General features: G+C 71.2%; 288 protein-coding genes, 6 tRNA genes and 7 pseudogenes. 167 read left to right on the plus strand and 134 right to left on the minus strand.

Annotated elements, in window-relative coordinates:
* Positions 1-129: 129 nt before the first annotated feature.
* Positions 130-495 (plus strand): hypothetical protein, encoded by a 366-nt coding sequence (locus tag IPJ59_RS16730; protein ID WP_293272467.1) that lies wholly within the window; start codon positions 130-132, stop codon positions 493-495.
* Positions 496-1,905: 1,410 nt separating this feature from the next.
* Positions 1,906-2,526 (plus strand): hypothetical protein, encoded by a 621-nt coding sequence (locus IPJ59_RS16735; RefSeq protein ID WP_293272468.1) that lies wholly within the window; start codon positions 1,906-1,908, stop codon positions 2,524-2,526.
* Positions 2,527-2,966: 440 nt separating this feature from the next.
* Here the strand turns inward: IPJ59_RS16735 and IPJ59_RS16740 are convergent, their stop codons facing one another.
* From IPJ59_RS16740 to IPJ59_RS16750, 3 genes are read right to left on the minus strand one after another with little or no spacing between them, the layout of a single operon-like run.
* Positions 2,967-5,429 carry a hypothetical protein gene (locus IPJ59_RS16740; RefSeq protein WP_293272469.1) on the minus strand — a complete coding sequence of 821 codons (2,463 nt, stop codon included), beginning with the start codon at positions 5,427-5,429 and terminating at the stop codon, positions 2,967-2,969.
* A gap of 2 nt (positions 5,430-5,431) precedes the next feature.
* A complete protein-coding gene (locus IPJ59_RS16745) occupies positions 5,432-7,312 on the minus strand; it encodes a SpoIVB peptidase S55 domain-containing protein (protein ID WP_293272470.1) in 1,881 nt (626 codons plus the stop codon).
* Complete coding sequence (locus IPJ59_RS16750; protein WP_293272471.1) at positions 7,290-7,982, minus strand: thioredoxin family protein; 693 nt, start codon at positions 7,980-7,982, stop codon at positions 7,290-7,292. The genes IPJ59_RS16745 and IPJ59_RS16750 overlap by 23 nt, the downstream gene beginning before the upstream one ends.
* Positions 7,983-8,061: 79 nt before the next feature.
* On the opposite strand from IPJ59_RS16750, the gene IPJ59_RS16755 reads away from it, so the two are divergent.
* Positions 8,062-11,226, plus strand: a complete 3,165-nt coding sequence (locus IPJ59_RS16755) for a PAS domain S-box protein (protein ID WP_293272472.1) — start codon at positions 8,062-8,064, stop codon at positions 11,224-11,226.
* Between the two features lie 130 nt (positions 11,227-11,356).
* Entirely contained in the window at positions 11,357-12,139 is a 783-nt protein-coding gene (gene radC, locus IPJ59_RS16760; RefSeq protein ID WP_293272473.1) for a RadC family protein, read from the plus strand.
* 14 nt (positions 12,140-12,153) lie between these two features.
* Here the strand turns inward: radC and IPJ59_RS16765 are convergent, their stop codons facing one another.
* A complete protein-coding gene (locus tag IPJ59_RS16765) occupies positions 12,154-12,822 on the minus strand; it encodes an arylesterase (protein ID WP_293272474.1) in 669 nt (222 codons plus the stop codon).
* A 51-nt stretch (positions 12,823-12,873) separates the two neighbouring features.
* On the opposite strand from IPJ59_RS16765, the gene IPJ59_RS16770 reads away from it, so the two are divergent.
* Positions 12,874-13,548 (plus strand): ABC transporter ATP-binding protein, encoded by a 675-nt coding sequence (locus tag IPJ59_RS16770; RefSeq protein WP_293272475.1) that lies wholly within the window; start codon positions 12,874-12,876, stop codon positions 13,546-13,548.
* On the plus strand, positions 13,545-16,076 hold the full coding sequence (locus tag IPJ59_RS16775; RefSeq protein WP_293272476.1) for an ABC transporter permease: 2,532 nt from the start codon (positions 13,545-13,547) through the stop codon (positions 16,074-16,076). The genes IPJ59_RS16770 and IPJ59_RS16775 overlap by 4 nt, the downstream gene beginning before the upstream one ends.
* A gap of 92 nt (positions 16,077-16,168) precedes the next feature.
* Here IPJ59_RS16775 and IPJ59_RS16780 read toward each other — a convergent pair whose 3' ends face one another.
* Together IPJ59_RS16780 and IPJ59_RS16785 are read right to left on the minus strand one after the other, a co-directional pair.
* Positions 16,169-16,717 (minus strand): DUF924 family protein, encoded by a 549-nt coding sequence (locus IPJ59_RS16780; RefSeq protein WP_293263505.1) that lies wholly within the window; start codon positions 16,715-16,717, stop codon positions 16,169-16,171.
* A 112-nt stretch (positions 16,718-16,829) separates the two neighbouring features.
* On the minus strand, positions 16,830-17,741 hold the full coding sequence (locus IPJ59_RS16785; protein WP_293263507.1) for a DMT family transporter: 912 nt from the start codon (positions 17,739-17,741) through the stop codon (positions 16,830-16,832).
* 67 nt (positions 17,742-17,808) lie between these two features.
* On the opposite strand from IPJ59_RS16785, the gene IPJ59_RS16790 reads away from it, so the two are divergent.
* Positions 17,809-18,246 (plus strand): YqaA family protein, encoded by a 438-nt coding sequence (locus IPJ59_RS16790; protein ID WP_293272477.1) that lies wholly within the window; start codon positions 17,809-17,811, stop codon positions 18,244-18,246.
* A gap of 113 nt (positions 18,247-18,359) precedes the next feature.
* Here the strand turns inward: IPJ59_RS16790 and IPJ59_RS16795 are convergent, their stop codons facing one another.
* Positions 18,360-19,340, minus strand: a complete 981-nt coding sequence (locus tag IPJ59_RS16795; protein ID WP_293272478.1) for an ABC transporter ATP-binding protein — start codon at positions 19,338-19,340, stop codon at positions 18,360-18,362.
* A 185-nt stretch (positions 19,341-19,525) separates the two neighbouring features.
* Here IPJ59_RS16795 and IPJ59_RS16800 point away from each other — a divergent pair, with 185 nt between their 5' ends.
* The gene (locus IPJ59_RS16800; protein ID WP_293272479.1) at positions 19,526-20,941 is read left to right on the plus strand and encodes a DsbA family protein; all 1,416 of its coding nucleotides are present in this window, start codon (positions 19,526-19,528) and stop codon (positions 20,939-20,941) included.
* Between the two features lie 326 nt (positions 20,942-21,267).
* On the plus strand, positions 21,268-22,473 hold the full coding sequence (locus IPJ59_RS16805) for a sensor histidine kinase (RefSeq protein ID WP_293263515.1): 1,206 nt from the start codon (positions 21,268-21,270) through the stop codon (positions 22,471-22,473).
* Positions 22,474-22,529: 56 nt separating this feature from the next.
* On the opposite strand, the gene IPJ59_RS16810 is transcribed toward IPJ59_RS16805, so the two are convergent.
* The 6 genes from IPJ59_RS16810 to IPJ59_RS16835 all read right to left on the minus strand — a co-directional run bounded on the left by IPJ59_RS16810 (position 22,530) and on the right by IPJ59_RS16835 (position 32,337).
* The gene (locus IPJ59_RS16810; protein ID WP_293272480.1) at positions 22,530-24,461 is read right to left on the minus strand and encodes a FecR domain-containing protein; all 1,932 of its coding nucleotides are present in this window, start codon (positions 24,459-24,461) and stop codon (positions 22,530-22,532) included.
* Between the two features lie 49 nt (positions 24,462-24,510).
* The gene (locus IPJ59_RS16815; RefSeq protein WP_293272481.1) at positions 24,511-26,025 is read right to left on the minus strand and encodes a serine/threonine-protein kinase; all 1,515 of its coding nucleotides are present in this window, start codon (positions 26,023-26,025) and stop codon (positions 24,511-24,513) included.
* On the minus strand, positions 26,022-27,758 hold the full coding sequence (locus tag IPJ59_RS16820) for an adenylate/guanylate cyclase domain-containing protein (RefSeq protein ID WP_293272482.1): 1,737 nt from the start codon (positions 27,756-27,758) through the stop codon (positions 26,022-26,024). The genes IPJ59_RS16815 and IPJ59_RS16820 overlap by 4 nt, the downstream gene beginning before the upstream one ends.
* Entirely contained in the window at positions 27,755-28,453 is a 699-nt protein-coding gene (locus IPJ59_RS16825) for a porin family protein (protein ID WP_293272483.1), read from the minus strand. Before IPJ59_RS16825 ends, IPJ59_RS16820 begins: the two co-directional genes overlap by 4 nt.
* Before the next feature lie 237 nt (positions 28,454-28,690).
* Positions 28,691-30,013: a DUF1501 domain-containing protein gene (locus IPJ59_RS16830; protein WP_293272484.1), complete on the minus strand. Its 1,323-nt coding sequence runs from the start codon at positions 30,011-30,013 to the stop codon at positions 28,691-28,693.
* 14 nt (positions 30,014-30,027) lie between these two features.
* Positions 30,028-32,337 (minus strand): DUF1592 domain-containing protein, encoded by a 2,310-nt coding sequence (locus IPJ59_RS16835; protein WP_293272485.1) that lies wholly within the window; start codon positions 32,335-32,337, stop codon positions 30,028-30,030.
* 202 nt (positions 32,338-32,539) lie between these two features.
* Here IPJ59_RS16835 and IPJ59_RS16840 point away from each other — a divergent pair, with 202 nt between their 5' ends.
* Complete coding sequence (locus IPJ59_RS16840; RefSeq protein ID WP_293263531.1) at positions 32,540-32,998, plus strand: hypothetical protein; 459 nt, start codon at positions 32,540-32,542, stop codon at positions 32,996-32,998.
* A 17-nt stretch (positions 32,999-33,015) separates the two neighbouring features.
* On the opposite strand, the gene IPJ59_RS16845 is transcribed toward IPJ59_RS16840, so the two are convergent.
* From IPJ59_RS16845 to IPJ59_RS16860, 4 genes are read right to left on the minus strand one after another with little or no spacing between them, the layout of a single operon-like run.
* On the minus strand, positions 33,016-36,018 hold the full coding sequence (locus IPJ59_RS16845) for a spermine/spermidine synthase domain-containing protein (RefSeq protein ID WP_293272486.1): 3,003 nt from the start codon (positions 36,016-36,018) through the stop codon (positions 33,016-33,018).
* Between the two features lie 16 nt (positions 36,019-36,034).
* The gene (locus IPJ59_RS16850) at positions 36,035-36,922 is read right to left on the minus strand and encodes a hypothetical protein (RefSeq protein ID WP_293272487.1); all 888 of its coding nucleotides are present in this window, start codon (positions 36,920-36,922) and stop codon (positions 36,035-36,037) included.
* 40 nt (positions 36,923-36,962) lie between these two features.
* Positions 36,963-37,523 (minus strand): molybdenum cofactor biosynthesis protein MoaE, encoded by a 561-nt coding sequence (locus IPJ59_RS16855; RefSeq protein WP_366524622.1) that lies wholly within the window; start codon positions 37,521-37,523, stop codon positions 36,963-36,965.
* Complete coding sequence (locus IPJ59_RS16860; protein ID WP_293272489.1) at positions 37,430-37,654, minus strand: MoaD/ThiS family protein; 225 nt, start codon at positions 37,652-37,654, stop codon at positions 37,430-37,432. The genes IPJ59_RS16855 and IPJ59_RS16860 overlap by 94 nt, the downstream gene beginning before the upstream one ends.
* Positions 37,655-37,900: 246 nt before the next feature.
* On the opposite strand from IPJ59_RS16860, the gene IPJ59_RS16865 reads away from it, so the two are divergent.
* Entirely contained in the window at positions 37,901-38,755 is an 855-nt protein-coding gene (locus tag IPJ59_RS16865) for a SprT family zinc-dependent metalloprotease (protein WP_293263539.1), read from the plus strand.
* 129 nt (positions 38,756-38,884) lie between these two features.
* Complete coding sequence (locus IPJ59_RS16870; protein WP_293272490.1) at positions 38,885-41,200, plus strand: NADP-dependent malic enzyme; 2,316 nt, start codon at positions 38,885-38,887, stop codon at positions 41,198-41,200.
* A 55-nt stretch (positions 41,201-41,255) separates the two neighbouring features.
* Here IPJ59_RS16870 and def read toward each other — a convergent pair whose 3' ends face one another.
* Positions 41,256-41,822: a peptide deformylase gene (def, locus tag IPJ59_RS16875; RefSeq protein ID WP_293272491.1), complete on the minus strand. Its 567-nt coding sequence runs from the start codon at positions 41,820-41,822 to the stop codon at positions 41,256-41,258.
* A gap of 84 nt (positions 41,823-41,906) precedes the next feature.
* Here def and IPJ59_RS16880 point away from each other — a divergent pair, with 84 nt between their 5' ends.
* Positions 41,907-43,019, plus strand: coding sequence for an Mrp/NBP35 family ATP-binding protein (locus tag IPJ59_RS16880; protein WP_293272492.1), 1,113 nt, complete (start codon positions 41,907-41,909; stop codon positions 43,017-43,019).
* Here IPJ59_RS16880 and IPJ59_RS16885 read toward each other — a convergent pair.
* The 3 genes from IPJ59_RS16885 to IPJ59_RS16895 form a co-directional block, all read right to left on the minus strand.
* Positions 42,928-43,746, minus strand: a complete 819-nt coding sequence (locus IPJ59_RS16885) for an LON peptidase substrate-binding domain-containing protein (RefSeq protein ID WP_293272493.1) — start codon at positions 43,744-43,746, stop codon at positions 42,928-42,930. The two genes, IPJ59_RS16880 and IPJ59_RS16885, sit on opposite strands and share 92 nt — an antisense overlap.
* Positions 43,747-43,862: 116 nt before the next feature.
* Complete coding sequence (gene folE, locus IPJ59_RS16890) at positions 43,863-44,429, minus strand: GTP cyclohydrolase I (protein ID WP_293263549.1); 567 nt, start codon at positions 44,427-44,429, stop codon at positions 43,863-43,865.
* Positions 44,430-44,461: 32 nt separating this feature from the next.
* The gene (locus tag IPJ59_RS16895; protein WP_293263551.1) at positions 44,462-44,998 is read right to left on the minus strand and encodes a MerR family transcriptional regulator; all 537 of its coding nucleotides are present in this window, start codon (positions 44,996-44,998) and stop codon (positions 44,462-44,464) included.
* Between the two features lie 67 nt (positions 44,999-45,065).
* On the opposite strand from IPJ59_RS16895, the gene IPJ59_RS16900 reads away from it, so the two are divergent.
* From IPJ59_RS16900 to IPJ59_RS16935, 8 genes are all read left to right on the plus strand, one after another.
* The gene (locus IPJ59_RS16900) at positions 45,066-45,824 is read left to right on the plus strand and encodes an SDR family oxidoreductase (RefSeq protein ID WP_293263553.1); all 759 of its coding nucleotides are present in this window, start codon (positions 45,066-45,068) and stop codon (positions 45,822-45,824) included.
* An 89-nt stretch (positions 45,825-45,913) separates the two neighbouring features.
* On the plus strand, positions 45,914-46,225 hold the full coding sequence (rpsU, locus tag IPJ59_RS16905; RefSeq protein WP_293263555.1) for a 30S ribosomal protein S21: 312 nt from the start codon (positions 45,914-45,916) through the stop codon (positions 46,223-46,225).
* Between the two features lie 100 nt (positions 46,226-46,325).
* Positions 46,326-46,877, plus strand: a complete 552-nt coding sequence (locus tag IPJ59_RS16910) for a hypothetical protein (protein WP_293263557.1) — start codon at positions 46,326-46,328, stop codon at positions 46,875-46,877.
* 46 nt (positions 46,878-46,923) lie between these two features.
* Positions 46,924-47,886 carry an endonuclease/exonuclease/phosphatase family protein gene (locus tag IPJ59_RS16915; protein WP_293263559.1) on the plus strand — a complete coding sequence of 321 codons (963 nt, stop codon included), beginning with the start codon at positions 46,924-46,926 and terminating at the stop codon, positions 47,884-47,886.
* 406 nt (positions 47,887-48,292) lie between these two features.
* Positions 48,293-49,621 (plus strand): hypothetical protein, encoded by a 1,329-nt coding sequence (locus tag IPJ59_RS16920; RefSeq protein WP_293272494.1) that lies wholly within the window; start codon positions 48,293-48,295, stop codon positions 49,619-49,621.
* A gap of 269 nt (positions 49,622-49,890) precedes the next feature.
* Positions 49,891-51,099 carry a cellulase family glycosylhydrolase gene (locus IPJ59_RS16925; RefSeq protein WP_293272495.1) on the plus strand — a complete coding sequence of 403 codons (1,209 nt, stop codon included), beginning with the start codon at positions 49,891-49,893 and terminating at the stop codon, positions 51,097-51,099.
* A 133-nt stretch (positions 51,100-51,232) separates the two neighbouring features.
* Positions 51,233-54,997 carry an AgmX/PglI C-terminal domain-containing protein gene (locus IPJ59_RS16930; protein ID WP_293272496.1) on the plus strand — a complete coding sequence of 1,255 codons (3,765 nt, stop codon included), beginning with the start codon at positions 51,233-51,235 and terminating at the stop codon, positions 54,995-54,997.
* A 34-nt stretch (positions 54,998-55,031) separates the two neighbouring features.
* Positions 55,032-58,676: an AgmX/PglI C-terminal domain-containing protein gene (locus tag IPJ59_RS16935; RefSeq protein ID WP_293272497.1), complete on the plus strand. Its 3,645-nt coding sequence runs from the start codon at positions 55,032-55,034 to the stop codon at positions 58,674-58,676.
* Between the two features lie 91 nt (positions 58,677-58,767).
* Here IPJ59_RS16935 and IPJ59_RS16940 read toward each other — a convergent pair whose 3' ends face one another.
* The 3 genes from IPJ59_RS16940 to lexA form a co-directional block, all read right to left on the minus strand.
* Positions 58,768-60,603, minus strand: a complete 1,836-nt coding sequence (locus tag IPJ59_RS16940) for an AMP-dependent synthetase/ligase (protein ID WP_293272498.1) — start codon at positions 60,601-60,603, stop codon at positions 58,768-58,770.
* A gap of 289 nt (positions 60,604-60,892) precedes the next feature.
* Positions 60,893-63,127: a cell envelope integrity protein TolA gene (gene tolA / locus IPJ59_RS16945; RefSeq protein WP_293272499.1), complete on the minus strand. Its 2,235-nt coding sequence runs from the start codon at positions 63,125-63,127 to the stop codon at positions 60,893-60,895.
* A gap of 140 nt (positions 63,128-63,267) precedes the next feature.
* Positions 63,268-63,897 carry a transcriptional repressor LexA gene (lexA, locus tag IPJ59_RS16950; RefSeq protein WP_293263085.1) on the minus strand — a complete coding sequence of 210 codons (630 nt, stop codon included), beginning with the start codon at positions 63,895-63,897 and terminating at the stop codon, positions 63,268-63,270.
* A 221-nt stretch (positions 63,898-64,118) separates the two neighbouring features.
* Between lexA and IPJ59_RS16955 the strand changes: the two genes are divergently transcribed.
* The 4 genes from IPJ59_RS16955 (at position 64,119) to IPJ59_RS16970 (ending at position 66,118) form a co-directional block, all read left to right on the plus strand.
* Positions 64,119-64,541, plus strand: a complete 423-nt coding sequence (locus IPJ59_RS16955; protein ID WP_293272500.1) for a hypothetical protein — start codon at positions 64,119-64,121, stop codon at positions 64,539-64,541.
* A 93-nt stretch (positions 64,542-64,634) separates the two neighbouring features.
* Positions 64,635-65,582 carry a ribulose phosphate epimerase gene (locus tag IPJ59_RS16960; protein WP_293272501.1) on the plus strand — a complete coding sequence of 316 codons (948 nt, stop codon included), beginning with the start codon at positions 64,635-64,637 and terminating at the stop codon, positions 65,580-65,582.
* Between the two features lie 54 nt (positions 65,583-65,636).
* Positions 65,637-65,789: a hypothetical protein gene (locus IPJ59_RS16965; protein WP_293272502.1), complete on the plus strand. Its 153-nt coding sequence runs from the start codon at positions 65,637-65,639 to the stop codon at positions 65,787-65,789.
* Positions 65,786-66,118, plus strand: a complete 333-nt coding sequence (locus IPJ59_RS16970; RefSeq protein WP_293272503.1) for an FKBP-type peptidyl-prolyl cis-trans isomerase — start codon at positions 65,786-65,788, stop codon at positions 66,116-66,118. The genes IPJ59_RS16965 and IPJ59_RS16970 overlap by 4 nt, the downstream gene beginning before the upstream one ends.
* Positions 66,119-66,142: 24 nt before the next feature.
* On the opposite strand, the gene IPJ59_RS16975 is transcribed toward IPJ59_RS16970, so the two are convergent.
* Positions 66,143-67,096 (minus strand): endonuclease/exonuclease/phosphatase family protein, encoded by a 954-nt coding sequence (locus IPJ59_RS16975; RefSeq protein ID WP_293272504.1) that lies wholly within the window; start codon positions 67,094-67,096, stop codon positions 66,143-66,145.
* A 166-nt stretch (positions 67,097-67,262) separates the two neighbouring features.
* Here IPJ59_RS16975 and IPJ59_RS16980 point away from each other — a divergent pair, with 166 nt between their 5' ends.
* From IPJ59_RS16980 to IPJ59_RS16990, 3 genes are all read left to right on the plus strand, one after another.
* A complete protein-coding gene (locus IPJ59_RS16980; RefSeq protein ID WP_293263097.1) occupies positions 67,263-69,356 on the plus strand; it encodes an AgmX/PglI C-terminal domain-containing protein in 2,094 nt (697 codons plus the stop codon).
* A gap of 129 nt (positions 69,357-69,485) precedes the next feature.
* Positions 69,486-69,812 (plus strand): MGMT family protein, encoded by a 327-nt coding sequence (locus IPJ59_RS16985; RefSeq protein WP_293263099.1) that lies wholly within the window; start codon positions 69,486-69,488, stop codon positions 69,810-69,812.
* Between the two features lie 126 nt (positions 69,813-69,938).
* Positions 69,939-70,439, plus strand: coding sequence for a hypothetical protein (locus tag IPJ59_RS16990; RefSeq protein ID WP_293272505.1), 501 nt, complete (start codon positions 69,939-69,941; stop codon positions 70,437-70,439).
* A 71-nt stretch (positions 70,440-70,510) separates the two neighbouring features.
* On the opposite strand, the gene IPJ59_RS16995 is transcribed toward IPJ59_RS16990, so the two are convergent.
* Positions 70,511-71,269, minus strand: coding sequence for a glutamate racemase (locus IPJ59_RS16995; protein WP_293263103.1), 759 nt, complete (start codon positions 71,267-71,269; stop codon positions 70,511-70,513).
* The gene (locus tag IPJ59_RS17000) at positions 71,266-72,579 is read right to left on the minus strand and encodes a class I SAM-dependent methyltransferase (protein ID WP_293272506.1); all 1,314 of its coding nucleotides are present in this window, start codon (positions 72,577-72,579) and stop codon (positions 71,266-71,268) included. The genes IPJ59_RS16995 and IPJ59_RS17000 overlap by 4 nt, the downstream gene beginning before the upstream one ends.
* A gap of 160 nt (positions 72,580-72,739) precedes the next feature.
* On the opposite strand from IPJ59_RS17000, the gene IPJ59_RS17005 reads away from it, so the two are divergent.
* From IPJ59_RS17005 to dusA, 4 genes are all read left to right on the plus strand, one after another.
* A complete protein-coding gene (locus tag IPJ59_RS17005) occupies positions 72,740-73,588 on the plus strand; it encodes an alpha/beta fold hydrolase (RefSeq protein ID WP_293263107.1) in 849 nt (282 codons plus the stop codon).
* A gap of 107 nt (positions 73,589-73,695) precedes the next feature.
* Complete coding sequence (locus IPJ59_RS17010; protein ID WP_293272507.1) at positions 73,696-75,621, plus strand: CBS domain-containing protein; 1,926 nt, start codon at positions 73,696-73,698, stop codon at positions 75,619-75,621.
* On the plus strand, positions 75,605-76,822 hold the full coding sequence (locus IPJ59_RS17015; RefSeq protein WP_293272508.1) for a succinylglutamate desuccinylase/aspartoacylase family protein: 1,218 nt from the start codon (positions 75,605-75,607) through the stop codon (positions 76,820-76,822). Before IPJ59_RS17010 ends, IPJ59_RS17015 begins: the two co-directional genes overlap by 17 nt.
* 2 nt (positions 76,823-76,824) lie before the next feature.
* Positions 76,825-77,829, plus strand: a complete 1,005-nt coding sequence (dusA, locus tag IPJ59_RS17020) for a tRNA dihydrouridine(20/20a) synthase DusA (protein ID WP_293272509.1) — start codon at positions 76,825-76,827, stop codon at positions 77,827-77,829.
* Between the two features lie 61 nt (positions 77,830-77,890).
* Here dusA and IPJ59_RS17025 read toward each other — a convergent pair whose 3' ends face one another.
* Positions 77,891-79,135: a porin gene (locus tag IPJ59_RS17025; RefSeq protein WP_293272510.1), complete on the minus strand. Its 1,245-nt coding sequence runs from the start codon at positions 79,133-79,135 to the stop codon at positions 77,891-77,893.
* Positions 79,136-79,279: 144 nt separating this feature from the next.
* Here IPJ59_RS17025 and IPJ59_RS17030 point away from each other — a divergent pair, with 144 nt between their 5' ends.
* A complete protein-coding gene (locus tag IPJ59_RS17030; protein WP_293272511.1) occupies positions 79,280-80,296 on the plus strand; it encodes an ABC transporter substrate-binding protein in 1,017 nt (338 codons plus the stop codon).
* Between the two features lie 18 nt (positions 80,297-80,314).
* Here IPJ59_RS17030 and IPJ59_RS17035 read toward each other — a convergent pair whose 3' ends face one another.
* Together IPJ59_RS17035 and IPJ59_RS17040 are read right to left on the minus strand one after the other, a co-directional pair.
* The gene (locus IPJ59_RS17035) at positions 80,315-81,559 is read right to left on the minus strand and encodes an NADH:flavin oxidoreductase (RefSeq protein WP_293272512.1); all 1,245 of its coding nucleotides are present in this window, start codon (positions 81,557-81,559) and stop codon (positions 80,315-80,317) included.
* Positions 81,560-81,564: 5 nt separating this feature from the next.
* The gene (locus IPJ59_RS17040; RefSeq protein WP_293272513.1) at positions 81,565-82,395 is read right to left on the minus strand and encodes an SDR family NAD(P)-dependent oxidoreductase; all 831 of its coding nucleotides are present in this window, start codon (positions 82,393-82,395) and stop codon (positions 81,565-81,567) included.
* Between the two features lie 240 nt (positions 82,396-82,635).
* Between IPJ59_RS17040 and polA the strand changes: the two genes are divergently transcribed.
* Positions 82,636-85,305 (plus strand): DNA polymerase I, encoded by a 2,670-nt coding sequence (polA, locus tag IPJ59_RS17045; RefSeq protein WP_293272514.1) that lies wholly within the window; start codon positions 82,636-82,638, stop codon positions 85,303-85,305.
* A 34-nt stretch (positions 85,306-85,339) separates the two neighbouring features.
* Here polA and IPJ59_RS17050 read toward each other — a convergent pair whose 3' ends face one another.
* Entirely contained in the window at positions 85,340-87,265 is a 1,926-nt protein-coding gene (locus IPJ59_RS17050; RefSeq protein ID WP_293272515.1) for an aldo/keto reductase, read from the minus strand.
* A gap of 574 nt (positions 87,266-87,839) precedes the next feature.
* On the opposite strand from IPJ59_RS17050, the gene IPJ59_RS17055 reads away from it, so the two are divergent.
* From IPJ59_RS17055 to IPJ59_RS17085, 7 genes are all read left to right on the plus strand, one after another.
* Positions 87,840-87,913 (plus strand) — tRNA-Pro (locus IPJ59_RS17055).
* 6 nt (positions 87,914-87,919) lie between these two features.
* A tRNA-Arg gene (locus IPJ59_RS17060) sits at positions 87,920-87,993 on the plus strand.
* 5 nt (positions 87,994-87,998) lie between these two features.
* A tRNA-Pro gene (locus tag IPJ59_RS17065) sits at positions 87,999-88,072 on the plus strand.
* Between the two features lie 23 nt (positions 88,073-88,095).
* A tRNA-Pro gene (locus IPJ59_RS17070) sits at positions 88,096-88,170 on the plus strand.
* 41 nt (positions 88,171-88,211) lie between these two features.
* A tRNA-Leu gene (locus IPJ59_RS17075) sits at positions 88,212-88,296 on the plus strand.
* 26 nt (positions 88,297-88,322) lie between these two features.
* A tRNA-Leu gene (locus IPJ59_RS17080) sits at positions 88,323-88,406 on the plus strand.
* Positions 88,407-88,424: 18 nt separating this feature from the next.
* Positions 88,425-89,147, plus strand: a complete 723-nt coding sequence (locus tag IPJ59_RS17085) for a GIN domain-containing protein (RefSeq protein ID WP_293257415.1) — start codon at positions 88,425-88,427, stop codon at positions 89,145-89,147.
* 24 nt (positions 89,148-89,171) lie between these two features.
* On the opposite strand, the gene IPJ59_RS17090 is transcribed toward IPJ59_RS17085, so the two are convergent.
* The 4 genes from IPJ59_RS17090 to gshB all read right to left on the minus strand — a co-directional run bounded on the left by IPJ59_RS17090 (position 89,172) and on the right by gshB (position 93,893).
* Complete coding sequence (locus tag IPJ59_RS17090) at positions 89,172-90,620, minus strand: cryptochrome/DNA photolyase family protein (protein ID WP_293272516.1); 1,449 nt, start codon at positions 90,618-90,620, stop codon at positions 89,172-89,174.
* A gap of 179 nt (positions 90,621-90,799) precedes the next feature.
* Positions 90,800-91,966, minus strand: coding sequence for an oxygenase MpaB family protein (locus IPJ59_RS17095; RefSeq protein WP_293272517.1), 1,167 nt, complete (start codon positions 91,964-91,966; stop codon positions 90,800-90,802).
* A 69-nt stretch (positions 91,967-92,035) separates the two neighbouring features.
* Positions 92,036-92,881: an RNA polymerase sigma factor gene (locus tag IPJ59_RS17100; RefSeq protein ID WP_293257406.1), complete on the minus strand. Its 846-nt coding sequence runs from the start codon at positions 92,879-92,881 to the stop codon at positions 92,036-92,038.
* A 49-nt stretch (positions 92,882-92,930) separates the two neighbouring features.
* Positions 92,931-93,893 (minus strand): glutathione synthase, encoded by a 963-nt coding sequence (gene gshB / locus IPJ59_RS17105; RefSeq protein ID WP_293272518.1) that lies wholly within the window; start codon positions 93,891-93,893, stop codon positions 92,931-92,933.
* Between the two features lie 167 nt (positions 93,894-94,060).
* Between gshB and IPJ59_RS17110 the strand changes: the two genes are divergently transcribed.
* From IPJ59_RS17110 to IPJ59_RS17125, 4 genes are read left to right on the plus strand one after another with little or no spacing between them, the layout of a single operon-like run.
* A complete protein-coding gene (locus tag IPJ59_RS17110; protein ID WP_293257400.1) occupies positions 94,061-94,567 on the plus strand; it encodes a hypothetical protein in 507 nt (168 codons plus the stop codon).
* Entirely contained in the window at positions 94,564-95,553 is a 990-nt protein-coding gene (locus tag IPJ59_RS17115; RefSeq protein ID WP_293257397.1) for a helix-turn-helix domain-containing protein, read from the plus strand. The genes IPJ59_RS17110 and IPJ59_RS17115 overlap by 4 nt, the downstream gene beginning before the upstream one ends.
* 33 nt (positions 95,554-95,586) lie before the next feature.
* Entirely contained in the window at positions 95,587-97,308 is a 1,722-nt protein-coding gene (locus IPJ59_RS17120) for a formylglycine-generating enzyme family protein (RefSeq protein WP_293272519.1), read from the plus strand.
* Between the two features lie 34 nt (positions 97,309-97,342).
* Positions 97,343-98,404 carry a hypothetical protein gene (locus IPJ59_RS17125; RefSeq protein WP_293257391.1) on the plus strand — a complete coding sequence of 354 codons (1,062 nt, stop codon included), beginning with the start codon at positions 97,343-97,345 and terminating at the stop codon, positions 98,402-98,404.
* A gap of 121 nt (positions 98,405-98,525) precedes the next feature.
* Here the strand turns inward: IPJ59_RS17125 and IPJ59_RS17130 are convergent, their stop codons facing one another.
* Both IPJ59_RS17130 and IPJ59_RS17135 read right to left on the minus strand, forming a co-directional pair.
* Positions 98,526-99,329 (minus strand): PspA/IM30 family protein, encoded by an 804-nt coding sequence (locus tag IPJ59_RS17130; protein ID WP_293257388.1) that lies wholly within the window; start codon positions 99,327-99,329, stop codon positions 98,526-98,528.
* A 2-nt stretch (positions 99,330-99,331) separates the two neighbouring features.
* Positions 99,332-99,739, minus strand: a complete 408-nt coding sequence (locus tag IPJ59_RS17135) for a YbjN domain-containing protein (RefSeq protein ID WP_293272520.1) — start codon at positions 99,737-99,739, stop codon at positions 99,332-99,334.
* 305 nt (positions 99,740-100,044) lie between these two features.
* Here IPJ59_RS17135 and uppS point away from each other — a divergent pair, with 305 nt between their 5' ends.
* Positions 100,045-100,854 (plus strand): polyprenyl diphosphate synthase, encoded by an 810-nt coding sequence (uppS, locus tag IPJ59_RS17140; RefSeq protein WP_293272521.1) that lies wholly within the window; start codon positions 100,045-100,047, stop codon positions 100,852-100,854.
* 4 nt (positions 100,855-100,858) lie between these two features.
* A complete protein-coding gene (locus IPJ59_RS17145; RefSeq protein ID WP_293272522.1) occupies positions 100,859-101,704 on the plus strand; it encodes a phosphatidate cytidylyltransferase in 846 nt (281 codons plus the stop codon).
* A 27-nt stretch (positions 101,705-101,731) separates the two neighbouring features.
* Here the strand turns inward: IPJ59_RS17145 and IPJ59_RS17150 are convergent, their stop codons facing one another.
* Positions 101,732-101,962, minus strand: a complete 231-nt coding sequence (locus IPJ59_RS17150) for a hypothetical protein (protein ID WP_293257376.1) — start codon at positions 101,960-101,962, stop codon at positions 101,732-101,734.
* A 214-nt stretch (positions 101,963-102,176) separates the two neighbouring features.
* On the opposite strand from IPJ59_RS17150, the gene IPJ59_RS17155 reads away from it, so the two are divergent.
* From IPJ59_RS17155 to IPJ59_RS17170, 4 genes are all read left to right on the plus strand, one after another.
* Positions 102,177-102,389: a hypothetical protein gene (locus tag IPJ59_RS17155; RefSeq protein ID WP_293257373.1), complete on the plus strand. Its 213-nt coding sequence runs from the start codon at positions 102,177-102,179 to the stop codon at positions 102,387-102,389.
* 20 nt (positions 102,390-102,409) lie between these two features.
* Positions 102,410-104,047, plus strand: a complete 1,638-nt coding sequence (locus tag IPJ59_RS17160; protein ID WP_293272523.1) for a hypothetical protein — start codon at positions 102,410-102,412, stop codon at positions 104,045-104,047.
* Positions 104,048-104,421: 374 nt separating this feature from the next.
* Positions 104,422-105,084: a hypothetical protein gene (locus tag IPJ59_RS17165; protein WP_293272524.1), complete on the plus strand. Its 663-nt coding sequence runs from the start codon at positions 104,422-104,424 to the stop codon at positions 105,082-105,084.
* Between the two features lie 261 nt (positions 105,085-105,345).
* Entirely contained in the window at positions 105,346-106,479 is a 1,134-nt protein-coding gene (locus tag IPJ59_RS17170; RefSeq protein ID WP_293257364.1) for a VOC family protein, read from the plus strand.
* A gap of 133 nt (positions 106,480-106,612) precedes the next feature.
* On the opposite strand, the gene IPJ59_RS17175 is transcribed toward IPJ59_RS17170, so the two are convergent.
* The gene (locus IPJ59_RS17175; RefSeq protein ID WP_293272525.1) at positions 106,613-107,554 is read right to left on the minus strand and encodes a hypothetical protein; all 942 of its coding nucleotides are present in this window, start codon (positions 107,552-107,554) and stop codon (positions 106,613-106,615) included.
* Positions 107,555-107,770: 216 nt separating this feature from the next.
* Here IPJ59_RS17175 and IPJ59_RS37850 point away from each other — a divergent pair.
* From IPJ59_RS37850 to IPJ59_RS17195, 4 genes and pseudogenes are all read left to right on the plus strand, one after another.
* Positions 107,771-108,217: pseudogene (locus tag IPJ59_RS37850) on the plus strand (FIST N-terminal domain-containing protein); the annotation flags it as partial.
* An 88-nt stretch (positions 108,218-108,305) separates the two neighbouring features.
* Positions 108,306-108,446 (plus strand): annotated as a pseudogene (locus IPJ59_RS37855) (FIST N-terminal domain-containing protein); the annotation flags it as partial.
* The gene (locus tag IPJ59_RS37860; protein WP_366524624.1) at positions 108,438-109,850 is read left to right on the plus strand and encodes an adenylate/guanylate cyclase domain-containing protein; all 1,413 of its coding nucleotides are present in this window, start codon (positions 108,438-108,440) and stop codon (positions 109,848-109,850) included. The pseudogene IPJ59_RS37855 and the gene IPJ59_RS37860, both read left to right, overlap by 9 nt.
* A gap of 34 nt (positions 109,851-109,884) precedes the next feature.
* Entirely contained in the window at positions 109,885-110,730 is an 846-nt protein-coding gene (locus IPJ59_RS17195; RefSeq protein ID WP_293257355.1) for an SDR family oxidoreductase, read from the plus strand.
* A gap of 96 nt (positions 110,731-110,826) precedes the next feature.
* Here IPJ59_RS17195 and rtcR read toward each other — a convergent pair whose 3' ends face one another.
* Positions 110,827-112,434, minus strand: coding sequence for an RNA repair transcriptional activator RtcR (gene rtcR / locus IPJ59_RS17200; RefSeq protein WP_293272527.1), 1,608 nt, complete (start codon positions 112,432-112,434; stop codon positions 110,827-110,829).
* A gap of 162 nt (positions 112,435-112,596) precedes the next feature.
* Here rtcR and IPJ59_RS17205 point away from each other — a divergent pair, with 162 nt between their 5' ends.
* The 3 genes from IPJ59_RS17205 to IPJ59_RS17215 all read left to right on the plus strand — a co-directional run bounded on the left by IPJ59_RS17205 (position 112,597) and on the right by IPJ59_RS17215 (position 115,167).
* On the plus strand, positions 112,597-113,835 hold the full coding sequence (locus IPJ59_RS17205) for an RtcB family protein (RefSeq protein ID WP_293257349.1): 1,239 nt from the start codon (positions 112,597-112,599) through the stop codon (positions 113,833-113,835).
* A 7-nt stretch (positions 113,836-113,842) separates the two neighbouring features.
* The gene (rtcA, locus tag IPJ59_RS17210; RefSeq protein ID WP_293257346.1) at positions 113,843-114,883 is read left to right on the plus strand and encodes an RNA 3'-terminal phosphate cyclase; all 1,041 of its coding nucleotides are present in this window, start codon (positions 113,843-113,845) and stop codon (positions 114,881-114,883) included.
* 131 nt (positions 114,884-115,014) lie between these two features.
* On the plus strand, positions 115,015-115,167 hold the full coding sequence (locus tag IPJ59_RS17215) for a DUF3309 family protein (protein WP_293257343.1): 153 nt from the start codon (positions 115,015-115,017) through the stop codon (positions 115,165-115,167).
* 9 nt (positions 115,168-115,176) lie between these two features.
* Here the strand turns inward: IPJ59_RS17215 and IPJ59_RS17220 are convergent, their stop codons facing one another.
* On the minus strand, positions 115,177-117,084 hold the full coding sequence (locus IPJ59_RS17220; protein WP_293272528.1) for a hypothetical protein: 1,908 nt from the start codon (positions 117,082-117,084) through the stop codon (positions 115,177-115,179).
* Between the two features lie 136 nt (positions 117,085-117,220).
* Here IPJ59_RS17220 and IPJ59_RS17225 point away from each other — a divergent pair, with 136 nt between their 5' ends.
* Entirely contained in the window at positions 117,221-118,033 is an 813-nt protein-coding gene (locus IPJ59_RS17225) for a PP2C family protein-serine/threonine phosphatase (protein ID WP_293272529.1), read from the plus strand.
* Between the two features lie 103 nt (positions 118,034-118,136).
* Here the strand turns inward: IPJ59_RS17225 and IPJ59_RS17230 are convergent, their stop codons facing one another.
* The 4 genes from IPJ59_RS17230 to IPJ59_RS17245 form a co-directional block, all read right to left on the minus strand.
* Positions 118,137-119,165 carry a metallophosphoesterase family protein gene (locus IPJ59_RS17230; protein ID WP_293272530.1) on the minus strand — a complete coding sequence of 343 codons (1,029 nt, stop codon included), beginning with the start codon at positions 119,163-119,165 and terminating at the stop codon, positions 118,137-118,139.
* Positions 119,166-119,278: 113 nt separating this feature from the next.
* Positions 119,279-120,361 carry a hypothetical protein gene (locus IPJ59_RS17235; protein ID WP_293272531.1) on the minus strand — a complete coding sequence of 361 codons (1,083 nt, stop codon included), beginning with the start codon at positions 120,359-120,361 and terminating at the stop codon, positions 119,279-119,281.
* Positions 120,362-120,443: 82 nt separating this feature from the next.
* Positions 120,444-121,235, minus strand: coding sequence for a dienelactone hydrolase family protein (locus IPJ59_RS17240; protein WP_293272532.1), 792 nt, complete (start codon positions 121,233-121,235; stop codon positions 120,444-120,446).
* 98 nt (positions 121,236-121,333) lie between these two features.
* Positions 121,334-122,617 carry a CapA family protein gene (locus IPJ59_RS17245; RefSeq protein WP_293272533.1) on the minus strand — a complete coding sequence of 428 codons (1,284 nt, stop codon included), beginning with the start codon at positions 122,615-122,617 and terminating at the stop codon, positions 121,334-121,336.
* Between the two features lie 80 nt (positions 122,618-122,697).
* Here IPJ59_RS17245 and IPJ59_RS17250 point away from each other — a divergent pair, with 80 nt between their 5' ends.
* Positions 122,698-124,230 (plus strand): PHP domain-containing protein, encoded by a 1,533-nt coding sequence (locus IPJ59_RS17250; protein WP_293272534.1) that lies wholly within the window; start codon positions 122,698-122,700, stop codon positions 124,228-124,230.
* A gap of 735 nt (positions 124,231-124,965) precedes the next feature.
* Here the strand turns inward: IPJ59_RS17250 and IPJ59_RS17255 are convergent.
* From IPJ59_RS17255 to IPJ59_RS17265, 3 genes are all read right to left on the minus strand, one after another.
* Positions 124,966-125,703, minus strand: a complete 738-nt coding sequence (locus IPJ59_RS17255; RefSeq protein ID WP_293272535.1) for a DUF1571 domain-containing protein — start codon at positions 125,701-125,703, stop codon at positions 124,966-124,968.
* Positions 125,704-126,302: 599 nt separating this feature from the next.
* On the minus strand, positions 126,303-130,601 hold the full coding sequence (locus IPJ59_RS17260; RefSeq protein ID WP_293272536.1) for an alpha-2-macroglobulin family protein: 4,299 nt from the start codon (positions 130,599-130,601) through the stop codon (positions 126,303-126,305).
* A 70-nt stretch (positions 130,602-130,671) separates the two neighbouring features.
* The gene (locus IPJ59_RS17265) at positions 130,672-132,249 is read right to left on the minus strand and encodes an Ig-like domain-containing domain (RefSeq protein WP_293272537.1); all 1,578 of its coding nucleotides are present in this window, start codon (positions 132,247-132,249) and stop codon (positions 130,672-130,674) included.
* 116 nt (positions 132,250-132,365) lie between these two features.
* On the opposite strand from IPJ59_RS17265, the gene IPJ59_RS17270 reads away from it, so the two are divergent.
* Positions 132,366-133,679 carry a porin family protein gene (locus IPJ59_RS17270; protein WP_293272538.1) on the plus strand — a complete coding sequence of 438 codons (1,314 nt, stop codon included), beginning with the start codon at positions 132,366-132,368 and terminating at the stop codon, positions 133,677-133,679.
* Between the two features lie 58 nt (positions 133,680-133,737).
* Here the strand turns inward: IPJ59_RS17270 and IPJ59_RS17275 are convergent, their stop codons facing one another.
* The 3 genes and pseudogenes from IPJ59_RS17275 to IPJ59_RS17280 all read right to left on the minus strand — a co-directional run bounded on the left by IPJ59_RS17275 (position 133,738) and on the right by IPJ59_RS17280 (position 136,682).
* Positions 133,738-134,778, minus strand: coding sequence for a Y-family DNA polymerase (locus tag IPJ59_RS17275; RefSeq protein WP_366524612.1), 1,041 nt, complete (start codon positions 134,776-134,778; stop codon positions 133,738-133,740).
* A pseudogene (locus IPJ59_RS37865) lies at positions 134,693-134,995 on the minus strand (Y-family DNA polymerase); the annotation flags it as partial. The pseudogene IPJ59_RS37865 and the gene IPJ59_RS17275, both read right to left, overlap by 86 nt.
* A 49-nt stretch (positions 134,996-135,044) precedes the next feature.
* A complete protein-coding gene (locus tag IPJ59_RS17280; protein WP_293272540.1) occupies positions 135,045-136,682 on the minus strand; it encodes a 3-(methylthio)propionyl-CoA ligase in 1,638 nt (545 codons plus the stop codon).
* Between the two features lie 298 nt (positions 136,683-136,980).
* On the opposite strand from IPJ59_RS17280, the gene IPJ59_RS17285 reads away from it, so the two are divergent.
* Both IPJ59_RS17285 and IPJ59_RS17290 read left to right on the plus strand, forming a co-directional pair.
* Positions 136,981-137,520, plus strand: coding sequence for a ChaN family lipoprotein (locus IPJ59_RS17285; protein ID WP_293272541.1), 540 nt, complete (start codon positions 136,981-136,983; stop codon positions 137,518-137,520).
* Positions 137,521-137,733: 213 nt separating this feature from the next.
* The gene (locus IPJ59_RS17290) at positions 137,734-138,633 is read left to right on the plus strand and encodes a hypothetical protein (RefSeq protein WP_293272542.1); all 900 of its coding nucleotides are present in this window, start codon (positions 137,734-137,736) and stop codon (positions 138,631-138,633) included.
* Positions 138,634-138,669: 36 nt separating this feature from the next.
* Here the strand turns inward: IPJ59_RS17290 and IPJ59_RS17295 are convergent, their stop codons facing one another.
* From IPJ59_RS17295 to IPJ59_RS17320, 7 genes are all read right to left on the minus strand, one after another.
* Positions 138,670-139,113 carry a hypothetical protein gene (locus IPJ59_RS17295; protein ID WP_293257296.1) on the minus strand — a complete coding sequence of 148 codons (444 nt, stop codon included), beginning with the start codon at positions 139,111-139,113 and terminating at the stop codon, positions 138,670-138,672.
* A 120-nt stretch (positions 139,114-139,233) separates the two neighbouring features.
* Positions 139,234-140,664, minus strand: a complete 1,431-nt coding sequence (locus IPJ59_RS17300; protein WP_293272543.1) for a DUF4476 domain-containing protein — start codon at positions 140,662-140,664, stop codon at positions 139,234-139,236.
* Between the two features lie 102 nt (positions 140,665-140,766).
* Positions 140,767-142,629: a hypothetical protein gene (locus tag IPJ59_RS17305; RefSeq protein WP_293272544.1), complete on the minus strand. Its 1,863-nt coding sequence runs from the start codon at positions 142,627-142,629 to the stop codon at positions 140,767-140,769.
* A gap of 33 nt (positions 142,630-142,662) precedes the next feature.
* Positions 142,663-143,193, minus strand: coding sequence for an ATP-binding cassette domain-containing protein (locus IPJ59_RS38710; RefSeq protein WP_463673366.1), 531 nt, complete (start codon positions 143,191-143,193; stop codon positions 142,663-142,665).
* Positions 143,139-143,606 (minus strand): ATP-binding cassette domain-containing protein, encoded by a 468-nt coding sequence (locus IPJ59_RS38715; RefSeq protein ID WP_463673367.1) that lies wholly within the window; start codon positions 143,604-143,606, stop codon positions 143,139-143,141. Before IPJ59_RS38715 ends, IPJ59_RS38710 begins: the two co-directional genes overlap by 55 nt.
* Positions 143,607-143,645: 39 nt before the next feature.
* Positions 143,646-144,971, minus strand: coding sequence for a serine/threonine-protein kinase (locus IPJ59_RS17315; RefSeq protein ID WP_366524625.1), 1,326 nt, complete (start codon positions 144,969-144,971; stop codon positions 143,646-143,648).
* A 16-nt stretch (positions 144,972-144,987) separates the two neighbouring features.
* On the minus strand, positions 144,988-149,070 hold the full coding sequence (locus IPJ59_RS17320) for a hypothetical protein (RefSeq protein ID WP_293272546.1): 4,083 nt from the start codon (positions 149,068-149,070) through the stop codon (positions 144,988-144,990).
* 53 nt (positions 149,071-149,123) lie between these two features.
* Between IPJ59_RS17320 and IPJ59_RS17325 the strand changes: the two genes are divergently transcribed.
* The 4 genes from IPJ59_RS17325 to IPJ59_RS17340 all read left to right on the plus strand — a co-directional run bounded on the left by IPJ59_RS17325 (position 149,124) and on the right by IPJ59_RS17340 (position 154,345).
* Positions 149,124-151,343 (plus strand): bifunctional salicylyl-CoA 5-hydroxylase/oxidoreductase, encoded by a 2,220-nt coding sequence (locus IPJ59_RS17325; protein WP_293272547.1) that lies wholly within the window; start codon positions 149,124-149,126, stop codon positions 151,341-151,343.
* Positions 151,344-151,351: 8 nt separating this feature from the next.
* Positions 151,352-151,837, plus strand: coding sequence for a YkgJ family cysteine cluster protein (locus tag IPJ59_RS17330; RefSeq protein ID WP_293272548.1), 486 nt, complete (start codon positions 151,352-151,354; stop codon positions 151,835-151,837).
* Positions 151,838-151,920: 83 nt separating this feature from the next.
* On the plus strand, positions 151,921-153,393 hold the full coding sequence (locus IPJ59_RS17335; RefSeq protein ID WP_293257270.1) for a putative Ig domain-containing protein: 1,473 nt from the start codon (positions 151,921-151,923) through the stop codon (positions 153,391-153,393).
* 55 nt (positions 153,394-153,448) lie between these two features.
* Positions 153,449-154,345: a hypothetical protein gene (locus IPJ59_RS17340; protein WP_293272549.1), complete on the plus strand. Its 897-nt coding sequence runs from the start codon at positions 153,449-153,451 to the stop codon at positions 154,343-154,345.
* Between the two features lie 110 nt (positions 154,346-154,455).
* Here the strand turns inward: IPJ59_RS17340 and IPJ59_RS17345 are convergent, their stop codons facing one another.
* Positions 154,456-157,317: a beta-galactosidase gene (locus IPJ59_RS17345; RefSeq protein ID WP_293272550.1), complete on the minus strand. Its 2,862-nt coding sequence runs from the start codon at positions 157,315-157,317 to the stop codon at positions 154,456-154,458.
* On the opposite strand from IPJ59_RS17345, the gene IPJ59_RS37870 reads away from it, so the two are divergent.
* The 3 genes from IPJ59_RS37870 to IPJ59_RS17355 all read left to right on the plus strand — a co-directional run bounded on the left by IPJ59_RS37870 (position 157,292) and on the right by IPJ59_RS17355 (position 159,240).
* Positions 157,292-157,828, plus strand: a complete 537-nt coding sequence (locus IPJ59_RS37870; RefSeq protein WP_463673368.1) for a transposase — start codon at positions 157,292-157,294, stop codon at positions 157,826-157,828. The genes IPJ59_RS17345 and IPJ59_RS37870 overlap by 26 nt on opposite strands.
* Positions 157,761-157,919, plus strand: coding sequence for a hypothetical protein (locus IPJ59_RS17350; protein ID WP_293272551.1), 159 nt, complete (start codon positions 157,761-157,763; stop codon positions 157,917-157,919). The genes IPJ59_RS37870 and IPJ59_RS17350 overlap by 68 nt, the downstream gene beginning before the upstream one ends.
* 277 nt (positions 157,920-158,196) lie before the next feature.
* On the plus strand, positions 158,197-159,240 hold the full coding sequence (locus tag IPJ59_RS17355) for a thrombospondin type 3 repeat-containing protein (protein ID WP_293272552.1): 1,044 nt from the start codon (positions 158,197-158,199) through the stop codon (positions 159,238-159,240).
* Positions 159,241-159,632: 392 nt separating this feature from the next.
* On the opposite strand, the gene IPJ59_RS17360 is transcribed toward IPJ59_RS17355, so the two are convergent.
* Positions 159,633-160,865 carry an MFS transporter gene (locus tag IPJ59_RS17360; protein ID WP_293257256.1) on the minus strand — a complete coding sequence of 411 codons (1,233 nt, stop codon included), beginning with the start codon at positions 160,863-160,865 and terminating at the stop codon, positions 159,633-159,635.
* Between the two features lie 73 nt (positions 160,866-160,938).
* Between IPJ59_RS17360 and IPJ59_RS17365 the strand changes: the two are divergent.
* From IPJ59_RS17365 to IPJ59_RS17375, 3 genes and pseudogenes are all read left to right on the plus strand, one after another.
* Positions 160,939-162,081: pseudogene (locus tag IPJ59_RS17365) on the plus strand (cysteine desulfurase family protein).
* A 209-nt stretch (positions 162,082-162,290) separates the two neighbouring features.
* Positions 162,291-163,766, plus strand: a complete 1,476-nt coding sequence (locus IPJ59_RS17370; RefSeq protein WP_293257250.1) for a hypothetical protein — start codon at positions 162,291-162,293, stop codon at positions 163,764-163,766.
* Between the two features lie 5 nt (positions 163,767-163,771).
* Positions 163,772-165,223, plus strand: a complete 1,452-nt coding sequence (locus IPJ59_RS17375) for a clostripain-related cysteine peptidase (protein WP_293272553.1) — start codon at positions 163,772-163,774, stop codon at positions 165,221-165,223.
* An 11-nt stretch (positions 165,224-165,234) separates the two neighbouring features.
* Here IPJ59_RS17375 and IPJ59_RS17380 read toward each other — a convergent pair whose 3' ends face one another.
* Positions 165,235-165,771: a hypothetical protein gene (locus tag IPJ59_RS17380; RefSeq protein ID WP_293272554.1), complete on the minus strand. Its 537-nt coding sequence runs from the start codon at positions 165,769-165,771 to the stop codon at positions 165,235-165,237.
* A gap of 147 nt (positions 165,772-165,918) precedes the next feature.
* Here IPJ59_RS17380 and IPJ59_RS17385 point away from each other — a divergent pair, with 147 nt between their 5' ends.
* Positions 165,919-166,536, plus strand: a complete 618-nt coding sequence (locus tag IPJ59_RS17385; RefSeq protein WP_293272555.1) for an OmpA family protein — start codon at positions 165,919-165,921, stop codon at positions 166,534-166,536.
* Positions 166,537-166,550: 14 nt separating this feature from the next.
* Here the strand turns inward: IPJ59_RS17385 and IPJ59_RS17390 are convergent, their stop codons facing one another.
* Positions 166,551-167,525: an NADPH:quinone oxidoreductase family protein gene (locus IPJ59_RS17390; protein ID WP_366524615.1), complete on the minus strand. Its 975-nt coding sequence runs from the start codon at positions 167,523-167,525 to the stop codon at positions 166,551-166,553.
* 508 nt (positions 167,526-168,033) lie between these two features.
* On the opposite strand from IPJ59_RS17390, the gene IPJ59_RS17400 reads away from it, so the two are divergent.
* The 3 genes from IPJ59_RS17400 (at position 168,034) to IPJ59_RS17410 (ending at position 171,310) form a co-directional block, all read left to right on the plus strand.
* Positions 168,034-169,314, plus strand: a complete 1,281-nt coding sequence (locus IPJ59_RS17400; RefSeq protein ID WP_293272556.1) for a fibrinogen-like YCDxxxxGGGW domain-containing protein — start codon at positions 168,034-168,036, stop codon at positions 169,312-169,314.
* A gap of 61 nt (positions 169,315-169,375) precedes the next feature.
* On the plus strand, positions 169,376-170,035 hold the full coding sequence (locus IPJ59_RS17405) for an extensin family protein (protein ID WP_293272557.1): 660 nt from the start codon (positions 169,376-169,378) through the stop codon (positions 170,033-170,035).
* Positions 170,036-170,113: 78 nt separating this feature from the next.
* Positions 170,114-171,310: an SUMF1/EgtB/PvdO family nonheme iron enzyme gene (locus IPJ59_RS17410; RefSeq protein WP_293272558.1), complete on the plus strand. Its 1,197-nt coding sequence runs from the start codon at positions 170,114-170,116 to the stop codon at positions 171,308-171,310.
* Between the two features lie 3 nt (positions 171,311-171,313).
* Here the strand turns inward: IPJ59_RS17410 and IPJ59_RS17415 are convergent, their stop codons facing one another.
* Entirely contained in the window at positions 171,314-172,327 is a 1,014-nt protein-coding gene (locus IPJ59_RS17415; protein ID WP_293272559.1) for an alpha/beta hydrolase family protein, read from the minus strand.
* Between the two features lie 59 nt (positions 172,328-172,386).
* Between IPJ59_RS17415 and IPJ59_RS17420 the strand changes: the two genes are divergently transcribed.
* Positions 172,387-173,568 (plus strand): adenylate/guanylate cyclase domain-containing protein, encoded by a 1,182-nt coding sequence (locus tag IPJ59_RS17420; RefSeq protein WP_293272560.1) that lies wholly within the window; start codon positions 172,387-172,389, stop codon positions 173,566-173,568.
* 34 nt (positions 173,569-173,602) lie between these two features.
* On the opposite strand, the gene IPJ59_RS17425 is transcribed toward IPJ59_RS17420, so the two are convergent.
* From IPJ59_RS17425 to IPJ59_RS17440, 4 genes are all read right to left on the minus strand, one after another.
* Complete coding sequence (locus tag IPJ59_RS17425) at positions 173,603-174,406, minus strand: ATP-grasp domain-containing protein (protein ID WP_293272561.1); 804 nt, start codon at positions 174,404-174,406, stop codon at positions 173,603-173,605.
* Positions 174,407-174,471: 65 nt separating this feature from the next.
* Positions 174,472-175,482 (minus strand): hypothetical protein, encoded by a 1,011-nt coding sequence (locus IPJ59_RS17430; RefSeq protein WP_293272562.1) that lies wholly within the window; start codon positions 175,480-175,482, stop codon positions 174,472-174,474.
* 34 nt (positions 175,483-175,516) lie between these two features.
* Positions 175,517-176,389 (minus strand): Vps62-related protein, encoded by an 873-nt coding sequence (locus IPJ59_RS17435; protein ID WP_293272563.1) that lies wholly within the window; start codon positions 176,387-176,389, stop codon positions 175,517-175,519.
* A gap of 210 nt (positions 176,390-176,599) precedes the next feature.
* On the minus strand, positions 176,600-178,396 hold the full coding sequence (locus IPJ59_RS17440) for an FAD/NAD(P)-binding protein (RefSeq protein ID WP_293272564.1): 1,797 nt from the start codon (positions 178,394-178,396) through the stop codon (positions 176,600-176,602).
* 1,265 nt (positions 178,397-179,661) lie between these two features.
* Between IPJ59_RS17440 and IPJ59_RS17445 the strand changes: the two genes are divergently transcribed.
* Positions 179,662-180,129, plus strand: a complete 468-nt coding sequence (locus IPJ59_RS17445) for a hypothetical protein (RefSeq protein ID WP_293272565.1) — start codon at positions 179,662-179,664, stop codon at positions 180,127-180,129.
* Between the two features lie 62 nt (positions 180,130-180,191).
* Here the strand turns inward: IPJ59_RS17445 and IPJ59_RS17450 are convergent, their stop codons facing one another.
* The 3 genes from IPJ59_RS17450 to IPJ59_RS17460 form a co-directional block, all read right to left on the minus strand.
* Positions 180,192-180,380, minus strand: a complete 189-nt coding sequence (locus IPJ59_RS17450) for a hypothetical protein (protein WP_293272566.1) — start codon at positions 180,378-180,380, stop codon at positions 180,192-180,194.
* A 560-nt stretch (positions 180,381-180,940) separates the two neighbouring features.
* Positions 180,941-181,366: a hypothetical protein gene (locus tag IPJ59_RS17455; protein WP_293272567.1), complete on the minus strand. Its 426-nt coding sequence runs from the start codon at positions 181,364-181,366 to the stop codon at positions 180,941-180,943.
* Positions 181,367-181,556: 190 nt separating this feature from the next.
* Entirely contained in the window at positions 181,557-183,134 is a 1,578-nt protein-coding gene (locus IPJ59_RS17460) for a DUF4215 domain-containing protein (protein WP_293272568.1), read from the minus strand.
* Between the two features lie 95 nt (positions 183,135-183,229).
* Between IPJ59_RS17460 and IPJ59_RS17465 the strand changes: the two genes are divergently transcribed.
* Positions 183,230-184,987 (plus strand): hypothetical protein, encoded by a 1,758-nt coding sequence (locus tag IPJ59_RS17465; protein WP_293272569.1) that lies wholly within the window; start codon positions 183,230-183,232, stop codon positions 184,985-184,987.
* A gap of 44 nt (positions 184,988-185,031) precedes the next feature.
* On the opposite strand, the gene IPJ59_RS17470 is transcribed toward IPJ59_RS17465, so the two are convergent.
* A complete protein-coding gene (locus IPJ59_RS17470; protein WP_293272570.1) occupies positions 185,032-186,321 on the minus strand; it encodes a YwqG family protein in 1,290 nt (429 codons plus the stop codon).
* Between the two features lie 100 nt (positions 186,322-186,421).
* Here IPJ59_RS17470 and IPJ59_RS17475 point away from each other — a divergent pair, with 100 nt between their 5' ends.
* On the plus strand, positions 186,422-188,413 hold the full coding sequence (locus IPJ59_RS17475) for a 2OG-Fe(II) oxygenase family protein (RefSeq protein WP_293272571.1): 1,992 nt from the start codon (positions 186,422-186,424) through the stop codon (positions 188,411-188,413).
* Between the two features lie 159 nt (positions 188,414-188,572).
* A complete protein-coding gene (locus IPJ59_RS17480) occupies positions 188,573-189,586 on the plus strand; it encodes a lysylphosphatidylglycerol synthase transmembrane domain-containing protein (protein ID WP_293272572.1) in 1,014 nt (337 codons plus the stop codon).
* Here the strand turns inward: IPJ59_RS17480 and IPJ59_RS17485 are convergent.
* Together IPJ59_RS17485 and IPJ59_RS17490 are read right to left on the minus strand one after the other, a co-directional pair.
* Complete coding sequence (locus tag IPJ59_RS17485) at positions 189,576-190,331, minus strand: hypothetical protein (RefSeq protein ID WP_293272573.1); 756 nt, start codon at positions 190,329-190,331, stop codon at positions 189,576-189,578. The two genes, IPJ59_RS17480 and IPJ59_RS17485, sit on opposite strands and share 11 nt — an antisense overlap.
* A gap of 21 nt (positions 190,332-190,352) precedes the next feature.
* The gene (locus tag IPJ59_RS17490) at positions 190,353-191,930 is read right to left on the minus strand and encodes a hypothetical protein (RefSeq protein ID WP_293272574.1); all 1,578 of its coding nucleotides are present in this window, start codon (positions 191,928-191,930) and stop codon (positions 190,353-190,355) included.
* Between the two features lie 835 nt (positions 191,931-192,765).
* Here IPJ59_RS17490 and IPJ59_RS17495 point away from each other — a divergent pair.
* From IPJ59_RS17495 to IPJ59_RS17525, 7 genes are all read left to right on the plus strand, one after another.
* Entirely contained in the window at positions 192,766-193,887 is a 1,122-nt protein-coding gene (locus tag IPJ59_RS17495) for an AAA family ATPase (protein ID WP_293272575.1), read from the plus strand.
* Positions 193,884-194,426 (plus strand): hypothetical protein, encoded by a 543-nt coding sequence (locus tag IPJ59_RS17500; RefSeq protein WP_293272576.1) that lies wholly within the window; start codon positions 193,884-193,886, stop codon positions 194,424-194,426. The genes IPJ59_RS17495 and IPJ59_RS17500 overlap by 4 nt, the downstream gene beginning before the upstream one ends.
* A gap of 94 nt (positions 194,427-194,520) precedes the next feature.
* The gene (locus tag IPJ59_RS17505) at positions 194,521-195,114 is read left to right on the plus strand and encodes a hypothetical protein (RefSeq protein ID WP_293272577.1); all 594 of its coding nucleotides are present in this window, start codon (positions 194,521-194,523) and stop codon (positions 195,112-195,114) included.
* A gap of 73 nt (positions 195,115-195,187) precedes the next feature.
* On the plus strand, positions 195,188-195,433 hold the full coding sequence (locus tag IPJ59_RS17510; protein ID WP_293272578.1) for a helix-turn-helix domain-containing protein: 246 nt from the start codon (positions 195,188-195,190) through the stop codon (positions 195,431-195,433).
* 536 nt (positions 195,434-195,969) lie between these two features.
* Positions 195,970-197,952: an IgGFc-binding protein gene (locus tag IPJ59_RS17515; RefSeq protein WP_293272579.1), complete on the plus strand. Its 1,983-nt coding sequence runs from the start codon at positions 195,970-195,972 to the stop codon at positions 197,950-197,952.
* A 10-nt stretch (positions 197,953-197,962) separates the two neighbouring features.
* On the plus strand, positions 197,963-198,574 hold the full coding sequence (locus IPJ59_RS17520) for a beta-propeller fold lactonase family protein (RefSeq protein WP_293272580.1): 612 nt from the start codon (positions 197,963-197,965) through the stop codon (positions 198,572-198,574).
* Entirely contained in the window at positions 198,571-199,821 is a 1,251-nt protein-coding gene (locus IPJ59_RS17525) for a hypothetical protein (protein WP_293272581.1), read from the plus strand. The genes IPJ59_RS17520 and IPJ59_RS17525 overlap by 4 nt, the downstream gene beginning before the upstream one ends.
* Here IPJ59_RS17525 and IPJ59_RS17530 read toward each other — a convergent pair whose 3' ends face one another.
* Complete coding sequence (locus IPJ59_RS17530; protein WP_293257203.1) at positions 199,822-200,211, minus strand: MAPEG family protein; 390 nt, start codon at positions 200,209-200,211, stop codon at positions 199,822-199,824.
* Between the two features lie 184 nt (positions 200,212-200,395).
* Here IPJ59_RS17530 and IPJ59_RS17535 point away from each other — a divergent pair, with 184 nt between their 5' ends.
* On the plus strand, positions 200,396-201,388 hold the full coding sequence (locus tag IPJ59_RS17535; protein ID WP_293272582.1) for an RNA ligase family protein: 993 nt from the start codon (positions 200,396-200,398) through the stop codon (positions 201,386-201,388).
* A 125-nt stretch (positions 201,389-201,513) separates the two neighbouring features.
* Here IPJ59_RS17535 and IPJ59_RS17540 read toward each other — a convergent pair whose 3' ends face one another.
* Positions 201,514-201,918 (minus strand): hypothetical protein, encoded by a 405-nt coding sequence (locus IPJ59_RS17540; RefSeq protein ID WP_293257197.1) that lies wholly within the window; start codon positions 201,916-201,918, stop codon positions 201,514-201,516.
* A 39-nt stretch (positions 201,919-201,957) separates the two neighbouring features.
* The gene (locus IPJ59_RS17545; RefSeq protein WP_293257194.1) at positions 201,958-202,548 is read right to left on the minus strand and encodes a DUF4336 domain-containing protein; all 591 of its coding nucleotides are present in this window, start codon (positions 202,546-202,548) and stop codon (positions 201,958-201,960) included.
* Here IPJ59_RS17545 and IPJ59_RS17550 point away from each other — a divergent pair.
* The 3 genes from IPJ59_RS17550 to IPJ59_RS17560 all read left to right on the plus strand — a co-directional run bounded on the left by IPJ59_RS17550 (position 202,528) and on the right by IPJ59_RS17560 (position 206,336).
* Positions 202,528-203,772 (plus strand): thermonuclease family protein, encoded by a 1,245-nt coding sequence (locus tag IPJ59_RS17550; protein ID WP_293257191.1) that lies wholly within the window; start codon positions 202,528-202,530, stop codon positions 203,770-203,772. The two genes, IPJ59_RS17545 and IPJ59_RS17550, sit on opposite strands and share 21 nt — an antisense overlap.
* Before the next feature lie 194 nt (positions 203,773-203,966).
* Entirely contained in the window at positions 203,967-205,091 is a 1,125-nt protein-coding gene (locus IPJ59_RS17555) for a hypothetical protein (RefSeq protein ID WP_293272583.1), read from the plus strand.
* Between the two features lie 72 nt (positions 205,092-205,163).
* Entirely contained in the window at positions 205,164-206,336 is a 1,173-nt protein-coding gene (locus tag IPJ59_RS17560; RefSeq protein ID WP_293257184.1) for a hypothetical protein, read from the plus strand.
* Between the two features lie 12 nt (positions 206,337-206,348).
* Here IPJ59_RS17560 and IPJ59_RS17565 read toward each other — a convergent pair whose 3' ends face one another.
* Both IPJ59_RS17565 and IPJ59_RS17570 read right to left on the minus strand, forming a co-directional pair.
* The gene (locus IPJ59_RS17565; RefSeq protein WP_293257181.1) at positions 206,349-207,017 is read right to left on the minus strand and encodes a hypothetical protein; all 669 of its coding nucleotides are present in this window, start codon (positions 207,015-207,017) and stop codon (positions 206,349-206,351) included.
* 320 nt (positions 207,018-207,337) lie between these two features.
* Positions 207,338-208,132, minus strand: coding sequence for a hypothetical protein (locus IPJ59_RS17570; protein WP_293257178.1), 795 nt, complete (start codon positions 208,130-208,132; stop codon positions 207,338-207,340).
* A 127-nt stretch (positions 208,133-208,259) separates the two neighbouring features.
* On the opposite strand from IPJ59_RS17570, the gene IPJ59_RS17575 reads away from it, so the two are divergent.
* Positions 208,260-209,348 (plus strand): hypothetical protein, encoded by a 1,089-nt coding sequence (locus tag IPJ59_RS17575; protein ID WP_293272584.1) that lies wholly within the window; start codon positions 208,260-208,262, stop codon positions 209,346-209,348.
* 22 nt (positions 209,349-209,370) lie between these two features.
* Here the strand turns inward: IPJ59_RS17575 and IPJ59_RS17580 are convergent, their stop codons facing one another.
* Complete coding sequence (locus IPJ59_RS17580; protein WP_293257172.1) at positions 209,371-210,717, minus strand: MYXO-CTERM sorting domain-containing protein; 1,347 nt, start codon at positions 210,715-210,717, stop codon at positions 209,371-209,373.
* A gap of 227 nt (positions 210,718-210,944) precedes the next feature.
* Here IPJ59_RS17580 and IPJ59_RS17585 point away from each other — a divergent pair, with 227 nt between their 5' ends.
* On the plus strand, positions 210,945-211,946 hold the full coding sequence (locus IPJ59_RS17585) for a HupE/UreJ family protein (RefSeq protein ID WP_293257169.1): 1,002 nt from the start codon (positions 210,945-210,947) through the stop codon (positions 211,944-211,946).
* 141 nt (positions 211,947-212,087) lie between these two features.
* On the plus strand, positions 212,088-212,363 hold the full coding sequence (locus IPJ59_RS17590; protein ID WP_293257166.1) for a hypothetical protein: 276 nt from the start codon (positions 212,088-212,090) through the stop codon (positions 212,361-212,363).
* Here the strand turns inward: IPJ59_RS17590 and IPJ59_RS17595 are convergent.
* Positions 212,350-215,124, minus strand: coding sequence for a cation-translocating P-type ATPase (locus tag IPJ59_RS17595; protein WP_293257163.1), 2,775 nt, complete (start codon positions 215,122-215,124; stop codon positions 212,350-212,352). The genes IPJ59_RS17590 and IPJ59_RS17595 overlap by 14 nt on opposite strands.
* 117 nt (positions 215,125-215,241) lie before the next feature.
* Between IPJ59_RS17595 and IPJ59_RS17600 the strand changes: the two genes are divergently transcribed.
* Positions 215,242-218,049 carry a fatty acid cis/trans isomerase gene (locus IPJ59_RS17600; protein ID WP_293272585.1) on the plus strand — a complete coding sequence of 936 codons (2,808 nt, stop codon included), beginning with the start codon at positions 215,242-215,244 and terminating at the stop codon, positions 218,047-218,049.
* Between the two features lie 1,419 nt (positions 218,050-219,468).
* Positions 219,469-219,939, plus strand: coding sequence for a transposase (locus tag IPJ59_RS17605; RefSeq protein WP_293272586.1), 471 nt, complete (start codon positions 219,469-219,471; stop codon positions 219,937-219,939).
* A 1,084-nt stretch (positions 219,940-221,023) separates the two neighbouring features.
* On the opposite strand, the gene IPJ59_RS17610 is transcribed toward IPJ59_RS17605, so the two are convergent.
* Positions 221,024-222,280, minus strand: a complete 1,257-nt coding sequence (locus IPJ59_RS17610; RefSeq protein WP_293272587.1) for a hypothetical protein — start codon at positions 222,278-222,280, stop codon at positions 221,024-221,026.
* Between IPJ59_RS17610 and IPJ59_RS17615 the strand changes: the two genes are divergently transcribed.
* The gene (locus IPJ59_RS17615; protein ID WP_293272588.1) at positions 222,279-224,057 is read left to right on the plus strand and encodes a RecQ family ATP-dependent DNA helicase; all 1,779 of its coding nucleotides are present in this window, start codon (positions 222,279-222,281) and stop codon (positions 224,055-224,057) included. The genes IPJ59_RS17610 and IPJ59_RS17615 overlap by 2 nt on opposite strands.
* Before the next feature lie 374 nt (positions 224,058-224,431).
* Here IPJ59_RS17615 and IPJ59_RS17620 read toward each other — a convergent pair whose 3' ends face one another.
* The 3 genes from IPJ59_RS17620 to IPJ59_RS17630 all read right to left on the minus strand — a co-directional run bounded on the left by IPJ59_RS17620 (position 224,432) and on the right by IPJ59_RS17630 (position 226,317).
* Positions 224,432-224,974 carry a hypothetical protein gene (locus IPJ59_RS17620; RefSeq protein WP_293272589.1) on the minus strand — a complete coding sequence of 181 codons (543 nt, stop codon included), beginning with the start codon at positions 224,972-224,974 and terminating at the stop codon, positions 224,432-224,434.
* Positions 224,975-225,009: 35 nt separating this feature from the next.
* On the minus strand, positions 225,010-225,330 hold the full coding sequence (locus IPJ59_RS17625) for a hypothetical protein (RefSeq protein ID WP_293272590.1): 321 nt from the start codon (positions 225,328-225,330) through the stop codon (positions 225,010-225,012).
* A gap of 63 nt (positions 225,331-225,393) precedes the next feature.
* On the minus strand, positions 225,394-226,317 hold the full coding sequence (locus IPJ59_RS17630; RefSeq protein WP_366524626.1) for a LysR family transcriptional regulator: 924 nt from the start codon (positions 226,315-226,317) through the stop codon (positions 225,394-225,396).
* A gap of 73 nt (positions 226,318-226,390) precedes the next feature.
* Between IPJ59_RS17630 and IPJ59_RS17635 the strand changes: the two genes are divergently transcribed.
* A complete protein-coding gene (locus tag IPJ59_RS17635) occupies positions 226,391-227,137 on the plus strand; it encodes an NAD(P)-dependent oxidoreductase (protein WP_366524617.1) in 747 nt (248 codons plus the stop codon).
* 22 nt (positions 227,138-227,159) lie between these two features.
* On the opposite strand, the gene IPJ59_RS17640 is transcribed toward IPJ59_RS17635, so the two are convergent.
* Positions 227,160-228,095: an ABC transporter ATP-binding protein gene (locus IPJ59_RS17640; protein WP_293272592.1), complete on the minus strand. Its 936-nt coding sequence runs from the start codon at positions 228,093-228,095 to the stop codon at positions 227,160-227,162.
* A gap of 5 nt (positions 228,096-228,100) precedes the next feature.
* Entirely contained in the window at positions 228,101-228,979 is an 879-nt protein-coding gene (locus IPJ59_RS17645) for an ABC transporter permease (protein WP_293272593.1), read from the minus strand.
* A 132-nt stretch (positions 228,980-229,111) separates the two neighbouring features.
* Between IPJ59_RS17645 and IPJ59_RS17650 the strand changes: the two genes are divergently transcribed.
* Complete coding sequence (locus IPJ59_RS17650; RefSeq protein ID WP_293272594.1) at positions 229,112-230,503, plus strand: NAD(P)/FAD-dependent oxidoreductase; 1,392 nt, start codon at positions 229,112-229,114, stop codon at positions 230,501-230,503.
* A 3-nt stretch (positions 230,504-230,506) separates the two neighbouring features.
* Here IPJ59_RS17650 and IPJ59_RS17655 read toward each other — a convergent pair whose 3' ends face one another.
* Positions 230,507-230,707, minus strand: a complete 201-nt coding sequence (locus tag IPJ59_RS17655; protein ID WP_293257129.1) for a hypothetical protein — start codon at positions 230,705-230,707, stop codon at positions 230,507-230,509.
* A 99-nt stretch (positions 230,708-230,806) separates the two neighbouring features.
* On the opposite strand from IPJ59_RS17655, the gene IPJ59_RS17660 reads away from it, so the two are divergent.
* Positions 230,807-231,883, plus strand: coding sequence for a hypothetical protein (locus IPJ59_RS17660; RefSeq protein ID WP_293272595.1), 1,077 nt, complete (start codon positions 230,807-230,809; stop codon positions 231,881-231,883).
* Positions 231,884-232,022: 139 nt separating this feature from the next.
* Positions 232,023-233,231: a sulfotransferase family protein gene (locus tag IPJ59_RS17665; RefSeq protein ID WP_293272596.1), complete on the plus strand. Its 1,209-nt coding sequence runs from the start codon at positions 232,023-232,025 to the stop codon at positions 233,229-233,231.
* 6 nt (positions 233,232-233,237) lie between these two features.
* Here the strand turns inward: IPJ59_RS17665 and IPJ59_RS17670 are convergent, their stop codons facing one another.
* A complete protein-coding gene (locus IPJ59_RS17670; RefSeq protein ID WP_293272597.1) occupies positions 233,238-237,347 on the minus strand; it encodes a thioester reductase domain-containing protein in 4,110 nt (1,369 codons plus the stop codon).
* The gene (locus tag IPJ59_RS17675) at positions 237,344-246,463 is read right to left on the minus strand and encodes a type I polyketide synthase (RefSeq protein WP_293272598.1); all 9,120 of its coding nucleotides are present in this window, start codon (positions 246,461-246,463) and stop codon (positions 237,344-237,346) included. Before IPJ59_RS17675 ends, IPJ59_RS17670 begins: the two co-directional genes overlap by 4 nt.
* A gap of 160 nt (positions 246,464-246,623) precedes the next feature.
* Between IPJ59_RS17675 and IPJ59_RS17680 the strand changes: the two genes are divergently transcribed.
* Together IPJ59_RS17680 and IPJ59_RS17685 are read left to right on the plus strand one after the other, a co-directional pair.
* Positions 246,624-247,835, plus strand: coding sequence for a phytanoyl-CoA dioxygenase family protein (locus tag IPJ59_RS17680; RefSeq protein WP_293257114.1), 1,212 nt, complete (start codon positions 246,624-246,626; stop codon positions 247,833-247,835).
* A complete protein-coding gene (locus tag IPJ59_RS17685) occupies positions 247,832-249,247 on the plus strand; it encodes an MFS transporter (RefSeq protein ID WP_293257111.1) in 1,416 nt (471 codons plus the stop codon). Before IPJ59_RS17680 ends, IPJ59_RS17685 begins: the two co-directional genes overlap by 4 nt.
* A 9-nt stretch (positions 249,248-249,256) precedes the next feature.
* Here IPJ59_RS17685 and IPJ59_RS17690 read toward each other — a convergent pair whose 3' ends face one another.
* Positions 249,257-250,630, minus strand: a complete 1,374-nt coding sequence (locus tag IPJ59_RS17690) for a hypothetical protein (protein ID WP_293257108.1) — start codon at positions 250,628-250,630, stop codon at positions 249,257-249,259.
* Between the two features lie 137 nt (positions 250,631-250,767).
* Between IPJ59_RS17690 and IPJ59_RS17695 the strand changes: the two genes are divergently transcribed.
* From IPJ59_RS17695 to IPJ59_RS17715, 5 genes are all read left to right on the plus strand, one after another.
* On the plus strand, positions 250,768-251,730 hold the full coding sequence (locus tag IPJ59_RS17695; protein ID WP_293257105.1) for a fatty acid desaturase family protein: 963 nt from the start codon (positions 250,768-250,770) through the stop codon (positions 251,728-251,730).
* Positions 251,727-253,412: an NAD(P)/FAD-dependent oxidoreductase gene (locus IPJ59_RS17700; protein WP_293257102.1), complete on the plus strand. Its 1,686-nt coding sequence runs from the start codon at positions 251,727-251,729 to the stop codon at positions 253,410-253,412. Before IPJ59_RS17695 ends, IPJ59_RS17700 begins: the two co-directional genes overlap by 4 nt.
* A gap of 56 nt (positions 253,413-253,468) precedes the next feature.
* Complete coding sequence (locus IPJ59_RS17705; protein WP_293257099.1) at positions 253,469-255,088, plus strand: DUF4414 domain-containing protein; 1,620 nt, start codon at positions 253,469-253,471, stop codon at positions 255,086-255,088.
* Between the two features lie 137 nt (positions 255,089-255,225).
* Positions 255,226-257,757 carry an FG-GAP repeat domain-containing protein gene (locus tag IPJ59_RS17710; RefSeq protein ID WP_293272599.1) on the plus strand — a complete coding sequence of 844 codons (2,532 nt, stop codon included), beginning with the start codon at positions 255,226-255,228 and terminating at the stop codon, positions 257,755-257,757.
* Positions 257,758-257,917: 160 nt separating this feature from the next.
* Entirely contained in the window at positions 257,918-258,337 is a 420-nt protein-coding gene (locus tag IPJ59_RS17715) for a hypothetical protein (RefSeq protein ID WP_293272600.1), read from the plus strand.
* On the opposite strand, the gene IPJ59_RS17720 is transcribed toward IPJ59_RS17715, so the two are convergent.
* From IPJ59_RS17720 to IPJ59_RS17735, 4 genes are all read right to left on the minus strand, one after another.
* Positions 258,334-261,237: a response regulator gene (locus IPJ59_RS17720; RefSeq protein ID WP_293272601.1), complete on the minus strand. Its 2,904-nt coding sequence runs from the start codon at positions 261,235-261,237 to the stop codon at positions 258,334-258,336. The genes IPJ59_RS17715 and IPJ59_RS17720 overlap by 4 nt on opposite strands.
* Before the next feature lie 237 nt (positions 261,238-261,474).
* On the minus strand, positions 261,475-262,275 hold the full coding sequence (locus IPJ59_RS17725; RefSeq protein ID WP_293257087.1) for a dimethylarginine dimethylaminohydrolase family protein: 801 nt from the start codon (positions 262,273-262,275) through the stop codon (positions 261,475-261,477).
* Between the two features lie 100 nt (positions 262,276-262,375).
* A complete protein-coding gene (locus IPJ59_RS17730) occupies positions 262,376-262,975 on the minus strand; it encodes an RCC1 domain-containing protein (RefSeq protein WP_293272602.1) in 600 nt (199 codons plus the stop codon).
* Complete coding sequence (locus IPJ59_RS17735; RefSeq protein WP_293272603.1) at positions 262,972-263,625, minus strand: RCC1 domain-containing protein; 654 nt, start codon at positions 263,623-263,625, stop codon at positions 262,972-262,974. The genes IPJ59_RS17730 and IPJ59_RS17735 overlap by 4 nt, the downstream gene beginning before the upstream one ends.
* 168 nt (positions 263,626-263,793) lie before the next feature.
* On the opposite strand from IPJ59_RS17735, the gene IPJ59_RS17740 reads away from it, so the two are divergent.
* Positions 263,794-264,129: a hypothetical protein gene (locus IPJ59_RS17740; RefSeq protein WP_293257081.1), complete on the plus strand. Its 336-nt coding sequence runs from the start codon at positions 263,794-263,796 to the stop codon at positions 264,127-264,129.
* Between the two features lie 66 nt (positions 264,130-264,195).
* Here the strand turns inward: IPJ59_RS17740 and IPJ59_RS17745 are convergent, their stop codons facing one another.
* Positions 264,196-265,623: an NHL repeat-containing protein gene (locus tag IPJ59_RS17745; RefSeq protein WP_293272604.1), complete on the minus strand. Its 1,428-nt coding sequence runs from the start codon at positions 265,621-265,623 to the stop codon at positions 264,196-264,198.
* Between the two features lie 157 nt (positions 265,624-265,780).
* Positions 265,781-267,931: a DNA methyltransferase gene (locus tag IPJ59_RS17750; RefSeq protein ID WP_293272605.1), complete on the minus strand. Its 2,151-nt coding sequence runs from the start codon at positions 267,929-267,931 to the stop codon at positions 265,781-265,783.
* 176 nt (positions 267,932-268,107) lie between these two features.
* On the opposite strand from IPJ59_RS17750, the gene IPJ59_RS37875 reads away from it, so the two are divergent.
* The 3 genes from IPJ59_RS37875 (at position 268,108) to IPJ59_RS17760 (ending at position 270,085) form a co-directional block, all read left to right on the plus strand.
* The gene (locus IPJ59_RS37875) at positions 268,108-268,434 is read left to right on the plus strand and encodes a peptidoglycan-binding domain-containing protein (protein WP_366524620.1); all 327 of its coding nucleotides are present in this window, start codon (positions 268,108-268,110) and stop codon (positions 268,432-268,434) included.
* Positions 268,365-269,042 (plus strand): D-alanyl-D-alanine carboxypeptidase family protein, encoded by a 678-nt coding sequence (locus IPJ59_RS17755; protein WP_293272606.1) that lies wholly within the window; start codon positions 268,365-268,367, stop codon positions 269,040-269,042. The genes IPJ59_RS37875 and IPJ59_RS17755 overlap by 70 nt, the downstream gene beginning before the upstream one ends.
* 110 nt (positions 269,043-269,152) lie before the next feature.
* Entirely contained in the window at positions 269,153-270,085 is a 933-nt protein-coding gene (locus IPJ59_RS17760) for a hypothetical protein (protein WP_293272607.1), read from the plus strand.
* 11 nt (positions 270,086-270,096) lie between these two features.
* On the opposite strand, the gene IPJ59_RS17765 is transcribed toward IPJ59_RS17760, so the two are convergent.
* Positions 270,097-270,756, minus strand: coding sequence for a DUF2238 domain-containing protein (locus tag IPJ59_RS17765; RefSeq protein WP_293272608.1), 660 nt, complete (start codon positions 270,754-270,756; stop codon positions 270,097-270,099).
* Positions 270,757-270,860: 104 nt separating this feature from the next.
* Here IPJ59_RS17765 and IPJ59_RS17770 point away from each other — a divergent pair, with 104 nt between their 5' ends.
* A complete protein-coding gene (locus IPJ59_RS17770) occupies positions 270,861-271,307 on the plus strand; it encodes a putative ABC transporter permease (protein ID WP_293257043.1) in 447 nt (148 codons plus the stop codon).
* A gap of 23 nt (positions 271,308-271,330) precedes the next feature.
* Here the strand turns inward: IPJ59_RS17770 and IPJ59_RS17775 are convergent, their stop codons facing one another.
* Together IPJ59_RS17775 and IPJ59_RS17780 are read right to left on the minus strand one after the other, a co-directional pair.
* On the minus strand, positions 271,331-273,094 hold the full coding sequence (locus IPJ59_RS17775) for an IgGFc-binding protein (RefSeq protein WP_293272609.1): 1,764 nt from the start codon (positions 273,092-273,094) through the stop codon (positions 271,331-271,333).
* A 203-nt stretch (positions 273,095-273,297) separates the two neighbouring features.
* Positions 273,298-273,549, minus strand: coding sequence for a hypothetical protein (locus tag IPJ59_RS17780; RefSeq protein ID WP_293272610.1), 252 nt, complete (start codon positions 273,547-273,549; stop codon positions 273,298-273,300).
* Positions 273,550-273,813: 264 nt separating this feature from the next.
* On the opposite strand from IPJ59_RS17780, the gene IPJ59_RS17785 reads away from it, so the two are divergent.
* A complete protein-coding gene (locus IPJ59_RS17785) occupies positions 273,814-274,113 on the plus strand; it encodes a hypothetical protein (RefSeq protein WP_293257034.1) in 300 nt (99 codons plus the stop codon).
* A 367-nt stretch (positions 274,114-274,480) separates the two neighbouring features.
* The gene (locus IPJ59_RS17790) at positions 274,481-275,578 is read left to right on the plus strand and encodes an NUDIX domain-containing protein (protein WP_293272611.1); all 1,098 of its coding nucleotides are present in this window, start codon (positions 274,481-274,483) and stop codon (positions 275,576-275,578) included.
* Positions 275,579-275,629: 51 nt separating this feature from the next.
* Here the strand turns inward: IPJ59_RS17790 and IPJ59_RS17795 are convergent, their stop codons facing one another.
* Both IPJ59_RS17795 and IPJ59_RS17800 read right to left on the minus strand, forming a co-directional pair.
* Entirely contained in the window at positions 275,630-276,382 is a 753-nt protein-coding gene (locus IPJ59_RS17795) for a hypothetical protein (RefSeq protein ID WP_293272612.1), read from the minus strand.
* A 76-nt stretch (positions 276,383-276,458) separates the two neighbouring features.
* Entirely contained in the window at positions 276,459-277,076 is a 618-nt protein-coding gene (locus tag IPJ59_RS17800; RefSeq protein ID WP_293257026.1) for a hypothetical protein, read from the minus strand.
* A gap of 160 nt (positions 277,077-277,236) precedes the next feature.
* On the opposite strand from IPJ59_RS17800, the gene IPJ59_RS17805 reads away from it, so the two are divergent.
* Positions 277,237-278,094, plus strand: coding sequence for a hypothetical protein (locus IPJ59_RS17805; protein WP_293257023.1), 858 nt, complete (start codon positions 277,237-277,239; stop codon positions 278,092-278,094).
* A gap of 32 nt (positions 278,095-278,126) precedes the next feature.
* Here IPJ59_RS17805 and IPJ59_RS17810 read toward each other — a convergent pair whose 3' ends face one another.
* Positions 278,127-278,351: a hypothetical protein gene (locus IPJ59_RS17810; protein WP_293272613.1), complete on the minus strand. Its 225-nt coding sequence runs from the start codon at positions 278,349-278,351 to the stop codon at positions 278,127-278,129.
* A gap of 971 nt (positions 278,352-279,322) precedes the next feature.
* Positions 279,323-280,582, minus strand: a complete 1,260-nt coding sequence (locus tag IPJ59_RS17815; RefSeq protein ID WP_293257017.1) for a PQQ-binding-like beta-propeller repeat protein — start codon at positions 280,580-280,582, stop codon at positions 279,323-279,325.
* 123 nt (positions 280,583-280,705) lie between these two features.
* On the opposite strand from IPJ59_RS17815, the gene IPJ59_RS17820 reads away from it, so the two are divergent.
* Complete coding sequence (locus tag IPJ59_RS17820; RefSeq protein ID WP_293257014.1) at positions 280,706-280,831, plus strand: hypothetical protein; 126 nt, start codon at positions 280,706-280,708, stop codon at positions 280,829-280,831.
* A 66-nt stretch (positions 280,832-280,897) separates the two neighbouring features.
* Here the strand turns inward: IPJ59_RS17820 and IPJ59_RS17825 are convergent, their stop codons facing one another.
* Positions 280,898-281,026, minus strand: a complete 129-nt coding sequence (locus IPJ59_RS17825) for a hypothetical protein (protein WP_293257476.1) — start codon at positions 281,024-281,026, stop codon at positions 280,898-280,900.
* 68 nt (positions 281,027-281,094) lie between these two features.
* Between IPJ59_RS17825 and IPJ59_RS17830 the strand changes: the two are divergent.
* Positions 281,095-281,340 (plus strand): annotated as a pseudogene (locus IPJ59_RS17830) (hypothetical protein); the annotation flags it as partial.
* 23 nt (positions 281,341-281,363) lie between these two features.
* Here the strand turns inward: IPJ59_RS17830 and IPJ59_RS17835 are convergent.
* Positions 281,364-281,837: a hypothetical protein gene (locus IPJ59_RS17835; protein ID WP_293257011.1), complete on the minus strand. Its 474-nt coding sequence runs from the start codon at positions 281,835-281,837 to the stop codon at positions 281,364-281,366.
* A 322-nt stretch (positions 281,838-282,159) separates the two neighbouring features.
* Between IPJ59_RS17835 and IPJ59_RS17840 the strand changes: the two genes are divergently transcribed.
* From IPJ59_RS17840 to IPJ59_RS17905, 14 genes are all read left to right on the plus strand, one after another.
* Entirely contained in the window at positions 282,160-282,642 is a 483-nt protein-coding gene (locus tag IPJ59_RS17840) for a cysteine peptidase family C39 domain-containing protein (RefSeq protein ID WP_293272614.1), read from the plus strand.
* Between the two features lie 368 nt (positions 282,643-283,010).
* A complete protein-coding gene (locus IPJ59_RS17845; protein WP_293257005.1) occupies positions 283,011-283,799 on the plus strand; it encodes a hypothetical protein in 789 nt (262 codons plus the stop codon).
* Between the two features lie 961 nt (positions 283,800-284,760).
* Positions 284,761-284,964 carry a hypothetical protein gene (locus IPJ59_RS17850; RefSeq protein WP_293272615.1) on the plus strand — a complete coding sequence of 68 codons (204 nt, stop codon included), beginning with the start codon at positions 284,761-284,763 and terminating at the stop codon, positions 284,962-284,964.
* Positions 284,964-286,001 (plus strand): hypothetical protein, encoded by a 1,038-nt coding sequence (locus tag IPJ59_RS17855; protein WP_293257000.1) that lies wholly within the window; start codon positions 284,964-284,966, stop codon positions 285,999-286,001. The genes IPJ59_RS17850 and IPJ59_RS17855 overlap by 1 nt, the downstream gene beginning before the upstream one ends.
* Before the next feature lies 1 nt (position 286,002).
* Positions 286,003-286,887 (plus strand): hypothetical protein, encoded by an 885-nt coding sequence (locus IPJ59_RS17860; RefSeq protein ID WP_293256998.1) that lies wholly within the window; start codon positions 286,003-286,005, stop codon positions 286,885-286,887.
* A complete protein-coding gene (locus IPJ59_RS17865; protein WP_293256995.1) occupies positions 286,884-287,444 on the plus strand; it encodes a hypothetical protein in 561 nt (186 codons plus the stop codon). Before IPJ59_RS17860 ends, IPJ59_RS17865 begins: the two co-directional genes overlap by 4 nt.
* The gene (locus IPJ59_RS17870) at positions 287,441-287,992 is read left to right on the plus strand and encodes a hypothetical protein (protein WP_293256992.1); all 552 of its coding nucleotides are present in this window, start codon (positions 287,441-287,443) and stop codon (positions 287,990-287,992) included. The genes IPJ59_RS17865 and IPJ59_RS17870 overlap by 4 nt, the downstream gene beginning before the upstream one ends.
* A gap of 43 nt (positions 287,993-288,035) precedes the next feature.
* Entirely contained in the window at positions 288,036-289,115 is a 1,080-nt protein-coding gene (locus IPJ59_RS17875) for a peptidoglycan-binding domain-containing protein (protein WP_293272616.1), read from the plus strand.
* 25 nt (positions 289,116-289,140) lie between these two features.
* A complete protein-coding gene (locus IPJ59_RS17880) occupies positions 289,141-289,560 on the plus strand; it encodes a GPW/gp25 family protein (RefSeq protein ID WP_293256986.1) in 420 nt (139 codons plus the stop codon).
* A gap of 26 nt (positions 289,561-289,586) precedes the next feature.
* Positions 289,587-290,072: a hypothetical protein gene (locus IPJ59_RS17885; RefSeq protein WP_293256982.1), complete on the plus strand. Its 486-nt coding sequence runs from the start codon at positions 289,587-289,589 to the stop codon at positions 290,070-290,072.
* A 14-nt stretch (positions 290,073-290,086) separates the two neighbouring features.
* Positions 290,087-291,616, plus strand: coding sequence for a hypothetical protein (locus IPJ59_RS17890; protein ID WP_293272617.1), 1,530 nt, complete (start codon positions 290,087-290,089; stop codon positions 291,614-291,616).
* The gene (locus IPJ59_RS17895; RefSeq protein ID WP_293272618.1) at positions 291,613-293,028 is read left to right on the plus strand and encodes a hypothetical protein; all 1,416 of its coding nucleotides are present in this window, start codon (positions 291,613-291,615) and stop codon (positions 293,026-293,028) included. Before IPJ59_RS17890 ends, IPJ59_RS17895 begins: the two co-directional genes overlap by 4 nt.
* Entirely contained in the window at positions 293,025-293,600 is a 576-nt protein-coding gene (locus IPJ59_RS17900) for a hypothetical protein (RefSeq protein WP_293256973.1), read from the plus strand. Before IPJ59_RS17895 ends, IPJ59_RS17900 begins: the two co-directional genes overlap by 4 nt.
* Before the next feature lie 266 nt (positions 293,601-293,866).
* Positions 293,867-295,231 carry an anthrax toxin-like adenylyl cyclase domain-containing protein gene (locus tag IPJ59_RS17905; RefSeq protein ID WP_293256970.1) on the plus strand — a complete coding sequence of 455 codons (1,365 nt, stop codon included), beginning with the start codon at positions 293,867-293,869 and terminating at the stop codon, positions 295,229-295,231.
* A 121-nt stretch (positions 295,232-295,352) separates the two neighbouring features.
* On the opposite strand, the gene IPJ59_RS17910 is transcribed toward IPJ59_RS17905, so the two are convergent.
* Positions 295,353-295,868 (minus strand): hypothetical protein, encoded by a 516-nt coding sequence (locus IPJ59_RS17910; protein WP_293272619.1) that lies wholly within the window; start codon positions 295,866-295,868, stop codon positions 295,353-295,355.
* A gap of 1,966 nt (positions 295,869-297,834) precedes the next feature.
* Between IPJ59_RS17910 and IPJ59_RS17915 the strand changes: the two genes are divergently transcribed.
* From IPJ59_RS17915 to tnpC, 3 genes are read left to right on the plus strand one after another with little or no spacing between them, the layout of a single operon-like run.
* Complete coding sequence (locus tag IPJ59_RS17915; RefSeq protein ID WP_293272620.1) at positions 297,835-298,128, plus strand: hypothetical protein; 294 nt, start codon at positions 297,835-297,837, stop codon at positions 298,126-298,128.
* The gene (tnpB, locus tag IPJ59_RS17920) at positions 298,125-298,502 is read left to right on the plus strand and encodes an IS66 family insertion sequence element accessory protein TnpB (RefSeq protein WP_293272621.1); all 378 of its coding nucleotides are present in this window, start codon (positions 298,125-298,127) and stop codon (positions 298,500-298,502) included. Before IPJ59_RS17915 ends, tnpB begins: the two co-directional genes overlap by 4 nt.
* Before the next feature lie 15 nt (positions 298,503-298,517).
* Positions 298,518-300,101 carry an IS66 family transposase gene (gene tnpC, locus IPJ59_RS17925; RefSeq protein WP_293272622.1) on the plus strand — a complete coding sequence of 528 codons (1,584 nt, stop codon included), beginning with the start codon at positions 298,518-298,520 and terminating at the stop codon, positions 300,099-300,101.
* On the opposite strand, the gene IPJ59_RS17930 is transcribed toward tnpC, so the two are convergent.
* The 4 genes from IPJ59_RS17930 to IPJ59_RS17945 form a co-directional block, all read right to left on the minus strand.
* The gene (locus tag IPJ59_RS17930) at positions 300,059-300,352 is read right to left on the minus strand and encodes a hypothetical protein (protein WP_293272623.1); all 294 of its coding nucleotides are present in this window, start codon (positions 300,350-300,352) and stop codon (positions 300,059-300,061) included. The genes tnpC and IPJ59_RS17930 overlap by 43 nt on opposite strands.
* Positions 300,353-300,604: 252 nt before the next feature.
* On the minus strand, positions 300,605-303,085 hold the full coding sequence (locus IPJ59_RS17935; protein WP_293272624.1) for a hypothetical protein: 2,481 nt from the start codon (positions 303,083-303,085) through the stop codon (positions 300,605-300,607).
* A 98-nt stretch (positions 303,086-303,183) separates the two neighbouring features.
* Positions 303,184-303,783 (minus strand): M23 family metallopeptidase, encoded by a 600-nt coding sequence (locus tag IPJ59_RS17940; protein ID WP_293272625.1) that lies wholly within the window; start codon positions 303,781-303,783, stop codon positions 303,184-303,186.
* 92 nt (positions 303,784-303,875) lie between these two features.
* Positions 303,876-305,504: a WGR domain-containing protein gene (locus tag IPJ59_RS17945; protein ID WP_293256918.1), complete on the minus strand. Its 1,629-nt coding sequence runs from the start codon at positions 305,502-305,504 to the stop codon at positions 303,876-303,878.
* A gap of 53 nt (positions 305,505-305,557) precedes the next feature.
* Between IPJ59_RS17945 and IPJ59_RS17950 the strand changes: the two genes are divergently transcribed.
* Positions 305,558-307,201 (plus strand): DUF3556 domain-containing protein, encoded by a 1,644-nt coding sequence (locus IPJ59_RS17950; RefSeq protein ID WP_293272626.1) that lies wholly within the window; start codon positions 305,558-305,560, stop codon positions 307,199-307,201.
* Between the two features lie 802 nt (positions 307,202-308,003).
* Here the strand turns inward: IPJ59_RS17950 and IPJ59_RS17955 are convergent.
* A complete protein-coding gene (locus IPJ59_RS17955; protein ID WP_293272627.1) occupies positions 308,004-309,281 on the minus strand; it encodes a pectin acetylesterase-family hydrolase in 1,278 nt (425 codons plus the stop codon).
* Between the two features lie 78 nt (positions 309,282-309,359).
* Positions 309,360-310,751, minus strand: a complete 1,392-nt coding sequence (locus IPJ59_RS17960) for a peptidase associated/transthyretin-like domain-containing protein (RefSeq protein ID WP_293272628.1) — start codon at positions 310,749-310,751, stop codon at positions 309,360-309,362.
* Positions 310,752-311,202: 451 nt separating this feature from the next.
* Between IPJ59_RS17960 and IPJ59_RS17965 the strand changes: the two genes are divergently transcribed.
* Positions 311,203-312,549, plus strand: coding sequence for a trypsin-like serine protease (locus IPJ59_RS17965; RefSeq protein WP_293272629.1), 1,347 nt, complete (start codon positions 311,203-311,205; stop codon positions 312,547-312,549).
* 122 nt (positions 312,550-312,671) lie between these two features.
* The gene (locus IPJ59_RS17970; protein WP_293256904.1) at positions 312,672-312,986 is read left to right on the plus strand and encodes a hypothetical protein; all 315 of its coding nucleotides are present in this window, start codon (positions 312,672-312,674) and stop codon (positions 312,984-312,986) included.
* A gap of 25 nt (positions 312,987-313,011) precedes the next feature.
* Here the strand turns inward: IPJ59_RS17970 and IPJ59_RS17975 are convergent, their stop codons facing one another.
* A complete protein-coding gene (locus IPJ59_RS17975; RefSeq protein ID WP_293256901.1) occupies positions 313,012-313,398 on the minus strand; it encodes a hypothetical protein in 387 nt (128 codons plus the stop codon).
* A 22-nt stretch (positions 313,399-313,420) separates the two neighbouring features.
* Entirely contained in the window at positions 313,421-314,719 is a 1,299-nt protein-coding gene (locus IPJ59_RS17980; RefSeq protein ID WP_293272630.1) for an alpha/beta hydrolase, read from the minus strand.
* A gap of 371 nt (positions 314,720-315,090) precedes the next feature.
* Between IPJ59_RS17980 and IPJ59_RS38720 the strand changes: the two genes are divergently transcribed.
* The 3 genes from IPJ59_RS38720 to IPJ59_RS17995 all read left to right on the plus strand — a co-directional run bounded on the left by IPJ59_RS38720 (position 315,091) and on the right by IPJ59_RS17995 (position 318,729).
* Positions 315,091-316,518: a DUF4215 domain-containing protein gene (locus IPJ59_RS38720; protein WP_293272631.1), complete on the plus strand. Its 1,428-nt coding sequence runs from the start codon at positions 315,091-315,093 to the stop codon at positions 316,516-316,518.
* On the plus strand, positions 316,515-317,348 hold the full coding sequence (locus IPJ59_RS17990) for a DUF4215 domain-containing protein (protein WP_293272632.1): 834 nt from the start codon (positions 316,515-316,517) through the stop codon (positions 317,346-317,348). Before IPJ59_RS38720 ends, IPJ59_RS17990 begins: the two co-directional genes overlap by 4 nt.
* Before the next feature lie 262 nt (positions 317,349-317,610).
* On the plus strand, positions 317,611-318,729 hold the full coding sequence (locus IPJ59_RS17995; protein ID WP_293272633.1) for a serine/threonine-protein kinase: 1,119 nt from the start codon (positions 317,611-317,613) through the stop codon (positions 318,727-318,729).
* Positions 318,730-320,915: 2,186 nt separating this feature from the next.
* Here IPJ59_RS17995 and IPJ59_RS18000 read toward each other — a convergent pair.
* Complete coding sequence (locus tag IPJ59_RS18000) at positions 320,916-321,977, minus strand: tetratricopeptide repeat protein (protein ID WP_293256889.1); 1,062 nt, start codon at positions 321,975-321,977, stop codon at positions 320,916-320,918.
* 59 nt (positions 321,978-322,036) lie between these two features.
* Between IPJ59_RS18000 and IPJ59_RS18005 the strand changes: the two genes are divergently transcribed.
* The 13 genes and pseudogenes from IPJ59_RS18005 to IPJ59_RS38725 all read left to right on the plus strand — a co-directional run bounded on the left by IPJ59_RS18005 (position 322,037) and on the right by IPJ59_RS38725 (position 343,653).
* Positions 322,037-322,411, plus strand: coding sequence for a hypothetical protein (locus IPJ59_RS18005; protein ID WP_293272634.1), 375 nt, complete (start codon positions 322,037-322,039; stop codon positions 322,409-322,411).
* Positions 322,412-322,527: 116 nt separating this feature from the next.
* Positions 322,528-323,676, plus strand: coding sequence for an HlyD family secretion protein (locus IPJ59_RS18010; RefSeq protein WP_293272635.1), 1,149 nt, complete (start codon positions 322,528-322,530; stop codon positions 323,674-323,676).
* Complete coding sequence (locus tag IPJ59_RS37890) at positions 323,673-326,306, plus strand: ATP-binding cassette domain-containing protein (protein ID WP_366524621.1); 2,634 nt, start codon at positions 323,673-323,675, stop codon at positions 326,304-326,306. Before IPJ59_RS18010 ends, IPJ59_RS37890 begins: the two co-directional genes overlap by 4 nt.
* 46 nt (positions 326,307-326,352) lie before the next feature.
* Entirely contained in the window at positions 326,353-327,444 is a 1,092-nt protein-coding gene (locus tag IPJ59_RS18020) for a hypothetical protein (protein WP_293272636.1), read from the plus strand.
* Positions 327,445-327,827: 383 nt separating this feature from the next.
* Positions 327,828-328,469, plus strand: a complete 642-nt coding sequence (locus tag IPJ59_RS18025; RefSeq protein ID WP_293272671.1) for an ATP-binding cassette domain-containing protein — start codon at positions 327,828-327,830, stop codon at positions 328,467-328,469.
* Between the two features lie 208 nt (positions 328,470-328,677).
* Positions 328,678-328,902, plus strand: a pseudogene (locus IPJ59_RS37895) (1-acyl-sn-glycerol-3-phosphate acyltransferase); the annotation flags it as partial.
* A 2-nt stretch (positions 328,903-328,904) separates the two neighbouring features.
* A complete protein-coding gene (locus IPJ59_RS18030) occupies positions 328,905-329,963 on the plus strand; it encodes a lysophospholipid acyltransferase family protein (protein WP_293272637.1) in 1,059 nt (352 codons plus the stop codon).
* 247 nt (positions 329,964-330,210) lie between these two features.
* On the plus strand, positions 330,211-332,343 hold the full coding sequence (locus IPJ59_RS18035; protein ID WP_293256871.1) for a CHAT domain-containing protein: 2,133 nt from the start codon (positions 330,211-330,213) through the stop codon (positions 332,341-332,343).
* Positions 332,327-336,763, plus strand: coding sequence for an nSTAND1 domain-containing NTPase (locus IPJ59_RS18040; RefSeq protein WP_293272638.1), 4,437 nt, complete (start codon positions 332,327-332,329; stop codon positions 336,761-336,763). The genes IPJ59_RS18035 and IPJ59_RS18040 overlap by 17 nt, the downstream gene beginning before the upstream one ends.
* A 274-nt stretch (positions 336,764-337,037) precedes the next feature.
* The gene (locus IPJ59_RS18045; protein ID WP_293272639.1) at positions 337,038-338,507 is read left to right on the plus strand and encodes a thrombospondin type 3 repeat-containing protein; all 1,470 of its coding nucleotides are present in this window, start codon (positions 337,038-337,040) and stop codon (positions 338,505-338,507) included.
* A gap of 246 nt (positions 338,508-338,753) precedes the next feature.
* Complete coding sequence (locus IPJ59_RS18050) at positions 338,754-339,371, plus strand: hypothetical protein (protein ID WP_293272640.1); 618 nt, start codon at positions 338,754-338,756, stop codon at positions 339,369-339,371.
* Positions 339,272-340,120, plus strand: coding sequence for a pectin acetylesterase-family hydrolase (locus tag IPJ59_RS18055; protein ID WP_293272641.1), 849 nt, complete (start codon positions 339,272-339,274; stop codon positions 340,118-340,120). The genes IPJ59_RS18050 and IPJ59_RS18055 overlap by 100 nt, the downstream gene beginning before the upstream one ends.
* Before the next feature lie 53 nt (positions 340,121-340,173).
* Positions 340,174-343,653, plus strand: coding sequence for a BRCT domain-containing protein (locus tag IPJ59_RS38725; RefSeq protein WP_293272642.1), 3,480 nt, complete (start codon positions 340,174-340,176; stop codon positions 343,651-343,653).
* A 9-nt stretch (positions 343,654-343,662) separates the two neighbouring features.
* On the opposite strand, the gene IPJ59_RS18065 is transcribed toward IPJ59_RS38725, so the two are convergent.
* The 4 genes from IPJ59_RS18065 to IPJ59_RS37915 all read right to left on the minus strand — a co-directional run bounded on the left by IPJ59_RS18065 (position 343,663) and on the right by IPJ59_RS37915 (position 346,626).
* Positions 343,663-344,424, minus strand: a complete 762-nt coding sequence (locus IPJ59_RS18065; protein ID WP_293272643.1) for a leucine-rich repeat domain-containing protein — start codon at positions 344,422-344,424, stop codon at positions 343,663-343,665.
* A gap of 19 nt (positions 344,425-344,443) precedes the next feature.
* Positions 344,444-344,980 (minus strand): hypothetical protein, encoded by a 537-nt coding sequence (locus IPJ59_RS18070; RefSeq protein ID WP_293272644.1) that lies wholly within the window; start codon positions 344,978-344,980, stop codon positions 344,444-344,446.
* 956 nt (positions 344,981-345,936) lie between these two features.
* A complete protein-coding gene (locus IPJ59_RS37910; protein WP_366524629.1) occupies positions 345,937-346,071 on the minus strand; it encodes a 2'-deoxycytidine 5'-triphosphate deaminase domain-containing protein in 135 nt (44 codons plus the stop codon).
* A gap of 105 nt (positions 346,072-346,176) precedes the next feature.
* A complete protein-coding gene (locus IPJ59_RS37915) occupies positions 346,177-346,626 on the minus strand; it encodes a GNAT family N-acetyltransferase (protein ID WP_366524630.1) in 450 nt (149 codons plus the stop codon).
* A gap of 559 nt (positions 346,627-347,185) precedes the next feature.
* Between IPJ59_RS37915 and IPJ59_RS18075 the strand changes: the two genes are divergently transcribed.
* The 3 genes from IPJ59_RS18075 (at position 347,186) to IPJ59_RS18085 (ending at position 351,026) form a co-directional block, all read left to right on the plus strand.
* Positions 347,186-347,935, plus strand: coding sequence for a tetratricopeptide repeat protein (locus IPJ59_RS18075; RefSeq protein WP_293272645.1), 750 nt, complete (start codon positions 347,186-347,188; stop codon positions 347,933-347,935).
* 1,062 nt (positions 347,936-348,997) lie between these two features.
* Positions 348,998-350,095, plus strand: a complete 1,098-nt coding sequence (locus IPJ59_RS18080; protein ID WP_293272646.1) for a hypothetical protein — start codon at positions 348,998-349,000, stop codon at positions 350,093-350,095.
* Between the two features lie 52 nt (positions 350,096-350,147).
* On the plus strand, positions 350,148-351,026 hold the full coding sequence (locus IPJ59_RS18085; protein ID WP_293272647.1) for a hypothetical protein: 879 nt from the start codon (positions 350,148-350,150) through the stop codon (positions 351,024-351,026).
* A 108-nt stretch (positions 351,027-351,134) separates the two neighbouring features.
* Here the strand turns inward: IPJ59_RS18085 and IPJ59_RS18090 are convergent, their stop codons facing one another.
* The 3 genes from IPJ59_RS18090 to IPJ59_RS18100 form a co-directional block, all read right to left on the minus strand.
* On the minus strand, positions 351,135-352,751 hold the full coding sequence (locus tag IPJ59_RS18090; protein WP_293272648.1) for an MXAN_6577-like cysteine-rich protein: 1,617 nt from the start codon (positions 352,749-352,751) through the stop codon (positions 351,135-351,137).
* 166 nt (positions 352,752-352,917) lie between these two features.
* On the minus strand, positions 352,918-357,402 hold the full coding sequence (locus IPJ59_RS18095) for a cation-translocating P-type ATPase (protein WP_293272649.1): 4,485 nt from the start codon (positions 357,400-357,402) through the stop codon (positions 352,918-352,920).
* An 87-nt stretch (positions 357,403-357,489) separates the two neighbouring features.
* Positions 357,490-358,287, minus strand: coding sequence for a hypothetical protein (locus tag IPJ59_RS18100; RefSeq protein ID WP_293272650.1), 798 nt, complete (start codon positions 358,285-358,287; stop codon positions 357,490-357,492).
* 164 nt (positions 358,288-358,451) lie between these two features.
* Between IPJ59_RS18100 and IPJ59_RS18105 the strand changes: the two genes are divergently transcribed.
* Complete coding sequence (locus IPJ59_RS18105) at positions 358,452-359,102, plus strand: hypothetical protein (protein ID WP_293272651.1); 651 nt, start codon at positions 358,452-358,454, stop codon at positions 359,100-359,102.
* A 576-nt stretch (positions 359,103-359,678) separates the two neighbouring features.
* On the opposite strand, the gene IPJ59_RS18110 is transcribed toward IPJ59_RS18105, so the two are convergent.
* A complete protein-coding gene (locus tag IPJ59_RS18110) occupies positions 359,679-362,456 on the minus strand; it encodes a hypothetical protein (RefSeq protein WP_293272652.1) in 2,778 nt (925 codons plus the stop codon).
* A gap of 576 nt (positions 362,457-363,032) precedes the next feature.
* Between IPJ59_RS18110 and IPJ59_RS18115 the strand changes: the two genes are divergently transcribed.
* A complete protein-coding gene (locus IPJ59_RS18115) occupies positions 363,033-364,106 on the plus strand; it encodes an NAD(P)-dependent alcohol dehydrogenase (RefSeq protein ID WP_293272653.1) in 1,074 nt (357 codons plus the stop codon).
* 38 nt (positions 364,107-364,144) lie between these two features.
* Here the strand turns inward: IPJ59_RS18115 and IPJ59_RS18120 are convergent, their stop codons facing one another.
* Positions 364,145-364,492, minus strand: a complete 348-nt coding sequence (locus tag IPJ59_RS18120; protein ID WP_293256811.1) for a hypothetical protein — start codon at positions 364,490-364,492, stop codon at positions 364,145-364,147.
* A 230-nt stretch (positions 364,493-364,722) separates the two neighbouring features.
* Between IPJ59_RS18120 and IPJ59_RS18125 the strand changes: the two genes are divergently transcribed.
* The 3 genes from IPJ59_RS18125 to IPJ59_RS18135 all read left to right on the plus strand — a co-directional run bounded on the left by IPJ59_RS18125 (position 364,723) and on the right by IPJ59_RS18135 (position 368,013).
* Positions 364,723-365,784: a baeRF10 domain-containing protein gene (locus tag IPJ59_RS18125; RefSeq protein WP_293256808.1), complete on the plus strand. Its 1,062-nt coding sequence runs from the start codon at positions 364,723-364,725 to the stop codon at positions 365,782-365,784.
* An 80-nt stretch (positions 365,785-365,864) separates the two neighbouring features.
* On the plus strand, positions 365,865-366,539 hold the full coding sequence (locus IPJ59_RS18130; RefSeq protein WP_293256806.1) for a class I SAM-dependent methyltransferase: 675 nt from the start codon (positions 365,865-365,867) through the stop codon (positions 366,537-366,539).
* A gap of 298 nt (positions 366,540-366,837) precedes the next feature.
* Positions 366,838-368,013, plus strand: a complete 1,176-nt coding sequence (locus IPJ59_RS18135; RefSeq protein ID WP_293272654.1) for a hypothetical protein — start codon at positions 366,838-366,840, stop codon at positions 368,011-368,013.
* 119 nt (positions 368,014-368,132) lie between these two features.
* On the opposite strand, the gene IPJ59_RS18140 is transcribed toward IPJ59_RS18135, so the two are convergent.
* From IPJ59_RS18140 to IPJ59_RS18150, 3 genes are read right to left on the minus strand one after another with little or no spacing between them, the layout of a single operon-like run.
* The gene (locus IPJ59_RS18140) at positions 368,133-369,371 is read right to left on the minus strand and encodes a hypothetical protein (RefSeq protein ID WP_293272655.1); all 1,239 of its coding nucleotides are present in this window, start codon (positions 369,369-369,371) and stop codon (positions 368,133-368,135) included.
* A gap of 54 nt (positions 369,372-369,425) precedes the next feature.
* Positions 369,426-370,442: a fatty acid desaturase gene (locus IPJ59_RS18145; RefSeq protein WP_293272656.1), complete on the minus strand. Its 1,017-nt coding sequence runs from the start codon at positions 370,440-370,442 to the stop codon at positions 369,426-369,428.
* Positions 370,443-370,499: 57 nt separating this feature from the next.
* A complete protein-coding gene (locus tag IPJ59_RS18150) occupies positions 370,500-371,492 on the minus strand; it encodes a hypothetical protein (RefSeq protein WP_293272657.1) in 993 nt (330 codons plus the stop codon).
* 141 nt (positions 371,493-371,633) lie between these two features.
* Here IPJ59_RS18150 and IPJ59_RS18155 point away from each other — a divergent pair, with 141 nt between their 5' ends.
* Positions 371,634-373,484, plus strand: coding sequence for a cytochrome c3 family protein (locus IPJ59_RS18155; protein WP_293272658.1), 1,851 nt, complete (start codon positions 371,634-371,636; stop codon positions 373,482-373,484).
* A gap of 3 nt (positions 373,485-373,487) precedes the next feature.
* Complete coding sequence (locus tag IPJ59_RS18160) at positions 373,488-373,925, plus strand: hypothetical protein (RefSeq protein ID WP_293272659.1); 438 nt, start codon at positions 373,488-373,490, stop codon at positions 373,923-373,925.
* Between the two features lie 27 nt (positions 373,926-373,952).
* Here the strand turns inward: IPJ59_RS18160 and IPJ59_RS18165 are convergent, their stop codons facing one another.
* The 4 genes from IPJ59_RS18165 to IPJ59_RS18180 form a co-directional block, all read right to left on the minus strand.
* Positions 373,953-374,582 (minus strand): hypothetical protein, encoded by a 630-nt coding sequence (locus IPJ59_RS18165; RefSeq protein WP_293256789.1) that lies wholly within the window; start codon positions 374,580-374,582, stop codon positions 373,953-373,955.
* 223 nt (positions 374,583-374,805) lie between these two features.
* The gene (locus tag IPJ59_RS18170) at positions 374,806-375,561 is read right to left on the minus strand and encodes a GON domain-containing protein (RefSeq protein ID WP_293272660.1); all 756 of its coding nucleotides are present in this window, start codon (positions 375,559-375,561) and stop codon (positions 374,806-374,808) included.
* 210 nt (positions 375,562-375,771) lie between these two features.
* A complete protein-coding gene (locus IPJ59_RS18175; protein ID WP_293272661.1) occupies positions 375,772-378,888 on the minus strand; it encodes a DUF4215 domain-containing protein in 3,117 nt (1,038 codons plus the stop codon).
* 218 nt (positions 378,889-379,106) lie between these two features.
* A complete protein-coding gene (locus IPJ59_RS18180; protein ID WP_293272662.1) occupies positions 379,107-380,951 on the minus strand; it encodes an FG-GAP repeat protein in 1,845 nt (614 codons plus the stop codon).
* Positions 380,952-381,086: 135 nt separating this feature from the next.
* Between IPJ59_RS18180 and IPJ59_RS18185 the strand changes: the two genes are divergently transcribed.
* Positions 381,087-381,890, plus strand: coding sequence for a GON domain-containing protein (locus IPJ59_RS18185; RefSeq protein ID WP_293272663.1), 804 nt, complete (start codon positions 381,087-381,089; stop codon positions 381,888-381,890).
* A gap of 189 nt (positions 381,891-382,079) precedes the next feature.
* Here the strand turns inward: IPJ59_RS18185 and IPJ59_RS18190 are convergent, their stop codons facing one another.
* From IPJ59_RS18190 to IPJ59_RS18200, 3 genes and pseudogenes are all read right to left on the minus strand, one after another.
* Positions 382,080-384,074 carry a DUF4215 domain-containing protein gene (locus IPJ59_RS18190; protein WP_293272672.1) on the minus strand — a complete coding sequence of 665 codons (1,995 nt, stop codon included), beginning with the start codon at positions 384,072-384,074 and terminating at the stop codon, positions 382,080-382,082.
* Between the two features lie 145 nt (positions 384,075-384,219).
* Positions 384,220-386,991 (minus strand): DUF4215 domain-containing protein, encoded by a 2,772-nt coding sequence (locus IPJ59_RS18195; RefSeq protein WP_293272664.1) that lies wholly within the window; start codon positions 386,989-386,991, stop codon positions 384,220-384,222.
* Positions 386,992-387,133: 142 nt separating this feature from the next.
* Positions 387,134-387,791 (minus strand): annotated as a pseudogene (locus tag IPJ59_RS18200) (FG-GAP repeat protein); the annotation flags it as partial.

Here is a 387,791-nt window from a genome sequence, read left to right on the forward strand (position 1 = left end):
CGTCCATGATATTACGCTTTCGAATGTCGTGAAATGCCTCCCGGCACATCAAGATCTCGAATAGTACAAAGCCCTGAGACCTTCTCCGAATGGAGCGTAACCGTCTATTCTGGCAATGGGCGAGCCGTCGTGTATCACGACCAGATGCATCGAATGCGTGGCGTCGGCTTTGACGCGATGCTCATCTCCCAGCAGGCTCGGATATCTGACAAGTTCTCCTCGGGGCAACTCGCCAACAATACCAGCCTGCAAAACAGGTTGGAAACCGTCGCGTTCGGCCTCAGGTCCCGTCATGAGGTCGCCGATTTTCGAGCTGATCCGTGGTATCCCAGGGCCGATGCGCTAGGCGCGCTAGTGTCGCACGCTCGGATCGAGCACAACCAGGATCGATTCTTTCCGCGCGGGCAAGAGGGCCAAGTCGGTGCAACCCTGCATGTTATCTCCTTGATCGAAGAGCCCGACAATAAGCGCATAATCGTAGCTGACCCGTTTTGATTTCCGCACTATCCAGGGTGATATCACGCGTGGCAAATCTGACCGCCACCTCTCTCACAATCGTAACGTCACCACGTCAAGACGTTCAGATGGCGAGACATCCTCTTTTCTGCGTGATGCCGTCAAAAGAAGTATCACAAGATCCTCCCGCGAAGGCTCCAAATAATTAGCCTCGCACGTGGAGACGAGCAGGCATTTCACGACAGATATATTTGCCTGCAAAAGGCTGATGGTCGCGCTATGTAGTCTATGTGACTAACCAACAGTCTAAACAAGCTCGCAGCCAACTGGCCGTTGTGCATTACGCCACTCCGGGCGTGCGGTGTCGCTGGACGTGGGTGCTATCTCGAGAGCTTGGCGAATGGAGTCGACATCCACAGTCGAGACGCCGAGGTCAAGCGAGAGATTGTTTGGCCGCACACAGATATAGACATTGAAATCACGAAGCGGGTCGAAGGACCCGACCGCCCCGAAGCGAGAATGGAACGAGCGCTACACTGGCTGCTACCCGGACTGGGGTCGTTAGACGAACTCCTGTCTGCAGCCAACGAATGCGGCCTGCTGCTTCCCAGGGGAGATCAACACAGATCGACGTCAATGGTCCTCGTCTCGTCGGGATGCTTGAATCGTCTTGGCTCGAGCGCCCTCCCCAGCGACATATTGGCCTTAGTCGGGATATTCCTCGGCCTTGGCGAGATGGTTGCTAACAGTACAGGGCGTGAAACGACACGAGAGTTCCTCGCCCTACTAAGTGGATCGCCCAACTCGTTGGCCCGCTACCTCCGACCTATTGAGCGTTTCTGTCAGCCAAAGCGCAAGCAGCACTCAATGCGTGATGGGCATAAGCCCTACCGCGGCCACAGTGCTTGAAGCTATCCATAGTTCGGCCGTTGACATGGAGACGATTCTCAGGATGTCGAACATCATCGGGACCCGAAGCATCCGTGTGCATAGTTGGGGATTTCGTTGGGTCGCACACAATTGCGACTGCGTTGGATCGAAAGGAGTTTCGGATTGGCTCGCAACGACAAGACTCTCCGTGACGGCTGCCCAGGACTTTCTATCGGGGTGGAGGCTCTCTGCGAATACCCTCTTGGCCCCGAACTCATCGAGACTCTTATAGCGAGATCAGTGGTTCGCCTCCGGAGTGTATCTGCTCTGCCATTCAATCGGAGCATATCGCATTCGCCCAGCGCTGAGCTTCGAGAGGCTTTCCGCTTTGCTGAATGGGCTTGCGATTGCCCCCGCGCTCAAAGCGAGCGCGCTTCTTCACTCGTATAAATGAGACCCTTCACGACTCTTTGAGCGGTGTTGCCGATGATCTAAGCATTGAGTCTCTCGCTGCTCGATGGGTGACTGCCGGCTTGAGTGACCAGGAATATCACGAACTCCTAAAGCTGGATCGGACTCATGGATCTCCATGCCTTCCCGTACTGGCGGCTTTATTCGCTGTCGGTCGCTTCGCAGTTGTGGGCCGAGGACTCGACAAGGCAATCGTCGCACATTCTCGACGCGAGTGGTGAAATGCATAAATCAGAACACTTGTTCAGAGATGACGTTGACCAAATCGAGATAACGTTGCAATCTTGGCTGCGTATTAGGACTGAGACAAAGCCTTTTGGTCTTCTTCCCAGCCATCAAGATCTGACGAGATCGATCGTTGCGGTTTGTCGCCCGTTTGCGGAGGAGTCAGGAGGCACAGTGTGGCGAGTTCAAATGAGGTCGCTCGTCTGTCTTACGTACGTTGGAGTTAGACTGCACACCCTGTTGGGCGAGGTACCACGTGCAGGTGATTTCGAGGGTTTTCTCCTCACGCAGGTGGTGGTGCCGGTTTTGAGCCTCTGTCCAGGGATTCAGAATTTCATCAACGACACTCGCAAATCCCTAATGGAGTCGTTTGTTCTCGCGGCTTTTAAGAAGACTCGGATCAAGAATAATAACACCTCAATGCTGTTAGATATTGTCGCAGATAGTCGCTTCAGCGCAAGCCTTCGAGACAGACTCGCCGAACTCCGTTCGCAGATCGATTGATCGTCGTTCGCCGTAGGACTGCACTGGTCGGACGCTCCCCGAGCGTGCGCCAGGACATGAGATGGGATCTCCGCATCGTCTCGTTACGGCCAACCGCTGGAATCGGAGCAAGTTCTACAGACATACAGAATCCGTATCGGGGGGTATGCCTGAGCCAATATCATCAGGTGCGAGCGCATCGTAGCTCTTCCAGATTTTCTCAGGCTTCCGTGGGGAGATCGTGGTATCGAGAAGTGCGAGGTATCGCATCTTGACGCGCGATTGGGGGATCTGCGCTGGTGCATCGAGTTCACTCTTGTTGGTGCGCGCCGAAAGATCGTTTCTGTCTTCCCCTCGCACGAATAGCAATCTCCAGGGCGATGGGGTTCGTTCCTCCAAGGCGAAAGTCAACGCGTTCCTGGGAGCCGGTGCGAAATCTCCGCTCTTCATCTATCGGCACATCAAGTTCGTTCAGGAGACAACCGAGTAGCATCTTGAGAGCATCTCTCTCTCCAAGCACCAGGAGTGAACAGAAAACCCAGGACGCCCCCCGGGGCGGCGGGGGGGGGCAGGGGCCGGAGGCGCCGGCGGCGGGGGGGAGGGGCCCCCCCCCCCGCGGGGGGGGGGGCCCCGCCGGCAGGCGCTGTCGGGCCCGCGCGCGCCGGCACGAGGGACAACCGCCCGCGCTTGTTCGGTGCGATCACCGCGAACGTGCCCAGATTCCCAAACACGTCCCGCGCCCGGAGCACGACGCGGTGTTTCCCCGGCTTCAGGTCCGCGGGCAGCTGGATCTCGAACGCTTCACTATCCCCATCGAACAGCCCGTCGGCGGGGCTCGCGGTGTGGAAGCTGCCGCCGTCGATGCTGTAGTGCACAGCGATGATACGGCTGCCCTCGTCGCGGGCACGGGCGGCGATCTTGCTGCCCTGGACCTTGACCTCGTCGATGGTGGGGCGTTTGTGGTCGACCACGAAGGGGGCGCTGACGACTTCGTCGGTGCGGGCGCGGGCGGAGCCGTTGCTGGGTTCGTCGCTGGCGACGATCTGGGCCTCGTAGACGCCGTCGGGGACGCTGCCGAGGTCCCACTTGAGCTCCTTCTTGGTCACGGGGGCCTCGCCGCCGAGCTTGATCCACTGGCTGCCGTCGCTGCCCTCGGGGCGGATGCGGACCTCATAAATGAGGTCGTCGTCGTCGCGGGCCTCGGCCTTCCATTTGATCGTGAGCTTGGGGTCGGGCTCGCCCTCCTCGTCCTCGTCGATCTCCGGGCCGGCGACGGCGACGCTCTGGACCAGGGGGGCGAGGTTCTCGGGGGCGTAGAACAGCGAGATGTCGCGCAGCTCGCTGGCGGCCGCGTCGATGCCGACCTCGAGCTGGACGTGGCGGCGGCTCGGGACGGCGAGGGTGCCCTTGAAGGCGTCGCCCTGGCGGGCGAGGGTGACGGTCTTCCACTCGCTCCAGCGGCGGTCGGGCTCGTCGCCGGGGCCGCTGCGGGCGCGGAGGCTGAGCGGGCCGGTGCCGCGGAGGTAGACGGCGCCGTAGACGGCGGGTTGTTTGGCGTCGAAGACCTTGCTGCGGTAGCGGGCGCGGGCGGCGGGGGCCTGGCCAGGGGCTGCGAGGCGGTAGACCGCGGCGCCGTCGCCTGCGGTGGCCAGGACGCCGCCGCCCTTGAGGTTGCACAGGGCGGTGGCCTGGCGCTCCTCGAGGTCGGCGATGACGGCGACGTCGCGGCGGCCGCGGACGCGGTAGATCTTGCCCTGCTGCGACGAGCCGACCAGGACCTCGCCCTTGCCGGGGCCGGGGACGACGGCGGTGAAGTACTGCTTGTCGCGGTGCAGCCAGGTGTCCCAGGCGAGCTCGCCGGCGCGGGCGAGCTCGAGGGTTTTGCCGGGGGCGCCGTCGCGGTGGAGCGGGACGAACATGAGGTCGGCGCTGCTCTGGGGGGTGCCGCTGCTGGCGTCGAGGCTGCCTTCGGTGGGCTGGCCGACCAGGCTGGTGCGGCCGAGGGTCTTGGTGAGGGCTTGCAGGGAGCTGATGCCGCGGTCGGAGAAGTCGTTGACGGCGGCGACGAGGCCGGTGTCGGTGAGGGCGAGGGCGCGGACCTCGTCGCCGGAGAAGTCTTGCAGCAGGACGCCTTCGACGGGGTCGCCGACCTGGAGGAGCTTGGCGCCGGGGGAGGTGCCGACGACGATGTCCTTGCCGACGGGGAGGACGGCGAGGATGTCCTTCTCGTCGCTGTCGAGGAGGACCTTGGTGTCCTTGCCGGTGAGGTCGAGGGAGAGGAGCTCGCCCTTGGGTCCGGTGCCGATGAGGAGGCGACCCTGATGCGGGACGATGGCCCAGATCTGCTCGACCTTGAGCTCGGCGAAGGGGGTGACCTTGCCGGCGGCGTCGATGCGGTGGATGACGCCGCCGGGGACGGTGGCGGCGAGCAGGTCGCCGTTGGGGAGCTGGGCGAGGGCCGAGACGACGGCGCCCTTGAGCTCGGCCAGCTTCTCGACCTTCGGCGCCGGGAGGGCGCCCTTCTTCTGTTTTGGGTCGTCCTTGCCGGGTTTGGCGTCGAGGCGGACGCGCTGGACGGTGGCGGCGTCGGCGGTGCCGATGAAGGCGAGCTTGCCGTCCTTCGCGTCGGCGAGGCAGGTGAAGGCGCTGGCGCCGGGGAGGTCGGCGCGGGCGGGGGTGAGGCCGGGGGTGACCTTGCCGGAGGCCTCGATCGCGGCGCCGTCGGCCTCGCCGTGGTCGAACTCGTCGAAGTCGGCGACGCGGAAGCTGCGGGTGCCGCCGGCCTGGGTGGTGGCCGGCGCGGCGGCGGTGACGAGGGTGGTCGCGAGCGCGAGCGCGAGGGCCAGGGTGCGACGCGTCCATGTCCCTTGGGACAGGTCGTGAGGGGCATGGCCGGAGGGACAGGTGGTGCGTGCGCGGGTCATGGTCAGTCGGTAAATCCGCGGGGGGGCTTCACGGCCAGCTTGATCGCGTGTTCGCCGTCGATGAGGGTCTTGGTGGGGAGGACGCGGCGGGCCATCTGCTTGAAGCGGACCGGGCCGACGGTGGCGCCGCCGGCGGAGAGCGTCTCCAGGACGCTGCCGGGGAGCTCGCTGAGGAGGCCGTGGCGGGTCGAGAGGCCCTCGTCCTCGCGGTAGATCGTGGCGACCAGGCTGCGCGCGGGGTAGACGGCCTCGAGGGTGTCGAGGAGGTCGTCGAGGGTGTCGGGGATCGGGCGCGGTGGGCGGGCGTCCTGGCCGGAGGTGAGCTCGATCTGGATGTCCTGGCCGGCGGCGTCGTCGGGGATGCGGAGGGCGAGCAGCTCCGTGCGGGTCTTGCCGCGGTAGTCGCGGAGGCGCAGCTCGAGCTGGACCAGGTCGCCGGCGTGGACCTCACCCTGGGCCAGGCGCACGGACTCGATGGTCTCCACGGGGGCGCCGTACTCGATGCTGGCGCGCTGGGTGATGCTGCGGATCTGGGCGACCTCGAAGTCGTTGTCGAGGAGGGCGGACAGGACGATCGGGCCGCGGGTGCGGGCGATCGCCCGCGGGTCGACGCCCTGGGGGAAGAACTGCTCGTCGGAGATCCGGAGGGTGCGCGGGCCCTTGCTGGTGGTGACGGCGATCTCGTGCTCGACCCGCGCGACCAGCTCGGTGCCGTCGCTGCCGCCCTCGGCGAGGGCGTCGGCGAGCAGGCTGGTGGCCAGGCTGGGGGTGAGGTCGACGCCGAGGGCGACCTCGCTGCGGTAGATGCGGGGGGTCATCGCGGCCTCGGGGCCGCGCAGCTCGGTGGTGACGGGGATCAGCGGGGCGCTGAGGTCGGTGCGCAGGGAGATGCCGGCCTGGCGGTCCTGGATCAGCGTGCCACGCACGGCGAGGGCGCTCGACAGCTTCACCGAGCGCTCGACGCTGGGGATGATGACGTGGACGCGGGCGTCGGCGATCGGGAGGTTGCTCGGGCCGGCGCCGAACATCTCGTGGCCGAAGCCGAGGAGCTTCTCGCCCTGCTTGCCGCCGACCCAGGTGATCGTGCCGTTGGGCGAGACGGCGTTGTCGCCCCGGATGAGCACGACGGACACGGAGTCGCCGCCCTTCCACACCTTGGTGGCCGGGGCGGGCAGGTTGGAGCCGTTGGCGCCGCCGCGGGCGGGGATGAGGCCGAGCTGGTCGGCGAGCATGCGGGTGGCGAGCGAGCCGAGGCCGGACACGGCCATCGGGGCGCCGAGGGGCGCGAGGCCCTGGCTGGGGTCCTGCTCGGCGGGGCGACGGCGGGCGGGGAGCGGGGAGACGTCGAGGCCGAGCATGGCGTCGGCCCAGCCGGCGGTGCCGGCTCGGGCTTTGGCGGAGCCTGTGCGGACGCCGGTTCGGGCCTCGGGGAGGACCTCGGGGCGGAAGGGCAGGTCGCCGACGGCGAGCATGTTGGCGATCGGGGTGATGCCGCCGATCGGGTCCTTGTTGAAGCGATAGCCGTAGGCGAGGGCGCCGACCAGCTTGCCGTCGATGTAGATCGGGCTGCCGGACATGCCGCCGACGATGCCGGAGTGGATCAGCCGCGGGTCGCTCGAGCGAAACAGGATGGCGTCTTGCTTGGGCTGGTAGTCGCGGACGACGTCGATGACCTCGATCTCGAAGCGGTCGCTGTCGCTGCCGAAGAAGACGGTGACGGCGTAGCCCTTCATGCCGGGGCGCACGTCGTCGACGGACATGGTCTCGATCGGGGCGGCGTGGACCGGTTCACCGAACCAGGTCGCCAGGGCGAGGGCGAGCCAGGTCGCCAGGGCGAGGGCGCCGGGCTTCGCAGCGGGGCTAGAGCTTGGCGGCCTGTTCATGACGATCGAGGGCTCGCTGCATCATACCGACCAGGTCGTCTTGCGGGGTGTAGAAGTACTTGTATGCGCTGCGACCCGGGTTCTGCAGCTCGGGGTCGAGGTGGCCGCTCGGGTCGAAGAACAGGATGCGCGGGATGTACTGGCCGTCGGGGCCGTGGCGCAGCGCCTCGGGGGACTGGTCTTGATCGAGATTGACCATGATCATGCGCTCGCTGGCCTCGGCGAGGGCCGGGTCGAAAAAGCGCTGCTTGAGCTCGCGGCAGCGGGGGCACCAGCTGGCGTGGACGACGAGCATCAGCGGGCGGCCGAGGGCGGCGGCCTCCTGGAGGCCCTCGTCGAGGTTGCGCCAGGCGATCTGGTCGCCGTAGCCGTGGTCGGGGGCGCTGGGCTGGCGGCGGCTCGCGGGTGCGGTGCTGCCGGCCTGATTGCCGGCCTGTTTGCCGGCCTGTTTGCCGGCCTGATTGCCGGCCTGATTGCCGGCCTGATTGCCGGCCTGATTGCCGGCCTGATTGCCGGGCTTGTTGTTGGCAACGGTGTCGGTGTTGCGGGGCTTGCCGGTGTCGCCGCAGGCGGCGAGGGTGATCGCCGTGCACGTCAATGCGGACGCGAATGTCAATGCTGATGCGAATGAAGACGCGAGCGCCGCCGACGTGCGGTTGACGTGGTTCACGAGGCGGGACCATAGCACGCGAGGATGGGAGATCCGCCTGGAAATGTCCTCGCCAGGCCTGGATAATGGGGCGCCCGCCATGGACCAGCTGCAACGAGATGGCGAGGACCGCTTCCGGGCGATGGCCGACACCGCCCCCGTGCTCATGTGGGTCGCGGGGGCCGATGGGAAGGCGACCTTCTTCAACGCGAGCTGGTTGCAGTTCACCGGACGCACGCTCGTGCAGGAGCTCGGCACTGGTTGGCTCGAGGGCGTGCACCCCGACGACCGCCAGCGCTGCGTCGGCAACTACCTCGCGGCCTTCTTCGCGCGTCGCAGCTTCGAGACGGAGTACCGGCTGCGGCGGCACGACGGGGAGTACCGCTGGATGGTCGACAGCGGGGCGCCGCGCCGCGGGCCGGGTGGTGAGTTCGCGGGCTACGTGGGCTCGTGCATCGACATCACGCCGCAGCGCTGGGCCCAGCAGGAGCTGGCGCGGGTCAACGGTCAGCTGCAGGCGGTGCTCGACGCGTCGCATCAGGTGGCGATCATCGCGACCGATCCGGAGGGGGAGATCACGCTGTTCAACCGCGGGGCCGAGGCGATGCTGGGGGCCGCGGCGAGCGCGGTGATCGGCCGCCTGGCGACCCAGCTGGTGCGCGAGGTGCCGGAGTTCGCGGCCCGGCGCGAGCGGCTGTCGGCCGAGTTCGGGCGGCCGATCGACGGCTTCGACGTGCTCGCGCTGCGGGCTCGCCTGTACGACCACGACGAGCAGGAGTGGACGCTTTATCGCGAGCAGGGCGGGCGGATCACGATCAACCTGGTGGCGTCGCCGATGCGCGCGCAGGACGGGGAGATCACGGGCTACGTGGCGATCGGCCGCGATGTCACCGACAGCAAGGCCGCCGCGGTCGCGCTGCGTGAGAGCGCCTACCGGGTGCAGGGGGCGCTGCACGGGAGCATGGACGCGATCGTGATGCTGGTGGCGATCCGCGACGACGCCGGGGTGCTGGTCGACATGATGATCACGGACGTGAACCCACGCGCCGAGCTGCTGATGGGGCGGGCGGCGGCGGTGCTGGTCGGGATGCGTCTCACCGAGCTGTACGGGGAGACGGCGCTGCTGCCCTTCCTCGCCAGGTACGAGCAGGTGATGACCTCCGGGCAGCCGCACGAGGAGGAGTACCAGATGCGGTACGGCCAGGTCCCCGGGGTCGAGTGGTTGCGCATGCAGGCGGTGGCGCTCGGGGACGGGGTGGTGGTGACCTCGCGTGACATCTCGCAGCGCAAGCGCGACGAGGAGCGGCTGCGGCTGAGCGAGGCGCGCCTCAACATGGCGCTCGAGGCGGCCCAGGACGCGCTGTGGGACTGGGACCTGGTGGGCCGGATGATGTACGTGAGCCCGCGCTGGCTGACGCGGCTCGGGCTCGACCCGAACCAGCCGATGCTGTCGCAGGAGCTGATGGAGTCGCGGGTCCACCCGGACGACCTCGCGGGGATGCACGCGGCGGTCGAGGACCACCTGTCGGGGCGCACGCCGGTGTACGAGCGCGAGTACCGGGTCCGCGACGCGGCCGGCGGCTGGGCCTGGATCCTGGCGCGCGGCAAGGTGGTCGAGCGCAGCGCGAAGGGCAAGCCGCGGCGGATGATCGGGACGGCCAGCGACATCCGGACGCGCAAGCAGCAGGAGGCGGAGCTGCTGCGGGCGAAGGAGGCGGCGGAGCGGGCCAACCGGGCCAAGAGCGAGTTCCTCGCCAACGTGAGCCACGAGATCCGCACGCCGATGAACGGGATCCTCGGGATGGTCGAGCTGGCCCTGGATGACGAGCTGGCGCAGCCGCAGCGCGACCGCCTGCGCCTGGTCCACGACTCGGCGCGCTCGCTGCTGGCGATCATCAACGACCTGCTCGACCTGGCGAAGATCGAGGCCGGCAAGTTCGTGCTCGACCCGACCCGCTTCGCGCTGCGCGAGGAGGTCGAGCTGACGCTGCGCTCGCTGGCGGTGCGGGCCCAGGAGCGCGGGCTGTCGCTGCGCTGTGAGATCGAGCCGGAGGTGCCGGCCTATGTGGTCGGCGACCCGGACCGGCTGCGTCAGGTGCTGGTGAACCTGGTCGGCAACGCGATCAAGTTCACCGAGCAGGGTCACGTCGCGGTGCGGGTGCGGGCGGCCCCGGGCACGCGGCTGCGGGTGGTGTTCGAGATCGAGGACACGGGCATCGGCATCCCGCCGGACCGGCTGGGGGCGATCTTCGTGCCCTTCGAGCAGGCCGATCCGTCGACGACGCGCCGCTTCGGCGGGACCGGGCTCGGCCTGACGATCGCCAGTCGCCTGGTCGGGCTGATGGGCGGGGAGATCGGGGTGGCGAGCGAGGTCGGGGTCGGCAGCACCTTCACCTTCGACGCGGTGTTCGCCGAGGTCTCGGCGGACGCGCCGGTGCGTCGCGCCGCGCCGCCGCCGTTGGCCGCGCGGGCGGCCAACAGTCGCCGCCTCGAGATCTTGCTGGCCGAGGACAACCCGATCAATCAACGCGTGGCGGTGGAGATCCTGAAGCGCATGGGCCACACGGTCACCGTGGTGGCGGACGGGCAGGCGGCGGTCGAGGCGGTCGAGCGCGGGCACTACGACCTCGTGCTGATGGACGTGCAGATGCCGGTGATGGACGGTTGGCAGGCGACGACGGCGATCCGCCGCAGCCCGCACGCGCACGCACGTCACACCCGCGTGGTCGCGCTGACGGCCCGCGCCACCGAGGAAGATCGCAAGCGCTGCATGGCGCACGGGATGGACGGGTTCCTCACCAAGCCGCTGCAGGTCGCGGAGCTGTTGCAGCTGTGTGAGGAGGGCAAGACGCCCGAGCGGCCGGCGGCGTCGTCGGGGCCGGTGGTCAGCGTGGGCGGCGTGCGGCCGGCGATCGACGACTGGCCGGGCGTGTTGCAGCGGGTCGGCGGCTCGCCGCCGCTGTTAGCGAAGCTGGTAGGGATGTTCCGCGAGGAGCTGCCGGCGCTGCTCGTCGAGCTGCGGGCGACGCTGAAGGCGGGCGAGGGGCTGCGGCGGACGGCGCATCGCATCGCGGGCACGGTGGGGATCTTCAACGCGGGGCAGGCGCTGGCGCTGGCGCGGGAGGTCGAGCAGCGGGCGCCGGAGCGGGGGCCAGAGCTGCCGGCGCGGGTCGAGGCGCTGTGCCTCGAGCTCGGGCGGCTCGAGGCGGAGCTGGTGGCGCGCAGCGCTGCGTTGTCGCCAACGGCGTCCATCTCTGGTGCGTAGACCTCGAGGATGAGTCGGTTCTGTCGCGGCCAGCGGGCGGGACGGGTGGCCAGCGGGCGGGACGGTGGTGGGCGTGGTGGCGAGGGATGTCGGGGGGGTGGGCTGGCACGCGGCTTGAAGTGCGGGCTGCATGCACGAGCATGTTTCGTATCCGGTCGAGTATGTGAGGCGGGAGCGGACCGGGCCGCCGATCGGCTTCGTGCCGGCGCTGGAGGATGGCCTCGAGGAGTCGGCGGGTGGGGGGCGACCGGCGATCGAGCGGCCGCGCGAGCGCATGCTGGCGTTCGGGCCGACGGCGCTGAGCAACGTGGAGCTGGTGGCGCTGCTGCTCGGTGGCGGGCACGCGGAGCAGCGGGCGCTGGCGCTGTTGCAGCAGATCGGCGGCGTCGGCGGGCTGATGCGCTGTGTGCCGGCGGAGCTGCTCGAGGTCGCGGGGGTCGGGGCGGCGTCGGCGACGGCGATCTGCGCGGCGGTCGAGCTTGCGCGGCGGATCGGTCAGCTGGAGATGCCGTTCGAGTCGCCGATCCGCGGGCCGGAGGACGTGCGCCGCTACCTGCGGGCGAACCTGCGGGGGCGCACGCAGGAGGTGTTCCTGGTGCTGGGGCTGGACGCGCGGCAGCGGGTGCGGCTGGTCCGCGAGGTGGCGCTGGGGTCGACGGCGGGGGTGGAGGTGCAGCCGCGCGAGGTGTTTCGCCCGCTGGTGCGGGCGGCGTCGCATTCGGTGCTGCTCGTGCACAACCACCCCGGCGGGGAGCTGCGGCCGAGCGCGGCGGACCTGCAGCTGACGCAGCGGCTGGCCCAGCTCGGGGAGCTGCTCGGGATCCCCGTGCTCGATCACCTGATCGTGACGGACGAGGGGATGTGCTCGCTGGCGGGGCTCGGGCTGCTGCCGCGGGACGGGGCGGAGCCGTGACGGCGGCGCGGGGCTCAGGGCGTGAGCAGTGGTTGCAGGTGCTCCCAGACGGTCGCGGCGACGACGACGTGGCCCTCGGCGGTGGGGTGGATGCCGTCGGCCTGGTTCCGCTGCGGGTCGCCAGCGACACCCGCGAGCAGGAAGGGGATCAGCGGGACGTCGTACTCGGCGGCGAGGGCGGGGAAGATGTCGCGGAAGGCGGCGCTGTACTCGGGGCCCATGTTGGGCGGGACCTGCATGCCGGCGAGCAGGACCTTGACCTTGGCGGCCTGACAGCGCGAGATGATCCGGGCGAGGTTGTCGCGCGCGTCGGCGACGGGGAGGCCGCGCAGGCCGTCGTTGGCGCCGAGCTCGAGGATGACGACGGCTGGCTTTTGGGACAGCTGCCAGTCGAGCCGCGCGAGGCCGGCGGCGGTGGTGTCGCCGCTGACGCCGGCGTTGACGACGCGGTACTTGCGGCCGGCGGCGTCGAGGCGCGCTTGCAGGAGCGCGGGCCAGGCCTGCGACTGGGCCAGGCCGAGGCCGGCGGTGAGGCTGTCGCCGAGGGCGAGGATCACCGGGGCGTCGGCGACGGGGGCGGACTTCGTCGCGGCGCTGGCGGGCCTGTTTTCGGGGCGCGGGGCGGCGCCGCAGGCGAGGAGCAGCGCGAGCGAGGAGAGCAGGACACGGGTTCGCGTGGGCATCGCAGGGGAGGTGTGGCGCGGGCGCATGCAGGGTACCTTGTGGCGACAACGATGATCGAGATCGTCGGCCTGACCAAGACGCTGTACTCCGGTGGCCACCCGCTGCAGATCCTCCACGGCATCGACCTGCTTGTGCCGGCGGGGGAGTTCGTGGCGATCATGGGGCCCTCGGGCTCGGGCAAGTCGACGCTGCTGGGGCTGATCGCGGGGCTCGATACGCCGACCAGCGGCAGCGTGAAGCTGGCGGGGCAGGAGCTGGTCGGGCTCGGGGAGGACGCGCTGGCGCGGCTGCGCGGGCGCACGCTGGGCTTCGTGTTCCAGTCGTTTCACCTGATCCCGACGCTGACGGCGGAGGAGAACGTGGCGGTGCCGCTCGAGCTGCGCGGGGATCGCGACGCGCGTCCGCGGGCGCGGGCGTTGCTGGCGACGGTCGGGCTGGCGGAGCGCGGGCACCACCTGCCGGGTCAGCTGTCGGGCGGCGAGCAGCAGCGGGTGGCGCTGGCCCGGGCCTTCGTCGCCGAGCCGCCGATCTTGCTGGCGGACGAGCCGACCGGGAACCTCGACTCGGCGACCGGGGAGCGCGTGCTGGCGCTGCTGGCCGACCTGCGCGCGCGCACCGGGACGACGATGGTGCTGGTGACCCACGACGCGGGGCTGGCGGCGCGGGCGGACCGGGTGGTCACGCTGAAGGACGGGCGCATCGACTCGGATCGGCGGGCCGGGTGAGGCCGGGATTTTTGCTGAAGATGGCGGTCCGCGAGGTCCGCACGGGCTGGCAGCGGCTGCTGTTCTTCTTGCTGTCGATCGCGGTGGGGGTCGGCGCGCTGGTGGGGATCGCGTCGTTCTCGGCCAACCTCGAGGGGGCGATCCGCCGCGAGGCTCGCACCCTGATGGCGGCCGACCTCGAGCTCACGTCGAGCCAGCCCTTCGACGCCGAGACGCGGGCGGCGGCGGCGGCGTGGGACGACGAGGGGGCGCGGGCGGCGGAGCTGGCGGAGATGCCGTCGATGGCGGCGCGCACGGACGGGAGCCGCACGCAGCTGGTCGAGCTCAAGGCGCTGCGCGGGGACTATCCGTTCTACGGCGAGCTGGTGCTCGAGCCGGCCAGGCCGCTGGCGGAGCTGCTGGCCGACGGGGGGATCGTGGTCGAGGAGGCGCTGCTGTTGCAGCTGCATGTCGCGGTCGGCGAGCGGGTCAAGCTCGGGAGCCGCAGCTTTCGCGTGGCCGGGCTGCTGCGTCGCGAGCCGGATCGGGTGGCGGCGGCCTTCAGCCTCGGGCCGCGGGTGTTGATGGCGCTCGGCGATGTCGAGTCGGCGGGGCTGATCACGGTGGGCAGCAGGGTGCGGCACAAGCTGCTGCTGGCCCTGCCGCCGCAGCTGGACGTCGCGGCGGTGACGAGCGAGCTCGACGCGGCGCTGGCGGACGAGCGGGTCCAGGTGCGCAGCTTCGAGGCGGCTCAGCCGACGTTGCGGCTGTTTCTGGCGCGCATGCGGGACTTCCTGCGCCTGGCGACGCTGGTGACGCTGGTGCTCGGGGGGCTCGGGGTGGCCCAGAGCATTCGCGTGTTCTTGCAACAAAAGCAGGACACGGTGGCGATCTTGAAGGTGCTCGGGGCGAGCACGGGCGAGGTGACGGCGGTGTTCGTGGTCCAGTGCCTCGGGCTGGCGCTGCTCGGCAGCGGGCTCGGGCTCGGGCTCGGGGCGCTGATCCAGCAGGTGCTGCCGCGGGTGGTCGGTGAGCTGCTGCCGGTGGAGGTCGTCGGCGAGTTCGTGCCGGCGGCGGCGCTCGAGGGGCTGGCGGTCGGGGTGGTGACGGCGCTGCTGTTCTGCCTGCTGCCGCTGCTGGCGATCCGCGGGGTGGCGCCGGCGCAGATCCTCCGCCGCGAGCTGGCCGCGATCCCGCCAGTCGCGGACCGCCGGGCGCGGGTGCTGGCGTTGATCGTGCTGGGTGGGGGACTGGTCGGGCTCGCGGCCTGGCTGGCGGGGTCGTGGTGGCTCGGGGCGATCTTCGTCGGCGGGGTGGCGGCGGCGCTGCTGGTGCTCGGGGTGGCGAGCGCGGCCGGGCTGGCGCTGCTGCGCCGGCTGCCGCGGGCGCGCTCGCTGAGCGTGCGCCAGGGGCTCGGGAACTTGACGCGGCCGGGCTCGCAGGCGGCGGCGGTGATGGTGTCGCTCGGGCTCGGGGTGGCGGTGATCGCCCAGATCCAGCTGGTGCAGTCGGGGCTGCTGGCGCGGGTCGCCGATGATGCACCGGCCGACGCGCCCAACTTCTTCTTCGTCGGGATCTTGCCGGATCAGGTCGAGCCGTTTCGCGCGCTGCTGGCCGCGCAGGGGGCTCTGGAGGGGCATCGCCTGGTGCCGATCGTGCAGGCGCGCCTGGCCCGGGTGGGCGGACGCGAGGTGGCGGAGATGCAGTTCGCCAGCGAGAGCCAGGCGCGCAGTGTGACCCGCGAGTTCGCGATCACGTGGCAGGACGCGCTGCCGCCGGGCAACGAGGTGGTCGCGGGGACGTGGTGGAGTCCGGAGGCGGCGGGGCGTGAGTCGTGGGTGTCGGTGGAGGAGAGCCTGGCGCGGCGGCTCGAGCTGGAGGTCGGCGAGGAGCTGGTGTTCGACATCCAGGGGGTGCGCGTGGCGACGACGGTGGAGAGCGTGCGCGCGGTCGACTGGGGGCAGCTGCAGACCAACTTCATGTTCATCCTGACGGCGCGGGCGCTGGCCGGGGCGCCGACCTCGTGGGCGGCGACGGCCCGCTCGCGGCCGGGGCCCGAGGGGCGCAGGGCGCTGCAGGCGGCCGTGATCGCGGCGATGCCGAACGTGACGGCGATCGACGCGGCGGAGGTGATCGAGCGGGTCCAGGCGCTGGTCGACCGGATCGCCGGGGTGATCCGCTTCATGGCCGGGGCGAGCGTGCTGGCGGGGCTGGTGATCCTGGCGGGGTCGATCGCGGCGACGCGGTTTCGTCGGGTCCGCGAGGCGGCGATCTTCAAGGCGCTGGGGGCGACGCGCGGGGTGCTGCTCCGGTCGCTGGCGATCGAGTACGCGGGGCTCGGGCTGGTCGCGGGGACGGTGGGGACGGTGGTCGGCGCGGGGCTGGCGTGGGCCGTGCTCACGCTGGTGCTGGGGATCCCCTGGCACGCGCCGATCGGGGTGATGCTCGGGCTGCCGGTCGTGACGGCGGGGTTGACGGTGCTCGTGGGGGTCGGGGCGCTGCTCGGGGTGATCGCGGAGAAGCCCCTGGCGGTGCTGCGCGGGGAGTAAGCGGCTGGGTGGTCGCGTCGCCGGGCGCAGCACCCGGCCGGGGGGGGACGTCGTCCGCGCTGTCGATCGTTCAGATCCCGTGTGTCGAGGTACTAGAACGAGGAGCCGGGCTGCTTGAGGAACTCGAGCTCCTCGGCCGTGCTCTCGCGGCCGAGGATCGCGTTGCGGTGGGGGAAGCGGCCGAAGCGGGCGATGATCGCCCGGTGCTTTTCGGCGTAGTCGAGCCACTGCGGGCTCGGCAGGGCGCGCGTGAGCTCGATGCAGCGGTCCTGGTCGGCGAGCGACTCGCTGTGCTCGAAGGGGAGGTAGAGGAACAGGCGCTCGAGCTCGCTGAGCTGGGTGTCGTGGCCGGCGTCGACGACCGCTCGCGCGTGCTTGAGGGCTCGCGGGTCGCTGGCGAAGGCGTCGGCGCTGCCGCGGTGGAGGTTGCGTGGGGCCTGGTCGAGCAGCAGCACCAGGGCGAGGGCGCCGCGGGGGTCGCTGGCCCAGGCGTCGAGCTCGCCGCGGGCGGCCTGGGCGTGCAGCGGTCCGAGAGCGTCGCGCACGCGGGCGTCGAAGGCCTCGCTGCGGGCGAACCAGTTGGGCTGGGTGGCGGCGGCGAACCAGAACTCGAGGACCTCGGCGGCGGTGCGGGCGGGCATGGCCCGAGGATGGCGACAGGTCGCGGGGGAAGGCAAGCGACGCGAGTGCGAGGCGGGCCTCGCCGCTGCGGGGCAGGCGGGCGAGCTTCCATGCCAGCGGGGTTCAGGGGGTTTAGCGGAGGAACAGCAGGGCGACGCCGACGATCGCCAGGACGGAGCCGGCGAGGTCGTGCCAGCGGAGCCGCTCGTGGTCGATGTAGGCGGCCAGGGGGATCACGAGCAGGGGGGTGGTGGCCATGATGCTGGCGGCGACGCCGGTCTCGGTGTGCTGGACGGCGAGCAGCGAGAGCGAGACGCCGAGGAAGGGGCCGAGGCAGGCGCCGCCCGCCGCGAGGCGGAGCGCGACGCGGTCGCGCAGCGCGGCCCGGAAGCGCGGCCAGAAGCCGATCGCGGTGTAGATCAGGGCGAAGCCGGCGATGCCAGCGAGGATGCGCACCTGGGTGGCGGCGAAGGGGTCGTAGCCGGCCATGCCGCGCTTGCTGAGCACCAGGCCGCCGGCCTGGCCGAGGGCGCCGCCGAGGGCGAGCCACACACCTGTGCGAAAGGACCTGTCCCTCGGGACCTGTCCCTCGGGACTGGTAGCGGCCGGGCGGGTGGCGAGCACCCAGACGATGCCGGCGACGGTGAGGGCCATGCCGAGGGCGGCCGTGAGGTTCAGGGCCTCGCCGAGCGCGAGCCAGCCGAGCAGGGCGGCGAAGGGCGGGGCGGTGGCCATGATCAGGAGGGCGATGCGCGGGCCGAGCAGGACGAAGGCGCGAAACAGGCACAGGTCGCCGAGCACGAAGCCGACCAGGCCGGAGACCGCGAGCCAGGCCCACTGCTCGCGGCTGGCGTCGGTGGGCAGCGGGAGGCCGCGGGCGACCAGGCCGAGGACGACGGAGAAGGCGAGGGCGAAGCCGAGGCGGAGCAGGTTCAGCGCGAGCGAGCCGATGCGTCGACCGGCGCGGGCGAAGGCGATGGAGGAGACGGCCCAGCAGGTCGCGGTGCCGAGAGCGGCGAGCTCTCCGAGGTGGGCGCTGGGCACGGCGGCACTGTAACCGAGGCCTCAGGCTTGCGCGTCGGCGGGTGGTTCCGGCGTAGACTGGCGCGGCGTGGAGGCGCTGCAGGAGCTGCTCGGGGCGGGCGAGGGGTCGCTGTGGGCGATGTTCGTGGTCGCCTTCCTGGCGGCGACGGTGCTGCCGATCGGGTCGGAGCCGCTGCTGGTCGCGCTGGTGCGGCTCGATCCGGGGCGGCTCGCGGCGATCGTGGCGGTGGCGACGATCGGCAACACGCTCGGGGGGATGACGAGCTACGCGATCGGGCGCGGGGCGGCTCGCATGGCGCCGGCGGTGGAGGGCTCGCGGGCGGCGCGGTGGCTGCGGAGATTCGGCGCGCCGGCGCTGTTGCTGGCGTGGGCGCCGGTCGGCGGCGATTTGTTGTGCGTGCTCGCGGGCTTCATGCGCCTGTCGTGGTGGCAGTCGGCGCTGTGGATGTTGCTCGGGAAGCTGGCGCGCTACTGGGTGCTCGCGCAGGGGGTGGCGCTGCTGTGAGCGGCGGGCGGGTCAGGATGTCGACACCGGGGGTGAGAGCGCTGCTGTGAGCGGCGGGCGGGTCAGGATGTCGACACCCGGGGGTGAGAGCGCTGCTGTGAGCGGCAGGCGGCTCAGCTGACCTTGTCGCGGCCGAGGCTGCTGTACACGTCCTCGAGGTCGGAGCGGATCTTCGATAGGGAGATGACCTCGACGTCGGCGAGGACGAGCTCCTTGAGCAGCAGGGCGGCCCGGTCCTCGTTGCCGTGGATGCGGACGCGGACCAGGCCGCGGTCGGCGGTGGCGGGGTCGACGATCTCCTCGCCCTTGTGGAGCGGCAGCACCTGCTCGATGAGGCCCTCGTGGCGGCGCAGGATCTCGAGCGCCTTCTGCAGGCCGCGGGTGACCTGGACCTCGTGGACGCGGCGGCCGACCTCGTAGCGGTTGATGACCTCCTCGACGGGGCCGGCGACCTCGAGCTTGCCCTTCTGGATGACGGCGACGGCGTCGCAGAAGCCGTCGAGCTCGCGCAGGATGTGGCTGCTGATGACGATGCCGACGCCCTCGCCGGCGACCTGGCGGAGGATCTCTCGCAGCTGACGGCGGGCCAGCGGGTCGAGGCCGTCGGCGGGTTCGTCGAGCAGCAGCAGCTCGGGGCGGTGGACCAGGGTGCGGGCGATCGAGAGGCGCTGGCGCATGCCCTTGCTCATCTCGGAGACGCGGGCCTCGGACTTGGAGCTGAGGTCGAAGATCTGCAGGAGTTCGGTGACGCGGGCCTTGGCGGCGCTGTCGGACTGGCCGTAGCACTCGGCGAAGAACTGCAGGTAACCGGCGGCGGTCATGCCGGGGTAGAGGGCGTTGCCGTCGCCGAGGAAGCCGATCCGCTGGCGGATCTCGTAGCGGGCGGGCCAGGCGTCGCGGCCGTCCCACAGGACGCGGCCCTTGTCGGGGCACTGCAGGGTGGCGAGGATCCGCAAGCTGGTGCTCTTGCCGGCGCCGTTGGGGCCGATCAGCGCGAGCACCTCGCCGCGCTTGATCGTGAGGTTGAAGCCCTGCACCGCGTCGCGCACGCCGTCGTAGGAGTGGTGGACATTGTCGCACTGGACCTGCTGCATGCGCTCGCTGCCTCCGCGTCGCTGGACGCCTGGCCGGAGTTGAAAGTTCCCGGGGGACGTTCCTGCGGGTGGGCGATGGTACCGAAAAAACGTCGACCGAAGTCCCGGCGGCGGGTCGGCATGGGCATACGCACCCTGGGCCTTGGGGGCGAGGGGTTTTCTCGTGGCGTACAATCTCGCGGCCCATGTCGCGCCTCGTCCGTGTCCGTTTCGTTGCGAGCGCCTGCTTGCTGCTGTTGTCGGTCGGTTGTCGCAAGCCCGCGGCGGCGCCGGAGCAGCCCGAGGCGAGCCCGGTGGCGTCGGAAGACGCGCAGCGGCTGCCGGCCTTTGACATGAGCGACGGCTCGCAGGAGCCGGGCGGGGTGCCGTTCGAACGGTTTTATGTCGAGCTGGGCGACGCGCCGGTGCGTGGCCCGGCGACGGCGCCGGTGACGATCGTGGCGTTCTCGGACTTCGAGTGTCCGTACTGCGAGCGCGGCCACCGAACGATCCAGCAGGTCGAGCGCGAGTACGCGGGCAAGGTGCGCGTGGCCTACAAGGCCTTCCCGCTCGACTTCCACAGCCAGGCGATGTTCGCGGCCCTGGCCGCGCGCTCGGCCCAGGACCAGGGCAAGTTCTGGGAGTTCCACGACCTGCTGTTTGGTCAGCGCGGGCTCGACATGCAGCAGCTCGACAGCTACGCCCGCGAGGCTGGGCTCGACACGGCCCGCGTGCACGCGGACCTCGAGGCGCTGAAGTGGGGCTCGGCGGTGCAGCGCGACCTGCGACAGGCGCGGCGCCTGGGGGTCACGGGGACGCCGGCGTACTTCATCAACGGGCGCTACCTGAGTGGTTCGAAGCCGATCGAGGTGATGCGCGAGGTGATCGACAAGGAGCTCGAGCTGGCGGCGGGCTGGCAGGCCAGCGGGGTGGCGCCGGACAAGCTCTACGCGCACGCGATCGCGAAGGGCTATCGCGAGGTGCAGTACTCCAAGCCGCGCAAGGGCCTGAAGCCCGACGTGATCTATCCGGTGCCGGTGGGCAGCTCGCCGCAGCGGGGCCTCGCCGGGGCGCCGGTGACGATCGTGGAGTTCGGCGACTTCGAGTGTCAGTTCTGCGCCCGCGGCAACGACACCCTCGAGAAGATGCGGCGGCGCTACGGCGACAAGCTGCGGGTGGTGTTTAAGCACTTCCCGCTGTCGTTCCACGGGCACGCCTTCCTGGCGGCGCGAGCGGCCCTGGCGGCCGAGGCGGAGGGCAAGTTCTGGGAGTTCCACGACCGCCTCTACCAGACGCGGGCCGACTTCGATGAGGCGACGCTGGTGGCGATCGCCCGCGAGCTCGGGCTGAACGCGAAGAAGTTCAAGGAGCGTCTGTACAGCGCCGAGTACGACGCGAAGATCATCGCCGACCAGGAGCTCGGGGCGACGCTGGGGGTGCGGGGGACGCCGGCCTACTTCGTGAACGGGCGGGCGCTGGACGGGGCGGTCCCGGAGCTCGAGTTTCGCCTGGCGATCCAGGAGGAGCTCGAGCGGGCCGAGGCGCTGCTGCGCGAGGGGTCGCCGGCGGCCGGGTTGTACGAGCGGCTGCTGACGCCGAAGCAGCCGGACCAGTCGCGCTGAGCGTCGGCGGATCGTCGGCCGATCTCGGTTGCGGTGATGTCGATGGCGGCGAACTCGTCGCGGCCCCGGACCTCGGAAAGATAACGGAAGATGAGCTGGACTGGCGTTTTGGGGTCCGTTGCGGCTTGGGCCTGCGCGTATGCTCAGGGTTGGCCCGATCGGTATATCCGCGGGAGCCCTGGGGACTCTTGGGGACGCGGCGCCGCTCTTGCTCAAGGCCGCGCAGATCGGCATCGTGTACCTGGACACTCGGATCGTCCGCGGCGCCGGCATCGGCGACGACGGGGGACATTCTTCAGGCCGTCACCGGCCACCTCGCCACCGCCTTGGAGCCCGCCCGCACCACCCAGCTCGAAGCGCAGATCGTGGCCTCGGTGCACGAGAAGTCGGCGCTCATCGAGCACGCCACCAGCGCGGTCGGCATCGGCACGGCGGTGCTGCAGGCCGACGGCAAGCTGGCGCAGGTCAGCCCGACGCTGCGCGAGATGACCCGGGCGTGGCCGTCGGTGGAGGCGTGGTGGCAGGACGCCGCGCGGCACCTGCAGCTGCCGGAGCCGAGCCCGTGTCCGCGCTGCGGCGAGGCCCAGCGCCTGGGCCGCAGCGACGCCGACCTGAGCCACGACGGCGAGCGCCAGGTCTTCGAGGTCACCTTCACCGGTCACTTCCACGAGTTCACGCGGGCGGAGGCCGGGCACGTGCTGCTGGTCAGCGACATCACGGGCCGCAAGATCAGCGAGGAGAAGCTGCTGCGGCTCAACGAGGAGCTGACGGCGGCCCGCGACGCGGCGCTGGGGGCGAGCCGGGCCAAGAGCACCTTCCTCGCCAACATGTCGCACGAGCTGCGCACGCCGCTGAACGCGATCATCGGCTTCGCCGAGATGCTGGTCGAGGACGCCGAGCAGCTCGGGGCGCGGCACATGGTCGCCGACCTCGGCAAGATCCGGATGTCGGGTACGCACCTGCTCGAGCTCATCAGCACGATCCTCGACCTGTCGAAGGTCGAGACCGGGCGCATGGAGCTGGAGATCCTCGAGTTCTCGCTGATCGGGCTGATCAACCGGGTGGCGACGATGCTGACGCCGATGGTCGCCAAGAACCGCAACATGCTGTCGCACGGGGTCGCCGAGGGGCTCGACCGCATGGTCGGCGACGAGACCAAGGTCAAGCAGATCCTGTTCAACCTGCTCAGCAACGCCGCCAAGTTCACGCGGGACGGCGTGATCAAGCTCGACGCCCAGCCGCTGCACGAGGACGGTCGGGAGTGGGTCATCTGCACGGTCAGCGACACCGGCATCGGCTTCCGCGCCGACCAGATCGACAAGCTGTTCCAGGACTTCTACCAGGCCGATATGTCGACCACCCGCAAGTACGGCGGGACCGGGCTCGGCCTGGCGATCGTGTATCGCTTCTGCAAGCTGATGGACGGCGAGATCACGGTGACGAGCGAGCCTGGCATCGGCTCGAGCTTCCGCGTGAAGCTGCCGCGGGTGCTGAGCAAGCCGCCGCGCGGGCCCGAGAGCGACGAGGGCTGAGCCACGGCGCCGCCTCGATTCGGATGCCGCGGACATGGCGATGAGCTGGTGCGTCCTCAGAAGCGGCCGTGGAGTAGCAGGCCGGCGCTGGTCGCTGTGGCCTGCGGGGTGAGGCGGAGGCGGCGTTGCTCGCGACGGTCGAGGACCAGCAGGGTCGCGCCGGAGACAAGCAGCACCGGGGCGAGGGCGAGGGCGGTGATGCCGGCGGGGCGGAGGTCGAGGCGGCGCAGCGGGTCGTCTTGGTAGGGGCGCAGGTCGCTGAGGGTGAGGCCGATGCCGATCGCGGTGAGCGGTACGGTGGCCGCGAGCAGGCCGATGCCGGTGCCGGCGAGCGGGCTGATGCGAGGGGCCTTCGTGACCGGGGGCGGCTGGGGGCGGACGACGGGCAGCTCGACGCGGGCGAGCGGTTCGCCGTCGCTGGTGAATTGTAGGGCGAGCGGCCAGGGGCTCGCTGGCCAGCGGGCGCGCACGCTGAAGCTGCCGGGCTCGTCGCCCGGGGTGAGCGGGCCGAGCTGCACGCCCGGGTCGGCGCTGACCTGAATTGCGAGCTCGGGGAGCGGGGCGTCGGCGGCGTCGCGCAGGGTGATGCGGACGATCGCCACGGCGTCGTCGTCGAGGCGTTGCAGGGGGTCCGTGGTGGTGATGGCCTGCGGCGTGCCGGCGGCGCCGCGGGGGATCTCGAGGGCGGTCGCGCCGGCGCCGGTGGCATCGGCGGCGCAGCGTAGGGTGTGTGGGCTTCCGGGTCGCAGCTGCAGCGGGGCCTGGATGGCGAGCAGCGGGCCGTCGTCGAGGGCGCAGAAGCTGCCCGGGGAGATCACGAGCGCGGCGGGCTTGCCGGGGCTGGCGGGGACGGTCTGGACGCTGGCGATGTGGACCGGCGCGGGCTCGCTGGGGCGGCCCTCGAACTGGTCGCTGTCGATCGCGCTGACGCGGGTGTGGTAGCGACCGGGCGGGACGCGCAGCTCGAGGCGGGTGACCTCGGCAGGGGCGCGGGTGTCGACGACGAGGTCGTTGAAGCGGTCGTCGGTCGCGACTTGCACGTGCCAGCTCGCGGGGGTCGGCGCGCCGGGCAGGCCGAGGCCGGCGGCGTAGACGGCGATCACCGGCGCGGGGTCCTGCTGCAGCACGAACAGCGGCGGCGGGGTGGTCCAGGTCGGGGCGGCGGGGAGCGGGCGAGGCTGGGTCGGTGGTTTGCCGCGGGCGGCCTTGCTGCCGTGCTGTTCGGGCACGCGGACGGTCTTGCTCTGGGCGCGCAGGCTGGCGCTGCCGCGGTGGACGGCGAGGCGGGTCGACTGTTCGGCGTCGACGGCGAGCTGGGCCTCGCCGGGCTCGAGCGCGACCTGGGCGGAGGGGGTCTGGAGGGTGAGCGGGCGCGGCTTGCCGGCGAGGGCGCCGAGGTGGGCGCGCAGCGAGCCGGTGACGAGGGTGGTGTCCTCGGGCTTGCCGCGGCTGCGGGCCTGGGTGCGGGTGTTGCCGAGGATCACGATCAGGCTCTGCTCACCGAGTTGGAGCCGGCTCTCGTCGGCGAAGGTGATCTCGGCCGAGGAGGCGGCGAGGGTGTTGACGCGGTGGCCGCGGCTCAGGGGCTCGTCGCGGCGACCCGGGTGCTGCTCGGGGGTGAAGGCGTCGACCTCGTTGCGCAGGGAGCTGAGGATCGCGTCGGGGTTCGGCGTGGAGGTGGTTGGTGGGTTGGTGGTGGTCGTCGTGGTGGGGTTGGCGGTGGTCGTCGTGTCGGTCGGGGTGCTGGCGTCGACGGACTGCGGGACCTTGAGCACCATGCCGGGGGTGAGGCGGTGGGGCAGGCGGCCGAGCTTGTTGTTGGCGTGCAGGAGGCCGAGGTGCTTGCTGCTGCCGTAGAGCTTGCGGGCGATGGTCTGGCAGGTGTCGCCGTCCTGGACCACGTAGTCGACGAGCGGTGGGGCGGCGCGGGCCGGGGTGGCGAGGCCGAGGGTGAGGAGCAGCGCGAGGGCGCGGGTGTGGGCGGTCATCGTCCCCTCCGGATCGTTCGCCGCAGGGCCTCGTCGCCGATCTGGGCGGTCATCGTCCCCTCCGGATCATTCGTCGCAGCTTGGCGCACAGGGCCTCGTCGCCGATCTGGGCGAGGCCGACGTCGCTGGCGCCGGCGCGGATGAGGTCGGGGGTGCGGGCCACGTCGGCGAGGTCGATGACGAGGATCGGCACGCGCGCGGTGGTCGGGTCGGCGCGCAGGCTGCGGGTCTTCTCGACGGCGTCGCGCTCGTCGATCACGACGGCGCGGACGCGGCGACCGTCGAGCTCGGCGCGCGGCGCTTCGAGCTGCCACGCGGGGCGCAGGCCGTGGACCGCGAGCGCGGCGGTGAGGGCCTCGCGGCGGGCGGCGGGCAGGTTCCACAGGGCGACGCACTCGTCTTCGGGCAGCGCCTCGCCGCCGGCCAGGGGCGCGGGCGCGGGGGGCAGGCCGCGCTCGCTGCGGGACAGGTGGGTGGCATGAAGACGCTGGGTTTGGTTGTGATGGTCGCGGCTGACCTCGTCGCTGCCAGCGAAGGCGGCGGCGAGCTCGTGGCGCAGGGTGGCGGCGTCGGGGCGGAGCTCGGGCTGCTTGGCGAGGGCGCGGCGGACCACGGCCTCGATCGCCGGTGAGACCTGGGGACGCACGCCGCGGTCGTGCAGCGGCGGGGGGTCGACGAACATGTGCTTGACCATCAGGTCGGTGGCGCTGTCGCCGGAGAAGGGGGCCTCGCCGGTGAGGGTGGAGAACAGCATGACGCCGACGGAGTAGATGTCGGCGCGCGGGCCGACATCGCGGCCGCGGCACTGTTCGGGGGCCATGTAGAGGGGTGTGCCCTGGATGACGCCGGTGGCGGTGAGGCGGGCGTCGCCCTCGCGTTCGGCCATGAGGGCGATGCCGAAGTCGAGGATCTTGACGCCGCCGTCGGCGAGCAGGAGGACGTTCTCGGGCTTCATGTCGCGGTGGACGATCGCGGCGGCGTGGGCCGCCTCGAGGCCCTGCAGGAGCGCGTCGAAGATCGCGGCGACGCGGGCGAGCGGGAGGGTGTGGCCGTCGATGAGTATCTGGCTCTCGAGGGTCACGCCGCGGACCAGCTCCATCACGATGTAGGGGGCGTCGCCGTGCTCGTCGTAGTCGAGGACGGCGACGATGTTCGGGTGGCGCAGGCGGGCCAGGGCCTTGGCCTCGCGGCGCAGGCGGGCGCGCAGCTCGTGGTGCATCGCCAGTTCCTCGCGCAGGAACTTGACGGCGACGGGCTCGTCGATCGCCAGGTGGGTCGCGCGGTAGACGGTGCCGAAGCCGCCTTGGCCGAGGATCGCGTCGAGGCGGTAGCGGCCGCCGAGCTGCTGGCCGATGCGGGCGGCGGGGTCGCCGTGGGCGACGAGCGGGAGCTGCGATGCGATCGTCTGTTCGATCTGGGTCGCGGGCATCGCCGCGTCGCCGGGGTGGGCGCCGTCGGGGCGGGCTGTGGCGAGCAGGCGCGGCACGGTCTCGCCGAGCTTTGCGGTGTCGCAGATGCAGGGGCGGCCGCCGCAGCGGGTGCAGGTGCCGAGGGTCTCCTTCATCGCAGCTCCAGGATCTCCACGGGCAGCTTCTTGCCGCGCAGCGGGTGCTCGCCGCACGACGCGAAGTCGAAGCCGTCGCCGGCGGCGCGGGCGAGCTCGGCGGTGACGAGGGTCTGGCCGGGGCGCGCGAGGCCCTCGAGGCGGGCGGCGACGTTGATCGCGTCGCCGATCGCCGTGTACTCCATGCGGCGCTCGCTGCCGAGGTTGCCGACCAGCGCCTCGCCGGTGTTGACGCCGATGGCGAGGCGGGCGAGGACGCCGTACTTCTGCTGCCACGCGGGGGCGCTGGTCTCGACGAAGCGGTGCATGTCCTCGGCGGCCGCGAGGGCGCGGGCGGCGTGGTCGGGCTGGTCCTCGGGGGCGCCGAAGATCGCCATGACGCAGTCGCCGATGAACTTGTCGACGGTGCCGCCGTGGCGGAACACGACCTCGCTGAGGACGGTGAACAGCTCGTTGAGGAAGGCGACCACCTGCTCGGGCGCGGCGGTCTCGGCGAAGCTGGTGAAGGAGACGACGTCGGCAAACAGGACGCTGACGCTGCGGCGCTGGCCGCCGAGGGCGAGGGTGTGCTCGCCGGCGGCGATCGACCGTGCGACCTCGGCGGGGAGGAAGCGCGAGAGGTCGGCCTCGACGGCGGCGCGGCGCTCGATCTCTCGCTCGCCGGCCGCGAGTTGATCGGCCATGTCACCCATCGCGCCGCCGAGCAGGTCCATCTCGTCGCCCGAGCGCAGGGTCCAGCGGGCGGTGAAGTCGCGGCGGGCGTAGGCGCGGGTGAGGGTGACGAGGCGGGCCAGCGACTTGGTGGTTCGCCCCGCGAGCCAGCCGCCGATCACGACTGCGATCACCGCTAGCGCGGCCCCGGCGAGGAGGAGCAGCTCCTGGGCGGCGCGCAGCGAGGTGTAGACGGCGCTGGCGGGGCGGCGCACGACCACCGCGAGGCCGAGCGGCGCGATCGCCCGCAGCGAGCCGACCATCGCCTCGCCGGTGGCGTCGCTGTATTCGGTCGCGGCGGCGAAGTCGACGGCGAAGCCGGCCTCGGGCACGGCGATGTGTTGCAGCAGGTCGCTGCCTCGCAGCGAGCTGCCGACCGCGAGCGGGCCGTCGGCGGGGCCGACCAGCACGCGCTGCTCGCTGTCGAGGACCAGCAGGCCGTCGTCGCGGCCGTCGAAGCGGTCGCGCGAGAGGTCGGCGAGGCGGGTCGCGAGGTTGGGGCCGAGGGTACCGAGCACGAAGGCCCGGCGCTCGCTGTCGCGGTCGACGGGCTCGAGGTAGCGCAGCGTGGCGATGCCGTCGTGGTACGCGGGCGCGAGCCAGTCGTGGCCTGCGGGCACGCGGGCGGGCGGGGTCTCGCTGGCGACGTTCTTGCGGGCGATGGCGTCGATGAGGGCGCCGTCGGGGGCGTAGATGGCGACCTGGGCGAGGGCGTCGGCGCGGGCGAGGGCGTCCTGGGCGAGGCGGAGGCGGGCCTCGTCGTCGTTGATGCTGGCCTCTGTGAGGATGAGGCCGACGCGGTGGGTGGCGTCGGCGGCGTCGGCGAGGTTCTGCAGGAACAGGTCGGCGACGTGGTCGATGACGGCGACCTGCAGCGCGCGTTCGGCCTCGCTGAGCCCGCGACGCTGGATCTGGGCGCCGAGGAGCGCGTACACGCCGATCGCCGCGAGCACCAGCGACAGCAGCACGACGGTCCAGCGGGCGCGCAGCGACAGGCGCACGCGGGCGGGCGGCGAGGTCACGGTCGCGGTCCTTCCCCGCGGGCGCAGGCGTTCGGGCCTGCGGTCTGACACCTGTCTTGAGGGACAGCTTGGTTGCGAGGGTCGGCGCGCCGACCGAGGGGCACGCTCACGCCGATCAGCGCCTCGAGGTGCTGCGTGCGGCCGGCCGTGGTGCCGTGCTGGCCGGTCGCGTTGGCGCGGAAGTCGAGGCGCAGCGCGACCCAGCGGGTGACGAACAGCTTGAGGCCGCCGCCGTAGTGCAGCGCCGAGTCGAGGTCGTTGCCGAGGCGTCGGCTCGACTGGATGAGCGCGCCGTAGCCGACGAGCACGAAGGGAGCGAGGCGGTAGGGCAGCTGGGCGATGAGGTGGCCGCGCGCGGCCACCACGGTCGCGGGCGAGTCGGTGATCGTCGTTCGCGTCGGCATCACCGCGGACTCGAGCTCGAGGCCGAGGAAGGCCAGCGGGTAGTAGGCGAAGCGCAGGCCGAGCTCGGGGCCCGCGCTGCGCAGCGGCTCGTAGGCGACGCGTGGGCCGTAGAGCTCGTGGTTGCGGGGGAAGAAGGCGCCGGCGTGGAGCCCGAGCTCGGCCAGGCCGGCGCTCGGGCGGTGGCGCAGGAGCCAGCCCTCGCCGCGGGCGTGCGGCGTGGCGGCGCGGCCGGTCGACGCGCTGGCGAAGACCAGGCACAGCGCCAGCGCGGCGATCGACACGTCACGCATCGGTGGGAGTGTCACAGGATTGCACTCATCGTGCCAGTGGGCCGCAGCGCGCCGTCGCAGGCGTGGCTGGTGGTCGTGGTCGCCTGACGTTCGCGCGAACGTTCACGCGCGCGTTCGCGGGTCACGCTGGGTCGTGGCCGCGCCTCGCGTGCGAGTCTGTCTCATGGGGCATGTCGATACGGTCAGGAGCGCGAACCCGCCCGGGTCCGCGCTCCGCCGTGGCTCGGGACTGATGCCTCAACCGGTGAGCAGCTTGGGCATGTCGTCGCCGGCGAGGGGGAACAGCTTGGCGAGCTCGTTGTCGCCGACGCCGGCGAGCTTGCGCAGGGCGAGGTGGATCGTCTCGGGCTTGAGCACCTTGCCGCCCTCCTTGAGGCCGAGCGAGGCGGGGTCGATGGCGAGGGCGCGCTGGTCGTCGGTGGTGCCGCCGATGACGCGGCCCTTGGCGATGCCCTTGCCCATCAGCATGGCGCTGGTGATCGACCAGTGGTCCTTGCCGTCGTACTCGCTGGGGCCGTTGTAGCCGGGGCCGCGGGCGAAGTCGGAGCCGATCATCACGACCAGGTTGCCGGCGATGCCGGCGGCCTCGGCCTCGGTCATCAGGAAGTCGACGCCCTTGAGCAGCTTGGCGATCTGGCGCGGTTGATCACGATCGTGATTGCCGTGGGTGTCGAAGCCGCCGAGGTTTAAGTTGACGGCGACGGCCATGCCGGCCTTGAACGCGGCCACGGCCAGCTGCACCTGCTGCTGCAGCGCCTGCAGGTCCGAGAGCTGATAGCCGGGGAGGGTGACCAGCTCGCCGGGGAGCACGAGGTCCTTGAGCACGTCGTCGCTGGCGCGCGCGAGCATCAGCTCGTTCATCGCCGCCTTGACCCGCGGGAGGCGCTGCTGCTTGAGGGCCTCGGCGAGGCGCTCGTCCTGGGCCTTGCGGATGCGGGCGGCGGTGCTGTTGCTGTGATAGAGGTCGCTCTCCGCGTCGTTGGGGTCCATCTTGTTGGGGTAGGCGACGCGCTTGAGGGCGTCGATGCTGCTCATGCGCGTGAGCGGGATCAGGCCCTCGGTCGCGTCGTAGCCGCCGCTGCTGATGTAGGCCAGCGAGCTCTCCGGGGCCCGGCTGGCGGCCACCAGGGCACCGAAGCTCGGGAAGCCCTCGGCGAGGCGCCCCGACCACGTGGCCCGCGAGCCGCCATCGTGGTTGTTGGTCGCCATGTCGATGCCGTTGAGCACCGTCAGCGAGGCGGCGTACTTCTCGAAGAACTGCTGGTTCGACATGAGGTACGCGGCGCTGCCGGGGTCGAGCCCGAGCGAGGCGTCGTCGATGGGGATCGGCGCGTACTTCAGCTTGCCGGCGCTGGCCGGGGCGTCGTAGATGCGGTTGACGGCGCCCTTGGGCTTGGGGTCGCAGAGGTAGGTGGGGTCCCAGCCGCCGCTGGCGTTGACCAGCACGAAGAAGGGGCCCTTGTAGGGTTCGGGCTGGGCGAAGGCGCGGCGCACCCCGAGGGGGGCCGAGACAGCGAGCCCGGTCATGGCGGCGATCTTGATGAAACTGCGGCGGTCCATGGTGGTCTCCTGGCTCACTCGTAGAGGAACTTGTAGTCGGACAGCAGGTAGGTGACGACGGCCATCCACGAGCGGATGACGTAGGCCGGGTCGTCGCCGAACTGCTGCGCCTCGGGCAGCTCGACCTGGGTGTTGGGGTCGACGCGGACCATGCACTGCCAGCTCAGCCAGGCGTTCTCCTTGCCGGCGGTGACGCTGGCGGAGCCCTCCTTCCAGGTCTCGAGGAAGAGCTGGTAGGTGCGCTCGACCTCGGGATCTTCGAGGTCGAGCTTCTCGCCGAGGATGCGCTCGTGCAGGTGCACGATGTTGGCCTTGATGTCGGCGATCGAGTCGGGGATCTCGTCGCCGGTGGGGCCGAGCGGGACGTGGTCGAGGGTGACCTTGGGGAACAGGACCCGCTTCTCGACCGGGCGGGTCAGGTCCCAGGCCGTGACGGCGCAGGCGACCTCGTTGGCCATGCGGGCGGAGACGCTGGCCATGATGCCGTTGAGGCGGCCGAGGCGCTGGGTGATCGAGTCGGAGTCGATGCCGCCGTAGAGGATCTTGTAGTCGGTGCGCAGGTACTCGCTGAGGTCCCAGGGGCGCAGCCAGCGGATGCCGGTGACGGCCTCGATCTTGCGGGTCAGCAGCTCGGGGGTCGAGAGGCGGGCGGTGCCGACGGCGGCGAGCTCGAGCGCCTTGTCCTCGCTGGGCTCCTCGTCGGTGGTGACGCCGCGGTAGTACGGGCTCAAGATCACCTGCTCGATGATGGTCTTGAGGTTGTAGTCGGCGGCCACGAAGTCGTCGCCGATCTTGCGCAGGAGGCTGTCCTGGGCCTCCCAGGCGGCGACGTCGGTCTTGAAGGTGGGGCTGTCGGGGTCGGCGGGGTAGAGCAGCGGCTCCTGGCCGACGAGGCCGCGGTAGACGGTGTACACGGTCGAGACGACGAAGCGCGGGTCCTCGACGACGTGCTGGCCGAGCCACTGCAGGGCCTTGGGGAACTCGGCCTTGGTCAGGTCCTCGCCGTTGAAGCCGGGCGGGTACATCTCGGGGTACCACTCGCGGTCGGGGACCAGCTTCTCCTGGTCGTAGTCGTCCCAGTTCTGGAAGGTGCCGGCGATCGGGTCGATCTGCTGGTGGCAGAAGGTGCAGCGGCCGTCCTCGCGGGTGGGGTTGGTGTAGTCGAGCGACTGGGTCGGGTCGATCGGCCGCTCGCCGATGCGCAGGATGTCCGTGGCGAGGAACAGCTTGTAGACCATGCGCGCGCGGTGGCGGTTGCGGTTGGTCGGGGTGGTCGGGAAGCGGTTGAGCCACATCGGCGTGGTCAGCACGCCGGCGTGGGCGATCGCCAGCTTCTTGCCGTCGCGGGTGATGCTGACCTTCGCCTCCTGGTATTCGTTGTAGTTGTTCGGGTCCTTGAACTTGGGCGACAGGCCATAGATCTTGGCCGAGAACGGGTTGACCACGGTGTAGTCGGCGGTCAGGACGTCCTTGAAGGGGCGGTCGTTGCGGACGATGTGGTTGATCAGATCGATCGGCTCGCGCGCGAGGGCGGTGTTCACCTTGAGGCGGAGGTCGTCCTGGCCGTCGGTGCCGTCCCACCACGCGCCGGCGGCCGGGTAGTCCTCGTCGTTCATCAGGTCGACGGCAAAGCCGGTGTAGGCGGTGTAGCGGTCGGTCAGCAGCAGGTCGTTGAAGATGTCGCCGAGGCGGTCGTAGAAGGCGTCCTCGTCGAGCATGCCGTGGATCGCGTCGGCGAGGGCATCCTCGCCGCCGTCCGCGACCTCCTTGAGCTCCGCGTCGCTGGGCAGGCGGCCGACGAGGTGGAGGCTGGCTTTGCGCAGCGTCTCCTCGGGGCTGAGGACCACGACGCCCTCGAGCTGGGCGAGGTCATCGTCGCTGCACTCGACCGGGCTCTCGAGCTGCTTCACCAGCGACTCGAGGATGCGATACTCCTCGCTGTCGGTCTTGATCACCTCGCCGCCGCCGTGCTTGGTCTGGCCGCTGGGCTTGGCCAGCAGGGCGGACAGGCCGTCGTAGGCGACGCTCGAGTTCTCGGTGACCTCGGCGAAGTTGGCGTCCATGAAGCCGGGGTACGAGGACGGCAGCAGGTTGAACTCGGCGCCGGCCGCATCGGCGACGCCGCCGGGGCCGTGGCAGGTGATGCACTTGCGGCTCATCACATTGGTCCAGACCTCGTCGGCGAAGTACTCGCGGGTCGAGACGCAGCTGTCGCCGCCGAGGCCGCCCTTGCAGCCGAGAGCCAGCCCCGTGAGGAGCCCGAGCGCCGCCAGGGCGGCCTGAGCCGGACGCGCGAGGCGTGGCCGGCGAGGGAGTCGTGTCATACGAGAGCCTCCAGGAGAGAACAGGGTCGCAAGATATCCCGGGCTGCGTGTCGGCCACAAGCGGCGGATCGCCTGGGGCCGGCGCGCCCCGGGGGGTGTCCGCGGATTTGGGCTGGTCACGCGAGGGCTCGCGTGCGCGCAGACGTGCTGGCCGACTGCCGGCGCTGTGTGCGGGGGCCGATTGCGATAGGGTCGCGCGGGCATGGACGACGCAGCAGGGTCCGGTGGCTTCGGGGGGCTCGAGGGCTTCGTGGAGTTCCTGCGCGAGACCTTCCCGGCGCGATCGGAGCTGGCGTCGCTCGAGTTCGTGGACGCGGCGCTGCGTGACGAGGTGGGGGTGGTGTTGACGGTGCGGCTGGTGTGCTGGGACGCGAACGACGGTGCGCGGTCGATCCGCGACGTGAAGGAGCAGGAGGTGTGGGTCTGCGAGCTCGACGCGCTTGAGGATCGACGGATGGTCGCGTGCGTGACCGGCTGGCACATGGCGCTCGAGCAGATCTTCGCCCAGGACGACCTCGGCTGGCTCGAGACCAGCATGCCGGCGGACCTGCTGCGGCCCTTCGCCGAGCTGCTGCGGCTCAAGCGTCCGCGGACGGCGGACGACTTCGCCGAGGCGCTGCTGGCCAGTCGGCAGCGGCTCGGGGCTTTCCTGCGGACCTGAGTCGCTGTCGCGTGGGGTCAGCGCTCGGCGTAGGCGCGCAGGGCCCGGTAGGCGAGGTTCTCGGCGGTGGGCTCGTCGCTCGCGGTGACGGTGTCCATGTTGGCGGCGGCGTAGCTGCGGCGGGTGGTCCCGTCGGCCGCTTGCAGCTCGAGGGCGATCATGCCGGCGATCGAGACCATGCCGGCGCTGAGGAGCTTGCTGCCGCGGGCCTTGAGGTCGTCGAGGCCGCGCTGGAGGCGGGGGCCGTCGCGGAGCGTGAGCGCGTCGAGGGTGTCGATCACGGACACGAGCTCGGCGGGGGCCTTGTGTTCGATCACGGTGCGGCAGACGGTGGCCCACCAGCGGGTGCGCGACAGGTCGATGTGCGGGGCGACCTCGGTGTAGATGCCGTAGGTCTGCTGGATCCACGCGTCCCAGTCGGGCAGGTCGGCCTCGACCTTGCGCTGCTCGTCGATCCACAGGTTCATCGCGGTCACCGAGAGCGCCTCGGCGACACCAGTGGTCGGGTCGTCGTAGAGACGAATGAGCGCGGCGGCTTGCTCGGTCTCGCGGAACACGTGGGGCGGGCGCAGGTCGCCGATGCCCTCGGGCGGGTAGGGCCGGCGTTCGACGCCGCCGAGCACGGCGAGCAGCGGCGCGGGGGTCCAGCGCAGCGAGTGAAGGAAGCCGGCGGCCTCCTGCATGAAGCGGGCTTTCTCGGCGCCGGTGTCGAGGCGGGGGTGGGCGTCGGAGTTGGCGGGCTTGTCGACGAGGAAGGGGTGGAGCATGCGGCGGTTGGCGACCAGGAGGCCGTCCATCTGGCCGATGTCGTGGACGCCGATGAGCTTGAGCTCGCCGGCCAGGGCGGGCCACTGCAGCGGTGTGGGGCTGAGCTGGCCGAGCTCGCCGTCGGCGACGGCGAGGATGACCCAGTCGCTGTCGCCGACGCGGAGGATCTGGTAGTCGGCGAACTCCTGGTCGAGCGCGGCCAGGACGGTGAGCAGCAGCTCGTTGCTGAGCTCGTAGCCTTGCAGCCACTGCGCGAGCACGCCTTTGGGTTTGAGGTAGCGCTTGGCCTCGCGGTAGAACTCGACGGTGAACAGGCTGGAGACGCCGGAGACCCAGGGGTTGGTGGGTTCGGAGACGATGAGGTCGTACTGCTGGGCGGCGCCGGCGAAGAAGGCCTTGGCGTCGTCGAACCAGAAGTGGTTGCGGGGGTCGCTGTAGGCGCGCTCGTTGACGGGGAGGAAGTTGCGCGAGCCGGCGACCATCGCGGGCTCGATCTCGATGGTGTCGAGGCGCTCGAGGACGGGCGAGCCGAGCAGGACGTGGCAGGTGACGCCGGAGCCGAAGCCGATGAGGGCGGCGTGGGTGGCCTCGGGGCGCATCATCATGGGGATGAGGCCGACCAGGATCTGGTTCGGCTCGTCGCCGGCGATGTCGGGGCCGGTCATGGGGTCGCGTTCGGGCGGGTAGCGGTTGAGCACGATCGAGGCGTCGGGCTTGCCGTTGGTGTAGATGACGCGGTACTCGCGTTCGTCGGTGAGGCGGATGACCGTGACCGAGGCGGTGCGGCCGTCGACGTAGGAGATGAGCTCGTAGCCGTCGCCGAGGCGGGTGCGGCCGTGGCGGTAGACGGTGGCCGAGAGGACCATCGGGTCGAGGTGGAACACAGCGAGGCCGTAGACGACGGCGAGCGCGCTGCTGGCGGCCGCGAGGGTGAAGGTGCGTCGCATGCCGCGCGGGGCGGTGGGGCTGCGCTGTTCGACGCGGAGCAGGGCCAGGCCGAGGGCGATGTCGACGATGGCGCCGACGACGATGACGCGCTGGAGGCCGATGAGCGGCATGAGCAGGAGGCCGGCGAGGGTGGCCCCGACGATCGCGCCGAGGGTGTTGAAGCCGTAGACGCGGCCGATGATGCCCTCGGCCTGGCCGCGCTTGAGCAGGACGTGGGTGATGAGCGGCAGGGTCATGCCGGCGCAGAAGGTGGCCGGGAACATGATGACGAGGCAGAGGCCGTAGCGCAGGGCGTTGAAGGCGAGCCAGGTGCTCTCGCTGCGGCCCTCGCCGGCCATGAGCCAGCCCATGGCCTGGACGGCGAGGCCGTAGAGCGGGAGGGTGGCGACGGCGGCCACGCCCATGAGGATCTGGACGAAGCCGAGGACCAGCTCCGGGCGGTGGAAGCGGTCCATCTTGCCGCGGACCCACAGGCCGCCGACGGCGAGGCCGAACACGAAGGCGGAGAGCATGACCTCGAAGGAGTGGGTGGCGCTGCCGATGATCATCGACAGCAGGCGGATCCACCCGATCTCGTACATGAAGGAGGACAGGCCGGTGCCGAAGGCGACGACCAACAGCAGGCGCACGAGCTTGGCGCGCGCCGCTGGTTCACCGGGTTCGGGCGGGCGGGCGACGATCGGGGCGTGCTCGCCGCGCTGGGCGAGGGCGACGAGGGCGATGAAGATGTTGAGCGCGGCGGCGCAGGCGAGGGTGCCGGGCAGGCCGAAGCGGCCGACCAGGACGAAGCCGGAGAGCAGGGCGCCGAGGGCCGCGCCGATGCTGTTGGTGAAGTAGAGGAAGCTGAGGATCTCGCCGGAGCGCTCGCGGTCGCGGCGGAGGATGCCGGCGCTCATCAGCGGGAAGGTCATGCCGAGCAGGATGCATGGCGGGAGGATCAGCAGGCCGGCCATGCTCCACTTGACGGCGCCGATCGCCAGGCCGCCGCCGAGCGCGGGGAAGATGGTGTCGTAGCAGAGGCGCATCACCCCGGCGGCGAGCCACGGGAACGCCAGCGCGTAGAGGCCGATGCCGCCCTCGATCAGGCCGTAGGCGCGGACGGGGCGCTGGACCTTCGCCAGCCAGCGCGAGCACAGGAGGGCGCCGAGAGCCATGCCGCCCATGAACAGGCTGAGCACCAGGACCTGGGCCGTGGCGGCGCTGCCGACGAACTGGCGGATGTAACGCGACCAGATCGACTCGTAGATGAGGCCGCTGATGCCCGAGAGGAAGAACAGGAGGAAGAGGCCAGCGTGCCGCGCCATGGGCGGCGACGATACCTCAGCCGCACTTGTCGTTGTACTCGTTGTAGCCCTTCACCCAGTCGGCGTCGCTGTAGCTGCCGTCGCCGTTGGGGTCGCAGTAGCCGCCTGGCTGGGTCGGCGGGCAGCCGTTGGTCTTGGGCGGCCAGTGGCACACGTTGGTGAAGTTCTGCGGGTCGGGCGGGTCCTTGCAGGCGCAGGCGGTGCACTGGGCGAGGCAGTCTTGCTGACAGGTCTTGCAGGTCTCGTCGCCGTTGCAGGCCGCGTCGCCGCAGACCGGCTGGCAGGCGCCGCAGTCTTGCTGGCAGGTCTTGCAGGTCTCGTCGCCGTTGCACTGGTTGTCGCCGCAGGCGGGCGGGCAGGCGCCGCAGTCTTGCGGGCAGGTCTTGCAGGTCTCGTCGCCGCCGCACTGCATGTCGCCGCAGCCGGCCGGGCAGGCGCCGCAGTCGGCGGGGCAGGCCTCGCAGTCCTCGCTGGCGGCGCAGTCGTCGTCGCCGCACTTGATCCCGCAGGGTCCGCAGTCGGGCTGGCAGTTGAAGCAGCTCTCCATCGGGTCGCAGGTGTCGTCGCCGCAGTAGCTGGGGCAGGGGCCGCAGTCCCCGGGGCAGCTGTGACAGTCCTCGGCGCCGCTGCACAGGAGGTCGCCGCAGCTGGGTTCGCAGGGGCCGCAGTCGGCGGGGCAGATCAGGCACGACTCGTCGTCGTCGCAGCTGTCGTCGCCGCAGGCCGGGAGCGCTGGATCGGTCGCGCTGGAGGTCGGGCTGGTGGTGGTCGCGGTCTGGCCGGTCTCGCCGATCGAGGCTGTGCCGGGGGCGCTGCTGCTGAAGGGGTTGCCGGAGTTGTCGCGGCCGTCGGCGCAGGCGAGGGCGAGCAGCGTGACCAGGAGGAGCGCGGCGCGGGGGGCCATGCGGGCCACGGTAGGGCAGTTCAGCGCGGCTGGCCAGCGCTCAGGGACCCTGGACCAGCCAGGTGGTGCCGTCGACGGCGACCTCACGCTTCCAGATCGGCACGTCCTGCTTGAGCGCCTCGATCGCGGCGCGGCAGGCGGTGAAGGCCTCGGCCCGGTGCGGCGCGGCGGCGGCGACGATCACCGCGACCTCGCCGATCTCGAGGCGGCCGAGGCGGTGGTGGATCGCCACGCTGGCGCCGGTGACCTCGGCCTCGATCGCGGCGGCGATGCCTCGCATCACCTTCAGCGCCATCGGGGCGTAGGCCTCGTACTCGAGGTGGTCGATCGCGTGGCCGCGGCTGTGGTCGCGGACCTGGCCGATGAAGGTGACGACGCCACCCGCGTGACGGTGGGCGACCGCGGCGACGGTTCGCTCGAGCGCGAGCGGAGTCGTCTCGAGGCGGACGCGCTCGTCGTCGTTCGCGTCGCCGGGCGCGTCGTCGTGGCCGCCGCTGACCGGGGGGATCACGGCCAGCTCGTCGCTCGCGCAGACGGGGTGGTCGGCGCTGACGAACTCCTGGTTGACGGCGACGCGGCAGGGCGGGAGCAGCTCGCGCAGGGTCGGGTGCTGCTCGGCGAGCGCGCGGCGAGCAGGTCGCGGACGGTGGCGCCGTCGGGCAGCTCGAGCGCGGCGCTGTCGCTGCGCAGACGCTCGCGCAGGCCGGCGAACAGGAGGACGCGGACGGTCATGGGCGGGCCCTCTCAGATCGCCGGGGCCAAGGCAAATTCGCGACGCCCTCCCGCGATCGGGAGGCGGTCCGCCGAAATTTCGAGGCCCGTCACGTGGGACGATATCCTACCCGTGCTCTCCCACTTGATCCGGCCGAGAGCACGCTCGGCCGCTACTTTCATCGCGGAACCACCGGAATGATCCAGACTGCCCTGCGGGAACGCCCCGGTCTCACGTTGTTGGCCGCTCCACCGGATGCCTCGCCCATGAAATCTCCCCGATCCACGGCTCCGGCTGCGCTCCTGCGGGTGCTGGACCCGTCGCCCGAGCCGCCGAGCTCGCCAGCGGCGACCGAGGTCGAGCTCGACGCCGAGTTCGACGCCGACCTCGAGCTCGAGGATGACGTTGAGGCCGAGGCGGAGGCCGAGGGTGAGGCTGACGTCGAGGCGCAGCGGCTGGCGGTGCAGACGCGGCTGCGGGCGTACTTCACGAAGGGTCGGCCGCGGGTGGTGTTCACCGACAACCTGCACACGATGCTGTCGATCAAGCGCGGGCAGGGCGTGTGGACCTTGCGTATGCATCAGATGTTCGCGACGGCGCCGCCGGCGGTGCTGCGGGCGGTGGCCCAGTACGCGCAGACGCAGGACCGGCAGGCGGCGGCGCTGCTGCGCCGCTACATCGACCACAACGATCATCAGATCCGGCCGCAGGCGGAGCCGCGGGCGCAGGTGATCGACGTGCAGGGGGCGCACCACAACCTGCAGGCCACCTTCGATGAGCTCAACGCGCGCTACTTCGCCGGGGCGATCACGGCGCGCATCACCTGGGGTCCGCGCACGCGTAGACGCTCGGGGCGGGAGTCGATCAAGCTCGGCAGCTACAGCGTGGAGGAGGAGCTGATCCGGATCCACCCGGTGCTCGACGCCAGCGACGTGCCGCCGTTCTTCCTGGCGTGGATCATCTACCACGAGATGCTGCACGAGGTGCATGACATGCCGATCGTCGACGGTCGGCGGGTCTATCACACGCCGGAGTTTCGCCGCGCCGAGGCTCGCTTCGAGCGCTACGCCGAGGCCGTGCTGTGGGAGCGGACGCAGGTGCACAAGCTGCTCGATCGTTGAGGCGGCGCGGCGCGGGCCGTGGTTGGTTCGACGGTGCGCATGGGGCTGCACGGCCGGCTGAGATCGGGTCTGGGCGCCAGTTTCGGGGCAGGTGACGCGGCAGCGATGGCCGAGTATCGTGCGGCCTCCATGACGAACCCGCGTTCGAGTCGAGGCAAGCGAGAGGCGCTGGAGTTTCATTCCAAGGGCAGGCCCGGGAAGATCCAGGTCGTCCCGACCAAGCCGCTGACGACCCAGCGCGACCTCTCGCTGGCCTACTCGCCCGGGGTCGCCGAGCCGTGCATGGAGATCTTCCGCAACCCCGCCGATGTCTACAAGTACACGGCGCGCGGCAACCTGGTCGCTGTGATCACGGACGGTACTGCGGTGCTCGGGCTCGGCGACATCGGGCCGCTGGCGAGCAAGCCGGTGATGGAGGGCAAGGGGGTGCTGTTCAAGAAGTTCGCGGACATCGACGTCTTCGACATCGAGATCAACTCGAAGAGCTCCGACCACTTCATCGAGACGGTGGCCGCGCTCGAGCCGACCTTCGGCGGGATCAACCTCGAGGACATCAAGGCGCCGGAGTGCTTCTACATCGAGGAGCAGCTCAAGAAGCGCATGAACATCCCGGTGTTCCATGACGACCAGCACGGCACGGCGATCATCAGCGGGGCCGGCTTGCTCAACGCCGCGGAGATCCAGGGCAAGAAGTTGGCCGACATCAAGATCGTGGTCAGCGGCGCGGGGGCCTCGGCGGTCGCGTGCACGCGCTTCTACCTGAGCCTCGGGGTCAAGCCGGAGCACGTGCTGATGTGCGACTCGAAGGGCGTGCTCAACACGCGGCGCCAGCTGGCCGAGGACGACCCGAAGCGCGAGTGGCTGCGCGAGACGCCGGCGGACACGCTGGCCGAGGCGCTGGTCGGGGCCGACATGTTGCTCGGGTTGTCGCGGGCGGGGCTGGTGACGGCGGAGATGTTGAAGGGGATGGCGCCGAAGCCGATCATCTTCGCGCTGGCGAACCCGGACCCGGAGATCGACTATCCGACGGCGCGCGCGACCCGGCCGGACGCGATCGTGGCGACCGGGCGCAGCGACTACAACAACCAGGTCAACAACGTGCTCGGCTTCCCGTTCATCTTCCGCGGGGCGCTCGACGTGCGGGCGACGCAGATCAACGAGGAGATGAAGGTGGCGGCCGCGCACGCGCTGGCCGAGCTGGCGCGCCGGGACGTGCCGCAGGTGGTCAACGCGGCCTACGGCGAGGAGTTCCGCTTCGGGCCCGACTACATCATCCCCAAGCCCTTCGACCCGCGGGTGCTGACGTGGGTGGCGCCGGCGGTGGCGAAGGCGGCGATGGACTCGGGCGTGGCCCAGGTGCAGATCGAGATCGACGTGTACCGCGAGCGCCTGCAGGGCCTGCTCGGCGGGGCGACGGCGGTGATGCGCCGCTTCGTGCGTCGCGCGGCCGGCTCGCCGCGGACGGTGGTGTTCCCCGAGGGCGACGACCCGCGGATCTTGAAGGCCGCGTCGATCATGGCCGAGGAGCGCATCGGTCGGCCGATCTTGCTCGGCGAGCCGCGGAAGATCCTGGAGACGATCAAGGCCCAGGACATCGACCTCGCGCCGGGCAGCTACGACATCGTCGATCCGCGGGCCGACGACGCGGCCGAGGCGTACGCGAACAAGCTGCACCGCATGCGCCAGCGCAAGGGCGTGACGGCCGAGCTGGCGCGCCTGCTGATGCGCGAGCGCAACCACTTCGGGATGATGATGGTCGCCGAGCGGCGCGCCGACGGCATCGTCACGGGCCTGAATTTCGCCTACTCGGACACGGTGCGGCCGGCGCTGCAGATCATCGGGCTGCGGCCCGGGGTGCGGCGGATCGCGGGCATGTATTTGATGCTGCACAAGGCCGGCATGCTGTTCTTCGGCGACACCACGGTGAACGTCGACATGGACGAGGGCACCCTGGCCGACGTCGCCGAGATGATCGCCGACGCGGCGCGGACCTTCGATGCGGTGCCGCGGGTGGCCATGCTGAGCTTTAGCAACTTCGGCTCGGTCCGCGACGGGCGCTCAGCGATGGTGGCCCGGGCGGTGGAGATCTTGCGCAAGCGGCGGCCCGATCTGGAGGTCGAGGGCGAGATGCAGGCCAACGTGGCCCTCGACTTCGAGATGCAGCAGCGCATCTTCCCGGCGACGCGGCTGACCGGGCCCGCGAACGTGCTCATCTTCCCCAACCTCGAGGCGGGCAACGTCGCCTACAAGCTCATGCGCGAGCTCGGCGGGGTGCCGGCGGTGGGTCCGGTGCTGCTCGGGATGAACCGGCCGGTGACGGTGCTCGAGCGCGACTGCACGGTCGACAACATCGTGCACATGGCGGCGCTGACGGTGGTCGCGGCGCAGAAGGCCGACGAGGTGGCCGCCGGGGTGACCGCGGCGGCCGGTACTGCGCTGGTGTGACGCGGGCGGCCTGCGTGGGCCTGCAAGCCAGGCGAGCCAGGCGAGCCAGGCGAGCTCAGGCGAGGTCGCGGACGGTCGGCTTGGGCTCGGGCTCCTTGCCGTCGTGCTCGTTGTGCCAGCGCTTCATCTTGCGCTTGATGACCTCCTTCTTGACCATGCCGACGAGGTCGATCATCAGGCGACCGGTGAGGTGGTCGTGCTCGTGCTGGAGGGCGCGGCCGAACAGGCCCTCGCCCTCGACCTCGAAGCTGGCGCCGTTCACGTCGAGGGCGCGGACCCTGGCCCAGCGCGGGCGCTTGATGTCGACGAACACGTTGGGGAAGCTGAGGCAGCCCTCCTCGGCGACGGCGAGGCCGCGGCCGGTCTCGACGAGCTCGGGGTTGATGAGCACGAGCGGCTTGGCGTCGTCACCAGCGTCGGGGTCGGCGACCTTGCCGTCGATGATGAAGATGCGCTCGAGGCGGCCGACCTGGATGGCGGCGATGCCGGCGGCGTTCAGCGAGTACATGGTGTCGATCAGGTCCCGCACGAGCTGACGGATGTTGGCGTCGACTTCCTTCACGTCGAAGGTCGGCTCGCGCAGCCGGGGGTCGGGATACGTGACGATGTCGAGGACGGACATGGCGAAGGTGTGCGGTTGCTCCGGCCCAACTATAGAGGGCCCGTCTGGTGGCGGAAAGGCCCCGTGGTATGTACCCCAGCGCACATGAGCGTCACTCTCGATCAGGTGAAGGCGGCGCTGGCCGGCGTGAAGGACCCGGCGACGGGTCGCGAGCTGGTGGCAGATGGCCGGGCCGAGGCCCGCATCGACGTCGGTGATTCAGGTGGCTCCGATCTTGGGGCGGGCGAGGTCGCGCTGCGCATCGAGCTCATCTCGCCTGGCTTTCCGCTGCGCGGCGAGCTCGACGCGGCCCTGCGTGCGGCGATCGAGCCGCTCGGGCTGCCGGTGCGCATCGAGTACGGGCTGCGCGTGCCGAGCAAGCCGGCGCGTCAGGATCTCAACCGCCTGCCGACGGTGAAGAACATCATCGCGGTGGCGGCGGGTAAGGGTGGCGTCGGCAAGAGCACGGTGAGCGTCAACGTGGCGATGGCGCTGAAGCAGCTCGGGGCGCGGGTGGCGGTGCTGGACGCCGATATCTACGGGCCGAGCGTGCCGAAGATGCTGGGCCCGGCCACGCGCGAGACCTCGACCACCGCGGAGGGTGATCGCATCAGTCCGGCGATCTTCCGCGGCGTGCCGGTGATGAGCGTGGCGTTCTTCGTCGAGCCTGGCAGCGCGGTGATCTGGCGCGGGCCGATGATCCACAAGCTGCTCAAGCAATTCCTCGAGGACGTCGTGTGGGGCGAGGTCGACTACCTGATCGTCGACCTGCCGCCTGGCACCGGGGACGCCCAGCTCTCGCTGGCGCAGCTGATCCCGATCACCGGGGCGATCATCGTCACCACGCCGCAGGAGGTCGCGTTGATCGACGTCCGCCGCGCGGTCAACATGTTCAACAAGCTCGAGGTGCCGATCGTCGGCGTCGTCGAGAACATGAGCCACTACACCTGCCCGGCCTGCGGCCACCATGACAACATCTTCGCCAGCGGCGGCGGCAAGCGGCTGGCTCAGGAGCTCGGCGTGCCGCTGCTCGGGCAGGTGCCGATCGACAACCGCGTCAGCTTCGGCGGCGAGGCCGGGGTGCCGGTGGTCGAGGGCGCGCCGGGCAGCGAGCAGGCGCGGGTGTTCACCGAGATCGCCGCGCAGGCGGCCTTCGCGGTGAGCAAGGCCAGCGCCACGGGGCCCAAGCGCTCGAGCCTGCTGCGCACCGTGAGCTGAGCGGGGGCTCAGTTGAGCCAGCGCGGGCCGCTGCGCCCGGCGAGGCGTGTGAGCACGCCGGCGATGCGCTCGCCCAGGAAGTGCGCGCGGGCGTCGCTGGTCGTAGCGACGAGGCTCTGCTGCTGCAGATCGACCAGGCTGCGGCGGTCGCCGAGGTCGTCGCGCCCTCCCGGGTGGCCAGCAGCTCGAGGCTGGGGAGGAAGGCGGTGAGCGCATACAGGAGGACGCGGACATCGCTGATGGCGAGCAAGGAGCGGAGGCTCTCGCGCTCGTCGCCGCAGTGCTGGGCGACGCGTTCGACCTGGGCGCGGAGGACGGCGACGGCCTCGAGGTCCTGCGGGTGTGGTTCGGCGAGCGCGGTTGCGTCGACCTCGCGGAAGCGGTGGGCGAGCGGGTGCTCGCGCTCGCTGCGGACGCGGCACACGCCCTCGAGGCGGATGATGCGGCGCCCGTCGGGGAGGCGGACGTGGAACACCAGCTTGCCGACCCCGAAGATCGGCTCGAAGGGCGGCGGTCCGGACCCGGCCCCGAGCGGGGGCTGCGGGCGCAGCAGGGGCACGCCGATGTGTTGGTCGTTCGCACGCACGAAGTCGACGAGGTCGAGGTAACGCGGCTCGAACACGTTGAGCGGCAGGACCATCCCTGGCAGCAAGACAACGTTCGGTAGCGGGAAGATCGGCAGCGTGCCCAGCACCTGGGCGCCGGGGACTGCGTTGGCGTTGAGCATCGCGGGCTGTTTATACTCGGGTCGCCCCGGCCCGCCAGGGGTGCGCATACAGGTCGTCGACGTGGCCGTCGCGCAGCTCGGGCTCGCCGTGGCGAAGGAGCTCCAGCCGGGTCGAGTCATGCGACCAGCAGCGCCTGCAGGTCCGGGCGATCGCGCAGCGCTCCGCGCAGCGAGCTGGTGACGACCTCGGCGCCGTGCTTGTTGCCCGGCACGCTGAGGCAGGTGTGACGGGCCCGCATCACGCAGCCGGCCCCGCGCGCGCCGAGGTGTTCGATCAAGGCGTCGGCGATGTCGTTGCAGGCGCGCTCCTGCAGCGTGAGCCTGCGGGTGAAGCAGGTGACGAGGTCACCGAGGCGGCTAAAGCCGGCGAGGCGACCGGCAGGCAAGTAGGCGACCGCGGCGGTGCCAGTGTAGGGCAGCAAGTGGTGCGGGCACAGGCCGTGGAAGGGCAGGCCGCGCACGAGCACCAGCTCCGACGCGCCCTCGCCGACGACCGGGTCGCCGAGGATCTGCGCGGGGTCCATGGCGAAGCCGGCGAGGAACTCCTCGCTCCACACGCGGGCCACGCGAGTGGGTGTGCTGACGAGATCCTTGTGGTCGAGCTGCAGACCGCAGGCGGTGAGCAGCTCAGCCACGGCGCGCTCGATCGCCGCGCGACGTTCGGGTGCGGGGGAGGCGGCCACGGCGGCCGGTATACCCGATTGCTGGGGGTGCGTCAGCGGCCGACGACGTGCAGCGAGCGCGGCCGGGGCGGGGCAGCGCGGGCCTCGACGCCGCGCCAGCTGTTGCGAAAGCCCTGGGGCAGGGCGTCGAGCGCGGGCAGGCGGGTGCAGGCCTCGCAGGTGATGGCCTTGCCCGGCGTCTCGGTGCACCCGTCGCACACCGCGAGGGCCTGGCGGGTGGCCTGGAGGTCGTCGCGCAGGCGGTTGAGCAGACCGATCTTGTGCTCGAGCTGGGCGATGTGGCCGGAGACCATCGACTCCAGTTGACGGCAGGCGTGGTGGTCTGGCCTGGTCTGCTCGCGTACGGCGAGCAGCGCGGTGATCTCCTCGAGCGACCAGCCGGCCTCGCGCAGGGCGAGGATGAAGTTGAGGCGGTCGAGCTCGCCGGGGGGGAATTGGCGGTGGCCGCCGCTGCTGCGGGCCGCCTGGAGCAGGCCCTCGCGTTCGTAGTAGCGGACGGTGCGAGGCGTGCAGCCGCTGCCCTCGGTCATTTCCTTCAGGGTCAGGAGGCCACCACGCTTGCTCGCCATGTCGCCAGCGTGACGCTGGCGGCGGTCGGCTGTCAATCTCGCTGGGCCCGGGCTACCCTCGCGCCGCATGTCGCAGGCCCCCGTCGCCCTCGTCACTGGCGGAGCGATCCGTGTTGGTCGCGCCATTTGCCTCGCCCTGGCGGCGGCCGGGTACCGCGTGTGGCTTCACTATCATCACTCGGCCGAGGCCGCCGCCGAGGTCTTGCGGGCGATCGGCGGTGCGGGTCTCGGCCCGCTGCGCCTCGACCTCGCCGACGAGGCCGCCCGCGCCGAACTGGTGCGCACGGTCCTCGACCCCGACGGTCCGGCCGGTGGGCGGCTCGACCTCCTGGTCAACAACGCCGCAGGCTTCGAGCGCGGGTCCTTCACCGGGCGCAGCGACGCCGACCTCCGGCGCGTGCTCGAGCTGAACCTGGTCGCCCCGATCTCGCTGGCCCGCGGGCTGGCGCCGGGGCTCGCGGCGGTGCAGGGCAGCGTGGTCAACCTCCTCGACGTCGCCGCCTATCAGCCGTGGCGAGGCTACCTGGACCACTGCACCGCCAAGGCCGGGCTGGCGATGGCGACGCGGGCGCTGGCTGTGGAGCTTGCCCCGGCGGTGCGGGTCAACGGCGTGGCGCCCGGGACAGTCGCCTGGCCGGAGGCCGACGAGCGCTACGCCGAGGGCTCGCCAACCCGGGCGGCGATCCTGCGTGCGATCCCTCTTGGCCGGATCGGCGAACCCGATGATATCGCCCAGGCGGTGCTGTTCCTGGCCCGCAGCGGCTTTATCAGCGGGCACACGATCGCCGTCGACGGTGGGCGTCTGGCGGCAGGTGGCCTCGGCTGAGGGCGGCGCAGGCCCTGCGGGCTGCGCGGGTCGCTCCGCCGGCCCCTTGACCCGCGGGCCGGGATCCCCTATCCATTGCGGCCTTCCCCATGGCCCGCCAAACCGACGAAGAGTTCTCCGACTACAACCAGCGGCGTGAGCCGCTGAACGCGGCCGCCACGGCCAACGATCACCGCCCCGTCACCGGCCGCCCGCTCGAGGTCAAGGTCGATGAGCGTGGCGTCGAGCGAGCGATCCGCAAGCTTCGTCGTCTCATGGCCAGCGAGGGTGTGCTCCGCGAGATCAAGCGCCGTCGCCACTACGAGAAGCCGAGCGTGAAGACCAAGCGCAAGCTTCGCGAGGCCGAGCGCCGTCGCAAGCGTCGCCAGCGCAAGCGCGTCCCGATGCGCGGCGAGGCGTGAGTGGCCGGGCCTCGCGGGGCCACCTGGCCGCTTGGGGCTACCTGGCCATTCATACCTGGCCATTCATACTTGGCCCCTTGTTCATGTCTTCGAGGCAACCATGACGCTCCCATGGCTGGTCGCGCCGCGGCTCGATGACCCCACGGCGGATGCTGCGGCCGCGGTCGCTCCACCGATGCTCGCGGCGATCCGCTGCGTGTTTGGGGTCGGCGTGGAGCCTGGAGCGGTGCCCGACGGCGACGGCCTGCGCCCCGTGTACTGCGTCCAGCTCCCAGTCGACGCGCCCGGGAGCCTCGACGCCGATGACACCCATGAGTTCGACGCGGCCAGCCTCCTGGGTGCTCTCCAGGTCCGCGCCCTTGGCCGCGCCTGGGCGATGCGCCTCGAGTTCGAGCTGGTCCAGACCGCAGGAGCGGCGGCCCAGGTCGACCTCTTCCTCGTCGACGCCCCCGCAGAGCCGCTACATCTGCTGCACTCGAGCCCGCAGCCGGGCGGTGGGCGTCGCCTGACCTTCGGAACAGGTCTCGTGCATACCCCGGCCGGCGTGGCCCGCCTCGCGGGCAGCTATCACCTCGAGCAACGCTCGGGGGACGGCGCCGCCGCGGGCGCCTGTGCGGTGCAGCTCGGGCTCACCGAATACGAATTCGAATGAGCGCCGCGAATTGGCGCCGGGCCTGCGCGGCCGCTATGGTGGCGACGTGGTGCGGAGGCGCGGGCGGAGCTCGAGGCACAGCGCGTGGGTGCTGGTGGCCTTGCTCGTGCTGGTCTATTGGCTCGCGGGCGACCGCCTGCGTGAGGGTCTCGGCCTGCCAGGGAGCGGCGCGGCGCCGGGCAAGGGCGCGGCCCTGCGAGTTGCCACCTGGAACCTGCGCAACTTTCCGGACCCAGCCCAGGACCAGGCCCGCCTGCGCGATCGCCTGAACGGCCTCGACGCCGATCTGCTCGCGCTGCAGGAGATCCACGATCCCGCCGCGCTCCAGGCCCTCCTGCCAGGGTGGACGATCGCCCTCAGCGAGCACGGGGGCCGTGGCCATCAGCGCCTCGGAGTCGCCATCGATCCGCAAGCGCTCGAGTTGATCGAGCCAGCGCGCGAGTACCCGGAGCTGAGCATGCGGGGGCACGTGCGGCCCGGATTTTCAGTGTACTTGCGCGCACACAACGGGGGCCCTGACTTTCATGTGCTCGTCGTCCACCTCAAGGCGATGAGCGAAGGCTACTCGCTGCGGACCCAGCAGTGGTCGCTGCTCGCCGGACTCGCCGGAGATCTGTTGCGCAGCGATCCCGATCTGATCGTGCTGGGTGACTTCAACGCGACCGGTCCCGCCGGCGGCACACCCCAGGCCGAGCTTTCCGCCCTGGAGGCGATCCTGGGGCCGATTGGGCTGCGACGGCTCGCGGCGAGTGAACCGTGCTCGTCCTACTGGGACGGGGCCCGCCGCGACGCCTGGCAAGAGCCCTCGTTGCTCGATCTGGTGTGGGTCGCCGGTCTGCACGAGGGCCTCGACGCCGACGCCCAGGTCCGGCCGCTCCATCATTGTGCTCGCCATCACTGTCAGACCTTCCGCTCGACCTCCGCCTATCCCGAGCCGGACTTCGCGGACCTCAGCGATCACTGCCCCGTCGTCCTCGACCTCGCTCAGGGCCGCGATGATGACCCGTGAGTTGACGCGGAACTCGCTGCGGGGGCCGCGGCCTATCCACGACCTGCGGGTGCCAGCATGCCCCAAGGGACAGATGCTGCTTGCTGAGAAACCGTCCTGTGCCCGTCTCCGCGCACCCTTCGGCCAGAAATTCAGGGACCCACGAAGCCGGCTGAAGATTTGCCGCGCAGCCATGTCCAAGGCCACACTCTTCGCGCCTCAACGCGGCCAGCCCCATTGAAGCTCGTAAAGCTAACCCATTGTGGGTCAGCGCGCGCTTTGCCTCTCAACACGCTCGAGTACCTGTCAAACCGCGTTTGGCCGACTGATGGACACGGGACAGTCCGCGATAGTACCATCCCCGGGCGATTCTCGAGGCCCGACCCCGACGAGCTGTTCGTAGTACGCAACCAGGAGAAGACGACTCATGCACCTCAACAAATTCCGTACCTTTGGCCTGCTCGCCGGTGGCATCGTCGCCGGGCTCGCGCTCACCTCCGTCCAGGGCTGCGACAGTGTCGCTGACGACATCTGCGGTCCATGCGGCACCATCGCGGGGGGTTCGCTCTCCATCTCTGGCAGCGCCCAGCTCGACGGCTTCTTCAATGCCACGGGCTCGCTGAACAACGCCGTCGCCCAGATCAAGGGCTCGTTCGACGCCGACATCCTCGCCCTCGCGGACGTGTACGGCGTGGCTCGCGGCAACGTGGACGCGACCTTCGTCAGCAGCCTCACCGCGGCGATCAAGGCCGACTTTTCGGCCAACCTCGACGGTGGCATCAAGGTCGTCTACAAGCCGGCCGAGTGCTCCGTCAACGTCAGCGTCGCCGTCGATGCCCAGGCCAAGTGCGAGGTCCAGGGCGGCTGCGAGGCGATGGTCGATCCGGGCGAGGTCTCGGTCCAGTGCGAGGGCGGTTGCTCTGGCAAGTGCGACGCTGCCTGTGAGGGCGACCTCTCCTGCGAGGTCACTGCCCCGTCGATCGAGTGCTCCGGCCAGTGCGAAGGCTCGTGCACCCTCGACGCGGCCGCCTCCTGCGACGGCACCTGCCGCGGCGATTGCTCGGGCACCTGCTCCGCGACGGACAGCTCCGGCAAGTGCGCTGGTACTTGCGACGGCATGTGCGACGGCAGCTGCGAGTTCAAGGCCGCCGCCTCCTGCTCCGGCAAGTGCAACGGCAAGTGCCTGGTCAACCAGGGTGACGCGCAGTGCACCGGCGAGGTGTCCTGCCGCGGCACGTGCATGGGCGAGTGCAAGGGCAGCTGCACCGGCAAGGCGACCCCGCCGAGCGCTTCGGCCAGCTGCGACGCCTCGGCCGACTGCCAGGCCCAGGCCTCGGCGCAGGCCAGCGCCGACATTCAGTGCACCCCGCCCAGCCTCGATCTGCAGTACGCGTTCGCGGCCGGCGTCAACGCCGAGGCCCAGGGTCAGTTCCTCGCCCGGATCGGCGAGCTGAAGGTCCGCGGCGTGGCGATCCTCCAGGGCTTTGCTCGCCTCGGTGCGCTGGTCACTGGCGAGGTTGACGGCAAGGTGGTCTTCGACCCGTCGCCCGTCGTCGAGATCACTGGCGCCCTCCAGGGCGTCATCTCGGCCGGTGTCGAGGGCGACCTGTTCGCCAACGTCCCGAAGGGCCGCCTCCTGTGCGTCATCCCGGCCTTCAACGATGCCGTGTCGGCGCTCGGCAGCGTCGTCAGCGAGACCAAGGGCACCCTCGAGGCCCAGGCGAGCTTCGCCGCCTTCATCACCACCGGCGGCTGATCGGCCTCCCGGTGTGAACACGACGGCCGCCCACAAGGCGGCCGTTCGTATTGGTTCCGCTCGCCTGCGTACGGATGCGCGTCGTGCGGCGATCCAGCCCGCTTGTTGCGGCGTCAGGGTGGCTCTGCTCTCATGACGTCATGCGCCTTATCCTGGTCTCGCTTGCGCCGCTCCTCGCCTGTTCATCGGCCGACGTGGGTGATAGCGGTGAAACCGGGAGCGGGAGCACCAGTCCCCTGAGCGCATCGCAGGTCTCCGAGTCCGCGTCCGTGAGCGAGGGCTCCGTTACCACCGGGGGCGACACAGGCGGTGGCAGCGTCACCCAGGGCACGAACCCCTCTGGCGCGCAGACCAGCAACGACAGCAACTTCGAAACGGAGGCGCCGGGCCTCACGACCTCGGGCGACCCGGACGCAACCGGCACCACGGGCCAGGGCGTCGAGCCGGTCCCGCCCGGTTCGCGGATCCCCGTCGGCGGCGGCGACTACTTCCTCCTCGGCGCCAACTACCCGTGGAAGTCCTACGGCGGCGATTTCGGCAGCAACGCGTGGGGCGTCTACGGGGTGCACACGAAGGCCGACGAGATCGCCGGCCAGTTCCAGCAGATGGCCGACAGCGGTCTGAATGTGGTCCGCTGGTTCGTGTTCACCGATGGCCGCGCTGGTGTGATCTTCGATAATAGCGGCACACCGAGCGGCCTCCACGCGGACGTGCTCATCGACTTCGACACCGCGGTCGGCATCGCCAGCGACCACGGCATCTACCTCGTGCCCGTGCTCTTCGACTTTCATTGGATGTTCTGGGCCAAGCAGGAGGGCGAGGTCCAGCTCGGCGGTCGCAGCGACACGATCACCGACCCGGTCAAGCGCGCCGCCCTGGTCGAGAAGGTCGTCATCCCGCTGCTCGAGCAATACAAGGACGAGCCGGCGATCCTCGCGTGGGAGATCATGAACGAGCCGGAGTGGTCGATCGCCGATCTGCCCGAGGGCTCGCCTGACAACCAGGCCAACGCAGTCCCGCTCGCCGACTTCTACAGCCTCGCCATCGCCATCGCCGACGCAGTCCACAGCAAGACCAGCGCCTATGTGACCCTCGGCTCCGCCTCGATCAAGTGGATCAAGGCCTGGACCCCGGCGTTCGCCGCCGCGCACAAGCTCCCCGCGCTGAACCTCGATTTCTATCAGGCGCACTACTACCCGTGGATGGACGGCCAGGGCTTCGACAACCACGCCGACTACGGCAGCCTCAAGTTCTCCCCCAACGAACAGACCTACGAGGCTCTCGGCCTCGATCGTCCGCTCGTCATCGGTGAGCTCGTCATCTCCGACGACGCCGGCAAGCGCCTCGACACCCTCCTGAACAACGGCTACGCGGGCGCCTGGCCGTGGAGCCTGAACTCCGACTACAGCCTCGACCTGCCCGGCATCAAGGCCTGGTCCGAGGCCCACGCCGACATCGCCGACCTGCCCGCACCCTGATCGCGCGGGGCGATCGTCATCGTCGACCGTCTGCCGGGAACCTGCGACGCTGGTCGCTGTCTCTGGTGGCCGTATGACCCGACCCGACCGCGTACCCGTCCTCGCGTGCGCCCGTGCACATGACTCCACGGACATGTCGCTACGGACATGTCATGGCCGGCGCGGCGCGGCGACGCTGGCGCTCGGCCTGGCCGGACTCATGCTCGTCAGCTGTACGCCGACCGGCGTCGGCGGGCTCCCGGCCCGCCCGCTCAAGGCCCAGGGCCCGGTGCTCGCTGTGCCGATGTCGCTGACCGCGAGCGACGGCACCGGCCTCAAGCTGGTCTCGCTCAAGGCCCGCGCGGTGGTCGAGGAGCCGCTGGCCTTCACCGAGCTGCACCTCGTGTTCGAGAACCCGACCGACCGCACGATCGAGGGCCGCTTCGAGATCAACATGCCCCCAAACGCCGCCATCTCCCGCTTCGCCATGCAGATCTACGGGCAGTGGCAGGAGGGCGAGGTCGTCGAGCGTCGCGCCGCCCAGGTCGCCTTCGAGGACGCGCTGCACCGCAAACAGGACCCCGCGCTGCTCGAGAACAAGGCCGGCAACGCCTTCAGCGCGCGTGTCTTCCCGATCCTCCCGCGCGAGCGCAAGGAGCTCATCGTCTCCTACTCGCAGGAGCTGCCGAGCTCCGCTGAGCCCTACCGCCTGCCGCTACGCGGCCTCCCGGAACTCGCTGACCTCGACGCGAGCGTCATCCTCCGCGAGCCCGCCCCGGGCCAGCCCGGCGTGTCCACCTCGATCGCCACCACGACCCAGCAGACCCAGGTCATCGAGCTCCGCAAGCAACAATGGACCCCCGACCAGGACCTCGAGGTCCGCAGCAAGACCAGCGCCCCGGCGATCGGGCTGCGCCACGCGAACCTCGCCGTCGCCCGCGTCGCCCCGGCCGGCGCCATGCCAGCGGTCCCCGTCGGCGGCCTCACCGTGCTGTTCGACACCAGCGCCTCGCGGGCCCTCGACTTCGACCGCCAGCTCGCCGACCTCGCCGCGCTCCTCAAGAGCTTGCAGGAGCAGACCGGCGAGGACTTCACGCTCCGCGTCGTCGCCTTCGACCAGAGCACCGCCGAGATCTACGCCGGCCCCGCCAGCGGCTTCGGCCCCGCGGAGATCGAGCGCATCAGCACCCGCCGGGCGCTCGGCGCCTCCGACCTCCGGCGGGCCCTCGCCGCGGTGGCGCTCGGCCCGGTGCTCCCGCGCGTGCTCGTCATCTCCGACGGTGTCGCCACGGCCGGACCCCGCGAGCTGGCCCAGATCGAGGCCGCCGCGCGTGCGCTCGCCAGCGCGGGTGTGCAGCGCATCGACGCGATCGTCGACGGCGGCATCCAGGATGCCAGCACCCTCAAGGCCCTCACTACCGCCGACCTCGCGTTCAAGGGCGTCGTCGCCGACGGCCGCCTGCCCCGCAACCTCCTCGCGCACAAGCTCGCCAGCGCCACCCTCCCGGACATGAAGGTCAGCGTCCCGGGGGCCGCGTGGGTGTGGCCCGACACCGTCGAGGGCGCCCAGCCCGGCGACGAGCTGCTCGTCTACGCCGACCTCCCCGACACCGCCGCGATGAAGGTCGTGCTCACCGGCGACGCAACGATCGAGACCAGCATCGCCATGACCCCGGTCGAGCGCCCGCTGCTCGAGCGCGCCTGGGTCGGCGCCCGCATCGCTCGCCTCACCGACCAGCGCTCGCTGCTCCCGGTCACCGACCGTGACGGTCGCGAGGCGCTGCAGAAGCAGGTGATCGAGATCTCGACCAAGTTTCGCGTGCTCAGCGACTTCACCGCGCTGCTCGTGCTCGAGAGCGAGTGGGACTACGCCCGCTTCAAGATCGACCGCAACGCCCTCAGTGACATCATGACCGTCGGCCCCACCGGCGTCGCCCTGCAGAACCGCAAGAGCCTCCCGCCCCCGCAGCTCATAGCGACCCGCGAGCCCGCGCCCCTGGCTCCCGAGGCCAACACCGACGAGGAGGCCGGCGGCACCGGGCAGCGCCACAAGGGTGAGGAGGGCAAGATGGGCAAGCCCAGCTCGGAGAGTAAATCGGGCCTCTACGCGATGAAGGGCCCGAAGGACGCGATCCCGCAGATGGCCCGCAACTTCGACCCCGCGGCTGGCCATGGCATTCTAGCGATCGGCAACGACGACGCCGACGTCTGGGGCGGCCTGACCGGCACCGAGGTCGGCGAAGCCTACGGCGTCGGCGGCCTCGGCCTCGTCGGCACCGGTCGCGGCGGCGGTGGCACGGGCGAGGGAACCATCAGCCTCGGCAACACCGGCCTCATCGGCAAGGGGGGCGGCAGCGGCTCGGGCTACGGTCGCGGCGCCGGTGCGGGCTTCGGCGGTCGTGGCACCCGCGTGCCCACGGTGCGCCAGGCCAAGGCCGAGGTGGTCGGCGCGCTCGACAAGGACATCATCCGCCGCATCGTCCGCGCCCACATCAACGAGGTCCGCTACTGCTACAACCAGGCGCTGGCTCGCGACCCCAACGCGAAGGGCCGCGTCGCCATCCAGTTCACGATCGGCGGCACCGGCAAGGTCCCCAGCGCGGTCGTCCAGGACACGACGATGAAGGACGCCGCGGTCGGCAACTGCATCGCCCAGGCGACCCGTCGCTGGACCTTCCCGAAGCCCACCGACGGCAACAGCGTCATCGTGCTCTACCCCTTCGTGCTCGAGCCCGGCGGCGGCAGCAGCAGCGACGCCGGCCTGTCCCGACCGATCACCGCCGCCGAGCGCGAGCAAATGAACCAGTTTCGCATCGACGCCGAGAAGCTCGACGCAGCCCGGGCGCGCGACCGCGAGATCGAACGCGTCCGCCAGGAAGAACGCGATCGCATCGAGCAGGCCGCGGCGGCCGTCGCCGCGGCCCAGCGCGACGCCGACGAGAAGATCCGCGAGGCCGAGCGCGCCTCGGAGGAGGCGGAGAACGCCCGCACCGCCGGGAGCCCCTACAGCGGCAAGATGTTCGATGTGATGGAGCACCTCAAGGCCAACGAGGTCGACGCGGCCCTCGCCCTCGCCCTTCGCTGGCGCGAGGAGGACCCCGGCGACGTGCTCGCCTTGGTCGCCCTCGGCGAGGCCCTCGAGGCCGCCGGCGACCCCTCCGCGGCTGCCCGCGCCTACGGCTCGATCATCGACCTGTTCCCCGCCCGCGCCGACCTGCGCCGCTACGTCGGCGGCCGCCTCGAGCGCCTCGGTTCACTCGGCCTCGACCTCGCGATCGACACCTTCGCCCAGGCCGTCGAGCAGCGCCCCGACCACCCCGCCAGCCACCGCCTGTATGCGTTCGCCCTCGCCAAGGCCGGTCGCGCCGCCGAGGCCTTCGCCGCGATCCGCGTCGGCCTCGAGCAGAAATACCCCGGCGGTCGCTTCGCTGGCGTCGACCGCATCCTGCTCGAGGACGCCGGCCTGCTCGGCGCCGCCTGGCTCGCCGCGGAGCCCAGCAAGGAGCCCGAGATCCGCCGCGCCATCGAGCAGCTCGGCGCCCGCCTCGACACCAACGCATCCCTTCGCTTCGTCCTCACCTGGGAGACCGACGCCAACGACGTCGACTTCCACATCATCGACGGCACCAAGGAGCGCGCCTGGTACGCCCACAAGACGCTGGTCTCCGGCGGCGAGCTGTTCGCCGACGTGACCACCGGCTACGGCCCCGAGTGCTTCGCCATCCCCGGCAAAGCGGCCGCCTTCCCCTACACCTTCCAGGCCCAGTACTTCAGCCGCGGCCCGATGGGCTACGGCATGGGCAAGCTGCAGATCGTCCAGCACGACGGCAGCGGCGGGCTCAAATTCGACGACCGCCCCTTCGTGATCATGAAGGACCGCGCCTACGTCGAGCTCGGCAAGCTCGAGCGCCCGCTGTGAACTGACCTGTCCCTTCAGAAAGGTCCCTTCGGCCATGTCTCTTCGTACCTGCATTCACCTGGCGGGCTCGGTGCTCGCGCTCGCGGCCTGCACCCCGACCCACAGCGGCCCCGTCGACGAGGCCCCGCCGCCGCCCGTCGATCCCAGCGCCGAGTTCGGCCCGGCGCCGCCGCCGAGCTACCTCCCGCGCCAGACCCTGCGCCCCGGCGACCGCGACCTCGGCCGCGCCCCCGTCTCGCTGACCGCGAGCGACGGCACCGGCCTGCGCCTGGTCTCGCTCAAGGCGCGCGCAGTGGTCGAGGAGCCGCTGGCCTTCACCGAGCTGCACCTCGTGTTCGAGAACCCGAACGACCGCACGATCGAGGGTCGCTTCGAGATCGACATGCCGCCGAACGCCGCCATCTCGCGCTTCACCATGAAGGTGCGCGGCGCGTGGCAGGAGGGCGAGGTCGTCGAGCGCCAGGCCGCCCAGCGCGCCTACGAGGACTTCCTGCACCGCAAGCAGGACCCCGCGCTGCTCGAGAACAAGGCCGGCAACGCCTTCAGCGCGCGCGTCTTCCCGATCCTCCCGCACGAGCGCAAGGAGCTGATCGTCGCCTACTCGCAGGAGCTGCCGAGCTCCGCCGAGCCCTATCGCCTGCCGCTGCGCGGCCTCCCCGAGCTCGATGAGCTCGACGCCAGCGTCATCCTGAACGAGCCGATCGCCGCCCCCGCCGGCGTCACCACCTCGATCGCCACCACCACGACCGGCAGCCGCCGCGTCATCGAGCTTAAGAAGCAGAAGTGGACCCCCGACCAGGATCTCGAGGTCCTCGACGACCGCGGCTTCTCGATGATGGGCCTGCGCCACGACAACCTCGCCGTCGCCCGCGTCGCCGCCGTCGGCGCGACCCTGCCCGCGCCGATCTCCCGCCTCACCGTGCTGTTCGACACCAGCGCCTCGCGGGCCCTCGGCTTCGAGCGCCAGGTCGAACGCATGCACGCAACCCTCGCGGCCCTGCGCGCCGTCGGCGACGACTTCGACCTCCGCCTGATCGCCTTCGATCAGGACACCCAGGAGATCTACAGCGGCAAGGCCAGCGGCCTCGGACCCGCGCAGCTCAAGGCGATCGTCGATCGCGGGGCCTTCGGCGCCTCCGACCTCGAGCGCGCCCTGCAAGCCGTCGGCACCGGTGCGGACAGCATCGGCCGCGTGCTCGTGTTCTCCGACGGCATCAGCACCGCCGGCGACGCCGAGCTCACCGCCCTCCAGGCCGCCGCCCGCAACCTCTCGCAGCGCGGCACCCAGCGCATCGACGCGATCATCGACGGCGGCATCCAGGACGCCGAGGTCCTGCGCCAGATCGCCACCGCGGAGCTGCTCAGCCACGGCGTCGTCCTCGACGCCCGCCTCCCGCAGGACAACATCGTCCGCAAGCTCACCACCACGACCCTCGCGGACATGAAGGTCACCGTGCCCGGCGCCCGCTGGACCTGGCCCGATACCCTGCGCGGCCTCCAGCCCGGCGACGAGGCGCTCGTCTACGCCGACCTGCCCGAGACCGCAGCCATGCGCGTGATCCTCACCGGCGACGATCGCATCGATGTCAGCGTGCCGACCCGCCCCGTCGAGCGCCCGCTGCTCGAGCGCGCCTGGGTCGGCGCCCGCATCGAGCGCCTCACCAGCATGCGCTCGGCGCTGCCCGCCAGCGATCACGACATCCGCAACGCCTTCCAGTCGCAGATCGTCGGCCTCTCGACCCGCTTCCGCGTGCTCAGCGACTTCACCGCGCTGCTCGTGCTCGAGACCGAGGACGACTACCGCCGCTTCAACATCGACCGCAACGCGCTCACCGATATCCTCGCCGTCGACGCCAGCGGCGTCACGCTGATCAATCGCCGAGCCGCCGCCCCGGCCGCGCTCGCCAACACGGGCCCCGGCGCCGAGGCCCCGCTCGACTCGGTGATCCCGCAGATGGCCCGCAGCTTCGACCCCGAGATGGCCGCGCGTCAGGCCGGCATCCTCGGCCTGATGCAGGCCCAGGAGGGTCACTTCCTCGCCAGCCCCTACGGCGGCGCCTTCGCGGTCGGCAACGATAACGCCGACGTCTGGGGCGGCCTCACCGGCACCGAGATCGGCGACGCTTACGGCGTCGGCGGCCTCGGCCTCGTCGGCACCGGTCGCGGCGGCGGTGGTACCGGCGAGGGCACCATCGGTCTCGGCACCGGCTCGGGCTACGGCCGCGGCGCGGGCGCGGGCTTCGGCGGCCGCAACATCGGCAACCCGCCCACCGTCCGCCAGGCCAAGGCCGAGGTCCAGGGCTCGCTCGACAAGGACATCATCCGTCGCATCGTCCGCAGCCACATCAACGAGGTCCGCTACTGCTACGTCGAGGGCCTCTCGCGCGTCAGCGGCCTCCGCGGTCGCGTCGCCGTCCGCTTCGTGATCGGCGGCGACGGCAAGGTCGTCGAGTCGACGCTGTCCGAGACCACCCTCGCCGACGACAAGGCCAGCCAGTGTGTCGCCCGCGCCGTCAAGACCTGGGCCTTCCCCACGATCCCGGGCGGCGGCCAGGTCATCGTCACCTATCCCTTCGTGTTCGATGGCGGCGACCCCGTCGGCTACGCGGTGCCCGACACCTACGAGGCCTACCTGCGCAACGCCAGGCGCGAGGAGGCCCGCCGCGCCCGCGAGGAGGCCCGCGAGGAGGCCCGCGAGCGCCGCGAGGCCGCCGCGCAGGAGCGGATCGAGGCCGCTGAACGCAAGCGCAAGCGCGAGCCTGTCGCCGGCGAGATGGCCGAGGTCCTCGCCCTGGTCGCCGCCGGCAAACACGACGCCGCACTGACCCGCGCCCAGACCTGGCACAGCAAGGACCCCGGCGACGTGCTCGCCCTGCTCGCGCTCGGCGAGGTGCACGAGGCCGCGATGCGCCCCGCCGAGGCGGCCCGCGCCTACGGCTCGATCATCGACCTCTTCCCCAGCCGCGCCGACCTCCGCCGCTACGCCGGCGCACGCCTCGAGCGCCTCGGCGCCCCCGGCCTCGCGCTGGCCGTCGACACCTTCAAGAAGGCGGTCGCCCAGCGCCCCGATCACCCGGCCAGCCACCGCCTCCTCGCCTTCGCTCTGGCCCGCGCCGGTCGCCACGAGGAGGCCCTCGCCGCGATCCTCGTCGGCCTCGGCCAGACCTACCCCGGTGGTCGCTTCCGCGGCGTCGACCGCATCCTCCGCGACGACGTGGCGATCCTCGCCGCCGTCCGCATCGCCCATGACCCCGCCAGCGAGAAGGCCGTCAGGGCCGAGCTCGACAGACTGCACATCACCGTCGCGGACGCACCATCCCTCCGCTTCGTCCTCAACTGGGAGACCGACGCCAACGACGTCGACTTCCACATCGTCGACGGCAAGGGCCAGGAGGCGTTCTTTTCCCACCGCCAGCTCGACTCAGGCGGCGAGCTCTTCGACGACGTGACCACCGGCTACGGCCCCGAGTGCTTCGCCATCCCCGGCACCCCCAGCGCCTACCCCTACAAGCTGTCCGCCCACTACTACAGCCGCGGCCCCATGGGCTACGGCATGGGCAAGCTGCAGGTCATGCAGCACGACGGCAAGGGCGAGCTACGGTTCGATGAGCGCCCCTTCGTCATCATGCAGGACGGCGCCTTCGTCCAGCTCGGCAGCGTCACCGGCCCGCTGAAGTGACATGAGGCCCCCGGCATGAAGCAAGGGACATGTCCGATCGGACATGTCCCCCAGGCCAGCCAGAGCCAGCCAGATCCAGCCGACCAGCCAGCTAGTCTGCCTTCTGATTGGTGTACATCGAGTCGATCAGGTCCTTGTAGCGCTGGCTGACCGCCTTGCGCTTGACCTTGAACGACGCCGTCAGCAGCCCGTTGTCGACCGAGAACTCCTGGTCGATCACCCGGAAGTACTTGATCGACTCGAAGCTGGCCAGGCCCTTGTTGGCCTCGTCGACGTAGCCCTGGACCTCCTTCTGCACGGCCGGCCCGAGCGCGTCGGGCGGGTTGCCGGTGCGCTGGGCCCAGGCCGCCAGCTTCTCCTTGTCGACGGTCACCAGCGCGACGCAGTACTTGCGATTGTCGCCGATCACCACCGCCTCCGAGAGGATCGGCTTGGTCTTCAGCAGCGCCTCGATCTTCTGCGGCGCGACGTACTTGCCGCCGCTCGTCTTGATCAGGTCCTTCTTGCGGTCGGTGATGCGCAGGTGGCCGTCGGGGTCGAGCTCGCCGATGTCACCGGTGTGGAACCAGCCCTCGCTGTCCCACGCCTCGGCCGTCGCGTCGGGGCGGTTCAGGTAGCCCGAGACGACGTTCGGCCCCTTCGCCAGGATCTCACCGTCGGCCGCGAGCCGCAGCTGCACGCCCTTGATCGCCGGGCCGACCGTGCCGATCCGCCAGTTGTCGAAGCGGTTGGTCGTCAGGCCCGGGCAGGTCTCGGTCAGCCCGTAGGCCTCGAGCACCACCAGGCCGACGCCCGCGAAGAACTCGGCCACCTCGCGCGGCAGCGGGGCGGAGCCCGACATCAGCGCGTGCATGCGGTCCATCCCCAGCTTGGCCCGCACCTTCGACAGCACCAGCTTGTCGGCCAGCCCGAACTTGAGCCCGAGCCCGAAGGGCAGCGACTTGTTCTTCTGGCGGTACGGGATGGCCTGCTTGCCGACCCCGATCGCCCAGTGGAACAGCTTCTGGCGGATCGGCGGCGCGCTGGCGACACCCGTCATGATCTTGCCGTAGACCCGCTCGAACACCCGCGGCGCCGCCGGCAAGAAGCCCGGCCGCGTCAGCCCGAGGTCCTCCGCGACGGTGGCGATCGACGAGAGCACCACCTTGCAGGTGTAGAAGGCCCCGCCAAATTCCACCATGCGCCCGAACGAGTGCGCCAGCGGCAGGAACAGGAAGGCCCCGCCGACGCGCGCGCGGTCGGTGAAGAGCTGCGCGTCGGCCACGTTCTCGAGGATCGAGAGCATGTTGTCGTGGGTCTGGATCACGCCCTTGGGCTCGCCCGTGGTGCCCGAGGTGTAGGTGTACGTGGCGACGTCGGAGCGCTTGATCGCCGCGCTCCGTCGGTCGCGCTCGGGCTGCGTCTCGGCCAGCGCCGCGCGCCCACGCGATTCGACCTGCTCCAGGCTCTCCCAGTCGTCTGACGGCGCCAGGCCGGTCGGGTCGATGACGATGATGTGCTTCAGCTTGACCGCCGAGCCCGGGTAGTCCTTGTCGTAGAAGTTGAAGCCCTCGCGCGCCGACCGGACCTTCTCCAGCATCTCGCGGTTCTCGACCACCAGCAGCTCCGCGTGCGTGTCGGCGTGGATGTAGCCGACCTCCGGCGCCAGCAGGCTGACGTAGATCGGCACGGTCTTCATGCCCAGCGAGAGCATCGCGAAGTCGCAGAGGATCCACTCGATCCGCGTGTTCGCCATCAGCGTCACGCAGGTGCCGGGCGCCATCGGCAGGTCCTTGAGCACGCCCGAGGCGATCGCCCGCACGCGCTCCGCGGCGTCGGTCCAGTTCACCTCTGTGAAGCTCGCGCCCTGACGCACCAGGTACGCCGCCTCCGAGCCACCAGCGCGGGCGCGGTCGAAGAACATTTGTGCGATGTGTGTATCGGCCATGACGTTTGGCTTTTATACGAAAGCGCGACGTCCTGTCCAGGCGCCGCGACCGACGGCCGTGGGCCTCGTTCGGCGTCCTTCTGGACCTCGCCGGGCAAAGCCGCGCGCAGCCCTGACGCAGAACGGCGAACGGCCACACCGCTACTGCCATTGGCCCGGGGTCTGCCCTCGCTTGACCGCGCCTGACGGCTGCGTGGCCCCGGTGATCCCGGAGCTCGCGCGACCCGTGATCGAGACTTCGGGCATCCACGGGACCGAAGCCCCGCCGCCACGAGGACTCCCGTCGGCGTCAGCGGGCGACGCCGACGACCTTCCAGCTGCCGAAGTGTTTCTCGAGCAGCAGGATGAAGGTCTCGCCGCCGACCTTGGTGACCGCGTAGTTACGACCGAGGCCCTCCATCACGCCGCTGGGCACGCTGCCGAACAGCTTGCGCAGGCCGCCAGCCGTGTGCACTGTCACCGCTCCGGGCTTGCCGCCAGCTTCGCTGATCATCGAGCTGAGCACGCCCGTCAATTCGTCGCGTGTACGGGCGACGATCTGCTCCCCGACATAAAACGGCAGGCTCGAGCGGCTCGCCAGCTTCGCCGCGTCGCCCTCCGCGAACGATCTCAGCCACGTCTCCGCGGCCTTGCCCGCGGCCGGGTCGGCCGTGGTCGTGTACTCGCCCTCGCCAGCAGCAGCACCGCCACCACCACCCCCGCCACCAGCACCCCCGCCACCAGCACCCCCGCCGCCCGCGTGCCCCTCGCCGGGTCCGTGGTTGTGTCCCTCATGCTCTCCCGCGCTCGCGGGCGGCGGCGCGGGTCCCTGCGGGCCGGGGGTGGCCGGGCCGAGCTGACGCGACAGGCGACGACTGGCCAGCGCCTCGGACTCGGAGCTGGCCGGACGCACGGCGCGGTTGGGGTCCGGGCGCTCGCCGTTGCCAGCGTTGTCGAGGATGAAGGGCTCGGCGCCGAAGGTGCCGCAGGCCCGCTCGTCGCGGTGGAAGGCCCAGTGGATGTACACCTTGCCGTTCGGGCTCAGGATCTCCTTGGGCGGGGTGGGGTAGGGCGCCGAGTTGAACACGACCTCGCGGGCCGCGTTGTCGAACTGCATGTTGCCCGAGTAGCGGACCGTGCGGACCTTGTCGATCGTGCCATCACCCAGCAGCACGATCTCCACGCGGGTCCACAGGTCCGGCTTGTTGAGCGCGTGACCGCGGCCCATCGTGTCGAGCTGCTCGAGGAAGTTGTAGGCCCACTTGTCGTGGATCGTTCGGTGCATGGTCGCGATGAACTGCGCGAACGGGTGCTTGCGCGAGCGCAGCGCCGTCTGGTTGCCGGTGCGCACCTCGGGGACCATGTTCTCCAGCGGCGACTGGTAGCGCTCGCGCTGCTCCTCCCAGATGCCCTTCTTCTTCGACTCGCGCTGGCTGATGATCGCCTTCTGCGCCGCCACGTCGCGGCCGAACATCGCGTCGAGGTCGTTCTTCGACAGCCGGAACTTCAGCGCCGCGTCCTTCGTCGGCGTCGCCCCGGCCTGATTGCGCGGCTGCGGCTGGACCGCGGACTTGGCCATGCGGTCGGGCGCCAGCTCGCCGCTGGTCGCCTCGCTCGCCTGGGCCTCGTTCTTCAGCATCTCGGCCGAGTGCTCGCGCTTGGGCAGGTCGCGCATCGACAGCAGCGACTTCGGCTTCGGGTCGTTCTGCTCCGGCCGCTGCTCGACCGGGCTGACCTTGACCTTGGGGGCCTGCTGCGCCAGCTGGCTCTTCTGCTCCTTGAGCTCGGCGATCTTGTTCTCGTCGGCGTGGCCCTTCTCGGGGTCCTTGCTCGGCTCCTGCTGCGCCGCCTTGGCCTTGTCGGCGTCCTTGTGCAGGTTCGAGATCTCCGAGCGCGTCTCCTCGGTGACGTCGCGGTTGATGTTGGACAGGTAGTGGGCGTCGCTCGGCGCCTCCTTCTCGTCCTGGTCCTCCATCTGCTCGACCATCTTCAGCTGCTGCAACTCGAAGTCGATCTTCTCCTGCTGCGGCTCGGGCTCGGGCTCGGGCTCGGGCTTGGGTTGCTCGGGCTCGGGCGGCTTCTCGGGCTCGGGCTCGGGGGGGAGCTCTTTCTCTTTCTCCCGGTCCTTCTTCTTCGGCCGCGGCTTGTCCTTCTCGGGCACCGGCTCGGGCGCGAGCAGCTCGGCCAGCGGGTCGCGCTCGGGCGGCGGATCGTCGACGAGCGCGACGATCACCGGCACTGGCTCACACTCGCCGTCGACCACGACCTGCTGCACGCCGGTCAGCAGCTGCATGGGATCGCCGCTCAGCGCGGCGTCGACGAGCCGCAGGCCGCGGGTCTGTCCGTTCACACACACCTTCTGCTGCGCCAGCGGGACCGGCCGCTCGCCGCTGGCGAACAGGACCAGGCTGGCCCACAGGCTCCCGTAGTTCAGACCGACCGAAACCAGCAGGCAGGCCAGCAGCACCAGCGGGCTCGGCCGCCGACGTGCGCGCAGCGAGACCGGCCCATCGGGCTCACTCGGGCTGGGTCGGCGGGGCCGCACGGGCATCACTGTAGCGGAACTCCCCCGTCGGGGCCTGTTGGGCTCGCTCGCACCTCAGCGGCGAACGCGCTGGCGGCCGCGCCGATCTGCGAGCGAGGCCACGCTCTCGGAGTCAGCCAGTCACGTCACGTCACGTCACATCAGTGCAGGTTGCGGTAGACGCCGACGACCTTGCCGAGGATGTCGAAGCTGCGGCTGTCGTTGCGATGGACGAAGATCGGCTCCATCGCGCCGTTGGCCGGTTGAAGCCGGATCTTCTCGCCTTCGAGGTAGTAGCGCTTGCAGGTGGCCTCGCCCTCGATCATGGCGACCACGATCTCCCCGCGCTCGGCGGTCGACTGGCGGCGGACGAACAGGTAGTCGCCGTCGAAGATGCCGTCCTCGATCATGCTCTCGCCGCTGACCACGAGGCCGAAGACCTCACGCGATGGGTAGGAGCCGAGGAAGAAGCGGTCGACGTTGACCCGGTCGATCACGTTCTCCTCGGCGAGGATCGGCTGACCCGCAGCCACCCGGCCGAGGATCGGCACCTCGATCTTGCGCGCGCTCTCCGGCGCGTCGACCGGGCGCAGCGCGCGGCTCTTGAGCTCCTCGCGCACCAGATAGCCCTTGCGCTCGAGCGCCTTCAGGTGGTCGTTGACCCCGTTGGTCGACTTGATGCCCATGTGCTCGCCGATCTCTCGCAGCGTGGGCGGGTAGCCGTGCTCATCCAGACAGCTGCTGATGAAGTCGAGCGCTTGTTGTTGGCGGTGGGTCAGGCTGGGCTTCACGGCAGGTACCTCCTGGTTCGCGTCGAATGCGCTCTTCGACACTGAACGGGTGTATACAAACATTTGCGCAGGTCAAGCTTTTGCACCGCCTCGCCGACCCACCTGGCGCCCAAAATTTGCGTCGCGGCCATCGGCCGGCGACCCTGTCTGTGCGCATGCAACCGCAGACCCCTCTGGAACGTCGTTCGGGTAGGCAGGATCGCCGCGCTCCTGGCCTGGCGGTGGCACCCTCCAGCGGCGAGCGACGCAGCGGACAGCGGCGCCAGCTGCCGCGCTCGCGCTGGCAGCAGTGGCCCTCGCTGCTCGCCTCGGCCGTGCTCGGTGTGGTCGTCGCGGTGCTGCTGCAGTCGATCGCCGCGGACGCTCCACCGCAGGCGTGGGCCGCGGGTCTCGTGGCCCGGGTGCCGCAGCCGTCGGTCGGGCCGCAGCAGCTGCCGCGGTTCACCGCCGCCGAGGCGGCCGCGCTGCGCGACGAGGCCGAGGCCCTCACGCCAGCCGCGGTGGTCCTCGACGAGCGGGCCGGTCTCCGCTGGCGGCCGCTGCTGGGCGAGCTGACGGCCGCGGCCGTCGACCCGGCGACGCCGGAGTCAGTGCGCAGCGATCTGCACGCGACCTGTGTCGCGCTCGAGCGCCTCGGGCTCTAGACCCGCCGGGCGACCCACGAGCTCGCCAGCAAGTTTCATCGCGCGAGCGGTGCGCCGCGAATTTTGTTACGGTCCGCTCAGAGGAACACATATATGCGCTTCGGATCGCTCTGGACCACCTCGCTCGCCCTCCTGCTCGCAGCCTGCGGCGACAAGCCGCCCGCCGACAGCGCGACCTCCGACAGCGCGACCGAGTCCGCCAGCGCCACCGAGTCGGCCGGCGAGACCTCCGGCGCGACCAGCAATGGCCCCACCTCCGCGACCGAATCCGCCAGCGCCAGCGCGACCGAGGGCCCCGGCTCCGACCCGACCGTCGACCCCAGCAGCCCGAGCACGACCGAGGTCGTCACCACCTTCATCGTGACCCCCGACGGCGGCGGCGCCGTCAGCGAGTGCGACCCCAAGCAGCAGGACTGCAAGGCGGACGAGAAGTGCACCGCCGTCTCCCCCAAGGAGGGCGAACCCTGGGGCATCAACAAGTGCGTGCCCGTCATGGGCGACAGCCAGGTCGGCGACCCCTGCGACATCGTCGACGGCAAGTACACCGGCCTCGACAACTGTGACATCGGCCTCATCTGCCTGCTCACCGACGACGAGGGCAAGGGCGGCGCCTGCGTCGAGTTCTGCGACACCAACGACCAGTGCCCCAAGACCGGGGCCAAGTGCGTGGTCTACAACGAAGGCTCGCTGCCGATCTGCCTGGTCGACTGCGACCCGCTGATCCAGGACTGTCCCGAAGGACAGGCCTGTTACAACTCCGCCGGCGACGCCTTCGTCTGCTTCAAGGAGAGCGCCATGCCCGGCGAGGGCGCCCCCGGCGACCCCTGCAGCTATATCAATCAGTGCCAGAAGGGCTCGTTCTGCGCCAACCCGGCCTCGCTCTCGATGTGCGCCGCCGACAGCGGCTGCTGCACCCCCTACTGTCCGGTCGACGGCGGCAACGCGCCGTGCAACGAGGGCGAGGACTGCGTCGCCTTCTTCGTCATGGGCATGGCCCCGCCCGGCTTCGAGAACGTCGGCGTGTGCGTGGTCCCCGGTTAGCACGGGCGCGCACATGGCCGCGGCGGCGTGGCGCAGGCCTGCTAGGCTTGCGCCATGCGCATCCTCGTCCAGGCGATCATCACCGGCTTCGGCCTCAAGCTCGGGGCCGACATCTACAAATTCGTGAAGCAGCGCGTCGGCCTGCAGGACCCCGACGACGGCGACGACGCGGTCGCGGCCGGCGCTGACAAGGCCGCGGACTCGTGAGCGACGAGCTGCACATCGAGGATCTCCGGCCGGGCATGGGCCCCGCGGCGCGCCCCGGCCAGCAGCTCGTCGTCCACTACAGCGGCTGGCTCGCGGACGGCACCCGCTTCGACAGCTCGCACGAGCGCGGCAAGCCGCTTCGCTTCCGCCTCGGCGCGGCCGAGGTGATCCTCGGCTGGGACGATGGCCTGGTCGGCATGCAGGTCGGCGGCCTGCGCCGCCTGACGGTCCCCGCGAAGCTCGCCTACGGCCGCCGCGGCCGCCCCGGCGTCATCCCCCGCAACGCGACGCTGCGCTTCGAGGTCGAGCTGCTCGCGCTCGATGGTTGACCTGTACATGTCCTTCGGGACATGTCACTTCGACCACGCGAGCAGGACCTCCAGCGGCCGGTGGTCCGAGCCCAGCGCCGGACCCACGCGCCGCGCCACGGTGACCAGGCGTGGGTCGTGCCAGCAGTGGTCGATGGCGATCCGCAGCGGCCCGGGCAAGTCGGGCCAGCTTCCGGCCGACAGCAGCCCACCGGCCAGCAGCGAGTCGCGTAGCCCCGCGCTGCGCAGCGGCGCCACGCCGGCGCTGAAGGGCGTCGCGTTGAGGTCGCCGAGCAGCACCGGCGCGCGCCCGGCCTCGAGCTCCGCCGCGGCCCAGCGGGCGGCGCCGACCAGCTGCGCGTCGCGGGTCTCGGCGTACGCCCGCGACACCGGCGGCAGCGTGTGCATGCTGAGCAGCGCAAGCTCGCGGCCGTCGTGGCGCAGGCGCAGCGCGAGCGCGGGCAGGTCAGCGAAGATCAGCCGCTCGCTGGCCAGCAGCTCGGGCGCGGCGCCCTCGCGCAGCAGCGCGGCCAGGCCGAAGTTGTCATTGCGCGGCACGCTGGCGATCACCCGATAGCCCGGCGCGGTCGCGAGGACGGCGGCCCAGCGCGGGTCGACCTCCTGCAACAACACGAGGTCGGCGTCGCTGCTGGCGATCCACGCCAGCACCGCGTCGTGCTGGCGATTGCTCGTCAGCAGGTTCAGGTGCGCCAGGCGCAGCGGCGGGCCCACGCTGGGCCTGTCCTCGGGGACAGCATACGGGGCGAGCAGCGCGAGCTCGGCGATCAAGAGGAGGCCCGCGACCGCGGCCAGCGACCCACGGCGACACAGCCCCGCCAGCAGCAGCGCCAGCAGCAGCGCGCCCGCGTACTGGACCCGGAAGTGCGCGAACAGGTCGAGCCACCAGGCGAAGGCCCCGAGCAGGCCGAGCCCGAGCCCGATGCCGCCGCCGACCACCAGGACGACGCAGAGCGGGACCAGGACGCGGTCGAGGAACACGGCGCCAGCCTACACCGGCCAGTTGCGGCCCACGGCCCCCGCCACGTACAGGCGCGAATTGGCCGTGCGTCGGCGCACGGACGAAGATCGAGAACCGCCAGGCCGCCGGGAACCCCGGCCAGGGGCCGCTGTCTGTGCCCCCGTAACAGGCCAGAGGACCCGACCCATGTCCACCAAGACCCTCGCAATCAAGGTTTTTTACGGCGACCAGCTCGTCGACACCCAGACCCTCTCCCAGGACGTCATCAAGATCGGCAAGTTGAAGAGCAGCCACGTCTGTCTCGATGACGAGGCCGTCGCCCGCATGCACGCGGTGATCGAGGTCTCGGGCGACGAGGTCCGAGTCATCGACCTCGGCAGCGCGACCGGCACGACGCTGAACGGCGGGCGGGTCGACAAGAACGCGGTGCTGAACGACGGCGACGTGCTGAACTTCGGGCCGTACCGCCTCGAGATCGGCTTCGTGCGCCAGGCCGCCGTCGCGGCGCCGGTCCACGCCGCGCCGATCGCCGCGCCGATGGCCGCTGCGCCGATGGCCGCCGCCGCCGCCGCGCCGATGATGAACCGCGCGCCGATCCAGATCGACGCCAGCGAGTTCGAGGTGCAGAACGGCTCGCGGGTCGCCGAGGTCGTGGCGATGTTCGGCAGCACGGTGCTCGATGTGCAGCACGTCGGCCAGCTGAAGAACAAGAAGTCGCAGGCGCCGATGTTCCTGGCGATCGGCGGCTTGCTGATGATCGCGGGCACGGGCGTGTTCCTCAACGAGGTCGGCCAGGACTGGTCGGGCTACCAGGACAAGCTGGCCGAGGCGAACGAGTCGGGCGGCGTGCGCCCGCAGAAGCCGGGCAACGGGCTCGCTGGGCTCGGCGTCGGCCTCGCGCTGCTGGGCCTGGTGCCGTTCGGCTTCGGCCTGATCCGCCTCGGCGACTTCGTGAACCGCAGCTACACGATCGGCGAGTCGCACGGCGCGTCGTTCCACGTGCCGCCGCAGGGCCTGCCCGACGGCGCCGCGTTCCCGCTGGTGCGGGGCAGCGACCACGAGTTCGCGCTGAACTTCACGCAGGGCATGACCGGTGAGGTGACCTTCGACGGCCAGAGCGTGTCGCTCGGCCAGCTGGTGAGCTCGGGCCGCGCCGGCTCGGCGGGCTCGTCGTACACCTTCCCGCTGCCGCCCGGAGCCAACTGCCGGGTCAAGTACAACGACGTCACCTTCTTCGTGAACTCGGTCGCCCCGGGCGCCGTGATCAAGGGCGGCGGCGACACGGACAAGCCGTTCTGGTTCTACAACGGCGCCTCGTTCGCGGTGATCGGCTCGCTGCTGGTGCTCACGCACCTGATCCCCAACGAGGCCGGTGAGCTGAGCCTCGACGAGATGGGCGAGGAGAACCGCTTCGTCGGCTACCTCAACGCGCCCGACAAGCCGCCGGAGGAGGAGGAGCCGCCGCCCGAGGATCAGGAGAACACCGACGAGGAGGCCGGCGGCACCGGCCAGCGGCACAAGGGCGAGGAGGGCAAGATGGGCAAGCCCACCTCGAAGAGCAAGTCCGGCCTCTACGCGATGAAGGGCCCGAAGGACGCGATCCCGCAGATGGCCCGCAACTTCGACCCGGAGATGGCGGCCCGTCAGGCCGGCATCCTCGGCGTGATGCAGCAGCAGAGCGGCCACTTCCTCGCCTCGCCGTACGGCGGCGCGTTCGCGGTCGGCAACGACGACGCGGACGTGTGGGGCGGCTTGACCGGCACGGAGATCGGCGAGGCCTACGGCGTCGGCGGCCTCGGTCTGGTCGGCACGGGTCGCGGCGGCGGTGGCACCGGCGAGGGCACCATCGGCCTCGGCAACACCGGTCTCATCGGCAAGGGCGGCGGCGGCGGTTCGGGCTCGGGCTACGGCCGTGGCGCGGGCGCAGGCTTCGGCGGTCGTGGCACCCGCGTGCCGACGGTGCGTCAGGCCAAGGCCGAGGTCCAAGGCGCGCTCGACAAGGACATCATCCGCCGCATCGTCCGCGCGCACATCAACGAGGTCCGCTACTGCTACAACCAGGCGCTGGCCCGCGACCCGAACGCCAAGGGCCGCGTCGCCGTGCAGTTCACCATCGGCGGCACCGGCAAGGTGCCCTCGGCGGTGGTCCAGGAGACGACGATGAAGGACGCCGCGGTCGGCAACTGCATCGCCCAGGCGGTCCGCCGCTGGACCTTCCCCAAGCCCGAGGGCGGCGGCAGCGTCATCGTGACCTACCCGTTCGTGCTCGAGCCGGGCTGATGCCCGGGCCCACGCGGGCCCGCTCCAACCACGCGAACCAGGAGCTCGGCCTTGCCGGGCTCCTGGCGCTCGTGCAGCCCGCGGCGCGGCCTTCCGCCGAGATGCACGCGGTGCTAGAAAATCGGCCCGATGCACCCGCACTACGCCGCCATCTATCGCGTGGTCCGCGAGATCCCTCGCGGTCGGGTGGCGACCTACGGCCAGGTCGCGCTGCTCAGCGGGCTCGGCGGGCGCGCCCGCCAGGTCGGCTACGCCCTCCACGCGCTGCCACCCGGCAGCCCGGTGCCGTGGCAGCGGGTCCTCAACGCCCGCGGCGAGCTCAGCCTCGGCGCCGCGGCGGGCGGCCGGCAGCGCATCATCCTCTCCGGCGAGGGCGTCGAGTTCGATGAGCGCGGCCGCGTCGACCTCCACCGCTTCCAGTGGAGGCCCCGCAACCTGCGGCGCCTCGCGCCCTGATCCCCCCGGCGATGTCCGAATGCCAGGGACTCGCGGTCAATTGGAGAAGGCCGCGCGCGACCCTGCTCGCGCCCCACGGTAGGGCGGCTTGCTGCCGGTGGCGCCCGCGTGGCAAGCTGCCGCGCGATGAAGCCAGGCACGGTTCGAACGGTGGGTGCGACGGCGCTGTTGTTGTTGGTCGCGTGCGGCGGGGGAGCCCCGGCAGCCGAGACCAAGAAGCAGGACGCGCCGGTCGAGGCGAAGAAGGCCGAGCCCGAGAAGAACAAGTACACGCTCGAGCGCGAGGCCAAGGCCCAGGCGGCGAAGGACGCCGTCGAGAAGAAGGCCAAGCTGGTCGCGGACCTCACGGTGCTGCCCGAGAAGCTCCCGAAGAAGCTCGACAAGGCCTGCGAGGAGGTCGGCGTGGCGATGGACGGCTTCATGGTCAAGTGGTTCCCGGAGAACTGGCCCAAGCTGAAGACCAAGCAGATGGCCGACCTCAAGGAGAGCTGCACCTCGACCGCCAGCATCGAGGCCGCCGCGTGTCAGGCCAAGGCCCTGGCGGCCGCGCCCGAGGAGCTCAACAAGGCGGTGCCGGACATCCTGCTCGCCTGCATCGAGAAGTTCGCCAAGAAGCCGGCCGGCTAGCGACCGCGTCGTTCACAGCGCCACGCTGCACCGGCCCGCACGAGCTCCCGCGCGGACGCCAGCCGCGTCGCTCACAACGCCACGCGCTGCACCGCCGGCAGCTGCACGCCGAAGGCCAGCTGCGCGGCCGTCCGCATCGCCTCCGGGTCACCTGTCGTCAAGAACATGTCCGATCGGACATGTCCCGAGAGACTCCAGGCGCGCTCGACCTCAGCCAGAGCCGCCGCCGCCGGGTCGATGATCCGCGCCCGCGGCAGCAGCCCGCGGATCGCCGGCAGCAGCGCCGTGTAGTGGGTGCAGGCCAGCACCAGCGCCTCGACCTGGCGCAGCGGCGCGAGGATGCGACCGAGCTCGGCGTGCACCCGCGGCGTGTCCAGCTCGCCGCGCTCCACCAGCGCCGAGAGCGGCTGGGCGACCCGTGCGTGCACGCGACGTCCAGCGGCCACCAGCGCCCGCCGATACAGGCCCGAGCGGATCGTCCTGCGCCCGCCGATCACCCCGACCACCCGCGCCGGGTCGGCCAGCGTCGCCGCGATCGCCGGCGCGATCACGCCGCAGATCGCCAGGCCGCTGCGCGTGAGCGCCGGATGCCCGAGCACCGTGCTGGCCGCGTTACACGCGATCACGAGGTGAGTCGCCCCGCGCTCGCGCAGCGCCGAGGCCACCGCGCCCACCCGCGCCGCGAGGGCCTCGCGCCCGAGCTTGCCGTACGGCAGCGAGCCGCTGTCCGACCAGTAGATCGTCGCCAGCTCCGGGTGGCGGGCGCGCAGCCGGGCGTGGAAGTCGATCCCGCCGATCCCCCAGTCGAGCACGCCGAGCGTCACGCTCATGGGAACGACTGCGGCGTCACCCGCCCGCGCTCGAAGGGCCCCGTGTCGAAGGCCAGCACCCGCGCGTGCCAGCCGAGGTTCAAGGTCTCCACACTGCCGCCCGGGAACCGGCTCTGGAAGTACCAGCGCAGCTCGTGGATCGCCCGGATCGGGTTGTAGCGCAGCATGTCCTGCCAGCGGCGGTCGCCGACCATGCGCGCCAGCTCGCCGTGATATCGCCGGTGGCGCACCCGCTGCGCCAGCTGGCGGCCCTTGTCCCGCAGCAGCCGCGGCAGTTCGCGCAGGCCGAGCGGCGCGGCGACCATGTCGACCACCAGCAGCCGCCCGCCCGGCGCCAGCACCCGCGCGAACTCCCGCATGATCGGGTCCCAGTCGAGGTAGCGAAACGACAGCAGCGAGATCACGACGTCGACGCTCGCGTCGGGCAGCGGCAGCTGCGGCCCGTCGATCACCGCGAAGCGCAGGTTGCTGCGCCCCGCCGCGCGCTCGCGGGCCCGGGCGATCATCCCCGCCGACGCGTCGACGCCGACGCCGCTGGCGATCCGCGGGCTGAGCAGGTCGAGCAGGGCACCGTTGCCGCAGCCGACGTCGAGCACCCGCGCGCCCGCGGGCACCCGCGCGTCGAGCCAGCGCCACTCGTCGCCGCGGACCCGGATGTCGGCGAACACCCGGTCGTACAGCGCGGCGACCGCGTCGTAGCTCGCGTCGCCCTCGACCGGCGCCGGCTCGAAGCGCTGCAGCGGCTCCGGCCGCGACAGCCCGAGGTACTTGCGCACGGAGCCCGGCACCCCGTGCGACTTGCGACCCGCCATGCCGAAGATGTAGAGCGGCGCCGTCGGCCCGACCAGGCGGTCCCAGCGGAAGCGGTCCGGCGCCGCCGACACCGTCGTGTACCAGTGGTAGCCGTGCGCCGGCACCCCGAAGCTGCGGGCGAAGAACGGCGCGAACCACCGCGCCGAGCGGCACGCGTGGAAGAACGCCGAGCCACCTGTCCCAAAGGGCAGCTGCATGGTCCGCCACTCGTGCGGACTGAACTGCTCCGGCCACGCGACGCTGCCGAACATCGGCCCGTACATGCCGCTGTGAACGATCAAGTGCAGCTCGCGCAGCGCCAGGCCGTCGTCGGCGAGGCGCCGCATCGCGGCCACGAACTCCGCCTTCGACTCGACGCACTCGCAGCGCACCGTCAGCCCCGGGAATTGGCGCTGCTTGTCGGCAGCGAGGGTGATGGCGGCCCGCTCGAACTTCGCGCCGCCCTCACGGTAACGGGTCGTGTACCCGATCCAGATCGCTTCGCTCGCCTCACTCAAGGTCACCTCACGTCCGCTGCGTCCCCGGTCGCCCCTGGTCGCGAGCAGCATGCGCGAGCGCGGCGCGCCTGCCCAGACCCCGTCGCCGCGCGGCGCATCGGTGTACGCACACCGCCGCGTTCGCATTGCGTCGCCGCGGCAGATCGGCCAAAACCGCGGCATGTCCGTCGTCGAGCGCACGATCGAGATCTCCGGCCTGTCGCTGGCCGCCCGCGTCCACGGGCCCGAGGACGGCATCCCCGTGCTCGCCCTGCACGGCTGGCTCGACAACGCCGCCACCTACGACAACCTCGCGCCGCTGCTGCCCGGCTGCCGCGTCGTCGCCCTCGACCTCGCCGGCCACGGCCTGTCCGGTCGCCGCGTCGGCGCGGCCTACACCTTCATCGACTACGTCGCCGACCTCGGCGCCGTCGCCGAGGCGCTCGGGTGGCGGACCTTCAACCTCATGGGCCACTCGCTCGGCGCCGGCGTGGCCGCCCTGCTCGCCGGCACCTGGCCCGATCGCGTGCGCCGACTGGTGCTGCTCGAGGGCCTCGGCCCACTCAGCGACCTCGAGGCGCGCGCGCCCGAGCGCCTGGCCGAGGCCCTCGCGGCCGAGCTCGCGGTGCGCCCCGGCGGCGAACGTCCCGGCTACGCCGACCCCGAGCTGGTCGCCCGCCGGCTCGCCGAGGCCACGCAGATGCAGATCGAGTCGGCGCGGGTGCTGCTCGGCCGCGGCCTCCACGAGCTCCGCCCCGGGCGCTGGGACTGGCGGGCCGACCCGCGCCTGCGGCTACCCTCGCGGATCCGCCTGACCGAGCCGCAGGTCGTGGCCTTCCTCCGAGCGATCGCCTGCCCGACGCTGCTCCTCCGCGCCGAGCCGGGCATGCCGATCGACGCGAAGTACCTCGAGGACCGCGTCAGCCACATCACGGACCTGCAGCTCGTGCGGCACCCCGGCGGGCACCACGTCCACCTCGACGACCCAGCTGGCGTCGCCGCCCTCGTGCTGCCATTCCTCCGCGGCTGAGGCTCGCGGCGTTCGCGCTCGGGGCCGCGAAAGCAAGTCGCTTTGTCCCCTGCGCCGGTCGCAGTACATTGCGCGCGGATCGGGGCCAGGACGCCCCGCTGACCCCCATGGGCGAACAAAACATCTCCACGACGGTCGACGACGAACACCTCCGCAATTTCATGAAGGCCCTGCTCGACGACGTGGTCGCGCTCGAGGCCCTGCTCGAGACGGACCGCTTCGAGAGCGGCGTGCGCCGCGTCGGCGCCGAGCAGGAGATGTTCCTGGTCGACCGCAGCCTGCGCCCCGCCTCGGTCGTCACCGACGTGCTCGAGCGCCTCACCGACCCGCGCTTCACCACCGAGCTGGCCCGCTTCAACCTCGAGGCCAACCTCAGCCCGCAGGTGTTCAACAGCTCGTGCCTGCGGCGCATGGAGGACGAGCTCAACGAGCTGATCGGCATGGCCCGCGACGGCGCCCGGGCCTGCGGCGCCGACGTGCTGCTGACCGGCATCCTGCCGACCCTGCGCCGCGGCGACCTCGGCCTCGACAACATGACCCCGAAGCCGCGCTACCTCGAGTTGAACCGCACGCTCCGGCGCCTGCGCGGCGGCGACTTCCACGTGCTGATCCGCGGCATCGAGGACTTCGAGACGACCCACGACAACGTGATGCTCGAGTCGTGCAACACGAGCTTCCAGGTCCACTTCCAGGTCAGCCCGGAGGAGTTCGCCAAGTTCTACAACCTGGCCCAGGCGATCACCGGCCCGCTGCTGGCGGCCGCCGTCAACTCGCCGGTGCTGCTCAAGCACCGCCTTTGGCACGAGACCCGCATCGCCCTGTTCGAGCGCTCGGTCGACACCCGCCCGACCGGCCGTGGTGAGCGCGGCGCCCGGCCCCGCGTGCACTTCGGCGACGGATGGATCCGCGAGAGCGTGCTCGAGATCTTCCGCGAGGACATCGCCCGCTTCCGCATCCTCATCGCCAACACCTTCGATGAGAACCCCCGCGAGGTCATCGCCCGCGGCGGCATCCCCAAGCTGTCCGCGCTGCGCATGCACAACGGCACCGTGTACCGCTGGAACCGCGCCTGCTACGGCTGGGACGAGAACAAGGCCCACCTCCGCATCGAGAACCGCGTCCTCCCCTCTGGCCCCACCGTGCTCGACGAGGTCGCCAACGCGGCGTTCTTCTTCGGCATGATGGCCAACCTCGCCGAGGAGCCGCGGCGCATCGAGCAGACCATGGAGTTCGAGGCGGCGCGCACCAACTTCTTCAACGCCGCCCGCGACGGCATCAAGGCCCAGATGACCTGGGCCGGCGGCAAGACCACCTCGGCCCAGGACCTGCTCCTCAGCGAGCTGCTCCCGCGCGCCCGCGCCGGCCTCAAGTTCGTCAACGTCGACAGCGACGACATCGACCGCTACATCGGCTGCCTCGAGGAGCGGGTCAAGTCGGGCAAGACCGGCGCCCAGTGGATGCTCTCGAGCCTGCACGACATGGGCGAGCAGGGCACCGCCGACATCCGCTACCGCACCCTGTCGACGGCGATGCTCGCCAACCAGAAGACCGGCGCCCCGGTGCACACCTGGGAGAACGCCAAGCTCGAGGCCTCGCCGGGCAACTGGCGCGACAGCTATCAGACCGCCGGCCAGTTCATGTCGACCGACCTGTTCACTGTCCAGCCGCACGACATCGTCGACCTCGCGGCCAACATCATGGACTGGAAGAAGATCCGCCACCTGCTGGTCGAGGACGAGTCCGGCCGCCTGGTCGGCCTGCTCTCGCACCGGGCGCTGGTGCGCCTGGTCGCCCGCGGCACCCGCAGCGGCATCGGCGAGCACCCCACGGTCGAGGCGCTGATGGTCAAAAACCCGCTCACCATCGGCCCCGAGATGCCCACCCTCGAGGTCATGAAGCTCATGCGGGAGCGCCGTGTGTCATGTCTCCCGGTCGTCGAGGGCGACAAGCTCATCGGCGTGATCACGGAGGCCGACCTCATCGAGGTGTCGTCTAAACTCCTCGAGAGTTACCTCCGTGACGTCCAGCCCTGACAGCCCCGCACGCTACACACGCGTCCTCGGGCGCCACAGCACCGGCCGACCGGGCCCGACGATCGTCGTCACCGGCGGCGTGCACGGCAACGAGCCGGCCGGCTGCGAGGCGATGCTGCGGGTGCTGCGTCGGCTGGCGCGCGACGCCCTGCCGCTGCGCGGCGAGCTGTGGGGCCTGGCCGGCAACCTGCGCGCCCTGGCGGTGAACCGCCGCTACCTCGATCGCGACCTCAACCGCCGGTGGATCCGCGAGGACATCGCCCGCATTGTCGCCAACGGCCCCGAGGCGGCGATCGAGGATAGCGAGCAGCTGGAGCTGCTGGGTATCCTCGCCCCGCTGCTCGACCAGGCCCGCGAAGCGATCGTCTTCTTCGACCTGCACAGCACCTCGGGCCCGGCCGCGCCCTTCTCGTGCATGGCCGACGTCCTGCGCAACCGAAAGATCGCCCGCGCCCTGCCGATCCCGGTCGTGCTCGGCCTCGAGGAGGTCATCGACGGCTCGCTGCTGGGCTACCTGTGCGACCTCGGCCACATCGGCGTCGCCGTCGAGGGCGGCCAGCACACGGACCCGCGCACGATCGACAGCCACGAGTCGGCGGTGTGGCTGATGCTCGTCGCCGCTGGCGCCCTCGACCCGCAGCATCTGCCCGACCTCGGCGAACGCCGGGCGCAGCTGGCCGGGCTGGTCGACGCGGGCATCCCGGCGATCGCGGAGATCCGCCACCGTCACGTCGTCCGACCCGAGCGCGAGCCCTTCGTGATGCTCCCCGGCTTCGCCAATTTCCAGCCGATCCGCCGCGGCCAGATCGTCGCCCACGACCAGCGCGGACCGGTCCACGCGCCGATCGGCGGCTTCATGATGTTGCCGCGCTACCAGGGTCAGGGCGACGACGGCTACTTCATCGCCGGCGCCGTCTCGCCGTTCGCGTTGCAGGTCTCGGCCGCCCTGCGCCGGCTCCACCTCGACCGCGTCGTCCCGCTCCTGCCCGGCATCCGCCGCGACCCCGAGCGCCCCGATCAATTCATCGCCGATCCGCGGGTCGCTCGCAGCCACGTCGTCGACGTGTTCCACCTGTTCGGCTACCGCCACGTGCGCAGCCAGGGCGAGCAATTGGTGTTCTCGCGCCGCGTCCCCGGCGGCCCGCTGCAGCGCCGACCCGAGCTCGCGACCATGGCCGCCCGCGCGGGCGGACGGAGCTGACGATGCCAGCCCGCGGCCAGCTGCGTCCGCTGAGCGTGGCGCCGATGATGGACTGCACCGACCGCCACTTCCGGTGGTTGATGCGCCAGATCTCGCGTCACGCCCTGCTCTACAGCGAGATGGTCACCAGCCACGCCGTCCTCCACGGCGACCGCGACTACATCCTCGGCTTCGTCCGCGAGGTCGAGGCTCCGGTCGCGCTCCAACTCGGCGGCGACGACCCACGCATGCTCGCCGAGTGCGCCCGCATCGCCGCCGACATGGGCTACGACGAGCTCAACCTCAACGTCGGCTGCCCGAGCGAGCGCGTCGCCAGCGGCAACTTCGGCGCCTGCCTGATGCTCCAGCCCGAGCGCGTCGCCGAGTGCGTGGCGGCGATGCGCGCCGCCGTCGCTCTCCCGGTCACCGTCAAGCATCGCATCGGCGTCGACGACCAGGACAGCTACGAGCACCTGCGCCGCTTCGTCGACATCGTCGCCGCCGCCGGCTGCGACCGCTTCACCGTGCACGCGCGCAAGGCCGTGCTCGGCGGCCTCAGCCCGCGCGAGAACCGGACGATCCCCCCGCTGCGCTATCCCGAGGTGCACCGCCTCAAGGCCGAGCTGCCCGGCCTCACGATCGAGATCAACGGCGGCATCCGCAGCCTCGACGAGGCCGCCGCGCAGCTCGAACGCGTCGACGCCGTCATGATCGGCCGCGCCGCCTACGACGACCCCTTCGTGTTCGCCGACGTCGACCGCCGCTTCTTCGCCGACCCGCGCCCGGTCCCCGACCGCTTCGAGGTCGCCCTGCGCTACGGCGAGTACGCGGCCCGCTTCCTCGCCGGCGCGCCGCGGGCCCGCTTCTCTGGCCTCGCCCGCCACGTCCTCGGCCTGTTCACGGGTCAGCCCGGCGCCCGCGAATTCCGCCGACTGCTCACGGGCCCCCAGGCTTCGGGCAGCGCCACGGAGATCATGGCCCGCGCCGTCGCGGCCGTGCAGCGGGCCCAGTCGGCCCGCGCCTCGTGACGGGCCGTCCTGACCGTGCCCCGCGTGATCGCCGGTCGATCACTCGTGATCGCCGCGTCGATCACAGCGCCGCCTGGATCTGCAGGCGCAGCAGGTCGGCGCCCGTGTTCAGCGCGCCCGGTGTGAAGCTCCTGAAGTAGTCGACCTGCAGCTTCAGGTTGTGGCCGAAGAAGTAGTAGTTGAGGCCGCCGCCGAGCTCATCCTTGTCGGGCATGCTGGTCACGCCCTGGCCGCGGTAGCCGCTGTAGCGGATCGCCGGCTCGAGCCGCGTGCGCGGGATCAGCAGCGCCGTCTGGACCAGCCAGCCGTGCCCGTTGCGGGCCGCCACCGGGGCGATCTTCACGCCGTCCTCGTCGACCGCGGAGCCCGGGTTGCGCTGGCCCTGCCGCCACAGGTACGCGGCCTCGAGCGACCACCCCGCGTACTTGAGCATCAGGTCGGTGGTCGCGTTGTGATAGTTGGTGCTGCCGCCGTCGGCCGGCGCCGCGCCGAGCACCCCCTTGTCCTTCTTCGCCCGGTCGTTGTACGCGTAGGCGACGCCGAAGCTGAGGCGGAATTTCTGCAGGCGCCACAGGTCCGAGGCGTCGTAGTCGTCGAACAGCCCGAGCGGCAGCGCGTCGAAGCGGCCGACGTACATGAAGCCCGCGTCCGTGGCCTTCTGGTAGTCGCGGCCCTCGCCGAGGAACACGCCGGCGTAGTAGCGCAGCTTCTTGATGCCCCCGAGGTCGTCCGAGCGGATGTCGAGGCCGATGTCGCGGTCGACGTTGAACTCGCTGTTGGCCAGCGAGCGGTCGATGAGCAGCGGGTTCACGTCGGCGATGTTGCGCTCGCGCGTGTACATCACCCGGTACTGGCCGATCCGCACGGTCAGGTCGCGCAGCTGCTCGAACTGCAGGTACGCGTCGTAGACCGGCGTGCCGTGGACCACCCCGTCCCGCAGGTCCAGCTCGCGCGGCGCGAAGGCCAGCTGCAGGAAGTACTTGTTCTTCGCGCCGAACAGGTTGCCGCCAAGCACCATGCGGAAGCGGCGGATCTCGAAGTTGTGGTGGTTGTCGTCGGCCAGCGCCGGGTCGCGCTTGTAGCTGTACATGAAGCCGAAGCGCAGGCTCGTCGCCAGCGCGAAGCGGCCGTCCTTGCTGCGAAACTCGAGCCCCTTGCCGGGCACGAAGCGGGCCTTCTCGCCGTCCGCTGGCGCCTCGCCCAGGCGCGTCCGCTCGTCGCGCGGCAGGCCGAAGCTCGCCGGCTTGTCCGCGTCCGCGCTCGCTGGCGCGAGCAGGGTGAGGAGCAGCAGCGTCGGGCCCGGCACCGGCGGGAGTCTATCGATATGGAATCCACTCTTCAATAACAGAAGCTGTGCGCGCGACTTCACAGATCACGGCCCTGGCGTGGCATCCATGGGCCGACAAGCTTCGTTCTGGCGACGCAATTTCCAGTATGGTATACGGCCGTCATGCTCTCGCGTCGCCGGATGTCCGCCGCGCTGCTCGCTGCCCTGGTCGCTGGCCCGGTTGTTGGCCCGGTCCTTGGCGCCTGCGGAGGAGCCAGCGGCGAGCCCGTGCTGCGGCTCGGCTACTTCCCGAACATCACCCACGCCGCCGCGCTGGTCGGCGTGCAGGATGGGACCTTCGCCCGCGAGCTCGGGGCCACGAAGCTCGAGACCTTCACCTTCAACGCCGGCCCCGCCGCGATCGAGGCGCTGCTCTCGGGCTCGCTCGACGCCAGCTACATCGGCCCCAACCCGGCGATCAACGCGTTCGTCCGCTCGCGCGGCGAGGCCGTGCGCATCGTCGCTGGCGCCACCTCGGGCGGCGCTTTCCTGGTCGTGCGCCCCGATATCACCAGCCCCGCCGACCTGCGCGGCCAGCAGCTCGCCTCGCCGCAGCTCGGCGGTACCCAGGACGTCGCCCTCCGCACCTGGCTCGCGAGCCAGGGCCTCGCCACTGACACTGCCGGCGGCGGCGACGTCAGCGTGGTCCCGCAGGAGAACGCCCAGACCCTCGAGCGCTTCCGCGATGGCAAGCTGGCCGGCGCCTGGGTCCCCGAGCCGTGGGCCTCGCGCCTGGTGCTCGAGGGCGGCGGCAAGGTCCTGGTCGACGAGCGCGACCTGTGGCCGGGCAAGCAGTACACGACCACCGTGTTGCTGGTCCGCAGCGAGTTCCTGCAGCAGCACCCGGAGCGCGCCTTGGCGCTGCTGCGCGGCCACCTCGCGGCGACGAAGTGGCTGCAGGACAACCCCGGCCCGGCGCGCACGCAGGTCAACGCGGCGATCGAACAGCTCACCGGCAAGCCGATCGGCCAGGCGGTGATCGACCGCGCCTTCCCCAGCCTCGGCTTCACCACCGACCCGCACATGGCCTCGCTGGCGAAGTGCGCCGCCGATGCCGAGGCGCTCGGCTTGCTCAAGCTCGAGGGCCTCGATCTGAGCCGCCTGTACGACCCGACCCTCCTGCACAAGCTCCAGCCCTGAGCTCGCACAGGGGATGCCCTACGGGGCGCGCCCAGGTGGCCGATCAATTGCCTGATCTTCGGGCGTTCTCGCCGGGAGCTCGACCGCGACGCGGGCGCAGCGGACCCCGCCGGGGCGGTCCATCTCGGCGACGCAGCGGTTGCACGGGATACAGCCGCTGGTGCTCGCCTCGCCGGCCTGGTAACGGGCGATGAGCGCCGGATCGTGGATGAGGGCGCGGGCCATCGCCATCAGCTCGAAGCCCTCGCGCCGCGCGGTGTGGAGGTGTTCGAGGGCCGTGATCCCGCCGAGCAGGACCAGCGGGATCGTCACGGCCTTGCGGACCTCGCGGGCGAGCGGCAGGAAGTACATCGGCTCGAAGGGGTGGGCACGGATCACCAGCGGGCCGAACAACGCCAGCGCCAGCTTCTGCGGGACGCTGCGCTCGGCGGCGATCATGGCGCGCAGTGGTCGCTCACCGCGGAACAGGTAGAACGCGTCGCGGCTGACGAAGCCGCCGGAGAGCACCAGCGCGTCGGCGCCGCGGGCCGCGAGCCAGCCTGCCAGCTGCACGCTGTCCGCCAGCTCGAAGCCGCCGCGGAAGCCGTCGCGCAGGTTGACCTTCGCCAGCACCGGGAACCCGGGCGGCAGGGCGTCCCGCACGCGCTCGACGACGGCCAGCGGGAAGCTCGCGCGGGCGCTCGCAGACCCGCCGTACTGGTCGCGGCGGCGGTTGGTCGCGGGGCTGAGGAATTGACTGAGCAGATAACCGTGGCCGAGGTGGAGCTCGACCGCGTCGAAGCCGGCCTCGCGCGCGAGCCGGGCGGCGCTCACGAATTGCTGCGTGACCTCGTCGATGTCATCGGCGGTCATGGCGTCGGCGAGCGGGCGTCCACTCAATGCCCCGAGCAGGTTGAGGGCGCGCGACGGACCGAAGGGGCGCCGGCGCGTCAGCTCGGGGTTGTTGCAGAAGAAGCCGCAGTGGCCGAGCTGGAGGGCGGCCGCGGCCCCCTCACGGTGGACGGCGTCGGTGAGGCCGCGCAGCCCGGGCACGAGGGCGGGGCGCATGTGCAGCTGGTCGCGGAAGGTGCGGCCATCGGGGGCCACGGCGCAGTAGGCCACGGTGGTCATGGCGACGCCGCCGGCCGCGATGTCGCGGTGGTGGCGGACCAGCGCCGGCGTGACCTCGCCGGCGTGGCTCATGCCCTCGAAGGTGGCGGCCTTGACGATGCGGTTGCGCAGGCCGAGGCCGGCGAGCTGAAACGGGGCGAAGGGGCTGGTCATCGGTTCTACGATCGTGGCGGGTCGACCCGGCGCCGGAGCCACGGGCCGTGGCGTCGCAGCAGGTCGATGACCCACTGCGGCGTGAGCACGGCCGCGAGGGTCATGGCGCGGGTGAGGCGACCGGGGATGTGTTCGGCCCGCCGGGCGAACATCGCGGTGAGGCCAGCCTCGGCCACGACCTCGGCGTCCATCATGACCCCGAGGCGGCGCGCGCGTTCGACGGGCACGGAGGTGCCGCTATAGAGCGCGGTCGCGGTGGCGCCCGGGGCGAGACAGGTGACATTGACGCCGTGGACCCCGAGCTCGCAGCGCAGCGCCCGGGCGAAGCCGCGGAGGTACTTCTTGCTGCTCCCGTAATAGTTGATCCCGGGGAAGTCGCGCCAGGCCGAGATGCTGGCGACCAGGAGGATGTGCCCGCGGCCGCGGGCCCGCATGTCGCGGCCGAAGTGGGTGCAAAGCAGCGAGGGGGTGACGACGTGGAGCTGCAGCATCGCGCTGGCCCGCGCCGGGTCGGCGTCGACCGTCTCGCCGAAGAAGAAGAAGCCGGCGTTGTTGACGAGGATGTCGACCTCGAGCCCGAGCTCGCGGACCGCGGCGTGGAGCTCGGCGGCGGCCTCCGGTCTGGCGAGGTCGAGGGCGACGATCTGCACCGGCACGCCGTGGGCCTCGCGGATCGCCGCGGCGGCCTCGGCGAGCGCGGCCGGCCGCTCGCTGACGAGGACCAGCGGGTGACCGCGGGCGGCGAGCCCCTCGGCGAGCGCCCGGCCGATGCCCGAGCAGGCGCCGGTCACGAGGGCGAGGCGGTTGGGCTCGGCGGCGGCCAGCGGCGCGGTCACGCGGCGACTCTAGCCGATCTGCGCGGGCCGAGGATGGCCCCCGGGCCCGGGCGACTGGACAATCGCGTCCGCGGACAATCTGCGATCGATCGGGAAGCGAGAATGTGCGTGGCCTGGCCGATGGTGACGATATCCAACCTGTCCGTAAAGTACGCCGATATCCCATGAATTGCCGGGCTCTGGCTCGGAAGGCGTGATCGGGCTCGCGCGCGAACGCGCATCGAGCCTATGATGCCGGGCATGGCGAAGGCGGAGCGGCTCGTCCTGGTCGACGGTTCATGGCTCGTATACCGGGCGTTCTTTGCGATCCCCGCGAACCTGGCGACCAAGGGCGGCCTGCCGACGAACGCGATCTTCGGGTTTGCCACGATGTTCCGCAAGCTCTTCGCCGGTCGCATGCCGGAGCGCGGGGCCGTGGTGTTCGATTCACCGGCGGCGACCCACCGTGAGCTGCGCTTTCCGGCCTACAAGGCGCAGCGACCGGCGATGCCCGTGGAGCTCGCGCGACAGCTCGCCACGATCGATCGCCTGGTCGCGGTGAACCACTTCCCGGTGCTGCGCAGGCCGGGCTACGAGGCCGACGACATCATCGCCACGCTGGCCCGGCGCGGCGCCGACGCGGGGCTCGAGGTCGTGATCGTCGCCGGTGACAAGGACCTCGCGCAGATGGTCGGCGAGCACGTGCGCATGCTCGACACCATGCGCGACGTCAGCTACGACGCCGAGCTGGTGCGCAAGAAGTGGGGCGTGCCGCCGGCCCGCATCCCCGACCTGCTCGCGCTCATGGGCGACGCCGCCGACAACATCCCCGGGGTCCCTGGCATCGGCGAGAAGGGGGCCGCGGCCCTGCTCGAGAAGTACGGCTCGCTCGACGGCGTGCTGGCCCACGTCGGCGAGCTCAAGGGCAAGCAGAAGGCCGCGCTCGAGCAGCACGCCGAGGCCGCAAAGCTGTACCGCGAGCTTGCGACCGTGGACGTGGCCGCCGACATCGACGTGAGCCTCGACGAGCTGCGCTTGACGCCCCCGGACCCGCAGCAGCAGGACGCGCTCTACCGTGAGCTCGAGTTCTACTCATTGCTGAGCGGCGGCGGCGCGGCGAAGCTGGGCGACGCGCCCGACATCGAGGTCGAGGTCCCCGCGACGATGGCGGCTGCCCACGCGGCGATCACGGCGCTGCCGGCCGGGCAGGGGGTGGCGATCGTGCCGCTGTTCGAGCCGCCGACGCGGGTCCACCACGCGCATCTGGTTGGCGTAGCGATCGCCAGCGAGGGTCGCCGACCGCTCTACCTCGCCTTTCGCGGGGTCACCACGCCGCTCGGTGACCCCGCGATCGAGCTCCTGCGCGAGCTGCTGGCCGACGAGCACCGCCCCAAGTTCGTGCACGACGTGAAGCAGCTGGAGATCCTCTGCTCGCGCCACGGGCTCGCCCTCCGCGGCGTGCTCGTCGACACGATGATCGCGTCCTTCCTCGTCGATCCAGTCAAGTGTATCCCACACACGCTCGACCAGGTCGCCCGGGAATATGTGCAGCGTTCGATCCCCGCGGCGAAGTCACTGCTCGGGAGCGGGCAGTCGACGCGCTCGCCCGGCGCCGTGGAGATCGCCGCCGCGGCCCGGTACGCGTGCCAGCTCGCCGACGTGGTCCTCGCGCTCGCGCCGGTGCTGCGGCGACGCTTGACCGAGGCGGGCCAGCTGGCGCACTGGGAGCAGGTCGAGCATCCGCTCTCCTGGGTGCTCGCGCGGATGGAGCTCGCCGGCATCCGCGTCGACCGCGACGACCTGGCGCGGATGGGCGAGGAGTTCCGAATCCGCAAGGCGGAGATCGAGCAGCGGATCTACGCGCTTGCGGGCCAGGAATTCAACATCGGCTCGACCAAGCAGCTCGCCGAGATCCTGTTCGAGAAGCTGAAGCTCCCGGTCGTGAAGAAGATCAAGACCGGCTATTCGACCGACGCGGAGGTGCTCGAGCGACTCGCCACCAAGCACGAGATCGCCGCGCAGATCCTCGCCCAACGCGAGCTCGCCAAGCTCATCAACACGTACACCGACGTCCTGCGCGACGCCATCGCCCCCGAGACGGGGCGCATCCACGCCAGCTTCCAGCAGACCACCGGCGTCTCGGGCCGACTGATCTCCACCGACCCCGACCTCCAGCGCACGCCGACGCGGACCCCCGAGGGCCGGCGCATCCGCCGGGCCTTCGTCGCGCCGGAGGGGATGCTGCTCGTGTCGGCCGACTGGAGTCAGATCGAGCTGCGGGTGCTGGCGCACTTCAGCCAGGACCAGCGGCTCCTCGAGGCGTTCCGCGACAAGCTCGATCTCCACCGCCGCACCGCGAGCTTGCTGTTTCAGGTCGCGCCCGAGGCGGTGACTCGGGAGCAGCGCAACGTCGGCAAGACCGTGAACTTCGCTACGATCTACGGCCAGGGGGCGACCGCTCTCGGGCAGATCCTCGGGGTCGCCCGCAAGGACGCGCAGAGCTACATCGAGCGGTACTTCGAATACTACAGCGGGGTCCGTCGCTGGCAGGGCCGCACAATAGCGAGGGCCCATGAGGACGGCTATGTGACCACGCTGCTCGGACGCCGGCGAACTATCCCCGAGTTGTCCATGCGCAACGACAGCGATCGTGCGGCGGGCGAGCGCATCGCCACCAACACGCCGATCCAGGGCTCCGCGGCCGATCTGTGCAAGCTGGCGATGCTGCAGATCGACCGCGGATTGCCCGCCGTCGCCCCCCACGCGCGCATGCTGCTGCAGGTCCACGACGAGCTCGTGTTCGAGGTGCCCGAGGCCGAGGTCGCGGCCACCAGCGCCCTCGTCCGCGCCGTGATGGAGCGGCCCCATCCGCTCGACGTTCCGCTCGAGGTGAGCATCGGCGTCGGCCGCAGCTGGGGCGACGCACATTAGCTGGCCCAGGGCTGCGAGCCAGGCCGGACGCGGGTCACCCCGCCGGGCGCTTCACCGCGAAGAACTCCTCGGCGTCGAAGTACCTCGCCCCGAGCGCGCGCGCGAAGTCCCGATCGCTGTCCATGTCGCCGACCATGATCAGGTGCTCGCGCGCGAGTCGATGCCGCTGCATCAACGCCACGCCGAGCCCGGGCAGCGGCTTGCGGCAGAAGCACCCGACCGGGAACGCGGGATGTGGACAATATGCGACCTCGGCGACCGGTAGCCCCAGCAGATCGATCGTCCGCGCGAAGCCGGCCTCGGCGGCCTCCTTGCTCAGCGTCCCCGAGGCGACGCCGCTCTGGTTGGACACCAGGAACAGCTGATATCCCTCGTCGACGAAGCGCTGCAGCAACTCGCGGCGACCCGGCAGGAGCTCGACGTCCTCGGCGCTGCGCGGGAAGATCTCGCCGCTCTTCGTCTTGCGCAGCGTACCGTCGACGTCGAGGAGCAGGCCCTTGCCCGTGAACTGCGGCGCGACGCGGCGGACGAACGGGACCTCCTCGACCACCGAGAATCCCTCGTCGACGTGCGGCGCCTCGAAGCTGGCCGCGAAGCGGGCCATCGCCGCCGGCGGCGGCAGGTTCGGGTCGTCCTTGGCGAGCTCCTTGAGCTCCTCGGGCCCGAGCAGTCGCCCGTAGCGCTCGAGGATCCGCAGGACGACGTTGGCGTAGGCCTCGTCGATCGGGGTCGCCAGGTAGCGACAGCGCACCGGCACGCCGTGCGCGTGCGCCGTCCGAATCAGCGAATAGCGCGACGCCCGGGTCGCGTAGGTATTGTCGAGGACCACCCGCCGCTGCCTAGCCGCGAGCAGCTCCGCGAGCCGCGGGATCAGCTCCTCCAGCTCGCCGCCCAGGACATCGCGGTTGAGGCGGGCATACCCGCGTTCGAGGTAGCGGGCGACCTCCGACGATTTGCCCGCCCCCTGGATGCCCATCATTACCACCACCTCGGGGTCGTCCCCGGGGCCCGCGCCCGGCGCGAGCCCGGGCAGCCCGGCGGGTGTCAGCGGCGGAGCCGTCGCGGCCAGAGCATCGGGCGTCGGCGCGAACGAGATCTTGGTCGCCAGCTCGGCCCGGTCGCGCGCATCGAAGGGCACCTTGAGCGCACGCAGGCTGGATTCGACGCTCGCCCGCCGGGTCGCACCGAACAGCGGAATCACCGGGGCACCGAGGTCGAGCAGCGCCGCCAGAGCCGCCTCATGCGGCGTGACGCCGTGCCGCGCTGCGATCGGCTTGACCGCCCGGTTCTTCAGGAGATTGCCCGTCTTCGCGTGTCCGCCGAGCGGTCGGTGCGCGAGGAATGGAACGCCGAGCTGGCGGGCCAGCGCCACCAGACCCGCGACGCCGCTGCTGCGATCGATGACGCTGAGCTCGTTCTGGATCGCCCGCACGGGGAAGTGCCGCTCGGCCTGGCGCAGCTCGGCGATCGAGGTGTTGCACAGCCCGAGGTGCTCGATCTTCCCCTCCTTCTGCAGCTCGGCGAGCGCCCCGAGGCTCTCCTCGAGCGGCGTCTTCGGGTCATTCGCGTGCAGCAGGAGCATGAAGATCCGCTCCACGCCGAGCGCCGCGAGGCTGCCCTCCACCGTCTTGCGCAGGTGCTCGCGGCGACCGTTCGGGACCCAGCGCCCCTTCGGGCGCGCCAGGCCGGCCTTGGTGATCACGCGGACCTCGGCGCGCGGGCCGTGCCATGTATCGAGCGCGTGGCGGACGAGGCGCTCACCGTAGTGCAGGTCGCGGTCGTCGAGCGCGTATGAATCCGCGGTGTCGAGCAGCCGGATGCCCTGATCGAGGGCGAAATGAAGGACCGCGATCGCGTCCGCCTCGGACGGGCGGCCCTCGGTCGAGAGACGAAGCACGCCGAGGCCGAGCGGCAGGTCGAGCTTGCCGAGGACACCGTGGTCAGAGGACGTCGCGTTCACGGGCCCGAGGTAGCCACGTCTGCGGGCCCGGTGCAACTCCCGTCGGTCACCCTCCGGCCCGGCCATCACCGGCAGTACCGTAGCACCGTCGATTCTCGCGATTGCTCGCATGATCCGCGCGTTCGCGCGACCAATGGTGCGCTGGCACGCCATCGCTCGCGGACAGCCCGGGGACCGCACGCTGTGTAGTACGAAGAAAACTTGGATCGAATGCTTGACGCCGTCGTTCTCGCGGTGTACATACGAAACCTCGAAGGCAGTCATGAACACGGCAAGCAACATCCATGGGTCGACGCTCCAGTTCCAGCCCCGCGCTGGTCTGCCGCTCCCCGTGCGCCTGCTTCCGCGACTCCCGGGCCGCCTTCTGCCGCTCCCTACGCGGTGAACGCCCCGGTCGGGGCGTAGGCACGCGCTGGTGGTGCGCGGACAGCCCGCTCCCGCGAGGGAGCCATAGGCCATCACCCTGCGATCGTCCGTGATCGTTGCGCCGCGCCAAGCGCGTCCGCAGCGACCGAGGTACGCACATTCACAATGTGCCAGTGCCGCGGATGGATCGCGCACAACTGCATATTGTCGAGGCGTGGCGCAAGCTGGCAGCGCGCCTGGTTTGGAACCAGGAGGGTGCAGGTTCGAGTCCTGCCGCCTCGACATCCCCGGCGCGTAGCTCAAATGGACAGAGCACCGCACTACGAATGCGGAGGCTGGAGGTTCGACCCCTCCCGCGCCGATCCCCCGGGACGTGGCCCAGCCTGGTAGGGCGCCTGCTTCGGATGCAGGAGGTCGCAGGTTCAAATCCTGCCGTCCCGACAATTGATCTCAGTTCTTCGCAGCGGGATGTAGCTCAGCCTGGTGAGAGCGCGTGCTCGGGATGCACGAGGTCGCAGGTTCAAATCCTGTCATCCCGACCTCATATTGTTCAGACAACGAAGGAGCAGCAGCGAGACGAGCGCAGGTGCTGGAATTTGGTAGACAACCGGCTCCGAGATGGCCGGGCCCGCGAGGGCGTGAGGGTTCGAGTCCCTCCCTGTGCATTTGTATGTGTGTCGCGTCGAGTCGAGCGCAGGTGCTGGAATTGGTAGACAACCGGGCCTCAGAAGCCCGGGCCCGCGAGGGCGTGAGGGTTCGAGCCCCTCCCTGCGCATTGGAGCGAATTTTCGTGATGACGAGCGGTGGGGGGTCCTCGCTGATGACGCGCGGCAAGCCGACCGGTATGCTCGGCGCGGTGCTGCGTCCGGTCGTCACGCTCGCTTGCCTGGGGCTCGCCTGCACGCTGCACGGCGACGGTGAGCAGGGCAGCGAGACGCGCGAGCTGCCAGCCTTCACCGCCATCGAGGTTTTCGACGGCTTCGCGGCGACGGTGACGATCGACCCGGCGCTGCCTGCCGGGGCGCCCGTGGCGTTGACGGTGGCCGGCGACAGCAACGCGCTCGGGCGGCTGTTCACGGTGCTGCACGGGGACGCGACGCTGTCGGCGGCGGTCGACCCGAACCACCTCACCGAGCTGAGCCTGGGTCCGACCGTGACGGCCAGCGTGCCGGCGCTGGCCAGCGGCTTCGCCGAGGACACGAGCACGCTCGAGATCTTCGGGGCCCGCGGTGAGCTGGCGCTCGAGGTGCACGAGTCGGCGTCGGTGATGCTGCACGACGGCGAGGGGCTGCGCGTGACAGCGCGGGCGATCGACGACGGTCTGCTGACCCTCGCGGGCGAGGGGCCCTCGCTCGAGCTGGTGGTCGAGGGAGCGGCCGCGGTCGACGCGGGCGGGTTCATGGCGGCCGCGGTCACGGTCCGCGCGCGCGGGACCGGGGCGATCCGGGTGTGCGCGACCGAGACCATCAAGATCTACGGCAGCGGGGCCGGCCAGGTCGCGCTGGACTGCGGGTGAGCTGGGGGTGACCTGTCCCTCGGGTCAGGCGGCGTGGCGGGCGAGGTAGCCGGCGACGCGCAGCTTGCGGGCGGTGTTGTCGCTGCTCATGTAGCGGAGCTTGCCGTACACCGGCCGCTCGGGGCCCCAGGGGCGGTCGTAGCGGCCGAGGATCCAGGCGATGCCGCTGTACGAGTTGGGGTCGCGACCGTCGAGCGCGTACTTGTTGTTGAGGTGGGTGAGGGTAGTGAGGGCCGTGCGCGGGTCGGGGCTCCACTCGAGGATCTTCTTGCCCCACAGCATGCGCATGTAGTTGTGGATCGTGCCCTCGCGGACCAGCTGGCGCTGGGCGGCGTTCCACAGCCCGTCGTGGGTGGCCGCCGACTCGAGCTGGGCGGGCGTGTAGACCTGGCGCGGGTCGCCGGCGTGCTCAGCGAGGGTCTTGCGGGCCCACGGCGGCAGCGACTCGTACTCGGCGTGATCGGGCCGGTGGAAGCACATGTTGAAGCCGAGCTCGCGCCAGGTGACGATCTGGTCGAGGAAGCCCTCGGCCGCGGGCGAGACGCCCCACCAGCCCTCGCGGCTGCCGCTGGCGGTGGCGGCCAGCCTGGTCGGCCTCCAGGCCTCGCGCGCGAGCACGGCGGCGAGGACCTCGTGGGCGCCGATGTGGCCGAAGTGGAGGTGCGGCGAGAGGCCGCTGGTGCAGCTCGCGGCGGGGTCGTTGCGGTCGCCGTAGCGCGGCAGGCCGTCGGCGAGGAAGGCCCGCAGCGCCCGCGTGGCGGCCTCGCTGCCGCCCTCGCCGCAGGCGGCGACGCTGTGGTCGATCGGCAGGCGGGCGAGCGCGGCGGGCGTGCCGGCCAGCAGCTCGGGGCTCGCGGCCGGCCAGCGGGCGAGGATGTCCTTCGGGACAGCTGTGTGCGGGAGGTCGAGGCGGGCGAGCGGGTCGGCGGCGGGGCGCTGCTCGATGAACTCGCGGCAGCGCTTCTGGATGAAGCGGCGGAACGCGTGGGCGGTCGAGAACACGATCTCGGCGGCGCGCAGCGGGATGACGCCGTTGCCGTCGACCTTCTCGATGCGCACCGGCAACGCGGCGGCGGCGGCCTGCATGCGCGGGAGGAAGAAGCAGGGGTACTCGTCGGTGACGACCAGGCAGGCGCGGGCGGCGAGGGCGGCGAGCAGGCCCTTGCCGGCGCCGCGGCTCGGCTCGACGTAGGGGTGATAGACGACGTCGGCGGCGGTGAAGCGGGCGGCGTTGGCCCGCATGCCGGCGAGCACGAAGGCGTGCAGGCGATCGCTGGCCCACGGGTAGTCGCAGCGCAGCGCCTCGAGCACGATCAGCGGCTTGCCGAGCTCGCGGGCGCGGGCGATCGCGTGGTCGAGGCCGTAGCTCCACGCGCTGCGCCGGGCGGCGGTCATCCAGTAGAGAATGTGGTCGCCGTCTTGGCGGGTGGGGACGGCGTTGAGCGCGGAGATCCGGGCGGTAGGGACGGGCATGGGGGGGCTTGCGTGGCGAGCGAGGGTGTCCCGGGGACAGGTGGAGATGTCCGAAGGGACATGTGGAGATGTCTGGAGGGACAGGTCGTGGTGGACGATGTCGTGTGTCCCGGGGGACAGGTGGGGGTGTCCTGAGGGACAGGTCGTGGTGGACGATGTCGTGTGTCCTGAGGGACAGGTCAGCCGGGGAGGCGGGCGAGGCGTGTGGGCGGGGCGAAGTCAGCGGGCTGGTCGCCGAGGCCGAGGGCGATGACTCCGTCCCAGTAGCGGCGGCCGGCCTGGGCGGCGAGGCGCTCGAGCGCGGGGAGGCGGGCGCGGGCGCGGTCGAGGCCGGTGAGGGTGCGGACCAGGATCGGGGTGGCGAGGGCCGGGCGCTCGTGCGGGACGGCGAGCGCGTCGGCCAGCGGATTGCCGAGCAGGTGGCGGCAGAGCTGACGGGTGATGCGCATGCGGGCGCGGGCGCGGCGCTGCTGGGCGGGCGTGTGGGCGGTCTGGGCGGGGGCGCCCAGGAGCGCCGCGACGAGGGCGCGGGCGTCGGCGTCGGGCGGACCCTGGGTGAGGTAGATGGTCTCGGAGGCGGCGCGGGCGGTGGCCTCGTCGTCGGGCAGCAGGTCGTCGTCGACGCCGATGAGCCAGCCGATGACGCGCCACAGGTGGATGAAGTCGTCGCCCTCGCCGCGATCGACGCGCAGGCCGAGCAGGCGCAGGCCGTCGAGGAAGACCTGCGAGAACAGGAAGATCGTGGCGAGCATGTCGTGCTGGTTGATCGGCGCCGACCATGCCGCGGCGTCCCAGCGGCCGCTCGCCAGCAGCAGGCGGCGGACCTGCGCGTGCATCAGCCGGACCTTCAGGGTGATCGCAAAGCCGGCGTCGCGGCGGCGCAGGCCGCCCGGCTCGGACACGGCGGCGACGAAGCGGGCGGTCTCTGCCAGGCGCCGTGGGGCCCGCTCGGCGAGTCGGCCGGAGAACACCAGCGGCTTGTTGCCGGCCGGCGCGGCGTAGCCGTAGGGGAGCGAGCGCAGGCCGAGCACCAGGCCGCCCGCGAAGCCGGCGCGCAGGAACAGGTGGCAGCCGCGCTCGACGCGGGTCCAGTCGACCCAGCGCGGGAACTCGGCGACGCTGGCCAGCAGCTCGCGCAGCGCGGGCGGTGCGTCCTCGGTGGCGCCAAGGAGGGCGGCGTCGACGAGCGCGTGGCCGCCTGCGGGGAGCTCGCTGAGCGCGGCGGCGGCGGCGTCGGCGAGCGGGTCCTGGCGCTCGAGGGCGGCGATCAGGCGGTCGACGCGGGCGCCGAACTGTGAGCGGGCGGCGTCGACGTTGTGCACGCGGGCGGGGATGGCGACGGGCATCGGCTCCCTGTTGTAGTCGCTGTGGGCAGGTTTCGCCGCATGCGTGCGGCCTTGTGGGAGCCTCGTGGCTCAGGCGTCGCTGGCCGCGGGGTCGATCTCGAGGTCGACCTCGATCTCGGGCTCGAGCGACGCGATCGGTGATGAGATCGGCGACGGGAGCGGCTCGACGCAGCGGGCCAGCAGCTCGTCGCGTTGGGCCTCGGTCAGGGTGATCGGCGGGAGGGCGCGGTAGAGGGCGCCCATCTCGTGGTACTCGGGGCCGGCGTCGTAGGGGGCGTGGGGGATGTCGTCCGTGTGCGGCGGGAAGGAGATGAACTCCTTGGCCAGGGCGACGCCGAGGCGACCCTCGCAGTTGCACGGGTTCTGGCGGTCGACGTGCTGGCAGAGCGGGGCGAGGTAATTGTCGAGGCGCTTGCGGGCGCGGGTGAGGCGGACGCGGTAGGCGCTCTCGTTGATGCCGAGCAGCTCGGCCGAGGCGCCCGGCCCGAAGCCGAGCAGGTCGGTGAGGATGAAGGAGATGCGCACGCCCGGCGGGAGGCAGCCGAGCACCGAGGTGAGGCAGGTCCGCTTGAGCTCCCACAGCAGCGGGTGCACGCGGTTGAAGTCGCCGTCGATGCCGCGGGTGTTGATGTCGATCGGGTGGGTGATGTCGTCGCGGAGGATGTCGTCGAGGATCTGGAAGCTCTTCTCCGCCTTGCGACCGAGGAACTCCTCGATGTGGCGGGCGAGCAGCCCGAGCAGCGCGTGGCCGGGGTTCTTCGTGCCCAGCACGGTCGGCGCGAGCGGCAGCCCGGCGAGCTCGCACAGGCGCTCGTAGGCGTCGTTGCGCGTGCCGCTCATGTGGAACGCGACCGTGTACAGACGCGGCAGCTCGGCGGCGTAGACCTGGCGGAGCGTGGGCAGAAGGGCTTGCATCTCGAGAGCTGGGGTCTGGTCTAGCACCATTTGCGATCGCGCGCGCCGGCTAGCCGAGCTTGGTCACCAAGGCGGCCCAGAATTTTGCCTGCATGGTGGCGTCGTCTGTGAGGTTCTCGAGGCGATTGATCTCCTGCATTCCTGTAGGGCTGGTCACATTGATTTCTGTCAGGTACTCGCCGAGCACGTCGAGGCCGACGAAGAATTGTCCGCGGCTGCGGAGGAAGGGCCCGACCGCGGCGCAGATCTGGAGGTCGCGGGCGCTGAGCACCGTCGCCGCCGGCGAGCCGCCCGCGTGGAAGTTGTTGCGCAGCTCGCCCGACGCCGGCACCCGCATCACGGCGCCGATCGGCTCGCCGTCGACCAGCAAGATGCGCTTGTCGCCGTCCTTTGCGGCCGGGACGAAGGCCTGGGCGATCGTCCAGGTCGTGCCGTCTCGCGTGGCCAGCTCGAACAATGTGCTGAGGTTGGGATCTCCCTCGCGGGCGATGAGCACCTCACGGCCACCGTAGCCGTACACCGGCTTCAGGATCATCTGCCCGCCGAGCTCGTGCAGGGCGTCGCGCAGATCGCCGACGGTGCGCAGCAGGAAGCTGCGGGGGATGAATTGCGGGAACTCGAGGATCGCCAGCTTCTCGCTGAGATCTCGCAGCCCCTGCGGGGTGTTGACGACGAGGGTTCGCTGGGCCGCCCGGTCGAGCGCCCAGGTCGCAACGATGAAGTGAGCGTCGACCGGCGGGTCCTTGCGCATCAACACGACGCGGAAGCTGGCCAGCTCGCGCACCTCGGAGGGCCCGCGCACGACCACCGGCTGGCCGAGCCGCGGCACGCTGATCGGCGTGGCGTAGGCGAAGGCGTCGGCGCCGCGGAGCAACAGGCCGCCGAGCTCCACCGACCACACCTGGAAGCCGCGCCGCTGAGCCTCGGCGATCATGAGGTACGAGCTGTCCCTGTGAGCGTCGATCGTCGACAGGGGGTCGAGGACGAAGAGAACGTCGCCGTGGGTGGTCATCGGGCCGCAGCATACCTGCTCGTAAAGGCGTGCGAGGCGCGGTCGCGCCCCTGGCTGCGCGAGCCGGACTCCCCGGAGATCACCCGTGTAAGGGCTTCCCTGAGCCGCTGGCCGCGAAAGTGCGAAATTTGAGCGCTAGGTGAGTTGATGTAATATCTGTAGGACACTTGAGCACCTCACCCCCTACCAAGCGCCCGGCGGCAGGTCCCCTGCTGGGGCTGCTGCCGGAGGCCCGCTGGGCGCGGGTCCACAAGGTCCAGCTCATCCGCCGGGAGATCCGCGAGACGCTCTCGCCGAGCGCGCTCGAGGTGCTGTGGCGGTACGGCGAGCACGTCGTCGAGGGCGGCGAGGAACTGGGCGGCGGATCGCCGCAGCGCCGCTTCTACGCGACGGTGATGGTGACCTTCGACCTGCGCCGCTGCGCGGCCTACTTCCGCGAGCCCGCCGACGTGGCGACCGCGGAGCGCCTGGCCGAGCTGATGATCGGCAGCACGCGGGTGCAGAAGAAGCTGGTCGCGCTGGCCCGCCCGGAGCTGGCCCGCATGGCGAAGGTGGCGGAGGCCTGCCTGCACATCGAGATGGACCACCACGCGCGCGCGGAGGGCACGCAGGTGCTCATCGACGGCGACGCCATGGTAACCCTGGAGCCCGCACGGAAGGCTGGCCTGCGATGAAGACGACGAACCCCGACGACGAGACCCCGGGCGCGGCCTACTCGATCCGCGACGTCTCGCGCCTGTTCGACCTGCCCGAGAGTCGCCTGCGCTACTGGTCGCAGACCGGGTTCTTGCAGCCGTCGATCCGGGTCAAGGGCCGCACCTGGTACAGCTTCCGCGATCTGATCGGCCTCAAGGTGGCGCGTGAGCTGCTGGGCGCCGGGCTGTCGCTGCAACGCGTCCGCAGCAGCCTCGACGCGCTCAAGGTGAAGCTGCCGGAGATCGACCAGCCGCTGTCGCGCCTGCGGGTCCGCTGCGAGCACGACCGGGTGATCGTCGACACCGGCGAGCAGACCTTCGAGGCCGCGACCGGCCAGGGCCTGCTCGACTTCAGCGTCCAGACCTTGCAGCAGCAAGCGACGCAGGTGCTGGCGATGCCGCGCGCGCAGGACGAGTGCGCCGACGAGGACCGCAGCGCCTACGAGTGGTTCACCGTCGCGTGCGAGCGCGAGAAGGCGTGGGACGGCCAGGACCCCGACGACGCGGCCTTCCTCGACGCGCGCCAGGCCTACGACCGGGCCCTCGACCAGGACCCGGAGTTCGCGGCGGCGTACACCAACCTCGGGGCGCTGCTGGCCGCGGTCGGCGACCTCGACGGCGCGCGCGACCACTTCGACCAGGCGCTGCGCTGCGACCCGGACCAGCCGGAGGCGCAGTCGAACCTGGCGGCGCTGGCCCTGCGCCTCGGCGACCACGACACGGCGATCGCCGGCTACCGCCTGCTCCTGCGCGCCGCGCCGGACCACCTCGAGGCGCACTACGGCCTCGCGCGCGCGCTGCTCGCGGTCGGGGGCAAGGGCCAGGCGCTCGCGCACCTCGAGCGCTTCTGTGCCGGCGTCGACGGGCTGGCACCTGCACAAAAGGACAGCTCGCTCAAGGAGCGCAGGCAGCAGGTCACGAAGGTGATCCAGGCGCTGCGCCGCGAGCTCGGCGCGGCGGGCTGACGCCGGCAGGGGCGGCCGCTACACTCGCCGCTCGTGCGTCGCCTGCTGGCTCTGCTGCTGTTCGCGGGCTGTGGCTGGCCCGCGGGGCTGGCGAGCAGCGCGGCGCCAGGGCGTTCGCCGGGCGGGACGGTGTATCCGGATCTGATGATCCCGGCGCCGGCGGCCACCGGCGGCCACTACGACGCGGCGCTCGTGATCGCGGTCGAGGACTACGCGCAGCTCGGCGACCGGCCCGGCGCTGCGGCGATGGGGGCGGCCTGGTATCGCTACTTCCGCGAGGGTCGCGGCATCCAGCCGCGGCGCATCACGCTGCTGCGCGACGCCGAGGCGACGCCGGTGGCGATCGATCGCGCGGTCGAGCGCACGCGTCGACGCATCGGCGCGGGCGGGACCTTGTGGGTCGTGTTCGTCGGGCACATCGCCAGCGCGCAGCCGGGCGCGTACGGCGAGCTGTGGCTGGCCGACGCGGCCCGGCCGACCTATGCGATCGCGGCGGTGCTCGGGCGCGTCGCTTACGGGAAGCACCCGCGGGCGGTGGTCGTGCTCGACGGCTGCGAGGGTGGCGGTGGGTCGGGCGTCTCGGGCACGGGGACGCCGGGGACGCCGCCGCCGCGGATCCGCAACAACGTGATCACGCGATCGCTGCGCGAGCGCGGCTGGCGGGGCCCGCCGCAGTCGCGGCATGAGCCGGCGGATGTCGCGATCTACAGCGCGGGCCTCGGCCCCGGTTGCGTCGAGCAGCTGCCAGGCACGGTGTCTCCGGCGCTCTCGTACCTGCTGCTCGGCGGTCTGCGCGGCTGGGCCGACCTCGACGGCAACGGCAACGTCAGCTCGGTGGAGCTGCTGCGCCAGCTCGTGCGCACGCTGCGGGCGACGAGCCCCGATCCGACGATCGCGCAGCCGAGCCTGTACGGCGCCGACTTCCCGGTCGCGCGTCGGGTCCGTGAGCGTGGCCCGGCGCTGGCGAGCCTGCGGGCGGCGAGCGGGGGGCCGCTGGCCGAGGCGACCCTCGAGGTCGGACCCTCGCGGTGGATCAAGGAGGCGATGATCACGATCCCACGCGGCAGCTTCTACATGGGCTGCCCGCAGCGCGGTGACCCGCTGTGCGAGCGCGACGAGAAGCCGGCCTTCCGCGTGAAGCTGTCGCGCTACGCGATCGACCCCTTCGAGGTGACGCAGGCCGAGTACCAGCAGTGCGTCGACGCCGGGGTGTGCACGCCGATCGACGCGGGCCGCTGCTTCGTGTGGGACGGCCACGCGTTCGTCCGCGGGGGCAAGCTCCCCGAACTGTTAACCGCTGGCGATCATCCGGTCGTGTGCGTCGACTGGTATCAGGCCGCGGAGTACTGCGCGCAGGTCGGCAAGCGCCTGCCGAGCGAGGCGGAGTGGGAGCGGGCCGCGGCCGGCCTCGAGCAGAGCCGCTACCCGTGGGGCGACGATCCTCCGACCTGCGCGCTGGCGCAGTTCGATGGTTGCTGGGAGCACACGCGCCCGGTCGGCCTGCGACCCGAGGGGGCCACCCCGGAGGGGGTCCACGACCTCGCGGGCAACGCGTCGGAGTGGGTCCACGACTGGTACGCGAAGACCACCTATGGGCCGTTCCGCAGCGACCCGCTCGGACCCGACAGCGGCCAGGTCCGCGTGGTCCGGGGCGGCAGCTACTACGACGGGCCCTCGGTGCTGCGCGCGTCGTACCGCTACGGCCTGAACCCGGCCTCGGCGTTCAGCACGGTGGGGTTTCGCTGCGTCCGCTGAGGCCCCGGCGGCGCGGCGGAGTATGCTGCTGCGGATGAAACGCCATCTCGTCGCGCTGGCCATGCTCCTCGCTGCGTGCGGGGCGAACCCGAACCCGCCCGTCGCGCCCCCCTCGTCGGCCGAGCTGTCGGGCGGCGGCGTGTGGGTCGCGTACAACCTCGGCTGCGCCGCCGGCTGCGAGCAGATCCGCCGCGGCGATCGCATCCTCGCGGTCGACGGTCACGCGATCACCAGCGGCGCCGAGCTGGACGCCGCCAACCTGACCCGCGGGACGCCCGTCGCGCTCAAGGTTGCGAAGCACGGCGGCGGCGCGGTCGACGTGAAGCTGGTAGCGACGCCGCACAGCGACATGCCGCCGATCAAGGCCGTCCCGCCGCTGCTCACCGTCGGCGCGGCTGCCCTCGACCGCGCGCCCGAGTGGGCCCGCCTGCGCCTGTTCGGCCACGCGATCCCGGCGCTGCGGATGTACCGCGGCGACGAGCCGCGCGGCTACATCAACGGCCGCGAGCTCTACGGCCGCGGCGCTGTGATCGTCGTCTGGGAGCTGCCGTACTTGATCGCCCACAAGAGCGCGCTGTGGGCCGAACTGCCCGGCTACTACGCGCAGCTGCAGCGCCACGACCCTGCGCTGTTGAACGCGGGCGTCGACGTCTTCTTCGTGTTCCCGAGCGAGGGCGAGTCGCGCGGGTTCCGGCCGGGGATCGACGCGGACGTGGCCCCGGCGCAGGCCGGCGGGGGCAACCTGCGCTACGCGATCAACCAGGAGACCCGCGATCACATCCGCAGCGAGGTCCCGCCCGGCACCAAGGATCTGATCCCGCTGTTCGACCTCGACTCTGCCGCCGACGATCCCAACAACCTCGGCCTGGAGAACCCGGCCTCGGACATCCGCGAGTGGCTGTTCGACCGCATCCTCGCGCCGGTGATCCTGGTGATCGACCACCGCGGCATCGTGCGCTGGCACAGCCGCGACTTCCCGCTCGGGCCCGAGGAGACGATCGAGGCGGCCGTGCAGTTCGCCTTGCACGATCTGCCCGACGGCCCAGCTTCGGCCGCACCGACGATCGCCGTCGCACCGGCGAGCCCCGCTGGCTGAGGCCAGAGCTTGGGGCCAGATCTTGGGGCCAGATCTTGGGGCCAGATCTTGGGGCCAGATCTTGGGCCCGGATCTTGGGCCCGGATCTTGGGCCATGCGCGACGCGCCCGGCGCGTCGGGCTCAGGAGCTCGAGAGCTTCTTCTTCAGCTCCTCGAGCTGCGCGTCGATCTCGGCGGCCTTGAGGTCGTCGACCGGGGGCTCGCCAGCGGCGGCCTTGGCGGAGCCGAGCTGCTTGGGGTCCTCGGTCTTGCCGGCGGTGAGGGCCATCTTGCGCTTGAGCGCGTCGAGCTGGTCGTCGACGCTGCTGGCCTCGAGCGCCTTGAACTGCGACTCGAGGCTGCCCTCCGCCAGCACGCCGCCGATCTCCGCGGTGGCCTCGGCCTCGGCCTCGAGCTGGGTCACGCGGTCCGACATGCGGTCGAAGGTGTCGAAGGCGCTGGTGCTGTTGATGCTCGACAGCGTCTCGTTGATAGTGCGCTGGGCCTCGGCCCGCTTCTGGCGCGAGACCAGCAGGTTGCGCTTGCGCTTGGCCTCCTCGATCTTGTTGTCGAGCCCGCGGAGGGCGCCCTTGAGGTTCTCGACCGAGGTCTTCTGCGCCTCCCACTGGTCCTTGAGCTGGCCGGCGACCTCGTCGTGGTCGGCCTTGCGGGCGAGCGCGGCGCGGGCGAGCACGTCGTCGCCGGCGCGGATCGCCAGCATGGCCTTCTTCTCCCACTCGGCGGCCTTGGTGGCCTCGATCTCCCACTGCTTCTTGATGCGCTTCTCGTCGGCGATGGCGACGGCGACCTGCTTCTTGGCCTCGATGAGCTGCTGCTTCATGTCGACCAGGACCTGATTGAGCATCTTCTCAGGGTCCTCGGCCTTGTTGATGAGCTCGTTGATGTTGGAGCGGATGAGCGTGCCGAGTCGTGAAAAAAGTCCCATGATTAGGTGCCCTCCTGAATCGTTGCGGGCCGCCACTTGGTGAGCTGGTCGAGGTGGCTGTCGATCGCCATCACCATGTCTTCGATCATCGCCTGAAATTCGCCGTAGTCGAGGTCCTCGATCTGCTGGGCGCCGGACAGCACGATCTGGCCGTTGTCGAGGGCGTAGGCGCAGTGCAGCAGGTTGTCGTTGAACTGCAGCAGCTTGCGGTAGAGCTCCTCGCGATCCGGCGTCAGCTCGGTCACCCCGAACAGCGGGGTCGAGTACAGGACGATCGGCTCGTCGATGCGGACGATGATGCGGGCGTGCCGGAGGCTGTCCGGGGCCAGCACCCAGGTGTCGTCGGACACCTGCTCGTGGGGGCACTCCATGCGGAGCATGTACGATTCGAGGGTATCGGCGTAGCTCATGGGCGGGGAACCTGCGCGGCTGCGAGCCGGAGGCTCGGGCCGAGGATTCTATGCGATCGGCCCGCGGGGCGGCAACCGTCCCCGGGCCAAACGGCCGCTCGGAGGCCCTCGAAGTGCTTTCGAAGTGCTTTCGCGGGGGGCCCTGGCCGTGGTATCCCGCTTCGCCCCCGGAGACACGTCGCCGCCATGCAGGGATCGCCAAGGTTCGCCATGCCCCCCGATCACGCCACGCGCGCCGCCACGGTGGTCGACGGGGGGCGCCTGTGACCGCGAGCGAGTCGCCAGGGGGCAGCGGGCTACCCGAGGTGCCGGCCGAACTGCCGGTCAACTCGCCGATCAGTTTGCCGGTCAATTTGCCGCGGCACGTCGGCATCATCATGGACGGCAACGGCCGCTGGGCGCGGCAGCAGGGGCTGCCGCGCGAGGTCGGGCACGAGCACGGCGCCGACGCGGTGCGCCGCGTGGTCCGGGCGGCCCGGGCGATCGGCATCGAGGCGCTGACGCTGTTCGCGTTCTCGAGCCAGAACTGGGACCGTCCGCCGCAGGAGGTGTTCCACCTCATGGCGCTGCTGAACCGCTACTTGCTCGAGGAGCGCTCGGAGATCCTCGACAACGGCATCCGCCTGATCACCGTCGGCGACACCGAGCGCCTGCCGGGCTACGTGCGTGACCCCATGCGCGAGCTCATCGCCGCCTCGGCCCACCACACCGACATGACCCTGTGCCTCGCGCTCAGCTATGGCGGCCGCGAGATGATCACCGAGGCCGCGCGTCGCCTGTGTCGCGCCGTCGCTGCGGGCAAGCTGCGTCCGGAGGACGTCGACGCCCGCGCCTTCGAGGCCCAGCTCGACTCGAGCCGCCTGCTGCCTCCGCTCGACCTTCTCATCCGCACCAGCGGCGAGCACCGGATCTCCAACTTCTTCCTGTGGGAGGTCGCCTACGCCGAGCTGTTCTTCAGCGAGGCGATGTGGCCGGACTTCGCGCGCGAGCACCTGCAGGCGGCGCTCGACGACTACGCCCGGCGAGAGCGGCGCTTCGGCACCGTGCCCGACGCGGAGGCGGCGGAGGAGCCGGGCTACCCGGGCCTGTTCCCGCCGCAGCGGGGCAAGGGCTGAAGCGATGACCGACTTTTTGCGCCGCCTGTGGGTCGCGGTCGTGCTGATCCCGGTGTTGTTGGCGGGGCTCTACCTCGACGCCTCGCCGTGGAGCATCCTGGCGATGGCGGCGATCGCCACGATGTTCGCCCAGGACGAGTTCCTGCGCATGGCCCTGCCGGTGCGCGCCGAGGACGGTGAACGGCCGCTGCGCCTGGTCGTCGTGGGCCTGCTCGGCGGGGCGATCAGCTGTCTGCCCACCATCTTCGTGCACCAGGGGTCCAAGGTCGGCGTGGTGCTGGCGCCGCTGCTGAGCCTGTGCGTGGTGGTGGTGGCCGCGACCATGTTGCTGCGCCGCCACCACCTCCAGAGCGCCGGTCGGCACATGGCCGTGTGCCTCGCCAGCCTGCTCTACGTGCCGCTGCTGGCCTGCGTGTGGTCGCTGATCAAGCTCGAGTTCGGGCCGAGCTGGCTGTTCATGACCCTGGCCCTGGCCTTCCTCTCGGACACGGTCGCGTACATCTTCGGTCGACTGTGGGGGCGTCACAAGCTCTACCCCGCGGTCAGCCCGGGCAAGACGGTGGAGGGCTCCATCGGCGGGGTGGTCGGCGGCGTGCTGGCGACGGTCGGCGCGGGCTCGCTGTGGCTGGTGCCCCAGCTGCCGCTGAAGCACGCGCTGGTGCTCGGTGTGCTCGGCTCGCTGGTGGGGCAGGTCGGGGACCTGTTCGAGTCGATGCTCAAGCGCGGCTACGGGGTGAAGGACTCGAGCGCGCTGCTCGGTGCGCACGGGGGGATGCTCGACCGGGTCGACGCGCTGCTGTTCGTGGCGCCTGTCGTCTACTACTACGTTCGCCTGGTGGTGCAGGCGTAGCGCCTCAGCACCACGTCAGTGGTTGGGTCAGCGTCCGGCGCCCAGCGCCTTGGGCTTGTCGCCGCGCTTGAAGTACCAGTAGCCGATCCCCCCGACGATCGCCGCCGGGATGAGCACGCTGCTGGCGGCGACCACCAGCGAGCCGACCACCGCCGTGCCCACGCCCGTGGCTGTGGCAGCGGCGGCGGCGGTGCCGTTCGACGCCCGCTTCTTCTTGGCGTAGGCGAAGGTGGCGCCAGCGACTCCGAAACCGATCATGGCCAACAACATGTATGAACCTCCGGGGCGCGAGAAAATCGCGGAGGCGACAGTATAGACCCGCGGGCGGGCGCACGCCCGTGCGGACTGGACGGGGCGAGCCCGCGGACTGATACTTGCGCCGTGGCAGAGGACCCCAAGGGCAATTCAGGCGGGCCATCCGTGCGTACGGGTGGGCCGGAGGCACAGGGCGGCCGCGATCGGCAGCGAGAGCGTGGCCCTCGCGACGCCGGCGCGGGCGAGCGTCCTCGTGGTGACGGCGATCGCAGCCGGGGTCCGCAGGCCGACGGTCCGCGCGGACCACGACCGGAGCGTCCACGAGACGATCGGCCGCGAGACGATCGGCCGCGGCGTGACGATCGTCGCGGTCCTGGTCGCGACGACCGCCGTGGCGACGACCGTCGCAACGACAGCGCCTCACCGCTGACCGCCTCGCTGTTCAGCGCCATGCAGGACAAGCAGGTGCCCTGCCGGATCGCCGGGTGCCAGAACACCTGGACCTGGTTCGCCGCGCAGCAGATCCGCGGCTTCGGCCAGCCGCCGCCCGACCGCATGTGCGACGAGCACCTCGGCCAGTTCAACGAGCTCGCCGACCGCGAGGTGCCGTGCCGCACGCCGGGCTGTCCGAACACCTGGACCTGGAAGCGCGGCGCCCAGCTGGCCGAGATGCAGCGCACTGGCAAGCTGCGCCGGCCCTCGCGGCTGTGTGCGGAGTGCTTCAACGCCGAGCGCGAGACCCACGACGTCGAGCTCGGCTGCAAGATCGACGGCTGCAAGCGCAGCTGGATCTGGTCGCGCGACGCTCAGCTGCGCCACCGCTTGTGGGTCCTGCGTCAGCGGGCCAAGGCGTCGCGCCCGGGCGAGGCCGCAGCGTCCGAGCTCGAGGCTCCGCGCGCGGACGGCGAGCCCCAGCAGCGCCGGCGTCAGCGCGGCGCTCCAGCCGGTGAGGCGCAGGTGATCGAGCTCGACACCAACGTCGAGCGGCCGATCCCGCTGCGCGACGAGGCGGTCGCCGCGGTCGCCGCAGCTGTCCCCGAGGACATGTCCGCCGGGCCCGGTCCCGAGGGTCATGTCGCGGAGGCGCTGTCCGTCGGTTCCGGTCCCGAGGGTCAGGTCGCGGAGGAGCTGTCCGTCGGTTCCGGTCCCGAGGGACAGGTCGCCGAGGACAGCGGCGCGACTGAGGGAAGGGCCGAGGGCGCCGAGTCCGAGGCCGACGCCGACCCCGGCGACAAGCGCAAGCGGCGACGCAAGCGGCGGCGCGGCGGCAAGCCGCTGCCCAACCCTGAGGGTCCGCCCGAGCGCATGTGTGGCCTGTGCGCGCAGAAGCTGAGCCGGGTCCAGGCGCGGGAGCAGCCCTGCAAGGTGCACGGTTGTTCGCGGACCTGGACCTGGGACCGCGCGAGCCAGATGCGGGCCTGGGTGCTCTCGGGCAGCGACGACGTCGACTATGAGCCGGCCTCACCGCGGCGCATGTGCGAGGTCTGCCGCGAATTCTGCCGTACGCACCCCGACCGCGAGGTCGCCTGCGGTCGACCGGGCTGCGTCAAGACCTGGACCTTCAAGACCGGCGCGCAGCTGCAGGCCTTCCTGGCCGGGCGCCTCGCAGATCCTCTGAAGCTGTGCGGCGAGTGTGCCAAGGGTGAGTTCGCCGCGAGCTTCCGGCCCGGCAGCGAGGGCGGCATCCCCGAGGGCGCCGAGACCATGCCCTGCGTCGTGCCCGGCTGCGAGGGCACCTGGCTGTACATCCCCGGCATGCGCCTGCGGGAGACCGCCTACGGCGAGCTCTCGCCCGAGCGCATGTGCGACGCCCACCGCGTCGAGCGTGGCTTCGCAGCTGCCTCTTCGCACGAGGCGGTCGAGGTCGAGGTCACCGCGGCCGACCTCGCCGCCGACGAGACCAGCGACGATGACGCGGAGCATGATGACCCGCATGACCCGCATGACCCGCATGACCCGCATGAGGGCCTCGATGACGTCGCGGTTGAACCCGACGCGCACAGTGTCGACGAGGGGGCTGAAGCTGCCGACGAAGCGGCCGACGCCGACGAGCTCCACCCAGAGCCTGTCGAGCCCGAGCCCGCCTGAGCGACGAAGCTGGGACAGACCGAGCCGCTCGCCCGAGTGGTCGAGGGGTGTCCCAGCTTCGTCACCCGTGCGACGGCCACGGAGCTGCGCGCCGGGCGTTGAGCCGTCATGTTCGTCCGCCCTGCGCGACGGCCGTTGACCGCTGCCCCGCGACCTGCGAGGCTGCCCGCGCGCACGCACCTCGACGCCTCGAGCTCCTGTTCTCCTCATCGCTCCGCCCGCTGCTCTGCACCCGCGCTTCCCCGTGCTCTCGTGCGCCTCTCCGCCGGCCCCGCAGGCGGCTTCACTGCCGCCGCGGGCCGGCCCCTTCGTCGATAGCTGTCCTTTGGGACAGGCGTTGACACCGACGCGCTCGCGGCCCTAAAACCGCCGCGATGACCGACGCGCTCGCCACCACCCGCAGCCGCTACGAGGCCACGCCGCGGGTCCTCGACGCCGATCTCCAGCGCATGGCGCGGGGCGATCGCGGCTGCCTCGGCGACGCGCTCGCCGGCCTCGGCGGCGTCTCGATCATCGTCTTCGGCGTGCTCGCCTCGTTCGCGGTGGTCGGCTGGGGCTACATGATGGCCGGCACCCTGTTCCTGCTCGTCGGCTTCGTCCTCAGCGCCGCCGCCCAGGTCCGGTCCGGGCCGGTCCGTCGCAAGGCGCTGACGGAAGGTCCGCTGGTGCTCGGGCGCGTCGTCGCCGGTGACCCGGCGCTCTACGAGCCGAGCGACGCGGTCCTGCCCGCGCGCGTCGTGTTCGCCCCGGCCCCCACACAGCGCTTCGACTCGGGCCTCCTGCGCACCCTGGCCACCCGACTGCAGGCCCTCCAGCGCGCCGACAGCACCCCCGTCGATCAGGCGGCCGTCGCCGCCGTCCTGCGCGAGCCGAGCAAGGTCGACACCGTCCGCCTCCCGGCCTCGCTCGCCGGCGACGACGAGGCCTACCTCGCCGTCGTCGCTGTCGACGCCCGCCGCCTCCCCGGTCGCCGCATCGACAGCGGCGAGCTCACCCTCATCGTCGATCCTCAGAGTGGCTTCGCCGAACACGTGTGAGCCGGGCAGCGCTCATCGTCGACCCCGCCAGCGGCTTCGCCGAACACATGTGAGCCCCGGGCAGCTCTCATCGTCGACCTCGCGGTCCGCCGAACGCGTGTGAGCCCGGGCAGCCGCGAGTGACTCCCCACGCCGCCCGCCCGTTCCCTCCAGGTTCCCGCCAATCCCCGTCAGAACACCGGTTCGACGCCTGGACATTGCTGCGCGCTTTTGCCACCCTCCCGCGCCCGACCACCCCCTCAGGGTCGGGCAAGGAAGCTCATGCAGATCCGCAGCGCACTGTTCTCTGTCCTAGTCCTCGCCCCGCTCGCGTGCGGCACACCCAAGGCTGACACCGCCACGCCCGAGCCGGCGTCCACGCCCGCGCCCGCGCCCGTCGCCAAGCCCGCGGCGAAGCCGATCCCTGACGGCTTCTTCAGCATCACCCCGCAGCTCACGGTGAAGGGCGTCGACGCGGCCGTCGACTTCTACGTCAAGGCCTTCGGCGCGACCAAGGTCTACAGCATGGCCGGCCCGGACGGGAAGACGATGCACGCCGAGGTCAAGATCGGCGACTCGATCGTGTTCGTCGACGAGGAGATGAACGGCACCAAGTCGCCGCTCACCCTCGGCGGCACGCCGGCCACGCTGATGATCTACGTCGCCAGCGCCGACACCACCTACGCGGCCGCCACCGCCGCGGGCGCGAAGGCCGAGATGCCGCTCGAGGATCAGTTCTGGGGCGACCGCTACGGCCATGTCATCGACCCCTTCGGTCACCGCTGGGCGATCTCCACCCACATCGAGGATGTGACCCCGGAGCAGACCCAGCAGCGCGCCGCGCTGGCGTTCGCGCCCGCCGACAAGAAGACCAAGAAGGCCAAGCCCGCCAAGGGCAAGCCGGCCGAGCCCGCGTGGAAGAAGATCGCCGGCACCCCGGCCAAGGGCCCGATCCCCGACGGCTACCACACCGTCACGCTGGCGCTCGTCGTGCCCAAGGCCGCCGAGACGATCGACTTCTACAAGGCCGCCTTCGGGGCCATCGAGACCGAGCGCATGCCCTCGCCGGACGGCAAGATCATGCACGCCGGCCTCGATCTCGGGACCAGCAAGCTCATGCTCAGCGACGAGTTCCCGGAGATGGGCGGCAAGTCGGCGATCACCCTTGGCGGCTCGCCGGTGGCGCTGCACTTCTACGTCAGCGACTCCGACGCCCAGTTCAGCAAGGCGACCAGCGCCGGCGGCAAGGTCACCATGCCGATGACCGACATGTTCTGGGGCGACCGCTACGGCGGCGTCACCGACCCCGCGGGCTTCTTCTGGGGCGTCGCCACCCACAAGGAGGACCTCACGCCCGAGCAGATCGGCGAGCGCATGAAGGCCCAGATGGCGCAGCAGCCCAAGCCGACCACCTGATCGCCGCGGCGAAGGGGTCGCAGAGGGCCCGCTACGCCCGCGAATGGGCGCGACAGCCGACCGTCGACCACGAATCAGCGCCAGGCCGAGCGATCGACCTGGCGCTTCGTTCATGTCCCGAGGGACATCAGTCTCAGTAGCCGTTCGCGCGGTACCCGGGCGGGGGCGGGGCGTAGCGGTTGGGGAATGGGTCGGCCTGATCGCGGCGGCGCAGCTCGTCGTGCGGCACCTGGCCCTCCTCGCGGAAGAAGGCGAGGCCGATCACGCCGATGTTGCGGGCCTTGCCGGTGCGGCCGGCGTAGCTGTCGTCCATGTCGCTGAAGCGGAAGGCCGCGACGGTGTCGTCGCCGGTGCGCCAGCCCTCGATCACGAAGCTCGTGTACGGGTCGATGAGGTAGCCGCGCTTGGTGAAGTCGGCCTCGCCACCGTCGATCACGTCGAGGCCGTCGACCGAGGCGACCACCTCGTAGCGCTGCGCGCTGTGGTTCTCGACGCCGATCGTGTAGCGCGCACCCGCCTCGCCGACCGCGTACACGTCGCTGCCGATCTGCGCGCCCGGGAGCGCGTTGCCGGCGTCGTCGCGCAGCGTCAGCGCCAGCGCGCCCGACTGGAAGTTGGCCCGCTGCGGGTACTGCCCGGTCTTCCAGTGCGCCATCTGGCTGACGCCCTCGGCGTCGTTGTAGCGCAGCGAGAGCAGCGCGTCGGGGTGGGTCATGTCGGCGCGGCGGAACCGGACCGAGCGGACCGAGCTGAAGCGCTGCTCGCCGTACGAGGTGCCGAGGCCCGCGCTCTTCTTCTCCTGCATCGGCGCGACCGGGGCAGCGCTCACGCTCGCGTCGCCGTCGTAGCGGGCCACGTCGCGCGAGGCCATCGCCTCGTCCGCGCCGGTGCGCGTCGGCGAGGTCCAGGTCGCAGCACCAGCGGCAGCGGTGCCGGCAGGGCCCGACGCGGGGGCGCCGGTCATGGGCTCGGGGGCGCCGATCGACGAGTCGGTCGCGCTGCGCTTGGCGCAGCCGGACAGGGCGGCGGCGGCGACGAGGGAGAGGAGGACGGGAGCGACGGGCGTGCGGAGCATGGCGGGACTTCCTGCGGTGATGCATCCGAAACGCTGGCCCGCGGCGGCGCTTACACCCGGCACGCGCGCGCGCGCGGCCGCGGCGATGGGGCAGCGCGCAGGCCGTTGCGGCCGCGGCAATGGGGCAGCGCGTGGCCCGTCGCGGAGGTCGCATGGTGCGTCGCTCGTTCGTTCGCCCCGGCGCGCGCGCGCGCGGCCTCGCGTATACTCGCCGCCATGTTGAAGGTCGCCGTCGGCCATCGCGAGGGTCAGGATGTGACCTCGTTGCTGGCGCAGGTTCTCGCCGACGCGCGCGCCCAGCTCGGCGAGACCCCGGTGCTCGCGGGCATCATCACGGTCGCCGGCGACTTCGATCCCCGGCGCATCGCCGACGGCCTCACGCGCGCGCTGCCCGGGGTGCCGATCGTCGGCATCACCAGCTCGGGTGATCTGTCGTCGCAGATCGGTGTCAGCGAGGACTCGATCAACCTCCTCCTGTTCGCCGCCGAGCCGGCCGACGAGATCCGCTTCAGCGCTGGCCTCGGCACCCGCGCCTCCGCGGACCCCGAGGCCGCCGCCGCCGAGGCGGTCGCCATGGCCGCACCGGACCGCGACACCTGGCTCTGCTTCGCCTTCCCCGACAGCCGCAAGCCCGGCACCGGTGCGCTGGTCGCCGCGCTCGAGGCCCAGTTACCCCGCGGCTGCGCCCTGTTCGGCGGCAAGCTCGGCGGCCAGTGGGACCGCATGAGCGCCCCGCGGCGCCCAGTTCTTCAACGGTCAGGTGGTCCACGACAGCCTCCCCGTGCTGCTGTGCGAGGGCGCCCTCGGCTACGACTTCCGCGTGATCCAGGGTTGGACCCCGGTCGGTCCGCGGCAGCTCGTGCGCGCCGCCGAGGGCAGCCGCGTGCTGCAGATCGGCGATCGCAGCGCGGTCGAGTTTTACAACCATTACTTCGGCCCGCAGTCGCGGCCGCTGCCCGAGTTCCCGCTCGCCGTGCACGCTGGCGACGACGGCTTCTACGTGCGCACACCGATCCGCAGCGATCGGGACACCGGTCACGTCGACTACTCGGGCGAGGTCCCGCAGGGCGCCGAGGTCCAGCTCTGCGAGGCGATCCGCGAGCACCTGCTCGCCGAGACCACGCGCAGCGTCGCCGAGCTCGGCGTGCACGCGCTCGGCGGTGCGGGGGTCCGCCTCGACCGCGCGCCGCCGTGGCTGCGCCCGGCCGCGGTGCTCGTGTTCTCCTGCGCCGCGCGCAAGCAGATCCTCGGCACTCGTACGGCCAGCGAGGTCGAGGCCGTGACCCGCGCCCTCCCCGGCGTGCCGGTGTTCGGCTTCTACGCCGGCGGCGAGATCGCCCCGCTGGTCCCCGGCGGGCGCGCCCGCCTGCACAACGCCACCATGGTCACCCTGGTCATCGGGACATGTTCCGAGAGACAGCCGGTCCCGACCCCGAGGACCGCACCCGCGCCCGCGCCCGTGTCCGCGCCGGACCCGGCGCTGCTGCAGCGCCGGCTCGCGCGGGCCGAGAGCTACCGCGCGCGCGCCGAGGACGCCAAGGAGCTGACCACGGCCATGCTGCGCACGATCGGCGCCGAGATCGAGGCCACGCGGCGGCAGATCGTCGCCCAGAACGACCAGCTGCGCCAGCTCTACAGCGAGCTCGAGGCCGAGAAGCACAAGTCCGACGCGCTGCTGCAGAACATCCTTCCGGTCGAGGTCGCCGAGGAGCTCAAGCGCACCGGCCAGGTCAAGCCGGTCCACTACAACAGCGTCACCGTGCTGTTCACCGACTTCAAGGGCTTCACGCGGGTCGCCAGCCGGCTGCGGCCGGAGGCGCTGCTGCGCGAGCTCGACTTCTACTTCAGCGAGTTCGACCGCATCACCGAGCGTCACGGCCTGGAGAAGCTCAAGACGATCGGCGACGCGTACATGTGCGCCGGGGGCATCCCGCAGGTCAACAGCAGCCACGCGCTCGACGCGGTCGCGGCCGCGTGGGACATCATCCAATTCATGGAAGAGGTCCGGGCCGACAAGCTGGCCGGCGGCGAGCAGCCGTGGGAGCTGCGGATCGGCGTGCACACCGGGCCGCTGATGGCCGGCGTCATCGGCCACAAGAAGTTCGCCTACGACATCTGGGGCGACACCGTGAACATCGCCTCGCGCCTCGAGTCGACCGGCGAGGCCGGGCGGATCAATCTCTCGCGCGCCACCTGGGAGGCCGTCCGCGACCGCTTCGAGTGCGAGTACCGCGGCAAGCTCACGGCCAAGAACCGCGGCGAGGTCGACATGTACTTCGTCCTCGGCCCCCGGTGACAGCCCCGCGGGCGCGGCCTATCATCCCCGCGTCATGCAGCAGCAGCGTCTCGCCGGCAAGGTCGCCGTCATCACCGGTGCCAGCCGCGGCATCGGCCGGGTCATGGCCCTCACCTTCGCTCGCCACGGCGCCCGCGTCGTGATCGCCGCCAAGAGCGAGGCCGAGAAGCCCCGCCTGCCCGGAACGATCTACACCGTCGCTCGCGAGATCGAGGCGCTCGGCGGTCAGGCCCTCGCGCTGCGCGTCGACGTGCGCGTCATCGAGGACCTGCAGGCGATGGTCGACCAGACCCTCAGCCACTTCGGCCGCCTCGACATCCTCGTCAACAACGCCGGGGCGCTGTGGTGGCAGGACGTCGCCGACACGCCGATGGGCCGCTTCGACCTCATGCACGAGGTCAACGTCCGCGCCGCCTTCGCCGCCTCGCAGGCCGCGATCGCCCCGCTGCGCGCCGCGGGTGGCGGGCACATCATCGTCTGCTCGCCGCCGGTCGAGCTGGCGGCGCTGCCGGGCAAGGTCGGCTACCTGATCAGCAAGTACGGCATGACGATGTTGGCCCAGGGCCTCGCCGAGGAGCTGCGCGCTGACAACATCGCCGTCAACGCGCTGTGGCCCGTGACGCTGGTCCAGACCCAGGCGACCGTGAACTTCGCGATCGGCGAGCCGAAGCTGTGGCGCCGCCCGGAGATCGTCGCCGACGCGGCCCTCGAGGTCGTCACCACCCCGCCCGCCGAGCTCACCGGCCGCGCCCTGCTCGACGAGGACTTCCTGCGCGAGCGCGGCGTCACCGACTTCACGCAGTACCGCTGCGACCCCGAGCACGAGCCCCCGCGCATCACGACCGGCCACGCCGCGAAGGTCGGGCTGGCCCCCGGCTAGCACTTGCGCTCACGGTGGTCAGCTCGGACCGCTCGCGCTCGCGGGGGTCCGCTCGGACCATTGGCGCCCGCGGTCGTCCGCTCGCGCCTGTGGTGGTCAGCTCGGACCGATCGTGCTCGTCAGCTCGGACCACTCGAGCCCGAACTTTCGCAGGTACTTGCGCAGGCGGTCGGCGTCGTTGTGGGAGCTCCGGCGCTCGCGCGAGGCGGCGAACAGCACGCGCCCGGCGTCGGACAGGCTGCGGGCCTCGGCGCACACGCGCAGCACGTCGGCCAGCTGCACGCGGTCGAAGCGGTCGAGCCCGGCCAGCGCCTCGGCGCCGAGCTGCCGGCGCAGCAGCGCCTCGTCGTCGCTGACCTGTCCCTCGGACCAGGTGGCTTGCAGGCGCGCGAGCTCGGCCTCGACCTCCTTCGCGGAGATCTGGGCGCCGGGGGCCAGGGTGGCCATGCGCTCGAGCGCGGCCGCGAAGTCGCGGAAGTTGCCGGGCCAGCGCGCCTGCGGCGAGGCGGCGAAGCGGACGAACTGGGCCCGCGCGGCCCGGCCGAAGGTGACGCGCCGGCCGTGGCGCTGGGCGTAGCGCTCGAGCTCGTAGTCGAGGTTCGGCTCGATGTCCTCCGGGCGCTCGCGCAGCGCGGGCATGCGGAAGGTCCAGATGTCGATGCGGGCCAGCAGGTCGTCGCGGAAGGAGCCCGCGCGCACGCCGGCCCGCAGGTCGCGGTTGGTGCCGGCGATCAGCTGGAAGTCGCTGCTCACCTCGCGGTCGCTGCCGACCGGGAGGAACACGCGGTCCTCGAGCGCGCGCAGCAGCATGGCCTGCTCGTCGAGGCCGAGCTCGCCGATCTCGTCGAGGAAGAGCACGCCGTTGTCGGCGCTCTTGAGCACGCCGGGCCGCTCGCGCACCGCCCCGGTGAAGGCCCCGCGGGTGTGGCCGAACATCGCCGACATCGCTGCGTCGCCGCGCAGGGTGGCGCAGTTGAGCTCGACGAAGCGGCCGGCGATCTGGTGCCGGGCCTGCTTGAGCTCGAAGATCTTGCGGGCCAGGCGGGTCTTGCCGGCGCCGGTCGGGCCGGTCAGCAAGATCGGCGAGCGGGTGGCGGTGGCGACCCGCTCGACCTGCTCGATCAGCGCGTTGAAGCCGGGGTTGCGGGTGGCGATGCCGGCCTTGAGGAAGGACAGCCCCTCGCTGCGCACGGCCTGCACGCGCTCGGCGATCTGGCGGTAGCTGGCGAGGTCGAGGTCGATGACCCGCAGGTCGCCCGGCTCGCCGCTGTTGGCCGGCGTCGGCGGCGAGGTCTGCAGCAGCTTGCCCGGCAGGTAGCGCGCCTCCGTCAGCAGGTACAGGCAGATCTGCTGCACGTGCGTGCCGGTCGTGATGTGCACGAGGTAGTCCTCGGACTCGGGCTTGAACGGGTACGCGTGCGCGAAGTCCAGCAGGGTCGCGAACACCGACTCGAAGTCCCAGGGGTCCGGGAAGGCCAGCGCGTGGGTCCGGACCCGCGTCTCCGGCGATACGCTGGCGATGTCCCGCGCGACCGTGTCGGCCAGCTCCTGATACTGCGGCTGATGCAGCAGCTCGAGCCGGTCGACCAGGAAGTCCTCGCGCCGGCACAGGTCGACCGTGGGCCGCCAGCGCTCCCAGCGGGCGCGCGGGCTGGCGTCGAGGGTGGTGCCGAGGAGGCCGAGGACGACCGTTTCGCGCCGCATGCGCAGCACGATAGAATTCTAAGGTCCGCGCTGCAAGTCTCGTAAATTCTCGTGGTGCAGCGATCATCGAGCCGGTAAGATGCCGAAATTACTTGTGCTTAAGTGCTCGCAAAGAACGGCAGGGAGGCTGCTCTTGGCCCCGGTGAACGGAGCGAGGGAGTCATGACCAGCCAACAGGAACTTGGGTACGAGGTGCATCAGCCCGAAGGTGGCGTGCCGATCAAGCGCTGGACGCGGGGCGTCGCGGTCGAGGACGCGGCGGTGCGGCAGCTGGAGAACGTCGCGCGCATGCCGTTCATCCACCGCTGGGTCGCGGCGATGCCGGACGTGCACTGGGGCATGGGCGCGACGGTCGGCAGCGTGATCCCCACGGTCGGGGCGATCATCCCGGCGGCGGTCGGCGTCGACATCGGCTGCGGCATGATGGCGGTCGAGACCAGCCTCAAGGCGAGCGACCTGCCCGACAGCCTCGGCAACGTGCGCGCGGCGATCGAGAAGGCCGTGCCGCACGGGCGCAGCGTCAACCACGGCGGGCGCGACAAGGGCGCCTGGCAGGACCCGCCGAAGCCCGTCGGCGCGGCGTGGAAGGGCCTCGCGGAGCGCTTCGACCGCATCGTCGGCAAGCACCCGGCGATCGAGAAGTCGAACACGGCGGTGCACCTCGGCACGCTCGGGACCGGCAACCACTTCATCGAGGTCTGCCTCGACGAGCGCGACCACGTGTGGGTGATGCTGCACTCCGGCTCGCGCGGCGTGGGCAACAAGATCGGCTCGCACTTCATCGCCCTCGCCAAGCGGGAGATGGAGCGCTGGATGATCCACCTGCCGGATCAGAACCTCGCGTATCTGCCCGAGGGCACCGAGTACTTCCCCGACTACGTCGAGGCGGTCGAGTGGGCCCAGGACTACGCGCGGCACAACCGCGAGCTGATGATGCAGGCGACCCTCAAGGCGCTGGCCGAGGCCCGCGGGATCCCCCCGTTTCACCTCGGCGACATGGCGGTCAACTGCCACCACAACTACGTCGCCCGCGAGCACCATTACGGCAAGGACGTGCTGGTCACCCGCAAGGGGGCGGTGCGGGCCCAGTCGGGCGACCTCGGCATCATCCCCGGTAGCATGGGGACCCGCTCGTACATCGTCCGCGGCAAGGGCAACCCGGAGAGCTTCTGCTCGTGCAGCCACGGCGCGGGCCGGGCGATGTCGCGGACCGAGGCCAAGAAGCGCTTCTCGCTGGCCGACCACGCGAAGGCCACGGAGGGCATCGAATGCCGCAAGGACGAGGACGTGATCGACGAGACCCCGCAGGCCTACAAGCCGATCGACGCGGTGATGGAGGCGCAGCGGGACCTCGTGGACATCGTGCACACGCTGCGACAGGTGGTGTGCGTGAAGGGCTAGGACGGCGATGAGCAAGGGCGACGAGCGCATCGAGATCGACGGCTCCGAGGGCGAGGGCGGGGGGCAGATCCTCCGCTCCGCCCTCACGCTCTCGCTCGTCACCGGGCGCCCGTTTCGCCTCCATCGCATCCGCGCCCGCCGCGTCAAGCCGGGCTTGCTGCGCCAGCACCTCACGGCCGTGCGCGCGGCGACCACGATCGGCGCGGCCGAGGTCAGCGGCGACGAGCTCGGCAGCACCGAGCTCGTGTTCACGCCGGGGTCCGTCAGCCACGGCGACTACACCTTCGCCGTCGGCAGCGCCGGCTCGGTCACGCTGGTGCTGCAGACCGTGCTGTGGCCGCTGCTGCTCGCGCCGGGTCGCTCGCGCCTGACCTTCGAGGGCGGCACCCACAATCCGATGGCTCCGCCCTTCGAGTTCATCGCCGAGGTGTTCCTGCCGCTGCTGCGGCGCATGGGCGCGAAGGTCGACGCCCGTCTGGTCCGCCACGGCTTCTACCCGGCCGGGGGCGGCAGCTTCGTGGTCGAGATCGAGGGCGGGCACCCGCTGGTGCCGCTCGAGCTGTACAACCGCGGCGCGGTGCTCCGTCGCCGGGCCCGGGCCCTGCTCGCGCACCTGCCCAAGTCGATCGGTGACCGCGAGCTGCGGGTCGTCCGCAACGAGCTCGGGCTCGAGCGCGACGAGGTCCGCGTCGTCGACGTCGACAGCGCCGGCCCCGGCAACGCGCTGATGGTGTGGATCGAGGCGGAGCACGGCACCGAGCTGTTCTGCGCCTTCGGCGAGCGCCGCGTCAGCGCCGAGCAGGTGGCGGCTCGCGTCGTCTCCGAGGTCCGCGCCCACGTCGAGGCCGACGCCCCGGTCGGCCCGCACCTCGCCGACCAGCTGCTCATCCCGCTCGCCCTGGTCGGCCGCGGCGGCTATCAGTCGTACGCGCTGACCCAGCACACGCTGACCAACATGGAGATCCTCGGCCGCTTCCTGCCGGTGCGCTTCGTCGTCAGCGACGAGGGCAAGGGCCGCAGCCGCGTCGAGGCCCACCCGCGGGAGTAGGGCGCCAGCGTCCGCTGCGCACCCGGATCGTCGCCGTTTGCATTGCGGACCTGCGCCGCGCTCCCGCGAGTCGCCCGCGTCCGTGGTCGATCGCCGCGGGCCTGCGCGGCGAAGCGGTGCATGGTGCCGCCATGCTGATGATCATCCTCCTCGTGTTACTCGTCCTGGCTCTCGGCGGCGGCGGCTGGGGCTACTCCCGCTACGGCGCCGTCGGCTGGTCCCCCGCCGGGCTCATCGTGCTCGTGCTGGTGATCCTGCTGTTGACCGGCCGCCTGCACTGGTGAGCCGCGCCTTCAGGGCTTGGCCCAGTACATGAGCAGGTCGGCGTGCTTGTTGACGAAGGCGGCCATGTCGGGGCCGAGCGAGTTGGTCTCCTCGTAGTGGTCGCCGTCGGCCTCGCCGACGTACGGGTTGTCCGCGGCCAGCTCGAAGTTGTACTGCGGGATGATGTAGCCGAGCTCGTCGTTGGCGAGGCCGATGATCCAGCGGTAGGTGCTGGTCATGCGGTCCTTGATGTACGGGCCCTTGGGCGCCTTGCTGACGTCCGGCGGGTTCGGGTTGTCGGCCTCGATCAGCGGCACGCCGGGCGCGTTGATCCGCGAGCCGTCGTAGCCGCCGACGGCGAGCTCGGGCAGCAGCTCGCCGGGCACCGTGAGCAGCTGGATCGGCCCGAGCTCGACCAGCGACATCTCGGTCTGGATCTCCTGCTCCATCGTGCGCTCATTGATGAAGACCTCGCGTTCGACGGTGCCGTTCTCGAACAGGAACTGGAACGACTTGTTGACCACCGGGACGCGGAAGATCTTGTGGATCACGCGCAGGTCGGGCGCCGGCACGTCGTCGGCGTTGGCGAGCGCGTCGAGGGCCATCTCGCCGAGCAGCTGGCCGATCGAGTCGGCCTTCTCGAAGCCGGCGCTCTGGAAGCTGTCGCCGTTGGGGTTGATCACGTTGACGCCGAGCGTGGTCATCATCCCGCCGACGGCGCCGTTCAGGTAGATCACCGGCCCGCCGACGCCCGGCACGCCCGGCGCGCTCTCCCACACCGAGCCGAGCTCGACGGTGCGCCGCAGCGCGTGCACGAAGTCCGAGGTGATGAGCAGGTTCTCGTCGGCGACGGTCTCGGGGTGGCAGCCGTAGTTGACGAGGGTGGCGATCGAGAGGCCGTCCTTGTCGAGCAGCTGCGCCGCGGACAGGAACTCGTCGACCACCCAGGGGTCGCGGTGGTCGCTGATCACGTTGGCGACCCCGTTGTCGTGGTAGGTCGAGATGTCGACCTCGCCGACCTTCATGCTCGCGACCTCGCGCATGTCCTTGAAGCTCGACTGCACCACCGAGACGACGGCGTTGCGCAGCTGGGTCCGGTACAGCGGGTCGTAGCCCGACACGAACAGCTCGGAGCCCCACAGGCCCATGGTGTCCGGGCCCTCGTGGGTGTGGGTCGCGTGGACGATGAGGTGGTCGACGTCGAGGTCCTGCTCGGCCAGCATCTGGCGCACCGCGAGCACGTCGCCGTTGAACCACCCGACCGCGTCGATCGCCACGATCGCCACGGTGGTGTTGCCCTTGCGCAGCACCGTGCCGCGCGCCCACAAGCCGTCGCCCTCGCCGACGCCCGGCAGCCCCACGCCCTCGCCGCGCACGCCCGCGGCCGGGCGCCCGTTGCCGAAGCCGGCCATCCACGCCGCGTGCAGCTTGCCGTCGCCCTCGCCCTCGTCGGGCCCGATGTAGCCCTCGTCGCCGGGGCACAGACGGTCGCAGCCGCAGTCGTGTAGCTCGTCGTTGCCCTTCTTGTATTCGAAGTTCATGTCGAGGTCGACCCAGGTCTCGAAGCAGTCGGGCACCGTCGGCAGCACCGCGGCGCCGGCCTCGAGCACGGCGCCCTCGTCGGCGTCGCACTTGCCCGACTTGTCGCCCGGACACTGCAGGTCGGGCGGCTCGGGCACGCCGCCGCCGGTCGTGTCGTCGCCGGTGGTCAGGGCCTCGCCGCTCTCGCTCGCGCTGCTGCTCATGACCCCGGTCACGCCGGTGGTGGTCGGGAGCTGCGACTCGGTGCTCGATCCGGTGGCGTCGGTGGCGCCGGGCTCACCGGTGCTGGTGCCGGCGCTGCCGGTGCCCGTGATCGGCGCGCCGCAGCCGACGATGAGACCAGCGAAACAGAGGCGTGGGAGGCAGAGGAGGGGCCGGGGGCGAGCGAAGGACATTTCCGCGCCACCATACTCCAGGCCCGGGCACGGGCGCCAGACCCCCGTGTTATGGTCCTTGCCGGCCTCGTTCCTGACCGCGTTCCTGACCGCGTTTTCCACCGCGTTTCCACCTCGGCTACTGCCCGCGACCCTCATGCCCGCGACCAGGCACTTCGGGAACACCCACACCGGCCGCGTCCGGGCCCACAACGAGGACGCGTTCCTTGCCGATGCAGGCCTCGGGCTGTTCGTCGTGTGCGACGGCGTCGGGGGCCGGGCCCGCGGTGAGATCGCCAGCCAGGAGACAGTGGAGTTCATCCACGACTGGGTCCGTTCGGACACCACTGACATCGAGATCGGCAAGACCCGCCCGCTCGAGCCGGCGAACGTGCAACGGCTCGGGGCGCTGGTCCGCGGGGCGATCCAGAACGCCTGTTACATGGTCCACAGCATGGGGGAGATGGACCCGGAGCGGCGCGGCATGTCGACCACCGCCTCGGTCGCGCTGGTCGCCGGCGGGGTGGCGATCATCGGCTGGGCCGGCGACTCGCGGGTCTACCTCGCTCACGGCCCGGAGATCACCCAGCTCACCGACGACCACACGCTGGTCAACTACCAGGTGAAGCAGGGCGTGCTCACGCCGGACCAGGCCCGCCACTCGCGGATGAAGCACGTCATCACCCGCGCGGTCGGCCACCGCGACTTCGTCGAGGTCGACATCCGCACGGTGCCGCTGCAGCCAGGCGACAAGCTGCTGCTCTGCTCCGACGGACTGCACGAGTACCTCGACGCCAGCCACACGCTGCAGGAGATGTTCGCGCTCGAGGTCCAGCAGGCCGCCCGCGAGGCGATCCGCCACGCCAACGAGCAGGGCGGCCGCGACAACATCACGGCGCTGTTCGTCGAGTACCTCGGGCCGGGCGCCACGCCCGTTGCGGCGCCCGCGAGCCGCGACGGGGCGGCCTGAGCTCCGCTCACTTCGCTTCGCGGGGGCCGCCGCGGGCACATGGGCGCGACGCTCGTTGCGGCGCCCGCGAGCCGCGGGGGCCAGCGCCTGAGCTCCGCTTACTTCACTTCGCGGCCGCGGGCACGGGCACGAACTTGGCCGCGTCGCCGGCGATCTCGAGGTACTCGCCGCCGCCGCTGGCGTCGCCGGAGATCGGTCCGATGCGCAGGAGCTTGCCGTCGCACATGCTCGCCTCGCTCTTCTCCGGGCCGCGAACGATCACCATGCGCTTGACCGCGAGGTCGGCGAGCACCGACTCGACCTCGCCGCAGAACGGCTCGTTGCCGCGGAGCTTGGGCGTGCGCGCGGGGCCGAGGTCCGAGAGCATGTTGGGCATCATCGCCTCCTCGCCGAGCATCCACTTCTTGCCCTCGCCGTTCATGATGTCGAGGCCGTACTTGACGTGCTCCTCGGTGACGCCGGCGTGGGCGAACACGCTGTCGCCGGCGATCAGGACCAGCTTCTGCTCGGCGAGCTTCTTGGCCATCGCGCCGCCCGCCGCGAAGGCCGTGGCGCGCCCGCGCTGGGCCGCGGGCAGGCCGTCGATGCGCGGGTCGTCGGCGGCCGGCTTCTCCTTGGCGTAGTCCTTGAAGCCCTGCGGGCTGACGCCATCGAAGTTCAGCGTGACGTTCAAGATCTCGTTGGCGCCGTTGATGCGGTAGAGCGCCCCGCCGGCGGTCGTGGCCTCGCCGGCCAGGCGGTCGAGCAAGTCGAGCACCGCGAGCTCCTCCTTGCCGCTGCCGAGCTGGTTGCCGAGCTGCACCACCACGAGGTCGCCGCCGCCCCAGTTGCCGGCGAGGTTCAGCGCCCCGGCGGCCGTCAGCGCGGAGCGTGCGGTGGCCAGGTTGCCGCCGAGCGGGCCGAGCACGACGACTTTGCCCTTCGGCGCCGCGACGCGGGCGTCCTCGGTGGCGCGGGCGCGCGGGCGCGCGGCCTTGGTGTCGGCCTTGGTGTCGGCCTTGGCGTCGGCCTTCGCGTCGGCCTTCGCGTCGGCCTTCGCGTCCGTCTTCTTGGCGTCCTTCGAGCCGCCGCCACAGGCGAGGCCGACGGTGCAGAGCAGTGCGAGGGTGCGAGGCAGGCGGGGGCTTGGCATGGCGGCATGATACACGCGGGGGCGGGCCAGGGGAGCAGTATGCCGCGACCTGACCATGCGCCCCGGCGCCGGGTCACGGACGCCGAAGGTGTTCCCGTGCCATGGCGTCAGGCTCACTGCGGGTCGGGCAGGAGCTCGGCGGCGAGGCGGAAGATGAGGAATTGGTGGTCCGGGTTGCCGCCGCCGCCGGGCCACAGGAACGGGCTCTTGGGCGGCTTGATGTTTGGCGGGTCCCAGTTGAACCACATCCAGTGGGCCTCGTTGGGCATGACGGCCTGGCATACCAGCGGGAACTCGTTGCCCGCCTTGGGGCCGCCCTCGTAGGGGGTGGTGTTGTCCTCGCCGAAGGCGACGGCGCCGTACTGGGTGCCGATGTCGTCGACCCAGCCGACGCTGGTGGTGTTGGGGTCGAGCTTGCCCTCGTTGCACTTGCCGATGAAGTCGTTGATCTGCGCGAGCGGGGGGCCGCCGTTGCCGGGCTGGTAGTCGAAGCCGGTGGCGCAGACCTGCCAGCCCTTGGTGCCGGTGAACACGTCCTCGCCGAAGCCGCCGCCGCCGCCCTTGCGGCGGAAGCGGGCCAGCACGCCCTGGGTGACCGCGGAGTCGGCCCAGGCGATGATGTAGAGCTGGGTGGTGCCGATCGTCTCGGCGTAGGGGATCACGTAGGTCTCGGGGCCCTCGCCGCAGTTGAAGATCTGGCCGGCGGTGACCGCCTCGACGCCGCCGTAGTACTTGGAGATGCTGTCGTCAGTGCCGTAGGCGAAGGCGTAGGCGTTGTCGGCGGTGATCACGACCTCGATGTCGCTCTCCACCGGGCCGCCGCTGCTCTCGGCGCCGCTGCTCGAGTCGGCGCTGGTGCTGCTGGTGCTGGTGTCGGCGCTGCTGGTGCTGGCGTCGCTCGTGGTGGTGGTGCCGGGGGTGTCGACGCCCTGGGTGGTGTCGCCGGTGTCGCTGGTGGCCGTGGCGGTGGCGGTGGTCGCGTCGCTGCTGCCGGTGCCGGCGGTGCCGGTGGTCGCGGTGACGCTGGTGTCGCTGCTCGTCGGTGTGGTGGTGGTCGGCGTGTCGCCGGTGCTCGGGGCGGTGGTCGACGGGCTGGTGGTCTCGGCGGTGGTGCCAGTGCTGGTGCCGCCGTCGCCGGAGCAGGCGGCCAGCAGCAGCGCGGCGGCGGTGAGGGTTCGCAGGGGAAGACAGTGCATCCGGCGATGATACGCCGTCGTCGGCGATCAGGCGGGGAGCAGCTGTTCGCGGAGGAAGGCGATGATACGCCGTCGCCGGCGATCAGGCGGGGAGCAGCTGTTCGCGGAGGAAGGCGAGGGTGCGATCGAGGGCGGCGCGGGTGGGCTGGCCGTGCTCGTCGATGAGGTGGTTGGTGAGCACGCTGTGGGGCGGGCGCGGGCCCTGCGGGTTGGCGAAGCGGCCGGGGATCTCGATGGTCTCGACCGCGGCGGCGAACTCGTGGCGCAGGCGCTCGAAGCGGGCGCCGGGGCACAGCGGGTCGTTGTCGAAGCGCATCGCCAGGATGCGGGCGCCGCGGCGATCGATCTGCTCGTGCGCCGCGGCGAGCTCGGCCGGGGACGCGTGCAGGCCGGCGCGCATGCGGGCGGTGAGCGGGACCGGCAGCGAGGGCTGCGAGAGCACCGCGGCGATCACCGGGGCGTTCAGCATCATCGCCAGGCCGAAGTTGCCGGTGATGCACATGCCGACCGCGCCGACGCCCGGGCCGCCGCACTCGCCGTGGGCGTGGCGGGCGAGGGCCCGCAGCCAGTCGACGATCGGGCTGCTGGCGTCGGCGGCGAGCAGGCGAAACTCGCGGCTGACGCACACGTGCGCGAAGGTGCGGGCGAGCGCGGCCGGTGACACCGGGCGCATCGGCGTGCCGAACAGCTGCGGCAGGTAGACGCGGAAGCCCGCGTCGGCGACCCGGGTGGCGAAGGCGGCGACCGCCGGCGTGATGCCGGGGACCTCGGTCATGACGATCACTGCGGGGCCCTGGCCGCGGAGGTAGACGGTGCGCTCCGTGCCGGCGAGGGTCAGGTGGGTGCTGGTGAAGCCCGGGACCTCGGCGTTCATCGGCGCAGTGTAACAGGCGCGCTCCGATGTCGACATGTCCTTTGGGTCAGGCCCACTCGTTGCCAGGGAGATCGCTTCGTGGAGCGCGCGCGGTGGAGCTACATGTCCTTTGGGATAGGTTCGACGGGGCAGGACCATCCGCTGAGCACGAGCGCGTCGCCGTCGCGGGTGAGGGGCGTGCGCAGCAGCTTGCTGCGGGCCTGCATGTGCTTGGCGATCTGGGTCGCCTGGGCGGCGGGTGCGGGCGCGGGGGTGAAGCCGGGGGCCTCGCCGAGCCAGACGGGGTGGAAGCTGGCGCGCTCGGGGCAGCGCTGGCCGGGCAGGTAGCGCACGCGCAGGACGCCGCTCTCGCGCGAGCGCTCGTCGGTGTTGGCGAACAGGAAGTTGCCGAGCGAGTAGGCGATGAGGCCGTGCTCGTGGCGCTCGAGGCCCTGGAGGACGTGGGGGTGGTGGCCGATGACGAGGTCGGCGCCGCCGGCGAGGAGTCGCCTGGCGGCGGCGCGCTGGGCGTGGTCGGGGCCCTCGCTGTACTCCTGACCCCAGTGCAGGAGCACGACGACGAGGTCGTGCGTGGCCCGGGCGGAGCGCACGGCGGGGAGCAGGCGGCGCGGCATCTCGCCGGTCTTGAACACGGCGAGGGCGGGGTCGCCGGGGGCGGGCGAGCGGTTCAGCCAGGTGGTCGCGGCGAGCAGCGCGACGCGCCAGCCGCCGCGCTCGAGGGTCGCGACCTGGACCACGTCGCCGGTCTTGCGCGCCTCGCCGACGGGCGTAAGGCCCAGCTCGCGCAGCACGGCGGGGGTCTGCTCGAGGCCGGCGGTGAGCAGGTCGAGGGCATGGTTGTTGGCGACGCCGAGCGCGGCGAAGCGGCCGACCAGGGCGCGCGCGGCCTGCTTGTCGGCGCCGAAGCGCGAGCCGATGTAGATCGGGCTGCGCTCGGGGCGGGTGTGCATCAGCGGGGTCTCGAGGTTGGCGATCGCGGCGTCGGCCTTGAGCAGGTCGGCGACCGCGGCGAAGGGGTCAGCGTCGGCGGCGAACAGCGGGGCGTAGGCGTCGAGGCGGTACTTGCCGAGGATGATGTCGCCGACGAACACCAGCTCGAGCGGGGTCGTCGGGGCCGGACGCTTGGCTGTCTGTGGGGACAGGTCGTCGGGCGCGGCTGTCTCCGGTTGCGGGTCAGCGGGTGCAGTGGCTGTCTTTTGGGACAGGTCGGAAGGGGCAGGTTGTGGGGTCAGCTCGGCGGGGGGCGCAGCGGGTGCGGGGGCCTGTGAGCTGACGCGGGGTGGCGGGAGGACGGCGCTCGCGGGTCCGGAGCAGGCGCCCGCGGCAGCGACGAGGCTGACGAGGGCGGCGCGGGCGAAGGGGCCGACGCGGCGTGCGGACATCGTGGGCGGAGGGTCGCACGGTCGTGGGCGCGAGGCGAGCGGGGGGCGTGGTAGCGTCGCGCGCGACGGAGGGACTCTCGATGCGCAGGACGGGCATTCAGATGGTCACGGTGCTGGCGATCGGCTGCGGTGGCGGCGGCGCGGGCGACACGGGTGAGGCCGCGAGCAGTGGTGCGGCGGCGTCGACGGCTGCGGCGACGTCGACCGGCGGGAGCACGGGCGAAGTTGCGCCGACCACTGGCGGCGACGCGAGCACCGGCGGCAGCACGGGCGGCGAGGTCCCTGCCTGCGGTGATGGTATGCCCGCAGATCCGCCGATCGAGTGGGACCCCGGGCAGCCGGACATCGCCGGGTGCAGCGTGCGCGGGCTGCGGGAGTACCGGGCGATCTTGCATCTGCACTCGCACCACTCGCACGACGCCTGTGACGGCGAGCCGCAGCCGGGCGGCGTGCCCGACGAGGCGTGTCTCAAGGACCTGCGCGACGCGCTGTGCGTGACCCGCATCGACCTCGCCTTCCTCACCGATCATCCGGCGTACGCGACCGACGCGACGCTCGAGCAGCTGCTGGTGATGCGCGGGGCGGACGAGCCGGTGATGGGCCCGGGCGGCACGCCGATCGCCAGCTGGCTGGTGTGTGACAGCGGGCACCGGGTGCTGGTGATGCCGGGGATCGAGAGCGGCGAGATGATGCCGATGGGGCTCGAGGCGCACGTGCCCGACGCGTACGGGGTGTCGTCGCCGGCGTCGTTCCAGCAGATCAAGGACGCCGGGGCGCTGGCCTGGGTGGCGCACACCGAGAGCCGTGACGTCGCCGAGCTGGCGACGCTCGGGCTCGACGGGCTCGAGTTCTATCAGCTGCACGCGAACCTCGATCCTGACATCCGCGAGCAGTACCTCGGGCTCGACCCTGGTGGCTTCGTGAGCGCGTCGGCGCCGTTCTTCCTCGGCGCGCAGAAGCTCCCGGTGCCGGACCTGGCCTCGCTCGGCTTTCTCGCGCCCAACGAGCCGTCGATGGTCGCGCTCGAGACCCTCGGGCAGAGTCTGCGCCTCACGATCTCCGCCGGCACCGACGCGCACCAGAACGTGTTCAAGACCAAGGCCTCCGACGGTGAGCGCATCGACTCGTACCGGCGGATGATCCGGTGGTTCAATAATCGCGTGCGGCTCGGCGGCGAGCTCACGCCGGCGGCGGCCAAGGCGGCGCTGCGGGCTGGCAGCAATCACATCGTGTTCGAGGCCTTCGGCAACCCGATCGACTTCGACTTCGTCGCGCGGCAGGGCGATGCGATCACGGAGATGGGCGCCGAGGTCACGCTGGGCGGCGGGCTGACCCTGGCGGCCGCGCTGCCGCGGCTCGACCCGCGCAGCCCGCAGGGCGAGGTGGCGCCGGGGCTCGAGGGTCGGCTGTATCGCGCGACGGGGGACGGGCGCGAGCTGCTGAAGTCGTGGAGCGAGGGGGCGATCGAGCTGGCGGCGCCGGGGCCGGGGGTGTACCGCGTCGAGGTGTGGATGACGCCGCGGCAGCTGGCGCCGTACCTCGGTGCAATCGCGGGTGACTACACCGAGACGGCGGTGCCGTGGATCTACAGCGGGGCGATCTTCGTCCGCTAGTCGCGTCGCACGGGCTGGCTGGGCTATCGTGGTGTGGAGGACGTCGGACGGGGCAGCTGGGCTCTCTTGGTGCGGAGGAGGTCGCACGGGGCCGGCTGGGCCCTCGGCGGCGCGGAGGCTGGGCCCTCGGCGGCGCGGAGGACGTCGCACGGGCCGGTGCGGTCCGGCTGGTCGCCCGCGCAGGCTCGAGAAGCCGGATGTCCGGAAGAGGTCTCGCCCTCAAACACGGCCTGACACACCGTCGCCGGGGTGATTCCCGGGTCTACGCCGGACTCGGTCGAGACCTCTTCCGGCCCTCCGGGGCCTCCGGCGGTGCGTCGAGCCTGCGCGGCCGCACCGCCCCGAGCCCGCACCGGCCCTGTGCGCGACGTCGTCCGAACGGCGTTGCGACCGGATGATCGTCGGGACGCGCCGCTGGGCACCGCGCAGCGAACCGCCGCCCGCGCGCGGGGCCGGGCGGCGCCGGCCCCCGCCCGGCCCCCCGCCCCTGCGGCCGGCCGCGGCCGGGCGGGCCGCGGGGGGGGGGCCCCGCGCCCGGCGCCGGCCCCCCCCGGCCCCGCGGCGGGGCCCCCGCCGGGGGGGGGGGCCCCCCCGGGGGCCCCCGGCCCCGGGGGCCGGGGGGGGGGCGATGGCCTCCGCGCGCTGGCCGGGCCGCGGGCAGCAGGTGCGCCAGAGAAAACAGCGCGCCCGGTCGTTGCCGACCGGGCGCGCTCGCTGTCCGAAAGGACAGTCCGCTCAGAAGTTGTAGGCGGGGTTCTCGGGGTCGAAGTCGGCGTCGACGAGGCCGACGTTGAGGCGGACATCCTCGAAGCCGTACTGCTCGAGCAGCTCGCCCTCGGCGTCCCAGATCGAGATCTGGGTCGGCATCTTGGTCTGCGTGTTGAAGCAGAGCTTGGCCCGCTCGGCGTAGTAGGGCGAGTAGTTGCGGGCCGGGGTGATGGCCTCGAGGCAGCGGCTGCGGGCGCCGTGCACGATCGACTCGCCGTGGTCGATGTACTGCACGCCGTCCTGCGGGCGGACGGCGCTGAGGCGGGCGTCGCGGACCATCAGGCGGATGACCTCGCCGAAGCCGACGTTCGTGATCGGGTGCCGGTTGCCGCGCATGGCGAGGCTGGCGTCGGGGCGCAGGTTGACGGTGACATCCGGGAAGGAGCCCTGGTGGGCCCGGATCTTGTCGTCGTTCCAGCCGCGGACGAACAGCACCTCGCGGCTCTCGAAGTCACCGGCGGTCCAGTGCAGGTACACGTCGAAGGGCTTGCGGAACTTGAGCTCGATCGTCTCCTTCGGGAGCAGGCGGCCCTTGACGCGCTCCTGCTTGTAGAAGGTCGCGGTGTAGTCCTGCACCGCGGCGTAGGCCCGCTCCATGGCGTAGACCTGCTCGCGCAGCGCGGTGCCGTCGGCCAGGGCGACGGGCTGCGCGACGGGCTGCGCAACTTCTTGGGCCGCGACCGGCGTCGACGCGAGGATCGACACGAGGAAAAGCGGAGCCCACCGCACGGAGCGGAGTGAAGACAGAAACATGGCGCGGAGCTTGTGCATAAACCCTCCGGGAGTCAAACGAGGCGTGACGGCGAGATGCGTGCGCCACGTCGGGGGGCGACGGGGACACGCGGCGAACTCGAGCCCTGTCAACCGGGGCACGAGGGGCCCCAAAGACGGGGCGCGGCGGGCCGTATTCACGGCCGCGGCTGCATCAACGCAGCGCGCGGAGAATAGCTCCACCGCGTGGTCTGAAGCGGAGCAGGCGCGAGGCGACAGCAGTTATGTTCGAGTGAGCGAGGCTGCTCCGCTGTGATTACTTGGTAAGCACTGTCACGATCGGACCGCGAGCCGTGACCTGGGCGCGATGAAAACCACGCGGCCCCGGCGATGAGCTGCGGTGTTTGGCGCTGGGCTTGACGCTCGCGGCCAGGCGTGGCTCCGCGGCGATCGTGCGCATGAGGACTCCGTCCGTCGCGATCTCGCCGACCGCCTCGCGGCGATCGTTCGCGTGAGGACTCCGCGTCGCCTCGATCTCGCGGACCGCCTCGCGGCGAGCGTGAGGACTCCTTGTCGCGGGGCGACGCGACCCGTCAGCGGACCTCGAGGCGGGCGCCGTTGCTGCGGCCGTAGACCTCGGGCATGTACATCGCCTCGGCGACGGCGGGCGGGAAGTTGAAGCCGCCGCGGCTGGTCGAGCGGAGGTCGACGGTGTGGTGGTGGGTGCCGGGAGGGAGGTCGTCGGCGAACACGACGACGCGGTCGGGTCGCTGCTCCTCGTGCGAGACCCACCAGCCGCGGCCGCCACCGCCGAGGACGGCGGCGCCGCGGCCCTTGCCGAGCGTGCGTGACACGCCCTCGAGGCCGGCGGGGAGCGGGAGGTCGAGGACGACGTAGCGGACGCGGGTCTCGCTGGTGATCGTGATGTCCATGGCGATCGGCTCGCCGGCGGGGACGGTGGTGGTCGCGCTGCCGCTGCTGGTGCGGAGGCTGCGGGTGACGACGAAGCCCTGGTTGCGCGCGGGCAGGTCGGCCTGCGCGGGGGCCCACTCGGCGCCGAGGCGGTAGTAGAGGCGGCCCTGGCCCTGACGCTGGAGGATGACGGGGAGCAGCTGCTCGCCGGGGGTTTTGGGGAGGCTGAGGATCTTGGCCATCGAGATTTCGCCGGTCTTGGCGGCGAGCTCGCGACCGGTGAACTTGGCGTCGAGGACGTTGGCGCCGGCGACCCAGGCGCGGGCGCGGAAGTCGGGGAGCTCGGCCTCGTAGACGCGGGCGTAGTCGGCGAGGGCGACCAGGGCGTAGGCGTTCTCCTGGGTGTTGCGCCACGCGCCGCCGAGGCGCCGCTCGAGCAGGCCGCGGGCCAGCTTCACCACGATCGGGTGATCGGGTTGCACGCGCAGCAGGGCCATCAATGTGATCGCGTCGCTGCGGCCGTCGGAGGCGAAGAACTCGTCGAGCTCGTAGCTGCCGCCCTCGCCGGTGTGGGCGGTGGCCTGCAGCTCGCGGATGTTGCCGAGCAGCTCGGAGGCGAGGCCGCGGACGGCGGGGCCCTGGGGGTCGCCGCGGTGCATGGCCATCAGCAGGAAGGCGCGGGCGAACAGCGGCAGGCGCTGGCGCAGGGTGTAGAGCGCGGCGGCCTGCTCGCTGACGTTGCGGCCGGCGTCGGCGAGGACGTGGAGGCCGATGGCGACGCGGACGCCGTCGGAGTAGCCCCAGTCGACGGGGGTGGTGGCGAGCTCGAGCTTGTCGATGCGGCGGGCGAGGTCGTCGAGGGCGCGGGTGAGGGCGAGCTCGGGGACGGGGTGGCCGCCTTGCTTGGCGAGCTGGAGCACCCAGGTGGCGTAGGCGGAGGCGTAGACGTGGACCTGCTGGCCGCCGGGCCAGTAGGCGAAGCCGCCGCTGTCGGTCTGCATCGACAGGATGCGCTCGACGCCGCTGCGCATGTACTCCTTGGTGTCGGGGATGCCGAGCGGGTAGTCGCGGCCGAGAGCGCCGAGCACGGTGATCGGGAGCAGGCGCGACGAGGTCTGCTCGACGCAGCCGTAGGGGTACTGGACGAGCGCGTGGACGGCGTCCTCGAGGCCGCCGAGGAGGGTGGAGGTGGTGGCGATCGTGACGCCGCCGTGGCCGGGCAGGACGCCGGTGGGGATCTTGATCGGGATGGCGATGGCCTGGTCGTCGGTGACGGTGCCGTAGGCGGCGACGCGCTCGGTGAGGGTGCGCTCGGCGGCGACGGGCAGGGGCAGGCGCAGGCCGTCGGTGATCGGCTTGCCGCCGCCGCTCGGGGTCAACGCGGCCTGCAGCTCGAACTCGGGGGCGCCGGGGCCGAGCGCGTTGATCGCGAAGGTGAGGCGGGCCTGGTCGCCGTCGGCGACCTCGGCGCTGGCGCTGGCGGGTGAGCTGAGCTTCAGGACATGTCCCTCGGTACCTGGCTTTTCGACCACCTTGGCGGTGACGCTGAGGCGACCGGCGCTGCCGGTGTTGTTCTGGACGATCGCCGCCAGCTCGGCGGTGTCGCCGGGGCGCAGCTGGCGGGGCAGGGCGGCGCGCAGGACCAGCGGGGCGGTGACGACGGTGCGGGTGTCGTTCTTGCCGAAGCGGCCGGGCGAGACGCCGTCGACGAGGCGGGCGGAGGCGACGGCGGTGATGCGGAAGGTGGTGAGGTTGTCGGGGAGCTTGGCCTTGACGCGGGCCTCGCCGCTGGCGTCGACGGCGAGGTCGGCGAGGAACACGGGGGTGGTCTCGAAGCGGCTGCGTGCGGGGGGCGGGCCGATGGCGGCGCCGGAGCGGCCGCTCATGCCACCGCCGGCGCCGCGGCCGTAGCCGGTGCCTGAGCCGCTGCCGCTGAGGCTGCCGTAGGGGGAGAACCACGGGTCGTCGGGGACGACGAAGTAGGGGTAGAGGATGCGGCTGTAGTCGTCGCGGGCGCTGAGCTCGGCGTCGCGGCGGGGGATGAAGTCGGGGAGGAGGTCGGGGATCTCGTGCGCGGTGAGGTCGAGGACTGCCTCGTCGACGGCCCACAGGGCGACGCGGGCGCTGCTCGGGCGGTCCTGCTCGTCGCTCACGCGCACGGCGAGTTCGACCTGCTGACCGGGGCTGGCCTTGGCGGGCGCGTCGACGGCGACCTTGAGGCGGCGGTGGGCGAAGTCCTGGCGGACCTGGGCGCTGGCGCGTTCGACCTCGGGCTGGCGGTGGTTGGGTCCAGGCGGCTGGATGACGCTGGCCTGGAAGTACACGCCGGGGGTCCAGGTGTCGTCGACGGTGAACTTGAAGATGTGCTCCTTGTCGGTGAGCACGACGGGGTAGGTGTCACGGATGCCGCCGCGGGCGACCACGAGGTTGCCGCGGGCGCCGGGCCAGGGGCCGCGCACGGCGACCTCGAGGGTGTCGCCGGGGCGCAGCTCCTGCTTGTCGGTGAGGACCTCGAGGCGATCGATCGGTCGGCTGCGCCAGCTGATGTCGCGGTAGGGGTTCTTCGGGTAGACGTGGAAGTTGGTGACGGTGTGGGCGACGCGGGTGCTGCCGGCTTCGCTGGCGTGGACGCGAAGCTCGTAGTTTCCCTCTTTTAGCGGGGGTAGCGGGCAGCTCGGGTCGGCGCCTTCGGCCGGGAGGTCCTGCTTGCAGAGCCCCAGCTTCTCGCTGCGCTCGACCCAGCGGTCGAACACCTGCTTGCCGCCCTCGGTCTTGTAGCTGCGCTCGGTCCAGCTGCGGGTGATCTGCAGCTCGGCGCCGGGGACAGCGACGCGCGGGCCGGCGACGGCGACGGCGCGCATGGGCACCTTGAGGCCCTGCTCGCCGGCCTGGTGGTAGCCGCGTGGGGCGGCGAGGGCGAGGTAGAAGGCGGCGGGGTGGACGGCGAAGCCGGCCTCGGCGCCGATGCCCTGCATCGAGGCGTCCTGGACCTCGACGCTGGCGGTGCAGCGGGCGGGGTAGCGCGGCTGGTCGAGGTTGTTGCCGAGCTGGATCTCGCGGTGGCCGGTGCGCTGCACGCTCCCGGTCGGGATGCCCTCGATCACGCGCGGGCCGTTGCTGCGGTAGCGGACGTTGTGCGGGGGCGGCTCGCCGACGCTCCAGATGTCCTCGAGGCCAGGTGGACGGTAGCGCTGGTAGTCGCAGTCGAGGCGCCGGCTGAGGCGCTGGATCTGGACCGGGCCGCCGAAATAGTAGCTGGCGTGGACGTCGACCGCGACCAACTCGCCGGCGAGGATGTCAGGGCGGCGCGCGCTGGCCTCGACGGTGAACTCGGGGACGCGGTAGTCCTCGACCTTGACGTTCGCGGTGACGCTGGTGCCCGCGAGCTCGGCGATGACGCTGTAGCCGCCGAGCGCGGCCTCGGCGGGCACGGGCAGCTCGGCCCAGAACTTACCCTCGGCGGTGGTGCGGGTCGCGTGGGTGGCGACGACCTTGGAGAAGGGGTCCTTGAGGGTGAAGACGACCGGGGTGCCGGCCTTGAGGCGGCCGAGGTTGCTGCGCGCGAAGGGGGTGTCGACGGCGGACCAGCCGACGACGCGGACTTTTTCGCCGGGGCGGTAGACGCCGCGTTCGCTGACGACGCGGGCGATGAGGCGCTCGCCGGGGCGCAGCGGGGTGGGCTTGTCGGCGTCGCGGGCGGAGAGGTCGCGGAGGTAGGGGGCGACGATGTCGAGGTGGGCGTGGTCGTCGTGGGCGGGGTCGACGACGGTGAGGCGGAGCGCCTGGGTGCCGGTGGGGACGCGGCTGGGCGTATTGGGGTAGTTGCGGTCGCGGGCTGGGAGCAGCGAGGCGGGGAGGGCGAGCAGGCCGTCGCGGTCGGTGGCGCCGAGGCTGAGGAGCTTGCCGCTGGTGTTCGGGTCGGGGCGGTAGATCGTGGCCCCGGAGACCGGCGCGCCGTCGGAGAGGCGCAGCACCTGCACGCTCGAGGCGGGCAGCGAGACGGTGGCGACGGGGCCGAGGTCGGTGAGGCGAAACAGGCCGCGGACGAGATCAGGGGAGGTCGTGCTTGCTGCCGGCGGGGGTCAGCTCGCTGGCGCTGACCTCGACGAGCACGGGGCGGCGGGCGTTGCCGGAGAGGTCGGCGAGGTCGAGGGAGAGCGAGGACCAGTCGGCCTTGCCGGTGGGCGTGAGGGTGTAGCTGCGCTCGACGACGCGGCCGGGGAAGCCGACGGCCATGATCGCGGTGGTGTCGCCGTCGAGCGGGAGCTTCTGGATCTCCTCGTCGGAGAGGACGCCGAGGCGCACGCGCACGGCCTTGACGTGGCGCGACTCGACGCCGATGGTCTGCGGCTCGCCGACGCGGAGGATGCCGGAGGCGCCAGAGAGGCCGATGGTCGGGCGGGCGGCGATGCGGGCCTCGCGGGTCGCGCCGCCGGCGATGCTCTGGCCGTAGATGTCGCGCACGCTGGCCGGGATGTGGACCGCGTAGGTGGTCTCGGGGACGAACTGGCCCTCGATGACGATCTCGTGGCCGCCCTCGCCCCAATTGTCGTAGCTGTTGATCTGCAGGAACTTGGGCTTGGGGGTGACGCTGATCTTGCGCAGCTGCGACTCCTCGATCGGGTTGCGCAGGCGCAGCGTGATCGGCTCGAGGCCGCAGGGGTCATCGACGGGGCAGCCCATGCGCACGATCGACTGGGCGCTGTAGGTGCGAAACACCATCGACCACGGGGTGTCGAGCGGGAGCGGGCCGGCCTCGCTGCGCAGGCCGGGGGTCACGGAGAGCACGACCTCGCTGCTGCCGGGCCAGAGGTTGCGGGCCTGCACGGCGACCAGGTGGCGGTCGTCCTCGCGGTCGTAGCCGTGGAAGCGCTCGCGCTCGGCCTTGCTCGGCTTGCGCACGCGGACCGGCACGGGCTTGCCGGGGAGCTTGCTACCGGCGCGGCCGATCGGTCGCGCGAGCGCCTGGATGTGGGCCTGGGCCTCCTTGATCGCGACCGGGTTGTCGAACTCGACGAGCACGACGCTGTCGCGGCGGTGGACCTCGCCCTCGCTGCCGTCGGCGGGGTCGTCGACCTCGTCGACGATCGGCTGCGAGGCGGGCTCGGAGCGGACCACCGTGGGCCGCGGGGTCTCGAAGCTCCACGTGAGCGGGCGATCGAAGCGTTGACCGCTGAGCGCGACGACGCCGCCGGCGAAGCGCACGGTGTACGTTTGACACTCGGCGGGGCTCGAATTGGGGGCGTAGACGAGGAGGTCGGGGGACTTCCAGTAGGCGCTGCCGGGCAGCGGGGGATCGATCGTGAAGAGCTTGTCCAGGCCGGTGCGGTCGGCGAGCTCGAGGGCGACGACGGGCTGGTTGAAGCGGACGTGGATCTCGCCGGTGCCCTCGCTGCGGCCGGAGGGGCCGTAGTCGAGGACGTCGAGCGGGCGGGCCGGGCCGGGCTTGGGCGGCGCGCCGGGGCCGACCGCGGCGGGGTCGAAGGTCGCGAGGGAATGGATGTCGGTCGGTGCGTTCGGGTCGTCGGGCCGCGCTGGCTTGCTCGGGCCGTGACAGGCGGGCAAGGCGAGGGCGCCGAGCAGCATGGCGAGCACGCGGGGGGCTGTGACGACGAGAGAGCGGGACATACGGACTCCGGAGCATGCCTGGCGCGGTGGAACCGGGGCGGGGCAGGGACCACGCGCGGCCGCGAAAGTTGCCCGCGGTGGACAGGCACCGGGGCGATCGGCGAAGCTCCCGGCGCGTGCTGCCTCGCGAACGCTCGGGGAGATCCGTGGCCTGGTTGTGGGCCATCGCGGTCGGGGCGACGCTGACGTGGGCTCCGCTGGCGCGGGCCAATCCGCCCGCGCCGACGGGTCCGCCGCGGCCGCCGTCTCCGCTGGCGCCGGCGGGTGAGCGCGAGGCGATGGCCGAGCGACCGCTCGGGGCGGGCAGCTACAAGCCCGGCAACGGGGTGACGCTGCACTCGCAGGACGGCCGCTTCGCGCTGAACTTCGCGATGTGGGCGCAGCTGCTGTTCACCGGGCGGCACGAGCAGACGCCGGTGAGCGGCGCGGCGGCGCGGACGGCGAGCCTCGAGCTGCGGCGGGCGCGGGTGGTGCTGCAGGGGCACGCGTTCACGCCGCACCTCAAGTACTACGCGCACCTGATGTTCGCGCCGAAGGACCTCGGCTTCAAGGACGGGGCGCCGACGCGGGCACCGATCTTCCAGTGGTACGCGACGCTGACGCGGCTGGCGAACGCGCAGCTGCAGGCGGGCTTCTTCTTCGTGGCCTACGCGCGCCAGCGCATGGCCCCGCTGCCGCGGCTGCAGTTCGCCGACAACTCGACGGCGAGCTACGAGTTCACGCTCGACCAGGACATGGGCCTGCAGGTGGCGTCGCCGGATATCGCGGGGCTCGGGCTGCTGCGCTACTACGCGGGCGTGTTCATGGGCGACGGCTACGACTGGTACAAGGCCGGCGACTTCGGGTTCACCTACATGGGCCGGGTCGAGCTGCTGCCGCTGGGGATGTTCGAGGATTTTAACGAGCCGGACTTCGAGCGGCTGACGCGGCCGAAGCTGAGTTTGGGGGCGGCGTATGCATACAGCGACCGCGACCACCGCACGCGGGCGATCGCGGGGACGAGCTTCGTCGACGGCGGGACGATGTCCGCGCATAATTTCACGGCCGATATGAGCTTCAAGCTGGCCGGGTTCTCCGTGCTGGCCGATGCGTACTGGCGCCGCGGCTGGCGGCAGTCGGGCGGGCTGCGCGACGAGGAGGGGCTGCCCTTATCGGTGCAGGCGGCCCGCAACGGCTTCGGGTGGACGGCGCAGATGGGCATCTTCGTGCCGCGCACGCGCCTCGAGGCGTCGGCGCGCAACGCCGGGGTGCGGCCGCCGATCGTCGGCGCGAGCAGCCTGGCGCGGCTCGATGAGGTCGGGGCGGGGCTCAATTATTACTTCTTTCGCCACGCGGTGAAGCTGCAGACGGACTATATCCATACCTGGGGGCCGGCGCTGCCGACCGGGCGTGGGGATCAGGTGCGGGTGCAGCTGCAGCTGATGTTCTGAGCGCGGGCGAGCTGTGGACATTCGGCCGATGGTCTGATGTTCTGAGTGTGGGTATTCGTTATCCGCGGCGGCGCTGGTTCGGGTGGTGCGTGCTGGCGCCGGTGGCGTTGCCTCGCTGGTGGCCGGCGTCGGCGGGGAACAGGGCCTGGTGGCCGTGGCGCTCGCGGATCGCCGAGAGCGCGGCCTGGATGGCGGCGTTCTGGGCGGCGCTTTTCGCGGGTGCGGTGGTGGGGCCGGGCGTGGCGAGGAGGTCGAGCTGTTGTGGGGTGGTGGTCGTGGCGTCGCGTGGGGAGAAGTCGGCGACGCCGATGCCGGTGAGGCGGAAGCTGCGGCCGTCGGTCTCGACGGCGTCGAGCAGGCGGCAGGCGGCGTCGTAGAGCTCGCGCGCGGAGTCGCTGGGCCGCGAAAGCGTGCACTGGCGGGTCTCGGTGATGAAGTGGCGGTCGCGGATCTTGAGGTGGATAACGCGGGCGCGCAGGGCCTCGGCGACCAGGCGGTCGGCGACGCGGGTGGCCTGGGCGAGCAGGCGGCGGCGCAGCTCGGGGACGCCGACGAGGTCGTCGGCGTAGGTGTCCTCGCTGCTGATCGACTTCGCGGCGCGGTCGGGGATCACGGCGCGCTCGTCGATCGCGTGGCTGAGGCGGTGGAGGTGGAGGCCGTGGGCGCCGAAGTGGCGCTGCAGCTCGGCCTCGCCGAGGCTGCGCAGGTCGCCGACGCTGTGCACGCCGCGGCGCTCGAGCTTCTCCTGGGTGCGCGGGCCGACGCCCCACAGGGCGGCGATCGGGAGGGTGGTGAGGAACTCGAGCTCAGTGCCGGCGGGGATCTCGGTGAGGCCGTTTGGTTTGTTCATGCCGCTGGCGATCTTGGCGAGGAACTTCACGCGCGAGATGCCGACCGAGCAGGTGAGCTGCGTTTCTGCGTGGACGGCGGCGCGGATCGTCTCGGCGGCGGGCGCGGGTGGCCCCACAGGCGTCCGGTGCCGCCGAGGTCGAGGAAGGCCCGTCGATCGAGAGGCCCTCGACCAGCGGCGTGAAGCGCTCGAAGATAGCGAAGACCTGGCGCGAGACTCGGTGTAGGCGTCGTGGCGCGGGGCGATCACGACGGCGTGCGGGCACAGGCGCAGGGGCCTGGCCGGTCGGCTGGGCGGAGCGACAGCCGAAGCGGCGCGCCTCGTAGCTGGCGGCACAGATCACGCCGCGGCGTCCGCCGCCGGCGACGAGCACCGGTTGACCGCGCAGCTCGGGTCGGTCGCGGATCTCGACCGAGGCGAAGAACGCGTCCATGTCGACGTGCAGGATGGTGGGCTGCGCAGACATTCAGTGCGGCGCAGCATAACGCCGCGGAGGGCGTCCGGGGGGCGGTATTTCAGGCCGCGTCGCCGGTGCCCTGGGGCTCGTCGGGCAACTTGTAGTCCTTGAGCTGCTGGCGCAGGAGCAGCTTGGAGACCTTGCCCGTGGCGGTGTGGGGCAGGGCGTCGACGAAGACGACGGCGTCGGGGCGCCACCAGCGGGGGACCTGGGCGGCGACGTGGTCGATGAGCTCGGTGGGTTCGAGCTCGGCGCCGGGGCGGAGGACGATGACGAGGAGGGGGCGCTCGAACCAACGGGGGTGGGCGACGCCGATGACGGCGGCCTCGGCGACGGCGGGGTGGCCCATGGCGAGGTGCTCGAGCGTGATCGAGGAGATCCATTCGCCGCCGGACTTGATGACGTCCTTCGAGCGGTCGGTGATCTGCATGAAGCCGGCGGGGTCGAGGGTGGCGACGTCGCCGGTGCTAAACCAGCCCTGTGGATGATGGGTGGGAGATTCGCCCTCCTGCTTATAATAGGCGCTGCAGACCCAGGGGCCGCGGATCTGGAGGTCGCCCGAGACCTCGCCGGTCTCGGGGAGGACGGTGCCGGCGTCGTCGACGATGCGGAGCTCGACGCCGAAGGCGGGGCGGCCCTGCTTGCGCTGGACGGCGACCTGCTGGTCCTTGGGCCATTGCTTCATCGCCGGGGTGAGCGAGCAGAAGCTGCCGAGCGGGCTGGTCTCGGTCATGCCCCAGGCGTGGCGCAACTCGACGCCGTACTGGTCCTGGAATGTGCGAATCATGGCCTCGGGCGCGGCCGAGCCGCCGACGATGACGCGCTTCAGGGTGGAGAAGCGCTTGCCGTGCTGCTGCATATAATTGAGCAGCATCATCCATACGGTCGGGACGCCGGCGGTCATGGTGACGCGCTCTGACTCGAGCAATTCGTAGACGCTCTCGCCGTCGAGCTTGGGGCCGGGGAGCACGAGGCGGGTGCCGGTCATGGCGGCGGCGTAGGGGATGCCCCAAGCGTTGACGTGGAACATCGGCACGACGGGGAGCACGGTCTCGTGCTCCCCGAGGTTGAAGAGGTCCGGGAGGGCGATGGCGAAGGAGTGGAGGAGGGTCGAGCGGTGGCTGTAGAGCACGCCCTTGGGCTCGCCGGTGGTGCCGGAGGTGTAGCAGAGGGACGAGGCGGTGTTCTCGTCGAAGCTCGGCCAGGCGAAGCTCTGCGGGTGCTCGGCGAGCAGATCTTCGTAGGCGAGGAGATCGGGGTCGGCGGGCAGGTGGGCGCGGTCGCTGAGGACGATCACCTTGCGCAGGGCGGGGCAGTTCGGGCCGAGGCGGGCGAGGTGGGGGACGAAGCTGAGGTCGACGAAGAGCAGGACGTCGCCCGCGTGGTTGAGGATGTAGCAGAGCTGCTCGGGCGCGAGGCGGGGGTTCAGCGTGTGACACACGGCGCCGATGCCGGAGACGGCGAAGTAGACCTCGACGTGGCGGCTGGTGTTCCACGCGAGGGTGGCGACGCGGTCGCCGGGCTGCACGCCGAGGGCGACGAGGGCCCCGGCGAGCTGCTGGGCGCGTACGTGCAGCTCGCGGTAATTGGTGCGGTGGATCGGGCCCTCGACGCTGCGGGTCACCAGCTCCTGATCGCCGAACACGCGGGCGGCGTGGCGGATCAATGAGGAGATGAGGAGGGGAGAGTCGTGCATCAGGCCGCGCATGCCGGGACGCTAGGAGGGTCGCGGGCAAAGGTCAATCGCGGTCGGTCGCGGTGGTCGCCGCGGTGGTTGTGTGGGGCGCGCGGCTGTGCGAGATTCGCGGCGTGCCGGGCTTTCACGTCGTGGGTGGGTGCGAGTCGCGGCGGCTTCGTTGACGCTGGCGGGCTGCCGCGGACAGGGGACACGAACTCCGACAGGGGCCCCGACACAGGCGCCTACGCTGAGCGAGGCGCGGCTGTTCGCGGCGCCGGGCGGGGCGGCGCAGGGAGTGCCGCAGCTGCTGTCGGCGATGGCCGCGAGCGATGTGGTGCTGATCGGCGAGCTGCACGAGCACCCGCTCGGGCTCGGGCTGGCGGCGACGCTGTTCGAGCAGCTGCTGGCGAGCCCGGCGGGCGAGAAGGCGGCGCTCAGCCTCGAGAGCCTGACGCGCGATCAGCAGGGAGTGGTCGATGCATACCTGCGCGGGGAGACCAGCGAGGCCGTGTTTCGAAAGGCGGCGCAGCTCGAGGGCGATCACAGCTATCCGCCGGGTCATCGCCGGATGATCGAGGCGGCGAAGCGAAAGGGCCGGCCGGTGATCGCGGCGAACACGGCGCGGGCGCTGGTCAAGCGGGCGCGGCTCGAGGGGCTGGAGCCGCCGCGAGCGCTGCCGTCGGAGCAGCAGGCGTGGGTCGACAATGCCGGCGGCGCTGACGGAGGGGCATATCGTGAGGGCTTCCTGGCGCTGATGGGCGGGCACGGCGGGGTCGATGCGGCGACGATGGAGGGCTTCTTCCGGGCCCAGAACGTGGGGACGCGACGATGGCGGGGTCGATCGTGCGGGCGCTGACGGCCGGGCTGCGGCCAGTGGTGCAGGTGGTCGGAGCTTCACGTCGACGGGGCGGGCGGGCTGTATCAGCGGGTCCGGCGAAGGCGCCGGAGGCGAAGGTGTGGCGGATGTCGATGGTGGCCGAGGCGGCGGAGCAGCTGCGGGCGGAGGATAGCGAGCGCGGGGACGTGGTGGCGTATGTGGGGGGGGCGGGATAAGGCCCAAGCTGGCGACGTGACGAAGCGACGCACGATCTGGACGATCATCCCCGGGACCCGCGCGCGCCAGGCCTACAGCCGATCCACGCGCGACGGCGTGGCGATCCTGTGCGTACGCCTCTCGGGTTATGCCGATAACCGCAGCGTCTGGCGCATCACCGAGGCCCTCGACGCCCTCGCCTGTTCGCTCACCGACCTCCCTGACGTCGCCACGCTCGACGTGACCGAATTCAGCAACGCCGAGGGCGACGAGTCCTCGACCCTGACCAGCGTCTTCTCTGGGCTCCCCTGCTGCTGGATCTCCCGGGCATGGGACCAGCAGCGCGACGGTCTGCGCTGGGACCTGCCGCCCTCCGGGCAGATGGCCGCAAGCGCCGACGAGGCGAGCGCACGGGTCGCCTCCTGGCGCCGCGCCGGCGGCTTCTCGCTCGCCCTCGACGCCGCCGCCAGCACGCGCACCTGGCGATGGACCGAGCGCGGCCTTCTCGTCACCAACGTCTGGCGAGGGGCGCCCGGCACCGAGGACCTGTGGCAGCAAAACCGCCTCGTCGAACGCACCGTCCACACCCCGCGAACTGTGCACATTCACTGGCCCGTCCCCGACCGCACCGGTGTCACCCACGAGGCTCTGCGTCGCCAGGCGCGAATCGTCGTCGCCGACGGTCGCATCATCGAGGCCGACTTCGCCGCCTGGAGCACCGGCCGCCCCCTCCCGCCTGACTGGTTCGCCCACATCGCCGACCTCGCCGACCTCGAAACACTCAATCTCCGCGACACGGCCGCCCGCGAGCCCGACATCCTCGCCGCCGTGCAGGCCCTCCCCGCCCTGCACACCCTCGAGGTCGAACCCGAAGCCCTCGGCCCCGCGGCACGCGCCCAGCTCCGCAGCGAGCGCCCCGGGCTCACGCTGCGCTGAGCAGCTGGGGGCGCAGGGGCGAGGCGCTGGAAGTGCTCAATGCTCGTTGGTGCCCGATGCCCATAAGGCGCGAGTATTGTCGGCGGTGTAAATGACCAAATTGCCGTCATCCTGAAGCGCCAGGAACGCGCCGGGGTTGCCGTGCGTGTTCGTCGACCACCTCGGGTGGAAGCCTTCCATCGATGTCGGGGAGTACGAACCAATATTAGGGCTAGTCCAATAGAGGACAAAATTGCCATCGCCTTGCATGAGCAATTTTCGCGCCCGCTTCTCGCCACCCATCGTGTTCGACGCCCAGAGCGCTTTGCGTCCCGACGACCGATACAGCACGAGGTTCCCGTCCCACTGATGGGCCAGGTAGTACTTCAGACTCGGAGAGTGGGGCAAATTGCTCTCGTAGGCATCCATCACGGGCAACTCGAAACCGGCTGCCATTTTCGAGTAGGGGACGCCGTGAAACCGACCTGTGGGGAGGTTCATTTTAGTCATGCGCTCGTGAGTCCTTGAAGGGTGATTTGCAAGTCTTGCGCGGTTAGCGGTCCGCTCATTCCGGAACGTTTGACGCGGAGTTGCGTGATGGCCAGGTGATCGCGGGGTGGCTCAGGGGGCGAGTTTGCGGGCCTCGTCGCGGTCGATCGACGAGGCGAAGGTGCCGAGGAGCACGTTCCACTTGGGGTCGGTGATCTTGTCGCGCAGCAGCTTGAGGGCGGTCATCTTGTCGCTGCTGTAGGCGAAGAGGTCGAGGATCGTCCGGGCCTCGGCGGCGCTGAGGCGGACGTTCTTGGCGGTGAACTCGAGGGCCGAGAGCCTGTCCGCGGAGAAGGACTCGGCGTTGATGGCGGCGACGACCTTGTCGAAGTCGCTGGGGGCGGCGGGCGGCGTGGTCGTGGTGGTGACGGGGGTCGTGGTGGTGGGATCGGTGGGCGGGGGAGATGCGGGCTGGCGCTTGGCGGCGGCCTCGCGTTCGGCGGCGGCGGCGGCCTCACGCTTGGCGGCGGCCTCACGCTCGACGGCGGCGGCGGCCTCGCGCTTGGCGGCGGCCTCGCGTTCGGCGATGGCGAGGGCCTCGGCGGTCTTCTTGGCCTCGGCGATGCTCTCGTTGGAGACGAAGGCGAGGACGCGGGCGGCGTAGCGGACGGAGCGGCGGACCGGGGTGGTGGTGACGCACCAGGCCTCGGTGCGGATCGGCATCGGGGCGTTGCCGAGGCTGCCGTAGGCGAGGCCGGCGGACTGCATCGCCATCGCGTTGGCGTTGCCGAGGGCGTCGTTGCGGGCCCGCTGCTCCGAGCGGAGGTTGTCGCTGCGGCCGACGACGTAGACGCCGCCCTCGGCGGTGGGGACGGTGGTGGCCCAGCTCGGGCAGGTGTCGACGGCGCCCTGGGCGTAGGCGGTGGGGTTGATCTTGAAGGCGAAATAGACGGGGTTGGCGAACTCGGCGACACGCTGCCATTGCGCGGAGCTGTCGAGGCCGCCGGAGCCGCTGATGCCGCTGCTCGGGTTGGTGCCGGAGGCGTTGACCTTGGTGTCGCGGGCGGCGCTGTGGAGGAGGGAGCCGGTGCCCTGGATGAACTCGCCGATGAAGCGGTCGGTGCATTGGTCGGGCTGGGCCTTGCAGCAGGCGGCGAAGGCCTCGGGGTCGGCGATCTCGGCGACCATCTTGCCGGTCAGCACATAATCGGCGCGGGCGCTGCGGCTCTGGCTGTGGCTGGCCGAGACGTCGGCGACCACCGGGATGCCGATCCGCGCGGCGACGGCGGTGCTGACCGTCAGGTCCTCCGAGAAGTGGACGCCGCCGCCCTCGATGAAGCGGGTGGTGATGTGCTTGGAACAGGCCAGGGCCAGGGTGTTCGATTCATCGAGGTCGGTGACGCCGGCGGGGACGAAGCGGCCGACGTAGATCGATGGGTCAGTGTCGAAGGTGTTGCGCAGGTAGACCGAGGCCGAGGAGACGACCGTGGCCGACTGATTGGCGAGCCGAGCCGTGCCGCAGGCGGCGAAGAGGGCGAGGAGGGGCAGCAGGGACTGTCGCACCGGGGAAGTTTCGCACTGCCACTGGCGACGCCGGCGCGCGCAGCGAATGACGAAGCACACGGGTCGACGTGCGCGCTCGCGCGCTCGCGGCGGATCACATCTTCAGTCGGGGCGCGGGGCGGTGGTGGCGGGGTGCCGGATGGCGCGCAGCAGCACGACGGGGATGACGACCAGCATGACGGCCTGGATCAGCCCGAGCAGGGGGCTGACGGCGGCGAAGCCGAGGATCTTGTCGGCGCCCGAGTGCGGGTGGTGGGCCCATTCGGCGGTGTGCAGGAAGCTGACGCCGAGCGCCAGCACGCACACGCCGGCCCAGATCTTGGCGAGCAGGGACATCGGCAGGGCGGCGACGCGGATCGTCAGCAGGGCGGCGATGGCGATCGTCCACACGAAGTAGGCGAGGGCGACGGGGCTGGTGAATACGTGCAGGTGCTCCGGGCCCATGCAGGCGGTGCTGACGGCGAGGAACACCGCGATGCCGACGGCGAACTCGGCGAGCAGCGGGGCGACGGGGACGCGGCGCAGGGCGGTGGGGGTCTCGGCCTGGGGGACGCGCAGCATCAGGAGCAGGCTCAGCGGGACGAGGGCGATGCCGAGGTTCAGCAGGTAGAACTCGCCGGGGTCGTGGTAGCGGCTCTCGGTCCAGGGGTTGGCGATGGTGATGAGCAGGGTGCTGACGAGGGCGCCGATCAGGGCCTCGCCGCGGCTGAGGGCGCTGGGTGCGAGCTCGCCGACGCGGCGCTCGAGCGCCCGCAGGCCGAGGTAGGCGAAGCAGAGCATGCCGGCGGTGTTGACGAGGACCGCGAACATGGCGTCGCCGAGCAGCTCGGGGCCGAGGTTTTCGGCGCGCATGAGGGTGCCGGCGGGGATGAAGGACTCGAGCAGGAGGTGGGACGCGGCGGCCTGCGGGAGGAGGGCGAGCACGCCGAGGGCGCGGGCGGGCAGCTCGAGCGCCAGCAGGGCGCCGGCGAAGGTGAGCGGCACGAGCACGCCGGTGAGGGCCATGGCGAGCATGCTGGGGCTGCGCTGGCGGCCGAGGGCGAGGCCGGCGAGCTGGGCGAGGGCGGTGAGGAAGGCGCTGGCGGCGAGGGCTGCGGCGAGCAGGCCGAGCGCGGGTAGGACCTGACCGACGGCGAGGGCGGCGGCGAGGAACAGGATCAGCTGCGGGGCGGCGAGCAGGGCGACGACGGCGGCCGGGCCGAGGCTGAGGCCGAGGACCAGCTCGCGGGCGGACAGGGCGGTGCCGGTGAGCGGCTGGAGGGTGTTGTCGTGGACCTCCTGGGCCATCTGGGTGCCGGCGATCACGGGGGCGAAGAGCATGAGCAGGAGCATCATCATGGCGCCGGCGACCAGGCCGATCACGCGGAGGGCGTCGGCGGCGGTGAGCGGCGAGCGGTAGAGGGTGAGCTCGGGGCGGAGGTCGTTGGCGATGATCGTGCGCAGCTGCTCGGCGAGGAGGTCGTTGGTCCAGGCGACGTAGCCGCGGATGAAGGGCCGCTGCGGGAGGCCGTGGCGGGCGCGTAGGGCCTCCCACGCGTCGTGGAGGGCGGGGTCGACGGCGTGCAGGAGGGCGGGGTCGTGAGTGATGAGGCTCAGGGCCTCGGACATGCGCTCGTGGACGCGGTGCTCGGCGTAGCCGCTGGGCTCGAAGCGACCCTCGGCGATGCGGAGCAGCGTGGCGTCGTCGCTGAGGCGGTCGGCGGCGGCCCGGAGATCGTTCAGGTCGTACTCATCCTCGGCGAAGATCTTGTAGCGGAGCAGCTCCTGGACGTGGCGCGGGTGCTCGAGCTTGAAGCCGACGCGCAGCTCGTGCTCGAGGGGGCCGTCGCCGAGCGCGAGCCAGGCGCCGAGGATCACGGACAGCAGCGCGAGCAGCAGGGCGACGGCGCTGTAGCGCAGCTTGCGGCCGCCACGGAGGGCGCGCGAGACGAAGGGCAGGGCGGCGGCGTGGAGCTTGCGTGACATTGGGGCGTCCTCTTGCTTCGCGTCGACCCGGCGTCAGGCCACGCGATCGTCGGAGATGCGATTGTAAACGTCCTCGAGGCGGCTGCGTACCCGGCTGACGGTGACGACGCGGACGCCGGCGGCGCAGAGCTCGGCGAGGATGTCGGCCATCAGCTCCTCGCCGCCCTGGACCTGGATGGAGAGGGTCTCGCAGCCGTCCTCGACGCCCTCGGCCTCGACGAGGACGCGGCGGCGGGCGAGCAGCTCGCGGGCCGCGGGGCCGCCGGCGAGCAGGCGGAGCTGGTAGACGAAGCGGCGGACCTCGTAGCGCTCGATGATGTCGGCGACCTCGCCGGCGACCACCAGCTTGCCTTGCTGGAGGATCACGGTCTGATCGCAGAGGTCGTCGAGCTCGCGGAGGATGTGCGAGGAGATCAGCACGGTGACGCCGCGCTCGCGGGTGCGGGCGAGGATCGATCGCAGGTCGCTGCGGCCGCGCGGGTCGAGGCCGTCGGCGGGCTCGTCGAGGATCAGCAGGCGGGGGCCGTGGAGCAGGCAGCGGGCGATGAGGAGGCGCTGGCGCATGCCCTTGGACAGGGCGCCGGCGGGGTGTCGCGGCGCTCCGTGAGATCGAAGGTGGTGAGCATCTCGTCGATCGCGGGCTCGAGCTCGGCGGGCGGGAGCTTGAAGCACTGGCCGAAGAAGCGGAGATACTCGGCCGGCGACATATGCTTGTAGAGCGGGTTGCCGTCGCCGAGGAAGCCGATCTGGCGGCGCAGGGCGGTCTTGTCGGGGCCGGGTGTAACGCCGTCGAAGGCGATGCTGCCGTCGCTGGGCGCGAGCACCGTGGCGAGCATGCGCAGGGTGGTCGACTTGCCGGCGCCGTTGGGGCCGATGAGGCCGACGATCGAGCCGCTGGGGATGGTGAGGGTCAGGCCGCGGACGGCCCAGCGCTCGCCGTCGTAGGTCTTCCCGAGGTCGCGGAGCTCGACGCGCATGCGTGGCCGGCAACGTATCACAGGCGCGGGAGATTCCGGCTACAGCTCGCCGTCGCGAGGCCACCACAGCAGCACGAGCGCGAAGGTGGTGAGGCCGCAGGCGGAGAACACAGCCGGGGCGCGCGCGGGGGCGAGGGCCGCGGTCACGGCGGCGAGCAGGAAGATCAGGGCGGGGGCGGCGAACTGGCGGCGGAAGGTCAGGGCGGTCACGGCCGAGCAGGTCGCCATGATCAGGAGGTCGACGGCGAGGGTGTTTGGCGGCGGGGTGGCGTGGGCGAGGCCGAAGAGGCGGTGCGCGAGCACGGCGACGAGCGCGAGCAGGACGGCGCCGATCAATTGTCGGTTGGCGCGGTTCTGCTTGAGGCTGCGCCAGAAGCCGGCGACCAGCGCGGAGAGCAGGACCAGGACCGCGATCATGAAGACCACGAGGTCGCGCGGGGTGAGCTGAGAGGGGGCGGCGTCGGGGCGGAGGAACACGTAGGTGTCGACGCCGAGGGCGATGACGAGGAGGCCGACCGTGACGACGCGGCGCTGGCGACGACCGACGCGGAGGTCGTCCTCGGGGTCGCGGGTGTGCTCTCGCTCGAGCGCGGCGAGCAGGGCGTCCATGTCGGGCCAGCGGTCGGCCGGGGCGCGGGCGAGGCCGCGGAGCAGCGCGGCGAGCAGGGCCGGCGGGAGCTCGTTGGCGGGCGGTGCTTCCGGCGGCGCGGTGAGGCGGTCGGCCAGCTCCGGGATGCTGCTGGCCGGGAATGGTGGCTGTCCGAAGAGACAGGTGTAGAGGGTGACGCAGAAGCTGAACTGGTCGCTGCGGGCGTCGCCGCGCTGGCCGGTGAATTGCTCGGGGGCCATGAAGGCGGGGGTGCCGGCGAAGCCGCGGCGCTCGCCTGGTTCGGCCTTGCCGGCGACGAGGCGGGCGAGGCCGAAGTCGACGACGCGGACGCGGCCGTCGTCGCCGACGAGGATGTTGTCGGGCTTGAAGTCGCCGTGGACGATGCCGATCGCGTGGGCGGCAGCGAGGCCACGGCCGGCCTGGAGGAGCACGCCGAGCAGGGTCCGCCAGCTGCGCGGGGCCTGGCGGGCCCAGGCGCCGAGCGGGGCGCCCTGGACGTGCTCCATCACCAGCAGCAGCTCGCCGGCGTGCTCGCGCAGCTCGTGCAACTGGACCACGTTGGGGTGCGAGAGGCGGGCGAGGGCGCGGGCCTCTTCGCGGAGCTCGGCGCTGTCCCAGGGGACGGCGTCGGCGAGGCGCTTGACGGCGACGGTGCGGTCCAGGGCCAAGTCGCGGGCGGCGTGGACCGTGCTGGTCGCGCCGGCGCCGATCTTGCCGAGGATCACCAGCTCGCCGACGCGGGTGCCTTCGGACATGTCCGTGGGGACAGGTTCAGAGGTGGCCGGCGGTGGTGGTCGGTCGTGGGCGAGCAGGCGGGCGAGGGCGTCGTGCAGGGCCGGGTCGTCCAGGCCGGCGAGCAGCGCCGCGCGGCCGGCCGCGTCCAGCGGGGCGGCCTCGTCGAAGCAGGCGGCGAGGCGGGCGGGGTCGACGGGCACGGCGGTGGTTATGGCACGGGCGGCGGGGGTCGTGGGGCGGCGGGAGTATGATGATTGTCGGGGTCGGGCGGCGGCCACGCGGGGAATGTTGGTACTTTGATATCGGGGCGACCCCGATGTCGTGAGGATCGACGACCCGACGCCGGAGCTGCGGCGCTTCGTGGGCCGTGATCGCGCTCGCCGGGGCGGTCCGGGTCGGGGTAGAGTGGCGCATGGCCGACGAGAAGCCCGTGAGTGTGTCGAAGGTGGTGGCGGGGCTCGGCGGGGCGCTGCTGATCGCGGCGTTCTTCCTGCCGATGGTCAGCGAGGAGGGCCGCGGGGAGGTGCGCCGCGAGATGTCCGGGGCTCGGGGGCTGCGCGCGCAGATCGAGTCGTCGCGCGAGATGGCCGCGGTGCAGCCGCTGGTCGAGCCGGCGCTGCAGGCGATGGAGGCGTTCATCGAGACGCCGAGCCTGCTCAAGCTCTCGGGGCTGGCCGCGGCGTCGACCGAGCTGCTCGGCACGGCGGCGGACCTCGGGGTCGACAAGGCGGACGAGATGCGGCTCGCGGCGCGGCTGCTGTCGCTGGCGCGGGTGAGCCTGTGGTTGCTGCCGCTGGCCGGGCTGGTGCAGCTGCTGGTGCCGGCGATCTCGCGGCTGCGCGGGTATGCTGGCGTGGGTCGGCTGCTGGCGCGCTTCTTCTTCGGGCTGGTGTTCGCGCTGGTGGCGATGGTGCCGCTGGCCGGGGTGTCGGAGGCGCAGCGGCCGTTCATCGGCCCGGCCGTGTGGTCGCTGTTGACGGGCTCGGTGCTGATGATGGGTGCGAGCGTGGCCGGTGTGACCCTGCGCAACTGGTGGATGGTGGTGCTCGGTGACGTCGTGATCCTGTTCGGCGTCGTGGGTGGGCTCGTCAGCCTGGCCCAGGCGCTGCGCTGACGCTGGCGCTTCAGGGTTGCGCCGGCGTCGGCTGCGGGAAGCGGGTCTGGGCGTCGCGCAGGGCGGCCTCGAAGCGGGCGCGGTCGCCGGTGCTCTGGAGGTGGCGCAGCCAGGCCTCGTGCACGCGGGGCTCGTCGGGGGTGCGGGCCAGCATGCGCGGGAGCACGAGCTCGGCGAGGGTCGGGACCCTGGCGAGGGCGTAGAGCGGGCCGCGGGCGGGGGCGAAGCCGGGGTCGGCCTCGTAGGCCTGGACGAGCAGCTCGGCGGCGGCGGCCGGGAGCGCGGCGAGCTCGGTGATCGGCGCCGCGGGCCAGCTCGGCGCGCAGGTAGAGGTCGGCGGCGGCGGTGTAGCTGCGCACGCCGGCCTGCAGCTCGCGGGTCGGCGCGCCGGCGAGGAGCACGGTCGGCTCGGGCGGGCGCAGGGGCAGCAGCGACTCGAGGTTGCGGGCGCCGAGCTCGGGGTCGTCGAGGTAGGCGGTGGCGGGGGCGTCGAACAGGACGCGCGGGCGCAGGTCGGTGTTGCGCGGGCCCTCGCCGGCCCAGTCGCGCAGGGCTGTCCCATCGGCCAGGTAGGAGGCGAGCAGGTCGCGGAGGTCGAGGGTGGCGCCGGGGGTCGCGGCGAGGGCATCGAGGGTCTCGCGGCGCAGGCGGAGGGCGGGCGCGTCGGGGGTCGGGACGCGACCGACGAGCGCGAGCGAGGGGGTGCGGGTGTTGTAGATGCCGAGGAAGGCGTGGACCTCGGGGAACACGGCGAGGTAGGTGCGGACGACGGTGCGCAGCTCGTCGGGGCCGAGCTGGTAGAGCGGGAGCCACTGGCAGAACACGGCGCCGGGGCGCAGGTGGTCGCGGACGGCGGCGAAGTGCTCCTCGGCGTAGAGCGAGCCGGCGCCGTCCTGGCCGGGGTGGAACAGGTCGGCGAGGGCGAGGTCGTAGCTGGTCTGGCTGGCGACCACGAAGCGGCGGGCGTCCGCGGCGTACAGGGCGGTGTTCGGGCGGGTCGCGAGGTCGTGGTTGATCGCGGCGAAGCGCGGGAGGACCGTGAGCAGCTCGGGGACCAGCTCGACGCCGTCGGCCTGCGCCGGGCTCATGCGCAGCGCGGCGCCCATGGTCGCGCCGGTGCCGATGCCGAGGAACATGGCCTTTGGGACAGCCCCGTCCGTGGTCGGTGGCGCGCTGGCGGCGGCCAGCATGCTGCACAGCTGGCCCATGCGGTGCTCGCCGAAGCTGAAGGCGCCGCCCATCTTGAAGTGCTTGCCGACCTGCAGGCGGCGCAGCGGCGGGGCCTTGACCGCCGGAGTGCCGGGCTCCTGGCGCTCGCTGACGAGGACCAGGCCGTGCAGGGTCTCGTGCTGCTCGAGCGTGGTCCAGCCGGGCTCGCTGGCGAGGAGGGCGAGCGAGCGGGGGCCGGCAGTGGTGAGGGCGACCAGCGCGAGCGCGCCGCCGACGAGCAGCGCGGGGTGGAAGCGGCGGTAGTAGCCGAACAGGCCGAACAGGCCGAGGTAGAGGTAGAGGACGGCGTAGAGCGCGTCGGCGTAGCCGGCCCGGGGGATCGCGTAGAGGCCGAAGAGGAAGGGGGCCAGCGCGCCGCCGAGGGTGTTGAGCGCGTAGGCCCGGCCGACGCCGCGGCCGGCGGCGACGAGCAGGCCGGTGACGTGGGCGAACAGGGCGCCCATGACCAGGGTGGCGGGGAGGAACACGAGGGCGGCGATCGCGAGCTCGGCCGCGACGGCGCGGGCGAGGCTCGAGTGGTCCGGGGCGAGGGCGGCGAGCAGGTCCGGGGAGGCGTGCAGGACCAGCGCGGCGGGGACGACGAGGGCGGCGAGGCTGGCGAGCAGGGCGAGGGTGACGCCCGCGGGCCGGCCCGCGAGCGCGCGGGCGGCGAGGCGCTGGTAGATCGCGGCGCCGAGGGCGTTGCCGATCAGGAACACGGCCAGGATGTTGGCGAAGGTGTAGACCGTGTTCTCGAGGTTCTGCGCGAGCACCTGGACACCGACGACCTCGAGGCCGACCGCCGCGAGGCCGCTGCCGAAGGTGAGCGCGAACAGCAGCCAGGGCTCGCGCAGGAGGTCGGGGTCGGGGTCCCGGCTGGTGTCGATGACGGATGGCTTTGGGGACAGGTCCGTGGGGACAGGATGGGCTGGCTGTTGGGACAGGTCCGTGGGGACAGGATGGGCTGGCTGTTGGGACAGGTCCGTGGGGACAGGATGGGCTGGCTGTTGGGACAGGTCCGTGGGGACAGGCTGGGCTGGCCGCGGGGACAGGTCGCGGCCGGCGGCCCAGTGGTGGGCGAGGGCGGCGGCGGCCAGGCCGAGGGCGGCGGGGACGAGGGCGCCGAGGGCGTAGCCGAGGGCGGGCAGGACCAGGTAGACGGCGAGCAGCACGCCCGCGGTGGCGCCGGCGGTGTTGGCCGCGTAGAGGCGGCCGAGGCCGCGGGGGTCGGCGTCGTCGGCGAGGGCGCGGCGGCGGGCGACGACGAGGGCGGCCAGGGTGGCGCCGAGGCAGACGGTGCCGGGCAGGAGGACGAGGGTGGCGACCAGGACGGCGACGACGAGGCTGGCGCCCTGGTCGCCCGCGGTGATCGGTCCGAGCAGCGGCGGGAGCGAGCGGGACAGGGCGTGCAGGAGGAAGGGCGAGGCGACGGCGAAGCCGGCGGCGACGAGCTCGAGGGTGACGAACAGGCGGACAGGGTTGTGCGAGGTCTCGGCGCGGCGGTGGAGGGCGGCGGCGCCGAGGGCCATGCCGCCGAAGAAGCCGGCGAGGGTGGCGAGCACGCCGACGGTCTCGCTGCCGAGGGCGAGGGTGAGGAGCCGGGTCCACAGCAGCTCGTAGCCGAGAGCGGCGGCGCCGGAGAGGAAGAAGGCGAGCAGCAGGAGCGCGTCGCTGGTCTTTTCGCGGGTCGGCGAGGTCATGCGGCGCTGCGACGATCGGTGCTGTGGGTCGGCGAGGTCATGCGGCGCTGCGAGGATACACGCGAGCCCCGCCCGCATGGGTTGCGCGCGTGGCAATTGCGCGAGTGTTCTCACTTGCAACGACGTGGGGCACGTCTACCATCGGCCGCGTGAAGATCGCTGTCATCGGTGGTGGTCCTGCGGGGCTGTACTTCAGCCTGTTGATGAAGAAGGCGCGGCCGGCCTGCGAGGTCACGGTCGTCGAGCGCAACCGTGCCGACGACACCTTCGGCTGGGGCGTGGTGTTCTCGAACGAGACGCTGGGCCACTTCCGGGAGGCCGACGCGGAGAGCTTCCGCCAGATCACCGAGGCCTTCGCGCGCTGGGACAACATCGACACCTATTTCAAGGGCGAGGTGATCCGCTCGGGCGGGCACGGCTTCTGCGGCATCGCCCGCCGGCGCCTGCTGCAGATCCTTCAGGAGCGCTGCGTGGAGCTCGGGGTGCGGCTCGAGTTCCTGCGCGAGAGCGAGGCGCTGGCCGAGTTCGCGGGGTACGACCTCGTCGTCGCGGCTGACGGGATCAACAGCAAGATCCGCACGGCCCACGAGGACGTGTTCCAGCCGACGATCGAGCCGGGCAAGGCGCGCTTCATCTGGCTCGGCACGACCCGCCGCTTCGAGGCCTTCACCTTCATTATTCGCGACAGCGAGCACGGGCTGTTTCAGGTCCACGCGTACCCCTTCGACGCCGAGACCAGCACCTTCATCGTCGAGACCGACGCGGAGACCTGGCGGCGCGCGGGGCTCGACGCGGCGAGCGTGGAGGACAGCGTCGCGTACCTCGAGGCGCTGTTCGCCCCGGAGCTGCAGGGCCACCGCCTGATGACCAACAAGTCGGCGTGGATCTGCTTTCGCACGATCTCGTGCAAGACCTGGTGGCACGGCAACACGGTGCTGATCGGCGACGCGGCGCACACGGCCCACTTCTCGATCGGCTCGGGGACCAAGTTGGCGATGGAGGACGCGATCGCGCTGGTCGCCGCGTTGGAGCGCCACCCCGGCGAGGTGCCGGCGGCGCTGGCCGACTATCACGAGGGCCGCTGGCTCGATGTGGCCAAGCTGCAGCGGGCGGCCCGGGTGAGCCAGGCGTGGTTCGAGGACATCTCGCGCTACAAGCACATGGCGCCGGAGCAGCTGGTGCTGAGCATGATGACGCGCAGCAAGCGGGTGACCCACGGCAACCTGCGCGTGCGCGACGCGGGCTACGTGGCAGGGGTCGACCGCTGGTTCGCGGCCCAGGCCGGCGCGAGCGCGGGGCCGCCGATGTTCGCGCCGTTTCGCCTGCGTGAATTGACCCTGCACAATCGCGTGGTGGTGTCGCCGATGTGCCAGTATTCGGCGGCGGAGGGGCTGATCAACGATTGGCACCTGGTGCACCTCGGCGGGCTGGCGCTCGGCGGGGCGGGGCTGGTGATGACGGAGATGACGGACGTGTCGCCGACCGGGCGCATCACGCCGGGCTGCGCCGGGCTGTACGCGCCGGAGCACGCGGCGGCGTGGCGGCGGGTGGTGGAGTTCGTGCACACGCGCTCGGCGGCGAAGATCGGGGTGCAGATCGGCCACGCGGGGCGCAAGGGGGCGACGCAGAACCAGTGGGACCGGCCGGACCTGCCGCTGGCGAGCGCGCAGGCGTGGGAGCTGCTGGCGCCGTCGCCGATCGCGTGGGCGCCGGGCTTCGCCACGCCGCGGGCGATGGACGAGGCCGACATGGCGCGGGTGCTCGCGGACTTCGTGCGCACGACGGAGCTGGCGGCGGAGGCGGGCTTCGACCTGCTCGAGCTGCACATGGCCCACGGATATCTGCTGTCGAGCTTCATCTCGCCGCTCAGCAACAAGCGCGAGGACGAGTACGGCGGCGATCTGGCCGGGCGCATGCGCTTCCCGCTGCGGGTGTTCGCGGCGGTGCGGGCGGCGTGGCCGGCGGCGCGGCCGATGTCGGTGCGGATCTCGGCGACCGACTGGATCGATGGCGGATTGACGGGCGACGACGCGGTCGAGGTCGCGCGCATGCTGCAGGCGGCGGGCGCCGACCTGATCGATGTGTCTACGGGGCAGACCTCGCCGGAGGGGCGGCCGGTGTATGGCCGCATGTTCCAGACCCAGTTCAGCGACCAGATCCGCAATACGCTGGGGATCGCCACGATCGCGGTCGGGAACATCAGCGACTGGGATCAGGTCAATACGATCGTGGCCTCGGGGCGGGCCGACCTGTGCGCGCTGGCCCGGCCGCACCTGCTCGACCCGCACTTCACGCTGCGGGCGGCGCTCGAGCAGGGATATCGCGGGCCCGGGGTGGTGTGGCCGCCGCAGTATCTGGCGGCGCGGTAGGCACTGCGATGGACCCGCTCTCGCGCCTGTGCACGAGCTGCGGCCTGTGCTGCGACGGCAATCTCTTCACGCAGGTGCCTCTGTTGGCCGACGAGGTCGCCCTGCTCAGGCGCCGCGGGCTGCCGCTGCTCGCCCGCGGCGATCGCCTGCCCGTGGTGGAGCAGCGCTGCGCGGCGCTGGCGGGGAACTGCTGCACGATCTACGACGAGCGTCCGCAGGGCTGTCGCGGCTATCGCTGCATGTTGCACGCGGCGCTGGCGGCCGACGAGGTCGGGCTCGAAGAGGCGCTGGCGGTGGTCGTGCAGACGCAGGCGCTGCTGGGCGCGCTGGCGGACGCCTTGCCGCCGGGCCATGGTGCGCCCCTGCGGCGGGCGCGGGTGGAGGCTCGCGCGGGCACGCTGACGGCGTCCGCCAGCGCGGCCGTGGGCGCAGCGGCGCGCCAGATCGGCCGCCACTTCGATCGCGAGGCCGGCCGCGTGGCGACGACCGGGTGATCCGGCGCGGTCGCGTGCTGATCGGCGCGGCCCGCGGGCGCGGGGATCGGTTAGGATGCGGCGTTCTCTCGTGGAGGTTGGTGATGCAGAGATTGGCGCTGTGGGTGGTGGCGGTGGGTCTGGCGAGCGGGTGCGGCGATTCGGGCGGCGGCTCGGCGGGTGACACGACCAGCGCGGCGAGCACGGGCAGCAGCGGCCCGGCGCCGACGACGAGTGATGCCACGGGCACCGGCGACGCCGGAACGAGCGGCGTCCCGACGACCGGGGTCAGCGAGGGCCTGACGACCAGCAGCGGCGACACGACCGGCGCGGGCGAGGCCAGCGACGCGACGAGCAGCGGCGGCACGAGCACGGGTGAGGTCAGCAGCGGCAGCAGCAGCGGCGGCGACGCGAGCACGGGCGAGCCGGTCAATCACCCGCCGGTGTGGGATTCGCAGCCGAAGGTCGACGTGGTGCTGGAGGACGTGTACATCAGCAACTTCACGCCGAACCAGATCTTCCTCGCGTCGTCGCGGACCGACGAGATCCGGGTGCACGACGCCGAGACCCTGGCGCTCGTGCTGACGTGGACCCACCCGGCCTTTAGTAAGGTCAATTCGCCGGTGTACACGTATGGGCCGAACGGGACGGCCTTCAACGAGCGCGGAAACCTCGTGGTGGCCGCTTACGCCGATTTTGTGGAATTTAGCGACTACGGGATCGAGTACAAGGTCTATCCCAAGATGGCGGCGGAGGCGACGGAGAACATCATCTTCGACGCGCTCGGCAATCTCTATACCACCACCGCGACCGGCGGCACGGACAAGCTCAATCAGTACAGCGCCAAGGACTACGCGTTCAAGCAGACGATCGCGCTGCCGCCGGGCGCGGGCCAGCTGACGGGCATCACCTTCGACGGCAGCGGCCGGCTCTACGTCGCCAGCCAGACCGGCAACGCGATCCACGTGTCGGACGTGAACGTCGACTTCGAGGTGTTCACGTGGGTGCAGAAGCTGAGCGGCGCGGGCAACCCGGGCAACTTCGAGGGCCTGCAGTTCAACGCGACCGGCGAGCTGGTCGCGGCCGCGGGCGACCTGGTGCGCTACGACGTGATGGGCGGGGTGAAGCTCGGCACCTTCGACGACCCGAAGGATGCATACCCGGTGCCGCTGCGGGTCGACAACAAGGGCAATATCTACACATCGGACTACGAGAACGGCTCGGGCACGGCGCCGGCCGACATCTTCAAGTTCAGCTCGGCCGGCGACCCGATCGCCAGCATCAATGACCCGGGCCTGTTCGGCCCCTTCGGCCTCGCCATCTCGGGGACGGTGCTGGCCGGCGACCCGCCGGTCGAGTGGAGCTACCAGCTGGCGGCCAGCGACCCAGACGGTGACCCGCTGAGCTATTCGCTGGTCAAGGGCCCGGTCGGCATGATGCTCGACGATAACACCAAGATCCTGAGCTGGCTGGTGACCAGCGAGGATATCGGCCAGTACGAGGTCACGCTCGAGGTCTCGGACGGCAAGGGCGGGGTGACGCCGCAGGTGTTCGTGCTGGTCGTCAGCGCCGGCTGACAGGTTGACGACGCCGGCCTTGACAGGCCGCGGTCGCCGTGGCTTGCTCGCGCTCATGATCGCGCTTCGACGGGCGGTAGTGTTTGTGGGCACCTTCCTCGCGGGATGCTCCGGCCCGGACGACTCGGACGCGAGCATCACCAGCGCTGGCCCGACGATCACCAGCGCGGGAATGACCAGCTCGGGCACCGACGAGGGCCTCGCCTGCGTGCCTGGTGCGCAGAGCTCGTGCGCTTGCCTCGGCGGCCCGGACGGCGTGCAGGTTTGCCGCCCGGACGGCTCTGGCTACGAGCCGTGCCAGGGCTGCGACGCGGGCAGCGGCGGCGAGGAGGGCAGCTCGAGCCCGACCTCGGATACGTCGGAGAGCGCCACGACGCTCGTGACCACGGCGGGCGTGACCGAGACGGGTACCAGCGGCGACGCGCTCCCGTGCCCGGGCGGCCCCGACGAGATCGACCTCCATCAGGCGACTCTCTTCGACAATCCGCCCAACCTCGCGGACTGGCCGGTGACGACGACCCTCACCGAGATCGACTTCACCGCCGACGGCGTTCACGTCCTCTTCTCGAAGATCGATGGACCGGATCGCTGGCCCGACATTGTTCCGCCCGGGTGGGACGGTCCGCTGCAGTACACTCTCGGGATGGCCGAGTGCATCGATGGGCAATGGTATGCGTCGGCGGCGATCCAATATTGGTACGGTCTGTCGGCCTCGGGCGGCAACGTCGCGCTCGAGAATCAAGTCGCGATGAACTGGTATTACGACGCCGGGCGTTGGGGCACGCTGGCCGGCCGCCAGCCGGCGACGGGCGAGATCATCGGCATCTTCGTGGTGGCGGGGAACGCCCGCGCCGTGCACGAGGACGACCCGCTGCAGTCGCCGGTCATGGAGCGCTCGAACGTCGTGCTCGTGCCCATGCCGGACCTCAACGGGGCGGCCCACAGCTTCTGACGGGCCGCGCGGCTGTCACCGCAGCGTTGAAGCTCGCTGGCGGGGTCGCCTACGCTGGCTCCCTGATGGAGAGTGACACGGCAATGGCCACAACCCCGGTGCCTCGCTGCTCACATGGGGGTGAGCACGACCACCGCGGTCGAAAGTCCGTCGACCTGGACGGTGACGCCGTCGCTCAGCAGGGCCTGACCGGTCGCGGCGGGGAGCGGCGTGGCGTGCAGGGCCTCGGTGACGGCGTAATTGGCGGCGGGGTCGAGCTGCAGGGCGGCGGCGTCGCGCAGCTCGACGTGGACTGGGCCTGCGGCGGTGTTGTCGTTGATCACGAACAGGTAGAGGGCCGCGGGGCTGCGGCGGGCCCACGCGAGGTGGCGGATCCCGGTCGCCCGGACGGCGGGCTCAATGCCGGCCTGGTCGGTGATGAAGCGTGCGAGCGTGCGGCTATTCTGGAGCTCGTTTGCGGGCAGGATGTAATAGTCGTCCTGGTTGTAGCGGGCCCACAGGTTGGCGCCGACGAAGATCCGCCGGCCGGCGGCGTCGTCGGCGATGTATGCGACGACGTCGCCGTTGTCGCCGAAGGGCTCGGTGCGCTCCCACAGGAAGGGCGCGAAGGCCGGGCCGTCCGGGGCCTCCCAGAAGCTCGCGTACCAGTAGCTGGGGAGCTTGCCCTGATAGCCAGTGAAGTCGGCGTTGACGGGGCCCGAGCGCGACGGGCCGACCCACACCCACTGGCCGGCGGGGACCCCGGGGAAGAGGGTCTGCGAGAGGTGCGAGGAGGCGGGAGTCGGCACGAAGTCGGCGCCGCGCTGGCCGGGCCACAGCATCTGGACCAGGGTCCCGCCGGCGGCGACATATTCGGCGAGCATGGTCGCGGTGGGGTCGTCGATGAAGTCCGGGTTGGGATAGAAGACGAGGTCGAAGTTGACGAGCTCGTCGGCGGCGAGGGTGCGGGCGTCGCGGATCACGGGGTTGATGCCGGCGTGGGCGAGCCAGCCGAACAGGGCCGGCATCTCCATGGTGTAGAAGCGCTGGAGGTCGTCGAGCAGGCCACCCTGGGGTGCGGCGTAGTTTCCGTTGGCGAGCACCAGCACGCGGTCGGTGACCTCTCGTGCGGTGAGCAGATCTTGCCCGTGGGTCTGCAGCAGCGCGCCCCAGCGGGCCATGACGTCGTAGCGGCCGGTCTTGCTGCCATCGGCGGTGAGCGCCGCCTGATAATCGTAGTCTGAATTGTCGAGGTTGAGGCCGTCGCGGATCACATAGAAGCTGGCGCCCTTGAGGCCGCGGCCGATGGATCGCGCGAGCAGCTGGTCGGTGGCCGCGGGGGCGACCTTGGGGTGGCCGAGGATCGGGTAGGCGTAGAATCCGCCCTGCAGCTCGGCGGCGTAGGCGAAGTCCTGGGGCCCGGTGGCGAGGTCGCCGTGATGGTCGTAGAGGCGGGTGAAGTAGTCGGCCTGGAAGGGCTGGTCCTGGAGGTTGTTGTTGGTCGTGAATTGTTTGGGGTAGAGGTCGAGGCCAGCCACGCCGATCGCGTTCTTGGTCGGGCCGTCGTGGACCAGGACGTTGCGCAGCGGGAGGTCGTCGAACAGCAGGGTGAAGGGCGAGTCGTTGGTGAAGTGCAGGGCGGCCGGCGGGGCGAAGCCCTCGGCGACGATCATGGCCTGCAGCTCGGCCAGGTAGGCGCCGGCGTAGGCTTGACCGGCCCAGTACCAGTCGGCGTACCATGGGTTCTTCGGCCATTCGCCCGCGCCTGCGCCGGGCTTGCTGGTGGGCGGAGCGACCGCGGCGAAGCTCTTGTGGGCGGTCTTGTAGCGGGCATTCAGGGCGTCGATATCCTTGTACTTCTGCTGCAGGAAATCGCGGTAGAAGGCGAGGGCGGTGTCGGAATAATCGACGCCGCCGAAGCGGTCGCCCCAGTACAGGTTGGTCTCGTTGTCGACTTGAACGGCGACGATGCAGCCGCCCAGGTGCGGCCGCGCGACCGCGAAGGCGGCGGCGTACCAGGCCTTCACGGCGGCGAGGTAGGTCTTGTGCAGGTAGGTCGGCTGGCGCTGGGTCGCGTCGTTGGTCGGCGAGTAGGTCCACAGGGCGCCGTTGGCGTCGCGCACCAGCGCCTCGGGGTGGTTGTCCTTGAACCACTGAGGGACGGCGCCGAAGGTGCCAAAGCCGCGCGGCCACTCGCCGGTGATCAGCGGACCTGGCTTGAAGACCACGTGCATGCCGCGGCCGCAGGCCATGTCGAGGAATACGCCGAGGTCGCGCGCGCCGGTGAAGTCGTAGGTATCGGGCGCCGGGCTATGATAGTCCCAGGGTACGTAGGTGCTGACCATGTTCATGCCCGCGGCCTGCATCGCGTCGAGGGTCGCGGCCCACATCGCGTGCGTCTTCTGGACGTCGAAGTCGGGGTCGCGGACGCGAAAGTAGTGGAGGTCGCCGCCGTAGAGGAAGGTCGGGACGCCGTCGATGCGCAGGGCGTCGCCGGCGATCTCGACGTGCGGCGGCGGGTCGCCGGTGCTGCTGTCCGGGTCGCCGGTGCTGCTGCCCGTCGTGTTGGTGCTGGCGTCGGAGCTCGCGGCGCTGGTCGTTGGCGACGATGGGCCGGTGGCGTCGGTGGGGCCGGTGGGGCCGGTGGGGCTGCCGGGGCTGCTGCTCGACTCACTCGTCGTCGTCCCGCTGCCGCCGCTGTTGCCACCGCAGGCAAAAGCGAGGAGCAGGAGGGTGAGCCGAGTTCGACGCGAGGCGTGCACGGGCCGAGATTGGCGCGCATCCGCGCCGGACGGCAAGCACTGAAATGGGGTCAGGACAGCGACCGTGGGTCTCGCCGCGCGGACGGACGGCAGTCTTGCCGCCGGCTCAGGCGGTGCCAGGTGCGGGCCGGCCAGCCCGAGCTGCTGCAAGCAGGCGGCCAGCGCAGCGTCGAGGTCCAGGTCGTCGTTCTCGGCGACGGAGGCGGTGGCCTTGTGGACCTGCGCGAGCACGGCCGGCCTTCGGCATGCACCTTCACGCCGCGACCACGGTCGACGGCCCAGGGCCGCAAGCAGCTCGAGAGGGTCTGCCGCTACATGTTGCGCCCACCCTTCGCCCTCGGGCGCCGTCCAGGCGCTCCCCGATGGTCGCGTGCGCGTCCACTTCAAGGCCGCCTGGCGCAGCGGCGCCGCCCATGCCGACATGAGCGCCGACAAGTTCATAGCCAGGTTGTCCGCCCTCGTGCCGCCGCCGGGCTTTCACATGACGAGATACTTCGGTGTGTTCGCAAATCGCCATCATCTTCGCGCCCGCATCATTCCGCCGTCCCCCGTCCCGACGCCCGGGCAGCAGCTCGCGCTCGGCCTCGCGGCCTCCGCGAACGACAAGCCCGACGACGACACCGAATCCTCGCCGCGGCCGCCCCAGCATCGGCTGGGCCAAGCTCCTCGCCCGCGTGTTCGCCGTCGACGTCACCCTCTGTCGCAAGTGCGGTGGCCGCATGCGCATCCTCGAGGTCGTTGATACCGCCGACGACATCGACCGCGTTCTCCACGGCGCCCGCGCGCCACCCCGGCCCCATCCTCCCGCACAGGTCTTGTTGTTCCCCGGCTGACCGAGGCGGTCGAGGAGATCGCCTCCGGCACCCACCTCGTGCAACACGCTCCAGAACTCGATGACCGAAGCCGTCCGAGGTCGAGCTCCAGCTTCACCAACGGCTCGCGTCGTGGACCATCGCCTCTCTGGTACTCGACCCGCCACCAGAATTCCCGCCTGAAACTTCTTGACCGCGTAGAGGGCTGTGGCCGCGGCATGGTGTCATGGTGGCGGTTCGTCTGGCGGCGCACAAGCTCTTGGCAGGGCAGCGGCGGTCGTCTATCCTGCCGGCGAACATGGTTCGGGGGATCTGGCGTGGCGTGGCGTTTTGCCTGACGGGATGTGTGTATGCAAACCCGGCGTTCGACGTCGGCGATGCGAGCGGCGGCGGTGCGGGTAGCGGCGGTGCAAGCACCGGCGGCGACAGCACCGGCAGTCCGACGAGCGGTGCGAGCAGCGGCGACGGGGGCAGCGGGAGTACGACGGGGGGCGCCTGCGGGGACGGGCCGGACGCGGACAGCGACGGACAGCCCGATGTCTGCGACCCGTGCCCAGACGACGCGGCGAACGACGCGGACGGCGACGGTCTGTGCGGCGACGCCGATCCGTGTCCGACGGGCGTCGAGGCGGACGCGGACGGCGACGGGGTGTGTGACCGGGCCGACGTGTGCCCGGGGTCTGATGATGCGCTCGACGGCGACCTGGATGGTGTGGCGGACGGCTGCGATCTGTGCCCGCAAGCTCCGGACGACGATGGCGACGGGGATGGCGTATGTGGGGACATTGACAACTGTCCGATGCTGGCGAACGAGGGGCAGGCGGACGGCGACGGCGACGGGCGCGGAGATGCGTGCGATGTGTGCAAGGATCCGCCCTTTGCCGACGACCAGGCCGACTATGACGGCGATGGGATCGCGTGCGAGGCGGACCTCTGTCAGCTCGACGGGCCGACGCCGCCGAGCTATCCGAACGCGGTCGGGCCGCACGCGGAGATCACGATCGTGGACGCGAAGATCGACGGCGGGGGCAACCTCGGGGTGGTGGCGCCGGGCGCGAATATCTCGCTGCAATACACGTGGAAGGTCAATTTCTGCGAGTGCCCGGGCTGTTATACGCAGGCGATGGTGGGGATCGTGGGGCAGCCGCCGGTGCAGTGTTTCTGGAATTTGGGGGTCGAGTACAATTGTCATGGATACCAGGACACCGAGGTGCAAGGGTTCCAGGCGCCGAACCAGGCGGGGACCTATGTGTTTCGCTTTAACCGAGACTATCAGGACAATTGGTGCAACCCGAACAAGGAGCTCGATTCGCCGATCTTCGCGGCGTTCTGCGTGAAGTAGGACTCGTCGACCGTGCGCCCGCCGAGGGCACCGCCCTCGGGACAGCATGGGCGCGAGGCATCACGGCCACCTCCGTTGGTGGCGGGTCGAGTACCAGAGAGGCGGATGGTCCACGGACGCGAGCCGTTGGTGAAGCTGGAGCTCGACCTCGGACGGCTCGGTCATCGAGTTCTGGAGCGCGTTGCGCGAGGTGGGTGCCGGAGGCGATCTCCTCGACCGCCTCGGCCGAGCGAGCCACATGCAGGGGTGAGCACGACGCCGGACCGCCCGGTCAGCCGGGGAACAACAAGACCTGTGCGGGAGGATGGGGCTGGGGTGGCGCTCGAGCTGGTGGAGGCGCGTACCTGTACTTTGTTAAAGTGCTGATATTACCAAGTGATTCGCCACAATCTCTACTCCTCGACGAAGTCGAGGTCGCGGCCGAAGGTCTCCTCGAGCTGCCACACGCTCAGCAGGGCGACACTGAGGCACGCGACGCCGACGCCGAGGGCCGCACCGGGCACGCCGAGCTCCGGCTTCAGCGCCTGGAAGCTGGCGGTGAGCAGGGGCACCGCGCCGCGCACGAAGTTCGGCGCGGTGGTGGTGACGGTGGCACGCAGGTTGGTGCCGAATTGTTCCGAGGCGGTGGTGACGAACACCGCCCAGTAGCCGCTGGCCAGGCCGACGCCGGCGCAGGTGGCATAGAAGGTGGCGAGCGAGCGGCCGCCGAGGCCGAGGTAGAGGCCGAGAGTCACGGCGGTGAGGCCGATGAACAGTGCCATGACCTTGCGGCGCGACCGCAGCAGCTGGCTCAGGGTGCCGCTGGCGAGGTCGCCGAGGGCGATGCCGACGTAGGCCCAGAGCACGGCGTAGGCGGCGTTCGGGGCCGGGTCGAGGCCGAGCGCGGCGCCCATCTCGGGGGCGAGTGAGACGAGGATCGCGAACACGAACCAGATCGGCAGGCCGCTGAGGATCACGGCGAGGTAGCGGCGCAGGCGACCGAGGTCGGTGAACAGCTGGAAGAAATCGCCGCGGCGGACACCGCCGCGCTGCTGGAGGCCGGCGAACATGCCGGACTCGTGCACGCCGATGCGCAGGGCGAGCAGCAGGAGGCCCATGCCGCCGCCGACGTAGTAGGCGGTGCGCCAGTGCAGGGCGTCGCCGAGCAGGCCGGCGGCGATGCCCCCCATGAGGCCGACGCCGGCGACCACCATGGTGCCGTAGCCGCGGCCCTGGATCGACATCAGCTCGGCGACGAGGGTGATGCCAGCGCCGAGCTCACCCGCGAGGCCGACGCCGGCGACCAGGCGCAGCCACGCGTAGGTGTCGACGTCGCTGACCATGCCGTTGAGGATGTTGGCCAGCGAGTACAGCAAGATCGACCCGAACAGCACGGACAGGCGGCCGCGCTTGTCGCCCAGCACGCCCCACAAGATCCCGCCGAGCAGCATGCCGTACATCTGCATGTCGAGCAGACGCAGGCCCTGGGTGGTGAGCGCCTCGCCGGACAGACCGAGCTCGCCGAGGCTCTTCATGCGGATGACGCTGAACAGGATCAGGTCGTAGATGTCGACGAAATAGCCGAGCGCGGCCACCAGCACGGCGAGGTAGGTGGCCCGATTCGTGGCGGCTCCGGGGTCGCGCATCGCCTCCTTGGTACCACAGGTCGCCACGCGGTGATGACGCGGTGACGGCGGCCGTGTAGGCTCGCGGCCCGCGATGACCGATACGAGCATCTACCTCGATCACAATGCGAGCACGCCGGTGCTGCCGGAGGTGCTCGCGGCGATGCTGCCGTACTTGCGCGAGCACTTCGGCAACCCCACGAGCGGGCACGCCTTCGGGCGCCGGGCCCGGGCGGCGGTGGAGCTGGCGCGAGCCCAGGTCGCAATGTTGGTTGGCGCGGCGCCGGATCAGCTGATCTTCTGCTCGGGCGGGACCGAGGCCAACAACCTTGCGATCCGCGGGGTGATGAGCGTCCGCGGCGATCGCCGGCACCTCGTCACCAGCGTCGCCGAGCACCCGGCCACCGCGGCTCCGTGCACCTGGCTCGAAGGACAGGGGGTCGCCGTCACGCGCGTGGGTCTGGGCGCCGACGGGCAGGTCCGCGAGGACGAGCTGGCGGCGGCGATCGGCGACGACACGGCCCTCGTCACGCTGATCCACGCACACAACTAGACCGGGGTGATCCTGGCGGCGGCGGCGGCGGCGGCGGCTCGCCTGGCCCACGCCCGCGGCGCGTGGATCCACCTCGACACGGCGCAGTCGGTCGGCAAGCACCCCGTCGAGGTCGCGGCGCTGGGCGTGGACCTGCTCTCGATCGCCGGGCACAAGCTCGGCGCGCCCAAGGGGGTCGGGGCGCTCTACGTCGGCCCGTGCGTCACGCTCGCGCCGCTGCTGCTCGGGGCGAATCACGAGCGGGGCCTGCGGCCGGGCACCGAGAATGTGGCCAGCATCGTCGGGCTCGGCGTCGCTTGCGAGGTGGCGCGACGCGAGCTGGGCGAGCGCATCGCTCGCTTCCTGGGCCAGCGCGAGCGCCTGTGGCGAGCTCTGGCGGAGGCGGTCCCCGGCCTGCGCCGGCACGGTGAGCCGGCGAGCTGCCTGGCCAACACGTTGCACCTGCGCTTCCCCGGGGTCAGCGGGGAGCAATTGTTGGCGCGCGCTCCGGAGCTCGCGGCGTCGACCGGCTCGGCCTGCCACGCCGGCCACGGCCAGGCGCCGGCGGTGTTGCTGGCGATGGGCGTGGCGGAGCACGAGGCCCGCGGCGCGCTGCGCCTGTCCCTCGGGCCAGGTACCAGCGAGCAGGATATCGACGGAGCCGCGCTGGCGCTGGCGCGTGCGTGGCGGTCGCTGACCATGTAGCCGCTGGCCGCGCTCACGCTGATCGCGGTGAGGCGGCGGCTGGCCGCCTCGTCTGCGCGTATGCGCGAGGTGGTCGACACCGCGGGGGTGGGTCCCGTTCGCGCAAAGCGTGCGCCGCAGCGCAAGTTCTGGGCCCGTCGCGGCCTGGCGACCGGCCAGATCCCGTCGATTACCGTGGTACGTATCTTGCTCTCGACTGCTCCCGCGTCATGCAAGAGATCGTCAATACCATGCTCGAGGACTTCGACCGCGACCCGGTCGAGGCGCTCAATCGCCGTCCGACCAAGTTCGACGCCGACGGTCAGCCCGTCGGCACCGAGACCGTGTTCTCGCCGTGGGACCTCCGCGCGGGCCGCGATATCTCGGGCCGCGACCAGTCCCGCAAGGCGCTGTCCATGCTCGACCACGGCGTGCTCATCCGGCTCGGGGACATCCTGCCCGGGCGGGCGCCCTGCGCCGAGGCCGACCGCGCCGATCTGCTCGTCGATCGCCTCGAGCACCGCACGCTCGCGGCGATGCAGGCCGCCGACCTCAGCGCCGCCCGCCTCGACGAGTCGCCGTGGTCCGACGACTACTGGGCGCTCTACCTCGGGGTCCTCGGCAAGCGCTACGCCGACCAGAACTTCCCCGGCGCGGACGACTGGCAGGAGAACTACGACTATATCCAGCGCCACCCGGCGCGCGACATCGTCGCCCGCGCGGACGCCGGGGCGATCGACCTGCTCTCGCCCGCGGAGAAGTATGACATCCTGGTCGGCGACACCGCGATGGGCCTGACCCAGCGCATGTGGGCCGAGGGCAAATACTATCACGATCATAACGGTGAGGTCGAGCCGTGGATGGGCATCTGCCACGGCTGGGCGCCCGCCTCGTATTGCCTGCCGCGGCCGCAGCGCGCGGTCGATGTGCTGGCCGCCGACGGCCGCACCCGGCTGCGCTTCTATCCGTCCGATATCAAGGCGCTCGGGACGCTGCTGTGGGCCAACGCGGACACCGTCTCGCGCTTCGTCGGCGGCCGCTGCAACGACAAGAAGCCGGCGGTCGACGCCTCCGGTCGGCTGGTCTCCGAGCGCTGCTTCGACACCAACCCGGGGACCTTCCACCTCAGCGTGGTCAATCAGATCGGCGTCTGCCGCCGCAGCGCGGTCATCGACGCCACCTTCGACTATGAGGTGTGGAATCAGCCGATCCACGGCTATCGCTATGCGCTGTTCAACCCGCAGACTCGGCGCTACGTCCCGGACCTGGCAGCGGCGACCGTGAGCCGCACGGCGTACACCCGCGACCACTTCGCCGCTCACCGCGGATCGGCGGCGGTCGCGGTCGCCGGCGTGATGATGCAGCTCTCCTATGTGGTCGAGACCAACCCGAGCCACGCGCTCACCGACAGCCCGGCGCAGGACAAGCTGCGCACGGCCCGGTATCTCTACGACCTCGAGCTCGACGCCAACGGCCAGATCATCGGCGGCGAGTGGTACACGAACAAGCACCCGGACTTCCTGTGGACGCCGCCGCCGAACACGCGGGCCCGCACGCCCGCGGACGCGCTCCTCAGCGGGAGCTGGGCCGCCGGCACGCCGGTCCCGGAGGGCTGGCGACGCCCGGCGTGGCGCGCCTCGGACAGCGCGAGCCCGTCGCCGCTGGCGGCGATCGTCGAGGCGCTCATCGAGCGCTCGCGCGGGTGAAGCTCATGCGGCTCGCCCGATTCGCCTGGGTGACGGCGCTGCTGGCCGCGTCGGCGGGATGCGATACGGGTAGGAGTCGCGAACAGCCCGCCTGCGCCGCGCTGGCTCGTCCCTTCGACCCGACGCGCGACGCGGACTACGCCGCCTATGCCGCGAGCGTCGCTCGCACGCGCTGTCCCAAGCCGTGGACGGTGCTGATCTACATGGCGGCCGATGTCGAGGACCTCCCGGCGCAGGCCTTCGCCGACCTGCGCGAGATGGAGGACGCGCTGGTCCGTGGCGGCGTAGCGGCGGCCTCGAGCGAGCGCGCCGACGTGATCGTGCAGCTCGACCTGCCTGGGCCCCCGGGTCTGCGGCGTTACCACCTGTTCTCGCGGACAGGTGCGGTGGAGCCGGTGGCCGTGGTGCCGAGCTCGCCGGAGGTCGCGTCCTTGCCGGAGGCGGAGGGCGGGCCGCCGGAGCAGGCGCTGGCGGAGTTCGTCGCCTGGGGTCGCGCGCAGTATCCGAGCGATCGCGTGATGGTGGTGCTGTGGGGCCACGGACAGGGCTGGCGGCCGCGCACGGAGACCGGCGAGCGGGTGCGCTACGTCGAGGGCGGCTTCGTCGGCGGCTTCGGCTTCGACCACAGCCAGGGCACGGTGATGGACGTGCCCGCCGTCGCTGCGGCGCTGCGCGGGTCGGGCGACACGCCGATCGACGTGCTGGTCACCGATGCCTGCCTCATGCAGAGCGTCGATGTCGCCGGCACGCTCGCCACCGCGGCGCGCAACCTGGTCGGGCACGAGCAGATCGATCCCTACGCGGGGTTGCCCTACGACCGCGTGATCCCGCTGGTCAACGGCCAGCGCCCGCCGCCGCCGCATCCGGCGTGTCGTACGGACGACGAGGCCTGCCGCGTCGCCGTGTCGCTGCCGCCGCTGCTGCTCGCGCCGGGCGGCGCGACCGAGGAGACATTCGTCGCCTCGGCCGCGGCCGCCGACGCGCTGAGCGGCGAGCTCCTGCCAGCGCTCGCCCGGCTCTCGACGGCGCTGGTCGCATTCCTCGACGAGGACCGAATGCGCAGCATCGACGTCCTGGCGCGCCTGGCCTCCCGGAGCCCCGGCGAGGCCATCCCCGGGTTCGCCGGCAATACCGTCGACCTCGGGGTGTTGCTCGTGCGGCTGCGCCAGGAGGCCCAGGAAGAGGCGCTCCGCTGCGCGTCCCCGTGTCCCGGCGTCACCGGCTTGCTCGCGGCGCTCGACGACAGCGAACGAGCGCTCGACGCCGTCGTCCTGACCGTGGCGGTCGGACCGGCCTACGCCGAGGACGACGCCTATGCGTGGACCTCGGGGCCGCTCGGTCTGTCGGTCTGGCTCCCGCCGCATGCCGAGGTGTTGGCGGCCCGTCGAGCCGCGTTCGCCAGCAGCCCCGCGAGCGGATGGTTGCCGTGGCTCGATCGCCTCCACGCCGCCCCGTGACAGGGCCATGGCTACGGATCCTTCTTGCCCTCGATCACGGTGCCGACCCGCTGCAGCAGCTTTCCGAACAGCGAGGGATGATAGTTGATCACGAAGGAGAGCAGCGAGGTGAAGCCGGCGAGGCGCACATACTGCCGCTGCGTCGGGGCCGCGGGGTCGTCGCCGAAGATGAGGACCCCGGCGATGAGCGACAGGTAGACCAGGAAGGCGCGCAGCAACGCGGAGTTTCGCGGCGAGGTGGTGTCCTGGGCGCTGTCCGCGAGCTCGGCGTCGGTGCCGAGACTGGCCCGGGCGCCGAGCGCCCCGAGCAGCCCGGCGATCAGGCAGAGGATCGCCACGTTGGTGAGCGTGTAGGTCCCGATCACCACCAAGCCGTTGACCAGGGTCCCGGTGAAGCCGCCCGCGAGGACCGAAAACGCCTCACGATAGGGCCGCGAATCCACCAGCGTGCCGAACAGGAAGGTGACCAGCCAGATGACGATGCCGAGCCACAGCATCACCATGTCGGCGATCGTCAGGGAGCTCCTCGAGGGCGGTGCAGTGGCCATGAGGGTCGCAGAGCAATCTTCGTGCCATCGACGCAAACCACGTGGGCGGGCGAAAGGTCCACCGGGCGGCGAAGCGGCTGCGCGCGGCCGCCGAGCGGCACTGGCGAAGCGCTGGCCTTGGGGGGCCGCAACGGCGACAATGCTCGCGTGCTCCGTGGGCTCCTGCTCGGGTGGTCGGTCGCGGCCGTTTGTGGGTCCGGAGAGGCCCGTGCGCCGGCCACGGCGTCGACCAGCCCCGAGTTGCCGGCTCGCAACGCCGTGTCCGCGTCGGTGAGCTCGCCGGCGAGCTCACCGGTGAGCTCGGCTGGCGAGGGATCGACGATCACGTCCAGCGATGATTGCCCCGACGCGCCCGAGACCCGCAACGGCTATCGCGACGCGGACGGCTGTCCCGACGATCTGCCGCCGGAGCTCGCGGCGATCACCGGGGTGATCGAGGGCGTGGTGTTCGAGCTGGACAAGGACATCATCCGCGCGGGGACCTCGCGCGAGGTCCTCGATGGGATCGCCGAGGTGCTGCAGCGTGTACCGGAGGTCCAGGTCGAGATCCGCGTGCATACGGCGCACGAACCAGGCATGCAGAGCTACGGTCGCTGCCTGAGTTGCAGGCGGGCCGGCGCGATCCGCAACTACCTCATCTCGCGGGGCGTGGAGCCGACGCGCCTCGTGGCGCGGGGTTATGAGTCGAGCCTGCCTATCGCCGACAACCGGACGCCGGAAGGGCGCCGCCGGAACCGACGGGTGGAGCTCGTGCTGCGCGAATGAAGGCCCAAATACCGTCAGGGCACGAGCACGAGCTTCCCCATCACCTCGCGCCGCTCCATCCGCGCGAGCGCCTCGCCGGCGCGAGCGAAGGGCAGGATCGCATCGACGTGCGGTCGCAGGCGCCCCGCGGCGACCGCGGCGAAGATGGCATCCGCGTTGGCCCGGTGCCGCTCCGGCTCGCGCGCCACGAAGGCGCCCCAGAACACGCCGACGATCTGGCAGCCCTTGAGGAGCACCAGATTGAGCGGGATCTTCGGGATCTCACCATTCGCAAATCCCACCACCAGATAGCGCCCTGCCCACGCGATCGAACGCAGCGCCGCTTCGGTGAATGGTCCGCCGACCGGGTCGTAGACCACGTTCACGCCGTCGCCGCCGGTCAGGCGCTTCGCGCTCTCCTTCAGATCTTCGCGCACATACTGGATCGTCTCGTCCGCCCCGTGAGCGCGACAAAACGCCAGCTTCGCGTCGCTCGAGGCTGCCGCGATCACGCGCGCGCCGAGCAGCTTCCCGATCTCCACCGCGGCGATCCCGACGCCGCCCGCCGCGCCGAGCACCAGCAGCGTCTCGCCCGCTTGCAGGTTCGCGCGATCGATCAACGCGTGCCAGGTGGTCGCGTAGGTCAGCAGCGTCGCAGCCGCGACCTCGAAGCCCACAGCGTCCGGCACCTCGATCACCGCGGCCTCCGGGACGACGATCCGCTCCGCGAAGGCCCCGTGGATCACGGTCACCGCCACGCGATCACCGACCGCGACGCGGGTCACGTCCGCCCCGACCGCGGTCACCACTCCCGCGGCCTCGCCTCCGGGCACGAAGGGCGGCTTCGGCCTGAATTGATACTTCCCGTACGAGAGTAGTACGTCTGGAAAATTCACCGCCGCGGCGCGCACGTCGATCGACACCTCGCCCGGCCCGGGCTCCGGCTCCGGCAATTCATCGACGCGGAGACCCGGGGGTCCGATGAGCTCGTGACAGCGAATGGCGCGCATGAGAGCCGCACACTATCACGGACCTCGCGCCGCGAGCCTCGCACGGCCACGCCGCGCTCGCCGGACCGCCGACCTCGCAGTCGCCGCTGGAGACTTGAGCGACAGATGCGCGCGAGCACGCATTGACCGCCGACCCGGAGCGAGGCGCTGTCCGCAGACGATTGACACGCCCGCCGATCTTGCCCAGCATCGGCGCCATGCAGTTACGTTGGCATGGACTCTGCGCATCGATCTGTGGCCTTGCGTTCGCGGCTTGCGGTGACGACGGGGGCGGCTCCACCACCACCACGCCGATGACGACAACGACGGTCGGCATGACCACGGCGATCGACGAGTCGACCGGGGCCGCGCCCACGAGCCAGGCCGCGACCACCGAGGCCCCGACCACCGGCCCGGTCGACACCACGACCACCGACACCACGGGCCCGGTCGACACCACCACCGGCGACACAGCGAGCACCGGCACCGCCGCGGTCTGCGGCGACGGCATGGTCGACGGCGACGAGCAGTGCGACGACGCCAATCAGCGACGACGGCGACGCCTGCACCAACGCCTGCACGCTCGCCACCTGCGGCGACGGCGTCGTCCGGCCCCGGCGAGACCTGCGACGACGGCAACCAGATCGACGACGACGACTGCACCAACGCCTGCGGCCCGGCCTCGTGCGGCGACGGCAAGGTCCAGTCCGGCGAGGAGTGCGACGACGGCAACCCCGACGACACCGACATGTGCATCAGCAGCTGCAAGCTCGCGCTGTGCGGCGACGGCTTTGTGCAGGCCGGCAGCGAGGCCTGCGACGACGCCAACGACGTCGACACCGACGCCTGCCTGGTCGGCTGCATCGCCGCCAAGTGCGGCGACGGCCTGGTCCAGGACGGCGTCGAGGACTGCGACGACGCCAACATGTCCGACCTCGACATGTGCACCAACGCCTGCAAGACCCCCGCCTGCGACGACAAGATCCGGAGCGGCGACGAGAGCGACGTCGACTGCGGCGGCAGCTGCCCCGCCTGCCCGCTCGGCAAGGCCTGCGCCACGAGCCCCGACTGCACCAGCAAGTTCTGCAACCTCGGCACCTGCGAGGTCCCCAAGAGCTGCCAGCAGATCAAGACCGCCGACCCCATGGCCAGCGACGGCACCTACACGATCGACCCCGACGGCGCCGGCCCCGGCGCCGCGATCACTGCCTACTGCGACATGAAGACCGACGGCGGCGGCTGGACCATGGTCTTCAAGCTCAGCTCGGGCGTCGCCGGTGACGCCAACAACCTGTGGAACGGCGCCGCGCTCAACGAGAGCGACCCGGCCCTGCTCGACCTCAAGAAGTCCACCAAGCACTACGTCAGCGGCTACATCGCCAATTACTGGAACAAGGGCGGCGTGGTCATCACCGATGTGCGCACGCACGTGTACAAGAACGCCGCGATCCAGAAGTTCTGGAAGTACGACGGTACGACCACCACCAGCATCAACTGGTTCACCAACACCCGCCTCACCGCCTCGTCGTACCCCGATCTCCCCGGCGGCCCCTTCAACTACTACGCGATCGCCGGCGACGGCGCGAACGGCCGTCGCTGGTTCATCAATCGCCAGTATGGCGGCTGCAACGTCGACGCGGGCTGGCTCATCATCGACAGCGCCCCCGATCCTTGCACGTGGGAGACCAACGTCAACGCCCCCGCGCTGCGCATCCTTTACGCCCCCGGCGTCAGCTTCACCAACTGGCAGACGGCCGTCGACAACAACCAGATCGGCTTCGCGGAGGTCTTCGCGGTCTTCGTCCGTTGATCGCCCGAGTGAGCTTGTCGCGGGGCTCCGGCGATGCAATGCTCCCGCGTTCATGTCGTTCGTGACCACACTGCTCCTCGCCCTGGTGGTCGCCGGCTCGCCGGGCAAGCCGCGCAAGGTCCGGAACATGCCGGACGGGTGGACCTGGCCGCCGTCGGCCGCGATGAAGGAGGCCGGTGCGCGTTGTCTGGCTGCGCTCGACGCGGCCGAGGTCCAACATCGGCCGGCCGCGCCCGTCAAGAAGATCGCCACCCCGATCGAGATCCCGGAGATGCGCATCGGCGGCATCACGCTGGTCCCGCTGCGCGGCGAGGGCCCGTTCCCGATGGATTGCCACTTTGCGGCCGCGATCGCCGGTGTCGCCCCGGAGCTGCGGGCCCTGGGCGTCCGGTCCCTGCACTTTCGTACGCTCCACAAGTACCGGGCCGTGCGCAAGCGCGGCAAGAGCATGCGATTCCTCAGCCGTCATGCCGTCGGCCTGGCGATCGACGTCTTCGAGGTCGGCTTCGACGACCGCGAGATCTTGCGGGTCAAGGCCCACTGGTCGGCGGCCGACCATCGCCTGGCGAAGGTCGCCGCAGTGTTCGAACACGCCGCCGCATTTCGTACCCCGCTGACCCCGGCGAACGACCCGCGAGACCACGACGATCACCTCCACCTCGAGGCGCACATGCAGCTCGGCGACCGCGACGCCGCGCTCGTCCCGAAGGACGAGCCGTGAGGCGGCAGGCCGAGCTGTCCTTCGATCTGTGGTGAATCCGCGAGCGCCGGGGACCAGGCGCCGTGGTAGGTGTGGGTCATGCTCCGCGCAGGCATGTCGTGCTCGCTGTTGGTGGCCCTGGCCTGTCATGCTGGTGACACCGGCGTCGTCGGGGCCGCGTCGACGAGCGGCGAGACAGGCGGCGAGACAGGCGGCGATACGTCGGGCGCGTCGACCTCGGCGGCGAGCTCGTCGGCTGGCAGCTCGTCCGGCGAGCCGACCTCGGGCGCCTCGGGCGTGGGCGTCACGACCGACGAATCGGACCCGACGACCGGGGCGGTGATGTCCTGCGGGGTCGTCGATATCGCGGGCAGCTGCGTCGACGTCGCGGCGTGCGGGCCCGGCTCGACGTCGTTTCAGGCGCTGTGTGACGGACCGCCGGCGCTGCAGTGCTGCGTGCCCGCCGGGCCGCCGTGCAGCGTCGACGGGGCCCCGGGGCTGTGCATGAGCGCGGCCGGATGCGCGGCGCCGTTCGTGGCGACGCCGGGCCGCTGCCCCGGGGAGGCCGACATTCAGTGCTGCAGCGACCCCGCGACCGCCTGCGATCCCGATGCAGCGCCGCGTCCGAACGAGGGGCTCGCGGAGCTGACGTGGGATCCCTCGTGCCCGCCGGGCATGATCGGCAGCGACGGTTTTTGCATCGACCGGCACGAGGCCTCGCTGGTCGAGATCGACGCGCGCGGGCAGGTGGTGGCCAGCTGGTCGCCGTATGTCAATCCCGGGAGCACGCGGGTGCGCGCGGTGTCGCTGCTCGGGGCGGTCCCCCAGGGATACATCTCGGAGCTGCAGGCGGCCGCCGCGTGCGCGGAGGCGGGCAAGCGCATGTGCAGCGACCTCGAGTGGCTGCGCGCGTGTCAGGGCGCGAGCGCGGCGATTTATCCGTACGGCGACGCGGTGATGCCGGGCGTGTGCAACGACGCCCGGGCGGTGCATCCGGCGGTCGAGTATTTCGGGACCGCGGATCCCTGGATCTACGGAGAGCTCGACAATGCGTGCATCTCGCAGATACCCGCGAGCCTGGCGATCACGGGGCAGCACCCCGGCTGCGTGTCCCAGGACGGGGCGCTCGACATGATGGGGAACCTGCACGAATGGACCGCCGATCCCGAGGGGAGCTTTCGCGGCGGATTTTATGTCGATACGGTGCTCAACGGACCCGGGTGTCTATATAAGACCACGGCCCACGACGTGACGTACTGGGACTATTCCACGGGGTTTCGCTGCTGCGCGGATTAGTGGCTACGGCAGCGCGCAATACGCCGGGAAGCTCTTCGGCAGCCCGTCCTTGTACGGCGACGGCTTTGTGCCGTACGGGTGATCGCGGAAGAACTGCCACACGCCCGCCTGCGCGGGCCCCTGCGGGATGCTGTGGCCCATCCCGTGATCGCAGATGAACGCGAAGCCGCCGCGGTCCTCGATCACGGCCTGGTACATCTCGCTGGTCTGCTGGAACATGAGGAGCACCACGTCGCTCGGGCCGCCGTGGAAGATCATCGCGGACAGCGGATTGCTCGGCTCCTGGTCCGGCGGGGCCGTGATGAGGCCGCCCGAATATGGCGCCGCGCTGGCGATGTAACCCGACCGGCGAATGCTCATCTGCGAGGTCTGCAGCCCGCCCGCGCTCATGCCCGCCGTATGAATGTGCGTGACGTCGACGCCGAGCTGTTCGATCGCGCAGGCCAGCACTTCGTCGGCGAGCAGCAGGTCGTCCTCGCGCGACCCGAGCACCAGCCACCATGGGAAGTCGCCGGCGGCTGGATCGTGCGCGGGCGCCACGATGATCCCGCCCTGTGCCACAACCTGGGCGACGTAGCTCGCCCCGAGCCCGTACAGCGCCTCCTCCGGCGAGCTGCCGGTCCCGTGCCAGTAGAACACCAGCGGCCCGTCCATCGTCGCCGCCGCGTCGGACAGCCACAGCCGCACCGCGCGCGGCTCCATCCCGGCGGGTGCGAACATCACCTCCCCGTCGGCCAGCTTCGGGCAGGTCCCCGTCGGCGTCGGCAACATCGTCGGCATCATCGGCATCATCGGCGGGCCCGGCTCGCCGCTCGTCGACGCCTCCGCGCCGGTGTCCTCCGTCCCGGGCCCGGATGTCGTCATCGCCGACGTGACGCCGGTGGTCACGCCGCTGGAGCCGACGTCCGACGTCGTCCCTTGCCCGCTCGAGCCCTCCTCCCCGTCGGGTGAGCCCGACGCGCCGCAGGCGATCACGAACAGGAGGCCGGGAGCGGCGAGGCGGAGGCGAGGCAGCATGCGCACATCCTACACGCTGCCTGGATCCTTCGCGCCACGACCTGATATAGAGTGACCGCATGACGTCCGTGCCCGAGTGGACCGCGATCGCAGTGCAGATCACGCGCTGGGCGCTCGAGCCTGCGACGCGCAGCCTCGGGCTGGCCGAGGCCCTCGACGGCCTGGGTGCGCGCCTCCTCGCGGCGGGCGTCCCGGTCCGGCGCATGCGCACGAGCGTGACGACCAAGCACCCGGAGCTGTTCGTGCGGGCGGTCATGTGGCACGCCGAGCGAGGCACCAATGTGCGGGACGGGAAGCGCGACCTGCTGGTGACGGCGGTCTATCTCGGGAGCCCAGTGGCGCGGGTGAGGGCCGGTGAGCCGCGGATCCGCTGTCGCCTGACCGGCCCCGACGCGGATCTCTCGTATGCGATCTGCGAGGAGCTCGCCGCGGAGGGGCTCACCGATTATGTGGTCTATCCATTGATCTTCGGCACCGGCGAGCGGACCTACTTCTCGTTCGCCACCGACGCCGCCGACGGCTTCTCCGAGGCCGATCTGTCGCTGTTTGCGGCGCTGCTCCCGGTGCTCAGCGTGCGCGTGGAGGTGGAGTCCATCAATTATGCCCTGTCGAGCCTGCTCGAGGTCTACCTCGGTCACAACGCGGCGTCGCGCGTCCTCGCGGGGTCCTTCATGCGGGGTACGGGTCAGCCGATCCACGCCGCGATCTGGTTCTGCGACATGCGTGGTTTCACCACGATGGCCGATCGGCTCCCGGCGACCGAGGTCGTGAAGACCCTCGACCGCTTCTTCGAGAGCGTCGCCGGGCCCATCGGGCCGCATGGGGGCGAGGTCCTGAAGTTCATCGGCGACGCGGTGCTCGCCATCTTCCCCGTCCTCGCCGATGGCGTCGGTGCCGCCTGCGGCCGTGCGCTGTCGGCGGCGAAGGCCGCGGTCGACGGCATTTCGCTGCTCAACAGCGGTGGGGACATTCCACCGATCGATCTCGGCATCGGGCTCCACGTGGGCGAGGTCATGTATGGCAATATCGGCGCGCGCGACCGCCTCGACTTCACGGTCATCGGCGCGGTCGTCAATGAGGTTTGCCGGGTCGAGTCCCTGTGTCGGGCGCTCGCCAGCCCGATCTTGATGACCGCGGCCTTCGCCGCGGCGTGTGACCGGGACCGGGTGCGGAGCCGGGGGATCCACGAGCTCAAGGGCGTGGCGGCGCCCCAGGAGATCTACGCGCCGGCCGAGGATTGAACTGCCGAGGATCAGTGACGTGCTGCGGAGCTGCTCAGCGGTCCGATAGATGCGCCCGCGGCCGGAGCCATTGTTCATCGCCAGCGCCGAGCTGTCCCCGTGGCATGCAAGCGCGGCGCAGGACCGGCAGCACCGCGCGCGCATCGACCCCGCACAGACCCGAGGCCCAGGCTGCGTTCGCCTCCACGATCGCCCAGCCGCGCCCGGCGATCTCCCCGACGTCGATCACGACGGCCGGCGGCAGCGCGACCTCGCTGCGCAGCAGACGCTCGAGGCAGGCGCGTGCGTCTCGCTCCTCGTCCGGGCCGAGCGGCCACTCGCCGAGCTCGGTCTGCGCCAGCTGCCCGTCGCGTATGTACGCCGAGAGGCCGACGACCGTCCGCTCGCACACGAAGGCCCGGACCTCGACCCCGAAGCGCACCGGCTCCGCGATGAGCACGGGCAGGTCATCGGCCACCAGCGCATCGACCTCGACCGGCGCGTAGACCCGCGCCGGAAAGAACTTGTCGTCGACCGGCTTGACGAAGACCGGGCCCGTCAGGCGCCGGGCCACGCCGAGGGTGGCGAGCTCGATCTCTCGCAGCCGCAGCGCCGCCGGTAACTCGGGCAACCACGCATATGTCGGCTCGAGCAACGCGAGGTCCAGCGCGGCGGCGACCGCATCGGCGAGCATCGTCTCGCCGTAGATCAACACCTCGGCCGGATCGACCTCGCCCGCCAGTTCGGCCGAATCGCTGATCTGGCGCACGCGCGTGGTGCTCCACCCGGACGCCAGCGCCGCCTGCCACAGGGCGATCGAGTCGGCGGAGTAGCGCGGCGAGAGGATGAGCCTGGGCATGCCCGACGATACGCACGGCAGCCGTCGCTGGCCAGCGCCTGCTGGCTCGACTCGCCGATACCCGCTCAGGTCACGAGGTTCCAGTCGTAGGTGACCTGGTAGTGCGCGTGCGGGTCGCTCCCGCCGTGGATGAACGCGTCGAGGACGCCGGGCGCGGTGGTCCGGCCGCCGTCGTCGGCGACCGCGTCGCGACCCGCCACGAGCATCGTGACCGTCGCTGGATCGAAGGGGTCGTCCTCGACCCACCCGAGCACCGGCTTGAGGATCGCATCGAGGCCGATCTTGAGGGCGACCGCCAGCGCCTCCTTCAGGAGCGAGTTGTCGACCTTGTCCTTGAGCTGGTCCTTGAGCTGCTTCTCCGCCCATTCCTTCGCCTTGTGGATCGCGCTGATCAGCCACTTCTGATCGCTGAAGTCCTTCTCGACCAGGAGCAGCGTCGCCGACATCACCTTCGGGAAGGTGCCGCTGTCGACCGGGAGGCTGGCGAGGACGCGTCGCTGGAGGTTGATGCTCGCCCCCTTCTTGAACGACCCGACGCGAAATGGCGACACCTCGACCGCATAGACGCTCTTCGCCGCGCCGCCCGCGACGTCCTCGGTGACCGTGAGGACCCCGCCGAGGTCGATCTCGTCCTTGCCCCACTCGCGTGAGTCCTTGATGCAGCGGACCGAGTGGACGCGGAGCTCGAGGTTTCGCGCCGGCGCGGCGGGCGGCGCCTCGAGGCCCTGGAATATCGGGATGAACCATTGCCAGTCGAAGAAGGGCAGGCCGATCTGGTCGCCGATCGGGAGGCTCAGACCGAAGTCGAGCGGAGGGCCGACCAGCGCCAGGCGCTGGTTGGTGGCGGCGCCCGCGAGGCGGGCGCGACGAGCCGGCGGCGCCGTGGCGATGATATCGAGGAGCGTGGCCTCCAGGCTCTTGTGCTTGCGATCGATCGGGAACTCGTTGGGGCGCTCCAGGTGCAGGCGGACCTTGTGGACCGCCGCGCGGCTGCGCTGCTCGAGGGCGTTCAGGAGGGGCTCCGCCTGTTGCTGGGCGTGCTTTGGGATCTTGATGTCACGGATCATTCGGGTCATGTCACGTCACTCCTTTTGGTCTCGTCGGCTCCGTTCAAACATCGCGGGGGTGGCCGCCGCCGCGCGGGTTTTGCTTATCGTCCGGGTCGTCCTGGCCTGAACCACCGTCCCCCGGGAGCACGGGCAACCCGAGCTCGCGGTCGCCGAACCATGCCGGCTGGTGCGACGGGCCCCGCGGTCCGGTCGTGTCCTTGAATTCGCCGATCTGCCCCCAATGGCCGGAGTAGCGCAGCCAGCCGGGAGGTGCCGGATCGACCCACTCGATCCGCTCCCAGGTCCGCCACTCCGGGCCGCCGTCCGCGGTGTGATCGTCGGGGAGGTTGTTGCGCGGCTGCGTGCCGCCCTTGCGATAGGAGGCGTGGCTGTGCTTCGCCGAGTACACGACCAGGTGGCCGTCGACGAAGCTGCACTCCGCGGCGGCGAAGGCCCGCCCATCATGGTGCGCCGAGAAGAAGACCCGCTGGACCCGACCATTGGCCACCCGGAGGGTGACATGCTCCCAGTCGCCCTCGTGGGCGAAGCTCACGGGGCCGGGGGCCATGTCACCGTTGTAAGGGTAGAAGAACCAGTACTGGATATCTTCGTAGTCAGGCCAGGGGAGGACGTGGACGTAGCATACCGCCGCGCCGAGATCGCCGCGCCGGATCGTGTCCTCCGCGCCGACGATCTCGAGGAAGAAGTCCGACGGGCGATCGCCGCCGGAGCGCTGCCCCTCGCAGGCCTGGGCGACGATCGTCGCGTCATTGACCCGACCGGCCTCGAGGATCTGGCGGTCCTTCTTCCAGCTGCGATCGAAGCGCATGCGCACGTGCGGCAGGAACCAGGGGACGGACGCCGGCTTGTACGGGTCCTGAGGGTGGAGGCGCACGAGCGGCGCCAAGCGCTTGATCAGGGTGAGGTCAGCCATGGGATGGGCTCCACTTCGATCGGGCCAAAGAAGCGAGCGCGCCGCTCAGCCCGTAAGCGCAGGCGCGTCCGGTCGACTATCGTGGTCGACCTCTCCCGAGAGGACGAGGGCCAGATCCAGGTGGCGCACAACATTCGCGGCCCGCGGTGGCTCGCCCTTCGCCCAGTCGTGCGGCCATCGGCTCGCGCGTCCGCGCGCACGGCCTCTTCTTCACAGCGACTCGACAGCCAGCAGGTCCGCGAGGGCGGCGGCCTGGCGCACGATGTCGGGCACCGCCGTCGTCTCCCACAGGTGAGCGCGTCGCAGCGCTCCGAGCGTGAACAACCACGGCGATGATATCCCGTGCTCGTCGATCGCCCGACCGCACGCGTCGGTCATGACCCCGAGTCCGAGCGGATCTGGCTGCAGCACCCCCTCCGCGAGCAAGTGCCGAAACAGCGCCCCGGGCCAGGCGCGCACGTCCGTCTGCGGCCCCGTGCACAAGATCAGGCGGTCGCAGCGGAGGCGCCGGATCGTGGTTTCTCCGCGTGGCATGAGTTCGACGACGAGGCCGGATTCCTCGCGGATCGCCGCGATCCGCCCGGGCACGAGCAAGACCTGCCGATCCGCGCGCAACGCCTCGATCACCGCCAGCGAGTCCGCCGCGGCCCGGTGGCGCAGCACCTCCCAGAACGGCCGGACCTTGGCCATGAATGCGTGCTTCTCCGCGAGCGGCAGGCTGCGCCACACCGCCGTCGTGTGCGGGCGCAAGGCGTCGATGACACGCTGCCATGGGATGCCCGCCAGCTCGGCGCGCTGCACCTCGGCGCGGAGGTGGCGGCACAGGCCGAGCACGCTGCGCGGCAGCTTCTGGGGGTCGAGCTCCACGGATGCATGGCCGTGCGCCCCGGGTTCGAGGTGCGGCCGCGGCAGCAGTCCGTGCCGCGAAGTGACGAAGATGCGTCCGCGGTGGCCCTGGTTGCGCAGCGCGAGCAGCACGTCGACCGCGGTCAACCCGGAGCCGACCAGCAGCAGCTCCTCGTCCGCCGCGATGCGGGCCAGCGAACCATCGCTCCACGGATCGTCGATGACCCATGGCGAACGCAGCAGCTCTGACGATAGCGCCGCGGGAGCCGCGGGCAGCTGATTACCGGTCGCCAGCACCACGGCGTCCGCTCGCAGGAAGGTGCCGTCCGCCAGCGTCACCCCGTCGGCCGCGGCCGCGACAGCCTCGCTGCGATGGAACCACAGCTTGCCGCGGCCGTCGGCGATGGCGTCAGCGAGCCGCGCCTCGACGTAGGAGCCGAACAGATGCCGCGGGAGCAGGGCCCCGGCGCCCACGGTGGTCCCGCCGTCGCGCGCCCACTCGACGAAATCGTTCGGGCGCTCGGGGAGCACGCTCATGCGCTCGGCCGGAACATTGAGGCGAAGCGCCGGATCGCTGGTCCCGTAGGCTGGGCCGCGCCCCAGGCTCGGGCGGCGCTCGACGATCGACACCCGCATCGTGCCGCTCGCGGGTCGCAGCAGGTGGATCGCCAGCGCGACGCCCGAGACGCCGCCGCCGACAATAACGACGTGACGCCCCTCGTAGGTCGACGGCGGCTGGTCGATCGGCAGCGCCGGCGCGTAAGCGTGCAGCGAGACCAGCGGCTCGCGGCCCAGGTTCGTGATCTGATGGACCAGTCCGGGGCTGCCCTCGGCGATCACGGCCCCCGGCTCCCAGCACGCGTCGGGCTGACCGAGGCGGATCTCCGTCGACGTGCCAGCGACCACCCGAAAGGCGCAGGCCGAGTGGCCGTGAGCGTGCAGCGAGGTCCGTTGGCCCGGCAGCCAACACAGCACCCGGAGCTCGAAGCGGGGCCGCTTCAGCATGCTGTTGCGACGGTAATTCCTGGCGCCGAAGCTGACCCATGGATCGAGGTCACCCAGCTCCAACGGCACCGCCGCGAGCGCGCGCGCCAGCGTCTCGCTCGTGATGGCGGTCGACGCCTCAATGGTCGCGACCAGCCGCTCGACTCGGGGGGACAAAGGACTGTGCATCGGGACGGCCGTGCCGCGTGCGGAGCATATCCGCCGCCGTCCCGGCGAGCAATCCACCGTTCGCTCGCCGCTGGATAGTCATGATCGACGTAGGCGAATGACAGGAGCGCGATGATGTGGTGGGCTTGCCTGGTTCGTGCCGTGGTGCATGACGCCTGATCGACAGGCCGCGGCATGCGGATCCGCCGTATGGGCTTTCTCGGTGGCGCGGGTAGGCGCCCTGGGCGTTGGACCGGCGGCCGGGCCGCCCCGCGACGCTGGCGGACTCGCGCAGGACGGGGAATGATGGTAGGGGACCACAGCGAGGGCGCGATCGCTGCTGCGCGGGTGAGGGTCGTTGACTGCGGACCTCGGATCGACGCATACAGGAGCGGTGGACCGGGCGAGCGCCCGGTCGATCGGGATGGGGAGGGTAGGATGCAATCTCGTGGGCTTGGAACTTGGGTTGGCATTGGCTCTGTGAGCGGTGGTCTGCTCGTCGCGGCCTGCGGTGACAGCACCGGCGGCACCGCTGCCAGCGAGAGCGCGGGCTCGACGGGGACGAACCCGCAGACCGGGAGCAGCGCGCCCACCGAGGCCAGCGCGACCGGCTCCGTCCCGACCGGGAGCGGTTCGATGAGCGACTCGCAGGCCAGCGCCAGCAGCTCCACGGCGGCCGTGAGCGCGACGGACTCGTCCACGAGCCTGACCACCACCGGCCCGGACACCAGCGACACCACGTCGCCCGCGTCGCTCAGCGACAGCAGCAGCGGCGCGAGCACAGGCGGCGAGAGCAGCGGCAGCACCGGCGATCCACCGGAAGAGAAGCTGTGCAGCGCCGATCTCCACGCCGTGGTGAATGGTCAGGGCGAGGTGCTGGAGATGTGCGGGCCGACCCAGGGTTGTGCCAACGCCATGTGTATCGACGCCTGCGACGCCGCGGCGCAGAGCCAGGCCAACTTCGGCTGCGCCTTCATCGTCCCGACCCCACCGGCCTACCCGCCCGCGCTGCCACCCTGCTTCGCTGTGTTCCTGGCCAACACGGTGCGCGCCCATCCCCCAGAACTCCCCCGTACCGGCAGATCGGCCGCTATCCCACGTAAACGGGCGTTCTGGCGGGGTGGGGCGCGCCCGGGAGGGACCGACGTGGCCCGGAACGACCCGGATTTTGGCAACACTTTGGCAACAGATTTGGCAACGCCGGGAGGGCGTCGCCAGCCCGGCCGACGCCGCCCGAAGCGTGATATCATCCGCGCCCGCAAGAGGACCTCGTCATGCCCACGGTACGCTCCCCCTCGCGCCGGGTGCTCGCCTTTGCCGCGATGATCACGATCGGCTGCGCCACCGTGGGGACTCGCCAGGTCGAGCCCGAGCAAGAAACCACGCCGGCGTCGGGCACCGGCGACGACTCGCCGGGGCGCCAGACGGCCGTCCCGGTCGCGGCTCCGTCCAACTCCGGGACGAAGCTCCCGGAGACCCTCTCGTACGCGGATATTCAGGACGGTGCGGGCGCGGCCAAGCAGGCCGCGAAGGAGCGCTGCAAGGCGCTCGCACACGGCAGCGAGACGGTACGGATCAAGGTCTCCATCGCGGGCTCGAGCGGTGCGGTCGTCGACGCCGTCCCCGAGACTGACACGCCCAATCCCGCGCTCGCCGACTGTGCCGCCCAGGAACTGCGGGCCGCGAGCTTCCGGCGGGCCCAGAAGGCACGGACCAGCGTGGTGCTGACGGTCAGCTTCTGAGCATTGCGGTCGGCCTGTATTGGCGTACCTGCACTGTTGAATGGACGCGATACCATGTCGCCTCACCGCCGCAACAGCACGCGCTTGACGATGTGCATGACGCTGGCGACCCATCGCAGCGGCGCACGACCCATCAGCCGCACCGCGTCGCCGGGGCGGACCCTGCCGCCGCGGACGACCGTCGCATAGACGCCGAGCGCGGGCACGTTTTTTGCCAGCAACGCGAACAGCTGGCGATTGTGTTCGGCCACGGTGCGCAGGATCTCCGGGTCGGCAGGGAGGTCGCCCTGCCCCCGCCTACGCCGCGCGGGCTCGGGAAGGGCCCCGCCCGGGGGGCCCTCGGCGCCGGGGGGGGGCCGCGCGGGCCGGGCGCGCCGGACGCGGCCAGCCCGGGGGGGGGGCGGGGGCCGAGGGGGGGGGGGGGGCCGGGGGGGGGGGGGCGGGGCGCCGGGGCGCGGGGCGCGCCCGGGGGCGCGCATCCTCCGGTCATCACAGCGGCCCGGTCGAAGAAGGTGCCCTCGCCGGCGGGCGCCTCGCCGCGCCGCCCTCCGGTCATTGTCGGCCCGCGGCGGAGAACACATCATGCCCCACGACCACTCCGCTCCCTCGGCTCACCCGAACGTGCCCGGCTTCGGCGCCGACCGAGCTGCGCATGACGATACCCAGGCCGCCGTCTCGCAGATGCTTCCGATCGGTCCGTGCGCCACGATGTTGACGAAGGTGGGGAGCCGATTCACGAACCCTCGGGGCCCGTCTGGTCGATCAGGCGCAGAGCGGCTCCCGAGGCCGCGCCCTTAGCGTCGGTATCACATCACACGTTGAAGTATTGGCGCAAACCTCTCTCGAAGGCGGCCGAATCGTCGAAGATGGGTCGATCGAAAGCGTCGACGAGATCGCTCTCGAGGTGCGGCCGTTGAACACCCGGAGGCAACGAAGCAAGCGCTGCGAACATTGTCGCGCGGTCGCGCCGCATCGTCAGTAGGTGGGCATCGATCATCGAACCGGTGTCCATGTTCAGGTACTTCGCCTCGTACACCAGCGCGACGTCCTCGGGGTCGCCGACGAGGTACAGCAGGAAACACAGCGCGTACAGCTCGTCACCGCAGCCGATGTCGTCGTCCCGCCGGTTTGCTGCGATTGCCTGCCGAGTAAGGGCGCGAATTTCGACGAGGTCGTCCCGATTGGGCGCCCGCAGCAACTGCTCGATGGTGTTCCAGATCGGCAGTGATTCGCTCATGTCTCCTCCGGATGCTGACCTGATCTACCACCACGCGTCGGGGTCGTGAAGCCAGGGTCTGGTGCCGCGCAGCCTGGCGTGCCCATGGGATCTCGCAGGAGGACCTGGAGCGTCGGCGTCGGGGCTTGATGATGATGCGGTTCGTCGAGGTCGCACGCCAGGATCGCCTTCCTCGAACGTGACACGTCGCTCAGGGTAGAACGCTGAGGACGGCGATGCCGGCGGGGGTGGAGATGAGGATCTCCTTGATCGATATGTCGGTGGGATCGAAGACGACGACCTTGTTGGCCTCGTAGCAGCCGACGTAGAGGCGACCGTTCTTGTCGGCGGCGATGTTGCGCAGCTGGCCGACGCAGTTGACGGGGACCTTCTTCTTGAAGACGCCGAGCTGGGAGTAGATGAAGTAGGCGGCGTCGTTCTGGCCGGCGATGAGCACGTCGCCGTTGGCGCGGGTGGTGACGCCGAAGCCCGTGCTGAGGCCACTCCCGCCGCCGAAGGTGCCGACATAGACGATGCCGGGGCTCCAGCGCTGGCCGGGGCCGCCGCCGAAGGACGAGAGGTAGAAGTCGCCCTGCGGGCCGAAGGCGGTGGAGCGCAGGTTGTCGCCGCCGGGAGAGGCTACGATGCCAGCGTCGGCGCCGGCGAGGGTGAGGACCTTGATCGAGGCCATGCCAGAGCCGGAGGCGTAGATCTTGTCGACGCGGACGGTGATCCCGTAGAGCGAGCCGTTGACCAGACCGCCGCCGATGACCGCGGTGGCCTTGCTGACGAGGTCGACGGTGCGGATGTTGTTGCTCTGACCGACGTAGAGCTTGCCGTCGGGGCCGGGGGCGACCGACAGGGCGTTGACGAAGCCGGGGAAGCTGTCGAACACGGTGTAGCCGGCCGGCTCGATCAGCGAGACGACGCCGGTGCCGGTGCTGGCGACCACGAGGCAGTCCTGCCCGTTCTTGCAGCCCACGGGCAACTGGCAGGTGTTGCTGCACGCGTCGTTGTCGACGCCGTTGCCGTCGTCGCAGGCCTCGACCCCGGCGTGGACGAAGCCGTCGCCGCACTTGGCCGCCTGGCAGGTGCCGGGGCAATCGTCGGTGTCGAGGTCGTTGGCGTCGTCGCAGGCCTCGACGCCGGCGTGGACGAAGCCGTCGCCGCAGGCGGCGGCCTGGCAAGTACCGGGACAATCGTCGGTGTCGAGGTCGTTGGCGTCGTCGCAGGCCTCGACGCCGGCGTGGATGAAGCCGTCGCCACAGCTTGCAGATTGGCAGGTGTCGGGGCAATCGTCGCTGTTGTCGGGATTGGCGTCGTCGCAGGCCTCGACGCCGGCGTGGACGAAGCCGTCGCCGCAGCTTGCAGATTGGCAGGTGTCGAGGCAATCGTCGCTGTTGTCGGGGTTGGCGTCGTCGCAGACCTCGCCGTCGTCGACGACGCCGTCGCCGCAGGCGGGCGGCGGTGGGGGCTGACAGACGCCCGCAGTGCAGAGCAGGGGGGCGTCGCAGGCGTCGTTGGGGCCGCACGGGCAGCCCTCGCTGGCGGGCGGGCAGGCGGGGCCGGTGGTGTCGGTGGTGGTGGTGTCGGGCTCGCCGCTGGTGCTGCTGGTGCCGGCATCCCCGGTGGCGCCCGAGGTGCCGTCGGAGGTGACCTCGCCCGAGGTGGTCGGGGGCTCGCCGGTGGTGGGCGTGGCCGTGGTGGTGGTGGCTATGGATCCGGTGCTGGTGGCGTCGGTGCCGGTGGCGACGCCGTCGTCACCGCAGCCGAGCACGAGAAGAGCCACGATGCACCCACCGAAACCACCATTCATTCGCATGCCCCGAGGTTGGCGGCGGCCTGCCGGAATTACAAGCGCATAAGATGAAGTATGCTCGGCCGATGGGGCACGCGCGCTTCTTGTCGATCCTGTCGCTGCTGGTTGCGTGCGCGACGACAGGGCCGACGCGTCCGGTCGCGCTGCCGCCAGTGGCGGCGGCGGCGCCCGTGGTGCCAGCGGTGGCGCCGGCGCCAGCGCTGACGATCCGCTTCGAGCCGTTGTTGGCGGAGGCGCCGTCGCGGCTGGCAGTGGAACTGACCGCGCGGGGGATCGCGGCGCGCCGGTGGGCCTTCGCGTCGGCGGCGGCGGGCGAGCCGAATGAGGTGCGGGCGCGCGACGAGGCGGGGGACCTGTCCCTTGTGCAAGGTCGCGAGGGACAGGCGTGGACGGTGGAGCTGGGCCGTGCGCCGGTCGGGACGCTGACGATCCGCTACTGGTTTTATCCCGGGGATGTGTCGCGCGCCGGGCCGGAGCTGCCGGCGGGGCTGGTGCTGCGGATCGATCGCCAGCGGGTGCTGGCGGCGGCGGAGGAGGTGCTGCTGCTGCCGCGCGAGGAGCCGGGGGCCGCGATCGCGGTTGAGCTCGGGCTGGTGGCGAATCCAGGGCTGACGCAGGTGGCGAGCACGCTGGGCGGACCGGGGTGGCGGGGGACGGTGCGGCTGGCGGAATTGCAGCACGCGGCGTTCCTGCTCGGGCCGCCGGGGCACGCGGAGTTTCGTGGCCTCGCGGGGGAGGACGATTTCGCGTGGGCCGGTGATACCGCGTTCGACCTGCGCTGGTCGGCGGCCGAGACGGCCGGGGCGCGCACGGCCGTCGATGCATATTTCAGCGCGGGCGCGACGCGGCGCTTCGTGGGGTTGATGGCGGTGGACATCGATTTTGTCGGGGGGACGGGGGTGTCGGTGTTTCCGCGGGGCGAGGGCTTGTATGTGGCGATCGCTCCGGGGGCGCAGTGGGACGCGGCGGCCCGGATGGCGGTGGCGCACGGGCTGGTGCATCGCTGGATCGGCGGGCGGCTGCGGCTCCGCGGGCCGGCGGGAGAGGGGCCGGAGGCGGGGGCGTGGTTCTCGGCGGGGTTCGCCCGGGCGGTCGCCCGCGAAGTCCTGTACGACCTGGGGACGCTGTCGGGCCGCGATTACGCGGACGAGGTGAATGTGCACGAGTCGGTGCGGGCGACGGCGCCGCTGCGGCGGGCGAGCAACGCGGAGGTGGCGGCGGCGGCCGCTGGCGGGGACGCGGAGGCGCAGGCGCTGCTGATGGCGCGCGGGGTGTTGTACGCGACGCGGCTGGCGGCGCGGCTGAAGCGGCGGGTGGGCGGCGGCGGGACCTTGCGGGGATTGCTCGGGGAGCTGGTCGCGGAGGCGCAAGCGGCCGGCGTGGGCGAGCTGCCGATCGATGCGTTCACACGGCGGGTGGCGGCCCAGCTCGGGGCGGAGGAGGTGGCGGCATTCACGGCGGGGGTGCTGGCGGGAGAAGTGTTGTCATTGCCGGCCGACGCGCTGGGATCCTGCTTTGTCCGCAAGCCACGCAGATATACGCGCTTCGATCTTGGCTTCGACGAGCGGGCGACGATGCAGGCGATGCCGCCGACGATCCGCGGGGTGCGGGCGGGCGGACCGGCGGCGCGCGCGGGGCTGAAGGACGGTGAGCCGCTGCTGGCGCTGGCGATCGATCCAGAGGACCCGCAGGAGCCGGCGATGATCACGGTGCTGCGGGGCGAACGGGAGGTGCAGGTGACGTATCGACCGAGCTCGGCGCCGGCCCGCGGCGACGGCTGGTCGCGGCGGGCGGGGGCCAGCGAGCGCGAGTGTCCGCCGTGATTCATCGGGGATCGACCTGGATGGCGAGCGTGCCCGAGTCCGGGTCAGTGGCACTGGAAGACGACGCGGGCTCGCTCGAACCGGCGCGCGCGCAGGTCCTCCTCGCGGATGACGACGTGGACCATGCCGACGTCGCCGAGCATGAGGTCGTCCTCGGAGTCGACCTGCCACAGCAGGCGCCACTGCGCGGCCTGCTCGGCGGTCTCGCGGGAGTTCCACGGCGGGTGGGCGACGCCCAGGTGCTCGCGCTCGTCGTACGCGGCGGCCGCGAGCGCGTCGCTCTGCAGGATGTGCGGATACCCGAGCAGCTGGTGGCGCGGCACGCCCTCGTCCCACCATTGGCCGCCGTAGGTGGCGAGGTTGCGGACGACCTCGATCGCCTTTGAATAGGGGCACTCGTCCGGGCCCTCGAATGTATCGAGGAGCAGCGCATAAAACGGCTGCTCCCAGCCGGGCAGGGCGGGCTCGTCGGCCTTGCCCTTGAGGATGTAGACCGGGAATGGCGGGTCCCTGACGGCTTGCGGCTTTGCGGTGCGCACGAGGACGGCGGGGTCCGGGAAGCAGAACAGCATGCCGTGGCCGTGCGCGGGGTCGGGGTCGCCGGTGACGAAGAACAGCGAGAGGATGCCGGTCCGCGGCAGCAGGTCGGCGTCGGGGCCCGGCGGCAGGGGGCGCAGCTGGCCGAGGTCGAGCTGGCCGAGGAACGCCAGCGGCTCGTCGTGCACCCGTGGCCACGCGAAGTCCGGCGGGAGCAGGGGCGAGCCGCCGAGGTGTGACGTGCCCGGATCGTCCGGCTCGCCCTCATCGTCCGCGTCCGCCTCGTCGACCTGGTCGCTGCGCAGGATGTAGCGCGGGCGGCGGAGCGCGAGCAGGGCGTCGGCGTGCGCGCGGCCGACGACGGCCTCGTAGGCCTCGCGGCGCTCGCGGTTATCGCGTTCGCAGGTCATGGCGGCCAGACGCGCCAGATCGCCGAGGATCTCGGCGAAGCCCTGCTCATCGAGGTCGGGGAGCGCGAGCAGCTCCGGGAAGAACAGGTCGACCGGCATGCGCGAATCGTCGCAGTCGGCGAGCATCGCGGGGATCGCCGCGAACGAGGCGCGCAGCCAGTCGGCGAGCCGCGGGTGGTTCGCGTGGTCGGAGGGCACGATCACGGTGACCTGCTCCTTCACGTCGCGGATGATGTCGCCGTCGCGGCAGACCATCCGCAGGGTGGCGAACAGCAGGTTGTCGCCGAGGTCGTTGTCCGGGTCCGGAACGGCGAGCAGGATCTCCCGCCCGGCGGCGTCACGCACGGGGAGCAGCGAGTCCACGAGTCCTGCGAGCGGGTGCGGCATGACCATGGACTCATACCAGCATCGCCGGGCGATGGCGGTCTCGCGGAGCCGCGCGGCGACCGTCGGCGAGCGGGGCTTCTCCCGGTGATATCCTGCCGCCATGGCCCGGTCGCGCACCCCCGAAGCCCGCATCATCGACACCCGCCAGGTCCTGATCGTGCTCTCGCCGCGGGACGACGAACGCCCGGTGCACGGCTTCGCCGGCACGGTGGTCGCCGACCCGTCGGCGGGGGTGCCCGACCTCGCGGGGAGGGCCGTCTACCTGTGCGGTGACGTGTCGAAGGCCAGCGCCCTCGATCTCTCGGCCGCGTCGCGGGTCCTGGTGATCGGGGAGAGCTCCGACAGCCACGCGGCGGGTGACCTCCCCTGGCCAGTGGTGGGCCCCGGCCGGGTCCCGATCGATGTCCACGGGCTCGGCGTGTACTACCGCTGTTTCTTCGACCCGGAGGTCGACTACGCCCCGCGGATCCGTGGCGAGCACAGCTTCCAGTCGCTGACCGAGTCCACCAAGCCGGGGATGGCCCACCGCACCGGGATCTACCTGACACCGGTCCGAAAAGAGCGGGATGCGCTGCATTTTCGCCTGCTGCGCTGCTCGACCAACCTGTCGGGACCGACCGACAACTTCCGCTCCACCGACCGACACATCGTCGACGCGCTGAACCAGGAGGCAGCGCTGGTCTTCTCGGGGGCGGCGCCGCTCAACCACGTATTGGCGCAGATCTATCATAACACCCCGGCCGACGCCGAGAAGAAGCAGGCGAAGGCCCGGATCTCGTCCCACGCCGACAAGACCAAGGACATGCCGGACCACGGCGTCATGGCCTTCTGCACCTTCTACGAACACCTCGATCGGCTCGCCCCGATGGCCGGCGATCCCTTCGACCGTGGCCATCGGGGGATCAGCGGATTGACCCGGCTCCGCTTCCGACGCAAGGAGATCGATGGCGAGGAGCGTGGCACGTTTCCGGACCAGTTCACGATCACGCTATATCCCAACTCGGTGTTCTTCATGCCGCTGTCCACCAACCGGCGCTATACCCACGAGATCGTGCCGTCCGAGCTGGAGGCCGCGCGGCTCCCGACCCGGCTGGGCTACGTGGTGCGCTGCTCGAAGACCGAGGCGGTTCACGAGGCGGGGCGCAGCTTCCTGCTCAAGGACGGGGAACGGGTGGAGCTGGAGGCCGCCACGCCCGCGGCGATGCTGGAGCTGCGCCGGTTGTACGCCGAGGAGAACAAGACGTCGGCCCACATCGACTACGGAGACGGCTTTCGCTTCAGCATGAACGCGGGGGACTACCTGGCGCCGACCTACGAGGCGTCCGACAATTTCCGAACCTACAGCGTCGCCACCCAGGGCGACCTCTTCGCGGAGCTGTCCGCGTCGGCTCGGCTCGAGGATCTCGGGCGAGGCCGGCGCGGCGCGGTGCTCGTGGTGACCGACGGCCCGCGCGGGGTCCCCATCGTCCGCACCACCACCGCCTACACGCTCCCGACTCAGTGTTTTCGACCCATTCATGGCACGCTCTCGCGGCAGATCCGCGCGTGTGCCTCGCTCGCTATCCCCTTCAACAATGCGCTGCTGGAGGTCTACACCCGCGCCTATGCCACCATGGGCGCCCACTCGGACCAGGCGCTTGATCTGGATGATGCCGGGGAGATCGCCCTCTTCTCCTGTTATGAACACCCCGAGGCCGGGCCGTCGCGGCGGCTGATGGTGGAGTCGAAGGAGCCCGGGGAGCCCTCTTTCGTAATCCCACTCCTTCATGGCCGTGTCGTCGTGTTCTGCGCCGACACCAATCGACGGTTCCGCCACCGAATCGTGCTGGATCCCGCGGCTGGAGATCCCGACAACCCCTGGCTCGGGGTCACGTTTCGCAGCTCAAGGACCTGGGTGCACGTTCTTGACGGGCAGCCCCGTCTCGCGGACGGCACACCGCTGACCCTGGCCAACGACGAGGAGCGTCGCGAATTCCTCCGGCTCCGCCGCCGGGAGAACCAGGAGGCCGACTTTGTCTACCCCCGTGTCACCTGCACCCTGAGCCCGAGCGATCTCTGGCCGCCGGAGATCGGCACAACGCTGCGCGGTTGATCTGAGCGCGTGCACCTTCGCCTGTTCGTTGGTCCTCGCGTTCGCGGCAACGAGCGGAGCCCCATCGCGCCCGGCCACTGTTCGGCGCCAGGGCGCCTGCCCGATTCGGCGATGAAGACGTTCCGCCTGCGCAGGTGTGCGTGTACAAATGGCGTGCTCATGAACGAATCGGTGCCGCCCGAGCCGAGGACCGCCGCCGCCATGCGGCGGCGGCGGCTGCTGGGGGTCGGCGTGCGGCTGATCGGGCCTGCGCTGGTGCTGGTGCTGCTGTTGCAGCTGCACCACCTCGACGCGGTGCTCGCCGCGCTGACGTGGGACGACGCCGGGCTGCTGACGGCGGGGGGCGTGCTCGGGGTGCTCGCGCACCCACTCAGGGCGCTACGCTGGCGGACCCTGCTGGTGGCGCGGGGGCACCGTTATGCGCTTTCGCGGTCGCTGCTGTCGCTGCTGTCCACCGGCTACGTCGGCCACCTGACGCCGGGCCGCGTCGGCGACGTGCTGCGGCTACAGTACCTTCGCCACGACCTCGGGATGCCGTATCCGGATGGCCTCGCGCTGCTGATGATCGACCGCTGCTGCGACGTGTACGTGCCGCTGACGGTCGCGGTGGTCGCCGCGTGCGCGCTGGCGCCGATGCTCACCGGCGATCTGGTCCTCGTGACATGGCTCGGCGTTCTGTTCATGGCGGCCGGGCCACCGTTGCTGTTCGTGCCGGCGACGGCGCGCGGAGCCGCGGCGCTGGCGTTGCGCGTCGCGCCGGGGTGGGCCGCCGGCGAGGGGCTCGATCGCTTCTTCGCCGGCCTCCGGCACCAGCGGCCGCGTCACCTCGCGGTCGCTGCCGTGTTCACGGCGCTCGCGCTGCTCCTGTACTACGCGCAGGCCTATACGGTTGCGCTCGCGCTCGACCTCCAGCTGTCCTTCGTCAATGTCATATTCCTGCTGGCGATCGCGGGCGTGCTCGGGGCAGTGCCGATCACAATCGCCGGGCTCGGCGTCCGCGAGCTGTTCTTCGCCCTCGCGTTCCCACAGCTCGGCAGCTCGGCCGAAGCGGGCGTGATCTTCGGGCTCGGCGTGTTCCTCGTCGTCCATGTGCCCGCGACCGTCCTCGGGTTCGTCAGCTGGCAGATCGCTCCGCCGCCACTTGGCACGGAGAACCAGAAGGTCAGTCGATGACGAGGTCGAGGACCGTGCAGACACCGTCGTAGCGGGCCTGGGCCCGGGTGGGGGTGCCGGTGAGGGTGCTGGTCTCGCGGTCGAGGGTGCAGCCGCCGTCGGGGCCGGGCTCGCAGTCGCATTCGCCGGTGCACTCGTCGGCGTGGGCGTAGGTGATCTCGAGGGTGTAGTCGCCGGGGGTGGGGACGCGGGAGGTGGTGCAGGGGTTGTCCATCGTTGGGTCGGCCTGGCAGGCAGCGGGGATGATGACGGGGAACACCACGAGGGGCTCCCAGGTCAGGCGGTGACGCTGCCCGGGCTCGATGCGGAGCGGCGGGGAGAGCTTGTCGTTGAGCAGACAGCCGCCGGTCCCGGGGTCGATGAAATCGTCGCAGGCGGGTGGCTCCTGCGTGCAGACGAAGGGCGCGTGTACCTCGCGTCCGCCGGGGCTGCCGGTGAGGTGCAGGTAACCGGCGGCGCCGCTGCTGAAGCCGCGGATGAACACGACCTCGCTGCGGTTGTTGATGATGCCGAGCTCGAGCTCGCCGGTGGGGCCCTGGCCGGGGAAGTCGACGCACTCGGGGGTGTCGGTCCAGATCGGGACGTCGTCGAGGCCGTCGCAGACAGCGGGGGTGACGGGCTCACCGGTGGTCGGGGTGGCGGTGGCGGTGGCAGTGGTGCCAGTGCCGGCGTCGTCGCTGGTGGTTGCGGACTGGGGCCCGCAGGCGGCGAGCAGGAGGGCGAGGGCGATGCGGCGCGGCGACATGGCGAGCAGCTTACGCGATCGTCAGGGGCAGGTGGCGGGTGACACAACGCAGCCGGTGAACCAGTTGGCGAAGTCGCGGCATTCGGCCAGGATGTCGGGATCGAGGGTCTTGTCGCAATTGAGGAAGAATGCGGGCTGCTTCAAGGTGCAGGTGCGCGCGACGCCCCAATCTCGATCGCTGCACGAGCCGATGCAGGAGACGTCGCATTCGCCCTCCAGCCACATGGCGGTCCCGTCGCCGCGGAGGTACACGCGATCGTCGAAGTCGGGGTCGCCGTAGTTTGTGTGCACGCGCAGGACGCCTGGCATGCCGGCGGCGGCGGCCTGGAACACGCAGCTCTCGCCTGGCCCCCAGTCGTCGCCTTCCGAGTCGATGTTGGGGCATGGTTGTGGCAGGCCGCAGGCCTCCAGCAGCGCCAGCGCGGTGTCTCCCGGACACGTCCCGCCGGTGCACACGCAGGCGCACTCGGGGGCATCACCGGGGCCCCCGACGCACTCGTTCCAGCCCGCGGGGTGATCGGTGCCGGAGAAGCTGCAGCCCTCGCCGCCGACGCGCACGATGCGGGTGGTGCCATCAAGGACTGTGAAGAATGCGCTGTCGTAGGCCTCGTCGTCGCCGACGATGACCTCGGCGGCGCAGAAACCGGCGCCTTTGAAGTCGCAGAGCGCGGGGTCGGCGACGGCGAGCACGTTCACCCACTCGGCGCAGCCGGCCAGGTCGCACTTGAAGTGGCTGTCGAGCGAGCCGCAGAACTCGACGGTCGGTGCGGCGAGGGGAGCGATCACTGCGTCGATCGTGAATCCCACCTGCGCGCCCGTGTCGTCGCCGGGCATGCTGAGCTTTGCGTCGAGCATGATGTGCTCACCGGTCGCGTGCGGGACCCACAGCGCCGTGACCTGGCCGGCGCCCTTGTCGGCGGCGAGGTCGAAGGTCCGGGCGATGTCGGGGCTTTCACGGAAGGTGTAGCGGACCGAGACGCCGTCGTACGCGCCTGCGGGCGGTGGCCATTCGTTGGTGCCATAGCTGCGCTCGCCGTCGCCGACGGCGACGTGGAGCAGGTTCTCCGGGCCGTCGCCCACCACCGGGCCGAAGGCGATGCGGACGCCCGCGAACAGCTCGCCGTCCCAGAGCACGCAGGCGGCGGGCGTGTCGTCGGGGTAGACGAGGTCAGGATCGAAGCTGGCGGTGACGGTGGCGTCGGGGACGTGGATCTTGAGCGAGGCGCTACTGGTCGCAGGGAGCTCCCAGTCGGCTGCACAGGGGCCGCCGAGCAGATCGGGGGTCGGCTCACCGGTGGACGCTTCGCCGGTGCTCGGGTCGCCGGTGGTCACCGCGCCGGTAGTCACGTCACCGGTAGTCGCGTCACCGGTAGTCACGTCACCGGTCGCCGCGCCCGTGCTCGCTGTACCCGTCGTCAGCGCGGCGGTCGTCGACGCGTCGGTGGTGGCCGGGTCGCCGGGTCCGGTCGACAGGGATTGCCCGGTGCTCGTCTCGACCTGGGTCGTGCTCGAGTCGCCAGAGCTCGCGGCGCCGGGGCTGCAGCCGAGCGATACGGCCAGCGTCGTTGCCGTGGCACGGATGATATCGCCGGGGTACATAAAGTAAGTATGCCGGTATGGCCGACGATGCCATGCGCTGAATTTGCCGCGGGGTGCCTCGGCGCCAGCTCTGGGCTCGGTCGCGTCGCCGCGTCGCCGAGCCTGCCGCGCAGAGACTTGCGCTGACGTGGTCGGCCTCCCCGGCGTATCTCCTGACCGCAAGAGCCACCCGAATAACCGGCGCAAGCGCTGCAGCGGGCTGTCGAGCGCGGGCCGAGTACCGCGCGGCGTGGTTGAGCTGGCGTTCGTCCTCGAGCACCCGCGAAACTTCCAGCTCGCGACAGGCTGACCGCGTGGACCTCGGATCGACGCATACAGGAGCAGTGGACCGGGCAAGCGCACGGTCGATCGGGATGGGGAGGGTAGGATGCAATCTCGTCGGCTTGGAACTTGCTCGTCGCGGCCTGTGGCGACAGCACCGGCGGCACCGCTGCCAGCGAGAGCGCGGGCTCGACGGGGACGAACCCGCAGACCGGGAGCAGCGCGCCCACCGAGGCCAGCGCGACGGGCTCCGTCCCGACGGGGACCGACTCGATGAGCGATGAGCGACTCGCAGGCCAGCGCCAGCAGCTCCACGGCGGCCGTGAGCGCGACGGCACGGGAGCCCGGGCTGTCCCGCGGTCTCCCCCAGGTTGGTGCCGACGTCACTAGGTGCCCCGCAGATCGCCCAAACCTTCCGCGACATCCGCATTCCGTGCCACCCGCGCCCTCGCCGCAGCCTTCGAGCGCCGCACCGCCCCCGCCTTCGCCCGCATCGCCGCCCGAAAGCTACAGCGGAGAGCATGTAGACACACGCTTGCCCTGAAGCGGCTCCCCGGGGCATCCTACGCCCACCATGCTGACGCGGCTTCACGTCGACAACTGGCGCAGCTTCGTCAATTTCACGGTTGAGCTCGGCAGCGGCGTGGTCCTGCTGCTGGGTGACAACGGCTCCGGCAAGACCAGCATCTTCGACGTGCTGCGCCTGCTCAAGGGGCTGCTGCTCGCGCGTCGTCCACTCGCGGAGCTGCTGCCTGCCTCCAGTCGAACTCGCTGGGACGCCCGCGAGCGCCAGCGCTTCGAGCTCGACCTCGCCGGCAATGGTGGCACCTATCGCTATACGCTGATCGTCGCCCACGACACGCACCCGCTCACGGGTAACACGATTCAGATCGTGTCCGAGTCGTTGTTCCACGATGATCGAGTCGTTGCGCGTTTTGAAGACGGAAAGTTGAACGTGCATACCGATGGCGGCGCGCCGAATGCCTCGTTCCTGGCCGATCCGACCAGCTCACCCATCGGCAATATCTTCACCGGCCCGATCAACGCCAAGCTCACCTGGTTCAAGCGCCGTCTCGCCGCGATCCACACGCTCCACATTGATCCCCGGCACATCGATCCGTGGAGCGATGCGAGCGCGGCCCACCCTGACGACGACCTGCAGAATTTCGCCGCCTGGTTCCGCGGCCTGCAGCAACGCAACTTCCGCACCGTCGCCAGCACCTTCGTCGCCCTCAAGGACATCATCCCGGGCTTCGAGGAGCTCGGCATCGACAGCGACCTGCACGAGCGTGGTCGCCTACGCGTGCGCTGCGGCCCTTCGGGCGGCCTGCCGGCGACCAGCTTCGACTTCGCCGAGCTGTCGGACGGCCAGCGCGCCCTCATCGCCCTCTACACCATCCGTTACGCGCTGATCGGCCCCGACACCACGGTCTGCCTCGACGAGCCCGACAACTTCATCGCCCTGCGCGAGCTCCAGCCCTGGTTGTTCTCCGTCCTCGACGAGACCCTCACCAGCAGAGGAGCCCAGGCGCTGCTCATCTCGCACAACGCCGAGCTCATCGACCGCCTCGCCCACGACCACGGCGTGTGGTTCTTCCGCGAGCACGGCGGCCCCACCCGCGTGCGCCCCTTCGCCGAGATCATGGAGGGCCCGCAAGCTCCTTCGAGCCAGATCGCCGAGGGAGTCGAACCTTGACCCGTCGCGCCTTCGCCAAGGTCCTGTGCGAGGGCCTCCAGGACGCGCTGTTCGCCCGCCGCGTCCTGCTCCGGCTGGGCATCGGCGAGCGTGACCTCCGCATTGAATACAGCCCGCGCGGACGCGGCTCCGGCGAGCAATACGTGCGCGAACACTATCCCGAAGATCTGGAGGCCCACCGCGTGCGCCAGGCCAAACGTCGCGCCGTCCTGGTCGTGCTGACCGACGCCGACACGCGCAGCGTGGCAGCGACCCTCGACCAGCTCGCCGAGGCAGTGGCGAACCAGAACCTGGCGCCCCGCTGTGCCTCGGACGCCGTGGCCATCCTCATCCCCCGTCGCAACATCGAGACCTGGTTGACCGCTCTCGAGGGTGCGCCCGTCGACGAGACGACCGCCTATCCCAGCGCCCTGGGCGCGAGAGCCAGTGTCAGAGCGCGGTCGACCGCTTCATCGCTCTCATGGCCGCGGCAACCGACGCCGTCCAGCCCCCATCGCTCGCCCAGGGCCTGCGCGAGTTACAGCCCCTGGTCGCAGTGATCAAAGCGGGCTGAAGGCTGCACTCGCGTCCCTCCGAGAGTGACGCCACCATCTCGCTCCGCGGCGTCGATCGATGCGTGATAGAAGTATGCGTATGGTACCGATCGAGGTCGTCATCGACGGCACGAACTTCGGCGGCAAGACCCCGCTGGTGGCGCGGCTGCTGGAACGGCTCGCGGCTCGCGGCTGGCTCGTGGGGAGCGCCTCGGTCTACCGCGAGGGTGAGGTCTACGCCCAGTGGGACGCCGACCCGGTCAGTGCCGCCGCCACGATCGTCGGGCGTATGCAGGCACACCGTGAGCGCCTCACCGATGTCGACGTCATTGTGTGGGATCGTGGCTGGCCGACCTGCTTCATCTCGACCCGTCACGCCGCTGCCCGGCGCCTCTTCCTGCCGCTCCCGCCGCTGACCTTCATTCTCCTCAATAGCGCCGCCGCAACCGCGAAGAAGGTCGCCAAGTACGGCCTCAAGCCCGCGGCCGTTCCGTGGATGCACGACCGCCGCCTGAAGGACGAGATCTCGTACGAGCAGCTCTGCCGCCTCTTCCCCAACGAGCTCCGGAGCTTCGCGCCCACCCTCGCCGACGACCGCTTCGACCTCGACCTCGTCGCGGGTGAGATCGTGGCCGAGGTGGCGCAGGCGCTCGCGCGCCCCGACGATCGCCAAAAACCCCGGCGTTGCACTTGACCCCCCATGTCGTTCGCGTCGCCGGCTGCCGCTCGATCTCCACCAGACCAAGCAGCAGTGGCACACCACCGGCATGCAGATCGTCACCCAGCCCATCACCCTCGACACCTTCAACCTCGCGAGCAACGAGCGCCGCCTGTGCGTCGAGGCCCTGAGCGCCGCCGGCAACCTCGTCGGGGCCGCCAAACTCCTCGGCATCACCCGTCACTCGATGAAGCGACGTATCATCAAGCTCGGTCTCGAGTGGACGCGCCGCCCCGGCCAGTTCCTCGCCGCCGAACCCGTCGCCACCGCGCCGGTCGCCACCCTCGCGGCCTGAGTGTTCCGTCTCCCGGCGACGAGCGGCGTCCGGGGCCGGGTTCACCTGAGGTGGGCGGCCGCTCGACTCGGGGGACAACGGCCCATGCATGGGGACGGCCGTGCCGCGAAGCATATCCGTCGCCATTCCAGCGCGCGGCTGATAGTCATGATCGATGTATGCGAATTACAGGGGTGCGACGATGCGGGTTGGCTCGCCTCGTCGTGGGGTGATGCACGACGGCTGCTCGACGGGCCGCGGCACCCATGCTCATCCGCCGCATGCGCTTGCTCGGTGCCCCAGATTGCCGCCTGGGGCGATGGGCCGGCGGACGGGCCGGCCCCGAGACGCTGGCGGACTCGCGCGGGACGGAGAATGGTGCATGTGTAGGGGCTCGGGGCGAGGGCGCGATCGCTGCTGCGCGGCTGAGGGTCGTTGACTGCGGACCTCCGATCGACGCATACAGGAGCGGTGGACCGGGCGAGCGCGCGGTCGATCGGGATGGGGAGGGTAGGATGCAATCTCGTGGGCTTGGAACTTGGTTTGGCATCGGCTCTGTGAGCGGCGGTCTGCTCGTCGCGGCCTGTGGTGACAGCACCGGCGGCACCGCTGCCAGCGAGAGCGCGGGCTCGACGGGGACGAACCCGCAGACCGGGAGCAGCGCGCCCACCGAAGCCAGTGGGACCGGCTTCGTCCCGACCGGGACCGAGTCGATGAGCGACTCGCAGGCCAGCGCCAGCAGCTCCACGGCGACCGTGAGCGCGACGGACTCGTCCACGAGCCTGACCACCACCGGCCCGGACACCGGCGACACCACTTCGCCCGTGTCGCTCAGCGACAGCAGCAGCGGGGCGAGCACAGGCGGCGAGAGCAGCGGCAGCACCGGCGATCCGCCGGAAGAGAAGCTGTGCAGCGCCGATCTCCACGCGGTGGTGAATGGTCAAGGCGAGCTGCTGGAGATGTGCGGACCGACCCAGGGTTGCGCCAACGCCATGTGCATCGACGCCTGCGACGCCGCGGCCCAGAGCCAGGCCAATTTCGGCTGCGCCTTCATCGTCCCGACCCCGCCGGCGTACCCGCCCGCGCTGCCGCCCTGTTTCGCGGTGTTCCTGGCCAACACCTGGGGCTACCCCGCGAAGATCGAGCTGAAGCGTGGTGGCGTCGCGCTCGACATCAGCAGCGCGGCCCGCCTGGCGACGCCGGGGGTGGCGCCCAAGGACTGGCCGCCGCTGCCGGCCGAGGGTGTGCCTGCGGACTCGGTGGGGGTGCTGTTCCTGTCGAGCGACCCCAACTCGATCATGCCGGAGAACCAGGTGAAGCTCAGCTGTCCGGTCAAGCCGGCGGTGGACGCCTCGACGGTGATCAAGGGCTCGGGCCGCGGCGCGGCCTTCGTGATCTCGGCCGACATCCCGCTCACCGCGTACGACATCCTGCCCTTCGGCGGCGCTCGCTCGCACTTCCCCAGCGCCGAGCTGCTGTTCCCGACCAGCGTGTGGGGCCTCAACTACGTGACGATGGCGCCGCCGGCTGGCACGCACAAGCCGCCCGGACCGATGTGGCTGCAGATCGTCGGCCTCGAGGACGGCACCAAGGTCGAGCTGCAACCGACCGCCGATCTGCTCGCGGGGCCGAACCTCCTCGGTGTCACCGCCGGCCAGATCGTCGCCTTCGACCTCGGCGCCGGCGAGGTGCTGCAGTGGGAGCTGCCCCAGACGCCCAAGGACCCGTCGGGCTCGCTGCTGCTCAGCGACAAGCCGGTGGGGCTGTACGCGGGCAGCCGCTTCTTGCGGCTGCAGCCGGTGCCGGCGCCCGGCGGCGAGGCGGCGCACCAGCAGAACCTGGCCGTCACGGCGCTCGGCTTCGAGTACGTCGCGGCGCCCTACGAGACCCGGCGCAAGGACCTCGCGCCCGAGGACGTCGAGTATCGCTTCGTCGGCGTGGTCGATGACACGGAGCTCGTCTACGACCCCGCGATCCCCGGCGCGCCGACCATGCTCGCCCGCGGGCAGGTCGTCGACATCTCCACCAAGGATGCGTTCCGCGTGCGCAGCCAGGACCCGAAGCACCCGTTCGCGCTGTCACAGTTGATGGACACCGCCAACCTCCCGGGCGGCTCGCGTCCCGGGGCCACCGCGCCGGGCTTCGGCATGTTGCTCGGCGACGAGGAGTTCGTGATCGTGCTGCCGCCGGCGCAGTTCCTCCAGCGCTACGCGTTCTTCACCGACCCGACCTACGCGACCACCAACCTCGTGCTCACGCGCGTCAAGCATGCGGACGTGTTCTCCCCGGTCACGATCGACTGCCTCGGCGAGATCGGCGGCTGGAAGCCGGTCGGGCAGGACGGCGTGTTCGAGGTCACCACCGTCGACCTCGTGCGCGCCGACATCGGCGTCAACGGCTGCAAGAACGGCCACCACGTCGCCGAGAGCAAGGGGCCCTTCGGCCTCGTGGTCTGGGGTCTCGACAGCTTCTCGTCGTACGCGTACCCGGCGGGCGGCAGCGCGAGCGCCCTCAGCGACGTCATCGTCACCCCGAAGTGAGGAGGTTGCCGTGCCAACGATCGTGTCACCGCGCGTGGCTGCCCTGTGCGCCGCTGCCCTGAATCTCACCGCCGTCGAGGCCGCCGCCGCGCCGACCCTGCTCGCCCAGGTCCCGCTGCCGGGCGCGCCCTTCGACGGCATCGCCATCACCCCCGACGGCGCCAAGCTGTACGTCAGCCTGGTCAAGGCGAAGAACCCGGGCGTCAACACGATCGCGGTGATCGACACCGCGACCAACGCCGTCGTCGACGTGATCGATCTCGGTAACCAGGGCGCCGACAACTCCTCGCCGCGCCAGCTCTACATGGCCCCGGACGGCAAGATCCTGGTCCACGCGACCTACGTCGACAACCTGGTCTTCATCGACACCGCGGTCGACATGGTGATCGACACGGTGCCCGGGGTCGGCAGCGCGGTCGCGGTGTTCACCGGTGATTCGTCGCGCCTGTGGTCGCGCGACTCGAACTCGAAGACGGCCCGCGTGTTCGACCTGAGCGACCTCTCCGTGCTCGCCACCTTCCCGCTGCTCTCACCCCCGCTGCTCTCACCCCCGACGACAGCCGCGTCTACGCGGTCACCTCCAACGACGGCGGCAACGGCTTCGGCGAGCCGCAGGCGGTGACCGCCTTCGACGCGCCGGCGCTGAAGCTGCTCAAGAACTATGGCGTGGGCGTCGGCTTCCTGGCCAACGCTGGCGCCGACGCCCGCATCTCGCCCGACGGCGCGTATCTCTACACTTCGGGCTCCAACACGACGACGCTCAGCAAGCTGGAGATCGCCAGCGACAGCGTCGTCGACAGCGTCGTGCTGCCGCAGTACGGCGAGGCGGTGAACCTGAGCCCCGACGGCGCCACGGTCTACGCGTTCGAGAACGGCTACCAGAGCGGGCAGCTGCGGGTGTTCGACGCGGCCACCCTCGACCTCGTGAAGACTGTGGACACCCAGGGCCAGGTCGCTCGCTTCCTGGCGACCTCGCGCAAGTCGGTGTTCGCGCCCAGCGGCTGCGCCGTGATCGTGCCGGCGCCGCTGCAGGCCTCGATCTACGCGCTCGACCCGGTGAGCCACGCCAAGATCGCCAGCTTCGCAACGCCGGCCGAGACCGCGTACGTCGTCGAGTTTGCGCCGAACAGCGCGCGCGCCTACTTGCCGTCGCGTTCGAACAACCTGACCGGCACGCTGACGATCCTCGATCTCGGGGAGGCCTGCGCGAAGGCCCCAGACGGCGAGCCGTGCGAGCAGGACGACGACTGCGCCGGGCTGCACTGCGTCGACGGTGTGTGCTGCGACGGCGCCTGCGGCGGAGGCTCGCCGGACGACTGTCAGGCGTGCAGCGTGGCGGAGGGCGCCGCGATCGACGGCAGCTGCGGACCGGTCTCCGGCGACATGGTCTGTCGCGCGGCCGAGCCAGGCAGCTGCGACGCGCCCGAGAGCTGCGACGGCGTCGACCTCGAGTGCCCGCCCGACGGTGGCCAGCCCGACGACACACCCTGCGACGGCGGTCTGTGTCAGGGCGGCGTGTGCACGCCCGAGGTCGGCAGCAGCAGCGGTAGCAGCGGCAACAGCAGCAGCGGCGAGGCGAGCACCGGCGGCGTCGGAGCGTCGACCGGTGGCGAGGCGCCGACGACCGGCGGCGAGGGCACGGGCGGCACGGGCGGTGGCACGGGCGGCGACACGGACACGCCGACCAGCGGTCCCGGCACCAGCGGGCCGGGCGGCGCGAGCACGGGCGAGGCGGGCGAGAGCAGCGGCAGCGGCAGCGAGGGCGTGGTCGTCGACGACGGCTGCGGCTGTCGTGAGACCGGCGAGCGGGGCAGGGGAGCGGCGCTGCTGCTCCTCGGGCTCGCGCTCACGCGGCGGCGTCGGCGTTGATCAGGCGAGGGCGCTGCGCAGCAGCGCGAGCGTGAGCCACAGCTCGAGCACGATCGTCAGGCTGGCGCCGAGGCGGCGCAGGCCGAAGGGTCCGCCGAGCATACCGGCCGCGTGGGCCACCCGCGCGAGCACGAAGGCCGCGCCGATCGCCACCAGCTCGCGTGTGCAGCCGGCCTGTTGTTCCCGGAACAGCAGCAGCAGGATGAAGGGCACGCAGTGCTCGAGCGCGTTGGCGTGGGCCCGGATCGCCTTGCCGAGGGTCTTGTTGCCGCCGTCGCCGAGGCTGATCTTGAGGCGAATGCGCAGCGCCGAGACATTGATCGCCAGCAGGGTGACGAGCAGCAGGAGCACGGCGGTGAAGATGGGCGTCACGGAGGTCGCGGAGGTCACAGTGCCGCGACGATACCAGCGCGGACCCGCTCGCGACATTCCCATTGCCAGGGCCCGTCGCCTGCTGGTATGAGTGGGCTGCGCGTTGCGCTGGCGGCGTCCTGTAACTTCGCAGGGCGAAAAGACGAAGGCTTCGGCCATGGTTGCGTCCAAAACTGAATCTGTTGTCCCGGCTGTGTCCCCCATGGGGCACATTGCCTGGGCGAGCATCGAGCTGCTCCACAACGTCGTTCGCCTGCTCACCGCACTGAACGAGGAGGGGCAGGCCTTCCCCGTGGTGCGCTACCGGGCCAAGGTCAAGCTGCACGGGTCCAACTGCGCCGTGCAGGTCGGACCGGACGGCATCGCGGCCCAGAGCCGCACCACCATGCTCACGCCGCAGGCCGACTACAAGGGCTTCGCCGCGTGGGCCCAGGCCCATACCGCGTACTTTCGCGGCCTGCGGCCCGGTCTCGTCGTATTCGGCGAATGGTGCGGCCCCGGTGTCGAGCGCGGCGTGGCGGTCGCGCAGGCGCCGAACAAGCTGTTCGTCGTGTTCGCGGTCCGCGACGGCGAGCGCGTCGTCCACGAACCCGACGATCTGCGGGCCCTGCTGCCCGCTGTGGCGAATGGCGCGGCCGCCCCCGCCGAAATGCACGTACTACCCTGGGAGGGCGAGCCCTTCACCCTCGACTTCGGCGCCCGGGCCCAGCTCGAGGCCGAGGTCGCCGCGCTCAATCTCCGCGTCGCCGAGGTCGAGCGCGAGGACCCCTGGGTCCGCCGCAGCTTCGGCGTCTCGGGGGTGGGCGAGGGCCTCGTGCTCTACCCCATCGAGGTCGACGGCGGGCCCGCGCCCGTCGACCCCGCGGGGCTCGCCGCGCTGATGTTCAAGGCCAAGGGCGAGAAGCACCGCAGCGCCGGCACGAAGGAGGCCGTTCAGGTCGACACCGAGGTGGTCGCCTCGGTCGAGGAATTCGTCGCCCTCATGGTCGGCGAGGGGCGCCTGCAGCAGGGCCTCGGTACGGTGTGCGGCGGGGTGGCCTCGCCGCGCGACACCGGCAAGTTCCTGACCTGGCTGGTCGCCGATGTCCGCAAGGAGTCGACGGCCGAGCTCGCCGCGGCGGGCCTGCAATGGGCGCAGGTCGAGAAGGCCGTGCAGGCCCGCGCGCGCGCCTGGTACCTCGCGCAGCGGGGCTGACAGCGCCGCTGTCACCAGAGCTCGGCGTCCGCACCGCGTGTCGGGAGTCCGGCACGCGGCGCGGGCGTCGGTGTGTTCATGCCACGAATACGCGAGCGTGAAGCCGGTGCGTTCGTCGCTGGCGATCAGCCGGCGAGGCGGCGCCTGGCGCGGGCGATCAGCACCACCAAGATCCCGAGGTCGACGGCCATCAGCCACAGCGCGTGCAGGGCGACGATGCCTCCCGCGTGCATCGTGATCATCAGCGAGAACAGGGTCCACACCCCAAAGCCGAGCAGGGCTGCTACGGCGCGCCAGCTGCCCGCGGCGGGCGCCCCCGGTGCGAGCACGAGATGCAGGGCGACGAGCTCCGCGAGCGCCCACAGGGCCATCTGCGACAGGGCGCCGTCGTGATTGTGGCCATAGCTGGCCGTGCCGGTGAGCGCGGGGTCGAAGGGGTCACGCTGCCAATTCAGAACCATCAACGAGACGACCGCGGCGTACAGCGCGACCGGCCACAGCCTCGACAGCAAGTGTGTGGTGTTGGTCACTCGGGGAGCCTATCACAGCGTGTGTCGCGGCGGTGTCGGTCACAGCCACGCGTAGGCGCGGCGCAGGACCTCGTGCCCGTTCGCCTCGACGATCGGTCCGTGGGACAGGACGATGCGGTCGAAGTCCCAGGCCAGCATCCGGCCGATCTGTTCCCGGGCCGCCTGGCGGTCGCGCATCATGAGGTGCTCGAGCCAGGTGGCGCCGGGCTCACGGTTGGCCAGGAGGAACGCGACCAGCCGGGTGAGCCGCGACGGGTGTCTGGCGAGGTTGAACACGACGTCGGCGCAGATCATCGTGCGGCTGTCCCGATGAAAGAACACCACCTCGTTCTCCATCGTGCGCGCGGCGAAGAACACCTGCTCGAGCTCGCCGCGCCACTCCGGCTCCGGGCTGTCGCCGAGGACGCGATCCCAGCGCAGGTCGCTGCGCTTGCGCTCGAGCCCGGGACACGCGCACGCGATCGCGTGCGGGTGGGCGTCGATCCACGATTGCACGCCGAGGTGATGAAACAGGCTCGACGCGACGAGCGCCCGCACCGGGCCGAGGGCGTCGACCTCCGTCCGCAGCGCGGCCGATAGCGGCGCGGGGCAATGCACGAACAGGCCGCCATGCAGCCGGACGATCGTCATTCGTGTCCCAGTCTCGAGGCCCCAGAAGCGGAGCGGGCGCTCGTGCATCCACAGATTCTCGGCCAGCTGCGTGAGGAGCATTATGCTGGGAGTGTGCCGGAACCGCGCGCGGGCGTCCATGTTCCCGCGCTGCGCAGCCACGCCACGAAGCGCCGGGAAGTTGTACAGTTCCCGCCTGACCGCCACGTCTGGAGATCGATCTTCATGCCCCGTACCTTTCGTGTCTTTCGCGGATACATCCATGCCGTCGGTCTGAAGCCCGACGGCGACACCCTGGCCTTCAAGCCGCACAACAGCGCCGCGATCGCTGCATTGCCCGGCCCCGACGGAGCTCCCGGGGCGGTGAGCTTCGACGCCAACACGAACGGCGCCGTCGATGTGCGGCTGCAGGGCATCGACGCGCTGGAGACCCACTTCCAGCCCGCCGTCGGCGACCCCAAGCCGCCCGGGGCGACCGCGCCGGTCGGCGTCAACAAGCCCAGCGCCGGCAATCACCAGCAGCGCCTGGACCTGAGCCGCGGCGCCGCCAACACCCTGCTCGGAATGCTCGGGATCGACGTCACCAACGCCGACTGGCACGCGTGGGGATATCTGAACCGCGTCACCGTCGGCGGCGTCGTCGTCGCCGCGAAATTCCAGGAGAACGTGGAGATCGTCGTGGTCGCCAACGCGGTCGAGCGCGAGGGGCGGGTCCTCGGGTGGATCTTCCCCGGCTCGGTCGCGCTGGCTGACGGTCAAACGCTGACCGAGGCCGCCCTGGCCGCGCTCGTCAAGCAGAGCTGCAACGCGCGCATGCTGGCGGCTGGCCTCGCCTATCCGTACTACTTCATGACCCTCGCCACGGCCCTGCGGGCCAAGCTGAATACGGCGGTCGGCGCGGCCCAGAAGGCGCAGCGCGGCGTGTGGGCCGTGGACACCAGCGCGGTCGGGGTCGCGATCCCGACGCTGACCGCCCTGCACGGCAGCGTGGCGCTGCTGCCCTACCTGTTTCGCAAGCTGCTGCGTTCATGGCGGCTGGCGGCGCTGAAGGCCTACTGGAGCGGGGGCGACGTGTCCGACGCTGCCCTCGAGGTGCTGGACGTGGGGCGACTGTTCGACAGCGGCAACCCCTATGTATACACGGTCAGCGATCGCCAGTTCCTGCGGCTGGACGAGCTGATCAGCGTGAGCGGCGGCGTGTTGAAGCTGAGCCGAAAGCCGCAGGACATCGTGTTTCTCGAGTGACCGCGGCGCCGCGCGAGGCCACGCGAGGGACGTCGCAGGGCCGGTGCGGTTCGGCTGGGCGCCCCGTCGTCCGCGCTGCCGATCGTTCAGATCCTGCGTGCCGAGGTACCAGCCCGGGTCCGGTGCCCGTGACCGCCCGCGAGGCCTCGGGCCCCCGCTTCGCGGCGCGTGCGGACTGGCGTACAGTGCCGGGCATGATGCCCCTTCGATCGAGCCTCTCCTGTGTGGCGGCCCTCGCGGTCCTGCTCGTGGCTTGCGGCGATGATGGTCGCGCCAACACGAGCGCGACGGCCGGTTCATCGGTGTCGACGATCTCCGGCAGCACCGGCGAAACCCAGAGCCCCACGAGCTCGACCGGCGGCCTCACCGACGCGAGCAGCGAGCCGGTGAGCAGCTCGGAGCCGCCGACGACCAGCGGCTCCACGACCGATGCCCCCACGAGCTCCAGCACCAGCGGCGCCAGCACCACCGACGCGACGGACAGCGGCGTGTCCGCGAGCACCGGCACCACGGCGGTCGGGCCCGAGGGCTGCAAGCAGGTGGATTTCCTGTTCGTCATCGACAACTCGGTGTCCATGGAGAACGAACAGACGGCCCTCACCATGGCCTTCCCAGGCTTCATCGACACGATCAAGAACACCCTGCCCACCAGCGACTATCACATCATGGTCGCCGACACCGACGCCGAGGGCCGCTGCGCGCCGGGTATATGCACACACTCGACCTGCCAGGCGCAGATGAAGTACGCTTGCAAGGACATCTTCTCCGAGTGCGACACCACCCGCGGCGCCGGTGTGGTCCACCCCGCCGGCGAATTCGCGAGCAACATGCCCTGCGACTTCGACCCGGGCAAGCGTTACCTCCTGGGGGACGACCTCGCCCTGACCAGCAATTTCCAGTGCGCCGCCAAGGTCGGGACCGCCGGCAACGGGTCGGAGCGGCCGATGGACGGGATGGTCGAGGCCGTCTCGCCCGCCCTGCTGGCGCCCGGCGCCTGTAATGAGGGCTTCCTGCGCGACGGGGCGATCCTCGTGGTCACCTTCATCAGCGACGACGCCAACGTCGAGGACATGAACACCGCGCAGCAGACCTACGACGCGGTCGTCGCGGCGAAGGGCGGCGACGTCGACAAGATCGTCATGCTCGGCCTGATCCCCGGCGACGTCGGCTGCGGCGGCGGCGGAAAGCACTGGGCCGACATGATCGCCCTGTTCGGCCCGCGCGGGATCAAGGGCTCGGTCTGCGCCCCGGAGTTCAACACATTCTTCCAGGACGCCGTCAATACGATCCTCGATACCTGCGTGATTAACCCCGGATAACCGGTCGGGCAACCGGGTCGAGGCCGCCAACTCAGTGATTGACGCCGCGTCGCGGGCATGGACAATCGCGGCATGTTCTCGCGCGTTCGTCCGCAGATCCTCCCGCTCGCCCTCGTCGTCGCCTGCCACGGGGACACGGGAGACACCACCGGCACGGCGGGCCCGGGGACCACAGGGAGCACGATGCTCGCGCCCGCCAGCAGCGAGAGCGGCGAGCCCGGCGAATCGACGTCGACGTCCACCACGTCCACACCGACGACCACCGACGCGAGCACCGCCGAGACCACGGCCGAGCCGGCGAGCACCGGCGACGCGCTCCCGCTGTGCCCGCCCGACGTGACCTGCGTCGACAGCTTCCCCTTCAGCGACGAGCGCGACACCAGCATGGAGGGCAAGAGCTCGCTCACCGCCTACACCTGCGCCCCCGACACCGATGAATCTGGCCCGGAGATCGTCTATCGCGTGACCGTCCCGGAGGCGGGCTTTCTCAGCGCCGCCGTGTACGCCGAAGCCGACGCTGACATCGACGTGCACATCCTCTCGGCCCTCGACCCGGCGAGCTGCCTGAGCCGCGGGGACCGGCACGCCAGCGCCGACGTGCCCGCCGGCGATCACTGGATCGTGGCTGACACCTACGCCGTCGACGGCGTCCCGCTCTCCGGCGCGTTCCGCATCGACATCGGCTTCATCGTCCCCTCGCTCGGGCCCTGCGACATGGAGGTCGGCGAGATGCCGCGGGTCGGCGACGGCGGCGACCACCTGGCCATGCCCGCGACCGGCCCGATCGTCGGCGAGGCCCACCTCGTCACCCAGGACGAACCCAAGCCATATCCCACGACCGCCACCGAGGAGCTGCAGGAGCATTATGCGCTCTCGCAGTCGGTGACCGGCCTCGTGATGTACCGCGATCAGGTGTGGGCGCCGCTCGAGGGCGGCGGCTTCTATGGCGCCGGCATCGGCGATCCATCGCTGTTTCCGGCGCTGGACGAGGGCTGGTACGTCAATATGTACTGGACCGCCGCCGCCCGGCCCGAGCGCGGCACGCGGATGATCCTCCGCGACCCGAATGGCACCCGCGCCGTGGTGGTGGCCGCCGGCTACGAGACCGGGCCGGGCAATCTGGCGCACATCGGCGGGACGCCCGAGGAGTCGCACTTCTATCTCGGCACCCACCACCTCGACACCCTGCAGCTCGGCCTCGCCAGCGACCCGTCCCTGCCGCTCGGACCGCGCACCTGTCAGTGAGCTGCGGCCGGATCACGGGACATATTTGGCGGCGAGCATCCCGGCCATCGCGCGCGCGGCCGCGATCGGCGGTTGATCACAGAAGGTCGTCGAGGTGTCGTGGGTCACGCCGCCGAGATCGAGGAGCATCGATTCAAAGATGTCCGTCGGCGGATTACAGGCCGGGTCGGGGCCGTCGAGCAGGGTCACCAGCGCGGGATCTGCGAACACGGCGACCGCCGCCAGGAAGTCCTCCTCCGACACATCGGCCTCGACCACCGGGTTGCCAACTTCCCCGAAAGTCTCGACCCGCAGCTTGCGCGACGCGAGCAGCTCGACGAAGCCGTCGCAATCGGCGTTCGGCGCACATGGGCCCGCGGCCGACGACTGCTTGAAGCGCTCGAAGTCCCCGACATCGACCCCGGTCGTCCCATCGCCGGTCGAGCCGGCGCTCGTGCCTGTGTCCGCTGTCGCCGCGCTCGTCGAGCCCATGTCGCCGGTGGCCGCGGTGGTCGCGTCGCTCGCGCTGCTGGAGCTGCCCGTGCTCGCGCTGGTCGTCGGCGTGGTGGTCTCCGTCGCGGCCGTGGTCGACGGGCCCTGCGTCGTGTCGCCCGAGCCGCCGCTCGTGGCGTCGTCCGTGCCCGGACCGCAGGCGGAGACGAGGGTGAGCAGGAGCATGAAAGCCGGGCCGAAACGGAGCATGGCGCGACGCTACGGGGCCTGGCCGCCGCGTGTCAACGCCGGTAGCAAGGCCAGGCGCCCGCAAGGGTCCACGGGGCCGAACCCGTGGCCACGCCGCCAGCGTGCCACCGTCGCCGAAATTCCGGTTCCTCCGGCAAATTTGTGGGCAGCATAGCTGCCTGATGGGCCATGTTGCGGTGTAAGGGGTCAGCAGAATCGGTGTGGGAAGGCGGGCTCCGGGAGGTTGCCCAGGCCGTGGTAGAGGGCGGTGGTGGTCAGGAGTCCGTGGTGCTCGCAAACCTCGACCACCCCGCGATTGCCCGGCATGGGTGAGCCGCCGCTCACCAGCCGCAGCACTCGAGCGAGAAGGCCTGGAGCACGTCCTGACCCTGGGCGCAGATGTCCATCGCCGGGCACATCTTGACGTTCACGTCGTCCTCGAAGCAGCGACAGCCCTGCTTGCCGCACACGATCTCGTGCTTGTAGTCGGGGCAGGTCTCGCCGAGCGAGCACATCCCCATGCCCGCCCCGCCGGTGGGCTCGCACGCCCCGCCGCCGCCGCACAGCATGTCCTGCGCGGCGAGCTCCTTGGCGCAGAAGTCCGGGTTGTTGAGGTCGTCGCAGGTCCCGCCGGCGATGCAGTTGATGAAGGCGAGCGTCGCATCCACACACTCCTGCGGGGCGTCGGGCGCGGGCGTGGTGTCCTCGATGCACGAGGCGGTGCACTCGCCAGGTGGGGGGGCGTTCGGGTCGCACTTTCCGAGCGTCGTGCAGGCCTCGGCGCAGGCCTCGGGGATGCCGCCGCCGCCGCCGGTCGTGGTGTCCGTGGTCGTGTCGGGCGGGATGGTCGTGACGCCGGTCGTGGTGGCGTCGGCCGTGGTGGCGTCGGCCGTGGTGGCGTCGCTCGTCTCGCCGGGCGCGGTCGTCGTCCCGCTGTTGCTGTCGCTGTTGCTCCCGCCCTCGGTCGGGCTCGAGGTCGGGTTGGTCTGCGCGGTCGTCCCCGAGTCCGAGGTGTCCGAGCCGGCCTCGGTCGCCGCGCCGGTGGAGGCGCCGCCCGTGCTCTCGGACTTGTCGTCGCCGCAGGCGCTCAGCGGAAGCAGGGCCGCGAGCATGTAAGAGATATTGCGAAGGTTCATGCTCCCGGACATATACCCGCGCGCCGGCGCTGTAAACCCTGCAAGCGAGGAGACGACCAACCCCGGGCGGCGCTCGCCCGCGATACAGGGCCTGGTTCGCGTACGTCCCGCGTGCGAGCATCCTGCGATGAAGGACGCGTGGGAGCACGACGGCGACGACGAGACCGCGGTCGACGAGGCCTGCGCGCGGCTCGGGTGGCCCAGACAATGGCTGGCCGTCGACGGCCACGAGCACACGATCATCGCTGGCGCCGTCGATGCGCGGCGTGTCGTCTGGGTCGAGCGTCGCTTTCGCGGCGATCCCACCTGGGACGAGGTCGAATACACGCTGTGGGTCGCCGTCGACGGGGCGCTCGCGCTGGCGTGGACCGTCGAGACCTATAATCCGTACTTCGGCTGTGAGGTCGGCTTTCTGCGCCTCGGCGCCGACGAGGTCGTGGTGGTCTATCGCGAGAAGCACCGGACGATCGTCGCGTCGCTGGGCCTCGCTGGCGGTGCGACGATGCGCGCGCTCGCCGATCGCTGGCGGGTCGTCGGTGACGAGCTGCTGTGGGAGAGCAGGGTGTCGCGCGGCCTGGTCGAGCGTGTGCGACTGCCCGACCTCGCGTGGGGTCTGCCGCTGCCCGGCGGGCTGTGCGACGCGCTGCTCGTGGCCGGCACGCCGCTGCCCTGTCCCGGGCCGCACGCCAGCAGCGACCCGGCGACGATGCAGTCCGCGATCGTTCGCCGCCTGTTCGGCGCCGACCCGCCCGCGCCGCTCGCGGGCCTGGTGGTCGGCGCGCTGGCCCACCGCTTCTGGGACGCTGTGCCCGTCTGCGGCGCTCGCTACGAGTCGCTGACCATCGGCCCGGGCGAGTGGAACCAGCTCGGCTGGTTGCCCTTTCACTGGCACCATACATTGGGCCCCGCGGAGGCCGAGGCGCTGGTCGCCGCGCTCGTCGAGCTCGCCGCGCGTCCGCCCACAGAGCCCGACGCCGACCTGCACGGGTGGCGCGTCGAGCTCGCGTGTCGCCACGTCGCCGAGCGCTGCACCGAGCTGGCCGCGGTCTGCCGCGCCGGACGCCTGCCGGAGGGCGTGTCCTGTTATTTCTGGGTCGAATGGTCGCAGGCGGGCTTCGCCGCGGGCGAGCGCGGGCGCTTCCCCGCCGACCTGTGGCGCGTGTGGGAGTCGCTGCGGCCGCACGCGGAGCGCCTGCGGGCGCTCACCGGGCGTTGACGATCTTCGATCACGCTCCCACTCAAACTTCGCGGCGCCGGCGACGAGCTGTCCCGAGGGCCAGGAGGCCGAGCAGCGCCGGCACCTCGCCCCCACGCGGGTCGCCGCGGCAGCCGCAGCCCTCCGCGACGTCGGCGAAGCCGGGCCCCTGGCAGTGCGGGTTTGGCTTCGCGCGGGCGAAGGCGCCGGCGAACAGGTCGCCGAAGCCGCCCGGCGGCGGCACCTCGGCGGTCCACGCGAGGTCGACATCGCTGTGCAAGTTAGCGACGCGGGCGGCGATGCTGCCGGTGTAGCTGCGCGCCCCGCTGCTCGGGTTGGTGAAGCACCACGCCGACTCGTCCTCGGCTGCGGCGCTGTCGACCAGGGCGATATAGTCGTAGTTGCAATCCTCACGGTAATACGGGATCGGCGACAGCGGGAAGCTGCCGTCCAGGACCTCCCATTCGGCGCGCGCCCCGTAGACCAGGTCGCCCTCGCCGTCGCGGACCACCGCCCGCGCGCCGATCGGCATGCGCGAGCCGTCGTCGGGGTTGCGGCCGTAGCCCACCACGATCTCGAGCTCCGCCAGCGCCGCCGACGGCACGCCGACGACCCGTCCGAGCGAGACCACCGCGTCCTCGAGGGTGAGGGTGAGGGCCGCCTCGCTGCCCGCCGGGACCCGCAGGAACAGCGTCGCTCGCTCGCCGAGCTCGACCTCCGGGGCCGCCCCGCGCAGCGTATCGACCGTGATCGCGGCCCCCTCGGCCGGCCAGGCCACCCGGCGATCGTCGACCCGCAGATCGATCAGCAGGTGCACGGGCTGGTCGGCGGCGAGCTTCAGCAATTCAGCGTCCGCGGCCGGCTCGAGCCCGGTCGGGAACTCACCTGTCTCTGCGGACAGGTACTTGCGGGACATCGTGTCGAGGTACGAGACCAGGCGGCCGCGCAGCGCCGGCGCGGCCGCCGAGCGCAGCGCGAGCTGCTCCGGCGGGAACACGCCAGGGACGGCGCAGGGCTGCGGCTCGAAGCGCCACAGCACCTCGCCCTCGCCCTCCAGCACCAGGCAGGCGCCGTCGGCCTGGGCCGGGCCATCGACGCTGGCGCGGTAGCACGCGGCCAGCACCTCCGCGTCCGGGGCCGCCCCGCACAGCATCTCGTCGCAGGCGATCTCGGGGCACCAGCGCGTCCCGGCCAGCAGCGCCTCCTGCTCCTGCATGCCAGGGCCGCCTGGATGCTCGCAGGGGTCGAATTGCAGCGCCGCGGTGCTGAAGCTCCAGCGCCCGCTGCTGCTCACATACGATCCGTCGCCGTCGCCGTCGCTGCAGTCCTCCGGGCAGCCGCCCGCGAGCGCGAGCAGGAGCAGACAGCAGTCGCGGCGCCGGACGGCCATGCCGCATTGTACGCGATTCGGGTACCATCCCGGCCACGGCGCAGAGAATGTCCCATCATGCAGGTCCCAGCCGACGCTCCGCAATGGCGATGTCCCTCAGGACTGGCCTCAGGATTGGCCTCAGGATTGGTCTCAGGACTGGTCTCACGTTTGGCCTCACGTTTGGCCTGACCTGCCTCGCGTGGACCCCGGTCGCGCAGGCCCACGAGGTCGGCCTGTCTCGCGGCGTGTACACCGTGCACGGGCGCGAGGTGACCGGGGAGCTGACCTTCGCTCGCGCCGAGCTGCTCGGCCTGGTGCCCGCGCTCGACGTCGACGAGGACGGCGCCCTCACCGACGCCGAGCTGTCCTCCGGGACAGGTGCGCTGCAGCCGGTCGCCGCCGGTGTGGTGCTCGTGGGCGACGATCGGCCCTGCGCTGGTGAGCTCATCGACGCGGCGCTGACCGAGGAGGACGGCGCGCGCATGCGGATGCGCTTCACCTGTCCGGGTGAGCCGCGGCGCCTGGCCGTGAGCCTGCCCGTGCTCGAGCAGCTGAAGCCCGGGCACCGCCACCTCGCCCAGCTCGCGCGGGTCGACGGCGAGGTGTTCGCCGATCTCGTGCTGCACCGCCGCGCCGCCACGGCGAGCGCCGAAGTTCCGGTCGACGCGATGGCCCCGGTGGCCCGGCCCGCCCCGTCGGTCCGCGCCTACTTCGAGATCGGCGTCGAGCACATTCTCATCGGCACCGACCACCTCGTGTTCCTGCTCGGCCTGGTGGTGGTCGGCGGCCGCCTGCGATCGCTGATCGCGGTCGTCACCGCCTTCACGATCGGGCACTCGCTGAGCCTCGCGCTGGCCACTCTCGGCGTGTGGCGCCCCGACCCGGGTTTCGTCGAGCCGGCGATCGCCCTCTCGATCGCCTACGTCGGCGTCGAGAACTTCCTGGTCGCCGACGCGGCCGGGCGCTGGCGGATCACCCTGCCTTTCGGCTTCATCCACGGCTTCGGCTTCGCCGGGGTGCTCGCCGAGATCGGCGTGCCGGACGGGTCCGTCGGGGCCGCGCTGCTGCTGTTCAACCTCGGCGTCGAGGCCGGGCAGCTGCTGGTCCTCGCGCTCGTGCTGCCGCTGCTGGCCTGGCTCGGCGCGCGACCGGCGTACCAGCGCGCCCGCGGCCCGCGCTGGATCTCCGCGGCGATCGTCGTCGCCGGGTTGTTCTGGTTCATCCAGCGCGTCGGCTTCGCCCAGTAGCCCGTTCCCGAGGCGTCGGGGGTCCACTCGCGGCCACCTCGCTCGCTCAGCCGCGGTGCGCGTCCGGCGGCGACTTGCGCCTGCAGCGATCGCGGCCATGGTCCTGCGAGCCGCGGCGATGGGCCGCGACCGGAGAATCTCATGACGAATCCCAAGAACAATGTTGCCGAGAACGCAGAGCACCTCAAGAACCAGGTGCAGGAGAAGGCCGAGAAGGTCGGTCACGTCGCCAAGGAGACCGCGCACAAGGTCGGCCACGCCGCGTCCGAGGCCGTGCACAAGGGCGAGCACGCCATGTCCGACGCCGCTGACAAGGCGCGTGAGCTCGCGGGTCGGGCCGCCGACAAGGTCCACGACGGGCTTCACAGCGCCGGCGACGCGCTGAAGCACGCGGGCGACAAGATCAAGAACTCCTGAGCCGCCGGCTGCGGGCGCGCTGGCCGAGCTTGACCAGCTCGACCACGCCGACCGGCGCCAGCGAGAGGCCGAGCACCACCCCCCAATCCGCGACGGTGAGCGGGGTGGTGTGTAATACCGCCTGCAGGATCGGCACATAGACGGCCGCGACCTGGAGCAGCAGGCAGGTGGCGATCGCCGCCCACAGCCAGCCGTTTGTCAGCAGTCTCGCGGTGAACGCCGAGCCGTGCTGCGAGCGGGCGTTGAAGGTGTGAAACACCTGGACCAGCGCCAGGGTCATGAAGCCCATGGTGCTCGCGTGGCGCAGACCCGGGCCCGCCGCGCCGTACCAGCGCATCCCGAGCGCGAACACCAGCAGCGTGACGCCGGCGAGCAGGGCCCCTTGCCAGGCGATCAGGCCGACGAAGCGCGGCGTCACCAGCGGCTCCCGCGGGTCGCGCGGCGGTCGTCGCATCGCGTCCGGGTTCGACGGCTCGAGGGCCAGCGCCATCGCCGGGAACACGTCGGTGATCATGTTGAGCCACAGGATCTGCAGCGCCGCCAGCGGCAGCGGCCAGCCGATCATGAGCGCGGTGAACACCACCAGGATCTCGGCCAGGTTGCACGAGAACAGGTAATGGACGAAGCGCAGGATGTTGGCATAGACCACCCGCCCCTGCTCGACCGCGCCGATGATCGTGCCGAGGTTATCATCGGTGATCACCATGGCCGCCGCCTCCTTGGCGACCTGTGTGCCCTTGATCCCCATCGCCACGCCGATGTCGGCCTGCTTCAGCGCCGGGGCGTCGTTGACCCCGTCGCCGGTCATCGCCACCACCTCGCCCCCGGCCTGCAGCGCCTCGACGATCCGCAGCTTGTGCTCCGGCGAGACGCGGGCGAACACCCCGGCCTCGGCCGCGATCGCCTGCCAGCCCTTCGCGTCCAGGCCTTGCAGCTCGCGGTCGTGCACGGTCCGCAGCGGGCGGCCCTGCGGATCGCGGTCCAGGCCGAGCTGGCGGCCGATCTCGGCGGCCGTCGCCTCCTGGTCGCCGGTGATCATCACCATGCGAATGCCAGCGCGCCGGCAGGTCTCGATCGCTACCTTGGCCTCGTCGCGCAGCGGGTCGATCATGCCGACCAGGCCGACGAAGACCAGCCCGCCCGTCAGCTCCTCCGCGCGGTAATCTCCCGGGAGCTCCTTGTACGCCAATGCGAGCACCCGCAGCGCCTGCCCGGCCAGCGCGAGGTTGTCCGCCAGCACCTGCCGCCGGAGCTCGGGCGTCATGGGTCGCACGCCGTCCGCGGCGAATACCGCGATGCTGGCGTCGAGCACCACGGCCGGGGCGCCCTTGATATGCGCGATCGCCGTCCCGTCGGGCCCGCGGTGGATCGTCACCATCCGCTTCGCCTCGCTGCTAAATGGCAGCTCGCTGATCCGGGGCAGCTCGCGCGCCAGCTCGTGCTTGCTCATGCCGGCCTTGGCGGCCGCGACCAGCAGGGCACCCTCCGTCGGGTCGCCCAGGACGGCGGGCGCGGCCCCGCTGAGGTCGAGCGTGGCGTCGGAGCACAGCGCGCCGGCGCGGAGGGCCAGCGCCAGCTGCGGGTCGGCGCGGGCGTCGATGATATGCCCGCCCTCGGTGAATTCTCCGACTGTGGCATAACCCGTGCCCGACACCTCGATGCGGCGGGGGCCGAGCTGCAGGGCCCGCACCGTCATCTCGTCCCGCGTCAGGGTGCCGGTCTTATCGGTGCACAGGACGGTGGTCGAGCCGAGCGTCTCGACGGCGGGCAGGCGGCGGACCAGCGCGCCGATCGTCGCCATTCGTTGCATGCCGAGCGCCAGCGTCATGGTTGCGACGGCGGGCAGGCCCTCGGGTACGGCCGCGATCGCCAGCGAGATGCCGACCTCCAGCATGTAGAGGAAGCCGTTGCCGCGCAGCCAGCCCGCCAGCACGATCACCGCGCAGAGCACGAGGACGACCCCGATCAGCGCGTGGCCGAGCTGCGCCAGCTTGCGCTCGAGCGGGGTCTTGCCCCCGCCAGCGGCGTCGAGCAGGCTCCCGATCCGTCCGACCTCGGTGCGCATGCCGGTGGTCGTCACGATCATTCGCCCGCGCCCGTGGGTGACCGCGGTGCCGAGATAGGCCATGTTGCGGCGGTCGCCGAGCGGGGCGTCGGCGTCGGCGACGGAATCGACGGTCTTGCTGACCGCGAGCGACTCTCCCGTCAACGCCGCCTCCGCCACCTGCAACGATACGCTCTCGACCACGCGCCCGTCGGCGGGCACCCGCGAGCCGGCGGCGATGAGCACGACGTCGCCGGGCACCAGCGCGGCCGCCGGGAGCTCGTGCTGCAGCCCGTCGCGCACGACGTGGGCCGTCGGCACGGACTGCCGCTGCAGGGCGCTGAGCGCCTGCTCGGCCTTCCATTCGGTGAGGAAGCCGACCGCCGCGTTCACGAGGATGACGACCAGCACCGCCACGCCCTCGATGTGCTCGCCGAGCACGAAGGCGAGGACGGTGGCCGCGACCAGCAGGGCCACGATCAGGCTCTTGAATTGATCGACGAGGATCGCCGCGAGCGAGCGCCCCTTCGCCGCGGCCAGGATGTTCGCGCCGTACTGCTCGCGTCGCTTCGCGGCCTCGATCTCGGTCAGGCCGCTCGCGGGGTCGGTCGCCAGGGCCTGGGCGATTTGCTCGGCCGACTGCAGGTGCCAGACCAGGGCCGCTGCGCCCGTGATGCTCGCGGGTTGGTCCGGATCGAGCTCGGCGCGCCTGGACATGCCGGGGACTTATACCGCGGCGGTGGCGGCGGCAATCGCTCATTCGCGCCGAACGATCTGCGTCCCTCGCGCCCGCTCGCCCTGTTTCGTGTCTCGATGTGTCATTGTCGCCGTCCGATGCGTCTCCTCGCCCGTTCGCTGGTCCTCGGCCTCGTCGTGAGCTCGGTCGGCCTGGTCGGCTGCTCCGCCTACCAGCAGCTGCGCCTCGACCGCCGCCACGGCGACGAGCGCGTGCGCGACCGGGTGGCCCTGCGCCTGCCCGCCGGTGCGATCGACTACGCCGCCGAGGTGCGACCGATCCTCGAGGCGCGCTGCGTCGTCTGCCACGCCTGCTACGACGCCCCCTGTCAGCTCAAGCTCGGCTCGTCCGAGGGCATCGATCGCGGCGCCAGCAAGGAACGCGTCTATGACGCGAGGCGCCTGTTTCAGGCCGACCTCACCCGGCTCTTCGAGGACGCGCAGACCACCGCGGCCTGGCGCAGCAAGAAATTTCATCCCGTGCTCAACGAGCGCGCGCAGACCCGCAGCGTCAACCGCGACGCCGGCCTGCTCCACCGTTTGCTCGAGCTCAAGCGCGACAACCCGGTCACGCCGGGGACCCTGCTCCCCGACGATGTCGACCTCCGCCTGCGCCACGACGAGCAGTGCCCGACCATCGCGCAGCTGCGTCGCCACGCCCGCAAGCACCCCGACTGGGGCATGCCCTACGGCCTCCCGGGCCTGAGCCCGCGCGAGCACGAGATCGTCACGCGTTGGCTCGCGGAGGGGGCCCTGCACGTCCCGCCGCCCCCGCTGGCGCAGCCGCTCGTCGCCGAGGTGGCGGCCTGGGAGGCCTTCCTGAACCAGGATTCGTTCAAGGCCCGGCTAGCGAGTCGCTATATCTACGAGCACCTGTTCCTCGCGCACCTGTACTTCGGCGACGGCGAGGTCACCACGGCGCCGGTCTACTTCGATCTGGTCCGCTCGCGCACGCCGCCGGGCCAGCCGATCGATCGAATCGCGACCCGCCGCCCTTACGACGATCCCGGCGTCGCCCGGCCCTACTATCGCCTCCAGCCGGTGCGCGAGGCGATCGTCGCCAAGCTCCACCTGCCGTACCGCCTCGACGCCGCGCGCATGCAGCGGTGGCAGGCCCTGTTCCACGACGCCGACTACACGGTCGGCGCTCCCCGGCTACGCGCCGGAGGTCGCCTCGAACCCATTCGTCGCATTCCGGGCGATCCGGTGCCCTCGCGCTATCGCTTCATGCTCGACGAGTCCGAGTTCACGATGATGGGATTCATCAAGGGCGCGGTGTGCCGCGGGCCGATCGCGCTAAACGTGATCGACGACCAATTCTGGGTGTTCTTCGTCGACCCAGACGCGAAGACGCAATTGCACGACGCCGAATTCCTCTACCGCCACGCCGAGTCGCTGCGCCTGCCCGCCGAGGCCAGCTCGAACGCGCCGCCGCTGGTCACCTGGATCCGTCAATCGCGCAATGAGAAGGCCTACGCCGCCGCCAGGGGCCGGGCGCTGCGCGAGGACCTCGCCGGCAGCGGCAAGGTCACCCTCGACCTGCTGTGGGCCGGCGACGGCCACAACCCCAACGCGGCGCTCACGGTGTTTCGCCACTTCGACAGCGCCTCGGTCGTCAAGGGCATGGTCGGCGAAGGGCCGAAGACCGTGTGGGTGCTCGGCTATCCGCTGCTCGAGCGGATCCACTATCTACTGGTGGCCGGCTTCGATGTCTACGGCAACGTCGGCCACCAGATGGCGACCCGCGCGTACATGGACTTCCTGCGGATGGAGGCGGAGTTCACCTTCCTGACCCCTTCTGCCGGCGAAGCTGCGCGGGCCGCCGAGCGGCAATCTTGGTACCGCGACACCCGCGAGCGAGCCTATCGAGATATCGTCGACGAGCTGTCCGCCGTCAAGGTCGACAGCGCGATCCCCTTCACGAGCGACGAACCCAAGCAAGAGCTATATCGAATGTTATCGAAGCACCTCGCGGCCGTCCGCGACGACAGCCGCGGCCTCGGCGACCCGAGGATCCCGGGGGAGGTGGTCACATCGTTGCGCGCGCTGGCGACGGTCCGCGGGGTCACGGCGGGCTGGCTCCCGCAGACGGCCTTCCTGTACCTCCCGGACGCGCCAGCCGGCGCCGAGGTGTTCACGATCCTCCGCAACGACGGCCACACCAACATCGCCTCGCCCTTCGGCGAGCACGAGCGGCGGGCCCCGGACGAGGACACCCTGACCGTCGTACGCGGGTTGATCGGCACCTACCCCAACGCGTTCTACGTGGTCGAGCGCGCCCGCCTGGATGAGTTCGTCGCCCAGGTCGCGGCGCTGCGCAGCGCCGCCGACTACGCGGCGCTGCAGGTCGGCTTCGGCGTGCGCCGGACCGACGCCGACTTCTGGCCCACGAGCGATCGCCTGGTCGAGCTCTACCGCCGCGATCGGCCGGTCGAGGCCGGGCCCTCGCTCTCGGCCGCTACGAGAATCGCTGATCGGGCCGCCGGGCCCGGCCCGCCGCGGCAGCGTGCACGGGCAGCTTCGCCCACCGACGCCCCGAAGCCACCGGTCGCATGCGCCTGGTATCCTCGCCCGGGTGACAACTACGCCCGGTCGGCCCGCACCTCGTTGCCTCCTCGCTGCTCGCGGCGTGTTCGGGTGGCGACGACGGCGGATCGACGACGGCTGTCCCGGCAACCACATCGTCCTCGTCCGGCGTTTCCGGACGAGCGCCGCGAGCGACGCGTCCAGTGTCCCCTCGTCGACGGCCGCGGACAGCGGCGAGGGCACGGCTGGGGTCACCAGCGGCGCCAGCTCGCCGACGACGGGCGACGCGACGGGCGACGCGAGCAGCAGCGGCAGCAGCGGCGACCCGCCCCCCGGCCGATCCACGCATGCAGGCGCTCGTCACCTACGCCCCGCGGGTGAGGGCCGCACCCGACGAGGCATATTTCCCGTCCTCCGTCGAGTTCGCGTTCCCCCTTCATGACGCGCTTTCCCCGACGGCGACGGCGCCCACTGATCCGTAGCACGGAGGCCCTGACAGCCCGTCGGACACGCTGCCCTTCTTCGCTGGCGACCCCGCCGGCGCGCCGGTGTACGCCTATTACGCCGACAAGGGCAGCGCGATCGTCGACCTCGTGTACCTTCTTCTATTACCCCACAACCGCGGCAAGTCGAGGTCGACACCATCTGGGGCAACCACGTCGGCGACTGGGAGCACATCACCGTCCGCCTGGTGCGCCAGCCGGACGACACCTCACGCCGCAGTAGGTTCACCGGCCCACAGCTTCGGCGGCGCCTACGATCAGCCGAGCTCGAGCGTCGAGGGGACGCACCCGGTGGTCTACTCGGCGTGGGGCTCGCACGGGTGTGGAGCGCCCCGGCGACCACTGTACATGACGATCGGCGAGGAGGTGCTCGGGGTCTGCGTCACGATCGTCTGCACGGACCTGACCGATGAGACAGCCGCGGGGATCGCCTGGGACACCTGGAAGAATGTCGCAGGCTTCGACTCCGTGGCCCAGGAGGGGCTGGACGGCGCGAGCTGGCCAGTGTGGATGAGCGACGACTCACCGACCCCCGGCGCCGACCCGGTATCGGTGCCCGGGGGCGGGCCGATCTTTCGCTGGGGTAACGAGGAGGACTGCTCGACCCTCGGCGTCGATATCAGCGACCTGATCGGCGTGTGCCGCCTGAGGACGGACCGACTGGCCCGGTCTCGAAGGACGTGGGGCCGACGCTGCAGTGAGCTGGGCGGCCGCTCGTACTTCGGTTGTGCGGACGACGTCGCACGGGCCGGCGCGCCGCTGCGGTCCGCCGTGAACGCGGACGACTGTCCGACGGGCCGGCGCGGTCCGGCTTGGCGCCTGCGGAGGCCCGGCTTGCCGGATGTCCGGAAGAGGCCTCGCCCTCAAACACGGCCTGACACACCGTCGCCGGGGTGATTCCCGGGTCTACGCCGGACTCGGTCGAGGCCTCTTCCGGCCCTCCGGCAAGCGAAGCCTCCGCTCAAGGACGGTGCGGTCGGCGTGGCCGAGAAGCCGGACCGCACCAGCCCTGGGGGCGCGCCATGGTGTCGGTGCCCAGGGACACGGGCGCCCGAGCGCTGGTGCCCTGCGCCATGCATGAGCCATGTCCCGCAGAGCCGTGCCCCACGATGTCCGTCGGATCGCGCTGCGACCGCTCGCACGGTTCGGCGTGTGTCGCAAGGGACATGCCCATTCGGCCAGGTCCCCCAGTCTCAGCAAAGTTGTCGCCTTGACCGATAAACCACAGGAGGGGCGAGACAAGAACCAGCAGAGATGATCCAGTGGAACCAACCGACGCCAACAACCCGAGTTCGAGGTGATCCTCGACGAGGCGATTGAGCCAGTGCGGCGAGCCCGGCGAAGCCGGCGACGACGGTCCTCGGATCATCCCGAGGGGATCGTCAAGGTCGACGTCGACAGCTACCCTGGGCGCGACCTGCGTGAGGATCCCGGTCGGAGCGTCGGCGTGACGACGATAACCCGGAGGCACCATACTGCCGAATTCCAGGCGAACGCGGTGCGAAGGCTGAACAATCCCGGCCAATCGGTGCAGGAACTCGCCGACGAGCTCAAGGTGACGCGGTCCCTGTTATACCGTTGGCGGCGCGCAGCCAGCACCAAGGAAGGTCCCTGCCGAAGAAGAAGCCCCACCCATGAACGAGCCCGCCCGAGGTCGCCCCAGGACTGGACGACCGAGCAAAAGCTGACGGTGGTGCTCGACGCCCAGGGGCGGCTGAGGGGAGTTGGGCGGCTTCGCGTCAGCGAGGGCTGTACAGCGCGACGCTGAGCGACTGGTGCGAGACGGTGCTGCGCGGGGCCAAGGCCGAGCTGGCGGACGCAGCGACAGCAGCCTGGCGGGGGCCCGGGAGGCCCAGGGGATCCGTGAGCTCGAGCGCGAGCTGGCCCGGAAGGACAAGGCGTTGGCGGAGGCGGCCGCATTGCTGGTACTCCAAAAAATTCCGGAGCCCTAGGGGGCCGAGGAAGACGACACGGAGCCGAAGAACGGACGCCGATCCTGGCCCCTGAAGAGGCCACGGCCGCGGGAGCGAGGTTCCGGGCCGCAGCAGGTGCGGGCTGACCGAGCGAACGGTGCAGCGCTGGGCCACCCAGGGCGGGCGCGACCCCTCGCGGCCCCGGACGCCGCGCAAAAGCTGTCCGCAGCCGAAGAGCAGCGCGTGCCCGAGGTCGCGCAACCGCCAGCACGACAAGCGCCCGACAGACGTCCCGACCCCCGACCGCAAGTACACGCCCCCGAACGGCCCACCGCGTCAGCGAAGTACGGCCCCAGCACCACCGGGCCCGCCGCCGCCCGAGCCGTCCAGCCCCACGGCCACCGGCAGGCTTCGGACACACGCCGCGTACGTCCGCGGGGTCTACTTACCCGTACGGGTCGCGATACGAGCCCCGCATCGTCGGCGGGCGCCGTAGACGCTGAACTGGTGAACCGCGGCGGCGCTCATCGAAAGTTGGTGCCGACAATCCGGCGTGATAATCTCCCTGGCTCTCGCACAACGGCGCCGCCAGCGAAGAGCGCCCCGCCCGGCCGAATGGAAGCGAGCGCGGATCCACCCCCAGCCGCCCGCGTCAGCAACGACAATCCCTTGCTCAGGGCCGCTGCGGTCCGGCCTCGGCGACGCCGACCGTACCGTCCTTCAGCGGAGGCCTCCCGTGCCGGAGGGCCGGAGGGCCTTTCGACCGAGTCCGGCGTAGACCCGGATACTGCCCCGGCGACGGCGTGTCAGGCCGTGTTTGAGGGCGAAAGGCCCTCCGGACATCCGGCTTCTCGAGGATACGCGGGCGCCCAGCCGGACCGCATCGGCCCGTGCGACGTCGTCCGCGCCACCGATCGTTCATACCCTCGTATCATGGCACTAACGATTGAAGGGCCGCTCCTGAATCCAGCGAAACTCGCGTGAGGTGAGCAGCGGCGGCTCGTCCTGCCGCTCCAGGATCGCCACCGTCCACCCGGCCTCGAAGCTGCCGGCGAGGCGAAACTCGCCGCTGTCGAGCAACGGATAGAACATAGAGAATGAGGTGTCCTCGCCGATGCGCTGCCACACCATGCGCCGCCCGTCCTCCTGGATCTTCAGCTTGAAGCGCTCGCTGCTGCCGTCGGCCCGCTGGATCGCGCCGATGCCGATCTCGTTGATGCCGACCCGCACCCACCGCACCGCATCGGGGAGCTCGGTCACGCCGTCGCGGCTGAAGGACACGACGCGAAATACCCCGTGCAGCGGCCCTGGCTGCGCCAGTCGACCCTTGCTCATGAGATAGCGCCCGCCGACCACGATCCCGCTGATCGAGACGATGAGATAGAGCCCGATCTTGCTGAGCCTCGCCGCCCACCACCAGCCGCGGCGAGCGATCGGGTGGGGATCGATCGCCCGCGGCACGACCGGGCGGTTGTGCCATAGCAGGTCGACGAGGCGGCCGAGGTCGGGCGCCACGATGAACAGCGCGATCACCAGCAGATGCGCGGAGAACAGCTTGACCGGGACGCCGTAGCAGAAGTTGAGGGCCACGACGTTGCTCATCGCCAGGAGCGAGAGGAGCCCGCCGAGCAGCCAGGTGCGGCGCCAGAACAGCAGCGATCCGCTGACCACCTCGACGAGCCCGGTCAACATCTGATAGCCGGCGCTCGCCCCCATGAAGGTCCACAGCAGCCCCATCGGCGACGAATCGCCATAAGGCACGATCACTCGATCGGGCCCGGGGATCGGCATCTGGGTCGGGATCAGCTTGTTCCACCCGTAGACCAGCAGGTACGAGCCGAGGTACAGGCACATGTAGGCCCGCGAACGGTCGAGCACGCGGCTGGAGCGCGCGCGGGTGCCTGCGAGCCGCGGCCACACCAGCGCGACGACCACCGCGACCACCGCGATACACAGCGCGGAGACATAGTAATACATCGCATCGCCGCTGCCGCTGTTTCGCGGGACCGCCGAGGCGCCCAGCACTTCGCGACCGACCCACTCGACCACGACCAGCCAGGGCCGACGCGCCTCGATCATCCAGCCGTCGACGACCGGGATGAGGTGGAGCGGGAAGGGGACCGTGGAGAGCAGGAGATACGCGACGAAGCATCGCCGGGCGAGGGCCATGACGCGCGATCCGATCGAAGCCTGCATGGATCTCTCGCATGAATACCAGATCTTTCACCGCCGCGGATCCGCGTTTTGGTGGTACCACTCGCGCGTGCAGTTCACCGCCGCCGACATCGACCGCGAGCTCGCCGAGCGCTTCGGCTTCACGGGCTTTCGTGCGGGCCAGCGCGAGAGCGTCGAGACCTTGCTGGCCGGCGGCAGCCTGCTGTGCATCCAGCCCACGGGTTATGGCAAGAGCCTGCTGTATCAGCTCCCGGCCGCGCTGCTCGGCGGCATCACCCTGGTCGTGTCGCCGCTGCTGGCGCTGATGCGCGACCAGCTCGGCCACCTCAACGACCGCTTCGGGCTGCCGGCGGGCAGCATCAACAGCGACCAGAGCGACGAGGAGAACGCGGCCGCCCGCGCGGCCGCGGCCGCGGGCGAGCTGCGCCTGCTGTTCGTCTCGCCGGAGCACCTCGACCACGTCGAGCGCTTCGCCGCCCTCGCCGCGCTGCCGGTGCGCCTGGTCGTCGTCGACGAGGCCCACTGCATCTCGACCTGGGGTCACGACTTTCGCCCGGCCTACCGCCAGATCGTCCACTTGCTGCGCGCGCTGCAGGAGCGCCACCCGCAGCTGCGCGTGCTCGGCCTGACCGCGACCGCCGATGAGCGGGTCGAGGCCGACATCCGCGACCAGCTGCAAGGGCCCGGCGGGCCGCCGCTGCAGGTCCATCGCAGCGGCATGGACCGGCCGAACATCGCCCTCGCGGTGGTCGGCCTGTCGGGCATGGCCCGCAAGCTGGCCTACCTCGCGCAGCTGGTCCCGCGCCTGCCCGCGCCCGGGCTGCTGTACTGCGCGACGCGCGAGCACACCGAGCTGGTCGCCGAATATCTGCGTAGTTGTGGCCTGGCGGCGGCGGCTTATCACGCCGGCCTCGAGCCCGAGCACAAGCGCGAGCTGCAGGCCGACTTCCTCGCCGGTCGCCACCCGGCGATCGCCTCGACCAACGCGCTCGGCATGGGCATCGACAAGTCGGACCTGCGATATGTGGTCCACGTCGACGTGCCCGGCTCGGTGACCGCGTATTATCAGGAGGTCGGCCGCGCCGGCCGCGACGGCGAGCCGGCGCGCGGGATCTTGCTGTTCGACCCGGACGACAGCAAGATCCAGGAGCACTTCATCGATTCGGCCCAGCCGCACGCCCAGGACTTCGTCGACATGCTCGCGGCGATCCGCGACGCGGGCGAGCCGCTCGGGCTCACTGCCCTCAAGGTGCGCACGGGCCTGCACCCGACCCGCGTCACGGTGGTGGTCGCTGAATTGGTCGAACAGGGTTATCTGCGCAAGCGCAGCAGCGGCGGCAAGCAGGTCTACGAGCTCACCGGCAAGACCGAGCCGCCCGAGCTGGCCCGCTACCGCAATCAACAGGAGGTCCGCACCCGCGAGCTCGGGGCCATGCTCGCGTACGGCCGGCTCGAGACCGACTGCCTGATGGCGACCCTGCGCCGGGCCCTCGGCGACCGCGAGGCCGCGGCCTGCGGGCGCTGCTCGCTGTGCAAGCAGCAGCGATCGTCGGTGGATATCGCGGCGGCGGTCGAGCACGCCCAGGCCTGGCTCGCCGCGCGGCCGTCACCGATCGCCGCGAGCGCGCGGCCCGAGATGGCGGGGGGCCTCGCGCTGCTCGACGCCGAACTGGGCGGCGAGCTGTACCGCGGCCTGTTCGCCAGCCGCGAGACGGACGCCCGCTGGCGCCGACCCTCGCCGAGCTGCTGCGTCGGCAGGTCCTCGCGCTCGGCCAGCGCTTCGCGTTTTGTGGCGTGACGGCCGCGCCGAGCCGCGATTGGCGGCAGCGCGGCGAGGCCCTGGCGATCGCCGCCGAGGCCCTCGGAGTGCCAGCATTGCCCGATCTGCTGATCTGGGCGGACGAGCCGGGGTCGCGGCAGGACGAGCTGCGCAACAACGATCAACGGCGCGACAACGTCGACGGCAAGATGGGCCTCGGCGCGTCCGAGCGGCCCCGCGGGGATATCCTGCTGCTCGACGATTTCATCGGCTCGGGCGCGACGCTGCGCGAGGCCGGCCGGGTGCTGCGCAAGGCCAAAGCACTCCGGCGCGATCGTTCCGCTGACGCTCGCGCGCGTGCGCTGGAAGCTCGGCGCGCCCGGCCGGGTGCGCTGAGGCATGCGGCGGGCCGATCACGATTGGCCGAAGAAGCCGATGGCGCAGTCCTTGAACGGCTCGGCGCGCTGGCCCTCGCGCAGGCACACGAAGCGCTCGACCGGCGTCGCCATGGCGGCGCAGCCCTCGAAGTAGGCGACGGACTCCAGCTCGAGGTGCACCGCGGGCCACACCTCATAATCCGGCTCACGCGTCAGGCGCCCCCAGCGAAACGCCGTGCCGTCGCCCGGGAGCGAGAAGAACAGCTCCTGATGCGAGCCCGGGATGCCCTCGACGGTCCACGACACCTTGCCCACCCCGGCGCCCTGGATCGCCGCCAATGTGCAATCGATCGCCCCGGCGCTGTCGGTGGTCAAGCTCTCCAGCGGGCAGTCGTAGAGCGGCAGATCCTCGCTGCATTGCACCGCGATCGGGGCGCACAGCGGCTCGGGCTCGCAGAGGTTGTCGGACGCCCCCTGCGAGAAACAGTTGCAGTTCGGAGAGTCCTCGTCGCCGCCACACGCGAGCCCGCACAGGGCCCCGAATGCGAGCGCGATGAGGGAGATGCGGGCGAGGGGCATGCCACGCAGGTGTATCACGCCGACCGCCCCGTCCGTCACTCGTCGAGGGTGCGGAGGCGGTCGAGCAGGCCCTCCAGGTACCACTCGATCTCGACGTTGCCGGGGCGCATGAGCGGGGGCGGGTCGGGGCCGAGGAGGGTGCGGGCGTGGGTGCGGGCGGCCGCGTCGAAGGGGCGGGTGTGCAGGAGGCGCTCGAGCTCGTCGCGGGCGCCCGGGGCCGGGCTCGCGTGGGTGAGGAGCTCGGCGACGACGCGCTCGCGCGGGTAGCTCGCGGACACGGCGCGGTTGGCCTGCTCGAGCTCCGCGAAGGTCGGGGTGAGCTGGAAGGAGTCGAACAGGCGGCGCAGGAGTCCCACAGGTGGGGTTTCTAGCACGGGCCTGGCGCAGCGGGCGATATCTGGGCACGTCTGCGCGGCGAATCATGGTCCGCGTCGGCGGCCGTCCGCGCGCCCGGGCGTGCGCCCAAGCCCCTCGGCGAGCAGGTCGAACACGACCCGGATGCGCCGGCTCGTGTGCATCTCCCGATGGGTCGCCAGCCACACTGGCACCGGGATCGTCGGTAGCTTCGGCAGCACCCGGCGGACCCGCGGCTCGGCGTCGCCGACCTCGTCCATGACGATGCAAATACCGAGGCCCTGTTTGGCCAGCTCCCATTGCACGAGGTGATTGTCGGTGATGATCGGGAAGTTCTTGGCGCTGAGCTCCAGACCCATCGCGCGCAGGTGCGTGATCATCATGGGCGTGCGGTCGAAGCCGAAGAAGTCCGCGCGCGAGAGATCCGCTGGCGACCTCGGGTTGCCGATCTGCTCGAGATAGGCCGGGCTGGCGTAGAGCCGGGCGTGACGGTCCGCGATCTTCCTGGCGATCAGCTCCGGCTGGGTCGGCGTGAAGTTGCGGACGGCGATGTCGGCCTCGCGGCGTCGCAGGTCGCGCGCGGTGTTCGAAACGAGGATCTCGATCTCGATCCCCGGGTGCGATCGGCGGATGCGAGCGATGATCGGCGGCAGGATGTACGCCGAGATCAGATCGCTGGCGGTGATGCAGACCGTGCCGTCGATCGAGAGCGACTTGCCGGCGGCGCTCAGCGAGACGCGCGTGGCCGCCTCACCCATCGCCCGCAGATGCTCGAGCAGATCGAGCCCCGCGCTGGTCACTGCGATCGTGCCGCCGATCCGCTCGAAGAGCGTGACACCGAGCTCCTCCTCCAGCGCCGCGACCTGGCGCCCGATCGTCGGCTGCGCGATGCCCAGCGCCCGACCCGCGGCCGAGAACGATCCCTCCTCGGCGGTCACCAGGAAGGCCCGCGCGCGGTTCCAGTCGAAGCGTATCGCCTTCCACTCCATGCACAGACGCATACCACGGATGCAGAAACCGGGGTTGTCCATTCGTTTCCGAAGACGCTTACTTCCCGGCGCGATGCCCAAGAATCCAACCAGCTCCACACCCAGCGCCACCCAGGAAGCCACCGACAGCCCACCGCCGCGGAGGGTCTGTATCGTCGGGGCCTCCGGGAAGCTGGGCCAGTATATGGTCCAGCACGCGCTCGACCGCGGCTATGAGGTCGTCGCCGTGTGCCGCGCGGTGAGCGTGGCGAAGCTCGACCGCTTTCAGGGGCGCATCACCGTGCTGCCGGGGCCGACCAACGACCGCGACCTCATCCAGCGCGCCGTCGCCGGCTGCGACGGCGTGCTCACGGTCCTGGCCCCCATGGGCGTCCACCAGTACGCCTCGACCACGGCGCAGGCGGTCCTCGACTTCGCCCCCGAACACGCCCGCCTGGTCTTCTCGTGCGGCTGGCACATCACGCGCGACGGTCTGGATGTCTACTCGCGCCTGTTCCTCCTCGTCGTGAGGGTCATCAGCTGGCTCGCCCGGGTGCTGCGTTACGCGGAGCTCGACGACCAGGTCCTCGCATGCCAGCGAATCTTCGCCAGCTCGCGGCTGTGGACCGTGGTGCGCGGCAGCGACCTCGAAGAGGGGGCGAGCCAGGGCCTGCCCGTGTGGAGCCGTCACGTCGGCGATCCGGTCCTGCGCAGCAACCGGACCCGGCGTGTGGACTTTGCCCTGTTCATGGTCGACGCATTGACCAACCCGGCGCTCATCCACGAGGCGCCGGCGATCGTCGGTTGCAAGACCGCCTCGGCGCTCGCCCACGCCGCGTGAGCCGCCGGCATCGGCCGGCGAGTCACGCCCCCGCGGGCGGGCTTTGCTCGAGATATCGTTGCTCGAGCGAGCGCCCCTTGCCGAGCGCCGAGATTCTGGCGCCGCCGGCCAGGAGTTCGCGCAGCACCTCGGCGATCACGTCCTCGGCGACGCGGTCCGGGGTGGGCTGGAAGCGGACCCGCAGGGTGCGTTTGGCGGGGTCCCAGGTGACGCTGAGGGCGGTCACGCGGGCGCGCAGTTGGTCGATCGGCTCGGGGCCGGGGGCGAGCAGGACGTGGATCTCGGCGTCCTTCGCGGTCAGCTCGGCGACCGCGCCGGACTCGATCGTGAGGCCCTTCTCCATGAATGCGGCCTCGTCGCAGATGGCCTCGAGCTCCTGGAGATTGTGCGACGATACGACGATCGTCCGGGCGCCGCGCTGGCTGCGGATCAGCTCGCGCAGGTCGTGGGCGTGGCGCGGGTCGAGGCCGGCGGTCGGCTCGTCGAGGAGGATGAGCTCGGGCTCGCCGAGGAAGGCCTGGGCCACGCCGACGCGTTTGACCTGACCGTGCGAGAGGGCGCCGGCGCGGCGCTCGGCGAGCTCGCCGAGGTCGACCAGGGCGAGCACCCGCGCCGCCTCCTGCTGCGCCAGCGCGAGGTCCATGCCCTGGAGGCGGCCGAGGAATACGAGGTGTTCGCGTACGCTGATATCGCGGCCGAGCACGGCGTCCTGCGGCAGCGCGCCGAGGCGGCCCTTGAATCGCGTGACATCGGCGGGGCCGCCTAAGATCTCCACGCGGCCGCCGTCGGGCCGGAGGAAGCCGCAGCACAGCCCGAACAGGGTGGTCTTGCCGGCGCCGTTGGGGCCGATGAGGGCGAAGATCGATCCGCGGCTGACCTTGAGGTCGGCGCCGCGCAATGCCTGCACGTTGCCGAAGCGCTTGTGGACCTTATCGAGGACGATCGCCGATTCGGACATGGGGCTCACAGGTCGCGGTGGCGAAAGCGGAGGAAGCCGAGCGCGGTGTAGGCGACACACAGGCCGAGGCAGCCGGCGACGGCGATCGTTTGATCGAGGATACCGGGCTGGAACAGGCCCGGTTTCCAGTACCAGGGCGACAGCACGGCGAGCCAGGCCCACACCCCGGATTGCAGCGAGAGCAGCCACACCGCGAACAGCAGGCCGACCGAGACGGCGCGGGCCGCCCCCGGGCCGCGGCACAATTGCGAGGCGAGCGAGACGACGCCGAGGAAGCCGAGCGCGCACACGACGGTGATCGGCCAGGTGGAGAGCAGCGCGGTGACGGTGGCGACGAGGGCGAAGTTTGGCAGGTAGATCGCGCCGATGATCACGACGGGTACCATGCCGAGCCCGGCGACGCCGGCGACCAGGGCGGCCTGGCCGAGCAGCTTGCCGGTGACGTAAGCGCCGCGGGTGGTCCGCAGCGCGGCGTAGCGGATCGTCCGCTGGTGGAGGTCGCCGGCGACCTGGTCGTAGCTGGTCAGGGCGATGAACCACGGCAAGAACGCGAGCGAGGTCCAGGCGAAGATCAGCACCATCGCCGGATAGCTCGCGAGGTGGTCGGCGAGGACCGCGTCGCCGCCAGAGAAGAACAGGAGCATCGCGTGGTAGCCCTCGTTCTGCATCACGCTGGCCGCCGCCGCCCCGTCGGACCCGGCCATGCTGTCGATCCGCGTGCCGAGCTCGCGGACGACCTGCACGTAGATGCCGCTCGCGGCGCAGGCGATCAGCAGATACAGCAGCACCAGCACCAGCGCCCGCCGCGTGCGCAGCGACTCGCGCAGATCAAAGCCGGCGACCAATGCGGCGTCACGCACGAAGCTGGGGGGCGAGCCGGTCACGGGCCGCGACTGTAACACGGCCTCGCGCCCGCGCCGTGACGCGGGCCGGCCAAACGATCGCGCCCCTGCCCGTGAGGCGACGCGTGCCTGCCCGCGCAATCGCCGGGTCGCCCGCTGTCACCTGTCGCCGTGATGAGCAAACGATCCGAGACAGTCTCACGCCGCGCGGTGGTCATGGGTGCGAGCATCGCCGGGCTGGTGGCTGCCCGCGTCCTCGCGGATCACTTCGACGAGGTCATCCTGGTCGAGCGGGACCGCCTGCCCACCGGCGCCGAGAGCCGCAAGGGCGCGCCGCAGGGGCAGCACCTGCACGCGCTGCTGCAACGCGGCGAGCAGCTGTTCGAGCAGCTGTTCCCGGGCATCGGCGCGACGCTGATCGGCGGCGGTGGCATCCGCGTCGACTTCAGCCGCGACCTCGCGTGGCACCACTTCGGCGCCTGGAAGGCCCGCTTCACCAGCGGCGTGGACATGCTGGCGATGACGCGTCCCTTCTTCGAGGCCGAGGTCCGCCGCCGGGTGCTGGCGCTGCCGCAGGTGCGTTGCCTCGACGATCACGACATTCTCGGCCTGCTCGCCAGCGCCGACCGCACGCGGGTCACGGGCGTGCAGCTGCGGCCGCGACACGCGGATGGGGTCGAGCGCTCGCTGTCCGCCGATCTCGTGGTCGACGCGACCGGCCGCGGCTCGGCCACGCCGAAGTGGCTGGAGGCCCTCGGCTACGCGCCGCCCGCGGAGGAGCTCGTGACCGTCCACGTCGGCTACGCGACGCGGACCTTTCGCCGCGCCCTGCCCTCGACCTTGCCGTGGAAGGCGCTCTACATCCTCGGCGCCGGCGCGAATGAGCGGCGTGTCGGGGCGATGTTCCCGATCGAGGGCGACCGCTGGATCGTCGTGCTGGCCGGCATGCTGCGCGACTATCCGCCGGCCGAGCTCCCGGCATTCCTCGAGTTCGCGCGGGGCCTCCCGGTCGATGACCTGCACCGCGCGCTCGTTGGCATGCAGCCGCTCGACGACGGCGCGACCTATCGTTTCCCCGCCAATCTCCGGCACCGCTATGAGCGCATGCCGCGGCGCCCCGAAGGACTGGTGGCTCTCGGCGACGCGCTCTGCAGCTTCAATCCGATCTACGGGCAGGGCATGACGACGGCGGCCCTGGTCGCGCTGGAGCTCGGCGCCTGCCTCGGCGAGCGCGGCCTCGCCGACCTGCCCGCCCGCTTCTTTCGCCGCGCCGCCCGGGTCATCGACGTGCCGTGGGCGATGTCGACGCTCGAGGATTTCCGCTGCCCCGAGGTCACCGGCGCCCGTCCTCCGGGCTTTGCGATGATCGCTGGATTGCTCGGCAGGGTCCACCGCGCGAGCTGCCGCGACCAGGATGTCGCGCTGCACTTTCTCCGGGCCATGCATATGGTCGGATCGCCGGCGACGCTGCTGCGGCCCGATATCCTGGCAAGGGCGCTGCTGCGGGGCGGGGCGCACACGCCCGCGCCGGCGCTCGCGGTGCACGATCCAGTGCCCGCAGCGTAACGTTCACGGCGAGGTATGACGAAACGTGTAGGGGCGCCCGGGGTACGCGCGATCGGAGCCTCGCAGCCACTCACCGAGCCGCTCTCGGATCTGGGCCTCGGTCTCGTCGGGGTGCTTGCGCCGGAAGTTCTGCAGCATGAGGTCACTTCCCGCCTCGAAGAGGTCGAAGGCGAGGCGAAGCCTGCGGGCGACGGGCGAGTCCACGGCGGCAAGATAGCGTGCGGGCACGGACACGTCACGTGTTGAGTGCGCGCGCGGCAGGCGTCCGCCCGGCGCAGCGGCGTTCGGGGTACCATGCTCCGCGTGCCTCGTAGGCCCCACGTGCTCCGCATGTCGCGGCAGGCGCTGCTGCCCGTGCTCGCCCTCGCAGCGGCGCTGCTCCCCGCGCCCGCGTCCGCCTCGCAGTGCCGTGAGGTCCCCTTTGCCCAACTGATCCGCGAGGCTGACGTCATCTTCACCGGCCGCGCCCTCACCTGGGACGCCGCGCTCGCCACGACCTTCGCGGTCGAGCGCGTCTACAAGGGCAGCGTCGCGGCCCACGTCATCGTCGAATCTGGCGCCGTCAAGTACGCTGCCCTCGCCCCGCCCGACCGATACCTCGTGCTCGCCGTCGTGAACGCGCCGGGGACTCAGCCCGGTAATTTATATGTACACACTTGTGGCGGCTCGCGGCGCCTGCTCGCCGCCGACGCCATCCCGCACGAGCTCGGCGAAGGCACCGCGCTGCTTCCGCTGCCGGCCCCGCCTGTGGCCTCGCCGCCTGCCGACCCCGAACCGCCGCCGCCCGCCACTGCCTCGCCGCCGCCCGCCACTGCCTCGCCGCCGCCCGCCACTGCCTCGCCGCCGCCCGCCACTGCCTCGCCGCCGCCGCCCCCCGAGCGCCTGGTGGACCCACCCGGCCTCACGAAGGACAGCTATTACCTGCTGGTCGCCCCCGGCCTGCTCGCCTTCGATATTCGCTACCCCGCCTTTCGCCTCTACACCTGGGGCATCTCCGGCGGCCGCCTGTTCACCGGCGCCGGCCACTTCGCTGCGGCCGCCGGCGCCTTCTTCGAGCACAACCTGTGGATCAACCGCGTCGACCCCGAGCGAGGCGACCGCGCGAAGTCCCTCAGCTACGTTCGCTTCGGGCCCGAGATGCGCATCGGCGGCAGCAGCCCGCGCATCTTCGGCTACGCCCTCCTGCGCCTCGGTCTCGACATGCTGGGATATCAAGGCGTCAGCGACTTCTCACTGCTCGCGACCGGCGGCCTTGGCATCCAGGGCGCCCTGCTCAACAATCGCCGCCTCCTGCTCGGCACCGAGCCCATGGTCGATTACAGCTACCCGCTCGACTACGCATTCTTCCGCGTCCGCGTCTTCATCGGCGCCCGCTTCTGAAGCGCGGCGTCCTCTCACGGATCGACCGGGCCTGGCGAGCGGCGGCGCGCCGTAATCGGGCCACTTGCGCGCGGGCGAGGCGGGGCGAATCGTCGGGGCCTGAAGTCGCGGCGATTCGTGGTAGTGTGGCGGCGCTCGCATGACGGTGCCCACGCCCAGGTTTCCCTGGTGGCTGCGATCGATCGACGCGATCGGTGACGCTGGCCGCCGTTGCGGGCTCATGCGCGGCATGCTCGACGCCCCGGCGATGCTGGCGGCCGCGGCCGCGGCCGAGGGCCACGAGCAATTCGGCGAGGGCACCCGGGCGATGCTCGAGGTCCTGGTCGGGTCGCTCAAGCAGGACGCCCGCCTGGCCTTTCACGGGCGGGTGCACCTTCATGCGATGTTGATGACCTCGCTGCGGGTGCGGCTGCGCCTCGAGGCCGCGCGCCAGCGAGATCCGTCGATCGACCGCCCGCCGACGCGGCCGCCGCTGATCGTGTGCGGCCTGCCGCGCTCGGGGACCACCCTGCTGCACCGCCTGCTCGCGCTCGCCGACGACGCGCGGCCGCTGCTGCTGTGGGAGCTGATGGAGCCGATCGCGGGCCCTGGCCCGGATCTCCGGCGCGAGCAGGCCGACCAGAAGCTCCACCGATTGCAGGCGTTCTTGCCGGTCTCGCTCGACGCCCAGCACTATATTCGCGGCGACCTGCCGGACGAGGACGGCCACCTGTTCAAGCCGAGCCTGGTCTCGTCGCTGCAATATCAGGCGCCGGCGCTGTCGTGGCTCGACCGGATGCTGCGCGACGACCTCGAGATCGGCTACCGCAACTGGCGCGCCCTGCTGGCGCTGCTCGAGGCGCCGGGGCGCCGCTTCGTGCTCAAGGACCCGTTTCATGCCCGGCGGATCGGGTTGATATCCTCGCTCGTGCCCGAGGCGATGATCGTCCGCACCCACCGCGACCCGGCGCAGGTGGTGCCGAGCTTTCACAAGTTGACGATGACGATGCACGCGGTCACCTGCACGGCGCTCGACGTGCCCGCGATCGTCGCGGCCAACACCCGCTGGATCGAGTCGATCACTGACGCCTGCCTGGCCCCGCTGGGTGGGTCGCAGGGGCGCGTGATCGACGTCGATTACCGGGCGATCGTCCGCGATCCCGTCGCCGTCGCCCGGGCGATCCACGCGCAATTCGGGCTGGCGTGGAGCGACGATCTGGAGGCGCGCATGCGCCGATTCGTCGCCGACAACGGCCAGCGCAAGCACGGCGACAATCGCTACGATCCCGATGCATTCGGCCAGCCGGCGGCGGCGCTGCGCGAGCGCTTCGCCGACTATCGCCGGACTTTCGGGCTGGACGTCGGGTGACGCGGGTCAGAGCAGCCCGCGCTGGAGCATGAAGGCCAGGCTGGCGCGGATCTGCCCGGACATCGCCGGCCACACGATGTCCGTGCCGGCGAGCGCGGCCTCGGTGTTGCTGTGGCGCAGGCGGCGGTCGTCGATGCGGGCCGGCTCGTGCGCGGGGAACATCGATAACAGCGGGGCGAGGGCGCTGCCCGGGCCAGCGGCGCGGGTGAGCAGGCGATCGCGCCAGATCGTATAGGGCAGGAGCTCGAGGTGGAGGCCGAACTCGGCGGCGATCGGCGCCACCTCTGCGAGCTCGATCGGCCGCGGGTGGGTCAGGTGATAGGTCTTTCCCAGCAGCTCGGGGCGGGCGCAGATCGTGGCGATCGCGGCGGCGACGACGTCGACCGGCGTCACCTCGATCGCGTATTCGAGGCGGGGCAGGGCGGCGATCTCGAGGCAGCCGCGCAGGAACAGGACCATGAAGTCGGACTCGGGCATCCCGCCGGTAGCGAGGTCACCGCCGATCCGTCCTGGACGGCACACCGCGACGGGGAGGCCGCGCGCGGCGGCCTGGCGCACCAGCGATTCGGCGGCCCACTTGCTGCGCTGATAGCCGAGCAGCGGGCCCTCGGGCGGGCGCAGCGGATCGTCCTCGCCGATCGGCGCGTCGTCGGTATAGACCGCGGGGTCGAGGATACCCTTGGTCGAGACGTGCACGAAGGCGGTCGGTCGCCCGGCGCAGGCCAGGCGCAGCGCCTCCTCGGTGCCGCTGATATTGGCGGCGGCCAGCTCTTGCCAGCCGCGGGCGAAGTTGACGGCGGCGCCGTTGTGCACGACGAGGTCGACGCTGTCCGCGAGCGAACGCCAGGTGTCGTCGGCGAGGCCGAGGCGCGGGCGATCGAGGTGGCCGGCGATCGCCCGCACGCGGGTGAGGTCTTGGTCCGGCAGGGCGGCGAGGGCGGTGTGGAGGCGCCGCGTCGCGTCGGCGTCGTCGCGGGCGCGGACCAGGGCGACGATCTCGGCGTGGCCGTGATGCTGCAGGGCCCGCAGCAGCCAGGGGCCGAGGAAGCCGGTCGCGCCGGTCAACAGCAGCCGCTGCGGCGTCCGCGGTGTGGACAATGTCGGGGTGATCGCGGGGTCGAGGCGGATCGCTGCCAGTCGGGTGGCGTCGGCGTCGTCGACCTCGTAGCCGAGGCGGGCCGCGAGCGCGGCTGTCTCGGCGGACAGGTCGCCTGGCGCTTGGTCGTCGCGCCAGCGGTCGGCGAGCGCCGCGTCGACGCCCTTGCGGGCGTAGAAGCCGGGATCACCGATCACGCCGCGCTCCTCGCCCGGGAAGCGACGGGCGTGCGGGTCGGTCATCGGCGGGCTGTACTCGAGCTCGAGGAAGCGGCAGATCCGGGCCAGGACGGTGGGCGGATCGCGGACCAGATCCTCGTAGCGGACCTGCAGCGCGCGTCCGGGCGGGAGGGTAGCGAGGAATCCAAGCAGGTTGCGATTGCCGATTGTCCACACTTGCGAGGCGGCGCGCGGGCCGTCGGCCTCGTTGAGTCCGAGCAGGCGACCCATGCGGCGCTGCACGAAGGACCGCGTCGACGGGACCGGGTGACGGACGAGGTGAATGTAGTGAGCCTGCGGGAACAGGCGCGCGGCGCGGGTGAGGATCTGCGGGTCGAGGGCGTAGCTCGGGGACTTGTCGAGCAAGCGGCGCGGCGCGGCGGCGGCCCGCAATGCATCGTAGGCGCGGGCGATCGGCAGGCGCTCTGCGGCCCAGCTGGCCACGGTGCTGGCGACCTCGGGCTCGGACCAGCCGAGGCCGCCGAGCGCCTGGTGGAGCCCGAGCTGCAGCAGATCCGGGGCGAGGGCGTCGCGCCAGTCGGCGAGGTCGGCGAAGGCGAGCAGGTGCAGCTCCGGCGGGGCGAACAGGGCCGGGTGTCCGCCGAGCATCGCCCGCAGCAGCGTCGAGCCGGTGCGCGGCGTCGACAGCAGGAAGATCGGCGGCGGTAAGGACGGGTCCGGGGTCGGCTCGTCGGCGACGGGGGCAGGACGTCCGCGACGCAGGCTCGCCGGTAATGCGTGCTCGAGCTCGGTGAGCGACGAATCGCGGGTCGCGTCGGGGCCGTCCATCAGCGCGGAGAGGTGGGCGGCGAGCGCCTGGACCGTCGGCTGGGCGAACAGTTCGCCGGGGAACACGGTGAGGCCCCACGCCTCACGCACGCGGGCGAGCAGATCGACCGCGAGCAGCGAGTCGAGGGCGAGCGAGCCGAGGCGGTCGTCGGGTGCGACCTCGCGGCCGAGCGCGCGGGTCAGCGAGCGCGCGAGGGCCCGTGCGATCGCTGCCTGCCGGGGCTCGCGGGGGGCGGCGCGCAGCAGCTCGAGCTCGGGGAAGCCGGTGTCGTGGTGCGGCACCGGGGCGGCGATGAGGTCGGTCCAGTGGCGCTGACGGGCGAGGGGTCGCGGTGGCAGGGCGACCATCGCGGCGCAGGCGATCGCGGGCGCGAGCGGGGCGGAGGCGATCGCAGGGGAGGCGATCGCGGGCGCGAGCGGGGTGTCGGCCGTGAGGCGATCGAGCTCGACGAGCAAGGTGTCGCGGTCGTCCGCCGCGAGGCTGGTGGCGATCGCGGCGAGCGTGCGTCCGCGGGTCAGGGTTGCGAGCACGCCCGCGTGCGACAGCTCGGGATGGGCCCGCAAGTGCAGCGCGAGCTCGCCGGCGTGGGCGCGCAGCAGCGGCTCGCAGCGGGCGGAGAGCGGGACCCGCGTCGGGGTTCGCAGCGGCGACTCTGGCGACTCTTGCGAGGTCGGAGGGGCGGCGAGGATGACGTGCACGTTGGTGCCGTTGAAGCCGAACGCGCTCACGCCGGCGACGCGATCGTCGTCGTCCCACGGGGTCAGGCGATCGGCGAGCCGGGTGACCGACCACGGGAGGCGAGGGGAGGGGCCCGCGTCGAGCAGCGCCGGGGGGACCTGACGGCGGGCGATCGCCTCGCACGCGAGCAGCAGGCTGGTGGCTCCCGCGGCGCCCTCGGCGTGGCCGAAGTTCGGCTTGCACAGGCCGAGCCACAGCGGCGTGCGGCGGTCGGCGAACACCCGCTCGAGCGCGGTGAGCTCGGCGAGATCGCCGAGCACCGTGCCGGCGCCGAAGGCCGCGATCATGCCGACCGCCGCCGGTGCGACAGACGCGTCGCGCAGCGCGGCGCGGATCACCGCCTCCTGCGCCGCGGGGTTCGGCGCGACGATGCCGTTGCCGGCGCCGTTCTGGCGCGCCGCACAGCCGCGGATCACGGCGACGATCGGGCGGCCCGCGGCGCGGGCCCGGGCGAGGTCCTCGAGCACGAAGACCACGCAGCCCTCGGCCCGCAGGTAGCCGTCGGCGCTGGCGTCCATGGCCCGGCAGCGGCCGGACGGCGACAGCACGCCCATGCGGGCGAACGCCAGCGACGGGTTCACCGACAGCACGAGGTTGACGCCGCCGACGATCGCCCGCTCGCACTCGCCGCTGCGGATCGCCTGGACCCCGAGCTGGACCGCCAGCAGCGAGCTGGCGCAGGCCGAGTCGAGCGCGAAGGCCGGGCCGGTGAGGCCGAAGCTGTAGGCGATCCGGCCCGCGGCCATCGAGTAGCAGTTGCCGGTGCCGAGGCTCGCGTCGACCCGCGGGTCGCCGGGTTCGCGGAGCAGGCGCAGCGCGTAGTCGTTGTTGCAGAGCCCGACGTACACGCCCGTGCGGCTGCCGCGGAGCTCCTCATCACGCAGCCCGGCGCGCTCGGTCGCCGCCAGGCAGGTCTCGAGCAGGAGGCGATGCTGCGGGTCCATCGTCGCCGCCTCGCGCGGGCTCACGCCGAAGCGCTCGGCGTCGAAGCGGTCGATGCCGGCGAGCCACGCCCCGTGGGCCGCCCCGAGGCCGGCGGCGGCGATGCCGGCGAGCTCCTCGCGCCTGTCCTCGGGGACAGGTCCAGTGAGATCGCTACGCTGGGTCAGGGCCGACCACAGCGCGTCGGGCGAGTCGATGTCGCCGGGCAGGCGCAGGCCGACGCCGACGATCGCCACCGGCGCGGCGCGGCCCTGCTCGAGCGCGACGATGCGCTCGCGGGCGCGGGCCAGGGCATGCGCGGCGCGCTGGAGATCGGAGCCCGGGTCGCTCATGCCATCACGGCCTCCAGCGCCGCGAGCTCGCGCTGCAGGGCGAGCGTCGCCGCGTCGGGGGCCGGCGTCGCGGCGGGCGTGTCGACCTCCGCGAGTCCGAGCTGGCGGAGCACGGCGCTCGCCAGGGCGGTGAGGGTCGGGTGCTCGAGCAGCACGGTCGGCGCGAGCGTCACGCCGAGCGCGCTGGCCACGGTGTTCTGCAGGTCGACGGCCATCAGCGAGTCGAGCCCGAGCTCGCTGAGTGGTCGGCGCGGGTCGACGGTGGCGGGGCGCGTGCCGAGCACCTGGGCGGCGAGCTCACGCAGCGCCCCGACCAGCCGCTCGCTGCGCTGGGCCGGTGCCGTGGCGAGCAGCGAGTCGCGCAGGCCGCTCGCGGGTGCGGCTGCCGGCGCTGGTTGGGCGACGATCCCCGCGAGCAAGGGTGGCACCGGACCGGCGGCGAAGCGGCTCGCCAGGCGGGCCCGATCGAGCGGCAGGACTGCGACCTGGGCCGCCGACGATCGCAGCGCGAGGCCCAGGTGTTGCAGCGCTCGCGCGGGCTCGAGCGGGCGGATCCCCTGCGCCAGCAACCGTCGCTGCAGGGCCGGATCGAGGCGCCCGGCCATGCCGTCGCCGGCCCAGGGTCCCCAGTCGATAGCGAGCCCCACGCGGCCCGCCGATCTCCGTCCGCGCGCCAGGGCGTCGAGCATCGCGTTGGCAGCCGCGTAGTTGGCCTGGCCCGCGCCGCCGAGCACACCGCTCGCCGAGGCGAACAGCACGAAGAGGTGCAGCGGATCTCCACATGTCTCTTCAGACAGCTCCCACGCCGCGCCGGCCTTGGGCGCGATCACCCGGGCGAACGCGGCGGCGTCGAGGCTGGTCAGCGCGGCGTCGGCCACCACGCCCGCCGCGTGCACCACTCCGCGCAGCCGCGGCATGACCGGACGCAGCTCGGCGAGCAGCGCCCGCGCTCCTCCGGGCTCGGCGAGGTCGACCGTCGCGCAGTGCACCGTGGCCCCGCCGGCGCGCAGCTCGGCGAGCAGCGCGGGGTCCGGACTGCGCCGGCCCGCGAGCGCGAGGTGACGTGCGCCGCGGGCCAGCAGCCAGCGCGCGACGTGGGCCCCGAGTCCGCCGGTCGCGCCGGTGACGAGGTAGCCGCCCTCGGGATCGATCGGCAGGTCGCGTGGGACCTGCAGCACGAGCTTGCCGATGTGCCGCGCCGCCGCCATGTCGCGGACCGCCGTGGGGGCGCGCGTCAGCGGCACGACACGATGCGGCAGCGGACGCAGCTCGCCGCGCTCGAAGCCCGCGGCGATCTCGCGGAGGATCGCCCCGATCTGCGCCGGGTCGACGGTAGCGAGGTCGAAGGCGACGTAGCTCGCCCGCGGGTTCACGGCGGCGACGCGCGCGTCGTCCCAGATTTCCGCTTTCCCCATCTCGAGGAAGCGGCCGCCGCCCCGCAGCAAGCGCACGCTCTCGGCGAGGATCTCCCCGGTCAGGCTGTTGAGCACGAGGTCGACGCCCTCGCCCCGCGTCGCCGCGCGGATCGCCGGCGCGAACGAGGTGTCGCGCGAGGAGAGCGGCTCAGCGATCCCCATCTCGATCAGCGTCGGCCACTTCGCCGCGCTCGCCGTGGCGAACAGCTCGGCACCTGCCCTTTGGGCCAGCTGCACCGCGGCCATCCCGACGCCGCCGGCGGCCGCGTGGATCAGCACGCGCTCGCCGGCCTGCAGCCGTCCGAGCACGTGTAGGCCGTACCACGCGGTGGCGAAGGCCACGAGCACGGTCGCGGCCTCCTCGCTGGTGAGTCCCGCCGGTACGCGCACGGCCAGGCGCGCGTCGGTGTAGGCCAGGTCGGCGAAGCTCGCGGGCGCCAGGGCCATCACCCGGTCGCCGGGCGCGAGCTCCGTGACGCCCGCCCCGACCGCGATGACGCGCCCGCAGCACTCGCCGCCGAGCGGGCCGACCGCGCCGGGGTAGCGGCCGAGCGCGCCGAGGACGTCGCGGAAGTTGAGGCCCGCGAACTCGACCGCGATCGCCACCTCGCCGGGCCCTGGTTCACGCGCGGCGATCGGCTCGAGGCGCAGCCCGCCCGCCGTCCGGTCGACGATCAGGCGCGCGCCACCGTCGGGTCGCTCGAGCTCGTCGCCTGGCGCCGGTGCGAGGCGCAGGCCGTGGCGCTGACCGTCGCGCCAGACGAGCTGCGACTCGCGATCGTCGCCGAGCTCGCGCGCCAGCGCGGCGCCAGCGGCGGAGGGGTCGTCTCGCGGATCGAGGTCCACGAGCCGGATCGACGTCGCAGGCAGCTCCAGCGCCGCGCTGCGAGCCAGGCCCCACAGGCCCGCCTGGGCGATGCTGCTGGCCGTCGTGCGCTCCCCGTCCATGACGAAGCCGCCGCGCGTGACCACCAGCACCCGCGGCGTGTTTGTCACGGCGGCGGCGCGGATGACCGCGAGCGTCGCCTCGATCGGCGCGTCCACGAGGCCGAGCAGCGAGACCAGGGCCGTGAAGCGCCCCGTCCGCAGCTTCGCCGCCAGCGTCTCGAGGTCCCCGACGTCGATGATCTCTGTCCCTTCGGACAGCTGCTCCGCGAGCCTCGCCGCGACCGGGTCGGCGCCGACGATCAGCGCCCGCGTCGGCGCAGCCGCGGGCGCCTCGACCGGCGTCGCCGCGAGCACCCACACCTCGTCCACCAGCGGCGCGGCGCTCACCGCCGGCCCGACGCGCTGCAGCGCCAGCCCCTGCACGCGCGCCACCTCGAGCCCGCGCTCGTCGGCGACGACGAGGTCGACGCGGCGCAGCGGGCCCTCGCCGGGCCGCAGCGTCGCGTGCACCCACGCGCGGTCGGGCAGGGCCGCGAAGCTCACCGCCTCGGCCCCGACCGGCAGGTGCAGCGCGCCCGCATCGGCGAGCAGCAGCGCAGCGGCCTGCAGGGCCGCGTCGAGCAGCGCGATGTCGCGGACGAACGCCGGGTCACCGGCCAGCTCCGCGGGCGCGCGCAGCTCGGCCAGCACCTCCGCCTCGCCGCGGGCCGCCGCGTGCAGCCCGCGAAAGCGCGGCCCGTAGGGCAGGCCGACGGCCGCAAGCGCGGCGTGGATCACCTCCGCCGACCACGGCTGCGGGCAACGGGCGGCGATCGCCGCGAGGTCGAGCTGCTCCGGGGTCGCCGTCGCTGACCTCGCGGTGGCGGCGAAGTGCCGGCGCCAGCCGTCGCGGGCGCGCACGTGCACGCTCACCCGATCGTCGGCGATCGTCGCTTGCATGCGGTGCGACTCGCCCTCGTTCACCGCGAGCGGCGCCTCGACGACCACCTCGCCGAGCGCCGCGCCGAGACCCTCGTGCAGCGCCGCGAGCCGGGCCAGCGCGACGAAGCCGGTGAACGGCACGATCGCCCGCTCGCCGACCCGGTGCTCGCGCAGCCAGGTCAGCGCCTGCTCGCCGATCTCCGACTCGAACACCGCCCGGCCGGCGAGGTCGAGCTTCACGCCCAGCCACGGCTGCGCCGCGCCGACGCTCGTCGTCGTTTGTCGCGGCGCCGCCTCGATCCAGTGACGCGTGCGCTGCATCGGCGTGCCGGGCAGCGTCAGACGCCGCCGTCGGCCGTACAGCGTCGACCAGCGGATCGCCGCGCCGTGGGTCCACAGCCGCGCCAGCGCCGTGGCGAACACGGTGAGCTCCGGCTGGCCCGTGCGTAGCGACGCCGCGATCGGCAGCGACACGCCGGCCTGGACGCACAGCCCCGCGAGTACCGGTGCCGGTCCGACCTCGAGCAGCAGCCCGGGTCGCTGGGTCGCGATCAGGGTTGCGATCCCGTCGCCGAAGCGCACCGGGGCGCGCACGTGGAGCGCCCAGTAGCCCGCGCGCGCCACGTCGGCGCCGGCCGTGCGCCCCGTGAGGTTGGAGATCAGCGGCAGCCGCGGCCGCGTCAGCGTGACCCGCCGCGCCTCGGCCTCGAAGGCCTCGAGGATCGGCTCCATCCGCGGCGAGTGGAACGCGTGGGACACCGTCAGCCGCCGCGAGCGCAGCCCGCGGCTAGCGAGCTCACGCAGCGCCGCCTCGACCGCCTCCTCGTCGCCGGAGATCACGACCTGTCGCGGCCCGTTGACCGCCGCGATGTCGACCCGGTCGAACTGCGCCGCGATCACCGGCGTGACGCTCGCCTCGTCGGCCTCGACCGAGGCCATCGCGCCGCCGCCGGGCAGCGACTGCATCAGGCGCCCGCGCATCGCCACCAGCCGGGCAGCGTCGGCCAGCGACATCACCCCCGCGACGCACGCCGCCGTGAGCTCGCCGATCGAGTGCCCGATCACCGCGCAGGGCTCGACGCCGAGGCCGCGCCAGGTCTCGACCAGCGCCCACTCGAGCGCGAACAGGGCCGGCTGCGCGTTGCCGGTGGCGTGGATCTCCGCCCCGGTCTCGGCGAACATCAGCGGCTGGATCGGTCGCTCGAGCCAGCGGTCGAGCTCCGCCGTCACGCGGTCGAGGGCGGCGCGAAACGGCGGCAGCGCCTCGTACAGCGCGCGCGCCATCCCGGGGCTCTGCGAGCCCTGGCCCGTGAACAGGAACGCCACCCGCAGCTCGCTCGCCGCGCCGTCCTCGGGTCCGGCGATCGCCGACGCCGGCAGCTCGCCGGCAGCGAGCGCGCGCAGGTCGGCGATCAGCGCGGCCCGCTCGGCGACGATCACCGCGACCCGCTCGCGCCACGCGTTACGCCCGCAGGCCAGCGTCGCACAGACGTCCGCGAGCGCCTCATCCGGGTGCGCCTCGACGTGCTCCGCCAGTCGTCCGGCCAGCGTCCGCAGCCCCTCGCGCGTCGGCGCGGAGAGGGGCAGCACGAGCAACGCCGGCGCCGCGCTGTCGGTCGCGAGGAACTCCTCGGCGCCCTCGAGCACCGCGTGGGCGTTGGTCCCCCCGAAGCCGAACGAGTTGATCCCGACCCGCAGCGCCGCGTCGCGATCCCAGCGCGTCAGCGTCGTGGGCACCGCGATCGGCAGGCCGCTCCACGCGATCTGCGGGGTCGGCGTGGTGAAGTGCAGGTTCGCGGGGATCGCCCCGCGGCGAAGGATCTCGATCGCCTTGGCCAGCCCCGCCAGCCCGCTCGCGCCCTCGCAGTGGCCGATGTTGGTCTTCACCGACCCGACCCACAGCGGCCGCTCCACGCCGCGCTCCGCCATCACCGCGGCGATCGCCCCGAGCTCGATCGGGTCGCCGAGCGGCGTGCCCGTCCCATGGGCCTCGAGATAGCCGATGTCACACGCCTCCAGCCCTGCGTCCGCCAGCGCCGTGCGGATCACGTCCTCCTGCGCCGGCCCGTGCGGCGCCGTCAGGCCGTTGCTGCGCCCGTCCTGGTTGACCGCCGTCCCGCGGATCACCGCCAGCACGCGGTCGCCGTCGCGGCGCGCGTCCGCCAGGCGCTTGAGCACCACCACGCCGCAGCCCTCGCTGCGCACGTAGCCGTCGGCCGACGCGTCGAAGGTCTTGCAGCGCCCGACCGGCGACATCGCCCGCAGCGCCGAGAAGCAGATCGTGCTCAGCGGCGACAACAGCAGGTTCACGCCGCCGACCAGCGCGAGCTCCGACTCACCCCGACGCAGGCTCTGGACCGCGAGGTGCACGGCGACCAGCGACGAGCTGCACGCGGTGTCGACCGCCATCGACGGCCCGCGCAGCCCGAAGGTGTAGGAGATGCGCCCGGCCGCGACCGAGAGCGCGTTGCCGGTCGCCGACCACGGGTCCTGCAGGCCCTCGTTGTTGCGCCGCGCGTAGTCCCACGAGCAGATGCCGACCCACACCCCCGCGCGCGTGCCGGCCAGCGTCGCCGGGGCGATGCCCGCGTGCTCGAGCGCCTCCCAGCTGACCTCTAACAGCAGGCGCTGCTGCGGATCCATGCTCCGGACCTCGCGCGGCGAGATGCCGAAGAAGGCCGCGTCGAAGTCCTCGACGCCGGTCACGAACCCGCCCCAGCGGGTGTTCATGCGCCCCGGGCTCCGCGGGTCGGGGTCGTAGTAGGCGTCGATGTCCCAGCGGTTTGCCGGCACCTCGGTGATCGCGTCGTGGCGCTCCACGAGCCGCGCCCACAGGCGATCGAGCGAGTCGATGTCACCCGGGAAGCGACAGCCGACGCCGACGATGGCGATGTCGTTGCCCCGCTCCTCGCGATCCCGCGGTGATGCTCCCGCCGCCTCGCGCTCGTCGCTGGCCGCGGGCCGATCCGCCGCGCGAAGCTCCACCGCTCGCGCTGGCGAGGCACGCCCGCCCGCGATCGCCTCCGCCGCCGCGCGGACCTCGTCGGCCGGCAGCGCGAGCAGCTCGGCGAGCCCCGGCGCCGCGCGGTGCAGGCTCGTGAAGCTGCGCTCGCCGAGCAAGCGCTGGGCGCAGACGACCGCGTCCGCGGCGCGCAGCGTCTTCCCCGGGAAGCGCTCGGCGATCACCTCGTGCACCGCCTGGACGCCGAAGAACTCGGGCCAGATGTCGAGGAGCTCGAGCAAGAAGCCCGCGCTGCCCCGCCGCCGCTCCGCGTCGCTCAGCTCGAGCGCCGCGACGAAGGCGAGGTCGGTGGCCAGGTGTTGCGCCTCCTCGCGGCGGTGCAGCGCGTGGGCGGCGAGCCACGCCGGCTGCAGCCCGGCGTCGCTGCGCGTCAGCGCCTCGTGCAGGTGCACCGTCCACGCCTCGAACAGCAGCGTCCGTAGCCACCAGCGCAGGTGACCCGCGGCGCCGCCCAGCTCGAGCCAGGCCGCGCCCCGCCGGTTCGCCCACGAGCTCGGCACCCGCGCGAACACCTCTCCGTCGTCCGGACGGAGCTCGCGCAGCCACCCGGCATAGCGACGAAACAGCAGGATGTGCTTGTGCTCCTCCTCGATCAGCAGCGTCAGGCTGCGGGACGGTCGGTGCGCTGCGTGCAGGTGCCCGCAGGCGGCGATCAGGGCCAGCTCGAGCGCCTCGAAGCCGGTGCAGATCTCGAGCGCCATCGCCCAGTCGAACAGCTCCCACGCCCCCGGTTCGGCCCGCAGCGCCGCGACGTCGACCCCGAGCGCCGCCGCCAACTCCTCGGGCACATAGATCCCCGGCGCGGCGAGTCGGTCCCACGGCATGTCCGCCTCGAGGTCGAAGCGGTAGCCCGTCGCGCGACGGTCGAGGCGCTCGAGCTCCTCGCCGTGGTCACGGTAGACGGCGGCCTCCACCGGCGCGGGCGCGACCTCGGCCTCGCCGCTCGCGAGATGGCGGGCCAGCGCGTCAAGGGTCGGGTGATTGTAGAGCGTGCTCGGGGCGATCGTCCGCCCGAAGGCCCGCTCGACGGCCTCGCTCATCTCGACCAGCCGCGCCGAGTCGACCCCGTAGGTGTCGAAGGCCCGGCCGGTGTCCACGCGCTCCGGCGCGACCCCGAGGTGCGGCGCGACCGTCTCGAGCAGCCGCTGCCGCACCCGCTCGAAGCGCTGCGGGTCGGCCCCCGGCGCCGCCTCGACCCAGCGCGCCAGGGCTGGCGCGTCGGCCTGCAGGTAGAGCTCGCGCGCCCCGAAGCGTTGCACCTTGCCGCTGGTGGTCTTCGGCAGCGCCCCCGGCGGCAGCAGCACGACGCCGGCCAGCGCCGCGGCGCCCTGCTCGAACGCCGCGCGGCGGACCGCGTCGATCACATCGTCGGTCCCCGCGAGCTGCTTCGGGTCGACCTCGATCGCCGCCGCCGCTCGCTCCTCGCCGCCGTGCTCGACGGCAAACACCGCGACCCCGCCCTGGCGGATCGCCGGGTGCGCCGCGGCGATCGCCACCTCGACGTCGGCCGGGTAGATGTTGCGACCCCGGACGATCACCACATCCTTTTGGCGACCCACGATGTACAGCTGACCGTCGCGGACGAGCCCCAGATCGCCGGTGCGCAGGAAGGGCCCCGCGCCGTCGGCGGTCCGCGCCGCGAAGGTCTCGCGCGTCGCCTCGGGCTGCCCCCAGTAGCCGTCGGCCACGCTCGGGCCGGCGATCCACAGCTCACCCACCGCGTCCGTGCGCTGCAGCCCCACCGGATCGACGATCGCCAGCTCCATCCCGGCCGTCGCTGCGCCGCAGCTCACCAGCGTCCGTCCATGGCCCTCCCGCAGCTCCCCGCGTCCCAGCGCCGCGGCGTCCAGCTCGAGCGTCCGCGGGCCCGCGCCGACGCGCCCGCCAGCGACGATGAGCGTCGACTCCGCGAGCCCGTAGGTCGGATACAGCGCGCGGGCGGAGAAGCCGTACGCCGCGAAGCGGCGCGTGAAGCCGTCGAGGGTCTCCACGCGGACCGGCTCGGCGCCGGTGAACGCGACCTCCCAGCACGAGAGGTCGACCCCGTCCAGCTCCTCGTCGCGGACCTTGCGCGTGCACAGAGCGTAGGCGAAGTCAGGCCCGCCGCTGATGCTCGCGCGGCTCGCCGAGATGGCCCGCAGCCAGCGCCCCGGCCGGCGCAGGAAGTCGAGCGGGCTCATCCACCACACCGGAAACGCGTAGATCAGCGGCTGCAAGATCCCGCCGATCAGCCCCATATCATGGTAGGGCGGCAGCCAGATCACCCCGGCCGACCCGGCGTGGCTGCCGAACGCGGCGGCGATGTTCGCCGAGTTGTGGATCAGGTTCGCGTGGGTCACCCGCACGCCCTTCGGCTCACCCGTCGAGCCGGAGGTGTACTGTAGATACGCGAGGGTGTCGGGCAGCGCCCCCGGATCGCGCCACCGCGCCGTCGATCCCGCGCAGGCCTCCGCGGCGAGCCACGGCCGCCGCGCGAGCTCGGGGGCCAGCTCGGACAAAGGTGCTGCCATTGCGCAGAGCTCGTCCGGCGCCAGCACGAACCGCGCATTCGCGTCCACGACCATTCGCGTCAGGCGCGGCAATGTTCGCTCGAGTCGGCTGGGGTCTGGCGGCAACGCCGGTACGGCGACCGCCCCCGCGAGCACGCACGCGACGAATCCCTCGGCGAATGCGACACCCGGCGGATAGAGCAATAGCACCCGTTCGCCGCGCGCACCGGCCTCCTGCAGCCCGCTGGCGAGCCGAAGGCAGCGCTGGCAGAACTCGGCGAATGTGCGCTCATCGAGGGGCCCGTCGACCTCACCTGCGGCCAGGAACCGACAGAACAACGACCCGCCGCCGACCGCCGCGCTATGCAGAATCGCGGCCACGAGATCATGATGCGCCATGCGCCGGCCGGTCTACCACAACCAGGTCCGGGCCCACAATCCGAGTTCCGACAGTACACACAATCGCGCCCCACATCGCCGCGCTGGCCCGGCGCGCAAATGTTCGCACCATCACAGGCTATTGCTGTTAGACTCCCGACCCATGGCTACAAGCGCGCAGAAGCAACCCAAGCGGATCATTCGCACCGGACCTCTGCTCTTCGGCTTCGCCCTGTCGCAGCTGCGCTTCCTGCATTCGCTGATGCCGGACCGGCTGCGCTATCAGCTGCCGCTCAGCTGGACCCCGCACATGCTGCGGACATTCCTCGGCTCCGGCCGCAAGCGGGTCTACATCGACGTTCACACCCGCCTCAATCTCCCGAGCTCGTACGTGCCGCGCGCCGAGTCGCCGCCCGAGCACCGCCTGTCGCCGGACGAGATCCGCAGCTTCTGGGAGCGGGGCTTCTCCGGCCCGCACACGCTGCTCCCGCCCGACGAGATGGGCAAGCTCGCCAGGCACATGTGGTCCCTGTGGGACAAGCCCTCGTCGACCTACCCGCCAGGCTCGTACAAATACGTTGGCAGCACCCAGGGCTCCGAGGATGCGACCGAGATGTCGAACGAGGAGTACGCGACCAAGGGCCTGAACGCGCGCGACAAGCACCTCGAGGACGGCGCCCTGCTCGACCTCTACGCCCACCCGGCGATCGTCGAGCGCATCGCCCAACTGCTCGGGCCCGACCTGCTGCTGTGGCGCTCGCAGTTCTTCCCCAAGTACCCCGGCATGGGCGGCACCGGCTGGCACCAGGCGACCTCGTACCTCAACGAGACCATGCGCGTCGCCACCCTGACGCCGCCCCACCTCGACGAGCTGTTCCAGCTCACCGTGTGGATCGCCGTCACGGACTCCACGCTCGAGAACGGCTGCCTGCGCATGATCCCCGGGACCCACCGCGAGCTCCTGCCGATGAGCGTCGAGGAGTACGACCCGGTCAAGCACGCGGCCAACAAGAGCGACCGCTTCGGCACCAAGATCCTCCGCCCCTCCGACGCGATCAACGAGGCTGACGCGGTCAACGTGGTGATGAAGGCCGGTGAGTTCATCATCTTCTCCGAGCGGGTCATGCACGGCGCCCTGCCCAACATCACCAGCAACGAGGGCCGCCTCGGCATGTCCGGTCGCTACATCGTCCCTGGCGTCCGCGTGCACAACCCCTATGTCCTCGGCGACGCCGGCCTCGCGATCTCCTACCTGCGCATCCAGCAGCTCAAGCTCGACCGCTGGCGCCCGATCGTCGTCCGCGGCAGCGACACCGCCCACGTCAACGGCGACCGCGTCCTCCGCTACAAGCCCGGCATGGTGGTCAATCCGTGACGCCGACCCGCCGGCTCAAGCTCGCATACGGCACCGGTGAGATGGCCAAGGGCGTCGAGGACGCGGCCACCAACCTCTTCGTCCTGTTCTTCTTCAGCCAGGTGCTCGGACTCCCCGGCTGGGTCGTCGGCGCCGCCATGGGCCTCGCCCTCGTCATCGACGCCGTCACCGACCCGCTCATGGGCTCGTGGTCCGACGGCTTCCACCACCGCTGGGGCCGCCGCCACCCCTTCTTGCTCGCCTCGGCGCTGCCCGTCGGCCTCAGCTTCGCCCTGCTGTTCAGCCCGCCCGCGCTCGGCCCCGTCGGACTGACGCTGTGGGCCGCTGCCTTCCTGATCGCCCACCGCCTCGCGCTCACCGTGTTCTTCGTCCCGCACATGGCCCTCGGCGCCGAGCTGTCGACGGACTACGACGAGCGCACGCGCATCGCCGGCATCCGCGTGTTCTTCACCTACCTCGGCGCCGCGATCTTCGTCGCCGTCGCCCGCGGGGTGTTCTTCAAGCCCTCGGCCGCGTTCCCCGACGGCCAGCTCGACCCCTCGGTGTACCCGAAGCTCGGCGCCGTCTTCGGCGTGTTCATGGTGGTCGTCGTGCTCGCCTCCACCTTCGGCACCTGGCGCGCGATCCCCGGCCTGCCGCGGCCCGCCGCGGGGCCCGACCCGCGCGGCAAGCTCGGCCTGCGTCGCCTGGTCGCCGAGCAGCGCGAGGCGTACCACAGCCGCGGCTTCGCCGTGCTCGTCGTCAGCCTGCTCTGCTTCTTCGTCGCCCGCGGCGTCGCTCTCTCGCTCGACCTCTATGTGGGCACTTACTTCTGGGGCCTCGGCTCCGACGCGGTCGCCTTGCCCGGCGTCGCCCTGCTCGGGATCCTCGTCGGCTCGCCGCTGTCGATGCTGCTCGCCGGTCGCCTCGACAAGCGCGACCTCTTCGTCGGCGGCATGGCGATCTACGCCCTGCTCACCATGGCCCCGCCGCTGCTCCACGTCCTCGGCCTGTTCCCCGGCGGCGCCGCGCTCAAGCCGACCCTGCTGGCGACCCTGTTCCTCTCCGGCATCGTCGGCGCCGCCGCGACCGTCGCCGCCGGCTCGCTGCTCGCCGACATCGCCGACGAGCACGAGCTCGCGACCGGGCGCCGCCAGGAGGGCCTGTTCTTCGGCGCCCTGTCGTTCGCCCGCAAGGCCTCGACCGGCGCCGGCACGATCCTCGGCGGCGTCTTCCTCAGCGCGATCGCCTTCCCGACCCAGGCCGAGCCCGGCTCGGTCGACCCGTCGCTGGTCACCGCCGTCGGCCTCTGCGCGGGTCCTGGCACCGCGATCTTCGGCGTCGCCGGCGTCTGGATCGCCCGCCGCTACCGCGCCGACCGGGCCGCCCACGCGGCCGTGCAGGCCGCCCTGGCCGCGCGCGCCCGGGCCTGAGCCGCGGCATCAGGCGTCGCGCAGCTTCAGCTCCCACACCCCCTTGAACACGCTCGGGTAATACACCGACCCGGCGAAGCCCGGGATGATCGCCAGCCCCGGCGGCAGGTCCGGGCTCTCGGCGAGCACCGCCCCGGTGTCCGGGTGGCGCCAGACCACGCGCTCCTTGCCGATCATGTACGCGAGCCAGGGGACGAGCCGCGACAGCTGCTTGCGCAGCAGCCAGGTCATCGGCGTGTCGATCAGCCGCGTCGCCACCAGCACACGCTCATCGGCCGGCCCGACCAGCACCAGGAAGCTGTACGAGCCCTGCGCGACCTGCCAGCGGCGCGAGAAGCCGCGCTCGGGGTCGAAGTCGAAGCAGGCGAGCTGGCCGATCAGCCCGTCGGTCGTGTACATGCGGCGATTCTCGGCGTCGTAGGTCAGCTTCGACGCGTTGAACGATCGCCCGCGGCCCGCGAAGGGCTGCACGCGGTGGGTCCGCGCCGGGTCGTCCTGCGAGATCGCGTGGATCGTGAAGGGCACCGGCGCCGGTCCGGCGTTGCCCTGCAGGAAGATCCAGCCGTCGCCCGTGGTGATCGCGCTCGCCGGCGTCTCGCCTGGCTGGCGGGTTCGCACCGGGCCCCACGCGGGATCGAGGGCCAGCGCGCCGGCCGTGTAGCGGTAGCGGAACACGTGGTCCTTGCCCGCCGCGTAGATATACGAGACCCCCCGGTGCACGCTCGCCGTGATCCGGCCGAGCAGGTGCTCCGGCGCCTTGATGCTCGTCACCACAGCCATCCGCCGCGGGTCGATCACCACGATATCCGAGGGTGTGTCCACCAGCCCCCCGCGGGACAGCGCGCGAAATCCGTTCTCCTCGCAGCCGGGCATTCGGTACAGCGACTTGGCGACCAGCATCCCGTCCGGCAGCACGATGAAGCCGTTGTACGTGGTATCTCGCGGCGCCTGGCCGGTCGGGAGCACGACGCTGGCGAGCACCTCGCCGGTCTCCGGATCGAGCCGCGCCGCGCGGTAGCCATGGATGACGTAGAGGAAGCCGTCGGCGTGGGCGCCGATGCCCCCGGGATAATTCCACTCGCGGGTCGCGGCGGTGTCGATCAGGCGCTGCGTCCACAGGGTCCGCCACGAGCGCGTGTCGACCCTGGTCACCCGCGCCCCGTCGAAGCCCTTGAACGCGAGCGAGCCGTGGAGCAGGAACAGCTCGTCGGCGCCGCGGGTGACCGCCGGCCAGCCGCCGTTGGGGCCGGCCAGCGGCCGCGCGTCGACCGTCACCGGCGCGGCCCGACGCCGCAGGTCGCAGACCGCCTCCGGGTATACGCTGGAGCGCGCCGAGTCGCCGTGCTCGGCGGGCGTGATCGTGGGATACCAGCCTTCGCGCATTGATCGCTCTCCCGGGCCGCAACCCTTGTACGCGGAAGCCCGCGTGGACCACAAGAGCCCATATACGCGCAGGCGCGACCAAGCGCGCCGTCGCGGTGGTGGACAGGCTCGGGGCCGCCGCGGCATCATGCCGGCGCTTGCATCCGCATGACTATATCGGCGAGGTCCCCGATCGCCTCCCGCCCGAGCTTGTCCGCGAGCTCTCGCGCATCGACGCCGTCCGCGGCCTGTTCGCGATCCTCGAGGAGTGGCTGGCGATCCTCGCTGCGGTGCTGCTGTGCGAGCATTACACCTGGTTGTATCCTCTGGCGATCTTCTTCATCGGCGCCCGCCAGCACGCGCTGGCCGTCCTCGGCCACGACGCGGTCCATCATCGCCTGCTCGGCCGCCGCAGCTTGAACGACTGGGTCGCGAACCTGTTCCTGTGGTGGCCGCTGTTCGCCACCAACGAGGTGTTCCGCCGCTATCATGGCCCCCATCACCGCCACATCGGCACCGACCAGGACGGCAACATCGAGCTGTGGCGCCTGCGCGGCGCCGACGGGCGCCCGACCCGCGAATGGACCTACCCGAAGACCGCCTGGCAGCTGGCCGCCAAGCTGCTGTGGCGCGGCTGCGGGCTGACGGGGCTCGGGCTGCTGCTGGTCGGGCTGCTGCGTCCGTTTCGCGTCGTCGGCCCGACCTACGGGCTCGTCCGCCTGCTCGCGTTGGCCTCCGTCGTCGCCGCCTTCGCCGCGGCGCAGCGCCTCGACCTGCTGCTGTATTACTGGATCATCCCGTTCTGCACATGGTTCATCGTCAGCAACTACATTCGCCTGATCTGCGAGCACAGCATGGTGCGCTCGGACCACCCGGTCTACGCGCTGACCCGCACCACCGTGCCCACCTGGCTCGACCTCGTCTTCATCGTCCCGCGCAACATCAGCTATCACTATGAACACCACTGCTACCCGAGCGTGCCGTTCTATCGCCTGCCCGAGCTGCACGCCGCGATGCGGCGGCTGCCAGGGTACCGTAAACACGCGCATGTCACCCACGGGATCGGCAGCGCCCTCCTCGAGTGCCTGCGCCGCCCAGGCGGCGCAGGGGAGCATGCATGAAGTCGGAGCATTGTGATGTCCTGGTCGTGGGCTCGAGCATCAGCGGCCTGATGACGGCCGCGTGGATCAAGCTCGAGCAGCCGGAGCTCGACGTGGTGGTCCTCGGCCCGCCGCCGGAGCGAGAGAAGCGGCCCTACGTCGGCGAGTCGCTGGTCGAGCCGGCGATCCTGTTCTTCCGCGAGCTCGGCATGGGGGAGTTCCTCGACACCCGCTGCGCGCTGAAGAATGGCCTCACCTTCTATCACAAGCTGCGCATCGACGACCCCGCGGACCGCCGCTACACCGTGCACGCGCCGGAGCGGCTGCACCACCTCGCGCGCCAGCTCAACCGCCCCGTGTTCGACCGGGCCCTGCGCGACCACGCCGAGGCGCTCGGCGTGCGGATGATCGACGGACTCGCGGAGGACATCGATATCACCACGGGCGGCGCCGATGGCACAGGCGGCGCGCCGCACCGGGTCCTGGCCCGCGTCGGTGACGCGACCGTCGAACTGACCAGCCGCTGGATCGTCGACGCGAGCGGCCGCCGCCGCCTCATCGGTCGCAAGGTCTCCAGCTACACCAAGCCCGAGCAGGGCCAGCGCTCGGCCTTCTGGGTCCGACTCGCGGATTTCAAGCCCTTCACCGGCGACATCGAGATGTCGCTGCGCAGGCCGCTCGCGTACGACATCTGGTACTCGACCCACCACTTCATGGGCCACGCCAACTGGATCTGGGGCATTCCCCTCCAGTCGAGCGAGCACGAGCGCCTGATCAGCTTCGGCATCACGTTTCGCCCCGATATCTTCCCCCGCGCCGATCGCATGACGACGGTCGAGCACTTCCTCGAGTACCTCGACGCCGAGCACCCCGCGCTCGCGGCGATGGTCCGCAGCGGCAAGGTGATCGACACTCACGTGTACCGCGAATACATCTACTGGGCCGACCAGATCTACTCGGAGGACGGCTGGTTCCTGGTCGGCGACGCCGCCCGCGCGGTCGACCCCCTCTACAGCACCGGCATGAGCATGACCTCGATCCAGGCGCTGCAGGTCTCGACGATGATCCGCCGTCAGCGCAGCGGCAGCCTCACTCGCGCCGACATCAGCGCGCTCGAGTCGCTGTGGATGAAGGTCGCTCGCCGCCGTCAGCTCGACATCGCCGACCAGTACGAATCGATGCACGACCCGCTCCAGGCCTGCATGCGCCGCTACTGGAACATCTGCGGGTGGTTCAACGCCCTCCTGCCGCTGTGGTGGAACGGCTTCTTCTCGGATCCCGCCGGCGCGCGCCTGGTCGCCCGTCTGTTCGCCGATCCCGACAGCTCCTCGGATACCGCGTGGGCGCTGTTTCGCGAGGTCTCGCGCGCGCTCGGCCCGGAGCTCGATCAGGCGACCTTCAATCGCAGCTCGGACCTCGACGAGATCCTCGATCTCCGCTTCGACTGCCCGCTCACCGAGCTGCCGCTGCACGTCTCGCGCATGTTCACCAAGCGCGTGCGCCTCCGCCTCGCGCTGGTGCGCCTCGGCGGCTGGGGCCTGCTGCCACGCCAGCTGCGCCCGCTCGCCCGCGACCTCGCGGCCGCCCTCGCGGCGCGCGTGCTGCTGCCGCGGATCGGCCGCGAGGCGTTCGCCAGCGTGACGCCGCCGCTGCACCGCCTCGTCGCCGCCGGCCTCGCCGGCAGCCCGAGCGCGGCTCGCTGACGCCGAGCTCCACGAAGCGCTGGAGATTTTCTCGCGGACCGAGCAAGCTCCGCGACATGTCCGATCGACCAGCCGCGACCGGCGCCGGGGGCTCCGGCGGTGATGATAGCTTCCCTGCGCTGTGCGCCGGCGTGGCGGAGCACTTCAAGGGCGTCACCCACAAGGGCCCGGTGCACCTGTTCACGACCGACGCGCCGCCGCTGCTCCCGATCTTCCTCGACGCGCTGCCGCCGGAGCTGCGCCAGGAGTACAGCTGCCACGCGTGCCGCAGGTTCATGGAGCGCTTCGGCGGGCTCGTGCGGGTCGGCGCCGACGGCCAGACCACGCCGGTGATGTGGGCTCCGGAGCGCGCGCCGGAGCCCTTCACGCCGGCGATCCGGGCGCTCGCCCGGGTGGTCCGCGCAGCACAGATCACCGGCGTGTTCCTCAGCAGCGAGAAGGTGTGGGGCCAGCCGCTCGCCGGCGGATGGGACCACCTCGCGGTCACGCCCGAAGATCGCTGCCTGTGCAAGCCGACGGCGGTGAAGACCGCGGGGCAGCTGGCCGCCGCGAAGCGGGAGGACCACGCGATCCTGCTGCGCGGCCTCGAGGAGTTCCCGATCGATCTCGTGAAGAACGCACATTCTCTGCTGACCAGCGAATCGCTGTTTCGCTCCGAGAAATGCATCGAGGTCGCCAAATGGCTGCAGGACCTGCACGCGCAGCGGCGGGCCGCCCACGACCCGCGGACCCGCGACAACCTCACCTGGCTGGCCGTCGCCGGCGCGCCGCCGGGCTTTTGCCACGTCCGCAGCACGATGATCGGCACCCTGCTCGAGGACCTCGCCGCCAAGCTCCCCTTCCCGGAGATCCAGGCCCGCTTCGCCGCCAAGATGCACCCGCTGCAATATCAGCGGCCGACCGCCCCGCCGAGCGCCGCCAACATCGCCGCGGCCGAGAAGATCATCGAGAAGTTGCGCGCCGCCGGCTCGCTCGAGCGAAGGTTCGCCCGCCTCGCCGACATCCGGCCGCTGTGGACCGCCGCGCCGCCGCCGGCCGGGGCAGGGCGCAAGGGCGTGTTCTCCAAGCTCAAGGCCAAGGGCAAGGGCGCGGCCCAGGTCGAAGCGCCCCCGGTGACGATGACCTGGGAGAAGTTCGCGCGGACGGTGCTGCCGACCGCCGAGCACATCGAATATCACGTACCGACGACGAATCAAATGTACCTCGGCATGGTCACGGCGAAGCACGCCGACGCCCCGCCGATCGTCCAGTGGGACTTCGAGGACGACCGCAATCCGGTCACTTTGTATGTCTACGTGAGCGGCTCGCCGCCCAGCCAGTGGAACCTCAAGGGCGACACCTGGCACCCGGTCAGCGCCGTGACGCTGCAGCCGGCGGCGTGGAGCACCCGCCACAAATTCACCCACCACGGCGACCGCGTGATCTTCATCCTCGAGGGCGCGAAGGACACCGGATATATCAGGGGTGCCGGCTTCTTCCCCGAATTCCTCAAGAGTGAATTCCACGAGATCCGCGCCACCCTTGAGGCCTATGCGAAGGACGCGGTGGTCGAGGGCAAGGACGACGCCTCGGCCTGCGGCATCTGCCTGAGCAAGGGCGGGACCTGGAACCTGCTGTTTCGCGTCACCGCGAAGGACGGCATGCGCAGCAGCTACAAGCTCGACCGCTGGGATTGACCCGGCTCGGGATCGCCACGGCGGCGAGAGCGGCGAGATTGCGCGCCATCGCGGTCGGTCCGGCAACATGCGTGCAAGTGCGCAGCGTACTCGCTCGCAGACTCTCGCTATCTCCCGCGTCGGGATACTATCGATCCATGGGATACAGTAAGTGGGTCGTGGGATGGGGTGTTGTGTTCGGCGTCGGCTGCGGCGACGACGGCGGGGCCAGTGCCAGCGGAGCCACCGAAGGCGCCACCGGGGGGACCACCCAGGGGGCACCGACCAGCGGCGACCCGGGCGGACCCACGAGCGCGACCGACGGCTCGGCGACCCAGGGCAGCATGTCGGCGACCGACAGCCAGGGCACGTCGATGGGCAGCGTCACGGACACGGTGACGGCGACGGCGACGGCGACGGCGACGGCGACGGCGACCGCCAGCGCGACCGACTCCGGCATGACGACGGGGAGCGGCCCGGGCACCGGCACGGACACCGGCGGCACCTCGGCGGGCACCACCGGCGGAGTCTGTCCCGTCGAGCTCGAGTGCGGCGACGTGTGCTGCGCCGAGGGCGATCTGTGCGTCGAGGGGCAGTGTCAGAAGGACTGCGGCGGACCGCCGCCCTGCGGCCCACAGCAGGACTGCTGCGCCGACAATGAGCTGTGCCACCTCGGCGCCTGCGTGGTGCCGGGCGGCGCGTGCATGCAGGCCACCTGCGCGACGATCGACGAGGGCGACTGTCCGGATGGCTTCTTCTGCGACCTGGATCTCAAGCTGTGCCTGCCCTCGGCGGCCGACGAGGACTGCCAGTACATCCCGCCGTCGGCGATGTTCGAGCCGGTCCCGAGCTTCACCTGGGGCACCCGGGCCAAGGTCGCCTGCGCCAACGTTTCGCAGTGTCAGACGGCCGAGGAGTGCGACGCCGGCTTCTGCAAGGTGACCTGGCCGCACCTCGACGTCGCCGGCAACGACATGCCGACGCACAACCAGTCGTCGTCGATCGCGGCGGTCGCCGACCTTGACCGCGACTGCACGCCGGAGATCGTCTTCAACACCTACCGCAACCTGACGATCACCAGCGACGGCGTGCTGCGGGCGATCCGCGGCGACACCGGCGCGAAGGTGTGGACCAACGCCGACCCGGCCTGGCGCACCAACAGCACGGCGAGCCCGGCGATCGGCGACCTCGAGAACGACGGCTACGCCGAGATCGTCATCGAGGGCCAGGGCAAGACCCTGCTCGCCTTCAAGCACGATGGCACGGGCCTGTGGAAGTCCGCCCCGTTCACGGGCGCGACCGGCAGCGGCGCGGTCGCGATCGCCAACATCGACAACGACGGCGAAAACGAGGTCGTGTTTGGCGCGGCGCTCTACGACTCGAAGGGCAAGAAGCTCTACGAGGGCGTGCCGGGCATCGGTCTCAACGGCCAGGGGCCGATCTCCTGCCTCGCCGACCTCAATGACGACGGCCGCCCGGAACTGATCGCCGGCCGCACCGCCTACACCTTCACGGGCCTGGTGGCCAACAACACCCTGGTCGGCAAGGTGCTGTGGACCGCCGCGCAGTCCGACGGCTTCTGCGGGATCGCCGATTTCAACGGCGACAATAAGCCCGAGGTGATCCTGGTCTCGAACGCGAATATCTACGCGCTCAACGGTCAGACCGGCGTCGTGCTCGCCCAGGCACCGATCCCCAACGGCGGCAAGGGCGGCCCGCCCAACATCGCCGACTTCGACGGCGACAAGGTGCCCGAGGTCGCGGCGGCTGGATCGAGCCAGTATATCGTATACAAGTACGCGGGCGGCAACGCCTTCAGCAAGCTGTGGGGCGCGGTGACCCAGGACGGCTCGTCGCAGGTCACGGGCAGCTCGGTCTTCGACTTCGACGGCGACGGCAACAACGAGGTCGTCTACAACGACGAGGTGTACATTCGCATCTACCCGGGCGTCGAGCCGGACTGCAAGAAGAACCCCAAGGGCCCGGCCTGCGACGGCAACATGACCGACGCTGAGGTGCTGTTCCGCGACCGCAATTCGTCGCGTACGCGCACCGAATACCCGGTGATCGCGGACGTGGACGGCGATTTCAAGGCGGAGATCGTGTTCCCGACCAACAACGACAGCGGCTTCAAGCTCGACGCGGGGATCGAGGTTTGGGGCGACCTGCGTGACAACTGGGTCTCGACCCGTCCCGTGTGGAACCAGCATTCGTATCATATCACCAACGTCGGCCTCATTGGCGAGATCCCGACGATTGAGCCGCCGAGCTGGTCGACGCCGATGGGCGAGCCGTACAACAGCTATCGTCGCAACGCCCAGGGCGAGGGCGACAGCGTCTTCTGCGCCCCGGACCTGCAGGCGAAGGACCTGGGGGTCGTCTACGAGTCGTGCCCGGCCCTCGAGATGACGGTCACCGTGGCGAACCTCGGCTGCCTCGGGGTCGGCCCGGGGGTGAAGGTGTCGTTCTACGAGCAGACGCTCGGCTACCTCGGCACGGCGGTCACGGTCGGTCCGCTGCCGGCGGGGGCCAGCGAGCAGGTGCAGCTGAACTTCGTCACCGACCAGAAGCCCAGCGAGATCTGGGCGGTGGTCGACGAGGACGACAAAATGATGGGTGTGCTCAATGAGTGCAAGGAAAACAATAACAAGACCCCGACCGAGCTGGTCTGCGTGCCAGAGCCGGACTGATCGAAGCGCGGGTCCGCGGGCTCCGGGATACGGGGCCCGCGAACCCGGCGGGGCGGCCCGGGGCGGCCCGGGCGGCCCCGGGCCGCTCGCCCGCGTCGACCGGGCGAGATTTGGGATCGACAGGCGCGGCCCGGCGGCGCACGCTCGGTGAGACCCGCCCATGCCCGGCCTCTACGCGCCCCCGAAGTCCGCCGAACCCCCCTCGCCCGCGCGCGAGCTGCTGCTGCGCAGCGGCGCGTTCGACGTGGTCGGCCTGGCTGACAAGGCGAGCGCGACCCGGCGGCGCCGGCTGCCACCGCGGGGGCTCCTGCGGCTGCTCATTCCTCGCACCCGCGTCCAGCTGCACCCGGGTGGGCGCTGGACCGTGCGCCCGGATGGCATCGCGACCGGCGCCCTCGTCGTATTTCTCGGCGGCATCGTCACCGAGCTGACCATGGACCGTGCCACCTATCCGCGGGACTATCCGCCAGCGTTCGTGCCCTGCCTGGCGCTGATCTATGTCACCCTCCTGGTGATCGAGCTGCGGATCACTCGCCGCGCCGTGCTGCGTGCACTGGCCTCGCCAGGCTCCGCAGCCTAGACAGGCCCGCGGCGGGCCGCCAAGATCCGCTCGAGCAGCGCGAGGTCGACGGGCTTGGTGACATGGGTATCGAAGCCGGCCGCGAGCGCCTGGAGGCGATCGTTCTCGTCTGCGTGTCCGGTCATGGCGATGAGCAAGACGGTGCTGCCGAGCGCCGCGCGGACCCGCCGCGCCACCTCGTAGCCGTCCATTCGTGGCAGGCCGACGTCGATGATCGCCACGTCGGGCTTCACCGCGAGGATGCGCGCCAGCCCCTCGACCCCGTCGGCCGTCTCCTCGACGCGATATCCGCTGTGTTCGAGGAGCTCGCGGAAGGTCACGCGAATGTCGTCGCTGTCCTCCACGAGCACGATCGTGCGCGCTGTCGCGACAGTGGTCGCATGGGTCACACTGGCCAAGGCGTCGCCCTGTGGCCGCGCGCCGGGCGGTGCGCCGCTGCCGACGCGGTCCAGGTATCTTGACAGTTCATTCACGCGATCGCGCGAGGCCCGGGCGTCGGTGCTCCTGGCCACCTGTTCGAGGGCCGCGCCGATATCGGTGATCGCCTGGAAGCCGAAGCTGGCCCCCGCGCCCTTCATGCAGTGTCCGAGGCGCTCGACCGTCTCGAAGTCGCCGCGCGCCAGGGCGTCGAACATCGTGATGACGTCCTGCCGGCGGCTCTGCAGGAACATGGGCACGCGCGCCGCCAAGGTCGGGTGGATGGGCCCGGCCGGGCCGGTCTCCGCGGATGGCGGTGCGGCCCGCGAATGCTCCTGGATCGCCTGCAGCAGCACATCCTGCTTGATCGGCTTGGTCAGGAACGCGGTGCAGCCGGCCGCGAGGCACTTCTCGCGGTCGCCCTTGAGGGCCGAGGCCGTCAGCGCGAGGATCGGCGTCGGCGGGCGGTCGTTGGCCTGCTCCCACGCGCGGATCGTCCGCGTCGCCGTGAGGCCGTCCATCACCGGCATCTGGCGGTCCATCAGGACGAGGTCGTAGTGGCGGGCCGCGAACATCTCGCAGGCGATCGCGCCGGTCTCGGCGATCTCGACCCGGTACGGCGTGTCCTCCAGGTATGCGATCGTGATCGTGCAGTTGTCGGGCGAGTCCTCGGCCAGCAAGATCCGCAGCGCCCGCGGTGGCGACTCGGGCCCCGCGTCGACCGGCACCGCCGCCCGCCGCGTGGCTCCGGCCCAGATCTCGAACGGCACGGCGAACGAGAACACGCTGCCCTGGTTGACCACGCTCTCGACCCAGATGCGCCCGCCCATCAGCTCGACCAGGCGCCGCGAGATCGTGAGACCCAGCCCCGAGCCGCCGAACCTGCGGGTCGTCGACGAGTCGGCTTGCATGAAGCGTTCGAACACCCGGCTCAATTTCTCGCCGGGGATGCCGATGCCCGTGTCGGAGACCGTGAAGCGCAGCGCGGTCGGCACCGAGGAGTCCGCGTCCGGCATGACGTGCAGCGACACCTCGCCGGACTCCGTGAACTTGATCGCGTTGCCGACCAGATTGAGCAGCACCTGGCGCAGGCGGGTCGGGTCGCCGACCAGCTCGGTCGGCACGTCCGGGGCGATCTCGCAGATCAGGGTCAGCCGCTTCTCATGGGCCCGGACCGCCACCATCTCCGTCACCTTCTCCAGCAGGTCGACCAGCGAGAAGCCGGTCCGCTCGAGCTCGAGCTGCGAGGCCTCGACCTTGGAGAGGTCGAGGATGTCATTGATGAGATTGAGCAGGTTGTCGCCGGCGCGGCGGAAGATCTGCACATACTTGTCCTGCTCCGGCGTCAGCCGGGTCTTCGCCAGCAGGTCGGCGATGCCCATGATCGCGTTCATCGGCGTACGGATCTCGTGGCTCATGCTGGCCAGGAAGTCCGACTTGGTCCGGCTCGCGCTCTCGGCCACGGCCCGGGCCTGCTTGAGCTCCGCCTCCACGAGCTTGCGCTCGGTGATGTCGCGCGCCGCGGCGAACACGCCCTGCAAGGTGCGACCGCGGTCATAGAAGGTGGTCGCGTTGTAGGACACGACCGTCCGCTTGCCGTTGCGCGCGCAGGCCGTCAGCTCGTAGTCGGTGACCTTCTTCTCGCTGAGCACCCGCCGAATGCCGGCCTCGGCGCGCTCCGGGTCGGTGAAATAGTCCTTGAACGGGGCGCCGATCAGCTCGTCGCGGGTCGAGCCGGTGAGCGCCTCCATCTGCTTGTTCACGTCGGTGATGATGCCGGAGGGGTCGGTGGTCATCAGCGCGTCGATGTTGGACTCGATCAGCGAGCGCGTATAAAACTGCTGGTCGCGCAGGCGCTGGTCGAGCTTCTTCTGCTCGGCCTCGACGAGCTTGCGCGCCGTGTTATCGGTGCCGATCAGGAGATAGCCGATGATCGCGCCGGGGGCGTCGCGCAGCGCCGTGACCGAGACCACCGCCGGGAATCGGCTGCCGTCCTTGCGGAAGTAGGTCAGCTCGTAGATGTCCTCGATGCCGCGCGAGGCCTTGAACACCAGCGCCTCGAAGCCCGGCGTGATCGGGGTCCCGAGCTCGATGCTCAGGGCCCTCGCGCGGGCGATCACCTCCTGCGGATCGGAGATATCCGCGGGCGTGATCTTGTTCAGCACCTCGGCGGCCGTATAGCCGAGCATGCGCTCGGCGCCGACGTTGAAGATCTGGATGACGCCCTTGGCGTCGGTGGCGATGCTCGAGAAGTTGGCGCTGTTGAGGATGGCGCTCTGCAGCGCCCCGGCCTTCAGCAGCACCGCCTTCGCCTGCTTGCGCAGCGCCACTGGGCTGCCGCCAGCCGCGAGCGCGGACGGCTTGATGCGGACGCGCAGCGGGGCGGCGAGGGTCGCGGTGCGCGTCGGCAGGCTCCGCGGCGCGAGGGCCTTGGGACGCAGGAGCTTGCGCCGGGCCGGGCCGGCGGTCGTGTCATCGTCCATCACGCACCATGCCCCGTTCCTCGCGAGAGGCTCACGCCATGCGCACCGGCGCTGGCGCCCGGGCGCCGCTGTGCCGGTCCTCGCGTGGGCCTGCGAGGAACCAGCACCCCGCTGGCGAGCGCACGGGCCTCGCGCGTCCGGCGGCGTCCGTGACGGGCCGTCGCTGGTCCTCCTGAGTGAGCGGCGGACGGTCGCCCGATGCGCAGGGTCCGCCGGGTCAGGTCGCGCTGGTGTCGGTCAGGCGCACCATGTACCGGGAGCAGGCAGGCGCAGCGAGAGGCAGGTCAACGCGCCATCGCCCCGGTGAAACTCGGAGACGTCGAGGCTCACCACCTCGTAACCGCGGCCGAGCAGCAGCGCCGCGGTGGCTGGCGCGTCGGCGGAGACCAGCAGGCGGGGCCCGAGGGCGAGGACGTTGCCGCCAGCCGGTTCGGACACGCGTAGCAGGTCGAGGCCCGCCGCAGTGAACGGTGCAGGGTCGAGCGCGCCGTCGTGCAGCACCAGCGTGTGTTCGTCGATCAGCGTGACCGCGCTCTTGAGGTGGAGGCCGGCCGCGACCGGGACGGTGCGCAGCTCGAGGCCCTCGCGCGCCGCGACGGCGGCGAGGCTCCGGGCGCCCGCGGCGTCGGTGCGTTGCGACAGGCCGACGAACAGCAGCGGGCCGGCGCGGAGGACGTCGCCGCCATCGAGGATCGCCGGCGCCGCCATCGTGTGCAGCTCGCAGCGCGCGCGCAGGGCCGCGGCGACCGGCCCGCACTCGCCGCGGCGAGACGGCGCGCCGGGCCGGGAGATCAACGCGTGCGCCCCCAGGATCACCGCCGTGTCCTCGATGAAGCAGGCGTCCGGGTGGGCCTCATCGGCGGCCAGGCGCAGGACCTCGACGCCCGCGGCGGCGAGCGCCGCGACGTAGTCGCGATGTTGCAGGCGAGCCCGCGCCACGTCGAGCGGGAGCTCACCGCTGCGGAGGCAATGCAGATATGCGTCGGGTACGTCGCGGACGATCGCCGTATGCGGGGCGTGGAAGCCGGGGCTGGGCATGCGGCCGCGACGATACCGCGGTTCGCGACGCAATCGCCGTGGGCTCGCTGTTCAGCGGTCCGCTCGCGCCACCCCTGCCACCGTGGCGCTGCGTGGCGCGTCACAGGCTGACGGGGCCAGGCCAGGCGCCGTCCGCTGTGACGCGCCCGAACTGCAGGCCGGGCCGGCGACCCCAGCACCACACGGCGCCGTCGCTGCGCAGGGCGCAGCTGTGCTCGCGGCCCGCGACGATCTGCGTCGCAGTGCCGACCTCGGCGACGGCGACCGGGGCGTCGCGGTCGTGGGTGCTGCCGTCGCCGAGCTGACTGTTGCCATTGCTGCCCCAGCAGCGCAGCGCGCCGTCCGTGAGGCGCGCGCAGCTATGATAGCCGCCCGTCGAGATCTCGACCACGCCCTGCAACCCGGCCACCGCGACGGGCGCCGTGCTGTCGCGCCGCGATCCCCGGCCGAGCTGGCCGTATTCGTTGGAGCCCCAGCAGCTCACCGCGCCGGTGTCGTGCAGCGCGCAGCTGTGGTTCTCACCGATCGACAGCTGCTTCACGCCGGCGAGCTTCGGGACGACGACGGGCGTGCGCTTCACCGCCTGCTTGCCGACGCTGCCGTCGCCGAGCTGGCCGAACTCGTTCCAGCCCCAGCATTGCACGGTCTGGTCGGCCATCACGGCGCAGCCGTGGAATCCCCCGAGCGCGATCTGCTTCACGCCCGTGAGCGGCGGGGGCCCGGCGTCGGGGCCGGACGGTCGACCTCGCTGCCGTCGCCGAATTGCCCGACGTTGTTGCGGCCCCAGAAGCGGAGGCTCCCGTCGCCGAGCAGCGCCGCCGCGTGCCAGTCACCGGCGTCGATCTGGGTCGCGCCCGCGAGGCCCTGCACCGCCGCTGGCGTCGCTCGCGTGGCGCCGAGGGTCGAGCCCGTACCGAGCTGGCCCATCGAATCGCTGCCCCAGCATTCGACGGTGCCGTCGCTGCGCCGCGCGCAGCTGAAATTATCGCCGAGCGCCAGCTCGACCACACCGGTCAGCCCCTTGATCGTCGCCGGCGTCGCGGCTTGCGGCGCCGCGATGCCGAGCTGCCCCTCATCATTCATGCCCCAGCAGCGCACGCTGGTGTCCGATAGCAGCAGGCAGGTATGGCTGCTGCCGGCGGCGATCGCTCGCACCACCGGGGGCAGGGTGGGCGCGGGCGGGCTCACGGCCGTGGTGGGCGGCGGGCTGACGGGCTCGGGCGCCGCTGCGATCGGTGCGGCGGCCACGGGTGTCGGCGCGGGCGCGGGCGCATTGGGTCCGCCACACGCCGTAATCAACACGAGCATCAGGGTACCGGGGAGGGGTGCTGCGGCCCGCGAGGTCGACATGCCGCGAGTCTACCGGAGCCCCGGGGTGACGGCCGACAAAAGCACGGTGCGAAGTCGCTCGGCTCGTGTCGCTGCGGCGGCGAGCTGACGCATGGCCCGTGATACGGTGTCGCGGTGCGACGAGACCGCCTGCTGACCACCATTCGACGCGATTTGATCGTACCGGCCGTGCTGGCGGTCTCCTCGGTTGCACCTGCGTGCGGCGGCAAGGACGGGACCACCACTGGTTCCACGGGCAAGGCGGAGGCCACGACTGAGATGATGCCAACCAGCACCGGCACCACAGGTACAGAAGCGGGTACAGCTGGTAGCACGAGCGGCGAATTGCCCGACTGTCGCATGTACGACGGCCAGGACGAGACCTGCTCGAGCATGTTCGAGTGTATCTACCTGCTCAGCCAGGACGTGTGCATCGTCCGCTGCAACTACTTCCACGACCAGGCCACCTGCGAGATGCAAGAGTATTGCTATTGGGATACTGGCGGCTGCTATCTCGCTGTATGATAGGTCGCAGAGCAGCCGGTCGGGCTGCAGGACCACAAGAGACTCCCGGAGCCCTCCGCCTGCCGCCTACAGCGGCGGCAGGCAGGTGACGTTGAAGAGCGCGTTGCCGGTGAAGTCGGAGTATGTATACGGGCGATTGAGGCCGTCGTAGGAGTCGACGACCGTCAGCGTGTCGACGTCGATCTTCATGACGACCTCGGGGTCGATCGGGTTGTTGCCGTCATCGACATCGGAGTAGTTGACGGCCCACAGGAAGCCCTTGGCGTCGAAGCCGATGCCCTTCATGTAATACGGCGTCTTGAAGACCGGGCCGAGCGCGAGGGTCTCGATGTTCACGGCGGTGATGCCGTTGCCCGAGGCGACCCACATCAAGTCATCGAGGCCCTCGGCCAGACCGGCGCCGCTGTAGAACCCGGGCACGAGGTCCCAGGTCTCGGTCTCCGGGTCGAAGCGGCCCGCGCCGATCATGCTGACCGCGTTGGAGGACAGCCAGACGCGATTCTTGTGGTCGACGGTGATCCCGTAGGGCCCGACCTCCGTCGGCACCTTCCAGATCTTGTAGGCGAAGTTGTCGATGTACACGCGCGCCATCTTGCTCTGGCCGAGGAAGCCGAGCGGGGTGAAGAAGAGGTCGCCGTGGGTGTTCACGGCGGCGCCGTAGGCCCCGTAACCCTCGCCCGAGAAGGTCGGGATGGTGATCTGCTTGTCGATCTTGCCGGTCTCGCCGTCGACCAGCGAGACGATGACGCCGCCGGCAGCGCCCATCCCGGGGAACAGGCCCGGCTTCTCGCTCATCACCGTCCACACCTTCTCGCCGGTGGTGTTGCAGCTGCCCGGCAGGACCGAGCCCTGCGTCCACGCGACCGGGCGCTGGTTGCTGGTCGGGAAATCGATGTACCAGGCGCGGCACTCCTCCATGTCCCACGCGAGCACGTCATCCTTGCCGGTCGAGGTCTGGATGCCCGGGACCCCGTTGGTGTCCTTGCAATCCGCCTTGTCCGCGTAGAACTTGACGAGGCCGCCGTGGCGGTTGGCGACCGCGACGTCGCCCTTGAGCGAGACCGAGGTCCGCGAGGGGTTGCCCATGCCGTCGGGTCGCGTGATATAGCGGGCCTCTTCGGCGAGGGTGGTCATATTGATCTTCGAGACCGTGCCCTCCACGGAGTTGGCGACCCAGACATAGTTGAACTCACAGCCGCAGGCGAGGCCCCCGTCCGGCACGCCGAGGTCGAGCTTGGGCCCGTTGCCGCCGGTGGTGGTGGGCACGTCCGGGCCGGTGGCGTCGGAGGCGGAGGCGGAACCATCGGTCGCGCTGACGCCGGTCGTGGGTTCGGTCGCCCCGTTGGTGGGGTTGGTCGGGTTGGTCGGGTTCGTGACCGCGGTCGCGGAGTCGGAGGCGCTCGCCGAGCCCTGCGAATCGTCCCCGCATGCGAGGGTCGCCGAGACGGCCGCAGAGCAAAAAACCAGGAGCGTGGCGCGGTCTGACGAGCTCATTTGCGCACGGTACACCTCCGCCAAGCTCCTGGCCAGCCCCCGCGGTGGGCTCTGAACGCGGCCCGGAGGCATCGAGCTTTCGCGGATGTGCCGGGCCCGCGGTGCTCAGGAGAGATCAGCGATCCGGTGGTTTAGCTGGAGCAGCAGTCGCAGGGTCTCACGCTCGTCGCGCCATACACCGGCGGGGAAGTCGTAGCAGTCCGTGACCGCGTCGTTCAACGCGTCGTGCGCCGAGTGCAGCGGCGAGGTGCCCCGGCCATCCTGTGGATCTGGTGATGCAGCCGGGTGAGGACCCAGGGCCCCGCTGTTTGCAGGCCGCGGCGCGCGTGCGGTCGAAGGTCTCGGCGGTCTCGGCCACCCGGTCGGCCTTGCTGCCCGGTGGACGTGCGCCGGGGACATAGCGGGCGGCGGACAGGGGAGGGAAGGGGAAGGTCTCGAAGATCGTCGTGTTGGTGTAGCGGAGGTCGCCCTTCAGGGTCGAGCCGCGGGCCCGGGCCCAGATGGCGTGAAGCTGAGATTGCAGGATCCCAAAGTGATAGTATTCGTGGAGGGCGACGACCATGAGCTGGTGGTCGAAGCAGGTGGCCCGCGCCTGGCGCGAGACGACCAGGTGCGGCGCGACGCAGGGGATGACGAGCACGCACGGGAGCGCCGCGATGGCGGCGCGCATGCGCGGGCGCGGGCGGACGAATTGCCACCATCGCAGCTTCTCGGCGTCGGTCTTGCGCTCGGCGCCCGAGTGCTTCTTCGCGTAGACATGGCGCAGCAGGTGGCGATAGGCGCCCGCGTAGGTCTGGGCCTCGCCCTGGTCCATGGCGGCGAAGTCGATGATATGCCGGGTCGGCCGCTGCCCGGGATCGCGGCTCACGTCGCGCCCGATCAGGAGCGGCCGGATCACCGCCGCCGAACCTGGATCGCCGCGGACGATCTCCGCGCGTTGCTCGTTCGTCAGCACGAAGCCCTCGTTCCCCGAGGTCACGCCCATGAAGCACAGGCCCGTGTTTCTCCGGAGTTGCCGCGCGGTCGTCACGTCGACCGCCTCCGTCAGGCCCGGCGAGATCGCGGGGACGACCCGACCCTCCAGGGTGCGGGGGCCCGGCCACGGCGACATCACCCAGTTGACGATCGCAATGTGCACGGCGGCCTCGCCCGGCCACGGGTACGACCTCCAGGCGTCGGTGATGGTCCCGCCGGCCGCGAGCACCGGGTCGATGCTGGCCGCGCGGCCCTCGTTCTGGGCGATCGAGTTGGTGCACACATATCCGGCGCGCTCCCCCGGCCGCAGCAGCTCGAGCGCGCGGGTGAACCAGTAGGTCGCATAGTCGGCGCCGCGATTGCCCGGATAGCGGGCGAACAGCTGCAGGGCCCGTGGGTCGCCGAACGCCCGCCGCAGCTTGCGGACGCCGAGGAAGGGCGGGTTGCCGACGATGGCGAGCTCGCCCGCGGGGCGGGGCCAGTCGACGACGAGCGCGTCGGCGTGGCGGATCGTGCTGTCATGGGCGCCGACGGGCCGGGTGGGCGCGGGGAGTCCGAGCTCGCGGCTGACGAGCTGCTCGGCGATAGCGAGGACCACCCGGGCGACGGACGCCGCGAGTCCGTCGATCTCGATCCCGTGGAGCTGCTGGACGGTGAACCAGGGACCGGGCGGCGGCGGCGTAATGTCCGCATGGAGCTTGGTCCACCGGTCGGCGAGGGCGGCCTCCAGCCGCTTCATCGCGCGATAGACGACGTATAGAAAGTTGCCGCAGCCGCAGGCCGGGTCGAGGACATGGAATGCCTGCATCCGCGCGATCGCCTGCTCGGCGTCGGCGGGCGTGCGAATCGCGGCGATGAGCGCCTGCCAGGGGGCGACCACGCTCGGGCCGACCACGCGGGCGATGTCGGCTTCGCGTGTGAAGTGCGCCCCGAGCTCGTGGCGTTGGTCCGGATCGAGCGCCTGTTCGAAGATGGAGCCGAGGATCTCGGGCCGAATATCCTCCCAGTGGAAGTCACGCGCCGCGTCCGCGAGGACGCGGACCTGGGCTGGCGAGAGGATGAGGCGTGGGTCGCCGCCTGAGACAGCGGGCGGCCCAAGGGGCAGCAGCTCCACGTGCCCGGCGAACATGGCGAGGACAGACTCGAGCACGAGCCGCGTGACCTGCTCGCGGGCGGCGGGCTTGTCGGTCGCGGCCGCCACCACCTCGCGGATGAGCCGTCCGAGTCGGCTGGCGAGCTCCAAGGTTGCCCGCTCCGGGCGATCGAGATCGCCGGCGGGGGGTCGCTCGCCGCGGCCCTCCACTCGCGTCTGCGGATCGGCTGCATGCGGCATGGGGCGCGCTTCTTCTAGCAGAGCCAGGCGGCGCCGTCCTGGCTTCGCTTCGCGCGATCGAGCGATCACAGGAAGGACATCCCGGCGTTGACAGGCGAGGGACCCTGGGACCACTATCCGAGGGTAGGTGGTGGCATGCGCAATGGAATTAATGTGATCAGCGGCGGGGGTGATTCATGAGCAGCGGGGCGGAGCAGACGAGGTGGTTGCAGGGTTGTCTGCGGCAGCTGGTCGATCCGGGGCTCGTGGTCGACGGTATCCCGGGCGGGCGCACCACGGCCGCTCTGAAGCGCTTTCAGCAGGAGCACGGGCTGCAGGCCGACGGTATCGCTGGTCCGCGGACGATCGCGCGGGAGGGCCGGGGCGCCGGGGGCCCCGGGGCCCCGGGCCGGGCCCCCGCGCCGGGGCCCCCGGGGGGGGGGGGGGGGGGGGGGTGTCGGTCGCGGCCGCGAGCGCGACGCCGCAGGGGGGCGCCGGGTATGTCGAGCGCCGCGTCAAGGTGAGGGTATATGGCACCATCGCCAAGGATGCGCCGCTGCTCGCGCCGGTGCCCGGTTCGAGCCCGGGGCCCAAGCGATTGCACGTACTCGCGGCCCGGGCCTTCGCCGCGATGGCGGTGGCGGTGCAGCGCGACCTCGGCATCGAGCTCAAGGCGGCCTCGGCGTGGCGAGCCCACCGCTGGACCTCGCGTGAGCAGTACGAAGCGGTGCTGATCGCCAAGTACAAGAGCGTCAAGGTGGGGAAGGCGTATCTCGCGTTCGATTCACCGCACGAGACCGGGCTGGCGGTGGACTTCGGGGTCGGCGGCCTCACCCCCTCGCGGGCCAGCATCCCGTCGCAACGCCAGCAGCCGCTGCACCGCTGGCTGGTGGAGCACGCGTCCGAGTTCGGCTGGTATCCCTACAAGACCGAGCCGTGGCACTGGGAGTTCCCGCTGAGCCTCGAGGCCTACCGCAGCGGCGTCGTCGAGGCGGACGACCCGGGGCCGCCGGAGGAGGCGGTCTCGTTCGGCGTCGGCGGCGACGACGAGGACGAGGAGGCGGTGATCGAGGACGGGGACCTCGACGAGCTCCCGGCGGACGCTGCTGCGTCCGACGCAGCGCCGCCGTGATCGGAGGCGGCCACGGCGTGGCCGCCGCGAGCTCAGCGCGTGCGTGATCGCGTGGCCGAGTGTCGATGACCGCGGGCGGGCATGAACTAGCGCTTGATTCACTGTCGCACATGAGCGATGGTCCCGCGCCTTCGGAGACCGGAATCATGAGCCATTTGCAAGGATTGCTGTTCGAGATCAATCGCTACTCGGCCGAGGCGGAGCCGTTTCTGGCGCTGGCCGCCGAGGTCGCGGACCTGCCCCCGGACCTGCTCGAGCGGGCGCTCGTGGTCGCAGTGAGCCTCCCCAAGTCAACCCACGGCGCGAAGCCGGCGGCCCTGAAGAAGGCGCAGGCGCCCTTCCTGCAGGCGCTGACGAAGCGCTGCCCGGGGCTCGAGGCGCTGCTCAAGGACCTGAACCTGATGAAGGTCTTCGCCGACCCGCCGATGGAAGGTCCGTGGAAGAGCTACGAGAAGGCGCTGAAGATCGTCGATGCGGTCGACTTCATCGACGCGGAACGATTTTCCATGGCAGCCATGGAGCTGTGGTTTTCGGGCGGTGCTGCGACCGCCCTCTTGACCGGAGCTCTCGCGCGGAGCTCGTCGTCGTCGTCGGTGTTCGCGGCGTACCGGGCTTGCTTCGAGCGGGCCGAGCTCACCCTCCACGTCGAACTCGAGCTGGATGGCGAGATGGTCGCGGGCGTCGGCGCGTTGCAGGGCGTGCAGTGGATGACCCTTCGGGGGAGGCACACGGGGATCGCCCATCTCGACGAGCTGGCGACCTTCGCCCCGTTTGGACTGCACTACATGGTGCGCTCGCCCGACCTCGAGAACTTGCTCCCGCTGCGCAACCAGATCGCCTCGCTGACCGTCAAGCGCTGCGCCGACTTCAAGCCGGCGCTCCAGTTCGAGCGGCTCGAGAGGATCGTCGTCGCGTCGGAAGACCTGGCCAGGGCATTCGCGGTGCTCGGAGGCCGCGCAGGCCTGATGATCGCGGACCCGGTCACCGCCAGTGATCCCGAGGGGGCCGCACGCCAGCGCGCGACCTTCCTGGGCGAGGCGTGAGCTCGGACGCCTCACTGCATGCCGCTACCCGCTGTGAGCACGTCGCCCGGCTTGGGCACGTCGAGCAGCTGGCGGTCCTGCACGCGTGCGAGCGTCACCTGGGCCACCAGCGCGCCGATCAGGCACATGAACATATCCCACTGCGTGTCCCAGACATCGCCCTGGGTCCCGAGGAACGCGTCCGCGGCGCTGCCTCCGAGCACGGCGCTGGCCCACTCGAGGAATTCATACATCGCGCTGATCGCCAGACACACCGCGGAGGTGAGGAAGAACAGCCAGCCCCCGCGCCGCAGCGGCGTGCTGCGCAGCAAGATCTCCCGGACCACCATCGCCGGCACGAAGCCCTGCACGAAGTGCCCGAGCCGGTCGTAGTGATTGCGCCCGAGGTCCAGCAGGTCGCGCACCCAGAAGCCGAGCGGCACCTCCGCATACGTATAATGCGCGCCGATCGTCAGCACGACCGCGTGCACCGCGATCAACGCATAGACCAGCGTCGTGAGCGGGAATCGACGGTATGTTAGCAGTAGCAGCGGCGCGGCGATCAGGATCGGCAGCACCTCCAGCCACCAGGTCGTACGATCTTTCGGCCCGACGCCCGACCACGTGAGCGCGAGCGCGACCGCGCACAGCAGGGCGACCAGGACACGCCCGCGGGTCGAGGCAGTGGACACGCATCGATGATTATCACGGTGGCGGTCGGCCGCGAAGGTCCTGGGCCCGGGGGGACCGCCGCGACCACTTCGTACCTGGCGCGCGCGGATGTATACTCCCGGCGATGCTGCTTCGCTTCGCCATCTACGGCGTGCTCGGCTGGGCCGCGGAGGTCGTGTGGACCGCGGCGTACGAGCTGGTCAGTGGCACGCGCAAGCATCCCACCGATGTGCGCGTGCGGGTGGCCATGACCCCGCCCGAGCGCTGGCGGCTGGCGGGGCACACGTACCTGTGGATGTTCCCGGTGTACGGCCTCGCCGGTCTGGCGTTTGAGCCCTGCCACGAGCTCGTGCGCGGGTGGTGGTGGCCGCTGCGCGGGCTTTGGTGGGCGACGCTGTGCTTCGCGGTCGAGTACGCGGTCGGCTGGGGCCTGCGGCGGGCGACCGGGCGCTGTCCGTGGGATTACAGCTATGCGCGCTGGAACGTCGATGGATTGATCCGGCTCGACTATCTCCCGGTGTGGGTCGTGCTCGGATTCTTGCTCGAGCGCCTGCACGACGCGCTGCGCTGACGGAGCTGCCTCAGCCGGGTCCGTCACTGCGGCGGGACGTAGATGGGCTCGACGTCGGCGCCGCCCGGGAAGGCGTAGGACCCGGCCGGACCGTAGCCGTAGGCGACCACGCCGAAGGGCGTCTTGCCCTTGAGGGCGTGGACGCCCTCGCCGACCGGGCAGCGCCGCGACTCGTAGTCGACGCCGTCGAGGTTGCCGGCCGGGCTGATCTCACAGCCCGCGGGCTCGCTGCCGTCGATCGTGACCACATTGCTCGTCGGGGTCGAGAGCACGACGTAGTTCGCCTGCCAACCCCACAGGCCGTCGTCGGCGGGGGTGAGGATGCGATACTGGTCGCGGTATTGTTCGACCCCGGGGAACACCGTCAGCGAGGGGTCGCCGGTGATGTTGCCCTCGACGTACTCCTGGCTGATCTGCAGCTGGGCGACCAGGAAGGGCTTGCTGCCGGTGGCGACGAAGTCGGCGTCGGCCCAGGTCGTGCGCACCTCGCCGTTCTTGAGCAAGAACTTGTTGTAGGGCGCCGGCAGGCTGGTGGAGATCGCCGAGTCCTCGGCGGCGCCGACGAAGCGGATCACGTCGGGCTCGTGGTAGCTGCCGGTCGAGCGGATCGGGCTGCGCGTGATCACATACTTCGCGCCGAGCGACTCGACGGGGAACAGCTGCTCCTCGAGGTGGTCGAGGCAGCAGGTGTCCTCGTCGGTCCACCCGGGGAATGTGGGGATGTCGATCACGCCGCCGGGCGCCGACGTCGTCTCGACCCCGGAGAACACCGCCACCGGCTTGTCCGAGATGACCGTCGAGCCGCTGAGGTCGGCCATGGTCTTGCTGTCGTCCTGGAAGGTGGCGTCGTCGGTCTCGAGGTTGAGCACGTCGAAGGGCCCGAGCTTGACGACGATCTGCTGACCCGCCTTGGCCGCAGGGATCGGGGGGTTGCCCTTGATGCGCCAGCGCGGCAGCACGGTCACCGTCGTGTCCGGTTCGGTGCCGACGATCGTGATGGCCGCGCGATCGAGGATGTTGAGGATCTTGATCGGGTGTCCCGCCGGCCAGCCCACCACCCGGTAACGCTTGCCGAGCGCCGGCGTCGGCAGGAGCAGCGACGCGTCGTTCGAGAACGCGTTCTTGAAGACGTTGAACTGGTAGACGATGGCCGGCGCCGACGTGGTGATCCGGAAGGCCCGCGACGACAGGCAGGTCCCGGGGGACGCGTAGTCGTTCGGCTTGACCCCGCAGTCGAGCTCGCGGGTCGGCAGCTCGACGGGCACGACCTCGTCCTGACCGATGGACAGCTGCTTGACCACCATGAGGTCGAGCGGCTCGCCCGGCGCCGCGAGGTTGATCTCGATCGTGACCTCGGTGTCGCCGAAGCCCGCGGGCGATATGGCGACCCCCCAGGGCATGCTCGCGGGGTCGCTGAGGCCGTCCTGCTGGTCCATGTCGACCGCCCAAAACTCGCAGCCGAGGTTCGATGGCTTGTTGGCCGCGTCGTCGCAGGTGACGATGTCGCCGGTGTCGGCCTCGGTATCGACGCCGACGTCGAGCAGCGGGGTGGAGTCGCTCTCGGCCGCGGTCGTCCCCGTGCTGGGTGTCCCCGTGGTCCCGTTGCTCGCGCTTCCGGAGCCCCCGGTGGGGACCGCGTCGGTGGCGCTCATGGTCTCGGTCGCCGTCGAGGTCGGGGGCGGCGGGTTCGTCATGCCCACCGTCGAGCTGCCGCCAGCAGTCTCGGTGGCGCTCGTGACGGCGCTGTCGCCACAGGCGGGGAGGGAGGCAGCGATCAGGGACAGCATCACACGGCGCATCGGTCGACGATGCAGATCCGCGCATCGCCCGTCAAGCGGTCCCTGCGAGGCACGGCGTGCGTCTTCCCGGGGCGTGACCCCCCTGGCCGGGCTGCGGACAATACCGGGTCCACCGCGGGCTTCACCGCGAGCGCGAGTCGTTGCGGCGGTTCCACTCGGAAATCTCCGTACCGTTGTCGTCATCATCATCATCAGACCTGGGTGTCTTCACCCGGGGCACATGGTCGCTGGGCGTGGGTGAGCTCACCGGGGTGACCGTCGCCGCGCGGTGCACGTAATCGGTGGGTGGCGGTATGTTGATAGGCCCAATAGATCGCGGCCGCGTCGAGCTCGCGTCGCGGCGAGCGGGACAGGGCGAGCCGGCGGACGAGCGCGGCGTCTGGCAGCTGCGGTGACAGCTCCGGGCTCAGCAATATATCGATCCGCGTATCGTAGAGCCGCACCTCGTCCGGAGCAGCGAGGGGCAGCAGTGGACGGTCCGATCCACCCGGGTCGGGCCGCCAGACGTGGGTAGGCCCCGGGTGACGCGGTCCAGGTCGTTTGGCATGGACCGCGATCATGCCACCAGACCTCGATGCGGTGATCGCCGGCCCGCTGACGATCAGCGTCGAGCTACGGCGCGGTCTCGCCTGCGACCGGCGCCGCGTCGCGCCGCTCGTCGCCGCCGCGGCTTGTCGATGCGGGCGACCTGGGTTACAGCCACCGCCATGACCACTCGAATCGAGATCCGGATGACCGTGATGGGCTTGCTGTTGCTGGGCGGGTGCGCGAGCAAGGCCGGCGCCGGCCCGGCGACACCGTCCGCCCCGGCCGGCGAGCGCGCGACGCTGTCGGCCGCGGCGTGCACGGAGAAGGGCGGGCAAGTGGTCGGCGACATCGGCGACGGCGCGATCCATCGCCCCGAGTACCGCTGCGTCAGCGGGTTGCCGCCGATCGCCGACATCCGGCCCTCCGAGGGCGAGCCCGTGGCGGTCGAGGGCTCGGTCTGCTGTCCAGACGCCGCCTGACCCACGACCGGGCAGCGCGACTACCCGGCCGCTCCGTCGACAAAGACCACGGATATTCGGGCGCATCACGCCGAGGGAGCCGACCTCACGGCGGACAGTCGCGTTCGCTGACCCCCGCCCGCCGCGACCACGCGTCGCCGCGCGTCGGCGGCGAGCTCGGTCCGCCCGCACCCCGCGCATCGCCGGCGTCGCCGCCTCCATCGTCGCCCGCTCGTCGAATCCGAGGTCGTCGTCTTCGACCCCACCGACGTCTCGATCAAGGAGATCCCCATCTCCACCCCCGCCGGTATCGCCGTCCTCAGCACCTTCCCCTGATCGGCGACGCCTCACCGCGCGCCGTGTTAGAACATTCGCTCGTGGTCAAACCATGAAGAGCACCCACAGCGGCACCACGACCGCATACATGCCCGGGCGCTTCTCGCCGCCGACGCGTGGTCACATCCAGACCATGCTCTGGCTGCTGGACCAGTACGACCGCCTCGTGATCGGCATCGGCAGCTGCTACGAGGTCGGGACCGTGCGGCACCCGCTGCTGGCCAGCATCCGCGAGAAGATGGTCCTGGCGAGCCTGCACGCGGCGGGGGCCTCGCTGCGGCGCGTGCGTGTGGTCCACCTGACCGACTTCCCCGACGACTGGGACGGCTGGTGGCGCCACACCACGTCGATCCCGGGGATCGCGGACGTGACCCACTTCGTGACCGGCAACGAGGCGGACATCCTGGCGGTCATGCGAGCCAAGGGGCTCGAGCTGCCGTTCGCGTTGATCAACCCCGAGAAGGAGGATCTCGGGGCGTTCCGCTTCGCCTACCACGCGACCGACCTGCGGCGGGCGATCGTCGAGGGCAACTATGCGCGCTTCCGCCTGATCGCCGCCGAGGGCACGATCAACCTCATGGGGCTGGTCGGCGGATTCGCCGGCATTCGTCGCGCGATGCAGGACGCGGGCACGCGCTTCGTCCCGGGCCGGCAAGCCGCGGACGCGGTCGTGACCTGCGAGCACGCGGGTCGCCGCTGGCTGCTGTGTGGATATCGCCGGGAGGGAGACTTTAGCAATGTGCTGGCCATCCCCGGCGGCGGAATTAACGTCTACGAATCTCCGGTGGACGCGGCCCTGCGCAAGCTCGCGGACGAGACGGGGCTCGTGTTCGAGGTCATGAATCGTGGCGTGGAGCCGATTCACCTGCGGCTCGGCGGGACCCGGCTCTGCGAGCTCCGCACCCTCGGCATCCTCTCCACCGAGGACCCCCGACTCGGCGGTTCGCGCGGCGGCTCGGCGCAAGCGTTCCACATCGCCCTCGACTGCGCCCCGGAGGATCTGGGCCCGCTGCCGGACGGCGAACGCTCGGGGCTGTACGACGTGGCGTTCCGCCCCGAGGAGGATGTGGCGGCGGCGGGGCTCGCGTTTCAGCAGATGCGGTCCGTGCAGGCGGCCGGCCTCTGTCACGATTCCGGGCCTATCCGCTGATACTCCACCTCCCAGGGACGAGCGCCAGCGGCGACCCGCGTGCGCGACGGGTCAGCGCCTTTTTTCGGCGCGGTCGGCAGCGCTGAGGGAGCTGCGGTCGACCTCGATGCCGATCATGGCCCAGCCAGCGGCGAGGCGTTTATGTTCGTACTCTTCATAGGCGGCCACGGCCCGGGCCGGGCTGGCGAATCGCTTGACGAGCGCGCCGCCGAAGCGGCGCCAGGCGCTGCCGACGACGCCGCGGAGCTCACGTGTGCTGGCCTTCGCGTAGGTGCGGACGACGCAGCCGCGACGCTCGACGTAGAAGGGGGAGGTGGCACGATAACCGGCCGGTGGCTTGCTGCGGATGTCGGCGAGGAAGGCGATCGCCGCCTGCTCGTCGACGCCGCGGCAGATCCGTCGCTTCTCGTTGAAGGCGTTGTTCATGCCATAGCGCCAGATGACGACCGGGCCGTGGCGGGTGAAGTCGTGGTAAGCGGCGCCGGCCCCCTTCCAGAACATCGCCCGCTCGGCGGCGGGGCCGTGCTGCTTGGCGACCGCGGAGATGGCGGGGTGGACCGCGGCGGTGTGAGCGGCCTCGACGGCGTCGAGGCGGCGGTGGACCTCCGGGTCGGCGACGATGAGCGGCATGCCGGGCATCGTGATGTCGATCGGGGAGGGGCACTCCTCGCCGTCCTCGGCGTAGCGGAGCCGGCCGGTGAGGTCGAGGATGAAGGCGCGCCGCTTCGAGACGGCGATGACCTCGGCGATCTGGTCGGCGAATCGATCGAGGGGCCTCGTCGCGCGCTGCTTGGGGTTCGTCACTCCTCCTCCGGCTTCGTTGCTTCGCGGACGAGTGGCGGACCTCGTCGAGCGCCTCGTGGATCGATCGCAGGCGGGCTCAGGGGGGGCACTCGGGCGTCGGATCCATCTCGCAGATCATGGTCGAGAGCTCGAAGCTGTCGGGCGTGACGTCGTCGAGGCACACGCAGACCTTGCTGCAGCACTGCCCGGTGACGATCTCGCAGGCGAATCCAGTGGCGCACGCGCTGGACGGGTCGGCGACGGCGCAGTCGGCGGCGGACTCGCAGAACTGCGAGCACAAAGAGCGCTCGAGCTTCCACGCCGGGCTGACGATGCAGGTGTGCGAGACGAGGTCGCATGCGAACCGGTGGTCCTCGCCCTGGTTGCACTCCGCGTCCACGTCGCAGGGGTTGATGGGTGCCGTGTCGTCCTCGACGTAGAGGCAGAGCCCGCCGGCGCAGCCGGCCTCATCGCGGCTGAGAATCACGAAGTCGTCGTCGAGGGGAGCGCCAGCGTGATCGCATGGGGCTCCGATGCCCGGTTCGCCGCCGCCGGTCGGTGTGTCGGAGGTGGGGGCGCCGCCGGTTGCGTCGGTGCCGGAGCCGCCGCCGGTGTTGTCGGTGCCGGAGCCGCCGCCGTCGCCCGGACAGGCCGTCAGCAGCGCCCAGCCGATCAGGAGTGGTGCACCGCGCAACAGCGAGTACAGGTCTGACATTCGCCGAAGTGTACACGATCTGCGCTGCGGTCAGTGGCCTCCCCGCCGACCTTCGCCGCTTGATCTTGCCTGCCCGAAGCGCCGCCCTGCCTGATATCGTGGGACGGTGGTGAGGCGGGAACCCGGGCGGGGGTATGGTTGTCTGACGACGATGCGCCCCGTGCCGCCCCGATCCTGGTCGCTCGCGCTGGCGCTAACGGCCTGCGCCGCGCCGCGCGAGCCGCCAGCGGTCGCGCCCGTGGCGGCGCCCGTGGTGGCTGCGCCGATTGTGGTGCCGGTGGTGCCGGTGGTGGTGCCGGACGAGGCGGTGGCGATCTGCGCCGAGGCGGACGCGGCGACGCGGATCCGCGTGCGGGTCGAGCACGCGATCCTGGCCTGCGAGGAGGGGCGCCTCGATCGCTGCCAGGCCGAGGCCCGGCACGTCGTCGCCAATTGCGGGGCGGAGCCGGTGCTGCTGCGCCGGCTGGTGTTCGGCGATCCGGCGCCCGGCGGTCGGGCGATGATCGTCGAGCCGGCCGAGCCGCGCATCGAGCCGCGGCGCAGCTGGGCGTGGACGCGCAAGGTGTTCCACGAGTCCGCCGACATCCTGCACGTCGAGGTCGTCGAGCTGGACGGCGCGGCGATCGTGGTCGCCGAGCTCCCGGTGCACGTCTCGAACCCTGCGCGCGAGGCGGCGATGGCCGCGTGTGTCGCCTGCGGCGGCGTGTGGGGCATCCAGGGGCTGCGCTACCACGACGGGTGCAACTGCAGGGCACGCGACGCCGGGCAGCCCTGCCACGACGGCGGCGCGTGCGAGGGGGCATGCAAGTTCGATCGCTGGGAGGTCTCGCAGCCGGCCGAGCCGGCGCGCTGCAAGGGCAAGGTGTGCAGCGGCCCGGCGTCGGCGATCGGTCGCCCGGTCGGGCGCTGCTCCGACCGGGTGGCGATCCGCAGCTGTCACACGCTGCTGCGCGAGGGCGTCGCGGCCGAGCCTGATCAGGCGCTGCCGTGGGGTATCACGCGGATCTGCGTCGACTGAGGCGAATCATGGCACCTGGCCCTAAGCCAGGTTCACGCGGCGGCGACGGCGTCGTCGCTGGCCATCGCCAGCGATTCCGTGCTCACGACAACCATCGCGCTGGACATCGTCCACGCGGGGGAACGCGGCGGGAAGATGTTCGTCGAGGCCGTCGACGCGAACGTTGGGCCGCGCTGGTCGGTCGAGTACGCTGGCGTGGGGGCCAGGGCCACCCGGCCGCTCGACGCCGCGGCCGACGCCACCGGCGCCGTCCACATCCTCGGATATGAGTGGGTGGACGAACCAGGCCTCGACGGGCGTCTCGTGGTCCTGCGCTACTCCCCCGAGGGGTCGTTCGAGTGGCGCTGGGAGCGTCCGAATCCGCCTGCCGTGAACAGTGGCAGTTACATGCCCCGGGGCGGCCTCACGGTGACGGGGGACGAGATCCACGTGGTGGAGGTGAACACCGGCGGTCCGATCGTTCTGCTGCGCATCGACACCAGCCAGACCTTGCTCGCGGAGACCTCGCTCGCCACTCCAGCGGATTTCGGGAACGACGTGCGCCCCGACTTCGCGCCCGACGGCGCCTTGGTGCTCGCCACCATGGGGTGGATCGGCCGGTTCACGTGCGACGGGGACCCAGTGTGGAGCGACGATCTGGGTGGACGCCGGCCGGCCGTCCTGGTCGCCGGTAGCGACGGCGACGTCTTCCTGGTGTTTTACACGTTCGGCCCCTCGGGCCATGAGACCTCGCTGCGACACTACGCCGGCGACGGGACCATCGAATGGACGACCGCGCTGCCGCCCGTGATCGTGATGGCTGGCGCGCGCAGCGGCACGGGCTGCGATACCGCCGTCCTGGTCGGCGGCAGCCTCCCGGGGCGAAATGTTCGAGGATCTCTAGGTCGGCGGTTTTGCCAGCGACGGCAAACAATCATGGGAGTTTGCGCCCACGCTAGGCGAACCAGATCCCCACAGCGGCGCCCAGAACGTCGCCATCACCCACGACGGCGACGCCGCGGGCCTCGGCTACTACGCCAACGGGACGCCCGGCATGATCGAGTCCTTCCCCTGGCTCGCACGCGTGTCCGGCGGTTGATGTCGGCGACCCGCCTTGCAACGGTAATAGATGTTCGCCTCGCTAGCGCCGAACGGCCGCGCGTCCCGGAACCCCGCATTAGGCACCGCGTCGGCCCGGACTTCCTGCATCAAGCCGCTAAACCGCTAGCTGCACGACATCCGCGAGGTATCACTGCGGGCCGATCTTGCGGATCCAACCGGTCCGCTCCTCGAAGGCGTCACCCTCGGAGTGACCCACGGCGACGACGAAGCCCGGGCCGAAGGCGACGCGGTAGACGAGCTCGTTGCGGGTGGCACCCTCCGGCGCGTAGTCGACGGTCCACCCGGGCTCGCCCACGCCCGAGACGGCGTGGACGGTGGCATGCCCGGCATCGTAGGGGCCCTGGTTGACGGCGAGGACGATGGTCTCGTCGGGGCCGACCGCGAGGTGGGTGATGCCGCTCCCGGGCGCGTTGTCCACGGCGACGGTGCGGTTCCAGAGGACGGTGCCGTCGCCAGCGTGGCGGCGGACGAACCAGTCGTAGGGCTTCCAGCCGGCCATCACCAGGTCGCCGGACGGTAGCCCGGCGAGCGGGACGTCCCAAAGTTCGTCCACCCCGAACAGACGTAGCCTCGGGGCGCCCGTCGCCGCCTCGACTGACAGCAGCGCACCGCCACCGCCGCTAGTCGGTCCGTACCAACGTCCGACGATGGCGACGGTGTCGCCGGCCACCGCCATCCCCGCGGGGTAGATCCGATGGGGGTCATCGCCGACGAATTGCTGCCACACGATCTCGCCGGTGGCGGGGTCGTGGCGGTTCACAATGAGGTTGGCGAATTCGAAGTCGCCGACGGGGGCAAGGCCGATGCTGGACGTATACACGGCGCCGTTGCCGGCGGTCACCGCAATGAACTCATCCTCGCCCTCGGGTGGGGAGACTTGCCAGCCCGGCGCGCCGTTTGGCCCGAACTGCCGCAGGCCGCCGAACTGGACGTAGATCCGGCCATCGGCGTCGACGGCGACGCCGCCGCCGTCAGGGAGGGGGGAGTCCTGGGGAAACTCCTTGCGCCACCGCTCGTCGCCCGAGGGGTCGAGCGCCAGCAGCCAGGTCGAGTGGATCGGCTCGCCGCCGGGCGTGTGGAGCTTCTCTCCGAACACGACGATCTGCCCAGTGGGGTCGACCGCGACGCCGTAGATCGTGGTGCGGTCGTCGGGAGCGCCGACGCGGAGCGTCCATGCGGTCTCGCCGGTCACGTGACACTCGGCGTCGCAGCCGGGCGCGGCGACCTCGCAGGCCTCGCCGGGATCGAGGACTCCGTCGCCGCACACACCGGACCCGCCGGTGGTGCCGGAGGTGCCAGTCTCGCCGCTCTCGCTGGTACTGTCGCCTGCCGACGAGCACGCGGTGAACAGGAGGGTCGCAAACAAACGATAGATCTTGGGTGTCATGGCATTATTCCGTCGATCTCGATCCCAGGCTGGTACCGCGTAGCAATCCGTGGGCCAACGGTGAATGGCCCGCTCGCGGTCACGCGGCGTCGGGGAAGGCGCGACGCGAGGTGCAATCCGTGCGTGCTCTACCACCTCGACGTCGAGCTGCTCGTCCCACTGTCGCCACTCGACCAGCGCCGCGCCGGCCTTGGTGTGCTCCCGCCGCGCGGCGAGCTCCCGGCCCGCGTGCGCTCGGGGACCTCGTGAGCCCTCACGCCCGATAGTGCGAATGCACGGTGTTCACGCTGACGACCGTCGTCGACGCGCCTGAGCTCAGCGCGACCGAGGTGGCGCGGGCCCGAGCTTCTCGCGGTGCTTCACCAGGCCGTTGGCGACATGCAAGCTCTGCAGCGTCCCGCAAGTGCAGCGCGTCTCGCCGCGCCAGGGCTGGGGCTCGGGCATGTCGTCGACTTCGCGATCACCGAGGCGTCCACGGTGCGCAGCAGGAACGACGCGCATCCGTTCCTGACGTCACGGTCGACTGCCTCGGCGTGGTCGGCGGGTGGAAGCAGGTCGGCCACGAGGGCCGGACCGAGGTGACGACGGTCGACCTGGTGCGCGCCGACATCGGCGTCGGCGGCTGCACCAACGGCCACCACACCGCGAGCAGTGACGGGCCCTTCGGCGTGGTGGTGTGGGGGCTCGAGGCGGCGAAACCGTCGTCGAGGGCACAGCGGTGGTCGGCCCCACGCCATTCACCTGCTCGAGGTGGCTGACGGTGCGGGACACGAAATGCTGATCACCAGACCTCGAACACGTTGCTCCGATTATCTCTCGCTTCGCCTCGGCCAGCGTCGCTGGTGGCGCTGACCACGAAGAAGACGCTGAGTTGCAGGCCGTCGTCGCATTGCGCGGATGCATGTGCCCACTGGACCCGGCGGCCGAGCTGGTCGACGAACGCGACCTCACCTGCCAACGCGACCTCCTTGAACCTGAACCTTGCCATCAGATCGGTGATGATCGGTTCACGGGCGGCCGCCTGCGGCGACAGGACACGCCATCGGCCGGGGCACTTCGTGTCGTCCGGGAACACGGCCCTGGAGGCCCCGTGCTGGTTGCTGGTGGTGATCATTCGCGGGCCACGCAGCTTTAGATCGATGCCGTGGTACTCACGCTCTTGCGCGAGCGGACCCGCGACAGGCTTGAGCACGAGGAAGCTGCCGCACCCGCTCAAGAGCAGTGGTGCAATCGCGCCGTAGAAGAGGGGCTTCATCGTACTGTGCTCCGCATCCGCGACAGTGCCTGTTTCGCCGCGTTCCCGCCCGGCAAAGAATGCAGCACGGTCGCCCTCATGCTTCTGGGTCGGGTCTAGCTCGACGCGGCAAAGGATGCGCGATCGACGTCAGGGCGGCCGCGATATCATCCATACGATGGCTCAATCCAGGTATCCTTCCATGGCGGGGCGACGCCGTTTCCTCGGGGCGGCCGGGGGTGCCGCGGCGTTGAGTCTGTTGCCCGGGGTCGCTCGCGCCGAGCTCGTCTGTCGCGACTTCATGGACGGGCGCCGGTGTGCCAGCGGGATCCTCTCCGAGATGATGCCGATCACGGCCTGGCAGAATCAGACCCAGTGGTGCTGGGCGGCCTGCATCGCCATGTTGTTCGCATATAACGGGCATCCTGTGAGCCAGCCGCGCATCGTCCTGGAGTCGTTTGGGGGCATCGTCAACCTCCCGGCGGAGCCGGACCGGATCGTCGCGGCGCTCAATCGGCCCTGGGTCGACGACAACGGGCAGCCGTTCTCAGTGACGTCCGGGCCGGGGATCAGCAACCCGGTTTGGATGGCGCAAGATCTGGCGGACGACTATCCGCTGATCATCGGCACACGCGGCCACGCGATGGTCCTCACGGCGCTCGAGTACGCCGCCCCCTGGGTCATGACGCCGCTGGGTCCGACGACGGGTCCTGCGACGATCCTGAGCGCAATGGTACGCGACCCGTGGCCAGGGCAGGGGCGACGGCTGCTGCGGCCCGAGGAGTGGCAGGGCATCTTCTTCGCCTGCCACCTCCGAGTTCGCTAGTTACTTCGCCGGGCGTGGTCGCGGCCGACGCGGTTACATCCTTCACCCTGGCCGGGTTCAGCTGGCCGTCGAGGTGTGAGCCAATGATCGTCTGGTCCTCCCTCAAGCATGCGCACGGGGGCGCACAGTGGATGGCTCGCCGGACTCGCGCGTCACTTTCGCCGTTGCTTTCGCGCAATTCCGCGGGTTCGTGCCAGCGCAGCGCGAAAAAATGGATTGAGCCCGGCGGACGTGATCGAGTATATCTCGGACTTGATAGTGAGATTGGGTCCGTCTGCGCCATGATGCGCGATTGGAAAAGGCTGGCGTCCCCGGGCAAGGACGGCCTTGCCAGACGATTGTGATGCATGCCGTGGGAGTGAAGCCTAATGGGTGAGTGGGAGGAGGAGCGCTGTGGCGACATCGTGCGCGTCGAGGTCGCAGGACGAACCCTGACCCTCCGGCCATGGACGCTCGCCGACCACCTCGACACGCTCGCGCTCACGCTGACCACTCAGGGCCGCCTCGTTCGCCTCGACACCGCTCGCTTTGCCAGCGAGCTTGTGCGCCGCGCGACGCTCGAACCGGGCAGGGATCCCCCGACCAGCGCGGCGCTTGAGGAGGTAGCCCTTTGGTGGGCTGCGGGTGGGACCCACGAACCCGAGGAGCTCCACATCACTGAGGACGGTACGATCGCGCTGGCAAGCGGGACGGTCCGCCTGCGACGGTGGTCATGGGGCGAGCGGCGGACGGCGCTGGCCGCATGCGTCCGGGGCGGTGAGCTCGACCTCGTCGGCTTTCTGCGCTCGATGCTGGCGGCCTCGGTGGTAAAGCCCGCGCAGGGGGCCAGCGAAAGCGTGTGTTCGGCGTCGGCGGTGACCGGCGCTGATGTCCATCGGCTCGTCGCCGCTGTCGTCGCGTTCAACGACGAGACGGTGCCCGAGGATCCGGCGGAAGATCCGACGAGCCAGGCGATCGCCGCCGCCACGCTGCGGATCTGTCGCGGCTTCGGCTGGACCCCGTCGCAGGTGGACGCCGCCCCGGCGCGTGAGATCGACGCGATGCTTCGCCTCCTGGATCGCGTCGAGGCGCCTGCACCACCGCGTGAGGCCGTGCCGTTGCGTCGCGGGCTCGCACGCTATCCCGACGCCGTCATCATCGAGGTCGGTGATGGTTGATCCGCGGATGGCGGTGTGGGCGGGGGCCATCGTCGGGCCGCTTCGGCGGCTCGCCGAGCAGCTTGGGGACGCAGCTGGCCTGCCGGTGGGTGAGCGGCTCGCCGAGCAGCCACGGGACGCAACGGCCGTAGCGACCCCGGGCCTTGGTGAGTACCCTGGGCGCTCGAGCGCGGCTCGCAGAGCCGGTGGGGATCCGCCTGCGAGCGATACGCGAGTGTTCGCCGACGCAACGACGCGCTCGGCAAGAGCGACACAGCAGAGCAGCGCGACAGCGGATGTGACCGCGGGTCCACCAGCGCAGTCAATCGAAGCACGCCTCCCGCCGGATCTTCGACCAGCTCGATCCGCGATGTCGCAAGCGCCGCGCTTCGGCCCCGGCAGTGACGGCGAAGTGCGTCCGTTTACTGTCGGCCACCTCCCGGAGCCCGCTTCTCCGCTTGCTGCTCTGGCCACCGCTCCGCTTTCTGCTCCGCCTGCCGCTCCGCACGCCTTGCCACGGCCGATCGCCGTTCGTCGCAGCCCCGAGCGGGTGGGGCGGGGCCGGCAGGTCGAGCCGCCCTCACGGCCCATCCCGGTGACTCGCAAGGACGCGACTGCGGGGGCGGCAGCGGTGGCTACTCGAGCGAGCAAGCACCCGGGGACGGCGACCTCTGCCAGCCCCGACACCGATCACCGACGCACCGCGCCAGATCCGGCCCACGCAGCGGGGACGGCCGCGCCCACCTCCGAGCAAGCGCCACGGGCCCCGGCCTCCGACGAAGCACGGAGCACCGCTGCGAGCACGCGCCGCGAACCGCGGGCCTTCGCACCATCGTCGGGAGAGCACCCGCCGCCGCCGCACGTGCGCGCCGCGTCGCCCCACCGGCTCGAGTTCATGGCCGTCAACGCCTCCGAGGCGCCGCCGCACACGAGCCCGCCGGGCTCGTACGAGCGTCCGCGAGACGCTCACGCGGGGCTCCCCGTGGCGGGCGCGCACGGCTCGGTCGCTGCGCATGTCGTCGACGGCGGCGGGATGTCTGGACCCACCCATGTCGGGGCAGAGCAGCCGGCACACGCGACGCACGAGACGGGCGCCGCGACCGAGCGCATCGACCTCGACGCGCTCGAGGCCTCGATGACGGCGGTGCTCCTCGCGTGCGCGCGCCGACACGGGGTGGACGTCTGATGCCGGCGACCGCGAAGATCGGCTACCGCGTGGCGATCGGCGACCTCCGCCTGACCGCCGGTGATCCGCGTGCGAGCGCCCGTCTCCTGCGGCTGCGCGGCGAGCGGACGATGGATGGCATCGGCGGGTGGGTCCGCCTCGCCGTGTTCCTCGGCGAGGCCCGCCTGCCGGACCTTGGCGCGCCGATCCAGGTCGAGCTCGATGGCGGCTCGGGTGCCGCGACTGTCTTCACCGGCGAGGTGCGGGCCCTCGGCGGTGACCCCTCCAGCGTGTGGATCGAGGGCGCCGACGGGCTCCGCTCGCTCGCCGATCGCGAGTTCACCAGCGTGTTTCAGGAGTGCCAGGCCGGCGCGATCGCGGAGGCGATCCTGGCGGCTGCCGCGGTTCGGGTCGGGCGCATCGAAGCCGGCCCCACCTTCGCCAGCTACGCGCTCCATGCCGGTCCGAGCGCGCTCGCCCACCTCCAGGCGCTCGCTCGCCGCTGCGGCCTCGACCTCTTCACCGACCCCGACGGCGGCGTGTGCCTGCTCGGCCCTTCCGCCGCCAGCGAGACCTGCACCCTGGCCAGCGCTGGCGAGCTCCTGAGCGTCGCCCTCGAGCGTCGCTCGCCCGCGGCCGACGGCGTGGTCGTGTTCGGCGAGGGCGCGGCGAGCGAGCGGGGCAGCGAGCGGGCGCACTGGCTGAGCGACGACCTCGCGTCGGTGACGGGTGAGGCGAGCCTGGGACCCCGGGGCGAGCTCCGCGACAGAAGCGGCGAACACCCGCGCTCCTTGATCGACGGGGCGCTGCGTAGCGGCGAGGTCGTCCAGGCGGTGGCGCGCGCCCAGGCGGCGGCCCTCGCCACGCGGCGGGTCCGCGGCTCGCTGGTCCTGCTCGGCACGCCCACACTCGGGCCGGGTGACCTCCTCGATGTCACAGCGCTCGAGCGCCGATACCCCGGCCTGACCGCGCTGCGCGACGGGTCTAGCCTGCGCGTCCGCGGCGTGCGTCACCAGCTCGACCCGCGCCGCGGCTTCACCACCGAGGTGGAGGTCTAGGATGACGATCCGCATCGGCAAGCTCGAGCTCGTCGGTCTGCAGACGATCTACACTGAGGACACGCAGGCCATGGTGGAGCTGCGTGGGCCGGGTCAGCCGGGCGTGTTCCAGGACCTCGGTCGCGAGCCCGTCACGATCGTGATGGAGGGCATTCTCTTCGGCGCCGAGCCGCAGGCCGCGCTCGAGGAGCTCCGTCAGGCCCAGCAGCACGCCGAGCCGCTGCCCATCTCTGCCGGCGTCATCGCGGGCACCGAGCTGACGGACGTGCTGATCCTCGAGCTGCGGGTGCGCCAGCTCGCCGGCACCCGCGATCGCTACACGTTCTTCATGCGGGTGCGCGAGCACAACGAGCCGCCTGAATCACCCGAGGCCGGCGCGGCCGAGGTCGACGCTGCGATCGCCGACGCCGTCGAGCAGTGGGCCACCAGCGCCATGGACGCCGCGAGCGTGCTCGAGGACCCCTCGACCCTCGCCGCCGCGGCGGCAGCCAACCCCGACCTCCTCACCAACCTGAGCCAGGACGAGCTGACCGACGCGCTCAGCCAGGCGCAGGCCGACATGAGCGGCGAACAGCTCGGCGAGCTGCTGTCGACGCTCGGCGAGCGCGACCCCGCCGCGCTCGCCAGCACCCTCGAGGGGATCCAGGCGCGGGGCGGGCTCGGCGGCTTCGTCGACAAGCTCGCCTCGGCGGGCGCGACCGTCTACGCCCGCCTGGCGCGCCTCGACCTCGCGCGGATGTTGCCGATCGTGATGGACCTGGTCCGCGGGACCGGTCTGATCAGCGACGTCCGCAAGGTCATCGCCGCCGCCGAGGAGCTCCGCGTCGAGCTCGCGGCCTTCGATCCCGGCACAGTGGTACGCGAGCTCGGCGGAGGTGATGGATGAGCGACGCCGCCTTGACGCCCGCGCTCCCGGCACGGGGCAGCATGCGCGCGGTGATCCTGCGTGCCGAGGCGCTGGTCGTCGCTGTCGCGGCGCTGGTCGACTCGGAGTCGATGCGCTCGCTCGGCGTGCTGATCCAGCAGCTCGGTATCGGCCCGTCCGTCGCTCGCTGCGTCGAGCTGCTGCGCGACGCGATCCATGGCCTCCAGCAGCGGGTCGCCGAACTCGCCGCCGCGCTCGCCGACAAGGACGCTGCCGCCGGCCTGCTCGGGCTCCTGCGCCCGCTGGTCCGCGGTCTGGATCGGCTGATCCACGCGTCCGGCCGCGAGCTCGCCGCCCTCGGCCTCGAGGCCGACGCGGCCGTGCTCGGCCCCGTCCGCGGGCTCCTGCAGGCGGGCGGGCGCTGGGCCGAACGCGGTGAGGCGGTCCTCCTGCGCCTGCCCCAGCAGCAGGAGCTCGACGGCCTCCGGGGCGCCATCGACGATCTCAACGCTGCCTTCGATCGCCTGATCGCCGCGCTGCGCAGCCCGTCCACACCCAGCAAGGCGGCCATCGCGTGACCGACGCGTCCACCCGACGCCCCGCCGATGATCTGCTGGACGTACTTCACACGAGCCTCGGCGAGCTCGCCGATGCCGTCGCCGGCGCGCCCGGACAACAGCTGCGCAAGCTCCACGGCACGGGCGCCATCGCCACGGCGATCCGCGCGATGGTCCGCGGCATCGTCGACGCGCTGACCGCCCTCGCCGCGGCGATGGCCCGCGTCGAGACCTGGGTCGCCCTCGCCGACGCCACCCTCGCCCTGCTCGAGCTGCTCGCCGAGAGCATCGACGCGAGCGTCGACGCTGGCGCCGCGATCGTCCGCGACCTCGCGGCCGTCACGGGTGACACGCCGCTGGAGGACCCGCTGGGACTGACCACCGTCAAGACGGCCCTCGCGTCGCTCCGGTCGACGCTGGACCCCAACATCATATCCGCCGCGCTACCCCGCGTCGCCGACATCGCCGCGGTCCGTCGCGAGCTCACCGCGTTGCTCGAACCGACCACCTCCTCGCTCGCTCCCCCGCGTTCGCTCGTCGCGCTCGCCCAGCGCACCAGCCCCCCGTAGAGCCGCCATGCCCAAGCCGAACCAGTCGAAAAACAGGAGCACAATGACCGACCCCGCGATCAACAGCAATGCACCGATCCCAGGTCCGCAGACCTCGGACCTCGAACCCGGCACGAACATCGCCGTACCGACGGAGTCCGTCCCGGCGAAGCCAGCGTCGAAGCACGCCTTCGACCTCCTCGCCACCGTCTTCGCCGAGCTGCGCACGAGCCTCGAGGCCGACGCGCCGCGCTCGCCGCGGTGGGTCCGGATCGCCCATGCCCGCCACGCGTTCGTCCGCGCCCAGGGCGATCAGAAGGCCCCCATCGAGCAGAAGCTCTCGGACGTGATCCAGACGATCGTCGCCGCCTTCGTCAAGTCGATCGCCTATTTCGCCAAACTCGTGCTCGACCTCAAGGACCTGCTGATCCAGGCCGAGGCCGGCAAGCTCCTGCTCGTGACCAGCGCTGAGCTGCTACGCAAAATCACCGACGAGTCCTTCACCACCGCGATGGCCAAGCTCGTCAACCAGGACAGCGCCGACCTCAGCAGCATCGGCGACGCGATCACGCAGGCCCGCAGCGCGCTCGACCATGTCCCGACCCAGGAGATGCTCGACAAGCTCAGCAAGGAGCTCTATCTCCTGCTGCGCGTGGCTCACACCGACGGCGCGTTCGACCCCGCCGCGACCGGCAAGATCCGCATGCTGCAGTGGGCCTACGGCTGCGAGCTCCCGATCTATGGGCTTGGCGCCGGCGTCGGAAGCACGGTCAACAGCACCATCCTCGGCGCCAGCCAGCGGGTAGTCTACGACGCCCTGACCGTGGTCGCCCTGACCACCTCGCAGGCGCTCCTGGACAGCGAGCGCGACCAATTCCTCGCCGTGCTCGGATACGCCGGCGCCGACGCCCTCAAGGACTTTCAAGCGGTGAACGGCCTGACCGAGAGCGGCGAGCTCGACCTCGCGACCATCAATCGCCTGCACCACCTCGACGACCGCACGGGCCAGCTGGTGCGGGCCAAGCCCTACGACGCCGACGCGGTCCAGCGGGCACGCCTCGCTATCGCGGAGGCGAGGAAGGCCGAGGAGGCGAAGAAGGCCGAGGAGGAGGCCAAGAAGGCGGACCCGCCGAAGCCTGCATGACCCGGGCACCCCGCGGAGCGCTCTCATGCCGCGAGACACCAGCGACCCCTTGAAGACGGACCTCCGCCTCGAGATCGACGAGGACGGCACGATCGACCTCGCCGACGCCGCGGGCGCCGACACGACGGTGAGCGGCCGCGACAACCTCGTGCAGGCGCTGACCCTGTGCCTGCTGGTCGCGCGCGGCGAGCTCGGCGAGCTCGGCCACCGCCGCTACGGTAGCCGCGTCAGCGAGCTGGTAGGTGAGCCCCTGACCGCCCCAAACCTCGCGCTGCTGCGCCGCCACGTGCGGGCGGCGCTGCTGCAGGACGCGCGGGTGGCGGAGATCGTGCGCGTCCAGGTGCGCGCCCGCGACGACCTGCCGGGCGCGGTCGACGTGCACGCGACCGTCCGGGCGACCACCGGCGACACCGTGGGTGTCGCCCTCGCCCTCGATCTCCGATGAAAGCCGACCATCACAGGAGCGACGACATGACCGCGACCCTCGACCCCCACGCCGACGACGAACCCGGCATCCGCGGCATCCTCGAGGTGATCGTCCGCGACCCGGGCGGCGCGCTCGTCGATCGCCGCCGGGTGCACAACCTGATCACCACCGCTGGGCGCAAGTTCCTGGTCCGGGCCCTCACCACGGGCGCCGTCGACGTAAAGCTGCAGATCGCCGTCGGCCGCGGACAGAGCCCGCCGAGGATCGAGAACAGCGCCCTCGACGACATGCTCGCACGCGCCGACGTGCGCGAGTGGAAGTTCGCCGAGCCGCTCTCCGACGGCCGCCTGCGCATCATCCTCCACGCCGAGCTCCCCGCCGCCGACGACGTCGAGCACTCGATCCGCGAGGCCGGGTTGCTGGTCAGCCATCGCGACGACGGGCCGATCCTCTTCAACCGCGCGCTGCTCCCCGTGCTCACATGGACCCGCGACGTCTCGCTCAGCCTCGACTGGGAGATCACCCTCTGACGGGGAGCACCGCGATGTCCGAGCTCTTCGCCGACCACGACACCTCGTTTCGCGGCGTCGTCGCGCGCCTCGCCCGGGCGCTCGGGCCTGACCTCGACGACAACCCCGGGAGCGCCGTCCGTCTGCTCGTCGAGGCCTTCGGCCGCGAGATATCCACGCTCTACGGCATGCTCGACCGGGCTCACCGCGCCGGATATGTCGACAGCGCCGAGGGCCCCGCGCTCGACAAGGTCGTGGCGATCCTCGGGGTCGAGCGGGCCCGCGCCGGTCGCCTCGCCGGCGTGATCGAGCTGTCGCGCAGCACCCCCGCGCCCCACGACCTCGTGATCCCCCCGGGCTTTCGCGTCGCCGGCAAGCCGGTCGAGCGGCGCCCGCTGCCGGTCTTCGAGTCGGTCGAGGCGGCGACCCTGCGCCGCGGCGAGACGCGGGTCCGTGTCGCCGTGCAGCAGGTCGACGTCAAGCCTGGCGACCTCGCCGACGCGACCCTCCTGATCGGCCCGGGCCAGCTCACGATCATGCCCCGCCCCGCCCTCGGCATCGAGTCCGTCACCAACCCCGAGCCCCTGCGTCGCGCCAGCAAGGACGAGTCCGACGAGCATCTGCGGGGGCGCGCGCGCCACGTCCTGCGCCGCTCCCAGGCCGGCACCCTGACGGCGATCGCCGCCGCGATCCACGAGCAGGGCGTCGAGCACGTCGAGGTCAGCGAGCGCGACGGCCCGCCCGGCGTCCTCGACATCCTCGTCGGCGACCCCGAATTCGCCGACGACCCCGGGGCCGCTCGCCGGGTGCTCGCCGCGGTCCGGGCGACCAAGGCGGCCGGCGTGCAGGTCGCTCTGCACGCTCTGCAGACTGTGTATGTGCGGCCCACGTTGGTCCTCACGCCCACCGATCCACGCGTCGACGAGCCCGGGTTTCGCCGCCTCGCCGGCGAACTCGGGCGGGCGATCGTCGCCCAGGTCGCCGCCGTCCCGCGCGGGCAGAAGATCGACGCCCGTCGGATCGAGGCCGCCGCCATCGCCACCCCCGGCATCGCCGACGTGCAGCTCCTGCGCCTCGACGCCCACACCGTGGACAGCTCCAGCCCCGCCGGCATCCGCCCGCGGGCGGTGAACCTCGCCACCGGCGTACCTCGCGGTCCACGCGAACGCCTGGCCATCGACCTCGAGCGCTGGCCACCCCGCATCGTCCGCAAGGTCGAGGCGATCCGCGAGGTCGAGGTGCTCGTCGAGACGTCCGCGGACCTCGACCTCGACCGCGTACGCGACGCGCTCACGGCCTGCCTGCAGGCGCTCGGCAGCGGGGCGGCACAAGGCAAGGACGACCGCCCGCTGCTCGCCGTGCTCACGCAGGCCCTGCGCGTCCTCGACGGACCCGACGCCGCACCCGTGGTCCGGCTGGTCCAGGTGCTCGTGCACGACGAGCTCGACACGGTCTGCCAGGTCAGCGCCGACGACCGCATCGGGCACCTGCTCGGCGACGTCCGGGTCCAGCTCGGCCGGATCGAGCGAGTCGACGCCGGGGCGCACGGGAAGGTGCCGCGATGAAGACCGCCGAGCGCCTCGAGCGGATGCTCGCCGTCCTCCCGCGCGCGCTGCGAGGCGGCCGACGGATCGCCAGCCTCCTCGGCGCCGCCGCGGCCGAGTTATCGGCCGACGATCGTAGCCTCGAGCGCGGCCTCTCCCTGCTCATGCGCTCGCGCTGGCCGGCCCTCGCGCGCGGCTGGCTCGCCGACGCCGACCCGCACGAGACCCCGGAGGCGACCGAGCTGGCCCGCATCGCCGCCCTCCTCGGCGTCGAGCCGCTGCCTGGCGAGTCCGTCACGCTGTTTCGTCGCCGCCTCCACCAGGACGTCCTGCTGCATCGTCAGGGGCTGTGCACCGCGCCCGCCCTGCTCGCCCGCGTCGCCATGCTCTACCTCCCCGAGCACCCGCCGACGATCGCCTGGGAGGACGAGCTCGCCGTCGCCACGGTCGAGGTGCGCGACGCCCGGGGTCAGCCCTGCTCGCTCCGCCTCGAGGTCGTCGACAACCCGACGCGCCGCTGCGCCGCCGGACCGGCTGTCAGCGACGACCCCGGCCCCGCCAGCCCCGACCTCCTGCTCCACAACGGCGGCCTCACCCCCGCCCGGCCCGAGCTCGTGCTGCTCGCTGGCGCCGCGCTGTCCCTCCCCGAGCTGCACCACCTCGAGAGCGACCTTCGCCTCGTCTTCCTCGGCACCCTCGCCGCCGGCGACCGCCTGGTGCTCCGCCCCGACGTCGGCCCGACCGTGAACGGGCGCCCGAGCCCGGCCCCGCTGGTCGTCAGCAGCCCCACGCGCTTCGACTCGGGCGTCATCTATTGCATCGACGAGATCGTCGACGGCGCACCGCTGACCCGCGGCGCCCGCTTCTCGCGCTCCGAACGCTGGCAGCCGGGCGACGACGGCTTCCCGGAGCTCGCCTGCGGGGCCAACCACCTGCGCTGCCGCAGCGTCCCGCTCCCGGAGCTGGCCGCGCTCATCGACCACTGGCCGGATCGCGCCGCCGCGCTCGCGGCCGTCGCTGCCCCGCGGGACAACCCCCGGCTCGCGGTCCACCTCGGCGCCCGCTGGCACGAGACCCCGGCCGCCTGCTTCTCGCTGCGCGTACCCGCCGACATCGTGCCCTGGCACCGCCGCAACGAGCCGGCGCTGCACTGGCGAGCGCTACGCGAGTGCCTCGAGGCGAGCCGCGCCGCCGGCATCGCGGCGACCCTCGACACTCAGCCGCCGCGCCTCCGCGATGCGCTTGTGCTCGCCGACAGGGTCCATGTCCACGTCCAGATCGGCCGCCGCGACGACCTCGATCTGCACGCCGCGAGCGGCATCGCCGGACGCCCGGCACTCACACCCGGCGTGTTCGACGCCAGCGCCTACGACCAGGCCTTCGCCGAGGCCCGCGGCGACGATGACGACGGCAGCGAGGGAGGAGCCCGATGAACGACAGGACCAGGACCAGACCCACCCCCCACATCGAATTCAAGGCCGGCAGCCAGATCCTCGCCAGCGAATGGAACGAGATGCAGGTCCAGATCCGCGAGGAGCTCGCCCGCGCCCGCGCAGAGCTCACCACCGCGATCGACGCGCTGCGCGGCGAGCTCACGGCCACGCGCGGCCAGCTCGACGCGACGAAGGCCACCCTCGGCGATACGCAGCAGAAGCTCGGCGTCGCGGAGAAGAATATCACCGCACTCCGCTCCGACCTCCAGGACACCCAACAAAAGCTCCGCGCCACCCAGAGCGGCCTCGACGACGCCAGGCTGGACCACAAGAAGCTCGACACCTTCACCCACGCGAAGCTCCCCGACGACGGCGTGTGGATCGGCGGATGGCGGCTCAAGACCGCGGATAACGGCAATTCGGTGTGGTTCGTCGCGCCCGGTGACAAGCGGGTCGCCCGCTTCTCCTTGGAGCGCGACCGCTTCAGGGTCCTGCAGCACGCGGGCAACGAGCAGGGCGGCTATTTTTGGTACAATGAAGAGGATGACTACCAATTTCGATACAAAAAATAGGGGGATTGCGAGCCGATTGGGATGTGCGCCATATTATCGCTGAAGTTCGCGTGAGGATCGACGAGCGAGACAATCTCAAAGAGGAACATGGCAACCGACTATCCTGCGGATGCTCGCTTGGTCGCGTCGGAGCGCGCGGTCGGCGAGTCGATCGAGCGCGAATGTGTGGCCGTTGACACGCGACGGAGCGTGTTGTACTTTCGTTGGCGCTGGGGATTCTGTGGTCCCTGTGCGCGTAGAATTCAGGTCGTCCGGAGGTCATCGAAATGGCACGCACGCTCTCGGAATCGATCGAGCCGTACAGCATCAGCGCCGACGAGGCGAAATTGCGAAGCGAGGGCATCTCGGGCGGTCACGCCCAGGCTTTCCTCCGGGTCGCCCACGAGCTCGATTGTGTCATTCTCACACGCACGCCGGGCGAGGCGGCGTTGACCCTGCTGGCGGAGGGTTACGACGCCAAGGGCTTCCACGTCAAGGCGAAGTCCTGTGATTGGGGCCCGTGGGCCGGTTTCATCTGCGCCGAGCCACGCTTTAACAAGTCTGGACTTCCCGGGGCGTACACGAACCTCAAGGCCCACATCGACTCGTTCACCAAGGATTTCGAGAAGCTGCAAAACGAGTGGCGGCGCGCGAACAGCAAGCCAGCGGAGGGGCCCTACTACGCCTCTGTGGTGCCGCTGGAGCTGAGCGACGCGCGGGTGCACTGGCTGGAGAGCCACGGGAAGATCGCCGCGGCGGAGGCCGGCGCGAAGGAGCGGCGCGGCGAGGCGACGATCCCCGGAGCGGGCGACGCGAAGGTGGCGTGGTTGCTCCGGCGAGACGACAGCAGCGGGCGCTGGCGGGTCTACTATCAGGCGCAGAGTCTCCCGGCCCTCCAGGGCAACATCGATGCAGACACCGTCCATACATTCACGGCGGCGCTCGCCAGGGCCAGCAGTGACGCGACGGCGCCCCCCGTCGATTCTTTCACCGCGGTCCTGGCGCTCACCAACCCCCATCGGCCCTACGCGGACGGCTCCGCGGAGTCCTACAAGAACGCCCTCACCGGAGACTTCGACCTGTTCGCCGTGTGGCCGAAGAAGGAGAAGATGGCGGACTTCGTGACGCGGGTCGGCGGTATGGGCCTTGGCCCGAACGACGACCCAAAGGACATGGAGGCGAAGATCGCGGCCGAGAAGAAGGCCATCTACAAGGCCGAGGGCGAGGATATCATCGGCAGTACGACCGGCAACCTCTCCAGCGGGGTGTACCAGGTCGCCGTCAGCCTGAACATGGAGTCGCAGAAGATCGCGGGTCAATCCGCGGTCAACCGGGTCTTCCACAGCGACGAGGGCGGCCGGCCCGGCATGGACAGCGTGGACGAGTCGGTCGCGTTCGTGGCGACCGGGACCGTGGACCTGCCCGACGAGACCCTCGTGCGCGGCCACATGCTGCTGCTCAAATCCGCGGGGAGCAACGCGAACGCGCTGGCCCCCTTTGCGCTGTGGTGCGCCCGCGCGGGCCACGCGATCTTTCTGAACACGGGGTGGCTCACGGCGATGCAGGCGGCATTGTCCCCGGACGAGTGGACCGAGCTGCTCGCGTCGGTCTATCGCCAGGGCGCGCAGGCTCCCGGAAGGGGGGCGGCCTGAGGGGAAGCATGGAATCCTGGCTGAAATCCCGGCCACGTTGCGTCTGTGCCGGGTCGCGTTATCTACGTGATCTTGGAGCGCGATTATCGCGGGGTTTGGTTGGAGGCATGACAGACCCGGCTCAGCCCGGGCAGAGGCCGAAGGCGTCGGCGCCGAGGTTGTTGCCGGGGTGGCAATCTGCGATCTTGTCCTCGGGGTCGACGTCGACGTAGATATTGCCGCCGCCCATGAGGTCCGCGGAGCAGACGACGATCTCGCACTCGCCTGGCAGCAGGAGCTTGGTGGTGGTGGTCTCGCAGACGACCTTGGCGTCCTCGATGGGGGCGTTGGGGTCGGTGGTCCGAGAGGAACTGACGACGACGCCGTCCTGGACGGGGTTGGTGCCGCGGTTGCACACCTCGGCCTGGAGGTCGATCTTGCCGCCCATTTGTTCGCAGAGGTTGCCGAGGTCGGTCAGCTCGACGGTGAGGTCGGCGATGTTGAGGGCGCCGATGCTGCCCTGGGAGTTCTGGCGGAAGTTGTTGAGGCCGGGGACCTGCCAGTTGTTCTCGGTCTCGCTGGCCTTGGGGATCGTGGCAGTGTCGGAAACGTGGGTGATGTAATAGGGGTGGCCTCGTAGGGCGGCCTGGGAGGCCAATTCAGGGAATTGTTGGTTCGAGCCAGGATCGGGACAAAATCGAGACAGATTTGGGTCAGGGGACGGGGATCTCGCTGCCGCGCATGTCGGGCAGGCGGGGTAGTGGGGTGGGGGAGAGGCGCAAGCCAGCGGGCCAGGTCGTGGACGGAGATCGCGACAGCAAGGGTGGCGAGTCTCTCCTCCGCGGTCGAGCCCGCTGGGCCGCTCGCGGTGCAGCTGTCGCCGCAGACGGGGGTTCGCCGGCAGCGGATGGCACGCGCTCCCCAGCAAACAGACGATCAGGGGTACTGGCAAGTCGAGCCGGCCCATACTCCGCGCCGGACCCACGACTGTGACGCAGCGGTGCTCGTGCGTCGTGCGTCGGCACCCACATCATTCCGCCGTCCGCCGTCCCCACGCCCGGCCAGCAGTTCGCGCTCGGTAAGCTCCCGAGCGCACCCATCTTAAAGCTGCATCCTAAGCGCTCAGGATGGGCGGGGTCAGGGTTTACCGCGCTCGGCCTCGCAGACTCCGCGACAAGCCCGACGACGACACCGACAACCTGGCTCAAGCGCGTCTAGCGCGTCACGCATGCGTCCTCTATCGCGTTTCGCGCACTCCAAAGTATGAGAGAGTGAAGCATGTGCAGCGCAAGGCTGAGAAGAGCGCCATGATGTCGCTGACGCGCCCCCGCGGAGGTCCGTGACATGGCTACACGAAGGAGTCCTCTACTCGGAGATCTGGAAATCCTGCCTTGGCCGTGCTTGGTGTCACTATGTGTGCTGCTCATGATGTCGTGCAGTCAGGAGGACGACGCGCTATTTCACTACTACTCAAGTCCTTCCTTGCGAGTTTGCGGGGGTACCAGGTCCCATGTCGAGAATTTTGTCCCGTTCTTGAAGAACGAACTTGACCTCGACATTACAGATATTCACGAATACTCGTGGCTTGACGAAAAGAGTTTCGAGCTCGTCATGTCCTGAAGCCAGCGCTGGATGCCAAGTAGGGAATCACGCCTATTCACGGAAGCCGGCCCTTCTCCACGAGTTGGTGCACGCAGTGACGTATGGGGCTGGGATGAACAAACTTTCGTTCTTCACCGGGGATCGCGGTCGCCTATGATCCCTTCGACGGCACTGGCGGTGGGCCACGTTACCGATTCAATCCGCCAGCGGGAGAGATCACACTGGATCCGAGACTACATGATCGGGATGCTGGACGCAGGTGGCTATGATCTTGCTGGAAGTTTCGTGACCTTTGCTTCTGCGTCATGGCCCAGATATTTGCGAAGATGTCGACATCCCCTGAACATGACAGTCGCATGCAAGAAAATTCAGGAGCACTTTGTTGCCTGGTGTAGCTCTGGATGAAGAGGTGAAGGTCTTTATGGCGAATGGTCCTTGTGGGGAGGTCGCCTTCGATGTGCCTGCCTATGACTGTGCGATGCCTAGTCTACCCTGGGCGGGAATGTCTGGTCGTTGTCGACAACGATGGATTGTAACGGAGACATGGTCGTGGGAGGGGTCGACTATGGCCGCCCTCTTAACAGTGTATTATCTGTGGCCCTCGCGGTGCACAGACAGGTAATTATATGTTAAATGTTCAAGGCGATAGCGGTGTTCCAAGTTACGCTTGGCAGATGCTGGGGATGCCCTTGGTGGCCGCACGACAACGTTGCGAATCCCGATTCAGCATCCAAGGTGGATTGGCTGCCGGTCCACACTTCGTCCGGCTCACGGCGCCATCGGAGCAGGAACTGAGGGTGGAGATTACGCTCGTTCGCGCCGAGGAGATTCCGGTCCCCTAACGGCCAACAGGCGGGGGAGACCGCCACCCCGGGTTTTTTGAAGCAGGGGGGGGTCACGGGCGGGGGGGGGGGGCGCGGCGGGCTCGGGGGGGGGCGGGGGGGGCGTTATTTCTGGTCGGCCCTGCCACGTCGTGACGGCCGCGCCGGCTTGAAGTGAGGTCCGCCCAGGAGGCGAGACCCATGATGAAGGCTGAACGACGCCCGAGCAAGGCTTGGCAGAGGAAGTGTGTCGCGCGATGGAGACTGCTGTCGGCGCAGGGATTGGACCTGCAGGCGGCCGCTGCGGAGATCGGCGTGTCCGCGAACGACCTGGCGGCGTGGAGCCGAGGTTCGTCGAGCGCGCCGCTGCTGATCCCGGTGTGCATCGAGGATGAGACGGAGCAGCGCAAGCTGGTCGTCGTGCTCAGGTGTGGTGCGCGAGTCGAGGGGCTCTCGCTCGAGGACGTAGTGGAATTGGTCAGGAGGCTGACATGATCGGCGCACATGGACGAGTGCCGGTATTCGCGTATCGGCGGCCCGTCGACCTACGAAAGGGATTCGAGGGCCTCAGTGCGCTGGTGAGGGAGGCGCTCGCCCAGGACCCCTTGTCAGGCGCGCTGTACCTCTTCACCAACCGTCGGCGTACGACGGCGAAAGTGCTTCACTTCGACGGGTCCGGTTTGGGGCTGTACATCAAGCGGCTGGCCCGTGGCCGGTTCGCGGCATTGTGGGGCGACGACTGCACGACCAGCCTGTCGCTGACCCGCTCAGAGCTCGAGTTGTTCTTGCAGGGCAGTTTGCTCGTCGGCAAGGTCCCCCTCGCGCCGGCGCCGATGAGCGAGAAAGATCTTGTCATCGGCGCGCGATAAGTGCATAGATAGCTCGTGGTCGACGTCGATCAGATCGAAGACTTTGAGCTGCTCAAGAAGCACGCCCGGCTCATGGTATTGGAGCTCGACTACTTCCAGAAGCGCGTGAAGGAGATGGCGCAGGAGCTCGCGCAGCTCAAGGGCGGCGAGCAGCTCGAGTTCCTGGTCGTCAAGCAAGCCGAGCAACTCGCCCGGCTACGGCACAAGGTCTTCGGGGAGTCGTCGGAGCGACGCCCGAGCCCGGTACCGCCGGCGGCGGAGGCCGAGAAGCCCAAGCGAGGCCACGGCCCAACTGCTCAGGCAAAGCTGCCCAGCCGCGAGGTCCACCATCGGCTCAAGGACGACGAGCGGGCATGTCCGGTCTGCAAGGGGACCCTCGAGGAGATGAGCGGGCAAACCGAGGACTCCGACGAGATCGACGTCGAGCCTCGCCGATTCACGGTTATCAAGCACCGTCGACACAAGTATCGCTGCCGCTGCAACGGCGCGATCAAGACGGCTCCGGGCCCGCTGCGACTGATCGTCGGGGGCCGCTATTCGTTAGACTTTGCCATCGCCCTCGAGATCGACAAGCGCCTCAACCACCTGCCGCTAGACCGCCAGCGCCGGCAGATGGAGCGGGAAGGGCTCGTGATCTCGACGCAGTCGATGTGGGATCAGGAGGACGCGCTCGCCGACCTGATGGAGCCCAGCTACCTCAAGCTGCTCGAGTACATCCTGGGCGACGATGTCATCGGCGTCGACGAGACCCACTGGCGACTCATGCAGCCGGGCAGCACCGCGAAGTGGTGGGTCTGGTGCCTGACGACCCATGACGCTGCCTGGTACATGCTCGAACCCAGTCGCTCCGCGAAGACGATTCGCGGCGTGCTCGGTGGCTTCGAGGGCGTCGTGTGCTGCGACGCGTATCCGGGCTACGACGCCCTGGCCAAGGCGAGCAACGGCCAGATCCGGCTCGCGCACTGCTTCGCGCACGCGCGCCGTAAGTTCTACGAGCTACGCAGCACCTACCCCGATGCCTGTAAGGCAGCGCTCGACCTGATCGATCCGATCTTCCTGATCGAGCGCGAACTGCCGTCGCCGCATGGCCTCGAGGGCGAGGCAAAGGCTGCGGCGCTCGAGCTCCGGCGCGTGCGCCGTGACGGCGAATCACGGTTGCTGGCGACGAAGCTCAAGACCTGGGCCGAGGCCCAGCGGGCTCTGCCGCGCAGCACCCTCGCCGAGGCGCTCGGCTACCTCCTGGGGCACTGGAAGACGTTGACCGCCTTCCTCGACGACCCACTGATCCCGCTCGACAATAACCGGACCGAGCGGGCGCTGCGGGGTATGGTCCTCGGGCGCAAGAACCACTACGGCTCGCGGTCCGTCCGCGGCACCCAGGTCGCCGCCATCTTCTACACATTGATTGAGACCTGCATCCTGTGCGGCGTCGATCCGCAGGAGTACCTCCGCTTCACCGCTCGCGCTGCGCTGCGGTCACCGGGGACCGCCGTCTTGCCCCAAGAATTTGCCCGCGAGCATCAGCTCGCGGGCGAGGGATCGGGCGCACTGGCAGCCTACGAGGTGGCGAGGAACACGTACACGCCCCGCCGCAGCTGACTCGCCGGCTTCGCGGGTACCGTGATCACCCGGCCCAGCGCCACCGCCGTGTCGGCGATCAGCTCGACGTTGATGAGGTCCATCATCCACGTCGCCTGCTCCGCCAGCCGCTCGTGCAGCCAGCCGCGGAAGAAGCTGCGAACGGTGAGATGCTGCCCGGCGTAGCGCCGGAGCATCAGCTCGATCTCCTTCTCGTTGTCGCCAAAGCGCTTCTGCAGCGCCTCACGTACCTCTTGCAGGTCCTCGGTCATCTGTGCTTACCTCCGCCGGCAAGCGTCCTCGGTTTTTAGTCTACGTCACGACGTGGCAGGGCGAGCATGTACCGTCCGTGTGCGTCGCGCGCTGCACAACGCACAGCCAGTGTGCGAGCCTCCACAGAATGCAGCGTACCTGCTGCACCGGGGTGGGCGCGGAGGGGGACCTCTGCCAGGAGCATTCGACCGACCAGCCCAGAATGTCCATCCTGAGCGGTCGCCGCACGTCGTCAATCTCGAAGGCGGGCCTCACCCCGGGCAGAGGCCGAAGGCGTCGGCGCCGAGGTTGTTGCCGGGGTGGCAATCCGCGATCTTGTCCTCGGGGTCGACATCCACGTAGATATTGCCGCCGCCCATGAGATCCGCGGAGCAGACGACGATCTCGCACTCGCCGGGCAACAGGAGCTTGGTGGTGACGGTCTCGCAGACGACCTTGGCGTCCTCGACCGGGGCGTTGGGGTCGGTGGTCTCGAGGAATTGGACGACGACGCCGTCCTGGACGGGGTTGGTGCCGCGGTTGCACACCTCGGCCTGGAGGTCGATCTTGCCGCCCATTTGCTCGCAGAGGTTGCCGAGGTCGGTCAGCTCGACGGTGAGGTCGGCGATGTTGAGGGCGCCGATGCTGCCCTGGGAGTTCTGGCGGAAGTTGTTGAGGCCGGGGACCTGCCAATTGTTCAGAGTCTCGCTGGCCTTGGGGATCGTGGCAGTGTCGGAAACGTGGGTGATGTAATAGGGGTGCTGATTCCACACCGGGCGTGAATTGGCCCAGCGGTCCATCGGGTCGCGGTAGATGACGAAGCCGGTGCGGGCCATGAAATCGCCGGACATCGGGAAGATCGGGTCGACCTTCGGGCAGGCGTTGTAGGGCGTGCGGGGGACGACGATCTCGGTGGCGAAGTCGCCGTCGACGTCGGCGACGGTGGGGTACTCCGCGCCGGTGCCGCTGCTGGCGGGGGCGCTGTAGATGACCTCGCCGGTGCGGCCGTTGTAGACGCGGAGGAAGCACTCGTCGCGGTAGACGGCCTCGGCCTGGCCGTCGCCGTCGAAGTCGAAGATCGAGGAGCCGGTGACGTTGGACGAGAGGTCCTGCGAGGGCTGGACCCACAGGACGCCGTCGGGCAGCTTCTTGGCCTCCTGCTCGGGCGAGCGCTCGCAGGTGCCGCCGGGGCGCTCAGGAGGGCTGGCGCCCATGAGGGCGGCGACGCAGTCGGGGTCGTAGACGGCGTAGTAGGTGGCGGCGGCGGTGGCCATCTCGACCTGGCCGTCGCCGTCGAAGTCGCTGATCGTGACGGTGCCGCCGCTGCCGACGACCTCGCCGTTCTTGGCGTAGAGGTTGACGGGGCCCCACACGGTCTTGCCGTCGAGGCTCTGGATCCGCAGGCGGCCGACGGCGTTGACGACGCTGAGGACGGCGAGCTCGGGCAGCTGATCGGTGTCGAGGCCCTGGATCTGGGTGTAGGCGCCGAAGTTGGCGAGGCTCATGTAGCCGCTCAGCTGCTTCGGCGGGTCGGCGACGAACCAGGGCTTGTTGACCCACTCGCTGGTGATGGGGTCCCAGGCGGCGGTGCGGCGGTTGGTGACGAGGTCGACGACGCCGTCGAGGTCGACGTCGGCGATGACGGGCATGAGGCCGGTGAAGTTGGGGGCCCAGGTGGTGAGCAGACAGCCGTTGTGATCGAAGACCATGTCGCCGACGACGATCTCCGGGTATTCGTCGTCGTCGAGGTCGTGCAGCATGGGGCCGGCGAGCATGTTGGCGGAGCCGAATGTCAGCAGTTTGTCGTCCTCGCAGGTGCGGCCGTACCACATGCGCTCGAGCACGGGGGTGGGGTCGGCGCTGTTGATCCGGAAGGCGTAGAGGTGGACGGGGCCGGTGTCGTTGGCGCTGGTGACCCGGTGGTAGCCGACCAGCTCGGGGTGGCCGCCGTTCGGGACGTCGGCGTCGAGGTCGCCGATCGCCCAGGGCACGGCGTAGGCCGGGCGGTTGGCGTCGTCTTGCTCGTCGGCGCCGCCGGCCCGCAGCTGCTCGCCGCAGGTGCGGCCGTCGAAGACGCGGAGGGTGCCGATGCGGCCGACGTTGGGGAGGGTCTCGAAGGTGCTGACGATGATCGAGGGCTGGAGCTTCTGCGGGTCCTTGTCGAGGTTCAGGTCGGCGACCATCGGCGTCGTGTAGATATAGGTGGACTTGGCGGTCTTGTCGTTCTGCGGGTCCTTGACGGCGCCGTTCCACTCGCACTGCTGCTCGGGCTTGATGCCCCCGGGGATGTTGTCCTTCTTGCAATTGGGGTCGTTGATGACGCCCATGGGGACATCGTAGGGGATGCACACGCCGTCCATGTCGCAGTAGGAGTCGCCCGGGCAGTCGTCGTGGCTGCGGCAGGGACCGAGGTCCGGGAGGCATTGATCGTACTTGCAGATGAAGTTCGGCGGGCAGCCGCCGCAGGGCAGCTCGCCGGTGTCGGTCGCGCCGGTGCCGGTGTCGGTGGCGACGGGCTCGCTGGTGCTGCCGGTGCCGCCGGTGGCGGCGGTGGTGCTGGCGTCGCCGCTGGTGGTGAGGGGCGGCGCGGTGGAGGTCGGCGGGTCGGTGGTCGGGGTATCGTCGGTGGCGGTCTGGCTGGTGCCGCCCGGGCCGGCGCCGGTGGAGCTCGCGCTGGCGCCTCCGCCGTCGTCGCCACAGCCGGTGAACGCCACGCCGCAAAGACCCACGATCCGCCAGTATCGCTTGTGCATAGGAAGCGGCATCCTACAGCGTTCTCGGGCCGCGTGGGGCGCGAGGCGGACGGGGCTCGCTCGTTGCCATGCGCAGGATCGGGCGCGGATGTTTGCGCTCACTCGGGGCAGTTCATGGACTTCAGGTCCTGGCCGGTGACGGGCACGCCGTCGCCCGGGACGTCGACGAAGGCGAGGGCGATCGAGGGGCACTCGATCGCGGCGCAGGGGTCCATTCGCATGACGTGGAGGTGCGGGGTGGTCGACCAGCCGGTCGTGCCGGAGCGGCCGAGCAGGGCGCCGCGCGCGAGCCGGTTGCCGACCGTGGCGAGGGCGTCGTCGAGGTGCTTGTAGAGCGTGCTGGTGCCGTCGTCGTGAAGCAGGACCACGAGGTTGGCGTGGTCGCGGCAGCGCTCGTCGCCGCCGTCACGGCAGGGGTCGCCGGGGCGGACGTCGTTCTTCACGTGGGTGACGATACCGTCGGCCATCGCGTGCACCGGGCTGCCGCGCGCGAGCAGGAGGTCGAAGGCGTAGCGGAGCTCGTCGTGGTGGCTGAAGGGGTTGTCGTTGCCCTGGCCGACGCGGGTGGTGGCGTCGCAGGCGAGCGGGAGCCAGAAGGTCTCGGGCGCGGGCTCGCCGGTGCTGCCATCCATGGTGGCGCCCGATTCGTCGCCCGCGTTGCAGGCGAGGGCGAGGGCTGCGAGCAGGGCGAGGCGCACGCGCCCGAGGGTAGCGCGTGCGCGCCCCAATGGGCGCCCAACTGGGCGCCCAACTGGGCGCCAACTGGGCGGCGCATTGCGCGGTGTTTGGCTCAGCGCTTGCTCTGCTTCTTGCTCGCGGTCTTCTTGGCGGCGACCTTGGTAGCGATCTTTGCGACCTTCTTCGCGACCTTCTTGGCGGGTGCGGCGACGACTTTTGCGACCTTCTTTGCGACCTTCTTTGCGGGGGCCGGGGCGACCTTGCTGACCTTCTTCGCGCTGGCCTTGCTGAGCGCCTTGGCGACGGTCTTGGCGGAGGCGCCGGTGGTCGTGCGGATCTGTCCAGTGACGCGGTAGAAGCCGCCGGAGGTCTCGACCAGGCCGTCGACCAGGTAGGTCGCGCCGGCGGTGCGGATGTTGCGGGGGAACTGGACGTTGAGCGGCTTGAAGCCGGGCGACTTGGGGCGCACGCGGACCTTGCCGCCCTCGGTGTAGCACTCGACGAGCACGCCGCTGGCGCCGGTGGCGGCGGCCTCGAGGGTGTCGCCGACGTTGGCGGCCTTGGTGTTGCCCTGCTCGACGACCTTGGTCTTGGGGACGGTGCCCTGGCGCGCGGCGGCGATCGCCGCCTCGCTGACGTCGATGCAGGCGAGGCTACCGCCCGAGGTGACGATATAGAGCTTGTCCTTGAAGAACTGCATCGAAAGCGCCGAGCCGCAGGTGGTGTCGAGCTTCCACAGGCGGGTGCCGGCGGCGTCGAAGCAGTAGATCGACGAGGAGGAGTCGCCGGCGAACACGTACTTGCCGTCGCCGGCGGCGGCGCAGGAGTACACGCTGGTGTCGCACTTGTAGCTGCGCAGCAGCTTGCCCTTCTTGGTGTATGCGAGGACGACGTCGTCGGTGGTGCCGGCGTAGAGGGTGGTCGGCTCCTGCCAGCCGAACATCACGCAGCCCTTGAGCTTCTGCGACCATTGCTTGGCGCCGCTCGACCATTCGTAGGCGGTGAGGCCCTCGTCGTAGCCGTGGTAGACGCCGTCGGCGTCGCAGCGGACCATCCAGCCGGAGTCGCCGGGGGACTTCTTGTGCCACAGGAGGTCGCAGTCGTGGTCGAGGACGGTGATGCCGCCGACGGCGTCGGAGACCGCGAGGGCGCCCTCGTGGATGTCGATCCAGTAGATGCTGAGATCCTCGGAGATCTCGTAGGCGACGAAGGGGACCTTGCGGGTGAGGTCGTAGACGTTGCCGTCGTTGCAGCCGCAATACAGCCACTGGTCGTCGCGGACCAGGCACATCACGCCGTCGGGCAGCTTGAAGCGGCGGTTGACCTGGCCGTCGTGGCCGAGGGCGTAGACGTCGCCCTTTTGATTGCCGACCCAGCAGAGGTCGTCGTCGATGAAGATGCCGAGCGCGAAGTTGCCGGTCTCGAAGCGCCACAGGACCGGGGCGCGGGTGGTGCCGCGGGCCGCGGTGGCGCTGGTGGTGCGCCGCTGGCCGACCGATCGCTTGGCGCGGGCGCCCATGACGGCGGCCGCGTAGCCCTTCTTGAGCTTGCCGCCGATCGCCTTCTGGGCCTCGGCGTCGGCCTCGGCGGGGCTCTTGTATTTGGTGGTCTTGCTCTGGCCCGGGTCGCCGATGCGGCCGTAGCGGGTGGTGACCGCGCTGCCGGCGACGGTGACCTCGTAGAATTTGTGGGACCCGCCGTCCGCCTCGGACAGCTCGAGATATGTGCGCTTTTCGGCCATGGCGGCGACGATACAACAACTGTCGTCGCATGTGCATCGGCTACGATGGGCCGATGTTTGCGCGTCTCCTCGGGCCGACCTTGCCGCCCTACGATCCGCTGGTGTGGGAGCGGCTGCCGTTTCCGCAGAAGGCGCGGATGGTCTGCCAGTCGTGGGCGCTGCAGGGCTACGGAACGCCGCCCGGGATCTATCTCGTGTACCTGCTCAAGCTGCTGCTGTACGTGGGCGGCTGGCTGTTCTTCTGCGGGTTCACGCCGGGCCTGGGGGGGCTGGCCGACATCGGCGGATGGTGGTCGACGGCGGCGGCGTTCGAGAAGGCGATCCTGTGGAGCATGCTGTTCGAGCTGCTCGGGCTCGGCTGCGGCTCGGGGCCGCTGACCGGCCGCTATCTGCCGCCGATCGGGGGATTCCTGTACTTTCTCCGGCCGGGGACGACCAAGCTGCCGCTGGTCCCGGGGGCGCCGCTGATCGGGGGTATCCGGCGCAACGCGATCGACGTGCTGGCGTATGCGGCGACGATCGGGCTGCTGGTGGCGGGGCTGTGCGCGGCCCGCAGCGAGCCGTTGGTGCTGGTGGGGTTGTGCGTGGCGCTGCCGCTGCTCGGGTTGCTCGATCGGACGCTGTTCCTGGCGGCGCGCGGGGAGCACTTCTGGACCGCGATCGTGATCCTGGCGCTGGCCGGGGCGGACTTCGTGCCGGGGATGATGTGGCTGTGGGCGGCGCTGTGGTTCTGGGCCGGGGTGTCGAAGCTCAATCATCACTTTCCGGCGGTGGTCGGGGTGATGATCAGCAACCACCCCTTCCTGCGCTTCGGGTGGCTGCGCCGCCGGATGTACCGCGCCTTCCCGGACGACCTGTCACCGTCGCGCCTGGCGACCTGGATGGCCCACGCGGGCACGCTGCTCGAGCTGTCGGTGCCGGTGCTGCTGCTGCTCGGCGACGGCGGGACGCTGACGCTCGTGGGCCTGGCGCTGATGCTGCTGCTGCACGGGTTCATCCTGAGCAACGTGCCGATGGGGGTGCCGCTCGAGTGGAATGTGGTGATGGTGTACGGCGGGCTCGTGCTGTTCTGGACCCACGCGGGGCAGAGCCCGCTGGAGCTCGGTCCGGGGGTGGTGGCGGTGCTGGCGGTGATGTGCGTGGCGCTGCCGGTGCTCGGCAACCTGTTCCCGGCGCGGGTGCCCTTCCTGCTGGCGATGCGCTACTACGCGGGCAACTGGGCGTTTAGCGTGTGGCTGATGCGGGGGGACAGCTACCGCAAGCTGGAGCGCCTGACCAAGAGCTCGGGCTGGGTGTACGACCAGCTCGGGGTGCTCTACGACCGGGCGACCTGCGTGGCGCTGGTCGGCAAGGTGATCGGGTTTCGCCTGATGCACCTGCACGGACGGGTGCTGTCGCAGCTGGTGCCGCGGGCGGTGGAGCGGGTCGAGGACTGTGAGTGGGTCGACGGCGAGCTGATGGCCGGGCTGGCGCTCGGGTGGAACTTCGGCGACGGCCACCTGCACAGCGAGCCGCTGCTGCGGGCCGTGCAGGCGCAGTGCGGGTTCTCGCCGGGCGAGCTGCGCTGCATCATGGTCGAGTCGCAGCCGCTCGGGCGCCGGACGCTGCAGTGGCGCATCGTCGACGCGCACGACGGGCTGCTCGAGCGGGGCGAGGCCGAGGTGGCGGCGCTGCGCGAGCGCCAGCCGTGGGGCTAGTCATCACGGGCCGGTGCGGTCCGGCTGGGCGCGGGCTAGTCATCACGGGCCGGTGCGGTCCGGCTGGGCGCGGAGGACGTCGCACGGGCCGGTGCGGTCCGGCTGGGCGCGGAGGACGTCGCACGGGCCGGTGCGGTCCGGCTGGGCGTCCGCGCAGGCTCGAGAAGCCGGAGGTCCGGAAGCGGCCTCGCCCTCAAACACGGCCTGACACACCGTCGCCGGGGCAATTCCCGGGTCTACGCCGGACTCGGTCGAGGCCGCTTCCGGCCCTCCGGCAAGCGAAGCCTCCGCCAAGGGACGGTGCGGTCGGCGTCGCCGAACAGCCGGACCGCACCGGCCCTGAGCATACGACATGGCCGCATGGACATGTCTCTTGCGACATACTCCGAAGCGGTGCGAGTGGTGTCAACGCGCTCTGGATGTCGTGGGGCACACATCCGCGGGACATGTGGCGTGGCTCGTGCGTGGCCTGGCACCATCGTTCCGCGGCGCCCGTGTCCTTCACCACCGAATCATGTCGCGCCCTCAGGGCCGGTGCGGTCCGGCTTCGGCGACGCCGACCGCACTGTCCCTTGGCGGAGGCTTGCCGTGCCGGAGGGCCGAGAGGGGGGTCGACCGAGTCCGGCGTAGACCTGGGAATTGCCCCGGCGACGGTGTGTCAGGCCGTGTTTGAGGGCGACCCCCCTCTCGGCCCTCCGGCTTCTCGAGCCTGCGCGGGCACCCAGCCGGACCGCAGCGGCCCGTGCGACGTCGTCCGCGCCACCCCCGGGACCTCCGGTGCTGGGACCCGACCAAAGGCCGGTCAGGGCTCGACGTTGGAGGTGGTGCCGGCGATGAGGTCGGAGATCCAGTCGAGCAGGCGGGTGCCGCCGCTGTTGGCCGAGTAGTAGCTGGCGCCGCCGATCCAGGTGTGCTGCTCGCCGTCGAGGAAGAAGGAGCCCCAGGTGCCGGCGGGCTCATTGAGCCAGTTGTCGCGCAGGTCGTGGAGGCCGGCGGTGTAGGTCTCGACCGGGGTGGTGGGGATCAGGGCGGTGCAGTTGTCGTTGCCGAAGCCGAAGAACAGGCGGATCGTGTTGTCGCCGAGCGAGGAGATGAGGCCGAGGCGCTGCTTGCTGTGCTTCTTGCCGAGGTATACGCCGAGGTTGACGATGCCGCCGCCGTCGGCCGGGAAGCAGTCGGTGCACTCCTTGGGGATCGATGCGTCGAGGTTCCAGGAGTCGCGCCACTTCTTCTGCAGGCAGGTCGCCATGTACATGTCGGACATCGGCGGGCCGGAGTCGTCGAGCAGGGTGACGGGGATCTTGGGGAAGGCGTCGGCGATGCGGTCGTAGTTGAAGGCGGCACCGAAGCCGCCGGCGCTCACGCCGGTGGTCAGCACCTGGTCGACCTGGCCGAGGAAGGTGGGGACCACGCGCTGCAGGAAGTGGCCGACGTTGAGGTAGCCGACGAACTGCTGCTTGCCGCCGACGTCGGGGAGGGTGCCGTCGACGGCCGCGCCGGCGTGCACGTCGCCGGTGCAGTAGGGGACGTAGATGAAGCTCCAGTCGGCGACCGGGTTCTCGATGCTGCTGGGGTCGAAGATGCCGCTGCTGCTGCCCTGGAAGTTGGCGCCGTCGAAGTTGGCCGGGTTGACGCCGCAGGTGAAGGCGTTGAAGCAGGCGCCGCCGCCCTCGAAGAAGATGACCAGGCCGGGGCCGCTGCCGTAGCGGACGCCGATGCCGGCGCCGCTGCCGTCGCGACACTTGGCCTCGGGGAAGTCGACCCAGATCCACTCGCCGTCGTCGGCGCTCGGGAGCGGGTCGCCGACGTAGGGCGAGGGCTCGTCGCCGGTGGTGCCGTCACTGTCAGAGTCGCCGCCGGTGCTGGGGTCCGAGTCGCTCGAGGTCGGGGTGTCGCCGCTGGTGGCGTCGCCGCTGGTGGGGCTGGAGGTCGGGGTATCGTCGCTGGTGCCCGATTCGCCGGTGCTGGCCGCGGCCTCGCTGGCGTTCTCCGTGTCGCCGCCGCCGTCGTCGCCGCAGGCGCCGAGCAGGAGCGCAGCAGTGAGGGGGAGCGCGAGGGGGTAGGCGAGACGTAACAGCATCGGCGCATCGTATCTGATGCGCCGACGATCTGTGGCTGCAGGGGGGTGAGTCCGGCGCGAGCCTGGACTCACATGTTTCTAGAAGCGCCCTTGCAGCACGAGGCCCGCGCCGCCGCCCGCGAAGTAGGGGCTCAGGGCGGTGCGCCGCGGCTTCATGTACTTGCGCTGGATCAGGATGCCCAGCGTGGAGCCGACGACCAGCGCGGCGCCGGCCCCGAGGAAGAAGCTGCTGGCCATGCGATGGCTGGCGAAGCAGTCGATGCCCTCGCTGTTGGTGCAGTGGAACTTGGGCACCTCGTTACGGTTCCACCGGCTGGTGCCGACGGCCGACCAGATCGCCCCGGAGAGGAGGAAGGCGCCGCCGACCCCGAGCTCGCTGTACCAGACCACGGGCCTTACGTCGTACTCGGCGGTGAGGCCGGTGGTCCACAGGCCGACGGCGGCGCCGACCAGGCCCATGCCGGCGCTGCGCATGCGCAACGACGGGAGCAGCTCGGCGGAGCTGTTGCCCATGGTGCGGCCGTCCTGGAAGCTGTTGCTGCCCGTGACCCCCAGGGCGAGGCCGCCGATGAAGATCGGGATGCCGCTGGCGACCAGGGCCGTGGAGAGCTTGAGGCGGATCGGGCGGGGGACGGTCTCCGGCTTGGCGGGGAGCTCGGCCGGGGTCTCGGGGGCCGCGGCGACCGGCGTCGGGGTGGGCGGCGTGATCACGGGTGGTGGGGCGACCGTCGGGACCAGGGCGACCGCGAAGCTGGCGGTCGGCTGGGCGCCGAGCGAGACCTTCTCGGTGTAGCGCTGGAAGCCGGGGGCGGAGACCACCACTTCCCAGTCGCCGGGCTCGAGCTTGAGGGCGCAGGCGCCGGTGGAGCTGAGCGGGCAGGGGACCGGCTGGGCGGCGGCGGTCATGCGCTGGAGGGTGACGGTGGCGCCGGCGCTGATGGCCTCGGGCGGGCCGATCTGGAAGCTCGCGTGGCGGAACATCGGGTCGGGCCCGAGGACGATCTCCTTGGGGAAGCCGGACTGTCCCGGCTTGATCGCCAGCTCCTGCACGGCGGTGCGGTAGCCGCGGGCCTCGACCTTGAGCTCCCACTTGCCTGCGTCGAGGTAGACGGTGCGTCCGCCCGCGCTGAACTCGGGGGCGCCGGGCGGCAGCTCGATCACCACGGGGGGTCGGCTGTCCTTCAGGTCAGGCGCGGCGCGGCGGAGGGTGTAGGTCGCCCCGACCTCGGACACGGCGGCCGGCACCAGCTTGAGGTTGACGCCGACCGTGGCGGCCTGGGCCTTCTTCAGGCGGGCCAGGGCCTGCTCGCGCCCGTCGGCGGGGATGCCCGGCAGCAGCAGGTAGGTCTCCCAGTAGCGGATCGCGTGCGCCCGGTGGCCGGCGGCGACGCGGGCCAAGGCCGCGTTGAAGAGGTCGCGTGGCTCGTGGACACTCGCCCACAGATCCTCGAGGATCTCTGCTGCCTCCACGTATCTGCGCTCACTGTAGAGCGTCGCGGCTTGCTCTGCGCGGGCCTCGGGCTCGCTCGCGGTCGGACCAGGCGCGGCGGGCCCCCCCCCTGCTGCAGGCGCGGAGGCGGGGGCGGGGGCAGGTGCCGGCGCTGCTGCGCCTGCTGGCGTCGAGTGAGCGACGGTCAGCATGCTGAGGGTGATCCACGAGAGGCATGGATGCATCGGTGTCTCCGGGTGGGGGTCGGCGGACGTGTGAGCACGGACGCCGGGCGCCGCGATGATACGCCGCACCCGCTCGTCCGTCAGCATTTTGGGGGGCGGGGCGCTGGTGGGAGTGTGGCATGCTGGGCCGATGGACTTATCTCCGCGGCATCTCCCGGTTTGTCTGGCGGTGTGTGTGGCCCTTGGTGTGGCCCGTGAGGCGAACGCAGGGGGCCCGGAGGGCCTGTCAGCGCCGGTTCCGGCGCCTGTGGGGATCCACGGCGGCAGCCCGAATGACACCTGCGCCTGGCCGACGGCGGTGGCTGTGTCGGGCGGCAACTCGCTGTGCACGGGGACCCTGATCCACCCGAGGGTCGTGATGTTTGCGGCCCACTGCGGTGGGGGTAGCAAGACGATCCTGTTCGGCGAGGACATCGGCAGCCCGCCGAAGACCGCGAAGGCCGAGCTGTGCATGACCAACCCCGACTACGCCGGGGTCAACGACCAGGAGCACGACTGGGCCTTCTGTCGCCTGGGCCAGGCGATCACCGAGCTGCCGGTGACGCCGGTGGTGTACGGCTGCGAGACGGAGATCGTGTACCCGGGTCAGACCGCCGCGGTGACCGGCTTCGGCATCACCGAGGAGGGCGGCAACGCCGGGGTCAAGCACTGGGGTCTCACGCCGATCCACACCGTATACAACGGCAGCGTGGATGTCGGCGGTGGCAATGATCCGGGGATCTGTCCCGGTGACTCCGGCGGCCCCGCGTTCGTGAAGTATCCGGATGGGAGTTGGCACGCCTTCGGGATCGCATCGACCCTGACCGGGCAATGTGGCGGCAGCGGCACCCACTCGCTCGCGTGGAACGCGGTGCCCTGGATCGAGGAGGAGTCGGGCATCGACGTCACGCCCTGTCACGACGTCGACGGCACCTGGAACCCGACCTACCAGTGCGCGGGCTTCTACACCGGCGAGCCCGGGGTCGGGGTCGGCGAATGGCTGGAGTGGTGCCCAGGCACCCCGAAGGGCGGCTCGAGCACGACCTGCGGCGCGGCCTTCGACGCCAAGCCGGACGACACGCCGCCGACGGTCGCGATCACCGTCCCGATGTCGGCCGACTATCCCGACGAGAGCTCGCTGACCACCCCGATCGAGATCACCGCCGACGACGGCGACGGCTGGGGTGTGGTCGCGGTGAGCCTCAAGATCAACGGCGCGGTCCAGCCGCTGGTCGACGACACGGCGCCCTACGCCTTCGCCAACGTAAAATTCCCCAAGGGCAGCTATGAGCTGGTCGCCGTCGCCGAGGACGCCGCTGGGCTCATCAGCGAGTCCGAGCCGGTGACGCTCCACATCGGCGTGGTGCCGAGCGCCACCACCGGCGACGAGACCGGGGTCGCCACCGGCGACACGCCGACGTCTGGCGTCGACGCGGACACGGCGACCGCCAGCGGTCCGACCGCGGTCACCAGCATGACCGGCGAGACGGCCGATACCGCGCCGGGCGACGGCGGCGACGATGGCTGTGGCTGCCGGAGCGAGCCGCGCGGCGGCGCGACGGGCGTGGCGCTGTTGCTCGCGCTCGCGGGCCTGTGCAGGCGCCGACGCGCCTGACAGCGGCGCCCGGACTGGACTTCGGCGGTCGGGCCAACCCCGACAATTCCCTCGAGATCCCGCGGGGCCTCGGACTGGCGTGGGCTTTGCTCTCTCGTGGCTGTCTCGTTCTGGAGGCCACCATGACCCTCGTCGTCTCGCTCCTGCTCCTCATGTCGCTGATGCTGATCGCCGTCGGCTTCGGCCTGCTGTTCGCGGCGGACCGCGACGGGCTGCGCGAGTTCTCGCCGGCGGAGCTCAGCACCAGCGCCCCGGTCGTGCGCGGCTGCTGGACGCGGGTGCAGGCGCTCGCCGGGCAGGCGCGGCGCTTCGTCCCGGCGCGGCCCCGGCGGCCCGCGGCGCCGCGCGAGGCCGTGCTCGAGATCGCCGAGATCAGCGCCGCGTGTCGGCTGTTCTCCGGCCACGTCTCCGAGCTCCTGCGCAGCAGACCTGGCTGATGCGACATGTCCTTCGGGACATGTCCTAACGGACTGGCCGCGGCAGGCAGGCCATCGCGGTGCAGGTGCTCTGGCCGTCGTCGCCGCAGCTGCACTCGTTGCAGTCGACCTTCCAGGTCTCGCCCGCGCGCCGCGTGCCGCCCTCGCAGCCGCCCAGACCGCTCACGGGGGCGGGTGGCGGCAGGGTGTCGGCCAGCGACCCGTCGGCCTTCGGCGCGCTGAAGGCCGGCTTCTCGGGCCCGGGCGTCGCGGGCTGGTCTGGGCGTGGTGGGTCGTCGCGGGCTGGCGCGCGCGTGGCTTCGCCGTGGTCGCCCACGCTCGCGTCGACCACGGGCGGCTGCGGCGGTGCGTGCTCGGGTCCCGAGGGGCAGCCGAGCAGCAGGAGCGCGAGCAGCAGGCGAGGCGAGGCCATGGCCGAGGCTAACACGCGCGGGCTACAGCGCCTCCTGGAACTCGCCGACCTCGGGGAACTTGCGCTGGATCTGCGCGAGGTTCGAGCCGACACCGGAGCAGTGCAGGGTCTCCTCGAGCACGGCGGAGCTGGCGTAGTTGGTGATCGCCCAGTTGGTGGCGTCCGGGGTGTAGCTGTCCATGCAGTCGAACAGCGCGCCGGCGAACTGCGCCCCGCACACCTGGTACTGGTTGGCGATCTCGAGGAAGTCCTGGTCGTCGGCGTTGTGCAGCGAGCACAGGCTGGAGAACGCGAGGTGGCCCGAGTTGCTGATCCCCACCAGGCGCTTGCGCGCGGGCGAGTCGGCGTAGCCCTGGAGCTGCGAGCTGTACTGCACGACCTTGTCGGCCTGGGCCCCGAGCACGAGCGTCGACTTGAGCGCCGCGCCGGCCGACACGCCGCCGGCCGCCATCGGGATCAACACCTGAGCCACGCCGCCGGAGCCCTTGATCGCCATGCCGCCCGCGCTGTGTCCGGCCATGGCGATGCGATCGGCGTCGACGCGATCGGCGAGGAAGGCGAGGTCGCCGACCGGCGCCTTGATGCCGCCGACGATCGTGGCGATGTCGGCCCCGAGCTTCTGCGGCGGCGCCGGGACCCCGCACAGCTGGCCGAGCAGGTCGCGCAGCCACAGGCCCGGGTGGTCCGCCGCGAGCACCACGAAGCCGCGGCTGGCCCAGTGCGTGACCTGCTCGAGCGACTGCGAGCGGAAGCCGGCGGTGCCGTGGACGAAGATCACCGCGGGGTAGGGGCCGTGGCTCGCGTCGATCGGGAGGTCGCGATAGCAGGCGCAGTCCTGCCACGGGTTGGCCTCGTCGGGCACCTTGGCCTGCTCGCTCTCGGGCAGCGAGGTGCGGATGTCGTAGCGGACCGGATCGACGCCGGCCTCGCTCCCGAGGGTCGCCGGGTACCACACCTCGATCGTGAGCCCGCCGAGGCTGGCCGTGCGGGCGCCCACCGGCCAAGGTCCTGGGAGTGAGGTGTCCTCGGGGACAGCCAGGAGCGCCGCGCCGTCGCAGCCCTGCGCCTCCTCGCCGGTCGGATCGCCGCCGGTGTCGCCGGTGTCGCTCGTGGGCGCGCCAGTGTCGCCGGTTCCGCCGCCGCCGGTCGTCGGCGCCGTGGTCGAGGTCGTGGGGATCTCCGCGCTGTCCGTGCCGGCGGTGGCTGCGGAGTCGTCGGCCGTGGATGAGGCCTCGCCGGTGCTGCTGTCCTCCTTCGCCCCTCCAGGGCAGGCGATCAGGAGCGAGGCGAGGGCGGGGCGGAGCCAGCGGAGCAGCGTCATGTTGGGTGACCTCGGGTTCAGCGGCGCGCATGACAGCACGCGCGCCTGCGGCGTGTCAAACCGCCGCCGGTGATCCGCAGGTTGTCGGGCTGGAGGGGCTGGTGGGCGCCCGCGGGGGCACAGGGGGCGGGCGGAGGCGGGGCTGGCAGGCCCGAGGGACATGTCTTGAGCGACATGTCCCAAGAGGCATGTTTCGAGGCGCGCTGGCGGGCGCGAGAGCGTCGCTTCTGGCCCCAGCGCGCCGGTGCGCCGCGCGGCCGCTGGCGCCATAGTTGCGGCCCGCGGTGGTTGCCAGCCCGGCGGACACGCTGTACGAATCGGCAATGCGGCATACCCTCGGTTTCTCGTCCTCATTAGCGATCCTCTCCTCTTTGTGTCTGTCCCTCGCGGCCTGCGGCGGCGACGACACGACGAGCAGCGCCTCGGTGTCGGGCACCGGCACCGGCAGCAACAGCGACGCGTCCGCGACGACGACCGGCAGCCCGGCGACCGAGACGACCCCGACCACGACCGTTCCGACCGGCTCCGACTCGACGCCCACGGACACGAACACGGCGACGGACACGAACACGGCGACGGACACGAACACCGGCACGGCGACGGACACGAACACCGGCACGGCGACGGACAGCGCGACGGACAGCGCGACGGACAGCGCGACCGATGGCAGCACGGGCCCGGGCGCGGTCTGTGGTGACGGTGAGATCGGTGTCGGCGAGGAGTGTGACGACGGCGCTGACAACGGCGCGGGCAAGGCCTGCAACGCCGAGTGCGTGGCGAACATCTGCGGCGACGGGGATGCCGGGCCGGCCGAGGAGTGTGACAACGGCCCCGACAACGGCCCCATGAACAACTGCACCGCCGAGTGCAAGGCCAACGTCTGCGGCGACGGCGTGCTCGGCCTCCCCGCGGACGAGGAGTGCGACGAGGGCGGCAACAATGCCGACACCAACAGCTGTACGAGCGCGTGCAAGCTCAACGTCTGCGGCGACGGCAAGCCCGGCCCCGGCGAGGCCTGCGACGACGGCAACAAGGTCGACGACGACGCCTGCTCGAACGAGTGCGCCAAGGCCACCTGCGGCGACGGCAAGGTCGCGTTCAACGAGCAGTGCGACGACGGCAACAAGGTCGACACCGACGCCTGCACCAGCGTCTGCACCGCGGCCAAGTGCGGCGACCAGTTCATCCAGCCGGTCGTCGGCGAGACCTGCGACGACGGCCCGCAGAACTCCGACAACGGCGACTGCACCTCGCAGTGCCTCGACGGCATCTGCGGCGACGGGCTGCTGCACAACATCGGCGGCGGCACCGAGGAGTGTGACAACGGCGGCGGCAACAACGGCCCCGGCCAGTCCTGCCTCGCCGGCTGCAAGCTCAACGTCTGCGGCGACGGCGACCAGGGCCCGGGCGAGGCCTGCGACGACGGCAACCTGGCTGCAGGCGACGGCTGCAGCGCGGTCTGCAAGCTCGGGCCTGCGGCAACAACATCGTCGACCCGGGCGAGCAGTGCGACGACGGCAAGAACGGCAAGCAGGACGACACCTGCACCGACGCCTGCAAGGTGCCGGCTTGCGGCGACGGCTACCTCCAGCTCAACCTCGGCGAGACCTGCGACTCGGGCAACAACAACAGCGACAACGGCGGCTGCACCCTGTCATGCAAGGCCGGCAAGTGCGGCGACGGCCTGCTGTGGGTCGGCAAGGGCAGTGCGACGACGGGCTCAACAACGGCGACATGAAGGCCTGCAAGGCCAACTGCACCTTCAACGTCTGCGGCGACGGCAAGCTCGGGCCGGGTGAGAGCTGCGACGACGGCAACCAGGATCGACAACGACACCTGCTCCAACGCGTGCAAGCCCAAGACCTGCGGCGACGGCATCAAGCAGGCGCCCGAGCAGTGCGACCTCGGCGTGATGAACAGCAACACCGGCGCCTGCACGCTCGCCTGCCTGAACGCCAAGTGCGGAGATAACTTCAAGCAGGCCAGCAACAACGAGGAGTGCGACGACGGCAACGCCAGCAGCACGGATGCTTGCACGGCGATGTGCAAGAACGCCAAGTGCGGCGACACCTTCGTGTGGTCGGGCAAGGAGCAGTGCGACGACGGCAACGTGGTCGGCAACGACGGCTGCAACGCCAACTGCACCAAGCCGAAGCTCGTCTTCGTGACCAGCGGCAGCTGGAACGGCAACCTCGGCGGCCTCACCGGCGGCGACGGCAAGTGCCAGACCCTGGCCAACGCCGCCGCGCTCGGCGGCACCTACAAGGCCTGGATCAACAACACCAACAACCCGCAGAGCCGCTTCGTCAAGTCGGCCACCGGCTACGCGCTCGTCAACGGCAAGGACGTGGCCAAGAGCTGGGCCGACCTGGTCGACGGCAGCATCCTGCTCCCGATCAACGTCAACGAGAAGAACGCCGCCGTCGCCCAGGCCGACGTGTGGACCGGCACCTCGAGCAATGGTACCTCGCTCGAGGAGGACTGCTCCGGCTGGTTCGCCAGCGGCGGCCTCCTCGTCATCGGCTACGAGGGCCGCAACAACGCGACGAACGGCAACTGGACCAACACCGGGCTGCTCAACGCGTCGAACTGCTCGACGGTGCAGCGGCTGTACTGCTTCCAGCAGTAAGCACGCTGGTGCGCCAGTGAGGCGTGCGGGCTCGTAGACCGCCGGAAGTGGCGGGATACGAGCCCTTTCTCGTGAGCCTCGCCTCAACAGGTGATCAGGTGGAGGCGGGGTGCACTGCGGGCGCGGCTGTCTGGGGATCGTGATCGCGGCCCACAGCGCCCGTCGTTGCGCGAGATTGCGCCGGTCGAGCGACGTGGGGAGTGGTCCGACGACACCCGGTGGTGACCCTCCCGGGTGCGTCGATCTGTTACCCTCCCGTCGGATGCTGGCGATCGGAGAGCGATTCGACCGGTACACGATCGAAGCGCTGCTCGGGCACGGCGGGATGGGTGAGGTGTACCGCGCGTTCGACCCGCGCCTCGAGCGGCGGGTGGCCCTCAAGGTGCTGCACGCGGGGGGCGCGGTCGCCGGCACGAAGGAGTCGGCCGGGCACGCGGCGCGGCTGATCCGGGAGGCTCGGGCAGCGGCGGCGCTCGACCATCCCAACGTGGTGGCGATCTTCGACGTCGGCGAGGTCGATGACACGACCTTCCTGGCGATGGAGCTGATCGAGGGCCGGACCCTGCGCAGCTACATCGGCGAGGGCGTGGCGATCGCCACGCGGCTCGGGTGGTTGATCGACATCGCGGCGACGCTGGCCTTCGCGCACAGCCGCGGCTTCGTGCACCGCGACATAAAGCCGGAGAACATCATGGTCCGCGCGGACGGGGTGCTGAAGGTCCTGGACTTCGGCATCGCCCGGCGCGCGCGGGCCCTGCCGACGGCGGCGACGCTGCCGGCCGACCGCTCGCGCGCGAGTCGGGGCGCGGGCGACGGCGGATCGACCTTCGCCGGGACGCCGCATTACATGGCCCCGGAGCAGATGCAGGGGCTCGCTAGCGACGGGCGCGTCGACCAGTTCGCGTGGGGCGTGGTGGCGTACGAGCTGCTGTCGGGCGGGGCGATGCCGTGGCCGGACGCGACCGATCTGGTCGCGCTGGTGGCCAAGGTGATCGGCAGCGATCCGGTGCCGCTGCCAGCGGTGCCGGGCCTGCCGGCGCAGCTGTCCGCCGTGGTGATGCGGACGCTGCGGCGGGCGCCGGAGGAGCGGTTCGCGGCGATGGACGAGGTGCTGGCCGCGATCCAGCAGACGGAGGTGGGGACGAGCGCGCCGGGGACGTCGCTGCGCGGCGTGGCGCGCCGGGCCGAGGCGTTCGCCGAGACGGTCACGGTCCGGTGCAGCCCGGGCTCACCGCGCGTCGCGGTCGACGGGCGGTGTTGGTGGCGACGGTGGTGGCCGCGGTGGTGGCCGCGGCGACGGCATATGTGGTGCTGCGCGAGGATTCGGCGCCGGTCACGGCCGCGGGCGCGACGACGGGGCCGCGGCGTTCGGTGGCGGTGATCGGCTTTCGCAACCTCTCGGGGCGCGAGGATGTCGCCTGGATAGCTACGGCGCTGGTGGAGATGATGACGACGGAGCTGGCGATCGGCGAGCAGCTGCGCACGGTGACGGTCGACGACGTCGAGCGCATGAAGCGGGAGCTGGCGATCGGCGAGACCGACGGGCTCGGCCAGGCCGAGCTGGCGAGCGTGGGTCGGCGCCTCGGCACCGAGCTGGTGGTGACGGGCTCGTACCTGGTGATCGGCGAGAAGATCCGCCTCGACCTGCGCCTGGTCGACATCACCACGGGGGAGCCGCTGGTGTCGGTCAGCGAGTCGGATCGCGAGACGGAGCTGATCGATCTGGTGGCGCGCGCGGGGGCCTCGCTGCGCCGCAGTCTCCGCGCTGACGAGCTGTCCGCGGAGCAGGCGGGGGGCCTGCGGGCGTCGGTACCAGCGACCCCGGAGGCGGCGCGGCTGTACGCGACGGGCCTGGCGAGGCTGCGGGCCTTCGACGCGACGGCGGCGCGGCTGGCCTTGGAGCGGGTCACGACGCTCGAGCCGGGCTTCGCGCTCGGACACGCGGCGCTGGCCGACGCGTTGGCGATCCTCGGGATGGACGAGGCGGCGGTCGCGGCGTCGGAGCGAGCGATGGCGCTGTCGCAGCCGTTGCGCCGCGAGGAGCGGCTGAAGATCGAGCTGCGCCACCACGTGGCGAGGCGGGCGTGGGAGCCGGCGATCGTGGTCGCAAGGAACTTGCACGAGTTGTTCCCCGACGACCTCGATCACGGGCTCGCGCTCGCGGCGGTCCAGGCCAGCGCCGATCGCCCGGGCGACACGCTGGCGACGACCGCCGCGCTGCGCCGTCTGCCGCCGCCGCTCGGCGACGATCCGCGGATCGATCTGGCGGAGGCCGACGCCTACTCACAGCTGGGCGACGCGGCCGCGGTCGAGCGCGTCGCCGCGGCGGCGCTGGCGAAGGCCGAGCGGGTCGGGGCGACGACGATCGCGGTCCGGGCGCGGATACTGCTGGCGTCGCGGCTCCTGCATGTCGGCGACAACGAGGGCTGCATTGAGCAGCTCGAGCAGCTGCGTGCCTCGGCGGCGGCGTTGGGCGAGCCGGCGCTGCGGATCGAGCTGCTAAACAACCTGATGATCGCCAACATCCAGCTCGACGAGCTGGCGAGGGCGGCGGCGCTGGGCGAGGAGATGGTGCGCGCGGCCACTGCGCTCGGGAATCGCGAGACGACGGCCGACGTGCAGGTCAGCCTGGCGACGATCCTGTTTCGCCTTGGGCGCCTCGACGACGCCGAGCGGGCGCTCGCGCTGGGGACGCTGGCCAGCCCGCTGAACCAGATCGGCGGGCAGGTGCTGCGCGGGCAGATCGCGGCGGTGCGCGGCGATCTGCCCGCGGCTGGCATTGCGTACGACGCGAGCGTGGAGCGGCTGCGGGAGGTCGGCGACCTGCGCATGGTCGCGTGGGTGCAGGCGCTGCGCGGCGAGGTCGCGCTCGTGGAGGACCGCCTCGACGAGGCGGAGGCGCTGGGCCGGGAGTCGCTGGCGACGCGCGAAGGTCTGGGGCTGGCGCAGCAGGTGCCCGAGAGCAAGCTGTTGCTGGCCCGCGTCGCCCTGGCGCGCGGCCAGTTCGCGGAGGCGGCTGCGACGGCGTCCGAGGCCGCGGAGGGCCACGCGACGGCGCGGGCGCGCAGCGACGAGGCGGAGGCGCGGGCGTGGCTCGTGCTGACGCTGCTGGGCGCAAGGCGTGAGGTGGCCGTGCCTCTGGCGCGGGCGCAGGCGCTGGCTGCGACGACTCAGCGGCCGCAGGCACGCCTGCGCGTGGCGCTGGTCGCAGCGGTGGTCGCGGGGTCGCGGGGAGACCACGACGAGGCGCGACGTGGGCTCACGGAGGTGATCGCCGAGGCGACGCGGCTGGGGCTCGAGGCGCTCGTGTTCGAGGCCCGGCTGGCGGCTGCGCGCGTCGATCTGGCGGCCGGGCGCACGAGCGAGGGGCGGGCGGCGCTCACGGCCCTGATCGCCGACGTCGAGGGGCGCGGATGGATCGGCCTCACACGCGAGGCGCGGGCCGCCGCGCGTTGATAGCGGCGGGGTCGTCGTCACGATCATCGGCGAAATGCGTGATCGACATGCGTAGATAGCGGTAGCTGTTGTATGGGCCCACACGAGCGGCCGCCGCGAATGTCTACACTTTCAGGCGTCGGCGATGGAGCGGCGAGCGGCGAGCGTGTCCGGGTGTCGCGGGCCGAGGGCGCGGGCGTAGATGCTGGCGGCGCGGCGCAGGAGGGCGAGGGCCTCGGCCTCGCGGCCTTGCTCGCGCCGCAGCGCGGCGAAGTTGGCGAGCAGGAGGGCGAGCTGCGGGTGCGAGGCGGCGGCGGCGTCCTGGATGGCGAGCGCGCGGCGATACAGCCGGGCGGCGGCGGTGTGACGGCCGCGTTGATGCTCGAGCGCCGCGAGGTTGCCGAGGTTGAAGCCGACCTCGAAGTGGGCCTCGCCGAGGCGGCGACGAAACACCGTGAGGGCCTGGCGGTAGAGCGTCGCGGCCTCGGCGAGGCGGCCACAGCCGACCAGCAGCGAGGCGAGGGCGGCCCGGTCGGCGGCGACGTCGACGTGGCCGGGTCCGAGGGCGGCGATGCGGGCGGCGACGGCCCGGCGGGCGAGGGGGACGCCGCGGGCGTGGCGTTCGCGGGCGTGCTCGAGGCCGCCGAGGTTGTGGTACAGGGACGCGAGCTGGAGCGGCGAGACCGGGCGGGCGCGGCGGATCTGGACGAGGGCCTGGCGGTATAGCGACTCGGCGGCGTCGAGGCGTCCGAGGTGACGCTGGACCACGCCGAGGCCGTTGAGCGAGCCGCCGAGCTCGACGGGGCCCATGCGCCTGGCGACGGTGACCGCGCGGCGCCACGGCGCGAGCGCCTCGCGATAGCGGCCGTGCGCGAGCAGCAGTTCGCCGATCAGGGTGAGGGCCGCGAGGCGCAGGCGATCGACGTCGCGGCCGCGGCTGCGTCCGAGGCAGGCCAGCGCCTGCTGGCCGTGCAGCAGCGCCGTCTGGGACTCGCCGCGATCGCTGTAGGTGCCGGCGAGCTCGAGCAGGACGTTGGCGACGTCGGGGTGGCGCTGGCCGAGCGCCCGGCGGAGCAGGATGAGCGCGCCGACGCAGAGTCGGCGCGCTCGCAATGGTTGACCCGCGTCACGGAGGCTCTGGGCCCGGGCGTGCAGCTCGCAGCCGCGGTCGAGGTCCGGACGCGGGCGGGCCATGGTCGGTCGATTCGTCGATCCGTCGATCCGTCGATCAGCCGTTGATGGTCGAGAGGCCGTTGACGGTCGAGGCCGCCGGCGCGGATCTTCGTCTTCACCTTGACGCCGCTGTGATTGATGCTCGTGAGGCCGTTGAGGGTCGTGAGACCGCCGGCGCGGATCTTGGTCTTCACCTTGACGCCGCTGTGATTGACGGTCGTGAGGCCGTTGACGGTCGTGAGGCCCCCGGCGCGGATCTTGGTCTTCACCTTGACGCCGCTGTGATTGATGGTCGAAAGGCCGTTGATGGTCGAGAGACCCCCGGCGCGGATATTGGTCTTCACCTTGATTTGCACCCTCTTGCTAGCTTTCATCACTCCACCCTCCCGGCGAGCAGGCTACATCGCGGCGGCGACGATGGGAAGCGCTGCGATTTCGACGATCGGCGCGCGTGATCGACATGGAGGAGGACGGCTTCGCACGATCGGCGCCGATGCGGGCGATCATGCGGGGGTCGGCTCGGGGTCGGCTCGGGCTTTACGTCGCGTGGTGACTGCGATATCCAGGTCGCGTGCCGATCGCCTTCTCCCGCTCGTTGCGGGCGCTCGGGGCCGAGCGGCTTGGTGGCACGGCCGTCGGGCTGGTGGTGGCGCTCGCGCTGCTGGCCGCGTGGGCGCTATGGTTGGTCTTCGGTCGCGTCGCCCTGATCGAGACCAGCGTGCAGGCTCGCGTCGAGGTCGCGGGCGCGGCCGTGCCGATCGCGGCGAAGCTCGACGGACATGTGTTGCGCAGCGACGTCGTGCTCGGCCGGCGGGTCGGGTCCGGCGATGTGGTGCTGGAGCTCGACAGCGGGACGCTGCAGCTGATGCGCGTCGAGGCCGAGGCGCAGCGGCAAGGCGTGCTGGCCGAGCTCGGCGCGCTGGCCGGCGAGCACGCGGCATTGGCGGCCGCGATCACGGTGTACGAGAGCGGGGGGCGGACGCGGCACAGCGAGGCGTCGGCGTCGGCGTCGGAGGCCGAGCTCGCGGCGAGCTTCGCCCGCAACCTGGCGGAGCGCAGCGAGGAGCTGCGGGCGCTGGGGGTGGAGGCGGGTGAGGCGACCGAGCAGCTGCGTGCGCGTGAGCGAGGCAGCTCGGCGCTGGCGGTGATCCGTCGCCTGCAGGTGGCGCGGACCCGGGCCGAGCAGTCGGAGCGGCTGGCGACGATGCGGGTCGAGCTAGCGCACACGTCGCGGGAGGAGGCGGCGCTGCAGCGCGAGCTGGCGGTGCGGGTCGCGGCGATCGCGACCCTCGATCACCAGATCGCCCAGCACACGCTGCACGCACCGATCGCGGGGACGCTGGGCGGCGTGGTCCCGCTGCAGCCCGGCGCCGTGCTGACGCGCGGCAGCGTGGTCGCGCTGGTGATCCCCGACGATCGCCTGCGCGTGGTGGCCCGCTTCACGCCGGCGTCGGTCGGCAGGATCCGTCCGGGCCAGCCGGTGCGGGTCCGCCTCACGGGCTTCCCGTGGGCCGAGTTTGGCAGCCTGCACGGCGAGGTCGAGGCGATCGCCAGCGAGACGCAGGACGGGCTCGTGCGCGTCGAGTGTCGCCTCGATGCGCATCCGGACTCGCGGATCCCCGTCGAGCACGGCCTCGTCGGCGTGGTCGAGATCACCGTCGAGTCGGTGCCCGCCGCCTCGCTCCTGCTGCGCAGCGTGGGTCGGCTGCTGGCGTCATGACGTCTCAGCGTCGGCTTCGCCTCGCGGTCGAGGTCATCCAGAGCTCGGCGATGGACTGCGGCCCGGCGGCGCTCAAGTGCCTGCTCGCGGGGCACGGCGTGGAGGTCAGCTATGGCCGTCTGCGCGAGGCGTGTCAGACCGACGTCGACGGCACCTCGATCGACACGCTCGAGGAGGTGGCGGTCGCGCTCGGGCTTGAGGCCGAGCAATGTCTGATCCCCGTCGACCACCTGTTCCTGCGCTCGGCGGAGGCCCTGCCTGCGCTCGCGGTGGTGCTCTCGCCGGGCGGCCTGGCCCACTTCGTGGTGCTGTGGTCGCGGGTGGCGGGCCGCGTGCAGGTCATGGACCAGGCTATCGGTCGCCGCTTCGTGCGGGCGGAGGAGCTGGCGCGGCGGCTGTTTGTGCACTGCATGCCGGTGCCGGCGGGGGACGTGCGGGGCTGGCTCGGATCGCTCGAGTTCACGGCGCCGCTGCGGCAGCGAGGGCGCGCGCTGGGGATCGCGGGCGGGCGCATGCACGGGTGGATCGCGGCGGCGTCGGCGGATCCGGAGATCCTCGGGCTCGCCGGGCTGGACGCGGCGATCCGTCTGGCGGCCTCGCTGGTCGACGCGGGCGCGCTGCGCCGGGGCGGCGAGGCGACGCGCCTCGTCGATCAGCTGATCCGGGAGACCGCGGGATTGTGCGGACCTGAATTGTACGCACATATCCCCGAGGCCTTCTTCACCGCCGTCCCGGGGCCGGAGCCGGACACCGCGCTGCTGCGTGGCGCGGTGATCGTGCGGGTCCGCGGGGTCCGAGCCGACGCGCCGTCGCTGCGGCCCGGGGGCGCGGCTGGGTTGTCGCCGGACCTGGCTCTGGCGCTGAGTCAGCCGGCGATCTCGCCGCTGTCGCAGCTGTTCGCGCTGCTGCGGGCGGACGGGCTCGCCGCGCCGCTGCTGCTAGCGATCGGGCTGATCGCGGCGGCCGCGGGGGTGGTCGTCGAGGCGCTGGTGTTGCGGGCGATGGTCGAGCTCGGCGTGCGGCTCGGGGTGGGCGAGCAGCGGCTCGCGGCGGCTGCGGCGATCGCTGCGCTGTTCGTCGTACTCGCGGCGCTGGAGCTGCCGATCGCGGTGTTGGTGCGGCGGCTCGGTCGCCGTCTGAGCGCGCGCCTGCGGGTGGGCCTTCCTGACCCAGATCCCGCGGCTCGGCGATCGCTATCTGGCGAGTCGGCCGATCTCCGACATGGCCGAGCGCTGTCATCGCGGGCACGTGCTGCTCGGGCTGCCGGATGTCGCTGCGCGTCTGTTTCGCGGCGGCTGCGAGCTGGTGTTCACGGCGGCGGCGTTGATCTGGATCGACCCGGGCGGGGCGCCGTGGATCGTGCTGGCGGCGCTGACGGTGGTGGGGCTGCCGCTCGCGTTGCTGCCGCTGCTCGGGGAGCGCACGCTCAAGGTCCAGAGCCACGCGGGGGCGCTCGGGCGCTTCTACTTCGACGCGCTGCTCGGCCTGGTGGCGATCCGCACCCACGCGGCCGAGCGATCGCTGCTGCGCGAGCACGAGGATCTGCTGGTCGAGTGGTCGCACGCGCAGCGCGGGCTGGTGCGCGTGCAGGTGGTCGTGGTCGGGCTGACGGCGTTGGTCGGGCTGGGACTGGCGGCGGGGCTCTTCGATGCATATGTGAGTCGCCACGCGGAGCCGGCGGGGGCGCTGTTGCTGCTGTACTGGTCGCTGTCGCTGCCGGCGATCGGGGAGCGGATCGCGGAGGCGGCGTTCGAGCTGCCGGCGCTGCGGGTCACGGCGCTGCGCCTGCTCGAGCCGCTGACAGCCGCGCCCGCGGCGGCGGTGGAGCCGGCGATGAGCGAGGCGCTGGCGGAGCTGCTGCGGGCGGGGTGGCGCTGTCGCTGCGTGAGGTCGGCGTGGTGGCCGGGGGTAACCCGATCTTGCATACGGTCGACCTCGAGGTGGCCGCAGGTCAGCACATTGCGATCGTGGGAGCGTCGGGGGCGGGCAAGTCGACGCTGCTCGGGTTGTTGCTCGGGTGGCACCGAGCGAGCGGCGGGGAGGTGCGGGTCGACGGGCGGACGCTCGATGAGGCGACGCTGGTCGGGCTGCGTCAGGTGACGGCGTGGGTCGATCCGGCGGTGCAGCTGTGGAACGAGTCGCTCCTCGACAACCTCGAGTATGGCAACCGGGAGGCGCACGCGCGGCTGCCGGAGACGCTGGTCTGCGCCGACCTCGGCGAGGTGCTGGAGCGCCTGCCGGGCGGGCTGCAGTGCGTGCTCGGCGAGAACGGCGGGTTGGTGTCGGGCGGCGAGGGTCAGCGGGTGCGGCTGGGGCGCGCGCTGCAGCGCGAGCGCCCGCGCCTGGTGCTGCTCGACGAGCCGCTTCGCGGGCTGGACCGGGACACGCGAGCGCGGCTGCTGGCCCGCGTGCGCGAGCGCTGGCGCGGCAGCACGTTGCTGTGTGTGACCCACGACATCGCGGCGGCGGTGGGGTTCGACCGGGTGCTGGTGGTCGCGGAGGGGCGGATCGTGGAAGATCGCTTATGTGCAGACATGTCCCCGGAGACAGCTCCGCATCCACCGGGCTGCTGCGGGCCGAGGCGGAGCTTCATGGCGAGGTGTGGAGTGACCCGCGCTGGCGGCGGATGACGATCGAAGATGGTGCGCTTCGGGTGGCGCCGGGGGAGGGGTCGCGGTGACGCCGGTCGAGGCGAGTTGGCCGATCGAACGCGCCGGTGAGGCGCTGGCGGCCCTTGCGGCGCGCTCGCGGCTGACGTCGCTGCCGCGCGAGCTGCCGGCGCCCGGGGCCGCGGTGCTCGCGGATCTGGACGAAGGCGCGATCGATCGCTGGCTCGCGGGGGCTGCGGCGACGCTGGGGCTCGAGGCGGAGGCGATCGACAGCGACCTCGGTGGTATCGACGACCTGCTGCGACGAAGCCCGCCGTCGCTGCTCCGGGTCGGCGCGGACGGGCGGCGGCTGCTGCTGGTGCTGCGCGGCGGTCGGCGGGCGATCGAGGTGTTGCCGCCCGATCTGCGGTCGCGCTGGGTCGACCTGGCCGCGGTGCGCAGCGAGCTGTGTGAGCCGGTGCTGGCGCCGGCGCGGGCCGACGCGGAGTCGCTGGTGGCGCGCACGGGGCTGACCGGGGCGCGTCGCGTGCGGGCGGTCGACCTGCTGCTGCGTCAGCGCCTGTCGGCTTGGCGGGTCGGTCGCGCGTGGCTGCTGCGGGCCTCGCCGGGGGCGCCGCTGCTGCAGCAGCTGCGGGCCGACGGGCTGCTGGCGCAGCTGGTCGCGCTGGCGGGTCTCCGCGGGCTCGAGCTCGGGCTGCTGATCGGATCGTGGTGGTTGATCGGCGGGCTGGTGTTCGCCGGGCGCAGCGATCCGGGCTGGGCCTCGGCGTGGGTGTTGCTGCTGCTGACGATCGTGCCGCTCCGCATGGGGCAGACCGCGCTGACTGGCGAGATCTTGCGCGGCGCCGGGGTGATCCTCAAGCGGCGCCTGCTCGTCGGGGCGATGGCGATGGACGGCGACCTGACGCGGCGCGAGGGCGCGGGCTGTTGCTCGGGCGGGTGCTCGAGACCTCCGCCGTGGAGGCGCTGGGGCTGCGCGGCGGGCTGCTGTCACTGTTTGCGATCCTCGAATTCGCGGCGGCGATCCCGTTGCTGGCGATCGGCCCGGCGGGGTGGCTACATTTGGGATTGTTGGGAGTTTGGACGATCGCCGCGGTGGGGCTGGTGCGACGGGCCGGGCTGGAGCTGCGGGCGTGGACCGACGAGCGTGCGGCGCTGACGCATCACCTGATCGAGGTGATGGTGGGGCATCGGACGCGGCTGGCTCAGGAGTCGCCGACGCACTGGCACGAGCGCGAGGATGCCAGCCTGCGCGCTGTGCTCGCGGCGGAGGGGTCGCTCAACCGCAGCGAGGCGCTGCTGGTGGCCCTGGTGCCGCGCGGGTGGCTGGCGCTCGGGGTGGTGGCCCTGCTGCCGGCCTTCGTCGCCGACGCCGAGCCGACCTCGCTGGCGGCGGCGCTCGGCGGGGTGTTGCTGGCGCAGCGCGGGCTGGCGACGCTGGTCGGCGGGGCGACGCAGCTGCTCGCGGCCGGGGTGTCGCTGCGCGACGCGGCGCCGATGTTGCGCGCGAGCGAGGGGGTCGACGCGGGGGGGCGGGGGTCGATGTTGGCGCTGTCGCCGGTGCCGGACGGACAGCCGCTGCTGGTGGCGCGCGGGCTTTGCTTTCGCTACCCCGGGCGTGCGCGGCAGGTGCTCGCGGGGGTCGACCTGACGATCGCGGCGGGCGAGCGGCTGCTGCTCACGGGTGACTCGGGCGGCGGCAAGTCGACGCTCGGGGCGATCGTCGCGGGGCTGCGCGAGCCCGGCGAGGGCCTGGTGCTGCTCGCGGGGCTCGACCGTCCGACGCTCGGTCTGGTCGGCTGGCGGCGGCGAGTCGCCGCGGCGCCGCAGTTTCACGACAATCATGTGTTCACGGCGACCCTCGCCTTCAACCTGCTGATGGGGCGCAGTTGGCCGGCGACCGAACGCGAGCTCGCCGAGGCCGAGGCGGTGTGTCACGAGCTCGGCCTCGGCGAGCTGCTCGCGCGGATGCCGGGCGGGCTGATGCAGATGGTCGGCGAGACCGGCTGGCAGCTCTCGCACGGCGAGCGCAGCCGGCTGTACATCGCCCGCGCGCTGCTGCAGCAGGTCGACCTGGTGGTGCTCGACGAGAGCTTCGCGGCGCTCGATCCGGAGACGCTGCGGCGGGCGCTGGCCTGCGTGCTCGGGCGGGCGCGGGCGGTGCTGGTGATCGCGCACCCGTAGCGCCTGCCCCCATCAGGGCGGCTGTGCGTCGCCGCCGGGGCCTCTGCTGTGGATCGACGGCAATGGGGGCCCGGGCGGCCCCGGGATGTGCAATCGTGGGCGCATGGTCGCGTCCACCGTCAGCCCGCTCTATCAGGCCCTGCGCGCCACCCTGCGGGCGGCGGTGAAGGTGTTTTATGGCGACATCGAGGTCACCGGCGGCGAGCACATGCCGGCGACGGGCCCGACGATCATCGCCTGCAACCACCCCAATTCGATCGTCGATCCGCTGCTGCTCGGCACGGTCACGCAGCGCCAGATCGCCTACTGCGCGCGCGACGGCCTGTTTCGCGTCCCGCTGTTTGGCCGCGTCCTGCGATCGGTGGGCGCCATCCCGATCCGGCGGCGCAGTGACCACGGCGGGGCGAGCACGGACAACACCGATGCATTCGCCGCTTGCGGTGCGGTGCTCGCGGAGGGCGGCGTGCTGGCGATCTTCCCGAGGGCAAGACCCACGGGCACCTGCGGATCGAGCCGCTCAAGACCGGGACGGCCCGCATCGCCGTCGCGGCCGAGACCGGCGCGACCACACGGCGTCGGCTCGGCGTGCGCATCGTGCCAGTGGGTATCACCTACCTGGTGCGGCACGCGTTTCGCAGCGACATTCACGTCGCCTTCGGCCCGCCGATCGAGGTCGCGGAGGAGGTCGCCGCGGCCGGCGACGAGGCCCAGGCGGTCCGCGCCCTGACCACGCGGATCGGCGACGCCCTGCGGGAGCTCGCGGTCCACGTCGAGAAGACCGAGGACGAGCGGCTGATCGCCCAGGTCACTGCGATCGTGGTCGGCATCCGGGCCGACGGTGGCCTCGACGCGGGCGGCCAGTCGCCGGCCGAGCGCACCGCGCTGGTGCGCCGGGTCGTCGACGCCTATCGCTGGTTCGCCGAGGTCGAGCCTGCGCGCACCCAGGAGCTGCGAGAACGACTCGAGCGCTTTATGGAGGAGCGCGAGGCGCTCGGCCTCGGCGGCGAGAAGCCGGCGCTGCAACACCGCGGCGAGCGGCGCCTCCCGCTGCGCGGCACCCCGCGGATCGCCGTGCTCGTCGCCGCCGCCCCGCTCGCGGGCTTCGGTCTGCTGACCAGCGTCGTGCCGCACGCAATGCTGCGACTGTTGATGCAGCCGCTGCGCCTGTCGACCGACCGGGTCGCGCTGTTCAAGCTGCTCGCCGGCGCCGTGATCTTCGCGGCCGCATATGCCGTCGAGACCGTCGCCGTGGCGCGCCTGTTCGGCGTGGTGCCGGCGGTGGTGTTCGGCGTCAGCCTCGTACCGGCGGCCCTGTTCGCGCGGCGATATCTCATCGAGACCCGCCTGCATCGCCTGCAGATCCGCAGCCTGGGCGCGTGGCGAACGCAGGGCCGGCTGGAGGCGCTGCGCAGCGAGCGACGGGCGCTGGCCGAGGCGCTGACCGAGCTGCGCGTCCGCTACCTCGACCACGTGGTCCAGCGCTCGCGGAGCTGATTCCGCGCCAGCAGGGCCGGGCCGCCGCGAGGATGGCCGCGGGCAGCGATGATATCGCGGCGGGCCTGACGATATTGTGGCGGAGGTCGCGTCGTGCTCACGCGCGCGCTTGTCACGATCGCCCGCCCGCGTCGGCGTTAGCCGGCCCTGTATCCGGCCCCCGCAGGCTCCGCTACATTGGGGCTGCGAGCCGGTCGCGGATCGATCCGGCGCGCGATATCGGGGCCACGCGGTCCCCGGAGTGACGATGGAAGCACGCTATTACACCCTGAGCATCTCGCTCCATCGCTTCGCCGATTCATATCAGGTCGAGCTGTCGCACAGCGATCCCGCCAGCCAGGCCCAGGTCGCGCCGCTGCGCGGCGGGGCGGCCCTCGACCCCGCGGTGTTGCTCGGGCTGCAGGGGAATGCCGCGAGTTATGGTCGGACCCTGGCGGAGCAGCTGTTCTCCGACCGCGACGTGAAGCAACGCTTCGTCCAGGTCGAGACGGCGGCCCAGGCGAGCGGGGCCAGCCTGCGCCTGTCGCTGGTGATCGACCCGTCGGCGCAGGAGCTCCAGGCGCTGCGCTGGGAGCTGCTGCGTCACCCCGAGAGCGGGGCGACGCTCACGACCTCGGAGACCCTGCTGCTGTCGCGCTTCATGGTCTCCCGCGACTTTCGCCCGATCAAGCTGCGGGCTCGCAGCGAGCTGACGGCGGTGATCGCCGTGGCCGCGCCGCCCGCGGCGTCGCTGCAGCAGCGGGGGCTCGCGGCGGTCGACTTCGCGGGCGAGGTCTCGCGCGTGCGGGCGGCGCTCGCGGGGGTCCAGGTGCGCACGCTCGGCGGGCCGGGCGATCCCTTCACGCTCGGGCGGCTGATCGACGTATTGCGCGGCGGGGTCGATATCCTCTATCTCGTCAGCCACGGCATGTTCGGGCGCAGCACCAACACGCCCGCGCTGATCCTGCAGAACGAGGCGGGCGAGGCGACGGTGGTGAAGGGCGAGGAGCTGGCGCTGCAGATCGGCGAGCTGCAGAAGGCGCCGCGGCTGGTGGTGCTGGCCTCGTGCCAGAGCGCGGGCGACGGGCTGCAGGTCGAGGCGAGCCAGCGCAGCAGCGTGCAGGCGACGCTGGCGGCCCGGCTCGCCGACGCGGGGGTGCCGGCGGTGCTGGCGATGCAGGGCTTCATCACGATGGTGACGGTGGAGCGGATGCTGCCGGTGTTCTTCAGCGAGCTGCTGCGCGACGGGCAGATCGACCGCGCGCTGGCGGTGGCCCGCGGCAAGGTGCGCGAGCGCGAGGACGCGTGGATGCCGGCCCTGTTCACGCGCCTGAGCGCCGGCCGCCTGTGGTACACGCCGGGCTTCTCGGGCGAGAAGAGCAAGGAGGTGTGGCGCCGCCTGGTCAAGCCGGTGCAGGGCGGCAAGGTGGTGCCGATCCTCGGGCCGCGCCTGCTCGAGGCGGTCCACGGGGACTCGCATGATACGGCCCAGAGCCTGGCCCGGGCCAATCGCTTCCCCTTCGCGGCGCACGAGTGGGACGACCTGCCGCGGGTCACGGAGTACATGAGCGTCAAGGAGTCGCGATATAACGTGGTGCGGGCATATCAGGACCAGCTGCTGTCGGACCTCATCGAGCAGCACCGGGGCTGGTTGCCGGCGGCGGAGCTGCCCCCGGCGACCAACAAGCCGAAGCTCGGCAAGCTGCTGGCGCTGGTCGGCGACCGGCAGCGGGAGGACAACCCGACGGACCCGTACCGGATCCTGGCCGAGCTGCCGGCCTCGGTGTACATGACGGCGAACTTCGACCCGCTGCTCGAGCGGGCGCTGAAGGCCAACAAGCGCGAGCCGCAGCAGGTGCTGACGCGCTGGCGCTACCAGAAGGCGCCGCAGAGCGCGGCGGAGCAGACGATCGCCGAGCCGAGCGTGAAGGCGCCGCTGGTCTATCACGCCTTCGGCGCGTTCGGGCCCGGCAGCGACGAGGGTCTGGTGCTGACCGAGGACGACTACTTCGATTACCTGATCCACACCTCGGCCGCCCGCTTGACGCCGCCGGAGGTGGAGAGCGCGCTGGTCGACAATTCGCTGCTGTTCCTCGGCTTTCGCCTGACCGACTGGCACTTTCGCGTGCTGTTCCGGCTGATGATGAACCTGCCGGGGCGGGAGCGGCTCAAGCAATATTGCCACGTGGCGGTGCAGCTCGACCCCGACATGCAGTCGATGGCCGACGTCGAGGGGGCCAAGGCCTATCTGGCGGAGTACTTCGGGAAGGAGGCCAACATTGACATCTACTGGGGCAGCGCGGAGGAGTTCCTGGGGGCGCTGCGCGCCGAGCTGGCGGCGGCGGGCAGCCTGACGGCGGAGCCGGCGGGGAAGGAGGCCGAGGATGAGTGGAATTTCTGAGCGCAACCCCTTCGTCGGCCCGCGACCGATCCAGCAGGGTGAGGCGCTGCACGGGCGCAGCACGGAGCTGCGCGAGCTGTACAATCTGCTGCAGGCGCGCCGCATCGTGGTGCTGCACTCGCCGTCGGGGGCCGGCAAGAGCTCGCTGGTGCAGGCGGGGTTGATCCCGCGGCTGCGGGCCGGCAACTTCGACGTCTGGCGGACGATCCGGGTGAACCTCGATCCCGCCGGGCTGGCCGGGGTCCCGGCCGCGACCAATCGTTATGTGCTGAGCGCGATGCTGAGTCTGGAGGAGGAGCTGCCGGCGGCGCAGCGCCGCAGCCCGGCGCAGCTGGCGGGCCTCGAGTTCGCGGCGTATCTGGGCAGTCGGCCGCGGCGCAAGGGCCAGGAGGGGCGCCCGATCGTGCTGCTCTTCGATCAATTCGAGGAGGTGCTGACGGTCGCGCCGTGGGCGGTGGCGGAGAAGCAGGCCTTCTTCACGGCCGTGGGCGCGGCCCTCGATTCGCAGTCGATCTGGGCGTTGTTCCTGATCCGCGAGGACTTCCTGGCCGCGTTCGCGCCGTACCGCGATCGGATCCCGACGCAGATGGCCAACACCTTCCGCCTCGACCTGCTGGGGCGGGCCGGCGCGCGCGAGGCGGCGGTGGAGCTGGCCCGCGCGGGCGGACGCAGCTTCCCGGCGGTCGACCAGCTGATCCACGACCTCTCGACGGTCCAGGTGCAGCAGCCGGACGGCAGCTTCGTGGCCGAGCAGGGGCCGTATGTCGAGCCGGTGCACCTGCAAGTGGTGGGGCGCCGGCTGTGGGCGGCGATGCCCGAGGAGGATCTCAGCATCGAGGCGAAGGACATCGCGCAATATGCCAGCGTGTCGACCGCGCTCGCCGACTATTATGCGCAGGCGGTGACGAAGATCGCTTGCGGCGATATCGCGGTGGAACGGGCGCTGCGTGAATGGGTCGGGAGTCGCCTGATCGTCGGCGGGATCCGCTCGCAGGTGCGGCAGGAGGCCGGACGCAGCGCGGGCCTCGACAATGCGCTGATCGAGCCGCTGCTCGCCAGCTACCTCGTGCGCAGCGAGCAGCGCGCCGGGGCCAACTGGTTCGAGCTGAGCCACGACCGCCTGGTCGAGCCGGTGCTGCAGGACAACAAGGCGTGGGAGGCGGCCAACCTGCACCCGTTGCAGGTGCAGGCGCAGCTGTGGGAGAGCGGGCGGCGGCTCCCGGCCCAGCTGCTGAGCGCGCAGGCGCTGCCGGGCGCGACGGCGTGGGCGCAGGAGAACGCGGCGCTGCTGACCGAGGGCGAGCGGGAGTTCCTCGAGCAGTCGCGCAAGCTGCGGGCCGAGGAGGCGCGGCGGCGCCGCCTGCAGAAGGTCTATATGTTGATCCTCGCGCTGGGGGCCGTCGCTGGGCTGACCCTGGGATCGTATGCGCTGCACATGCGCGGCCTGGCGGAGGATCAGATGGCGCGGGCCGAGCGGCTGCGCGAGGACGCGGTCGCGGCCCGTGAGCGGGCGCGCGAGGCGGCGTGGATGGGTTATGTGCGGACCTTCGCGATCCGCGACCCGACCCGCGCGTTGCTCGGGCTCGTCGAGATCAAGTCCACCGATACCGTGCCGGGGTGGCTGCAGGAGGCCCAGGACGCGCTGCAGCAGCCGTCCACGCGGACCCTGCTGCGGGGCCACACGGGCTCGGTCGTCGACGCGGCGCTGAGCCCCGACGGGACGCGGGTGGTCACGGCCTCGACCGACGGGACGGCGCGCGTGTGGCAGGTGGACGGCGGGGGTGTGCCGGTGGTGCTGCGGGGCCATCGCGGGCCGGTGCACTCGGCGGCGTTCAGCCGCGACGGGACGCGGATCGTCACGGCCTCGGCGGACGGGACGGCGCGGGTGTGGCGGGCGGACGGTAGCGGGACCGCCGTCGAATTGCCGGGACCCACCGAGCGCGCGGACGTCGGCGACTACCGACATATCCGATCGGCGTCCTTTAGCCGCGATGGCGAGCGCGTGCTGCTGCTGCCGGTCGCCGACGGGGTGCGCATCTGGGACGCGGAGGGGCGCGGGGCGCCGGTGGACCTGCGATTACGCGGGCGCTTCGAGGCGCTGAGCAGAGGGTACAGCATGGTGGCGGCGTCGTTCAGCGAGGATGGCACGCGGGTGCTGACGACGGAGGCAGAGGGCAGGGCGGCGTGGGTGTGGCGCGCCGACGGGTCCGGGGATCCGGTGGCTCTGGCGGTCAAGTCGGAGGCGAGCCGGGTCGACGGGGCGCAGTTGATCGTCCCGCTGGATGGCCCGATCCGCGTGGTCGGCCCCTGGAATACCTGGGAGGAGGTGTGGCGGCGCAGCGTGGTGGAGCTGAAGGACTCGGCGGGGATGTACAACGCGAGCTTCATCGACGACGGGGCGCGGGTCGTCGGGTATGACACGGGCGGTCGCACGTGGATCTGGCGGGCCGACGGCCGCGGCGGACGCCAGCCGGGGCCGCCCCAGGAGACCGACCATGATTCCTATGTCGGGGACGCGCTGGATGACAATGGGGTTCCGGGCCCGGTGTTCCGGCCGAACCCGGGGTGGAGTGGGAAGGCGCTGGCGGAGGAGCCCGCGGGGGCGCTCGTCCCGGCCTTCGCGGCGGCGTTCTCGGGCGACGGCCGGCGGGTGGCGACGGTCGCGGATGGCCGCGCGAGGCTGTGGAACGCCGACGGCAGCGGGGCGCCGATCACGTTGCATCGCGAGGGTGTGCTGTCGATCGCGTGGAGCGCGGACGGCGAGCGGGTGCTGACGCTGGCCCGCGATAGCGAGGGGCGGCGTGTGTTTGATGTGTGGAATACGCAGGCGGGCCAACAGGAACCGGTGGGGGCGGATCTCGAGCGCCACGGCGGTGTCGTATCATCGGCCTGGGCCAGCCCCGAGGGCCGGCGCGCGTGGTCCTTCTCGGCCGAGCTGGGCGCCGCGCGCGAGGTGCAGATATGGGGGCAGGACGGCGACCATGCACGTCTGGTCGCCGAGCTCCGCGGGCACGCAGATATCGTGTTGTCGGCGGCGTTCGGCGCGGACGGGGAGCGCATGGTGACGGGCTCGCGCGACGGGACGGCGCGGGTGTGGAATGTCGGCGGTCCGGCGTTCGCGGGCGAGACCCTGAAGCATTCGTCGCCGGTGCAGTGGGCGTCGTTCAGCGGCGACGGGGGGCGCATTGCGACGGTCACCTATGATCATACTGTGCGAGTGTGGGACGGCGACGGCCGCGGGGCGCCGCGCGAGATGCCGATCGCCGCCGACGCGATCGGCCGCGAGTGGATCCTGGTGGCGTCGATCAGCCCGGACGGCAAGCGGGTGGCGACCGGCTACTACGGGCCCGCGTGGCTCTGGGAGGTCGACAGCGGCGCGGTGCGGCGGCTCGAGCCCGTGGGCGAGGCGGCGAAGCCCGCGGGCGAGGCGGCGCAGCCCGTGGGCGAGGCGGTGCAGCCCGTGGGGTTTCTCTGGGCCTCGCTGAGCCCCGACGGCGAGCGCATCGTCGCGGCGGCGGACGACCATCGCCTGATGTTGTGGGCCAAGGACGGGAGCGGCGGGGTGGCGCTCCCGGGGCACACGGGTGTCGTGCTGACCGCGTCGTTTAGCGCCGACGGCCGGCGGCTGGTGACCGGCTGCGCCGACGGGACGTCGCGGGTGTGGCCGCTGGCCGGCGGCGCGCCGATCGAGCTCCGCGGGCACACAGACGCGGTGCGGGCGGCGGCGTTCAGCCCGGACGGGGCGCGGCTGGTGACGGCCTCCGATGATAAGACGGCGCGGGTGTGGTCGCTCGCCAGCGGCGCGGCGGTGGTGCTCACGGGGCACGAGGACCACGTATATACGGCGGCCTTCAGCCCCGACGGGAGATATGTGCTGACGGCCTCGGAGGACGGCAGCGCCGGGGTCTGGCAGGCGGAGGATGGCGCGCGGGTGGCCAAGCTCGAGGCGTACCGGGAGCCGGTGGCGTGGGCGGCGTGGAGCCCGGACAGCCGATCTGTGCTGACCGCCTCGGGCGGCGGCAAGGCCATGCTCTGGCCCACGGACGGCAGCGGGGCTCCGGTCGAGCTCAAGGGGCACCGGGGGCCGGTGCACTGGGCGGAGTATAGCCCGGACGGCAAGCGGGTGTTGACGGCCTCGCAGGATAGGACAGCGCGGCTCTGGACGGTGGACGCCGCGGAGTTGAAGGGGTTGATGCGGGCGGCGACCACGCTGTGTGTCCCGGCCGAGGACCGCGTGCAGTATCTCGGTGACACCCCGGCGGAGGCCTGCGAGGCGTTCGCGGCCTGCGAGCAGCGGCACGGCCGGCAGGCGGGCGACGCCGGGCTCGGGTGGTCGGTGTGTCGCTCGCCGGGGACGTCGGGGTCCGAGGGGGCCCTCGGCCCCTCCGGTACTCAACCCGCCCGCGAAATTTCCGAATGAGCACCCCGTACCCTGCGCCTCGCCCGCCCAGTGGGCCACCACGCTTGTGGGGTGTCGACGATCGGCGTATCGTCGAGCAATGTGGCGGTCGCGGGGCCTGGGCATCACGTTCCTGTTCGTCGTCGCTTGCAGCGACACGGGCGGTCAGGCGACAGCTTCGTCCAGCAGCGAGGCCAGCGTCAGTGAAAGCGAGTCGATCGGCACCGGATCGAGCAGTGACGCCGGTTCGAGCACCAACACTGACTCTGCGGGTAATATCGTCGACGACGCCTGCGTGGAAGCATTCTCCGGCAAGCTCATTACGTTCCACGGCGTCGCCGAGAAGGGACCCGTCACCGCGAATGCCGTGATCACGATCGCGGCACTCGATGGGCGAGGCCAACCGACCGGTCACACCGTCGAGGGCGTCATCAGCAACGACCTCGGGGAGTTCACCGTCCCCGATGTCCCCGAGGGACCGGTGGCGGTGTCCGTGTGGGGCACCTATTATGATGAGCTCGACGACAGCATCGCTGCCGAGCCCGTCACCCTGCGCGCGCTCGGCCGCGCCGCCGCGGATACAGCGTTCAACGTCAACGTCCTGACCCACGTCACCGAGATCCGCGCACGTGACCTGTTCTTGGGCGGGTTGTGCCTCGACGAGGCACTCGCCGTCGCCGAGGAGGACGTGGTCGACTACTTGAGAATCAGCTCGGACGTGAAGCTCACGCGACCGGCCGCGCAATCCAGCATCGCCGGCGCCGACGACCTCGACAACGCATACCTCCTCACGCTCAGCGTGATCGCCCTGCTGGCAGCGCAGGTGGGCCCGGGCCTACAACCCACCCTCGACGCGCTCGCCGCCGACTACGCAGTCGACGATCCCGGGTGGGCAACGTGGCCGGAGGGGACCCAAGAGGCTGTGATCAAGTTGCCTGCGGACCTGATCCTCGCCCGGCTTGACCTCTACCTTCAGGCCCAGGGACGGCCACCCGGCGTGCCGAACATGAACCGCGTGCTCGACCAGGACGGCGACAGGACGCCCAACAGTGATGACAATTGTCCATTTGTCCACAACTTCTGGCAAGCGGACGGAGACAACGACGGCATCGGCGATATCTGCGACTGCGGCAAGGACGCCTGCGATTGCGGCTTTCAGGCCCCGGACGGCGACGGCGACCTCTATCCCGACGCCTGCGACAACTGCCCGGAGGACGCCAACGGATGGCCCGCGCAGGACAACTCCGGCGGCACCATCCTGGGCGACATCGACGAGGATGGCATCGGCAATGTGTGCGACCCCTGCCCTTACACGCCAGGGAAAGGCACCAACGGGAACTGCTGTGGTCCAGGGCCGGGGCCTCTGGGCTTCGGCCCGTGCCTGAAGGACCACCCGAACTCTACCCTCTGGAGGATGTGCTCCCCAAGCGGCAGCGGGATCACCTTCAAGTGCGTGTTGGTGCAACCGTGCTCGAGTAACTTTGGCTACGGAATGCAATCGTGTGTCGGCTTCCCCACGGCTCCACCAGGGGCCCTAACTCCGGTCTGCGACTGGAACGAATCCATCTGCGACTGCGACAACAAGGCCTGCAGCTCCGCGTGGTGCACCGTCGGCGACGACGCGTTCTGCAAGGCCGGCAACGTGTGCCTGCCGTGGCATCAGCCCGGCGAGGCTCCCATGGGCCTCGAGGGCTTGGGCGCCTGCGCCCGCGTGGACCAGGGCCCCGGCGTCGGCAAAGTCGGCCGTGAGTGCCTGATGTGGTGAATGCTGTCACGTCAGATAAATACGAGACGTCGTGATACCAGCGCATGGTCGAGCTTTCGCGCAGACGCCGGGGATCGTCAAGGCGTCGGCCCTGGGGGCGCCGGGCCATAGTCCGGGGGTGATATTACGGGTGATATTACGGGTCATGTCATGGGAGATTCGAGGCAGTGGTCGGCGATTGGCGGCGCGCCGGACCGGCTTGACACTGTGGCGCGGGCGGGGTGATTCTCCTGCGAGAATTTGCATATGAAGCCACTCAGCGCTCGCCTGGCCCCCGTCGTCGCATGGTTCTCACTCGCCGGCGGCGGCTGTGGGGGCGGTCCGGGAGCTGGAAACCTCGGCGACAGCTCGGGCGGCACCAGCGGCAGCAGCGGCACGGGGAGCGGCAGCGCGGGTGAACTGACGGGCGAGGCGAGCGCGCCGACCTCCAGCGACGGCGGGAGCGGGGACGGGAGCGGGGGCGAGACGGGGCACGGCAGCAGCGGGGAGGCCAGCGCCACCTCGATGTCCGGGCCGGTCTGCGGCGACGGCAACGTCGACCCCGGGGAGGCGTGCGACGACGGCAACGACGACCGCTTCGACGGGTGCCTGCCGGACTGTACGGCCGCCCCGCTCATCGACACCCCGCCGCTCGAGTGGAAGTATATCGAGGTGCCCGGTACGGTCTGCATGAACGGAGATATGGCCGGGTTCGGGATCAGCCACAATCCCGCCGCGAAGGACCTGATGATCTACCTCGAGGCGGTGGGGCCTGCTTCAACGACGTGTGCGACTTCTCGGCGTTCAACATCCCGTTCATCCCGCCGCCGGACGGCATCTTCAACCGCAACAACCCGGGCAACCCGATCAAGGACTGGAGCATGATCTACGTCCCCTACTGCTCGGGGGACATCCACGGCGGCGACAAGGAGACGGAGCTGGGCGGGCAGGTGCGTCGCTTCCACGGCTACCGCAACATTGGCAAGTACCTCGAGCAGTGGGTGCCGAAGTTCGCCGACGCGGAGCGGGTGCTGCTGACGGGCATCAGCGCCGGCGGGTTCGGGGCCGGGCTCAACGCCGTGCAGGTGGCCGACGCGTTCCTGCCCGGCCCGCAGATGATCGTCATCGACGACTCGGGCCCGCCGATGACCAACAAGGTGATCGCGCCCTGCCTGCAGCAGACCTTTCGCGAGGTTTGGGGCCTCGACCAGACCCTCCTCGCCGAGTGCGGCGGCGATTGCCCGGACGAAAACGACTTCGCCAGCGGCACCCTCGCCCACGCGCTCGCCAAGTACCCCGACATGCGCTTTGGCCTGTTCTCGAACACGGCGGACACCATCATTCGCACGTTTATGGGCTTCGGCTGGGGCAACGGCATGCACGACAATTGCGGCGGTGTGCCGACGATCGTGCCCGCGGACGTGTATCAGGAGGGCCTGCTCGACCTGCGGACGCAATACGAGGACACCGTCTCGACCTACTATATCGGCCAGAGCCAGGTCCTCTACAATTTCGGGCAGGGGCACACCGTGCTGCGCTCGCCGTCGTTCTGGACCACGGTGATCGACGGCGTCCCGCTCTCGAGCTGGGTCGGCGCCGTCATCGACGGCGAGGTCACGCACGTCGGGCCCTGAGCCCGGGTGTTTGGCCCGCGACGCCGGGCCCGCGCTCGGGGTACACAGGGGGCATGACCCTCGATGTCCGCGGCAAGACGGTGGTATTGACCGGCACCTTCTCCAAGCTCAAGCGGGCCGAGGCCGAGGCCGGCCTCGTCGCGCTCGGGGCGAAGATCGGCAGCGGCGTCAACAAGAGCACCCACCTCCTGTTCGCCGGTGAGAAGGCGGGCAGCAAGATCAACGCGGCGAGCAAGCTCGGGGTCACCGTGCTCGGCGAGACCGAGCTGATGGCGGCGCTCGCCGGGGGCGGCGAGGCGAGTGGCAAGAAGGGCGCCAAGAGGGGCGCCAAGAAGGGCGCCAGGGAGGCGCAGGTGACCCCGGCCTTCGACCTGTCCGGGCTCGATCCGCAGGCGGCGGGTGCGAAGCTGGCGAAGGCGATCGAGGCGCTGGCGTGGGACGAGTTCGACGTCGACCGCGACCTGCCGGGCTTGCGCGAGCTGTTGTACGCCCACGAGCGCGCGCAGGGGGTGACCGCGGCGCATCGGGCCGCGACGGTACACCTGCGGCCCCGCGCGCTGCTGCGGCACGGTCACGGTCACGACGTCGAGGTCTCGTGGGTCGACCTCTCGCCGGACGGTCGCTTCCTCGCCACGGGCTCGTGGGTCGGCGACGATTACCATCGCGGCGGGGTGCTGCAGATCTGGGACGTCCGCGCCGGTCGTTGCGTGAACATCTTGCGGATCGGCGGCGGGGTCGGCTGGCCCGATCACGCCGGCTGCGTTCAGTGGCGCCCCGACGGCCGCCGCGTCGGTCTGGCCTATGACACCAACGGGGTCGGCAGCTTCGACCCCTTCGGCAAGTCTGGCGAGCCCGATTCGTGCGCCTACATCACGGACGGCTGGAACCGGCCGCCGGCCTGGACCTGGGCGCCCAACAGCCGCGACGTCTACATCGCCTGCTGGGGTCCGGAGCTGGCGCTGGGGGCGATCGTGCCGTTGATCGGCCGGCGCCCCGAGCCGCGCTGGTGCGCGCCGGCAGGGCGCGTCGATGCGAAAGATCCCGACTCGGAGCCACGGCTGGAGCCGCTGCACGACGCGACCTGGGCTCACCGGAGCGCATCATCGGCAGCAGCGGCGGGCGGATCTACGCGATCGACGCGAGCAGCGGGAAGATCGCGTGGGAGCAGGCTGCGGCGCCGCCGGTCTCGTTCTCACCGGACGGCGAGGAGTTTGCGATGCACCCCGCGGGCATCGTGTATTACTCGGCGCGGACGGGGCTGCCGACCGGCAAGATGCCGATGCACGTCGGCGCCGAATCGTTGCTGTGGTCGCGCGACGGGGGCGCGCCTCGCCGCGGTGGTCCAGCCGGGCAATCGCTGGGGCGCCGAGCCGGGGATCTTTATCTACGATCGCGGCGACTATCGCTACAGTCCGGACGCGCCGATGCCCGGCGAGGACGAGACCTTGCACGTCGCCTGGAGCCCGGACGGGCGCAAGATCGCCGTGACCGTCGCCGGGCGCCTGCAGATATGGGAGCTCGGCGAGGCGGCGACGCTGCGCCTCGACATCGCGGCGCCGGCCGGCAGCGGCGTGTCGTATGGCGACGGGGTGCTGATCGCGTGGTCGTCGTTCGGGCTCGCGTTCCATCGCGACAGCGACGGCGCCGTGATCGGCGCGTTCAAGCCTGCGGTCGAGGCCAGCGGCGAGAGCCCGATCGGCGACGAGCTCGGGTCGGCGTGGGACTTCGATCCCGCGTTCCCGCTCGACGCGGTGCGCGTCGCGGCGGCGCTGCCCGAGGGCGTGGTGATCGGCCCCGAGGACGCGAGCGCCAGCGTCGAGGAGGTCGATGGCAAGATCGCGTGGGTGATCGATCGCAAGTGGGCGTGGCCGTGGCGCTGGGGCGAGGCGAAGATCTGGCCCGATGCGCGGGCGGCCTGCGCCGACCCCGAGGCGCCGGCGATCCTCAAGCGGCAATTCGGCAAGCGCAGCAAGGTCGCGACCCGCGCCGCGAAGACCGCCTGGCCGCCCGTGGGCGGCTCGCTCGACGATATCGCGGGGCTGCTCAAGTCCGGCATTGTTGGCCTCGGCGACGGCTACCACGCGAACGACTACCGGCGAAAGTATGCGGTGCGGACCATGGCGCTGGGGATGTTCGAGCGGGCTGCGGCGGCGCTCGACGGCGAGGACGGGTGGTCGGCATGGAGCGACCCGTGGTTCGCCGCCTACGCCCACGGCGAGACGGTGATGACGGCGCTGGCCGGGCGGGTCGCCGGGGCCCCGGCGTTGACGCGCGAGCAGACCGCGAGCCTCAAGCGCTGGCTGACCGCGGCCGAGGCCTTGCTGAAGAAGAAGGCGGCGAAGGAGACCCCGCAGTGTCGCCCGCTGGCGGTGCTGGGCGCGTCGTGGATCTTGCTCGGCGACGCGGCGCGCGGGGAGAAGGCGCTGGCGACCGCGATCGCCACGATCGACCCGGAGAACAACTCGACCGAGCACCGCCGCGTGGTCGCCGAGGCCCTCGCCGCGGTGGGGAGGATCCGCGACGCGATCACCCACCTCACGAGCGCGGAGGGCAAGCCGTCGTGGACCGAGACGCCCGCCGCGTTCGCGGCGATCGTGCCGCGCGCGTCGGTGGCCGAGCTGACCTACCTGTTGCAGCGCCTGCAGGCGGTCGACGGCCACAATGAGTTCAGCTTGCTCGACCGCGGGCTGGCGCGGCTGATCGAGCTCAAGGCCTGGGACGCGGCGCTCGCGTGGGTGCCCGCGTTCGACGGGCTCTCGACGCGCGAGGCGGAGCTGCGCCTGGCGGCCGCGATGGCGGCCGCCGGTGAGGCCGCGCGGGCCGAGGCCGCGTTCGCAAAGCAGCTCGAGCCGGGCCACGCCGAATGTGCAGACTTTCTCCTCGGCCTCGCGCGCAGCGTGCCCGAGCGCGCCCGTCTGCGCCTCGAGGCGATCGTCGCCGGGGCGGCGGGGCAGCTGGCGAGCCGGCACCACGTGGGATCGTTCCTCGCCAACCTCGGGGCGGCGGCGGCCGTGCTCGGGCGCCTCGATGTCGCCGCCCGCGTCGAGGCCCTCGCGCCCGACGCCTCGGAGAAGTTCGCGGTCCGCGTCGCCGTGTTGACCGAGCTCGCGGTGAACGACCCGGCGTGGTTGACGTGGTTCACGCGCGCCCGAGCGGAGCTCCCGCGCGACCGCGACGCGGCGGTGATCCTCGCGGCGGTGGCCCACCGCGGCGGCCAGAGCGAGGCGAGCACGGAGCTGCTGGACAAGGCGATCGAGGCGGCGCGGGCGGCGAGCTCGGCCGACCTCGCGCTGCAGGATGTCAGCGGTCACATAGCGCGGGCCGGCGACCTTGTCGGGGCGCACCGGGCGTGGCAGGCGATCTCGAAGGGCCGCCGCGCCGACCGCAATGGTTCGCTGATGGACGCCTGCGTCGCGCGCGAGCAGTGGGCCGCGGTCCTCGACCTGCTGCGGCAGATGCCGATGGACCTCAACGGCGCGCCCAAGCGGGCCTCGAAGATCTTGCTGACGGTCGCCGGCGGCGAGGGCTGGTGAGACGCCCGGTCAGTCGCAGGGGCCGACGCCGTTGTTGCCCGAGTTCGTCACCGGGCCGGCGAACATCGCGGTGAGCATGGCGACCGAGCAGGCCGGCAGCGCCGCGTTGTTGGCGAAGTAGCCGTAGCCGTCGACGGTGGCGAGCTTGGGCAGGCCCAGGCTCTTGAGGCCGTTGTTGGTCACGTACATATAATCGCCGACCGTGCTGAGGCTGGGGAGGGTGAAGCTGGCCAGCTTTGTGTTGGCGTCGGCGTAGAAGTATCCGCCGACGCTGGTGAGCGGGCTCGGCCCGAGGTTTTCCAGGCTCGCGTTGTGATCGAGGTACAAGAATCCGTCGACCGTGGCCAGGCTGTCGATCTTCAGTGTTGTCAGGGTGGTGTGATAGAACGCGAGGTCGCCGCCGACCGTGTGCAGGCTGGAAAGGTCGAGCACAGGGCTCCCGGCGCGGTAGAAGCTCGCCGAATCCCCGGTGATCTGGAGCGCCCCGAGATCGAGGTCCACCAGGCTCAGGGCGTGGTCGACGTGGATATATTCGCACACGGAGACGAGCTTCCCGAGGCCGACGCTGGTCAGGGCCAGGTTGTTGTCGAAGTAGACATATTGGCCGACGCTGGCCAGCCCGGGGAGCGCCAGGTCCGTCACCTTGCTGCCCTCCACGTACAGGAAGCCGCTGATGCGCTGGAGGTCGGGAAGGGTGACGCTGGCGATCGTCGTCGACTTGGTGACGAAGAGGCTGCCGTCGATCGCGGTGAAGCCGGCGAGGGCCGCCACGCTGGCGGCGTCGGTGATGTCATATCACCCTGCCACACCTTCGGCGCCGGGCCGATTGTGCACAGTCCTGAATCGGGTCACAGCTGGTCGGCAGCGCGCAGGCGTCCAGCGCGGCGCACACGACGTCGGCGCACAGGTCTGTTCCACCGGTGTCGCCGGTGCTGCTGTCGCCGGTGCTGCTGTCACCGGTGCTGGCCTCGCTGGTGCTGGCTCCGCTGGCCTCGCTGGTGCTGGCTCCGCTGGTGCTGCTTTCGCCCGCGCTGACGCCACCGGTGGTCCCGGTGGTGCTGACCCCGCTGGCCTCGCTGGTGCTGCCGGAGGCGGTGCCGCTGGTGCTGCTCTCGCTCGCGCTGCTTGCGTCGGTGCTGTCCCCCGCGGAGTCGGTCGCGCCGGGATCAGTGCTCGAGCTGGTCGGGGTGGACGATCCGACGGTCCCGGTGGGGTCGGTATCTGTGGCCCCGCTGCTCGCGCTGTTGGTCTCGCTCGTCGCAGGTGGTTCGCCGCATCCGGTCGCAGCGCAGACGATCACCGGGACGAACCACATTCGCGTGCGCATGTTTCCACGCTATCCCACGCGAGGCGCCTTCCACAAGCCCTTTGGGTCGCCCGGCTGGGGGCACGCCGAGATAGATGCAAGTGCGCTCATGATTTACGGGCGCGCCAGGCCCGGGTGTGCAGGCGTGTTAGCATCGCCGACGTGGGCGGCCGACCCCCGGGCGCAGCGAGCGGCCGGGCCATGCCACCCAGCTGCCCCCCCACCGCGGCGGGATGGGCGGCCCGCCACACCCCCCGGCGGCGGCGGGGGGGGGGGGCGGGCGCGCAGCCCGCGAGGCCCGGCCACCCGCAGGCGGTCCAATGGGCCCCGCCGCAGGCGCAGGACTTTCGGCAGACCCGCGGCGAGCCCGGCCCACACCCGACTGGGTCCCGCACCCCGCACCTGGGCCGCACCCGCGCCCGCCCACCCCGTCGCCGCCCCGGTCACGTCAGCCGAGATCAAACCAGAGAGAGTGATACACCCTCACGCCCTGTTACCCCACCCACGAAAAGGCCGACCTTTCGGTAGGCGGGCCGAACGTCGCGGGTTGGTCAGACCAACCAAGGCCCGAAGCCCGGCCCGCCCTCTTTAGCACCCAACCACCTATACACACCGGAGCCACCGAGGCCCCCGCGGCAATCGACCGCACCCGCGGCCGTCCGGCGCGGACCCCCCCCCGCCCGCGCACCTCAAGCAGCGGAGCACCCCCAACCTGGCGCGACGCCCACCCCCAACCGGCCCCGATGTGGGTGGCCTCCCCCCTCCCCGTGAGGTGGGGGTCTGGCACAACCAACAAAGCCTTTCGGGCCCAATTGAGACCGAGCAAACCCCAACGAAGGTCACCTTGCCACCAGCAGGCACATAAACACCGGCGGCTCTTCGTATAGAGCCGCAGAGCGCCGTGCGGCACCGTGCACCACCCCGTTTCCTCATGAAACGCAGCGCGAAAGCGCCAGATCCCGGCTTGCGGGGGAAGGTTAACGCGACCTCCACAAAGGGGGGGCGCCGTCGGCCACGAGCCGGACCAGCGTGTCCAGACGTCCGATCGAACTCTTGGCAGTCGCACGGATGCAAAGGCCCTCCGGTAGCGCGACGCTCCATTTGAGCTTGATAAGAACACCACCCCGGCGAGGTGGCGGCCTCGGGAAAGGTGAACCCGGTTAGTAGCTGATTACCCCCCCCGCCCCGCTAAAACGACTGCCATGGCTCAATCTCCCTCAGAAAGTTAGACTCGCACTCGACATTGCATAGATCAACTCGTCGCCAGCGTCGCGCCCCGGCCGACCGATGTATCCACGCTGGGAAAACCCGAGCCTGCGAAAGTAGGCCCCGCACCTAGTGTCAACGGCTTCGCTGATCGTAAAGTGGATTTGCCGTCCACCGACCTTCGCTACATCGTGGAACAGACGGCCCAATAACCGAGAACCAACGCCGGAGCTTTGTACAGAGTCATCGACGCGTAGCGTGCAGAGCTTGGTCGACCGTGGCGCTACCTTTCCGATGCAAAGGCCCACCAATCTCCCGTCCTCCCTCGCTATAACACGATCGCGTCGACGCAGATCCGGCAGTACACGACGACGCCACCACTCCTCGATCTCTGGATAGAGGGCTGCTGAAGCCCCAAGGAAACTCTCGACGCGGCTGCAGAGAGCGGTGTCACCTGCAATTCACTAACAAGGAAGGCTCCACTGCAGACCCGAAGCGGCTGGCGGCCGATCATGTGTCCGTTGTAAGCGGAGCGGATCCAAAGTGCATCAAGAAAAAACTCCGGGGCAGAACGTGAGTTAATGACCCAGGCTGGGGGTCTGTCGCCCAAATGCCAGGCACATCGGGGCCAACGGGCTCAGAACGGCCGTTGACCGCTCGTCCTTGGCAAACGCTCCGAGAGCGGGGCACCGGACGGTCTAGCGAGAAATACGACGGCGTCCTCAACGCCATCTCTAGAAGCTCGCCGCGGCTGGCGAGCGGCCTTCGCGCGGAGTCGATCATCGCGGCCGCATGCGCGTCCTCAAGGTCGTCTCCGATGCCGCAGTCCATCGGCGGCGCCAGGGGGGGCGCGGGTGTTGGCCAGCGCGCGGCACTGTTGGTCGCGGCGCCGGGGTGTTGGCCGGCGCACCTGGTCGCGGCGCCGATCGCCGAGCGGCGGCGCGGGCTCGGCGGGGGGGGCGCGCGATCTCTGGTCGCGGCGCCGTCGATCGCGCGGGCGACGGCGCCGCGGGGACAGTTGTGGGGCCCAGGCTCGACGAGGCCCATGGGGTGCTCTTGCGGGCGCTCGCGTTGGCCGAGAAGCAGAGCCCCGACGACGTCAAGGTCGGGGGCGCGCTGGTCAACCTCGGCAGCCTGGCGTTGAAGCGCGACAGCTTCGCCGAGGCGAAGGACCTCGAGCGCGGGCGAACGGTGCTGCTGAAGGCCGTGGGCCCCACGAGCAACTATGTGGCGATCGCCGAGGTCGGGCTCGGGAACACCTACCATGAACTCGGCGATTACAAGCAGGCCATGGCGCACTTCGAGGTGGTGATGGCGATCCGCGAGAAGAACCTCGGCGTCGATCACCCGGAGCTGATCACGCCGCTGTGGGCCATCGGGCGCGCGCAGCGGGCGCTCGGGGCGTATGCCCAGGCCGAGGTGTCGCTGCGTCGCGCCATCGCCATCGCCGACCGCAAGCTCGGGCCGAGCAATGCACGCGTGCCGCCGGTGCTGCTCGAGCTCGGCGAGCTGCTGCTGGACCGCGGGCGAGCGCTCGAGGCGCTGGCCGTGCTCGAGCGCTCACTGGCACTGACGCGGCGCAGCGAGGGCGACGCGGTCGAGCTCGGCAAGCGGCGCTTCGCCCTCGCGCGGGCGCTGTGGGACGCTCGCGGCGATCGCCAGCGGGCCAGGCAGCTGGCCCTGCAGGCCCGCGAGGGCTTCGTCGCCGGCGGCGCCAGCCGCGAGCGCCTGCAGGCGGTGGAGCGCTGGCTGGCGAGTCGGCCCCGCTGAGCCCGGGGCGCGGCGGGCCGGGGGGGCCCGCCGGGGGGGCGGGGGGGGGGGGGGGGGGCGGGGCGGGGCCTCGGGCCCGGGCCGGTCGTGCCGGGGCGGGGGGGGGCTGGGCTGCCGCCCGCCGCGGGCGCGGCGCCCGGGGGGGGGGGGGGGGGGGCCGGGGGGGGGGGGGGGGGGGGGGGGGGGGGGGGGGGGGGGGGGGGGGGGCCCCGGGGGGGGGCGCCGGGGGGGGGGGGGGGGGGGGGGGGGGGGGGGGGGGGGGGGGGGGGGGGCGGGGGGGGGGGGGGGGGGGGGGGGGGGGGGGCGGCCGGGGGGGGCACGCGGGGGGGGCGCCGGGGGGGGGGGGGGGGGGGGGGGGGGGGGGGGGGGGGGGGGGGGGGGGGGGGGGGGGGGGGGGGGGCCCCCGGGGCCCCCTTCGGGGGGGGGGTGGCGGGGGGGGGGCGGGGGGGGGGGCGGGGGGGGGGGGGGGGGTGGGGGGGGGGGGGGGGGGGGGGGGGGGGGCCGGGGGGGGGCCCCCCGGGGGGGGGGGGGGGGGGGGGGGGGGGGGGGGGGGGGGGGGGGGGGGGGGGGGGGGGGGGGGGGGGGGGGGGGGGGGGGGGGGGGGGGGGCGGGGGGGGGGGGGGGGGGGGGGGGGGGGGGGGGGGGGGGGGGGGGGGGGGGGGGGGGGGGGGGGGGGGGGGGGGGGGGGGGGGGGGGGGGGGGGGGGGGGGGGGGGGGGGGGGGGGGGGGGGGGGGGGGGGGGGGGGGGGGGGTGGGGGGGGGGGGGGGGGGGGGGGGGGGGGGGGGGGGGGGGGGGGGGGGTGGCGGGGGCGGCGCGGTGCGGCGATCCGGCGGCGGCGCGCGGGGCCAGGCTGCGGCCTGTAGCCTGACTTACATTGCAGGCTTCGCCGCGCGCGCAGCCTCGAAGGCCTCGCCTCCCGCAGCGTGCTGCGCGGCGAGACGCTGGGTGAGAGACCGCGTCGCACACCGGGTAGCGCGGACAAATGTTCGCCGTATGCTTCGCGGCAATTCTCGGGGTTCGCAGTAACAACAATGTTGATGCGGGCACCGGGTGAGCTCCCCATGCCAACAATACGCGTCCTCTGCGCCCTGATCCCCCTGTGCGCTTGCTCCATCTACACACTACCCGAGCTCGACGGCGCCGGCAGCACTGGCGCCAGCGAGACCGGGGCGACCAGCACCGGGCTGCCGACCACCGGCGCGGACACTGGTCCGACGGACGGCAGCTGCGACTTCGCGGGCGAGGTCCAGCCGATCTTCAGCGAGGCCTGCGGGGCCTGCCACGGCGCGCAGGCCCAGGCGGGCCTCAGCCTCGCCGACGGCGCCGCATACGCCGCGCTGGTCGGCGTGGCCAGCACGCAGGTCCCGGCCAGCGCGCGCGTCGAACCCGGTGACCCGGCGGCGAGCTATCTGCTGCAGAAGCTCGGGCCGGGGCCCGCCGTCGGCGGCCAGATGCCGCTCGGCGGCAGCCTCGCGGCGGACCGGGTCGCGATCATCTCGGCGTGGATCACCGCGGGCGCCCCGGAGACCGCGTCCTTCCCCTGCGCGGCGGGGGAGCCGGCGGCCGCGGTGGGTGCAGTCGAGATCGAGGCGGTCGAGCCTGTGGTCGTGGAGGTCGGGGAGATCGTCGAGCTCGACGCCGTTGTGACCGACCTCGAGGGCGAGCCGCTGCCCGCCGCGGCGCTGGTCTGGACCAGCAGCGGCGAGTTGACCCTGTTCGCCGACGGGACCGGCGCCCTGCTCGGCATCTCGCCCGGCACCGTCCAGCTCACGGCCAGCGCGGGCGGCGTGGACAGCCTGCCGGTCACGGTCGAGGTCGTCGCGCACGTGCCCCCGCCCGCGAGCTTCGCCGCGGTCCGTGCGGTCACCACGGCCCGCTGCGCCGTCGCGGGCTGCCACGTCGACGGCGTCGAGCCGGGCGACCTCCGCTTCGACCGCGACGACGAAGCCATGTGGGAGGAGCTGCTCGAGGATTCCACGCAGGTCGGGTCGCTGCGCCGCGTCCTCCCCGGCGCGCCGACCGAGAGCTACCTGGTCCACAAGCTGGTCCAGCGCAGCCCCGCGGTCGGCGGGCAGATGCCGATCGGCGCGGCCCCGATCGACGCCGCGAGCGCGCAGGTGATCGTGCGCTGGATCCTCGCCGACGCGCCCGCCAATTGACCCGGATCGGATTGCGAGCACCACAATGTTTGGAACCATCGCCACGCTTTCCATGTACCTGTCCATCGGGACAGATACCGCCGCGCTCGTCGCCTCCACCGCGGCCGCGCCTCCGGACCCCGGCATCGACTGGAGCGCCGAGGTGCGGGCCGCAAAGGCCAAGCCGAAGCCGGGCCCGCGACCGGCCGCGACCACCCGGGCCGCGAAGCGGTCCCGCAAGGCGCCTCCGACCGTCGCGTCCCCTGCGCCCCCGGTGAGCGAGGCTCCACCCGCCCCCGCCGGGAGCGAGGTCCCGGCGGTCGCCGCTGCGCCAGCGGTCGCGTCCGCCGCGGCCGCCGACACGCCCGTCGCCGCCGGAGACGGCCCCGTGGCGGATGCTCCCGCCGCCAGCGTGGTCGCGCCGGACTCGCCCGGGCTCAGGCCGGCCGCAGAGGTCGGGCCTGTGCTCACGCCGACCGCGGGGGTCGGGCCGGTGCTCACGCCGACCGCGGGGGTCGGGCCCGGCATCACCCATACCGCGGCGGTTGGGCCTGGCGTCGCCCCGGAGCTGCGCACCCGGGCCGACGCGCGGATGCTCCGGCTCGCGGAGACGCGGGCCCGGGCCCAGGTAGCGACGGGCGCCCTGCTGGCCGCGGGCGGCCTCGCGGGCCTGGCGGTGATGGCCAACGGGCTGTACGTCCACGGCATCAGCGAGCGCGAGCTGGCGCGCGGCGGCGGCTACCCGGCGGAGCTGCTCGCCCCGCTGGAGCAGCAGCACGACCGCAGCGAGACGCGGATCGCCGCGGGGGCCGTGGCGGGGGTCGTCGGTCTCGCTCTCGGCGCCGCCCTGATCGTCCCCGGCGTCCGCATCCTACGGGCGGGCCGACCCGCGCACGCCGGCCTCCGGCTCGCCCCGACCGTCGGCGGCGTGCTCGTCAGCGGGCGCTTCTAGAACTGCGGACAATGTCCTCATGGACATGTCCCATGGGACAGAATACGAAGATCAGGGACAGGCGCGCTGGGCCCGTGCGGGCCGCACGCGCCTGTCCCTGCGGACAGCTCACCAGGTGAACTTGATCTCACCGTTGCCGGCGCGCGTGCCCTTGACGGTCGACGCGTTCATCGCGTTGCCGTAGTACGACGATCCGCCGCCGGCACCCGCCGCGTAGGCACCGCCGCCGCCGTAGTAGCCGCCGCCGCCGCCCGCGACGTGGTAGTTCGCCGGGCCGCCGCCGACGCCGAGGCTGCCCGCCTGGCCCGGAGGCGAGCCAGCCGCACCGCCCGCGTTCTGGGTCCCGCCGCCAGGTGCCAGCCAGCCCTGGTTGCTGATGCCCGGGTCGCCGTTGAGACCGCCACCGGCGCCGCCGACCCCGTGATCGGGGCAGCCACAGTTCCCGCCGCCGCCGCCACCGGCGACCAGCGAGCGGTTCATGAGCGTCGCGCCGCCGACCCGCACGTCCGACGCACCGCCGCCGCCGGCCCCGTACTGAGCGCCCGGGCCGCCGCCGTTCCAGCCGCCGACGCTCTCGGTGACCCCCTTGCCGCCGACGTACACGCCCCACTTGTCGCCCGGGTTGCCGGTCAGCGTCGCCTTGACGTAGCCGCCCTTGCCGCCGTCGTCCTGGACGCTGTTGTCGCAGCAGCGTGCGCCGCCGCCCTGGGCTCCGGACAGCTCGACCGTCACCTGCGACACGCAGACCGGGAGCACGAACTCCTGGGCCGCGCCGGTGTAGCTGAAGGTCTGGCTGCCCGGGGCCGCGCCGCCGAGCGTCACGTCGATGCAGCTCGGCAGCGAGTCCGTGCAGCCGTCGTTGTACGTGACGCACACCTTGCCGTTGTTGGCGCCGAACTTGATCGTCACGGCCTCGGTGTCCTGCCCCGCGGTCACCATCGATCCGTTGGGCACCGTCCAGGTGTACTTGACCGCCCCATCGATCTTGGCGATCGAGTACGGCCCCGAGCTGTTGGCGCACGGGGCGAGGTTGCCGGTGATCATGCCCGGCGCCGGACCGGCCGCCAGCGGCTCGCAGGTGCCGGTGCTGCACTGCTGACACTGCGCGCAGGGCATGTCGCAGCCGCCGCAGTTCGCGTTGTCGGTCTGGGTGTCGACGCAGGCGCCCATGCAGGCTTCGAGCCCCGGATCGCAGTCCAGCGCGCACACACCCGCGCTGCACAGCTCGGTGTCCAGGCACGGCATGTCGCAGCCGCCGCAGTGCGCCGGATCCATCTGCGTGTCGACACAGACATCGCCGCACGCGACCTGTCCCTCGGGACAGTCCAGCACGCAGCTCCCTGCATCGCACAGCTGCCCCACGTCGCACGGCGCGTCACAGCCGCCGCAGTGCGCCGCGTCGATCTGGGTGTCGACGCAGGCGCCCCCGCACTCGACCAGCGGCGCCTCGCAGCCCGGCCCGGTCGTCGCCGTCACCGCGGTCGTCTCGGGTTCGCCGGTGCTGCCCCCGGAGCTGGTCCCGCTCGCGCTGACGCTCGTGGTCGGCGCCCCGGTCGGCTCCTCCGTCGTCCCCGGCTCGCCGGTTGTCGTTCCGGGCACGCCCGTGGTCGTCTGCTCCGCCTGCGTCGACGACGACTCGGCCCCGGTCGCTGTCCCGGAGTCACCGCAGCCGAGCGCCGCGCACAAGCCCAACACACCCGCACCCACCATCCATTGCTTCATCATCACGCGACCTCCACGGATGCGACTATCAGCTAACACGCGCCCCGTCCGCTGCAAATTCGGCGGCCGCTCGCGCACACTCATCGCCCGCGGCAGGGAGCTGTCGCCCATTCGCCGCGGCCGCGCGGCCCGCGGCGGGCGCGCGTCCGAGCCTGTCCCATGGGACAGACTACGAAGATTGGCTCGGCGCGGGCTCTTGCGAGCCGAGCTTGATCTCGACGTCCAGGGTGGGCTCGTCGCGCTCGTGGCGACGCTGCGCGAGGCGGGTGCGGACGGCCTCGACGATCGGCGGGGCGATCAGCGAGGCGCCGGTGGCGAGGACCGAGGAGACGGCGGCGATGCCGAGGCCGATGGGGCCGATCGGGCGGCAGCCGAACACGTGGCTGACCCCGGGGGTCTCGACGAGCACGAGCATCAGCGCGGCGGAGCCGAGGCTGGCGGCGAGGACCTCGGGGGTGCGCTGACCGGTGATGAGGGTCTGGCCGAGCTGGGTGCCGACGAGCGCGAGCAGGGCGACCGTGGGTGCGCCGCGTCGGCCACCGGGGAGCAGGTGAGCGACGACCCAGGCCGCACCGGCGCCGGCGGCGGTGGTGGCCGCGCGGATAGCGATGTCGCGGTCGAGGGCGCCGCCGAGGGCCGCCTCAGGGCCCTCGGCGAGGAGGTCGCGCAGGCTCGCCGCGGAGGGCGGGCGGAGGGCGATCGCCATGGCGGGGGCGACGTCGGTGAGGAGGTTGACGAGCAGCAGCTGGCGGGCGTTGAGCGGGGAGCCGCCGCCGAGCAGGCCGGCGATCAGGGCGAAGCTGATCTCGCCGAGGTTGCCGCCGGTGAGGATCGCCACCGCGTCGCGGACGGAGGACCACATGGCGCGGCCCTCGGCGATCGCGTCGACGATCGTCTCGATGCGCTCGTCGATGACGACGAGGTCGGCCGCGTCGCGGGCGGCGACGGTGCTGCGCTCGCCGAGGGCGATGCCGACGTCGGCGAGGCGGATCGCGGAGGCGTCGTTGGCCCCGTCGCCGGTCATGCCGACGACGCGACCGGCGCGCTGCAGGGCCTTGACGACGCGGACCTTGTGCGCCGGCGTGGCGCGGGCGATCACGCCGACCCGCGGCAGCGCGGCGTCGAGTGTCTCGTCGGACATGTCCTCAAGTTCAGGTCCGGTGAGCACGTCGCGGTCGCCGAGCAGGCTGAGCTCGTCGGCGATGCGCCTCGCGGTGCGCGGGTGGTCGCCGGTGATCATGATCAGGGCGATGCCGGCGGCCTGCAGGCGGCGGATGGCGACGGCGGCGGTGGCCCGCGGCGGGTCGCTGAGGGTGACGAAGCCGCGGAAGATCAGCTGGCCGACGCGGGTGTCGTCGAGGTCGCGCTCCTCGCTGGCCGCGCGCTCGGCCACGGCGAGCACGCGCAGGCCCTCGGCGGCGAGGCGCTCGGCCTGCGCGAGCGCGGCGCGGCGGTCCTCGTCGGTCAGCGGGACGACGAGGTCGTCGCGGGTCCACCGCGAGCAGCGCGGCAGCAGCACCTCGGGGGCGCCCTTGGCCGAGAGCCACAGGCCGGCGGGCGTGGCCCCGAGGACGGCGTGGAAGCTGCGACCTGGCTCGAAGGGCATCTCGTGGAGGCGGCGCCAGTCGGGGCGCTCGAGGGTGGTGGTTACGGCGAGGCGAGCGGCGCCGTCGACGACGGCGCGGTCGGTCGGGTGGGGCAGCTCGCCGTGCAGTGGGGCCGCGGGCGAGGCGCGCAGGGCCGCGGCGAGCAGGCCGCGGGCCCAGGGGGCGAGCTCGCCGTCGTCGACGCGGGCCTCGCGACCGGGCTCGGCGAGGCCGTGGAGGCGGATCTTGCCCTCGGTGAGGGTGCCGGTCTTGTCGGCGCAGAGGACGTCGAGGCGGCCGAGGGCCTCGACGGTCCGCGGGTTGCGGACCAGCGCGCCGCGCTGCGACAGGCGGCGTGACGCGGCGAGCTGGGCGACGGTGGCGAGCAGGGGCAAGCCCTCGGGCACCGCGGCGATCGTCATGCTGACGCCGAGGTCGATCAGCTGGTGGATGTCCTGGTGGCGGAACAGGCCGGCGCCGACCAGCAGGGCGCCGCTGAGGCCGGCGATCGGGAGGGTCGTCTCGGTGATCTTGCGCAGGCGGGCCTCGACGCCGGTCTCGGGGCTGAGCTCGCGCAGCGAGGCCATACCGCGGCGGGCCTCGGTGTCGCCGCCGACGGCGACGACCACCGCGCGCGCGCGGCCGGCCGCGATCGCGGTGCTCTCGTAGATCATGCTCGAGCGCTCGGCGATCGCGGCGGCGTAGCAGGGCGCGGGGTCCTTGGCGATCGGCAGCGACTCGCCGGTGAGGCTCGACTCGTCGACCTCGAGGTTGTCGGCGGAGATCAGGCGGCAGTCGGCGGGCACGACCTCGCCGGACTCGAGCTCGACGATGTCGCCCTCGACGAGCTCATCGGCGGGCAGGCGGTCCCAGCGACCGGCCCGGAGCACGCGGACGATCGGTCGCTCGCGGCGCTCGAGCGCGGTGATCGCGAGCTCGGCCTGGAAGCGCTCGACGCCGCCGATCGTGGCGTTGATCGTGAACACGGCCGTGATCAACGCGGCGTCGAGGAGCGAGCCGGTGACGGCGGACAGGGCCGCGCCGGTGACGAGGATCGGCGTCAGCGGGTTGACGATCTCCTGGGCCACGGCGGCGACGAACTGGCGCGGGCGGGAGGTGGTGGGTGGCGGTGGGTGGCGGCGCTGGGCGGCGAGCTCGGGGCTGAGGCCGGCGTCGGCGCTGCTGTCCAGGCGCGTGAGCACGGCGCCGCTGTCGAGGCGGTGCCACGGGGTCGGGTCGGCGATCGTCGGGGCTGGCCTTCGGGACAGGGCGCTGGCCTTGCGCAGGCCGTTGGCGAGGGCGATGAGCGAGGCGGCGTGGGTCGCCAGCATCACCTGCTGCGGCTTGGTCTTGCGCAGGCCGCCGAGCGCCAGCGCGGCGCCGAGGGCCGCGCCGACGCCCGCGAGCACGACGCTCTGCTGGGCGACGTCGCGGGCCATCGCGCAGGCGTCGACCAGGAAGACCGCGTCGCGCAGGTCGTCGCCCAGCAGGATGTCGGCGCTCCACGGCGGCCGCTCCGGGTCGAGGGCGAGGCCGATGCCGACGGCGGCGCGGGCCAGCGCCGCGGGCGAGGCGCTGGCGACCACCGCGACCACGCGGCCGTGGCGCTGGAGGTCGTGGACGGCGTCGGCGAGGCCCGCCGCGGGCACGCTGTCGTGGGCGCCGAGCAGGCGCGCGAGCCCGGGGTCGTCGGCCGCGAGCACGAAGTGCAGCCGCGAGCGGCGGATGCTGGTCAGCAAGGCCTCGGCGCCGCGGCGCAGGCTCGGTCGCAGCAGGACCAGCGCCGCGACCTCGCCGGCGTGGGTGAGCACCAGGCTGTGGCCGTGCCACGCGGCGGCGGCGGCCTGCAGGCTCTCGGGCAGGCCGGCGGGCGCGAGCGCCTCGGCGGGTCCGAGCGACCAGTCCTCGAGGACATGTACGGAAGACCAGGTGGTGCCGTCGAAGAGACGTCCGGCGTGGACGGCCACGAGGACGCGGGCGCTGCCGGGGGCGGGCAGGACGGTCGCCATGGTCTGCTCGCTGGAGAGCAGCGCGTCGGCCTCGAGGGCGACGGCGTCGACGCGGTCGAGCAGGCGCAGCGCCGAGCTGCGCAGCACGAGCGCGCCGCGGCGGCCGAGGTTGACCATCAGCTCGGCGGCGAAGATCGTGCGGCCGTAGAGGGCGGCCTTGGGCAGGCCGCCGAACAGGGGGGCGAGCGCGGACTCGAGGTTGTGGGTGTCGGCGATGCCGACGACGAAGCCGCCGAGCGAGGCGAAAAGGGCGTCGTTGGCGTAGCGCTCGACGATGCTCTCGGGCAGCGGGGTCGGGCGCGGCTCGAGCGGGAGCGGGTCGACGCGGCGCGGGGCGCCCGGGCTGGCGCAGAGCTCAGTCTCGCGGCGGGTCCAGGCGTCGCGGCGGGCCTGGTCGGCGCGCAGCTTGACCGCCTGCACGAGCATGTCGATGAGGGGGCCGAGGGGGCCGGCGCCGACGGCCTGCACGAATGCATTGGTGACGCCGACGCCGACCTCGGTGGCGGCGGTGCCGAGGCGGTCGACGAGCAGCTGGCGCAGGCGCGGGGTGTTGTCGACGACCGTCATTACCGCGGCGAGGTCGAAGCCGGCGCGGCTCGGGGCGAAGCCGACGATGCGCAGGCCGCTGCCGAGCACGACGCCGATGGCGTCGGCCCCGAGGTCGACGGCCTTGCGCAGCAGCGGCTCGAGGTCGGCGGGGTGGTCGGGGATCGTCTCGGCGAAGGGGAGCTCGCGCAGCTGCAGGCGCAGCTCGATCGCGTCGACGATCGTCGCCAGCTTGTCGACGCTCCACAGGGTCGGGTCGAACTCGATGATCGCGCGGCCGACGAGGCCGTTGAGGCGGACGCTGGTGACGCCGCCGAGGCCGGCGAAGGTCGCCTCGACCGCGTCGGCGAAGCGGGCGAATTGCGGCGGGGCCAGGGCGCGGAGCTCGATGTGGGCGCGCGAGCCGTCGCTCCACGTGCGCCGCTGGCGATGCCCGAACAGGTTGATCGCGGTCTTCAGCCACGCGGGTGGCCGCGGTGGTGTGATCGCCTTGAGGCGCTCGAGCAGGCCCATGCGGCCCGCATGAGAGCACGGGCCGGGGGCGGGGGGCCAACGCAAATTCAGGCGTGCCTGGGCGCTGTGCCCGCGATCCGTCGCGGATCAGGTCGGCGTCGCCGCGGACTCCGCGAGCTGGACCGGGAATTGGCGGACGAACAGGACGTGGCGGATCGCGCCCAGGAGGTCGCGCGGCAGGCGGCTGAAGTAGCGCATGGCGCTCGGCAGCTCGCCGAAGGTCCGCTCGAGCTGGTGGAAGTGTGGGTCGTCGCGGACGTTGTCGCGGAGCAGCTGCGGGGCGCCGAGCGGACGGGCCCGGAACGCTCGCACGTGCTCGAGCAGGCGCGCGTGATAGTTCGAATCCTCCACGGTGGCGAGGATCGAGGCCGTGCGCGGGTGGGTGCCGGCGAGGATCTGGACGACCTGGTCCTCCATCGCCTGCAGGCCGTCCGGGAACGAGGCGAGCAGCTGGAGGTCGTAGTCCGGGTTGGCGTGGACGACCTGCAGCACGTGGCCGATGATGGTGTCCCGCTCGCTGTTGAAGCCGGTCGGGTCGGTGAGCGAGGCCGGGTCGTCGAGGAATCGCAGGAGGGTGTGAAAGTAGAAGTTGATGCCGCGAGATTGATAGTAGTCGGCGGCGCAGGGGACGATGAAGAATCGCAGCATGTCGATCGCGCCGGTGATCCGCTGCAGGCGCGTCGGGATCTCGTCGATATAGCCCGACGCCTGCAGCTGCCGCATCCGCGGCAGGACGTGGCGCTCGTCGCCGTAGTGGCGCAGGCTGCCGAGCAGGCGGCGAAACTTCGCGTGGCGGGCCGGGCGGTCCCCGACGGCGCGCCGCAGCAGCCGCAGCGGGGGCTCGCGCAGTCGATCCGTGACGGTGCTCTGGGAGGCGGTGCTCATGGGGCGGGACGATAGGTCGTTTTGTGGGGCGTGCAAGGAGTTGCGCGCACATAAGCGACACCGCGCAATCTCACGGGCGTGGGCCGCGATCGTGCCCCGGACGCAGGATCTGCCGGGTGGCGCGGGGCAGCCGGGTCGGGTCGGGATGATATGGTGGCAGCGGCGTGCAGGTCCGCGAGGTACTCGATAATGTCGCCGGGGCGCTGGGGATCGCCGTCACGGTGCTGTTCTCGCCGATCTTGCGCGCTATCTATGCGCGCTGGGGTGCGCGCGACGAGGAGGTCGCGGCGGCGCTGCCGGGTGATGCGGTGGTGCCGGGGGCCAGGCTGTGCTCGACGCGGGCGATCGAGATCGCGGCGCCGGCCCGGTCGGTGTGGCCGTGGCTGCTGCAGCTCGGTCAGGGCCGCGGCGGGCTCTACAGCTACGCGGGCCTCGAGAACCTCGCGGGCTGCCGGATCACGAACGCCGACGAGATCCTCCCCGAGCACCAGGGCCTCGCGGTCGGCGATGAGATACGGATGGGCCCCGCGGGGTATCCGGTGTTTCGTGTCGCCGAGGTCGTGCCCGAACACCACCTCGTGTTGCAGGCCCGCGACCCGAGGACCGGGGCGCCGGGGGACATGTCGTGGGTCTTCGTGCTGCGGCCGACGGCGACCGGCTGCCGGCTGATCGTGCGCGGGCGCTTGCGGGTGGGCGCCGGGGTCGCGCAGTTCGTGATCTGGCGCGGCATCACGGACCCGATCTGGTTCGTGATGGAGCGCAAGATGTTGCTGGGGATCCGCGCCCGGGCCGAGCGCCTGCTGCTCACTTCATGACGGCGGAGCGTCATCCCCAAGCACGCCGCACCACCGCCGCCGCCACAGCTCGCGCTGGACTTCGCCCTCCCCAGCGACCCCGCCGAATCCTCGCCCAGCTCCTCGCCCAGACCCCGGCGCATCGCCTGGGCAAAGCTCCTCGCCCGGGTCTTCGCGCTCGACGTCACCCGCTGCCGAAAATGCGGCGGCCGCATGCGTGTTCTCGAGGTCGTCTCCGATGCCGACGCCATCGCCAGAATCCTCCACGGCGCCCGCGCTCCCCCTGCGCCTCCTTCTCTTGGACAGGTCCTGTTGTTCGCCTGACCACGCGCCCCGGCGACGTGCTCACCCACCCGCGCCACGCTGCCGTCCTCGCTACCCCTCTCTGGCCCCGGACCGGACGCTTCGTCACGCTCGCGCTTCCCCTCACGCCCACGACCGTGCCAAAATCCCCCGACCGCGGGCTCCCCGCCGCTCCCCGGGCCGCTCCCCGGGCCGCTTCGTACTCACCCTCTCGCCCAAATTCCCGCATTGAAACGCTTAAGCGCGCCTGGCAACGCCCCGAATGAGCAGCGTCGCGGGCACCCTGTGTCGGCATCAGTAGAGATACACGGCCCCGGCGAACGCGACCGAGTTATCGGCCTGATCGCCGCCGATGCCGACGGCGGCGCTGGCTTCACTGGGAGCGCCAGCGACGAGGAGGCGGCCGTCGCCGGACAACGCGAGGGCCGTCCCATACTTATCGTTGGTCGCGGGGTTCGATGCCTTGACATACGCCCGCTGGGACCAGATGTCGTTCGCCCGCACGAACACATACACTGCCCCCGCGCTGGTGGCGGCGTTGTTGGCCTGATCGCCGCCGACGCCGGCCGCGGCGCTGTCCTCATTGTACGCGCCGACCGCGAGCATGTTGCCGTCGGCCGACAAGCGGAGCGCCCACCCGAACCAGTCATTGGCCCCGGTGTTGGAGGCCTTCACGTAGGCCTGCTGCGACCAGACGTTGTTCGCCCGCACGAACACGTATGCGGCCCCGGAGTCCATGGCGTTGTTGTTGGCCTGGTCGCCGTCGACGCCGGTGGCGGCGCTATCCTCATAGCACGCGCCGACGGCGAGCGTGTTGCCGTCGGTCGACAACGCGACGCTCTGGCCAAACACGTCGCCTGACTCGGCGTTGGAGGCCTTGACGTGGGCCTGTTGCGACCAGACGTTGTTCGCCCGCACGAACACGTAGACCCCGGACTGACCGACCGCGCCGACGGCCAGGGTGTTGCCGTCGCCCGAGAGCGCGACGCTGCCGCCAAAATTGTAGCCTTTCCCGGTGCTGGAGGGCTTGATGTAGGCCTGTTGTGACCAGGCGCCGTTCGCCCGCACGAACAGGTACACGGCGCCGGCGCCGGCGACGGAGTTGTCGCCCTGGTCGCCGTTGATGCCGGTGGCGCCGCTATCCTCACCTGTCGCGCCGATAGCGAGGGTGTCGCCGTCGGCCGACAGCGTGGCGCTCCACCCGAAATAGTCTTTCGCGCCGGTGTTGGAGGCCTTGATGTAGGCTTGCTGCGACCAGGCGGTGTTCACGCGATTGAACACGTACACAGCGCCAGATTCGGTGGCCGCATCGCTGCCTTGGTCGCCGCCGACGCCGGTGGCGCCGCTATCCTCCGCGTACGCGGTGACCACGAGGGTGTTGCCGTCGGCCGACAGGGCGATATTGTTGGACCAGAAATCGCCCCCGAAGCGGTCGAGCGTGCCGGTATTGGAGGCCTTGATGTAGGCCTGCTGCGACCAGGCGCCGCCGACCTTGACGAACACGTATGCGGCGCCGGCGTTGGCAGCCGAGTTGTCGGACTGATCGCCGTCGATGCCGGTCGCGGCGCTGTCCTCCGTATACGCGCCGACCGCGAGGGTCTGTCCGTCCGCGGACAGGGCCACCGTGGATCCGAAGCTATCACCTTCGGTGTTGGAGGCCTTGAAGTACCCGACCGCCTTGGCCATCGAGTCGACGACGTCCACCGCCGCCGAGTCCGTGCAGCCCTTGTCGTTGCAGGCCTTCAAAATGTAGCTCGCGCCGAAGCGCAGGTGCAGCGGCATGGTCCGCGAGGTCGAGGTCCCGACGATATCGGCGCCGAGCTGCGCGTAGGATGCGTTGGGGGTCGGGCGCTCGAGCAGGCGATAGAAGGTCGCGCCATTGGCGGCCGCCCAGCTGAAGTCGAACTGCTTGACCTGCGAGAAGTTCAGCTTCAGGACCGCGGCCTCCGGGGGCCCCTCGCAGGTGTTGCTGCACTCGTCGTCATCGATGAGGTTGCCGTCGTCGCAGAGCTCGCCGGGGCCTTTTTTGCCGTCGCCGCAGACGTTGAGCTTGCACCCGGGGATGCAGGCGTTGTTGTCGGCGTTCTGATCGCCGTTGTCGCACTGCTCGACGCCGGCCAGGGTGTAGCCGTCGCCGCAGGTGGCCTTCAGGCACTTGGGGGTGCACGCGGCGTCGGCCTTGTTGTTGACCCCGTCGTCGCAGGTCTCGGTGTTGGACGGCTGGATAAAGCCGTCGCCGCAGACCGCCGCGGTGCAGGTATCGGTGCACTTGTCGGTGTTGATGTCGTTGCCGTCGTCGCAGGCCTCACCGCCGCCGACCAGGCCGTCGCCGCAGTCGGGCGAGCTGCAGGCCGAGCTGCAGTCGTCGCCGTCGAGCACGTTGCCGTCGTCGCAGCCCTCGCCGGGGCCCAGCTTGCCGTCGCCGCAGACGTTGAGCGCGCACCCGGCGGTGCAGGCGTTGCTGTCGGCGTTCTGGGCGCCATTGTCGCAGGTCTCGCCGTTGGCCGGCTGGATGAAGCTGTCGCCGCAGACCGCCGCGGTACAGGCGTCGGTACAGGAGTCAGTGTTGTCGGCGTTGCCGTCGTCGCAGGCCTCACCGCCCCCGAGGCGCCCGTCGCCGCAGTCCGGCAAGCTACACTCGGAGCTGCAGCCGTCGTCGTCGAGGTCGTTGCCGTCGTCGCAGCCCTCGCCGGGGCCCTGCAGGCCGTCGCCGCAGACGTTGACCGTGCATCCGGCGGTGCAGGCCTGATCGTCGGCGTTGCCGGCCCCGTTGTCGCACTCCTCGCCCGGGTCCTGGTTGTCATCGCCGCATGCGGGGTCGGGAGCGCCCGTGGTGGTGTCGCCGGTCGAGCTGGCCGAATCGCCGGTCGAGCCGGTCGGGGAGTCGGTCATCGAGCCGGTCGTCGAGTCGGTCGTCGAGCCGGTCATCGAGCCGGTCGTCGGGACGCTGGAGGTGGTTCCGGTATCGGCATCGGTAGTTGCATCCGTCCCCGATGGATCGGCGATGGGGCCGCCCGTACAGGCGAGCAGCGTGGCGAGGGTGAGCGAGAAGATGAGCCGAGGCTGGGACATGGGAATGGCGTTCCTTGGGAAACGGGAGCGCGCGACGCATCGAGCGCCGCCGCGCTTTGAGAGGCCGATGCATTTGGTGCCTCGGGCCGCGCCGATCCATCACTCGATCTCAGAAATTCGCGGGGCGCGGGGTCGCTACGGTCGATGTACCGGCTCGCGGTCAGAACAACCGGACTTGAGCGGGCCGATGGGGCCGCGAGAGCTTGGGCGCCGTGAAGGAGGCGGGCGATGTCGTCGGGGTCGTCGACCACTCCGAGGCGCGTATGCGGCCACCGCCCTGGCAATCGATGTCGGGCGAAGCTGGGCGGCAGCCGCGACCTGGGCGTTCGCCGCCACCCCGCCAACCTGGACCCGTCACGCCCCGGGTGGGCGCAGCTGCACGATCGCCGGGTTGTCGCGCCTAAGAAGTTTGAATTGGGATTTTGGGGGCGAGGGTGAGCACGGAGCGGCCCCCGTGTGCGTCGAGCCGCGGTGCCGACGATTCGCGGCACGCAAGCGCTGCACCGGGCGACCCACCCGGGTGGCCGAGGCGGCCGGTCCGGGCCATGGTGGGCGCCCGCGAAGAGGAGCGAATGGATGCCCAAGATGAGAGCTGCGATCTTCGTCGAACCCGGCCGCATCGTCCTCGAGGACAAGCCGATCCCGGACATCGGTCCGCTGGACGCCCTCCTTCGGGTGACCACCACGACCATCTGCGGCACCGATGTGCACATCCTCCGCGGCGAGTATCCGGTCCGCAAGGGGCTCACGATCGGGCATGAGCCGGTCGGCGTCATCGAGAAGCTCGGCTCGGCCGTCACGGGTTACCACGAGGGCCAGCGGGTCATCGCCGGCGCGATCACCCCGTGCGGCCACAGCCACGCCTCGCTGGCGGGCATGCACTCGCAGGACGGCCCGGGCACGCGGCACGGGTGGAAGCCGATGGGCGGGTGGAAGTTCGGCAACACGATCGACGGCTGTCAGGCGGACTACGTCGTCGTCCCGGACGCCATGGTGAACCTCGCGCCGGTGCCCGAGGGGCTGTCCGACGAGCAGGTGCTGATGTGCCCCGATATCCTGTCGACCGGGCTCGGCGGGGTCGAGAGCGGCCGCGTTCGCGTCGGCGATACGGTGGCGATCTTCGCCCAGGGGCCGATCGGCCTGTGCGCCACGGCCGGGGCCCGGCTCGCGGGCGCCACCACGATCATCGCCGTCGATGCGCTGCCCGATCGACTGGCGATGGCGCGGCGCCTCGGGGCCGACCACGTCGTCGATCACACGCAGCAGGACCCTGTCGCGGAGATCCTCCGCATCACCGACGGGCGCGGCGTCGACGTGGCGATCGAGGCGCTCGGCACCCAGGCGACCTTCGCGGCCTGTCTGCGGGTGTTGCGCCCGGGCGGCACGCTGTCCAGCCTCGGGGTCTATTCGACGGACCTGACGATCCCGCTGGCCGCGTTCGCGGCCGGCCTCGGCGACAACACGATCGTGACGACCCTGTGCCCCGGCGGAAAGGAGCGCATGCGGCGATTGCTGGCGGTCATCGCGTCCGGCCGCATCGACCTCGGGCCGCTGGTGACGCACCGCTTCAAGCTCGAGCAGATCGAGGCGGCGTATGAGCTGTTCGCCCATCAGCGCGACGGGGTGCTCAAGGTGGCGATCACGCCGTGATGCACCCGCGGGCCAGGCCGTGGCCAGGCCCCGGTCGCTCATTGCGGGGTGTCGCAGCTGGCCCAGTTGATGATCTGGTCCTTCTCGGCCGCGCTGAGCTTGGGGCTGCCCGACGGCGGCATCGAACCCGAGTCGACCTGGGACAGGGCGATGTCGGCGTCGGCGACGGCGGCGTCGTAGCTGTCGTAGTTGATCCCGGAGGGCGCGCCGGCCCGACTACCGCCGCTGAGGCTCGAACTATGGCAATTGGTGCACCGCGCCCACGCCGTCATGGCCGCGTACTTCGGCACAGTGACCTGCTTGCAATCGACGTTGGTCGCGCCCGAGCAGGCGAAAAGCAGGTGTGAGAGGGAGAGGAGGACAAGTGTTCGGACAGCTGTATGCATGAGAGTTCGCCGTGAGATCGTGGGCCACCGCGGACGTAGCAAGCGGCGTACCAGCAACCAGGGCATGGATTCTATGGTTGTGCAGGCGATCGCGGCGCAAGCCGTGCATGTAGCGAGCGCAAACGAAGCGCCGAGGTGTTCCCGCGAGGTCCGCAGGGGGCGCCGGGCCGCGTGGGTTCGGGTGGCGCGGTCGGGTTGCGGAGTGCGTGGGGGGTGCTACGAGAGCCGGAATGATCGACCTGCCTGATGTCCATCGCCTGATCTCCCAGCCCGGCGCCGACCATACCCTCTCGCTGTATCTGACGGTCGACGCGTCTCGCCTCGAGAATCAGGGCGCGACCCCGGGCTGGCGGATCTGGCTGAAGAACGGGCTGCGCGAGCTAAGCGCCGCGCATTCGGAGGACGCGACCCTCGCCGCCCTGCGCGCGCGCGCCGAAACGCGGCTGGGCGACTATCACGGGCACAGCAAGGCGCTGGCGCTGTTCCTGACCCCGCACGCGGAGCAGCTGTTCGAGCTGCCGGTGCCGCTGGCCGAGAACTCGGCCAGCTACGGGCGCGCCGCGCTGGCGCCGTTGTTGTGGTTGATGGACGAGTACGAGCGGACCCTGATCGTGATCGTCGATCAGGAGCGGGCCCGCTTCATCTCCGGGTATATGGGCGTGGGCAGCCGCGAGGGCGCGCACAGCCACGATTTCGTGGCACATGAGTATCCCGAGCGTTCGGGGCACAACCAGGACGCGTTCGCGGCGAGCGCGGCGGAGCACCAGCGGCTGTTCCTGCAGGGGGTCGCCGAGCAGGCGCGGCGGCTCAAGGACGAGACCGGCGCCGGGCGCCTGATCGTCGGCGGCAACGACGAGGTCGCGCACGCGCTCAAGCACGCGATGCACGAGAGCGTGGCCAAGGCAGTGGTGGCGATCGTGCCGATCCCGCAGCGGGCCGACGACCGCGAGGTCGTGCGCCTGGCGCTGCCCTTCGCCCTCGCCTATGAGCGTGCGCGAGAGGTGGAGCTGGTCGACGAGGCGATCAACCTCGCGAAGTCCGGCGGGCGCGGGGCGCTGGGCCTGGCCGCGGTGGCCGCGTGCCTCGAGCGGAAGCAGGTCGAGCTGCTCATGCTGGCGTGGCCGATCGACGATCCGGAGCAGCGTGAGCAGCTGCTGCGCGAGGCGCTGGCCGCGGGCGCCACGATCGAGCTGGTCTCCGGCGTCGCGGGCGATCGCGTGCGTGCGGAGGGCGGCGCGGTGGCGCGGCTCTTCTACGTCGTGCACCCCGAGATCCCGGCGAGCCAGGCCTGAGGCGCGGCGCGGCGCTTCGCCGTCGTGACCCCGAAATCCCGGCCGGAGGCGCCGCGTGTGGTATTGAAGCTGCGAGGAATTTGCCGACCTACGAAGTCAAGTTTGAACACTTCAAGGTCGGCGGGATCCTGTATCATCTGCGTTCGCTGCTCGAGCGGCAACAATTCTCGGACCCCGATCAGGTCGCGGAGAGGCTCGGGATCTCGCCCGCGTCGTGGTCGCTGTTCGGCGTGTTATGGCCGGCGGCGTGCGTGCTGGCGGAGAAGCTCAGCCGCATCGACCTCAAGGGTCGGCGGGTACTCGAGGTCGGCTGCGGGCTGGGGCTGGCGAGCCTGGTGGCCCACGCGCGCGGCGCGGACGTCACGGCCAGCGACATCCACCCGCTGGCCGACAGCTTCCTGCGGGCCAACGCCACGCTCAATCACCTGACGCCGATCCCGTTCCACCGCGGGGACTGGCATATCGTCGATCCGGGGCTCGGGCGCTTCGATCTGATCGTGGGCAGCGACCTGCTCTACGATCGCGGCCTGCCCGGGGCGCTCTCCGATCACATCGAACGCCACAGCTGCGGCAGCGCCGAGGTGATCCTGGTCGACCCGGACCGCGGCCTGCAGGCGCGATTCGGCCGAATGATGGGCGTGCACGGCTTCGATCACGCGACCCTGCGGGTCGCCAGGCACGCGACCGCGGGCGGGTCCTTCAAGGGGCAAGTACACACATATTCGCGGGTCCGCGCCGAGGCGGCGCCAGCGTAACTCCGTCGCTCATCGAGCCTTCAGGGTGGCGTTGCTGGTGGGCAGATCCTTGCGGATTTGCCGACGGCGCGTGCGCAGGAGCCTCCACCGGTCCAATGGGTCGAGGGCCGAGCGAGATCTCCATGATGAGATTGCGCCGCACCGCGCGAGGTACGACATGGGCCGTGCGGTCGGCCGGAGGTGCAACCCCTGCACGCTAGCGCAGGATCTTTCGTCCCGTGACCGCGATGCCGACGCGGCGCGCCGGCATCCGGTCGGCACGGGCCTTGCTTGGCCCGCTGCCATGATTCTCCGCTGCTTGTCCCGCCCGGCTGCGGCCGCGCTCCTTCTAAGTTGCTCGTCCCCCGATGGCGGTGAGACGGGTGCCATCTGCGGCAACCATGTCCTCGACCCCGGCGAGGCCTGCGACGGCGAGGGCGACGGCTGCGACGCGACGTGCCACCTGACCGGGGAGGCCGCGTGGACGGCCACGCGCAGCGCCAGCATGGTCATCGACGTCGCCGTCGGCGGCGACGGAACGATCGTCGTCTACGGCGCACCCGATCGGCACGATCCAGCGGTGGGGTACTGGCTGCGGGCGCTCGACGCTGGCGGCGAACAGCAGTGGGAGGTGGCGGTCGACGTGGACGACTTCAACGGCGCGTCTCCCCACCTCGAGATCGGCGACGACGGGGGGATCTTCGTCCAGGGGTCGACCCTGCGCCGTTACGGCCCGGAGGGAGAGCTCGCGTGGCAGGTCACCCCGACGAATGTCGTATACGCGGACGTCGCGGTCGCCGAGGGTGCGGTCTACGTCTCGGGCGCGGCCCCGGTCGACAACGCCGGGTCCGCGGACAAGCTCCGGGTCGAGCGCCGCGATCCGGCCACGGGCGCGATCGTGTGGCAGACGCTCGTCGGCGATGGCTCCGGGGCGCTGCTCCTCACCGATACGACGGTCACCCGCGACAGCGTCATTACCGTCGGTCACCTGCTGGCGCAGAAGAGCGAACAGTCGGGCGCGGTGCGCTTCTCGGTCGACGCGGCCACCGGCGCCCCGGGCCCGGTCGTGCGCGACCGGGACGAATACTGGCACTCGATCGGTGCGTTGCCGTCTGGCGACCTCGTGCTCGTCGGGTACGCCGCAGCCGGTCCGTTCGTCCGTCGTCTCGGTGTCGACGGGGAGACGCGCTGGACCTACTTCTTCGACTTCACGGGGACCTCCGCCGACGGCCCGGGCGACCTGGCGATCGGTCCCGATGGCAGCGTCGTCGTGCTCACCGAAGGCGATCTCGAGGACGGCGCGTCGGAGGCGGGCGTGCGCAGCTTCTCGAGCGACGGTCAGCTCGACTGGTCGACGGTGTTCCCGTCGAGCGACGCCGACGGCCAGGCGCTCACGATCGCGGCGGCGTTCGGGCCCGGCTTTCTCGCGGTCGTCGGCGACGACGTGACCCCCGCGGGGAGCGTCACCTGGGTCCGCAAGCTCGGGCCGACCTAGCCCTAATTTCTCGTGCGCCAAGCAAGCCTGGGAGTGGAGGAAGTGAACCAGAGCAGAGATCTTTCACAGGCTCGCGGGTGGTGACAAGACCATGCTCCCTGATGCTCTTCGCCGCGGGGTCAGCGGGCGGGTGTTGGCCGCTCGTCGAGGTCGGCGCCGCCCCACTCGACGACGGTGAAGCCCTGGCGCCGCTGCTGCGGCAGCTCGGGCGCGCCGACGGACACCGGGGCGTCGCTGCGTTGGAAGATCATGAACAGCCGGATCACGGCGTCGGGCCGCGGCTCGATCTGCATGCGGGCGTAGCGGCCGTAGCGCTCGGGGTCGACGAACTCGATCAGGTTGTGCGGGTTTTGCTCGAGGGCGGGCAGCCAGTAGGTGATAAAGTCGCCGCATTCGCCGTCGCTGAGGGCGAAGCGGCCGCAGGCGCGCTCGAGGAAGCCGGCCGCGTCCTCGCCAGGGACGCTGTGGGCGCGCGCCGGGTCGATCGTCCATTGTGCGCTGGTGCCCTCCCAGAACAGATAGCGGTGGTGGCGGCCGGTCGCGGGGTCGAGGAGGCTGCCGTCGGGATCTGCGGTGACGCTCCAGCCGTCGGGGCCGGGCTTCGGGTAGGTGGCGATCAGGTCGCCGGCGATCTCGACCTGGACCTTCACCTCGCTGCGGGTGCGCGGGTAGAGGTAAATGACGGGCTTGCGCACGGCGATCGGGCGGGTGTTGCCGGGCACGAAGTCGACGATCGTGACCTGCGAGCAGATGCCGACGATGCCGGGCTTGTTCGCGTCGGCGCTGAAGGCGAACACGGTGACGCCGGGCTCGCGCTCGCCGTCGACGACCAGCAGGTCGCGGCGTTGCTCGAGGTTGTAGCCGGCGCGGCGCAGCTCGTCCTGCTGCGGGCCGGGGCCGACCTGCTCGCTAAACGAAGCCTGCACCCAGCGGGCGTTGCGGAAGGGGCCGCCGGCGAGGGTGATGATCTTGCCGCCATTCTCGCTGTCGCGGGCCGAGAAGCCGCTGATGTCCCGCGCGGCTCGCCGGGCGGGGCGCGGGCGCGGGTCGATCGTCAGCTCATTGCGGTCGGGCGAGATCGACAGCACATAGTTGGCCGCGACCGCGGAGGGGACCTGGGTGAGCGCGTCGGCGATCGGCGCGGTCGGGGGCGTGGCAGGGGTCATGGGGGCCGGGGGCGGGTCTGTGGGCTGCGGCGGGGCGACGACGGGCGGCGGGGGTGGATCGTTCGCGACCGGGCCGGGCGGGGTGACGACATATTCCGGCGGCGGCGGCGAGGCGGCGGGCGCGGGGGCGCTGCTCATGCAGGCGGGGACGGCGAGGAGGAGCAGCAGGGTCGTCGGATTGTGGGTGTTCATGGTGGTGGCTTGGCGCTGCATTGGTCAGGCCCTCATCGAGGGGCAGGATCGAGATCAGTGGCGGCGGGGCGGGGGCTCGCCCCAGCGGTTGTTGCGGCGGACGATGTCGAGGTCGTTGTGCCGCACGCCCTGGCGCAGCATCTCGGCGTGGGCGGCGTGGGCGACCATCTGGCGCAGGTAGAACGGTTGGCCGGGGACGAAGTGGTGGATGATGTGGGTGGCGCCGAAGTTCCAGCACAGCAGTTGCATCGGCACGAGGGCCCAGTGGTCGAGGATCTGGTTCTGATAAAAAATGTCGTGCTCGGGGATATCCTCGTAGTAATGGCAGTACGATGATATCAGCGCGAGCGAGGCCTGGCGCAGGACGTTGGGGGCGACCAGCAGCACCATCAGCGTGTTGAGGGCGGCGTGGATCTGGGCGGGGACCTGGGCGGCGAGTTCGGGGGCGAGGAGGGTGAGGAGGGCGAGGGCGGGCTGGGCGAAGAGCACGGCGCCGAACACGATGAATTGCGGGAGGGCGGTGCGCAGGCCGATGTCTGGGCGGAACTCGGGGTTGGCGCGCTGGATGCTCGGGACGACGCGGCCGGAGAAGATCGGGTGGACGGCGATGAGGACGCGATACCAGCTGGCGCGCAGGCCGATGCCGATCAGGCGCTCCTCGATGTCGTCGCGCTGGCCGCTGCGCTTGTGGTGATAGAGGTGGAGGCCGCGGCGAAACCACGGGCTGCCATTGAGCTTGGCCCACGCGATCGTCAGGAACATGAGGCCCTGCACGGCGCGGCGGCCCTTGAAGTAGAGCTCGTGGATGAGGTCGTGCTCGAGCTCGTGGAGGATCGAGATCGGTGCGGGCATGAGCAGGATCGCGGCCCACCACGGCAGGGCGCCGCTGAGGTAGGCCCAGGCGATCGCGGCCATCGCGGCGACGCTGGCGAGGAAGCAGGCCATGCCGATCGCGTCCTGGTGGGCCAGCCAGGGGTGACCGGCGCGCAGGCGCTGCTCCTCGCCGCGGATCGCCCGGGCGATCGCGCGGACGCGGGGCGTCGTGGAGGTTTCCTCGGCGGGGTCTGACATCGCGGGTCCGGGCTCGACCTTATCACGACACCTCACGAGCTCGTGGCTCGTCGCGGGTCAGCGCGGTGAGGGGGCGATGCGACCCATACGTTCGGGCTCGACGCTCGCGGGGCTGATCGATCCCATGAGTGGGCGGTCGTCGATCGGGTCCGGCGGCGGGGCGAAGCCGGGGTGCGGGGGCGGGGGTGGGGCGAAGCCGGGGTGTGGAGGGGGCGGTGGGGCGAAGCCTGGGCGTGGGGGCGGTGGTGGGGCGAAGCCGGGGTGTGGGGGCGGAGGTGGGGGCTCGAAGACAGCGAGGCCGCCCATCGCGGGTGGGGGTTCGATCGGCGCGGCGACGTCGCCCATGCGCTCGTATGTGGGCGGCGGCGGCGGGGCGAACTGGGGCTGCGGCGGACGGTGGGACGTGGGTTTGGGGTCGCAGGGGACGAAGGGTTGGGTCGGCTCGGGGAAGGCGACGGCCTGGCCCATCAGCGGCATATCGATCGGGTCGGGCATCGGCACGGCGACCGGGTGTGTGGGGATATCGATGGGGTCGAGGGTCGGCTCGTGCGGGGGCGTGAGGCTGATCGCGGGCGGCAGGGCGGCGTCGTCGTGGCCGTTGCTGCGACACAGCACGTGGCCGGGGGCGAAGTGGAAGGTCGTGAAGGGGCCGGTGGTGTAATTGCAGCCGCCGTCATTCGTCGGGGTGGTGGCCTCGCGGATCGACTCGATCACCGATTCGCCGAGGTCGGCGATCGGGGCCGCCTGGCCGGGGTCGCAGGCGGCCAGGAGGACCGCCGCGAAGGCGCTGCGGACCAGGCCGCGGGTCAGGCGGGCGGCGGGGACCAGGTCGCGAAAGCGCAGGCTGCCGTCGGTCTCGGCGCTGTAGCGGACGCACAGGTTGGCGCCGGCGGACTCGGCGAGCAGGGCGCGGGCGTCGTCGTGGCGCATGGCGGAGAGGTTGTGCACGTGCTTCTGGCACACGCCGCAGAAGCGGCGCTCGGCGTCGCCGTCCATGGCCTCCCAGGATTCGTGGCAGGGGCTGTCGATGGGGAGCTGGTTGCTGCGCATGGCGGTGGGGGTGACGCGGGGTGGCGGCGCGTCACGGGGGCCTGAACGCCGGGGGGCGCGGGTCGCTGACACCTCGATCGTGATCTCCGGGCGGGTGGCTTCGCGCGCGGGACGGTGGCGGGGGGCTGTACACTGGCGCGGGTGGCCGGGGTCACGAAGCTCGGATTGTCGCTGCTGGCCGCGGGCGGGCTGGTGCTGGCCGGGCTGTCGGTGGGGGCGCGGCTGCAGCGGGGCGGGGAGGCGCGCTCGCGGGCGGAGCTGCTGCGGGCGACGCCGCTGCAGGGGCGGGCGGAGTATGTCGGTTCGGGGGCGTGCGTGGCGTGTCACCCGGGGGAGCACGCGAGCTGGTCGGCGACCTATCATCGCACGATGACGCAGCGGGCCGCGCCGGCGACGGTGCAGGGGGCCTTTGATGGTAGGCGGCTGAATGGCGTGGACGGCGAATATCGGGTGGAGCGGCGGGGGGACGAGTACTGGGTGCGGATGGTCGACCCGGCGGACAAGCGGGCGCGGGCCGAGGCCGGGGCGCCGCTGACGGTCGCGCCGATGGTCGAGCGGCGGGTCGTGATGATCACCGGGTCGCATCATATGCAGGTGTACTGGGTCGCGGCGACGGTCGGGCGCACATTGCATGCATTCCCGTTCGCGTGGTTGATCGCCGAGGGGCGCTGGGTGCCGGTGGAGAGCACGCTGCTGCGGCCGCCGGAGGGTGATGTCGTGTATACCTGGAATGAGGTGTGCATCGCGTGTCACGCGGTGGCGGGTCGGCCGGGGGTCGCGGAGGACCTGCGGGACACGCGGGTCGCCGAGCTGGGGATCGCCTGCGAGGCCTGCCACGGGCCGGGGGAGGCCCACGCGGCGCGGCACCGCGATCCGCTGCGGCGCTATCTGCAGCACTGGAGCGGGGCGGCAGATCCGTCGATCGTGCAGCCGGCGCGCCTGCCCGCGCCGGCGAGCGCGGAGCTGTGCGGGCGCTGTCACAGCGTCGGGTTATTTCATGACGAGGCGGCGTGGCGCCGCGACGGCGACTCGCACCGGGCGGGCGACGATCTATCGGCGACGCAGCGGCTGGTGCGGCATCCGCTGCGGGCGTCGCGGGAGGAGGGCCCGGCGATCGATGCATTGCTCGAGCAGGACCCGGACTTTTTGGCCGGGCGCATGTGGAGCGACGGGATGGTGCGGGTGACCGGGCGCGAGTACAGCGGGCTGCGCGAGTCGGCGTGCTTCGCGGGCGGGGAGCTGTCGTGTCTGTCGTGCCACCGCATGCACGGGGCGCCGCCGGACGACCAGCTGGCGGCGGGGATGGACGGGGACGCGGCCTGCGTCGGCTGTCACGCGGGCGAGGCCTCGGCGGAGCACAGCCATCATTCGCCGGGCGCGGCGGGGTGTATGGATTGTCATATGCCGCACACCACGTATGGGTTATTGGGGGCGATGCGCAGTCACCTGATCGATCGGCCCGACCTGGCGCTGACGCTGACGACGGGGCGGCCGGACGCGTGCAGCCTGTGTCACATCGATCGCCCGCTGGCGTGGACGGCCGAGGCGCTCGCGCGCTGGTACGGGCACGAGCGGCCGGAGCTGTCGGCGTTGCAGACGGAGGTCTCGGCGGTGGCGCTGTGGGCCCTGCGCGGCGACGCGGGGCAGCGGGCGCTGGCGGCGTGGCACCTCGGCTGGGGGCCGGCGCGGGCGGTGGGCGGCGGGGACTGGCAGGTGGCGATCCTCGCGGCCCTGCTGATGGACCCGTATGCGGCGGTGCGGCATGTCGCCGCGCGGGCGCTGCGGCGGCTGCCGGTGAGCGCGGGGGTGGAGATCGATCCGGACGGGTCGGTGGAGGCCCGGGCGGCGGTCCGGGATGTGTTGATCGGGCTGCAGCCGCGAGGCGCGGCCGACCCTGCGCGGCTGCGTGGGGCCGACGGGGGTCCGGACGCGGCGGCGATCCGCAGGTTGAACACGGAGCGCGACGAGCGGCCGGTCGATCTGCGAGAGTGAGGCGTGCAGCGGGTCCGCCTTCATCTTCGCCTCGGCTGGTGGTGGCTCGCGCTGTTCGTCGCGGTCGGGGTCGGGCTCGAGGCGCTGCACGGGATGAAGGTCGGGGCGTACCTCGATCTGTCGCAGGCGCCGCGCAGGCACATGTGGACGCTGGCGCACGCGCACGGGACGCTGGTCGGGCTGGTGCACCTCGGCTTCGCGGCGACGCTGCACGCGTGGCCGGGGCTCGCGGAGGCGAGCGGGGTGCGGCTGGCGTCGCGCTGTCTGATCGCGGCGGGGGTGCTGCTGCCACTGGGCTTCTTGCTCGGTGGGGTGTGGATCCTCGGCGGGGACCCGGGGCTCGGGGTGCTGCTGGTGCCGCCGGGCGGGCTGCTGCTACTGGCGGCGGCGCTGCTGATGGCGCGGGCGGTGGCCCGGGGCGTGGAGCGCGGCGATCCGTAGCGTGGCGTCCCAGGTCGGCGCGGGCTTTTAGGGTAGCGCCAGGGCGTCGACTTGCGCGAAGCCCTGATTGCCCGATCCGCCGTTCGTCGACCAGGTCGAGGGGCTCGAATCGACGATGGTGTAGGTGCCCGGCTTGATGTCGACGTTCGGGTAGCAGACCCACAGTCCGTTGATAATGCCCCCACCATAGAGCCCCATCGCCTGCCAGGGGCCGTACAGCGTGTTGTCCGAGTGGCGCAGAGAGATCGTCCCCACAGGCGTATTGCCGATGAGGTAGTGATACGTGTCAATATAGGTGATGTGGCGCGTCTCGGTCACGACGAAGGTGGTGTCCGCGGTGGGGTCACTACCGACCGAGTCGGGGTTATAGTTCGTGAATATTGTGGCCACCGTCGGCGCGCTGGCTGATACGGTGATGGTGGCGGCCACGCTCGCGGTCGGGTCTTCATCGCTGGTGGCGATCAGGTGATAGGTGCCGGGCGTCGCCGGCGCGTCGTATCTCACCGTGCGGGGGGAGCCTTGCTCGACGAACACGCCGCTGTTCGCCGGCGGGTCCAGGCTCCACGTGACATAGCTGTCCGACGCGTTCTCGACGGTCGCCGAGAACCCGCGCCATCCGCCCGGTGGCAGGGTGACGGCGGTCTCGGTGATCTTCACTGTCACAGGCGTATCCGTCGACGCGGTGGTGCTCGCGCCGGTGCTGGTGGGGGCGGACGCGTCGGTCGCGTCGAGCGTGTCGCCGGTGGACGTGTCCGGGCCGGTCGTCGACAGCTGGCCCAGGTCGACGGTGGTCGTGCAGCCCGTGAGCGCGGCGAGGCCGAGTAGGAGGGCGGGCCAGGGGCGGGGGGTTCGGGCTTGTACTCGGGTCATTGGTCGAGCTCTACAGGGTGTAGGCGAGCTGGAGGAGGGAGCCGCCCCAGGCGTTGCATGGGCACCCCGGGTCGACCGCGGTCGGCACGATGTACCCGGAAGCGCCGGCCACCTGGAGGTCGACCACCTGATCGTCCGAGGAGGGCGCCGCGGAGCCGTCGGCGTTGAAACCGAAGATGGACCACTGCGTGGTGGAGGACACGGTGAAGGGGGTCCCGCGCAGGTCGATGTTGCCGAGGCCGAGGTGCTCCGGGAGGTGTCCGGTGGAGTCCATGGCCACCGCGTAGGCGAGCGAGGCGACGACGATCGTGCCCGCCATCGCCTGCCCGGTCGAGCGGGCGAAGGTCTGATCGCCGATCTCGACCAGGAAGCTGTGCGGATCGACGCGGACCCGCGAGTACATCGTCCTCACCGTCGTGTCTCCCGACACGTACTGCGAGAAGTTGATGCCGTCGCCGGACATGGGCAGGATCAGGTACTCGGCGGGCTCCTTGTCCATTTGGTTGCACCAGGCCTGCCAGGGTCGCGCGGGGTCGCCGTCGGCGTAGAGCGTATATTCCCCGTCCGCGGCGCCCGGCGAGGCGACCAGGACCTCGGCGCAGCTTCGCGGGCTGGGTATTGGGCCCTCGGTTCCGGTCGGGGCGGTCGAGCCCTCGCCCGTCGACGCCCCGGTCGTGCTCTCCGTCTCGCTGCCAGTGACCGTCGCCGTCAGGTCCACGGGGAGATTGGCCGTACACGCGGTGAGCAAGGAGAGCCCGAGGGCCACGGGTCGGGCGGTCCCGGGGCGGGGTCGTGGTGTCGATCGGTGCGTCACGCTTGCTCGTGGGCCTCGAGGATCAGGGTCACGGCAGAGCGGCTCGTCGTCAAGCCGACGGTCGTGGTCAGTTCAGGTCCAGGCGAGCGGCGCCGCGCCCTACCCGGCGGTGAGGCTCGCGGACGATTCGCGGCCCCGCCCGCGGCCGGGCGAAGGCGGAGATCAGTACATGTATACGGCGCCCGCGTTGTTGGCGGCGTTGTTGGCCTGGTCGCCGCTGACGCCGGTGGCGGCGCTGTCCTCGAGGAATCCGGCGCCGACGAGGAGGCCGCCGTCGGTCGACAACGCGATGCCGCGCCCGAATCCATCGATCGACGCGGTGTTGGAGGCCTTGACGAAGGCCCGCTGCGACCAGGCCGTGTTCGCCCGCACGTACACATATATCGCCCCCGCACTCTCGGCGCCGTTGCCCTGGTTGCCGCCGACGCCGACGGCGGGGCTGTCGTCGCTGGCGTTGACGGCGAGGGTGTCACCGTCGCCCGACAGCGCGAGGGTGTACGCGAAGTAGTCGGCTGCGCCGGTGTTGGAGGCCTTGACATAGGCCTGTTGCGACCAGGCGTTGTTGACCCGCGCGAACACGTAGGCGGCCCCCGAGTCCGCGGCGGCGTTGTTGGCCTGGTCGCCGTTGATGCCGGTCGCGGCGCTGTCCTCGAAGTTCGCGCCGACGGCGAGGGTGTTCCCGTCTGTCGACAATGCGATGCTCCACCCGAAATGGTCGCTCTTCTGGGTGTTGGAGGCCTTGACATAGGCCTGTTGTGACCAGGCATTGTTCACCCGGACGAACACGTACGCAGCCCCGGCGCCGCCCGCGGTGTTGTCGGCCTGGTTGCCGTTGATGCCGGTGGCGGCGCTGCTCTCACTCCGCGCGGCGACGGCCAGGGTGTCGCCGTTGCCCGACAATGCCACGAGGTTGCCGAAGAAGTCGTTGGCCCCGGTGTTGGAGGCCTTGATGTAGGCCTGCTGCGACCAGCTGTTGTTGGTCCGCACGAACACGTAGGTGGCGCCGGAGCCGGTGACGGCGTTGCTGGCCTGGTCGCCGCCGACGCCGGTGGCGGCGCTGTCCTCCCCCTGCGCGCCGACGGCGAGGGTGTCGCCGTCGCCCGACAGCGCGACACCGATCCCGAAGAAGTCGTGCGCCTCGGCGTTGGAGGCCTTGACGTAGGCCTGCTGCGACCAGGCGTTGTTCGCCCGCGCGAACACATACACGGCCCCGGCGGTGGGGGCGGTGTTGCTGTCCTGGTCGCCGTTGATCCCGGTGGCGGCGCTGTCCTCCTGGAAGGCGGCGACGGCCAGGGTGTCGCCGTTGGCTGACAGCGCCAGCCTGGACCCGAACCCATCGCCGGACCCGGTGTTGGAGGCCTTGACGTAGGCCTGCTGCGACCAGGCCTTGCCCGTCCGCACGAACACGTAGACGGCCCCGGCGTCGACGGCGGCGTTGTTGGCCTGGTCGCCGTTGATGCCGGTGGCGGCGCTGTCCTCCCCCTGCGCGCCCACAGCGAGGGTGTTGCCGTCGGCCGACAGCGCGATCAGCTCCCCGAACACGTCGTCAGACTGGGTGTTGGAGGCCTTGAAGTATCCGACCGCGGTCGCCATCGAGTTGACCACGTCGACGGGCGCCGAGGAGGTGCAGCCGTTGCCGTCGCAGGTCCTCAGGATGTAGCGCGCGCCGAAGCGGAGGTGCAGCGGCATCGTGTGCGAGACCGAGGTCCCGACGATGTTCCCCCCGAGCTGCGTGTACGGGTCATTCACGGTCGGGCGCTCGAGCAATTGATAGTGCGTCGCCCCGTTTGCCGGCGCCCAGCTGAAGTCGAACTGCTTGATCTGCGAGAAGTTCAGCTGCAGCGTCGCTGCCTGCAACCCCTCGCACTCGGCGCTGCAGCCGTCGCCGTCCACGAGGTTGCCGTCGTCGCAGAGCTCGCCCGGGCCGAGCTTGCCGTCGCCGCAGACGTTGAGCAGGCACCCCGCGGTGCAGGCCTTGTCGTCGCCGTTCTGCATCCCGTCGTCGCACTCCTCGACGTCGGTGAGGAGGTAGCCGTCGCCGCAGACGGCGCTCAAGCACAGGTGTGTACAGGGGGCGTTGTCGTTGTTGTCCACGCCGTTGTCGCAGGCCTCGCCGTTGGACGGCTGGATGAAGCCGTCGCCGCAGGTCGCGGCCGTGCAGGCGGCGGTGCACGCGTCGGTGTTGACGTCGTTGCCGTCGTCGCAGGCCTCGCCGACCCCGGGGAGGCCGTCGCCGCAGTCCGGCAGGCTGCACTGGGACGTGCATCCGTCGCCGTCGAGGACGTTGCCGTCGTCGCAGCCCTCGCCAGGGCCCTGCTTGCCGTCGCCGCAGACGTTGATCACGCATTCGGCGGTGCAGGCCTGATCGTCGCCGTTCTGGGCCCCGTTGTCGCACGCCTCGGCGTTGGACGGCTGGACGAAGCCGTCGCCGCAGGTCGCGGGCGTGCAGGTATCGGTGCACGCGTCGGTGTTATCGTCGTTGCCGTCGTCGCAGGCCTCGCCGACCGCGAGGAGGCCGTCGCCGCAGTCCGGCAGGCTGCACTGGGACGTGCATCCGTCGCCGTCGAGGACGTTGCCGTCGTCGCAGCCCTCACCAGGGCCCTGCTTGCCGTCGCCGCAGACGTTGATCACGCATGCGGCGGTGCAGGCCTGATCGTCGCCGTTCTGGGCCCCGTTGTCGCACGCCTCGGCGTTGGACGGCTGGACGAAATTGTCGCCGCAGACCGCGGCGGTGCACGCGTCGGTGCACGCGTCCGTGTTGTCGGCGTTGCGGTCGTCACAGGCCTCGCCGGGGTCGAGCGCGCCGTCGCCACAGTCGGGCGAGCTGCACTGCGCGCTGCAGCCGTCGCCATCCACGAGGTTCCCGTCGTCACAGCCCTCGCCAGGGCCCTGCTTGCCGTCACCGCAGACGTTGATCTCGCATCCGGCGGTGCAGGCCTGATCGTCGCCGTTCTGGGCCCCGTTGTCGCACTCCTCGCCGACGTCCTGGACGTCATCGCCGCAGACCGGGTCGGGCGTGCCTGTGGTGTTGTCGCCGGTCGAAGCGGTCGTCGTCGGATCCATGGTCGGATTCGTCGTCGGGTCCGTGGTCGGATTCGTCGTCGGGTCCGTGGTCGACCCGGTCGACGTGCTGGTCGGTTCAGCGGTCGAGGCGCCGGTCGTGCTCGCGGTCGTTCCAGGTCCGGTGTCCGTGTCCGTCTCGGGATCGGCGATGATGTCGCCCTGACAGGCGAGCAGTGTGGTGAGCGCGAGCGGGAAGAGGAGGCGAGACTGGGGCATGGCAATTATCTCCTGAGTGGGACACGAGTTCGGAGCGCCTTAACATCGCCGGCGCACGCGAATGAGGCTGTGAATCGACGCAGAGCGTGCTCAGTGCGAGCCCGCAGGGATGAGGTAGCTCGTGTGCTTTGTTCCTCGGCCCGGACCGATCCATCACTCGATCTCAGAGCAACTCCCCGTCTCGGGTCCAGGCGGGCGGCTCCGCGGCTCCGTGGGAGTCAGTAGAGATAGACCGCGCCGGCTCCGGGCGCGGAGAGGTCGGTCTGGTCGCCGCCGACGCCGGCCGAATGGCTGCTCTCGAGGAAGGCGCCGACGGCCATGGTGCTGGCGTCGGCGCTCAGGGCGATGGTGCCGAAGCGATTGTCGGCGTGGGTGTTCGGCGCCTTGACGTAGGCCTGTTGGGACCACGCCGCGCCCGCGCGGCGGAAGACATAGACGGCGCCGGCGTCAGGCGCCAGGTCGTCGGCCTGGTCGCCGCCGACGCCGGTGGCGCGGCTGTCCTCGAGCAGGCCGGCGACCGCCATGACGTTGCCGTCGGCGCTCAGCTGGGCGTCGGCGCCAAAGAGATCACCCGGGCGGAGGTTCGAACTCTTCACATAGGCTTCCTGCGCCCAGGTGTCCGCGGTCCGGCGAAACACATAGATCGCGCCAGCGTCGATCGCCGCGTCGTTGGCCTGGTCGCCGTCGATGCCGGTGGCGTTGCTGTCCTCGTTCGGGGCGCCGACGGCCATGGTCTTGCCGTCGTCGCTGAGGGCGATGCTGTCGCCGAACCAGTCGCCCGGCGAGGTGTTCGAGGCCTTGACATAGGCCTGATGCGACCAGGTCTCGCCGGCCCGGGTGTACACATAGACGGCGCCGGCGCCGGGCGCCGCGCTGTTGCCCTGGTCGCCGTCGACGCCCGTGGCGTTGCTGGCCTCGAACCAGGAGCCGACGGCGAGCGTGTCGCCGCTGGCGTCCAGCGCGATCTCGACGCCGAAGTAGGCGTGAGCGACCGTGTTGGAGGCCTTGATGTAGGCCTGCTGCGACCAGGTCGAGCCGCTGCGCGTGAACACATACGCGGCGCCGGATTCGCTGGCGGACTCGTCGTTCTGGTCGCCGCCGACCCCGGCGGCGCTGCTGCCCTCGCCGAAGGCGCCGACGGCGAGGGTGTTGCCGTCGCCGCTGAGCGCGAGGGCGATGCCGAACTGGTCGCTCTCGTCGGCGTTCGAGGCCTTGACGTAGGCCTGCTGCGACCAGCTCTCGCCGGTGCGCTGAAAGACGTAGACCGCGCCCGGGTTGTACGCGTGATTGCCCTGGTCGCCGTCGATGCCGACGGCGAGGCTGTCCTCCAAGGAGGCGCCGACGGCGAGGGTGTCGCCGTCGTGGCTCAGCGCGACGCTGGCCCCGAACTGGTCCTCCGGGTCGGTGTTCGAGGCCTTGATATAGGCCTGCTGCGACCAGGTCGCGCCCGCCCGGGTGTATACATAGACGGCGCCGGCGCCGGGCAGGGAGTTGCTGGCCTGGTCGCCGCCGACGCCCGTGGCGCTGCTGCTCTCCGCGATCGCGGCGACGGCGAGGGTGTCACCGTCGCCGCTGATCGCGAGGATCGCGCCGAAGGTGTCGCCGGCGTCGGGGTTCGAGGCCTTGACGTAGCCGATCGCCTCGGCGAGCGAGCCGGAGACCTGGACCGGCTCGGACTCCGTGCAGGCCATGCCGTTGCACGCCCGCAGGACGTAGCTCGCGTTCAGTCGGGTGTGCAGCGGCACGGTGACCGCGACCTGCGTCGCGTCGGCGGCGAGGTCCTCCCCGACCTGCACATAGGGTTCGCCGGGGCCCGGGCTCTCCATCAGCTGATAGTGGCCGGCGACGATCGGCGTCCACGAGAAGGAGAATTGCTTGATCGGCGAGAGGTCCCACTCGAGGACGGGCTGACCGTCCGGGGGCGCCTCGCCGGTCGTCGGGGTGGTGCCCTGCGATCCGCTGGCCTCGGTGGCGGTGATGGACAGCTCGCCCACGTCGACGTCCGCGGGACAAGCGGCGAGCACGAGCAGACCGAGGAGGGTAGGGCAGGGGACAAGTCGCATGTCGTCGTTAGTACCGCGGCCCGCGGCGATCCATCACGCGATGATCGAGCGGCGACCGTGGTCGTGATCGCGCGGGGTCCGGGGCAGCGAGAAGGCGTGCTCGATCGGCCGCCGTCGCGATACGATCGCGGGACCATGCGCCGCGCGAGCTGGAGCGTCCCCCTACTCGCTGGCTTCGCCGCATGCACGGCCTATGTCGACGTGAACCCGAGCGGCGACACGGGCGGCGCGAGCAGCACGGGCGGTGAGACCGGCGGCGCGGAGGGCCCGACCGGAGGGTCGAGCGCGCCGACCTCCATGGCGACCGGCGAGACCGGCGATTCGACCTTGCCCGAGAGCTGCGCCGAGGTCCGCGTCGGGACGCCCGGCGCGATGGACGGGGAGTACACCGTCCACGCCGGGGGCGACGTTGCGCGGCCCTGGCAGGTGTGGTGCGTCGATATGGACGGCGCGCCCGCGGACTATCTGACCTTGCCGATGGTCGGCCCGGACCGGAACTTCTCGGAGTACGTCCCGGGGAACGGGCAGGGCACGGCCGTGCGGACGATGTATTCCCGGGTTCGCATCGACCCCTATGGATTGCGCGTCGATGTCAGCGATCAGACCTTCTCGAGCTCGAGCGGGCAGCTGATGCATGGCGACATCGTGGTCACGTCGATGCCCTACGCCGCGGCGATGGACTGCGTCGATGCGGGCTCGACGACCGGGCGCGGCAACCTCGACCTGCGGGGTACGCCGTTCACGGTGCCACCCGCGCAATTCAAGGTCCACGGTCACCTGGCCGCCGGATCGGCGACGCCGGGTGCGAACGAACAGGTGATCGATCTGCTCGGCGGGGGTCTCTGCGGGTACATCGTGCCGGACCCTCCGTTTGACACCGATTCGCCGATCAACGCCTGGGGCGGCTTCTACCTGCAGCTCGAATACATGCCACTTTAGTACAGGTATACCGCCCCGGCGTTCGACGCGGTGTTGTCCGACTGTTTGCCGCCGATGCCGGTGGCGGCGCTGTCCTCGGACCACGCGCCGACGGCGAGGGTCTGACCGTCGCCCGACAGGGCGGCCCACCGGAAGCGGTCGCTCGGCCCGGTGTTGGAGGCCTTGATGTAGGCCCGCTGTGACCAGACGTCATTGGCCCGCTCGAACAGGTAGACGGCCCCGGATGAGTCGGCGGCCGCGTTGTTGACCTCCTGGCCGCCGACGCCGGGGGCGCCGCCGTCTTCGCTCTGGGCGTCGACGGCGAGCAGGTGTGCCGTCCGCGGACAGGGCGAGGTTATCGCCGAGCTGATCGCCGGCCTCGGTGTTCGAGGCCTTGAGGTAGGCCTGCTCGTTCCAGACGTCGCCATCCCGCACGAACACGTACGCGGCCCCGGCGCTCCCGGCGGTATTGTCGGCCTGGTCGCCGTCGACGCCGGTGGCGGCGCTGTCCTCGAGGAACGCGCCGGCGACGAGGGTGTCGCCGTTCTTCGACAGGGCGACGTCGATCGCAAAGAAGTCGCTGGCCCCGGTGTTGGAGGGCTTGATGTAGGCCTGCTGCGACCACACGTCGTTGGCGCGCACGAACACGTAGAGGGCGCCCGCGTTGGCCGCGGCGTTGTTGGCCTGGTCGCCGTCGATGCCGATGGCGGCGCTGTCCTCGAGGCGGGCGCCGACGGCGAGGGTGGTGCCGTCGCCGGAGAGCGCGAGCGCGTAGCCGAAGATATCGCCGGCCCCGGTGTTGGAGGGCTTGATGTAGGCCTGCTGCGACCAGATGCCGTTGGCGCGCACGAACACGTAGGCAGCGCCGGAGTCGACGGCGGCGTTGCTGGCCTGGTCGCCGCCGATGCCGGTGGCGGCGCTGTCCTCCACGTAAGCGCCGACCGCCAGGGTGTTGCCGTCGTGCGAGAGGCCGACGCTGCCGCCGAAGAAGTCGGTCTTCTCGGTGTTGGATGCCTTGAGATAGGCCTGCTGCGACCATACGTCGTTCGCCCGCACGAACACATAGACGGCGCCGGAGTCGCTGGCGGCGTTGCTGGCCTGGTCGCCGTTGATGCCGGTGGCGGCGCTGTCTTCGTTGGCCGCGCTGACGGCGAGGGTGTTGCCGTCGGCCGACAGCGCGACCTTCTCCCCGAACAGGTCGCCGGTCCCGGCGTTGGAGGCCTTGATGTAGGCCTGCTGCGACCACCCGTCATTCGTGCGCACGAAGATGTACACTGCCCCGACCACGGCGCCCGTGTTGTCGGTCTGATCGCCGTTGATGCCGGTGGCGAGGCTGGCCTCACGCTGGGCGCTGACGGCCAGGGTCTTGCCGTCGCTCGACAGCGCGACCCGGACCCCGAAGTAGTCCTCGGGCCCGGCGTTGGTGGCTTTGAGGTAGCCGACCGCGCTCGCCATCGTGCTGGCGACCTCGACCGGGGCGGAGTCCGTGCAGCCGCCGTCGTTGCACGCGCGCAGGACGTAGCGCGCGCCGAACCGCAGGTGCAGCGGCATCGTCAGCGACAGCGACGTGCCCACGACGTCGCCCCCGAGCTGTTGATACGGCGCACCGTCGGTGGCGCTCTCGAGCAGCTGATAGAAGGTCGCCCCGGTGGCGGCCGCCCAGCTGAAGTCGAAGTGTTTGATCTGCGAGAACTTGAGCTTGAGCGTCGTCGCCTCCGGGGCTGGCTCGCACGCCGCGCTGCAGCCGTCGTCGTCGAGGAGGTTGCCGTCGTCGCACGCCTCTTGCGGGCCCAGCTTGCCGTCGCCGCAGACGTTGATCGCGCACGCGGCGGTGCAGGCCTGATCGTCGCCGTTCTCGGCCCCGTCGTCGCACTCCTCGACGTCTTGCAGGACGTAGCCGTCGCCGCAGGTCGCGTTCTGGCACTCGGGGGTGCAGGCGGCGGCCTCGTTGTTGCCGGCCCCGTCGTCGCAGGCCTCGCCGTTGGCCGGCTGGGTGAAGCTGTCGCCGCAGGCGGCGGGGGTGCAGGCGGCGGTGCACTCGTCGGTGTCGTCGAGGTTGCCGTCGTCGCAGGCCTCGCCGACGCCGACGTGGCCGTCGCCGCAGCCTGGCAGGCTGCACTTGGCGCTGCACTCGTCGTCGTCCACGAGGTTGCCGTCGTCGCAGCCCTCGCCCGGACCCTGCTTGCCGTCGCCGCAGACGTTGATCGTGCACGCGGCGGTGCAGGCCTGATCATCGCCGTTCTGGGGCCCGTTGTCGCACGCCTCGCCCGGGTCCGTGTGGCCGTCGCCGCAGGCCGGGTCGGGAGCGCCGGTGGTGGCGCCGCCGGTGCTGTCATCGGCAGTGGTCGTTTCACCCGTGACGGTGGCGCTGGTGCTGCCGCCGGTGGTCGGATCGCCGGTCGAGCCGGTCGAGGTCGGCCCCTCCGAGGTCGGGTCCTGCGTCGCGGTGGCGGTGGTGCCGGTCGTGGTCGCGGTCTCGCCGTCGGAGTCCACGCCCGTCGACGAGGGATCGGCGATGGGGTCGCCCTGACAGGCGAGCAGCGTGGAGAGGGTGAGTGGGACGATGCGTCGAGGTCGGGACATGGTGGGTTTCCTTGGGAGAGATCGGTATGGATGTGACCGCTGATTGGCTAGTACAGGTATACGGCCCCCGCGCTCGCGGCCGCGTTGGAGCTCTGGTTGCCGCCGATGCCGGTGGCAGGGCTGTCCTCGGCGTACGCGCCGACGGCCAGCGTGGCGCCGTCGCTCGAGAGGCCGATGCCGGCCCCGAAGAAGTCGCCCACCTCGCCGTTGGTGGCCTTGACGTAGGCCCGCTGCGACCAGGCCAGGTTCGCCCGTGTGTACACATACACGGCCCCGGAGCTGAGGGCGCCCTCGTCGTCCTGGTCGCCGCCGACGCCGATCGCGGCGCTGTCCTCCTGGTTCCGCCGACGGCGAGGGTGACGCCGTCGGCTGACAATACGAGCGGCGCTCCAAAGATGTCGGCGGCGCCGGTGTTGGAGGCCTTGATGTAGGCCTCTTGCGACCATACTTGGTTCACCCGCCGGAACACGTATGCGGCCCCGGCGTCGACGCTGGCGTTGCTCGTCTGGTCGCTGTTCACGCCGGTGGCGCTGCTGTCCTCGAAGCGTGCGCCGACCGCCAGCGTGTCGCCGAAGGCCGACAGCGTGACGTCGCCGCCGAATTGATCGCCCGCGCCGGTGTTGGAGGCCTTGAGATAGGCCTGCTGCGACCAGACGTCGTTGGCCCGGAGGAACATGTACACGGCCCCGGCGCTGGCGGCGGCGTTGTCGGCCTGATCGCCGCCGACGCCGGCCGCCGCGCTGTCCTCGAGGGTCGCGCCGACCGCGAGCGTGTCGCCGCTCCAGGACAGCGCGAGGCGCCCGCCGAAGCTGTCGCCGGCCCCGGTGTTGGAGGCCTTGATATACTCCTGCTGCGACCACGCCTGGTTCACCCGCTTGAACACATAGACGGCCCCCGAATTGGCGGCGCTGTTGTTGGCCTGGTCGCCGCCGATGCCGATCGCGGCGCTATCCTCGGTGATCGCGCTGGCCGCGAGGGTGTCGCCGCTGCCCGACAGCGCCAGGCTGCTGCCGAATTGATCGCCAGCGCCGATGTTGGAACTCTTGATATAGGCCTGCTGCGACCAGGTCTTGCCCCCGCGCCGGAATACATACACGGCGCCGGCGTTGGCCGCGGTGTTGTTGGCCTGGTCGCCGTCGATGCCGGTGGCGGCGCTGTCCTCCGCGTAGGCGCCGACCGCGAGGGTATTGCCGTCTGCAGAGAGGGCGAGGCTGTATCCGAACAGATCGCCGGCCTCGCTGTTGGAGGCCTTGATGTAGGCCTGCTGCGACCAGACGTCGTTCACGCGCACGAACACGTAGACCGCCCCGGCGTTGGCGGCGCTGTTGTTGGCCTGGTCGCCGCCGATGCCGGTGGCGGCGCTGTCCTCCTGGTGCGCGCCGATCACGAGGGTGCTGCCGTCGTCCGACAGCTCGATGTCGATGGTGCCGAAGGCGTCGCCGGCCCCGGTGTTGGAGGCCTTGAAGTAGCCGACCGCGGTCGCCATCGAGTCGACGACCTCGACCGGCGCGGAGTCGCTGCAGCCCTCGCCGTTGCACGCACGCAGGATGTAGCGCGCGCCGAATCGCAGGTGTAGCGGCATGGTCAGGGAGAGCGCCTCCCCGGCGATGTCGCCCCCGACCTGATCGAAGGGTGCGTCCCCGGTCGGGCTCTCGAGCAATTGATAGTGGGTCGCCCCGGTCGCGGGCGCCCAGCTGAAGGCGAATTGCTTGATCGGCGAGAACTTCAGCTGCAGCGCCGTGGCCTCCGGGGGCGGGATGCAGTCGGCGCTGCAGCCGTCGCCGTCCTCGAGGTTGCCGTCGTCGCAAGCCTCGCCGGGGCCGAGCTTGCCGTCGCCGCAGAGGTTGATCGCGCAGGCGGCGGTGCAGGCCTGGTCGTCGGCGTTCTGGGCCCCGTCGTCGCAGGTCTCGCCGCTGACGGCCTGGATGAAGCCGTCGCCGCAGATCGCGGTCGTGCAGGCGCTGGTGCACGCGTCGGTGTTGTCGGCGTTGCCGTCGTCGCAGGCCTCGTTGACGCCGACGAGGCCGTCGCCGCAGTCTGGCAGGCTGCACTTCGAGCTGCAGTCGTCGCCGTCGCGGAGGTTGCCGTCGTCGCAGCCCTCGCCGGGGCCGGGCTTGCCGTCGCCGCAGACGTTGATCTTGCAGGCGGCGGTGCAGGCCTGGTCGTCGCCGTTTTGGGCCCCGTTGTCGCACTCCTCGCCGGCGTCCTGGGCGTCGTCGCCACAGACGGGGTCGGGGACGCCGGTGGTATCGCCGGTGGTGGTCGAGTCGCCGGCGGTGGTGGAATCGCCGGTCGTGGTCGAATCGCCGGTGGTGGGCGAGTCGCCGGTGGTTGGCGAATCGCCGGTGCTGGTAAGGTCGGTGGTATCGCCGGCCGGGCCTGTGGTCGGGTCGGTGGTCGAGGTGCCGGTCGTGCTGGCGGCCCCGCCGGTATCGGTGCCCGAACCCGGGTCCGTCGCCGAGGTATCGGCGAGGGGGTCGGCTTGACAGGCGAGGAGCGTGGACAGGGTGAGCGGGACGATGAGTCGAGGTCGGGACATGGGTAGCGTTCCTTCGGGGAGATCCTCCGCGCGGAGGTGACCGGCGTTTCCGGGCAATCCGATCGCGCGAGCGGCGGGAGCGTCGGTAGTGGATATCGTGCGACCTCGCACCGCAGCGTGAGGTCGTGGTATTCGCAATGGTCTAGTATAGGTATACGGCCCCGGCGCTCGCGGCCGCGTTCGAGAGCTGGTCGCCGCCGATCCCAGTCGACGGGCTGTCCTCGGCATATGCGCCGACGGCCAGCGTGTTGCCGTCGCCCGAGAGGCCAACGGCTGCGCCGAAGGAGTCGTCCGCCTCGCCGTTGGAGGCCTTGACGTAGGCCCGCTGCGACCAGGCCGTATTCACGCGTGTGTACACATAGACCGCGCCGCTGCTGAGCGCGTCCTCGTCGGCCTGGTCGCCGCCCATGCCGATCGCCGCGCTGTCCTCCTGGTACGACGCGACGGCGAGGGTGTCGCCGTCGGCCGAGAGGGCGAGCGGGCCACCGAAGGTGTCGCCGTTGCCGGTGTTGGAGGCCTTGATGTAAGCCTCTTGCGACCATACGTCGTTCGCGCGCCGGAACATGTAGGCGGCCCCGGAGTCGACGGAGGCGTTACTCGCCGGGTCGCCATCGATGCCGGTCGCGCTGCTGTCCTCAAAGCGTGCGCCGACGGCGAGGGTGTGGCCGTCCAGCGAGAGCGCGACGTCGTCGCCGAAACGATCGCCCGCGCCAGTGTTGGATGGCTTGACATAGGCCTGCTGTGACCAGACCTGGTTCGCCTGGACGAAGACGTACCTGTAGCCCCAGCCCCGGCGGCGC

It is taken from the genome of Nannocystis sp., from assembly GCF_016714285.1.
Classification (GTDB): Bacteria; Myxococcota_A; Polyangia; order Nannocystales; family Nannocystaceae; genus Nannocystis.

Excerpts from the sequence above, each read along its gene's own strand:
- IPJ59_RS16735 (WP_293272468.1), top strand. The coding sequence starts at position 1,906 with ATGGATCTCCATGCCTTCCCGTACTGGCGGCTTTATTCGCTGTCGGTC.
- IPJ59_RS16740 (WP_293272469.1), bottom strand. The coding sequence starts at position 5,429 with ATGACCCGCGCACGCACCACCTGTCCCTCCGGCCATGCCCCTCACGAC.
- IPJ59_RS16745 (WP_293272470.1), bottom strand. The coding sequence starts at position 7,312 with ATGAACAGGCCGCCAAGCTCTAGCCCCGCTGCGAAGCCCGGCGCCCTC.
- IPJ59_RS16755 (WP_293272472.1), top strand. The coding sequence starts at position 8,062 with ATGGACCAGCTGCAACGAGATGGCGAGGACCGCTTCCGGGCGATGGCC.
- radC (WP_293272473.1), top strand. The coding sequence starts at position 11,357 with ATGCACGAGCATGTTTCGTATCCGGTCGAGTATGTGAGGCGGGAGCGG.
- IPJ59_RS16765 (WP_293272474.1), bottom strand. The coding sequence starts at position 12,822 with ATGCCCACGCGAACCCGTGTCCTGCTCTCCTCGCTCGCGCTGCTCCTC.
- IPJ59_RS16770 (WP_293272475.1), top strand. The coding sequence starts at position 12,874 with ATGATCGAGATCGTCGGCCTGACCAAGACGCTGTACTCCGGTGGCCAC.
- IPJ59_RS16780 (WP_293263505.1), bottom strand. The coding sequence starts at position 16,717 with ATGCCCGCCCGCACCGCCGCCGAGGTCCTCGAGTTCTGGTTCGCCGCC.
- IPJ59_RS16795 (WP_293272478.1), bottom strand. The coding sequence starts at position 19,340 with ATGCAGCAGGTCCAGTGCGACAATGTCCACCACTCCTACGACGGCGTG.
- IPJ59_RS16800 (WP_293272479.1), top strand. The coding sequence starts at position 19,526 with ATGTCGCGCCTCGTCCGTGTCCGTTTCGTTGCGAGCGCCTGCTTGCTG.
- IPJ59_RS16810 (WP_293272480.1), bottom strand. The coding sequence starts at position 24,461 with ATGACCGCCCACACCCGCGCCCTCGCGCTGCTCCTCACCCTCGGCCTC.
- IPJ59_RS16815 (WP_293272481.1), bottom strand. The coding sequence starts at position 26,025 with ATGAAGGAGACCCTCGGCACCTGCACCCGCTGCGGCGGCCGCCCCTGC.
- IPJ59_RS16825 (WP_293272483.1), bottom strand. The coding sequence starts at position 28,453 with ATGCGTGACGTGTCGATCGCCGCGCTGGCGCTGTGCCTGGTCTTCGCC.
- IPJ59_RS16830 (WP_293272484.1), bottom strand. The coding sequence starts at position 30,013 with ATGGACCGCCGCAGTTTCATCAAGATCGCCGCCATGACCGGGCTCGCT.
- IPJ59_RS16835 (WP_293272485.1), bottom strand. The coding sequence starts at position 32,337 with ATGACACGACTCCCTCGCCGGCCACGCCTCGCGCGTCCGGCTCAGGCC.
- IPJ59_RS16840 (WP_293263531.1), top strand. The coding sequence starts at position 32,540 with ATGGACGACGCAGCAGGGTCCGGTGGCTTCGGGGGGCTCGAGGGCTTC.
- IPJ59_RS16845 (WP_293272486.1), bottom strand. The coding sequence starts at position 36,018 with ATGGCGCGGCACGCTGGCCTCTTCCTCCTGTTCTTCCTCTCGGGCATC.
- IPJ59_RS16850 (WP_293272487.1), bottom strand. The coding sequence starts at position 36,922 with ATGGCCCCCCGCGCCGCGCTCCTCCTGGTCACGCTGCTCGCCCTCGCC.
- IPJ59_RS16860 (WP_293272489.1), bottom strand. The coding sequence starts at position 37,654 with ATGACCGTCCGCGTCCTCCTGTTCGCCGGCCTGCGCGAGCGTCTGCGC.
- IPJ59_RS16865 (WP_293263539.1), top strand. The coding sequence starts at position 37,901 with ATGAAATCTCCCCGATCCACGGCTCCGGCTGCGCTCCTGCGGGTGCTG.
- IPJ59_RS16870 (WP_293272490.1), top strand. The coding sequence starts at position 38,885 with ATGACGAACCCGCGTTCGAGTCGAGGCAAGCGAGAGGCGCTGGAGTTT.
- def (WP_293272491.1), bottom strand. The coding sequence starts at position 41,822 with ATGTCCGTCCTCGACATCGTCACGTATCCCGACCCCCGGCTGCGCGAG.
- IPJ59_RS16880 (WP_293272492.1), top strand. The coding sequence starts at position 41,907 with ATGAGCGTCACTCTCGATCAGGTGAAGGCGGCGCTGGCCGGCGTGAAG.
- IPJ59_RS16885 (WP_293272493.1), bottom strand. The coding sequence starts at position 43,746 with ATGCTCAACGCCAACGCAGTCCCCGGCGCCCAGGTGCTGGGCACGCTG.
- IPJ59_RS16895 (WP_293263551.1), bottom strand. The coding sequence starts at position 44,998 with ATGGCGAGCAAGCGTGGTGGCCTCCTGACCCTGAAGGAAATGACCGAG.
- IPJ59_RS16900 (WP_293263553.1), top strand. The coding sequence starts at position 45,066 with ATGTCGCAGGCCCCCGTCGCCCTCGTCACTGGCGGAGCGATCCGTGTT.
- rpsU (WP_293263555.1), top strand. The coding sequence starts at position 45,914 with ATGGCCCGCCAAACCGACGAAGAGTTCTCCGACTACAACCAGCGGCGT.
- IPJ59_RS16910 (WP_293263557.1), top strand. The coding sequence starts at position 46,326 with ATGACGCTCCCATGGCTGGTCGCGCCGCGGCTCGATGACCCCACGGCG.
- IPJ59_RS16920 (WP_293272494.1), top strand. The coding sequence starts at position 48,293 with ATGCACCTCAACAAATTCCGTACCTTTGGCCTGCTCGCCGGTGGCATC.
- IPJ59_RS16930 (WP_293272496.1), top strand. The coding sequence starts at position 51,233 with ATGTCGCTACGGACATGTCATGGCCGGCGCGGCGCGGCGACGCTGGCG.
- IPJ59_RS16935 (WP_293272497.1), top strand. The coding sequence starts at position 55,032 with ATGTCTCTTCGTACCTGCATTCACCTGGCGGGCTCGGTGCTCGCGCTC.
- IPJ59_RS16940 (WP_293272498.1), bottom strand. The coding sequence starts at position 60,603 with ATGGCCGATACACACATCGCACAAATGTTCTTCGACCGCGCCCGCGCT.
- IPJ59_RS16960 (WP_293272501.1), top strand. The coding sequence starts at position 64,635 with ATGCGCTTCGGATCGCTCTGGACCACCTCGCTCGCCCTCCTGCTCGCA.
- IPJ59_RS16965 (WP_293272502.1), top strand. The coding sequence starts at position 65,637 with ATGCGCATCCTCGTCCAGGCGATCATCACCGGCTTCGGCCTCAAGCTC.
- IPJ59_RS16980 (WP_293263097.1), top strand. The coding sequence starts at position 67,263 with ATGTCCACCAAGACCCTCGCAATCAAGGTTTTTTACGGCGACCAGCTC.
- IPJ59_RS16985 (WP_293263099.1), top strand. The coding sequence starts at position 69,486 with ATGCACCCGCACTACGCCGCCATCTATCGCGTGGTCCGCGAGATCCCT.
- IPJ59_RS16990 (WP_293272505.1), top strand. The coding sequence starts at position 69,939 with ATGAAGCCAGGCACGGTTCGAACGGTGGGTGCGACGGCGCTGTTGTTG.
- IPJ59_RS16995 (WP_293263103.1), bottom strand. The coding sequence starts at position 71,269 with ATGAGCGTGACGCTCGGCGTGCTCGACTGGGGGATCGGCGGGATCGAC.
- IPJ59_RS17005 (WP_293263107.1), top strand. The coding sequence starts at position 72,740 with ATGTCCGTCGTCGAGCGCACGATCGAGATCTCCGGCCTGTCGCTGGCC.
- IPJ59_RS17010 (WP_293272507.1), top strand. The coding sequence starts at position 73,696 with ATGGGCGAACAAAACATCTCCACGACGGTCGACGACGAACACCTCCGC.
- dusA (WP_293272509.1), top strand. The coding sequence starts at position 76,825 with ATGCCAGCCCGCGGCCAGCTGCGTCCGCTGAGCGTGGCGCCGATGATG.
- IPJ59_RS17030 (WP_293272511.1), top strand. The coding sequence starts at position 79,280 with ATGCTCTCGCGTCGCCGGATGTCCGCCGCGCTGCTCGCTGCCCTGGTC.
- IPJ59_RS17035 (WP_293272512.1), bottom strand. The coding sequence starts at position 81,559 with ATGACCAGCCCCTTCGCCCCGTTTCAGCTCGCCGGCCTCGGCCTGCGC.
- polA (WP_293272514.1), top strand. The coding sequence starts at position 82,636 with ATGGCGAAGGCGGAGCGGCTCGTCCTGGTCGACGGTTCATGGCTCGTA.
- IPJ59_RS17085 (WP_293257415.1), top strand. The coding sequence starts at position 88,425 with ATGACGAGCGGTGGGGGGTCCTCGCTGATGACGCGCGGCAAGCCGACC.
- IPJ59_RS17090 (WP_293272516.1), bottom strand. The coding sequence starts at position 90,620 with ATGCCCGTCCCTACCGCCCGGATCTCCGCGCTCAACGCCGTCCCCACC.
- IPJ59_RS17095 (WP_293272517.1), bottom strand. The coding sequence starts at position 91,966 with ATGCCCGTCGCCATCCCCGCCCGCGTGCACAACGTCGACGCCGCCCGC.
- IPJ59_RS17100 (WP_293257406.1), bottom strand. The coding sequence starts at position 92,881 with ATGCAAGCCCTTCTGCCCACGCTCCGCCAGGTCTACGCCGCCGAGCTG.
- gshB (WP_293272518.1), bottom strand. The coding sequence starts at position 93,893 with ATGACCACCCACGGCGACGTTCTCTTCGTCCTCGACCCCCTGTCGACG.
- IPJ59_RS17115 (WP_293257397.1), top strand. The coding sequence starts at position 94,564 with ATGAAGACGACGAACCCCGACGACGAGACCCCGGGCGCGGCCTACTCG.
- IPJ59_RS17125 (WP_293257391.1), top strand. The coding sequence starts at position 97,343 with ATGAAACGCCATCTCGTCGCGCTGGCCATGCTCCTCGCTGCGTGCGGG.
- IPJ59_RS17130 (WP_293257388.1), bottom strand. The coding sequence starts at position 99,329 with ATGGGACTTTTTTCACGACTCGGCACGCTCATCCGCTCCAACATCAAC.
- IPJ59_RS17135 (WP_293272520.1), bottom strand. The coding sequence starts at position 99,739 with ATGAGCTACGCCGATACCCTCGAATCGTACATGCTCCGCATGGAGTGC.
- IPJ59_RS17145 (WP_293272522.1), top strand. The coding sequence starts at position 100,859 with ATGACCGACTTTTTGCGCCGCCTGTGGGTCGCGGTCGTGCTGATCCCG.
- IPJ59_RS17150 (WP_293257376.1), bottom strand. The coding sequence starts at position 101,962 with ATGATCGGTTTCGGAGTCGCTGGCGCCACCTTCGCCTACGCCAAGAAG.
- IPJ59_RS17160 (WP_293272523.1), top strand. The coding sequence starts at position 102,410 with ATGCAGGACAAGCAGGTGCCCTGCCGGATCGCCGGGTGCCAGAACACC.
- IPJ59_RS17165 (WP_293272524.1), top strand. The coding sequence starts at position 104,422 with ATGACCGACGCGCTCGCCACCACCCGCAGCCGCTACGAGGCCACGCCG.
- IPJ59_RS17170 (WP_293257364.1), top strand. The coding sequence starts at position 105,346 with ATGCAGATCCGCAGCGCACTGTTCTCTGTCCTAGTCCTCGCCCCGCTC.
- IPJ59_RS17175 (WP_293272525.1), bottom strand. The coding sequence starts at position 107,554 with ATGCTCCGCACGCCCGTCGCTCCCGTCCTCCTCTCCCTCGTCGCCGCC.
- IPJ59_RS17195 (WP_293257355.1), top strand. The coding sequence starts at position 109,885 with ATGCAGCAGCAGCGTCTCGCCGGCAAGGTCGCCGTCATCACCGGTGCC.
- rtcR (WP_293272527.1), bottom strand. The coding sequence starts at position 112,434 with ATGCGGCGCGAAACGGTCGTCCTCGGCCTCCTCGGCACCACCCTCGAC.
- IPJ59_RS17205 (WP_293257349.1), top strand. The coding sequence starts at position 112,597 with ATGACCAGCCAACAGGAACTTGGGTACGAGGTGCATCAGCCCGAAGGT.
- rtcA (WP_293257346.1), top strand. The coding sequence starts at position 113,843 with ATGAGCAAGGGCGACGAGCGCATCGAGATCGACGGCTCCGAGGGCGAG.
- IPJ59_RS17215 (WP_293257343.1), top strand. The coding sequence starts at position 115,015 with ATGCTGATGATCATCCTCCTCGTGTTACTCGTCCTGGCTCTCGGCGGC.
- IPJ59_RS17220 (WP_293272528.1), bottom strand. The coding sequence starts at position 117,084 with ATGTCCTTCGCTCGCCCCCGGCCCCTCCTCTGCCTCCCACGCCTCTGT.
- IPJ59_RS17225 (WP_293272529.1), top strand. The coding sequence starts at position 117,221 with ATGCCCGCGACCAGGCACTTCGGGAACACCCACACCGGCCGCGTCCGG.
- IPJ59_RS17230 (WP_293272530.1), bottom strand. The coding sequence starts at position 119,165 with ATGCCAAGCCCCCGCCTGCCTCGCACCCTCGCACTGCTCTGCACCGTC.
- IPJ59_RS17235 (WP_293272531.1), bottom strand. The coding sequence starts at position 120,361 with ATGCACTGTCTTCCCCTGCGAACCCTCACCGCCGCCGCGCTGCTGCTG.
- IPJ59_RS17240 (WP_293272532.1), bottom strand. The coding sequence starts at position 121,235 with ATGAACGCCGAGGTCCCGGGCTTCACCAGCACCCACCTGACCCTCGCC.
- IPJ59_RS17245 (WP_293272533.1), bottom strand. The coding sequence starts at position 122,617 with ATGTCCGCACGCCGCGTCGGCCCCTTCGCCCGCGCCGCCCTCGTCAGC.
- IPJ59_RS17250 (WP_293272534.1), top strand. The coding sequence starts at position 122,698 with ATGCGCAGGACGGGCATTCAGATGGTCACGGTGCTGGCGATCGGCTGC.
- IPJ59_RS17265 (WP_293272537.1), bottom strand. The coding sequence starts at position 132,249 with ATGTCCCGCTCTCTCGTCGTCACAGCCCCCCGCGTGCTCGCCATGCTG.
- IPJ59_RS17280 (WP_293272540.1), bottom strand. The coding sequence starts at position 136,682 with ATGCACGACTCTCCCCTCCTCATCTCCTCATTGATCCGCCACGCCGCC.
- IPJ59_RS17285 (WP_293272541.1), top strand. The coding sequence starts at position 136,981 with ATGGCCGCGAGCGATGTGGTGCTGATCGGCGAGCTGCACGAGCACCCG.
- IPJ59_RS17295 (WP_293257296.1), bottom strand. The coding sequence starts at position 139,113 with ATGAACCTCCCCACAGGTCGGTTTCACGGCGTCCCCTACTCGAAAATG.
- IPJ59_RS17305 (WP_293272544.1), bottom strand. The coding sequence starts at position 142,629 with ATGTCACGCAAGCTCCACGCCGCCGCCCTGCCCTTCGTCTCGCGCGCC.
- IPJ59_RS38710 (WP_463673366.1), bottom strand. The coding sequence starts at position 143,193 with ATGCGCCAGCGCCTCCTCATCGCCCGCTGCCTGCTCCACGGCCCCCGC.
- IPJ59_RS38715 (WP_463673367.1), bottom strand. The coding sequence starts at position 143,606 with ATGCGCGTCGAGCTCCGCGACCTCGGGAAGACCTACGACGGCGAGCGC.
- IPJ59_RS17315 (WP_366524625.1), bottom strand. The coding sequence starts at position 144,971 with ATGTCCGAAGGCACCCGCGTCGGCGAGCTGGTGATCCTCGGCAAGATC.
- IPJ59_RS17330 (WP_293272548.1), top strand. The coding sequence starts at position 151,352 with ATGGACCCGCTCTCGCGCCTGTGCACGAGCTGCGGCCTGTGCTGCGAC.
- IPJ59_RS17335 (WP_293257270.1), top strand. The coding sequence starts at position 151,921 with ATGCAGAGATTGGCGCTGTGGGTGGTGGCGGTGGGTCTGGCGAGCGGG.
- IPJ59_RS17340 (WP_293272549.1), top strand. The coding sequence starts at position 153,449 with ATGATCGCGCTTCGACGGGCGGTAGTGTTTGTGGGCACCTTCCTCGCG.
- IPJ59_RS17355 (WP_293272552.1), top strand. The coding sequence starts at position 158,197 with ATGGTTCGGGGGATCTGGCGTGGCGTGGCGTTTTGCCTGACGGGATGT.
- IPJ59_RS17360 (WP_293257256.1), bottom strand. The coding sequence starts at position 160,865 with ATGCGCGACCCCGGAGCCGCCACGAATCGGGCCACCTACCTCGCCGTG.
- IPJ59_RS17370 (WP_293257250.1), top strand. The coding sequence starts at position 162,291 with ATGCAAGAGATCGTCAATACCATGCTCGAGGACTTCGACCGCGACCCG.
- IPJ59_RS17375 (WP_293272553.1), top strand. The coding sequence starts at position 163,772 with ATGCGGCTCGCCCGATTCGCCTGGGTGACGGCGCTGCTGGCCGCGTCG.
- IPJ59_RS17380 (WP_293272554.1), bottom strand. The coding sequence starts at position 165,771 with ATGGCCACTGCACCGCCCTCGAGGAGCTCCCTGACGATCGCCGACATG.
- IPJ59_RS17390 (WP_366524615.1), bottom strand. The coding sequence starts at position 167,525 with ATGCGCGCCATTCGCTGTCACGAGCTCATCGGACCCCCGGGTCTCCGC.
- IPJ59_RS17410 (WP_293272558.1), top strand. The coding sequence starts at position 170,114 with ATGCTCCGCGCAGGCATGTCGTGCTCGCTGTTGGTGGCCCTGGCCTGT.
- IPJ59_RS17415 (WP_293272559.1), bottom strand. The coding sequence starts at position 172,327 with ATGCTGCCTCGCCTCCGCCTCGCCGCTCCCGGCCTCCTGTTCGTGATC.
- IPJ59_RS17420 (WP_293272560.1), top strand. The coding sequence starts at position 172,387 with ATGACGTCCGTGCCCGAGTGGACCGCGATCGCAGTGCAGATCACGCGC.
- IPJ59_RS17425 (WP_293272561.1), bottom strand. The coding sequence starts at position 174,406 with ATGCCCAGGCTCATCCTCTCGCCGCGCTACTCCGCCGACTCGATCGCC.
- IPJ59_RS17430 (WP_293272562.1), bottom strand. The coding sequence starts at position 175,482 with ATGACCCGAATGATCCGTGACATCAAGATCCCAAAGCACGCCCAGCAA.
- IPJ59_RS17435 (WP_293272563.1), bottom strand. The coding sequence starts at position 176,389 with ATGGCTGACCTCACCCTGATCAAGCGCTTGGCGCCGCTCGTGCGCCTC.
- IPJ59_RS17445 (WP_293272565.1), top strand. The coding sequence starts at position 179,662 with ATGCCCACGGTACGCTCCCCCTCGCGCCGGGTGCTCGCCTTTGCCGCG.
- IPJ59_RS17455 (WP_293272567.1), bottom strand. The coding sequence starts at position 181,366 with ATGAGCGAATCACTGCCGATCTGGAACACCATCGAGCAGTTGCTGCGG.
- IPJ59_RS17465 (WP_293272569.1), top strand. The coding sequence starts at position 183,230 with ATGGGGCACGCGCGCTTCTTGTCGATCCTGTCGCTGCTGGTTGCGTGC.
- IPJ59_RS17470 (WP_293272570.1), bottom strand. The coding sequence starts at position 186,321 with ATGCCGCACCCGCTCGCAGGACTCGTGGACTCGCTGCTCCCCGTGCGT.
- IPJ59_RS17475 (WP_293272571.1), top strand. The coding sequence starts at position 186,422 with ATGGCCCGGTCGCGCACCCCCGAAGCCCGCATCATCGACACCCGCCAG.
- IPJ59_RS17480 (WP_293272572.1), top strand. The coding sequence starts at position 188,573 with ATGAACGAATCGGTGCCGCCCGAGCCGAGGACCGCCGCCGCCATGCGG.
- IPJ59_RS17485 (WP_293272573.1), bottom strand. The coding sequence starts at position 190,331 with ATGTCGCCGCGCCGCATCGCCCTCGCCCTCCTGCTCGCCGCCTGCGGG.
- IPJ59_RS17490 (WP_293272574.1), bottom strand. The coding sequence starts at position 191,930 with ATGTACCCCGGCGATATCATCCGTGCCACGGCAACGACGCTGGCCGTA.
- IPJ59_RS17495 (WP_293272575.1), top strand. The coding sequence starts at position 192,766 with ATGCTGACGCGGCTTCACGTCGACAACTGGCGCAGCTTCGTCAATTTC.
- IPJ59_RS17505 (WP_293272577.1), top strand. The coding sequence starts at position 194,521 with ATGGTACCGATCGAGGTCGTCATCGACGGCACGAACTTCGGCGGCAAG.
- IPJ59_RS17510 (WP_293272578.1), top strand. The coding sequence starts at position 195,188 with ATGCAGATCGTCACCCAGCCCATCACCCTCGACACCTTCAACCTCGCG.
- IPJ59_RS17535 (WP_293272582.1), top strand. The coding sequence starts at position 200,396 with ATGGGGCACATTGCCTGGGCGAGCATCGAGCTGCTCCACAACGTCGTT.
- IPJ59_RS17550 (WP_293257191.1), top strand. The coding sequence starts at position 202,528 with ATGCAGCCGGACGATCGTCATTCGTGTCCCAGTCTCGAGGCCCCAGAA.
- IPJ59_RS17545 (WP_293257194.1), bottom strand. The coding sequence starts at position 202,548 with ATGACGATCGTCCGGCTGCATGGCGGCCTGTTCGTGCATTGCCCCGCG.
- IPJ59_RS17555 (WP_293272583.1), top strand. The coding sequence starts at position 203,967 with ATGATGCCCCTTCGATCGAGCCTCTCCTGTGTGGCGGCCCTCGCGGTC.
- IPJ59_RS17560 (WP_293257184.1), top strand. The coding sequence starts at position 205,164 with ATGTTCTCGCGCGTTCGTCCGCAGATCCTCCCGCTCGCCCTCGTCGTC.
- IPJ59_RS17565 (WP_293257181.1), bottom strand. The coding sequence starts at position 207,017 with ATGCTCCGTTTCGGCCCGGCTTTCATGCTCCTGCTCACCCTCGTCTCC.
- IPJ59_RS17570 (WP_293257178.1), bottom strand. The coding sequence starts at position 208,132 with ATGAACCTTCGCAATATCTCTTACATGCTCGCGGCCCTGCTTCCGCTG.
- IPJ59_RS17575 (WP_293272584.1), top strand. The coding sequence starts at position 208,260 with ATGAAGGACGCGTGGGAGCACGACGGCGACGACGAGACCGCGGTCGAC.
- IPJ59_RS17580 (WP_293257172.1), bottom strand. The coding sequence starts at position 210,717 with ATGGCCGTCCGGCGCCGCGACTGCTGTCTGCTCCTGCTCGCGCTCGCG.
- IPJ59_RS17590 (WP_293257166.1), top strand. The coding sequence starts at position 212,088 with ATGACGAATCCCAAGAACAATGTTGCCGAGAACGCAGAGCACCTCAAG.
- IPJ59_RS17595 (WP_293257163.1), bottom strand. The coding sequence starts at position 215,124 with ATGTCCAGGCGCGCCGAGCTCGATCCGGACCAACCCGCGAGCATCACG.
- IPJ59_RS17600 (WP_293272585.1), top strand. The coding sequence starts at position 215,242 with ATGCGTCTCCTCGCCCGTTCGCTGGTCCTCGGCCTCGTCGTGAGCTCG.
- IPJ59_RS17615 (WP_293272588.1), top strand. The coding sequence starts at position 222,279 with ATGGATCTCTCGCATGAATACCAGATCTTTCACCGCCGCGGATCCGCG.
- IPJ59_RS17610 (WP_293272587.1), bottom strand. The coding sequence starts at position 222,280 with ATGCAGGCTTCGATCGGATCGCGCGTCATGGCCCTCGCCCGGCGATGC.
- IPJ59_RS17620 (WP_293272589.1), bottom strand. The coding sequence starts at position 224,974 with ATGCCCCTCGCCCGCATCTCCCTCATCGCGCTCGCATTCGGGGCCCTG.
- IPJ59_RS17630 (WP_366524626.1), bottom strand. The coding sequence starts at position 226,317 with ATGGAGTGGAAGGCGATACGCTTCGACTGGAACCGCGCGCGGGCCTTC.
- IPJ59_RS17635 (WP_366524617.1), top strand. The coding sequence starts at position 226,391 with ATGCCCAAGAATCCAACCAGCTCCACACCCAGCGCCACCCAGGAAGCC.
- IPJ59_RS17640 (WP_293272592.1), bottom strand. The coding sequence starts at position 228,095 with ATGTCCGAATCGGCGATCGTCCTCGATAAGGTCCACAAGCGCTTCGGC.
- IPJ59_RS17650 (WP_293272594.1), top strand. The coding sequence starts at position 229,112 with ATGAGCAAACGATCCGAGACAGTCTCACGCCGCGCGGTGGTCATGGGT.
- IPJ59_RS17665 (WP_293272596.1), top strand. The coding sequence starts at position 232,023 with ATGACGGTGCCCACGCCCAGGTTTCCCTGGTGGCTGCGATCGATCGAC.
- IPJ59_RS17670 (WP_293272597.1), bottom strand. The coding sequence starts at position 237,347 with ATGAGCGACCCGGGCTCCGATCTCCAGCGCGCCGCGCATGCCCTGGCC.
- IPJ59_RS17680 (WP_293257114.1), top strand. The coding sequence starts at position 246,624 with ATGGCTACAAGCGCGCAGAAGCAACCCAAGCGGATCATTCGCACCGGA.
- IPJ59_RS17690 (WP_293257108.1), bottom strand. The coding sequence starts at position 250,630 with ATGCGCGAAGGCTGGTATCCCACGATCACGCCCGCCGAGCACGGCGAC.
- IPJ59_RS17700 (WP_293257102.1), top strand. The coding sequence starts at position 251,727 with ATGAAGTCGGAGCATTGTGATGTCCTGGTCGTGGGCTCGAGCATCAGC.
- IPJ59_RS17705 (WP_293257099.1), top strand. The coding sequence starts at position 253,469 with ATGTCCGATCGACCAGCCGCGACCGGCGCCGGGGGCTCCGGCGGTGAT.
- IPJ59_RS17710 (WP_293272599.1), top strand. The coding sequence starts at position 255,226 with ATGGGATACAGTAAGTGGGTCGTGGGATGGGGTGTTGTGTTCGGCGTC.
- IPJ59_RS17715 (WP_293272600.1), top strand. The coding sequence starts at position 257,918 with ATGCCCGGCCTCTACGCGCCCCCGAAGTCCGCCGAACCCCCCTCGCCC.
- IPJ59_RS17720 (WP_293272601.1), bottom strand. The coding sequence starts at position 261,237 with ATGGACGATGACACGACCGCCGGCCCGGCCCGGCGCAAGCTCCTGCGT.
- IPJ59_RS17725 (WP_293257087.1), bottom strand. The coding sequence starts at position 262,275 with ATGCCCAGCCCCGGCTTCCACGCCCCGCATACGGCGATCGTCCGCGAC.
- IPJ59_RS17735 (WP_293272603.1), bottom strand. The coding sequence starts at position 263,625 with ATGTCGACCTCGCGGGCCGCAGCACCCCTCCCCGGTACCCTGATGCTC.
- IPJ59_RS17745 (WP_293272604.1), bottom strand. The coding sequence starts at position 265,623 with ATGAGCTCGTCAGACCGCGCCACGCTCCTGGTTTTTTGCTCTGCGGCC.
- IPJ59_RS17750 (WP_293272605.1), bottom strand. The coding sequence starts at position 267,931 with ATGCCGCATGCAGCCGATCCGCAGACGCGAGTGGAGGGCCGCGGCGAG.
- IPJ59_RS37875 (WP_366524620.1), top strand. The coding sequence starts at position 268,108 with ATGAGCAGCGGGGCGGAGCAGACGAGGTGGTTGCAGGGTTGTCTGCGG.
- IPJ59_RS17760 (WP_293272607.1), top strand. The coding sequence starts at position 269,153 with ATGAGCGATGGTCCCGCGCCTTCGGAGACCGGAATCATGAGCCATTTG.
- IPJ59_RS17770 (WP_293257043.1), top strand. The coding sequence starts at position 270,861 with ATGCTGCTTCGCTTCGCCATCTACGGCGTGCTCGGCTGGGCCGCGGAG.
- IPJ59_RS17775 (WP_293272609.1), bottom strand. The coding sequence starts at position 273,094 with ATGCTGTCCCTGATCGCTGCCTCCCTCCCCGCCTGTGGCGACAGCGCC.
- IPJ59_RS17785 (WP_293257034.1), top strand. The coding sequence starts at position 273,814 with ATGACCACTCGAATCGAGATCCGGATGACCGTGATGGGCTTGCTGTTG.
- IPJ59_RS17790 (WP_293272611.1), top strand. The coding sequence starts at position 274,481 with ATGAAGAGCACCCACAGCGGCACCACGACCGCATACATGCCCGGGCGC.
- IPJ59_RS17800 (WP_293257026.1), bottom strand. The coding sequence starts at position 277,076 with ATGTCAGACCTGTACTCGCTGTTGCGCGGTGCACCACTCCTGATCGGC.
- IPJ59_RS17810 (WP_293272613.1), bottom strand. The coding sequence starts at position 278,351 with ATGTGGACGGCGCCGGTGGCGTCGGCCGCGGCGTCGAGCGGCCGGGTG.
- IPJ59_RS17815 (WP_293257017.1), bottom strand. The coding sequence starts at position 280,582 with ATGACACCCAAGATCTATCGTTTGTTTGCGACCCTCCTGTTCACCGCG.
- IPJ59_RS17825 (WP_293257476.1), bottom strand. The coding sequence starts at position 281,026 with ATGCCCGAGCCCCAGCCCTGGCGCGGCGAGACGCGCTGCACTTGCGGG.
- IPJ59_RS17835 (WP_293257011.1), bottom strand. The coding sequence starts at position 281,837 with ATGAAGCCCCTCTTCTACGGCGCGATTGCACCACTGCTCTTGAGCGGG.
- IPJ59_RS17840 (WP_293272614.1), top strand. The coding sequence starts at position 282,160 with ATGCCGATCACGGCCTGGCAGAATCAGACCCAGTGGTGCTGGGCGGCC.
- IPJ59_RS17845 (WP_293257005.1), top strand. The coding sequence starts at position 283,011 with ATGGGTGAGTGGGAGGAGGAGCGCTGTGGCGACATCGTGCGCGTCGAG.
- IPJ59_RS17855 (WP_293257000.1), top strand. The coding sequence starts at position 284,964 with ATGCCGGCGACCGCGAAGATCGGCTACCGCGTGGCGATCGGCGACCTC.
- IPJ59_RS17860 (WP_293256998.1), top strand. The coding sequence starts at position 286,003 with ATGACGATCCGCATCGGCAAGCTCGAGCTCGTCGGTCTGCAGACGATC.
- IPJ59_RS17865 (WP_293256995.1), top strand. The coding sequence starts at position 286,884 with ATGAGCGACGCCGCCTTGACGCCCGCGCTCCCGGCACGGGGCAGCATG.
- IPJ59_RS17875 (WP_293272616.1), top strand. The coding sequence starts at position 288,036 with ATGACCGACCCCGCGATCAACAGCAATGCACCGATCCCAGGTCCGCAG.
- IPJ59_RS17880 (WP_293256986.1), top strand. The coding sequence starts at position 289,141 with ATGCCGCGAGACACCAGCGACCCCTTGAAGACGGACCTCCGCCTCGAG.
- IPJ59_RS17885 (WP_293256982.1), top strand. The coding sequence starts at position 289,587 with ATGACCGCGACCCTCGACCCCCACGCCGACGACGAACCCGGCATCCGC.
- IPJ59_RS17890 (WP_293272617.1), top strand. The coding sequence starts at position 290,087 with ATGTCCGAGCTCTTCGCCGACCACGACACCTCGTTTCGCGGCGTCGTC.
- IPJ59_RS17895 (WP_293272618.1), top strand. The coding sequence starts at position 291,613 with ATGAAGACCGCCGAGCGCCTCGAGCGGATGCTCGCCGTCCTCCCGCGC.
- IPJ59_RS17900 (WP_293256973.1), top strand. The coding sequence starts at position 293,025 with ATGAACGACAGGACCAGGACCAGACCCACCCCCCACATCGAATTCAAG.
- IPJ59_RS17905 (WP_293256970.1), top strand. The coding sequence starts at position 293,867 with ATGGCACGCACGCTCTCGGAATCGATCGAGCCGTACAGCATCAGCGCC.
- IPJ59_RS17915 (WP_293272620.1), top strand. The coding sequence starts at position 297,835 with ATGATGAAGGCTGAACGACGCCCGAGCAAGGCTTGGCAGAGGAAGTGT.
- tnpB (WP_293272621.1), top strand. The coding sequence starts at position 298,125 with ATGATCGGCGCACATGGACGAGTGCCGGTATTCGCGTATCGGCGGCCC.
- IPJ59_RS17930 (WP_293272623.1), bottom strand. The coding sequence starts at position 300,352 with ATGACCGAGGACCTGCAAGAGGTACGTGAGGCGCTGCAGAAGCGCTTT.
- IPJ59_RS17935 (WP_293272624.1), bottom strand. The coding sequence starts at position 303,085 with ATGCACAAGCGATACTGGCGGATCGTGGGTCTTTGCGGCGTGGCGTTC.
- IPJ59_RS17945 (WP_293256918.1), bottom strand. The coding sequence starts at position 305,504 with ATGGCCGAAAAGCGCACATATCTCGAGCTGTCCGAGGCGGACGGCGGG.
- IPJ59_RS17950 (WP_293272626.1), top strand. The coding sequence starts at position 305,558 with ATGTTTGCGCGTCTCCTCGGGCCGACCTTGCCGCCCTACGATCCGCTG.
- IPJ59_RS17955 (WP_293272627.1), bottom strand. The coding sequence starts at position 309,281 with ATGCTGTTACGTCTCGCCTACCCCCTCGCGCTCCCCCTCACTGCTGCG.
- IPJ59_RS17970 (WP_293256904.1), top strand. The coding sequence starts at position 312,672 with ATGACCCTCGTCGTCTCGCTCCTGCTCCTCATGTCGCTGATGCTGATC.
- IPJ59_RS17975 (WP_293256901.1), bottom strand. The coding sequence starts at position 313,398 with ATGGCCTCGCCTCGCCTGCTGCTCGCGCTCCTGCTGCTCGGCTGCCCC.
- IPJ59_RS17980 (WP_293272630.1), bottom strand. The coding sequence starts at position 314,719 with ATGACGCTGCTCCGCTGGCTCCGCCCCGCCCTCGCCTCGCTCCTGATC.
- IPJ59_RS17995 (WP_293272633.1), top strand. The coding sequence starts at position 317,611 with ATGCTGGCGATCGGAGAGCGATTCGACCGGTACACGATCGAAGCGCTG.
- IPJ59_RS18000 (WP_293256889.1), bottom strand. The coding sequence starts at position 321,977 with ATGGCCCGCCCGCGTCCGGACCTCGACCGCGGCTGCGAGCTGCACGCC.
- IPJ59_RS37890 (WP_366524621.1), top strand. The coding sequence starts at position 323,673 with ATGACGTCTCAGCGTCGGCTTCGCCTCGCGGTCGAGGTCATCCAGAGC.
- IPJ59_RS18025 (WP_293272671.1), top strand. The coding sequence starts at position 327,828 with ATGTTGGCGCTGTCGCCGGTGCCGGACGGACAGCCGCTGCTGGTGGCG.
- IPJ59_RS18035 (WP_293256871.1), top strand. The coding sequence starts at position 330,211 with ATGGAAGCACGCTATTACACCCTGAGCATCTCGCTCCATCGCTTCGCC.
- IPJ59_RS18040 (WP_293272638.1), top strand. The coding sequence starts at position 332,327 with ATGAGTGGAATTTCTGAGCGCAACCCCTTCGTCGGCCCGCGACCGATC.
- IPJ59_RS18050 (WP_293272640.1), top strand. The coding sequence starts at position 338,754 with ATGAAGCCACTCAGCGCTCGCCTGGCCCCCGTCGTCGCATGGTTCTCA.
- IPJ59_RS38725 (WP_293272642.1), top strand. The coding sequence starts at position 340,174 with ATGACCCTCGATGTCCGCGGCAAGACGGTGGTATTGACCGGCACCTTC.
- IPJ59_RS18070 (WP_293272644.1), bottom strand. The coding sequence starts at position 344,980 with ATGCGCACGCGAATGTGGTTCGTCCCGGTGATCGTCTGCGCTGCGACC.
- IPJ59_RS18080 (WP_293272646.1), top strand. The coding sequence starts at position 348,998 with ATGCCAACAATACGCGTCCTCTGCGCCCTGATCCCCCTGTGCGCTTGC.
- IPJ59_RS18085 (WP_293272647.1), top strand. The coding sequence starts at position 350,148 with ATGTACCTGTCCATCGGGACAGATACCGCCGCGCTCGTCGCCTCCACC.
- IPJ59_RS18090 (WP_293272648.1), bottom strand. The coding sequence starts at position 352,751 with ATGATGAAGCAATGGATGGTGGGTGCGGGTGTGTTGGGCTTGTGCGCG.
- IPJ59_RS18095 (WP_293272649.1), bottom strand. The coding sequence starts at position 357,402 with ATGGGCCTGCTCGAGCGCCTCAAGGCGATCACACCACCGCGGCCACCC.
- IPJ59_RS18100 (WP_293272650.1), bottom strand. The coding sequence starts at position 358,287 with ATGAGCACCGCCTCCCAGAGCACCGTCACGGATCGACTGCGCGAGCCC.
- IPJ59_RS18110 (WP_293272652.1), bottom strand. The coding sequence starts at position 362,456 with ATGTCCCAGCCTCGGCTCATCTTCTCGCTCACCCTCGCCACGCTGCTC.
- IPJ59_RS18115 (WP_293272653.1), top strand. The coding sequence starts at position 363,033 with ATGCCCAAGATGAGAGCTGCGATCTTCGTCGAACCCGGCCGCATCGTC.
- IPJ59_RS18120 (WP_293256811.1), bottom strand. The coding sequence starts at position 364,492 with ATGCATACAGCTGTCCGAACACTTGTCCTCCTCTCCCTCTCACACCTG.
- IPJ59_RS18125 (WP_293256808.1), top strand. The coding sequence starts at position 364,723 with ATGATCGACCTGCCTGATGTCCATCGCCTGATCTCCCAGCCCGGCGCC.
- IPJ59_RS18140 (WP_293272655.1), bottom strand. The coding sequence starts at position 369,371 with ATGAACACCCACAATCCGACGACCCTGCTGCTCCTCCTCGCCGTCCCC.
- IPJ59_RS18145 (WP_293272656.1), bottom strand. The coding sequence starts at position 370,442 with ATGTCAGACCCCGCCGAGGAAACCTCCACGACGCCCCGCGTCCGCGCG.
- IPJ59_RS18150 (WP_293272657.1), bottom strand. The coding sequence starts at position 371,492 with ATGCGCAGCAACCAGCTCCCCATCGACAGCCCCTGCCACGAATCCTGG.
- IPJ59_RS18175 (WP_293272661.1), bottom strand. The coding sequence starts at position 378,888 with ATGCCCCAGTCTCGCCTCCTCTTCCCGCTCGCGCTCACCACACTGCTC.
- IPJ59_RS18180 (WP_293272662.1), bottom strand. The coding sequence starts at position 380,951 with ATGCGACTTGTCCCCTGCCCTACCCTCCTCGGTCTGCTCGTGCTCGCC.
- IPJ59_RS18185 (WP_293272663.1), top strand. The coding sequence starts at position 381,087 with ATGCGCCGCGCGAGCTGGAGCGTCCCCCTACTCGCTGGCTTCGCCGCA.
- IPJ59_RS18195 (WP_293272664.1), bottom strand. The coding sequence starts at position 386,991 with ATGTCCCGACCTCGACTCATCGTCCCGCTCACCCTGTCCACGCTCCTC.